At 55.5% G+C, this 459,513-nt stretch carries 451 protein-coding genes, 10 tRNA genes, 1 other RNA gene, 7 pseudogenes, 5 riboswitches and 2 other annotated features (1 of these 476 only partly in view); of the genes and pseudogenes, 243 read left to right on the plus strand and 226 right to left on the minus strand.

Annotated features, from left to right (window positions below; genetic code table 11):
* The 3 genes from DBQ51_RS00005 to mobQ form a co-directional block, all read left to right on the plus strand.
* Positions 1-563, plus strand: a 563-nt coding sequence (locus tag DBQ51_RS00005; RefSeq protein WP_107630378.1) for a VanZ family protein, incomplete at its 5' end; no start/stop codon positions are given.
* Between the two features lie 122 nt (positions 564-685).
* Positions 686-982 carry a DUF3847 domain-containing protein gene (locus tag DBQ51_RS00010; RefSeq protein ID WP_107630379.1) on the plus strand — a complete coding sequence of 99 codons (297 nt, stop codon included), beginning with the start codon at positions 686-688 and terminating at the stop codon, positions 980-982.
* 242 nt (positions 983-1,224) lie between these two features.
* On the plus strand, positions 1,225-2,742 hold the full coding sequence (gene mobQ, locus DBQ51_RS00020; RefSeq protein ID WP_107630381.1) for a MobQ family relaxase: 1,518 nt from the start codon (positions 1,225-1,227) through the stop codon (positions 2,740-2,742).
* Between the two features lie 77 nt (positions 2,743-2,819).
* Here mobQ and DBQ51_RS00025 read toward each other — a convergent pair whose 3' ends face one another.
* Positions 2,820-3,239 carry a nuclear transport factor 2 family protein gene (locus tag DBQ51_RS00025; RefSeq protein ID WP_107630382.1) on the minus strand — a complete coding sequence of 140 codons (420 nt, stop codon included), beginning with the start codon at positions 3,237-3,239 and terminating at the stop codon, positions 2,820-2,822.
* Positions 3,240-3,328: 89 nt separating this feature from the next.
* On the opposite strand from DBQ51_RS00025, the gene DBQ51_RS00030 reads away from it, so the two are divergent.
* The 17 genes and pseudogenes from DBQ51_RS00030 to DBQ51_RS00105 all read left to right on the plus strand — a co-directional run bounded on the left by DBQ51_RS00030 (position 3,329) and on the right by DBQ51_RS00105 (position 22,939).
* On the plus strand, positions 3,329-5,206 hold the full coding sequence (locus DBQ51_RS00030) for an AAA family ATPase (protein WP_107630383.1): 1,878 nt from the start codon (positions 3,329-3,331) through the stop codon (positions 5,204-5,206).
* A 156-nt stretch (positions 5,207-5,362) separates the two neighbouring features.
* Positions 5,363-6,865, plus strand: a pseudogene (locus DBQ51_RS00035) (VirD4-like conjugal transfer protein, CD1115 family); the annotation flags it as partial.
* Positions 6,858-7,028 carry a hypothetical protein gene (locus DBQ51_RS16725; RefSeq protein ID WP_005932507.1) on the plus strand — a complete coding sequence of 57 codons (171 nt, stop codon included), beginning with the start codon at positions 6,858-6,860 and terminating at the stop codon, positions 7,026-7,028. The pseudogene DBQ51_RS00035 and the gene DBQ51_RS16725, both read left to right, overlap by 8 nt.
* Before the next feature lie 195 nt (positions 7,029-7,223).
* Positions 7,224-7,439 carry a Maff2 family protein gene (locus tag DBQ51_RS00040; RefSeq protein ID WP_009906233.1) on the plus strand — a complete coding sequence of 72 codons (216 nt, stop codon included), beginning with the start codon at positions 7,224-7,226 and terminating at the stop codon, positions 7,437-7,439.
* A gap of 18 nt (positions 7,440-7,457) precedes the next feature.
* Positions 7,458-8,327, plus strand: a complete 870-nt coding sequence (locus DBQ51_RS00045; protein WP_021434685.1) for a VirB6/TrbL-like conjugal transfer protein, CD1112 family — start codon at positions 7,458-7,460, stop codon at positions 8,325-8,327.
* A 42-nt stretch (positions 8,328-8,369) separates the two neighbouring features.
* The gene (locus DBQ51_RS00050; RefSeq protein ID WP_107630384.1) at positions 8,370-8,774 is read left to right on the plus strand and encodes a PrgI family protein; all 405 of its coding nucleotides are present in this window, start codon (positions 8,370-8,372) and stop codon (positions 8,772-8,774) included.
* Positions 8,722-11,151, plus strand: a complete 2,430-nt coding sequence (locus DBQ51_RS00055; RefSeq protein WP_107630385.1) for a VirB4-like conjugal transfer ATPase, CD1110 family — start codon at positions 8,722-8,724, stop codon at positions 11,149-11,151. The genes DBQ51_RS00050 and DBQ51_RS00055 overlap by 53 nt, the downstream gene beginning before the upstream one ends.
* Entirely contained in the window at positions 11,148-12,107 is a 960-nt protein-coding gene (locus DBQ51_RS00060; RefSeq protein ID WP_077707562.1) for a DNA-methyltransferase, read from the plus strand. The genes DBQ51_RS00055 and DBQ51_RS00060 overlap by 4 nt, the downstream gene beginning before the upstream one ends.
* Positions 12,095-14,074, plus strand: coding sequence for a CHAP domain-containing protein (locus tag DBQ51_RS00065; RefSeq protein WP_407923274.1), 1,980 nt, complete (start codon positions 12,095-12,097; stop codon positions 14,072-14,074). The genes DBQ51_RS00060 and DBQ51_RS00065 overlap by 13 nt, the downstream gene beginning before the upstream one ends.
* A gap of 31 nt (positions 14,075-14,105) precedes the next feature.
* Positions 14,106-14,363, plus strand: a complete 258-nt coding sequence (locus DBQ51_RS00070; RefSeq protein ID WP_002610330.1) for a DUF4315 family protein — start codon at positions 14,106-14,108, stop codon at positions 14,361-14,363.
* Positions 14,353-15,081: a DUF4366 domain-containing protein gene (locus tag DBQ51_RS00075; protein WP_165484111.1), complete on the plus strand. Its 729-nt coding sequence runs from the start codon at positions 14,353-14,355 to the stop codon at positions 15,079-15,081. The genes DBQ51_RS00070 and DBQ51_RS00075 overlap by 11 nt, the downstream gene beginning before the upstream one ends.
* Positions 15,078-15,266 (plus strand): hypothetical protein, encoded by a 189-nt coding sequence (locus DBQ51_RS00080; RefSeq protein WP_077707537.1) that lies wholly within the window; start codon positions 15,078-15,080, stop codon positions 15,264-15,266. Before DBQ51_RS00075 ends, DBQ51_RS00080 begins: the two co-directional genes overlap by 4 nt.
* A 15-nt stretch (positions 15,267-15,281) precedes the next feature.
* Positions 15,282-17,381, plus strand: coding sequence for a DNA topoisomerase 3 (locus tag DBQ51_RS00085; RefSeq protein WP_231310109.1), 2,100 nt, complete (start codon positions 15,282-15,284; stop codon positions 17,379-17,381).
* A gap of 154 nt (positions 17,382-17,535) precedes the next feature.
* The gene (locus tag DBQ51_RS00090; RefSeq protein ID WP_107630387.1) at positions 17,536-21,420 is read left to right on the plus strand and encodes an antirestriction protein ArdA; all 3,885 of its coding nucleotides are present in this window, start codon (positions 17,536-17,538) and stop codon (positions 21,418-21,420) included.
* Between the two features lie 3 nt (positions 21,421-21,423).
* Positions 21,424-22,368, plus strand: coding sequence for a hypothetical protein (locus DBQ51_RS00095; RefSeq protein ID WP_107630388.1), 945 nt, complete (start codon positions 21,424-21,426; stop codon positions 22,366-22,368).
* Positions 22,369-22,370: 2 nt separating this feature from the next.
* Positions 22,371-22,577: a transposon-transfer assisting family protein gene (locus tag DBQ51_RS00100; RefSeq protein WP_015529203.1), complete on the plus strand. Its 207-nt coding sequence runs from the start codon at positions 22,371-22,373 to the stop codon at positions 22,575-22,577.
* The gene (locus DBQ51_RS00105; protein ID WP_107630389.1) at positions 22,574-22,939 is read left to right on the plus strand and encodes a cysteine-rich VLP domain-containing protein; all 366 of its coding nucleotides are present in this window, start codon (positions 22,574-22,576) and stop codon (positions 22,937-22,939) included. Before DBQ51_RS00100 ends, DBQ51_RS00105 begins: the two co-directional genes overlap by 4 nt.
* 144 nt (positions 22,940-23,083) lie before the next feature.
* Here the strand turns inward: DBQ51_RS00105 and DBQ51_RS00110 are convergent, their stop codons facing one another.
* The 5 genes from DBQ51_RS00110 to DBQ51_RS00130 all read right to left on the minus strand — a co-directional run bounded on the left by DBQ51_RS00110 (position 23,084) and on the right by DBQ51_RS00130 (position 25,992).
* The gene (locus DBQ51_RS00110; RefSeq protein WP_021423282.1) at positions 23,084-23,377 is read right to left on the minus strand and encodes a hypothetical protein; all 294 of its coding nucleotides are present in this window, start codon (positions 23,375-23,377) and stop codon (positions 23,084-23,086) included.
* Positions 23,378-23,423: 46 nt separating this feature from the next.
* Positions 23,424-23,693 carry a helix-turn-helix domain-containing protein gene (locus DBQ51_RS00115; protein ID WP_107630390.1) on the minus strand — a complete coding sequence of 90 codons (270 nt, stop codon included), beginning with the start codon at positions 23,691-23,693 and terminating at the stop codon, positions 23,424-23,426.
* 60 nt (positions 23,694-23,753) lie between these two features.
* Positions 23,754-25,103, minus strand: coding sequence for a relaxase/mobilization nuclease domain-containing protein (locus DBQ51_RS00120; RefSeq protein WP_107630391.1), 1,350 nt, complete (start codon positions 25,101-25,103; stop codon positions 23,754-23,756).
* Positions 25,064-25,393: a plasmid mobilization protein gene (locus DBQ51_RS00125; RefSeq protein WP_025578758.1), complete on the minus strand. Its 330-nt coding sequence runs from the start codon at positions 25,391-25,393 to the stop codon at positions 25,064-25,066. The genes DBQ51_RS00120 and DBQ51_RS00125 overlap by 40 nt, the downstream gene beginning before the upstream one ends.
* A 245-nt stretch (positions 25,394-25,638) precedes the next feature.
* Positions 25,639-25,992, minus strand: a complete 354-nt coding sequence (locus DBQ51_RS00130) for a helix-turn-helix domain-containing protein (RefSeq protein ID WP_107630392.1) — start codon at positions 25,990-25,992, stop codon at positions 25,639-25,641.
* Positions 25,993-26,170: 178 nt separating this feature from the next.
* Between DBQ51_RS00130 and DBQ51_RS00135 the strand changes: the two genes are divergently transcribed.
* The 10 genes from DBQ51_RS00135 to DBQ51_RS00180 all read left to right on the plus strand — a co-directional run bounded on the left by DBQ51_RS00135 (position 26,171) and on the right by DBQ51_RS00180 (position 34,360).
* Positions 26,171-26,872 (plus strand): lantibiotic protection ABC transporter ATP-binding protein, encoded by a 702-nt coding sequence (locus tag DBQ51_RS00135; protein WP_026649306.1) that lies wholly within the window; start codon positions 26,171-26,173, stop codon positions 26,870-26,872.
* Between the two features lie 3 nt (positions 26,873-26,875).
* A complete protein-coding gene (locus DBQ51_RS00140) occupies positions 26,876-27,601 on the plus strand; it encodes a lantibiotic immunity ABC transporter MutE/EpiE family permease subunit (protein WP_107630393.1) in 726 nt (241 codons plus the stop codon).
* A 6-nt stretch (positions 27,602-27,607) separates the two neighbouring features.
* A complete protein-coding gene (locus tag DBQ51_RS00145) occupies positions 27,608-28,339 on the plus strand; it encodes a lantibiotic immunity ABC transporter MutG family permease subunit (protein ID WP_107630394.1) in 732 nt (243 codons plus the stop codon).
* On the plus strand, positions 28,332-29,147 hold the full coding sequence (locus DBQ51_RS00150; protein WP_107630395.1) for a NisI/SpaI family lantibiotic immunity lipoprotein: 816 nt from the start codon (positions 28,332-28,334) through the stop codon (positions 29,145-29,147). The genes DBQ51_RS00145 and DBQ51_RS00150 overlap by 8 nt, the downstream gene beginning before the upstream one ends.
* Before the next feature lie 61 nt (positions 29,148-29,208).
* Entirely contained in the window at positions 29,209-29,868 is a 660-nt protein-coding gene (locus DBQ51_RS00155) for a response regulator transcription factor (RefSeq protein WP_107630396.1), read from the plus strand.
* Positions 29,859-31,223: a sensor histidine kinase gene (locus DBQ51_RS00160; RefSeq protein WP_107630397.1), complete on the plus strand. Its 1,365-nt coding sequence runs from the start codon at positions 29,859-29,861 to the stop codon at positions 31,221-31,223. The genes DBQ51_RS00155 and DBQ51_RS00160 overlap by 10 nt, the downstream gene beginning before the upstream one ends.
* Positions 31,224-31,784: 561 nt before the next feature.
* Positions 31,785-32,225 carry an RNA polymerase sigma factor gene (locus DBQ51_RS00165; protein ID WP_107630398.1) on the plus strand — a complete coding sequence of 147 codons (441 nt, stop codon included), beginning with the start codon at positions 31,785-31,787 and terminating at the stop codon, positions 32,223-32,225.
* Positions 32,206-32,463 carry a helix-turn-helix domain-containing protein gene (locus DBQ51_RS00170; protein WP_009905237.1) on the plus strand — a complete coding sequence of 86 codons (258 nt, stop codon included), beginning with the start codon at positions 32,206-32,208 and terminating at the stop codon, positions 32,461-32,463. Before DBQ51_RS00165 ends, DBQ51_RS00170 begins: the two co-directional genes overlap by 20 nt.
* A 420-nt stretch (positions 32,464-32,883) precedes the next feature.
* Entirely contained in the window at positions 32,884-33,087 is a 204-nt protein-coding gene (locus DBQ51_RS00175; RefSeq protein ID WP_009905235.1) for an excisionase, read from the plus strand.
* Positions 33,088-33,166: 79 nt separating this feature from the next.
* Positions 33,167-34,360, plus strand: a complete 1,194-nt coding sequence (locus tag DBQ51_RS00180; RefSeq protein ID WP_107630399.1) for a site-specific integrase — start codon at positions 33,167-33,169, stop codon at positions 34,358-34,360.
* A gap of 393 nt (positions 34,361-34,753) precedes the next feature.
* Here DBQ51_RS00180 and DBQ51_RS00185 read toward each other — a convergent pair whose 3' ends face one another.
* Genes DBQ51_RS00185 through DBQ51_RS00195 form a run of 3 tightly spaced genes read right to left on the minus strand, consistent with a single transcriptional unit; the run spans position 34,754 to position 38,960 of the window.
* Entirely contained in the window at positions 34,754-35,212 is a 459-nt protein-coding gene (locus DBQ51_RS00185; protein WP_242977782.1) for a hypothetical protein, read from the minus strand.
* On the minus strand, positions 35,209-36,747 hold the full coding sequence (locus DBQ51_RS00190; RefSeq protein ID WP_107630400.1) for a Y-family DNA polymerase: 1,539 nt from the start codon (positions 36,745-36,747) through the stop codon (positions 35,209-35,211). Before DBQ51_RS00190 ends, DBQ51_RS00185 begins: the two co-directional genes overlap by 4 nt.
* A gap of 59 nt (positions 36,748-36,806) precedes the next feature.
* Positions 36,807-38,960 carry an ATP-dependent helicase gene (locus tag DBQ51_RS00195; protein WP_107630401.1) on the minus strand — a complete coding sequence of 718 codons (2,154 nt, stop codon included), beginning with the start codon at positions 38,958-38,960 and terminating at the stop codon, positions 36,807-36,809.
* A gap of 219 nt (positions 38,961-39,179) precedes the next feature.
* Between DBQ51_RS00195 and DBQ51_RS00200 the strand changes: the two genes are divergently transcribed.
* Entirely contained in the window at positions 39,180-41,762 is a 2,583-nt protein-coding gene (locus DBQ51_RS00200; protein WP_107630402.1) for a translation factor GTPase family protein, read from the plus strand.
* 75 nt (positions 41,763-41,837) lie between these two features.
* The gene (locus tag DBQ51_RS00205; protein WP_107630403.1) at positions 41,838-42,266 is read left to right on the plus strand and encodes an RrF2 family transcriptional regulator; all 429 of its coding nucleotides are present in this window, start codon (positions 41,838-41,840) and stop codon (positions 42,264-42,266) included.
* Between the two features lie 35 nt (positions 42,267-42,301).
* Here DBQ51_RS00205 and DBQ51_RS00210 read toward each other — a convergent pair whose 3' ends face one another.
* Together DBQ51_RS00210 and DBQ51_RS00215 are read right to left on the minus strand one after the other, a co-directional pair.
* Positions 42,302-43,720: a lipopolysaccharide biosynthesis protein gene (locus DBQ51_RS00210; protein ID WP_107630404.1), complete on the minus strand. Its 1,419-nt coding sequence runs from the start codon at positions 43,718-43,720 to the stop codon at positions 42,302-42,304.
* Positions 43,717-44,292 (minus strand): phosphatase PAP2 family protein, encoded by a 576-nt coding sequence (locus DBQ51_RS00215; protein WP_159068003.1) that lies wholly within the window; start codon positions 44,290-44,292, stop codon positions 43,717-43,719. The genes DBQ51_RS00210 and DBQ51_RS00215 overlap by 4 nt, the downstream gene beginning before the upstream one ends.
* A gap of 222 nt (positions 44,293-44,514) precedes the next feature.
* Positions 44,515-44,754, plus strand: a binding site (T-box leader).
* Between the two features lie 41 nt (positions 44,755-44,795).
* Between DBQ51_RS00215 and DBQ51_RS00220 the strand changes: the two genes are divergently transcribed.
* The 14 genes from DBQ51_RS00220 to DBQ51_RS00285 all read left to right on the plus strand — a co-directional run bounded on the left by DBQ51_RS00220 (position 44,796) and on the right by DBQ51_RS00285 (position 57,409).
* Positions 44,796-46,331 carry a 2-isopropylmalate synthase gene (locus tag DBQ51_RS00220; RefSeq protein WP_390126344.1) on the plus strand — a complete coding sequence of 512 codons (1,536 nt, stop codon included), beginning with the start codon at positions 44,796-44,798 and terminating at the stop codon, positions 46,329-46,331.
* Between the two features lie 20 nt (positions 46,332-46,351).
* Entirely contained in the window at positions 46,352-47,614 is a 1,263-nt protein-coding gene (gene leuC / locus DBQ51_RS00225; RefSeq protein WP_107630406.1) for a 3-isopropylmalate dehydratase large subunit, read from the plus strand.
* A 16-nt stretch (positions 47,615-47,630) separates the two neighbouring features.
* Positions 47,631-48,122, plus strand: a complete 492-nt coding sequence (gene leuD, locus DBQ51_RS00230) for a 3-isopropylmalate dehydratase small subunit (protein WP_054325843.1) — start codon at positions 47,631-47,633, stop codon at positions 48,120-48,122.
* Positions 48,123-48,127: 5 nt separating this feature from the next.
* Positions 48,128-49,204, plus strand: coding sequence for a 3-isopropylmalate dehydrogenase (leuB, locus tag DBQ51_RS00235; protein ID WP_107630407.1), 1,077 nt, complete (start codon positions 48,128-48,130; stop codon positions 49,202-49,204).
* A gap of 84 nt (positions 49,205-49,288) precedes the next feature.
* The gene (locus DBQ51_RS00240; RefSeq protein ID WP_159068004.1) at positions 49,289-49,603 is read left to right on the plus strand and encodes a phage holin family protein; all 315 of its coding nucleotides are present in this window, start codon (positions 49,289-49,291) and stop codon (positions 49,601-49,603) included.
* 165 nt (positions 49,604-49,768) lie between these two features.
* Positions 49,769-50,506 (plus strand): WecB/TagA/CpsF family glycosyltransferase, encoded by a 738-nt coding sequence (locus tag DBQ51_RS00245; RefSeq protein WP_107630409.1) that lies wholly within the window; start codon positions 49,769-49,771, stop codon positions 50,504-50,506.
* A 3-nt stretch (positions 50,507-50,509) separates the two neighbouring features.
* Positions 50,510-51,286 (plus strand): FAD-dependent thymidylate synthase, encoded by a 777-nt coding sequence (gene thyX / locus DBQ51_RS00250; protein WP_107630410.1) that lies wholly within the window; start codon positions 50,510-50,512, stop codon positions 51,284-51,286.
* Positions 51,287-51,303: 17 nt separating this feature from the next.
* A complete protein-coding gene (locus tag DBQ51_RS00255) occupies positions 51,304-52,218 on the plus strand; it encodes a DUF2156 domain-containing protein (protein WP_107630411.1) in 915 nt (304 codons plus the stop codon).
* Positions 52,215-53,012, plus strand: a complete 798-nt coding sequence (locus DBQ51_RS00260) for a GNAT family N-acetyltransferase (RefSeq protein WP_107630412.1) — start codon at positions 52,215-52,217, stop codon at positions 53,010-53,012. The genes DBQ51_RS00255 and DBQ51_RS00260 overlap by 4 nt, the downstream gene beginning before the upstream one ends.
* A 16-nt stretch (positions 53,013-53,028) precedes the next feature.
* Positions 53,029-53,580 carry a DJ-1 family glyoxalase III gene (locus DBQ51_RS00265; RefSeq protein ID WP_054325847.1) on the plus strand — a complete coding sequence of 184 codons (552 nt, stop codon included), beginning with the start codon at positions 53,029-53,031 and terminating at the stop codon, positions 53,578-53,580.
* Positions 53,564-54,139, plus strand: coding sequence for a 5-formyltetrahydrofolate cyclo-ligase (locus DBQ51_RS00270; RefSeq protein ID WP_054325848.1), 576 nt, complete (start codon positions 53,564-53,566; stop codon positions 54,137-54,139). Before DBQ51_RS00265 ends, DBQ51_RS00270 begins: the two co-directional genes overlap by 17 nt.
* Entirely contained in the window at positions 54,126-55,013 is an 888-nt protein-coding gene (locus tag DBQ51_RS00275) for a CPBP family intramembrane glutamic endopeptidase (protein ID WP_107630413.1), read from the plus strand. The genes DBQ51_RS00270 and DBQ51_RS00275 overlap by 14 nt, the downstream gene beginning before the upstream one ends.
* Before the next feature lie 31 nt (positions 55,014-55,044).
* Positions 55,045-56,184 carry an endolytic transglycosylase MltG gene (gene mltG, locus DBQ51_RS00280; protein ID WP_054325850.1) on the plus strand — a complete coding sequence of 380 codons (1,140 nt, stop codon included), beginning with the start codon at positions 55,045-55,047 and terminating at the stop codon, positions 56,182-56,184.
* Positions 56,177-57,409, plus strand: coding sequence for a peptidase U32 family protein (locus DBQ51_RS00285; protein WP_242977783.1), 1,233 nt, complete (start codon positions 56,177-56,179; stop codon positions 57,407-57,409). Before mltG ends, DBQ51_RS00285 begins: the two co-directional genes overlap by 8 nt.
* A gap of 25 nt (positions 57,410-57,434) precedes the next feature.
* Here DBQ51_RS00285 and glpK read toward each other — a convergent pair whose 3' ends face one another.
* The gene (gene glpK, locus DBQ51_RS00290; protein WP_107630414.1) at positions 57,435-58,925 is read right to left on the minus strand and encodes a glycerol kinase GlpK; all 1,491 of its coding nucleotides are present in this window, start codon (positions 58,923-58,925) and stop codon (positions 57,435-57,437) included.
* Positions 58,926-59,111: 186 nt separating this feature from the next.
* Here glpK and trpS point away from each other — a divergent pair, with 186 nt between their 5' ends.
* The 17 genes from trpS (at position 59,112) to dcd (ending at position 75,733) form a co-directional block, all read left to right on the plus strand.
* Entirely contained in the window at positions 59,112-60,122 is a 1,011-nt protein-coding gene (gene trpS / locus DBQ51_RS00295) for a tryptophan--tRNA ligase (protein ID WP_107630415.1), read from the plus strand.
* 26 nt (positions 60,123-60,148) lie between these two features.
* A complete protein-coding gene (locus DBQ51_RS00300) occupies positions 60,149-61,282 on the plus strand; it encodes an MraY family glycosyltransferase (RefSeq protein ID WP_107630416.1) in 1,134 nt (377 codons plus the stop codon).
* The gene (gene wecB, locus DBQ51_RS00305; protein ID WP_107630417.1) at positions 61,269-62,417 is read left to right on the plus strand and encodes a non-hydrolyzing UDP-N-acetylglucosamine 2-epimerase; all 1,149 of its coding nucleotides are present in this window, start codon (positions 61,269-61,271) and stop codon (positions 62,415-62,417) included. The genes DBQ51_RS00300 and wecB overlap by 14 nt, the downstream gene beginning before the upstream one ends.
* Positions 62,414-63,187: a hypothetical protein gene (locus DBQ51_RS00310; protein WP_159068005.1), complete on the plus strand. Its 774-nt coding sequence runs from the start codon at positions 62,414-62,416 to the stop codon at positions 63,185-63,187. Before wecB ends, DBQ51_RS00310 begins: the two co-directional genes overlap by 4 nt.
* A 2-nt stretch (positions 63,188-63,189) precedes the next feature.
* Entirely contained in the window at positions 63,190-64,443 is a 1,254-nt protein-coding gene (locus DBQ51_RS00315; protein WP_107630419.1) for a methionine gamma-lyase family protein, read from the plus strand.
* Positions 64,444-64,548: 105 nt separating this feature from the next.
* Positions 64,549-65,040 (plus strand): crossover junction endodeoxyribonuclease RuvC, encoded by a 492-nt coding sequence (gene ruvC, locus DBQ51_RS00320; protein WP_107630420.1) that lies wholly within the window; start codon positions 64,549-64,551, stop codon positions 65,038-65,040.
* Positions 65,040-65,648: a Holliday junction branch migration protein RuvA gene (gene ruvA, locus DBQ51_RS00325; RefSeq protein ID WP_107630421.1), complete on the plus strand. Its 609-nt coding sequence runs from the start codon at positions 65,040-65,042 to the stop codon at positions 65,646-65,648. Before ruvC ends, ruvA begins: the two co-directional genes overlap by 1 nt.
* A 12-nt stretch (positions 65,649-65,660) precedes the next feature.
* The gene (gene ruvB / locus DBQ51_RS00330) at positions 65,661-66,701 is read left to right on the plus strand and encodes a Holliday junction branch migration DNA helicase RuvB (protein ID WP_107630422.1); all 1,041 of its coding nucleotides are present in this window, start codon (positions 65,661-65,663) and stop codon (positions 66,699-66,701) included.
* Positions 66,702-66,738: 37 nt separating this feature from the next.
* Positions 66,739-68,091, plus strand: coding sequence for a phosphoglucosamine mutase (glmM, locus tag DBQ51_RS00335; RefSeq protein ID WP_107632105.1), 1,353 nt, complete (start codon positions 66,739-66,741; stop codon positions 68,089-68,091).
* A gap of 314 nt (positions 68,092-68,405) precedes the next feature.
* Positions 68,406-70,250, plus strand: coding sequence for a glutamine--fructose-6-phosphate transaminase (isomerizing) (gene glmS / locus DBQ51_RS00340; RefSeq protein WP_054325857.1), 1,845 nt, complete (start codon positions 68,406-68,408; stop codon positions 70,248-70,250).
* 83 nt (positions 70,251-70,333) lie between these two features.
* Positions 70,334-70,990, plus strand: coding sequence for a sigma-70 family RNA polymerase sigma factor (locus DBQ51_RS00345; RefSeq protein ID WP_242977784.1), 657 nt, complete (start codon positions 70,334-70,336; stop codon positions 70,988-70,990).
* Between the two features lie 75 nt (positions 70,991-71,065).
* Positions 71,066-71,344, plus strand: coding sequence for a zinc-ribbon domain containing protein (locus DBQ51_RS00350; RefSeq protein ID WP_054325859.1), 279 nt, complete (start codon positions 71,066-71,068; stop codon positions 71,342-71,344).
* Between the two features lie 249 nt (positions 71,345-71,593).
* Positions 71,594-71,794, plus strand: a complete 201-nt coding sequence (locus tag DBQ51_RS00355) for a DUF1858 domain-containing protein (RefSeq protein ID WP_054325860.1) — start codon at positions 71,594-71,596, stop codon at positions 71,792-71,794.
* Between the two features lie 61 nt (positions 71,795-71,855).
* A complete protein-coding gene (locus tag DBQ51_RS00360; protein WP_054325861.1) occupies positions 71,856-72,536 on the plus strand; it encodes a tRNA (adenine(22)-N(1))-methyltransferase in 681 nt (226 codons plus the stop codon).
* On the plus strand, positions 72,533-73,309 hold the full coding sequence (locus tag DBQ51_RS00365; RefSeq protein ID WP_107630423.1) for a Nif3-like dinuclear metal center hexameric protein: 777 nt from the start codon (positions 72,533-72,535) through the stop codon (positions 73,307-73,309). The genes DBQ51_RS00360 and DBQ51_RS00365 overlap by 4 nt, the downstream gene beginning before the upstream one ends.
* 12 nt (positions 73,310-73,321) lie before the next feature.
* Positions 73,322-75,097: an Rqc2 family fibronectin-binding protein gene (locus DBQ51_RS00370; RefSeq protein WP_107630424.1), complete on the plus strand. Its 1,776-nt coding sequence runs from the start codon at positions 73,322-73,324 to the stop codon at positions 75,095-75,097.
* A gap of 105 nt (positions 75,098-75,202) precedes the next feature.
* Complete coding sequence (dcd, locus tag DBQ51_RS00375) at positions 75,203-75,733, plus strand: dCTP deaminase (RefSeq protein WP_054325863.1); 531 nt, start codon at positions 75,203-75,205, stop codon at positions 75,731-75,733.
* A gap of 26 nt (positions 75,734-75,759) precedes the next feature.
* Here the strand turns inward: dcd and DBQ51_RS00380 are convergent, their stop codons facing one another.
* The gene (locus DBQ51_RS00380; protein ID WP_159068006.1) at positions 75,760-76,698 is read right to left on the minus strand and encodes an Ig-like domain-containing protein; all 939 of its coding nucleotides are present in this window, start codon (positions 76,696-76,698) and stop codon (positions 75,760-75,762) included.
* A gap of 207 nt (positions 76,699-76,905) precedes the next feature.
* Between DBQ51_RS00380 and guaA the strand changes: the two genes are divergently transcribed.
* Complete coding sequence (gene guaA / locus DBQ51_RS00385; protein WP_054325865.1) at positions 76,906-78,450, plus strand: glutamine-hydrolyzing GMP synthase; 1,545 nt, start codon at positions 76,906-76,908, stop codon at positions 78,448-78,450.
* A gap of 191 nt (positions 78,451-78,641) precedes the next feature.
* Here the strand turns inward: guaA and DBQ51_RS00390 are convergent, their stop codons facing one another.
* On the minus strand, positions 78,642-79,130 hold the full coding sequence (locus DBQ51_RS00390; RefSeq protein WP_107630425.1) for a helix-turn-helix domain-containing protein: 489 nt from the start codon (positions 79,128-79,130) through the stop codon (positions 78,642-78,644).
* 226 nt (positions 79,131-79,356) lie between these two features.
* Between DBQ51_RS00390 and DBQ51_RS00395 the strand changes: the two genes are divergently transcribed.
* From DBQ51_RS00395 to DBQ51_RS16365, 9 genes and pseudogenes are all read left to right on the plus strand, one after another.
* A complete protein-coding gene (locus tag DBQ51_RS00395) occupies positions 79,357-79,560 on the plus strand; it encodes a transcriptional regulator (protein WP_107630426.1) in 204 nt (67 codons plus the stop codon).
* Positions 79,561-79,562: 2 nt separating this feature from the next.
* Positions 79,563-80,582 (plus strand): annotated as a pseudogene (locus DBQ51_RS00400) (site-specific integrase).
* A gap of 52 nt (positions 80,583-80,634) precedes the next feature.
* Positions 80,635-80,920, plus strand: a pseudogene (locus tag DBQ51_RS00405) (plasmid mobilization protein).
* A 393-nt stretch (positions 80,921-81,313) separates the two neighbouring features.
* Positions 81,314-81,832, plus strand: coding sequence for a helicase RepA family protein (locus tag DBQ51_RS17465; RefSeq protein ID WP_242977785.1), 519 nt, complete (start codon positions 81,314-81,316; stop codon positions 81,830-81,832).
* Between the two features lie 1,146 nt (positions 81,833-82,978).
* Positions 82,979-84,250: an IS110 family RNA-guided transposase gene (locus tag DBQ51_RS00420; protein WP_159068007.1), complete on the plus strand. Its 1,272-nt coding sequence runs from the start codon at positions 82,979-82,981 to the stop codon at positions 84,248-84,250.
* A 228-nt stretch (positions 84,251-84,478) separates the two neighbouring features.
* A complete protein-coding gene (locus tag DBQ51_RS00425; protein WP_107630428.1) occupies positions 84,479-85,324 on the plus strand; it encodes a tyrosine-type recombinase/integrase in 846 nt (281 codons plus the stop codon).
* Between the two features lie 290 nt (positions 85,325-85,614).
* Positions 85,615-86,475, plus strand: coding sequence for a tyrosine-type recombinase/integrase (locus tag DBQ51_RS00430; RefSeq protein WP_159068008.1), 861 nt, complete (start codon positions 85,615-85,617; stop codon positions 86,473-86,475).
* On the plus strand, positions 86,445-86,624 hold the full coding sequence (locus DBQ51_RS16360) for a hypothetical protein (RefSeq protein WP_159068009.1): 180 nt from the start codon (positions 86,445-86,447) through the stop codon (positions 86,622-86,624). Before DBQ51_RS00430 ends, DBQ51_RS16360 begins: the two co-directional genes overlap by 31 nt.
* Positions 86,625-86,851: 227 nt before the next feature.
* Positions 86,852-86,998: a hypothetical protein gene (locus DBQ51_RS16365; protein WP_159068010.1), complete on the plus strand. Its 147-nt coding sequence runs from the start codon at positions 86,852-86,854 to the stop codon at positions 86,996-86,998.
* A 550-nt stretch (positions 86,999-87,548) separates the two neighbouring features.
* On the opposite strand, the gene DBQ51_RS00435 is transcribed toward DBQ51_RS16365, so the two are convergent.
* Positions 87,549-88,130, minus strand: coding sequence for a TetR/AcrR family transcriptional regulator (locus DBQ51_RS00435; protein ID WP_107630430.1), 582 nt, complete (start codon positions 88,128-88,130; stop codon positions 87,549-87,551).
* A 307-nt stretch (positions 88,131-88,437) separates the two neighbouring features.
* Here DBQ51_RS00435 and DBQ51_RS00440 point away from each other — a divergent pair, with 307 nt between their 5' ends.
* Positions 88,438-91,719 (plus strand): M28 family peptidase, encoded by a 3,282-nt coding sequence (locus DBQ51_RS00440; protein WP_159068011.1) that lies wholly within the window; start codon positions 88,438-88,440, stop codon positions 91,717-91,719.
* 238 nt (positions 91,720-91,957) lie between these two features.
* On the opposite strand, the gene DBQ51_RS16930 is transcribed toward DBQ51_RS00440, so the two are convergent.
* The 3 genes and pseudogenes from DBQ51_RS16930 to DBQ51_RS16940 form a co-directional block, all read right to left on the minus strand.
* The gene (locus tag DBQ51_RS16930) at positions 91,958-92,437 is read right to left on the minus strand and encodes an IS110 family transposase (RefSeq protein WP_242977786.1); all 480 of its coding nucleotides are present in this window, start codon (positions 92,435-92,437) and stop codon (positions 91,958-91,960) included.
* Positions 92,438-92,924: 487 nt separating this feature from the next.
* Positions 92,925-93,116: pseudogene (locus DBQ51_RS16935) on the minus strand (hypothetical protein); the annotation flags it as partial.
* An 80-nt stretch (positions 93,117-93,196) separates the two neighbouring features.
* Complete coding sequence (locus DBQ51_RS16940; RefSeq protein ID WP_242977787.1) at positions 93,197-93,553, minus strand: hypothetical protein; 357 nt, start codon at positions 93,551-93,553, stop codon at positions 93,197-93,199.
* A 155-nt stretch (positions 93,554-93,708) separates the two neighbouring features.
* Here DBQ51_RS16940 and DBQ51_RS00455 point away from each other — a divergent pair, with 155 nt between their 5' ends.
* The 8 genes from DBQ51_RS00455 (at position 93,709) to DBQ51_RS00480 (ending at position 101,604) form a co-directional block, all read left to right on the plus strand.
* Positions 93,709-94,251 carry a hypothetical protein gene (locus DBQ51_RS00455; protein WP_107630432.1) on the plus strand — a complete coding sequence of 181 codons (543 nt, stop codon included), beginning with the start codon at positions 93,709-93,711 and terminating at the stop codon, positions 94,249-94,251.
* Between the two features lie 103 nt (positions 94,252-94,354).
* Complete coding sequence (locus DBQ51_RS16370; protein WP_147573662.1) at positions 94,355-94,549, plus strand: hypothetical protein; 195 nt, start codon at positions 94,355-94,357, stop codon at positions 94,547-94,549.
* 160 nt (positions 94,550-94,709) lie between these two features.
* Positions 94,710-94,850, plus strand: a complete 141-nt coding sequence (locus tag DBQ51_RS16375; RefSeq protein ID WP_159068012.1) for a hypothetical protein — start codon at positions 94,710-94,712, stop codon at positions 94,848-94,850.
* A 287-nt stretch (positions 94,851-95,137) separates the two neighbouring features.
* Complete coding sequence (locus DBQ51_RS00460; protein ID WP_107630433.1) at positions 95,138-96,727, plus strand: PucR family transcriptional regulator; 1,590 nt, start codon at positions 95,138-95,140, stop codon at positions 96,725-96,727.
* A gap of 159 nt (positions 96,728-96,886) precedes the next feature.
* Complete coding sequence (locus DBQ51_RS00465; RefSeq protein ID WP_107630434.1) at positions 96,887-97,987, plus strand: DUF917 domain-containing protein; 1,101 nt, start codon at positions 96,887-96,889, stop codon at positions 97,985-97,987.
* A 109-nt stretch (positions 97,988-98,096) separates the two neighbouring features.
* Positions 98,097-99,389 carry a purine-cytosine permease family protein gene (locus tag DBQ51_RS00470; RefSeq protein ID WP_054325879.1) on the plus strand — a complete coding sequence of 431 codons (1,293 nt, stop codon included), beginning with the start codon at positions 98,097-98,099 and terminating at the stop codon, positions 99,387-99,389.
* A gap of 216 nt (positions 99,390-99,605) precedes the next feature.
* Entirely contained in the window at positions 99,606-99,782 is a 177-nt protein-coding gene (locus DBQ51_RS00475) for a transposase (protein WP_407923275.1), read from the plus strand.
* 373 nt (positions 99,783-100,155) lie between these two features.
* Entirely contained in the window at positions 100,156-101,604 is a 1,449-nt protein-coding gene (locus DBQ51_RS00480; protein ID WP_159068014.1) for an aminoacyl-histidine dipeptidase, read from the plus strand.
* A 384-nt stretch (positions 101,605-101,988) separates the two neighbouring features.
* Here DBQ51_RS00480 and DBQ51_RS00485 read toward each other — a convergent pair whose 3' ends face one another.
* The gene (locus DBQ51_RS00485; RefSeq protein WP_242977788.1) at positions 101,989-103,341 is read right to left on the minus strand and encodes a hemolysin family protein; all 1,353 of its coding nucleotides are present in this window, start codon (positions 103,339-103,341) and stop codon (positions 101,989-101,991) included.
* A gap of 353 nt (positions 103,342-103,694) precedes the next feature.
* A riboswitch (TPP riboswitch) is annotated at positions 103,695-103,799 on the plus strand.
* A 99-nt stretch (positions 103,800-103,898) separates the two neighbouring features.
* On the opposite strand from DBQ51_RS00485, the gene thiD (DBQ51_RS00490) reads away from it, so the two are divergent.
* The 7 genes from thiD (DBQ51_RS00490) to DBQ51_RS00520 all read left to right on the plus strand — a co-directional run bounded on the left by thiD (DBQ51_RS00490) (position 103,899) and on the right by DBQ51_RS00520 (position 109,329).
* Positions 103,899-104,693: a bifunctional hydroxymethylpyrimidine kinase/phosphomethylpyrimidine kinase gene (gene thiD, locus DBQ51_RS00490; RefSeq protein ID WP_107630438.1), complete on the plus strand. Its 795-nt coding sequence runs from the start codon at positions 103,899-103,901 to the stop codon at positions 104,691-104,693.
* 6 nt (positions 104,694-104,699) lie between these two features.
* The gene (gene thiW, locus DBQ51_RS00495; RefSeq protein WP_054325881.1) at positions 104,700-105,209 is read left to right on the plus strand and encodes an energy coupling factor transporter S component ThiW; all 510 of its coding nucleotides are present in this window, start codon (positions 104,700-104,702) and stop codon (positions 105,207-105,209) included.
* Positions 105,206-106,033, plus strand: a complete 828-nt coding sequence (gene thiM / locus DBQ51_RS00500; protein WP_242977789.1) for a hydroxyethylthiazole kinase — start codon at positions 105,206-105,208, stop codon at positions 106,031-106,033. The genes thiW and thiM overlap by 4 nt, the downstream gene beginning before the upstream one ends.
* A 64-nt stretch (positions 106,034-106,097) precedes the next feature.
* On the plus strand, positions 106,098-106,769 hold the full coding sequence (gene tenA, locus DBQ51_RS00505; protein WP_242977790.1) for a thiaminase II: 672 nt from the start codon (positions 106,098-106,100) through the stop codon (positions 106,767-106,769).
* A gap of 3 nt (positions 106,770-106,772) precedes the next feature.
* On the plus strand, positions 106,773-107,528 hold the full coding sequence (locus DBQ51_RS00510; RefSeq protein WP_107630439.1) for an ABC transporter ATP-binding protein: 756 nt from the start codon (positions 106,773-106,775) through the stop codon (positions 107,526-107,528).
* On the plus strand, positions 107,525-108,277 hold the full coding sequence (locus tag DBQ51_RS00515) for an ABC transporter permease (RefSeq protein ID WP_054325883.1): 753 nt from the start codon (positions 107,525-107,527) through the stop codon (positions 108,275-108,277). The genes DBQ51_RS00510 and DBQ51_RS00515 overlap by 4 nt, the downstream gene beginning before the upstream one ends.
* A gap of 44 nt (positions 108,278-108,321) precedes the next feature.
* Complete coding sequence (locus tag DBQ51_RS00520) at positions 108,322-109,329, plus strand: ABC transporter substrate-binding protein (protein ID WP_107630440.1); 1,008 nt, start codon at positions 108,322-108,324, stop codon at positions 109,327-109,329.
* Between the two features lie 54 nt (positions 109,330-109,383).
* Here DBQ51_RS00520 and DBQ51_RS00525 read toward each other — a convergent pair whose 3' ends face one another.
* Positions 109,384-110,256 (minus strand): LysR family transcriptional regulator, encoded by an 873-nt coding sequence (locus tag DBQ51_RS00525; RefSeq protein WP_107630441.1) that lies wholly within the window; start codon positions 110,254-110,256, stop codon positions 109,384-109,386.
* 122 nt (positions 110,257-110,378) lie between these two features.
* Between DBQ51_RS00525 and DBQ51_RS00530 the strand changes: the two genes are divergently transcribed.
* From DBQ51_RS00530 to DBQ51_RS00540, 3 genes are all read left to right on the plus strand, one after another.
* A complete protein-coding gene (locus DBQ51_RS00530) occupies positions 110,379-110,918 on the plus strand; it encodes a prolyl-tRNA synthetase associated domain-containing protein (protein ID WP_107630442.1) in 540 nt (179 codons plus the stop codon).
* Between the two features lie 2 nt (positions 110,919-110,920).
* On the plus strand, positions 110,921-111,715 hold the full coding sequence (gene proB, locus DBQ51_RS00535) for a glutamate 5-kinase (protein WP_107630443.1): 795 nt from the start codon (positions 110,921-110,923) through the stop codon (positions 111,713-111,715).
* 119 nt (positions 111,716-111,834) lie between these two features.
* On the plus strand, positions 111,835-113,004 hold the full coding sequence (locus DBQ51_RS00540) for an AI-2E family transporter (RefSeq protein ID WP_107630444.1): 1,170 nt from the start codon (positions 111,835-111,837) through the stop codon (positions 113,002-113,004).
* An 84-nt stretch (positions 113,005-113,088) separates the two neighbouring features.
* Here DBQ51_RS00540 and DBQ51_RS00545 read toward each other — a convergent pair whose 3' ends face one another.
* The gene (locus tag DBQ51_RS00545) at positions 113,089-115,443 is read right to left on the minus strand and encodes a M13-type metalloendopeptidase (RefSeq protein ID WP_107630445.1); all 2,355 of its coding nucleotides are present in this window, start codon (positions 115,441-115,443) and stop codon (positions 113,089-113,091) included.
* Positions 115,444-115,710: 267 nt separating this feature from the next.
* Between DBQ51_RS00545 and DBQ51_RS00550 the strand changes: the two genes are divergently transcribed.
* Positions 115,711-117,081, plus strand: a complete 1,371-nt coding sequence (locus tag DBQ51_RS00550) for an S-layer homology domain-containing protein (RefSeq protein WP_107630446.1) — start codon at positions 115,711-115,713, stop codon at positions 117,079-117,081.
* A gap of 50 nt (positions 117,082-117,131) precedes the next feature.
* Here the strand turns inward: DBQ51_RS00550 and DBQ51_RS00555 are convergent, their stop codons facing one another.
* Positions 117,132-118,076, minus strand: coding sequence for an L-lactate dehydrogenase (locus DBQ51_RS00555; RefSeq protein WP_107630447.1), 945 nt, complete (start codon positions 118,074-118,076; stop codon positions 117,132-117,134).
* A 130-nt stretch (positions 118,077-118,206) separates the two neighbouring features.
* On the opposite strand from DBQ51_RS00555, the gene DBQ51_RS00560 reads away from it, so the two are divergent.
* Positions 118,207-119,469 (plus strand): S-layer homology domain-containing protein, encoded by a 1,263-nt coding sequence (locus tag DBQ51_RS00560; RefSeq protein WP_107630448.1) that lies wholly within the window; start codon positions 118,207-118,209, stop codon positions 119,467-119,469.
* A 67-nt stretch (positions 119,470-119,536) separates the two neighbouring features.
* Positions 119,537-120,568: a copper amine oxidase N-terminal domain-containing protein gene (locus DBQ51_RS00565; protein WP_107630449.1), complete on the plus strand. Its 1,032-nt coding sequence runs from the start codon at positions 119,537-119,539 to the stop codon at positions 120,566-120,568.
* A 70-nt stretch (positions 120,569-120,638) separates the two neighbouring features.
* Here DBQ51_RS00565 and gltA read toward each other — a convergent pair whose 3' ends face one another.
* The 3 genes from gltA to DBQ51_RS00580 form a co-directional block, all read right to left on the minus strand.
* On the minus strand, positions 120,639-122,030 hold the full coding sequence (gene gltA, locus DBQ51_RS00570; protein WP_107630450.1) for an NADPH-dependent glutamate synthase: 1,392 nt from the start codon (positions 122,028-122,030) through the stop codon (positions 120,639-120,641).
* A 1-nt stretch (position 122,031) separates the two neighbouring features.
* On the minus strand, positions 122,032-122,877 hold the full coding sequence (locus tag DBQ51_RS00575; RefSeq protein WP_107630451.1) for a sulfide/dihydroorotate dehydrogenase-like FAD/NAD-binding protein: 846 nt from the start codon (positions 122,875-122,877) through the stop codon (positions 122,032-122,034).
* A gap of 123 nt (positions 122,878-123,000) precedes the next feature.
* The gene (locus DBQ51_RS00580; protein WP_054325895.1) at positions 123,001-123,747 is read right to left on the minus strand and encodes an SH3 domain-containing protein; all 747 of its coding nucleotides are present in this window, start codon (positions 123,745-123,747) and stop codon (positions 123,001-123,003) included.
* A gap of 211 nt (positions 123,748-123,958) precedes the next feature.
* Here DBQ51_RS00580 and DBQ51_RS00585 point away from each other — a divergent pair, with 211 nt between their 5' ends.
* The 3 genes from DBQ51_RS00585 (at position 123,959) to DBQ51_RS00595 (ending at position 126,370) form a co-directional block, all read left to right on the plus strand.
* Positions 123,959-124,798 carry a basic amino acid ABC transporter substrate-binding protein gene (locus DBQ51_RS00585; RefSeq protein ID WP_054325896.1) on the plus strand — a complete coding sequence of 280 codons (840 nt, stop codon included), beginning with the start codon at positions 123,959-123,961 and terminating at the stop codon, positions 124,796-124,798.
* An 80-nt stretch (positions 124,799-124,878) separates the two neighbouring features.
* Positions 124,879-125,661 (plus strand): amino acid ABC transporter permease, encoded by a 783-nt coding sequence (locus DBQ51_RS00590; RefSeq protein ID WP_107630452.1) that lies wholly within the window; start codon positions 124,879-124,881, stop codon positions 125,659-125,661.
* Positions 125,648-126,370 carry an amino acid ABC transporter ATP-binding protein gene (locus DBQ51_RS00595; RefSeq protein WP_107630453.1) on the plus strand — a complete coding sequence of 241 codons (723 nt, stop codon included), beginning with the start codon at positions 125,648-125,650 and terminating at the stop codon, positions 126,368-126,370. The genes DBQ51_RS00590 and DBQ51_RS00595 overlap by 14 nt, the downstream gene beginning before the upstream one ends.
* A gap of 38 nt (positions 126,371-126,408) precedes the next feature.
* On the opposite strand, the gene DBQ51_RS00600 is transcribed toward DBQ51_RS00595, so the two are convergent.
* The 4 genes from DBQ51_RS00600 to rpmB form a co-directional block, all read right to left on the minus strand.
* Positions 126,409-128,562 (minus strand): Tex family protein, encoded by a 2,154-nt coding sequence (locus DBQ51_RS00600; RefSeq protein WP_107630454.1) that lies wholly within the window; start codon positions 128,560-128,562, stop codon positions 126,409-126,411.
* 104 nt (positions 128,563-128,666) lie between these two features.
* Positions 128,667-128,996, minus strand: coding sequence for a branched-chain amino acid transporter permease (locus DBQ51_RS00605; protein WP_107630455.1), 330 nt, complete (start codon positions 128,994-128,996; stop codon positions 128,667-128,669).
* Complete coding sequence (locus tag DBQ51_RS00610) at positions 128,993-129,682, minus strand: AzlC family ABC transporter permease (RefSeq protein WP_107630456.1); 690 nt, start codon at positions 129,680-129,682, stop codon at positions 128,993-128,995. Before DBQ51_RS00610 ends, DBQ51_RS00605 begins: the two co-directional genes overlap by 4 nt.
* 105 nt (positions 129,683-129,787) lie before the next feature.
* Positions 129,788-129,976, minus strand: a complete 189-nt coding sequence (rpmB, locus tag DBQ51_RS00615; protein ID WP_078096872.1) for a 50S ribosomal protein L28 — start codon at positions 129,974-129,976, stop codon at positions 129,788-129,790.
* 201 nt (positions 129,977-130,177) lie between these two features.
* On the opposite strand from rpmB, the gene hprK reads away from it, so the two are divergent.
* From hprK to DBQ51_RS00645, 6 genes are all read left to right on the plus strand, one after another.
* A complete protein-coding gene (hprK, locus tag DBQ51_RS00620; RefSeq protein ID WP_107630457.1) occupies positions 130,178-131,110 on the plus strand; it encodes an HPr(Ser) kinase/phosphatase in 933 nt (310 codons plus the stop codon).
* A 149-nt stretch (positions 131,111-131,259) separates the two neighbouring features.
* Entirely contained in the window at positions 131,260-131,982 is a 723-nt protein-coding gene (locus DBQ51_RS00625; RefSeq protein WP_054325900.1) for a phosphatase, read from the plus strand.
* Positions 131,983-131,994: 12 nt separating this feature from the next.
* Positions 131,995-132,918: an ROK family protein gene (locus DBQ51_RS00630; protein ID WP_054325901.1), complete on the plus strand. Its 924-nt coding sequence runs from the start codon at positions 131,995-131,997 to the stop codon at positions 132,916-132,918.
* A gap of 144 nt (positions 132,919-133,062) precedes the next feature.
* The gene (locus DBQ51_RS00635) at positions 133,063-134,607 is read left to right on the plus strand and encodes an N-acetylmuramoyl-L-alanine amidase (RefSeq protein WP_159068015.1); all 1,545 of its coding nucleotides are present in this window, start codon (positions 133,063-133,065) and stop codon (positions 134,605-134,607) included.
* A gap of 19 nt (positions 134,608-134,626) precedes the next feature.
* Positions 134,627-135,031 (plus strand): C-GCAxxG-C-C family protein, encoded by a 405-nt coding sequence (locus DBQ51_RS00640; protein ID WP_242977791.1) that lies wholly within the window; start codon positions 134,627-134,629, stop codon positions 135,029-135,031.
* A 130-nt stretch (positions 135,032-135,161) separates the two neighbouring features.
* Positions 135,162-135,383, plus strand: coding sequence for a DUF6514 family protein (locus DBQ51_RS00645; protein WP_147573672.1), 222 nt, complete (start codon positions 135,162-135,164; stop codon positions 135,381-135,383).
* A gap of 37 nt (positions 135,384-135,420) precedes the next feature.
* Here DBQ51_RS00645 and DBQ51_RS00650 read toward each other — a convergent pair whose 3' ends face one another.
* From DBQ51_RS00650 to DBQ51_RS00660, 3 genes are all read right to left on the minus strand, one after another.
* On the minus strand, positions 135,421-135,987 hold the full coding sequence (locus DBQ51_RS00650; RefSeq protein WP_107630460.1) for a chromate transporter: 567 nt from the start codon (positions 135,985-135,987) through the stop codon (positions 135,421-135,423).
* The gene (locus DBQ51_RS00655; protein ID WP_107630461.1) at positions 135,984-136,526 is read right to left on the minus strand and encodes a chromate transporter; all 543 of its coding nucleotides are present in this window, start codon (positions 136,524-136,526) and stop codon (positions 135,984-135,986) included. Before DBQ51_RS00655 ends, DBQ51_RS00650 begins: the two co-directional genes overlap by 4 nt.
* Before the next feature lie 136 nt (positions 136,527-136,662).
* Positions 136,663-137,031, minus strand: coding sequence for a VOC family protein (locus DBQ51_RS00660; RefSeq protein ID WP_054325906.1), 369 nt, complete (start codon positions 137,029-137,031; stop codon positions 136,663-136,665).
* Between the two features lie 143 nt (positions 137,032-137,174).
* Here DBQ51_RS00660 and DBQ51_RS00665 point away from each other — a divergent pair, with 143 nt between their 5' ends.
* The 8 genes from DBQ51_RS00665 to DBQ51_RS00700 all read left to right on the plus strand — a co-directional run bounded on the left by DBQ51_RS00665 (position 137,175) and on the right by DBQ51_RS00700 (position 145,753).
* The gene (locus tag DBQ51_RS00665; protein ID WP_107630462.1) at positions 137,175-139,163 is read left to right on the plus strand and encodes a DHH family phosphoesterase; all 1,989 of its coding nucleotides are present in this window, start codon (positions 137,175-137,177) and stop codon (positions 139,161-139,163) included.
* A 42-nt stretch (positions 139,164-139,205) separates the two neighbouring features.
* The gene (rplI, locus tag DBQ51_RS00670; protein ID WP_054326073.1) at positions 139,206-139,652 is read left to right on the plus strand and encodes a 50S ribosomal protein L9; all 447 of its coding nucleotides are present in this window, start codon (positions 139,206-139,208) and stop codon (positions 139,650-139,652) included.
* Between the two features lie 79 nt (positions 139,653-139,731).
* The gene (gene dnaB, locus DBQ51_RS00675) at positions 139,732-141,096 is read left to right on the plus strand and encodes a replicative DNA helicase (protein WP_407923204.1); all 1,365 of its coding nucleotides are present in this window, start codon (positions 139,732-139,734) and stop codon (positions 141,094-141,096) included.
* 3 nt (positions 141,097-141,099) lie between these two features.
* The gene (gene tilS / locus DBQ51_RS00680; protein WP_107630464.1) at positions 141,100-142,437 is read left to right on the plus strand and encodes a tRNA lysidine(34) synthetase TilS; all 1,338 of its coding nucleotides are present in this window, start codon (positions 141,100-141,102) and stop codon (positions 142,435-142,437) included.
* Between the two features lie 7 nt (positions 142,438-142,444).
* Positions 142,445-142,999: a hypoxanthine phosphoribosyltransferase gene (hpt, locus tag DBQ51_RS00685; RefSeq protein ID WP_242977792.1), complete on the plus strand. Its 555-nt coding sequence runs from the start codon at positions 142,445-142,447 to the stop codon at positions 142,997-142,999.
* A gap of 44 nt (positions 143,000-143,043) precedes the next feature.
* The gene (gene ftsH, locus DBQ51_RS00690; RefSeq protein WP_054325911.1) at positions 143,044-144,951 is read left to right on the plus strand and encodes an ATP-dependent zinc metalloprotease FtsH; all 1,908 of its coding nucleotides are present in this window, start codon (positions 143,044-143,046) and stop codon (positions 144,949-144,951) included.
* Positions 144,952-145,086: 135 nt separating this feature from the next.
* Positions 145,087-145,548 (plus strand): hypothetical protein, encoded by a 462-nt coding sequence (locus tag DBQ51_RS00695; RefSeq protein ID WP_107630465.1) that lies wholly within the window; start codon positions 145,087-145,089, stop codon positions 145,546-145,548.
* A 10-nt stretch (positions 145,549-145,558) separates the two neighbouring features.
* Entirely contained in the window at positions 145,559-145,753 is a 195-nt protein-coding gene (locus DBQ51_RS00700) for a helix-turn-helix transcriptional regulator (RefSeq protein ID WP_054325913.1), read from the plus strand.
* Positions 145,754-145,812: 59 nt separating this feature from the next.
* Here DBQ51_RS00700 and DBQ51_RS00705 read toward each other — a convergent pair whose 3' ends face one another.
* Entirely contained in the window at positions 145,813-147,138 is a 1,326-nt protein-coding gene (locus DBQ51_RS00705; RefSeq protein WP_107630466.1) for a sodium-dependent transporter, read from the minus strand.
* 227 nt (positions 147,139-147,365) lie between these two features.
* Between DBQ51_RS00705 and DBQ51_RS00710 the strand changes: the two genes are divergently transcribed.
* The 6 genes from DBQ51_RS00710 (at position 147,366) to DBQ51_RS00735 (ending at position 152,780) form a co-directional block, all read left to right on the plus strand.
* A complete protein-coding gene (locus tag DBQ51_RS00710) occupies positions 147,366-147,806 on the plus strand; it encodes an ACT domain-containing protein (protein WP_107630467.1) in 441 nt (146 codons plus the stop codon).
* A 29-nt stretch (positions 147,807-147,835) separates the two neighbouring features.
* Positions 147,836-149,047: a homoserine dehydrogenase gene (locus DBQ51_RS00715; RefSeq protein WP_107630468.1), complete on the plus strand. Its 1,212-nt coding sequence runs from the start codon at positions 147,836-147,838 to the stop codon at positions 149,045-149,047.
* A gap of 12 nt (positions 149,048-149,059) precedes the next feature.
* Positions 149,060-149,950: a homoserine kinase gene (gene thrB, locus DBQ51_RS00720; RefSeq protein WP_107630469.1), complete on the plus strand. Its 891-nt coding sequence runs from the start codon at positions 149,060-149,062 to the stop codon at positions 149,948-149,950.
* Positions 149,951-150,000: 50 nt separating this feature from the next.
* Positions 150,001-151,209, plus strand: a complete 1,209-nt coding sequence (locus tag DBQ51_RS00725; protein ID WP_054325916.1) for an aspartate kinase — start codon at positions 150,001-150,003, stop codon at positions 151,207-151,209.
* A 96-nt stretch (positions 151,210-151,305) separates the two neighbouring features.
* Complete coding sequence (locus DBQ51_RS00730; protein WP_107630470.1) at positions 151,306-151,494, plus strand: hypothetical protein; 189 nt, start codon at positions 151,306-151,308, stop codon at positions 151,492-151,494.
* Between the two features lie 164 nt (positions 151,495-151,658).
* The gene (locus DBQ51_RS00735) at positions 151,659-152,780 is read left to right on the plus strand and encodes a helix-turn-helix domain-containing protein (RefSeq protein WP_054325917.1); all 1,122 of its coding nucleotides are present in this window, start codon (positions 151,659-151,661) and stop codon (positions 152,778-152,780) included.
* Between the two features lie 35 nt (positions 152,781-152,815).
* Here the strand turns inward: DBQ51_RS00735 and DBQ51_RS00740 are convergent, their stop codons facing one another.
* The gene (locus tag DBQ51_RS00740) at positions 152,816-153,367 is read right to left on the minus strand and encodes a cysteine hydrolase family protein (protein ID WP_107630471.1); all 552 of its coding nucleotides are present in this window, start codon (positions 153,365-153,367) and stop codon (positions 152,816-152,818) included.
* Between the two features lie 138 nt (positions 153,368-153,505).
* Between DBQ51_RS00740 and DBQ51_RS00745 the strand changes: the two genes are divergently transcribed.
* The 5 genes from DBQ51_RS00745 (at position 153,506) to pyrB (ending at position 158,925) form a co-directional block, all read left to right on the plus strand.
* Positions 153,506-154,210, plus strand: a complete 705-nt coding sequence (locus tag DBQ51_RS00745) for an N-acetylmuramoyl-L-alanine amidase (RefSeq protein ID WP_159068016.1) — start codon at positions 153,506-153,508, stop codon at positions 154,208-154,210.
* A 10-nt stretch (positions 154,211-154,220) separates the two neighbouring features.
* Positions 154,221-155,576 carry a DNA repair protein RadA gene (gene radA, locus DBQ51_RS00750; RefSeq protein ID WP_107630473.1) on the plus strand — a complete coding sequence of 452 codons (1,356 nt, stop codon included), beginning with the start codon at positions 154,221-154,223 and terminating at the stop codon, positions 155,574-155,576.
* Positions 155,577-155,665: 89 nt separating this feature from the next.
* Entirely contained in the window at positions 155,666-156,622 is a 957-nt protein-coding gene (locus DBQ51_RS00755; protein WP_107630474.1) for an efflux RND transporter periplasmic adaptor subunit, read from the plus strand.
* On the plus strand, positions 156,619-157,794 hold the full coding sequence (locus tag DBQ51_RS00760; protein ID WP_107630475.1) for an ABC transporter permease: 1,176 nt from the start codon (positions 156,619-156,621) through the stop codon (positions 157,792-157,794). The genes DBQ51_RS00755 and DBQ51_RS00760 overlap by 4 nt, the downstream gene beginning before the upstream one ends.
* A 69-nt stretch (positions 157,795-157,863) precedes the next feature.
* Positions 157,864-158,925, plus strand: a complete 1,062-nt coding sequence (pyrB, locus tag DBQ51_RS00765; protein WP_054325923.1) for an aspartate carbamoyltransferase — start codon at positions 157,864-157,866, stop codon at positions 158,923-158,925.
* Positions 158,926-158,962: 37 nt separating this feature from the next.
* On the opposite strand, the gene thiD (DBQ51_RS00770) is transcribed toward pyrB, so the two are convergent.
* Positions 158,963-159,748, minus strand: coding sequence for a bifunctional hydroxymethylpyrimidine kinase/phosphomethylpyrimidine kinase (thiD, locus tag DBQ51_RS00770; protein ID WP_054325924.1), 786 nt, complete (start codon positions 159,746-159,748; stop codon positions 158,963-158,965).
* Positions 159,745-160,650 (minus strand): radical SAM protein, encoded by a 906-nt coding sequence (locus tag DBQ51_RS00775; protein ID WP_054325925.1) that lies wholly within the window; start codon positions 160,648-160,650, stop codon positions 159,745-159,747. The genes thiD (DBQ51_RS00770) and DBQ51_RS00775 overlap by 4 nt, the downstream gene beginning before the upstream one ends.
* Positions 160,651-160,754: 104 nt before the next feature.
* Here DBQ51_RS00775 and metF point away from each other — a divergent pair, with 104 nt between their 5' ends.
* From metF to DBQ51_RS00790, 3 genes are read left to right on the plus strand one after another with little or no spacing between them, the layout of a single operon-like run.
* Positions 160,755-161,615: a methylenetetrahydrofolate reductase [NAD(P)H] gene (gene metF / locus DBQ51_RS00780; protein WP_054325926.1), complete on the plus strand. Its 861-nt coding sequence runs from the start codon at positions 160,755-160,757 to the stop codon at positions 161,613-161,615.
* Positions 161,612-162,256 (plus strand): vitamin B12 dependent-methionine synthase activation domain-containing protein, encoded by a 645-nt coding sequence (locus DBQ51_RS00785; protein WP_107630476.1) that lies wholly within the window; start codon positions 161,612-161,614, stop codon positions 162,254-162,256. Before metF ends, DBQ51_RS00785 begins: the two co-directional genes overlap by 4 nt.
* 6 nt (positions 162,257-162,262) lie before the next feature.
* Positions 162,263-164,629 carry a homocysteine S-methyltransferase family protein gene (locus DBQ51_RS00790; protein WP_107630477.1) on the plus strand — a complete coding sequence of 789 codons (2,367 nt, stop codon included), beginning with the start codon at positions 162,263-162,265 and terminating at the stop codon, positions 164,627-164,629.
* Between the two features lie 232 nt (positions 164,630-164,861).
* Here DBQ51_RS00790 and DBQ51_RS00795 read toward each other — a convergent pair whose 3' ends face one another.
* On the minus strand, positions 164,862-165,860 hold the full coding sequence (locus DBQ51_RS00795; RefSeq protein ID WP_107630478.1) for a helix-turn-helix transcriptional regulator: 999 nt from the start codon (positions 165,858-165,860) through the stop codon (positions 164,862-164,864).
* Positions 165,853-166,377 carry an O-acetyl-ADP-ribose deacetylase gene (locus DBQ51_RS00800; protein ID WP_107630479.1) on the minus strand — a complete coding sequence of 175 codons (525 nt, stop codon included), beginning with the start codon at positions 166,375-166,377 and terminating at the stop codon, positions 165,853-165,855. Before DBQ51_RS00800 ends, DBQ51_RS00795 begins: the two co-directional genes overlap by 8 nt.
* Positions 166,378-166,506: 129 nt before the next feature.
* Between DBQ51_RS00800 and DBQ51_RS00805 the strand changes: the two genes are divergently transcribed.
* Positions 166,507-167,556, plus strand: coding sequence for a tyrosine recombinase XerC (locus DBQ51_RS00805; RefSeq protein ID WP_107630480.1), 1,050 nt, complete (start codon positions 166,507-166,509; stop codon positions 167,554-167,556).
* A 540-nt stretch (positions 167,557-168,096) separates the two neighbouring features.
* On the opposite strand, the gene DBQ51_RS00810 is transcribed toward DBQ51_RS00805, so the two are convergent.
* The 6 genes from DBQ51_RS00810 to asd all read right to left on the minus strand — a co-directional run bounded on the left by DBQ51_RS00810 (position 168,097) and on the right by asd (position 174,451).
* The gene (locus DBQ51_RS00810; RefSeq protein WP_054325930.1) at positions 168,097-169,059 is read right to left on the minus strand and encodes a transketolase family protein; all 963 of its coding nucleotides are present in this window, start codon (positions 169,057-169,059) and stop codon (positions 168,097-168,099) included.
* A 4-nt stretch (positions 169,060-169,063) separates the two neighbouring features.
* Positions 169,064-169,906 (minus strand): transketolase, encoded by an 843-nt coding sequence (locus DBQ51_RS00815; protein WP_107630481.1) that lies wholly within the window; start codon positions 169,904-169,906, stop codon positions 169,064-169,066.
* A gap of 27 nt (positions 169,907-169,933) precedes the next feature.
* Positions 169,934-171,058 (minus strand): iron-containing alcohol dehydrogenase, encoded by a 1,125-nt coding sequence (locus DBQ51_RS00820; RefSeq protein WP_107630482.1) that lies wholly within the window; start codon positions 171,056-171,058, stop codon positions 169,934-169,936.
* A gap of 599 nt (positions 171,059-171,657) precedes the next feature.
* Positions 171,658-172,434, minus strand: a complete 777-nt coding sequence (gene dapB, locus DBQ51_RS00825; RefSeq protein ID WP_054325932.1) for a 4-hydroxy-tetrahydrodipicolinate reductase — start codon at positions 172,432-172,434, stop codon at positions 171,658-171,660.
* Between the two features lie 20 nt (positions 172,435-172,454).
* On the minus strand, positions 172,455-173,351 hold the full coding sequence (dapA, locus tag DBQ51_RS00830) for a 4-hydroxy-tetrahydrodipicolinate synthase (protein WP_107630483.1): 897 nt from the start codon (positions 173,349-173,351) through the stop codon (positions 172,455-172,457).
* Positions 173,352-173,368: 17 nt separating this feature from the next.
* Positions 173,369-174,451, minus strand: coding sequence for an aspartate-semialdehyde dehydrogenase (gene asd, locus DBQ51_RS00835; RefSeq protein ID WP_107630484.1), 1,083 nt, complete (start codon positions 174,449-174,451; stop codon positions 173,369-173,371).
* Positions 174,452-174,583: 132 nt separating this feature from the next.
* Positions 174,584-174,766: riboswitch (Lysine riboswitch) on the minus strand.
* A gap of 89 nt (positions 174,767-174,855) precedes the next feature.
* Here asd and DBQ51_RS00840 point away from each other — a divergent pair.
* Positions 174,856-176,517, plus strand: coding sequence for a SpoIID/LytB domain-containing protein (locus DBQ51_RS00840; RefSeq protein WP_107630485.1), 1,662 nt, complete (start codon positions 174,856-174,858; stop codon positions 176,515-176,517).
* 66 nt (positions 176,518-176,583) lie between these two features.
* Positions 176,584-177,609, plus strand: a complete 1,026-nt coding sequence (gene queA, locus DBQ51_RS00845) for a tRNA preQ1(34) S-adenosylmethionine ribosyltransferase-isomerase QueA (protein WP_107632107.1) — start codon at positions 176,584-176,586, stop codon at positions 177,607-177,609.
* Between the two features lie 54 nt (positions 177,610-177,663).
* On the opposite strand, the gene zwf is transcribed toward queA, so the two are convergent.
* Genes zwf through DBQ51_RS00860 form a run of 3 tightly spaced genes read right to left on the minus strand, consistent with a single transcriptional unit; the run spans position 177,664 to position 181,465 of the window.
* Complete coding sequence (gene zwf / locus DBQ51_RS00850; protein ID WP_107630486.1) at positions 177,664-179,058, minus strand: glucose-6-phosphate dehydrogenase; 1,395 nt, start codon at positions 179,056-179,058, stop codon at positions 177,664-177,666.
* Positions 179,055-180,467 carry an NADP-dependent phosphogluconate dehydrogenase gene (gndA, locus tag DBQ51_RS00855; protein WP_054325935.1) on the minus strand — a complete coding sequence of 471 codons (1,413 nt, stop codon included), beginning with the start codon at positions 180,465-180,467 and terminating at the stop codon, positions 179,055-179,057. The genes zwf and gndA overlap by 4 nt, the downstream gene beginning before the upstream one ends.
* Positions 180,464-181,465: a lactonase family protein gene (locus DBQ51_RS00860; protein ID WP_159068017.1), complete on the minus strand. Its 1,002-nt coding sequence runs from the start codon at positions 181,463-181,465 to the stop codon at positions 180,464-180,466. Before DBQ51_RS00860 ends, gndA begins: the two co-directional genes overlap by 4 nt.
* Positions 181,466-181,756: 291 nt before the next feature.
* On the opposite strand from DBQ51_RS00860, the gene tgt reads away from it, so the two are divergent.
* The 25 genes from tgt (at position 181,757) to DBQ51_RS00985 (ending at position 210,822) form a co-directional block, all read left to right on the plus strand.
* The gene (gene tgt / locus DBQ51_RS00865) at positions 181,757-182,899 is read left to right on the plus strand and encodes a tRNA guanosine(34) transglycosylase Tgt (RefSeq protein WP_107630488.1); all 1,143 of its coding nucleotides are present in this window, start codon (positions 181,757-181,759) and stop codon (positions 182,897-182,899) included.
* Positions 182,900-182,993: 94 nt separating this feature from the next.
* Complete coding sequence (locus DBQ51_RS00870) at positions 182,994-184,556, plus strand: oligosaccharide flippase family protein (RefSeq protein ID WP_147573680.1); 1,563 nt, start codon at positions 182,994-182,996, stop codon at positions 184,554-184,556.
* Between the two features lie 104 nt (positions 184,557-184,660).
* Positions 184,661-185,818 (plus strand): THUMP domain-containing class I SAM-dependent RNA methyltransferase, encoded by a 1,158-nt coding sequence (locus DBQ51_RS00875; protein WP_107630490.1) that lies wholly within the window; start codon positions 184,661-184,663, stop codon positions 185,816-185,818.
* A 156-nt stretch (positions 185,819-185,974) separates the two neighbouring features.
* On the plus strand, positions 185,975-186,259 hold the full coding sequence (locus tag DBQ51_RS00880; RefSeq protein WP_054325939.1) for a co-chaperone GroES: 285 nt from the start codon (positions 185,975-185,977) through the stop codon (positions 186,257-186,259).
* 19 nt (positions 186,260-186,278) lie between these two features.
* A complete protein-coding gene (groL, locus tag DBQ51_RS00885) occupies positions 186,279-187,904 on the plus strand; it encodes a chaperonin GroEL (protein WP_107630491.1) in 1,626 nt (541 codons plus the stop codon).
* Between the two features lie 145 nt (positions 187,905-188,049).
* On the plus strand, positions 188,050-188,508 hold the full coding sequence (locus DBQ51_RS00890) for an NfeD family protein (protein WP_054325941.1): 459 nt from the start codon (positions 188,050-188,052) through the stop codon (positions 188,506-188,508).
* 29 nt (positions 188,509-188,537) lie between these two features.
* The gene (locus DBQ51_RS00895) at positions 188,538-189,431 is read left to right on the plus strand and encodes an SPFH domain-containing protein (RefSeq protein WP_054325942.1); all 894 of its coding nucleotides are present in this window, start codon (positions 188,538-188,540) and stop codon (positions 189,429-189,431) included.
* A 123-nt stretch (positions 189,432-189,554) separates the two neighbouring features.
* The gene (locus DBQ51_RS00900) at positions 189,555-189,929 is read left to right on the plus strand and encodes an ArsR/SmtB family transcription factor (protein ID WP_242977793.1); all 375 of its coding nucleotides are present in this window, start codon (positions 189,555-189,557) and stop codon (positions 189,927-189,929) included.
* 3 nt (positions 189,930-189,932) lie between these two features.
* The gene (locus DBQ51_RS00905; protein ID WP_107630492.1) at positions 189,933-192,383 is read left to right on the plus strand and encodes a heavy metal translocating P-type ATPase; all 2,451 of its coding nucleotides are present in this window, start codon (positions 189,933-189,935) and stop codon (positions 192,381-192,383) included.
* Positions 192,384-192,486: 103 nt separating this feature from the next.
* Positions 192,487-194,310, plus strand: coding sequence for a TIGR03960 family B12-binding radical SAM protein (locus tag DBQ51_RS00910; protein ID WP_107632108.1), 1,824 nt, complete (start codon positions 192,487-192,489; stop codon positions 194,308-194,310).
* Positions 194,303-194,971 carry a TIGR03936 family radical SAM-associated protein gene (locus tag DBQ51_RS00915; protein WP_054325945.1) on the plus strand — a complete coding sequence of 223 codons (669 nt, stop codon included), beginning with the start codon at positions 194,303-194,305 and terminating at the stop codon, positions 194,969-194,971. Before DBQ51_RS00910 ends, DBQ51_RS00915 begins: the two co-directional genes overlap by 8 nt.
* A gap of 13 nt (positions 194,972-194,984) precedes the next feature.
* Entirely contained in the window at positions 194,985-196,385 is a 1,401-nt protein-coding gene (gene miaB, locus DBQ51_RS00920) for a tRNA (N6-isopentenyl adenosine(37)-C2)-methylthiotransferase MiaB (protein WP_107630494.1), read from the plus strand.
* Positions 196,386-196,399: 14 nt separating this feature from the next.
* Positions 196,400-198,991, plus strand: a complete 2,592-nt coding sequence (gene mutS / locus DBQ51_RS00925) for a DNA mismatch repair protein MutS (protein ID WP_107630495.1) — start codon at positions 196,400-196,402, stop codon at positions 198,989-198,991.
* Positions 198,992-199,038: 47 nt separating this feature from the next.
* Positions 199,039-200,970 carry a DNA mismatch repair endonuclease MutL gene (gene mutL / locus DBQ51_RS00930; RefSeq protein WP_107630496.1) on the plus strand — a complete coding sequence of 644 codons (1,932 nt, stop codon included), beginning with the start codon at positions 199,039-199,041 and terminating at the stop codon, positions 200,968-200,970.
* 11 nt (positions 200,971-200,981) lie between these two features.
* Positions 200,982-201,923, plus strand: coding sequence for a tRNA (adenosine(37)-N6)-dimethylallyltransferase MiaA (miaA, locus tag DBQ51_RS00935; protein WP_107630497.1), 942 nt, complete (start codon positions 200,982-200,984; stop codon positions 201,921-201,923).
* Positions 201,924-201,953: 30 nt separating this feature from the next.
* Positions 201,954-202,205 carry an RNA chaperone Hfq gene (gene hfq / locus DBQ51_RS00940; protein ID WP_199855207.1) on the plus strand — a complete coding sequence of 84 codons (252 nt, stop codon included), beginning with the start codon at positions 201,954-201,956 and terminating at the stop codon, positions 202,203-202,205.
* 18 nt (positions 202,206-202,223) lie between these two features.
* On the plus strand, positions 202,224-203,480 hold the full coding sequence (locus DBQ51_RS00945; protein ID WP_107630498.1) for an HlyD family efflux transporter periplasmic adaptor subunit: 1,257 nt from the start codon (positions 202,224-202,226) through the stop codon (positions 203,478-203,480).
* A complete protein-coding gene (locus DBQ51_RS00950) occupies positions 203,477-204,202 on the plus strand; it encodes a YggS family pyridoxal phosphate-dependent enzyme (protein WP_107630499.1) in 726 nt (241 codons plus the stop codon). The genes DBQ51_RS00945 and DBQ51_RS00950 overlap by 4 nt, the downstream gene beginning before the upstream one ends.
* A gap of 20 nt (positions 204,203-204,222) precedes the next feature.
* The gene (locus tag DBQ51_RS00955; protein ID WP_054325952.1) at positions 204,223-204,687 is read left to right on the plus strand and encodes a cell division protein SepF; all 465 of its coding nucleotides are present in this window, start codon (positions 204,223-204,225) and stop codon (positions 204,685-204,687) included.
* A 12-nt stretch (positions 204,688-204,699) separates the two neighbouring features.
* On the plus strand, positions 204,700-204,969 hold the full coding sequence (locus DBQ51_RS17470; RefSeq protein WP_082396650.1) for a YggT family protein: 270 nt from the start codon (positions 204,700-204,702) through the stop codon (positions 204,967-204,969).
* 85 nt (positions 204,970-205,054) lie between these two features.
* Positions 205,055-205,693, plus strand: a complete 639-nt coding sequence (locus DBQ51_RS00965; protein ID WP_107630500.1) for a DivIVA domain-containing protein — start codon at positions 205,055-205,057, stop codon at positions 205,691-205,693.
* Between the two features lie 24 nt (positions 205,694-205,717).
* Positions 205,718-208,510: an isoleucine--tRNA ligase gene (gene ileS, locus DBQ51_RS00970; RefSeq protein ID WP_107630501.1), complete on the plus strand. Its 2,793-nt coding sequence runs from the start codon at positions 205,718-205,720 to the stop codon at positions 208,508-208,510.
* Between the two features lie 59 nt (positions 208,511-208,569).
* Positions 208,570-209,103 (plus strand): signal peptidase II, encoded by a 534-nt coding sequence (lspA, locus tag DBQ51_RS00975; RefSeq protein ID WP_107630502.1) that lies wholly within the window; start codon positions 208,570-208,572, stop codon positions 209,101-209,103.
* A complete protein-coding gene (locus DBQ51_RS00980) occupies positions 209,093-210,016 on the plus strand; it encodes an RluA family pseudouridine synthase (RefSeq protein WP_107630503.1) in 924 nt (307 codons plus the stop codon). The genes lspA and DBQ51_RS00980 overlap by 11 nt, the downstream gene beginning before the upstream one ends.
* Positions 210,017-210,030: 14 nt before the next feature.
* The gene (locus DBQ51_RS00985; protein ID WP_159068018.1) at positions 210,031-210,822 is read left to right on the plus strand and encodes an HAD family hydrolase; all 792 of its coding nucleotides are present in this window, start codon (positions 210,031-210,033) and stop codon (positions 210,820-210,822) included.
* A gap of 83 nt (positions 210,823-210,905) precedes the next feature.
* Here DBQ51_RS00985 and DBQ51_RS00990 read toward each other — a convergent pair whose 3' ends face one another.
* The 7 genes from DBQ51_RS00990 to alaS form a co-directional block, all read right to left on the minus strand.
* Positions 210,906-211,751 (minus strand): metallophosphoesterase, encoded by an 846-nt coding sequence (locus DBQ51_RS00990; protein WP_107630505.1) that lies wholly within the window; start codon positions 211,749-211,751, stop codon positions 210,906-210,908.
* 71 nt (positions 211,752-211,822) lie between these two features.
* Entirely contained in the window at positions 211,823-212,440 is a 618-nt protein-coding gene (locus tag DBQ51_RS00995) for an ECF transporter S component (RefSeq protein WP_054325960.1), read from the minus strand.
* Between the two features lie 89 nt (positions 212,441-212,529).
* Positions 212,530-212,662, minus strand: a riboswitch (FMN riboswitch).
* 45 nt (positions 212,663-212,707) lie between these two features.
* Positions 212,708-213,319, minus strand: coding sequence for a toprim domain-containing protein (locus DBQ51_RS01000; protein ID WP_107630506.1), 612 nt, complete (start codon positions 213,317-213,319; stop codon positions 212,708-212,710).
* Positions 213,316-214,371, minus strand: a complete 1,056-nt coding sequence (gene holA / locus DBQ51_RS01005) for a DNA polymerase III subunit delta (protein WP_107630507.1) — start codon at positions 214,369-214,371, stop codon at positions 213,316-213,318. The genes DBQ51_RS01000 and holA overlap by 4 nt, the downstream gene beginning before the upstream one ends.
* Positions 214,372-214,374: 3 nt before the next feature.
* Positions 214,375-216,609: a ComEC/Rec2 family competence protein gene (locus DBQ51_RS01010; protein WP_107630508.1), complete on the minus strand. Its 2,235-nt coding sequence runs from the start codon at positions 216,607-216,609 to the stop codon at positions 214,375-214,377.
* 73 nt (positions 216,610-216,682) lie between these two features.
* Positions 216,683-217,021, minus strand: a complete 339-nt coding sequence (locus DBQ51_RS01015; protein WP_107630509.1) for a histidine triad nucleotide-binding protein — start codon at positions 217,019-217,021, stop codon at positions 216,683-216,685.
* 35 nt (positions 217,022-217,056) lie between these two features.
* Positions 217,057-219,684, minus strand: coding sequence for an alanine--tRNA ligase (gene alaS, locus DBQ51_RS01020; protein WP_107630510.1), 2,628 nt, complete (start codon positions 219,682-219,684; stop codon positions 217,057-217,059).
* 451 nt (positions 219,685-220,135) lie between these two features.
* Between alaS and DBQ51_RS01025 the strand changes: the two genes are divergently transcribed.
* Complete coding sequence (locus DBQ51_RS01025) at positions 220,136-220,828, plus strand: helix-turn-helix domain-containing protein (RefSeq protein WP_107630511.1); 693 nt, start codon at positions 220,136-220,138, stop codon at positions 220,826-220,828.
* A 97-nt stretch (positions 220,829-220,925) separates the two neighbouring features.
* On the opposite strand, the gene DBQ51_RS01030 is transcribed toward DBQ51_RS01025, so the two are convergent.
* The 13 genes from DBQ51_RS01030 to DBQ51_RS01085 all read right to left on the minus strand — a co-directional run bounded on the left by DBQ51_RS01030 (position 220,926) and on the right by DBQ51_RS01085 (position 236,685).
* Positions 220,926-223,193: an S-layer homology domain-containing protein gene (locus tag DBQ51_RS01030; protein WP_107630512.1), complete on the minus strand. Its 2,268-nt coding sequence runs from the start codon at positions 223,191-223,193 to the stop codon at positions 220,926-220,928.
* Between the two features lie 18 nt (positions 223,194-223,211).
* Positions 223,212-224,462: an ABC transporter permease gene (locus DBQ51_RS01035; RefSeq protein ID WP_054325968.1), complete on the minus strand. Its 1,251-nt coding sequence runs from the start codon at positions 224,460-224,462 to the stop codon at positions 223,212-223,214.
* Positions 224,459-225,214, minus strand: a complete 756-nt coding sequence (locus tag DBQ51_RS01040; protein WP_107630513.1) for an ABC transporter ATP-binding protein — start codon at positions 225,212-225,214, stop codon at positions 224,459-224,461. Before DBQ51_RS01040 ends, DBQ51_RS01035 begins: the two co-directional genes overlap by 4 nt.
* 11 nt (positions 225,215-225,225) lie before the next feature.
* Positions 225,226-227,148 carry an HlyD family efflux transporter periplasmic adaptor subunit gene (locus DBQ51_RS01045; protein ID WP_107630514.1) on the minus strand — a complete coding sequence of 641 codons (1,923 nt, stop codon included), beginning with the start codon at positions 227,146-227,148 and terminating at the stop codon, positions 225,226-225,228.
* A gap of 132 nt (positions 227,149-227,280) precedes the next feature.
* Positions 227,281-227,793 carry a hypothetical protein gene (locus DBQ51_RS01050; RefSeq protein WP_107630515.1) on the minus strand — a complete coding sequence of 171 codons (513 nt, stop codon included), beginning with the start codon at positions 227,791-227,793 and terminating at the stop codon, positions 227,281-227,283.
* A gap of 143 nt (positions 227,794-227,936) precedes the next feature.
* On the minus strand, positions 227,937-229,412 hold the full coding sequence (gene spoIVA / locus DBQ51_RS01055; protein WP_107630516.1) for a stage IV sporulation protein A: 1,476 nt from the start codon (positions 229,410-229,412) through the stop codon (positions 227,937-227,939).
* Positions 229,413-229,426: 14 nt separating this feature from the next.
* Positions 229,427-230,905, minus strand: coding sequence for a DUF3794 domain-containing protein (locus tag DBQ51_RS01060; RefSeq protein ID WP_054325972.1), 1,479 nt, complete (start codon positions 230,903-230,905; stop codon positions 229,427-229,429).
* 192 nt (positions 230,906-231,097) lie between these two features.
* On the minus strand, positions 231,098-231,244 hold the full coding sequence (locus DBQ51_RS16730) for a hypothetical protein (RefSeq protein WP_162838357.1): 147 nt from the start codon (positions 231,242-231,244) through the stop codon (positions 231,098-231,100).
* A gap of 84 nt (positions 231,245-231,328) precedes the next feature.
* Entirely contained in the window at positions 231,329-231,838 is a 510-nt protein-coding gene (locus DBQ51_RS01065) for a dCTP deaminase/dUTPase family protein (protein WP_107630517.1), read from the minus strand.
* A gap of 19 nt (positions 231,839-231,857) precedes the next feature.
* Positions 231,858-232,355, minus strand: coding sequence for an anaerobic ribonucleoside-triphosphate reductase activating protein (gene nrdG, locus DBQ51_RS01070; RefSeq protein ID WP_107630518.1), 498 nt, complete (start codon positions 232,353-232,355; stop codon positions 231,858-231,860).
* The gene (nrdD, locus tag DBQ51_RS01075; RefSeq protein ID WP_054325974.1) at positions 232,355-234,478 is read right to left on the minus strand and encodes an anaerobic ribonucleoside-triphosphate reductase; all 2,124 of its coding nucleotides are present in this window, start codon (positions 234,476-234,478) and stop codon (positions 232,355-232,357) included. The genes nrdG and nrdD overlap by 1 nt, the downstream gene beginning before the upstream one ends.
* A gap of 132 nt (positions 234,479-234,610) precedes the next feature.
* Positions 234,611-235,975 carry a sensor histidine kinase gene (locus DBQ51_RS01080; protein WP_107630520.1) on the minus strand — a complete coding sequence of 455 codons (1,365 nt, stop codon included), beginning with the start codon at positions 235,973-235,975 and terminating at the stop codon, positions 234,611-234,613.
* Positions 235,972-236,685 (minus strand): response regulator transcription factor, encoded by a 714-nt coding sequence (locus DBQ51_RS01085; RefSeq protein WP_054325976.1) that lies wholly within the window; start codon positions 236,683-236,685, stop codon positions 235,972-235,974. The genes DBQ51_RS01080 and DBQ51_RS01085 overlap by 4 nt, the downstream gene beginning before the upstream one ends.
* A 142-nt stretch (positions 236,686-236,827) precedes the next feature.
* Between DBQ51_RS01085 and DBQ51_RS01090 the strand changes: the two genes are divergently transcribed.
* Genes DBQ51_RS01090 through DBQ51_RS01100 form a run of 3 tightly spaced genes read left to right on the plus strand, consistent with a single transcriptional unit; the run spans position 236,828 to position 239,229 of the window.
* A complete protein-coding gene (locus DBQ51_RS01090; RefSeq protein WP_107630521.1) occupies positions 236,828-237,745 on the plus strand; it encodes an ATP-binding cassette domain-containing protein in 918 nt (305 codons plus the stop codon).
* The gene (locus tag DBQ51_RS01095) at positions 237,742-238,491 is read left to right on the plus strand and encodes an ABC transporter permease (RefSeq protein ID WP_107630522.1); all 750 of its coding nucleotides are present in this window, start codon (positions 237,742-237,744) and stop codon (positions 238,489-238,491) included. Before DBQ51_RS01090 ends, DBQ51_RS01095 begins: the two co-directional genes overlap by 4 nt.
* Before the next feature lie 3 nt (positions 238,492-238,494).
* Positions 238,495-239,229, plus strand: coding sequence for an ABC transporter permease (locus DBQ51_RS01100; RefSeq protein WP_107630523.1), 735 nt, complete (start codon positions 238,495-238,497; stop codon positions 239,227-239,229).
* A 75-nt stretch (positions 239,230-239,304) separates the two neighbouring features.
* Here the strand turns inward: DBQ51_RS01100 and DBQ51_RS01105 are convergent.
* From DBQ51_RS01105 to mtaB, 4 genes are all read right to left on the minus strand, one after another.
* A tRNA-Val gene (locus DBQ51_RS01105) sits at positions 239,305-239,380 on the minus strand.
* Between the two features lie 43 nt (positions 239,381-239,423).
* Complete coding sequence (gene efp, locus DBQ51_RS01110) at positions 239,424-239,987, minus strand: elongation factor P (RefSeq protein WP_054325979.1); 564 nt, start codon at positions 239,985-239,987, stop codon at positions 239,424-239,426.
* 198 nt (positions 239,988-240,185) lie between these two features.
* Entirely contained in the window at positions 240,186-240,332 is a 147-nt protein-coding gene (locus DBQ51_RS16735; protein WP_162838358.1) for a hypothetical protein, read from the minus strand.
* Between the two features lie 58 nt (positions 240,333-240,390).
* Positions 240,391-241,680, minus strand: coding sequence for a tRNA (N(6)-L-threonylcarbamoyladenosine(37)-C(2))-methylthiotransferase MtaB (gene mtaB / locus DBQ51_RS01115; protein WP_107630524.1), 1,290 nt, complete (start codon positions 241,678-241,680; stop codon positions 240,391-240,393).
* Positions 241,681-241,854: 174 nt separating this feature from the next.
* On the opposite strand from mtaB, the gene DBQ51_RS01120 reads away from it, so the two are divergent.
* Together DBQ51_RS01120 and DBQ51_RS01125 are read left to right on the plus strand one after the other, a co-directional pair.
* A complete protein-coding gene (locus DBQ51_RS01120; RefSeq protein WP_054325982.1) occupies positions 241,855-242,154 on the plus strand; it encodes a hypothetical protein in 300 nt (99 codons plus the stop codon).
* Positions 242,155-242,188: 34 nt separating this feature from the next.
* The gene (locus DBQ51_RS01125; protein ID WP_159068019.1) at positions 242,189-243,109 is read left to right on the plus strand and encodes a C40 family peptidase; all 921 of its coding nucleotides are present in this window, start codon (positions 242,189-242,191) and stop codon (positions 243,107-243,109) included.
* Between the two features lie 37 nt (positions 243,110-243,146).
* Here DBQ51_RS01125 and DBQ51_RS01130 read toward each other — a convergent pair whose 3' ends face one another.
* The 7 genes from DBQ51_RS01130 to DBQ51_RS01160 form a co-directional block, all read right to left on the minus strand.
* Positions 243,147-243,731, minus strand: a complete 585-nt coding sequence (locus DBQ51_RS01130; protein WP_054325984.1) for a hypothetical protein — start codon at positions 243,729-243,731, stop codon at positions 243,147-243,149.
* Positions 243,732-243,840: 109 nt separating this feature from the next.
* Positions 243,841-244,758, minus strand: a complete 918-nt coding sequence (locus DBQ51_RS01135) for a hypothetical protein (protein ID WP_199855171.1) — start codon at positions 244,756-244,758, stop codon at positions 243,841-243,843.
* A gap of 66 nt (positions 244,759-244,824) precedes the next feature.
* Positions 244,825-246,027, minus strand: coding sequence for a class I SAM-dependent methyltransferase (locus DBQ51_RS01140; protein WP_054325985.1), 1,203 nt, complete (start codon positions 246,025-246,027; stop codon positions 244,825-244,827).
* Between the two features lie 93 nt (positions 246,028-246,120).
* The gene (locus tag DBQ51_RS01145) at positions 246,121-246,681 is read right to left on the minus strand and encodes an ABC transporter ATP-binding protein (protein WP_159068020.1); all 561 of its coding nucleotides are present in this window, start codon (positions 246,679-246,681) and stop codon (positions 246,121-246,123) included.
* On the minus strand, positions 246,678-247,445 hold the full coding sequence (locus DBQ51_RS01150) for an ABC transporter permease (RefSeq protein WP_107630527.1): 768 nt from the start codon (positions 247,443-247,445) through the stop codon (positions 246,678-246,680). Before DBQ51_RS01150 ends, DBQ51_RS01145 begins: the two co-directional genes overlap by 4 nt.
* On the minus strand, positions 247,420-248,442 hold the full coding sequence (locus DBQ51_RS01155) for an ABC transporter substrate-binding protein (RefSeq protein ID WP_159068021.1): 1,023 nt from the start codon (positions 248,440-248,442) through the stop codon (positions 247,420-247,422). Before DBQ51_RS01155 ends, DBQ51_RS01150 begins: the two co-directional genes overlap by 26 nt.
* 13 nt (positions 248,443-248,455) lie before the next feature.
* On the minus strand, positions 248,456-248,698 hold the full coding sequence (locus DBQ51_RS01160; protein WP_054325989.1) for a TM1266 family iron-only hydrogenase system putative regulator: 243 nt from the start codon (positions 248,696-248,698) through the stop codon (positions 248,456-248,458).
* Positions 248,699-248,955: 257 nt separating this feature from the next.
* Between DBQ51_RS01160 and DBQ51_RS01165 the strand changes: the two genes are divergently transcribed.
* Complete coding sequence (locus DBQ51_RS01165) at positions 248,956-249,129, plus strand: DUF1540 domain-containing protein (RefSeq protein WP_082396669.1); 174 nt, start codon at positions 248,956-248,958, stop codon at positions 249,127-249,129.
* Between the two features lie 55 nt (positions 249,130-249,184).
* Here DBQ51_RS01165 and DBQ51_RS01170 read toward each other — a convergent pair whose 3' ends face one another.
* The 5 genes from DBQ51_RS01170 to proS all read right to left on the minus strand — a co-directional run bounded on the left by DBQ51_RS01170 (position 249,185) and on the right by proS (position 255,916).
* Positions 249,185-250,363 carry a cation:proton antiporter gene (locus tag DBQ51_RS01170; RefSeq protein ID WP_107630529.1) on the minus strand — a complete coding sequence of 393 codons (1,179 nt, stop codon included), beginning with the start codon at positions 250,361-250,363 and terminating at the stop codon, positions 249,185-249,187.
* A gap of 56 nt (positions 250,364-250,419) precedes the next feature.
* A riboswitch (Fluoride riboswitch) is annotated at positions 250,420-250,497 on the minus strand.
* Between the two features lie 4 nt (positions 250,498-250,501).
* The gene (locus DBQ51_RS01175) at positions 250,502-251,419 is read right to left on the minus strand and encodes a diacylglycerol/lipid kinase family protein (protein ID WP_107630530.1); all 918 of its coding nucleotides are present in this window, start codon (positions 251,417-251,419) and stop codon (positions 250,502-250,504) included.
* A gap of 23 nt (positions 251,420-251,442) precedes the next feature.
* The gene (gene htpG, locus DBQ51_RS01180) at positions 251,443-253,350 is read right to left on the minus strand and encodes a molecular chaperone HtpG (RefSeq protein WP_107630531.1); all 1,908 of its coding nucleotides are present in this window, start codon (positions 253,348-253,350) and stop codon (positions 251,443-251,445) included.
* 220 nt (positions 253,351-253,570) lie between these two features.
* Positions 253,571-254,449 carry a mechanosensitive ion channel family protein gene (locus tag DBQ51_RS01185; RefSeq protein WP_107630532.1) on the minus strand — a complete coding sequence of 293 codons (879 nt, stop codon included), beginning with the start codon at positions 254,447-254,449 and terminating at the stop codon, positions 253,571-253,573.
* A 27-nt stretch (positions 254,450-254,476) separates the two neighbouring features.
* A complete protein-coding gene (gene proS, locus DBQ51_RS01190; RefSeq protein WP_107630533.1) occupies positions 254,477-255,916 on the minus strand; it encodes a proline--tRNA ligase in 1,440 nt (479 codons plus the stop codon).
* 81 nt (positions 255,917-255,997) lie between these two features.
* Here proS and DBQ51_RS01195 point away from each other — a divergent pair, with 81 nt between their 5' ends.
* Positions 255,998-256,300, plus strand: coding sequence for a carboxypeptidase-like regulatory domain-containing protein (locus DBQ51_RS01195; RefSeq protein WP_054325992.1), 303 nt, complete (start codon positions 255,998-256,000; stop codon positions 256,298-256,300).
* A 74-nt stretch (positions 256,301-256,374) separates the two neighbouring features.
* On the opposite strand, the gene DBQ51_RS01200 is transcribed toward DBQ51_RS01195, so the two are convergent.
* From DBQ51_RS01200 to DBQ51_RS01215, 4 genes are all read right to left on the minus strand, one after another.
* Positions 256,375-258,192, minus strand: a complete 1,818-nt coding sequence (locus DBQ51_RS01200) for an S-layer homology domain-containing protein (protein WP_107630534.1) — start codon at positions 258,190-258,192, stop codon at positions 256,375-256,377.
* 22 nt (positions 258,193-258,214) lie between these two features.
* On the minus strand, positions 258,215-259,969 hold the full coding sequence (gene thrS / locus DBQ51_RS01205) for a threonine--tRNA ligase (RefSeq protein WP_054325995.1): 1,755 nt from the start codon (positions 259,967-259,969) through the stop codon (positions 258,215-258,217).
* Between the two features lie 337 nt (positions 259,970-260,306).
* Positions 260,307-262,076, minus strand: coding sequence for a serpin family protein (locus DBQ51_RS01210; RefSeq protein ID WP_159068022.1), 1,770 nt, complete (start codon positions 262,074-262,076; stop codon positions 260,307-260,309).
* A gap of 99 nt (positions 262,077-262,175) precedes the next feature.
* Positions 262,176-262,712 carry a YcxB family protein gene (locus DBQ51_RS01215; RefSeq protein ID WP_107630536.1) on the minus strand — a complete coding sequence of 179 codons (537 nt, stop codon included), beginning with the start codon at positions 262,710-262,712 and terminating at the stop codon, positions 262,176-262,178.
* Between the two features lie 154 nt (positions 262,713-262,866).
* Here DBQ51_RS01215 and DBQ51_RS01220 point away from each other — a divergent pair, with 154 nt between their 5' ends.
* Positions 262,867-263,499: a lysoplasmalogenase family protein gene (locus DBQ51_RS01220; RefSeq protein WP_107630537.1), complete on the plus strand. Its 633-nt coding sequence runs from the start codon at positions 262,867-262,869 to the stop codon at positions 263,497-263,499.
* Entirely contained in the window at positions 263,496-264,164 is a 669-nt protein-coding gene (locus tag DBQ51_RS01225) for a TIGR01906 family membrane protein (RefSeq protein WP_107630538.1), read from the plus strand. Before DBQ51_RS01220 ends, DBQ51_RS01225 begins: the two co-directional genes overlap by 4 nt.
* Positions 264,165-264,210: 46 nt before the next feature.
* Here the strand turns inward: DBQ51_RS01225 and tsf are convergent, their stop codons facing one another.
* The 6 genes from tsf to DBQ51_RS01255 all read right to left on the minus strand — a co-directional run bounded on the left by tsf (position 264,211) and on the right by DBQ51_RS01255 (position 268,702).
* Positions 264,211-265,143, minus strand: a complete 933-nt coding sequence (tsf, locus tag DBQ51_RS01230) for a translation elongation factor Ts (protein ID WP_107630539.1) — start codon at positions 265,141-265,143, stop codon at positions 264,211-264,213.
* A gap of 112 nt (positions 265,144-265,255) precedes the next feature.
* Complete coding sequence (rpsB, locus tag DBQ51_RS01235; RefSeq protein WP_054326002.1) at positions 265,256-265,996, minus strand: 30S ribosomal protein S2; 741 nt, start codon at positions 265,994-265,996, stop codon at positions 265,256-265,258.
* 230 nt (positions 265,997-266,226) lie between these two features.
* Positions 266,227-266,466 carry a YlmC/YmxH family sporulation protein gene (locus DBQ51_RS01240; protein ID WP_242977794.1) on the minus strand — a complete coding sequence of 80 codons (240 nt, stop codon included), beginning with the start codon at positions 266,464-266,466 and terminating at the stop codon, positions 266,227-266,229.
* A 4-nt stretch (positions 266,467-266,470) separates the two neighbouring features.
* Positions 266,471-267,328 carry a polysaccharide deacetylase family protein gene (locus DBQ51_RS01245; RefSeq protein WP_054326003.1) on the minus strand — a complete coding sequence of 286 codons (858 nt, stop codon included), beginning with the start codon at positions 267,326-267,328 and terminating at the stop codon, positions 266,471-266,473.
* Positions 267,329-267,421: 93 nt separating this feature from the next.
* Positions 267,422-267,973, minus strand: coding sequence for a FumA C-terminus/TtdB family hydratase beta subunit (locus DBQ51_RS01250; protein ID WP_107630540.1), 552 nt, complete (start codon positions 267,971-267,973; stop codon positions 267,422-267,424).
* A gap of 3 nt (positions 267,974-267,976) precedes the next feature.
* Positions 267,977-268,702, minus strand: a complete 726-nt coding sequence (locus tag DBQ51_RS01255) for a coiled-coil domain-containing protein (protein WP_054326004.1) — start codon at positions 268,700-268,702, stop codon at positions 267,977-267,979.
* Positions 268,703-268,894: 192 nt separating this feature from the next.
* Between DBQ51_RS01255 and ilvA the strand changes: the two genes are divergently transcribed.
* Complete coding sequence (gene ilvA / locus DBQ51_RS01260) at positions 268,895-270,106, plus strand: threonine ammonia-lyase (protein WP_054326005.1); 1,212 nt, start codon at positions 268,895-268,897, stop codon at positions 270,104-270,106.
* 54 nt (positions 270,107-270,160) lie between these two features.
* On the opposite strand, the gene DBQ51_RS01265 is transcribed toward ilvA, so the two are convergent.
* From DBQ51_RS01265 to DBQ51_RS01285, 5 genes are all read right to left on the minus strand, one after another.
* Entirely contained in the window at positions 270,161-270,487 is a 327-nt protein-coding gene (locus DBQ51_RS01265; protein ID WP_107630541.1) for a hypothetical protein, read from the minus strand.
* A 50-nt stretch (positions 270,488-270,537) separates the two neighbouring features.
* Positions 270,538-271,050, minus strand: coding sequence for a Gx transporter family protein (locus tag DBQ51_RS01270; protein ID WP_107630542.1), 513 nt, complete (start codon positions 271,048-271,050; stop codon positions 270,538-270,540).
* An 18-nt stretch (positions 271,051-271,068) separates the two neighbouring features.
* Positions 271,069-271,440, minus strand: a complete 372-nt coding sequence (locus DBQ51_RS01275; RefSeq protein WP_107630543.1) for a NusG domain II-containing protein — start codon at positions 271,438-271,440, stop codon at positions 271,069-271,071.
* Positions 271,430-272,473: an FAD:protein FMN transferase gene (locus DBQ51_RS01280; RefSeq protein WP_159068023.1), complete on the minus strand. Its 1,044-nt coding sequence runs from the start codon at positions 272,471-272,473 to the stop codon at positions 271,430-271,432. Before DBQ51_RS01280 ends, DBQ51_RS01275 begins: the two co-directional genes overlap by 11 nt.
* A 132-nt stretch (positions 272,474-272,605) precedes the next feature.
* Entirely contained in the window at positions 272,606-274,693 is a 2,088-nt protein-coding gene (locus tag DBQ51_RS01285) for a glutamine synthetase III family protein (RefSeq protein ID WP_054326008.1), read from the minus strand.
* A gap of 478 nt (positions 274,694-275,171) precedes the next feature.
* Between DBQ51_RS01285 and dapF the strand changes: the two genes are divergently transcribed.
* The 4 genes from dapF to DBQ51_RS17475 all read left to right on the plus strand — a co-directional run bounded on the left by dapF (position 275,172) and on the right by DBQ51_RS17475 (position 279,509).
* The gene (dapF, locus tag DBQ51_RS01295) at positions 275,172-276,017 is read left to right on the plus strand and encodes a diaminopimelate epimerase (RefSeq protein ID WP_082396678.1); all 846 of its coding nucleotides are present in this window, start codon (positions 275,172-275,174) and stop codon (positions 276,015-276,017) included.
* Positions 276,014-277,627, plus strand: a complete 1,614-nt coding sequence (locus DBQ51_RS01300) for a CTP synthase (protein ID WP_107630546.1) — start codon at positions 276,014-276,016, stop codon at positions 277,625-277,627. The genes dapF and DBQ51_RS01300 overlap by 4 nt, the downstream gene beginning before the upstream one ends.
* Positions 277,617-278,792: an LL-diaminopimelate aminotransferase gene (locus DBQ51_RS01305; protein ID WP_054326010.1), complete on the plus strand. Its 1,176-nt coding sequence runs from the start codon at positions 277,617-277,619 to the stop codon at positions 278,790-278,792. The genes DBQ51_RS01300 and DBQ51_RS01305 overlap by 11 nt, the downstream gene beginning before the upstream one ends.
* A gap of 345 nt (positions 278,793-279,137) precedes the next feature.
* Positions 279,138-279,509 (plus strand): ComF family protein, encoded by a 372-nt coding sequence (locus DBQ51_RS17475; RefSeq protein ID WP_390126339.1) that lies wholly within the window; start codon positions 279,138-279,140, stop codon positions 279,507-279,509.
* A gap of 44 nt (positions 279,510-279,553) precedes the next feature.
* On the opposite strand, the gene DBQ51_RS01315 is transcribed toward DBQ51_RS17475, so the two are convergent.
* Positions 279,554-280,441 carry a DegV family protein gene (locus tag DBQ51_RS01315; protein WP_107630547.1) on the minus strand — a complete coding sequence of 296 codons (888 nt, stop codon included), beginning with the start codon at positions 280,439-280,441 and terminating at the stop codon, positions 279,554-279,556.
* Positions 280,442-280,691: 250 nt separating this feature from the next.
* Here DBQ51_RS01315 and selD point away from each other — a divergent pair, with 250 nt between their 5' ends.
* The gene (selD, locus tag DBQ51_RS01320) at positions 280,692-281,729 is read left to right on the plus strand and encodes a selenide, water dikinase SelD (protein ID WP_054326013.1); all 1,038 of its coding nucleotides are present in this window, start codon (positions 280,692-280,694) and stop codon (positions 281,727-281,729) included.
* On the opposite strand, the gene DBQ51_RS01325 is transcribed toward selD, so the two are convergent.
* Positions 281,716-282,867, minus strand: a complete 1,152-nt coding sequence (locus DBQ51_RS01325) for an aminotransferase class V-fold PLP-dependent enzyme (protein ID WP_107630548.1) — start codon at positions 282,865-282,867, stop codon at positions 281,716-281,718. The two genes, selD and DBQ51_RS01325, sit on opposite strands and share 14 nt — an antisense overlap.
* Positions 282,868-282,974: 107 nt before the next feature.
* On the opposite strand from DBQ51_RS01325, the gene yedE reads away from it, so the two are divergent.
* The 4 genes from yedE to yqeC are packed head-to-tail and all read left to right on the plus strand — an operon-like array spanning position 282,975 to position 285,229.
* Complete coding sequence (gene yedE / locus DBQ51_RS01330) at positions 282,975-284,069, plus strand: YedE family putative selenium transporter (protein WP_107630549.1); 1,095 nt, start codon at positions 282,975-282,977, stop codon at positions 284,067-284,069.
* On the plus strand, positions 284,062-284,274 hold the full coding sequence (locus tag DBQ51_RS01335) for a sulfurtransferase TusA family protein (protein ID WP_054326015.1): 213 nt from the start codon (positions 284,062-284,064) through the stop codon (positions 284,272-284,274). Before yedE ends, DBQ51_RS01335 begins: the two co-directional genes overlap by 8 nt.
* Positions 284,271-284,513 carry a DUF3343 domain-containing protein gene (locus tag DBQ51_RS01340; protein WP_054326016.1) on the plus strand — a complete coding sequence of 81 codons (243 nt, stop codon included), beginning with the start codon at positions 284,271-284,273 and terminating at the stop codon, positions 284,511-284,513. The genes DBQ51_RS01335 and DBQ51_RS01340 overlap by 4 nt, the downstream gene beginning before the upstream one ends.
* A gap of 14 nt (positions 284,514-284,527) precedes the next feature.
* A complete protein-coding gene (yqeC, locus tag DBQ51_RS01345) occupies positions 284,528-285,229 on the plus strand; it encodes a selenium cofactor biosynthesis protein YqeC (RefSeq protein ID WP_107630550.1) in 702 nt (233 codons plus the stop codon).
* 35 nt (positions 285,230-285,264) lie between these two features.
* Here yqeC and yqeB read toward each other — a convergent pair whose 3' ends face one another.
* Complete coding sequence (yqeB, locus tag DBQ51_RS01350; RefSeq protein ID WP_242977795.1) at positions 285,265-286,113, minus strand: selenium-dependent molybdenum cofactor biosynthesis protein YqeB; 849 nt, start codon at positions 286,111-286,113, stop codon at positions 285,265-285,267.
* A gap of 6 nt (positions 286,114-286,119) precedes the next feature.
* Positions 286,120-286,509 (minus strand): winged helix-turn-helix domain-containing protein, encoded by a 390-nt coding sequence (locus DBQ51_RS16945; protein WP_242977796.1) that lies wholly within the window; start codon positions 286,507-286,509, stop codon positions 286,120-286,122.
* A gap of 217 nt (positions 286,510-286,726) precedes the next feature.
* Here DBQ51_RS16945 and DBQ51_RS01355 point away from each other — a divergent pair, with 217 nt between their 5' ends.
* From DBQ51_RS01355 to DBQ51_RS01400, 10 genes are all read left to right on the plus strand, one after another.
* Positions 286,727-287,752: a molybdopterin-binding protein gene (locus DBQ51_RS01355; RefSeq protein WP_054326020.1), complete on the plus strand. Its 1,026-nt coding sequence runs from the start codon at positions 286,727-286,729 to the stop codon at positions 287,750-287,752.
* Between the two features lie 35 nt (positions 287,753-287,787).
* On the plus strand, positions 287,788-288,276 hold the full coding sequence (moaC, locus tag DBQ51_RS01360; protein WP_107630551.1) for a cyclic pyranopterin monophosphate synthase MoaC: 489 nt from the start codon (positions 287,788-287,790) through the stop codon (positions 288,274-288,276).
* A complete protein-coding gene (gene moaA / locus DBQ51_RS01365) occupies positions 288,254-289,234 on the plus strand; it encodes a GTP 3',8-cyclase MoaA (protein WP_242977797.1) in 981 nt (326 codons plus the stop codon). Before moaC ends, moaA begins: the two co-directional genes overlap by 23 nt.
* A gap of 3 nt (positions 289,235-289,237) precedes the next feature.
* Complete coding sequence (locus DBQ51_RS01370) at positions 289,238-290,170, plus strand: MOSC domain-containing protein (RefSeq protein WP_107630552.1); 933 nt, start codon at positions 289,238-289,240, stop codon at positions 290,168-290,170.
* A gap of 28 nt (positions 290,171-290,198) precedes the next feature.
* Positions 290,199-290,771, plus strand: a complete 573-nt coding sequence (locus DBQ51_RS01375) for a GNAT family N-acetyltransferase (RefSeq protein WP_107630553.1) — start codon at positions 290,199-290,201, stop codon at positions 290,769-290,771.
* Positions 290,772-290,829: 58 nt separating this feature from the next.
* Positions 290,830-291,669 carry a molybdate ABC transporter substrate-binding protein gene (gene modA, locus DBQ51_RS01380; RefSeq protein ID WP_107630554.1) on the plus strand — a complete coding sequence of 280 codons (840 nt, stop codon included), beginning with the start codon at positions 290,830-290,832 and terminating at the stop codon, positions 291,667-291,669.
* Between the two features lie 68 nt (positions 291,670-291,737).
* The gene (modB, locus tag DBQ51_RS01385; RefSeq protein ID WP_107630555.1) at positions 291,738-292,409 is read left to right on the plus strand and encodes a molybdate ABC transporter permease subunit; all 672 of its coding nucleotides are present in this window, start codon (positions 291,738-291,740) and stop codon (positions 292,407-292,409) included.
* The gene (locus DBQ51_RS01390) at positions 292,406-293,446 is read left to right on the plus strand and encodes a sulfate/molybdate ABC transporter ATP-binding protein (RefSeq protein ID WP_107630556.1); all 1,041 of its coding nucleotides are present in this window, start codon (positions 292,406-292,408) and stop codon (positions 293,444-293,446) included. The genes modB and DBQ51_RS01390 overlap by 4 nt, the downstream gene beginning before the upstream one ends.
* An 18-nt stretch (positions 293,447-293,464) precedes the next feature.
* Positions 293,465-294,430: an XdhC family protein gene (locus tag DBQ51_RS01395; RefSeq protein WP_107630557.1), complete on the plus strand. Its 966-nt coding sequence runs from the start codon at positions 293,465-293,467 to the stop codon at positions 294,428-294,430.
* Positions 294,431-294,586: 156 nt separating this feature from the next.
* Positions 294,587-294,663, plus strand: a tRNA-Pro gene (locus DBQ51_RS01400).
* Positions 294,664-294,754: 91 nt separating this feature from the next.
* Here the strand turns inward: DBQ51_RS01400 and DBQ51_RS01405 are convergent.
* The 5 genes and pseudogenes from DBQ51_RS01405 to DBQ51_RS01425 form a co-directional block, all read right to left on the minus strand.
* Positions 294,755-295,570, minus strand: a complete 816-nt coding sequence (locus DBQ51_RS01405; RefSeq protein ID WP_107630558.1) for a purine-nucleoside phosphorylase — start codon at positions 295,568-295,570, stop codon at positions 294,755-294,757.
* Between the two features lie 13 nt (positions 295,571-295,583).
* Entirely contained in the window at positions 295,584-296,792 is a 1,209-nt protein-coding gene (locus tag DBQ51_RS01410) for an amidohydrolase (protein ID WP_242977798.1), read from the minus strand.
* A gap of 152 nt (positions 296,793-296,944) precedes the next feature.
* Positions 296,945-297,232, minus strand: a pseudogene (locus DBQ51_RS01415) (sigma-70 family RNA polymerase sigma factor); the annotation flags it as partial.
* Between the two features lie 237 nt (positions 297,233-297,469).
* Positions 297,470-297,555, minus strand: a tRNA-Leu gene (locus DBQ51_RS01420).
* A gap of 28 nt (positions 297,556-297,583) precedes the next feature.
* Positions 297,584-297,668: transfer RNA gene (locus tag DBQ51_RS01425), tRNA-Leu, on the minus strand.
* Positions 297,669-297,891: 223 nt separating this feature from the next.
* Between DBQ51_RS01425 and DBQ51_RS01430 the strand changes: the two genes are divergently transcribed.
* Together DBQ51_RS01430 and DBQ51_RS01435 are read left to right on the plus strand one after the other, a co-directional pair.
* Positions 297,892-298,509 carry a TetR/AcrR family transcriptional regulator gene (locus tag DBQ51_RS01430; RefSeq protein WP_107630560.1) on the plus strand — a complete coding sequence of 206 codons (618 nt, stop codon included), beginning with the start codon at positions 297,892-297,894 and terminating at the stop codon, positions 298,507-298,509.
* A gap of 155 nt (positions 298,510-298,664) precedes the next feature.
* Positions 298,665-299,978 carry an MATE family efflux transporter gene (locus DBQ51_RS01435; RefSeq protein ID WP_107630561.1) on the plus strand — a complete coding sequence of 438 codons (1,314 nt, stop codon included), beginning with the start codon at positions 298,665-298,667 and terminating at the stop codon, positions 299,976-299,978.
* A 55-nt stretch (positions 299,979-300,033) separates the two neighbouring features.
* On the opposite strand, the gene murD is transcribed toward DBQ51_RS01435, so the two are convergent.
* Entirely contained in the window at positions 300,034-301,395 is a 1,362-nt protein-coding gene (gene murD / locus DBQ51_RS01440; RefSeq protein ID WP_107630562.1) for a UDP-N-acetylmuramoyl-L-alanine--D-glutamate ligase, read from the minus strand.
* Positions 301,396-301,502: 107 nt separating this feature from the next.
* Here murD and rnpB point away from each other — a divergent pair.
* An RNA gene (rnpB, locus tag DBQ51_RS01445) (RNase P RNA component class A) lies at positions 301,503-301,843 on the plus strand.
* Between the two features lie 48 nt (positions 301,844-301,891).
* Here the strand turns inward: rnpB and DBQ51_RS01450 are convergent.
* From DBQ51_RS01450 to fba, 17 genes are all read right to left on the minus strand, one after another.
* Positions 301,892-302,344: a TspO/MBR family protein gene (locus DBQ51_RS01450; RefSeq protein ID WP_054326033.1), complete on the minus strand. Its 453-nt coding sequence runs from the start codon at positions 302,342-302,344 to the stop codon at positions 301,892-301,894.
* A gap of 67 nt (positions 302,345-302,411) precedes the next feature.
* Positions 302,412-302,633 (minus strand): hypothetical protein, encoded by a 222-nt coding sequence (locus tag DBQ51_RS01455; RefSeq protein WP_054326034.1) that lies wholly within the window; start codon positions 302,631-302,633, stop codon positions 302,412-302,414.
* A gap of 18 nt (positions 302,634-302,651) precedes the next feature.
* Positions 302,652-302,789, minus strand: coding sequence for a hypothetical protein (locus tag DBQ51_RS16380; protein WP_159068024.1), 138 nt, complete (start codon positions 302,787-302,789; stop codon positions 302,652-302,654).
* A 1-nt stretch (position 302,790) separates the two neighbouring features.
* Entirely contained in the window at positions 302,791-303,453 is a 663-nt protein-coding gene (locus DBQ51_RS01460; protein ID WP_107630563.1) for an ABC-2 transporter permease, read from the minus strand.
* A 15-nt stretch (positions 303,454-303,468) separates the two neighbouring features.
* Entirely contained in the window at positions 303,469-304,131 is a 663-nt protein-coding gene (locus DBQ51_RS01465; protein WP_107630564.1) for an ABC-2 transporter permease, read from the minus strand.
* The gene (locus DBQ51_RS01470) at positions 304,128-304,982 is read right to left on the minus strand and encodes an ABC transporter ATP-binding protein (RefSeq protein ID WP_242977799.1); all 855 of its coding nucleotides are present in this window, start codon (positions 304,980-304,982) and stop codon (positions 304,128-304,130) included. Before DBQ51_RS01470 ends, DBQ51_RS01465 begins: the two co-directional genes overlap by 4 nt.
* Positions 304,979-305,356 carry a GntR family transcriptional regulator gene (locus tag DBQ51_RS01475; protein WP_054326038.1) on the minus strand — a complete coding sequence of 126 codons (378 nt, stop codon included), beginning with the start codon at positions 305,354-305,356 and terminating at the stop codon, positions 304,979-304,981. Before DBQ51_RS01475 ends, DBQ51_RS01470 begins: the two co-directional genes overlap by 4 nt.
* A gap of 294 nt (positions 305,357-305,650) precedes the next feature.
* The gene (locus tag DBQ51_RS01480) at positions 305,651-307,717 is read right to left on the minus strand and encodes a sensor histidine kinase (protein WP_107630565.1); all 2,067 of its coding nucleotides are present in this window, start codon (positions 307,715-307,717) and stop codon (positions 305,651-305,653) included.
* Positions 307,714-308,406, minus strand: coding sequence for a response regulator transcription factor (locus DBQ51_RS01485; protein WP_107632109.1), 693 nt, complete (start codon positions 308,404-308,406; stop codon positions 307,714-307,716). Before DBQ51_RS01485 ends, DBQ51_RS01480 begins: the two co-directional genes overlap by 4 nt.
* A gap of 145 nt (positions 308,407-308,551) precedes the next feature.
* Positions 308,552-308,625 (minus strand) — tRNA-Cys (locus DBQ51_RS01490).
* Positions 308,626-308,646: 21 nt separating this feature from the next.
* A tRNA-Gly gene (locus DBQ51_RS01495) sits at positions 308,647-308,722 on the minus strand.
* A gap of 7 nt (positions 308,723-308,729) precedes the next feature.
* A tRNA-Phe gene (locus tag DBQ51_RS01500) sits at positions 308,730-308,805 on the minus strand.
* A gap of 32 nt (positions 308,806-308,837) precedes the next feature.
* A tRNA-Asp gene (locus tag DBQ51_RS01505) sits at positions 308,838-308,914 on the minus strand.
* Between the two features lie 84 nt (positions 308,915-308,998).
* Positions 308,999-309,880, minus strand: a complete 882-nt coding sequence (gene hslO / locus DBQ51_RS01510) for an Hsp33 family molecular chaperone HslO (RefSeq protein WP_107630566.1) — start codon at positions 309,878-309,880, stop codon at positions 308,999-309,001.
* 6 nt (positions 309,881-309,886) lie between these two features.
* Positions 309,887-310,627, minus strand: coding sequence for a class I SAM-dependent DNA methyltransferase (locus tag DBQ51_RS01515; RefSeq protein ID WP_107630567.1), 741 nt, complete (start codon positions 310,625-310,627; stop codon positions 309,887-309,889).
* Positions 310,620-310,916, minus strand: a complete 297-nt coding sequence (locus DBQ51_RS01520) for a YerC/YecD family TrpR-related protein (RefSeq protein WP_054326081.1) — start codon at positions 310,914-310,916, stop codon at positions 310,620-310,622. Before DBQ51_RS01520 ends, DBQ51_RS01515 begins: the two co-directional genes overlap by 8 nt.
* A 181-nt stretch (positions 310,917-311,097) precedes the next feature.
* Entirely contained in the window at positions 311,098-312,066 is a 969-nt protein-coding gene (gene fba, locus DBQ51_RS01525; RefSeq protein WP_054326044.1) for a class II fructose-1,6-bisphosphate aldolase, read from the minus strand.
* A gap of 254 nt (positions 312,067-312,320) precedes the next feature.
* Between fba and DBQ51_RS01530 the strand changes: the two genes are divergently transcribed.
* The 7 genes from DBQ51_RS01530 (at position 312,321) to DBQ51_RS01560 (ending at position 318,836) form a co-directional block, all read left to right on the plus strand.
* Positions 312,321-313,562, plus strand: a complete 1,242-nt coding sequence (locus DBQ51_RS01530; RefSeq protein WP_054326045.1) for a 6-phosphofructokinase — start codon at positions 312,321-312,323, stop codon at positions 313,560-313,562.
* Positions 313,563-313,657: 95 nt separating this feature from the next.
* Positions 313,658-314,338, plus strand: coding sequence for a hypothetical protein (locus DBQ51_RS01535; protein WP_107630568.1), 681 nt, complete (start codon positions 313,658-313,660; stop codon positions 314,336-314,338).
* Between the two features lie 7 nt (positions 314,339-314,345).
* Positions 314,346-315,005 (plus strand): hypothetical protein, encoded by a 660-nt coding sequence (locus DBQ51_RS01540; protein ID WP_107630569.1) that lies wholly within the window; start codon positions 314,346-314,348, stop codon positions 315,003-315,005.
* 110 nt (positions 315,006-315,115) lie between these two features.
* Complete coding sequence (locus DBQ51_RS01545) at positions 315,116-315,640, plus strand: RNA polymerase sigma factor (protein WP_054326048.1); 525 nt, start codon at positions 315,116-315,118, stop codon at positions 315,638-315,640.
* A gap of 25 nt (positions 315,641-315,665) precedes the next feature.
* Entirely contained in the window at positions 315,666-316,961 is a 1,296-nt protein-coding gene (locus DBQ51_RS01550) for a hypothetical protein (protein WP_107630571.1), read from the plus strand.
* A 161-nt stretch (positions 316,962-317,122) separates the two neighbouring features.
* Positions 317,123-318,445: a replication-associated recombination protein A gene (locus DBQ51_RS01555; protein ID WP_054326050.1), complete on the plus strand. Its 1,323-nt coding sequence runs from the start codon at positions 317,123-317,125 to the stop codon at positions 318,443-318,445.
* Between the two features lie 13 nt (positions 318,446-318,458).
* Positions 318,459-318,836: a hypothetical protein gene (locus DBQ51_RS01560; RefSeq protein WP_107630572.1), complete on the plus strand. Its 378-nt coding sequence runs from the start codon at positions 318,459-318,461 to the stop codon at positions 318,834-318,836.
* Positions 318,837-318,882: 46 nt separating this feature from the next.
* Here DBQ51_RS01560 and DBQ51_RS16740 read toward each other — a convergent pair whose 3' ends face one another.
* The 7 genes from DBQ51_RS16740 to DBQ51_RS01590 all read right to left on the minus strand — a co-directional run bounded on the left by DBQ51_RS16740 (position 318,883) and on the right by DBQ51_RS01590 (position 327,341).
* Positions 318,883-320,541 carry a glutamine--tRNA ligase/YqeY domain fusion protein gene (locus DBQ51_RS16740; protein WP_199855209.1) on the minus strand — a complete coding sequence of 553 codons (1,659 nt, stop codon included), beginning with the start codon at positions 320,539-320,541 and terminating at the stop codon, positions 318,883-318,885.
* A 30-nt stretch (positions 320,542-320,571) separates the two neighbouring features.
* Positions 320,572-322,224, minus strand: a complete 1,653-nt coding sequence (locus DBQ51_RS16745; protein ID WP_186949466.1) for a glutamate--tRNA ligase — start codon at positions 322,222-322,224, stop codon at positions 320,572-320,574.
* Between the two features lie 126 nt (positions 322,225-322,350).
* Positions 322,351-322,893: an RDD family protein gene (locus DBQ51_RS01570; RefSeq protein ID WP_054326052.1), complete on the minus strand. Its 543-nt coding sequence runs from the start codon at positions 322,891-322,893 to the stop codon at positions 322,351-322,353.
* Positions 322,890-323,675 carry an HAD family hydrolase gene (locus DBQ51_RS01575; protein ID WP_107630574.1) on the minus strand — a complete coding sequence of 262 codons (786 nt, stop codon included), beginning with the start codon at positions 323,673-323,675 and terminating at the stop codon, positions 322,890-322,892. The genes DBQ51_RS01570 and DBQ51_RS01575 overlap by 4 nt, the downstream gene beginning before the upstream one ends.
* Position 323,676: 1 nt before the next feature.
* Positions 323,677-324,975 carry a PTS sugar transporter subunit IIC gene (locus tag DBQ51_RS01580; protein ID WP_107630575.1) on the minus strand — a complete coding sequence of 433 codons (1,299 nt, stop codon included), beginning with the start codon at positions 324,973-324,975 and terminating at the stop codon, positions 323,677-323,679.
* A 31-nt stretch (positions 324,976-325,006) separates the two neighbouring features.
* Entirely contained in the window at positions 325,007-326,410 is a 1,404-nt protein-coding gene (locus DBQ51_RS01585) for a family 4 glycosyl hydrolase (protein WP_054326054.1), read from the minus strand.
* Positions 326,411-326,621: 211 nt separating this feature from the next.
* Positions 326,622-327,341: a MurR/RpiR family transcriptional regulator gene (locus tag DBQ51_RS01590; RefSeq protein ID WP_159068025.1), complete on the minus strand. Its 720-nt coding sequence runs from the start codon at positions 327,339-327,341 to the stop codon at positions 326,622-326,624.
* Between the two features lie 84 nt (positions 327,342-327,425).
* Between DBQ51_RS01590 and DBQ51_RS01595 the strand changes: the two genes are divergently transcribed.
* The 4 genes from DBQ51_RS01595 to DBQ51_RS01610 all read left to right on the plus strand — a co-directional run bounded on the left by DBQ51_RS01595 (position 327,426) and on the right by DBQ51_RS01610 (position 330,026).
* Positions 327,426-327,728, plus strand: a complete 303-nt coding sequence (locus DBQ51_RS01595) for a PTS sugar transporter subunit IIB (RefSeq protein ID WP_054326056.1) — start codon at positions 327,426-327,428, stop codon at positions 327,726-327,728.
* Positions 327,729-328,055, plus strand: coding sequence for a PTS lactose/cellobiose transporter subunit IIA (locus tag DBQ51_RS01600; RefSeq protein WP_054326057.1), 327 nt, complete (start codon positions 327,729-327,731; stop codon positions 328,053-328,055). It begins immediately after the preceding gene.
* Positions 328,056-328,218: 163 nt separating this feature from the next.
* Positions 328,219-328,689 carry a MarR family winged helix-turn-helix transcriptional regulator gene (locus DBQ51_RS01605; RefSeq protein ID WP_107630576.1) on the plus strand — a complete coding sequence of 157 codons (471 nt, stop codon included), beginning with the start codon at positions 328,219-328,221 and terminating at the stop codon, positions 328,687-328,689.
* Between the two features lie 5 nt (positions 328,690-328,694).
* Positions 328,695-330,026 (plus strand): MATE family efflux transporter, encoded by a 1,332-nt coding sequence (locus DBQ51_RS01610; protein ID WP_107630577.1) that lies wholly within the window; start codon positions 328,695-328,697, stop codon positions 330,024-330,026.
* A gap of 85 nt (positions 330,027-330,111) precedes the next feature.
* Here the strand turns inward: DBQ51_RS01610 and DBQ51_RS01615 are convergent, their stop codons facing one another.
* Both DBQ51_RS01615 and DBQ51_RS01620 read right to left on the minus strand, forming a co-directional pair.
* Positions 330,112-330,753, minus strand: a complete 642-nt coding sequence (locus tag DBQ51_RS01615; protein WP_107630578.1) for a manganese efflux pump — start codon at positions 330,751-330,753, stop codon at positions 330,112-330,114.
* Complete coding sequence (locus DBQ51_RS01620; protein ID WP_242977800.1) at positions 330,750-331,607, minus strand: AraC family transcriptional regulator; 858 nt, start codon at positions 331,605-331,607, stop codon at positions 330,750-330,752. The genes DBQ51_RS01615 and DBQ51_RS01620 overlap by 4 nt, the downstream gene beginning before the upstream one ends.
* A 171-nt stretch (positions 331,608-331,778) precedes the next feature.
* On the opposite strand from DBQ51_RS01620, the gene uxaC reads away from it, so the two are divergent.
* Genes uxaC through DBQ51_RS01640 form a run of 4 tightly spaced genes read left to right on the plus strand, consistent with a single transcriptional unit; the run spans position 331,779 to position 336,074 of the window.
* Positions 331,779-333,182 carry a glucuronate isomerase gene (gene uxaC / locus DBQ51_RS01625; RefSeq protein WP_107630579.1) on the plus strand — a complete coding sequence of 468 codons (1,404 nt, stop codon included), beginning with the start codon at positions 331,779-331,781 and terminating at the stop codon, positions 333,180-333,182.
* Between the two features lie 44 nt (positions 333,183-333,226).
* The gene (locus DBQ51_RS01630; protein WP_107630580.1) at positions 333,227-334,261 is read left to right on the plus strand and encodes a TRAP transporter substrate-binding protein; all 1,035 of its coding nucleotides are present in this window, start codon (positions 333,227-333,229) and stop codon (positions 334,259-334,261) included.
* Positions 334,262-334,277: 16 nt separating this feature from the next.
* The gene (locus DBQ51_RS01635) at positions 334,278-334,769 is read left to right on the plus strand and encodes a TRAP transporter small permease (protein ID WP_107630581.1); all 492 of its coding nucleotides are present in this window, start codon (positions 334,278-334,280) and stop codon (positions 334,767-334,769) included.
* 3 nt (positions 334,770-334,772) lie between these two features.
* Positions 334,773-336,074 carry a TRAP transporter large permease gene (locus tag DBQ51_RS01640; RefSeq protein ID WP_054326063.1) on the plus strand — a complete coding sequence of 434 codons (1,302 nt, stop codon included), beginning with the start codon at positions 334,773-334,775 and terminating at the stop codon, positions 336,072-336,074.
* 50 nt (positions 336,075-336,124) lie between these two features.
* Here DBQ51_RS01640 and DBQ51_RS01645 read toward each other — a convergent pair whose 3' ends face one another.
* Positions 336,125-336,520, minus strand: coding sequence for a helix-turn-helix domain-containing protein (locus tag DBQ51_RS01645; protein ID WP_107630582.1), 396 nt, complete (start codon positions 336,518-336,520; stop codon positions 336,125-336,127).
* A 692-nt stretch (positions 336,521-337,212) separates the two neighbouring features.
* On the opposite strand from DBQ51_RS01645, the gene DBQ51_RS01650 reads away from it, so the two are divergent.
* The 3 genes from DBQ51_RS01650 (at position 337,213) to DBQ51_RS01660 (ending at position 340,921) form a co-directional block, all read left to right on the plus strand.
* The gene (locus DBQ51_RS01650; protein ID WP_054328573.1) at positions 337,213-337,590 is read left to right on the plus strand and encodes a RidA family protein; all 378 of its coding nucleotides are present in this window, start codon (positions 337,213-337,215) and stop codon (positions 337,588-337,590) included.
* A 135-nt stretch (positions 337,591-337,725) separates the two neighbouring features.
* Entirely contained in the window at positions 337,726-339,381 is a 1,656-nt protein-coding gene (locus DBQ51_RS01655; RefSeq protein ID WP_242977801.1) for a tryptophanase, read from the plus strand.
* A 145-nt stretch (positions 339,382-339,526) separates the two neighbouring features.
* Complete coding sequence (locus DBQ51_RS01660; RefSeq protein ID WP_107630583.1) at positions 339,527-340,921, plus strand: sodium-dependent transporter; 1,395 nt, start codon at positions 339,527-339,529, stop codon at positions 340,919-340,921.
* Positions 340,922-341,381: 460 nt separating this feature from the next.
* Here DBQ51_RS01660 and DBQ51_RS16385 read toward each other — a convergent pair whose 3' ends face one another.
* From DBQ51_RS16385 to DBQ51_RS17400, 7 genes are all read right to left on the minus strand, one after another.
* Positions 341,382-341,648 (minus strand): hypothetical protein, encoded by a 267-nt coding sequence (locus DBQ51_RS16385; RefSeq protein ID WP_159068026.1) that lies wholly within the window; start codon positions 341,646-341,648, stop codon positions 341,382-341,384.
* Positions 341,649-341,688: 40 nt separating this feature from the next.
* The gene (bioA, locus tag DBQ51_RS01670) at positions 341,689-342,891 is read right to left on the minus strand and encodes an adenosylmethionine--8-amino-7-oxononanoate transaminase (protein ID WP_107630584.1); all 1,203 of its coding nucleotides are present in this window, start codon (positions 342,889-342,891) and stop codon (positions 341,689-341,691) included.
* Positions 342,892-342,908: 17 nt separating this feature from the next.
* On the minus strand, positions 342,909-343,592 hold the full coding sequence (gene bioD / locus DBQ51_RS01675) for a dethiobiotin synthase (RefSeq protein WP_054328427.1): 684 nt from the start codon (positions 343,590-343,592) through the stop codon (positions 342,909-342,911).
* On the minus strand, positions 343,585-344,556 hold the full coding sequence (gene bioB, locus DBQ51_RS01680) for a biotin synthase BioB (RefSeq protein WP_054328434.1): 972 nt from the start codon (positions 344,554-344,556) through the stop codon (positions 343,585-343,587). The genes bioD and bioB overlap by 8 nt, the downstream gene beginning before the upstream one ends.
* Before the next feature lie 7 nt (positions 344,557-344,563).
* A complete protein-coding gene (locus DBQ51_RS01685; protein WP_107630585.1) occupies positions 344,564-345,112 on the minus strand; it encodes a biotin transporter BioY in 549 nt (182 codons plus the stop codon).
* Positions 345,113-345,397: 285 nt separating this feature from the next.
* Positions 345,398-345,673 (minus strand): hypothetical protein, encoded by a 276-nt coding sequence (locus DBQ51_RS01690; protein WP_107630586.1) that lies wholly within the window; start codon positions 345,671-345,673, stop codon positions 345,398-345,400.
* A 411-nt stretch (positions 345,674-346,084) separates the two neighbouring features.
* The gene (locus tag DBQ51_RS17400) at positions 346,085-346,345 is read right to left on the minus strand and encodes a UTRA domain-containing protein (protein ID WP_307718884.1); all 261 of its coding nucleotides are present in this window, start codon (positions 346,343-346,345) and stop codon (positions 346,085-346,087) included.
* A 102-nt stretch (positions 346,346-346,447) separates the two neighbouring features.
* Here DBQ51_RS17400 and DBQ51_RS17405 point away from each other — a divergent pair, with 102 nt between their 5' ends.
* Entirely contained in the window at positions 346,448-347,488 is a 1,041-nt protein-coding gene (locus DBQ51_RS17405; RefSeq protein ID WP_107630587.1) for an alpha-amylase family glycosyl hydrolase, read from the plus strand.
* Positions 347,489-347,735: 247 nt separating this feature from the next.
* Here the strand turns inward: DBQ51_RS17405 and DBQ51_RS01705 are convergent, their stop codons facing one another.
* Positions 347,736-348,248, minus strand: a complete 513-nt coding sequence (locus DBQ51_RS01705; RefSeq protein ID WP_054328431.1) for a hypothetical protein — start codon at positions 348,246-348,248, stop codon at positions 347,736-347,738.
* Positions 348,249-348,866: 618 nt separating this feature from the next.
* Between DBQ51_RS01705 and DBQ51_RS01710 the strand changes: the two genes are divergently transcribed.
* Genes DBQ51_RS01710 through DBQ51_RS01720 form a run of 3 tightly spaced genes read left to right on the plus strand, consistent with a single transcriptional unit; the run spans position 348,867 to position 349,895 of the window.
* Positions 348,867-349,223 carry a hypothetical protein gene (locus tag DBQ51_RS01710; protein ID WP_107630588.1) on the plus strand — a complete coding sequence of 119 codons (357 nt, stop codon included), beginning with the start codon at positions 348,867-348,869 and terminating at the stop codon, positions 349,221-349,223.
* Entirely contained in the window at positions 349,201-349,686 is a 486-nt protein-coding gene (locus DBQ51_RS01715) for a DNA-formamidopyrimidine glycosylase family protein (protein WP_107630589.1), read from the plus strand. Before DBQ51_RS01710 ends, DBQ51_RS01715 begins: the two co-directional genes overlap by 23 nt.
* On the plus strand, positions 349,686-349,895 hold the full coding sequence (locus DBQ51_RS01720) for an Fpg/Nei family DNA glycosylase (RefSeq protein ID WP_107630590.1): 210 nt from the start codon (positions 349,686-349,688) through the stop codon (positions 349,893-349,895). Before DBQ51_RS01715 ends, DBQ51_RS01720 begins: the two co-directional genes overlap by 1 nt.
* Positions 349,896-350,355: 460 nt before the next feature.
* Here the strand turns inward: DBQ51_RS01720 and DBQ51_RS01730 are convergent.
* The 3 genes from DBQ51_RS01730 to DBQ51_RS01740 all read right to left on the minus strand — a co-directional run bounded on the left by DBQ51_RS01730 (position 350,356) and on the right by DBQ51_RS01740 (position 351,305).
* Positions 350,356-350,440, minus strand: a tRNA-Tyr gene (locus DBQ51_RS01730).
* 29 nt (positions 350,441-350,469) lie between these two features.
* A tRNA-Thr gene (locus tag DBQ51_RS01735) sits at positions 350,470-350,545 on the minus strand.
* Positions 350,546-350,630: 85 nt separating this feature from the next.
* Complete coding sequence (locus DBQ51_RS01740; protein ID WP_107630591.1) at positions 350,631-351,305, minus strand: helix-turn-helix domain-containing protein; 675 nt, start codon at positions 351,303-351,305, stop codon at positions 350,631-350,633.
* Positions 351,306-351,647: 342 nt separating this feature from the next.
* On the opposite strand from DBQ51_RS01740, the gene DBQ51_RS01745 reads away from it, so the two are divergent.
* From DBQ51_RS01745 to DBQ51_RS01760, 4 genes are read left to right on the plus strand one after another with little or no spacing between them, the layout of a single operon-like run.
* Complete coding sequence (locus tag DBQ51_RS01745) at positions 351,648-352,076, plus strand: PaaI family thioesterase (RefSeq protein ID WP_054326277.1); 429 nt, start codon at positions 351,648-351,650, stop codon at positions 352,074-352,076.
* Positions 352,073-353,122, plus strand: a complete 1,050-nt coding sequence (locus DBQ51_RS01750; RefSeq protein ID WP_107630592.1) for an A/G-specific adenine glycosylase — start codon at positions 352,073-352,075, stop codon at positions 353,120-353,122. The genes DBQ51_RS01745 and DBQ51_RS01750 overlap by 4 nt, the downstream gene beginning before the upstream one ends.
* Positions 353,119-353,604 carry a DNA-deoxyinosine glycosylase gene (locus DBQ51_RS01755; protein WP_054326275.1) on the plus strand — a complete coding sequence of 162 codons (486 nt, stop codon included), beginning with the start codon at positions 353,119-353,121 and terminating at the stop codon, positions 353,602-353,604. Before DBQ51_RS01750 ends, DBQ51_RS01755 begins: the two co-directional genes overlap by 4 nt.
* Positions 353,605-353,616: 12 nt before the next feature.
* On the plus strand, positions 353,617-354,990 hold the full coding sequence (locus DBQ51_RS01760) for an MATE family efflux transporter (protein WP_242977802.1): 1,374 nt from the start codon (positions 353,617-353,619) through the stop codon (positions 354,988-354,990).
* Between the two features lie 43 nt (positions 354,991-355,033).
* Here the strand turns inward: DBQ51_RS01760 and DBQ51_RS01765 are convergent, their stop codons facing one another.
* From DBQ51_RS01765 to DBQ51_RS01795, 8 genes are all read right to left on the minus strand, one after another.
* Positions 355,034-355,633 carry a folate family ECF transporter S component gene (locus DBQ51_RS01765; protein ID WP_159068027.1) on the minus strand — a complete coding sequence of 200 codons (600 nt, stop codon included), beginning with the start codon at positions 355,631-355,633 and terminating at the stop codon, positions 355,034-355,036.
* Between the two features lie 69 nt (positions 355,634-355,702).
* Positions 355,703-355,807: riboswitch (THF riboswitch) on the minus strand.
* 26 nt (positions 355,808-355,833) lie between these two features.
* Positions 355,834-356,640 (minus strand): Cof-type HAD-IIB family hydrolase, encoded by an 807-nt coding sequence (locus DBQ51_RS01770; protein WP_054326273.1) that lies wholly within the window; start codon positions 356,638-356,640, stop codon positions 355,834-355,836.
* 95 nt (positions 356,641-356,735) lie between these two features.
* The gene (feoB, locus tag DBQ51_RS01775; RefSeq protein WP_199855172.1) at positions 356,736-358,763 is read right to left on the minus strand and encodes a ferrous iron transport protein B; all 2,028 of its coding nucleotides are present in this window, start codon (positions 358,761-358,763) and stop codon (positions 356,736-356,738) included.
* Complete coding sequence (locus tag DBQ51_RS16750) at positions 358,760-358,990, minus strand: FeoA family protein (protein ID WP_199855173.1); 231 nt, start codon at positions 358,988-358,990, stop codon at positions 358,760-358,762. The genes feoB and DBQ51_RS16750 overlap by 4 nt, the downstream gene beginning before the upstream one ends.
* Positions 358,991-359,140: 150 nt before the next feature.
* A complete protein-coding gene (locus DBQ51_RS01780; RefSeq protein WP_107630595.1) occupies positions 359,141-359,680 on the minus strand; it encodes a VanZ family protein in 540 nt (179 codons plus the stop codon).
* Complete coding sequence (locus tag DBQ51_RS01785) at positions 359,677-361,848, minus strand: hypothetical protein (RefSeq protein WP_107630596.1); 2,172 nt, start codon at positions 361,846-361,848, stop codon at positions 359,677-359,679. Before DBQ51_RS01785 ends, DBQ51_RS01780 begins: the two co-directional genes overlap by 4 nt.
* On the minus strand, positions 361,823-362,722 hold the full coding sequence (locus tag DBQ51_RS01790; protein WP_107630597.1) for an ABC transporter ATP-binding protein: 900 nt from the start codon (positions 362,720-362,722) through the stop codon (positions 361,823-361,825). The genes DBQ51_RS01785 and DBQ51_RS01790 overlap by 26 nt, the downstream gene beginning before the upstream one ends.
* Complete coding sequence (locus tag DBQ51_RS01795; protein WP_107630598.1) at positions 362,719-363,090, minus strand: GntR family transcriptional regulator; 372 nt, start codon at positions 363,088-363,090, stop codon at positions 362,719-362,721. Before DBQ51_RS01795 ends, DBQ51_RS01790 begins: the two co-directional genes overlap by 4 nt.
* 154 nt (positions 363,091-363,244) lie before the next feature.
* Here DBQ51_RS01795 and ung point away from each other — a divergent pair, with 154 nt between their 5' ends.
* Positions 363,245-363,919 (plus strand): uracil-DNA glycosylase, encoded by a 675-nt coding sequence (ung, locus tag DBQ51_RS01800; RefSeq protein ID WP_107630599.1) that lies wholly within the window; start codon positions 363,245-363,247, stop codon positions 363,917-363,919.
* 49 nt (positions 363,920-363,968) lie between these two features.
* Here ung and DBQ51_RS01805 read toward each other — a convergent pair whose 3' ends face one another.
* The 4 genes from DBQ51_RS01805 to DBQ51_RS01820 form a co-directional block, all read right to left on the minus strand.
* Positions 363,969-364,502, minus strand: coding sequence for a DUF308 domain-containing protein (locus DBQ51_RS01805; protein ID WP_107630600.1), 534 nt, complete (start codon positions 364,500-364,502; stop codon positions 363,969-363,971).
* Positions 364,503-364,523: 21 nt separating this feature from the next.
* Positions 364,524-366,368 (minus strand): ATP-dependent zinc metalloprotease FtsH, encoded by a 1,845-nt coding sequence (gene ftsH, locus DBQ51_RS01810; RefSeq protein ID WP_107630601.1) that lies wholly within the window; start codon positions 366,366-366,368, stop codon positions 364,524-364,526.
* Position 366,369: 1 nt separating this feature from the next.
* Complete coding sequence (locus DBQ51_RS01815; protein WP_159068028.1) at positions 366,370-366,831, minus strand: MarR family winged helix-turn-helix transcriptional regulator; 462 nt, start codon at positions 366,829-366,831, stop codon at positions 366,370-366,372.
* Between the two features lie 147 nt (positions 366,832-366,978).
* On the minus strand, positions 366,979-367,320 hold the full coding sequence (locus tag DBQ51_RS01820; protein ID WP_107630603.1) for a phenylpyruvate tautomerase MIF-related protein: 342 nt from the start codon (positions 367,318-367,320) through the stop codon (positions 366,979-366,981).
* Between the two features lie 172 nt (positions 367,321-367,492).
* On the opposite strand from DBQ51_RS01820, the gene DBQ51_RS01825 reads away from it, so the two are divergent.
* Positions 367,493-368,464: an alpha/beta fold hydrolase gene (locus DBQ51_RS01825; RefSeq protein WP_159068029.1), complete on the plus strand. Its 972-nt coding sequence runs from the start codon at positions 367,493-367,495 to the stop codon at positions 368,462-368,464.
* Between the two features lie 36 nt (positions 368,465-368,500).
* Here the strand turns inward: DBQ51_RS01825 and DBQ51_RS01830 are convergent, their stop codons facing one another.
* From DBQ51_RS01830 to rpe, 3 genes are all read right to left on the minus strand, one after another.
* Positions 368,501-369,115 (minus strand): HAD family hydrolase, encoded by a 615-nt coding sequence (locus tag DBQ51_RS01830; protein WP_107630605.1) that lies wholly within the window; start codon positions 369,113-369,115, stop codon positions 368,501-368,503.
* Positions 369,112-370,092, minus strand: coding sequence for an ROK family protein (locus DBQ51_RS01835; RefSeq protein WP_107630606.1), 981 nt, complete (start codon positions 370,090-370,092; stop codon positions 369,112-369,114). Before DBQ51_RS01835 ends, DBQ51_RS01830 begins: the two co-directional genes overlap by 4 nt.
* Before the next feature lie 134 nt (positions 370,093-370,226).
* Entirely contained in the window at positions 370,227-370,910 is a 684-nt protein-coding gene (gene rpe, locus DBQ51_RS01840; RefSeq protein WP_107630607.1) for a ribulose-phosphate 3-epimerase, read from the minus strand.
* A 371-nt stretch (positions 370,911-371,281) separates the two neighbouring features.
* On the opposite strand from rpe, the gene DBQ51_RS01845 reads away from it, so the two are divergent.
* Both DBQ51_RS01845 and DBQ51_RS01850 read left to right on the plus strand, forming a co-directional pair.
* Positions 371,282-375,013 (plus strand): phosphoribosylformylglycinamidine synthase, encoded by a 3,732-nt coding sequence (locus tag DBQ51_RS01845; protein ID WP_107630608.1) that lies wholly within the window; start codon positions 371,282-371,284, stop codon positions 375,011-375,013.
* A 57-nt stretch (positions 375,014-375,070) separates the two neighbouring features.
* Entirely contained in the window at positions 375,071-375,478 is a 408-nt protein-coding gene (locus DBQ51_RS01850) for an acyl-CoA thioesterase (protein WP_054326259.1), read from the plus strand.
* A gap of 40 nt (positions 375,479-375,518) precedes the next feature.
* Here the strand turns inward: DBQ51_RS01850 and DBQ51_RS01855 are convergent, their stop codons facing one another.
* From DBQ51_RS01855 to rpsT, 6 genes are all read right to left on the minus strand, one after another.
* Entirely contained in the window at positions 375,519-376,337 is an 819-nt protein-coding gene (locus tag DBQ51_RS01855; protein ID WP_054326258.1) for a MerR family transcriptional regulator, read from the minus strand.
* Positions 376,338-376,466: 129 nt separating this feature from the next.
* Positions 376,467-377,564 carry an S-layer homology domain-containing protein gene (locus tag DBQ51_RS01860; RefSeq protein ID WP_159068030.1) on the minus strand — a complete coding sequence of 366 codons (1,098 nt, stop codon included), beginning with the start codon at positions 377,562-377,564 and terminating at the stop codon, positions 376,467-376,469.
* Between the two features lie 143 nt (positions 377,565-377,707).
* On the minus strand, positions 377,708-378,619 hold the full coding sequence (locus DBQ51_RS01865) for a CPBP family intramembrane glutamic endopeptidase (RefSeq protein ID WP_107630610.1): 912 nt from the start codon (positions 378,617-378,619) through the stop codon (positions 377,708-377,710).
* Positions 378,616-379,272, minus strand: coding sequence for an SdpI family protein (locus DBQ51_RS01870; protein WP_107630611.1), 657 nt, complete (start codon positions 379,270-379,272; stop codon positions 378,616-378,618). The genes DBQ51_RS01865 and DBQ51_RS01870 overlap by 4 nt, the downstream gene beginning before the upstream one ends.
* Positions 379,256-379,540 carry an autorepressor SdpR family transcription factor gene (locus DBQ51_RS01875; RefSeq protein WP_107630612.1) on the minus strand — a complete coding sequence of 95 codons (285 nt, stop codon included), beginning with the start codon at positions 379,538-379,540 and terminating at the stop codon, positions 379,256-379,258. Before DBQ51_RS01875 ends, DBQ51_RS01870 begins: the two co-directional genes overlap by 17 nt.
* 227 nt (positions 379,541-379,767) lie before the next feature.
* Positions 379,768-380,031 carry a 30S ribosomal protein S20 gene (gene rpsT, locus DBQ51_RS01880; protein ID WP_054326254.1) on the minus strand — a complete coding sequence of 88 codons (264 nt, stop codon included), beginning with the start codon at positions 380,029-380,031 and terminating at the stop codon, positions 379,768-379,770.
* Positions 380,032-380,244: 213 nt separating this feature from the next.
* Between rpsT and gpr the strand changes: the two genes are divergently transcribed.
* The 5 genes from gpr (at position 380,245) to DBQ51_RS01905 (ending at position 385,253) form a co-directional block, all read left to right on the plus strand.
* Positions 380,245-381,132, plus strand: a complete 888-nt coding sequence (gpr, locus tag DBQ51_RS01885; protein WP_054326253.1) for a GPR endopeptidase — start codon at positions 380,245-380,247, stop codon at positions 381,130-381,132.
* 76 nt (positions 381,133-381,208) lie between these two features.
* The gene (gene spoIIP, locus DBQ51_RS01890; RefSeq protein ID WP_159068031.1) at positions 381,209-382,270 is read left to right on the plus strand and encodes a stage II sporulation protein P; all 1,062 of its coding nucleotides are present in this window, start codon (positions 381,209-381,211) and stop codon (positions 382,268-382,270) included.
* A gap of 46 nt (positions 382,271-382,316) precedes the next feature.
* A complete protein-coding gene (locus DBQ51_RS01895; RefSeq protein WP_107630614.1) occupies positions 382,317-383,774 on the plus strand; it encodes a spore germination protein in 1,458 nt (485 codons plus the stop codon).
* On the plus strand, positions 383,771-384,409 hold the full coding sequence (locus DBQ51_RS01900) for a Ger(x)C family spore germination protein (protein ID WP_054326249.1): 639 nt from the start codon (positions 383,771-383,773) through the stop codon (positions 384,407-384,409). The genes DBQ51_RS01895 and DBQ51_RS01900 overlap by 4 nt, the downstream gene beginning before the upstream one ends.
* Complete coding sequence (locus DBQ51_RS01905; RefSeq protein WP_054326248.1) at positions 384,402-385,253, plus strand: hypothetical protein; 852 nt, start codon at positions 384,402-384,404, stop codon at positions 385,251-385,253. The genes DBQ51_RS01900 and DBQ51_RS01905 overlap by 8 nt, the downstream gene beginning before the upstream one ends.
* A 47-nt stretch (positions 385,254-385,300) precedes the next feature.
* Here the strand turns inward: DBQ51_RS01905 and DBQ51_RS01910 are convergent, their stop codons facing one another.
* The 5 genes from DBQ51_RS01910 to DBQ51_RS01930 all read right to left on the minus strand — a co-directional run bounded on the left by DBQ51_RS01910 (position 385,301) and on the right by DBQ51_RS01930 (position 390,293).
* The gene (locus DBQ51_RS01910) at positions 385,301-386,380 is read right to left on the minus strand and encodes a PepSY domain-containing protein (RefSeq protein WP_107630615.1); all 1,080 of its coding nucleotides are present in this window, start codon (positions 386,378-386,380) and stop codon (positions 385,301-385,303) included.
* Between the two features lie 29 nt (positions 386,381-386,409).
* The gene (locus tag DBQ51_RS01915; protein WP_054326246.1) at positions 386,410-387,231 is read right to left on the minus strand and encodes a PepSY domain-containing protein; all 822 of its coding nucleotides are present in this window, start codon (positions 387,229-387,231) and stop codon (positions 386,410-386,412) included.
* 89 nt (positions 387,232-387,320) lie between these two features.
* A complete protein-coding gene (locus DBQ51_RS01920; RefSeq protein WP_054326245.1) occupies positions 387,321-388,697 on the minus strand; it encodes a sensor histidine kinase in 1,377 nt (458 codons plus the stop codon).
* Positions 388,694-389,359: a response regulator transcription factor gene (locus tag DBQ51_RS01925; RefSeq protein ID WP_107630616.1), complete on the minus strand. Its 666-nt coding sequence runs from the start codon at positions 389,357-389,359 to the stop codon at positions 388,694-388,696. The genes DBQ51_RS01920 and DBQ51_RS01925 overlap by 4 nt, the downstream gene beginning before the upstream one ends.
* A gap of 109 nt (positions 389,360-389,468) precedes the next feature.
* A complete protein-coding gene (locus DBQ51_RS01930; RefSeq protein ID WP_107630617.1) occupies positions 389,469-390,293 on the minus strand; it encodes a TraX family protein in 825 nt (274 codons plus the stop codon).
* Positions 390,294-390,416: 123 nt separating this feature from the next.
* Between DBQ51_RS01930 and DBQ51_RS01935 the strand changes: the two genes are divergently transcribed.
* Positions 390,417-390,752 (plus strand): arsenate reductase family protein, encoded by a 336-nt coding sequence (locus DBQ51_RS01935; RefSeq protein ID WP_107630618.1) that lies wholly within the window; start codon positions 390,417-390,419, stop codon positions 390,750-390,752.
* Between the two features lie 47 nt (positions 390,753-390,799).
* On the opposite strand, the gene DBQ51_RS01940 is transcribed toward DBQ51_RS01935, so the two are convergent.
* Positions 390,800-391,006: a helix-turn-helix domain-containing protein gene (locus DBQ51_RS01940; protein ID WP_054326240.1), complete on the minus strand. Its 207-nt coding sequence runs from the start codon at positions 391,004-391,006 to the stop codon at positions 390,800-390,802.
* A 152-nt stretch (positions 391,007-391,158) separates the two neighbouring features.
* Here DBQ51_RS01940 and DBQ51_RS01945 point away from each other — a divergent pair, with 152 nt between their 5' ends.
* Positions 391,159-391,404 (plus strand): hypothetical protein, encoded by a 246-nt coding sequence (locus DBQ51_RS01945; protein WP_107630619.1) that lies wholly within the window; start codon positions 391,159-391,161, stop codon positions 391,402-391,404.
* A 14-nt stretch (positions 391,405-391,418) separates the two neighbouring features.
* Here DBQ51_RS01945 and DBQ51_RS01950 read toward each other — a convergent pair whose 3' ends face one another.
* From DBQ51_RS01950 to lepA, 4 genes are all read right to left on the minus strand, one after another.
* Entirely contained in the window at positions 391,419-392,777 is a 1,359-nt protein-coding gene (locus tag DBQ51_RS01950) for a PFL family protein (protein WP_107632112.1), read from the minus strand.
* Between the two features lie 100 nt (positions 392,778-392,877).
* Positions 392,878-393,147 carry an ACT domain-containing protein gene (locus DBQ51_RS01955; protein WP_054326238.1) on the minus strand — a complete coding sequence of 90 codons (270 nt, stop codon included), beginning with the start codon at positions 393,145-393,147 and terminating at the stop codon, positions 392,878-392,880.
* Between the two features lie 27 nt (positions 393,148-393,174).
* Positions 393,175-394,329, minus strand: a complete 1,155-nt coding sequence (gene hemW, locus DBQ51_RS01960; protein ID WP_054326237.1) for a radical SAM family heme chaperone HemW — start codon at positions 394,327-394,329, stop codon at positions 393,175-393,177.
* Positions 394,326-396,137 carry a translation elongation factor 4 gene (gene lepA, locus DBQ51_RS01965; protein ID WP_107630620.1) on the minus strand — a complete coding sequence of 604 codons (1,812 nt, stop codon included), beginning with the start codon at positions 396,135-396,137 and terminating at the stop codon, positions 394,326-394,328. The genes hemW and lepA overlap by 4 nt, the downstream gene beginning before the upstream one ends.
* A gap of 279 nt (positions 396,138-396,416) precedes the next feature.
* Here lepA and hrcA point away from each other — a divergent pair, with 279 nt between their 5' ends.
* The 4 genes from hrcA (at position 396,417) to dnaJ (ending at position 401,357) form a co-directional block, all read left to right on the plus strand.
* Positions 396,417-397,463 (plus strand): heat-inducible transcriptional repressor HrcA, encoded by a 1,047-nt coding sequence (gene hrcA, locus DBQ51_RS01970; protein WP_054326235.1) that lies wholly within the window; start codon positions 396,417-396,419, stop codon positions 397,461-397,463.
* A 38-nt stretch (positions 397,464-397,501) separates the two neighbouring features.
* Positions 397,502-398,047, plus strand: coding sequence for a nucleotide exchange factor GrpE (gene grpE, locus DBQ51_RS01975; RefSeq protein WP_054326234.1), 546 nt, complete (start codon positions 397,502-397,504; stop codon positions 398,045-398,047).
* Between the two features lie 238 nt (positions 398,048-398,285).
* Complete coding sequence (dnaK, locus tag DBQ51_RS01980; protein ID WP_054326233.1) at positions 398,286-400,133, plus strand: molecular chaperone DnaK; 1,848 nt, start codon at positions 398,286-398,288, stop codon at positions 400,131-400,133.
* 75 nt (positions 400,134-400,208) lie between these two features.
* Positions 400,209-401,357, plus strand: coding sequence for a molecular chaperone DnaJ (gene dnaJ, locus DBQ51_RS01985; protein WP_054326232.1), 1,149 nt, complete (start codon positions 400,209-400,211; stop codon positions 401,355-401,357).
* 89 nt (positions 401,358-401,446) lie between these two features.
* Here the strand turns inward: dnaJ and DBQ51_RS01990 are convergent, their stop codons facing one another.
* From DBQ51_RS01990 to DBQ51_RS02010, 5 genes are all read right to left on the minus strand, one after another.
* Positions 401,447-402,307 (minus strand): NAD(P)-dependent oxidoreductase, encoded by an 861-nt coding sequence (locus DBQ51_RS01990; protein WP_107630621.1) that lies wholly within the window; start codon positions 402,305-402,307, stop codon positions 401,447-401,449.
* Between the two features lie 57 nt (positions 402,308-402,364).
* On the minus strand, positions 402,365-403,732 hold the full coding sequence (locus DBQ51_RS01995) for a citrate/2-methylcitrate synthase (protein ID WP_107630622.1): 1,368 nt from the start codon (positions 403,730-403,732) through the stop codon (positions 402,365-402,367).
* 138 nt (positions 403,733-403,870) lie between these two features.
* Positions 403,871-404,377, minus strand: coding sequence for a DUF6773 family protein (locus DBQ51_RS02000; protein WP_107630623.1), 507 nt, complete (start codon positions 404,375-404,377; stop codon positions 403,871-403,873).
* A 122-nt stretch (positions 404,378-404,499) separates the two neighbouring features.
* Complete coding sequence (locus tag DBQ51_RS02005) at positions 404,500-404,697, minus strand: helix-turn-helix transcriptional regulator (protein ID WP_054326229.1); 198 nt, start codon at positions 404,695-404,697, stop codon at positions 404,500-404,502.
* A gap of 103 nt (positions 404,698-404,800) precedes the next feature.
* Positions 404,801-405,652: a YihY/virulence factor BrkB family protein gene (locus DBQ51_RS02010; RefSeq protein ID WP_107630624.1), complete on the minus strand. Its 852-nt coding sequence runs from the start codon at positions 405,650-405,652 to the stop codon at positions 404,801-404,803.
* 131 nt (positions 405,653-405,783) lie between these two features.
* Here DBQ51_RS02010 and DBQ51_RS02015 point away from each other — a divergent pair, with 131 nt between their 5' ends.
* Positions 405,784-406,302 (plus strand): SLOG family protein, encoded by a 519-nt coding sequence (locus DBQ51_RS02015; RefSeq protein ID WP_159068032.1) that lies wholly within the window; start codon positions 405,784-405,786, stop codon positions 406,300-406,302.
* A 97-nt stretch (positions 406,303-406,399) separates the two neighbouring features.
* On the opposite strand, the gene DBQ51_RS02020 is transcribed toward DBQ51_RS02015, so the two are convergent.
* Complete coding sequence (locus DBQ51_RS02020) at positions 406,400-407,467, minus strand: branched-chain amino acid aminotransferase (RefSeq protein WP_107630626.1); 1,068 nt, start codon at positions 407,465-407,467, stop codon at positions 406,400-406,402.
* A 176-nt stretch (positions 407,468-407,643) separates the two neighbouring features.
* Between DBQ51_RS02020 and DBQ51_RS02025 the strand changes: the two genes are divergently transcribed.
* On the plus strand, positions 407,644-408,798 hold the full coding sequence (locus DBQ51_RS02025; RefSeq protein ID WP_107630627.1) for a polysaccharide deacetylase family protein: 1,155 nt from the start codon (positions 407,644-407,646) through the stop codon (positions 408,796-408,798).
* Between the two features lie 108 nt (positions 408,799-408,906).
* Here the strand turns inward: DBQ51_RS02025 and DBQ51_RS02030 are convergent.
* The 3 genes and pseudogenes from DBQ51_RS02030 to DBQ51_RS02040 form a co-directional block, all read right to left on the minus strand.
* Positions 408,907-409,398, minus strand: a pseudogene (locus DBQ51_RS02030) (sigma-70 family RNA polymerase sigma factor); the annotation flags it as partial.
* 22 nt (positions 409,399-409,420) lie between these two features.
* Positions 409,421-410,797, minus strand: coding sequence for a recombinase family protein (locus tag DBQ51_RS02035; protein ID WP_107630628.1), 1,377 nt, complete (start codon positions 410,795-410,797; stop codon positions 409,421-409,423).
* On the minus strand, positions 410,794-410,982 hold the full coding sequence (locus DBQ51_RS02040) for a hypothetical protein (RefSeq protein WP_054326223.1): 189 nt from the start codon (positions 410,980-410,982) through the stop codon (positions 410,794-410,796). Before DBQ51_RS02040 ends, DBQ51_RS02035 begins: the two co-directional genes overlap by 4 nt.
* A gap of 192 nt (positions 410,983-411,174) precedes the next feature.
* Between DBQ51_RS02040 and pta the strand changes: the two genes are divergently transcribed.
* Positions 411,175-412,149, plus strand: a complete 975-nt coding sequence (gene pta / locus DBQ51_RS02045; protein WP_054326222.1) for a phosphate acetyltransferase — start codon at positions 411,175-411,177, stop codon at positions 412,147-412,149.
* A gap of 48 nt (positions 412,150-412,197) precedes the next feature.
* Here pta and DBQ51_RS02050 read toward each other — a convergent pair whose 3' ends face one another.
* The 4 genes from DBQ51_RS02050 to DBQ51_RS02065 are packed head-to-tail and all read right to left on the minus strand — an operon-like array spanning position 412,198 to position 415,242.
* Complete coding sequence (locus DBQ51_RS02050; protein WP_159068033.1) at positions 412,198-413,553, minus strand: AI-2E family transporter; 1,356 nt, start codon at positions 413,551-413,553, stop codon at positions 412,198-412,200.
* A 34-nt stretch (positions 413,554-413,587) separates the two neighbouring features.
* Positions 413,588-413,890 carry a hypothetical protein gene (locus DBQ51_RS02055; RefSeq protein ID WP_054326220.1) on the minus strand — a complete coding sequence of 101 codons (303 nt, stop codon included), beginning with the start codon at positions 413,888-413,890 and terminating at the stop codon, positions 413,588-413,590.
* A gap of 36 nt (positions 413,891-413,926) precedes the next feature.
* Positions 413,927-414,544 carry a 3'-5' exonuclease gene (locus DBQ51_RS02060; RefSeq protein WP_107630630.1) on the minus strand — a complete coding sequence of 206 codons (618 nt, stop codon included), beginning with the start codon at positions 414,542-414,544 and terminating at the stop codon, positions 413,927-413,929.
* Positions 414,541-415,242: a DUF2461 domain-containing protein gene (locus DBQ51_RS02065; protein ID WP_159068034.1), complete on the minus strand. Its 702-nt coding sequence runs from the start codon at positions 415,240-415,242 to the stop codon at positions 414,541-414,543. Before DBQ51_RS02065 ends, DBQ51_RS02060 begins: the two co-directional genes overlap by 4 nt.
* A gap of 266 nt (positions 415,243-415,508) precedes the next feature.
* On the opposite strand from DBQ51_RS02065, the gene DBQ51_RS02070 reads away from it, so the two are divergent.
* Together DBQ51_RS02070 and DBQ51_RS02075 are read left to right on the plus strand one after the other, a co-directional pair.
* Positions 415,509-416,000: an Lrp/AsnC family transcriptional regulator gene (locus DBQ51_RS02070; RefSeq protein ID WP_107630632.1), complete on the plus strand. Its 492-nt coding sequence runs from the start codon at positions 415,509-415,511 to the stop codon at positions 415,998-416,000.
* Positions 415,994-417,163: a pyridoxal phosphate-dependent aminotransferase gene (locus DBQ51_RS02075; protein ID WP_054326217.1), complete on the plus strand. Its 1,170-nt coding sequence runs from the start codon at positions 415,994-415,996 to the stop codon at positions 417,161-417,163. The genes DBQ51_RS02070 and DBQ51_RS02075 overlap by 7 nt, the downstream gene beginning before the upstream one ends.
* Positions 417,164-417,216: 53 nt before the next feature.
* On the opposite strand, the gene DBQ51_RS02080 is transcribed toward DBQ51_RS02075, so the two are convergent.
* The 3 genes from DBQ51_RS02080 to DBQ51_RS02090 form a co-directional block, all read right to left on the minus strand.
* Positions 417,217-418,839, minus strand: coding sequence for a DUF6056 family protein (locus DBQ51_RS02080; RefSeq protein ID WP_159068035.1), 1,623 nt, complete (start codon positions 418,837-418,839; stop codon positions 417,217-417,219).
* The gene (gene pyrE, locus DBQ51_RS02085; RefSeq protein WP_054326215.1) at positions 418,829-419,491 is read right to left on the minus strand and encodes an orotate phosphoribosyltransferase; all 663 of its coding nucleotides are present in this window, start codon (positions 419,489-419,491) and stop codon (positions 418,829-418,831) included. Before pyrE ends, DBQ51_RS02080 begins: the two co-directional genes overlap by 11 nt.
* Before the next feature lie 65 nt (positions 419,492-419,556).
* Positions 419,557-419,793 (minus strand): hypothetical protein, encoded by a 237-nt coding sequence (locus DBQ51_RS02090; RefSeq protein ID WP_107630634.1) that lies wholly within the window; start codon positions 419,791-419,793, stop codon positions 419,557-419,559.
* A gap of 92 nt (positions 419,794-419,885) precedes the next feature.
* On the opposite strand from DBQ51_RS02090, the gene DBQ51_RS02095 reads away from it, so the two are divergent.
* Positions 419,886-420,104, plus strand: a complete 219-nt coding sequence (locus DBQ51_RS02095; protein ID WP_199855174.1) for a helix-turn-helix domain-containing protein — start codon at positions 419,886-419,888, stop codon at positions 420,102-420,104.
* 43 nt (positions 420,105-420,147) lie between these two features.
* On the opposite strand, the gene ilvD is transcribed toward DBQ51_RS02095, so the two are convergent.
* The 4 genes from ilvD to ilvB form a co-directional block, all read right to left on the minus strand.
* Entirely contained in the window at positions 420,148-421,812 is a 1,665-nt protein-coding gene (ilvD, locus tag DBQ51_RS02100) for a dihydroxy-acid dehydratase (RefSeq protein WP_054326213.1), read from the minus strand.
* A 232-nt stretch (positions 421,813-422,044) separates the two neighbouring features.
* On the minus strand, positions 422,045-423,040 hold the full coding sequence (ilvC, locus tag DBQ51_RS02105) for a ketol-acid reductoisomerase (RefSeq protein ID WP_054326212.1): 996 nt from the start codon (positions 423,038-423,040) through the stop codon (positions 422,045-422,047).
* Positions 423,041-423,134: 94 nt separating this feature from the next.
* Positions 423,135-423,611: an acetolactate synthase small subunit gene (gene ilvN / locus DBQ51_RS02110; protein WP_054326211.1), complete on the minus strand. Its 477-nt coding sequence runs from the start codon at positions 423,609-423,611 to the stop codon at positions 423,135-423,137.
* Between the two features lie 17 nt (positions 423,612-423,628).
* On the minus strand, positions 423,629-425,293 hold the full coding sequence (ilvB, locus tag DBQ51_RS02115) for a biosynthetic-type acetolactate synthase large subunit (protein WP_107630635.1): 1,665 nt from the start codon (positions 425,291-425,293) through the stop codon (positions 423,629-423,631).
* A gap of 56 nt (positions 425,294-425,349) precedes the next feature.
* Positions 425,350-425,597 (minus strand) — a binding site (T-box leader).
* A 152-nt stretch (positions 425,598-425,749) separates the two neighbouring features.
* On the opposite strand from ilvB, the gene DBQ51_RS02120 reads away from it, so the two are divergent.
* From DBQ51_RS02120 to DBQ51_RS02135, 4 genes are all read left to right on the plus strand, one after another.
* Complete coding sequence (locus DBQ51_RS02120) at positions 425,750-426,424, plus strand: DUF421 domain-containing protein (RefSeq protein ID WP_054326210.1); 675 nt, start codon at positions 425,750-425,752, stop codon at positions 426,422-426,424.
* Between the two features lies 1 nt (position 426,425).
* Positions 426,426-426,764 carry a DUF4363 family protein gene (locus tag DBQ51_RS02125; RefSeq protein WP_054326209.1) on the plus strand — a complete coding sequence of 113 codons (339 nt, stop codon included), beginning with the start codon at positions 426,426-426,428 and terminating at the stop codon, positions 426,762-426,764.
* Between the two features lie 126 nt (positions 426,765-426,890).
* On the plus strand, positions 426,891-427,523 hold the full coding sequence (locus DBQ51_RS02130) for a flavin reductase (RefSeq protein WP_054326208.1): 633 nt from the start codon (positions 426,891-426,893) through the stop codon (positions 427,521-427,523).
* A gap of 193 nt (positions 427,524-427,716) precedes the next feature.
* A complete protein-coding gene (locus DBQ51_RS02135) occupies positions 427,717-428,319 on the plus strand; it encodes an NAD(P)H-dependent oxidoreductase (RefSeq protein ID WP_107630636.1) in 603 nt (200 codons plus the stop codon).
* Between the two features lie 60 nt (positions 428,320-428,379).
* On the opposite strand, the gene DBQ51_RS02140 is transcribed toward DBQ51_RS02135, so the two are convergent.
* The 22 genes and pseudogenes from DBQ51_RS02140 to pyrH all read right to left on the minus strand — a co-directional run bounded on the left by DBQ51_RS02140 (position 428,380) and on the right by pyrH (position 448,750).
* Entirely contained in the window at positions 428,380-428,856 is a 477-nt protein-coding gene (locus tag DBQ51_RS02140) for a pyridoxamine 5'-phosphate oxidase family protein (protein WP_054326205.1), read from the minus strand.
* Positions 428,857-428,907: 51 nt separating this feature from the next.
* Positions 428,908-429,843 (minus strand): C39 family peptidase, encoded by a 936-nt coding sequence (locus tag DBQ51_RS02145; protein ID WP_107630637.1) that lies wholly within the window; start codon positions 429,841-429,843, stop codon positions 428,908-428,910.
* A 219-nt stretch (positions 429,844-430,062) separates the two neighbouring features.
* Positions 430,063-430,386 carry a phosphoribosyl-ATP diphosphatase gene (hisE, locus tag DBQ51_RS02150; RefSeq protein WP_107630638.1) on the minus strand — a complete coding sequence of 108 codons (324 nt, stop codon included), beginning with the start codon at positions 430,384-430,386 and terminating at the stop codon, positions 430,063-430,065.
* A 113-nt stretch (positions 430,387-430,499) separates the two neighbouring features.
* Complete coding sequence (gene hisI, locus DBQ51_RS02155) at positions 430,500-430,832, minus strand: phosphoribosyl-AMP cyclohydrolase (protein ID WP_107630639.1); 333 nt, start codon at positions 430,830-430,832, stop codon at positions 430,500-430,502.
* A gap of 3 nt (positions 430,833-430,835) precedes the next feature.
* Entirely contained in the window at positions 430,836-431,600 is a 765-nt protein-coding gene (gene hisF, locus DBQ51_RS02160; protein ID WP_054326203.1) for an imidazole glycerol phosphate synthase subunit HisF, read from the minus strand.
* Positions 431,600-432,313 (minus strand): 1-(5-phosphoribosyl)-5-[(5-phosphoribosylamino)methylideneamino]imidazole-4-carboxamide isomerase, encoded by a 714-nt coding sequence (gene hisA / locus DBQ51_RS02165; RefSeq protein ID WP_107630640.1) that lies wholly within the window; start codon positions 432,311-432,313, stop codon positions 431,600-431,602. The genes hisF and hisA overlap by 1 nt, the downstream gene beginning before the upstream one ends.
* A complete protein-coding gene (gene hisH, locus DBQ51_RS02170; RefSeq protein ID WP_054326201.1) occupies positions 432,310-432,927 on the minus strand; it encodes an imidazole glycerol phosphate synthase subunit HisH in 618 nt (205 codons plus the stop codon). The genes hisA and hisH overlap by 4 nt, the downstream gene beginning before the upstream one ends.
* Entirely contained in the window at positions 432,924-433,148 is a 225-nt protein-coding gene (locus DBQ51_RS02175; protein WP_054326200.1) for a hypothetical protein, read from the minus strand. The genes hisH and DBQ51_RS02175 overlap by 4 nt, the downstream gene beginning before the upstream one ends.
* On the minus strand, positions 433,149-433,724 hold the full coding sequence (hisB, locus tag DBQ51_RS02180; RefSeq protein WP_054326199.1) for an imidazoleglycerol-phosphate dehydratase HisB: 576 nt from the start codon (positions 433,722-433,724) through the stop codon (positions 433,149-433,151).
* Complete coding sequence (gene hisD, locus DBQ51_RS02185; protein WP_054326198.1) at positions 433,711-435,012, minus strand: histidinol dehydrogenase; 1,302 nt, start codon at positions 435,010-435,012, stop codon at positions 433,711-433,713. Before hisD ends, hisB begins: the two co-directional genes overlap by 14 nt.
* Before the next feature lies 1 nt (position 435,013).
* On the minus strand, positions 435,014-435,652 hold the full coding sequence (hisG, locus tag DBQ51_RS16390; protein ID WP_242977960.1) for an ATP phosphoribosyltransferase: 639 nt from the start codon (positions 435,650-435,652) through the stop codon (positions 435,014-435,016).
* Between the two features lie 39 nt (positions 435,653-435,691).
* Positions 435,692-436,648 (minus strand): annotated as a pseudogene (hisZ, locus tag DBQ51_RS16960) (ATP phosphoribosyltransferase regulatory subunit); the annotation flags it as partial.
* A 61-nt stretch (positions 436,649-436,709) separates the two neighbouring features.
* On the minus strand, positions 436,710-437,660 hold the full coding sequence (locus DBQ51_RS02195; protein ID WP_107630642.1) for a DUF3658 domain-containing protein: 951 nt from the start codon (positions 437,658-437,660) through the stop codon (positions 436,710-436,712).
* A gap of 13 nt (positions 437,661-437,673) precedes the next feature.
* A complete protein-coding gene (locus DBQ51_RS02200) occupies positions 437,674-438,018 on the minus strand; it encodes a DUF6054 family protein (protein ID WP_054326196.1) in 345 nt (114 codons plus the stop codon).
* 22 nt (positions 438,019-438,040) lie between these two features.
* Positions 438,041-442,417 (minus strand): PolC-type DNA polymerase III, encoded by a 4,377-nt coding sequence (locus DBQ51_RS02205; RefSeq protein WP_242977803.1) that lies wholly within the window; start codon positions 442,415-442,417, stop codon positions 438,041-438,043.
* A gap of 2 nt (positions 442,418-442,419) precedes the next feature.
* Positions 442,420-443,475, minus strand: a complete 1,056-nt coding sequence (ispG, locus tag DBQ51_RS02210) for a flavodoxin-dependent (E)-4-hydroxy-3-methylbut-2-enyl-diphosphate synthase (RefSeq protein ID WP_107630644.1) — start codon at positions 443,473-443,475, stop codon at positions 442,420-442,422.
* Positions 443,476-443,522: 47 nt separating this feature from the next.
* Complete coding sequence (gene rseP, locus DBQ51_RS02215; protein WP_054326194.1) at positions 443,523-444,560, minus strand: RIP metalloprotease RseP; 1,038 nt, start codon at positions 444,558-444,560, stop codon at positions 443,523-443,525.
* A 21-nt stretch (positions 444,561-444,581) separates the two neighbouring features.
* Positions 444,582-445,727, minus strand: a complete 1,146-nt coding sequence (locus tag DBQ51_RS02220; protein ID WP_107630645.1) for a 1-deoxy-D-xylulose-5-phosphate reductoisomerase — start codon at positions 445,725-445,727, stop codon at positions 444,582-444,584.
* A 59-nt stretch (positions 445,728-445,786) separates the two neighbouring features.
* Positions 445,787-446,605: a phosphatidate cytidylyltransferase gene (locus DBQ51_RS02225; protein WP_107630646.1), complete on the minus strand. Its 819-nt coding sequence runs from the start codon at positions 446,603-446,605 to the stop codon at positions 445,787-445,789.
* A gap of 24 nt (positions 446,606-446,629) precedes the next feature.
* Positions 446,630-447,382: an isoprenyl transferase gene (locus DBQ51_RS02230; protein ID WP_082396737.1), complete on the minus strand. Its 753-nt coding sequence runs from the start codon at positions 447,380-447,382 to the stop codon at positions 446,630-446,632.
* Between the two features lie 89 nt (positions 447,383-447,471).
* Positions 447,472-448,026, minus strand: coding sequence for a ribosome recycling factor (gene frr / locus DBQ51_RS02235; protein ID WP_054326191.1), 555 nt, complete (start codon positions 448,024-448,026; stop codon positions 447,472-447,474).
* A 1-nt stretch (position 448,027) separates the two neighbouring features.
* Positions 448,028-448,750 carry a UMP kinase gene (gene pyrH / locus DBQ51_RS02240; RefSeq protein WP_107630647.1) on the minus strand — a complete coding sequence of 241 codons (723 nt, stop codon included), beginning with the start codon at positions 448,748-448,750 and terminating at the stop codon, positions 448,028-448,030.
* 236 nt (positions 448,751-448,986) lie between these two features.
* Between pyrH and DBQ51_RS02245 the strand changes: the two genes are divergently transcribed.
* Positions 448,987-449,751, plus strand: a complete 765-nt coding sequence (locus DBQ51_RS02245; RefSeq protein ID WP_054326190.1) for an ABC transporter ATP-binding protein — start codon at positions 448,987-448,989, stop codon at positions 449,749-449,751.
* Complete coding sequence (locus DBQ51_RS02250; RefSeq protein ID WP_107630648.1) at positions 449,744-451,153, plus strand: FtsX-like permease family protein; 1,410 nt, start codon at positions 449,744-449,746, stop codon at positions 451,151-451,153. Before DBQ51_RS02245 ends, DBQ51_RS02250 begins: the two co-directional genes overlap by 8 nt.
* A gap of 35 nt (positions 451,154-451,188) precedes the next feature.
* On the opposite strand, the gene DBQ51_RS02255 is transcribed toward DBQ51_RS02250, so the two are convergent.
* The 4 genes from DBQ51_RS02255 to DBQ51_RS16395 all read right to left on the minus strand — a co-directional run bounded on the left by DBQ51_RS02255 (position 451,189) and on the right by DBQ51_RS16395 (position 454,867).
* Positions 451,189-451,959 (minus strand): EcsC family protein, encoded by a 771-nt coding sequence (locus tag DBQ51_RS02255; protein ID WP_082396734.1) that lies wholly within the window; start codon positions 451,957-451,959, stop codon positions 451,189-451,191.
* Positions 451,960-451,974: 15 nt separating this feature from the next.
* Positions 451,975-453,147, minus strand: coding sequence for an NAD(P)-dependent malic enzyme (locus tag DBQ51_RS02260; protein WP_107632114.1), 1,173 nt, complete (start codon positions 453,145-453,147; stop codon positions 451,975-451,977).
* A 96-nt stretch (positions 453,148-453,243) separates the two neighbouring features.
* Positions 453,244-454,608 (minus strand): MATE family efflux transporter, encoded by a 1,365-nt coding sequence (locus DBQ51_RS02265; protein WP_107630649.1) that lies wholly within the window; start codon positions 454,606-454,608, stop codon positions 453,244-453,246.
* Between the two features lie 88 nt (positions 454,609-454,696).
* On the minus strand, positions 454,697-454,867 hold the full coding sequence (locus DBQ51_RS16395) for a hypothetical protein (RefSeq protein WP_153802370.1): 171 nt from the start codon (positions 454,865-454,867) through the stop codon (positions 454,697-454,699).
* A 122-nt stretch (positions 454,868-454,989) separates the two neighbouring features.
* Here DBQ51_RS16395 and DBQ51_RS02270 point away from each other — a divergent pair, with 122 nt between their 5' ends.
* The gene (locus tag DBQ51_RS02270; RefSeq protein WP_307718896.1) at positions 454,990-455,166 is read left to right on the plus strand and encodes a helix-turn-helix domain-containing protein; all 177 of its coding nucleotides are present in this window, start codon (positions 454,990-454,992) and stop codon (positions 455,164-455,166) included.
* Between the two features lie 53 nt (positions 455,167-455,219).
* On the opposite strand, the gene DBQ51_RS02275 is transcribed toward DBQ51_RS02270, so the two are convergent.
* Both DBQ51_RS02275 and DBQ51_RS02280 read right to left on the minus strand, forming a co-directional pair.
* On the minus strand, positions 455,220-456,185 hold the full coding sequence (locus tag DBQ51_RS02275) for a transketolase family protein (RefSeq protein ID WP_054326185.1): 966 nt from the start codon (positions 456,183-456,185) through the stop codon (positions 455,220-455,222).
* A 14-nt stretch (positions 456,186-456,199) separates the two neighbouring features.
* A complete protein-coding gene (locus tag DBQ51_RS02280; RefSeq protein ID WP_054326184.1) occupies positions 456,200-457,051 on the minus strand; it encodes a transketolase in 852 nt (283 codons plus the stop codon).
* Between the two features lie 560 nt (positions 457,052-457,611).
* Here DBQ51_RS02280 and DBQ51_RS02285 point away from each other — a divergent pair.
* Positions 457,612-458,373, plus strand: a complete 762-nt coding sequence (locus tag DBQ51_RS02285) for a DeoR/GlpR family DNA-binding transcription regulator (protein ID WP_054326183.1) — start codon at positions 457,612-457,614, stop codon at positions 458,371-458,373.
* 56 nt (positions 458,374-458,429) lie between these two features.
* On the opposite strand, the gene DBQ51_RS02290 is transcribed toward DBQ51_RS02285, so the two are convergent.
* Entirely contained in the window at positions 458,430-459,338 is a 909-nt protein-coding gene (locus tag DBQ51_RS02290; RefSeq protein ID WP_107630650.1) for a helix-turn-helix transcriptional regulator, read from the minus strand.
* 172 nt (positions 459,339-459,510) lie between these two features.
* Between DBQ51_RS02290 and DBQ51_RS02295 the strand changes: the two genes are divergently transcribed.
* Positions 459,511-459,513 carry the 5' portion of a 5-deoxy-glucuronate isomerase gene (locus tag DBQ51_RS02295; RefSeq protein WP_054326181.1) on the plus strand. It continues 804 nt past the right edge of the window, so the window shows 3 of its 807 coding nt (coding positions 1-3); it begins with the start codon at positions 459,511-459,513; the stop codon falls past the right edge of the window.

A 459,513-nucleotide genomic window follows, 5' to 3' on the forward strand; every position in this document is an offset into this window, starting at 1 on the left:
TTCTCATATTGTATTTTTTATATCTTAGAAAATCGGGAAGAGAGCAAAGCCTTCTTCATATTGCTGCTGTATTTGTGTTTTGCTATTATCTATTTGGAATTTTAACCGTAGCAGGTATTGGCTATACAAGCACAATATCATTTAGTCCAAAGATTTCCCTGATTCCGTTTCTCGGTATGATAACCGGACCAATAGATACTATACTTAATTTAATTTTATTTGTACCTTTAGGAGTTTTCCTGCCATTTCTGTATAAAAAGTATCATCACATAAAGACAGTTGCATTAACTGGCTTTCTATTCTCTTTATCTGTTGAAATTGTTCAGATGTTTGGCTGGGGTTCATCGGATATAAATGACCTTATTATAAATACGGCTGGAGCCTGTTTGGGATATTGGATTTATTATCTGTTATCAAAAGCTTTGCCGAATAATTTTAGAAAAAAACTTCAATCCGAGAATGTTAATGGTACGGTCGAAGTGCTTTTGTTTGTAATTTATATATATATGGTTATGGTTACAGTTCAACCCTGGGTAATCCATGATGTATTGAACATCGGATAAAGTGTTTTTTCAATATTTCAATAAACAGCACACAACATAAATAAAATAACCCACTCACAAGGGCAGCCGAGAAAATCGACTGTCCTTTTTCTATGCCTATGAGCAGAAAGGAGCAACCAACCATGACAAAACCAAAAGAGAAAACCCGCGAGGAACTGCAAGTCGAGATTGAGGACGGAAAGAAGAAAATCCGGCAGTTTGAGAACCGGGAAAAGATGTTGCGTCAGAAGTTATCCAAAGAGGAACGCAGAACGCGCAGCCACCGCCTTATCGTTCGGGGCGCAGTCTTTGAAAGCATTGTGCCGGAAGCAAAGAACATGAGCGACGAGGAAGCCGCAGCACTTCTTAGGCTTGCATTGACGAGTGAGCCGGTACGGAAATATCTGAAAAAACGAGCCGAAAGCGGAAACGCTGAATAAATCCCTTAGACACTAAGGGCGCACTTATACACCCTAACGGGCGTGTGCGCTCTGCCGAGGGCTTTATCTTCGCACAGGGATTTTACTCCGCGCTACGATTGGCGGCTTTGCCGCAGACAGGGGACGCTACACTTCCCCTGCGACAGCTTGCGCTGTCTACCCTTTTGTGTACTTGCGGAAACCGAACACCTTGCTACGCAAGCTATTCATTTTCCACAAGTTTTATATCCGCTATACTGGAGGTGATACCCATAGCCATTTACCATTGTAACATCAGCATAGTCAGCCGGGGCAAAGGTAAATCAGCCGTTGCCGCAGCCGCCTACCGAAGCGGCGAAAAGCTGACAAACGAGTGGGACGGAATGACCCACGACTACACCCGCAAAGGCGGCGTTGTCCATACCGAAATCATGCTGCCGCCCCATGCCCCGCCCTCTTTCTCTGACCGTTCTACACTATGGAACAGCGTGGAGCTTTATGAGAAAGCCGGGAACGCCCAGCTTGCGCGTGAGATTGACGCAGCACTCCCCATAGAATTATCACGAGAGGAACAGATACGGCTTGTCCGGGAATACTGTTCCTCTCAATTTGTTTCCAAAGGAATGTGCGTGGATTTTGCTATCCATGACACCGACAGCGGCAACCCCCATTGTCATATCATGCTAACTATGCGACCACTTGACGAGCGCGGCGCATGGGCGGCGAAATCTAAAAAGGAATATGACCTTGACGAGAACGGCGAGCGCATACGCTTGCCAAGCGGCAGATACAAGACCCACAAAGTTGACCTCACAGGTTGGAACGACAAAGGCAACGCCCTCTTGTGGCGTAAGGCGTGGGCTGATATTTCAAACAGCTATCTTGAACGCGCCGGAAGCACAGAGCGTATCGACCACCGCAGCAACGCCGAGAGAGGAATTGACGAGATACCTACTGTCCACATGGGCGTAGCCGCCTGCCAAATGGAGAAGAAAGGCATAGCCACCGAGAAAGGCGAACTGAACCGGACTATCCGAAAATCAAATAGACTGATAAAGGAAATCCGGGCGCAGATCGGCAACCTCAAAGAATGGATTGCCGGACTGCTTGCGGCGTGGGAAACCGCCCCAAGAAAACTACAGCCGCCGAAGTCCCCGAACCTTGCAAATCTTTTGATGAAGTATTTGAGCGTTCAGAGGGAAAAGAGCCGGAAGTATTCGCAGAACTGGCAGCATCAACACGCAGCCGACGAACTGAAAACCATATCACAGGCAGCGAATTATCTTGCGGAGCATGGTATCTCCACTCTTGACGAGTTGGACGCTTCTCTTTCCTCTGTCAGTGATGAAGCCTTTTCTATCCGGGAGGGAATGAAAACCGCCGAGCAGCGCATGAAAGAGCTGCAAAAGCTGATAGAGAACGGCGAGAATTATTTGCAGTATAAGCCCATTCATGCCGAACTGAAAAAGCTGAAAAATGGCTGGACGAACAAACGAGATAAGTATGAGGAAGCCCACCGCGCCGAGCTGACTCTATGGAACGCAGCAAGCCGCTATCTCCATGCAAATCTGACGGATACAAAGACGCTGCCTATCTCCGAATGGAAACAGGAATACGCTGACCTCAAAGCGCAGAGAGATACCGACTACACCAAACTGAAAGCTGCCCGCGCCGAAGTTGCCGAGCTTCAGAAGATACGCAAATGCGTGGATATTGCGCTGAAAGCCGAGCAGCCGGAGCAGACACAGAACCGCACCAAGCGGCAGGAACAGGAGAGATAAAGAAAAGGACGGGCAAGCTATTTTGCCTGTCCGTCCTAAATGTTTTCTGATAAAATGGACGCTATTGATACCTAATATTAAAACCAACTTGCTCTTTCGTCCCTAAATTCGGGCTGGTCACTATGCTCATAAGGATTATAATTATTCAAATTGCAACCAAACTCTTTCAATGATTTTATTTTATTATCCTTTGTCCATTCAACCAGCGAAATTCCATCAAATTCCTCTATGCTCCCATTGTTCATTTCATTTTTGAAATACCACTCCACAATCGTCTGATTTCCTTTGTGGAAAAATTGTTTGATTTCCCAAGCAACGACTTTGCCACGAGTATTCCATTCCTGAAACCAGTGTTTTACGATTTGACGGTTATTATATTTTGGACTCCAACTTTCAGTATAAATTACATCTTCTGCAAAAATATCATCAATACCTAAATCCTGTTTTGTAAGCCACATTTCAAACCATAAGTGAATAATTTTTTCTCTTTCATTCACAATCCAGCACCTCACTAACTTCCGATTTTTCGGTTTCATTCTACATCAAAACTATGAACAATTCAACCACAGAAAGAGAGGTATCAACTATGTATTACACCCAAGAACAAATAGACCGCGCCAACCAAGCCGACCTTGTTTCTTTTCTGCAAGGACAGGGCGAGCAGCTTACCCGCGCCGGACAGGAATACCGTTGGAAACGGCATGACAGCTTGACTATCCGGGGAAACAAATGGTACAGGCACAGCCAAAGCAAAGGCGGCGCACCCATTGATTTTGTCATGGAGTTTTTCGGAAAGAGCTTTACCGAAGCCGTAGAACTGCTGACGGGAGAAAAAGGCGCAGCACCGCCGCCGGACAGACCAAGCCCCGCGTCCTTTTCTGACTTCCGATTGCCGCCCCGCAATCCCGACAACCGCATAGCGAGGAACTACCTCACAGCCGTCCGCCGCATTGATGAAGATGTGTCGGGCTTTTTCTTTTCCACCGGGGATATTTACGAGGAAGCCGCCCACCATAACGCCGTATTCGTAGGGCGGGACGAGGACGGAGTACCACGCTACGCCCACCAGCGCGGCACAGCCAGGAACTTCCGGCTTGATGTGAAAGGCAGCGACAAAGCCTTTAACTTCTGCTATCGGGGCGAGGGCGAAAGATTGTTTGTCTTTGAAGCCCCTATTGACCTGTTATCTTTTCTCTGTCTGTTCAAAAAGGACTGGCAGAAGCAAAGCTATCTTGCGCTGGGTGGCGTGGGAGATAAAGCCCTTATGCGCTTTCTCTCTGACCGCCCGAACATCAAGACCGTATATCTCTGCCTTGACAGCGACCAAGCCGGAAACGACGCTTGCAGCCGCCTTGTGGAGCTTATGCCGGAGGGCTTGACCGTCCACCGCCTTATTCCTCTTTTCAAAGACTGGAACGAGGTGCAGACGCGCCGGAATGAAATCACAGACGGGAAATATCTGCGGGAAGCTGTCTATGGCTTGAAAGAGCCGCCACAGGAAGAAACCGTTGAGATTATCCGCATGAGCGAGGTTGACACACAGACCGTTGAATGGCTATGGAAACCGTATATCCCCTTTGGGAAAGTAACCATAGTACAGGGCAACCCCGGCGAGGGAAAGACCACCTTTGCGTTGCGCCTTGCCGCTGCCTGTACCACTGGCGGAGCGCTTCCGGGCATGAAGCCCATGCAGCCGTTTCAAGTGATTTATCAGACCGCCGAGGACGGTTTGGGCGATACCGTCAAGCCCCGCTTGATAGAAGCCGCCGCAGACCTTGACAGGGTGCTTGTGATTGATGAAGCAAAACGGGAGCTTACCCTGTCCGACGAGCGCATAGAGAAAGCAATCATACAGAACGGGGCGCGTCTGATTATCCTTGACCCCATACAGGCGTATATGGGCGACAAAGCCGACATGAACAAGGCAAACGAGGTGCGCCCCATTTTTCGCCGCCTTGCCGAAGTTGCGGAGCGTACCGGGTGCGCTGTTATCCTTATCGGACACCTCAACAAAGCTGCCGGAGGACAGAGCGCATACAGGGGCTTAGGTTCTATCGACTTTAGAGCCGCAGCAAGGAGCGTCCTTTTAATCGGGCGCGTGAAGCGTGAGCCGAATGTGCGTGTTATCATTCACGACAAATCTTCCCTTGCGCCGGAGGGAAAGCCCGTTGCCTTTTGCCTTGACCCGGAAACAGGCTTTGAGTGGATAGGCGAATATGATATAACCGCCGACGAGTTGCTGTCCGGCGCGGGCGGCAATAACGCCACCAAAACCGAACAGGCTGAAAAGCTGATACTTGAGCTACTGGCAAACGGAAAAGAGCTTGCCAGCGAGGACATAGAGAAAGCCGCAGTCGACGCGGGGATTTCTGCCCGTACTGTCCGGGCGGCAAAGAAAAACCTTGACGGGCGCATTACCTCAAAGCGTATCGGCGCAGCATGGTATCATGCCCTAAAAAAGTGAACTGGCAAAATCCAAGTGGCAAAATCCAGATACCTTGCCACTTTGCCACTTCGCCACTTCAACCATAATCCCACAGCCTCATGTATGACCGCGTGGGGCTTTATCGTGGAAAAAAGAGCCTATGTTGCGTCAATAACTCAAAAAGGCACTTGACAAAACGCTTCATGGGGCAACGCCGAAGATATAAAGCCCTACACAGACCCGGTATTTCAGAATAACGTGCTGCTGACACAGACGGAACGGCTTACCATGAACAGCCGCCCGAAGCAGCCGAAATATGCAAGGAATAAAAATATCCTTGTTATCGGGGGAAGCGGCAGCGGCAAGACGAGATTTTTTGTGAAGCCCAACTTAATGCAAATGCACTCAAGCTACGTTGTAACCGACCCGAAAGGTACGGTTTTAGTCGAGTGTGGGAAGCTCTTACAGCGGGGCGGCTACCGGATAAAAGTGCTGAACACGATAAACTTCAAAAAAAGCATGAAATACAATCCCTTTGCCTATATCCGCAGCGAGAAAGACATTTTGAAACTGGTAAATACCTTGATTGCCAACACCAAAGGGGACGGGGAAAAAGCCGGGGAGGATTTTTGGGTAAAATCGGAACGGCTCTTTTACTGCGCCCTTATCGGCTACATTTGGTATGAAGCCCCGGAGGAAGAAAAAAACTTCACGACGCTGCTTGAAATGATAAATGCGTCGGAAGCCCGCGAGGACGACCCGGAATTTCAGTCCCCCGTTGACCTCATGTTTGAACGGTTGGAGGAAAAAGACCCGGAACACTTTGCCGTCCGACAGTATAAGAAATTCCTGTTATCTGCGGGAAAGACACGAAGCTCTATCCTCATTTCCTGCGGTGCGCGGCTTGCCCCCTTTGACATTAAAGAGCTGCGCGACCTTATGGAAACCGACGAAATGGAGCTTGACACCATAGGCGACCGCAAGACCGCCCTGTTTGTTATCATCAGCGACACTGACGATACCTTTAACTTTGTGGTTTCAATCCTTTATACGCAGCTTTTCAATCTTCTTTGCGACAAGGCAGATGATGAATACGGCGGCAGGCTGCCCGTCCATGTGCGCTGTCTGTTAGACGAGTTTGCAAATATCGGGCAGATACCGAAGTTTGAAAAGCTCATAGCCACTATCCGAAGCCGGGAAATCTCTGCTTCAATCATTCTGCAAAGCCAGTCGCAGCTAAAGGCGATATACAAAGATAACGCCGATACCATAGCCGGCAACTGCGACACCACCCTTTTCTTGGGCGGCAAGGAGAAAACCACCCTCAAAGAAATGTCGGAAATCTTGGGGAAAGAAACCATTGACAGCTTCAATACTTCCGAGAACCGGGGGCGGGAGGTATCGCATGGGCTGAACTATCAGAAGTTAGGCAAGCAGCTTATGACGGAAGATGAAATAGCGGTTATGGACGGCGGGAAATGTATTTTACAGCTTAGAGGAGTGCGCCCGTTCTTCTCTGATAAGTACGACATTACAAAGCACCCCAACTACAAATACCTGTCTGATTATGACAAAAAAAATACCTTTGATATGGAAAAGCATTTAAGGCGCAGACCCGCCCTTGTAAAGCCGGACGAACCCTTTGACTACTACGAAATCAGCGAAGCAGATTTGCAGGAGGACACCGACCATGAATAGACGTATCCGAAAGAAAAAGGATAAGAAAATCACAGAAGCCATAAACGGACTTATCTCCATTGCCGAGTGGCAGGAAAGACAGCGGCAGGCTGCTATCCAGCAGTTTGTGAAACGGTGTGAAGCCTTGTATGAGCAGCAACGAAAGGAGGAATTGACGCAGTAACAAAATTTATGAGTGGGTGCAGAATACGCGCCCCTACTGGAAAATCCATAACGCCCACACTTAAAAACCGAATACCGCCGCGCGGCAGAATTTTACGCAGCGTGGGGACTTACGACCGCGGCAGTTACAAAACTGACCGCCGTTTTTTATGCCCTTTTTAGGGGGCAAGCCGCATTTGCGGCAGAAAGGAGCTTTATGGAATTTTTTAACTCTGCTATCGACGTATTACAGACCCTTGTTATCGCACTGGGCGCAGGCTTAGGCATTTGGGGCGTTATCAATCTCTTGGAGGGATATGGAAACGACAATCCGGGTGCAAAATCACAGGGCATTAAGCAGCTTATGGCGGGCGGCGGTGTTGCCCTTATCGGCACTATCCTTGTACCTCTGCTTTCCGGTCTGTTCGGATAAGTTTACGGAGGGTAGCCTATGGAGAGCATACTTGACGCGATTAACGAATGGATAAAGGAAATCCTTATCGGCGCGATAAACGGTAATCTGTCAACTATGTTCGGGGACGTAAACGAAAAAGTAGGCACCATTGCAGCGGAGGTAGGCAAGACCCCGCAGGGGTGGAACGCAAACATTTTCAGCATGATACAAAATCTGTCGGAAAATGTGATTGTACCCATTGCGGGGCTTGTCATTACCTATGTCCTCTGTTATGAGCTTATCAGCATGGTAACGGAAAAAAACAATATGCACGACGTTGACACTTTTATGTTCTTTAAGTGGTTTTTCAAAGCCTTTGTTGCCGTTTTCTTGGTAACGCATACCTTTGATATAACAATGGCAGTCTTTGATATGGCGCAGCATATTGTGTCCGGCGCGGCGGGGGTAATCGGCGGCGATACGAATATCGACGTAACCGAAGCCCTTGCCGCCATGCAGGAGGGACTAAAAGATATGGAAATCCCCGAACTACTGTTACTTGTCATGGAAACGAGCCTTGTAAGCCTTTGTATGAAAATCATGTCCGTACTGATAACCGTTATCCTCTACGGAAGAATGATTGAGATATACGCCTACTGTTCCGTTTCCCCTATCCCTTTTGCCACCATGACAAACCGGGAATGGGGACAGATTGGGAACAACTACCTAAAGGGGCTGTTTGCACTGGGCTTTCAAGGCTTCCTCATTATGATATGCGTCGGCATTTACGCAGTTTTAGTAGGCGAAATGGTGGTAGCGGACAATCTGCACAGCGCGATTTTTTCCCTTGCAGCCTATACCGTTATCCTCTGTTTCTCCCTGTTCAAATCCGGCGCACTGGCAAAATCTATTTTTAATGCACATTAACATAGCACAAGCGGGAAAGTCCCGCAGAAAGGAGGTTTTTTCTTGGCGTATGTACCTGTACCCAAAGACTTATCCAAAGTCAAAACAAAAGTCGCTTTCAATCTGACAAAGCGGCAAATCCTTTGTTTTTCAGTGGCACTTCTTATGGGACTGCCACTTTTCTTTTTGCTCAAGGACAGCGCAGGGACGAGCCTTGCGGCAACGGCAATGATTGTCGTCATGCTTCCCTGCTTCTTAGTTGCCATGTATGAAAAGCATGGACAGCCCCTTGAAGTGGTTGTAAAGAACATCATTCAGACAAAGTTTACCCGCCCCAAAGTGCGACCGTATCAGACGGAAAACCTATATGCACTCTTGGAGAAACAGCGGGCATTAGAAAAGGAGGTATCAGCGATTGTCAAAAGGACAGACAAAAAAGACGCGGGAAGCCGCAGGAAACAGGCGTAAGCTGACCCGCGCAGAAAAGAAACAGATAGCGGCGGTTATCCGGCAGGCAAAGGGGGACGGCAAAGCCCACACCGCACAGCAGACCATTCCCTACCTTGCCATGTACCCGGACGGTATCTGCAAAGTGGCGCAGCGGAAATATTCAAAGAGCATTGCTTTTGAGGATATTAACTATCAGCTTGCACAGGCAGACGATAAGACCGCCATTTTTGAAAACTGGTGCGATTTTCTCAACTACTTTGACGCGAGCGTGAACGTGCAGCTTTCTTTTATCAATCAAGGCTCACAGCAGGAACAGGCAGCGCGGGCAATCCATATCCCGCCCCAAAACGACGATTTTAACTCTATCCGCACCGAGTATTCCGATATGCTGAAATCGCAGCTTGCCAAAGGGAACAACGGGCTTGTAAAGCACAAGTACATCACATTTTCCATTGAAGCGGACAATCCGGCGGCAGCAAGGGCGAGGCTTTCCCGTATTGAAACCGACGTACTCAATAACTTTAAGGTGCTTGGGGTATCGGCGCACCCCTTATCCGGCTATGAACGTCTGAAAGTGCTGCATGGGGTATTCCACCCGGCAGGCGAGCCGTTCTCATTCTCCTATGACTGGCTGACCCCGACAGGGCTTACCACAAAGGACTTTATCGCCCCGTCCTCTTTCAAGTTTGGGGAGGGACGCTACTTTGCTATGGGGAAAAAGACGGGGGCGGTGTCGTTCCTTGAAATCCTTGCCCCGGAGCTGAACGACCGTATCTTAGCGGATATGTTGGACTTGGAAACAGGGGTTATTGTCAATCTCCACATTAAAAGTATCGACCAGTCGGAAGCAATCAAGACCATTAAGCGCAAAATCACAGACCTTGACAAGATGAAGATTGAGGAACAGAAAAAAGCGGTTAGAAGCGGCTACGATATTGACATACTCCCGTCTGACCTTGCTACTTTTGGGAATGAAGCAAAGAACCTGTTGCAGGATTTACAGAGCCGAAACGAGCGAATGTTTCTTCTCACGTTCCTTGTGGTAAACATGGCAGACACGAAGCGGAAACTGGAAAATGACATTTTCGCGGCGGCGGGCATTGCACAGAAATATAACTGCGCCTTGACCCGTCTTGACTATCAGCAGGAAGCGGGGCTGATGTCCTCTATCCCTTTGGGGGAGAACCTTATCCCTATTCAGAGAGGGTTGACGACGAGCAGCACCGCTATTTTTATCCCGTTCATCACACAGGAACTATTTCAGACTGGGGCTGCCCTGTATTATGGCTTAAATGCCCTGTCAAACAACATGATACTCTGCGACCGCAAGCAGCTTAAAAATCCAAACGGGCTTATCTTGGGAACACCGGGCAGCGGAAAATCCTTTGCGGCAAAGCGGGAAATCACAAATGCTTTTCTCATTACCGACGACGATATTTTTATCTGCGACCCGGAAGCGGAGTATTTTGCCCTTGTAAAACGGCTTGGCGGGCAAGTGATACGGTTATCCCCGACAGGCAAAGGTATGGACGGTACGCCCCAGTATGTGAACCCTATGGATATGAACCTCAACTATTCCGAGGACGACAGCCCCCTTGCACTGAAAAGCGATTTTATCCTTTCTCTCTGCGAGCTTGTCATTGGCGGCAAGGAGGGCTTACAGCCTGTTGATAAGACCGTCATTGACCGCGCTGTAAGAAATGTGTACCGGGACTACCTTGCCGACCCTGTACCGGAGAAAATGCCTATTTTGGGCGACCTTTACGACGAGCTGTTAAAACAGCCGGAGCCGGAAGCTGCCCGCATTGCGGCAGCATTGGAGCTGTATGTTTCCGGTAGCCTTAACGTATTCAACCACAGAACCAACGTGGAACTGAATAACCGCCTTGTTTGCTTTGATATTAAGCAGCTTGGAAAACAGCTTAAAAAGTTAGGTATGCTCATTGTGCAAGACCAGATATGGAACCGCGTTACCATTAACCGGGCAGAAAAGAAATCTACCCGCTACTATATGGACGAATTTCATTTGCTCTTAAAAGAGGAACAAACCGCCGCGTACAGTGTGGAGATTTGGAAGCGTTTCCGTAAATGGGGCGGCATACCGACAGCTATCACACAGAATATTAAGGACTTGCTTGCTTCACGCGAGGTGGAAAATATCTTTGAAAACTCTGATTTTGTCCTCATGCTCAATCAGGCGCAGGGCGACCGGGCTATCCTTGCAAAGCAGCTTAATATCTCCCCGCAACAGATGAAGTATGTAACCCATACCGAAGCAGGCGAGGGACTTATCTTTTATGGAAATGTGGTGCTGCCCTTTGTAGACCATTTCCCGAAAGATACCGAGCTTTACCGCATTATGACGACGAAGCCGGAGGAAGTGAGCAGCCTATGAAAACAGACGTGATTATCAACCGGGACGCGCTTTGTGCTTTGCAGGAATTACCCAGTGAAAGCGTCCATTGCTGCGTTACAAGCCCGCCGTACTTTGCGCTGCGGGACTATGGGCTTGACGCACAAATCGGACAGGAGGATACGCCGGAACAGTATATTGACAGGCTGACCGCTGTTTTTGGCGAGCTTTACCGGGTGCTTAGAAAGGACGGTACGTTATGGCTGAATATCGCAGACACCTATTGCGGCACAGGAAATAAAGGCGGCTATGCTGACCCGAAAAATCCAAAGGGGCGCACCGGACAGCGGATTGCAAGGAACAGCCGCGTTACCGGCTGCAAGCAAAAGGACTTAATCGGTATTCCCTGGCTCTTGGCGTTTTCCCTGCGGGAACAGGGGTGGTATCTGCGGAGCGATATTATATGGCAGAAACAAAATCCTATGCCGGAAAGCTGCAAAGACCGCCCGACCCGCTGCTATGAACATATCTTCCTGCTTTCAAAGGAAAAGAAATATTACTATGACGCTGCCGCCATTGCAGAACCCTTAGCACCTACTACCGCAGAACGGTATCGCAGAGCGCGCAGCACCAACAGCAAATACACACAGGAAATACCCGGACAAGGAAAGGTGCAGGGACTAAACCGACCGCGGGACGGTGGCTACTATGACGACGCGCTCATGCCGACCACGCGGAACAAGCGGGACGTGTGGCTGATTAACACTGTCCCATATAAAGGGGCGCATTTTGCAGCTTTTCCCCCAAAATTAGCGGAAACCTGTATCTTGGCGGGCTGTCCCAAAGGTGGGATTGTCATAGACCCGTTTTTCGGAAGCGGAACCACAGGATTTGCAGCAAAAAGCCTTGACCGCCATTATATCGGGATTGAATTAAACGCAGAGTATTGCGCCCTTGCGAGGGCGCGGATTGGAGGTGCAGGACTATCAAGCAATTAAAACCACGCGATAAAATCACACAAAAAATGACCCGCGACGGCGTGGTGGAAGTCAACGAAACACAGCAGACCGCCGAGCGTATCAGCAGCCGGGAAGCAGACAGCGACTTTTCACAGCCGGACAGTGCCGCAGCGGAACGCGTCATAGAACATCTTGACGCAGCACATACCCGAAAGGCAAACAAAAAGGCAGTCAAAAAAGAGCAGGAAGCTACTGCTTTGCGTACTTCCACTTCCCGCTTGCAGTTTACCGAGGAAGAACTTGCTGCCCCGGAACTGGAATGCTATATTGAAAAATCAAACAAAGCCGCTGACCGACTGGACGCGGCAAAAGCAGCTATCCCGAAACAAAAGAAACTGGTTAAGGAGCGCACCTTTGATGAAGCCACAGGAAAAGCAAAGACCCGCTTACGCTTTGAAGAACAGGAAAAACCGATACCCGGCGGCAAAAAAGGAAACCCGCTGTCCCGCCCCGCACAGGAAGCAAGGATTTTCGTCCACAACAAGATACATTCCGTTGAAAAGGACAATTCCGGCGTTGAGGGGGCGCATAAATCAGAGGAACTTGCCGAGCGCGGCGCGAAATACGGGGCGCGGAAATTAAAACAGGGCTACCGCAGCCATAAGCTCAAACCCTACCGGGAAGCAGCAAAGGCAGAAAAGGCAGCATTTAAGGCAAACGTCAACTTCCAGTATCACAAGACCCTGCACGACAACCCGCAGCTTACCTCTAACCCTCTTTCCCGTTTCATGCAGAAACAGCAGATAAAACGCCAGTATGCAAAGGCGGCAAAAAACGGCGGGGCAAAAGCCGCAGCGGAAGCCACAAGAAAGACGGCGAAGAAAACCGCCGAGGAAACGCGGAAAGCCGCCGCATTTGCGGCAAGACACCCGGCGGGCATTTTGATTGCAGTTGCCGCACTGCTTCTCTTTATTATGATTTCCGCAGGGCTGTCCTCTTGCGGGGCTATGTTTTCCGGCTTGACAAACGGGGTGCTTGGCACGTCCTACACGTCCGAGGACAGCGACCTTGTGGCAGTTGAAAACAACTATGCTGCATTGGAAAACGGGCTGCAAAGTGAGATTGATGCTATCGAAAGCACCCACCCCGGCTATGATGAATACCGCTATGACCTTGACAGTATCGGGCATAACCCCCACGAATTAGCGTCTTACTTGACTGCCCTCTTGCAGAGCTACACCCCGCAGAGCGCACAGGCAGAGCTTGAACGTATCTTTGCCATGCAGTACACCTTGACGCTGACCGAGGAAGTGGAAATACGCTACCGCACCGAAACAAGCACCGACCCGGAAACCGGGGAAACAACCACCGAGGAAGTCCCTTATGAGTATCACATCTTGAATGTCAAACTGGAAAACAAGCCGATTTCCTCTTTTGTATCGGAGCTTTTAACGCCACAGCAGCTTGAAATGTTCCATGTCTACTTGGAAACAAGCGGCAACAAACCGTTGATTTTCGGCGGCGGTTCTCCCGACGGAAGCCCGTCCGAGGATTTAAGCGGCGTGGAGTTTGTAAACGGTACGCGCCCCGGAAATCAAGAACTTATGGAGCTTGCAAAGCAGCAAGTCGGAAACGTGGGCGGCTACCCTTACTGGTCTTGGTACGGCTTTAACAGCCGCGTGGAATGGTGCGCCTGCTTTGTGTCATGGTGCTACAATCAAGCCGGAAAAAGCGAACCCCGCTTTGCGGGCTGCGAATGGCAGGGTGTCCCTTGGTTTCAGTCAAGGGGACAATGGGGCGCACGCGGCTATGAGAATATCGCACCGGGCGACGCTATCTTTTTCGATTGGGATTTAGACGGCGTTGCCGACCATGTGGGGCTTGTGCTTGGCAGGGACGAAAGCCGCGTCTATACCGTTGAGGGCAATTCCGGCGACGCCTGCAAGATAAAGAGCTATGACCTTAACTATCAATGTATCAAAGGCTACGGGTTGATGAACTGGTAAAGCAGCCCCAAAAAGAAAGGAGAAATGACCTATGGCAAACAATAAAATCGACCGTATCAATAAGGAAATCGCAAAGACCCGCGAGAAAATCACAGAGTATCAGAACAAGTTAAAAGGACTGGAAGCACAGAAAACCGAAGCGGAAAACCTTGAAATCGTGCAGCTTGTACGAGCTATGCGTCTGACCCCGCAGGAACTTAACGCTATGTTGTCCGGCGGCGGTATTCCCGGCATGACTGCCGCACCCGCAGAAGAAAACGAACAGGAGGAAAATGCAGATGAAGAATAAACTGAAAAAGACCATGACCGCCCTTTGTGCCGCCCTTATCCTTATGGGCGGTTTTTCTGTCCCTGCCTATGCACAGGGCGCAGCCACAGAGCCGCCCGCAGATAATGCGACCAACGACAGCAACGTAGTTGTGGAGGAAAAAGAAGAAACGCCACCCCTTACCCCAAAGGGCAACGCAACACTGGTAGACGATTTCGGCGGCAATAAGCAGCTTATCACTGTTACCACCAAAGGCGGCAACTATTTCTATATCCTCATTGACCGCGCCGCCGAGGGCGAACAGACCGTACATTTCCTAAATCAAGTGGACGAAGCTGACCTTATGGCACTGACCGAAAACGGCGAAGCTGCCAAAAAGCCGGAAATCTGTAACTGTACAGAAAAATGCGAAGCCGGAAAGGTAAACACGTCCTGCCCGGTATGTGTTACCAGTATGACAGGCTGCACAGGCAAAGAACCTACCCCAACACCAACGGAGCAGCCGGAAGAACCGAAAGAAAAAGGCGGCAATCCCGGTGTGGTGCTTGCCTTAGTCCTCTTTGTGCTGCTTGGTGGCGGCGCAGCGTTCTACTACTTTAAGTTTCTAAAGCCGAAGCAGAATGTAAAGGGCGATACCGACCTTGAAGATTTTGAATTTGAGGATTACGACGAGGACGAGCCGGAAGCAGATACCGGGGAAGTTTCCAAAGAGAAAGAAACGGAGGACGAAACCCTATGACCCTGTTTACCGACAACCCCTTTGAAAAGATGATGATACAGAAACCGAACGGGCGGCGTGATAATGCGCCGCCTGTTCCTTATCCCCCGGCTTGCGCTTCCTGCCCTTATAAGGGGCAGTCCCCTTGTGTGGGGTACTGTCTGAAACAGGTACAGAAGAAAAAAGAAGCCGAGCCGGAACGCTGAAAGGAGGATTTTTTATTGACTTCACATATCTTAGTTATCGCAGAAAAGCCCAGTGTGGCGCAGACAATCGCTGCCGTACTTGGGGCAAAGGAAAAGAAAGACGGATTTCTCACAGGAAGCGGCTACATTGTTTCTTGGTGCGTGGGACATTTAGTAGGGCTTGCGGAAGCTGCCGCCTACGGGGAACAGTATAAAAAGTGGAGCTATGACAGCTTACCGATTTTGCCGCAGGAATGGAAGTACACCGTTGCTTCTGACAAGGAAAAGCAATTCAAAACCCTAAAAGAGCTTATGCACCGGGCAGACGTTTCCGAAGTCGTCAATGCCTGCGACGCAGGGCGCGAGGGCGAACTCATTTTCCGCTTTGTCTATGAAATGGCGGGCTGCAAGAAACCTATGCGCCGCCTTTGGATTTCTTCTATGGAGGACAGCGCAATCAAAGAGGGCTTTTCCCGTCTGAAGAACGGCGAGGAATACGACGCGCTCTTTGCTTCCGCATTGTGCAGGGCAAAGGCTGACTGGCTTATCGGTATCAACGCCACCCGTCTTTTCTCTGTCCTTTACAACCACACCTTGAACGTGGGACGCGTACAGACCCCGACCTTAAAAATGCTTGTTGACCGGGACGCAGCGATTACCACTTTCAAGAAAGAAAAATACTACCATGTGCGCCTTGCCTTATCCGGAGCGGAAGCTGCAAGTGAAAAACTGTCTAACCGTTCCGAAGCTGACAGGCTGAAAGCTGCTTGTGAAGCGTCGTGGGCAGCCTGCACTTCCCTTGTGAAAGAGAAAAAGACCGCAGCCCCGCCGAAGCTCTTTGACCTTACTTCTTTACAGAGGGAAGCAAACCGCCTGTTCGGTTATACCGCAAAGCAGACCCTTGACCTTGCACAAGCCCTGTATGAAAAGCGTTTGCTTACTTATCCGAGAACCGACAGCGCATTTCTGACCGACGACATGGGCGACACAGCGGCGGGCATTATCAAGCTGCTTTGCGGAAAGTTTTCTTTTATGGCGGGAAAAGACTTCACGCCGGAGCTTGGAAAGGTGCTGAACAGTAAAAAGGTATCAGACCACCATGCCATTATCCCGACTATGGAGCTTGCAAAGACTGACCTTACCGCGCTGCCGGAAAGCGAAAGGAATATCCTTACCCTTGCCGGGGCGCGTCTGCTCATGGCGACCGCTGCACCGCATACCTTTGAAGCGGTTACAGCAGTTTTTGAATGTGCCGGACAGTCTTTTATCGCAAGGGGAAAAACGGTGCTGTCCGACGGGTGGAAAGAGATTGACCGAAGATACAGGGCAGCCTTAAAGAACAAGCCCGAAACGGACGACGCAGACAGTGACACAGAAAAGACCCTGCCGCCATTTACCGAGGGACAGACCTTTGAAAATCCGACGGCAAAGGTAACGGAGCATGACACAACACCGCCAAAACCTCACAACGAAGCGTCGCTGCTCTCTGCTATGGAGCGCGCCGGAAGTGAGGACACCGACCCGGACGCAGAACGCAAAGGGCTTGGAACTCCCGCCACCCGTGCCGCCGTCATTGAAAAACTGGTAAAGGGCGGCTTTGTGGAGCGAAAAGGCAAGCAGCTACTTCCCACAAAGGACGGTATCAATCTTGTGTGTGTCCTGCCGGACACCTTGACAAGCCCGCAGCTTACCGCAGAATGGGAAAACAATCTGACGCAGATTGCCAAAGGCAAGGCAGACCCCGCCGCATTTATGGAGGGTATCGAGGATATGGCGCGGAAACTGGTAAAGACCTATCCGTTTCTTTCTGATGATAAAGCGCAGATGTTCAAGCCGGAACGGGAAGCGTTGGGAAGCTGCCCCCGCTGCGGTTCTCCCGTCTATGAGGGAAAGAAAAACTACTATTGCAGCAATAGGGAATGTAGCTTTACCATGTGGAAAAATGACCGTTTCTTTGAAGAACGAAAAGTAACCTTTACCCCGAAAATTGCCGCTGCACTCTTACAATCCGGCAAGGTAAATGTGAAAAAGCTCTATTCCCCAAAGACGGGCAAAACCTACGACGGAACTATCGTATTGGCTGATACGGGCGGGAAATATGTCAACTACCGCATTGAACTGTCGAAGAAGAAATAACTGAATAGCAAGCATAGGAAAAGAGTACCCTTTTCCGTAAAATCCCTGCTTTCTCTACCGAGAACGGCGGGGATTTTTGCTTGTTGGGAAGTTTCCCAAACCCTCTGTTTTATGGAGGGTTTTACCCTCTGAAACCGAAGAAAGGAGGTTACACATGGCAAGTTTACGGGACACCGTAAAGGACTATCAAGAAGAATTAAGGGACGGTATCGCTTGGGTGGCGTTTTGGAAAACGGGACGTTCTTGGAACGCTGAATATTTCCACCTTGGAATGGGCGACTACCTCTACCCGGAGGACAGAAGCCGCATGGAAGAAATCAAGCAGGCTGACCCCGCCGCCGTTGTGGTAAACGGCTATTATTCCGGCTATCTTGGCGAGGATATGAGCCTTGACGAACTGACCGCCGGGGTGCGCCGCCACTATGAAAACGGATATAGCAATATCGGGGAATTTATCGAAGCCCACGACGACAGGCTGCCGCCGGAGCTTATCGAGGAAGCAAGAGCCGCCGCCCACGCTGCGGGGCTTCCTTTCTCTGAAAAAGCCTACCGGGACGGCGAAGAACCCGACCCCTATCTATTTGACGGGAGCATGAGCATGGAGGATTACGAACTTATGCACCGCATGATTGAAAACGAAAGGAGTGAACGCATGGCAGAAACGATTTTAAGCGGGTATCTTTCTAATCTTGGAAAGTACACCGAGGGCAGACCTGCGGGCGAATGGGTATCATTCCCCACGACTGCCGAGCATTTGAAAGAAGTCTTTGACCGTATCGGGATAGACGGCAAAAACTACGGGGAGCTGCACATCACAGAATACCAGTCCTCTATTGCGGGACTGGCAGGGAAATTGACCGAGCTTGAAAGCCTTGACGAGCTGAACTATTTGAGCGAACTTTTGAAAATGCAGTTTGACGACGACCGGGAAAAATTTGTCGCAGCTATGGCATACGGCGACCATACAAGGGACTTGCAGGACATTATCAACCTTGCACAAAACCTTGATTGTTACTGGCTTTATCCGTCCGTACAGAGTGAGGAAGATTACGGGCATTATCTGATTGAGGAACTGGACGAGTTGGAGCTGCCCGAAGGAGCAAAAAAATATTTCATGTATGAGGAATACGGGCGGGACGCTGCTATCAATGACGGGGGCAGATTTACCGAGCAGGGCTATATCTACAATAACCGCAACACCTTTACACAGTGGTACGACGGGCGCGACGTGCCGGAGGAATACCGGGTAACGCCGCAGCCGCCAGTACAGGAAAAGGAACAGGCAGACCTTGACGTTGCCGTAACCATACAAACCGCCGCCACAGAGCAGCCCCCGGTTCTCCCGATTATCCTATCTTCTGAAAAGCCCGCCGACAAAATGAAAGAGATTACCGACCGACTGGAACAAGGGATTTTAGGACTGTATGAAAGCGACCGTTACGCCGACTATCTGCGTACTATGTCAAAATTCCATGATTACAGCCTTAACAATACAATCCTTATCGCCATGCAGGGCGGCAACCTTGTGAAAGGCTATAAACAGTGGGAAAAGGAATTTGACCGCCATGTAAAGCCCGGAGAAAAAGCTATCAAGATACTTGCACCGTCCCCGTTTACCGTTAAGAAACAAGTGGAAAAAATCGACCCGGACACCCAAAAGCCTGTTTTCGATAAGGACGGGAAACCTGTTACCGAAGAAAAAGAAATCAAGATACCCGCTTTTCGTGTAGTATCTGTCTTTGATATTTCACAGACCGAGGGAAAGGAGCTTCCTGCCCTTACCTATGAGCTGACGGGCAACGTGGAACAATACAAGGATTTTTTCGCTGCCCTTGAAAAGACTTCCCCGTTTGCTATGGGATTTGAAGCACTAAGCGGCGGCGTAAAAGGACGCTGCAATTATGAGGAAAAGCGTATCTTCATCAACGAGGGTATGGACGAATTGCAGAATATCAAGACCGCAATCCATGAAATCGCCCACGCCACGCTGCATGATACCGCCCTTGCTATGCCGGAACGCCCCGACCGCCGCACCCGCGAGGTACAGGCAGAAAGCGTCGCCTATGCTGTCTGCCAACATTACGGGCTTGATACGTCGGACTATTCTTTTGGATATATCGCCGGGTGGATCAGCGGAAAAGAACTTGCAGAACTGAAAGGCTCTCTTGAAACAATCCGCAGCACCGCCGCGAAGCTGATTGATACCATAGACGGGCATTTTGCAGAAATCCAAAAGGCACAGGATAAAGAACAGACCACCGAACAGGCACAGCCCGCACAGGAAGCTACCAAACAGCCCGAAGCAGAAACAGCCGCGCCGGAGCTTTCCGAAGAAACAACCCCGGTACAGGAAAAAGAAGCACAGACCGAGCCGGAAGCTGATACAGGCGTAAGCAGCGAAACACCGCAGACCACACAGCCGGAACAGGTAGCCCCCGTCGCCCCTTATTACACTATCAATGAAGCTGCCGCCAAACGTGCAAAGGATATGAACAGCTTTTCCGATTATAAGCAAGGCAGCGCGACGGCTGAATACAGGCATTACGTTGATGAAGCCGTACAGCTTGCAGAAAGGCAGAAACAGCGGGTAGACCCGATGTACCATGAGAAAATCGACAGCCTGCTTGATACCTACGCCCGGAAATTGGCGGCGAACATGAACAAAGGCTATGAGATTGACGCTCGTGTTCCCTCTATCCTGATTGCGGGCGGCTCTAACTTTCCCACAAGGAAGAAAGAAAAGCAGAACGCAGCCCGCGACAGCAATTACCGTGAATGGCAGGACATACAAGGGCTTCTTGATAAAATCCGCAGTACCGGCATGGGCGGTATCAGTGCAGACGACCCGCAGGCAGTACAGAAGTTAGAAAAGAAACTGGAAAGCCTTGAAAAATCACAGGAAACCATGAAAGCCGTAAACGCTTATTACCGTAAGCATAAGACCCTTGACGGCTGCCCGCATTTACCGCCGGAGGAACTGGAAAAACTGAAAGCGGACATGGCGAGCAGTTGGCATTTGGAGGACAAGCCCTTTGCGACTTGGGCGTTATCCAACAACAGCGCAGAAATCCGGCGTGTAAAAGACCGTATCAAATCCCTTTCACAGCAAAAAGAAATTGGTTTTGTCGGTTGGGAATTTGACGGCGGCAAGGTGGAAGCAAACACCGAAGCGAACCGACTGCAAATCTTCTTTGAGGATAAGCCGGACGAAGCCACGCGGGAAGCCTTAAAAAGTAATGGCTTCCGTTGGTCGCCAAAAGCAGGGGCATGGCAGCGGCAGCTTACCAGTAACGCTTACTATGCGGCTGATTATGTGAAAGCGATTGCACCCCTTACCGGGGAAAAGCCGACCGAGTTACAGCGGGCGCATATCCGGCAGCAAAAGGTAGCTGCACAGGAACAACCTGCACAGGGGCAGCCGGAACAGGAAGCCCCACAGCACAAAGACACCTTTTCCATTTATCAGATAAAAGGCGGGGACGAAACAAGAGATTTGCGCTTTGAACCTTACGACCGTCTGACTGCCACAGGACACCGGGTAGACCCGAAAAACTATGCGCTTGTCTATTCCGCAGAGCTTACGCCGGGGACTTCCCTTGAAGATATTTACACCCGCTTCAATATCGACCACCCGAAAGATTTTAAGGGACACAGCCTTTCCGTTTCCGACGTGGTGGTGCTTCATCAGAACGGGCAGGACACCGCCCACTATGTAGACAGCTTTGGTTATAAGGACGTACCGGAATTTTTGCAGCCGGAAAACTATCTAAAAACTGCCGAGCAGACCACCGAGCAAAACTACAACATGATTGACGGGCAGATAAACAACACCCCGACCGCTGCGGAACTGGAGGAAAAGGCAAAAGCCGGGGAACAGATTTCCCTTGTAGAATACGCCAAAGCATTGAAAACCGATAAGGAACGCGGCAAGTCTGCCAAACAGGAAAAGCCCTCTATCCGGGCGCAGCTTAAAGCAGCGAAAGAACAGACACCGAAGAAACAGGCAAAACAGAAAACACAGGATTTGGAAAGGAGCTGACCTATGAAGTTACAAAAATTTGAAAATGTGGACGTTATCGCTTCCCTTGAAGCCATAATGAAACAGAATACCGCTTTTTATCAGAGCGATTTTGACATAGACAAACAGATTTTGCAGAAAGCGGCGGGAAGCCCTATCCCGGAGGACAGACGGCTTTTGTGGTTTTCCCGTCCGTCCGGGACGTGCTGCTTCCGGGAACGGGACGTTTTTCTAAAGGACACAAGGCAGCATAATACATGGCGGTTTTATGGGGAACAGACCTGCGATACTATCCTTGCCTATGCGGTGGAACTGACAGGCAGAGAGCAGGGAAAAATCAAAGGCAACCTTTATGAACTGAATTATCCGCAGCATTTCCGGGAAGTAATCGAAAAATCCATACCCGCCGACAACTACACGCTGATTTATGAGCATGGGGAGCTGACAAAGCCTGCCGGACAATATTTTGACGGGGACACTGACCCGCAGCTTGGAAAGTTTATACGTTTTGAAGCACAGCCAAACAACCCGGAAGCCTTGAAAATCCTTTTAGGGGAACAGAAGAAAAACCGAACACCACATACGCAGGGGGATTTTCAGTTACATATCGCCGCCCTGCATGACAGACGGATTGAAGCAGAAGCCCGCCGGATTGTGGAAAATGTAAAAGGGCTTGGAGAACCGGACAGCCCCGAAAAGACCCATTGTGCGGTAGAACTTTCTCCCTACTTTGTTCCACTGGCAACGGATAAGGATATGGAACGGCTGCTTTCCATGCTCCCTTACAACAGCCTTTCCTTTTCTACGTTGGAGGGCAGGCATGGCGTTTATGCGCTGATAGATAAAAGCGAGAGGAATAAAGAGATGAAACAGTCCCGTCCCTCTGTCCGGGCGCAGTTACAAACAGAAAAATCCCCAAAAGTCCCGAAAAAGACAGCAAAAACAAAACATCACGAATTGGAGGTATGAGCATGATTAGACTGACCGTTGAAGAAATGAACCTGTTGAGTATTTACCATGAGGGAAGCAAAGCACAGCTTATGGAAAATATGACGGCTGCGCTGCCGTTCATGGACGAGGATATGCGCCCCTTTGCAGAACGCACCTTACAGAAAATTTCCCCACTAACAGAAAACGAGTATGCGGAGCTTGCCATTTTCGCCGCTGATGAGGTATGACCGGGGGTAAGCGGCTCACGCCGCCACAGAGCCGGAAAGTCAACAGCCTTGTAAAAAAGGAGTGCTGCAACTGCGAGCGCGGACACTGTATCTTACTGGACGACGGGGAGGAATGTGTCTGCCCGCAGCTTATTTCCTGTTCGCTTTTATGCAAGTGGTTTCAGATTGCCGTACTTCCTCTTGATAAGCTGCTGTATGCAGAGCTTTTCAAAACCGAGGACAAAAAGCGTTGTACCGAGTGCGGCACATTTTTTGTATCAAAATCAAATAGCGTCAAATACTGCCCGGATTGCCGGAAACGCATTACCCGCAGACAGGCAGCGGAGCGCATGAGGAAACGACGTGCGGCGGTTACGCAATAAGGGCGAAAAAAGCCTTGATTTACAGGGCATAAACGGCGTGAAACTGGCATAGGCGATACGGAATACCTTTTCCCTTGAAATCAGGGTTCTACTGCGTAACAATTTAAAATCAGTACCTATAAAAGAACAGGGTGCGGGAGGTCATTACTGGCTTCCTGCGCCCTGTTCTTTTTGTGTCTGACTGTCTTTATCCTGCATTTCCGGTTTCGGCTGTAATTCTTTTTCTATCCGGTTCCGGTAATGGGTTTTCCTGCGGTAAAAATATTTTGTTACTTCCTGTTCCGGCAGCCATATCCCCGCAGCTTCTATCCGTTCCATAACAGCGGCAACGATTTCCCGGTTGTTGCGTTTATGCGGCTCCTGTCCCTTTTCTATCCAAAGGCGGCGGTATTCTTCATAAAGCCATGTACTGATAGTTTCTTTTTGCCGTTGTTTCAAATGTCGAAACTGCTTATCTGTCCGCAGCAGCTTCCCGTCTACCTTTTTATGATTTTTTGTCCCGATTTCTTTTTTCCTCTCTTTCCATTTCTTCAAGGGGAAATTGGGGGAGGGCTTCTATCAGCTTCATTGTGATATACTGGCGCATATCTTCATCAATTTCCAGTTTGAATGTTCCGTCCGGTTGACGTTTCTTTACAGTTGCCTGCCTGTCGATTTCGTCCTTGTAGCACATAAGCACCTTTTCCACCGCCCATGTTTCTCCGGTAACGGCGGCGCGTATGGTTTCATAATCGGGTATCGTTTGGTCTGCCATGTTTTCACGCTCCTGTCTATATTGGAATACCTTTATCCTACCACGCTTTTATAGATATTTCTACTGTAAGCGTTCGGTTTCCCTGCCCCGTTCCGGTTCTTTTTCCAGTCTTAAAATACTGTCTATGTTCTGTTTGATAACGTCGTATTCCTTGACCTGTTTTTTCAACTTGCCATAATCAGTGTAAAGGGCTTCTTTCTGCGCTTGGAGCTTCCCGTATTCTTCCTGCATGGCGGCAAGATTGGGGAGCTTGGTAACACCCGCCGCTTTCAATGCCTTTGCCGCCGCTTCATGGAGTATCAGACTGCTTTCCTGCTTTGCCCGGTATGTGTCCTTATCCTTTGCCCTGCGGTATGCTTCATAGACGTTTTTTGTTTTTTGGTAGGTGGTAACGTGCTTCATCAGCACCGCCATATCTGCAAGACGCTTCTCCACACCCTTTAATGCGTCTGCTGTCTTTTCATTTTCCGCATTTACGTCCTCAATCCGACTGACTAAATCTGCATACTGCTCAATCTTATGTTCCGTCAAGAAATTCATAGTCTTTGCAACCAGTTTCAGATTATGGATTTTCGCCCACTGTTCATAGCCCCGGCTCTCTTGTGCCTTGATACTGTTTTCAATGTCGATAAGCAGCGATACGCCGCGCTGCTCTTCGGGAGCTTTCGCCGCCTTTGTGCGCTTGCCTGCAATCCGTTCTTTGATTGCTTCCTCTGTATAGTCTGCACCGAGGGTTTTTAAGCGGGTAAACCGTTCCTGTCCGGGAGCGCGGCAGGAGATATATTTTCCCGTCTTTATCTCATAGCCCGCTGCCTGTAACCGCTGCAACAATTCTTCAAAACTTGCTACTTGGGGAATAAGCGTATCAACGGCAATTTTCAGCTTGCCTTTCCAACTTGTTCCCGTCTTTTCCGCTTGATATTCCGCATAGCTCTTTCCCTTGCTGCCTTTGCCCGGAACGACGACGGACAGCCCGTTTTCCCGACACAGCTTATCGCTCATATTCCGTATGCCGTAGTAGCTGCGCTTATTGGAATTGTACTTATGGTAGTCAACAAAGTTGACCGCGCAAAAAATGATGTGGTTATGGACATGCCCCTTGTCTATGTGGGTAGTTAGGACGTATTCGTGCTGTCCCTTTGTTGTTGCATCGGCAAGCTGCTTTCCGATTGCATGGGCTTTCTCACAGTCCACCTCTCCCGGTTCAAACGATTGTATCAGATGAAAGGCTAAGTTGTTCCCTTTCTGCCGAGCCTGCGACAAAGTATATTCAAACTCAATATCTGCCGTTTCATAGCTGCACCCAAAGGAGGACACAAGCGTTTTCCCGTCTGTCTTATCCGGGTTTTGGATATAATCAAGGGCTTTGCTCAACGTGCTTTTAATAGGCTTAATCTTTGTAACCGCCATATCTCCGCAAGCACCCCCTTTATTTCTTCTATGTCCTCTTGATAGACGCTGCCTGTCGCATTGACACGCTTTGCAATCTGATTGATGTTGACCCCGATTTTCTGTATCTCCGCTGTCATGGCTTTTATATCGCTATGGTCTGTCTGAATGATATAGCCGTCAATGGCAATCTTGCGAAGATACGCCGCCATGTTTTGGGTAGGGACGAGCTTCATTTTCTGCTCAATCAACGCCCGTTCTTCCTCTGTTACATAGAATTTGATTTGTACTTTTCTTTTGCGTCCGTTCATGCAATCGCTCCTTTCCGTTCCGAGGGTTTGGGACACTTCCCAACAAGCAATTTTCAACCGACGCACCGCAGGGCAAGAGGGCGAAAATACGGAAAAGGGTACTCTTTTCCTATGCTTGCTAAGAAAGTTTTTCCTCACTTATCACTACAACGGAACTCCCAGTATGCCAAAAAAGAGCAAAAGAAAAACGCTGCAATCTGCAAAGATTACAACGCTTCCTAAATCTTATTTAATTTACTGGACATTTATTTGTCCTCTTTTTCGACTTCTGAAATTTCTTTTGCAGTTGCTGTTACAATCCGTATGCCGTTATCGCTCATATCATCAAGCAGAGCGTCAAGCTGCCGCCGCTTTGTATTTTTTTCGGCAGGCGTATCTAAAAGAAACTGGTCTACGGATATATTGTAACGGAGCATAAGCTCAAAAAAGATTTGCAGACTGGGGTGCTGTCCTTTGTTTTCGATATTTGCAAGATAGCGAGGAGAAATATACATTTCATCACTTACCTGTTTGCGGCTTTCTTTGCGCCCCGTCCGCGCAGCTTTTATAGCTTCTCCAAATGCCTTGAAGTCATATTTTTCTACCGGTCTTTTTGCCATATTTATTCACCCAGTTACATTTTACTGTTCCTCTTTCTTCTTGGATATGTTTACACAGTACATATCATTAGCCAAAATATTTCCTATTATGTATTTAAGAAATTCTATATTCTTTATGAAATCTTCAAAATTTGCAGTTATCCTTTTAGCATAATCAAAAGAAAGGACAGTACAAAATATGAGTATAATCTTGAAAACAACAAATCTCTGCAAATCGTTCAACGGGCAGACAGCCGTAAATAACATATCGCTGAACATTGAAAGAAATTCCGTCTATGGATTGTTAGGACCAAACGGAGCCGGAAAATCTACAACACTCAAAATGATAACAGGTATTTTGAGGCCCACATCTGGGAGTATTGAGTTTGACGGCCACGCATGGAAACGCAGCGACTTAAACCATATCGGAGCGTTAATTGAAATGCCGCCGCTTTATGAAAATTTGACCGCCTATGAAAATCTGAAAGTAAGGACTACTATTTTAGGGCTGACAGATAAGCGGATTGACGAAGTGCTGCAAATCGTCCGGCTGACGGAAACAGGCAAGAAAAGAGCCGGACAGTTTTCTCTTGGTATGAAACAGCGTCTTGGAATTGCAGTTGCATTACTAAACAACCCGAAGCTGCTCATACTTGATGAACCAACCAACGGGCTTGACCCGATTGGGATTGAAGAACTTAGAGAGCTTATCCGTTCCTTTCCTGCAAAGGGTATTACCGTTATTTTATCAAGTCATATTCTCTCCGAGGTACAACAGACCGCTGACCACATCGGCATTATTGCGGGCGGCGTCTTAGGTTATGAGGGGAAACTTAATGCAAACGAAAATTTGGAACAGCTTTTTATGGACGTTGTAAAAAGCAATCACAGGGAGGGTTAAGGCATGGACTATCTAAAATCAGAACATTTGAAATTCAAGAGGACAATATCGAACAAACTGATTTTCATTGTTCCGCTAATTACGGCTATTTTTGCGTGGCTTATGGGTGGATATATGGGGTATCAGTACATGACGCTTTACTGGTGGTATGCGTTCCTGCTTCCGGGAGCAATCGCAATTTTGTGTTCTTTGTCACACAGAAAAGAAGAAAACGCCGGGAAATACTATTCAGTATTTTCTATGCCTGTAAATCTTTCGAGATTTGAATTTGCTAAGGGCATTATCTTAGTCGAAAAACTGCTTGTTTCAGCGATATTTTTAGCATTGCTTATTTCTATCAGTAATATCATTGCTCCGGCAACGGCAGTATATTCTCTTTTACACAGCATTACAGGAAGTATCGGAATTATCCTTGCGTCTGTCTGGCAAATCCCTTTGTGTCTGTACTTAGCACGCAAAACGGGAATGTTTGTGCCGATTGTGTTAAATACAATACTTGGGATTGTCCTATCTACTGCTACCGCATTAGGAAATACAATAGCATGGTGGTTTGTACCGTATTGTTGGGCAGCAAAACTGGCAGAGCCACTTATGGGAATTGAAATAAACGGAACTTATGCGGGGAATTGTGGATTTTCTATAGCCATTATGATTTCCATTTCATTGTCAATACTCTTGTTTCTTATTTTATCCTATGCCGACGCAAAGGATTTTTCCAAAGGGAGGTAGACAGAAATGGGTTTTATTTATGCGCTTCGTTCTGAACAGGAAAAAACGAAGCATACATCGTTTTGGGCTATTCATTTTTGTGTACCCGTTATGGGGGCATTGTTATTTCTTGCTTACTATTCCCAGTATGCCAGCACCGAAGACAGTAAAAAGCTCAAAATGATATTGGAAATTACGACAACGTTTTTTCCGTTGTTGATAAGCGTTATTGTTGGTCTGAACGTTGCACTGGAAGAAAAGGCTTCACACTTCCAAACGCTGCTTGCTGTACCAAACAGACACAAAAATATGCTTGCAAAATTAACTTATCTTTATAGTTCAGGGGTATTTGCATTGTTCTTTCTGTTCCTGTTATTTGTGATTGGCATACATCTTTTGGGAATGGCTGATACAGTGCAGCTCGGAATGCTGATTGGAGCCGCCGCCGGGATGGTCTTTTGTAATTTGATAATATACATCTTGCACCTGTTCCTTAGCTTCAAATTTGGATTAGGGTTATCCTTGTTTTGGGGCGTGTTTGAAAGTCTGCAATGTATCTTGTATAGCAATATTGAGCTGAAAGGTGTAGCCCGGTATATCCCCTTTGCATGGTCTATGAATTGGGTACAGGATATTTTGAGCCGACAAATTTTCAACTATGGAACGGAAAAAATATGGATTGCAGCATTAACGACAGGTGGCTTGTTGCTGACCTTATTATGGTTTTCTCATTGGGAAGGACGGAAAAATTATGAATAAAAATAGAAAAATGGTTATCGTCTTGCTGTTTGCTTTTGTTGTATGCTTTTCTCTTGCAGGCTGTACTTTACAGGACAGAATCGAAGAATATTCCAGTGACAAGGAACAATGCTATTTGAATACGGAAAATGTAACACGTTTTTCCTATAAAGGTAACGATTACACCATTTTGGCAGATACCGTATCAAATGGCGGGCTTGGAGAATGGATTGGATATATCCGGCAGCTTGCTGCCATAGACGAGAACGGAAAAATATTGCTGCAAGAAAATGTTGAAACGGTGACTTTTCAATCCTTAGCGGATTTGGCGGAGAAAGCACCAAAAGCCGCTTACATTATTCCTTTTCTCAATGTATATGCGGCTCCTAACGCAGACGATTATCTTATTGTAGATGTAAACGGAGGGTATCATAAAGCTGTTATCAGCAAAAATGTCAAAGATAGCGATACTGTTTTTGATTTTAAGAAAACAGAAGAATCTATAAATGACAGCTTTGAAGTCAATCCAGAAAATGCGACACAGCTTCTTTGGGGCGGGGCGGTTTATCAAGTAACGTCTGATATGGTATCAGATGATGAATTAGGCAGCTACATTGATATTCTTGCTGAAAGTGTTACATTCGATACAGAAACGAAAATCCCTTTGTCAAAAGAAGATTTAAGCAAGATTGACTGGTACGGGGAAAATGCCGGACAGGGGCGAGAGTGTTGGTTTTACACAGATGTCTATGAGATTTACGGAACCGATAAAGCGGAAGCTGTTGCGGTCGAGGTAAATAATAACTACTATATTGCAAAGCGACAATGACAGCTTTCCTGCCCTTGTAGCTTGTGCTATACTAAAAAGGACAACGAAAGGAGGCAACAATATGGCGGCAATCCTTATGATTGATGATGAACGGGCTATTTTAGAGCTTGTCAAAAACGGGCTGCAAAAGGACGGACATTTCGTGACCGCTTATACCTCTGCCGCACAAGTACCACTTGATAAGCTGAACAGATATGACTTGATTATACTGGATATTATGATGCCAGATGTAGACGGCTTTTCCTATTGTGATAAAATTCGTTCCCTTGTAGACTGTCCTATTCTTTTTCTGACAGCAAAGACAATGGAGCATGACATCACATTTGGGCTTGGTCTGGGAGCAGACGACTATCTGACAAAACCATTTCGCATTGCAGAATTGCGGGCGAGAGTAAACGCCCACTTACGGCGTGAACGTAGGGAACGACATACCGCACTTACCTTTGACCGCATAAAAATTGATTTATCTGCAAAAGAATTACGGGTGGATAACACGCCTGTTGCCTTAACGAAAAGCGAATATCTGATTTGTGAATATCTTGCAAGGAATAAAGGACAGGTATTTTCAAAAGAACAAATTTACGAAGCTGTTTTCAGCTTAGAGGGCGACAGTGATAATTCTACAATTTCTACTCATATCAAGAATATCCGGTCAAAATTGAACAAACTGGATATTCAGCCGATAGCGACAGTCTGGGGGATTGGGTATAAATGGGAATGAAAAAAACAACATCACTGAAAGCGTCTTTTTGGAAATTCTTATGTATGCTGCTGATTGGACTAATAGGTGCGGTGGCAATACCATTCAGTCTTATTTTAGCCGGAACCAGTACAGAGCTTATTACCTATGCGGATTATTCAGAACGCATCACAAAAAACCTTGCTCCTGTTATTGCCGCAACGCCGGATTTGGCAGATGTGCAGCTTCCTATGGGCTGTAAATATTTGGTGCTGGATAAAAATTATCAAGTGACGGAAACGACCTTAGAGGGTGACGATTTGGACCGGGCTATGGAATACGCAATATCCGGGAAGATAAATACAAACCTCAACAAACAGTATTTGCTTGTGACCCGCGAAAATGAATATGTGGTGCTGCAATATTACATAGGTTCACAGTTTACAAATGAATGGCTTTATGAGCATTTTCCCTCACCGGAAATTCTACTTTATATTTTTATAGCAATCAACTGTATTGCAGTATGCGTGATATTGACAGCGAAGTTTGCAAAAAATATGAGGACGCAGCTCTCCCCACTTTTTGAAGCGACAAGGCAGGTAGCAGAACAAAATCTTGGTTTTGAAGTGGGACATTCAAAAATCAAAGAATTTGAGGATGTACTTTGTTCTTTTGCAAATATGAAAGATAATCTGAAAATATCTTTAGAGAAGCAATGGAACGCGGAACAGTTACAGAGAGAACAGATTGCAGCACTCGCTCACGATTTGAAAACACCTCTGACCGTCATTCAAGGAAATATTGATTTGATAAATGAAACGGAGCTTGACGACGAACAACGTCTATATGCGGGTTACATCACTGAAAGCTCCGAGCGGATAGGCATTTATATTAAAGCGTTAATTGACATTTCCCAGACAGTCGCCGGGTATCAGCTTCATTTGGAGAGATTTGATATAGCTGATTACATGGGCCAGATTGAAGCGCAGGCAAGCTCTTTATGCCTTACCAAAGGAATTTGTCTGCAACTGGAAACGGGGGTTAACCTGGGTACACTCAAGGCGGATAAGCTGCTGTTGGAACGGGCAATTATGAACGTGATAAGCAATGCGTTAGACTATTCTCCACCACAGGGGACAATTTATGTAACGGTGCAAAAAACTGACTGCTTTTTGCATATATCTATAACGGACGAGGGAGGCGGCTTCACGCCGGAGGCCCTACATCATGCACAGGAACAGTTTTTCATGGGCGACAAAAGCCGTACTTCTAATATGCACTTTGGTATGGGACTTTATATCACAAGCAGCATTATCAAGCAACATGGCGGGCAGCTTGTTTTAAGCAATTCTAAAAAGACTGGCGGCGCACAGGTTATTATCAAAATTCCATATTAAAAGTAGTGGGCGGTACTGCGGTATCGCTCATTATTTTTTCAAATCTTTATGAAATCTACAAACTTTCCATATAGCATATAGGTAAAGAATAGAACTACAATCTGCCGGACGACGGCAAAAGAAAAAAAGCCGTCGCAAAGCAGAGGTATCTTCACGCGCTATTTCTAAATTACGGCGGCTTTGATTTTCAGAGCCGCCGCTTTCTTTTTGCCTATCGGCAAGTCTACGACGACCCGAACACTGTAAAAAAACGGCGGCTAATGGAGGTAGCCGCCATGATATATAGAGCGTATCGACAAAGTACGACACCTTTCAGCTTATCAAAAAAAGCCCGACCGCCACCGGGGATATTTCTATCCTTAGATATGAACTATCAAATCATCTAAATACTTTTTATTATTCCTATGCGCCTGTCTGCCGTTTGCAGATGGGCGCATTTTGCATTTTACAGAAGATTTTTCAAAGAAATTTTCGCTTTCGTCCGGCGTTTGAAAAAGTCGTCTGTATTATCCCGCGAAAAGGGGAGGTACTACCGCCTTTCGGCAGAAAGGAGGTGATTACATGGAACCTAATCGCAGAGAATTTCAGAAGCAATGTGTCTTTCAAAGTTTCTGTAAACGGGTGCTACACAACGAAGCCTGTAACGCCCATGATGAAATCCGGCGACGCAGGAAACGGGAAGTTTCTTTTTGTGACCTTGCCTTGCATGAGGAACGGCAGCTTTACACTACGGATAAATATTTTCAAGCTGAAACAGCCGAGCCGACTTATCAAATGGCAGGAAAAGAAATAACCCCGAAGTTATTGCTTGAAGCAATACGCACCCTGCCGGAAGAAAAGAGAACTGCTATACTTCTGTACTATTTCGAGGGCATGACTGACGTGGAAATCGGAAAAATGTTCAATACGTCGCGCAGCACGATACAGTACAGACGGACAAGCTCTTTTGAACTGTTAAAGAAATATTTGGAGGAACACGCTAATGAATGGAACGAATGGTAATCAAAACGACTACCCGGAAAATGCCCTTGTTCCCTATCCCGTTATTTTGGCGGCGAGCAAAGGCGACCCGGACGCTATGAAAATGGTCTTGCAGCATTTCAGCGGCTACATAGCAAGTCTTTCCATGCGGAAGCTCTACGATGAGCGCGGCAATGTCTATTATGGCGTTGACGAGGATATTCGGGAACGGCTGCAAGCAAGACTGATGAGGGCTATCCTCACTTTTCGGGCTGAATAACCTACGCGATATTGGAACGCTTCTTTCCCCTTTTCCGTTCCATACCGCAAGACAGCCCCCTGCTCTTTGATAAAGAAAGCGGCGCAATAGAACGGCGACGCAGCATAAGGCAAATCGGATACGTTCCTTTTGTGCCGAGCCATGCGGTGGGTACGCCATGACCTTTCTCTTAATAGAAAAGCGAGCGAGAAATACCACACCGTAAAGCAGGGATAGCAGCCTGCGGGCGATAACACACAGAATACATAATGATACTTCCTTATAGCCATAGTCCGAGCGTTAGAAGCGTCGCAGGCAATGGGTAGGGCTTCGGCAGACCGCCGGAGGGGTGCAAGTCCCATGAGGTTACGCTAATAGCCGTCCGATTAAAGCCTATGTTACAGATTGATTTTTGACCCATTAAGAAAGGGGGACGACAAATTGAACAATAACGACGTGCCGATTTGGGAAAAGTACACGCTTACCATAGAAGAAGCAGCAAAATATTTTCGTATCGGAGAAAGCAAGCTGCGGAAACTGGCAGAAGAAAATCCCGTCCCGGACTGGGTAATGATGAACGGAAACCGTATTCAGATTAAGCGGAAGCAATTTGAAAAAATGATTGATACGGTGGACGCAATCTGATAGTGAAATCGAGCCTTGAATGTGGTACAATATAGTCAAGCATATCAAGGCTCTTTCCATTATGGAAAGGAGCATAACGATGTCGGAAAAAAGACGGGATAATAAAAATCGTATTCTCCGCACCGGAGAGAGCCAGAGAAAAGACGGGAGATATGCCTACAAATATATAGATACCTTTGGGAAACCGCAGTTTGTGTATTCTTGGAAGTTAGTACCTACGGACAAAACCCCGGCAGGAAAACGCGACGATATAGCGTTGAGGGAAAAAGAGAAAGAAATCCAAAAAGACCTTGACGACGGTATCGACCATATCGGAAAGAAAATGACGGTCTGCCAACTTTATGCAAAGCAGATACGCCATCGGGCAAATGTGCGGTATGGTACAAAGCAGGGGCGAAAACAGCTCATGCGGATTTTGCAGGAGGATAAACTTGGAGCCTGCCGGATTGAAAATGTGAAGCTCTCCGACGCAAAGGAATGGGCGTTACGCATGAAAGAAAAAGGTTACGGCTTCAAGACTATCAACAACCACAAGCGTTCATTAAAGGCTGCCTTTTACACAGCTATACAGGACGATTGTATTCGTAAAAATCCGTTTGACTTCCAGTTGAACACCGTTCTTGAAGATGATACGGAACCAAAGGAACCTCTATCCCCTACGCAAGAAGCGGCTTTCCTGTCCTTTGTGCAGCATGATAAAGTCTATCAGAAATACTATGACGAGATTATCATACTATTAGGGACAGGACTTCGTATTTCGGAACTCTGCGGACTGACGGAAGCTGACATTGACTTAGAGAAACAGCTTATCAATGTAGACCACCAACTTTTGAAGATTGCAGACGTGGGCTACTATGTGGAAACGCCTAAGACAAAAAGCGGCAACCGGGTTATTCCTATGAGTGAAAAAGTGTTGGAAGCATTTCAGCGGGTGCTGAACAAGCGGAAATATGCACAGCCTGTTATTTTGGAGGGCTACACAAAGTTTCTGTTCCTTAATCGGAACGGCTTGCCAAAAGTGGCAGTCAACTATGAAAGTATGTTCCGGGGGCTTGTAAGGAAATACAACAAAATGCAAAAGGTAGCATTGCCAAAGGTAATGACACCGCACACCTTACGCCACACATTCTGCACCACGTTAGCAAATGCGGGAATGAACCCTAAAGCATTGCAGTACATCATGGGACATTCCAACATCAATATGACGCTGAACTATTACGCGCATACGACTTCCGAAACGTCGATAACAGAAATGAAGCGGTTGATTGCATAAGTAGTAAACGGAGAATTTACTACTCCACATACTACTTTTGAACACAAAAACATACGGGGATATAAAAAGATTTGAGAGTATCTTCCACAATGAAAAATGCCGGAAAAGCCTGTAACAATAGGCTATACCGGCATATAAGAACTTTTGAAAAGATAATCAAAAATTACTTTGTGATTTCATATAAAAAACGAAAAAAACAGTTTTAATGTGCGAATTATCCGTTTGTGTTTTGCCATGCCGTTCCTATGAATATGTGTGAAACGCGGCACTGGATACCGGTGTGGCGGCAAAATGCAGCAGGCTCGACGGCGTATCCATAGCAGCCGGTTAGGTCTGCAGTAATGGAAAAACGGGACAGAAAAAGATTGTCTGTTGGGGAGAATGTGTTTCCATCTATATATCGACGCCGCGGAATAAGGGGCTTTCGATTGCGAGGAGGTCGTCGATCGCAATAACAGTGCCATCCATCAATAGAATCTTTCTTTCATGCTCGTTAAACCTTTTGATTGTACCGGATACTGTGGCGTAAGCGCCGCCCTCTTTTTTTCTGTCTGGGATGAAATAGGTGACGGCGATATGCGGATGCTGACCGGAACGCTCCCGCAGGAGCCGTAGCCGCCTATCGATCACGGCTTTTTCGTTTTCGTCCAGATCAATCTTCCGGTCGGTGAGCCGTGCTGTCTCCTTTAGCGTATCGCCATGCCCTGTCAGCGCGGCGAACGGGGCGAACTGCGCGGCACGGTCCAGCATCGGCATGGAGGGATGCTTTAAAGACCTGTGATGCGGCCGTTTGAGGATATCGTCATACCGGCGGATTTTGTCCGCCTGCCCATAACGGTTTACGCCTTTCACGCCCGATGCCCTCCGATCTGGCAGTTGCGCTCCCTCGCGGTAGCGGATTCCTGTAGGCTGGTGCCTTTCAGAATCGCGTTTTTGCCATGTTTGCTTTTGATGGATAACACAGCCTGCTGCATTTTCCTTTCCCGCGCTAACAGGGCGTCCTGCTGCCGGCGCTGCTGCGACAATACGTTATAATCGGTGAAAAGATCAAGCTGCTCGAAAGTCGGCTGGTGTATCGCCGCATCTTCTTCAAGCACATGGTTTGCGGACAGGTAGATCCGCCGTATGGTAAGCGTTTTGTTTACAATGCGGTCGTACAGTTCCAGAACGGCATTGGAGATAAGATGCGCGGAGAAGGTATGCCGGTCCAGGTTGGCGGTTCCGTGCGCATGCTTGGGGATTGTCCGTCCATAGCGGTCTGCGGTGACTGCACCGTGATACGCCCGACGCGTTTCAGGATGGGTCAGGTTTTCCCGATCATATCCGACGGTCAGGACGATCTGGTCGATGACGAGCCTGCGTCCGACCAGGTCGAGCGCGAGCAGATCTGCCATTTCCTGCACCACCAGCCTGGCCTGTGAAAAGCTGTAGGGGGATTTCAATACCTGCCCCGAAGAAATGCTTTTCGAGGAGGGGCGGTACCTTTTGATATCCGCGATGGTGCAGGGCTCCCAGCCCCATGCGTGGTCGATCAGCAGCTCCGCATTGATGCCGAACATCTGATAGAGCAGGTCTTCGTTATAATAATCATTCGGCTTGCCGAGGGAGCAGCGCGCGATATCGCCCATAGTGTATATCCCGTGCTGCGCCAGCTTTCTGGCGTAGCCCCGCCCCACACGCCAGAAATCGGTCAGAGGCTGATGCCGCCATAGCAGGCGACGGTAAGTGATTTCATTCAGGCGCGCAATGCGCACTCCCTTGCTGTCCGGCCGGATATGCTTTGCGACGATATCCATGGCGACCTTGGACAGATAAAGGTTGGTTCCGATTCCAGCGGTCACAGTAATACCGGTCGTCTGCAGCACATCGCGGGCGATCATCGACGCAAGCTCACGCGCGGAAAGCCCGTAATAGGGCAGGTAGTCTGTCGCGTCGATAAATACCTCGTCTATGGAATAAACATGGATATCTTCGGGTGCGATATATTTCAGATAGAGCTGGTAGATTCGGGCGCTCCATTCAATATAGTGCGCCATTTGAGGCGGCGCTGTGATAAACCCAACCGCCAGTGACGGGGAGGCCTTCAGTACGGTATCGTCGCAGGATTCACCGGCCAGGATATGGTTGGGCGCGTTTTGCCTCCGGTTGCGGTTGACCTCCCCGACCCGCTGCAGCACTTCAAACAGGCGCGCCCTGCCGGCGATCCCGTAAGCCTTGAGGGAGGGGGATACCGCAAGGCAGATCGTTTTTGCCGTCCGGCTGGCGTCCGCTACGACGAGATTGGTTGTCAGCGGGTCAAGGCCACGCTCCACACATTCGACCGCGGCGTAAAATGATTTCAAGTCGATCGCGATATAGGTGCGCTCTTGGGGGGTATCTGTCGACATATTCTCACCTCACAGGCAAAGGGGGATGGGGATAAAAAGGCGGCTGCGCTCCCAGCGCGCTAAAGCGGTGTGATCCGGACGCGGAAGGAGATGCTGCGCGGCGTTGGGATATCGTCGAACTGAACGGTGTAGGTGGAAGCTTCCCGATCGATGGCAAGGATGGCGCCGTCGCCAAAAATAGGATGCGAGATCCGCTGTCCCGCTGAAAAAGAAGGGCCGGCCGCCAAGGCGCTGAGCTGACGCTGGTGAAAGCGGATATGGTCCGAGGCTTCGGCCACAAGGCTTTCCGGAAGCTCGGCGGTATACTGTAGCAGCAGGCGGTCGATATCGAAAACGAAGCGGGAGGGGATGCGGGAGGAGCCATCTATGTTGCGGCCTGCATTGTCCGATAGGAACAGCCCGCCTTCCGCGCGGGTCATGGCGACAAAAGCGAGCCGCCGCTCCTCCTCCATGGCCGGCAGGGTTTTCGTTTTGACAGAGGGGAACACGCCCTCGCAAAGCGAACAGAGGAAAACATACGGGAATTCCAGCCCCTTTGCCGTATGGACGGTCATCATTTTAACGGTATTGCGCCGCTCCGATGTATCGCTGTTGGAAAAAAGCGCGACATGGGAAAGATAATCCTCCAAAGTACATTCTTCGCCGCAGGCGGCTTCATATTCATAGATGGACTGCTTCAGCTCCGCCAAATTATCCAGCCGGTCCTGATTGCCCTCCGTCCGCAGCATTTCCTCATAGCCGCTCCGGTTGAGCAGCATGCCGAGAACCTCGGAGACAGGCTTGCCGGCATATCTGGCCGCGGTTTCCTCAATCAACTGGATGAACGGGCGCGCTTTCGTGTTTCGGAACAGTTCGTCTTCCAAACAACGATGCAGCGCTTCGTACAGCGAGCAGCCGTTTTGTTCCGCATAGAGCTTCAGGAAGCGCATCCGCTTTTCACCGAGGTTTCGTTTGGGGGTATTGACAATACGCTGGAAAGAAAGGTCGTCCCGATAGGCCGTCATGCGGAGGTAAGAGAGTGCGTCCTTGATCTCTTTCCGGTCAAAAAACTGCGCGCCGCTGTATATAACATAGGGAAGCTTGCGCCTGCGAAAGACTTCTTCCAAGGTTCGCGTTACATAATGCGCACGGTAAAGGATTGTAATATCCTGATAAGGGACGCCCTGCTGCTCCAGCTCCGCGATTTTTGCGGCGATCCATTCCGCCTCCTGCTCCGCGGATTCCGCATGGTGAAAAAACACCGGACCGCTATCCGGCAAAGTCGAGAGGAGTTCCTTTTTGATGCGGTGGACATTTTTGGAGATCAGGGAATTGGCTGCCCGCAGGATTTGCGGGGAGGAACGGTAGTTCTGCATCATCATGATGGTTTTGCAGTTCGGAAACGCTTTGTCAAAATCCAGCAGGTATTTTACATTGGCGCCGCGCCAGGTATAGATCGTCTGATCGGGGTCCCCGACGATGAACAGGTTCCTGTGATAGCCGCAGAGTACGCACATCAGCTTATACTGCAGCTCGTCGATATCCTGGAATTCATCGATCATTATATATTCCAAGCGCCTTTGCCATTTCAGACGGATGCCGGCGTCCTGCTCAAAAAGATACAGCGTAAATTTGATCAGATCGTTATAATCTAGGCCAAAGCACTTTTTTTCCTGATACAGATAGCCGTAAAAAATGATATCCTCCACAGCGGCGGCAGAGAGATATTTCTCGCGCAGCCCCTCCAGCGGCATGGCCAGCATATCCTGGTAATAGTCCGGCTCCTGAAACAGCTTGCGTATTTCGATCATATCCCGCGCCCTGCTGAACGTCATATGGCGCAGGGTGAGGTTTCGTTCCTCATAAACGGTTTGCAGCATGGTGTCGATATCCGAATTATCCAGCACGAGGAAGCGCTTGGGATACTGCACGGCATGGCTGTCCTCCTGCAAAACGGATACGCAAAAGCTGTGAAAGGTGCAGATATAGCCTGCGTCGCTATCTCCGGTAAGCTGGCGGATTCGCTGACGCATTTCACCCGCTGATTTATTCGTAAAGGTAACGCACAGAATATTGCCGGGCAGGATGCCAGCTTCGTTTACCAGATAGGCAAACCGGTGCGCGAGCGCGCGCGTCTTTCCGGAGCCGGCGCCCGCAACGACGCGGATCAGGCCCTCGGTCGTTGTGACCGCCTCACGCTGCGCGGCGTTTAAGTTTTTCAGGACATCCTGCATAGCGACCCCACCTTTTTTCTGTTGCGTGTGCGGGCGTCCGGCGGCTTCCGCACCCGCTGTTTACAGTATAGCATAAAGATTTGAGATATGCAAACATTTGTTCGTGTTTTTGACCGATGATCGCGTGGCCCGCTTTGCGAGAGGATTCGGCTTGTCCGAACACCGTGTTTTTGCTATAATAATTTTATAATACAACGAATTACAGCAAATGAGGAAATTATGAAACGAATTGTCGTCGGAATTCTGGCACATGTGGATGCCGGTAAAACCACGCTGGCCGAAGCGATGTTGTACCGGGCGGGTGTGCTGCGCAGGCTTGGCAGAGTGGACCACAGGGATGCTTTTCTCGATACGGCCGCGCTGGAACGGGAGCGCGGTATCACGATTTTTTCCAAGCAGGCGGTTTTTGATCTGGCGGGAACCTCTGTCACCCTGCTGGATACGCCGGGACATGTGGATTTCTCTGCGGAGATGGAGCGCACGCTTCAGGTGCTCGACTATGCGGTTCTGGTGATCAGCGGTACGGACGGCGTACAGGCGCACACCCATACGCTTTGGCGACTGCTTGCGCGGCATCAGATCCCTGTAGTGGTTTTTGTCAACAAGATGGACCTCGCTAGTACGGAGCGGGCGGGACTGCTCGCCGAACTGAAAAAGCAGCTGGGGGAGGGCTGCGTTGATTTCAACGGAAACGCCGCGCGGCAGGCGTTTGAAGAAAACTTGGCGGTATGCGATGAAACGCTGCTGGAGCGGTATCTGGACGGACAGGCCGTGCGGGATAAGGATATTGCCGCACTGATTCGGACAAGAACGGTTTTCCCATGCTATTTCGGCTCCGCACTGCATCTACAGGGTGTGGAGGACCTGCTGGACGGATTGGACCGCTATACGGACATGCCGGCGGATGGCGCGGCTTTTGGAGCGAGGGTGTTCAAAGTCGCGCGGGATGAGCAGGGAAACCGGCTGACCTATCTCAAGCTGACCGGCGGTACGCTGCGTGTGCGCGAGGTGGTCAGCGGCAGCGAGGACGGCGGCTGGCAGGAAAAAGTCAACCAGCTTCGGATCTATTCCGGCATGAAGTACCGGACGGTGGAAACAGCGGAATGCGGTATGGTTTGCGCGGCGACAGGGCTGACGCATACCATGCCGGGCATGGGGCTGGGGAGCGTGGCGGGCGCGCTATCACCGGCGCTGGAACCAGTGCTGACCTATCGGATGCGGCTGCCGGATGGCTGCGACCCGCATGCGATGCTGCAAAACATGCGGCTGCTGGAGGAGGAAGACCCGCAGCTTCGGGTATCGTGGAATGAAGCGTCTGCGGAGATCCACCTGCAGCTTATGGGCGAGGTTCAACTGGAAATACTGGCACGGCTGATTGAGGAACGCTTTGGGGCGGCCGTGCAGTTTGACACGGGCAGGATTGTTTATAAAGAGACGATCGCTTCGCCGGCTGTTGGTATCGGTCATTTTGAGCCGCTGCGCCACTATGCGGAGGTGCATTTGCTGCTCGAGCCGGGCGAGCGGGGCAGCGGCCTTGTGTTTGCTTCCGCCTGCCCGACCGATGTGTTGGACCTGAACTGGCAGCGGCTCATCCTGACCCATCTGGGAGAGAAGACGCATATCGGTGTGTTGACCGGCGCGCCGGTCACGGATATGAAGATCACACTGCTCACCGGTCGGGCGCACGTTAAGCATACCGAGGGCGGAGATTTTAGGGAAGCGACCTACCGCGCGGTGCGGCAGGGCTTGATGCAGGCGGACAGCATTCTTTTGGAGCCGTATTATGCTTTTCGACTTGAGGTGCCGGAAAGCTGTGTCGGGCGGGCGATGAGCGATATTCAGCGGTTGGATGGTTCGTTTGAGATACCGGAAAGCAAAGACGGCCGCGCGGTACTGACCGGAAAGGCGCCAGTGTCCACCCTGCGCGATTACTGGACTGAGGTTGCGGCGTATACGCGCGGTGAGGGGCGGCTTTCCTGCGAGCTGTCCGGCTACGAGCCGTGCCATAATGCGGCGGAAGTGATCGCGGCGGCGGCATACGACGCCGCGCATGACGTGGAAAACACACCGGATTCGGTTTTTTGCTCGCATGGCGCGGGGCATGTCGTCAAATGGGACGAAGTACCCGCGCAGGCGCATCTGGACAGCGGCCTCCGGCTGGGCGGCGGAAAAGAACAGACGGATACGCCGCCGGCACGGCAGACACGCTCCCGAGCAGGTTCGGGCCTGGAGGAGGACGCGGAGCTTCGCGCGTTGTTTGAACGCACCTATGGCCCGATCAAGGACCGGGGGTTCGAGGCGTTCCAGCAAAGCCGCAGGAAAAGCGCTACGCTCGAGCAGCTGTATGTGACCCGCATCCGCGCGGAGGATTACCTGCTGGTGGACGGCTACAACATCATATTCTCCTGGGACGAGCTGCACGACATCGCGGCGGGGGACATCAACGCCGCGCGGGAAGCGCTGCTCAACCTGCTCAGCGATTATCAAAGCGTGCGCAAGTGCCATTTGATCGTGGTGTTTGACGCGTATAAGGTTAAGGGCGGCGTCGGCTCGGTCGAGAAGCTACATGGCCTGGATGTCGTTTACACCAAGGAGGCGGAGACTGCGGATATGTATATTGAGCAGGCATCCTATGACTTGTCCCGCAAGCATCGGGTTCGGGTCGCGACCTCGGACGGTATGGAGCAGATGATTATTCTGGGGCATGGGGCGGAACGCATGTCTGCGACCGAGCTGAAATGGGAAGTGCAGCAGGCAAGCGAACATATTCAAAGCGTTTTGCGGGAGATGAAAAACCGGTGAACGGGTAGCTCTGCGCTTTACTGCTTGAATTCATAGTAATTCTGTGGCATAATAGTGGAAAGAGGGGAATGCCATATGAAGATTTCTACAAAAGGCAGGTATGCGCTGCGCCTGATGATCGACCTTGCGCAGCATGACGCAGGGGGCTTTATCCCGCTACGGGATATTTCCAGGCGCCAGGAGATATCGGCAAAATATCTGGAGCAGATTGTTGTGCAGCTTTCGCGGGCGGGCTTTGTCCGGTCGATCCGCGGTGCGCAGGGTGGGTACCAGCTTTCCCGACCGCCGGCGGAATATACGGTCGGCGATATCCTGCGTATCACGGAGGGGTCGCTCGCTCCGGTCGCGTGTTTGGAGAGCGAGCCGGTCGAATGTTCGCGCGCGGGCGACTGTATCACATTGGATTTTTGGCGCGGCTTATTTGATACGATCAATCAGTATGTCGATTCCGTGACGCTCGAGGATTTGATCCACAGGGGACAGTCGCTGGATTTTTCCATTTGAAAAGCCGCAGGCTTAGGCCTGCGGCTTTTATTTGCTTACGCGCGGTGCAAAAGCTTTTTTACGCCGAGAAGCAGCTCCTTGCAGTTGAGCAGGAATACGAAACCGAACAGAAGCAGCTGCCAGACGATCCAGAGCGGCGGCTCCGTGAGCATGAGCGCGGTCTGGACGGCGAGCAGGAGTACGGTGCCTCCCAGACGCCTGACATTCCAGTGGATCGGCATGAACCGGCGGCTGTCAATCGCACGATAGAGGAACAGGCCGATATAGCTGACCATGGACGCGGTGGCGGCGCCCATGCCGCCGTACCGCGGGATCAGCAGCACGTTGAGCAGAATATTAACGACCGCGGAAAACGCGGTGGAAAGGAAAGAGGGGACCGTGCGTTTTTCCAAAAGATAGACGCTTTTCTGGAAGCTGGAAAGACAGTTGAACCCCGCGCCGACCGCCAGCAGGGGAATAAACATCCAGCCTATAAAGTAGCTGGGAACAGCGAGGATCATCATAGCCAGCTTGGCGCACATGATGCCGCCCGAAGCGATAATGAAAACGATTGAACTGTAGGTGTTTCCAACGTTGGAAAAGAAGCGGATCTGCTCCTGACGGGAATTGTCATTGACCATGGAGAGCTGCCAAGCGTCGACAAATATGGACGCTACCAGCGCGATCAGCGTGGGGACGCGGTAGGCGACCGAGTAGATGCCGCTGACCGCGGTGCTCTGCATGCTGGCCAGAAAGGTCTGCCCGAAAAAGCCGACAATATAAACAAAAATCGCATCGGGTACAAGGGGCAGGGAATAGGCGAGCATGCCCCGCCAGAGGTGGAAATTGATCTGCAGCGGCTTGATATATTTCCACAGTCCGGCAATCAGGAACAGGCAGACCGTGGAGAGAGCGTCCGCGCAGATAATGGAAAATACATAGCCGAATATGTTCCACTCAAATACCTTCAGGTAGAGGATGTTGAGCAGAATGGTCATCAGCGTGCGGAAGATGCCGTCGACCGCATAGAGGCGGACAAAGCCGAGCGCGCGGATGAACTGGCTGCATACATTCTGCGTGCAGGAGGTCAGCACATACAGGTAAATCAGCCATTGGTAATCCAACAGGGAACCGCTTGTGCCGAAAGAGGTTTTATAATGAATCAGGCTGAGCGCGGGGTGGAACGGCAGGGAGATCAGGAAGCCGCAGAGTAAGGTAAGCAGCCCGATGGTAAACACCTCGGGCTTGCTCTGCCTGCGTTCCAGCCCATAGCGGATGACCGCCTGCCCGATGGACAGGGACACGACCGGATAAAGGATGCTTGTGGTTTTGACGATCAGGTCCGCCACGCCCATTTCGTCCTGCGTGAGGATACCCGTGTAAAAACGGAGCATCAGAATCACAAGGATTTTGGAACTGAATGTGCCGACCGCAAAAATAAACGTGTTGCTTAAAAGGCGCTTATACTGATTCATTGGACACCCTTTCTCAGACGAGCGGCATGGATACGGTCAAAAAGACGGTCGACAAGCCACACGGCAAGCAGGCCGCAAAGGATACCGATCAACAGGCCGGCGAGTACATCGGTCGGATAGTGTACACAGGCGTAAAGACGGGAAAAACCGATCAGCGCAGCGACCACATAAGCGGCAGCGCCGGCTTTTCGGTGAAAAAAGCAGAGCGCTGTTGCGGCGGCAAACGAGGACAGCGTGTGGCCGGAGGGGAACGACCACTGATCGCCCGGGTCGAGCAGCGCGGTCAGTTCCGGATGCGTGACAAAGGGACGCGGCCGCATGACCCATTCCTTCAGAAAAACATTGCCCACCAGCAGGCCGATCAACAGGGCCGCGAGCATCGCGGCCCCCGCGCGTCGGGTCTTCCTAAAAAAGAGCAGGATGACCGCCAGCGCAATCCACAGTGCGCCGCCGTTGCCCAGGGTGGAGAATACGGTCCAGACTGCGTCGGACACACCGCCGCGCCAATGCTGGAAAAGCTGCAGCAGGATTTCATAATCAAACGTATGGACAATATCCCAGAAAACTTCCACAGCGGAACTCCTCTCAGTGGAATTTGCGGCGGAGGGGCGAACACGTGGGTGCTCCCTTCGCCAGATGCAGGTTTTTTGAAAATCGTATTTGCTATACCAGTAACTATACCAGATAAAGCGCTGCTTAGCAAGATTTATCAAAATGTAGCGAATGGCACAAAGAAAAATCTGAAAAAGCACTTGACAAAGCCGCAGGGCAGAGAGTAATATAGTCACATAATGAAAAAAGTGATGAACGGGTAAAGTAACCGCGTCCCTGTCCGCAGAGAGCTGCCGGCCGGTGTAAGGCAGCGTCAGAAAACGGTGAAACTCGCCCGGGAGCTGTCCGCTGAAAGCCTTTGGCCGGTAGGCTGGAACGGAGGCCCTCCGTTACAGGGGCGGCGTATTGTTAGATGCGCGCTGAGTGGTCGCAGGAATGCGGCAACAAGAGTGGTACCGCGGAGCTTTCGCTTCGTCTCTTAATTTTGGATTAAGGGACGAAGTTTTTTTTGTCCCTGTACACCCTGAAACAAGAAAGTGAGGACAAGAAAATGGGCAGAACAATTCGAATATTTGACACAACACTGCGCGACGGTGAGCAGTCCCCCGGCTGTAGCATGAACCTGAACGAAAAGATCGAGGTAGCCAAGCAGCTCGAAATGCTCAAGGTCGATATCATAGAGGCCGGCTTTGCCGCCGCCTCCCCGGGCGACGCGGCCGCGATCGCGGCGATCGCAGATATCGTTCGCGGCTCAACGATCTGTTCGCTGGCACGCTGCAACGAAAAGGACATCGATGCGGCGTGGAATTCCATCCGCCGCGCAGAGAACGCCCGCATCCATACGTTTTTGGCCACCTCTCCGGTGCATATGCAGTATAAGCTTAAAATGACGCCGGACGAAGTGGTGGAATCGGTTGCGCACAATGTTGCCTATGCGAAAAAATACTGCGACGATATCGAGTTCTCCGCAGAGGACGCCTGCCGCTCGGATCTGGATTTCCTGTGCCGCGTGTTTGAAACCGCAATCAAGGCAGGAGCGACCACGATTAATATTCCGGATACGGTCGGATATATGATTCCAGAGGAGTATGCGGCGCGGATCCGCTACCTGCGCGAGCATACGCCGGGCATTGAAAATATTGTACTCTCCTGCCACATGCACAACGATCTGGGTATGGCGGTCGCAAATTCGCTGGCCGGCGTGGAAGCGGGCATCGACCAGATCGAATGCACAATCAACGGCATTGGAGAGCGCGCGGGCAACGCTTCCATGGAGGAATGCGTTATGGCGCTCAAAACGCGCGCGGATATTTTCGGCATCGCCTGCAGCATTGATACGACGCAGATCTACCGCGCCAGTCGCATGATCCAGACCATCACGGGCGTTTCCGTGGCGCCGACCAAGCCGATCGTCGGTGCGAACGCGTTTGCGCACGAGGCAGGTATCCATCAGCACGGTGTGATGGAAAACAAGGAGACTTACGAAATTATGACGCCGGAGTCGGTCGGCATCCCGAAGAACGCAATCGTGCTGGGCAAGCATTCCGGCCGCCATGCGTTCGAGGAGCGGCTGCGTGAGCTGGGCTATACGCTGGATCAGGAAAAGCTCAACAAGACGTTTGAAAAGTTCAAAGCTCTGGCGGACAAGAAAAAGGTCATCAAGGACCGCGACCTGGAAGCGCTGGTCGGCGCGGTGCCGGTTTCCGGTGAGGAGCGTTACACGCTGGACCGCTTTGTCATCAACTCGGGCAACACCATCACTTCGACCGCGGTCATCCGCGTCAAGAAGGGCGACGAAACCTTCGAACGCGCGGCCGTGTCGGACGGCCCGATCAACGCGGCGTTCCGCGCAATCAATAAGATCGTTGACAAGGATGTGGAGCTGGAGGATTACTCGCTGCGCTCCATGACCGATGGTGAGGACGCGCAGGCGGAAGCGATCGCCAAGATCAGCGTTGACGGGGGAGAGATCGTTACCGGCCGCGGCGTTTCGACCGACGTGATCGAGGCATCTATCAAGGCCTACATCAATGGCATCAATAAGTACTTTATCGATTAAAACAGGGGGGAAGCACTGTTATGGGCATGACGATGACACAGAAAATACTCGCAAAGCATGCGGGGCTGGAAAGCGTGGGAGCCGGGCAGTTGATCGAGGCGAACGTTGACCTGACGCTTGCCAACGATATCACCGGTCCGGTCGCGATCCGTGAAATGGAGAAAGCCGGCTTTGACAAGGTGTTTGACCGCACCAGGATCGCGCTGGTGATGGACCACTTCGTGCCGAATAAGGATATCAAGTCCGCGGAGCAATGCCTGGAATGCCGAGAGTTTGCCAAAAAACATCAGATTGTCAACTTCTATGACGTGGGCGCGATGGGCATTGAGCATGCGCTGTTGCCGGAAAAAGGGCTCACCGCCCCGGGCGAGCTGATTATCGGCGCGGACAGCCACACCTGCACTTATGGCGCGCTGGGCGCGTTCTCGACCGGCGTGGGTTCGACCGACCTTGCCGCCGGCATGGCGACGGGCAAGGCTTGGTTCAAGGTGCCGGGCGCGATCCGGTTTGTACTCAAGGGCAAGCTTAGCCCGTGGGTGTCCGGCAAGGACGTGATCCTGCACATCATCGGCCAGATCGGCGTGGATGGCGCGCTGTATCAGTCCATGGAGTTCGTGGGCGAGGGCGTGGCCTCCTTATCCATGGACGACCGCTTCACCATCTGCAATATGGCGATCGAGGCGGGTGCGAAGAACGGAATCTTCCCCGTGGATGAAAAGACCATGGCGTACATCCAGGGGCGCGTGGACCGTGAGGTCACGGTGTTCGAGGCTGATCCGGACGCGGTATATGAGAGGGAGATCGAGATCGACCTGTCTGCCCTCAAGCCCACGGTCGCGTGTCCGCACCTGCCCGAGAACACCAAGACCATCAACGAACTGGGTCATATCGAGGTGCAGCAGTCGGTCATCGGCTCGTGTACCAACGGCCGCATCGACGATATGCGCGCCGCAGCAGCCATTCTCAAGGGCCGCAAGGTGCATCCGAGCGTGCGTACCATCGTCATCCCTGCCACACAGGAGGTTTATCTCCAGTGCATCGAGGAGGGGCTGACCAAAATCTTCATCCAGGCGGGCGCAATCGTTTCCACCCCGACCTGCGGCCCATGCTTGGGCGGCCATATGGGCATCCTGGCGCACGGCGAACGGTCGGTTTCGACCACCAACCGCAATTTCGTCGGCCGCATGGGACATATCACTTCGGAGATCTATCTGGCAAGTCCGGCCGTTGCGGCGGCGAGTGCGGTCGCAGGCTATATTTGCGCGCCCGACGAACTGAAGTAAGGGAGGAAACAATACCATGAATGCAAAAGGCAGAGTTTTCAAATATGGGGATAACGTCGATACCGACGTCATCATCCCCGCGCGCTACCTGAACATCGCGGACGCCAAGGAGCTGGCAACTCACGCGATGGAGGATATCGACGCGGATTTCGTCAAAAAGATGCAGCCGGGTGATATCGTCGTGGCAACGCGCAACTTCGGCTGCGGCTCTTCGCGTGAGCATGCGCCTCTTGTCCTCAAGGAAAACGGCGTGTCCTGCGTGATCGCGGCCTCGTTCGCGCGCATTTTCTACCGCAACGCCATCAACATCGGCCTTCCCATCCTCGAGTGTGAGGCGGCGGCGAACGGCATCGATGCGGGCGACACGGTTTCGGTCGATTTCGACACCGGTGTGATTACCAATGAAACCAAGGGCGAGACCTATCAGGCGGCGGCTTTCCCGCCGTTCATCCAGAGCATCATCCAGGCGGGCGGCCTTTTGAAGTCGCTCAAAGAGAGAGGGGAGTAAGTCCGATGGAATACAATATCGCAGTCGTCAAGGGCGACGGTATTGGTCCGGAGATCGTGACCGAGGCCATGCAGGTGCCCGACAAGGTGGGCGAGCGGTTCGGCCACACCTTCCACTATCAGGAGGTGCTCGCGGGCGGCTGTTCGATCGACGCGAACGGCATCCCGCTGACTGAGGAGACCATCGAGATATGCAAAAACGCGGACTCCGTGCTGCTCGGCGCGGTCGGCGGCCCTAAGTGGGACGAGGTACCCTCGGAAAAACGCCCGGAGAAAGCGCTGCTCGGCCTGCGTTCGGCGCTCGGCCTGTTCGTCAACCTGCGTCCGGCGCAGATGCACAAGGCGCTGTCCGACGCGTGTCCGATCAAGCCCGAGATCATCGGCGACGGCTTTGACATCCTGGTCTGCCGCGAGCTGACCGGCGACGTATACTTCGGCCGGCATTACCGCCGCGAGAGCGACAAGGGCTGGGGCGAGACCGGCGCGGATGATATGAACTACTCGGTCTACGAGGTCGAGCGCATCGGCCGCCGCGCGTTCGAGATGGCGATGAAGCGGAATAAGAAGGTCTGCTCGGTCGATAAGGCGAACGTGCTCGAAACCAGCCGCGTCTGGCGCGAAACCATGCACCGCATCAAGGACGAGTACCCCGAGGTAGCATATTCGGATATGTATGTGGACAACTGCGCGATGCAGCTTGTCCGCAATCCCAGCCAGTTCGACGTGATCGTGACCGGCAACCTGTTCGGCGATATCCTGTCGGACGAGGCATCCATGATCACCGGCTCGATCGGCATGCTGCCCTCCGCCTCGATGAACGAGAGCGGCAAGGGCATGTACGAGCCGATTCACGGCTCCGCGCCGGATATCGCCGGCAAAGGCATCGCCAACCCGATCGCGACCATCCTGTCCTGTGCGATGATGCTGCGCTACTCTTTCGGCCTCATGGCCGAGGCGGACGCGGTTGAGAACGCGGTCGAGGCCGTGCTGGACGCGGGCCATCGCACAGCGGATATCGCCGCGCCGGGGGAAAAAGCGCTCTCTACCAGCGAGATGGGGGCGCTCATCCGCGCACAACTTTGATTGTTGACAGAGAGGAACGCCGGCCGTGGGCCGGCGTTCCTTTTTTTCGCTTCCTTTCATAAAATGGATGGGAGGTGAATGAATTTGGAGCAGGTTTCGCAATATATCAAGGCGGATTATGCCATTCTGGTGGCAGTCCTGTATTGCTTGGGGCGCGCTTTCAAGGCAATCAGAAAATTCCCCAATCAATTTATTCCACTTGCCCTTACCGGCTGCGGCGTCATGCTGGCCTGTCTGTCGGCTGTTTCCCGCTACGGGGAGTATGCAAACTGGGCAGCCGCTCTGTTCGATGGTATGGTGCAGGGAATCCTCTGCACCGGAATGTCCGTTTACCTCAATGAAGTGATCTCGCACTGCGGCCTAGGCGGCTGTTCGTGCCGGAAAGACAAAAAAGATTGAAAAACACCAAAAGTCAGGCGCTTTGCCTGGCTTTTTACATCAATTTTCCGAATCATCCAGTTTTATACCTTGCAGGCTTGAGATTTTGAAACAACTGCGCTATAATAAAATAGATTTGGAATGTGTATTATGCAGCAATGATGTGAAAATATGGGAGACAAAGAGATGAAAACCGCTTCAATTCTGGGCGTGCATTTTCATGCCGTAACGTTGCAGCAGGCGGTGGAGTTGGCCATGAGCCGGATCCGCGCGCGGCAAAAGGGGTATGTGGTGACGCCAAATCCGGAAATAGTGGATCTTTGCCGAAAGGACAGCGATTTTATGAGGGTGGTGAATCATGCCGCCCTGATATTGCCGGATGGCATCGGCATCATCTATGCCGCAAAAATCCTGGGCGAGGAGCTGTGCGGCAAGGTCGCCGGCATAGATTTTGCCGAAAGCCTTGCCGCTGCCATGGCAAAGGAAGGAATGCGCCTTTACCTGCTCGGCGCAAAGCCGGGCGTGGCAGAAAAGGCGGGCAGAAACCTCTGCGTAAAATACCCCGGGCTGGTCCTTGCAGGAACGCACGACGGCTATTTTTCCGATGAACAGGAAGCGGTCGAGGCCATCAATGCCTGTGGCGGCGCGGACGCTGTGTTCGTATGCCTGGGGGCGCCGAAGCAGGAGAAGTTCATTTCCGCGCATATCGACGAAATCCATGCCACTCTGTACTGCGGCTTGGGCGGCTCGCTCGATGTTTTCGCAGGCGAAGCAAAGCGCGCGCCGGATATTTTTATCCGGCTGGGGCTGGAATGGTTTTACCGCCTGCTCAAGCAGCCCAGCCGGATCGGCCGTATGATGAAGCTGCCCAAATTCCTGCTTATCGTGTTTCGGGAGCGCCTTTTGGGACGGAAAGGAAAATAAAAAATGAAAGTGAAACTGTTGGCGCACACGCCCGAACCGGAAAAGCTGGTGGCGGCGGCGGCCAAGAACTGCTATTCCTTCACAGATGTCGACAGCGTGCTGGACGGATTGACAGAGGAAAAAACCCAAAGTTTTGTCCATATGCTTTCAGAGATCGGGCATGAAAGCCCGATCGAGCATGTGTCGTTTACATTTGCGATCGAGGGCGTGTCGCGTTCGCTGCTCGCGCAGATCACGCGGCACCGCATGGCCTCGTTTTCCGTACAGTCCCAGCGGTATGTGAGGGAACGCGGGTTTGAGTATGTCGTGCCGCCGGAGATCGATAAAATCCCAGCGGCGCGGGAACAATTTATTCGGGCGATGGAGGATGACCAGCGCACCTACGAGGCGCTGACCGCCGCGCTGATGGAGGGCTACGTTGAGGAGCTGCTCGCGCAGGGCGTTCCGGAGAAGCAGGCGCGCAGCCAGGCGGAAAAGCACGCGATCGAGGACGCTCGATATGTGCTGCCGAATGCCTGTGCTACCCGCATTGTGATGACTGCCAATGCACGCAGCCTGAAAAACTTTTTTAAGCTGCGCTGCTGCAACCGCGCGCAGTGGGAGATCCGCGCGCTTGCAGAGGAAATGTACCGCGTGGTATACGCGGTCGCGCCGACGCTGTTCGCGCACTGCGGGCCTGCGTGCGTGGACGGCGCCTGCACCGAGGGTAAAATGTCCTGCGGGAAGGCGGGTGCAGTACGCGCATATTATCAAAAGCTGCGAGAGACAGCGGGACAATAAGGAAAAGGATATTTTTTATGTTACCATTTTGCGAAATCACACTGAAGGACAAGCGGGCGGTCGAGGCTTGCGGCGCCCATTACAATTACCATCTGTGCGAGCGTTGCTTTGTCGACCTGTTTATGTGGCGTAGTCATTATGGCACGCAGATCTGCTTCCGCGACGGTTTTTTGCTGGTCAAGATGACGCCGCTTGACGGCGGGCATGACTGTTACTTGGCGCCGATTGGAGAGGGAGATCTGGGCGGCGCGCTAGACGCGCTGGAAGCCGACGCCGCGGAGCGGGGAATCCCGTTCCAGCTGGTATCCATAGCGGAGCCTATGATCGAACGGATCGAAGCTGTCCGGCCGGAAAAGTATTTTTTCTCCCACGATAATGAGGATGGGGATGACTACATTTACCTTGCAGAAAAGCTGCGCACCCTGTCCGGAAAAAAGCTGCAGTCCAAGCGCAATCTGGTCAACCGGTTTAAAACCGCGTATGAGGGCAGATGGAGCTATGAGGATATGACGCCGGAAAACGTCAAGGATGCGTTTGGATACCATATCCGTTGGTGCAATCAGAACGGCTGTGCGCAGAATCGGGACTTTCAGGGGGAAACCTGCGCGATTGTGCAGGCGCTGCACAACTTCTCCGCGCTTGCGCTCAAAGGCGGGCTGCTGCGTCTGGATGGCGAAGTGATCGCTTTCACGTTTGGATGCCGGGCAACGCCGGATATGTATGTGGTACAGATCGAAAAGGCCGACCATACGATTCCGGGCGCTTACCAAATGATCAACCAGCAGTTCGTTTTGCGGAACTGCGATGATGTGGAATACGTCAACAGAGAGGAAGACCTCGGTATAGAGGGGCTTCGGAAAGCCAAAAAATCCTATTATCCGGTGATGCGCGGCGTGAAATACACGGCCGTGCCAAAGGAGCGTGCGGAATGATCCGCTTTGCTGGACCGGAGGATTCCGGCGCGGTTCGAGCGCTTTGGGAGCGTTGCTTTCCGGACGAGGGAGGCTTCAATCCGTATTTTTTCGCCCATTTTTTCGATATCGGGAAAACGCTGCTCTCGGTTGAGGGAAGCACGCTGTGCGCGATGGTGCAAATGCTGCCGTACCGTCTGGACTGCGGGGGCGATGTGTCCGAAGCGACCTATATTTACGGGGCATGCACCCATCCGGACTATCGCCGGCAGGGACATATGGCGCGGCTTCTGGAGCATTCCTTTGCGCTTGACCGCGCGGCGGGACGAACTGCCTCCACGCTTATCCCTGCGGAGGAGTGGCTGTTCGGCTTTTACCGGCCGTTTGGCTATGAGCCGTTTTTTCGCATAGCGCGCCACGAGATCGTGAAAAAGACGCGGGGGAGCGTTCCGCAGCGTCTTTCCGAACAGGATATCCCACAGCTCGCGGCGCTGTATGACCGGCTTGCCGCACCCTGCCGTATCGCGCGCAGCCCATCCTGCTGGGCGGGGCAGATAGCGCTGTTCGACGCTTTGGGAAAGGGCGTGTACGGCTGGCGGGAGGCTGGTAAGCTGGCTGCCTATGCGTTCTGCTGGGAGGATACCGCACAGGAAGCATTCGGCATGACGCCGGAGCGGGAGCAGGGCTTGCTGGAGGTATTGCGGAAAGATGCGTTCACCTATACGGCATGCGGTCGGGAAACGGCCCTGGGCTGTATCAAATGGCATGTGCCCAGGGCGGTTTCCTGCGGCTACATGAATTTAATGCTCAATTGAAAGGTGTGTGACAACAATGGTATATGTGTTGCTGGCAGAAGGCTTTGAAGAACTGGAAGCGCTGTCGCCGGTCGATCTCCTGCGCCGTTCGAGTGTGGAGGTAAAGCTGGTGGGCGTGACCGGTAAAATCGTACACGGTTCTCACGGCATCGGCGTGGAAACCGAGCTTTCCATGGACGAAGCGGATTGGGATGCGGCGGAAGCGGTGATACTGCCGGGCGGAATGCCGGGTACGGCCAACCTGTATGCGGACAAGCGTGTGACGGATGCCGTGCGGAAGTGCTATGACGATGGCAAATTCGTTGCGGCGATCTGTGCCGCGCCCTCGGTCATTCTGGGCGGCATGGGGCTGCTGCAGGGGCGCAGGGCGACCTGCTACCCCGGCATGGAGGATGGAATGAAAGGTGCGACCGCAGTTCGGCAGACCTGTGTGCGGGATGGAAAAATCATCACGGCGTGCGGCGTGGGCGGCGCGTTGGATTTTGCCTGTACGCTCGTCTCCGCGCTCTGCGGTGAAGCGGAGGCCCGCCGTGTGGCGGATTCCGCGCTGTATGCGTTTGGAAAATAAACCGGAGCTACGCCGCTTTTTCCTGAAGCAGCGGATGGAGCAGCCGCGGGCGGAAAAAGCCGCGGCCGATCGGAGTATCTCCGAGCGGCTGCTGGCCAGTACGGTTTTTGCCCGCGCACAATGCGTGTTCTGTTATGTATCCACGCCGGATGAGATCGATACGCATGGTATCCTGCGTCAGGCGCTTGCCGAGGGGAAAAACGTTTGCGTGCCGCGCTGCCTCCGCGCGGGGGAGATGCGGGCGTACCATATCGCGTCGTTGGACAGCCTGCGGACGGGACGCTTCGGCATTCTGGAGCCGGATGCGTCTGCGCGGGAGGTGCCGCCGGAGCGTATCGACCTGATTGTCGCACCGGCGCTGGCCTGCGACCGTGCGGGGTACCGCCTGGGCTACGGCGGCGGATATTACGACCGCTTTATGATACGGACGCCGGCCATTCGGGCTGCCTTGTGCGCGGAGGGGCGTTTGTTGGAACGGTTGCCGCGCACGGCGTTCGATCAGCGCTGCGGCTGGATTTTTACCGAAAGGCGGGTGCTGCACACGGATGAAAAACAATAAGATCGCGCTGCTGCCCGGCCTGTCATTGTTTCTGTGCTTTTGCCTGCTGACCGGCATGGGGCGGCTGGCAGGACGGCTCGGCGGCGGCGCGCCGCTGACCGCGCTGTCGGAGGCAGCGGCTTTTCTGCTGCCGATGGTTTTGGCGGTCGTCTCTCTGCGCGACCAGAAGGCGGTCCGCCAGCGCCTGCGGCCCAGGCGGCTCCCCAAAGGGGCGCTCGGCGTAACGGTTAAGCTCGGCGTAACGGTGGCGGTGCTGTCGCTTTTTTTGAACCTGCTGATATACCAGATCGCCGGCCTTGCCGGAGCGGATCTGACTGCAACCGCGCTGGACACACCGCAGACCGGCATGACGCTGCCAGGGAAGCTGCTGGTGATCGTAGCGCTGAGCGCGACCGTGGAGGAGATGTATCTGCGCGGCGCGCTGATGGCCGCGCAGGAGCAAAGCGTCGGCACCGGCGCGTGCCTGGTGTTCAGCGGCTTTGCGTTTGCGATGCTGCACGGCAGCCTGATGAATTTTTTCGGCCCGCTGCTGGCGGGTATCGCCTATGCGTATCTGACGTATGCGTTCGGAAGCGTTTGGCCGGCCGTGCTTGCGCACGCGGTCAATAATCTGTATTATGTTTTTGTCCTTTGGATCACGGATACTTATGCCGCCTTTGGCATTTGGAATCATTTCGCGGCGATCAATGCGATCGTATTGCTGCTGTTTTTGTATCTGACGCTGCGCGGGGCGGAAGGACTGCTGGCAAAGGGGTATATCCCGCACCTGGAAAAGGGCGCGGGGCTGTACGACCTGTTCCTGCTCGTGCGCAATCCCGGTGTTATAGCTTTTATCGCGGCGTTTCTCGTCAAAGTAGTGCTGCACTGGATCTGAAAAAACCTTGAGAAATGGATGAGGTGAAAACATGGAAAACATGGAGAATCAGCAAACCCAACCGGTACAGCAAACGCGCCGCCGGAGCAGGCGGCGCAAGAACAGCGGGTGTGCGGGCACGGTTGTGTATGTAATCGCCGTGCTGGGCATTTCGATCGTCCTGTCGCTGGTGGCGATTTTTGTTGCAAACGACGTGTTTGCGTTTGTCAAGGACGACGCGGTAAAAGAAATAACCGTTGCGGAGAATACGGACGTTCTCTCCCTTGCCAAACAGCTTGACGATGAGGGCGTGATTAATTACGGCACGATTTTCAAGCTGTATGTCCGTCTGAAAGGGGATAACGAGAGCGTTTTGGCCGGCGCCTACGCGCTCAATCCCAATATGGATTACGGGCAGATCATCGACACGCTGGCAAATTCCACCAGCACGGAGACGATCCAGATAACCGTGCCGGAAGGCTATTCGACCATGCAGATCAAGCAGCTGTTGCTTGATGAGCACGTCTGCACGGAGGAAGCGATCGACGAAGCGCTCAACGATTACGAGTTCAAGCATGAGTTTTTACAGGAGGAAAAGCCGGCGAAGCAGGGCTGGCTGGAGGGGTATCTATTCCCCGACACCTATGAGATATACAAGGGGAACTCCACGGTCGTTTCCAGTCTCAACAAGATGCTCAACAACTTTGATGAAAAGTATGACGATGAGATCCAGGCAGGGGCCGAGAACCTTGGCATGTCGATGCACGATATCGTAACGGTTGCGTCCCTGATCGAACGCGAGGCGCAGCAGGACGGGGAGCGCGCGACGATCGCGGGTGTTATTTATAACCGTCTGAACAATCCGGATTCGTTCCCCTACCTGCAGGTGGACGCCTCGGTGCTGTATGGCTTGGGACGGACGAGCGGAAAGCTGAGCGAGGAGGATCTGCAGTCCGATACGCCATATAACCTGTATACCAAGCAGGGCTTACCCCCCGGACCGATCTGCAATCCCGGCTACGCTTCGCTGTACGCGGCAAGCCATCCCGAGCAGCATAACTATTTCTACTATGTCGCCATGCCGGATGGCAGCCATCTGTTTGCCAACAGCTATGCGGAGCATGAGGCGAATATCGCCGCCTCCAACGCGGCGCAGGCTGCGGCCGCCAGCGCGGAGGGAAGCGGTGAATAAGCGGCCGGAGCTGCTCGCGCCGGCAGGGGATATGGAAAAGCTGCGCTTTGCCATTGCGTATGGAGCGGACGCCGTGTATTGCGCCGGACAGCAATTCGGCATGCGGGCCGCTGCCGCCAATTTTGACGAAGAAGCGCTTCGTTCCGGCATCGCTTATGCGCATGGGAGGCACGTCAAGTGCTATGTAACGGTTAATATCATGCCCTCCAACCGCGACCTGCTCGCCCTTCCATCCTATCTGGAGCTGTTGGAGGATGCGGGAGCGGACGCGCTGATCGTGGCGGACGTGGGCGTGCTTCGGCTGGCACGGAAATACGCGCCTCATGTGCCGCTGCATATCAGCACCCAGACCAGCATCCTGAACCATGAGGCGGCGAATTTCTGGGCGGATCTTGGGGCAGAGCGGATTGTGCTGGCGCGTGAGCTTTCCTTGGACGAGATCGCGGAAATACGGGAAAAGACCCCTAAAACGCTGGAAATCGAAGCGTTTGTCCATGGCGCGATGTGTATATCCTATTCGGGACGCTGCCTGATTTCGCAATATATGACAGGGCGGGACGCCAACCGCGGCGCGTGCGCGCAGCCGTGCCGGTGGAATTACGCGCTGATGGAGGAAAAACGGCCGGGGGAATATTTTCCGGTCGAGGAGGACGCGCGCGGCACCTATCTGTATAACTCCAAGGATATGTGCATGATCGGGCATATTCCAGAGCTGATCCGCGCGGGGGTGGATTCATTTAAGATCGAGGGACGCAACAAAACGGCTTACTACGCCGCCTGCGTGACCGGGGCTTACCGCGCGGCGATCGACGCGTACCGCGCCTCTCCGGAGACATTCGTGCTGCCGGAGTTCTGCACGGAGGAGGTCAATAAAGTAAGCCATCGGGAATATTACACCGGCTTTTACTTCGGAAGCGGGGAGAACGGCCAGCATTATGGCGATAGCCAGTATATCCGCGATTACGAGGTCGTAGGGATGCCAGTCTGCTGCGGTGCGGACGGACAGGCGGTGTTTGCGCTGAAAAACCGCTTTTTCCGAGGGGAGGAGCTGGAGCTGCTGCAGCCCGGCAGGGAACCGCATGTGTTCCGCGCGGAAAACGCGGTAAATGAAGAGGGGGAAGCGCTGGCGCTTTTCAATGTCCCACAGATGAAAGTGCAGTTTGCGTTCCCATTCCCAGTGAGTGAATACGCGATTCTCAGAAAGAAAAAGGAACGGCCGAATTAGGCCGTTCCTTTTCGTTTGTCTCGATTCAGTTGTGCGGCGCCCAGTCCAGACTCCGGCTCACCGCTTTATTCCAGCCGTCCAGCAACCGGACGCGCTCCTGCGTCTCCATATGGGGGGCATACAGCGTGTCACAGCGCCAGAGCCGTTTCAGTTCCTGCCGGTCTTTCCAAACACCGGTAGCAAGCCCAGCCAGATAGCATGCGCCGAGCGCGGTCGTTTCACGGATGACCGGCCGCCGGATGGTACAGTTCGAGATATCCGCCTGGAACTGCATCAGGAAACTGTCCCTGCTCGCGCCGCCGTCAACAGAAAGGGAGGCGAGAGGGACGCCGGTATCGCGCGCCATTGCGTCAAGCAGGTCGTTAACCTGATAAGCGATGGATTCCTGCGCGGCGCGGATAATATGCTCACGGCTGGTGCCGCGCGTCAGGCCGATCAGGCAGCCACGCGCGTACATGTCCCAATGCGGCGCGCCGAGGCCGGTGAACGCGGGAACAAGGTATACGCCGCCGGTATCCGGCACCTTCTTGGCGTAGTATTCCGCATCGCGGCTTTCGGAGAAAAAGCGCATTTCATCGCGCAGCCATTGGATCACCGCGCCGCCGATAAATACGCTGCCCTCCAGAGCATACTGGGTTTTTCCCGCAATATGGATGCCGATTGTGGTTAGCAGGCCGTTTTTGCTTTCGCAAACCTGTTCCCCTGTATTCATCAGCAGAAAGCAGCCTGTCCCGTAAGTGTTTTTCGCATCCCCCGCGTCAAAGCAGGTCTGGCCAAACAGCGCAGCCTGCTGGTCGCCTGCAATGCCGGCGATCGGCACGTCGCCGCCGGGAAGGGAGACATAGCCGTAAATTTCGCTGGAGGAGCACACGCGCGGCAGCATGGCGCGCGGGATGTCGAGTGCGCGGAGCAGGGTGTCGTCCCAGTCCAGCTTATGGATATCAAAGATCATGGTGCGGGCGGCGTTGGTCATGTCAGTGATATGCGCTTTCCCGCCGGTCAGCTTCCATACCAGCCAGGAATCCACCGTGCCGAACAGAATCTCGCCGCGCGCGGCTTTTTCCCGCGCGCCTTCGACATGGTCCAGAATCCACTTGATTTTTGTTCCGGAAAAATAAGCGTCCAGCACGAGTCCGGTTGTATTGCGTATGTGATCGGTCAGCCCCTGCCGCACGAGGCTGTCCACAATATCGGCGGTACGCCGGCACTGCCATACAATTGCGTTATAGACAGGACGGCCGGTGGCCTTGTCCCACAGGATCGTTGTTTCGCGCTGATTGGTGATGCCGATCGCGGCAACATCAGCGGGAGAAACGTCTGCCGCAGCGAGAGCCTCCAGCATAGCGGCGTATTGCGTTGACCAGATTTCCATGGGGTCCTCCTCGACCCAGCCCTCGCGGGGATAGTGCTGTGACAGTTCGTGCTGCCGGATGGAAAGGATGTTTTGTTCGTTGTCGAATAAAATTGCGCGCGAGCTGGTTGTCCCCTGATCGAGTGCCAATACATAGTTTGCCATTGGATCGCCGCCTCTCTTTTTCCTGCTATTATCATACCCCGCGGCCCCTGCTGCTGTCAATATTCCGCAAATGCGCGAAAACACATTGCAAAAGTGGGCAAAATATGATATTATTACAATCGAGTATAGCCTTTTAGCACAAACCTGTCACAAAGTAAATTCTAATTTGTAAGGGAAGTTTTCTATATGAGCGAAAATCAGAAGCAAACCATTTTTTCTGGTGTCCAGCCGTCCGGCAAACTGACGCTGGGCAATTACCTGGGCGCGATCCGCAACTTTCCGCTGCTGCAGGAGGATTATAACTGCATCTACTGCGTGGTTGACATGCATGCGATCACGGTGCGTCAGGATCCGGCAGCGCTGCGGCGCCAGACGTTGGAGGTGCTTGCGCAGTATATCGCCTGTGGCCTTGATCCGGAAAAGAGCGTCCTGTTTATCCAGAGCCATGTGCCGGCGCACGCTGAGCTGGCTTGGGTGCTCAACTGCTTTACCATGTTTGGAGAGGCTTCCCGCATGACGCAGTTCAAAGATAAGTCCGCCAAGCATTCGGATAATGTGAATGTCGGCCTGTTTACCTATCCGGTTTTGATGGCGGCGGACATCCTGCTGTACCAGACCAATATTGTGCCGGTCGGCGTGGACCAGAGTCAGCATATCGAGATCTGCCGCGATATTGCAAACCGCTTTAACGGGGTTTTTCCGGATACTTTCACGATTCCGGAGGGACGCTATCCGAAGGCGGGCGAGGGCGCGAAGATCATGAGCCTGTCCGATCCGGAAAAGAAAATGAGCAAGTCGGATGAAAATGAAAACGGGTATATTCTGCTGATGGATCAGCCGGATGTGATCATGCGCAAGTTCAAGCGCGCGGTGACCGATTCGGACGCCCGCATCGTCATGGACCCGCAGGGCAAGCCCGGCATTTCCAACCTGCTGCAGATTTACGCGCTTGCGACTGGCAAGACGGTTGCCGAGGCGGAAGCGGAATTTGCGGGCAAGGGCTATGGGGAGTTCAAGCCGGCGGTGGGCGAGGTGGTCGTCGAGCTGCTGCGCCCAATCCGCGAAAAGACGGAGGATCTGCTGCGCAACAAGGATTACCTGCAGCAGGTATATACCGAGGGCGCGCAGAAAGCGTCCTACCTGGCGCGGAAAACGCTGGACAAGGTTTACCGGAAGCTGGGGTTTGTCAAGCGCTGAACATCTGCTTTTGAGAGGAACAAAAAATGCCTGAATATATCGTGATCGGTATGGTTGTCGCCGCGTTTGCCGCGGCGGGCGTGCTGTCGTATTTCTTTACGCCGCCGGTCAAAAAGTTCGCGCACAAGGTCGGCGCGATCGACGTTCCCAAGGATAACCGCCGCATGCACAAGGAACCCATACCGCGGCTGGGCGGGTTGGCCATTTTCGGCGGCTTCCTCTGCTCGATTCTGATTTTCGGACAACTGGACAAAACCATGCTGTGCGTACTGCTGGGAGCGATCATCATTGTTTCGCTGGGCATTTTTGACGATGTCCTGGCGCTTGGCGCAAAGCTCAAATTCGTTGTGCAGATTGTCGCGGCGGCGATACCTGTATGCGTAGGGGATCTGCAGATCAAGCTGTTCACCAATTTGAACCCGTTTTCCGACGAAGCGTACTTCCACTTGGGGATTTTTGCAATTCCGGTGACGATCCTCTGGATTGTAGGCATTACCAACGCCGTGAACCTGATCGACGGCCTGGACGGACTGGCGGTCGGCGTTTCATCCATCGCTGCGATCACCATGCTAGCGGTCGCGTTGCTGACGGAGAACATGATGATCGCTGTCACAATGGCGGCGCTCGCAGGCGCATGCGTCGGCTTTATGCCGTATAACCTGAACCCCGCAAAGATATTTATGGGGGATACTGGCTCGACCTTCCTTGGTTATATGCTGGCAACGGTATCCATCATGGGCCTGTTCAAATTTTATGCGGTCATTTCGTTCGCTGTTCCGTTCCTGATACTGGGACTGCCGATTTTTGACACGGCCAATGCGATCATCCGCCGCGTGGCGGCGGGGCGCAGCCCGATGAGTCCGGACCGCGGCCATGTCCATCACAAGCTGATCGATATGGGCTTTAACCAGAAGCAGGCGGTCGCGATCCTGTACGCGATCAGCGCGACCCTTGGCCTGACAGCGGTCGTATTGACCTCGTCGGGGGAAGTAAAGGCCATTATCCTGCTGCTGGCGGTATTGGTCGCAATTATCGTCGGCGCATGCGTCATCTACGGCGCGGAACACTGGGGCAGGCATCCGCACGATGGAACCCCAGAGGCAGAAGATAGGGATGATGGGGACGCACAAAAGGAGAAAACAGACAATGAACAAAATTAAAGTGATGACTGTGTTCGGCACGCGACCGGAGGCGATCAAAATGGCGCCGCTGGTGCATGCACTGAAAAAGAATGCCCATACCGAGCCGATCGTCTGCGTCACCGCGCAGCACCGCGAGATGCTGGATCAGGTGCTGGATATTTTTCAGATCAAGCCGGATTATGACCTTAACATCATGCAGCCGCGGCAGACGCTGGCACTGATTACAGAGAAAAGCCTGCATGGGTTGGATGATGTACTCGAGCAGGCGCAGCCCGATATGGTGCTGGTGCATGGAGACACCTCGACGACGTTCGCAGGCGCGCTTGCCGCGTTTTATCATAAAATACCGGTCGGGCATGTAGAGGCCGGCCTGCGCACCTATGACAAGTACTCTCCGTTCCCGGAGGAGATGAACCGCAAGCTGACCGGCCAGATCGCGACGCTGCATTTTGCGCCGACCCCGCGCAATCGGGATAATCTGGCGCGCGAAAGCATCACGGATGGGGTTTCGGTGGTCGGCAATACCGTCGTCGATGCGATCCACATGACGGTCCGGCCGGATTTTGCTTTCCGCGACGAGCAGCTGAAAACGCTTGATTTTCAGAATAACCGCGTGGTGCTGGTCACCGCGCACCGGCGGGAGAATTATGGCGAGCCGATGGAAAATATCTGTCGCGCGATCGCCGCGCTGTCGGAGGCCTATCCGGATGTGCATTTCGTGTATCCGGTTCACCTCAGTCCGTATGTGCGTGAAACGGCGGAGAAGTTTCTGGGTGGGAACGACCGCGTCCATCTGATCCATCCGCTCGCGGTGGATGAGATGCACAACCTGATGGCACGCTGCTATCTAATTATGACGGATTCCGGAGGCCTGCAGGAAGAGGCCCCCAGTCTTGGCAAGCCGGTGCTGGTGCTGCGCCGCGAAACCGAGCGGCCCGAGGCTATCGAGGCCGGCACAGTCAAGCTGGCTGGGGTGGAGCAGGAGAACATCGTCCGTCTGGCGCGCGAGCTGCTGGACGACGCGCAGGCTTATGGAGCAATGGCGCATGCGGTCAACCCATATGGCGACGGCCAGACCTCTGAACGCATCGTACAGGCGATTGAGCATTATTTCGGCCTGCGGGAAGGCGGCCCCGCGCCGTTTACACCGTGAAAATGAAGAAAAAGCTGTCCGCCCCTCTGATTGCGGCCATTGGCGCCGGCGTATTTGTCGCTCTGCTGGCGCTGGCATATCTGTTTGCTTCCGGCCTGCTGCATGAACGGGATACCGGCATCGTGTTGTCCGATGGTACGCAAAACGCGCCGGTCGTCAGCTCGGGAAGCCAGATGCTGACTGCGCAGAGCGTCGCGGATATCGAGATCGGCCCTGTGAATGCGCAAAAGGTCGTTGCGTCCTTGGTACGTCCGACCGCCTATAGCTGCAGCATACAAAATACGCTGTACTATGCGGGCGGTTCGTCCACGCTGTCCTGCCGCCAATATGTCAAGGATGGCGTGGTGCGGACTGATACCCTGCAGGCGTCGGGGAGCGTGGAAAGTACCCTGCTGCGCAGGGGCGATACGGTTTATGCCTGGGAGAACGGTGCTTCCAGCGCTTATGAGGGAAACTGGGGCGATTTTACGGACGACGCGGCTGCCATGCTGCCCACCTACGAGGACGTATTGGGGGAAGAGGTGCGGCTTTTGGACGTGGGGCGGCAGGACATGGACTATGAGCCGTGTATCCGTGTGGAATTTGAGCAGGGAGGCTACCGCTGTGTATATTACATATCAGCAGCCTCCGGCCTGCTGAAAGCAGCGTCGTTTTACAGCGGCGATACGCTGGTCCGTCAGGTGACGGTCAGCGAACTGAAAACCGAAGCGCCGGAGGACCAGGTTTTTGATTTGCCGGATGGGCGCTCGGCGTTGGGAGAGAATCACTGAAAATGTCTGAATATTTACCAATATCGGAAGAAATACGCGCGCTCGGCCGTCAGGCTGAGCGCGAAATCATGCCGTGCTTTTCTCGTATCGAAGAGATCTGCGACCGGAATACGGAAAAGGTGCTGGCGGCGTTTACGAAAAACCGCGTGTCGGATAACCTTTTTGCCGGCACGACCGGCTATGGATATGACGATCACGGGCGTGACACCCTGGACCGCATTTATGCCGATATCTTCGGGACGGAGGCCGCGCTGGTGCGCATCGGCTTTGTCAACGGCACGCACGCGCTTTCCTGCGCGATGTTTTCCGCAGTCAAAACAGGGGACACGGTGCTTTCAGTCACCGGTCCGGCGTATGACACGCTGCAAAACACAATCACCGGGGATTACTGTGGCAGCATGAAGCACTATGGTATCGGTTACAAGCAGGTGGACCTCAAGGACGGCGCGCCCGATCTGCCAGCGATTGCCGCAGCCGTGCGAGACCAAGCGGTCAAACTAGTGTTCATCCAGCGCAGCCGCGGCTATGCCGTACGTAAAACGCTGTCCTGCGAGGAGATCGGAGAAATCTGCCGGACGGTGCGTGCCGCAGGCTCCGAAGCCGCGATTATGGTGGATAACTGCTACGGCGAATTTGTGGAGGAGACTGAGCCGACCCAGGTTGGCGCGGATCTGATTGCGGGTTCGCTGATTAAAAACCCGGGCGGGGGTCTTGCGCCCACCGGCGGTTACATCGCAGGCCGCTCGGATCTGGTGGAGAATGCCTCCTATAAGCTGACCGCGCCCGGTATCGGCGGGGAGGGCGGCTGCACCATAGGACAGAACCGTTTGCTGTATCAGGGGCTGTTCATGGCGCCGCATATCACGGCGCAAGCGCTGAAAACGGCCATTTTCTGCGCCAAGGTCATGGAGCTGATGGGATACGAGGTCAGCCCGAAAGCGGAAGAGACGCGGTATGACATCATCCAGACGATTGCGTTCGGCGCGCCGGAGCCGCTGCGCCGGTTCTGCGAAGGGATTCAGGCGGGCGCGCCGGTCGATTCCTTTGTGACACCGGAGCCGTGGGCCATGCCGGGCTATGACGATCCGGTCATCATGGCGGCGGGCGCTTTCGTGCAGGGCGCTTCCATTGAATTGTCGGCGGATGCTCCGATGCGGGAGCCGTATGTGTGCTATTTACAGGGCGGCCTGACCTACGCTTCAGGCAAAGCCGGTATTTTGCTCGCGGCTGAGCGTATCAGCAATGCCAAATCGTGAAAGTGGAGGAAGAGCGGCGGGACCGCTCTTTTTTCACGGGTATGGTTGCGCGAAAAGCGGTTTCGTGGTACAATATTTGGGTTGAGAGGGCAGAGGTTTGCAGCTATGACGATTCTTGGTATCGACCCTGGCTACGGTACGATCGGCTATGGGGTCGTGCGGTTTGAAAACTTCAAGTTCACGCCCGTGCAGTACGGCGCGGCAACAACAAAGGCCGGCATGCCGATGCATCTGCGTCTGTGTGAGATTTATGAGGATATCAGCACGTTGGTCGATACGTTTCATCCGGACGAGGTTGCGATTGAAGAGCTGTTTTTCTCCAAAAACATTACGACCGGCATCCAGGTCGCGCAGGCAAGAGGCGTGATCCTGCTTGCGCTCGCCCAAAAAGGCCTGCATCCGGTTTCGTATACGCCGAACCAGGTCAAAATGGCGGTGGTCGGCTATGGCAACGCAGAAAAAAAGCAGATGATGGAAATGACGAAAAGCATCCTGCATCTGACAAAGCTTCCGCGGCCGGATGACGCGGCGGATGCGCTCGCGCTTGCGATCTGCCACGGCCATTCCAGAAATGCAATACGGTATGAGGGTATTTGATGTTTTATTATGTAGAGGGTACGGTCGCGCTGCTCAAGCAAGGGCTTGCCGTGATCGACTGCGGCGGTGTGGGATATGCATGTCACGCTTCGCAGAACACGATCGGCAAGCTGAAAATCGGCGCCCGCGCGCGTTTGTTGACATATCTGAATGTCCGCGAGGATATTTTTGAATTATACGGGTTTATTGACGAGGAGGAGCAGTCCTGCTTCGAAATGATGATCGGCGTATCCGGCGTGGGGCCGAAAGCCGCTCTTTCCATTCTGTCGGTCGCGCCGCCGGACCGGCTTGCGCTGTCCATCATCACAGGGGATGAAAAAATGCTGATGCAGGCGCCAGGCATCGGCAAAAAAATCGCGCAGCGCATTGTTTTGGAGCTGCGGGACAAGATGAGCAAGGAACAGTTGGAGACTGCGTCCAGCGTATCGCCTGTTGCCATGGCCGCGGCGTCCGGCGGGGTCAACCATACGCAGGAGGCTGTTGCGGCGCTCATGGTGCTTGGGTACAGCCAAGCGGAAGCGCTTCAGGCGATGGAGGGGATGGACGCCGCGCAGATGGAAGCGGAGGAGATCATCCGCCAATGCCTGAAAAAGCTGGTCAAACAGTAAAGGGGTGTCGCTTTGAGCATTGAATTTTCCGGCGGCATGGCCGACGATGAACGCATTATTTCCACCAGGCAGTTGGCGGAGGATGAAACCGAAAATTCCCTGCGGCCGAAATCCATGGCGGATTATGTCGGCCAGGCAAAGGTAAAGGAAAACCTCGGTGTTTACATCGAAGCTGCAAAGCAGCGGGGAGAGGCGCTGGACCATACCCTGCTGTACGGCCCGCCGGGCTTGGGAAAAACCACGCTGGCCGGCATTATTGCAAATGAGATGGGGGTCAATATCCGCGTCACCAGCGGTCCTGCGATCGAAAAAGCAGGAGATTTGGCGGCTTTATTGACAAACCTTTCGGAAAATGATATTTTGTTTATCGATGAGATCCACCGTTTAGACCGTGCGGTCGAAGAGATCCTCTACCCGGCGATGGAGGACTACGCGCTCGATATCATTATTGGCAAGGGGCCTTCCGCGCGTTCAATCCGGCTCGACCTGCCGCGTTTCACCCTGATCGGGGCGACGACGCGCGCCGGACAGATGACCAGCCCGCTGCGTGACCGATTCGGCGTGATGCTCCGTTTGGAACTTTATTCCGCGGAGGAGCTTTGTCATATCGTGGAACGCTCGGCAAGCATACTGAATGTGCCGTGCGAGCACGAGGGCGCTTTGGAAATCGCGCGCCGCAGCCGCGGCACGCCGCGTATTGCCAACCGCCTGCTGCGCCGTGTGCGCGATTTCGCGCAGGTGCGCGGCACGGGCACGATCGACAAGGCCAGCGCGGACATGGCGCTGCGCGCGCAGGAGATCGATAAGTTGGGGCTGGACGCGGTTGACCGGCGCATGCTCAAAAGCATCATGCTCAATTACGGCGGCGGTCCGGTCGGACTGGAAACGCTGGCCGCGACCATTGGTGAAGAAGCCATTACATTGGAGGATGTATACGAGCCGTATCTGATGCAGATCGGCTTTCTCAGCCGCACGCCGCGCGGGCGGTGTGTAACGATGCAGGCTTACCGGCACATGAATATGGAACCGGCGGACGGGCAGCAAATGCTGTGACGGCGCTGTTATCAATAAGAAAGTTAGGTGTTTGATATTGGGTAGATATTTTGGGACGGACGGTGTCCGCGGTGTGGCAAATTCCGAACTGGACGCGCTGCTTGCATTCAAAATCGGCGCGGCGGCGGCGTTTGTGCTGACGCAGGAAGCGACCCACAGCGGAAAAGCCAAGCTGCTGATCGGCAAGGATACGCGCATCTCCTCGGATATGCTGGAAAACGCGCTGGTGGCGGGCATCTGCTCAGTCGGCGCGGATGTGGAGCTGCTGGGCGTTATCCCAACACCGGCAGTAGCTTTTTTGACGATCAAGCATAAAGCGGATGCCGGCATCGTGATCTCGGCAAGCCATAACTCGTTTGAATATAATGGCATCAAGATATTTGCGGGCAACGGCTACAAGCTGCCGGACGAAACTGAGGCCAAAATCGAAGACCTGATCGACGACTTTGAATCCATCCCCAAAATGACCCATGAAAAGCTGGGCCGCGTGCTGAAAAGTGCGATCGATCCGGTGGTGGAGTACACCGACCACCTTGCGGAAACGATCAAGGGCGACTTGTCCGGCCTGCACGTCGCGGTGGACTGCGCAAACGGCGCATCCTCTACCACGGTCGAGCGGTTGATGCGTTTGGTCGAGTGCAGGGCGGAGATACGGTTTTACGAGCCGGATGGAATCAATATCAACGCGGGCTGCGGCTCGACGCATCTGGAACAGCTCAAGGAGCGCGTCCGGAAAGGCAGCTTTGATTTGGGCGTTGCGTTCGATGGCGACGCGGACCGCTGCCTGATCGTGGACGAAACTGGCGAGGAGCTGGACGGGGACCGCATCATGGCCGTATGCGCCGCCCATATGAAAAAGGAAGGCAAGCTGCGCGGTGGGGCGTTTGTCGCCACCGTGCTGTCCAACATGGGTCTGCACGCCTATGCTCAAAAAAACGACATGCGGATCGAATGCTCCAGTGTGGGAGACCGGTATGTGCTGGAAATGATGTTGAACAAGGGATATATCCTTGGCGGCGAGCAGTCCGGCCATGTTATCTTCCTGGAATATGCCTCAACCGGAGATGGGGAGCTGACCGCGCTGCAGTTCATGTCCATTCTGAAAAGCAGCGGCAAAAAATGCTCGGAGATCGCCGCGGAGGTCGTGCCATGGCCGCAGGTCATGATTAACGTCAAGGTGCCGAATGATAAAAAGGCTGCCCTGCAGGAGCTGCCGGAGGTCAAGGCTTCGATCGACGAGGCGGGCGCGGCTCTGGGGGAAAACGGCCGGATTTTGGTACGTCCCTCCGGTACAGAGGCTTTGGTGCGCGTTATGGTCGAAGGAAAGGACAGCAATCAGGTCGATACTTTGGCAAAAAGGGTTGCCAAAGTGATAGAGTCTGTCGTATAATAAGAAAGAGCCAACATAAGGTGGATGTGGTTTTCGCATCCACCTTGTTTTGTGAAAGAGAGGGGTGAAAAGCAGCGGTACAACAGAATAGCAAGTCAAGCGCCAGAACTGCGATGCAGCCGGTATCGCAGTTGACGAGGGAAGGGTTAATCGAAGTTTTCGGCGGATGCCCTTCGGCCATGAGTGGGTTGGTCGTGAGCAGACTGTTAAATCGCGCGGGCGACTGCGCGGACAGAGCAGATTCTGCGTAACGCACTATTTTTATACCCAAAATTAAAAAACTGCCATCCTTTCTATTGGAGGAATTTATTCTTATGTGTGGAATCGTTGGATTTACGGGCCGCGAAAACGCGCTGCCCATTCTGATTAAGGGATTATACAGCCTCGAGTACCGTGGGTATGATTCCGCCGGCATCGCCGCCTTTACGCGGGACGGCCTGCGCGTTGTGAAAACACAGGGCCGCATCGCGAGCCTGGAAGAGAAAATCCAGTCCGAGGGCGGCTTGTCCTGCACCTGCGGCATCGGCCATACCCGCTGGGCGACGCATGGGGAGCCGTCCGACCGCAATTCCCATCCCCATCTGGGCGGTCGGGACGGTCAGGGCAAGGTCGCGGTCGTCCATAACGGGATCATAGAAAACTATAAGGAACTGCGGGAGCGACTGGAGGCGCATGGGTACACGTTCTGTTCCGAGACGGATACGGAGACCGTCGCGCACCTGGTCGACTACCTGCATACCGGCAAGCAGGAGGACTTGGCGAAGACCGTGCTCGCCGCAGTACAGCGCATCCGCGGCTCCTACGCACTGGGCGTGGTTTCTATGGACAATCCGGAGGAGATCGTCGCCGCGCGGCGGGATAACCCGCTGATTATCGGGCTCGGCCAAGGGGAAAATATGATTGCCTCGGATCTCACGGCGATTATCGGCCGGACCCGCGATTACATCATTCTGGACGACAATGAGGTGGCGATTATCCGGCCGGACAGCGTGGCTGTGATGAACGAGTTCGGCGACGTAGTGGAGAAAGCGGTCCAAACTGTCACTTGGGATATGTCGGCCGCGGAAAAGGGCGGCTACCAGCATTTCATGCTGAAAGAGATCATGGAGCAGCCGAAAGCGGTCGCGGATACAGTCAACCCGCGAATTCAGAACAATGCTGTTGTATTTGAGGAAAACGGCCTGACCGATGAACGGCTGCGCGAAATCGAAAATATTCATATCGTAGGCTGCGGTTCCGCCTTGCACGCGGGCATGGTCGGCAAACGTGTGATCGAGGCAATGTGCCGCATCCACTGTACGGCGGAGGTAGCCAGTGAGTTCCGGTATGAAAACCCGATCATCGGGAAAAAGGACCTCTGCATCGTAATCAGCCAGTCGGGCGAAACCGCCGATACGCTGGCGGCGATGCGGCTGGCCAAGCAGGCGGGCGCGTTCACGGTCGCGATCGTCAATGTGGTATCCTCGACCATCGCGCGCGAGGCGGACGGAGTGCTGTATACCTGGGCGGGGCCGGAGATATCGGTTGCGACCACAAAAGCATATTCCTCACAGCTTTCCGCCCTGTACCTGATCTCCGTGAAAATCGCACGCACGAGGGGCCTGATCTCGATCGGGGATGAGCGCGCGCTTTGCGCCGAGCTGCAGCGCTTGCCGGCCTGCATTGAGAAAGCGTTGGAAAGCCAGCAGGATATGCAGCGCATCTCCACGCGGTACGCCAACCGGCCGAGCGTGTTTTTCCTGGGGCGCGGCCTGGACTATGCTGCGGCGCTCGAGGCCTCGCTCAAGCTCAAGGAAATATCGTATATCCATTCCGAGGCATATGCGGCGGGAGAGCTCAAACACGGTACGATCTCGCTGATCGAGGAGGGGACACTGGTGGTGGCGTTGGCAACGCAGCCTGCGCTGTTTGAAAAAACCGTCTCCAACATCCGAGAGGTAGTTTCCCGCGGCGCGGTCGTCGTATTAGTCACCACGGACGACTTCACAGGGGATGAATCGGTCTGTCAGCATATTATCCGGCTGCCGAAATGTCTTTATGAATTTTCCGCGTCTCTTTCGATTATTCCCATGCAGCTTTTGGCATACTATATTGCGGTGGAGCGCAACTGCGACGTGGATAAACCGCGCAATCTCGCCAAGTCGGTGACTGTCGAATAATGAAAAATATTGTTTATTGTTCAATCGGCACAAAAAAATAAATCTGTTTTTGCCATCAAAACAGTAGTTTTCACAAAAATTCCTTGACATTATCTTTTTTTTCGCATATAATAAATCTTGACATGAGACACGGTATAGAAAATATTCCATTGCAGCCGTTATCCGATGAAGCGTTGTGCCGGCTGGCGCAGCAGGGCGGCGGCGATGCGGCGGAAGCTTTGGTAAAAAGGTATTCCAGACTGGTAAAGACCTGTGCGCGCCCGTATTTTTTAGTGGGTGCGGATGAAGAGGATCTGCTTCAGGAGGGGATGCTCGGTTTGATGAAAGCGATCCGCGAATATGATGAAGGAAAAGGCGTGCCGTTCAGCGCGTTTGCGAAGATCTGCGTTATGCGGAAAATTTTTTCCGCGGTGCGGTCTGCCGCCGCAATGAAGCACGACCCGCTCAATCGTTCCATGTCAATCGATCGACCTCTGTTTGAAGACCTTGCGGAATCGCACACCCGGGTTACGGCACCGATTGGTGACCCTGAATCGCTGGTGATCGGCAATGAGGAGAGGGAAGAACTGGTCCGTCGGCTCTACTCGCTTCTGTCTGAATTCGAGGCAAAGGTTTTAACATTGTTTTTGGATGGCCTGTCGTTTGAGGAAATGTCCAAAACGCTGCGTAAACCGATCAAGTCTGTGGATAATGCCATCCAGCGCATCAAGCGGAAATCGGCAAATATCAAACCCCAATAGGCGATTGCAGGCATGCGGCCTGTACGCATAAATTTCAGGTTCCCGAGGGAACGGTATCAAAGAGAGGTAAAAACCATGTACGAAGACAAGACTTTAGTATGCAAGGAATGCGGTCAGGAATTTGTGTTTACTGCCGGCGAGCAGGAATTCTATGCAGAGCGCGGTTTCCAGAACGAGCCGCAGCGCTGCAAGGCCTGCCGTGACGCCCGAAAGAACGCGGCTCGTGGCCCGCGCGAATATTTCACCGCTACCTGTGCTGCTTGCGGCGGAGAGGCTCGTGTTCCGTTCGAACCCAAGTCCGACCGTCCGGTATATTGCAGCGAATGCTTCGCCAAAATGCGCGAGCAGGGCTGATAAGTGAACGGAAAATGTCCGGCTAACGCCGGACATTTTTTGGTTTTACGAAGAGCAGCTCAGGGGACGGGCCGCTGCGGTGACGGATGGTTGGAAAGGAGAAAACGGCCGCGCGGTCGGTAGGGGGCGTTTATGGTAAAAAGGGCGCGTATTTTTTTGTTGATTTCTGATAAAACGCGATAAGGTGATTGAAATTTGTATATTTTTGCGGTATACTAAAGACAACAAAAAACAAACAGGAGGTCCATCATGGCGGCTATCACGAAAAAGACCACGATTGGCGAGGTGCTGAACCGCAATCTGGAAACGGCAAAGTTCTTTATGGAAATCGGTATGCATTGCTTGGGCTGCCCGGCATCGCAGGGCGAAAGCATTGAGGAGGCCTGCATGGTGCATGGCACCAATGCGGACGAACTGGTTGCCAAGCTCAACGCATTCCTGGGCGAATAAGGATGAAAGACAAGGGCCGGCAAAGCATGCCGGCCCATTTTTTAGGTGAGAAATGGAACGGATGATTTTAACGCCCCGCTTGGCCTGCATCGCAGCGCTGATCCCTCGTGGGGCGCGGCTGGCAGATATCGGAACGGATCATGGAAAACTGCCGGTTTCTCTGCTGCTTTCCGGACGTGTCGCCGCCGCGATCGGGTCGGATATCCGGCAGGGGCCGCTGGATCATGCGGCCCGTAATGCCGCGGAGCATGGTGTGGCGCTGCCGCTGCGCCTTGCGGCGGGGCTGGAGGCCGTGCGGCCGGAGGAGTGCGACACGGTCAGCATCGCCGGCATGGGAGGCCAGACGATTGCAGATATCCTGGCGGCCGCGCCGTGGACGGGAGATGGCGAGCATCTGCTGCTTTTACAGCCAATGACGATGGTCTATGAGCTTCGGCAGTGGCTTTGGGCGCATGGCTATATGATCGAGTGTGAAACGGTCTGTCGGGAGGAACGCCGGTATTATGTTGTGCTTTCCGTGCGCGGCGGTGGACCAGTGCGCGTGGTCCCGCTTTCCAGCTGCGCGTTTTCTCCGGCGCTGCTGCAGGCGGCGGGTGCGCGCGACTATCTGGAAAAGCTGCTTCAGCGGGAAATACGCGCGCTGGAGGGTATGCAAAGCGGAAGCGCGGTTGACCGCGCCGTCCTTGACGGACAGCGTGAAATCGTTCGCGTGATCAAACAGGCATGGGAGGAATTGGCATGATTACGGTTCAGGATATTGTAACGCTGCTGGAAGGGCTGGCGCCGCCCGCGCTGGCGGAAAGCTGGGATAATGTGGGGCTGCTTTGCGGGGATCGGGCGCGCGAAGTGACCAATGTGCTTTGCTCTCTCGATATTACCGAACAGGTCGTTGCGGAGGCGGCGGAACGCGGCGCACAGATGATCGTCGCGCATCATCCGGTGATCTTTACCTCGATCAGTCGGATAACCGAGGACGATGCGACTGGACGTATCCTGCGTGCCGCGATCCGGCATGATATTGCCCTCGTTTGTATGCACACCAACGCGGACTGTGCGCAGGGAGGCGTTAACGACGCCCTGGCCGCTGCGCTGTTCCTCACCAACGTGGGGAATCTGGAAGCGGGGGAAAACGGGATGCTGGGACGTGTTGGCGACCTGCCAAAGGAAATGGGGCCGCGGGAGTTCGCGCTTTATGTCAAAGAGTGTCTGCGTGCGTGCGGCGTTCGCTTTTGTGATGGCGGCCGGCCGATCCGTCGGGTGGCGGTCGGCGGCGGAGCCTGTGGCAAAATGATGGATTTTGCAATCGCAAAGGGGGCGGACGCATTCGTGATCGGAGACTGCAGCTACGACCTGATGCAGCGCGCGCAGACGCTTGGGCTGACGCTTGCGGACGCGGGTCATTTCCCAACCGAAAATCCGGTGACAGCGGCGTTCGCGGAGCAGATAGGCGGGGCGTTCCCCGCGTTGCGCGTCAGCGTTTCCGAGCGGCACGCGGACTGCATCCAATTTGTATAAGGAAGATCGATCATGCCATTAGATGCTATCTGCCTTGGGGCAGTAACGGAAGAATTGAATCATGTGCTCGCGGGCTGCCGTGTGGAAAAGGTGTACCAGCCCGATCGGGATGAGATCGTGCTGCAGACGAGAGGCCAGGGCGGCGCAAGGCGCTTGCTGGTGTCGACCGCCGCCGGCGCGCCGCGGGTGCATTTTATTGACGTCGCGCGAGAGAATCCGGCGGCGCCGCCCATGTTCTGCATGCTCCTGCGCAAGCATGTGCAGGGGGCAAAAATTGCGGCAGTCGTACAGCCGGCTGTGGAACGGATGCTGACTATCGAACTGGATACGACAGACGAAATGGGGGTGGCCTGCAAAAAACATCTGATCTGCGAGTTGATGGGGAAGCACTCCAACGTCATCCTGTGCGGGGAGGATAACCGTATCATTGACGCGATGCGCCGCGTGGACGGAGACCTTTCCGGTAAGCGGCAGGTATTGCCCGGCCTGTTTTACAGGTTGCCGCCGGCGCAGGAGAAGCATGACCCCTTTGCTCTGTCGGGAGTGGGGCTGTCGGCCTCCCTGCAATCCGCGGATGGAGAGATGGGGCTTGACCGATATCTGCTCAGCCAACTGCTTGGATTTTCGCCGCTGCTGTGCCGCGAGCTATCCTATCGGGCGACGGGAGACGCCGCGAAGCCGGTCGGCAAACTGACCGCAGAGGAGCAGCTTCGTCTGGCGCAGGTGTTTGAGGACCTGAAAAGCTATCTCACAGAAAAACGGTGGAAGCCGTTCTTGCTTACGAAGACAGAGGATCATGCGGTTTTTGACTTTTCCTTTCTGCCAATCACGCAATATGAAGGCCTGATGACAGTATCGCAGGAGCAAAGCTTCTCGGACCTGCTGGCCGCGTTTTTTGAGAAAAAAGGGAAAGCGGAGCGCATGGCGCGGCGCTCGGCCGATTTGCATAAGGCCGTCGTCAACGCGCGCGACCGCTTGGCAAGAAAGCTGGCTGCGCAGCAAAAGGAGCTGGACGCGACGCAAAACCGCGAACAGTATAAACGGCTGGGCGACCTAATCACGGCAAACCTGTACCAGCTTGAAAAGGGGATGAACAAGGCGGTGGTCGTGGACTATTACGACGAGGCCTGTCCCGAGGTGGAGGTCGCTTTGGATGTCCGATTGACGCCGCAGCAAAACGCGCAGAAGTATTTCAAGCTGTACAACAAAGCCAAGACTGCGGAGGAAGTGCTGACGCAGCAGCTCGCACAGGGCCGTGCAGATCTGGATTATCTGGAAAGCGTGCTGGTCGCGCTGGGTGAGGCGGAGAGTGAACGGGACCTTGCTCAGCTGAGGGAGGAGCTGACACAGGAGGGCGTCCTGTCCAGCAAGCAGGCGCGCAACAAAAAGCAACGCGTGAAGCCGGTGGCCGCAAAGCCGTTCCATTATCGCTCGAGCGACGGTTTTGATATCTTCGCGGGAAAAAACAACCTGCAAAACGATCTGTTGACGCTGAAGACTGCGTTTAAAAGCGATATCTGGTTCCACACACAGAAGATTCACGGCTCGCATGTGATTCTGGTGGCCGATGGGCGCGAACCAACCGATCGGGCTATGACGGAAGCGGCCATGATCGCGGCGTACCACTCCAAAGCGCGGCAGTCCTCGCTTGTGCCAGTGGATTACACACCGGTACGGCAGGTCAAAAAGCCGGCGGGAGCCAAGCCGGGTATGGTGATCTATCATGTGTACCAAACAGCCTACGTCACGCCGGATGAGGCGGCGGTGGAAAGACTCCGCATCGAGTAAAAATGGAGAAGCAGGATGTGGTTTGATAAGATCCTATATGGATTGCCGTACCTTCATTTGAGATATCGGCTAAGGTATATTGTGAATGCGGAAAGAGGGAAGTATATGATTCTGTCCGGTAAGGAGATTGTAAAGCATATCGGCAAGGAAATTATTATCGAGCCATTCGATCCAAAGCGGGTCAATCCGAACAGCTATAACCTGTCGCTGGCGAACGAGCTGCTTGTTTATGATAACGATGTACTTGACATGAAAACCCCGAATACGGCGCACCGTATCGAGATACCGGAGGAAGGCCTGCTCTTACAGCCCAACCGCCTGTACCTGGGGCGCACAAACGAATATACGGTGACAGACCGGTATATCCCCATGCTGGAGGGACGGTCGTCGACCGGACGCTTGGGTCTGTTCATCCATGTTACCGCTGGTTTTGGAGACGTGGGGTTTGCGGGTTACTGGACATTGGAGATATTCTGCGTGCAGCCGATTCGGATTTATCCTAATGTGGAGATCTGTCAGATTTATTATCACGATATCGATGGAGAGTATGATCCGTATACCAGTGGAAAATATCAGAACAATACGGGGATTCAGCCGAGCCTGCTGTACCGCGACTTTGAAAAAAGTGATACCTGAAAGGAGGGGCGCATAGCGCCCCTCCTTTAATTTTCCATCAGCAACATTGCGCGGTATAACATTTCACAGGCGACCTGCCGGGTAATCGGTTCGCCGCTGTCCAGCATCGAAGCAAGAGGGGAGAGCACGTCCAACCGAGACATGCTGCTGACCGCGCTTTGCGCCCAGTCCATTTCTGCGGTATGCTCGGGGGCGATAACATATTCCGCGCCGTCGAGCGCCTCTCCCAGAAGATTTCGAATCACAACGCTTGCTTCCGCCAATGTGATGGGGTTCTGTCCCCGTATCTCGGCCAGGCCGCCGGCGGTCTGGTATCCGCTGACCAGCCCATTTGCGGCGGCTGTACTCACAAAGGGCTTTGCCCATAGAGAGAGGCCACGGTCGTCGGCAAAGTCGGTCTGCTGGGTCGGTTCAACCGGAAGCTTGGCGACCGCGGTTGCCATAGTGATGAATTCGCTGCGCGTCACGGTCTGGGCAGGACGGAAGAAGGAACAGCCGCCAATATTTTCGCCGGTCATAATACCATTTTCCGATAGGCAGATTGCGGCATAATGCGCGGGATTTCCCGTCATGTCGGAATAGGTGAGTCCAGCGCGGTTCTTTTTCACTGTGATCGTAACGTCGGCAGGCTCCGCCGTATTCCCGTTGGCATCGACAACCGTATAGGAAAATTTATCCTTGCCCGCTTTTTTCGCAGGGGAATAAGATAGAATATTTCCTTCGATCGATGCAGTGCCGAGACGAGGCTGTTCGGTAAGCTGGTACAGAACAATATCATTATCAGAATCCGCAGCGGTCAGCTCTACCTCAATCGGTATCTCTACGCAAGTCTCTGCCTCGACGGCATAGGCTGCAGGGACGCCCGCAGCCGGCGTTTCCGATGTCAGGCCGGCTGCAAGCGCCACGCCGGAAAAGAGTACTGTGGCGGGCAGCAGCAGTACAGCGATCAATAATTTTCGATCCATAAAATCATACACCCTTTCCAGAATGTTCTGCATCCCGCAGTATGCACCGCTTTGAAGGGCTTTATGCATAAATTTTCCGGAATATTTGCAAGCGAAACCATAATCTTGCCGAAAGGCAGGAAATAGGGGGAAAATGCTTGCCGAAATTCGTGCTTTGTGGCATAATTTTTATATAAGGAATACAGGAACAGGGAAAGGAGAATGAGAATGGAAAACCATCAGCTTGTTCTGGTGCTGGACTTCGGCGGGCAGTATAACCAGTTGATCGCGCGGCGCGTGCGTGAACATCATGTATATTGTGAGGTCAAGCCCTACAAAACCCCGCTTGAGGAGATCAGGGCGATGCATCCAATCGGCATCATATTTACCGGTGGACCGAACAGCGTTTATGATGAAAAATCTCCGAAGTGCGATCCGGCGCTTTTTGAGTTGGGCATTCCGGTTTTAGGGATTTGCTACGGTTGCCAGCTTATGGCGCATACGCTGGGGGGCGAGGTAACTGCCGCGCAGGAGGATACAGCGCGCGAATATGGAAAAACGGATACATTTTATAATACGGGCTGCAAGCTGTTCAAGGGGCTTCCGGAGCAGGGAATATCCTGGATGAGCCACGGCGACTACATGGCGAAAGTACCGGAGGGCTTTTCGCTTGTCGCACATACCGAAATGTGTCCGACAGCAGCGATCGCGGATGAGGCGCGCGGCTTTTACGGCGTGCAGTACCATCCGGAGGTCAATCACACAGAAAACGGTACGTTGATGCTGAAAAATTTCCTTTATGAGGTGTGCGGCGCCAAAGGCGACTGGACGATGGAGGACTATAAGAATTCGTCGATCAAGTCGATTCGGGAAAAGGTCGGCGATGGCAAGGTCCTGCTGGCGCTGTCCGGCGGCGTGGATTCCTCCGTTGCGGCAGCTTTGCTGGCCGAAGCGGTCGGAAATCAGTTGACATGTGTTTTTGTCGACCATGGCCTTATGCGTAAGGATGAAGGAGACGAAGTCGAGGCCGCGTTTGCGAAATGGGACATCAACTTTATCCGTGTGGATGCGGAGAAGCGTTTCCTGGACAAGCTGGCCGGTATTTCCGATCCGGAAACAAAGCGCAAGATCATCGGTGAGGAATTTATCCGCGTTTTCGAGGAGGAAGGCAAAAAAATCGGCAAGGTCGATTATCTGGTCCAAGGAACGATTTACCCAGACGTGATTGAATCTGGTGCGGGTGACGCGGCGGTTATCAAGAGCCACCACAACGTCGGCGGCCTGCCGGATTTCGTGGACTTCAAGGAGATCATAGAGCCGCTGCGCCTGCTGTTTAAGGATGAAGTGCGCCAGCTTGGCCGCGAGCTTGATTTGCCGGAATACTTGGTCATGCGCCAGCCGTTCCCAGGCCCGGGCCTTGCGATTCGCGTCATTGGTGAGATCACCAGGGAGAAACTGGATATTCTGCGTGAGGCAGACTTTATTTTTCGTGATGAGGTTGCAAAGGCTGGTTTGGAGCATACGATGAACCAGTATTTTGCAGTATTGACCAATATGCGCTCGGTCGGCGTGATGGGCGACGGACGGACGTATGATTATACGGTCGCGCTGCGCTCGGTGACTACCACCGACTTTATGACAGCCGATTGGGCGCGGATTCCGTATGAGGTACTCGACCGTGTGAGTGTGCGGATTGTAAACGAGGTCGGCCATATCAACCGGATTGTGTATGATATTACGTCCAAGCCGCCAGCAACGATTGAGTGGGAATAATTTCAGAGGTCTGAAAAAGCCCGGAATGACTGGGTTTTCTAAGGCGTGATGCCCTCTGTGGCAACGATTTGGCAACATTTTTTCATTATTCATAAAAAGAGAGCTAACTGATTTTGATTAGTCAGTTAGCTTTCTTTTTATTATTGTCCTGTGCAACAAACGGCCCCTCTCATGGCCTACAAGTGAGATGGTCAAGCGAGATCCTGGGGCAGCACCTTCACATAGGTCTGCGCCTTGTCAAACTCCGGGTAGTGGTAGCGCCACTTGTCGTAATCCTCTTTGGAGATCTCACCTGCCTCCAACATGGCAGCGGCCTGCTGCCAAGAACAGAGCATTTCGTGCAGCCGGGCGGCGTCCTTGTTCTTTCGCACATCGACTTTCAGGCAGATTTCTCCATCCATCTCGCTGATCTTGAGTCCATAGTTGTCCTCCAGGGTAAACAGCGTGTACATCAGCCCTACATAGGAGTCTATGTCAGGGACAGAAAGCGCATGGGGTGAGATATCCAGTACCTCAGCCAGGGCAGCGGTCAGGTCTGCCTTTGGGGTTCTTGATCCTGTTTCGTACTGTGCAAGGCGCACATCGGCAGACTTCTCCGGGAAGCTTAGCGCCATACCGAGATATTTCTGTGTCATCCCCCGCAGGAGACGGAAAAAGTGAATTCGTTCACCAATCGCCATGCGACCAACTCCAATCTATGATCGTTTCTATTTGAAACATAGCATATTTGTTTAGTTTTGTTAAGATTATCTAAGCAAATAAGCTTAGATAACGAAGCACAAAAAATATTACGCTAGTTTTTTAGTTATAAAATTGAGAAAAAGTGGCAGCAGAGGGTGATGAGGTCTTTATGAAAAACAAAATCAGCAAGCAGAAATAATCAACAAGGTAAGGAAGGTACTTACTATGGCAAATCAGATTTTTATGCGTGTCAACGAAGTGGCAGAGAAGTTGGGGATCTCCATCCCCTTTGCCTATAGGATCATGCGACAGATGAATGAGGAAGTGGCAAAAAACGGCTGCATCACCGTTGCCAGTCGAATTGACAGAAAGTTTTTCCATGAGAAATTCTATGGTACAAGATCTGAGACAGAAAGGAAGGAGAAATAATTATGGCAGCGTTCAAAAATAAGGACAATGGAACCTGGTATATTCAATTCCGTTACACCGATTGAAAGGGCGAACGCCAGCAGAAGCTCAAGCGCGGCTTTGCCACCAAGCGAGAAGCGCTGGAATGGGAACGGGAGTTCCTGATAGAAAAACAGACTGATGTGAATATGACCTTTGAGAGCTTTGTTGCTCTCTATGAGAAGGACATTAAACCCAAGCTGAAACTTAATACCTGGCTCACCAAGGAGGGGACACTATCCGTTGGCAAAATGAAATTCGGGAATTGAGGGACTGCTATGGCAAACCTCTGTCGAAAACTTACCTTAAGACAGTTCACAATCAGCTTAGCGCAATTTTCAACCATGCTGCCCAATTTTACGGTCTGAATATCAACCCTGACCGACAGGCTGGCAACAGGGGGGCAAAGGAACGAAAGGTGATGCTGTTCTGGATCCGAGAGGAGTACATCCGGCTTTTTGAGGCCATGATGGACAAGCCGTTGTCTTTCTACGCCTTTGAGGTATTGTACTGGTGCGGTGTCCGTGAGGGTGAGCTGTTGGCTCTGACCCCGTCGGACTTTGACTTTGAAAAGCGCACTGTTACCATCAATAAGTCTTACCAGCGGCTCAATAAGCAGGATGTGATCACTACGCCTAAGACACCCAAGAGTAACTGCGTGATCCAGATGCCACAGTTCCTTTGCGATGAGTTGCAGGACTACATCAAACAGCTCTATGGAGTGGAGCTGGACAGCCGGATGTTCCCCATCAACAAAAGCTATCTTCATCGGGAAATGGACTGTGGCTGTAAGCAAACCGGGGTGAAACGAATTCGTATACACGATTTGAGACATAGCCACATCAGTTTGTTGATCGATATGGGCTTTACCGCCCTGGCTTTTGCAGAGCGTGTGGGACATGAAAGTATCGACATCACATACCGATACGCCCATCTGTTCCCCCACCCGTCAGGTGGAAATGGCTGACAAGCTGGATTTGCTAAAAAATGAGAAGGGAGTGTAAGAAAATGTCTAAGAAGAACTACGACAACCACAACCGCTGAAGAAACAAGACGGTGGCTTTCCGAGTGTCGGCGGAAGAAGATCTCCAACTGGAAACCCTGGTGAAGCTCACCGGCCTGACCAAGCAGGACTACATTATCCGGTGGCTATTGGAACGAGATGTGGTGGTGCAGGGCAACCCCAAGGTTTACAAAGCCCTGCGGGATCAAGTTGGCAACAGTGCTGGACGAACTCCACCGGATCGAAGCCGGGCAAGGCGTAAATGAGGGACTGTTGGACACCATTCAGATGATCACAACCATTATGAAAGGAATGCAGGAGGGTATTGCCTATGATTGATGAAGAAAATGACCACCCAGGACTCATCTGTTGGCGCAGATGATGGGCAGTCAATCTCCAAAACTTACGAAAATAGTATACCCACTTCCGGGCAAAAAAGCAACGATGAAATTGTAAACTCCTAGGACAGTCTGGAAGAAATGTACCGCAAGATGCAGCGCATGACAGACCCTTGATACCTGCATACACTCACAATGACAGAGCTGTTCCAAACCACCTATAAGAGTAGGCAACCGGTGGTGGAAGGTCTGCTTTACGCAGGGGCATATATCCTAGCCGAAGCACCCAAAATCGGCAAGTCCTTCCTGGTGGCCCAAATCGCCTACCATGTCAGCACCGGGTAGGATTTGTGGGGGGTACAAGGTTCATCAGGGGACGGTACTTTACCTTGCGATGGAAGATGATTTTCAGCATATCCAGAGCCGGATGTTTATGATGTACGGTGTGAACAATCCCCCCAACCGCCACTTCGCTACCGCCGCCGGAAAGATCGGGAATGGGTTGAATGAACAGCTGAAGAATTTTGTGCGGGAGTACCCGGGCACCAATCTCATCACCATTGACACTATGCAGAATATCCGTGAGGTAGGCGGTGAAGCGTACAGTTATGCCAGCGACTATGAGATCACCGGCAGAATCAAACAGTTTGCTGATCAACATGTTATCTGTGTGCTGACAGTCCACCACACCCGAAAGCAGCAGGCAGATGATTCCTTTGAGACAATCTCTGGAACTACGGGATTGCTGGGCTGTGCAGATGGGTTCTCTGCTGATGCAGAAGAAAAAACGCACGGAGCTGGACACTACCAAAAAAGTTGTGGGGCGGGATCAGCCGGATCAGATTCTCTATTCGAAGAAGGATCCGCAGACCCAGATTTAGAATCTGGAACGCATGGAAAACGAGCTGTATAAAGAGCGCCCAGCCCCGGTGCTGGATGCGGTTGCAAAATTGGTTTCCCTTGAGTGCCGAGCGTGGGGCGGGGGCGCGACGGTGAAAATGATACCGTCAAAAACACCGTCGCTATCGTCGCAACCGTCGCGGAAAGGAAATGAACATGAAAAGTGTACAAATCCCCTATGACCTTTTTGTAACTTTGGTGGAGTATCATCTGACCTATGACGATGATTATGCCGAGGAAATCATCAAGAGGTGGAGCAAAAGTCGGACGCGATGGTGCGGCATGAACTGTATGCAAAATATAAGACTACGCCCACCGCCGAAGAACGGGAGCAGGCCCGACAGGAATAACTAAATAAGCGCGGAGTATTCCCAGATTTTCGATGGTAAGATAAGCTTCCGTTTGAACTAATTTCACCGACGAAATTAGCGCAAAAGTTTTTCTTTATATTGGTAAGAACAGGAGTGTGGCACGCTCCTGTTTTTTCTGGCAAAAGGATAGGGCTGACAGTAGTTTAAAAAAAGAAATTCCGCTAAAAGGTATCCCTGATGAGGTGGTGTTTTGCCATCCCATTATACAGGGGGTGCCTCATTTTAGGGCACCCTATGCCTTGAAACAGGACACAGGGTGTGGAGTAAAAGCGAAGGATGGGTAGGCATTTCGCCCACGCATCTAGCGATGGCTACTGTGTTTCGCGGTAGCCATCAGGAAGTAAAGGAGGAACTATTTGTTCCATGGAATCTTAAAGGGAACGGTGTTTCGCAGAACGAGCAGCCACAGAATGAAATTCTGCGTTCAGAAGGGGCTTGGGGGCGCTGCCCTCAACAAGCAGACGGAAGGAAATGTGAGCGTGTATTCACATTTGCATTGCTTGCCGGTACAATCAAAGCCAGTAACAGGTTGCTGTTTACTAAGGGTGTGCGGAGGGGGTACGCCCAGAGGAAAGCCATATTAGCATAGAGACAAAGCGGGATAGAAAATGGCAATACTAGCTTGCTGGGTTTCCTTTGGAATTACCTATTAATTAGCTGTCCGTTCATCCTGCGGGGGTATCAACCTTTCGGCTGGATGGGTGCGGCCCTGCCGCCTACCCGTGTTTCACACGCGCCTGTTGGCTCTCGCAAATCAGATGAAAAGTCCCGCGAAGGAGGAGTCAGTTATGAAACAGACGGTTCCGGTAGTTGGAGTGGATGTGAGCAAGCGGATTAGCGATATGTGCGTTCTCGCTCCCAACAATGAAATCATGGCTCGACTAAAGATATACCACGACTTAACCAGCATGGAGCGCTCTGTGGCAGAGCTGCGTCGGGTCGAGAACGAGTGTGGTGTGGCCCCAGTCATTGTTATGGAGTCTACCTCTCACTACCATCTCATCCTATTCCAGTTTTTCTGCGAGGCCGGGTATGAGGTGATTGTAGTCAATCCCATTCAAAGCGGTGCGTTGAAAAACATCAATGTCCGAAAAGTAAAAAATGATAAGGTGGATGCCTACAAGATTGCAATGCTTTATCGGCTCAAGGTCTTGCGAAAATCCCAAGTTCCCGTAGACAGTTTGCGAGGGCTACGGCTGCTCTGCCGCCAGCGTGCGGAACTTATGAACGACGTAACAAGCTACAAAAACCGACTAGCTGCATACTTGGATCAAATTTTCCCTAGCTACGATAAAGTATTTTCGGATGTAGGTGGCGCTGCCTCAAGAGCTGTTTTGCGGGAATGTCCTACTCCACAGATCTTGCTGTTAAAAAGCGAGAACGAACTGCTCCGTATAATTTGTATTGCCGGATATAAAGGCCACACTTTTGGAGTGAAAAAGGTGGAAAAACTTCGCCATGTTGCCGAGGACGCCCTGCGGCTTGGCCTTTACGCACCAGGAAATGCGGCTGTGGTTATATCCGCCGTTGCTATGCTGGACGCTTTGTTGAACGGTATATGGGAAATCGAACAGGCTATCAAAGCATTGATCATTCAGGAACTGTTTATCCAAAAGAATATTGCACTTTTACAGACCATCCCTGGGATTGGCCCCCACAGTTCCATTGCGCTCCTTGCTGAAATCGGAGATTTTACCCTGTTTCAAAAGCCCAAGCAACTTGTGGCATATTTCGGCCTTGATCCATCCCAGCGGCAATCCGGTATGTTTACAGACTCCAAAATGAAACTATCTAAACGTGGTTCTTCCTATGTCCGAGCCTTGCTTCATTTGGCTGCCGTTTCCTCTGTTGCGCCACACCAAAATCAATCCCCCGCTAATCCAGTGCTCTTTGCCTACTACCAAGAAAAATGCAAGACAAAACCACCTCGAATTGTTATGTGTGCTCTCATGCACAAGCTCTGTAATATTATCTTTGCCGTTCTCCGCGACCAGAAACCGTTTGAGTGGCGTCAACCGGAGCAACACGCTACTCGGCTGGGGCTGGTTTCTGTCGCATAACATAAATACCCTTACAGGCCCAGCTACCACTGGGCCTTATTGTCATGTTCGTTTTTCTCCCAGACCTAAAATCTGAAATTTCTCTTGACTTTGCTTAACTGGTCTGGTAGTGCGCACCACTGAAAATGCCTTGGAAATCAAGGGTTTGCGCTTCCTGGGAGTTTGGCTGCATAGCGGCCAGTCTGCAAGGTAAAATAATCTCATACTTTGCAGACAGGAGGCTACGAAATGGAAGATTTCAAATTGACGGCGGAGCGGATCGCGGCCTATGGCCACTATTTGAAGCAGGAGGAACGGGCCCCAGCCACGCTGGAAAAGTATCTGCGGGATGTGCGGGCTTTTGCCCTCTGGCTGGATGGGGAGGCCGTTACCAAGGAGGCCGTGACCGGCTGGAAAGAACGACTGCTGGCAGAGCGCCGCGCTCCCTCCACGGTGAACACGGCTCTTTCCGCCCTCAACGGCCTGTTCCGTTTTCTCGGCTGGGAGGGATGCAGGGCGAGGTTCGTCAAGGTACAGCGGCGGCTGTTCAGGGACCCAGCCCGCGAACTCAACCGCCCGGACTATGACCGGCTGATTGCCACGGCGCGGGAGCTGGGCCAGGAACGGCTGGCGCTGGTGATGGAAACCATCTGCGCTACCGGCGTCCGGGTGAGCGAACTCCGCTATCTCACCGTGGAGGCAGTTCAGCGGGGGCGGGCGGAGATCTCTTTGAAAGGGAAAGTCAGGGTGATCCTCATTCCCACCAAGCTGGCACGGAAGCTCTTGAAATACGCCAAGAAAAACAAAACCGCTTCCGGCGAGATTTTTCTCACGGGAAACGGCAAAAGTCTTTCAAGGCGGCAGATATGGGCGGAAATGAAACGGCTGTGCGTCAGGGCGGGGGTGGAGCCGTCCAGGGTGTTCCCCCATAATCTCCGGCACCTGTTCGCCACGGCCTACTACCGGGCCTACCGGGATATTGCAAAGCTGGCGGACGTGCTGGGGCACAGCTCCATTGAAACGACCCGTATCTATCTCCTGACCTCCGGCGAGGAGCACCAGCGCCAGCTTGACCGCTTGGGGCTGGTATCATAGGCAGAGTTAACATTCCGCCCCAAACAAAACGGTTTTTCTACCTGCGGGACTACATATACAAAGTAATTATATCATTCCTGTCCTTGAAAAGCAAGGAAGTTCCTAACTTTTGGGCGTGAAAAAGCCAGCCGCAAAAAGAAGATTTTTTTGCGGCCTGGTTTCGTGCGTCCCCTGCTCTCCTTTCACGGGAGCAGGGGACGCTTATTTTTTGCGTTTGGCCTTTCCAATGGACACATGAGCACTAAAGCTGTGTGCGGAATGTTAATTCTGACTGCTGAGAGGTAATGGGTATGCCAGAGGAAAAGATACAGGGAAGGTCCGGTTTCCCTGAGAATACAGAACGCTCCCACAGGCTCGGCCTGTGCCTGACAGACGAGCTGGAGCTGCGGTTCCTGGAAAACCTGCGGGAGCATGGACGGACAAAAGATACCATCAGCGTCTACCGCCGCAACCTCTCCAGGCTGCGGAAAAGTCTGCCGGAGGACAGCAAACTGGATCCCGCATTTCTTTCTAACTGGCAGTCCGAGTTATTGGAGCAGGGCTATTCCCCGGGCACCGTCAATAGCTGCACCGCCACCGTCAACAGCCTTTTGGAGTTCGCAGGACGGCAAGACCTCCGGGTAGAACAGGTTTCTCCAGACGAGAATATACCTTTGCCGGAACTGACCAGAAATGAATATCTTCGGCTGCTCCAGACGGCAAAGCTGCTGGGCAAACGCCAGACCTATCTGCTGGTGCTGATGTTCGGCACGATGGACCTGCCGCTTCATGCCCTGGCGCGTGTGACCGTGGAAGCCGTGCGGGAGGGCTGGGTACTTGTTCCGAGCAGGCTGCGCGTCCCGCCCTGTCTGCGGGCGGAGCTGCTGGCCTATGCCGGGGAGCAGGGGATCGGGAGCGGCCCTATATTCTGCACTCGGTATGGTAGGCCAATGGACCGGGGGAATATCAATGTCCGTCTCCAGTCCTTGTCCCGTGACGCGCGGGTATCGCCGGAAAAATGCAATCCCCGGTGCCTGCGGAAACTGTGCGTTGCCACGCAGGCGGGCATCCGATCCAGTTTGGAACTTCTGATTGAGCAAGCCTATGACCGGCTACTGGAAACGGAGGCTTTGACTGTGGGATGGAACGAAAGCGAGGTGATGGAACGATGACCTTTGAAATACCGCTTGTGGACGCGCTTTCTATTCAAGCGGACTGCATGTATTTATCTGATCTGCGCTATCTGGACAAATGGCAGCGGGTGCGGCTGGCCCGAATATTGGAGCAGTTGCCAGCCGATCCCGCTTCTCTGGAAGAATGAAATGGTGCGCTGCAATATCTGGCACAGCAGTCACCGGAAGAAACGGCAGAGGCCGCACGGGAGCGGCTGATCCAATCATCATCCTCTCTTAATAGGGGAGGGACGAGCTTGGGGACACTTTGTCCCCAAGCCATGACAAAAGAAAAACAGGAGGACTTCACTACACGAAAAAGCGAATACTGTCATGCTTGCTGTGTGCAGTCATGGTTATTGGGATTTCTCAACGATTGCCTTGGCAGCCGGGCGCATGGTACTATCTGGTGGTACAGGAGGCTACCAACAGCCATGATTTCAACCGCGAGGGAGATGTGCATGGGCATTGGACCAAGCTGACCGCTGACCCAGATTGGACGAAGTATCAAACTGACAGATAGGACGGGAGACAAGGGTAAACCATACGAAGTTGGGGGGCTTCGGCCCCGGCTTCTCCGAGCCTTTCGCTTCGGCGGAGGGTTCGGAGAAGCTCATAAAAAGAGAAAAGGAGCTGTTGCTTATTCACTATGCGGCAGAAACTTAATTTCCACCATAAAATACCGGAACGAGGGATGCCTATGGCTATGGCCTTGGGTTAGTATCTGAAAACTGTATAGCTCCCACAAAAGAGCCCGCAAAGGCCGTTCAGGTCTTTGCGGGCTTTCGTTATGTCGGGTTATGGAAAAGTTTTTGGAATACCCCCGTATTTTGCTGGTTTCTCCCGCAGCCCATAGCATCCCCCGTTCCCGCTGTTCTTTCGGCCTGCATCCTCTTTTTCTCTGTCACCGTTCCGACAAGCTCCCCTGCTTTGAGACAAAGTGTCCCGAAGCCCGCTGCCGCTCACAGATAAATCGACTGTAGAAGTGAATGGCGTAGATAGAGGAAAGCCTTATCTGAAATCTTTGACTACATCATAAGATCATTTCAGATAAGACTTTTCCATTGTATATACTAGCGCATGATCAATCCATACAACATTGTGTGCAGCAATTCATGTGCTTTCTGCTCAGCATCGGGTACCGAATCCTCACGGATATAGACCCCCAGAAAATTTACAAACGCCCGAAACTGCGCAATAGCTTGATCAAGCGTCAGGCGATCGGCCAGATTTTCTTTTTGCAGGATGGTGCGCAATGCATGATCGTTAAACTGGTCAAACTCCTGTCGGCATTTTGCAATCTGTTCGGCCAAATGGCTTTGCGGATATATCAGCACATCGTAAAACAACTGACGATGCATCGGATGCTTCTGAAAAAAATCTATGCGCATGGCAAAGTATTGGTCGATCGTCAGTGTGGAGAGATCAAGCTGCCCACGCAGGAAATTCGTCATTTCCTGAAACAAAAGAGATATGCAGTCAAGATACAGTGCATCCTTGTTTTCATAATAATGATATAGCAGTCCCTTGGAAATGTTTCCTCTGGTGCAAATCTGGTTGATACCGCTGCCGGCATATCCGTGCTCGGCAAATTCGGTAAACGCGTGCATGCGGATCATGCTGCGGCTGCGCCGGCTTCGTTCTGCCTGCTTCATAATCCATCACCTCTTGGTTACAGTATAGCAAAATTTCTATGATACAGCAATACAGGAATTGACTGTTTGGTCTGTTTGTTGTAATATAAAACAAACCAAACGGTTTATTTTATGATCTCAGACAGGGGTGATACATATGAAAAGGGCGATCGTGTCGGCTGTATTGTGTTCCACTATATTGGCAGGTACATCTGGTGCCACTGCATGGCCAGGATGGGCGCAGGACGCAAGGGATTGGGCACAATCGCTTGCGTTAAGCGAAGATATTCTGGATGCACCGGAGGCCGCTGTTACACGCGGACAGGCGGTGCAACTGCTATATGAGGTGGCAGGGCGGCCGAATGCACCGGCAGACACGCCATTTACCGACGTGCCGGAAACCTATGCCGATGCAACTGCATGGGCCGCTGAGCAGGGCTTTGTCGAAGGCCTTGGTGACGGAAAGTACCAGCCTGAAAGACCATTGACACGGCAGGAATTTGCCGCTATGCTGTACCGCAGCGCAGGTGGGCCAGCGGTCAGCGGCAGTGAGCTTTCCGCCTACACGGATGCGGCATCGGTTGCAGACTGGGCATGGGACGCGGTGCTCTGGTGTAGCAAGATCGGGTTGCTTAACGGCAGATCCAACCACCTCCTTGCACCGGAGGATACCATCATCTTGGCGGAGGCCGTGCTGATCCTCCAGCGGGATGCACAGCTGCCGGATACCGCGCAGCTCCAGAAGGATCTTGAGACCCTAAGCATGCAGCATCACCCGATCGGCTCGGTGGGTGAGCAGGCGGCGGTGCAGTATCTGCAAAGCCGTTTCACAGAGATGGGCTATCTGGTCAGCACGCAAGACTATACGAATGATGCAGGGCAGACCGGCGCTAACGTGATTGCGGTCAAGCCGGCGGCAGCGGCAAATGCAGATATCCTTTTGGTGTCTGCCCACCATGATAGTGTGCCGACGGCCTACGGTGCGAATGACAATGCTTCGGGCGTGACCGCGCTGCTCGCGGTTGCGGAGGCGATGAAGGACACGGCGACCGATACCGAGATCCGCTTCATCAGCTTTACGGATGAGGAAAACGGAAAAAACGGCTCGCGGTACTACACCTCGAAGCTCTCCGAAGCAGAGCGCAGCCGCATGATCGGCGACATCCAACTGGATATGCTGGGCGGACTCGGTTCGAGCGGCAGCAAGGTCTGTACGATGGACGGCGAGACCAACTGGCTGAGCGACCTGATCGGGCAGAAAAACGCCTCCTTTATGATGGGCGCGGAGACCGCGAGCGGCCACGCCTCTTTCCAACTGGCGGGCGTGCCGAGCGTTCTGGTGATGCAGAACGGGCGCGGCTACCTCTATCACTCGGCGGCGGATGTCGCCAGCCAGATTGACCTGTATACCCTTGCAGGCGCGGCGCAGACCGTGACCGCTGCAGTGCAGGAAATCGCGGATGCGGATACGCCGTCCTATAGGGATATAGCGCATGCGCAGGCGGAGGGCTATACCTACCGCCAGACCCGCCAGAACGTGATTTATTTCAACAGCTCGCTCGCGGACACAGAGGCTTATATAGGCGTTGTCGGCGAGCTGGTGGATACGGAAGAGGTAAACGGCGACGGCTGGACCGATGTTTACGACACCTATCTGTACTCTATGCGGTGGTTCGACGGAGAACAGCCGATGAACACCTACTACCGCTACCGCAACGGTTTTTTGCAGAATATTGAGATCCATCCCACCGAAACCGGCTACACCTCAGATCAGGTGCGCAGCCTGATCACTGCAATGTACGGTGCGCCATCCGCTTCGGTGCAGGGAAGTGAAAGCTGGGCCGACGAGGTGTACAGCAAATACATCACTCTGTCGGATACGGCTGAGGGCTGTATGGTCACAGTGTCAAACTATTCGCTCGGCATCACCAACGTGATCGCAGAATATCCGGTCGTGAACGGCCGCGCGCAGATCGGCAATGCCCAGCACGCAAAGGTGTGGGACTTCCTATGCGCTATCCTGCCGGATGAGGCGCGTGTCAAAATTGCGGAGTTTAACCTGTATACCGACGGCTACAGCAATGTTCTGGCCTATACCTCGCCGGTTGAGGACGAAAACGGCGGGACGGATAACACCCGCTTTTCCATCAGCATCGACTACTACGATGTGTATGATGAAAACGGTAACTCGCGCGACTGGAGCAAGCTGACTTATACCATCCTTCATGAGTACGGCCATGTGCTGCTCGAAGATGAGACACAGGTTGACCTATTGGTCGGCAGCGATACGCACGACCCAGCGGGCTTTGTACCCGGCTCGTTCCGCAAGACGTTTTATGACCGCTTCTGGAAGCAGATCGACACCGGTGCCGGTGTAAATGATTACGAACAAAACCCGACGCACTATGTCAGCCGCTACGGTGCAAACTACTTCCATGAGGATATTGCGGACACCTTTGCGGTGTTCGTGCTGGGTGCCAAGCCTGAGGGCGATACTGTGGCCGAGCAGAAGCTGCTTGCGTTCTGGGCGGATGCAGATATGGTGACGCTGCGGCAGGCAATCCGGGATAATATGAGCCTGGATCAGCCACAGAAGCCGGTGGAACCGGAAGAGCCGACTGAGTCGGAAAACCCAGACAGCGGAGAGGAGGTGCTCTGCGTAACAGATACTGCACAGATCAAGGCAGAACTCAACGATGCGATTGCGACGGTGCGGCAGCCTGCCGCCTTTGTAATCGCTGCGCTGGAAGATACCTCTGATCTTAAAATGGATGTGCAGAACCTCTATAACAGCCTGCTTTCCGAGCATCCGGCGTATAAATACGCCTATGATATGCAGGTCTCGGTCAGCAACAGCGTGCTGCGCTGCACGTTCTCCTACATGCCCTATCGAAGCGGGGACTATCCAACGGGTTTTCAGGGTGTGGAGGCCGCCTGCCTGAACGATCTTATCCGGATCGCACGGGACAATATAACGAAAGAAAGTGTATCCATCCGCATCACCGATCCGGAACTGACGGTGGACGATATGAACAAGGCGCTTCAGCAGGCTGGCGGCAGCTATATCCTGTGCCAGCTGAACGAGGACGGCACAGCGATCACCTTTGCACCGCAAAATCATCTGGGCCGGACGGAGGCGCTGGAACGTTTATCCGAGATTGACCGCCTAACCAGTAAAGTGGTAGATGAAATCATCACAGCGGACATGACTGGGGCCGAGAAGGCCGAAGCGCTGTATACCTATGTGACCGAAAACGTGCGATATGACCAGCGGTATTACGCGGACCGAGACAATATGCCGTACGATTCGCAGACCGCTTATGGCGCGCTGCACGACGGGCTTGCCATCTGCGGCGGGTATGCACAGGCCGTACAGCGCTTATTTGAAGCGGCAGATATCCCGTGCTATACCGTCACCGGCACGATGGGCGGTGAAAACCACATGTGGAATATCGCCTATCTGGACGGTGTATGGCGGTATTATGATGCGACCAGCGACCGCGGTCGTGCGGCCTATTGGTTTAATTATTTTGGAGTGCCCTCAGAACAGCTTGCGCGGTATGAGTGGGACACGGATTGGGTGCAGCGGCTGACACGGTCTGCTGTTTGAATAGAGCCGCCATTGTAAAAAGTCCAATGGTATGAAGTCAGAAAATTTTGAAGAAAAGTGAAGTGAAACGGCTGTTTAGTCAGGAAAAAGGCAACATCGAACCAAGCCCTACCCCCTATGATTTTAGAAACAGGGCTTTGGCGTCAGAGCGGCAAGTAATAAGCCCAGCTCTCTAATGGGATATACAGGCGGTTGTCCTTCAGCAGTCGAAAGATCAACCGAATCAGTTTTCTGGCAGTTAAAGCGAGTGCGCGTTTGTGCTGGTATTTGTTGATTTGAGGTCATAGTAGCGCCAGAACGCGGAGTCGCATCTTCTCACAAAGTTGGCAGCTTCCAGCAGGTAGTAGCGGAGATAGCGGTTGCCGGATTTGATCATTCTGGAGTGTTCGGCCTCGAAGTTGCCAGACCGGTTCTTGTACCAGACAAGACCGGCATATTTGGCGACAGAGGCTTGAGAATCAAAACGGTGAATATCGCCGATTTCAGCGACGATACCGGCTGAGTAGACTTTGCCAATGCCTGGGATGGATGTCAGCGTGTTTCGAATGATCTCAAACTGGTGTTCAATGCCTTGTCCAAGATCTTGCCCCGCTTTTCCAAGGCCTGCATCGAAGCGGTGGATACGGCAATGGCTTGGTTCACGGAGTTGTTTACGGTAACAGGCAAGCGGTAAGATAGACCTCCCTGTTGATTCTGCCGAAATGGAGATGGTCGGCAATCACAAAGGCATCCCCCAGTCGTTTTTCGGCAGGTCTGGATAGGCTTCCTTGAAATCATGCGCCTGCTTTGGGTTGAGAACATGGATCTTCCGTTGAAACCGGCTCAAGCTGCCACATCCTCATGCAGTGCGCAAACAAGGCTGTCACCATAGATGGAGGCAATCACTACATCGTTGAGCTACATGGAACCAAGCGCCGACACGATTCTCTCTGACAACTGTTTAGCACCACTCAGGTTATTCTGCATGGAAAAACTGGAGTGCAGGCTTTGAGATACCCATGATAACCGGAGCATCCGCAACCTCGTGTATCAGAATCATTCCAGAGAAGACCAATGCGATATCCCTCACGGCTGAAAGAGCGGCCTTTCCTCCGACGAACAGCCAATGAGTTTGCAGCTAACTTCCGGCTCAGGGGAACAGACTTCCTTTGAGCAGCCTGGTGGCTCAACTGGAGGAACCAAAACTTGACCCTGCTGTCCTACAGCTATTGTATCACGGGCATCTCAATGCCTGCCGGCCTTTTCGCTACGCTACTGGTTCCAAAGGAAAGATGTAGCGCCAAGATAGAAAGGAACTTCGATGCTTTTGGCTTTTGGGGCAATGGATACTGGGCTAATGTTTCCAGCAGTGCTGGGTGGGGGTCCCATACGACATTAACGGCGGTACGAATATTACGCTCTACGCACTTCTAGGTAGTCGCGTAGTGTTTCGCTACTTCTGGATACAGCCATTTTGCCACCAGAGCAGCCGGTCTGGCTACTGGGTCGCCAGATACACTGCATAAGAGGTGTGAAAGAAGCCAGTGTAATTTGCCGTAAGACCGAGTTGGTATAACAGTGTGAAAATTTCGGAAATATCGGGGGTGTTCTTAGGGGGACTCCTTTTACGGAATCCCTTCAGGAAGGCTTTTAGTTCATCAGCGTTCAACATGAGCAGAAGGAAAAGCCGAGCGATTGCAGAAAAGCGGTATTGCTCACGCTCTAAATCTCCGTATGCCCGGCTGGTAATGCGCAGCCGCTCCGCCATTTCCTCATGCGTCAGGTTTCGGAGCTCTTGAAGCGTATCTGTGTATTCCGCAAGAAATTCTTTTGCTAACATTTTGTACAGTTTCATGAGATAAGACCTCCATTTTCGACAGATTCTATGGAAATCTTATTCTGGACAGAAGCGTGCTTCCAGGTAGCACACTTCCTCCCTTGAAATGTTCTATTTCTGTTTTATTCGATTGTTATTGTTATTTTTTATTATTATACGAGGAGGAAGGACCTATGAAGAAAAAGACGTTTGCCGTTGGGATCAGTCTGGTTTGCGCATTGCTGCTGATGGGCTGTAGCATTGCGGGGGCTGGGACCAGCAAAAAGTCGGATACCGAACAGGCAGAGGCTATACAATACACTATCGCGGATGCCGATGAGCTGATCGGTAAGGCAGATAGCGATATTGCGGATGTTTTCGGCGGTGGAGAGGAGAACTGGACGAGTGATAAATCGACATATATCGGCCGGATGTATCAGACCGAGCTGTATGGAGAGTCGGTAACGATCCATGCCGTGTGCGGTGGTGAGAAGACCGTGGACGCGGTTTCCATCTGGATCACCGACGGCGGACAGGAAGTTGCGGATGAACTTGTGCAGACTTGGCAGGATCGTGTCACAGCGTTCACAGGCACGGAAATGCAGGATCAGGGCATCGCAGAAGAGTCCGGTGCAAAATCATGGAAATGGCCTGCGAGCGACCGATTCTACACCCTGCGTTTAATGGGAAATATTTTGACGCTTGATATCAATCCTGCTGTTGGTGAAATAAAATAGAAAAACGGTGGCCGATTAGATAAGGGGTTGTCTATCATTTTATCGATCATATGTATCCGATCAGATTCTAATAGCATATTGATCGTTGATCGGGGAAAACAAGTTGCAGTGGCTGGCAAAGAGGCGCCAGATGCGCCGTGGTACATCTGGAACGGAACTGCATCCAGATCAAGCGCAAACAATTAGAAAAGGTGATACAGTCTGGACGTTATCTAACGAAAAAGAGCCTGGATACATATTAATTTATATCATAAAAAGTAAAATGAAAGGCTGTGATTTTATTGTAATTATGATATAATCAATATATCGCATCAAGGCTCTTTCCCTAACAGACGGAAAAGAACAATACCATGTTGGAACAGCGGACTGAGGAGAATCAGAGTAAAGCAAGATATTTTTATAAATATGTAGCTATAGACGGAAAGCAGAAGTCTGTATACCTGTAGAAGCTGCCAGCGATGAACAAAGTACCTGTCAGGAAGCGAGACTGTATCCCCCTGTGCAACAAGGAGCAGGAGATACAGAAAAATCTTGCGGACGTAGAAGATGCGATAGGCGGGAAGCTGATCGCCAGACCGGCCGCTTTGATTATTCGTTGAATGCTTACAATCAGGAACAAGGACAAAACACGGATAATTCTGGCCGAGGAACATGAATAGGCATCGTTTTGCATCATTAAAAAGAACAAACGATATAGGAAGTTGTGAAAATCAAAGCGAGGAAATATGAAGTGTATTCTGAAAAAGTTCTATTGAACGCTCAAAATCAATGTTTTATAAATATTTGACTTAAATAGTTAAACGCTCTATGAGTACACTCCCTCTTACAAAATCGACTATGCTTGCTATAATTTTTCACAATACTACTCTAATATGAGGCGGCTTTCATGAGTATTACCCTTGCTGATGTACTTCGGTTGCCATCGATGGCTGGTGCAGAAGTCTTATCTGGACACAATTCACTATTGCAGCCGGTAGAATCTATAAATGTTTTAGAATATGCCGAGATAAGCGATGAATTGGAACAGTTTTTCAGTTCCAACCATTACGAGGGCAGTGAACTGATTATCACCGCCTTTGCTAACATCCGGAATGATATAGAAACGCAGTGTGAAAATATTAGGCGGTATCATAGCATTGGTGCTGTGGGTTTCATCTTGTTTTATGTGGGATTTCTCCTGCCGGAAGTTGATCAACGACTGATCGACCTGTGTAATGAGTTGGAATTTCCTTTGATTTGCATGCCAAAAGGACGGCTAAATATACGATACAGCGAGATTATCGGTGAGATTATGTTCGAAGTATTCCGATCTCGTCAGAGGGAAAGCTACTTCGTTAGTGACCTACTGCAGCGTATATCCGATTTGCCTCCCCATCAGCGAAACATAAAGGCGCTTATGCGTATGTTAAGCGATCATCTTCATGCTTCTGTAATCTTGACCGATCCCTTTTCGCAAGACCATTTGTGCGTTTGCTGGCCGCGCGCCCTACTTGATACCATACAAGACAATTTAAGCAAGTGGCTTAGGAAAATGGAAGGGCTCAACTCGTTGCAAATTTCCCTTGGGGATAGCATCGGCCATCTCCAGCGTTGCCCTGTTCTCTTTAGCGATCCCGGCGAACGTTGCGTGTATTTGCTAAAATATAAGGACTCTTTATCGGAGGATGTTCTTTGGCAAACCAGTGAACTAATTCGACTATTTATCAATATCTGGAGCAAGAATCCGCAGAAAATGGTCACCACAGAAATCGTTCGGGCTATTATTAACGATGATGTTGGTCAAATGACCCGTTTATCACAACTTTTTAATATCGATGTCAGCAAGCTAAATCAAATGTGGCTTTTCCATCCCAAAGACAACAGCCAGCAGTATAGTGAAAGCATAGTACGGGAGATTACCGAGTATTTCTCATCTCATTATAGCTTGTTGTTAATCAGTTATTACGAAGAAAACCTGGTAGTATTCACTTGCGCCCCTGACCGGTACGACCAGAGGCAGGAGTTGCTTGATAATATCTGCCCTCTACTTGCTCAATCCTGCGCCAATTACGATATTGTTTGCTATGATTGCTTACAGACTACGAAAAGCGTGCGCAATGCCTACTTGGATAGCGTTGCATGTCTTGATGCAGCGCGAAAGATTTATCCAGAGAAATTGGTCATGCGTTCCTCAGATATTTTGTTTGCAAGGCAGTGTTGCGCGTTGTTGGGCGACCGTGAAAGACTGCAACAGTATCTGGATATATTGAATCAACTCCAAACAGCCAATCCCGTTCTGATTTCTACGCTTGAGACATATCTGCTGGATACTCCATCTAACATGGCACAGACAGCGAAGCTCCTTTTCGTCCATTTAAACACAATCAAATATCGGCTTCACATTGCTCAAGACCTGCTCGGATATGTTCCCAGCCAGATGCCTGACGCATATCCGCTTTATATGGCCGTATCCCTGAATCGCCTACTTAGAGAATAATGTTTGTTGACGGGCCTGCTTGTTCAAAACGAATAAGCAGGCCCGCTGTTTTTTTGTCCCAAAAGACAATTACAGATCAACAGTGTAGAGCTATAATTTTTATAGAACAATTTTTACACTTATACCACACAAAACATGTAATTTAGGAGGCGGCATGATATGAAGAAGTTCGATGTCTATGATTACGACAAACTGGTGGATGTCATTTATGGTGCTACTTTTTTTGGTGCAGGTGGCGGTGGATCGATCTCCAATGGCATGGACCTTTTGAACACCTTCCCTAAGGATGTAGAGTTAAAAGTCTATCCTCTCAGCGAAATGGAGGTCGATGAGTATTCGGTTATGGCCGCCGGCTTGGGTTCTCCGTTAGCTATGAAAGAGAAAGGCTTTGGACCTGAAGCTATCAGTGTGGTTAAAGGTATGATGAAAGTAGCAGAGGATGCCGGAAAGAAAGTTGCCTACGTTTATTCTGGGGAACAGGGCGGGTTTAATACAATGGTTCCCATTTATGCTGCCCTTCACGCAGGACTTCCGTTGCTAGATCTGGACGGCAATGGCAGAGCAGTCCCCGAGTTAAATACCGGCTTAGCTCCAATCAATAATATCCCGATAGATCCTTTAGTTTTGGCAAATTCCAATGGTGATCTTGTGGTAGGCCATCCTAAAAATCCGCTGGACAGTGTAGCCTGCGAGACAATTGCCCGCTCTATCTGTATGGCGTATGGTATGAGTGTAGGCTTCTCTACTTGGATGATGAGCAAGGCCGATCATGAAAAGGCATCCGCCATTGGGCAAATTAGTCGGGATCAGCAGGTGGGTGCTATCCTTCGGAGTAATGCAACCACTAAGGATAACCTTTCCCAAAAGCTTGAAGAAATTGGTGTAAAACATAAGGTGTTTACTGCCGGAAAAATCAGTAAAATTGATGTCTCCGTGGAAAATGGATTTGACTTCGGTAAGACAATAATTACCGGTGACGATGGTAAATTGTATAAAATAGACTTTAAGAACGAAAATCTTATTATCCGAGACGCGCAAGATAGTGCTCTGCTGGTAGTCCCGGAACTCATTATCCTTCTCGATACTGACACAATGAAGCCTCTGACCAACGCTGACACAAAAGAAGGACAAAATGTAATGCTTCTGGGTGTCAGGGCTCCTCAGCGCTGGTGGGATCACGAGTCTGGATATAGTTGCTGGGCTCATATCTTGAAGTTAATCGGTTATTCTGTGGCAGACAAAGCTATCCCCTTGAACTGATTGATTATATATTTGCACCTCTTGGCGTGGGGGAGTCCCCCACGCCGTTTGTCAAATATTTGGACACTCCTGACGATTATGGAAATAAAAAAGTAATGGAGGAGAACATATGGCGAAAAATTCACAAGTGGAATCTGCCGGCCTAAACGCTATCCCGATAGAAGAACGGAAAAGCTGGCCTGGAGTTGCATTTATTTGGGCTGGTTCCTGTTGCTGTGTTCCTGCGCTGATGGTTGGCGCTGGCATCACTATGGGCCTTCCTTTTGGCTTGGCTGCCTTAGCGATGATAATTGGATATAGCGTCTCTGTTATCATGATGATCCTTATGAGTATCCTCTCTGCTGATCGTGGGTTGCCGGCTGTCGTTGCAATCTCCAGTTCTTTTGGAAAAGCGGGTGCAAGCAAATTGGTTTCTCTGATCATAGCATTTTGTTACACTTGTTGGTTTGGATTTCAAGCAGTTGTTTGCGGTGAAGCCTTTGCATCCATTCTTCAGGGGATTGGTGTGCCTATCCCCAGCATGCTTTCCACTATCATTTGGGGAATGATTATGTGCATTACTGCAGTTTATGGATATTCCTGGATTGAAAAGCTGAATGTCATCGCAGTTCCCGCACTTATTCTCATTTTAGTATATGCCATGATTGTAGTATTTGGCGACCCTGAATCCATTGTTAAAATCACCAACCATACCCCTACTACGCAAATGTCGATGATTGCTGCTGTAGGAACTTCTATTGGCGGTTTTGCTTCTGGCGCTGTTTTATCCGGTGATGTAACTCGCTACTGTAAAAGCCGAAAAGATGTTGTTATTTCCAGTATAGTTGGTGTCATTCCGGTAGGCGTTGGTACGATGCTGGTCGGATCTATACTGGCAATCCATTCAGGGGCTGTTGGAATGGACACTGGAAGCATTGTTACTATGCTTTCCAGTGTCGGCAGTCCCATCTTGGGGATGCTGGTGCTGGTTCTCGCGACATGGACAACCAATGTATGTAATGCCTATTCCGCTGGGTTTGCATTGTTAAGTTTGACAGGCGCCCATGATAACAAACGCGCATGGTTTACATTAGGAGCCGGCATCATAGGCACACTGCTGGCAGTGATTGGGATTACTAATTATTTCAACAGTTTCTTGAATATCCTGGCTGTATTCATACCTCCCATCGTAGGTGTCGTCGCTGTGGACTACTTTGTCATAAAGAAAGGTAATCCTGCCGCGTGGGCAGAGAAGCCAGGTTTCAATTGGGCTGGTGTTATTGCTTGGATTGTTGGCTCTGCCATAGCATTATTGCTACCAGAACTCCTGATTCCTACTCTCAACGCCATTGTCATTGCTTGTATATTGTATCTCATTCTGTATCCAATATTCTATCGTGGAAACCGTACCGGCGTAGAGTGACATTGAGTCTATTTCTATATTTTATGGGCAAGACCGGCTATAAAAGGTCAAGAGGTTAGTACGAAAAAGGTGGAAGAAAGATGAGAAGTGATCAGGGCATGATAAGGTGCCGGGGAGCAGTCTGCGGCTGAGAGGGACGCAGTATGTAAGAAGCGATGATCTCAATAAATTCAGAGGCGGTAGGGATACAGGTCAGGGGATAGCCAGATTTCTGGCATCTTGGACATCCTTGGGGTCATTATTTTGAGAGAAATTGGAGACATCCACCGCTTTAACGCCTCCAACAAGCTGGCTGCCTTTGCAGGGTTGGATGTACGGGTTACACAGTACGGAGAGTTTATCGGAACTCGGCAGAAAATTTCCAAACGCGCCCTCTTTGCTGTTGGCGAATGAGATGCTGTCCAGTAGGGCTTTCCCACTTTCATCTATAAACGGTTGCTTCGTGCTTGTATTTCGCGATGTCGATCCCGCAGTAGAACATGGCGAAATCCCCTGTTACAAAATTTCAGACAGAGTTCCCTTACGCTTCTTTGCAGGGCACAGCCTCGTCAGATATACCCCGCATACTCGCTATCCAGCTCATTCGTGTCTACCCGCAAAGACAGAGGCGCAATTCTTTCGTCCGAAGCACTTCTTCAATGAGCTGATCTGTACCCTCTGTCTGTTGGCCCTATTATCTCATCTGCCTGATGAAACAACAAGTGGGTTTTATGCGGTTCCCACCACAATCCAAAACCGTAAATACATTATACAAGGAGAGGATATTATGAACGGTTTAACGGGTTTACAGCCGCAACGAGTGTTCCAATTTTTTGAATCGATCTGTAGAATCCCCCATGGCTCTGGCAATGTATCTGCTTTAGTAGACTATTGTGTCCAATTTGCAGAGGAACAGGGCCTATCTTGGACTCGAGATTCATCGAACAATCTGGTAATCCGCAAGTCTGGTAGCATAGGATATGAAAATTCAGATGTACTAATCCTTCAAGGACACACGGACATGGTTTGTGAGAAAGATACTGGCGTGGAGTTCGATTTTGAGAAAGATAGTATTGTCCCGTTCGTAGATGGGGACTGGATTCGCGCAAATGGAACTACATTGGGTGGAGACAATGGCATCGCGATTGCTATGTGTTTAGCATTACTGGAAGACAATTCGTTGGAGCATCCGCCTTTGGAGGTTCTGTTTACCTCAGATGAGGAGGTTGGGATGCTTGGCGCATTTGCATTTGACTGCCGCAATTTATCGGGACATAAACTCATCAATTTAGATTCCGAACGCGAGGGGGTGTTGATGTGTAGTTGCGCCGGCGGGGCTAATGTCCATTCTATAGTTCCTATCCAACGAGAAAGCAAAAGCTTACCTCAAATCACATTGGAAATAAGTGGGCTGAAAAGTGGACATTCTGGTGTGGAGATTGACAAGGGTCGTGCTAACGCTAATGTCTTAATGGCAAGAGTATTGAACGCGATAGCAGAAAAAACATCCTGTCAGTTAGCTGAGCTTAATGGTGGAACCAGAGAGACTGCTATTGCGCCTAAAAGTAAAGCAATCCTATTTGTACCGGCCAACGAAATAGATATGGTGTTACATATAGCGGCCTCCATAGGCGAATCACTCAAGAAAGAATATGCGTCGACAGAGCCGGATTTAACTGTTGCTACAGAGGTTCGGCCTGAAAAGGAGGCTCTCATTCTCACTGTGCCATGCACAAAAAGAGTTGTGCAGTTGTTGCTGGCTTTACCAGATGGGGTGCAGGCTATGAGTATGGATATGCTTGGTCTGGTGCAGACCTCTGTCAATTTTGGAGTGTTGGAGTTGCATGAGCAGGAGCTATTTCTTTCCCATTCCGTACGTAGCTCTATGACGACACAAAAAAAATGGGTGTTAGATCGCGTGAAAGCAGCTGTTACTTTAGCTGGTGGAGATACTGATATCTCTGGAAATTATCCAGGGTGGGCCTATAATCCAAGTTCGGTAGTCAAAGACACCATTGTAAACGCTTATCGATCCTTGTTTGGTGTGGATGCGAAAATCGATGCAGTTCATGCTGGAATAGAATGTGGCCTGTTTGCAGACAGTATTGAGGACTTGGACTGTGTATCTATCGGCCCAGATATGGAAGATGTCCACACATCTAGGGAACGTCTTAGCATATCTTCTGTACAACGTACCTACATGCTTTTAAAAAAAGTGCTTAAGGATAGCAAGTAGTCCACTACTTTTTCCTGATCTGATACATGATACGACAAGCCCGACGAAATCTTGTGATTTCGTCGGGCTTGTTTTGCTTTCAATGGATTCATTATAACCAGGAAATTTAAAGGCGGAAGTGAAACGGAGAAAATCGACGGTTACTCCTAACACAGTTCTTATTGTGAGCCGGTATGTAGTGGTTTAAAGTTTTTTTAAGCTGGTATAGGGACAGCAACCTCCAGCCGAGCCGTCGATAGTCGGGAAGGACGGCGTGCCTGGTGCGCTGTCGTTAAAATGGAAAGCCACTTTGCAGGCAGGAAAGATCCAAACAAAAAGCTGATAATAAAACTGCAGCCTATTGAGATAGGCTGCAGTTTTTTGCTTCACGATCCGTTATGTAGATCAGGCTGTCTGACCAGAGGCATCGTCGCAAGTAACAGGGGCGGTGCTTTTCAAATGAATAATAGCGTTTTCCACCTGGTGTTCCCGAATGCTGATTACTTTGACTACCATACAGCCGATTTCAAGATCAAATTGAGAGCCATCCTGTGGAACTGTGCCAAGGGTTCCAAAAACCAAGCCGTTGAAGGTATCGTGATCCTCATACGCAAGGGGAATCCCCAACGCTTCTGACAAGTCCTCGAGGGAAGCACTGCCCTGTACCTGCCAGGTGGATGTATCAAGCTGGACGATGGGAGGAGATACCTGGGCTTCAGTTTCCTCGTCGCCTAGATCGCCAACCAACTGTTCGATCAGATCATTAAGCGTAAGGATACCATCCAGGCCGCTGTATTCGTCCAACACAACAGCGAAGTTGTGATGGTTCTGACGCATGTTTCGGAATAAAACGTCCGCTTTTACACTATCAGGGACAAAATATGCCGGCTTTACCGCGTTTTTTAGGACAGAATCCCGACTTTCATCCTCTAACCGGAAATAATCCCTTGCATCCAAAATTCCGATCACGTCGTCGGCCGTCTCGCCGCAGACCGGATAGCGGGTATGGCGGCTGCCATAAATCGTTGCCTTCCATTCTTCCATGCTTTCTTCCAGCCATAGAAAAACCACATCGGTTCTGTGAGTTGCGATGTCGCCTGCTGTCAAGTCATCAAACTCGAATACATTTTGGATAAATTCCTTTTCCTCGTGGTCGATTGCGCCTTTTTCACTGCCGACATCCACCATAATGCGGATGGACTCTTCGCTGACCTCCTCATCGTCTGCCTCCGGATCGATCCCCAGCAGCCGAAGGATTGCGTTGGTGGAAATGGTCAGCAGCCAAACGATGGGGGCAAAGAGCTTTGCGATCGCACTCATCATGGAGGCCATGCCGAGGGCAAGCGTTTCCGCTTTCCGCATGGCGACACGTTTGGGGACAAGCTCGCCGAAAATCAGGGTGACGTAGGAAAGAATGACCGTAATCACAATGACGGCGATGGTATCGAGCGTGGCGGCCGGTATCTGGACGCCTAAGGAAACCACCCAGCCGACCAAAACATCCGAAAAGTTTTCCGCAGCGAACGCGCTGCCCAAAAAGCCGGAAAGCGTGATGGCAACCTGTATTGTTGCCAAAAAGCGCGCCGGCTGATTGGTGAGGCGGGCGAGACGAATTGCCCGTTTATCGCCGGCCTCGGCCAGTTTGGCGAGTTTATTATCGTTCATCGAAATGACCGCAATTTCCGCGCAGGCAAAAACCGCATTAAACGCAATCAAAACCAATTGAAGTAACAGCATCAATCCAATAGACTTTTCCAAGGTAATCCTCCTCGATGATTCTTCTGAAATACTGTCCGGTCGCAGAAACGGACAGCTACAAAAGCAGGCACAGCAAATCCACCCTGCAAAAAGGGCGTAATGCTATGCCTGCTGATATGATTTCCTGAAAAATTACGTTTTCATCTGCGTCGCTACTGTCCGCGTTATCCATAATGGCAGGGATACTCCTTTGTAAAATAGGTTGGGTTCATTATACATAAAGCTCCTGACGCTGTCAATCCGGTTGCTATGGAATAAATAATTCTTCACGGATTCTTTATATGAGGGAAGCAGGGGAGGAAAGGGACACATTTTCCGTATATCTCTTGACAAATAAAATGTGGAATGATACGATAGCACTGCAAGGGAGCTTCCGTTGGAGGCTGAGAGGAGGGGGTCCCCCTCGACCTTACCTGATTTGGATAATGCCAACGTAGGGATGCAGAGGAAAACGCCTGTTGTCACATGCTGTGAAACGTGTCGAATACATGAGAACATCCTGAAGAGGGGTGTTCTTTTTGTTTTTAGCGAGATATTAGTTCGTGTAGGAGGATATTATGTTAAAAAAAATACTTACGATTGCCGGTTCGGACTGTTCGGGCGGAGCTGGCATCCAGGCTGATCTGAAAACAATGGCGGCGCACGGCGTATACGGTATGAGCGTGATCGTTTCTGTGGTCGCGGAAAACACCGCGCGTGTGATCGATATTCAGGATATTAGCCCAAAGATGATTGAGGAACAGATCGACGCTGTGTTCGAGGACATCGTGCCGGACGCGGTCAAGATCGGCATGCTTTCCTCACCCGCCTGCATGAAAGCGGTAGCCGGAAAGCTTGAACAATACCAGCCGCAGCATGTGGTGATCGATCCAGTGATGTTCGCCAAAAACGGCGACCCGCTTATGGAGCCTGCTTCCGTCGGCACATTGATAAAATATGTGCTTCCGTATGCGGATCTGCTGACGCCGAATATTCCGGAAGCGCAGCATATTGCCGGCATGAAAATCAGCACACCGGAGGATATGGAGGAGGCGGCGCGCCTGATTTACGCCAAGGGCTGCAAAAACGTGCTGATCAAGGGTGGGAGGAACATGGCCGGCGCGGTAGACGTGCTTTTTGACGGAGAGAGTGCGCGGCGCTATGAGATTGGGCAGATTGATACCAGTAACACGCATGGAACAGGCTGCACCCTCTCCTCCGCGATCGCGTCGAATCTGGCGCTGGGGCATCCAGTTCCGGAAGCGGTGGAGCTTGCGAAATCCTATGTGACGGATGCGATCCGCCGGGCGCCCGGCCTGGGGCATGGGTGTGGTCCGCTGAACCACTTTTGCCGTATATTTCCGGAGGAGTGAACGATCATGAATAACAAATCCATCCGAAAGCTTTGCTTCGCCGGCCTGCTCGTCGCGGTTGCTGTAATCGGAAGCCTGCTTGTCATTCCGGTATTCGGTGCGAAATGCTCTCCGGTGCAGCATATGGTTAATGTGACCGCAGCGGTCCTGCTGGGGCCGGGATATGCGCTGGGCATGGGTTTTGCAGCGGCGCTTATCCGCAACCTACTGGGTCTGGGTACCCTGCTGGCGTTTCCCGGTTCGATGATTGGTGCGCTGTTGAGCGGCCTTGCCTACCGGATTTTTCCCAAGCTTTCCGCCGCCTATGCCGGCGAGGTGTTTGGTACGGGCGTATTGGGCGCGATAGCGTCCTATCCGGTCGCCGCTTTGCTGATGGGCAATTCCACCGCAGCCCTGTTCACCTTCGTCCCCTCGTTTCTTGCTTCCACTGTCGTCGGCGCGGCGGTTTCAGTCCTTGTTCTGTCTGCTCTGAAACGGACGCACGTTTTCAGCCAACTGGAGGGTACCCTACGGTGACAGAGTGTGTAGCGCAAATTGTAGAGCGTACCCTGCAAAAACGGCCGATGGTCCATTCAATTACCAATAACGTCACGGTCAATGACTGTGCGAATATCATACTCGCCGCGGGCGGATCGGCGATCATGGCGCAGGATGAACGCGAGGTGGCTGAGATCACATCGCGCAGCGACGCGCTTTCCTTGAATATGGGCGCGCTGCGGGCGCAGGAAGCGATGCTGCTTTCCGCGCATGCCGCAAAGCGCAGAAAACGGCCGGTCATCCTGGATCCCGTGGCTGCGGGGGCGAGCCGACTGCGGGGGGAAATGTGTGCCCGCCTGCTGGAGGCTGGGCTGGTTTCTGTGGTGCGAGGCAACGCGTCCGAGGTGTGGGCGCTGATGACAGGCGCGCAGCATACGCTTGGCGTGGAGGTGAACGCGCTTGACCAGGTGACCGAGCAAAACCTCAGTGAATCCGCGCGGCGTGTGAGCCTGTTCAGCAGGGAAACCGGCGCGGTTGTTTTGCTGAGCGGGGCGCTGGATATTGTTTCCGACGGAAAGTGTACCGCCGTACTGCGCGGCGGCAGTGAGATGATGCGCCGTATCACGGGCGCGGGATGCATGCTGACTTCGCTGACCGCAGCATACTGCGGCGCAAATCCGGAAAATCTTTTTGAAGCCGCGGTCGCGGCGTCGGGGGTGATGAAAACCTGCGGGGAATTGGCGTACCGGCGTGTATGTGAAGAGATGGAGGGCACCGCTTCCTTTCGTACACGCCTGATTGACGCGGTCAGCATGCTGACCGGAAGCGATCTTGCGGCAAAGCTCCGCGTACAAATTCTGTAAGAAAAATCAACAAGTGCTGCCGGCCAAACGCCGTCAGTCGGGAAAATTCATTGGGGGTACCACCTTGAAAAACAATTCAATAACCGAAAGGATGCTCGACGCATCCCGCCCGATCTGGGAGGGGTACTTATCCCACCCCTTTGTGCGGGGGATCGCGGACGGCAGCCTTGCTGTAGAAAAATTCCGTTTTTATCTGTTGCAGGACTATCTGTACCTGTTCGACTATGCCAAGGTGTTTGCACAGGGCGTGGTCAAATCACAGGAGCCTGAGGTGATGCGGACGTTCGCCTCCTATGTGGCGAGCATCCTGAATGGCGAGCTGGAAATTCATCGGGGCTACATGCGCCGCATGGGCATTACCGAGGAGCGGGCCGAAACCGAAAAGCCGACCTTGAGCAATCTCTCCTATACCGCTTATATGCGCGCTGTCGCGGCGGAGGAGGGGCCAGCTGAGATCATGGCGGCCGTGCTGTCCTGCGCGCTCAGCTATGAATATATCGCGAAGTGGATCGTCCGGAATTATCCGGACGCCGAGCAGCACGGCTTTTACGGCGAATGGGTGCGGGGCTATGCGAGCAAAAGCTACGCGGAGGAAAACCAGCGGTTGACCGCGCTGATGGAACAGCTTGCCGCAGGGTATCCGGAAAAGCGCCAGGCGCACCTGACGGACATCTTTGTCGCCTGCTCGCGCTATGAGGCGATGTTCTGGGACATGGCTTGGAACGGAGAGATGTGAGCGATGCTGGAATTTCAAAAGGTTGTTTTCCAGTACGACAGCGAGGATTTCAATATTATCAACGGCTTGTCGTTTCAGATTGAAAAAGGAGAATTCGTTTCGGTGATCGGGCCGTCCGGCTGCGGCAAGTCCACGATCTTCCGGCTGGTGGGTCAGCTTCTGACACGCAAGGCGGGGGAGATTCTGGTCGGCGGAGAGCGCATCGACGGGCGGCGCGGCTACTGCGGCTATATGCCGCAGCGCGATCTGCTGTTCCCATGGCGCACCGTGCGGGATAATCTGTGCCTGCCGATGGAGGTGCGCGGAGATGTCAGCCGCGCGGAAATGGACCGCCGCGCGGAAGAGACGCTTGCGCATGTCGGTCTGTCCGGCTGGGGCGATAAGCGGCCGGACGAGCTTTCCGGCGGGATGCGCCAGCGCGCGGCATTCGCGCGCACGCTGCTGACCGGTTCCGAGCTGCTGTTGCTGGACGAGCCCTTTTCCGCACTGGATTTCCTGACCCGTATCACCATGCAGGAATGGCTGCTCGGTCAGTGGGAAAACGACCACAAGACCGTGCTGTTTATCACGCATGACGTGGAAGAGGCGATTTTTCTGTCCGGCCGCGTATTGGTGGTGGAGGAAACGCCGATCTGCCGCCTTGCTTCGTTCGAAGTGCCTGCGCCTTATCCGCGCACGCGCGCCTGTCTGACCGAGCCGAGAATGCTCGCCCTGCGGGAACGCCTGATCGGCATGCTCCGGCGGGAGGCGGCGGTATGAAGCGCTGGAATGCGAACCTGCCTGCGCTGGTACTCCTGTTCGCTTTGCTGCTTGTGTGGCAGCTCGGCGCGACGGGAATGGATGCCGCATATATCCTGCCGTCCCCCACACAGATACTGGTCCGCATGTGGGAGCTGCGAGAGCCGCTGCTGACCGCGCACCTGCCGGCGACGCTGCTGTGTACCGGCATTGGGCTGGCCATATCGGTTGTTCTCGGCCTGTTGCTCGCAGTACTGATGGATGCAAGTCCGGTGGCGGAAAAAATGCTGTATCCCCTGATTGTGGCTTCGCAGACCATCCCGACGACCGCGCTGGCGCCGCTGTTTGTCCTGTGGTTCGGATATACGATCTGGAGCAAGGTGCTGGTCACCGTGCTGATCACATTTTTCCCAATCGCGATCACAGTGTTTGACGGCTTTCGGTCGGTCAAGACCGATATGATGGATATGCTGCAAACGTTCGGCGCGGGGCAAAGGGAGATATTTTTGAAGCTCAAGTTACCGGCCGCGCTGCCGTATTTCTTTTCTGCCATCAAAATGGCGATCCCGTTGTCCATCATCGGCGCGGCGATCGGGGAGTGGCTGGGCGCGCAGGCGGGGCTGGGGTATTTCAGCCGGCGCATGATGACGCAGCTTGACGGGGCGGGCGTGTTTGCCCCCATCGTGCTGCTCAGCGCGGTGGCGATGCTTGCAGTGGCAGCCGTATCCTGGATAGAGAAAAGGGTCATTACCTGGCGCGGAAGCCTGTGAGCGGAGGAATTTGCTGTAACAGTGGAAAGGAACGGAATTGATTGATGAAAAAAAGAGTGTTTGCCGCGATTGCGGCTTTGACGATGCTGCTGGGCGGCTGCGCCGGCAGACAGACAGAAAACGCTTCGGATAACGGCGACGGGCTGCGCGAACTGACGGTCGTACTCGATTGGTACCCGAACGCGCTGCACGCGTTCCTCTATCAGGCGGAAAAGGCGGGATATTTCGCGGAGGAAGGATTAACGGTCAATATCCAGCCGCCGGCCGGTGTCAATGACGCGATGAGCATGGTCGCGGCGGGCAAGGCGGATATCGGGCTGTACTACCAGCAGGATGTGATACAGGCGCGTGTCCAGCAGGATGTGCCGATCAAATCGATCGCTGCCGTCGTGCAGACACCGCTTAACATTGTTCTTTCGCTTAAGGATGAAAATATCACAAAGCCGGAGGATCTGGTCGGCAAAACGGTCGGCTATGCCGGTACCGAGCTGTCGGAAGCGCTGATCCGCAGCGTTATGAAAAACAGCGGCGCTGATCCCTCGGATGTAACAATGGTGGATGTAGGCTTTGAACTGATGGCGTCCATGACGACCGGCAACGTGGATGCAACGATTGGGTGCCTAGTCAACCATGAGGTGCCGCAGATGGAGAAGGAAGGTTTTGCGGTTAACTACTTCTTTCCGGATGATTTCGGCGTGCCGAAATATTACGAAGGGATTTTTTTGGCGAGCGATGAAATGATAGCAAACGAGCCGGAATTGCTGGCAGGATTCCTGCGCGCCTGCGCAAAGGGCTTTGATGATTTCCAGAGCAATACGGACGAGGTGCTGCAGGTGCTACTGGACAATCAGGACGAGGCGAATTTCGCGCTCGATCCAGAGGTGGAGAAGCAGTCCTGCGAAACGCTTCTTCCGCTGATGGAGACAGCGGATGCGCCTTTCCTCAGCCAGACCGAGGCGTGCTGGCAGGAGAACATTAACTGGATGTACGACGAAGGCCTGATTTCGGAAAAGCCGGATGTGTCAGAAGTCATGGCGTCGATCGAATTTTGAAATAAAAATGACCGCACAGCGTGCAGCGTAAAAGCTGATGCTGTGCGGCTTGTTTTATGCATTCCGGTAGGGCAGGTAGTCTAAAAAGCGTTTGACCGCTAGGGAAACCGTTTTATTATCCCGCAGCGCGAGGCCAATATTGCGGTGAGCCGGAACGTCAAGTTCTTTCGCGACAATGCGGTAGGGGATGCGCTTTAGAATGAGTTGGGGTAGGATGCTGACGCCAAGGCCGCTTTCCACCATGGACATGATCGCATAATCGTCCCAGGTCGTAAAGTGTATGGGGGGATGGAGGTCACAGCGCTTGAGAATTTCGGAAACCTCCGTATTTGCTCCTTTTTCAAGCAGCAGAAACGGTTCGCTGCCAAAAGCGGAAACAGGGAAACGGCTGCAGTCCGCCAAAGGGTGCTGCACAGGGAGAACGGCAAGCAAAGGGTCCTGCTCTAAAAAGATGGTTTCCAGATCGGGATGCGCCGGCAGGCGCAGAAAGCCGCAATCGACCCTACCTTCCATGATCCAGGTTTCGATTTCCGTGTAATCGCCGAGCAGCAATTCATAATCTATATGGGGATAATCCTTTTGAAACGCACGGATGATGTTGGGCAGCCAGTGCGTTGCCACGCTGGAGAACGTGCCGATGCGGATCAGGCCGGACTGCAGGCCGTTCAATTCCTCCACCTGCATTTGCAGCTTGCGGTATTCCTCGCAGACGCGCTTCGCATACGGCAGGAGCGTGAGACCGTCCGACGTGAGGCGAACGCCAGCCCGCCCGCGTTCAAGCAGGGAGACGCGCCACTCGTTTTCCAGATCGCGGATCATGCGGCTGATACCGGACTGCGAATAGGAAAGCATCTCGGCAGCCTTGGTAAAGCTTCCGCATTCCACGGTTCGGATCAATGCGAGATATTTTTGAATATTCCCATCCATATGCCATGTCCCATCCTTTGCATCTGATTTTATCATGGTTTATATGAAAAACATTTGCTTTTGTAATTTATAAAAATATGGTACAGTATATTTGTCGATGATGCAAGGGAAAGAGGCAAAAAATGTTTTATGTTAGCGAGATTCAAACCACAGCGCCTGTGGTGTACAAAACACCGCTTCAAAAATCTGTTTATGAGACGCTGGAGTGGCTTCAGATTCCGTTTGAGCGCGTGGATACGGATGAGGCGGTCACCATGGAGGATTGCGCCAGTATCAACCGAAAGCTGCAAATGGATATGGTGAAAACCCTGTTCCTCTGCAACCGGCAGCAGACGTCGTTTTATTTGTTTGTCACGAAAGGGGATAAGGCGTTCCGGTCCGGAGCCTTCAGCAAAGCGTTGGAGATTGCGCGTGTTTCGTTTGCGCCTGCGGAGAGCCTTTTGGAGATGCTGGGGACAAAGGTCGGGGCTGCGACGGTATTCAGCGCTTTGCTGGACCGGCAGAACCATGTGCAGCTCGTCTTCGATCGGGAGGTGGCGGATGCGGCATGGTATGGGTGCAGTGATGGGACTACGACGGGCTATATGAAAATACAGACAGCGGATATTATGAAAAAATTTCTTCCGTTTGTCAACCATGCGGCAATCGTGATCGAGGTGTGAAAATGGGATTATATCAGAACCGGATTGTTATAAAGGTAGGGACATCGACGCTGACGAACGAATGGGGAAAAAGCGACTTCCGATCCTTTGACCGGCTGGCCTGCGTGCTTTCCGGCGTGCAGAATATGGGGTATGAGGTCATACTGGTTTCTTCCGGCGCGATTGCGGTAGGGAAAAATAAGCTCAACCTGCAGGCCGCAGAGAGCATGCGGCACAAGCAGGCCGCCGCAGCGGTAGGACAGTGCAGCATCATGTTCCTGTACGATAAATTTTTTGGGGATTACGATAAAACGATTGCCCAGATTTTGCTGAATGCGGACGATATGGAGCAGGAGGAGAAAAAGGAAAACCTGATCCATACCTTTGATACCCTGCTTGAGCTGGGAATCATTCCGGTCGTCAATGAAAATGATTCGGTCAGCTATACGGAAATAGAGTCGGACGAAAAGCTGTTCGGAGACAACGATATGCTTTCCGCCATTGTCGCAGTCCTATGTCGGGCTGGAAAGCTGGTTATCCTCTCGGATATCGACGGATTGTACGACAGCGATCCCCGTCTCCATCCAAACGCAAAGCTGCTCAGCCGGGTAGAATGCATAGACGAAAGCAAATATGCACTAGCAGGCGGCGCAGGCTCGCGGCGGGGGACAGGAGGGATGCGCACCAAATTAAAGGCTGCGGAGCTGGCAGTCTCCCAGGGGATCGATACAATCATTGCCAATGGCAGGCATCCGGACGCGATCTATGAAATCATCAGAGGAGGCGTTTCGGGAACACTGTTCCCGGGAAAGCTGTGAATCGGCGCCAAGACGGGAATCTCTTAAAATAAAGTAAATTTTGCGGCAATAGTCTTGACTTCATCAAAGGATAGTGCTTATATAGAGATACTTATATTGTGCAAGAGGGGTTCAAGGCGTTGAATTTGAATAGAGACAATATCCTGAAAATCATGGGGCTGATCCTATTTACGGTGCTCCTCTATGCCGGACTGCAGAACACAAAGCTGTTTGCCGATGCGTTGCGCTATCTGTTCGGACTTATGGCGCCGTTTGTGATCGGCGGCTGTATTGCGTTTGTGCTGAATGTGCCGATGCGCTTTTTTGAAACCAAGCTGTTTTCCCGCCTTAAACCGGCGAAAGGGAAAAGGGCCGGCAAGGCGAAGCGCATTTTCAGCCTGATCCTTACGCTTGTTGTGGTTGGCGGCGTGATTGCCATTATGCTGTTCCTGATCGTGCCGGAGCTGTATCAGTCCTTTTCTGCGATCTGCAGAGAAATGTCCTATGCCCGCGTGCGCATCCCGCAGCTTTTGGACGAAGCAACCGCGCTTTTGCCGATGTTTGAAAGCGAAATTGCTTCAATTAAGGACAGCTTCCTTAATGTGGACTGGAAGGCAATCGGTTCCATGCTGATGGAATTTTTCCGGAACGGGAATATCCTGAGCAATACAGTCAGCATTGCGACCTCGGTGGTCAGCGGCTTTGCCAACGCCATCATCGGCATTGTTTTCGCCATATATATTTTGCTGCAGAAGGAAAATCTTGGGCGGCAGTTCCGACGCCTGTTTTATGCGTTCCTGCCAGAAAAACAGGTTGACCGTTTCCTCATGGTCTGCGGTCTGACCTCATCTTCCTTTAACAGCTTCCTGTCCGGCCAGTGCCTGGAAGCCTTCATCTTGGGAATGATGTTTTTCGTCAGCATGTCGGTTTTCCAGATGCCTTATGCTTTGGTTATCGCGGTCCTGATCGGCATTACGGCGTTAATTCCGATTTTCGGCGCGTTTATTGGCTGTATTGTCGGCGCTTTTCTGATTTTGATTGTCAGCCCGATAAAGGCGCTGTGGTTTATCGTTCTGTTTTTGGTGCTGCAGCAGATCGAGGGGAACGTAATTTATCCCCGTGTGGTGGGCAGCTCGGTGGGCCTTCCCTCCATCTGGGTGCTGGCGGCGGTAACGCTGGGCGCGAGTCTGGGCGGTGTGCTGGGCATTTTGTTTGCCATTCCGGTATTCTCCGTCATATATACTCTGCTGCGGACGGATGTCCGCGCCCGTATCAGGGAACGCGGGATTGCGGAGGGTAAAATCAAATAGTGTTGAAAAGGAGTCAAAAAGGGTCCGTATCGCTTTGATACGGACCCTTTCGAATTTCTTTGTACATATTAGTAGGGATTTTTTTTACCAGATCGCCACTCGGTCCTCGGGCGCAATCCACATACCGTCGCCCTCGGTGATACCGAAAGTGGTGTAGAATGCGTCAAGCGTTTGCAGCACGCGGTTGGCGCGCAGCTTATCCGGTGCGTGTACGTCGACTGTCGTATAATACGCAGCGGTCTCGCGCGGCATGGTAGAGCACCAGGTGTTCGCCATGGCGCGGAACATAGCTTTCAGATCGGGATTGGTTTCGCGCTGGACGGCTTCCAGTATGCACTGCGCCGCGCCGAGATCGGCGATGTTCTCCGAAAGGGTGAGCGCGCCGCTACAGGTGATGCCGGGCGCGGCTTCCACGCCGTCATAGAAAGCGGTCACTTCATCGCAGAGCTGTTGGAAAGCGGCGTAGTCCTCCGCCGTCCACCAGTCGGCGGCGTTGCCGTTCTTGTCGTACTTGGCTCCATTGTTGTCAAAGGCGTGCGTAATCTCGTGCGCGATGATGTAGCCGATGCCGCCGAGGTTCTCCTCACGCGAGGCGTTCACGTCATACAGCGGAGCTTGCAGGATGCCCGCAGGAAATACGATTTCATTGCTGGAGGGTACATAGCAGGCGTTGACCGTATAAGCCGCCATCGGCCACAGGCCCTTGTTGACCGGCTGGCCCTGCCACTTGATCAGCATCTGCTGCTGCGCTTTCAGCAGGGTGATGATATTGTCAAAGTAGCTGCCGCCCTCGTCCGCGGTTTTGAGCGTCACGCCCTTGAAATAGTCATTCCACTTGCCTTCATCCGGATAGCCGACCTTGACGCCCAGCGCGTCCAGCTTTTCGATTGCTTTCGCCTTGCTCGCGTCGCTCATCCAGTCGAGCGAGCGGATGCGGCTCTCGTAGATGTCAATGAAGTCGTATACCATATCCTCCACATCGGCCTTGGCTTCCTCGGAGAAGTATTCCGCAGCGTACAGGCGGCCCAGCTCGTCGGACAAATACTGCTGGACAAGCTGGGTGGCCAGGGCTTCGTCGCTCAGCGTGCCGGAGATGCCGAGGAAAGCTTCCTGATAGGCGTCGGAGGCATCCTGGAAATCCTGGCTGAGCATGCCGCCGTAGCCTGCAAGGATGGTCAGGCGCAGATAGGCTTTCAGGTCGGTCAGGTGCTCCTCGGTGAAATATTTGGGCGAGGCTTCAAGCAGGCCGATGTCGGAAACGACGATCTGGTCGTCCGAGCGGGCCAGGCCGGATTGCGCGTAGATATCGTCCAGGTCGAGCGTGGGATAGAGCGACTTCAGTTCATCCATGGTGTAGACGTTGTAGGTCTTGTCCACATTGCCGTAGTCCTGCCGGTCGAGCGCGTGTGTGGACAGTTCCTTTTCCATTTCCCAAACGCGCTGCGCGTCCGCCGCAGCGCTCGCTTCGTCTGCGCCGCCGATTTCAAACAGCGTTTGGATATAGGTCAGGTACGCGTCCTTCTGGCTCCCGCCATTGGCATATGTATCCTTGCTCAGCGAGGGGGAGAAGGCGGAAAAGCCGACCGTATAGCGGGTGGAGTCCTTCGCGTCCGCCGAAAGCGTGAAGCCGACCAGCGCGTTGCCCGCCAGCTCCTCTGCGAGTTGCTTTTTGACCTCCATCACCTCGTCTACGCTCTGCGCGGCTTCGGCTGCTTCCAGATAGGGACGGATCGGCTCGATGCCCGCCATATTGCGCGCGTCCCAATCGAGGATATTGGTATACAGCGCGGCGATGCGCTGCGCGTCCTCGCCCACGGGGTTCGCAACCGTGCGCTCAATCAGATTGTTGAGCGGCTCGGTGTCGTACATCTTTTCATACAGCGTGCCCGTGGAGGACTGGCCTGCCGGAATGACCGAGCTGTCGAGCCAATCCTTGTTGACCGAAGCATAGAAATCGTCCTTCAGGTTGGAGCCGAACAGGGTATAGGTACGGTGGATGAACTTGTCGAGTTGTTCCATGGTGACGTTCTCATCCGGCGAAAAGGTTGTGGACGAGGTGCCGGCAACAATACCGGCGGCGAACACGTCCGCCAGCTCCTCCTTCGCCCAGGCGGGGACGTCGGTGAAGTTGGACGCCGGATAACCCTTGCGGGCGTTGTCGCCCTGCGGGGCGGGCAGGCCGCCGAACGCGCGCTGCAGCATGACGAGCGCCTCGGCGCGGGTGACGGGGGCGTTTTCCCGCAGGTTTCCGTCTGGGTCGCCGTGCATCACATCCGCAGCGGTCACGCCGGGGTTGTAGTCGTCCGCCGCGGCGATGAGCGCGGCGCAGACTTCACCACGGGCAGCGGGAATCTCGCTGTCTGCCGCGAGCGCGGCGGGAAGCGAGGCCAGCAGAGCGGCGGCTGCCAGGGCGGATGCAAGGATTTGTTTTGCTTTCATAAGCGGTCCTCTCCTAACTATATTATTGAAATGATACAATTGTACAATGAGGCATTTGCCTTGTCAAGTGCCATATTGTACATATATTATATATACAAAATAGCATGGAAGATGAACCCTGTCAAGCAACTTTTCCATAAAAGCAGGAGGTACATATTAAGATTGCGTAAATGCGAAAAAAAGAAATAGAAAATTGTTTACATTATCTAAATGTAATGGTAAAATAAATCAAACAGCAGTCAAGCTGCTGTAGTAAAAGGAGGCAGGATGAAAACAAAATTAAGGATTGTGCTGGCATCCGTGCTGGTAGCGGCGGGCCTTGCGGTAACCGCAGGTGCTGCAAGCTATGATAATTGCGCTGATCAGCTCAAGGATTTGGGACTGTTTCAGGGTACGGAGGACGGGTATGAGCTTGACCGCGCACCGACCCGCGGCGAGGCTGCAACCATGCTGGTACGTCTGCTCGGTAAGGAAGCGGAAGCGAAAGAGCTTACTTATGAGGCTCCGTTTACCGATCTGGATGACTGGCAGAAGCCGTACGTCCAGTATCTGTATGATAATAAGCTGACCAATGGCGCGACCGAAACGACCTTTGAGCCGGAAGAGGCCTGCTCCGCGCAGATGTACACGACGTTCCTGCTCCGCGCGCTCGGTTACAGCGATGCGGCAGAGGGCGATTTCACCTATGACGCGGCGATTGATTTCGGCGAGACCATCGGCCTGGTCGACTATGCCAACTGCAATGAGAGCGCGTTCCTGCGCGACCATGTGGCGGCGATGAGCCTGACTGCGCTGAACACCGACGTGAAGGGCGCGACCGAGACCAAACTGCTGGAGAAGCTGGTGGCGGATGGTGCCGTAGACGAAGCCAAGGCGGAAAGCCTGCTGGCGTTCTTTGACAATTATGATGCCTATGTGGAAGCGACCGCCGCTATGGGCGACGCGACCAAGATGGACGTTTCCGCTGATGTTTCCGCCAGCGTTGCGCTGGGCGATCAGCAGGTCATGAGCCTGTCCATGCCGATGGAAATTAAGGCGGACATGGATATGGAGAGCCTGGATCAGTCCAAGATGGCCGTTACGGGTACGATAGAAGTGACAATCGATGAATCCCTAGTGGAAGAGGGTGCGGATACATCGTTTGAAATGCCGATGGAGTACTACTACACGGATGGCGTTTACTACATGAATATGGGCGATCAGAAGGTTAAGATGGAGATGTCCATGGAGGATGCGATGTCCCAGATGGGCGATCTGACGGACCTTCAGAACAGCGAGCCGATCTGCCTGATCGAGTCGATCACGAAGTCCGGCAGCACAATGACGGTGACCTATTCTTCGGCTGGCATGAGCGGCCTGGTGAATTCTGTTCTGGATTCCATGAATATTGACACTGCGGCAGAAGGCGTAGCGATCGATATCGGCGAGGTCATCTCCAAGGCGACAGTTTCCAATGGTAAGATCAGCGGCATGGATATGAACATGAAGATGACCATGACGGTTGAGGGTCAGACCATGACCATGGATATGAACATGAAGTGCGACATCAACTCGATTGGAAATGTAACGATCACGCTTCCGAGCGATCTGGACAGCTACACTGACCTGATCGGTGGCGCGGATGAGGCTGCTGCATAACAGAAACAGTGTGAAATAAAAGGCGGAACGGCAAAAGCCGTTCCGCTTTTTTAATCGCCCAGCTCGTCGATCAGCTCTTTCATTTTTTGCGCGGAGGACTGGAGCTGGAACAGTTCATCCTGCGACAACGGGATGTCGAGCACGGATTCTGCGCCGTTCCTGCCCACAACGGCGGGCAGGCCGAGGCAAATGCCATCCACACCGTAATGGCCGGAAATCATGGAGGATACAGGGAGAACCGAGTGTTCGTCTCGTACAATTGCCTCCGCGATGCGCCGGACCGCCATACCGATGCCGTAGTAAGTCGCGCCCTTGCCCTCGATAATAGAATAGGCGGCGTCACGTACATTTTCGTAGATGCGCTGCATCGCCCCGAATGAATCGTCCTTTCCGGTGATGCGGCAGTAATCCGCGAGATCGACGCCCGAGATATTTGCGCTTGACCAAACGGCAAGCTCGCTGTCGCCGTGCTCGCCGATGATAAAGGCATGGACGTTGCGGCTGTCCACATTGAGGTGCTGGCCGACCAGGTATTTGAGCCGCGCGGTATCAAGAACGGTTCCTGAACCGATGACCTGACCGGCGGGCAGGCCGGACATCTTCTGTGCCATATAGGTCAGCACATCGACCGGATTGGACACGATCAGCAGTACGGCGGACTGGTTGACCGCCATCAGATGTTCGATGATCGAGGACATGATGACACGGTTCCGGCCGAGCAGCTCGATACGCGTCTCGCCCGGCTTCTGGTTTGCGCCCGCGGCGATGACGACAAGCCCGCACTCCGCAAGGTCGCCGTAGTCGCCGGCACGGACAAAGCACGGCTTTGCAAAGGAAATGCCGTGGTTGATATCCGCAGCCTCGCCTTCCGCCTTTTTGCGGTTCATATCGACAAGTACGACTTCAGAGAAAAGGCCGGAGGTGGACAATGTAAACGCGCTGGTCGCACCGACAAAACCGACGCCGATCACGCCACATTTTTGTATACTAGTCATTGAAGAGCACTTCCTTTCCGTTTCCCGCATAGTATGCCCGCTTTCCCTTGGAAAACATGCGAAGCTGTGCTATAATTAAAAAACAAATCATCACAAATTTGGAATATTGAAACGATGGGAGACAATGTGAATGAATAAATGGACGCGTATGCTTTGCGCGGGCGCGGCGTTGGCCGCAGCCCTGACGGTTTCGGCGTTTGCCGCGGATTTTACCGAATGTGCGGAGCATTTGGACGATATGGGCCTGTTCAGAGGAACCGAGCAGGGATATGAACTGGACCGCGCGCCGACCCGCGCTGAAGCGGCCGCGATGCTGGTCCGGCTGCTGGGGAAAGAGGAAGAGGCCGGCCGGCTGGCGTATGACGCGCCGTTTACCGACCTGCAGGAGTGGGAAAAGCCCTATGTGCAGTATCTGTATGAAAACGGTCTGACGACCGGCGCGACCGAAACGACATTCGAACCAGAGGAACAATGTACCGCGCAAATGTACGCGGCGTTTTTGCTGCGCGCGCTGGGCTATACAGAAGCAGATGGGGATTTTGTTTACGCGGATTCATCCCGCTTTGCCAGTCGGATCGGGCTGTACGATCCGGCAACTGTAAATGAAGCGGATTTCCTGCGCGACCATGTTGTGGCGGCAAGCTATACGGCGCTTTCGATATCTCCGAAGGGTACGGATGACACGCTGCTGGCGCGGCTGGCAGCAGCCGGCGCGGTAGAGGAGCCGGCTGCTGCGCCGTATCAGGAATTATTCCAGGCCTATAACCGTTATCTGGATGCGACCAGTAAAATGGATGGATTGACGGCGTTGTCCGTCGGTCAGGAGCTGCGCGTGGATGCGGGTACCTTTGTAATGACCTGCGAGGAGCAGACAGCAATCGATTTGGGCGCGCCGGCGATGCTTACAGACCGCACAGTCACCCTGTCTGCGGAGCAGGCCGGAGAAAAAACATTTACTGCCGAAAGTTATACGGCAAATGGCTTTCGCTATTTGCGGCAGGACGGGACAAAATCGCGGCGCGCTTTGACCAATGGGCAGATGCAGCTCGCGTTTGAAGGTTATGCGCGCGTCCCTGTGGCATTGATCGATTCGGTTTCGGTATCCGGCCAAAGTTATACCATTGGATATAATCAGGCGGGGCTGGCGCGGTTGGACAGTGTGCTGGAAGCTGCGCAGTCGGCAGTGGGGGCGCTGGGCGATCTGGAAATCGAAGGGTTTACTGTCGTGCAGGAAGCCTCGGATGGTTTGATTCAGGCGCAGGAGGTCCGGTTTGGCTTTGCGGCAGACGGCATATCCGGCCAGGTGGAGAGTCGCATGACGCTGCAGGGAGTTGACAATCAGGTCACGGTTTCCGCGCCGGCAAACTTGGAGCAATACCCCTTGGTAAAATAACAGGGCGGCCGTGTAAAGGGAACAAAAGAGAACGGGGCGTCGTCCAAATAGAAAAGGAGGGATATGCATGAAAAGGAAGTTTTTGTCCAGTATGCTGGCGGCCGCGCTGCTGTATGTCGGCTCGTTTTCAGCAGGGGCTATGGGTGTGGAGGAGGTGAGCGTGCCAAACAAGCAGCTGCCTGCGCTGCAGCAATCGCCGGCAGGAGAGTATGCGACCGTTCTTGAAATGCAGGTCAAATCCGGCATGGAGTCGGTCATGACGGTCAAAACCGATATGTATGACCGGTTGGTGATGCGCTTTTCCAACACCTTGCTCATGGACACCCAAACAGGTACTCCGGTTTCGGAAACCGATATCGCAGCGGGCGACAAGGTATTCGTCTATTATGCGGACTATGTGATGGAAACTGAACCGCCGCAGACCGACGCGGCGGCGGTTCTGGTCAACCTGGAGGATGGACATGCGCCGGCGCGCCTGCTCACTGCGGAAGCCATCCAGCATCCCGCGGAGGAGGATGGGAGCGTTACCATCCTGACGGATAATGGAGAGTTGCTGCTTACCGTGCAGAAAGATACGGATATTCGGCCGTTAGGCACAAAAAATATCGCTTCAGCAGATGATATCCATATGGGGACACGGTTTTTCGCTTGGTACGATCAGGTGGCGTTGTCCGAGCCGGGGCAGGCGGTTGCAACGCGTATTGTCATCCCCGCGCAGCAGGGCAGCCGTTTTGCGATCGTCGTGGAAGGGGACATGGTACTTCCACTCGATGGGCGCGTGGAGCAAGGTATCTTGATGGTACCCGTGCGTACGGCGGCAGAGGCGTTAGGCTATACGGTGGTCTGGAATGGCGAAAACGAAAGCATATCTCTGAAAAAAGGGGAGCGGGAAACGCTGTTGGTATTGGGAAAGGACCAATATGCCGCGGATTTCCGCATGGGCGTGGCCATGGCGCTTGGCGCAGCGCCCTACGAGGTGGATGGCGTTAGCTGGGCGCCTGCGGAATTCTTTTCCCTGTTGGGCGAGTCGGTCACTCTGCGTGCGGGAGAACTGCATCTGGGGATCGTGAGAAATAACCAGTTGCCCGCGCCAAACTGAAGCAGTGGAGAAAACCGGTGAGGAAAAACAAAAGGACCTGCATGTATGCAGGTCCTTTTTCAATAGGCAGTTATTTTTTGTTTTTAATGTATTCATCCATCGCAGCAGCGGCGCGCTTGCCCGCGCCCATAGCGAGGATAACGGTGGCTGCGCCGGTGACGGCATCGCCGCCGGCAAAAACTCCGTCCTTGGAGGTGATGCCGTGTTCCTCATCCGCTACGATGCAACCCTTGCGGTTTGTGTCCAGTCCAGGGGTGGTCGTACGGATGAGCGGGTTGGGGCTTGTGCCGATTGCCGCAATCACGCAGTCCAGATCGAGGGTGAATTCGCTGCCCGGCACCGGCACCGGACGGCGCCGGCCGGATTCATCCGGCTCGCCCAACTCCATCTGCTGGCACTTCATGCCGGTTACATTGTAATTCTCGTCCGCGGTGATTTCCAGCGGCGCGGTCAGGAACTTGAAGATAATGCCCTCTTCCTTGGCGTGATGGATCTCCTCCAGACGGGCGGGGAGTTCCTTTTCCGAACGGCGGTAAACAATGTAGACCTCCTCCGCGCCCATGCGCTTGGCGCAGCGCGCCGCGTCCATCGCCACGTTTCCGCCGCCGACAACCGCTACCTTGTGCGCGTGCAGAATCGGCGTATCCGCACCGTCGCGGTAGGCCTTCATCAGATTGATACGGGTCAGGTATTCGTTTGCCGAGTACACGCCGTTTGCGTTTTCACCCGGCACGCCGATAAAGGTCGGCAGGCCCGCACCCGAGCCAACGAAAATCGCCTCATAACCGTCCGCAAACAGTTCGTCAATGGTTTCCGAACGGCCGACGACAAAATTAAGTACAAATTCGACGCCAAGGTCTTTCAGCGTGTCGATCTCCTTCTGGACGATCGCCTTGGGGAGACGGAATTCCGGTATACCGTACATCAGCACGCCGCCGGCGGTATGCAGCGCTTCAAAAACAGTTACTTGGTAGCCCATGCGCGCCAAATCACCCGCGCAGGTCAGACCGGCAGGGCCGGCGCCCACAATCGCACACTTGTGGCCATTCGCCGCAGGCTGGACGGGTTTTTCTTCACCGTGCTCGCGCGCATAATCCGCGACAAAGCGCTCCAGGCGGCCGATCGCGACCGGCTCACCCTTAATGCCGCGTACGCATTTCTGCTCGCACTGTGTTTCCTGCGGGCACACGCGGCCGCAGACAGCGGGCAGCGCAGAGGTTTCCTTGATTTTGGCCGCAGCTTCGAGGAATTTGCTCTCGGCGACAAGCGCGATAAATTCAGGGATCTTTACCTGCACTGGACAGCCCGAGATACAGGGCTTATGCTTGCAGTTCAGGCAACGCTGCGCTTCCTCGACCGCCATTTCCGGTGTGTAGCCGAGCGTGACCTCATCAAAGTTCTTGTTGCGGACGTTGGGGTCCTGCTCCGGCATGGGCATTTTTTTCGGATTCATGTTCGGCATCTCACTTGACCTCCTGCTTCATCAGATTACACTCGTGACGCTCGACAGACGCCTTTTCCTGCGCCTTGTACATCGCGCTGCGGCGCATCGAACCGTCGAAGTCAACCAGATGCCCGTCAAAATCCGGTCCATCCACGCAGGCGAACTTGGTCTCTCCGCCAACCGTCAGGCGGCAGCCGCCGCACATGCCCGTGCCGTCCACCATGATCGTGTTCATAGAAACAATGGTCTTGATGCCATAGGGGCGGGTGGTTTCCGCTACGAACTTCATCATGATCATCGGCCCGATGGCGATGACCGCGTCGTACTGGTTGCCCGCCTCGATCAACTCTTTCAAAACTTCGGTGACAAGCGCCTTGCGGCCGTTCGAGCCGTCGTCCGTGACAACATAAAGGTTGGTGGATGCGGCTTTCATCTCGTCCTCGAGGATAATGATATCCTTGTTGCGGAAGCCGGCGATCAGGTCGACCTCGCAGCCCATCTCATGCAGCTTTTTCGCCTGCGGGTAGGCAATGGCGCAGCCCAGACCGCCGCCGACAACGGCGACTTTTTTCAAGCCCTCAAGCTCGCTCGCTTTGCCCAGGGGACCGACGAAATCGTGCAGGCAGTCGCCCACGTTCAACTGGCCGAGTGCCATTGTCGTCGCGCCGACCTCCTGGAAAATAATCGTGATCGTACCCTTTTCGCGGTCATATTCCGCGATTGTCAGCGGGATCCTCTCTCCGTCCTCAGTCACACGCAGGATGATGAACTGACCAGGTTCCGCCTTGCGCGCGACATGAGGCGCTTCTATTACCATCAGCTTTGTGTTGGCATTCAGCGTCTTTTTTTCTAAGATCTGATACACTCTTTAAGTACCTCCTTGCGTTAAATCGCATCGAACAGTATTATTATACTGTTTATGCGGTGGGAACGCAAGTATAAATAAGGACACATAATCGGTTGTTTTGACCAAATTATACAATCCGATTCAGTAATTGAGTACAATATAGTCGCCGGATACATACCCTTCGTATTGATCGTAGCGCACAACGTACCACCCGTCATATTGCCCAAGCACAAAAACCTGCGCGCCGTTGGGCGCCTTGCCGATAACAGGTGCGGAAAGGGAGGGAGCGGAACGGATGTTCAGGTTGCCGGAAGATACCTCCACAGTGGCGGTTTGGATCGGTTGCGGTTCGACAAAGGGGATTTTAAAGTACTCTGTCAGGGAAAGGACGACGTTTCGGGCGATTTCATCGATATGATTGCGGATCCATTCCGCGTCCATGGGATTGTCGTGGTAGGCGAATTCGATCAGGACGGAGGGGGCGCGGGTGCGCGTGACCTCGCCGAGCGAGGTGGTCGGCCGGACGGTAACATCGTCGGGGTTGGGATAGAGGGCTTTCAGGCCAGAAACAATGGTCTGAGCAATCTCTTCGCTGCGCAGGGAATCGGGATAATAATAAACATCCGTGCCGCGAAGCTGACCAGACAGATTGACAGGCGCAGCGTTGGAATGTAGGGCGATATGCGCGTCGTAATTGCCCTCGTTGGACGCGCGGATGGAGGAGGCGGCTGTCATTTCCGGAGTGTTGCGCGTGAATTCAATGCCGGAAGCGGTCAGGTAGGGTGCCATTGCATCCGCGATCTGGTTCATATAATACTCTTCGCTGCCATGTCCATCATAATAAAGGTTGTATTCTTGGGTTGAGGGAGATAAGTAGATACTCGGCATAACTAGGACCTCCAAACAGGATTTTGTCGCTGTCAGACTATGCCGCGGTACGGAGATTGGTCACCATGAACGATATAATAAAAAAGAGCGGGTGTTTTTCAGCGGTTTTCCCTGTTTTTTGTGTTGCATTTTTAAACGCGGCACTGTATAATATATCTTGTCTGAAATGTTCGGCCGCCCAAACGGCCGAGATAAGGAGGAGAAAGAAGCAATGAAGAAATTTTCGATTGCAATGCTGAGCATGGTGCTGGCCGGCTCTCTGCTGTTGAGCGGCTGCGGCGGCAATACCGACACCCAGCAGAATGAGGATAGCAACACGGACGCGGCCGCGACCGACAGCACGGATACGGCGGATGGCGGCGTGCTGCGCATGGGTACCAACGCAACCTTCCCGCCGTATGAGTTTACCGATGAAAACGGCGAGGTTGCAGGCATTGACGCGGAAATCGCTGCGGCGGTTGCCGAGAAGCTCGGCATGGAGCTTGATATCACCGATATGGCGTTTGAATCGCTGATTCCGGCGTTGCAGGCTGGTACGATTGATATTGTTCTGGCTGGTATGACGGTGGATCCGGAGCGTGCGGATCAGGTGAACTTCACTGATTCTTATGCAACCGGCGTACAGGTAGTTATTGTTCCGGAAAATTCGGATATCGCACCGGTAGAGCAGGAGGATGGCTCGCTTGCGGTAGATCTGACCGGTAAGACCATCGGCGTGCAGACCGGCACGACCGGCGACCTGTACTGCACCGATGATTATGGTCAGGAGAACGTCAAGCAGTTTGATAACGGTCCGCTTGCGGTGGCCGCTTTGGTCAACGGCCAGATCGACTGTGTGGTTATTGACCAGGAGCCGGCAAAGAATTATGTAGCGGCTAACGAGGGCCTCAAGATTTTGGATACCGCATACGCAAACGAGGATTACGCGGCGGCGATCAGCAAGGACAACACAGAGTTGCTGGAGCAGGTAAACGCGGCGATGCAGGAGCTGAAAGACGACGGTACGCTTCAGTCCATCATCGACAAATACATCACGGCAGATGGCGAGTAATTGATTTGGTTATGAACGAAAGGGGACGGCGCGCGCCGCCCCTTTTCGCTCGATTATGAGAAATAGAAAGGGGATAGGCTGTGGTAACGCTCACATTGTCAAACTGGCTGGAAACCGCGCCTGACTGGATTCTCTCGCTTCCGGAAAATCTGCAAAGGCTGCTGTTCCAGCTCTACCAGACCTTTATTTACCAAGACCGTTGGACTTGGTTTGCCCAAGGCCTGCGTATCACATTTATCGTAACGATCGGCGCGCTTATTTTGGGTATCATCATCGGCCTGCTGGTCGCCATGGTCCGCACGGCGCACGACTCCCAGCGGATGGGCAAGCACAATCCGGTGCTAGGCGTGCTGAATGTATTGTGCAAGGTATATCTGGCCGTGATCCGTGGTACTCCAATGATGGTTCAGCTTTTAATCAGTTGTTTTGTCATCATGGTGCCGAAGGATGACTTCGGCAGCCTGATATGCGGTATTGTGACGCTGGGCATCAACTCGGGCGCCTATGTTGCGGAGATCGCGCGAAGCGGCCTGATGTCGATCAGCGCCGGCCAAATGGAGGCGGGGCGCTCGCTTGGCCTGAACTACGGCAAAACGATGCGCTACATCATCATCCCGCAGGCCATTAAAAATATCCTGCCTGCGCTGGGCAACGAGATGATTACCCTGCTCAAGGATACCTCGCTGGTTTCGGTCATTATGCTGCGCGACGTGACCAAGCAGGCACAGAATATCGTTGCCAATACTTATCAGCCCTTTGTGCCGTATGTCAGCTTGGCGGTCATTTATCTTGTGATCGTCCTGATTCTGACCAAGCTGCTCGGTATTTTGGAAAGGAGGCTGCGTGCAAGTGATCGACGTTAAAAACCTGTGCAAATCCTTTGGGGATCATCAGGTGCTCAAGGGCGTCAACGAGCATATCGAAAAGGGAGAAAAGGTCGTTATTATCGGACCGTCGGGGTCCGGCAAATCCACTTTTCTGCGCTGCCTCAACCTGCTGGAGGAGCCTACCAGCGGCGATATCATTTTTGAAGGGCAGAATATCACCAGCAAGGTGACCGATATCAATTTGATCCGCCGCAAGATGGGCATGGTGTTCCAGCAGTTCAACCTGTTTCCTCATCTGACCGTGCGTGAGAATATTAAGCTGGCACCTGTCAAGCTCAAGATCATGACAGAGGATGAGGCGGACAAGCGTGCGATACAACTGTTGGAGCGCGTCGGTCTGCCGGATAAGGCGGACAGCTATCCGGTTCAGCTGTCCGGCGGGCAGCAGCAGCGTATCGCAATCGCCCGCGCGCTGGCAATGAATCCGGATGTGATGCTGTTTGACGAGCCTACCTCCGCACTGGATCCCGAAATGGTCGGTGAAGTGCTGGAGATCATGAAAGAGCTTGCGGACGATGGCATGACCATGGTTGTGGTTACACACGAAATGGGATTCGCACGCGAGGTCGGCACCCGTGTACTGTTTATGGATGGGGGAAACATTGTGGAGCAGAACGAGCCGCACGCTTTTTTCACCAATCCGAAGCATCCTCGGCTGAAAGATTTCCTGTCCAAGGTATTATAAAAAACGGGGTACAGCTTTTGCTGTACCCCGTTTTCCGTTTATTTGGCCTGCTTCATGGAAAGGGCGATGCGGTGGCTTTTGGGATCAGCCGACAGGACGACTACATCCACGATATCACCGACGGTGACCGCTTCGGAGGGGTGCTTGATATAACGGCTGCAGATTTGCGAGATATGCACCAAACCGTCCTGATGGACGCCGATATCCACGAACGCGCCGAAATCCGCCACATTGCGTACCGTTCCTTTGAGCTTCATACCAGGCTTCAGGTCCTTGAAATCGAGGACATCCGAGCGGAGCAGCGGCGGCGGCAGCTCATCGCGTGGATCGCGCCCGGGCTTCTGAAGCTCGGAAATAATATCCATCAGGGTCGGCACACCAACCCCGCAGCGCTGTGCGGCATCGGTTCGGCCCAGTTTCTCTATGCGTGCAGAAAGCTCTCCCAGCTTGCCGGAAGCAGCGTCCTGAACGGAGTATCCGCACAGGGTAAGCAGCGTTTCAGCCGCGGCGTAGGATTCGGGATGGACCGCGGTCCGGTCGAGCAGGTTGTCACTTTCCGGTACGCGCAGAAAGCCCGCACATTGCTCATAAGCCTTGGGGCCAAGCCCTTTTACCTTCAATAGCTGCCTGCGGCTGTCAAAACAGCCGTGTTCCTCACGATAGGCAGTAATATTTTTCGCCACGGTACCGGAAATGCCGGCAACGCGCGACAGCAAAGCGGAAGAAGCAGTGTTGAGATCCACGCCGACAGCGTTGACGCAGTCCTCAACCACGCCATCCAGCGCCTCGGATAGGCGTGCCTGCGGCATATCGTGCTGGTATTGCCCGACACCGATTGCTTTGGGGTCGATTTTGACCAGTTCGGCCAGCGGATCCTGCAGACGACGGGCAATCGATACGGCGGAACGCAGGTTGACGTCATAATCCGGAAACTCCTCGGCCGCAAGCCTGCTCGCGGAATAAACCGAGGCACCGGCTTCAGAGACGACCATGTACTCGATGCCGCCGCCGTATTCCCGAATAAAGTCGGCAATCAATAGCTCGCTTTCCTTGGAGGCTGTGCCGTTGCCGATCGCGATGCAGGTAACATGGTGCGCGTCGCACAAACGGCGCAGCGTTTTTTTCGCTTCGTCCACTTTTTGATAGGGCGGCGTGGGGTATATGACAGCGGTATCCAGCACCTTGCCGGTGCCATCCACCACGGCGAGCTTGCAGCCGTTCCGGTAGCCGGGGTCGAAACCGAGCGTCACACGGTTTTTCACAGGCGGCTGCATAAGCAGGGGGCGCAGGTTGAGCGCAAAGGTATGGATCGCCTGTTCGTTTGCCGTATCGGTCAGTTCGCTGCGCAGCTCGCGCTCCAAGGAGGGGAACAGCAGCCGTTTCCAGCTATCCTCACAGGTGGTGCGCAGCATGGCGCAGAACGGATTTTTGGGATGCAGGACAGCGCGGTTCAGCTCGACCAGCGCCTGGCTGTCGTCCACGGTCAGGGCCACCTTGAGCTTACCCTCCTTTTCCCCGCGGTTGATTGCAAGGACACGGTGGCTTTGCAGCCGGCGGACCGGCTCGGAAAATTCGTGATACATCGCATAGACGGTATCCTCCGCGTCGGTTCCGGCGGTTTGTATCACACCGGTCTGGCGGATCAGGCGGCGCAGGCGGCCGCGGATATCCGCATCGTCCGAGATATCCTCCGCAATGATGTCCGAGGCGCCTGACAAGGCTTCCACAGCGGTTTCGATGCCTTTGGCGGGAGCGACGAAAGGCGCGGCAAGCGCGTCCAGATCGGGGGAAGGCGTGCGCGCGGCAAGAAGCTGTGCAGCCAAAGGCTCCAGACCCTTTTCGCGGGCAACAGAGGCGCGGGTGCGGCGCTTGGGGCGGTAGGGGCGGTAGAGGTCGTCGAGCGCGGCCAGGGTCTGTGCCTCTGCGATTGCGTGGTCAAGCGTCTCGGTCAGCTTGCCCTGCGACTCGATCGATGCGCGGATTTCCGCACGCTTTTCATCCAGGCTGCGCAGATAACCGAGCCGGTCAGCAAGCGTGCGGATCATCTGGTCGTCCATCGCGCCGTGCAGCTCTTTCCGGTAGCGGGCGATAAAGGGGACGGTATTCCCCTCGTCAAGCAGTTTGACGACATTGGAAACGTATGATTCCGGCTGCCGCAGCTCATGCGCCAGCATATTAATAATAGTCTGCATAAAATAACTCCTTTTTCAGCTTGCTTTATTGTACCACAAAATTCTTGGTCGGGAAATAAAAAAACCGCATTGGAAAACCAATGCGGTCAGGGATAGACAGGGCATCAGACAAATATACCCTGCACCAAAAACATATACAGAATGGTGCCGACGCCGATCGATAACAGGTTGTTCCGTTTCCAGACGTGCAGCAGCGCAACGACAGCGATACAAAGCAGCTCCGGCGCACCGTGCGGCACAGCAAGCCAGTCCACGCTTTTGACGCAATAGATGACCAACAGAGCGATCACAGCGGGTGGGAGCGTCTCGCCAAGATAGCGCACGATCGGGGGGATGGGCTTTTTTCCATTAAAAAGCAGGAACGGCGCGACGCGTGTCGCAAAGGTGCAGAGCGCGGCGACGGCAATCATGGCAAACGCTTTTTGCGGGGTCATTCCGACACCTCCCCTGTAAGCTTCCCGCGTAGCGCGACCAGCATGACGCAGATGGCCATCATGGCGGGCAGGATAAAGTTATCCGGACCGAGCAAGGTAAGCGATACAGCGGCCGCGCCAAGCCCGAGAAAGGCAGGGATATGGCATTTGCTGCTTTTCCACTGCTCGACAAAAATCACAGTAAAGAGCGCGGTCATCGCGAAATCAATGCCTGTGGTATCGAACGGCAGCACGCCGCCGATGATTGCGCCAATAACCGAGCCGATGATCCAGTAGCTTTGGTCAAGCACGGAGATCAAAAAGCGCATCGCAGCAGGGTCGACACCGTCCGGCGTTTTCAGCGAACAGAGCAGGGAATAGGTTTCATCGGTCAGGGAAAAGATCATGTACCACTTGGCGCGCCCCATCTGGTAGAAGGTATCGAGAAAAGAAAGACCGTAAAAGATATGGCGGCAGTTGAGCAGAAGCGTCATCACCGCGACGGTGACAAGGGACGAGTTTGCTGCAAGGAGCGAAACCAGAAGATATTGTCCGGATCCGGCGTAGATCGTCAGGCTGGACAGAAACGCCCAGGGAGCGGTAAAGCCGGCATCGCGCAACATCACGCCAAATGCGAAACCGATAAAAAGATAGCCGCACAGCACTGGGATTGTGACCGTAAACGCGGGGCGGAGCGCCTTTTTCATGGGAATCACCTACCGTTAAGGGATACTGAGGAAAGGGATATGCAATAGAAAAGCGCCCTGCAAGCAGAGCGCCTCAACATGCTTTCAACGTATCGCGCGGGAAACTCAGATCGCGCGGGTTACCTTGCCGGAGCGGAGGCACCGAGTACATACGTTGATATGGCGGGGAGTACCATCGACCAGAGCCTTCACACGACGAACATTCGGTTTCCAAGTTCTGTTGGAACGACGATGAGAGTGAGAGACCTGAATACCAAAGGTCACGCCCTTGCCGCAAATATCGCACTTTGCCATTTTCCTGCACCTCCTTCTCTTGTGCATTGCGTAACGGATATTATAATACCATAATGCCTGTAAAAATGCAAGCGGTTTTTTCATAAAAAGTCCTATTTTTCAAGTTTTGCCGCAGAAGAGCGGGAAAACGTTGAAAAAGGTGGAAAATCAGGGTATAATACAAGCATCGACATACCTGCCGCTGCGGAGGGGAGTATTTTTATGCAGTTAAAAGAATTTGGCGTCAGCTTAGGCGATCTGATACAGGAGTTTGATTTTGAGGTCGTCTACGGACCGGAGGGCTTTGAGAAAATCGAGATCACAAAAGATGATGTCAACCGCCCGGGACTGCAGCTCGCCGGTTTTTTTGATTATTTCGATCCCAATCGTATTCAGATTGTGGGCAAGGTGGAATCAAGCTATGTAGAGCAGATGACGCCGGAAGCGCGGCTGGCATGCTTTGAGCGGCTGTTTTCCACCGGCATTCCGGTATTGATTGTCTCGCGGAATATCGATGTGTTCCCCGAGTGCCGGGCGGCGGCGGAAATGTATAAGGTGCCGATCCTGCGCACCAACGAATTTACCTCAACGATCATGAGCGCGGTGATCGCTTCCCTTAAGGTCAACCTCGCGCCGCGGGTGACGCTGCACGGCGTCCTTATCGAAATTTACGGTGAGGGCGTCCTGTTGCTGGGCGATTCCGGCGTCGGTAAATCCGAGACTGCAATCGAGCTGGTCAAGCGCGGCCACCGGCTAATCGCGGACGACGCGGTTGAGATCAAGCGCGTGTCGGACAAGACGCTGGTCGGCACGGCGCCCGAGGTCATCCGGCATTTTATCGAGCTGCGCGGCATCGGCATTGTCGATGTGCGCCGGATCTTTGGCATCGGCGCGATCAAGATGACTGAAAAGGTCGAGTTGGTTATCAACCTGGAGCCGTGGGAGGATGGAAAGCAGTACGACCGCCTAGGCCTGGATGGACAGACGACCAGCATTCTGGATATCGCGGTTCCGTCGCTGACGATTCCGGTCAAGCCCGGCCGCAATCTTGCGGTCATTATTGAAGTCGCCGCCATGAACGACCGCCAAAAGAAGATGGGCTTTAACGCGGCACGCGAGCTGCAGGAGCGCATGCTCAAGCAGTACGGAAACTGATGCGCAGAGGTACGGCCGGCCACCTCGCAGCGCTATGACTTGCCTGCGCGCCGGACGTTTTTGAAAACAGGCGTCAAACGCCTGTTTTCTGTTTGGATAGACACTTTACGCGAAATGGATTTCACCACAAAAAGGAGCAATTGTTTTCTATGCACATCGTAGCAGACCTGCATACCCACACGATCGCCAGCACACACGCGTACTCCACGGTATATGAGATGGTTCGCGGCGCAAAAGCAAAGGGACTGATCGCGATTGGCATTACTGACCACGGTCCGGATATGACAGACGGCCCGCATGAGTGGCATTTTTCCAACCTGAATATTATTCCGCGAGAGATAGACGGCGTGGCCGTGATTCGGGGAATAGAATTCAATATCTGTCCCGGCGGGGCGCTGGACCGGATGAGTGAAAAAAGCCTGGAGCCTGTGGAGTTTGCGCTGGCCTCTTTCCATGACTGCTGCTTTGCCCCCTCCACGCGGGCGGCGCATACAGAGGCGCTCGAAGCAGTGCTGCATGATAAACGGGTGCAGGCGTTTGGGCATCCGGGTAACCCCAAATTTGATTTTGATATGGAGCATATTATTTCACAGTGCAACCAGTACGGCAAGTTGGTGGAGATCAACAGCAATTCCTTTGCCATCCGGAAAGGAAGCAGGGAGAACTGCACGGAAATCGCGCGCCTGTGCAAAAAATATCAGGTGCCGATCGTTGTGGACAGTGATTCGCATATTGAATATACAGTCGGCTGTGTAGACAACGCATTGGAGATGCTGGAAGAGATCGGGTTTCCGGAGGAGTTGGTGGTCAACAGTAGCGGGGAGCGTCTGGATGAATATTTTCGTGGACGCGGTTTGACGCTGTTCGGATGAAAAGGAGGAAACATGATGCGGATCGGTATTGATTTAGGTGGAACAACGGTAAAAGCGGCGCTTTGTCGGGAGGATGGCACGCTGCTGCATAAAATGAACGCGCCCACCCGTTTGGGAGACGCGGATGGGCTGCGGGCGGATATGAAAGCGCTCGCGCTCGCGCTTTGCGAAAAAGAGGCAATAACGCCGGAGCAGGTACAGAGTATAGGTATCGGCGTACCTGGCTCGTTCGACAAGGAAACCTGCACGCTGCGGTTCGGAACCAATTTGGATATGAGCGACGTGTGCTTCGCGCAAGCGTTCGAGCCGGAATTCCAGTGCGCGGTCCAACTGGATAACGACGCAAATTGCGCAGCGCTGGGAGAAGCGATTGCGGGCGCGGCAAAAGATACCAGAAATATGCTGATGATTACCCTGGGAACCGGCGTCGGAGGCGGGATTGTGGTAGACGGAAAACTTTATACCGGCTGCAACGGCATCGCGGGAGAATTGGGACACATCGTGATACGACAGGGCGGCGAGTCGTGCAACTGTGGACGAAAGGGCTGCCTGGAGGCCTATACCTCCGCTTCGGCTTTTGTCCGCTTTGCGGAGCGTGCCTTGGAGGCAGGAAGAAAGAGCGTTCTGGAAGAAAATCGGGGGGCGCTGAACGCCAAAATGATATGTGATGCCGTAGACGCGGGTGACACCCTGGCGCGGGAGCTGTTTGAGGAATACTGCGTCAACCTCTCCTGTGGGCTGGCGAACCTGGTCAATATTTTTCAGCCGGAGTGCATTGTCATCGGGGGTGGCCTTGCGGGCTATGGGGAGAAACTGATCGAGCCGCTGCGCCGCTTAACAGAAGCGGAAACCTTCCAGGGCGCGTCATGCAATGCAAGGATCATTGCGGCCGCGCTGGGAAATGACGCGGGGCTGATTGGCGCGGCGATGCTTTAACGCAAAACTGTAATATAGAGCGGCGCATTTGTAATATTACAAATGCGCCGCTCTACCCTTCAAAGCATTGAAATTCGGGCTTTTTCGTGATAAAATACGTTCCGTATTATGAGAAAACCAGCTTGTTCAACCCGGAGGTCTATCATGCGTTTGAAACGAATGATTGCCCTGCTGTGCGCATCGCTGTATATTTTAACTGGCACAGCCGCAGCGGGTGAAATAACAAAAGAGGAAACCGAACAGCAAATCGTTCTGGAAGCCGGCGTGCCGGCGGCAGAAGAGGGCCGCGCTGTTTCGCAAAACGCGGCCCCGCAAATGCTGTCCGCACGCGCGGCGCTCAAGACGGTTCCATCGACGCACAAGGTCACGGTCAATGGGCAGGCCGTCAGCCCGCAGGCCTATAATATTGACGGATACAACTATTTTAAGCTACGGGATATTGCGTTTCTGCTCAGCGGCACCACGGCGTCGTTTGATGTGCAGTGGAATGGGGAGAAAAACGCGATCGACCTGATATCCGGCGCGGTCTACACCGCGGTGGGCGGGGAGATGAGCGTTGCATCCTCCTCTACGCTCCGTGTACAGGAATCGACCGCCAAGCTGCTGCTGGATGGCAGCGGCGTATCCATCAAGGGCTATAATATCAATGGGAACAACTATTATAAGATAGCGGACGTATCGACTGCAATGGGGTTTACTGCGGCATTTGAAAGCGCGACGCAGACGGTGCAGATCAAAACGCCGTCTGCGCCCGATCCGGAAATGCAGCCGGAGCCTGATCCGGAAGGGCCGCAGGAACCTGCGGAACCGGAAGAGCCTTTCGTGACAGGGGTCTATCAGGTTAAGGTCAGCGACTACCTTTCGGTACGGACGGGTCCCGGGCTTACTTATGCGGCGGTCGGCAAGCTCACAAACGGTACAGAAATCGTCGTGGATTCGATAACGGATAATTGGGCGCATATCATGGTTGGAGACGACGGGAGCGACCGCTATTGCAGTGCGGACTATCTTGTACGGGTGAAGGACTATGATACGTCCGAGGGAGAGCCGGAGCCGGTTATCAAGCCGGTGCGGCCGGAACGTACCTTGAATATTGATGGAAAAATGACCGTGATCGTTGACCCCGGCCATGGCGGCAGCGATGTTGGCGCACATAACGAGGACGGTTCTCTGGATGAAAAGCATATCAACTTGTATGTTTCGCAATATCTGGAAGAATATCTGGAGGAAGCGGGCGTTCGGGTGATCATGGTACGCGATACACTGGAGGAGGGGAGCTCGCTCTCCCTGCGCGGTCAGATCATGGAAGAATATGTGGACACGGTTGATCTGTTTTTCAGTGTCCATCATAATGCGGCCAATACGACGGCACGCGGTGCGGAAGCGCTGGCGCAAATCGTGGATAAGGACGGAGGGCCGACCAGGATTCTGGCGGAGGCGCTGCTGGAGGAGTATGAGAAGCTGGGCGTCCCGATCCGGCAGGTCGTATTCCGAGAAGGAAGCAACGGAGATTATTATTATACGAATCGCGTGGCATCCGCGCTGGGTATTCCTGCCCTGACCAGTGAATTTTGCTTTATCGATAACGAGGAGGATCAAAAGTTTATCGATAGCGAGGAGGATTGGCAGGCGGAAGCGCTGGCGCAGTTCCATGCGATCATGCGCTATTTCGAGAAGGTTGAATATTAACGGACAGGAGAGATTGAACGTGACGGAAAGAGAAGAGCGGGCGCAACGTTTGCATGACAGCGGCTATAACTGCGCGCAGGCGGTTGTGTGTGCTTATTGCGACCGGTTTGGGTTGGATGAAAACACGGCGTTTAAAATGGCCGAGGGCTTTGGCCTGGGCATGGGGCTTATGGAGGTTTGCGGCGCGCTGACCGGCGCGTTCATGCTGGCGGGCTGCAAGCAGAGCAAGGGCTGCAGCCACCAGGGGGAAACAAAGGCGCAGACCTATAAGTTGACAAAAGCTCTAGCGGCCGCGTTTGAGGAGAAGAACGGCACCTACCTTTGCAGAACGCTAAAAGGCGTGCCGGATGGAACGGTAAGGCGGTCCTGCCCAGGGTGCATTAGTGATGCTTGCCAACTTATCGAAGAATATTTGTTGAAATAGCCGATTTGCCGCAGATGTCAACCCATCTGCGGCAACTTTTTTTGCTATCGTTCGCCTGCTTTCGACAGACGGCACCTGTGCAGGGGCGTAAAATGAGGGTTATGAATTGCAAACAAAGGGGGCGATAGCTGTGGTTCGCTATATTGTTACTGAACAAGCCCGTGCTGAACGGACGCAGTATGGTATAGCCGCCATAACGGAGCGGAAGCGCGTGGACCAAATTGATGATGTTGCGCTGACGCTCGAAGAAACCATGCGGCTGGTTTCGTTGTTGCAAGATAATGGCGTGGCACCGGAACATTTTCGAGATGTTGTGGAAGATTATCTTTCGGGTTTGATGATGGTCGAATAAAAAACGGCGGAAACGATAGGGTTTCCGCCGTTTTTTATTAAAACTGAAAGAGGATGCCTCCGATGGCCCCTGCAAAAATGAATAGAATGGGATGGAGCCTGGGGAATTTCCAAATACACAGCGATAGCGCCAGGAAAAAGGCGATCGCAGGGAAATTTAATAACGCAAGCAGGCTGCCGACGCCCTTCCAAAGCTCGGTATGAAAAAGCGAGGCGGCAAATACCTCCAGCATAGCGCCGAAAATCAATCCGGCGGAGGCAGGGCGCAGGCCGTAAAAGGCATCCCTGACAAGCGCGGAATCGCGAAACCTGGTCAGGGCGCGCGAGATCAGGATGATGATGACCACGGAAGGGAAAACGAGCGAGCAGGTTGCGATGACAGAGCCCCCTAGCCCCGCGGCATGGAAACCGGCGTAGGTCGCGGTATTGATGCCGATCGGCCCAGGCGTCGATTCGGAAACCGCGATCATGTCCAACAGGTCGTTTGGTGTAAACCAGGGGTATTTGAGCGAAATGGCCTTGAGAAAGGGCAGCGTCGCCAGACCGCCGCCGACCGAAAAAAGGCCGGTTTTGAAAAATTCCCAGATTAGCTGTAAATAGATCATGTGCGCCGCCTCCGGAAGAAACCGATCGCAATGCCTGCCGCGCCAGCCAGAAGCACCATCACTACGGGAGAAACCTCAAAAAATGCAACGGCGGCAAATGTAATAAGCAGTATCAAGGTGGTAGGCAGGTCAACAACACCTTTCCTCGCCATTTTCAAAACCGACTGCAACACAAGCGCGCAGACCGCGATGCGGATGCCGGAAAAAGCGTGCTGCACCACGGCAAGATGCGCAAACTGCTGGATACAGGCAGCGATGATAACAATGATTATCAGAGACGGCGCGACCATGCCGGCCGTAGCGCAGACCGCGCCAGGCACTCCGTGGGTCTTATAGCCGACAAAGGTGGAGGTATTGACTGCGATTACACCGGGCGTGCATTGGCCGATGGCATAATAATCCATCAGCTCGTCCTCAGTAGTCCAGCCGCGGTTTTCAACGATCTCCCTCTGGAGCAGGGGCAACATGGCATAGCCACCGCCAAACGTGCATACACCGATGCGGGCAAAGGTGAGAAACAGGTCAAGATAAGGGTTCAAAAACAGCCAGCTCCTTTCCGTATACGGTATCAGTATATCATATTTTGATGGATATGGATGGAAAATATCCGTAAAATTGCGAATGGGGACAAAAAAGGCTGCCAGAATCTGTGCTGACAGCCTGCGGATCGGTAAATCAACGGGAGGGGATGACCTCGAGCCAGTATCCATCCGGATCGGAAATAAAGTATATGCCCATCGCGGGGTTTTCAAAGCAGATACAGCCCATCTGCTCATGCTTGTGATGAGCGGCTGCAAAGTCGTCCACCTGAAACGCAAGATGGAATTCGTTATCGCCAAGGTTATAGGCATGGTCCCAATCCCGCAGCCAGGTCAGCTCCAGTTGGTGGGCGCTTTTGCCATCGCTCAGATAGACGATGATAAAGCTCCCATCGTCAGGGCTGATGCGGCGGACTTCGGACAGGCCGAGCGCCTCTTGGTAGAATGCGAGCGACCGGTCCAGATCACGCACATTGAAATTATTGTGTGCAAACGTAAATTGCATAAAGGTTTCCTCCTTTTCGGGTATGGGATTACTTTACCACGTTTTTCCGCAAAACACAATCGGCATAGACGATTTTTGTTTACATTACGGCCGTGCGATGATATAATTAATATGCGTATTTGCGTCCGAAAGGGGGACGGAAATTGAAAAAGAAATTTCAAAAAGCGCTGCAGCCTGGGCAAACATGGTTTTACCTGCTGTTTTTGCTGTTTGCGGCGGGCGGATTATATTTTTCGTTGTGGTATGGCGCCGCGGGCATAGCGGTCTGCGGCATACTCCGGCTTGCTTCGCTGCGCCAGGAATCCGAGCGAAAACGTCAGGTGCAGGACCTGATGGAGAATATTGAGGTCAGCGGTGGTGAAATAAAGCCCGCGGTAACCCACTCTCCGCTGCCGACGGTTGTTGCGCTGGCAACGACCGGCGAGATCGTTTGGGCAAACGAAGCGTTTGCGGAAATCAGCGGCCAGTTTAGCGGCGCCCGCCATATGCGAATGACCGAACTCGCGCCAACGTTTGAAACACGGTGGCTGATCGAGGGGAAGGAAGAATTCCCGGGAGAGCTTCGTATGGGGCGTCGGGCATACCATGTATTCGGCAGTATGATTCCAAGCGGCGCCGGACAGATGATGATGCTCTATTTCATTGACTGTACGGAATACGTCCGGCTGCGGGACGCGGCGGAAACGCGCCATCCGGCGCTTGCCATCATCGCGATCGACAACTACGAAGAATTGATGAAGAACGCGACGGACTCAGAAAAATCCGCGATCCTTGCTGATATTGACCGCCGCCTGTCCGAATGGACGCGCGACAGCAGCGCGGTCCTGCGGAAATACGACCGCGATAAATACATTTTTATCATCGAAAACGCTGAGCTTGACAAGCTTGCGGCGCGGAAATTCGCCGTGCTGCAGGAGGTGCGCGATATCCGCAACCACGAGGGCGTCCTCGCTACACTGTCGATCGGTATCGGCAGGGACGGGGAAACGCTTGCGGAAAGCTATCAGTACGCTGGGCTGGCAATCGACATGGCGCTGTCACGCGGCGGTGACCAGGCGGTCATTAAAAACCGGTACACCTTTGAGTTTTACGGCGGCCTGAGCGAGGAAGTGGAAAAGCGCACCAAGGTCAAAAGCCGCGTTGTGGCAAACGCACTGAGTCAGCTCATCCGAGACTCCTCGCAAGTGCTGGTCATGGGCCATAAGAACAGCGATATGGATGCGATCGGAGCGGCGGCGGGCATGGTATGCGCGGCGCGCGTCAAGGGCAAGCCCGTGCATATCGTTGTGGACCAGCAGCACACCATGGCGTCGGATCTGATCGAACGACTCGAGTCCCTGCCCGAATACAAGGACGTTTTTATCAGCGCAGAAGACGCCATGATTATGTGCGATTTTAATACGCTTCTGATCGTGGTGGATGTGAACCGTCCCGGCTATGTAGAAAGCGAAGCGCTGCTTCAGTCGATCAATAAAGTGGCGGTCATTGACCATCACCGCCGCGCTGCGGATTATATAGAGAACGCGGTCGTTTCGTTGCATGAGCCATACGCTTCCTCCGCATCCGAGCTGGTCAGCGAGCTGCTGCAATATCTGGTGCCGAACAACGATATCCTCACCGGCGAGGCGGAGGCGATGCTCGCGGGCATCTATCTGGATACCAAGGGTTATTCGACTCGCACCGGCGTGCGCACGTTCGAGGCCGCAGCCTATCTGCGCCGTGCGGGCGCGGAGGTGAGCGATGTCAAGCGCCTGTTCCAGTCAAGCTTTGATCAGTATATGGAGCGGCAAAAAATCATCTCTTCCGCGCGCAATTGTGGGCAAGGCGTGATTTTCGCTCTCACAGATCAGGAGATCGACCGCATTGCGGCTGCACAGGCGGCGGACGAGCTTTTGTCGATCATTGGGACAAGGGCCAGCGTTGTCGCGTTCCGCAGCGGGGTGGATATGGCGGTTTCCGCCCGTGCCTCCGGACAGGTCAATGTACAATTGCTGATGGAGCGTCTTGGAGGCGGCGGCAACCATTCCGCCGCGGGGGCGCAGCTGAAGAATACGACGCCGGAGGAGGCGGACCGTATGATTACCGAGGCGATTCACGGCTACTTTGCCGATCAGGAAAGTGAAGCGCAGTAGACAGATAATGTAAGTGTATCCCGTTGAAAGGAGAAAGATATCATGAAAGTAATTCTTACAGCAGACGTAAAAGGAAAAGGAAAGAAAGGCGACCTGATCGAGGTCAGCGAGGGCTATGGCCGCAATTTCCTGCTGCCGCGCGGTCTGGCTGAGCCGGCCACCGCGGATAATCTGAACGTGAAGAAAGCACAGGACGAGGCGCATGCCCGCAAGGTGGCGCTGGAACAGCAGGCCGCACGGGAAGCGGCGGAAAAGCTGAAGGTCAGTCCGGTCAAGGTGCCGGCGAAAGGCGGGGCAGGCGGACGCCTGTTCGGCGCGGTGACCTCGAAAGAAATCGCGGAGGAGTTGAAAAAGCAGTACGGCCTAAATGTGCCGAAGCAGAAAATCGTGCTGGAGGAGCCGATCAAGACCTTTGGCGTCCATCGGGTGAAGGCCAAGCTGTATCAGGATATCGCGGGAGAGATTCTGGTGCAGGTCGTAGAAGCATAGTCAGGTAAGGGACAAATAGGGCGGAAAGCAACCGCCCTGGCGAAGCGGTATATTTTTATTGGAAAGGCGGTGTGCAGCTTTGGATGAGCTTCTTATGCGGCAGGTGCCGCAGGACCTGACTGCGGAGCAGTCTTTGCTGGGCGCCATGCTTGTCGATCCAAACTGCATACCGGAAGTGATCGAGCAGGTGCGCGCGGATGATTTCTATGCGGATGAGAACAAACGCATTTTTGAAACCATCTATTCCATGTTCAACGGCGCGCAGAAGATCGATCCGGTCACCGTGCTGGATATGCTGACCCGTCTCGGCTATTACGATGAGGCAGGGGGCAGGGCATATCTCTTTCAGTTGATGGAGGTAACGCCCGGAACGCGCAACGTTTCGGAATATGTCCGCATTGTGCGCGACAAGAGCCTGCTGCGGCAGCTTGCCGACGCGTGCGCCGAAATTCAGCAGCATGCGCTGGAAGCGCATGGAGAAGCGTCCAGCATCGCGGAGTTGGCGGAGCAGCGCATCTATAGCATCCGTCAGGGACGGGAGATCAAAGGCCTGTCCAAGCTGAGCGAGGTCATCGCGGACCTGTATACGGAACTCGATGAGCGTGCCAGGTCGGACAGCGATATCCCAGGCATGTCAACCGGATTTCACGCGCTGGACACGGCGTTGACAGGCCTGAACAAATCCGACCTGATACTGATTGCGGCGCGTCCCGGCATGGGTAAGACCGCGTTTGCGCTCAACATTGCGCTCAACGCGGCAAAGGCGAGTGTAAAGGGCAAGCCGAAGGGCTATAAAAAAGGGACGGGCGTGTGTGTGTTCCAGTTGGAAATGGGCAAGGAACAGCTTGCGAGCCGCTTTTTGTCCAGCGAAGCGTTGATCGAGTCGCAAAAGCTCAAGACTGGTAACCTGGATGGGGACGATTGGGTCAAGATCGCCCGCGCGTCCGGCGTGCTGGCTGGCCTGAATATCTATGTGGACGATAATCCGGCGATTACTGCGGCTGAAATCAAGGCGAAATGCCGGCGGCTGGGGGACGAGTTGGGCCTTATCGTGATCGACTACCTGCAACTGATGCACGCAGGCGGCCGGCATTCGGATAACCGCGTGCAGGAGGTCGCAGAGATCTCGCGTTCCCTCAAAATCATGGCGAAAGAGCTCAATGTGCCGGTCGTCTGTCTGTCCCAGTTGTCACGCGCGTCCGAACAGCGCGCGGATAAGCGGCCGATGCTGTCCGATCTGCGCGAATCCGGTGCGATCGAGCAGGACGCGGATATCGTCATGTTTATTTATCGTGACGATTATTATGATGACGAATCGGAGCAGAAGAACATAGCGGAAATTATTATTGCCAAAAACCGACACGGCGCCACCAACACGGTGGAGCTGCAATGGGTCGGTCAATATACAACGTTTTCCAATCCAGACAGAATCCACGGGGAGTAGGCCATGCTGGAAATCGTAAAACACACGATCGAGGCGCACCAGATGCTGACACCCGGCGAAGCTGTCCTGGTGGCGCTTTCCGGCGGGGCGGATTCCACAGCCCTTCTGCGGGCGCTGCTGCTTCTGGGATACCCTGTGCGGGCGTTCCATCTGAATCATTGCCTGCGCGGAGCGGAAGCGGAACGGGATGAAGCGTTCTGCCGGTCGCTGTGTGCGCGCCTGCAGGTGCCGCTGACCGTTTCGCGCGCGGATATCCGCGCGGAGTCCGTCCAGCGCGGGGAAAGCATTGAAACAGCGGCGCGTCATATCCGGTATGAGCGGCTTTTCGCCGCTGCGGGAGCGGATAGGATCGCGACCGCCCATACGGCGGACGACTCAGCGGAAACCGTGCTGTTTCATTTGGCACGGGGTACCGGACCGGAGGGGCTGACGGGGATACCGCCGGTACGCGGCCAGCTTGTGCGACCGCTGATTGAAACAACAAGAGCGGATGTGGAAGCCTTTTTGCGGCAGTTAGGGCAGGACTATGTGACCGACAGCACAAATGCGGATGACCGATATACGCGTAACCGCATCCGGCATGCGGTAATACCGGTGCTTCGTGAGATCAATCCGGCGCTGCCGGATGCAGTAACGCGTCTGAGCGGGCTTCTGCGGCAGGACAACGCGTATCTGGACGGGGAAGCCGAACGTCTTCTTTGCGCGGCGCGGCGCGCTTCCGGCAAATGGCAGGTTGATACGCTCCGGTCGGCGCATCCGGCGCTGCGTTCGCGGGCGGTAAAAATGCTTGTGAAGCATTCGGGCGTGACGATGCGGGATATCGCCGCAACGCATATTCAAGCGCTGGAACGCCTTCTGGAAACAGACGATCCATCCGCAGCGCTCAGTCTGCCGCATGGGTTTACGGCGCGGCGGGAATATGATACAGTATATATAACAGCCGCAGCCGCACCAGCGCTTCGGCGGGAACCGGTTTTGCTTACCGTTCCGTTTGACAGGCCGGTTTGGGGCGGCACGCTGCATTTGTCGGTTCGTCGTTTAGAAAAAAAGCAATCTTTTTACAAATCATTCAATACTTTTCTCGTGGATTGTGGTACAATATGTTTTGATACGTTCTGTGTCCGCGCCCGCATGCCGGGAGACAGGCTGCGCCTATCGAAAAAGGGCGGCAGCCGCACGCTGAAAAAGCTGATGATCGACCGGAAAATCCCGCGCTTACAAAGAGATGAGTTAGCGGTTCTGGCGGATAAAAACGGCGTGATCGCGGTGCAGAATTTGGGGATGGATATTTCGCGTGCTCCCAAAGGGGGCGCGCTGATAGAAATAACGATAGAGGGGTAACTGACAAATGGCATTTGACATGCGAGACGACATCAAGGAAGTTTACTTCACGGAACAGCAACTCGCGGAAAAAGTGGCGGAGCTGGGCGCGCGTATTACGGAGGATTATCGGGATAGGAATCCCCTGATCGTCAGCGTACTCAAGGGATCCTATGTTTTTATGGCAGATCTGACCCGCAGGATCCAAACGCCGTGCAATATTGATTTCATGGTGGTATCCAGTTATGGAAAGGGGACCAAAACCTCTGGCGAGGTGCAGATCATCAAGGATATCGAGCAGCCGATCGACGGGCGCGACCTGTTGATTGTAGAGGATATCCTCGATTCAGGCGTCACGTTGAATTATTTGATGCAGGTGCTGATGGCGCGCGGAGCAAATTCGATTCGGCTGTGTACGCTGCTGTCCAAGCCTGCGCGGCATAAGGTACATGTGCCGATCGATTATCTCGGCTTTGAAATACCGGATGAATTTGTGGTCGGCTATGGCCTAGATTATGCTGAAAAATACCGTAATTTGCCGTATATCGGCATTCTCAAACCGTCTGTTTACGGCGGCGAGTAAATACACGAACGAGGAAGAGGTGTCATACCGATTTGAAAGGAAAAATGAAAGGCTTTGGCCTTTATCTTCTGATACTGGTGTTTTTGCTGGCCGGTGTCAGCTATGTTGTGAGCCAGACGTCGCGCACCGAGCCGATCACCTATCTGGATGTATACAAATACTTCCAGGAGGAGAAAGTTGATCAGTTCAAGGTGGATGGCGGGACGCTGACCATGCATCTGAAGGACGACGGACGCGTTGTCAGCTATGACTTGGGGAATTACTTCAGCGTATTTTACGAAGAACTGGGTGAAACGATCCAGGAGCAGGAGCAGAACGGCACGCTGACAGAGGTAAATTATATCACTACGGAAATACCGTGGTGGGCGAATTTGGTGCCATACCTCATCCTGATTGTTCTGCTGGGCGCGTTCTGGTATTTTATGATGAACAAGCAGTCCGGCGGCGGCGCGGGTCCGATGCAGTTCGGCAAAGCACGTGCAAAGCTGGCGCAGGACGATAAAAGGAAAGTCACTTTCAATGATGTGGCCGGTGCGGATGAGGAAAAGGCCGAGTTACAGGAGATCGTGGAGTTTCTGAAAAACCCGCAGAAATTTGTGCAGATCGGCGCGCGCATTCCCAAGGGCGTACTCCTGGTAGGCCCTCCGGGTACTGGTAAAACATTGATCGCGCGTGCGGTTGCGGGCGAGGCCGGCGTGCCGTTCCTATCGATTTCCGGCTCGGATTTTGTCGAGCTGTATGTCGGCGTTGGCGCTTCGCGCGTACGCGATCTGTTCGAGCAGGCAAAAAAGAACGCACCGGCGATTGTGTTCATCGACGAGATCGACGCGGTAGGCCGCCAGCGCGGCGCGGGACTCGGCGGCGGGCATGATGAGCGCGAGCAGACGCTGAATCAACTGCTTGTAGAGATGGACGGTTTCGGCGCCAATGAGGGCGTTATCGTGATTGCGGCAACCAACCGTAAGGATATCCTCGATAACGCATTGCTCCGCCCGGGCCGTTTTGACCGCCAGGTCTATGTTGGCGCACCTGACGTTAAGGGGCGCGAGGCAATCCTGAAAGTGCATGCCCGCAACAAGCAGTTCGATCCGGATGTCAAGTTCTCGGATATCGCTAAAACCACGGCCGGATTTACCGGCGCGGATCTGGAGAATCTGCTCAACGAGGCAGCACTGCTGGCAGCGCGCCGCAATAAAAAGCTGATTTCCCAAGATGAGATCGAGGAGTCCCTGCTCAAAGTCGTGATGGGTGTGGAAAAAAAGAGCCATATCATTACCGAGCAGGATAAGCGCCTGACAGCATATCACGAAGCAGGTCATGCCATTTGTTTCCATGTCCTGCCGACGCAGGATCCGGTGCATCATGTAACGATCATTCCGCGTTCCTCCGGTGCAGGCGGCTTTACCATGCCGCTACCGGAAGAGGATCAGGCGTACCGCACCCGAAAGTATATGGAGGAGTATATCATCGTTTGCTTGGGCGGCCGTGTCGCGGAACAGCTTACGATGCCGGATATCTCCACCGGCGCCTACGGCGATATAAAGCAGGCGACGCAGATGGCGCGGGCGATGGTGACCAGTTATGGTATGAGCGAGAGGATCGGGCCGATTGATTACGGCGCGGACAACGGCGAAATATTCCTGGGCCGTGATTTTGCGGCAGGGAAGGGCTACTCCGAGGTCAAGGCAGCGGAGATCGACGATGAGATCCACCGTATTATCGAGGAGGCGCACCACGCCTGTGAGAAGCTCCTGACCGAGCATATGGAGGAGATGTCCCGTGTCGCGGAGTATTTGATCCGTAATGAAACAATGGACGGGGAAACCTTCCTTAAGGTCTATAACAATGAGATCGTTCCGGACAAGGTACTCGGCGAGGATTTGATGCCTGAGCTTCAAAAGGAGCTGGATGAACAGGCACAGAAAAAAGACGACGGCCAGGAAACAGAATAAAAAGAAATCCCACGGGAACCCGTGGGATTTCTTTTGTGGAGAAAAGTCAAAAACTCTTGACATTTTTAAAAGTGTGAGGTATGCTGAAAATGTAAAATAAGTTTGACACTATGCAAAGGGGAGGGAGAGCTTGATATGGGTGCAAAGAGCTATATTTTGATGGCGCTGCCAATAGTGTTTCTGGTTGGCTTTCTTGCGCTGTTTATATGGATTGGGAGGAGGCGGCCGCTGCGTTTCACCGCATTGGCCAATAAGCTTGGTTTGCAGCCCGGGATGCAGCGAGCGGACGAGATGGAGCGGCTGATCCAATACAAAGCAATCTCTATTGCATACACGGTTATGCTGTTTGGTTTGCTGGGATGTACATTTTACAGCGTATTTGTTAAAAATGAAAGCATACCGCTTTCCAACGGCGTTCTGCTTCTGGGCGTGCTGACACAATCGATCGCCACACTTGCGCTGCGGCATCGGTATACGGAGGGAGACGAGGAATATAAGCCCTATCCGCTGTGGAAGACTCTGATGATTGTGCTGGTATTCAGCCTTGCAGTCGGTACGCTGGGAGCGATGCTTGCTATTGGGATTATGATGATATAAGTGAAAATATATGAAGAACGGCATCAAAGCGCTGCGGAAAGCTCACGGCCTGCGGCAGGAGGATATGGCAAAGCTGCTCGGTGTTTCGCGCCAGACCGTAGTTGCAATGGAAAATAACAAATATGACCCGACCCTGGAATTGGCGATGAAGGTTGCCCGCTTATTGGAGCAGCCGGTAGAAAGTATTTTCTTCCTGGAAGAATAAAAGAGCTTCCCCTTAAGGGGAAGCTCTTTTATTGTCCAATATGGTCCCCGCAATAAACGTCAGCCAATGCCACCGGGGATCAGGAAGCTGAATACGACGACGAGCGCTGCCAGGAAAACATAAACATATTTTGCGAGAGGATCAAATACACGGCTGAGCGTTTTTTCCCGACCAAGCATAAGCTCTTTTTTGATTTCCTTGACGCCCAGCACCCAATAAATCATGACCGCGCCGAGAATCGCGCCGATCGGGACCACATAGATCGTAATAATATCCATCCATCTGCCCATAAGCGCCTCCTGCTCGATCAGAAGGCCGACAGCAAGCGTTGCAACGCCGGAAAGCACAACAGCGGTTTTCCTCTTGAGCTTGAGACGGGTCTGCGCCGCTTCGGAAACCGCCTCGAGCATGTTGGCAAGCGACGTGATGCCGGCAAAAAGGACGGAAAGGAAAAACAGGAAAGCAAACAGCCGCCCCATCGGCATTTGCTGAAAGACGCGGGGCAGAGTGATAAACAACAGTTTGGGACCGGATGCAGGATCAAGCCCAAATGCAAAGACCGATGGGATAACGGCAAAGCCGGCGAGCATAGCTGCGCAGGTATCGAGCAACGCGGTCATTGTGGAGGAGTGGACGATATCCTCTTTTTTGCTCAGATAGCTGCCGTAGATGATCATACCGGAGCCCGTGACGGAAAGGGAAAAGAATGCCTGCCCCATCGCCATGACCCAAGTTTTGGGATTCAAAAGGAACTCCCATTGGGGGACAAACAGATACCGGTAACCATCCAACGCGCCGGGCAGGAAAGCGACACGCACCGCGATAATCAAAAACAGGATAAAAAATGCGGGCATCATAAGTTTATTGATTTTTTCGATGCCGCCCGACACACCGTAAATCAGTATGGCGACCGTCATCAGTACAACGATCGTGTGCCAGGGGACGCTGGACAAATGCGCGCTGCTCATTTGGGAAAAGAATACTTCCGGCTCCGTGCGCATCAAGGTGCCGGTCAGTGCGCCAAACGCGCTGCGGACCACCCAACCGACAATAATGGCGTAGCCGATCGCAATGCCGAGCGACCCGAACAACGGGATCGCACCGAGAAAAGCGCCGCCTTTTTTGCCGCGGCTTTTCATCGCGTACTCATATGAGCCGATCGGTCCGGTGCCGGTCAGACGGCCGAACGCAAATTCGCCCGACAGGCCGACGTATCCAAACAGAGCGACAAACAGCAGGTAAGGAATCAGGAACGCCGCGCCGCCGTACTGCCCTGTGCGGTATGGAAACATCCAGATGTTTCCCATGCCGACTGCGGAGCCGACTGCGGCAAGAACAAAGCCTACTTTCGAGGTAAAGGTTCCATTTTCGTTTTTTTGTTTCATAGTACGATTCTCCGTCTCTAATTTCACATGTTTTTTTAGTATATCATAGTTTAGGAAATTAAGCCATATTGGATTTGCCAATAAATCGGATACAGCTTTGTCGAATCATACAAAAGGATTTTGTGAAAAACAAGAATTTTATCACATATTCCCTTGCTTTGCAGGGGTTCATATGGTATGATAGGAAAGCGTGAAAAAGACATCTGTCTTTTTAGGGAGGACAACGCATGATTAAGCCAAAATATTATCTGGTCGAGCGGACATTACTGCCCGAGGTGTTTCAGCGCGTGATCGAAGCAAACGAAGCGATTGCCTCCGGAAAAGCGGCTACCGCAAGCGAGGCGGCGAAAATAGCAGGACTGTCCCGTAGCGCCTATTACAAATATAAGGATGGCGTCCGGCCATTTTTTGAGGCGACGACCGACCGGATCGTAACATTCCATTTCATGTTGCATGATCAGCCTGGGATGCTGTCGAGTATCCTGGGGCTTATGGCGCGGTCCGGCGCCAACCTGCTGACGGTGAACCAATCCATCCCCATGCGGGGGCAGGCCTCGGTCACGATAGCCGCGCGCACCGGTGAAATGAAATATTCCGTCGAAGAACTGGTGCATCGGGCAGAAGCGCTGGAGGGCGTAAATAAGGTGGAAATTTTAGCATCCGAATAAGAGAACAGCCGAAAGGAAGAGAATGACGTATGGTGAAAGCAGCTATCATGGGCCATGGCACGGTTGGCTCTGGCGTATATGAGGTATTTGAAATGAACGCGGAAAAAATCACCCGCGTGCTGGGGGTGCCGGTTGAGGTGAAATATGTACTCGACCTGCGCGATTTTTCCGCATTGCCGTATGGGAATAAATTTGTAACGGATTTTTCTGTTATAGAAAACGATCCGGAGATTTCGGTCGTAGCTGAGGTCATGGGTGGCGTCGGCGCAGCGTATGAGTTCACCAAGCGTTGTCTGCAGGCCGGCAAGAGCGTTTGCACCTCCAACAAGGAGTTGGTCGCGACCCGAGGGGAGGAATTGCTCCGGATTGCGCAGGCGCACGGTGTAAATTATATGTTCGAGGCATCGGTCGGCGGCGGTATCCCAATCATCCGCCCCATGCTGCAGTGTCTCGCGGCAAATGAGTTCGACGAGATCTGTGGTATTCTCAACGGAACGACAAATTATATCTTGACCCAGATGATCCATAACGGCGTCACTTTTGAGGACGCGTTGAAGCAGGCGCAGCTCAACGGCTACGCGGAAAAGGACCCCACAGCGGATATTGAAGGGCATGACGCCTGCCGCAAGATCTGCATTCTTTCCGACCTGGCTTTTGGGGATAAATTTGATCCGGATGCGGTTTCCTGCGAGGGCATCACGAAAATAACGCTTGAGGATGTGGCTAACGCGGATAAGCTGGGCTGTGTGATCAAGCTGCTGGGCCGTTCCGTACGCTGCGAGGATGGAACCGCGTATGCGTATGTTGCGCCGCACCTGATCCACAAAGAAAGTCCGCTGGCTGCGGTGGAGGATGTGTTCAACGCAATCATGATTAACGGCAACGCCACGGGGGAGGTTATGTTCTACGGAAAAGGAGCCGGCAAGCTGGCGACAGCCTCCGCAGTCGTGGCGGATATGATGGACTGCATGGAACACCGTGACCATCGCCGCCGTATTATGTGGGGGGATGGCTCGCGCTGTTTGCTTCGGCCGTTGGATACGCTGCAAAGCGCATGGTATGTCCGGTTCAAGGGCAGCCAGAAAGATATGGAGGCGGTTTTGCCGGTCGAAAGCGTGACAGAACCGGTTGACGGCGTGGTTGTTGTGAAAACCAGCAAGCTGGCGACCGCCGATATGCAGAAAAAAATCCAGCAGCTCAACGCCTGCGGCAAGGTCTGCGCAGCGATGCGCATGCTCTAAGGGGGGAAACACATGGTAAGGGTAACGGTACCCGCGACAAGCGCGAATATGGGGTCGGGCTATGACAGCATCGGCATTGCGCTTGAGCTTTATAATATTATCGAGATGGAAGAATGCGACCACATTGATATTTCGGATAAAAACGGTCAGTTAATTCCTAAGGATTCGCGGAATTTGATTTACCAATGCGCGAAAAAGGTGTATGATGAATGTGGCTACAGCCTGAACGGGCTGCGCATCGTCGAAGACTGTGCGATCCCGCAGACAAGAGGGCTCGGTTCTTCCTCTGCCTGCACAGTGGCGGGGATTATGGGAGCGAATGAGATGCTGGGCGAGCCGCTTGACCGGCAGGCTGTGATCGATCTGGCCGCAACGATCGAAGGGCATCCGGATAATTCCACACCGGCGATTCTCGGCGGCTTCTGCGTCGCGCTGCTGGAAAACGGGCATGTACACCATGTGCGTGTGCCGGTACACAGCGCCATTGACTTTATTGTGTTTATCCCTGACTTTAAGCTGTCAACGGAAAAAGCGCGCGCCGCGCTGCCCAAGACGATCGCGCATCATGACGCGGTCTATAATTTAGCGCGTGCCGCCCTTCTTGCAGGCTCGCTGACGACCGGAAAGCTGGATAATCTGGATGTTGCGACAGGGGACTGCCTGCACCAGCCGTACCGGTTCGGCCTGATCGAAAACGGGGAGGACATCATACAGGAGGCAAAGGAACTGGGGGCGTTAGGCGCATTTATCTCGGGTGCCGGCCCGTCTATTATCGCAATGGTCTATAAGGGGGACCGTGACTACGCCGCGCGCGCGCAGGCCTTGTGTGCGGAAAAATATCCACATTGGCATGCGATGCAGCTTCGCTGTGACGAGGTCGGCGCGACAGTCAAGCGTATTTGAAGCAGGACCGTTTTTGACGGTAGGCGATATAAGGAGGAAACGTAACAAGTATGAGTCTTATTGTGCAGAAATTTGGCGGAACCTCGGTAGCAAATACCGAACGTCTGAAAAACGTGGCGGACATTGTGACGAAAACGGCACAGGCGGGCAACCAGGTTGTTGTCGTCGTATCCGCGCAGGGCGACACAACGGATGACCTGATCGCAAAGGCGGCGGAGTTGAACGACCATCCCTCCAAACGGGAGATGGATGTGCTGCTCAACACAGGGGAAATGATTTCCATGTCCCTGCTCGCGATGGCGATTCAGAAGCTCGGTTTTTCCGTGGTTTCGCTGACCGGCTGGCAGATCGGGCTGGAAACCAACAGCAATTATTCAGACGCGCGCATCAAGCGCATTTCGGGCGACCGGCTGAAGGCGGAATTGGATAACGGGAAAATTTGCATCGTTGCAGGCTTCCAGGGCTTGAACAAAATGGGCGACCTGACAACGCTCGGCCGCGGCGGATCGGATACGACTGCGGTTGCGATCGCAGCGACGCTGGGCGCAGACCTGTGCCAGATTTATACGGATGTGGACGGTGTGTACACGACCGATCCGCGTATCGTACCCGGCGCGCGCAAGCTGGAAGCGATCACCTATGATGAGATGCTGGAGCTGGCCTCGCTCGGCGCGCAGGTCCTGCACAACCGAAGCGTTGAGATGGCAAAGAAGTATAACGTCGACCTGGAGGTCATTTCGAGTTTTACCCGCAATCCGGGTACAAAAGTCAAGGAGGGTTCTCACATGGAAAAAATGAACGTTTCGGGGGTTGCCCGTGACAATAACTGCGCCCGTGTTGCGATTATCAATGTTTCCGATACACCCGGCACCGCGTTCAAGGTGTTTTCGCTGATGGCTAAGCATAATGTAAATATCGATATTATCCTGCAGTCCGTCGGTCGCGATAATAAAAAATCCATTTCGTTTACCATACGGCAGGATGATGCGGACCGTGTGGGAAAAATCCTGCGGGACAATGCCGAAATGCTGGGATATGAGGACGTGTCGATCAGCACCAAAGTGGCGAAGGTTTCCATTGTTGGCGCAGGCATGGCGTCTTCCGCAGGCGTGGCCTCCAAAATGTTTGAAGCGCTGGCCATGGCTGGAATCAATATCCGTATGATCTCCACTTCGGAGATCAAGATATCCGTCCTGATTAACGAAGAAGACAGCGAAAAGGCAGTCAAAGCCATTCATGAGGAATTTTTTGGCGAATAACCGCTATTGATATTTATTTGTCAATCTCGTTGACAATCGGTTGGACGCACGCTATAATTAAACCAGAGTTTGACGACAAGAAAGGGAGAATTACAAATGAAGAAGCTTTGGTGCCTGTTCCGCCGCCGCTTTGCAACGGGGACGGAAAAGCTTTGTGTAGCGTTTTCCGAAACAGAGGGCCGCGTCCGTGCCTGTCCTTACGCGACAGAGGAAGAAGCGAAAGAAAAGTGCGCGGAATATGCTTTCAACAACCGCTCCGAAGGGGAAAATGAGGGCATAGAATAAACCGGTTTACATAAGGCTGAAAAAAGCTCCGGAAGAGACGTCTTTCGGGGCTTTATTTGTCCCTTTCGCGCATGTCAACCGTTGGTTGACAAAAAGAAACGACCGGTTGGTGGCATTTTCAGAGGAAAAGCGGTAGCCTGAAATAAAGAAAAGGCGGTGATCAAATGACTACGGGTGAAAAAATAGCAGCCCTGCGCCGGAAGGCAGGCATGAGCCAGGAGGCGCTGGCGGACCAACTGGGGATATCGCGCCAGGCGGTATCCAAATGGGAAGCGGATCAGGCAGTGCCGGGTATGGATAATCTGGTGGAGCTGGGGCGGATATTTGGCGTGCCGGTCGATGCGATTCTGCGTCCGGACAGCAGACTGCCGGAAAGTGAATCCGCAGAACCGGAAAACGCAGCATCCCCAGGCGTCCCTCTGAAGCGGCCGGTGCTGACAGGGAAAATCAGGTGGTTTGCCATCGCGGCTGTGCTGCTTGCTCTGGCAGGGGCTTTGTGCAATCTTGTGTCCCTCATATGGATTGGACGCCTGCAGGAGCGCGTGGAGGCGCTGCAGGCGCAGGTCAATGCCATACCGGAACGGACGGATACCGTTTATATCCCGCAGTCCGGCGCGCAGGAGGAAAGCGCGCTGGCAGATTTCGATGTATCCTATGATTTGCAGTATGACCCGAACGCACAGACAGCGGAGATGCTGCATGTGTCAATTTATGCCCGGCCGAAAGAACTGCATCCGGAAAATGAAACCGCGAAGTTCTCCATCCAAAGCGGTTCATCAAGCTGGACCTGCAGTGCGCTGTTGGGCCAGGACAACGCTTATTCCGGCGATACGGAAATCCCCATGCGGGATGCGTTTTCGGTTTATCTGGTGCTAACAGATGAAGAAAGCGGCATGGTCCGTAATATTTTGGTGGATCATTTGACAGGCGTGGAGGACGCATATACGCTGCAATTCAGTTCGAGATGGCAAACCGGAGGTATTGCATCCGATTGGGGCGGGACACATGTGTCGGGGTATTTGGAAATTCAAGTGTATTCCCTTGCTCCGTCCATGCGTGTTGCACCTCAGAGCGCGGCGCTCGTTCTGCGCAAAGGGGATGAGGAACTCGAACGCATGGGCGTAATGGTTAACGCAACGGAGGAGGAGTTAGCGCTCCATATGCTACATGAAATCTACCTGTATGCGAAGCCGGACTGGACGGTCAGGGAACCGTTGGAGACGCTGACGGTAGAACTGGAAATTGTGGACGACTACGGCCGTATCACTGTATGGGAGATCGATTAAAGGGAAAAGAGGGACCGCCTAAACGGTCCCTCTTTTCAGCGGTTGATTACGGTCATTTGCAGCCCCTGCATCACATCGAGCGCCTTTTCATGCAGGACAGGGTCAAAGCTGCGGCACAGGGAAGCGTCCACGATAATCTGGGCTTCCGGCCATTGCGCCTGCAGGAGCGCGGCATTGGAAATGACGCACATGTTCGTCACAACACCTACGACCATGATCTCCTTCAAATCGGGAAGCTCACTTCCCAGCTTGGTAAGCTCTGACGGCGGCATGCCAAAGGTGTGCTTGCAGATGTTGTGAATTTGATGATTGGCACAGGTCTCACAGCATAACTCCTGCGTTTTCCCGTAAAGGCGCCAGCCCTGTTCTTTTGGATTGCAGTGGGGAATGGGCAGCGCGCGTCCTTCCCGCGTCTCCAAATACAGGTCGTCATGGGTGTCATAGGTGAATAAGACGTGATCCCCCTGCGCCAGATAAGCCTGGGCCTGGTGGGCGATCCCACCATCGATCGCGGCGGCCCCGTCAAAGCCGAGCGAGCCGGTCACAAAGTCATTTTGATAATCGATCACTGCAAGAAGCTTGTTCATAACCCATATCCCTCCATTTTTATAATTTTATCATAGCATGATTTTGTGCCGGCAACAACGATTTTATTGCACCGTGCTATGAAGTGGATTATAATAAAAGCACGTCGCGCATATGTTTGGAGCACGGAGGTGCGCGCGATGCAGATCAAGATGGGAAAAAGAATGGTGCTTTGCGTAATGGTTGGATTGCTGGCCGGCCTGACCGCAGTTCACAGCAGCGGTATTGTGCAGACAATAGCGGAAAGCCGCGCCTCCCGCACACTGGTGATCGATGCGGGACACGGCGGTTTTGACGGCGGTGCGGTTGGGTCGAACGGCACCGCCGAACAGGACATCAATTTAAGCATTGCGCAACGGCTGTATGGCTTGGCCGGTTTTTTCGGTGTGCAGGCAGTGATGACACGGCCGGATACGAACGCCTTGGATTACGACCCCTCCCGACCGGTGAGGGAAAATAAAATTTCGGATATCAAGGCGCGGGAGCAGATCGTGCAGCAGGCGGCAAATCCGATCTTTCTCAGCATCCATCTGAACAAGTTCAGCGACCCGCAATACCATGGGGCGCAGGTGTTTTATTCCGCCAACCATGCGGGCGGCCGCGTTCTGGCGGAATATCTGCAGAATAGCCTGATTTATGGCTGCGATCCGGAAAACCGGCGTCAGGCCAAGCAGGCGGAAAGCTCGATCTATTTGATGAAAAAACTCACCTGTCCGGCGGTGATCGTCGAATGCGGGTTTTTATCCAATGCGGAAGAGGAAATGAAGCTGAACGATCCGGACTACCATAAAAAACTTGCCGCCTGCATATTGCGCGGATACCTACAATATGCAAATGGCGACTGACGGAGGAATTATGAAGCAAAAATCGGTTTATTTGTGCAGCGATTGTGGCTATGAAAGCCCGAAATGGTTCGGGAAATGCCCTTCGTGCGGCGCCTGGAACACAATGAGCGAGTTCAAAATACAGCCGGAATCAGCGGCCCGCGGGACCAACAGCTTCCCGCGCGGCGCATCGCGGCCGGTGCCGCTCAGCGAGATTGAAAGCGGGGATGAGGCGCGGTTCCATTCCGGTATCGGGGAACTCGACCGCGTTTTGGGCGGCGGCGCGGTACATGGCTCCTTTGTTTTGGTCGGCGGCGAACCGGGGATCGGCAAATCCACGCTCTTGCTGCAGATGTGCCAGGAGATGTGCCGGAACGCCAAGGTGTTGTATGTATCGGGTGAGGAATCCCTTCGGCAGATCAAGCTGCGCGCGGCGCGACTACAGATTTCCTCGCCGGAGCTATACATTCTGTCCGAAACGGATATGGAGCAGATCATCCAGGAAACTGAGCAGATGGAACCGGATATCCTGATCGTGGACTCGATCCAGACCGTTTATAAACGGGATCTGACCGCCGCGCCGGGTGGTACAACGCAGATCAAGGAATGTGCGATGAGCCTGATGCAGTACGCCAAAAATAAAAATGTGACTATTTTTATCGTCGGCCATGTCAACAAAGAGGGAACACTGGCGGGGCCCAAAATTTTAGAGCATATGGTGGACTGCGTGCTGTATTTTGAGGGAGAAACGACAGGGCCGTTTCGCTGTCTGCGCGCGGCAAAGAACCGTTACGGCTCCACCAACGAAATCGGTGTATTTGAGATGAGCGACCATGGCCTGCTGGAGGTTAACAATCCTTCGGCGGCCATGCTGGCCGGACACCCACAGGGTGCCTCCGGTAACTGTATCGCCTGTGTGATGGAGGGCAGCCGTCCTCTGCTTGCCGAGGTGCAGGCGCTCGCGGCAAAAACACAGTTCGGCGTGCCGCGGCGCACGGCGGCTGGGGTGGACTATAACCGGATGGTTCTGCTGCTGGCGATTCTAGAAAAGCGCTGCGGCTTTTTCCTTTCGTCCTCGGATGTATATGTCAATGTGGTCGGCGGCATGCGCCTGGACGAGCCTGCGGTTGACCTGCCCATGGTTCTGGCGATTGCGTCCAGCTTTCGGGACAAGCCCCTGCCGGAAGGGGTAATGGGCTTTGGGGAGATCGGGCTTACCGGCGAGCTGCGCGCGGTGTCGGGCGCGGCGCAGCGGATCAACGAAGCGTACCGGCTTGGCTTCCATACCTGCATCATGCCGATGCAGGACATCGACGAGACGTTGACGAAAAAAATGAATATCGTGCGGGTGCGCACGGCCGCCGATGCGATTCGCGCGGTATTATAAAACTGCAAATTACTACAAAAAATACGAGAGTAAATCCGACCTTTTTGCCGCAGACTATCAGTAGTCTGCGGCGGGAGGTCGGTTATTTTATGGAAAAACAAGCGCGTATTGTTTTAGCTATGACTGCGGTGGTGCTATCGGTAATGCTGGGGGTGGCCTGCTTTTTCCGCGCGCCGAAGCCGGCAGCCGTACAGACGGCGGTCGCTTCCGCACAGGATATTTACAACAGCATCACCGTACAGGGTATTGTGGAAGCGGCCGACAGTGTTGCGGTATGTCCCTATGAAAACGCGGTGATAACAGCGGTATACGCTGCGGTAGGTGATTCCGTAGAGGCTGGAGACATCCTTTGTTCGCTTGTGCCGAGGGAAGGCAAGGAGCTGGAGGCATCAAGCCTCCAGAGCGTTTGGAAATCTTTTTCCGAATCATCCGATCAGACGGTGGCCGCGGAGGAGCGGGATGCGATACGGGCGCCTGTTTCAGGGACGGTTCTTACGCTTCCGATGGAGAATGAACAGGTGTGGTCGGAGGTACCCTGCGTGCAGATCGCGGACCTGAACAATATGCAGGTTCGGGTGCGCACCCCCGAGGTCTATGCAGGCAATCTGCAGCGCGGCCAGATGGCGAACATTACAGCGTCCGCTGCCGGGGAACGGGTGTACAGCGCATCGGTCGCTTCAATATCACCGGTTGCGGTCCGCACGGTTAGCTTGACAGGAGAGAGCGGGGAGGCCACGGTGGAAGCGGTGCTGCCGTTGCGGGGAAGCACCGAAGGACTGCGGCCCGGCTACTCCGTTACGGCTAAAATATTTACCGACTATCATCCACAGGCGGTTGCCGTACCCTATGAAGCGGTATGCCAACGCGGCAAACAGGAATATGTATTCTGTGTGCAGGATGGCAGGGCAGTGCAAAAAGCGGTCACGACAGGTTATCTGTTGGAGGAAGTCACGGAGATCACCGAGGGGCTAACGGCCGGAGAGCTTGTGATCCTCTCGCCGTCGGACGACCTGACGGACGGTACACCGGTCGAGGTGGCGGCATGAGGCTTGTCGATTTATTTCGGCTGGCCCTTGGAAATCTGCGGGAAAACCCCTTGCGCACCGGACTATGCGCCTTATCGGTTGCGGTTGGCACCGGCGCCTTGCTCCTGATCGCCTCGATCGGGCTGTTTGGCAAAACGCAGGTAGATGTGACGCTACAGACGCTTGGCGTGAGCGGGCTGACCGTTTATCTGGACAACCACGGTTCCGGCAATCCGCTGTCCGCCGAGCTGGCCGATCAGATGGGACAGGCGGTGGAGGAGATTGAGCAGGTAATGCCGATCAAGGCCAAAACAGGAACGATCCGCGCGGGATATGTGAGCGAGAACGCTGTGTTTCTCGGCGCGGATGAGCGCCTCGGGGATGTGATGCGGCTGGAGGTGCTTTTCGGCAGCTTGTTTACGGAGCGTCAGGCCGCGTCCGGCCAGCCGGTGGCAGTCGTTGGGGACGATCTGGCGCAGGCGCTTTATGGGCGCGCCAACATTGTAGGGCGCACCGTGCGAGTCCGTTTGGACGGAGCGGAGCAATATTTTACGGTCTGCGGCGTTGTTCGGGCACAGACAAGCGCGCTGGGCGGCGCGCTTTCCTCCTTTGCGCCGCACCTGATCTACATTCCTTATGCGTATCTGGCATCACGACAGGAGAATGCGGATCAAGTGTTTGTCCAATGCGCTGCGGAAGCGGACCTGTCCCATGTCAGTAGCCGGATATCCGGCTACCTGACCGATCGGGGAAAGGTGGACGGGACCGTGCGGGTACAAAATATGTCGGGCATGGTGGACGCGGTGGAGCAAATGGCCAACCTGTGCATCCTGCTGTTCCTTGTTGTGGGTGGGATCACATTATGTGTGGCATTGATCGGCGTATTATGCAGCATGCTGGCCGCGACGCACGAAAAAACAGGGGAGATCGGTGTGTTTTTGGCGCTGGGGGCGCAGCCGCGTGATATCCGGCGTCTGTTTTTGCTGCAATCCGCTCTGCTGTGCGCTTTTGGCGGCGTCTGCGGCTGGGGATCGGTTTGCCTGCTGCTGTTGTTCGGTGGTACTGTTTTACTGCCGGGCTGGATGCTGTCTGCGGCGATCCTGCTCCTTTCCCTCGTCTGCGGAGCGGTGGCAGGCCTGCTGCCAGCCATTCGGGCGGCACGGCTCGACCCGATCGACGCAATCCTGAAATAGGCCTTTCCTTTCAAATCCCCCTGTGTTAAAATGGATAGGGAAAACAGACATGAGGAAAGGTTGAAAACCATGCGCCATATCATTGATCTCAGCGATTTAACAGAAAAAGAGTTCGCTGATCTGTATAAACTGACAACAAATATAATCGATCGTCCGGAAGGCTATACGGATGCCTGCCGCGGCAAGGTGCTGGGCAGCCTGTTTTACGAACCGTCGACACGGACAAACCTGTCGTTTTCAACAGCGATGATGCGGTTGGGCGGCAGTGTGGTTGGCTTTTCCGATCCTGGCTCCTCCTCCACGGCAAAGGGGGAGACGCTGAAAGACACGATCAGCATGGTATCCAGCTATGCGGACCTGATTGTCATGCGCAACCCGCGCGAAGGTGCGGCGAAAGCGGCTTCGATGTACTCTTCGGTTCCCGTGATCAATGCCGGCGACGGGGGACATCTGCATCCCACACAGACTTTGACCGACATGGTGACGATCCTGCGTCTGCGCGGCTCGGCGGATGATATGAAAATCGGCCTGTGCGGGGACCTGAAATATGGGCGCACGGTCCATTCGCTGCTGCATTTTCTGGAGCGCTACCATAATGTGCAGGTTTATCTGATTGCACCGGAAGCGCTTAAGCTGCCCGACTATATGATTCGCTTCCTGAACGATCACAGCATGCCGTATTGCGAAGTGAACAGTATTGACGAAGTCCTGCCGGAACTCGACGTGCTTTATATGACCCGTATCCAGCGCGAGCGCTTTGTGACTGCGCAGGAATATAAAAACCTGGAAGGCAGCTACCAATTGACTGCGGAAAAAATGAAGCGCGCCAAAAAGGACATGCTGGTGCTCCACCCGCTGCCACGTGTGGACGAGATCGCGCAGGACGTGGACGAGGATCCGCGTGCGGTTTATTTTCGTCAGGCGAGGTTTGGGATGTTCGGCCGTATGGCGTTGTTGCTGACGCTTTCCAAATTGCCATTCATCCGTGCAGGACATCAGGAGATCGGCGCGCACGGCGTCCGTTGCTCCAACCACAAATGTATCACCAAGACCGAACCATACCTTCCGCTGGAAGGTACACCCGGCAGCCGTTGTCCCTATTGCGACGCGCCGTTGGAGATGCTGCTGTAAAATCAAAAGCCCTGACCCGAACGGGTCAGGGCTTATTCTATTTGTCCCAATCCACCTTGTGCTGCAGTGGACCGGAGCCATGCCCCAGCGCCAGGCCATAGCGGATACAGGCGGTCAGATAGCGTTTGGCGCGTTTAACGCTGTCGGCCAGGGGGATTCCCTGCGCCAGCCCGCAGGCAATTGCGGAGGAGAGCGTGCAGCCGGTGCCGTGGGTATTGGGATTATCGATGCGGGGCGCAGACAGCCAGTGGAGCTGGCCGTCCGCAAACAGAAGGTCGTCGGCACAGTCCCGCAGATGCCCGCCCTTGACCATCACAGAGCCTTGGGTCAAGGGGGCGATCGCCTGCGCGGCCTGTTCCATGTCCGCACGGCTGCGGATGGTATGGCCGCATATCGCGGCCGCTTCCTGCAGATTGGGAGTAACGAGCGCGCACAGGGGGAACAACTCGTCCAAAAGCGTTTTGGCGGCGTCAGGGCGCAGTAGCGCGCTTCCGCTGGAAGAAAGCATCACAGGGTCGAGCACGATGTTTTCAGCATGGTAGGCGCGCAGCCGCTCCGCCACCGTGCGGATGATATTGGTATCATACAACATACCCAGCTTTACGGAGTCCGGACGGATATCCTCAAAAACGCAGTCGATCTGTTTGGCGACAAGCGCTGCGGAAACAGGCTGCATATCAAAAACGCCTGTTGTATTCTGTGCGATCACGACCGTGATAACGGCCATACCATACAGGCCGTACGCCTCGATTGTTTTCAAATCGGTCTGGATACCGGCGCCGCCGGTGGGATCGGTGCCGGCGATGGCGAGTACGGTTTTCATTTTTCTTCCTCCAATCCACTTCCGTCAAACGCAGGAATAAAGCTCTCTCCAACTGCTTGCTCCTGCTGAAAAAAGCCGCTCAGCCCGAGCGAGCGGAACAGCGTGCAGGCATCCTCATACTCTTGGTCCGTGACCGTGCGGTTCAGTTCGGGCCAACACTCCATGTCAAACGGCGTATACTGCCGCATCAGGCTCACCAGTACAGTATCGCTGAATCGGACCGCGATATCACGAAGCACCTGGGCGGTATCGCCGGCAAGCCCCGGCAGCATCAAATGCCGGATAATTGTTCCGCGAAGGAGCAGACCGTTGGCATCATACTGGGGCGGCCCGCTCTGCCGTACCATTTCCGCAATCGCGTCAACAGCGGTTTCACGGTAGTCCTCTGCATGGGAATAGCGCGCAGCATAATAGCTGCTGTAATATTTATAATCCGGCAAGTAAATATCGATCCATCCGTCGAGCAGGGCGAGCGTATCCTCGCTTTCATAGCCGCTGGAATTGTAAACAATAGGGATATTCAGCCCAAGCAGCCTGGCCTGTGCCAGCGCCTCGATGACCTGTGGCGCATAGTGCGCGCCGGTGACCAGGTTGATGTTGTGCGCGCCTTTGTTCTGAAGCGAAAGAAAGGTTTTTGCCAGCTCGGCTATAGAAACGGTCGTGCCGCTCGCCGCGCGGCGGCTGATCTGGCGGTTTTGGCAGAACACACAGCCCAGGGAACAATGGGTAAAAAATACCGTGCCGGAGCCGTGCGTGCCGGAGATCGGCGGTTCCTCCCACAGGTGCAGCGAAGCGCGGGAGGCCTCCACCTGCGCGCCGGCGCCGCACAGGCCGCGTGTGCGTGTCCGGTCGGCACCGCAGGCGCGCGGGCATAATGTACAGTGTTTGAGCAGACCTGTCAAATTTACCCCTCCAATGAAGTATATTATAGCGTATTTTGGTCTGGAAATAAAGACGGGATTTATGCTATACTAAATGAAAAGCAAAACTGTAGGAGATAACCGACATGAAAATATCTGACATCTTAAAGCAGGACAAGGTGACGCTGTCCTTTGAAGTGTTTCCTCCAAAGAACGGCAGCAGCTATGAATCGGTTGCGCAGGCCACGCAGGAGATCGCGGCACTGCGGCCGGACTTTATGAGTGTGACCTATGGCGCGGGCGGCGGTACGAGCGAGCATACAGTACATATCGCATCTGATTTGCATAAAAAATACGGCGTTACCGTATTGACGCATCTGACCTGCGTATCCTCGACGAAAGCGCATGTATCCTCTATGCTGGAAGCGTTCAAGGCGCATGGCCTTGAAAATGTGCTTGCGCTGCGCGGCGATATTCCGGCAGGCGGCGCCCCTGCAAACGATTACCGTTTCGCGGCCGAACTGGTGTGCGATATCAAGGAGCAGGGAGATTTTTGCGTGGGCGGCGCGTGCTATCCGGAAGGGCATGTCGAGGCGTCCAACAAAACCGAGGATATTCTCCGACTCAAGGAAAAGGTGGAGGCGGGCTGCGAATTTTTGACGACCCAGATGTTTTTTGATAACAATATCCTGTATAATTTCCTGTACCGGATCCGCGAAAAGGGGATCACCGTACCGGTGGTCGCGGGCATCATGCCGGTAACGAATGTAAAACAGATCAAGCGTATCACCGCAATGTCTGGTACTTATCTGCCCGAACGCTTTAAGGCGATCGTCGACCGCTTTGGCGACAATCCAGCGGCGATGAAGCAGGCGGGTGTGATTTATGCCACCGAACAAATCATTGACCTGATCGCCAATGGAGTAAACCATATCCATGTTTACTCGATGAACAAGCCAGAGATCGCTGCGGAGATCCAGGCAAGCCTGTCGGAGATCCTCAAGTGATTACGTTCGACCGCAGCGAAGCGCTTCGATATTTGGGCTACCGCGGAACCGAACCGGATGCGGCGGTGGAGGAAAGCCTTGTCCGCTGCGCGGAGGGATTGCAGGACGTCATCCAGCCCCAATCCGTATTCCGGCGGTTCCCGCTGCGCCATCCGGCTGAGAATATGCTGGATGTGGCGGGCGTTGCAATTCACAGCAATCACCTGGCGCGCAACCTGAAAGACTGCACGGACGTTTACCTGATGGCGGCAACGCTGGGGATAGGGGCGGACCGGCTGATTGCCCGTGCATCTGCCGTGCGCATGAGCGACGCGGTGATTTATCAAGCTGTCGCCGCCGCGATGATTGAGGCTTATTGCGAGGAAGTGAACGATATGCTGCGTCGGAAAGCCGGCAACTACGGCCTGTACTGCCGGCCGCGCTTCAGCCCCGGGTACGGCGATTTTGACATCGGTCACCAGCGGGATTTGAGCCGTCTGCTGGATACGCCGCGAAAGATCGGGCTGACGGTAACCGAAAGCTGCCTGCTAGCGCCGATCAAATCGGTGACCGCGGTGATCGGGCTGTCCGCCACGCCGCAGCCCTGCCACCGAAAGGGCTGCGAGGAATGCGGAAAAACAGACTGCGCTTTTAGGAGATAAGGAATAATGGAACTGAAAGAACGCTTAGGGAAAGAATGGTTGTTTTTTGACGGCGGCACAGGCACGATCCTCCAGGAACGCGGCCTTGCGGCAGGGGAACTACCGGAAACCTGGAACCTGACGCATCCGGAAGAAATCATATCGCTGCATTGCGGCTATTTCGAGGCGGGCAGCGATATCGTCAACACCAATACCTTCGGTGCGAATGCTCTTAAATATCCGCATAACCTGCGTCGGATTGTGCAGGCGGCAGTAGCGCATGCCAAAGAAGCAAGGCGGCGCACCGGACGGGAGGACGCCTATATCGCGCTTGATATCGGACCAACCGGCCGGCTACTGCAGCCGATGGGCGACCTGCCGTTCGAGCGCGCAGTTGAATTGTTTGGGGAAGTCGTGCGTATCGGCGCTGCCGCCGGCGCCGATCTTGTTTTGATTGAAACAATGAGCGACAGCTATGAGGCCAAGGCCGCCGTGCTTGCGGCAAAGGAAAACTGTCGGCTGCCAGTGCTTGCAACAATGATTTTTGACGAGAAAGGCAAGCTGCTCACCGGCGGTACGGTGGATTCCACAGCGGCCATGCTGGAGGGCCTGGGAGTGGATGCGCTCGGCGTTAACTGCGGGCTTGGACCAAAGCAAATGCAGCCGATTATAAAGCGGCTGACCGAGGTCAGTTCACTTCCCATTATTGTCAACCCCAATGCAGGCCTGCCGCGCAGCGAAAACGGCAGGACTGTATTTGACATCAACGCGGATGAATTCGCCCGCCTGATGGGGGAAATCGCAGAGATGGGGGTACACCTGCTCGGCGGTTGCTGCGGCACCACGCCGGAGCATATCCGAAAAATGATCGCCGCCTGCAGGACAAAAAGCTTTGCCCCCGCGGTCAGGAAGCACCGCACAGTCGTTTCCTCCTTCTCCCAGGCGGTCGAGATTGGCGGTAAACCGGTCATTATCGGGGAGCGGATCAACCCGACCGGAAAAAGCAAATTCAAGGCAGCGCTGCGGGAAAATAACATTGAATATATCCTTTCTGAAGGGATGGCGCAGGAGGACAGCGGCGCGCATATTCTGGATGTCAACGTCGGCCTGCCGGAGATCGACGAGCCGGCTATGATGGCACAGGTGGTGACCCGACTGCAGAGCGTAATCGCGCTGCCGCTGCAGATCGATACCTCAAGCGTTGAGGCGATGGAGCGCGGCATGCGGCTGTATAACGGCAAGCCAATGATTAATTCGGTCAGCGGAAAACGGGAGAGCATGGAGGCAGTGTTTCCGCTGGTGAAAAAATACGGCGGCGTGGTGGTCGGTCTTGCGCTCGATGAAAACGGCATTCCCTATACCGCAGAAGGGCGCGTGCAGATAGCCAAAAAGATATATGAGACAGCCGCGTTCTACGGGATTGCAAAGGAAGACATTGTGATCGACGGTCTGGCGATGACGATTTCCTCTGACAGCGGCTCAGCGCTTGTTACATTGGAAACGCTGCGCCGGATTCGCGACGAACTGGGTGGGCATACGATACTTGGTGTGTCCAATATCTCGTTCGGACTGCCGCAGCGGGAAATTATCAATGCTAATTTCTTTACCATGGCGCTGCAGAACGGGTTATCTTGCGCGATCATCAATCCAAACGCCGAATCGATGATGTGTTCCTACCGGTCTTTCCTTGCCTTGAGCGGGCAGGATGAACAGTGCGCGGGCTTTATCGCAGCGTATGGAAATCAGCAGGCGGCCTTGCCGGCTTCAGCAGGGGCGGTCATGGCGCTGGACGAGAGTGTGGAACGCGGCCTTCGTGAGCGCGCTGCGGAAGCGGCGCGGGACCTGCTGCGGACCGTGCCGCCGTTGGAGTTGGTGAACAACGAGCTGATTCCGGCGCTTGACCGCGTGGGAAAGGGCTTTGAAAAGGGGACGGTATTCCTCCCGCAGCTCCTGATGAGTGCGGAGGCGGCAAAAGCCGCGTTCGAGGTCGTCAAGGACGCGATGCGCGGCGCACCGCAGGAAGTGAAAGGCAGAATCATCCTGGCGACCGTAAAAGGGGATATCCATGATATTGGGAAAAATATCGTCAAGGTACTCCTCGAAAACTACGGTTATCAGGTCATCGACCTTGGAAAAGATGTGCCGCCGGAAACGATTGCCGACACAGCGGTCAGGGAAAACGTGCCGCTGGTGGGCTTGAGCGCGTTGATGACCACCACGGTCGTCAGTATGGAGCAAACAATCCAGCTGCTGCGCGAACGCAAGCCCGACGCAAGGATCGTGGTTGGCGGCGCGGTGCTGACACAGGAATATGCGGATTCCATCGGCGCGGACTGCTATGCGCGTGACGCAATGGCGACCGTGCATTACGCCGACCATATTTTTGAAAGCTGATAAACAGGGCTGCGGAAATATTCCGCAGCCCTGTTTTCGGGTATATTGTAGTTAAGCGGCTCCTGCCAGCTCTTCCAGCGCTTCCTGCTTGGTATCGGCGGAAAACAGAAACGCGCCGGTATCGTCGTATACCTCGATGTGTCCGTTTACATATTCGATCGAGTAGCTCATATTCGGTTCTCCTTTCTTTGTTGTACTTATTGTACCAAGAAAAGAGTCCGATAATCAGGACTTACTCAAGCATGGCTTGTAATTGGTGTTGAAAAGCGGCGCGTACCTCCTCGGGCTCGACGATCTGTACCGCACCGCCCAGGCCAAACACCCAAGAAAAAAACTGCGGACTGACCGCAACATCCACACGGATGAAAAAATGCGCTTCATCCGCTTTTTGTACCATCAGTTCTGCGCCGAAACGGTCGCGGAGCACGCCGATAAACCGGTTTTCACATCGCAGGCGCACCGTTTTTTCCTCGCCGGAAAACATGCCGAACACTTTGCGCGAATAGGCGGCGATGTTGAAGCGGTCCTGAAACAGACGACGCCCTTCGCGCAGCTTGTCAGTCAAAGAAATATGCTCCATTTTATCCACGCGATAGTGGCGGATGGAGTCCGATGGGTGATCGTATGCCACCAGATAATAATTTTCATCATCCCAAGTCAATGCCCATGGGCTGACCTGGTAAAGCGCCCCATCCTTGCGATAGCGCTTGCGGATACGCTGCGTGGAGGAAAAGTCAAGCGCCCACTCAAAATATTGGAACGTAATCTGCACCCCTGCGGAAACTGCGGTGTGCAAGGTGTCAATATTGTAATAGATGCTCTCGTTCATGGTTTTCACACGGTCGGAAACATAGACCTGCCGCTGCAGCGCGCGGGCTTGCGGTTCGCTGGCAAGAGCCTCTATTTTTTTGATCAGCTCATTGGATTTCTTTTCCGTAATAAATCGGGAGCATTGGATCGCGTCCACCAGCAACTTGAGTTCGGGCAGTTCAAAATCACGGGACGCAATATAGTACCCGCCGTTGGGACCGCGTTGGAGCATGACATCCAGACCGAAGTCCTGCAGGGCGGCAATATCGGAGTAGATGCTTTTCCGCTCCGCTTCAATCCCGCAGCGGGAAAGCGCGGAGAGAAGCTCATCCATGCTGAGCTTATGCCCCTCGTCCGTCTTTTGCAACAAGATTTTACAGAGATACAGCAGCTTCAGCTTTTGATTTGGATTTTTAGCCATCTGCCTGCCCCGCTTCTGCCAATGCATCCTGATAGGCGGCAAGCGTCGCGCGGTCAAAGCAGACCATGGTGACGCGTTCGATCTCCGGATGGGAGGCGAGGAAGCCCCCAATAGCAGCGATTGCGATGCGAGCCGCGCGTTCGACCGGAAAATGATAGACGCCGGTGCTGATGGAGGGAAATGCAACGGTCTTGCAGCCCAGTCCGGCTGCGGCGGCCAGGGAATTGCGGTAGCAGGAAGCAAGCAGCGCATCCTCTCCGGATTTTCCGCCATGCCAGATCGGCCCCGGGGTATGGATGACATAGCGGCAGGGCAGGCGGTAGGCCTTTGTCGCCTTTGCCTCTCCGGTTTTGCAGCCGCCGAGCGTGCGGCATTCCGCGAGCAGCTCCGGTCCGGCTGCACGGTGGATCGCGCCATCCACACCGCCGCCGCCAAGCAGGGAGGTGTTGGCCGCATTGACGATCGCGTCGGTTTCGCATTTGGTGATATCGCCCTGAACGATTTGCAGGCGTTTCATAAGCAATCCTTCTTTCCGAGAGTTTTATTGGACATATTATACGGCGAACCGGACCAAATTGCAAGTTTGACGCAAAGCGTGCGAAAGGGTATAATAATAACAGAATGACACAGCAGGGAGGGCGGGACGATGGAAAAGCCCATGTCGCAATACGCTGCGGATGCGCCGCGCGTACTGCGGGATTTTCTCACCTATATTTCGACGATACAGGGAAAATCATCGAAAACCGCGCATGAATACTACCTCGATCTGCGGCTTTTTTTTCGGGTGTTAAAGCATAACAAAGGGCTGGTCCCGAAAGCCCTGCCGCTGGACCAGATCCCGATCGAGGATATTGATATTGATTTTCTGCGGGATGTTACGCTTTCCGATGCCTATGATTATCTGGAATATATGTCAGGGGAGCGGCCGACACAGCAAAACAGCACCGCGACGGATTTTGGTCTGAGCGGCACCTCCCGCGCGCGCAAGGTTTCGGCGATCCGCGCGTTTTTCCGGTACCTGACAGATAAGCGGCATTTGCTGGACAGCAATCCGGTCAGCAATCTGGAATCCCCAACCATTCGAAAAACGCTGCCCGTTTATCTGACAACGGATGACAGCGTCCGCCTGCTCGAAGCCGTGCAGGGGGAGTATGCGGAGCGGGATTATTGCATCCTGACATTTTTTCTAAACTGCGGGCTGCGCGTTTCAGAGCTGGTGGGTCTGAACCTGACGGACTTCCAGGGGGATACGGTGCGTGTGCTGGGCAAAGGGAACAAGGAGCGCACGGTATATCTTAACCAGGCGTGCAAGGCTGCGCTCGAGCAATACCTGCCCAAGCGTATCACACCGCACGAAAAGGATAAAAACGCGCTGTTTATCAGCCGCAACCGCAACCGTATCAATGTGCAGACCGTCAAATGGCTGGTCAAAAAGCATTTGGGACAGGCGGGGTTGGATACACAGAAATACTCGGCGCACAAGCTGCGCCATACGGCGGCGACGCTGATGTACCAAAACGGGGTGGATATCCGCACGTTGCAGAATATCTTAGGCCATACCAGCGTCAATACGACAATGATCTATACGCATATTGAGGACAGCAGCCTGCGGGAAGCAGCGGCAAAAAATCCGCTTGCCTCGGTAAAACCGAGCCGAAAGCAGGAAACGGACAAGGAAGAGGGAAGCACCAGATAGTGCTTCCCCTTCTTAATTCTTATTGGAGCGCGCCATAGCCGGCGTTTTGAACACAGCGCTGGCCGTTTTCAGAGAGCATGAACGCAGCGAGCCGTCGGGCGGGTGCATCCGCCGGGGTGTCCTTGCGCAGGACGACATAGGCAGAGGGTAGCTGCCATCCGCGATAGTTTCTTCCGTGGGTGCGATACCGTCCCCAGAAAGCAGCTTGATGTATTGCTCCGTATCCAGAACTGCATTGGAAGCGCAATAGTAGTAAAAAATACGTAGCCGAGTCCATATCCCAGAGGAGCTTCGGTTCCGGCGCTCACGACATCAGTCAGGATGCTTTGCATCGCATAGGAGGTCGTCATGGCGGATGGTTTCGTTGACCTCGTTGCCATGCGCAATGGCGCTCCATCTGGACATGGCTGCCGCTTTCATTGTTGCGGCATAGGCCAAGCAACCTATGTGTACAGAAGACAAGCTACAAACTGGGAAAATGAACCAAAAAAACAGGGAGATATGCGGAAAGCATACCTCCCTGTTGTATAGGCAACGGAATTATTTGCGCTTGATGGTCTCCTTGGCGGCTGCGACGATATCCTCCACCGTCATGCCAAAAATCCCCTTCAAATAATCGATGGAACCGACTTCGCCAAAGCGGTCCTGCACGCCGATGCGCTTCATCGGAACCGGGCAATGCTCGCCAACCACCTCAGCCACAGCAGAACCAAGGCCGTTGATGACATTATGGTTCTCTACTGTCACGATCGCGCCGGTCTTCTGTGCGGCGGCAACAATCGCCTCAACGTCGAGCGGCTTCCAGGTGAACATATTCAGAACCTTGGCGGAAATGCCTTCCTTTGCCAGGATCTCGGCAGCCTTGATGGTATCCGTGGTGCAGTAGCCGGAAGTGATCAGCGTGACATCACTGCCATCTCGCAGCTCGACCGCCTTGCCAATTTCAAAGGTAGAGCCATCCTCGAAAACCTTGTCCACAACCTTACGGGTGATGCGGATATAGAATACGCCGTACATATCCTTAGTCTGACGCATCAAATCGGCCAGCATGACCGAATCGGTAGGCTCAAGCAGAGTGACCTCCGGAATTGTGCGCATCAGGCCCATGTCCTCAATCGGCATATGGGTGCCGCCATTGTAGGAAGCGGTGACGCCGGCGTCCGAACCGATCATGCGCACATTGAGCTTTGCGTAGGCAGCGGAGATGTAAACCTGGTCAATGACACGGCGTGCGGCGAACGGACCGAAAGTATGTGTGAACGGCTTGAGGCCGACCGCAGACGCGCCCGCGGCGACGCCGATCATATTTGCTTCCTGGATGCCGCAGTCAATGCAGCGGTCCGGATACTTTTCTCCGAAACCGACCATGCCAATGGAGTTGATAACGTCGCAGTCAAAGTATACGACGGCATCGTCCTTTGCGGCCATCTCTTCCATGGTGTCCGCAAAGGTCTTTTTCATCTCGACCTCTTCGGGACGAATCTCTTTAACAACTTTGTACATGCGATTAACCCTCACTTTCCAGCTTTGCGATCTTAGCGTCCAGTTCCTTGATGGCAGCCTCGTAATCCTCTTCCGGGAAACGGACGAAATGGTTGTAGAAAGTATCGGCAAAGCAGCAATCCTTGCCCTTGATCGTATTGAGAACGATCATCGAGGGCTTGTCAGCAACCTTTTTTGCTTCCTCGATCGCGGCGACGATAGCGGGGATATCGTGGCCGTCAACCTCCTGGGAATGCCAGCCGAAGTCCTCAAACTTCTGACGGAGGTCGCCCAGATCGCAGATGTCCTTGGTATATCCATCAAGCTGCTTTTTGTTGTAATCAACAAAGCCGATCAAGTGGCCGAGCTTCTTGGTCGCTGCGAACAGCGCCGCCTCCCAAACCTGGCCTTCGTCGCACTCGCCGTCGCCGAGTATGGTATAAACATAGTTCGGCTTTTTCTGATACTGCATGCCCCAGGCAATGCCGACTGCGGCGGATACGCCCTGGCCAAGCGAGCCGGTCGTCATATCAATACCGGGCGTGCGGTTGCGGTCGCAGTGGGAGGGGAGGCGGGTGCCTTCCTTATTCAGCGTATCCAGCTCGTCCTCGGGGAAATAGCCCATCAGTGCCAGCGTGCCGTAAACTGCGGGACCGCAATGGCCTTTGGATACGACCAGCCAGTCGCGCTCTTCCCACTGGGGGTTTTTCGGGTCTACCTTCATGACTTCACCATACAGCGCCGCCATCAGATCGGACATGGACATCGAGCCGCCGACATGGCCGCCGTGGAACGCGTTCATCGCGCGCAGGGCAGCTTTGCGGATCTGAGCGGCGAAGATGTTCATTTCTTTGAGACTTTTTTTCATTTTGCCCTCACTTCGCTTTCTTTGTTATTAATATACCGACTTATAGATCTCAACCATATCTTCAATGGTGAGCGGTACATAGTTGTTATTCAGCAGACGGGTCTGGCCAGCCATGACGCCCTCTGCAAAGCCTTGGAATTCCGCATCCGAAATGCCGAATTCCTTCAGCGGCTTGCGCGGCTGAACCTGGTCGAATAACTGGAACGCTGCCTCCAGCGCCTGATCAGCCGGAACGCCGAGCAGGTCGCCCCACAGCTTCTCGAGATCGTTGATCTTGCCCACCGGCTGCTTTTCCTTGTACTTGCGGAACGTTGCCGCGAAAACAAGCTGGTTGGCTTCGCCGTGCGGGATGTGATAGCCGCCGCCGAGCGGATAGCTCAAAGCATGCACTGCGGCACAGCCCGCCGAGCAGAACGCAAGGCCTGCGAAGTTGGAAGCGTTGATAAACTCCTGCGCACGGTCCGTCCACTTGTCCAGGCCGTTTTTCACGATGTACTGATAGCCTTCGAAGATCAGGCGAATCGCTTCCTTGGAGAACAGCTCGGAAACCGGACTGGCCTTGGGGGAGAGGTAGGACTCAGTCGCATGGATAAGCGCATCGATCGACGAAGTAGCAAAGAACTTATACGGCAGGCCGGAAATCAGCTCCGGAATCAGCACAGATTTTGCGGGGAACATCAGAGGGCTGTTCAGGCCGCGCTTGGTGTGCAGGCTGGACAACTCGACGGCACAGGCGTTCGTCACTTCGGAACCGGTGCCACAGGTAGTCGGGATTGCATATACCTCATAGATGCGGGTGGGCTTCTCTGCGTCCGGACTCAGGTCGAACAGATCCTCGGTCTTGTTGGAGGAAACATGCAGGGAGCACATCTTCGCAATATCGATGACCGAGCCGCCGCCGACCGCGATCAGGCGCTTGACACCAGCCGGAATTGCCTTTTTAATTTCATCAACCATCTCGGTGGTCGGCTCGCCCTTGCCATACGCCTCGATGAAAAGGGAGCCGCAGTTGGGGTTGAGCGGCTTGACATACTGGTTGTACAGGAATTCATTTGTTAAAATAAAATCCTCTGCACCGACATTTTCTCCTTCCATAAATTCCTGAAAGGAATCATGGTAGACGATGTCGGCATACATCTTGAATTCTTTCATGGGGTATCCCTCCTATAAAATTTGCAGTACATGCGTGTGTAAGCGCAAAATCGCTCGCGGGAACGGTGCCGGACGCGGCAAAAAGAAAAGCTGCTCTAATGCGCTCGGTGCAGTGGCAGCCGCTGAAATAACATTTTGTGCTTTACATGGTCACTATACCACATTCCATGGCAAAGTCAATCCTAAAAAATAAAATTTAATGAAATTCGGTATTATGTCCAGAGCGGGGGATTGTAAATTTGACAGTCTGCACAAAAAACAAAGACAAAAAATGACGCATACCAGTCCAATATGGCTTCGGGAACGGTTTTATACGAAATAAACGAAAGAATTTCAAGGAAAATATACAATTCCCACAAAAACAAAACCGGCGGCGAAAAGTTTTGAAAATTCTATTGACATTCCGGTCTGTTGCGTTTATAGTTTGTCACGGTAACCGAACCAAATTAGTACGCGGTCACGGTACCAAATGCGGCAAAATACCGTAATTACTAAAATTTTGCCACAAAAAAACCCTCTTACTTTCTCTCTTAAAAACAGAAAAGCCCAAAGGACAGAATTGTGCCTTTGGGCTTTTCTGTTTTACTTTTGCAGGGAAATTAGGGAAATTCAATATTGCGGGCTGCAATCACATCGTTCATATCGTATATCCCAGGCTTTTGGCAACCGACCATAAAGGCGGCTGCATCAACAGCGCCAACCGCAAAAACCTCGCGGGAGAGGGCGGTATGCTTGATCTCGATGATTTCGTCCCGTCCGCAGAACAAAACGGTATGTTCGCCAACAATCGTACCGCCGCGGATCGCAGATATACCGATTTCATGTGCAGGACGCTTTTCGCGGCGTTGGTGGCGGTCGTACACATAGGTGGCGTTATAGGGAAGCGCTCCTGCCACGGCATCGGCAAGCATCAGAGCCGTGCCGGAGGGCGCGTCAAGCTTCTGGTTATGATGCTTTTCGATGATCTCCACATCATATTGATCGCCTAAAATAGAGGCGGCTTCGCGAAGGAGAGCGGTCATCAGGTTGATACCGATCGACATATTGCCGGAGCGGAACACGGGGATTTTAGCCGCCGCGCTGCGGATCCGGTCGAGTTGCTCTCCGGTATGGCCGGTGGTGCAGATTACAACCGGAAGATGGTGCTTTTCACAATACGCCAGCAGATGTTCCGTGCTGGAAGCATTGGAGAAATCGATGATTACATCACAGTCAAGCGTACACTCAAAGGGGTCGGAAAAAACCGGAAAATCCGCATATTTTGCCGTATTGACATCAAAACCGGCAACAATCTGCATCGTATTACGGCTGGCGACAATATCGGCGATCACACGGCCCATCCGGCCGCTGCAGCCGGAAAGCGCGATTTTTAACATCTTTTCAAAACTCCTTTAATTTATGACTCGATCCGGCAGCCCACAGCCGCAAGCTCGCGCTGGATATAAGCGGTGTGCTCTTCACTAGGCTCGACAAGCGGAAGGCGCAGCGGCCCGGGATTCCAGCCCAACAGCTCCATAGCCTTCTTGACGGGGATCGGGTTGACTTCACAGAACAATGCGTCGATCAGGTTGTGGTACTTGAGCTGCATGGCAGCGGCTTCCGGATAGCGGTTTTCAAAGCACAGCTGCGTCAGGTCATGCGTTTCCTGCGGGGCAACGTTGGAAAGGACTGAGATGACGCCCTTGCCTCCCAGCGCCATCATGGGGACAATTTGGTCGTCGTTACCCGACCAGACGTTAAGGTCACCCCCGCATTTTGCCATGGTTTCGGCAAGAAGCGTGAAATTGCCGGATGCGGCTTTGATGCCGTTAATGTTTGGATGCTTGGAAAGCTCAAGCAGCGTGTCTGCCGTAAAGCATACGCCGGTCCGGCTGGGAACGTTGTAGAGAATGATCGGCAGGTCGCAGCTGTCAGCAATCGCAGTGTAGTGGGCGAGAAGGCCCCGCTGCGTCGTCTTGTTGTAATAAGGGGTAACAGAAAGGCCGCCTTCGGCGCCACACTCCTTGGCAAACCTGGTCAGTTCGACTGCATAATCCGTGTGGTTCGAACCGACGCCGGCAATAACGGGAACCCTGTGGTTGACATACTCGCAGCACCAGGCGAGAACCTCGCGATGCTCCTTGTCGTGCAGGGCGGATGATTCGCCCGTTGTGCCGCAGACAATGATGGCGTCCGTGCCATGCGCGATCTGATAGTCGATGATGCGTCCGAATTCGTCATAATTTACCGCACCATTCGCCTTGAACGGTGTAATGATCGCAACACCGGCACCGGTAAAAACAGGCTTTTTCATAATTGTCATACTCCTCCTTATCGGTCCATATAGCCTTCGGCGCACAATAACTCGGCCATTAATACGGCACCGCCCGCTGCGCCGCGCAGGGTATTATGTGACAGGCTCACAAATTTATAGTCGTACAGGGCGTCCTCGCGCAGCCGGCCGATCGAAACGCCCATGCCGTTCTCCAGGTCGCGGTCGAGCCTGGTCTGGGGCCGGTCGTCCTCTTCGAAATAGGTCAGGAAATGCGCGGGGGCAGAGGGAAGCGCGAGCTCCTGCGCACGGCCCTGATAGCCACGCCAGCGCGCAATCATTTCTTCCTTGGCGGGTTTGTTTTTGAATTTGACGAACGCTGCCGCCATATGACCGTCCGAGCATGCCACGCGCAGGCATTGTGCGGTGATAACAGGGGAGGAGGCAGGCTCGATATGGTCACCTGCGACGCGGCCCCACACCTTCATCGGCTCTTTTTCACTTTTTTCTTCCTCGCCGCCGATGTAGGGGATAACGTTATCAACCATTTCGCGCCAGCTCTCGAAGGTTTTGCCGGCGCCGGAAATTGCCTGATAGGTGCAGACGGCAACCTCGGTCGGCTCAAAATCCAGCAGGGCGGAAAGGGCGGGTACATAGCTCTGAATCGAACAATTGGACTTGACTGCGATAAAGCCGCGCTTTGTCCCCAAGCGCTTGCGCTGCGCCGGAATGATCGCCGCATGCGCCGCGTTGATTTCCGGAATGATCATCGGCACATCGGGCGTCATGCGGTGAGCCGAATTGTTCGAGCAGACCGGACACTCCAGCTTTGCGTATTTTTCCTCCAGCGCACGGATCTCATCCTTTTTCATGTCCACAGCGCAGAAAATAAAATCCACCTTGGCGGCGATCTCCTCCGCGTCTTCCGTTGCGTCGTACATCACCATGTCCTTGAACTTTTCCGGCATCGGCGCGGTCATCTTCCAGCGGCCCGCGCAGGCTTCCTCATAAGTTTTGCCGCGGTTTCGGCCGGACGCCGCAAGCGCGGCGACCTCAAACCAAGGATGGTTTTCCAGCAGCAGGGAAAAACGCTGCCCGACCATGCCGGTCGCACCGACGATGCCAACTTTGTAATGCTTCATTTCCACATTGTCCTCCCCAAAATTACAAATCGTTGGATAATTTCCGCCAACACGGCAATAAAGAAAAAAACCGGTTGAAAAACCGGTATGATCTATACTATAATAGAAAAAGCGGACAATCCGTATTCTTCTAAAAAGGATAGCTCTCCACCGGCATTGCTGCTGATGACAGACGCAGGGATGTTTTCCTCGACGTCCAGCCCGCCCTGCCGTAACAAGGAGAAGGCTTCGGCGGCAGACCCTTTCTCGCCTGATCAAACGGGGTTACGGCCCCTTCCAGACGATACTGATGAAAACCGCGCCTCTATCGTAGTGACGGAATATACATATCGACTTTATTTTAGAATATGGTCTGTTATTTGTCAATAGAAGCCAGAAGAAATTAATAGGAGGACTTTAATGAAATGAACCGTATGAAAAAAATCCTATCCTTGCTGCTTTGCGTCACAGTGGTGACCGCCTGCTTCACCGGCCTGCCCGCGTCAGCGGCCGATACCAATGTAACGCTGCGCGTCGGGCTTACCATCAGTGGGGAAAATGCCTTTGCTGACCCAAAGCTGGAAAATGTATCCGGCGAGGAGGCCGGCTACACGGTCGGCACGATGGACGGCACCACATTTTCCGGCGGCACGGCTTTATCGGATACTCAGCTTACCGTGAAGCTGGTGAACGATGCTTTCCAGGTGTCGAACACGGCGAACGGTAAGGTCCTGTATACCTCGGCGGCGGGCGCGGATCATTTGGCCATCCGTCCGAACAGCGAGCTGACCTGGTTCAGGGGCTATCAGTGGCGCGGGGATTTTGTGTACAGGCGTTCTTCCAGCGGAAACCTGACTGTTATAAATTATGTTGGATTAGAAGATTATGTGAAGGGCGTTCTTCCGTACGAGATCGATCCGGAATGGCCGGAGGAAGCGCAGAAAGCACAGGCGGTATGCGCACGGTCTTTCGCGCTGGGAACGCATAAGCATACAAGCGACGGGTACGACCTTTGCAATACCACAAACTGCCAGGTCTATCTGGGCGCCAATAAAGCGACCGCGGCTTCTGATGCGGCGGTGGACGCCACAAAGGGGGAATACCTGACCTATGAGGGGGAGCCGGTCATCGGGTATTTCTTTTCATCGGATGGCGGCGCGACCGAGGATGCCGCGAACGTCTGGGGTGGTGACTATCCTTACCTGAAAGGCAAGATCGATCCTTACGAGGAATACGACAGCTCGTGGAGCGTGACCCTCACTGCGGCAGAAGTGCAGAAAAAGCTGATAAGCGCCGGATACACGATCGGCACCGTGGCAAATGTGGAAGTCACCAAGCGGACCGCGACGGACAACGTCAATGAAGTGACTGTGACGGATACGGCTGGCAAACAGGTGATCATTGAGAAAGACGAGGTGCGCACAGTATTCGGACTGGACAGCATCCGGTATACGATCACGCCCAATACTTCTGGCGCCGCGGCCGTCCTGCCGCAGCGCGCAAGCTTGAAGATCAGCCCATCCACGCATAAGGTAACCGCGGATGGCAAGCCGGTCGAGCCGCAGGGCTATAATATCAATGACAACAACTACTATAAGCTGCGCGATATCGCCTACATATTGAATGGTACGGACAGCCAGTTCAATGTGGCATGGGACGGCAGGAACAACCGCATCGAGCTGACCAAAGGTGCGGCCTACCAAACGGTCGGCGGTGAAATGGCTGCGCCGGGTACGACTGCGGTCGAAAGCTGTACGCCCTCGGATTCCACGATCCTGCTGAACGGGAAGGAGATTTCCCTGACAGGCTACCGTGTCAATGGGAACAACTATTATAAGGTGCGTGACATAGGGGAGGCGTTAGGCTTCTCGGTGGGCTTTGAAAGCGAAACGGTTCTGATCCGCACTACCGAGGACGCGGAAGAGCAGGCTCCCGTTACGAATGCCGCGAGCTATACGTTTCAGGGCTCCGGCTGGGGCCACAGCGTAGGCATGAGCCAGTGGGGCGCCTATGCGATGGCCAAGCAGGGCTTTGACTATGAAGAAATACTCAAATTCTATTTTACCGGCGTTTCCGTTGCCGGATAAACGCGGAACAGACAGTAAAGGAGGAAAGCAGCATGGGCGCTCCGCGCGGGCGTCCATGCTTTTATGATGAAAAAAAGCGATTTTTATTTTGATCTTCCAGAGCGGTTGATCGCGCAGCATCCGCTGGAACAGCGTGACGCGTCCCGTCTGTTGGTACTGGATCGGACGGACGGGTCGGTCTCGCACCGGCATTTTCGCGACCTGCTGGCCTATGTCGAGCCGGGGGACTGTATGGTGTTCAATAATTCCCGCGTGATTCCGGCGCGGCTGATGGGGCATGCGGTCGGGCATACGACACCGATCGAGGTACTACTGCTAACGGATAAGGGGGAAGGGCTGTGGGAGTGCCTGACGCGGCCGGGGCGTAAGACACGCACCGGCGTGGAGCTGACCTTTGGGGATGGTATGCTCACCGCCACGGTTGAGGCCGTTCAACCAGACGGGAACCGCCTGATCCGATTCCACCATGAAGGGATTTTCCTGGAAATACTGGATCAGCTCGGCACGATGCCGCTGCCGCCGTATATCAAGGAACAGCTGGATGATCCGGAGCGGTATCAAACGGTTTATTCCAAAACGCCCGGCTCGGCCGCTGCGCCCACGGCAGGCCTCCATTTTACGCCGGAACTGCTGGAGGCGTTGCGGAAAAAGGGGGTAAAGCTTGCCTTTGTCACGCTGCATGTTGGCTTGGGGACGTTCCGGCCTGTCAAGGAGGAGGAGATCACCGACCATGTGATGCACGCCGAATATTATATCATGGATGCGGAAACCGCTGGCCTGATCAACGGTACGCGGGCTGCGGGCGGTAAGATCTGGGCCGTCGGCACGACCGCCTGCCGGACACTGGAAACAATCGCGGATGAAAGCGGGCAGGTACGGCCCCAGTCGGGCTGGACGGATATTTTTATTTACCCGGGCTACCAGTTCAAGGCGGTCGATCACCTTGTGACAAACTTCCATTTGCCGGAGAGCACGCTGATGATGCTGATTTCCGCGTTCGCCACGCGGGAGATGGTGATGAATGCATACCGGCAGGCGATTGGCGAGGAATATCGATTTTTCTCGTTTGGCGATTCCATGCTTCTCTATTAAAATGGGTAAAGGAAAAGAAACAGCGCCGGCATCTGCCGGCGCTGTTTCTTTATATCAGGTCTTGAACCATGCGTGGCCAAACCGCTCGAGCAGCCGGTCGGCCTGCACGGGTCCGGAGGAACCCGTAGGATAGCTGATAAGAGGAAGCCCTGCTTCGCGGTATGCGGTGCGGAGCTGCTCGACGTATTCCCAGCCGGTTTCGATCTGGTCCCATTGGGAGAACCAAAAGTGTTCGCCGCGGATGCAGGCGCCGATCAGCCGTTCATATGCCTCCGGTGTGTTGATGCGGTTTTCCAGCAGGCAGCTTTGGCAAAAATCCATCTTTGCCTGGGTGATATCAGTGGTATCGCCCGGTTTTTGGATATTGAACTGCAGATAGACGCCCTCGGTCGGCTGTATGCGGATGACAAGAACGTTATGCGCAACATCCGGACGGGGGCGCCGGAATGTTACGACGACGTTCATCTCCCGCTCGCCCAGCTTTTTCCCTGTGCGGATATAGAAGGGTGCGCCGCGCCAACGGTCATTGTCAATAAACAGACGTAAAGCAGCGTAGGTATCGGTCTGGGAATGGGCGCCCACCAGCTTTTCCTGCCGGTAGCCCTCATATTGGCCAAGGACGAGCGTATCCTTGATCGGCTCCTGGCCGACCGGACGCAGGGCATGCAAAACCTTGAGCTGTTCCGCGTGCATATCCGAGCCGATATAATCGCTGGGCCTCTCCATCGCCACGATAGAGAGAATTTGGAACAAATGGTTTTGCACCATGTCTTTCATGGCGCCGGCTTCGTCATAATAGCCGCCGCGGGATTCGACGCCAACGTCCTCCAGCGCGGAGATCTGCACGGATTCAATGAAGCGCGCATCCCACAGGTTGGTAAAAATCGGATTGGAGAAGCGGATTGTTTCAATGTTGCGGACCATTTCCTTGCCGAGGTAGTGGTCGATACGGTAGATCTGGTCCGGAGAAAAAATCGTTTCCAGCCGGCGGTTTAAGTCCTTTGCCGCTTCGAGCGTTTCACCGAACGGCTTTTCCAGAATCACCTTGCCGCGGGAGGCGCCTGATACCGACGCCAGATTTTCGGCGATCAGACCGAAAAAGCGGGGCGCGACTGCAAGGTAAAAAATAAATTCCTCAATTCCGTGCGCGCTGAAATAGTCATTCAGCTCCTGATAGGCGGCAGGGTCGGAGAAATCCATGCGGTAGTATGCGATGCGGGAGGCAAATCGCCCGAACGCGCGATCCGAGTAGGGCAGGCGCGCAAACTTCTGCACCCATTCACGGGCAAGCGCACAGTACTGCTCAGTGGTATACTCCCGCCGCCCGATGATAATGATTTGATAATCCTCGGATTCCGCGCCGGAAATGCTTCCGTTGTAAAGCGCGGGCAGGAGTTTGCGGAAGGTCAGATCGCCAGTGCCGCCAAAAATAGTAAAGGCCTTGCTCATTCCGTTTTCCTCCATTCGTGATGAAATGCTCCGGTACGGTCGGTGCGCTCATAGGTGTGCGAGCCGAAGAAGTCGCGCTGTGCCTGGATGAGGTTCGCGCCTGTATGCGGGGAACGGAACGCATCCAGATAGGAGAGCGCGTTTGTCATGGCAGGCAGGGGCAGCCCTGTCCGGATGCCCGAAGCGGCCGCGCTGCGCAGGCTTTGATGGTTTGCGGCAATTTTTTCGTGGAAAAAGCGGTCGAGCAGGAGGTTCCCGAGCAGCGGATCGCGCCGGAATGCGGCGGTGATATCGTTCAGAAAGTCTGCCTGAATGATACAGCCGGCGCGGAAAATAGCGGCGATCGTTCCCAGGTCAAGTGACCAGTGATAGCGTTCGGAAGCGTCCCGCAGCAGCGAAAAGCCCTGGGCGTAAGCGACGATCTTCGCGGCATAAAGCGCGCGGCGGATCTGTTCGGCAAATGCTTTTCGGTCTTGCACCGGAGGAACTGCGTCCACCTCAAGCAGACCAGCCGCCTTTTCGCGGGTTTCCAGCGCATTGGACATGACGCGCGCGCCTGCCGCCGCTGTGATCATGGAAACATCCACGCCCTGGCGAAGCGATTCCATACTTGTCCAGCGTCCGGTGCCTTTTTGAGCCGCGCTGTCAAGAATGTGGTCGATCAGATCGCCGTCCGCAAGGTCGTCCCTCTCCCGAAAAATGTCTGCGGTGATACCGACCAGAAAGCTTTTCAGCTCTCCCTGATTCCAGTCCGCATACAGCTCTGCAAGCGCAGCGTTGGAAAAACCACCGCAATATTTGAGCAGCAGGTAGCTTTCCGCGATAAGCTGCATATCGGCATATTCGATACCGTTGTGGACCATTTTCACATAATGTCCGGCACCATCCGGTCCGATATAGGCACAGCATGGCATTTGCTCCGCGGTCGCCGCGATGGATTCGAGAATAGGCTGCACCGCGGGATACGCGTCCGCATCGCCGCCCGGCATGATGGAGGGGCCGCGGCGGGCGCCTTCCTCTCCGCCGGAAATGCCAACGCCAAAGTATTGGATGCCTTTTTCGGAAAGCATCCGGCTTCTCCGTCGGGTGTCTTCAAAAAAGGAATTTCCCCCATCCAGAAGAATATCACCTGTGGCCAGCAGAGGGAGGAGCTGATCGATCACAGCGTCGACCGGTGCGCCCGCCTGGATCATCAGCATGACGCGGCGCGGCCGCTTGAGGGCGGAGACGAACGACTCCAGTGTATAAAACGGCATAAGATTGGGATGCGGGTGCTCCAGCACCACCGCTTCCGTGACCGAACGGCTACGGTTATAGCCGGCAACGCAAAAACCGTGGTCAGCCATATTGAGCGCAAGGCTACGGCCCATAACGGAAAGTCCGATAATGCCGATATCACAAAGCTTCATTTTTCATGTTCCTTTCTTTCTTGGGCATCAAAAACAATACTGACGCCTTGGTGGATGATTGTATGGCCGCAGGCCGCGCCGAGGCGGCCGGTGGCAGAGTCGCGCGGGAAGCTGACCAGATCGCCGGAAAAGCGGTTTGCCGCGAGCAGCCAGCGTCCGTCCGGCGAGAGGGCGATATCACGCGGATGTTCGCCTCCGGAGGGAATGCGCTGAATGACCTGCAGTTTGCCGTTCCTTCGCTCCAAAACGACGATCTGGTCTGCGCCGCGCACCGAGATATACAGGAACCGGTGGTCCGGTGAAAGACGGATCGCGGCGGCTTCGTCTCGCGCGGGGTCGGGGGAGACCAGCAGCGGAACACGCTGAAATAGGCGGAATTCTCTGTTTCCGCAGATATGGAAGCAGTAAAGGGAATTATCCTTTTGGGCGGCTACATACAGGGCTTGGGATGTCTCATCCAAAACGGCGTGCCGCGGGCCGCTGCCCTGCGGAAAGGGGATCGTGCCGCAGGGGGTGTGATCGGGAATATGGAACATGCGAATCTCGTCCAGCTCCATGCAGGGGACCAGCAGCGTATCCGCGTGAAAAAGGACCTGATGGCAGCCCGCGCCGGGCGCTATGGGTATTGTGTACTGAAAAACCGGTGTCTTATCAGCAATCCGGTAAAAAGAAACCGTTCCGGCGTGAAAATTGGCGGTATACCCATACGTCTGATAGAACGCCGCATGGCAGCCTGCGCTTCCCTCGGTGAAGGCTTCCACCTGAAAGGGGTGGGAAGACTGGCGCAGATCCGCCACACAGAGTCCGGCCTTACCTGCACGCCCTACGACCGACGCCAGCAAACCGTCTTGGCGTATGGCGAGGTATTTGGAGTCAGGCACGTCTAAAACGCAGTTCGCTCCTGTCAATTTACCGGATTCGGCGTCCAGAAAAAAACGATAAATCCCCTGCGAGCGGCTGGAATGGTAGGTGCCGACATAGCCTGTAAAGCGATCCATAAGCATTCTCCTTTGGTAAGCCTGCAGTAACTGCTGTTACTGTAATTGTATGGGCTGCGGATGAAAAAAACAAGTCAAAACGCAAACAATACCTAACAAAAAGATGCCAATCAAATATCCTGGGAATTGCTATAGTATACAATTCTGATAGAATTTTGTCAAAGCGCCGCGTTTGAGGCGGCAAAGCAGCCATTTCAGAGAGGAAAAACGAATTATTTGCCGGTGCAACATTGAAACGGCTGGCGGTTTGTGGTAAAATAGACCCACTGCTTGAAAAGTAACGAGGGAATTATGAAAATAGGAACTTTTAATCTGCTCAAAACAGAGGGATACGCCAGAAGAGGGGAATTTTGCACCGCCCACGGCGTTGTGCAGACACCGGTGTTCCAAAATGTCGGAACGGCCGGCGCGATCAAGGGCGCGGTTGATGCGTTTGACCTGAAAGCGCTCGGATGTCAAATCGAACTGTCCAACACCTATCATCTGCATGTGCGGCCGGGGGATCAGATCGTCAGGCAAATGGGCGGGCTGCACCGCTTTATGCGTTGGGACGGCCCCATGCTGACCGATTCCGGCGGCTTTCAGGTGTTCTCTCTGGCTACGTTACGCAAAATCAAGGAAGAGGGCGTAACGTTCCATTCGCATGTCGATGGGCGCAGGATTTTTATGGGGCCGGAGGAAAGCATGCGGATCCAGTCGAACCTCGGCTCGGATATTGCAATGGCGTTTGACGAATGCATTGAAAATCCGGCGCCGCGCGAATATGTTAAAGACTCGATCGACCGGACAACCCGCTGGCTGCGGCGCTGTAAGGCAGAGCTTACGCGGCTCAACAGCCTGCCGGATACGGTAAATCCGCAGCAGATGCTGTTCGGCATCAATCAGGGCGGCACCTATGACGACCTGCGCATCGAGCATATGCAGGCGATTGCAGAGCTTGACCTGCCCGGCTATGCGATCGGCGGCCTCGCGGTGGGCGAAAGCACCGAGGTCATGTATCACATCCTGGATGTGGTGCTGCCGCATGCGCCGGAAAACAAGCCGCGTTATTTGATGGGAGTTGGCACACCGTCCAACATCATCGAAGGCGTGGCGCGCGGCGTCGATTTCTTTGACTGCGTCATGCCGACCAGAAACGCAAGGCATGGACACCTGTTCACGCATAATGGTATTTTAAACATTATGAACGCAAAATATCAGACGGATGACCGGCCGATCGAGGAAGGCTGCGGGTGCCCGACCTGCCAGAGATTCAGCCGTGCTTATCTCCGCCACCTGCTCAAAAGCGGTGAAATGCTATCTCAGCGCCTGTTGGTCATGCATAACCTGTGGTTCTATAACCATTTGATGCAGGAGATCCGTGATGCACTCGAACAGGGCACATTTGCTGCGTTCCGCGCGGAATACAGCGAAAAAATGAGCAAAAGGATATAAGGGTATACCAGGCTTTCTCCTATGTGGAGAAGGCCTTTTTCTTTCATATCCGTGCATAACTCGGCATAGCCTTAAAGTGAAATGGGGTCATGCCGTGCGGATTCAGAAAAAAACGATTCTATATGCGGCCGGAATCCTTGCCTGCGGCAATTTGGCGCTGCAGGCGCTGGGATTCCTTTATCGCGTTATCCTCAGCCACTTTGCCGGCGCGGAGGGGCTTGGCGTTTACCGCCTAGTCAATTCCGCCTATCTGGTACTCAATGCCGGCTGCCTTTCCGGCGTGACCATGGCCTGCTCCCGTCTGAGCGCGGCCAGCGAGGCAAGGGGAGAGCGCGGAAAAATCGGTGCGATCCTCCGGCTGGCGTTCACAGTTTTTTTTACACTATGTACATTCTGCGCGGCGGTCATCCTGCTTTTCGGAAACAGGATCGCGGCCGGATGGCTGGGAGATATCCGGTGCGCCAAGGCGTTCCCGTTCGTTCTGTTATGCCTCACGCTGACCGGTGTGGAGAATATCTTCAAGTCCCTGTTTATCGGCCTGGAACAAATGCAGTTTACCGCCTATTCCGAGGTAGGAGAACAACTGATCCGGATTTTATCAGTCGGTATCCTGTTATATGAATACCAGGGAGAGGATTACGGAACGATCGCTATGCTGATTTTTGCTGGCATGGTGGTGAGCGAAGTGTTCAGCGCTTTGTTCCTGACACGTCTGTTCCAGAAAAATATAGCGGCTGGTCAGCGCGCCGGAAGACTCGACGCAGAGACAAGCAAGCAGTTTTTCTTTATCGCGTTGCCGCTTTCCGCATCGGCTTTGGTCGGCAATATCATCAGCTCGGCCGGTTCGGTCCTGCTTCCTCAGCGGCTGATGGTGGCCGGACTGACCTATGAACAGGCACTCTCGGCACTCGGTGTAATCTCCGGTATGGCGATGCCTCTGCTTCTTCTTCCAGTGGCGCTGGTCAGCTCAGTCTGCACCGCTCTGCTTCCGGCAGTCACCGCAGCGCAGGCGGTCGGGAATATCAAGCGCGTGCAGGCGTTAATCGGCAGATCGGTTTCCACCGTCGGCCTGATTGCGCTGCCTGCTACAGCGGTGCTGATTCCGCTTGCGCCGCAGTTGAGCGAGTTCTTCTTTGGCCAGCCGTTGACGGCCGGTTATGTAGCCCTGCTGGGAGCGGTCGCAATCGTCAGTTACTACCAGATGTCGTCCGGCAGCCTGTTGAACGCGCTCGGGCTGCAGCATTTGAATGTGGTCACGGCAGTCAGCGCGGAGCTGGTCCAGCTCTGCCTGATGTATCGCTGGTGCGCACGGCCGACACTCGGCATTTACGGTTATCTGCTCGCCATGCTGCTGACCAGCGCGGGTGCGTTTCTAATCAATTTCTGCATTTTGCAGCGGCATACCGGCTTCGCGGTCCGGCCGCTGCGCCGCTTTGGCGTTCCGCTACTATGCGGCGCTACCCTTTTTTGCTGGACGCGGATTTTCTACTCTGTTCTGCAAGAGTACCTCATGAATGATATTGCTGCACTGGGGGCGACAGTGTGCGGCGCAGGGCTTCTATACGTCGTTGTGCTGCGGCTGTTGGGCATACGTCTGATCCGATATCTGTCCCGCAGAATCGAAAAGCCACAGATGCCAAACGTCTGTATGTGGTAGACCGTCTTGACAAAATACCCCTGAACGGATAAGATTAAGTACAACAGAACGGCTCCTGCCCGGCAGCGGCAGGGGCTTTTTTTCGGAAGAAAAGAGGGAATCGAATGGAACTGACCATGTGCTGCCCGACTCTGTTCGGGCTGGAAGGGATCGTCGCGGACGAACTTCGGTTCGGGGGAAAGCTGGAGGAAGTGCATGCCGAGAACGGCAGGGTTTTATTTGCGGGAGATGAAAATACGCTCGCATGGGCCAATCTGAACCTGCGCTGTGCGGAGCGCGTCCTGATCCGTCTCGGCGTGTTTCCCGCGAAAAGCTTCGACGCTCTGTTCGAGGGTGTGCGCGCGCTGCCTTGGGAGCAGTTTATTCCGAGGGACGGGTCCTTCCCCGTCAAGGGGTACAGCCTTGATTCGGCGCTCCACTCCATACCGGACTGCCAGCGGATCGTGAAAAAAGCGGTGGTGGAACGTTTGGGACATGCCTATGGTCTATCCTGGTTCGAGGAAACCGGCGCGAAATACCAGATACAGTTTTCCATTATGCGCGATACAGCGGAGGTATTTCTGGATACCTCCGGCCTGGGGCTGCATAAGCGCGGATATCGCGCAAACAGCAACGCCGCGCCGTTGCGGGAGACGCTCGCGGCAGCCATGGTCAAGCTGGCACGCTGGCGTGGACGAGAACCGCTGCTGGATCCATTCTGCGGTTCGGGAACGATTGCGATTGAAGCGGCGATGATCGCCCAGCGGCGCGCGCCCGGGCTGCTTCGGTCATTTGAGGCGGAGAAATGGGGTTGCCTTGACGCAGACGCCTGGCGGCTGGCTCGCGAAGCGGCCATCGACCTGACGGATGGCGGCGCGCGGTTTTCGATTGTTGGAAGCGATATCGATCCAGCATGCGTCCAGCTTTCCATGGAGAACGCACGGAAAGCGGGCGTTGCGGGTACGGTGTTTTTTGAGCAGGTAGATGCTGTGCAGCACGATTACAGCGGGGAAGGGGTGGTGTTTGCCAATCCCCCATATGGCGAACGGCTGCTCGATGTGCAGCAGGCGGAAGCGCTCTATCGTGCGTTCGGACGCGCAACAGGGAAATCACCGATGAAGCAGTATATTCTAAGCTCGGACCCGCTGTTTGAGCGCTGTTACAGCCGGCCAGCGGATAAAAGGCGGAAGCTGTATAACGGCATGATCAAATGCGAGCTTCATATGTACTATAAGCACTCAATGCATTCGTCTGCTAAAAAACGAGAAAACGGGTCAAAGTGATTCACAAAAAATTCATAAATTTTATGTCAGTTTTTCCAAAAAAACTCTTGCACAACGAAAAGAGTTGATGTAATATAATAATCGAGTTAGCACTCAGGACAAAAGAGTGCTAAACCCTGATTCAGTCAACTTTAATTTTTATAGGAGGAACCCGTTATGAAACTCAAGCCCCTTTCTGATCGTGTTGTTATCAAGATGATCGAGGCGGAGGAGACCACTGCCAGCGGCATCATCCTCACCGCGTCTGCGCAGGAAAAGCCGCAGGTCGCTGAAATCATCGAGGTCGGCCCGGGCGGCGTTGTCGATGGTAAGGAGATCAAAATGGAGGTCCAGAAGGGCCAGAAGGTCATTACCAGTAAGTACACCGGCACAGAGGTCAAGCTGGACGGCGAAACCTACATCATCGTTCGTCAGGGCGATATTCTTGCAATCGTAGAGTAATTTGAGGAGGTAATTTATCATGGCGAAACAGCTTATTTACGGCGAGGACGCGCGCAAGGCGCTGCAGCGCGGCATCGATCAGCTCGCCGATACCGTTAAAGTTACGATCGGTCCGAAGGGCCGCAATGTTGTTCTGGACAAGAAGTACGGCGCGCCGCTGATCACCAACGACGGCGTCACCATCGCTAAGGAGATCGAGCTTGACGATCCCTATGAGAACATGGGCGCGCAGCTTGTGAAGGAAGTTGCGACCAAGACTAACGACGTGGCGGGCGACGGCACCACCACCGCGACCGTGCTCGCGCAGGCGTTCGTGCGAGAGGGTCTGAAGAACGTGGCTGCGGGCGCAAACCCGATGGTCATGCGTCGCGGCATTTCCAAGGCGGTCAATGCGGCGGTAGAAGCGATCGCCAAGAATTCCAAGGCGGTTGACGGCTCCAATGATATCGCCCGTGTCGGTGCGATCTCTTCCAGCGATGACGAGATCGGCCAGCTGATCGCGGAGGCGATGGAAAAGGTTTCGACCGACGGCGTAATCACGGTGGAAGAGTCCAAAACTGCGGAAACCTATTCCGAGGTTGTCGAGGGCATGCAGTTTGACCGCGGCTATGTCACCCCCTATATGTGTACGGATACCGAGAAGATGGAAGCAAATCTGGACGATGCGCTGGTCCTGATTACGGACAAGAAGCTGTCTAACATCCAGGAGCTGCTGCCGATTCTGGAGCAGGTTGTTAAGTCCGGCAAGAAGCTGCTGCTTATTGCCGAGGATATCGAGGGCGAGGCGCTGTCCACCCTGATCGTTAACCGCCTGCGCGGCACGTTCACCTGTGTTGCGGTCAAGGCGCCGGGCTTCGGCGACCGCCGCAAGGATATGCTGCGTGATATCGCGATCTTGACCGGCGGCACGGTAATCTCCGAAGAGATCGGCATCGAGCTTAAGGACGCCACCATGGATATGCTGGGTTCTGCGCGTCAGATCAAGGTCACCAAGGAAACCACCACGATTGTGGATGGCGCGGGCGACAAGCAGGATATCGCCAACCGCGTAGCCGAGATCCGCGGCGCGATCGAGCGCACAACTTCCGACTTTGACCGTGAGAAGCTGCAGGAGCGCTTGGCTAAACTGGCGGGCGGCGTAGCGGTCATCAAGGTCGGCGCTGCTACCGAGACTGAGATGAAAGAGAAGAAGCTGCGCATCGAGGACGCCCTCAACGCGACCCGCGCGGCTGTTGAGGAAGGCATCGTAGCCGGCGGCGGCGTTGCGTATGTCAATGCGATCGCAGCAGTCGAGGCGCTGTCCGAGACCGCCGAGGGCGACGAAAAGACCGGCATGCAGATCGTTGCGCGCGGCCTTGAGGCGCCGATGGCACAGATTGCGATCAACGCGGGCATTGAAGGCGCAATCGTTGTCGATAAGGTCAAGAATTCCGGCAAGGTCGGCTATGGCTTTGACGCGGCGACCGAGACATATGGCGATATGATCACCAATGGTATCGTCGACCCGACCAAGGTTAACCGCTCCGCGCTGCAGAACGCGGCGTCCGTGGCTTCCATGGTGCTGACCACCGAGAGCTTGGTTGCGGATAAGAAGGAACCTGTAGCTCCGGCTCCGGCTGCACCGGATATGGGCGGCATGTATTAATCCAAATTCCCGTTCGGTTTAAAAAAATACTCCGACAATTAAAGTCGGAGTATTTTTTCATAGGCACGGACACGACCCTCATTTGTTTTTGCTGTACTTTTACCGCCGGTCATGATATACTAGAGCAAAGGAGGGGATAGTAAATATGATTTTTGGCGTTGACAGTCTCTATATCTGGGTGGCTGTTATCATCATCGGCGTTGCGGTCGAAGCTTTTTCGCTGGACCTGTCGGCAATCTGGTTTGCGGTCGGCGGCGTTGCAGCGTTGATCGCCGCGAGTATTGGGCTGGAGATGTCCGCGCAGTTGGTCATCTTCGTTTTGTTCTCCGCGGTTTTGCTTCTGCTGGTCCGTCCGTTTTGCCGGCGCTTCCTCAAGACCAAAAAGGAAGCGACCAATGCAGACCGCATCATTGGTCAATCTGCTATCGTAACGGAGGGGATTGACAATATCCGCGAAACTGGCGCAGTCCGTATATCGGGAAATATATGGACTGCACGCAGCGCGGATGATTCCCTTGTCCCGCAGGGCGCAATGGTCGAAATTTTGGAAATCCGCGGCGTCAAGGTGATCGTAAAAAGGTTGGATAAAGATTCAGTTAAGTAAAGGAGAACACTATGCCTTATTTAGTTCCGATGATTTGGATTGTTTTGGCGATCCTGCTGATTGTTTTTCTGGGCAGCAATATTGTTATTGTACCGCAGGCGAAAGCCTTTATCGTGGAGCGGCTTGGCACATACCGCGGCACATGGAACACAGGCCTGCATTTTAAGGTGCCGCTTTTTGAGCGGATCGCCCGCAAGGTGACGCTCAAGGAGCAGGTCGTCGATTTTCCGCCACAGCCTGTGATCACGAAGGATAACGTAACCATGCAGATCGATACTGTTGTCTATTTCCAGATTACGGACCCGAAGATGTTCACATACGGTATCGAAAGCCCGATGGCAGCGATCGAAAACCTGACGGCAACGACGCTCCGCAATATTATCGGCGATTTGGAACTGGACCAGACGCTGACCAGCCGGGACATCATCAATACCAAAATGCGCGCGATTCTGGACGAGGCTACGGATGCGTGGGGCATCAAGGTCAACCGTGTGGAGCTGAAGAACATCATCCCGCCGGCGGCAATTCAGGAATCCATGGAAAAGCAGATGAAGGCCGAACGCGAGCGCCGCGAATCCATCCTGGTGGCAGAAGGCAAAAAGCAGTCCGCTATTCTGGTAGCGGAAGGCGAAAAGGAAGCGACCGTTCTGGCGGCAGAAGCCAACCGCCTGGCAAAAATCAAGGAAGCGGAAGGCGAGGCGGAAGCCCTGCTGACCGTGCAAAAAGCGCTGGCTGATTCGATTTCCCTCCTAAACAACGCTGCTCCGACCGAACAGGTCATCAAGTTGAAATCGCTGGAAGCGTTCAGCAACGCAGCGGACGGCAAGGCGACAAAAATCATTATTCCGAGCGAAATACAGAGCCTTGCAGGATTGGCAACTTCATTTAAGGAAGTTATGACTGATCCGAAAACCGAAAAGTAAGCCGTGGCGGCCAGCCTGCCGGATATGCTCCGGCGGGCTGGTTTTTTGCTGTATTCTTGACAGATTGGCTTTTGAATGATACTATACTTTAATAGGTACTTATGTGTCTCGGGAGGGGTTTCGTTGGCAGTCAGAAAGAATCAAACCGAGGTGGAATGCTGCGAGGAGCATATCGTCCATACGGATGCCGTACGGCAGGCGCGCAGCACGATGCCGGGAGATGAGATCACATCGGCCGCTTCAGATTTTTTTAAGGCGTTTTCCGATAAAACACGGCTGCGCATCCTGACCGCTCTGGCAATAGAGGAATTATGCGTTTGTGATATTGCGTCGCTGTTGGGGATGAGCCAGTCCGCGATTTCCCACCAGCTCCGCTTTTTGAAGCAGGCGCGTCTGGTAAAGAGCCGGAAAGATGGAAAAACCGTGTATTATGCGCTGTGCGATGACCACATTCAGACAATTTTGGCACAGGGCATTGCGCATGTACAGGAGGGATAGACGATGGACGAAAAGAAAAACCGGCCGGAGGATCAGCCGGCTGGAAATCGTGAAGAAGGGCAAACGCCGCAGAATATGGGCGCGCCGGAAGAGCTTCTGGCGCAGGTTTCCGCAGGGCCGATCGCTTTTTCCGACGATTTTGTGGAAAATATTTTGTCCGATCTTGAAGAAAGCGCTTCTGATTTTCCAGAGCTTCCGGTAGAGCCGCTGACAGCGACACCGATTGCCGGTTCCGCGCCTGCACAGACTCCTCCGCAGGAGGCAGAGGAAAAAACAGATTCGGCGCCGCAGGAAGAACTGCCGCAGGACGAGGAGCAGCCGGAAGCGAAAGAGGACGTTCCTGAGGAGGGACAGCCGGAAGCCGCGGAAGAGGAGGAACTGCCCGAACCCGAGAGGGAGACGGCTGAAGAGGAGAATACCGAAGCGCTTCCTCCGCTGGATGAAAGCCTTGCTCTGGTGCAAAATGAACCTGAGCAGCCAGATGAGACAGAGGGCATGTCTCTGATCGAACGCGCGCGGTATCACGCCCGAATGCGGCGGCGGGAGCAGACCCGCCTGCGCAGGGAAAACGCGCGACGCGGCGGCGCGGAGCCTTATCAGCCCATGTCTATGATGGATGTTCGCTTTACGTCGGTCCGTTTGGCAGTGGCGGTGGTTTTCCTGCTGCTAGGGCTGCTTTTGCAGCGTACCAGCGACACGGTCGCGTTCATTCTGTATCTGATCGCCTATCTGATCACGGTTCTGCCGATCGCCGCGAATGTGGCGCGCAACTTTACCCACGGGAAATATTTTGACGAATACCTGCTGATTCTGGTTTCTTCGTTCGGTGCGTTCCTGCTTGGGCTGCACGCGGAAGCGAGCGTGGTCCTGATCCTGCATGGCGTAGGCAAAATGATCAGCGATCTGGTGCTCAGTTCCACGCACAAGTCGCTTTCCCAGCAGGTTGATTTCATCCCAGAACGGGCGTCGGTCGTCAATATGCAGGGAGAAGAACGGCAGGTCACACCCGCCGAGGTCCGTGTGGACGACTTTGTTCTGGTCCGGACGGGCGAGCGCATCCCGATTGACGGCATTGTATTGCGCGGCGAAGGCATAGTGGATGATACGGTCTTGACTGGCGACAGCGAGCCGGCACCGGTGGTTAAAAACGCCAAGGTACTGGCCGGCAGCCTGTATACCGGTTCTTTGCTGCTGCTGCGGGCGACCGCAAAATTTGAGGACTGCGCGGTCAGCCAGATCATGCGTGTACAGGAGGAGGGGGCGGGCCGGAAAGCCTCTCTGGAGGACAGTGTGATGCATGGCGCGGCGCGCTTTATTCCGGTCATTGTCGTTTTGGCGATACTCCTTTCGGTCATCCCGCCTCTTTTCAATTCCAGTACCCCGATGCAGAATTGGGTCTACCGCGCGCTGACGATTCTTGTGGTATGCTGCCCGACGGCGCTGGTAATTTCGGTCCCGCTCAGTTTTATGGGAGGAAGCGGCCGCCTGTCGCAAAAGGGCATCCATGTCAAGGGCAGTGAAGCGGTAGAGAAAATGGCCGAGTTGCGTATGGTTGTTTTCGATAAAACCGGAACCTTGACCGAAGGGAACCTGCGTGTCAAGGAGATCCACGGAACACAGGATTTTAATCAGGAAAGCATCCTTGCGCTGGCCGCCGCTGCGGAGCAGCTCTCCAAGCATCCGGTCGCCCGCGCGGTCGTTTCCGCTTATCAGAGCGTGCCGCAAAAGATCAGCGAATTTGAGGAGTTCCCGGGACGGGGCGTGCGCGCGCGCATCGGCAACCGGAACCTGCTTGTCGGCAACCGCCGGCTGATGGTATCGCGCGGCGTAAAGGGCGTGCCGGATATCCGCGGCACGGTCGTTTATGTCGCCTATGAAGGCGATTATGCCGGCGCGATCGTGCTTGAGGATACCGTCCGTCCGGAAGCGGCGGAGGCGGTTTCCGGCCTCAAGAGCCAAGGGGTCCTGCGCACGGTCATTTTGACCGGCGATACCGAATCGCCTACCCAGCAGACCGCGGACGCAGTCGGAATCGATACGGTCCACTATGGCCTGCTGCCCGAGGAAAAGGCATCGAAAATGGAATTCCTGCTCCGCACGATCCCAACGGACGGTACGGCGGCTTATGTGGGTGACGGCGTAAACGATATCGAGGAGCTTAAGCTGGCGGACGTCGGTGTGGCGATGGGTGTAGCCGGATCACAGGAATCCGCGGACGCCGCCAATGTGCTGATTATGACCAACAGCCTGACTCGCCTTTCCGACGCCATGCGGGTCTGCCGCAGAACACACAATATCGCGCTGCAAAACATGGTGCTGGTGCTGGCGATCAAAGTGATCCTGGTCCTGCTCACCATCCTGGGCGTGACAAGCATGTGGCAGGCAATCGCGGCAGATGTTCTGCTTACTATCCTGACCGTACTCAACGCGGCCCGCATTTTAGGCATCAAATAAAGAAAAAGACCATGCCAGATTCAAGATGGTATGGTCTTTTTGCTCGATTTATGTTATACTGATTCTGTATCTTGTTTTGGAGGAAAACGACTTGCACAAAAAGATGGAAGCCATCCTGTCCCGCGTACAGAAGCCGGCGCGCTACGTCGGCGGCGAATGGGGATCAGTGATGAAAAATAAAAAGGACGTAGACCTCAGGTTCGCTTTCTGTTTTCCGGACACCTATGAAGTCGCCATGTCTCACTTGGGTTCCCGCATTCTGTACGGCCTGCTCAACGACCAGAAAGGAATCTGGTGCGAGCGCATCTGCGCGCCGTGGATCGACATGGAGGAGGAAATGCGGCAGGCGGACATCCCGCTTTACGGTCTGGAAAGCGGCGATCCGCTTTATGAATTTGATATCATCGCGTTCACCCTGCAATACGAGCTTTCCTTTACCAATATTTTGAATATGCTCGACCTCGGCGGTGTGCCGGTGCTGGCGAAAGACCGCACGGAGCTGAAACATATGGTCGCCTGCGGTGGGCCGTGTGCTTACAATCCAGAACCGCTCGCGGATTTTGTCGACCTGTTCATGATCGGCGACGGCGAGGAGATCATGCTCGAGTTCACCGACCTGTACCGCAGGGCCAAGCGCGAGGGCTGGACCAAGCAGACCTTCCTGATTCAGGCGACACAGATCGAGGGCATGTACGTTCCTTCGCTATACGAGGTCGCTTACCACGAGGACGGCACCATCGACCGCGTTACGCCCACGCATGGCGCGCCCGCGCTGGTGCAAAAACGCATCGTCAGTGATCTGGACACCATGTACTATCCGGAATCCTTTGTTGTTCCTTCGACCGATATCGTGTTCGACCGCGCGATGATCGAGCTGTTCCGCGGCTGCCCGCGCGGCTGCCGCTTCTGCCAGGCAGGGCATACCTACCGGCCGCTGCGCACCAAGTCCAAGGAGGTGCTGCTGAAGCAGGCGGAGGCCGTGCTCAAAAACTCGGGCTATGAGGAGATTTCGCTTTCCTCGCTGTCCACCAGCGACTACGGCGACCTGTCCGGCCTGACCGAGTGCATGCTCGACTACTGTGAGCCGCGGCACATCAGCCTGTCGCTGCCCTCGCTGCGGGCGGACAGCTTCAGCGCCGAACTGATGCAGCGCGTGCAGAAAACGCGCAAAAGCGGCCTGACCTTTGCCTGCGAGGCAGGTACCCAGCGCCTGCGCGACGTGATCAACAAGAACATCCGCGAGGAGGACGTGCTGCACGCGTGTGAAATCGCGTTTCAGGGCGGCTGGAACAATGTAAAATTATACTTCATGATCGGCCTGCCGACCGAGACTTATGAGGATCTGGACGGTATCGCGGAAATCTGCAAAAAGGTGGCCTACTGCTGGCGCATGAATACCAATAACCGTGCGCGCGGCGTGCGCATCACAGCCTCGGCCTCCTGTTTTGTACCCAAACCGCAGACCCCGTTCCAGTGGGACGCGCAGGATACGCTCGAGCAGTTCCGCGAGAAGCAGGCACATATGAAGGTCATCATGAAGACCAAAAACGTCACCTACAACTGGCACGACGCCGAGACTTCAGTGCTTGAGGGCGTGATCGCCCGCGGCGACCGGCGGCAGGGAAAGGCGATTTACCTCGCTTGGCAGCGCGGCTGCAAGATGGACAGCTGGGATCAGTGCTTTGACTATGAAAAATGGATGCAGGCCTTTGCCGACTGCGGACTTGACCCTGCGTTCTACGCGTCCCGCCAGCGCCCGCTGGACGAGATATTCCCGTGGGACCACATCGGCTGCGGCACACGCAAGGAGCACCTCAAGCGCGAATGGGAGCTGTCCCGCGAAGCGGCGGTCACGCCCGACTGCATGCACAAATGCGCGGGCTGCGGCGCGAACGCCCTGCTGAAGGGAGGGAAGTGCTGTGTTTAAGGCCAGAATGAAATTTGCCAAGGAGGGACGGGCAAAGTATATTTCCCACCTCGACCTGATGCACACTATGCAGCGAGCGATGGCGCGCTGTCAGATGCCGCTGTGGTTTACCGAGGGCTTCAACCAGCACGCCTATGTGTCGGTCGCCCTGCCGCTCTCAACCGGTTATTCGGGCGAGTGTGAATTCTTGGATTTCAATATCACCTCCGAAGTAGTGCCAGAAAACGCGGTGGAAGCGCTCAACGACGTGTTCCCCGCGGGATTGCGCGCGATTGAGATTTATCCCCTCGAGGATGGGGGAATGAAGGTCGGCGCGATTGCATGGTCGCAGTACCGCATCACCTGGGGCTTTGAGGATGCGGCTCCCGCAGGCTTTACCGGCGCAGTGCGCGCGCTGTTCTGTCGCCCGTCGGTCGAAATCATCAAGCGCTCCAAGCGCGGGGAAAAGACGGTCAATATGAAGGACCTGATGTGCGATTTAACCGTTTCCGAAAGCGGAGACGAGGTGACCGCCGTCGTCACCACCGCCGCGGGCAACAATAACATGAGTCCGGAATACCTGACAAGGGCGATCCGGCAGTATCTGCCGCAGTACGATATCCCGTTCAGCGCGTATCACCGCATGAACGTATTTACGGCTGACGGCACCCCATTCCGATAAGAGGAGGCATAAAATGCCCGCTCCAGTTACTGTTTCTAAAGAACAGCTTGATAAACAATTTACCTATATCGATGCGGTAGCGGGGCTGATCCGAGACAAACGCCCGCGCGCCTATACGCACACCTTTGGCTGCCAGCAGAACGAGGCGGACACCGAGCGCATCCGCGGCATGCTGCACGAAATGGGCTACGAGATGACCAACAATGCCGATGAGGCGGATTTTATCCTGTTCAACACCTGTGCGGTACGCGAGCATGCGGAGGACCGCGCGTTCGGCAATATCGGCGCGCTCAGCCACCTGAAAAAGCGCCGGCCGGAGGTTATCATCGCCCTGTGCGGCTGTATGGCGCAGCAGGAGAAAAACGTAGAAAAGATCAAAAAAAGCTATCCGCAGGTTAGCCTGCTGTTCGGTACGCACGCACTGTGGCGGTTCCCGTCGCTGCTGTACCGCGTGCTGACGGAAAAAAAGCGCGTGTTCGATATCGGCGGGGAGGACGATATCGCGGAGGGCCTGCCTGTGTTGCGCGCACGCGGCGCGAAAGCGTGGCTGTCCATCATGTACGGGTGCAATAATTTCTGCACCTATTGTATCGTCCCTTATGTCCGCGGCCGCGAACGGAGCCGCCGGCCGGAGGAAATCGAAAGGGAACTGCGCGAGCTGATCGCCGCGGGATACAAGGAGATCACGCTGCTCGGCCAGAACGTCAACTCCTATGGTAAGGACCTGGGGCTAAATATCGATTTCGCCGGCCTGCTGCGAAGGCTGAACGCCGTACCCGGCGATTTCTGGCTGCGGTTCATGACCAGCCATCCCAAGGATGCTAGCCCCAGGCTGTTCGACGCCATGGCGGACTGTGAAAAGGTGGCAAAGCAGTTGCATCTGCCGTTCCAGTCGGGAAGTAACGAGATTCTGCGCCGCATGAACCGGCATTACACTGCGGAAAGCTATCGTACCCTGATCCAAGACGCGCGGCAAAAGATGCCTGATATCACCCTTTCGAGCGATATCATCGTCGGCTTCCCGGGTGAAACCGAGCAGGACTTTGCACAGACCCTTGCGCTGGTCGACGAGGTGCGGTTTGATCTGCTTTTTACCTTCCTGTACTCCCCGAGAAGCGGCACGCCGGCGGCCTCGTACGAGGATCCGGTGACGCCGGAGGAAAAACAGCGGCGCTTTGAACGGCTGCTCCGCGTACAGGACGAGATCGTCGCGGAACGGCAGGCTGCCTATCAGGGGAAGCGGCTCCGTCTGCTGGTGGACGGTATGGCCAAAGGCCCCGACTATCCCTATACCGCGCGCACGGAGGGGAACCTGCTCGTTTGCGTATGCGGAGACGGTATCCAAACTGGGGAATTTATCCAAGCTGAGATCGAAAAGACAACGCTTCGCTGCCTGTTTGCGCGAAAATTGTAGAAAGAGGTACGATAATGGCTGAACTCACGCCCATGATGAAGCAGTATTTCGAAATCAAAAACAAAAATAAGGACTACATCCTTTTTTACCGTCTGGGTGATTTTTACGAGATGTTTTTCGACGACGCCAAACTGGTTTCCCGCGAACTTGAGCTGACGCTGACCGGCCGTGACTGCGGCCTGGAGGAGCGCGCGCCCATGTGCGGCGTGCCGTACCACAGCGCGGAGGGGTATATCGCAAAGCTCGTGCGAAAGGGGTACCGCATTGCCATTTGCGAACAGATGGAGGACCCCAAGCTGGCAAAAGGACTGGTCAAGCGCGAGATTATCCGCAGGGTGACGCCGGGTACGGTCGTCGAAGCATCAATGCTGGATGAAAGCCGCAACAACTTCCTTGGCTGCATCTACGCGGAACAGGGCGGTATTGGCGTATGCTTTGCGGATATCACGACCGGAGAGGTCTATGCGACCGGCTCGGAAAGCTGGCAGCATATTTTCAGCGAGCTGGGACGCTTCGGTCCGCGTGAGGTGCTGGTCGGCGGCATGGCAGTGGCTGACGCAACGCTTCTTTCTTTTTTGAAGGAACGGCTGGAAGCGCTGGTAGAGCCGATGCCGGAGGATTGTTTTGACGCGCAGCGTGCTTCCGAGCGCATCTCCCATTATTTTCGCATAGAGGATTTCGATGCGGCGGGCCTGACTGCCCTGCCTCGGGCCATACAATGTCTGGGCGGCCTGCTTGACTATCTGGAGCAGACCCAGCAGGCAAGCCTTGCCGCGCTCAATCATCTGGAGGTATACCACCAGGGGCAGTATATGGAACTGGATCTGATCGCGCGCCGCAATCTGGAGCTTTGTGAAACCATGCGCACCAAGGAAAAAACAGGGACGCTGCTCTGGGTGCTTGATAAAACACGAACCGCGATGGGCTCGCGCCTTATCCGCCAATGGCTGGAGAAGCCGCTGTACAACCCGCTTCAAATCGTGCGCCGCCAGCAGGCGGTCGGGGCGCTGTGCGACGATTTGATCGCCCGTACGGCGCTGGGCGACGCGCTTAAAAGGGTGTTCGACATGGAGCGGCTGATCGGCCGCGTGACATATGGCACGGCCAACTGCCGCGACCTGCGCGCACTTTCGTCCACGATCGCGTGCCTGCCTGCGATCAGGGAGCAGGCGGCGCTGTTCGGTCAGGCCATGCTGCAGGAGCTGACGGCCAACATCGACCTGCTGGAGGATATCCGCGCGCTGGTCGAGACTTCCATTGTGGACGAGCCTCCCATCCTACTGCGCGAGGGCGGCCTGATCCGTGCTGGCTACCATGAAGAAATCGATTACCTGCGCGACCTCGCCTCCGGCGGCAAGGGGAAGATCGCGGCGATCGAGCAGCGCGAGCGTGAAAGGACCGGTATCAGCAAGCTCAAGATTGGCTATAACCGCGTATTCGGCTATTACATAGAGGTCAGCAAATCCAACGCGGACGCTGTGCCGGAGGATTATATCCGCAAGCAGACGCTCGCCAACGGCGAACGCTATATCACTGAGGAACTCAAGCAGCTCGAAAGCACCGTGCTGGGCGCGCAGGAGCGGCTGACAACGCTGGAATACGAGGTCTTCGTAACGATCCGCGAACAGATCGCCGCCGAGGTGCATCGCGTTCAGAAAACCGCGCAGGCGGTCGCTGCGCTTGATGTGTTGTGCGCGCTGGCAGAGGTAGCCTGCGACAACAACTACACCTGTCCGGTCGTGGATTTTACCGACCGCATCGAGATCAGGGATGGACGTCATCCGGTGGTGGAAAAAATGCTGGCGGACAGCCTATTCATCCCCAATGATACAGTGCTGGACAGCGGGGAAAACCGTGTCGCCATCATCACCGGCCCCAATATGGCGGGGAAATCGACCTATATGCGCCAGGTCGCGCTGATCACAATTATGGCGCAGATCGGCTCGTTTGTGCCCGCCTCCTCCGCGCATATCGGCGTGGCCGATCGGGTGTTCACACGCGTCGGCGCATCCGACGACCTGGCCAGCGGCCAGTCCACCTTTATGGTCGAGATGAGCGAGGTCGCGGATATCCTGAAGCATGCAACCAAATCCAGCCTGCTGATTCTGGACGAGATTGGCCGCGGCACCTCGACCTATGACGGCATGAGCATCGCCCGCGCGGTGATCGAATATGTCGCTGACAAGAAAAAGGTAGGCGCGCGCGCCCTGTTTGCCACACATTACCATGAGCTGACCGTTCTCGAAGAATTGGTAAAGGGCGTCAAAAATTATAACATCGCGGTCAAAAAGCGCGGTGATGACATCACATTCCTGCGCAAAATTGTGCGCGGTGGCGCGGATGACAGCTATGGCATCGAGGTTGCCAAGCTCGCGGGTGTTCCGAACGCGGTCATCAAGCGCGCCAAGGCCGTGCTATCGGACCTGGAAGCGACCATGCCCAAAATCGAGCTGCGCGCGGTCGCGGAAGAGGACGAAGTGCCGCAAATGACAATGGACAGCCTTTCCGGAAACGCGGTCGCCGAACGGCTGCGCGCGCTTCAGGTGGATACAATGACCCCGATCGAGGCACTGAACGCGCTGTATGAGTTGAAAAAGCTGGTTTGATAGGGTGTCTTATTATGCTTGACCTTGTATCCTGAAAGGAAGTAACGATGGCAATTATCCATGAATTATCCCCGCATCTGGCCGACCTGATCGCGGCGGGCGAGGTGGTCGAACGACCGGCCTCCGTCGCCAAAGAGCTGATCGAAAACGCGATCGACGCGGGTTCGACCCGCATCACGGTGGAAATCGAAAGCGGCGGCATCACTTATCTGCGCATCGCGGATAACGGCTGCGGCATGTCGGCGGAGGACGCCCCCATCGCATTCCGCCGACATGCGACCAGCAAGCTGCGAACAGAGGAAGATTTGGCCGCAATCGGCACGCTGGGCTTCCGCGGAGAGGCGCTCGCGGCGATCTCATCGGTCACGCGCATCGACCTGTTCACCCGCCAGGGGGGCGCGCTCGCCGGCCTCCATCTGCATCTGGAAGCAGGGGAAATACAGGCAAACGAGGAAGCGGGCTGTCCGGAAGGCACAACAATCGTTGTGCGCGACCTGTTTTACAACACGCCCGCGCGCATGAAATTCCTCAAAAAGGATTTCACCGAGGCAGGCTATATCCTTGGCGTGGTGCAGCATGCCGCGCTCTCCCATCCGGAAATCGCTTTTACACTGATTCGGGACGGAAAACAGGTATTTTCCACGGACGGGAAAGGTAAGCTTCTTGCGCCGGTATTTTCTGTATTCGGTAAGGAGATGACCGCCAATATGATCGAAGTGCCGAAAACCGAACGCAACGGCATGACCGTATACGGCTATATTGTGAAGCCGCACGCAGGACGGCCCAACCGATCGATGCAACATTTCTTTGTCAATGGGCGTTATGTCAAAAGCCGCTTGATGCAGGCCGCGCTGGAGGAAGCCTATCGCAACGCTATCATCACCGGCAAATATCCCTCCGGCGCGGTGTTTCTCGAGCTGCCGCTCGCAGCGGTGGACGTAAACGTCCATCCCGCCAAGACCGAGGTAAAGTTTTCACAGGAAAAGCCGGTGTTTGAGGCAGTTTATATTGCCTGCAAAAACGCGATCTCGGCGAATGACAATATGCCGCGGCTCGAACACAGGGAAAAGGAGGCTCCCGCCAGACCAAGAGAGGACCATTTGACGCAGGAGCAGCAACGGTTCGCGGTTCCGGCCCCCTCTTTTTCCACTGCACCCGTATCCAAGGCCGCTGCCGAAGAACCGCCTGAACTGGAAGACTTTTTGGTTTCCGTGCCGCCGCGTGCGCAGAAGCCGCGCCCCTATACCGGCTATGCTGCCGCGCCGCGCATCTGGGAGGGAGACCCGCCGAAGCACACATTTCGTCCCTATCCGGTCCATGAGCCTGCGCCTGCCGCTGAATCGCGTCCGGAAGCTCAGGAGCAGCAGTCCACCGCTCCCGCGCCGCAGGAGCCGCGCCTTGAACCGCTTGACACTGGCGCGCGTGTGATCGGAGAATGCTTTCAGACCTATCTGATCGCGGAGGACAAGGATGGATTGATTCTGATCGATAAACATGCCGCGCATGAACGCATCCTGTTCAATAAAATGCGCGCGGAAACCGATATGCCGCAGCAGGAGCTGCTTGCGCCGGTAATCGTGGAGTTGACCGGAGAGGAAGCGGCGGCGATACAGGCTCGGCTCGGCGATATTCGGAAAGCGGGGTTTTCCATCGATCCGTTCGGTGAAAACAGCTTTGCCGTGCGCAGCGTACCGGCCTATCTGGACAGCGGAGACGTGCAAAGCGTGATCGGCGAGCTGGCTGAAAAGGCGATGAACAGCCGCGCAACCGTGCCGGACCAACTGGACGACCTGATCCATACGGTCGCCTGCAAGGCGGCGATCAAGGCTGGCAGGGCAACGACGCAGATTGAATTGCAAGACCTCTGCGACCGTGTTCTGGCAGACGAAAATATCCGCTCTTGCCCGCACGGGCGCCCAACCACCGTGCGGCTAACGAAATACGAATTGGATAAGCTCTTCAAGCGCGTCAATCAATGAGGGAGAAAGCCATGGAAAACCGTCTGATCTGCATCTGCGGCCCTACCGCGAGCGGTAAAACAGCGCTTTCTGTTGCACTGGCGGAACAACTGCATACCGAGATCATATCAGCCGATTCCATGCAGATATACAGGGGAATGGACATCGGCACAGCCAAGCCGACCACAGGGGAGCGGAAGGGCGTTCCGCATCACATGCTGGATATCTGTGCGCCTGACGAGCCTTTTTCCGTTGCGCGCTATGTGGAATTGGCGGATGCGGCGGCACAGGACATTCTGGCGCGCGGCAGGATACCGATTGTCGCGGGCGGAACCGGTCTGTATATGGACGCGCTGATAGAATGCAGCACTTTTTCCGGCGACGAAACCGATCTTTCCGTGCGGGAAAAATATCAGAGGATGGCGCGGGAGCAGGGGAACGCGGCGGTACATGCCTGCCTGTCCGCAGTTGATCCGGAAAGCGCGGGCAAGCTTCATCCCAATAACCTCAAGCGCGTGATCCGCGCGCTTGAGGTGTACGAACAGACCGGCATGACGATCCAGCAATTGAACCGCCTGCATAAACGGTCCGCGCCAAAGTATCGGGCGGCCAAGATCGGCGTCTGTCCGGCAAGGCGGGAAACGCTGTATCAGCGGATCGACAGCCGCGTCGATCAAATGCTGATAGACGGACTGCTGGAGGAGACACGACGCCTCTGGATGCAGGGCGCGCTGACCGGAACAGCCGCGCAGGCCATCGGCTACAAAGAGCTTTTGGGATATCTGGAGGGTCTACAGTCGCTCGAGGAATGCGTTGCACTCCTCAAGCAGCGCAGCCGAAATTATGCAAAACGGCAGTTTACCTGGTTAAAAAGAGATGACAACATCCACTGGATTTATTATAATAATAGCGAGGACTTTGCTTCCGTATTACAGGATGCGACAAATTATCTGCAAAAACTCGGTGTACAATGATACCAGAAAATGTAAATTATTGGAGGAATCATTGTGCGAAACGAAATCAATCTGCAGGACAGGATGCTGAGCGTGCTGCGCCAGCAGGGACAAACGATAACGGTTTTCCTGACAAACGGTTTTCAGATGCGCGGAATCATCCGTGGATTTGATAATTTTATTGTCATACTGGAAACCGATGGGAAACAGCAGATGATCTATAAGCATGCAATATCAACGATCATTCCGCAGCGGCGTGTCGATCTGTTTACTCAGAGGGAGGAGCACCTGCCGGCGGAATAATACATATGAGGACTCAGCATGGAAGAAGAAAGAATTCCCCAGCGAAAAAAGAAGAAACGCCGCAATTATGGAAACCGGCTCGCCTTTGTCATCGCCGGCGCCGTTATCTTTGCCTATGTGTTTTTTGAAATCTTTTCCGCTTATTTCGGCGGGCTGGAAACCGAGCCGGCCGTTCAGGTTTCGGTCAACGACAGCTTTAACGCAGTCGGTTGGTTTTTCCGCGATGAAGCGCCCATCGAGGGACGGACGGGGGAATCGGCCAAACATATCGTTTACAGCGGGGAGCGCGTCCAGAAGGACGCGCCGCTCGCAACCATCTATGCGGATGAAGCGGCGCTTGCCATCAGCCGGCAGCTGGAGCCTCTGGAAAATAAAATTGAGCTTTTGGATGCCGCGCTGCAATCGTCGAACGACGAAGCGGATTCGGCAAAGATTGACCAATTGATTACGCTTGCCCTGCAGCAGATGGCCGGCCAGGTCCGCAGCGGTTCGGGGATATCGCTGTCCGCTTCTGCGGATTCCCTCCGTACCCTTTCACTCCGGCGGGAATCAGGGCATATCGATACCGCTGCAATTACTGCGGAGCGGGATGCGCTGGCAGCCGAACGGGACAGCCTGAACGCGCAGCTTTCCGGCAGGACAAGCCAGCTTACTGCACCGTTTTCCGGCTATTTTTCGGATAATGTGGATGGGTATGAACAAATATTGACTCCGGAAGTGCTGGATGAGCTGACAATCGACACATTCCACGAGCTGACGCAGCAGGGAAAGGTACAGGCGGATTCCTCTTCCATGGGGAAAATCATTCAGGGATTCAGCTGGTATCTTGTTTCAGAGGTTTCCACCGAAGACGCGAACCGGCTTACAGAAGGGCAAAACCTGCGTATAAACTTCACACAGGCCTCTATGGAAGCGCCGGTATCGGTATATTCCATCATCAAGGAGCATAACAGTGCAACCGCTCTGGTCGTGCTGGAGGGGACAAGCTTTGACAGTGAGATGGTTTCTATGAGGAGCCAGCCGATAGAGATCATTATCGCCTCCTATACTGGCCTGCGCGTTCCCAAGCAGGCGGTGCGCATGGATGGCAATGAAATCGGCGTATACATTTTAAGCGGCTCGGTTGAAAAATTCAAAACGATCCATAAATTGTACGAAACAGATTCTTATTATGTTGTGGAGCAGAGCGCAACGGATGCGGGCGCGCTGGTTGCAAAGGATCAAATCATTGTCCGCGGTAAAAATCTGCAAAATAATATGGTGGTGAGAACATGACAGAACAGGAAAAAAGCGAGCTTTACAGCCGGATACAGGCCGTACAGGAAAGGATCGACACCGCAGCGGAAAAAGTCGGCCGCGACCCGAAGGATATCATTTTGGTTGCCGCGTCCAAAATGAATGACGCTGAACGGGTGCGCACCGCTATCGCATGTGGCATCCGCGTCTGTGGGGAAAATCGGGTGCAGGAGCTGCTCGATAAATACGAGCAGAATGCCTATGCAGGGGCTGACCTGCAGTTTATCGGTACACTGCAGACCAATAAGGTCAAATACCTGATCGGCAAAGTATCCCTGATCCAGTCCGTTGGGTCGGTGCGCCTTGGCGAGGCGATCGCCAGGGAAGCGGAAAAGCGCGGCATCCGACAGGATATTCTTCTGGAGGTCAATATTGGCAGAGAGGCTGCCAAAAGCGGCCTGCTACTAGAAGAACTGGATGACGCGGTTTCCAGATTGTGTGAAAAAAAGTCGCTGCACATCCGCGGCCTGATGGCGATTCCGCCGATCGCTGACCAAACATCAAAAAACTTGAGCTATTTCACCGAAATGCACCAAGTATTTGTTGACATTTTGACGAAAAAATACGATAATGTAAATATGGATTATTTGTCTATGGGTATGACAAATGACTTCGAAACGGCGATTGCGTGCGGTGCGAACATGGTTCGCATTGGCACGGCGATCTTTGGCGCGCGGCCTTATCAGATCGTCTCGCCTTAAAACGTAAGGAGGAACTTGGTATGGGTTCGATCAAAGGCTTTATCGATTGGGTAAAGGGCGAGGAAATCGAAGATGAGTTCGAGGAGGAACTGCCCCGTAAGCGCAGCGAAGAGCCTGTGATGGGCAGCTCGCCTTCCGCTTATGACAGCATCGCTTCCGACACGGTTTCGTCCCGCCGCAGCAATAAAGTTGTCAATATCAACGCCACAACGCAACTGGCTGTTGTTCTTGTAAAGCCCGACCGCTTTGAGAATGCGGCGGAGATCGCAGACCATTTGAAAGATAAGCGCACGGTTGTCCTCAATTTGGAGCAGACCAATAAGGATGTTGCCCGTCGTCTGGTTGATTTTTTGAGCGGCGTGGCATACGCAAATGAGGGGAAAATAAAAAAAGTTGCCAACAGCACATATATCATCACGCCCTATAACGTCGATATTATGGGGGACCTGATCGATGAGCTGGAAAGCAGCGGCATGTATTTTTAAGGTTGGTCCGCTGTGATAAATCTTTTTATTTTGAATTTTGTCACGTCGATCGTTCGATGTTTGGAATTTTTGCTTTTCGCGCGGGCAATTATGTCTTGGTTCGCTCAGGGCAGGGATTCAAAGATATATGAATTCCTTTATACGGTCACAGAACCGCTGGTATTACCGTTCCGCCATTTGCTGGACGGGGTCCGGTCGTTGCGAAACGTTCCGATTGACATTGCTTTTTTGCTCGCTTTTTTTACCCTTGAGTTGGTTTTGATGCTGCTTTACAGCTTGTAATTTATGGGGAAAGCGAAGTGGTCGGGCAAAGCCCGGCCATTTTCCCGTAAAACGGCGGATATAGAATATAACGGAGGAAAACTATATGACGGTGCAGGAAATTCAGGAAATTGGTTTTGAAAAAGCGGTTTTCGGCGGATACGACATGAAATCAGTCGATACGTTCTTAGAGCGGGTCGCCGAAGAATTCGCCTCCATGCAAAAGGAAAACGCTGCACTCAAAGCGAAAATGAAAGTGCTCGTCGATAAAATAGAGGAGTACCGCGGTGTGGAGGACGGCATGCGCCGGGCGCTGATGAGCGCGCAGACCATAGCGCAGGATACGATTGACAGGGCGAAAAAGGAAGCGGAGGAAATCGTTTCCGTCGCCAAAAATGAAACCGAAAACAAGGTGAAAAGCACGCAGGACGAGATACAGCTTGAGGAGCAGAAGCTCGAGGCTGCAAAAAAGAACACCATCGAGTTCATAGCGCGCGTTTCCGCTGTTTATCAGGCGCAGGCCAAGGCGCTTGTAGAGCTGGCGAAGGGGGAGAAGTTAGTCCGTCCGCAGCCGGCGTCAGCCGAGCAGGCATCGGAAAAAGCACCGCAGGCTGCTGCGGCGCCATCCAGTGCGGAAGCGGCTCCGCTGGAAAAGGCTGATGCGCCGATCGCGGATGCGACACGCAAATTTGACTTTGGCGAGCTGAAATTTGGCGCGGATTACGATCCGAAAGAAGTAAAGTAAAAGCGAAAGGACTGACACTGCAACATGCAGCAGGATTACAATAAGACGATCAATCTTCCCAAAACCGATTTCCCGATGCGCGCCGGCTTGCCGAAGCGCGAACCTGGCTTTTTAGAGGGCTGGGAAAAGCAGGACATCTATCATGAGATGATGAAAAAGAACAAAGGCAAGCCGCTTTTTGTGCTGCACGACGGCCCTCCTTATGCCAATGGCAATTTGCATATGGGCCATGCGCTCAATAAGATCTTAAAGGATTTTATTGTGCGCTCCCGCAATATGATGGGGTATCAGGCGCCGTATATCCCGGGCTGGGATACGCACGGTCTTCCGATCGAGCGACAGGCAATCAAGGCATACGGCATGGACCGTGATAAGGTTTCCACTGCGGAATTCCGTTCCAAATGCGAGGAATTTGCGCATAACCATGTGAACACGCAGCGGACGCAGTTCAAGCGTCTGGGCGTAATCGGCGACTGGGAGCGTCCATACCTGACGCTGACACATGATTACGAAGCCGCCCAGATTGAGATTTTCGGCGAGATGGCAAAGCGCGGGTACATCTACAAGGGCATGAAGCCGGTCTACTGGTGTCCGCACGATGAGACTGCGCTGGCTGAAGCGGAAATCGAATATCAGGATGAGCCCTGTTCCTCGATTTATGTCAAGTTTCATGTAACGGATGACAAGGGCGGCAAAATCGCCTCCATTACCGGCGGGCTGGAAAATGTCTATTTTGTGATCTGGACCACAACCACCTGGACGTTGCCGGGCAACCTTGCGATCTCGGTCAATCCGGTGTTTGAATATGATCTGGTCAAGGTTCCGTCAGGCGATATTTATGTGCTCGCCAAGGAACTGGTCGAAGCCGTTATGAAAGCAGCCAGGATTGATTCCTGGGAAGTGCTGGGTACGCTGCTGGGCTCCGATTTGGAGCTGATGCGCACCAAGCACCCGATCATGGATCGCGAGAGTCTTGTGATTTGCGGTAACCATGTTACACTGGACGCCGGTACTGGCTGCGTTCATACCGCGCCCGGCTTCGGCGCGGATGACTTCATTGTCTGCCAGAAGTACGATATTCCGATCATCGTACCGGTTGATGGCAAGGGGATGACGACCGCCGACGCGGGCAAATACGCAAATCTGTATTATGAAAAGTCCACGCCGGTCATCTTGGAAGATCTCAAGTCCTGCGGCGCGCTGCTGGCAATCGAAGAGATCGTACACAGCTATCCGCACTGCTGGCGCTGCAAGAACCCGATCATTTTCCGTACGACCGAGCAGTGGTTCTGTTCAGTGGATGCACTCAAGGATGATGCTGTCAAGGCATGCGAGCAGATCAAATGGATTCCGGCCTGGGGCGAAGAGCGCATGACTTCCATGATCCGCGAACGTTCGGATTGGTGTATTTCCCGCCAGCGCGTATGGGGCGTGCCGATCCCGATCTTCACCTGCAAAAAATGTGGCAAGCCGCTGGTGAACGAGCGGACGATTCAGCTTGTTGCGGACCTGTTCCGTGACAAGGGATCGAACGCCTGGTTCGATATGCAGGCATCTGAAATTCTTCCATCGAATATCAAATGCGAGTGCGGCTGCAGCGATTTTGAAAAAGAAACCGATACTATGGATGTCTGGTTTGACTCCGGCTCATCCTGGCGCGCAGTCATTGAAAACCGCGAGCATCAGGCGACACCGGTGGATGTATATCTGGAGGGCAACGACCAGTACCGCGGCTGGTTCCAATCTTCCATGCTGACGTCGATTGCCACGCAGGGCAAAGCGCCCTATAGGACGGTTATCACCCACGGTATGATCGTGGACGAGGAACGGCAGAAAATGTCCAAATCGCGCGGCAACGGCATTTCGCCGGATGATATTCTGGCACAGTACGGCGCGGATGTAATGCGCCTGTGGGTTGCATCCTCGGATTACCGGCAGGATATGCGTATTTCCAAGGACATGCTGGGGCATTTGTCACAGAATTACCTGAAGATCCGCAATACAGCGCGTTATATCTTGGGCAATCTGTTTGACTTTAATCCCCAGACTGATAAGATTGCGTATACGGAATTGCCGGAGCTTGACAAGTGGGCGCTGATGAAACTGAACGAACTGGTTGCCAAGGTTCGCGAGGGATACGATTCCTATGAGTTCCACACGGTATTCCATACAATCCATAAGTTCTGCGTTGTTGATATGTCCAATTTCTATCTGGACGTGATCAAGGACCGCCTGTATTGTGATGATACGACGGGCCTGAGCCGCCGTTCGGCCCAGACCGCAATGTATAATATCCTCAGCGCGCTGGTGCGCATGCTTTCCCCGATCCTGTGCTTCACTGCGGACGAAATCTGGCAGGCTATGCCGCACACAGAGGAGGACGACATCCGCAACGTAGCGTACAATGAAATGCCTGCTGTAGACGATTCCTTGGCGTTCAGCGAGGAGGATTGTGAAAAGTGGAACAAGCTAACCGCATTCCGCGATGATGTCAACAAGGCGCTCGAAGGCGCTCGGAATGAAAAAGTCATTGGCAAGCCGCTGGAGGCCAATGTCACTGTGTATGCAAACCAGGATACGGCGGCCTTCCTCATTGGCTGCGGCCAGGATTTGGCTGATCTGTGCATTGTTTCCGAGCTTGCTGTTGTCGCGGGTGAGGGAAGCGGCATGGTGAGCGAATACCTCCCTGGACTGAAGATTGCAGTCGGCCGCGCTGCGGGTGAGAAGTGCCTGCGTTGCTGGAAGCAGTCCCAGTCAGTCGGGGCCAACGCGAAGCATCCCGCCTTGTGCGCGCGCTGCGCCGAGGTTGTCGGCTAAATGAAAGCGAAAGGGGAACAGAATTTTCTGTTCCCTTTTTATGATAGGAGTCAATATGTATGCCATTATTTGTCTTCGCGGCACTGATTATGGTCGAAATTGACCAGCTTGTTAAATCTTGGGCGCTGAATGAACTGAAAGATCTGCGCACCCTACCGATTATTGGCGACGTATTCCATCTGACCTATGTAGAGAATCGAGGCGCCGCATTCAGCCTGTTCTCCCAGTTTGATTCCCGATGGATCTTTGTTGCGCTGGCTTGCGTTATCACCGTGGTCATTCTGGTTCTGCTGCAAAAAAAAGTAATGCAGACGCAGCTTGGACAATGGTCCCTGGTCCTGATTGCCGCAGGTGCGGTGGGTAATGCGATCGACCGTGTGATACACGGTTTTGTCGTGGATTTATTCGATTTTCGTCTGATCCATTTTCCAGTATTCAATGTCGCGGACATCTTTATTTGCACGGGCGGCGTGCTTTTCGTCCTGTATGTCATGTTCCAGCACAAAGAGAAAGAAGAACAGCCGCCGAAAGAAGCTGCAAAGCTCACAGAAGAGGACGAACAGACAATTTCGGAGCAGGCGCATGAAGAATAACTTTCGGTTATCCGTACCGGATACGGAATCCGGTCAGCGGATCGACAGCTATTTGGCGGAACAGATTCCAGGCTTGACCCGCTCTACAGTGCAGAACCTGCTTGCGGAACAGGCTGTCACCATTGCGGGCAAGGCTGTAAAAAAGAATTATAAGCTGTCGGGTGGAGAGGATATCCTGGTCCAGCTTCCGGAAGTGCGGGAGGTAGACCTGAGTCCCGAGGATATCCCGCTGGATATTATATATGAGGATTCAGACATCATTGTCGTCAACAAACCGCGCGGGATGGTCGTTCATCCCGCTGCCGGAAACTGGTCCGGCACTCTGGTAAACGCACTGATGTTCCATTGCGGGACCAGCCTGTCGGGTATCAATGGCGAACTGCGTCCCGGCATTGTACACCGGATCGATAAGGATACCAGCGGGTTGCTGGTTGTGGCCAAAAACGACACCGCACATCAAAGCCTCGCGGCACAGATTGCGGCGCATACCGCGTTTCGTGGGTACGAAGCAATCGTCGTCGGATCCCCTAAACTGGACAGCGGGACCATCGATAAGCCGATTGCACGCCATAAAACCGATCGCAAAAAAATGGCTGTGATGGAAGGCGGACGGAACGCCGTGACCCATTATAAGGTGTTGCATCGTTTCCGCAGTTATTCCCATATGGCCTTTCAGCTCGAAACCGGACGGACGCATCAGATCCGCGTGCATATGGCGTCGGTCGGGCATCCGATTATCGGCGATCCGCTGTACGGCCTTGCCAAAGACCGTTTCGCTCATATCGGCGGACAATGCCTGCATGCCGCGCGCCTTACCTTACAGCATCCGCGAACAGAGGAAGTCATGTGCTTTTCTGCACCGCTCCCTGACTATTTTACGGATATTATTGCAAAACTGGAGAAGATGGAATGAATAAATTTGAGGGAATGCTGCTGGCCTGTGATATGGATGGCACCTTACTTGACAGCAGCCGACGGATATCAGAACGGAATGAACGCGCACTGCGGTATTTTACGGAGGAGGGAGGACGCTTTTCCTTAGCCACTGGGCGCGCGCCCGGGGCAATCCGCAGCTACCTGCCGCAGCTTCCGTTTAATGCACCGTACAGCCTTCTCAACGGGTCGTTGATTTTAAACGAACAGCATCAGGTAATGCGCTGCGCCGGCATGCCGGTGGAAACAAAGGAATTGATTCAGACAACTTTGTTAGAATTTTCACAAATAGGTTGCGAAATTTTTATTGGCGACCGTATCCTGGTATGCCAGTCAAGTGAAGTAACCGAACAGCATATGCGCACCCTGCATTTGGATTTCGAGACGGTTTCTCCGAACCGTCTTCCGGATACTACAAATTGGTGCAAAATCAATTTTACAGGCGATCCCGCGCTTATGAATCAGGTAAAGGCGTTTTTGAAGCCATATCAGGATCGGTTTTGCATGGCATCAAGTATGCCTTCATTTTGGGAGGTTACGGCGCAGGGCGTCAACAAAGGAACCGCCCTGGAAACGATCGCACAAAACTGCGGAATACCGCACGACCGGATATTCGCCGTTGGAGACAGCTATAATGATGAGGATATGATCCACGCAGCATATCTGGGTTTTGCACCAGCAAATGCGGACGATGGGATATTACAGGCGGCAGACATCCATGTCCGAGAGAATGACCTGGATGCGGTCGCCGCAGTAGTCGAATATTTGGAAGCGCATTATTCATGATGCGCTTCTTTTCACCCCCCTCAATTATACAAAACTTTTCTTTTGTATAATTATATATATCTTCTTTTTAGAAAGCACCCTCTCTATTGGGGAGCGATATCAACGACGACAATCTCCGGCGGATTAAAAACACGGGGCTTCCAATCCAATACCAGGCCGCGTCCCACAATTTCCGTCATAGCACCAATTTGATACTGGCCACCGGCGTATTCCGGAAAAAAGCCTTGATTGGGCGCAATCAGACCATTCATGATATACGGGATTCTCCATTGGCCGCCGTGTGCATGACCGCAAAGCGTTAAATCAAACGGATGCGCAGCGTATTCCTCTATATATTCCGGACGGTGCGCCAGCAGGATATGAAACGCATCATCCTTGAACAGGTCGTCAAAACTTTGCAGCGCTTTCCGGTAGGACGCTGCATTCCCATATGAGCTTGGCACGCGGTCGCCATAGGCTGCCGGATCATCCACACCGCAGATCACATATTCTCGGCCGTCCACTGTTATACGCTCCCGTTCATTATGTAAGACGTGTATTCCATAGGACTCTATCATCCGGAATATCTGCTCCGGCTCACTGCTCCAATATTCATGATTGCCGGATACATAATAGCATGGCGCGATTTCTGTAATCTGTTTTAGCAGCAGCTTTGCGCCGTCCTGCGGTTGTTTATCGTCAACAATATCGCCGCATAGTGCGATAATATCCGGCTGCAGCTCCTTCACCCTGCGAAGAAGCGGTGTCTGGTCATTTCCGTAAACATAGCTGTGCAGGTCGGAAAGCATGACGATGCGCAGCCTTTCCTCTGCGTTGAGTTTGGGCGTTGACACCGTATAGCGACGTGGCGTCAATCCGCAATATAGGCCGCATATCCCCACGCCGACCGCGCACATCAGGACAGCGGACAATATCCGTTTTCTTTTCATTACTGGGACTCCTTTTTTTCTTTATTTATTAAAAAAGCGCGGCAGGTCCTCTCCCCTCCGCGCTTTTTGGTTCAGCCCACCTGCTGGCTTTTATGATGCAGGTCAATCTGTTTGGATTTAATAAATACGCTAAGCTTTTTGTAAGCCAGCATCGTAATCACCGTCAAAATTACACCCTTAATCAGATTGAACGGCAATATGCCAAACAACAAGTATGCACTCATCCCATCAATCGCAGGATTGACCGCAGCGCACATCTGGAATATCGCATCCAGATTCCACCCCATTCCGTTCACATAAAACGGAATAATGAGAAAATAGTTGGTCAGCATCCCCATGCAGGCCATGGCCACCGCGCCGACGGCGCAGCCGATAACCGCAAATTTACGGCTTTTGTGCATGCGATAAAGCAACACAGCAACAATCACCAGGGTGGAAAGCATCAGAAAATCCGCCAATTCTCCCGAACCGGCCGTTTGGCTCTGTGTTAAATGGATCAGATCCTTGATACCGATCATGGTAATCGCCGGGCCAATTCCAAAAATAAACGCGCCGATCAGGACCACCGCTCCGGAAAGGTCCACTTTGAGAAACGGCGGCATAAACGGGATCGGGAATTCAAAATACATAAGAACGGTAGCGATTGCCGCAAATACGGCGGTATAGGTGATCTTGCTTGCTTTTGTCATGGTTCTGTCTCCTTTGTAAGGAGTTCTGTTTGGTTGGGTAAATAAAAAGCCCTTGGAAATCTCCAAGGGCGTGCAGACGTACCGAGATACACCTGTTTCTTTCATCCGGACTATAACCGTCGGTTGGGATTCACACCCATCATGCCTTGCGGCTCGCAGACTATCAGGAACGACGCCCTGTATACTGCCGGTGGAGACTTTCACTCCGCCCTGAAACAGAACTGATTTAATTTACGCTTTTATTATAGGTCAATTAGGATGGTTTTGTCAATGGTTTTCAGAAAAATGCTGCAGGATGGCCTCAATTTCCTGCCGTGTTCCGACTGCATTGATAAATTCCAGCAGTGCGTTGGCCGTCATATGCGCGGGCAGCGCCAGCTCCTGCAGGAGCCGCTGCCGCCGCGCCGCACTGTCAGTCCGACCGGTCAGTCCCCATGTATAGAAATCCGCTTTCGTGATCGGGCTATCGGAGGTATCCCTCCCTTTTTGCGCCTCCCCATCCAGAAAGGTCGCACCAGCCCTGCGCAGCGCGTCGCACAGAATATCCGGCCGCATTCCTTCGACGCCGAGTTTGCCCTCTTTGGAAGCGTGCCGCTTGCGTTTTTCCTTTCCCCAAACATCCGGTACATACGCCTGCTTGATGCGATCCCGAGGCAGTACGCCTTTCAGATAATTCCGGATCACAAAGCCCGCTCCATCGCTATCCGTCAGGACAATCAACCCGCGTGCCTGCGCGATACGCCGCAGCAGCTTCAGCCGGTCCTTGTCATGGAAGATACGGAAGCCGCCGGTCTCTAATACAACGGTATCCACCACCTGTTTGAGCGTATTGATATCATATCGTCCCTCTACAAGGATCGCTTCCCGAATACGGATCATGCACGCTCCCCCTTCTGCGCGGATGCAAGCGCAAGCAGGGTCAGCTCGATCTGCTTCTGCCGGTCGACAGCGCTCCCTTTCAGCGCGGTATCCGTCTGCGCGCAAAGAGACGCCGCCTGTCGCAGCCAGTCGAGTGAAACGCGGCGCGCGGCATTCTGTATCTGTCGGGCATAGTACGGCGATTTGGAGCCGATCAGCTCCATCAGCAGCCGCTCCCCTCCCCTTGCGCTCTCACACAGCTTAGCGCCGTATAGACGCTGAATGTGGCGCGTAATGGTCGTGAAAATCATAACCTCATTGTTTTTTTGCGCAATCAGCTCGCCTACCAGAGAAACCGCCCTGTCGAATTTACCCGCCGTGATCGCATCCGTCAGATCGAAAATAACCGCGTCCAGAACCGGCGAGCATACCGCGTCGATATTATATTTGCGGATCTCCCCTGTTGTCGTATGCGCGGCCGCCTTATCGATTTCGCCGGCCAGATTGGTCATCGAATTTCCGCACAGGAATATCAGGTATGAAGCGTTATCCGAGGTAATCGTGCAACCAAGCGACCGGACCCGCCGCTCAATCCATGCAACCAGCTCATTCTCCTCCAAACGGCTGCATTCCGCGATGCAGGCGGTTTTCTCAAGCGTTTTATAGAGCTTTGTCCGTTTATCGAGCTTGCCCTCCAAAATGTCATAATAAAACACCAAGCATACATAGTCCGGCAGATCGCTGAGCATCTCGGGCAGTAAATCACCAAATCCGGCCGGCGGCTTGGAAAGGTCAAAGTCGGTAATAATAATCAACTTTTTCTCCGACATGGCCGGATAACTGTCGATCGCCTCGGTAAGCTGCTCCGGAGTCAGGCCTTTCCCCTCATATTCCAGCAGATTAAAATCTGCAAAGGCAGCATCCACTACCTTTTCCTTGAGTTGGCGCAGGTAATGCGCTTTCATATAGTCCTCGTCACCAGTTATGATGTATAAAGGCGCAAAGGAACACTCTTTCAGATCGTGGATCAGCTTTGCCTTGCCGTTATTCGCGTTCTTTCTGGGTACAGCCATGCGCTATCCCTCCTTTTTGTAGCGTTCCTGCAGTTCGCCGGTGAAATATGGGCTTTCAATCGGCGTTCCCTCAAATTTATGCAGCACGTCCCCTGTGCTGGACTGCAAAATGATCCGCTGCGCGTTTGTATCTGATATAAGCTGACGCAGCAGCACGGTATCCTCCATATTCCGTTGTGAGAGTACAATATCCGGTGCGGAATACGACTCGGTTTCAAAGAATGCCGCAAGCTGTTTTTGCGTAGGACTGTGCAGCACTAAAACATAACCGCCAATCTGCACGCCAAGCTTACCGTCACAGACAGGAAAAACCGTGACCGGCGCGGCGGCGTCCAACTGCACCGTATCCTCTACGATCTCCGCATCCGCCTCCGCAACCAATTGCAATAACTCTTTGTTGTGCTGCGTCTCTTTGCAGCCGTTCGGAATCAAGATTTGTTCGACCGACGTATGCTGCAGCAGTTCAGGTAGATCGCGGGCATGCCCCTTATCCACCGCAGTCAAAACCAGTGTGTCAACCTGCCGGAAGCCGTTCCACTGCATCCATTCCCGCACGGATGCCGCAGCATTACGATATCCTCCGTCCCCCGCGCAATCGATAAGCGTCATGTTGCCAACAGCGTCGGATACAATGATTGCCTGCCCGCTACCACACGGAAGATAGGTCACGGAGTAGTGCTGCCGGTTATAATATGCGCCCGAAGCCGTGATGCCAAACAGCACAAGGCAGAAAACAGGCAAAACATAGCGCCATTTGATATGAGCGCCTGCAAGCAGCCATGCTAAAATTCCAGCTAAGGACAAAACAAGCGCGGCAATACCAAAGCTGTCCGCCCAGTTAATCAGGCCGAACGGCAGGCCTGCAATCCAGTTGCAGATATCGAGGATATAGGTCAGCAATGGAGTGATCGCTTTTGCGAACAGCGTTGCTAAAAATGGGAAGAACACCGATGTCAGGCAAACCAGAAAACCGCCGATAAAACATACGGCAGTCACGCCGACGACCAAAAGATTGCTGAGTAGCGACAGAACGGAGACATAACCGAAAGCGCTGAGGATAATCGGTGTGGTAAAAATCGTCGCACATACCGTGCAAGAGACCGATCCGACAACTACGGACAGGATGCGGTACACCATTTTCGGAAAAGGCCGGAACGGCTTCATCATCCGCCGCTGCATTTTGCCGGCCAACAGGATCAGCCCCAGTGTGGCGCTAAATGAAAGCTGCAAACTGAGACTTGCGATTGCGTAAGGATTGAGGATGAGCAAAAGCGCGAGTGCTAAAAACAGGGAATTCAGACTGCTTGCTTCTTTGCGCAGCAGAAAAGCGCCGGCCGTGACCAAATACATGACCGCTGCACGGATTACGGACGGGCTCGCTCCGGCGATCGGCACAAATAAAAGGATGAACGGAATCGAAACCAGCGTACCGATCCTGCGGCCTAACAACGAGCAAAACGCCACCAAAAAACCGATATGCAGACCGGAAACCGCGACAAGATGGCTCAGTCCAGCGATGCGGAGTGCCAGAGCATCCGCATCGCTGATCCCAGATTTGTCGCCCAATAAAAGTGCTGTGAGCAGACCCGCCGGCCGCTCCGGAAGTGCGCCCGCAATCGCCTGCTTGCAGTAGCGGGCAATCCGCTGCGGCAGAAAGCGCGGCGTGTCCCGTTCGGTACCGGTCATCTCAAACCGGACGGGCGTGTCTTCCTCCGTTTGGTTATAAGAGGACGCAATAAAACAGCGGTTAGATGCCTGATATACCGCACGGTCAAATCCCTCGGCAGTGCCCGGCAAATAAAATCCAACGTTGACCACAATATGATCCCCTGCATAGAGCGGGGTATCGGTCAGCGGAAGGTAGCAAAAGGTACGGAACGTCTGCTCCACCTCTCCGTTATGGGTGACGGAAAGCAGAGCACGCTGGCTGTCCTCATAAACGTCTGGATCTTCCAACAAAACAGCCTGGATATCCAGGCTTTGTCCATTCAGATGCCGGATTGGCTCGACAATATACAGGTTATAAATCGAGAAGCCGCAGAAAGCCAGATGCGCTGCGGCCAGCATGCCAAACAGCGCAAACGCCTTGTTCCGGTAGATGAATATACCGGCGAGCAGCAAAAACACGGCTAGCAAAAGCAGCGAAACCATCGGACTGGGAGCCCAGTCAAGGCAAACCGCGCAGAAAAGAGCCGCCGCAATTGCCGGCACCAAATAAATCAGCGGACGCTCCAGCATAAAAATCCCCTTCCGGCTTTTCTGTTTCAAAAAAGAAGTGGCACGGTCGTGCCACTTCTTTGCAACTGCTGTATCAGCCCGGCGGCCAAGTCATATCGCGGCCGGAAAGCACATGGAAGTGCAGGTGGAACACGCTTTGCCCTGCCTGTTCTCCGATATTGGATACGATGCGGAAGCTTTCCATGCCCTGTTCCTTCGCGACTTTTGCGATCACCTCAAAACAGTGGGCAACTACCGCGCTGTTGGAATCATCCACCTCCGCAGCGGAGCGGATGTGCTGCTTGGGAGTCACGAGGAAATGCGTCGGCGCCTGGGGATCGATATCATAAAAGGCATAGCACAGCTCGTCCTCATAGACCTTTTTGGAAGGGATATCCCCGGAAATAATTTTACAGAACAGACAATCGCTCATGACGACCTCTCCTTTCTGATACCAGTATACCGACTTTACAACAGCGCGTCAACAATGTTATTGACCGCTTCGAGCGCTTCCTCCAGTTTTTCTGGCTGCTTTCCGCCCGCAGTTGCACTGTCCGGACGCCCGCCGCCGCCGCCGCCAACGATCTTGGCGACTTCCTTGACAATCTTACCCGCATGCGCTCCCTTTTTGACCGCTTCCGCGCCGCAGACGCACAGCAAGCTTACCTTGCCGTCGTTGACCGAGGACAGTACAGCGACCATGTTCGGCGCTTTTTCCTTAATACCGTCGCCCATCGTACGCAGCACATCCGCTGAAGCGTCTTCCAGCTTGGTTGCGACCACGTTGACGCCCTTGACATCACGCGATACGTTGAACAGGTCGACCATCTGCATCGAGGCAAGCTTTCCGTTGAGCTTTTCCAGCTTTTTGGCCATCGTGCGCAGGTCAGCCATGGTCTGTTCTACCTTGGCCGCCAACTCGTTCGGGGAAGTTTTGAGCGCGGCTGCGGTTTCGTTCAATATATGCTGGCGCTCATTGAGGAAATCCAGCACCGCTCTGCCGGTCACGGCTTCAATGCGGCGTACACCGGCCGCAACGGAAGCTTCTCCAATAATTTTGAACATACCCGCCTTAGCTGTGTTATCCAAATGCGTACCGCCGCAAAGCTCAATCGAATCGCCGGCCTGAACAACACGCACAACCGCGCCATACTTTTCACCGAACAGCGCCATCGCGCCCTTTTTCTTCGCCTCGTCAATGGACATTTCTTCCGTGACCACCGGATAGCCGGCAAGGATCGCGTCATTGACCAGCGTCTCCACCTGCTGCAGTTCGTCCGCTGTCAATGCCGCGAAATGCGTAAAATCAAAACGCAGGTGATCGTTTGCAGTGTAGGAGCCTGCCTGCTCCACATGATCGCCCAGCACCTTGCGAAGCGCTTTTTGGAGCAGATGAGTCGAGGTATGCGCACGGCAGATCGCCTGACGGTATTCCGCGTCCACCTTGGCCTCCACCTCGTCGTCCACGGAGAGCGCGCCCTCGGTAACTGTACCGATGTGCATATACTTGCCGTCCTTGGTCTTCTGCACGTCAGACACGGTCATCACGCCGTTTTTGCCGATTAGTACGCCGTGGTCGCCGATCTGACCGCCCATTTCCGCATAAAACGGCGTATGATCGAGCACGGCCGTAATCTTTTCGCCCTTTGCCGCCGCTCCGGACGGTTCGCCCTCATTGACGATCGCCAGCACCTTGGCGCTTTCTCCCAGTGTTTCATAACCGTCAAAACGGGTTTTGATCGCCTTGTCCAAGCCAAGATCCTCGCTCTGCCAGCCAAGGTCGCCCATTTTTTTTCGGTCCTCGCGGGCGCGCTCGCGCTGCTCGTTCATCAGGCGGTCAAATTCCGCGCGGTCGGTGGTCATCCCCTGTTCTTCCAGAATCTCAAGCGTCAGATCGATCGGGAAGCCATAGGTGTCATAAAGCTGGAATGCGTCCGCTGCGGGCAATTCCTTGCTGTTTGCCGCCGCAATGCGTTCGTTCAGAATAGACAGGCCGCTGTCAATGGTTTTGTTGAAGCTTGCCTCCTCGTTTTCAATTACCTTGTGGATATATTTCTGTTTTTCGACCAACTCCGAATAAGCGCCGCCGGATTCCTCAATAACAGTGGTCGCCACCTCGGACAGGAACGGCCGGTCGATACCGAGCAGCTTGCCATGGCGCGCTGCCCGCCGCAGCAGGCGCCGCAGCACATAGCCGCGCCCCTCGTTGGAGGGGATAACACCGTCGCAGATCATCATAACGGTCGAGCGAATATGGTCGGTGACCACACGGAGGGAAATATCAGTTTTCTCGCTTTCCCCATAATGCTTCCCAGCGATCTCGGATACCTTATTGGTGATATTCCGCACGGTATCCACGTCAAACAGGGAACCTACCCCCTGCACCACGCAAGCCAAGCGTTCCAGCCCCATGCCGGTATCGATATTCTTCTGCTTTAATTCGGTGTAATTCCCCTGTCCGTCATTATCGAACTGGGAAAATACATTGTTCCAAACCTCCATATACCGGTCGCAGTCACAGCCGACCGTGCAGCCGGGCTTGCCGCAGCCGAACTCTGGTCCGCGGTCGTAGTAGATTTCCGAGCAGGGACCGCACGGGCCGGAGCCATGCTCCCAGAAATTGTCTTCCTTGCCGAAGCGGAAAATCCGCTCCACCGGAATGCCGATATCCTTGTTCCAGATTTCAAACGCCTCGTCATCATCCACATAGATGGACGGATACAAAAGCTCCGGATCAATGCCGACCCACTCCGGACTGGTCAGGAATTCCCAGCTCCAGGCAATCGCTTCTTTTTTGAAATAATCGCCAAAAGAGAAATTGCCTAACATTTCAAAAAACGTGCCGTGCCGCGCAGTCTTGCCGACGTTCTCAATATCGCCTGTTCGAATGCACTTCTGGCAGGTCGTCACACGATGGCGCGGCGGCTCCTGCTCGCCGGTAAAAAAGGGCTTCATCGGCGCCATACCGGAATTGATCAGCAGAAGCGACGGGTCGTTCTGCGGAATGAGCGAAAAGCTCGGCAAGCGCAGATGTCCCTTGGTTTCAAAAAACTTCAGATACATTTCGCGCAGCTCGTTCAAGCCTCTGTACTGCATAACATTTATCCTCCAAAATTTAATATGACAAATAAAAAAAGCCTCCGCCCAATCCTGTCAGGGGCGAAAGCATGCTTCCACGGTACCACCCTGATCTGCGCTGTAAAACGCATCTCAGCGGTTCGATATCGGGAACCTGACCGGCCTGTTTTTTACAGGCTGCTCGGAAGTGGCCGTTTTCCGGACTGAACAAGGGGTTGCACCAGATCCCTCTCTCTTTGGATCACTCCGTTGGAAAACTCGTTTCGTCATCGCATTTTCTATCGCGTATATTATACCGCTTTCCCAGCCTAATGTCAACAAAAACCGCCAAAGCTGACGACCTATAGGGGCATTTATTAAAGCAACAACACTCCCCCAAAAAATTTGCGATGCAACCGCCAGTTGCCATATAGTTGTAGCCAAAAACAATAATTTCCGGTATACTCTTGATTGAAAAGAGGTGTTTTCTATGACAGTGGGAGAAAGGATCAAAGCCTGCAGGCAAAATACGGGAATGTCACAGGAGAAGGTCGCTGATCTGATCGGCGTAAGCCGTCAGGCCGTCACCAAATGGGAAGCAGACCAGTCAGCCCCTAACACAGAGAACCTGTTCAAATTAGCAGAGCTATTCGGCACAACAGTCGATATGCTGCTCGATACAGGAAATGCTGCCAATTCATCTGCTGTTGAACAGTTTTATACTCTTTTCAGGATGGAAGACGAGAGGAAACGAGCAGACAAAAGGAAGAGACGGAAAGAGAACCTGGTTTCGGCCTTGATCGTTGTCTGCGCGTATCTCACGGTCTATCTGATTGGCCGTTTAATCTGGTGCGACCGGTCCAATGTCAGCCTGCTTGGTTGGCTGGTATCTGCAAAACTATCCGGAAGCAATAGTTACCTTTATGGCTGGCTGCTCAGCAGCAATCTGTTCTGGATTGCAATGGCAATTTCTGCTGTCCCTTCTCTTTTCGGCAAGCATCGGTTTTCATTTGTCACGCTGATTGCCTTTGCACTCGGTTTGCTCGCCGGCATTGTGTTTGGCCCTAATCCTGCGGGAGCGCCGTATGGACACGGCCATTACGGCTGGGCGATTTGGGGCGGTATCTATCTGCTATCCATTATTATTGGAATTGTGGCAGAACTGTACAATCGTAAAAAATAACCGTCTATCGGAAAAGGCTCCGCCAATGTGGCGGAGCCTTTTTATCCAGCTTTGAAACGGGATGCTAACCGGCTATAAAGTGATGACCTTTAGCCTCCTAAGATGCGATAATCATGCGGATTTTCCCGCCATCCTCCGCATTTTTATTTGCGTACAGGCGGAAATTCGTATAATTGCCTTTTGCATTTTGCAGGGAAATAAATTCCCTGCGGTCGGATACATAAACACCGATATCATCCGTCAGATTGTAATACCCGTCCCTGGTCCGAACGCCGGTAGCCCCGTCAAACGCGGAAACCGATACCGTATCGACCAGTTTGAGCGGAAGCGTTGAGAACGAGCGGTTCACAGCGCTGCTCCCGTTTTTATACCCCTTTGGTATGCCGATCGCACTCCCGTTCAAGCCGCCCGGCAGAGCGTCTACCCGATATTCCTCGGATACGGTTTTTGAGCCGTCCCAATACTTGATACCGGCATAGTATTCCTTGTTGTCATCCTCGCCGCGGCTGGAGCCGGAGCCGATACCATAAATCCAGCTATCGCCGGTTACGTCGCCTAAAATAATGTTGGTTACAGTACCCGCGTTGTCGATCACCGTATAACGGATCTGACTGGACGACACCGAAGCCAGATCGATATCCGACTGGGCGATTGCTGACAAGGGCGCGCCCGGCGCAACCTCTTCATAAATCCGAACCTTGGGCGATACCACGGAATTTCCGATCTTGCCATCTGCAATCGACCAGTTTCCGGATACCCTGCCGGTAAGCGCTCTTTTTGTCAGATACGCCGAACCGTTAGAGGACTGTCCGACCGAAACCAAGCGGCCCATCAGTTCGTCCAGGCTCTCCGCTTCGGCCTGGATATGCAGGGTCAACCCATTGGTCAGTACGACCGTCACCTTTTTCCCATCTACTGCGGTAACGATCCCCTGCATGTCCGCGCTGACCATGTTTTTCGGATAGGCGGCGATGACATCGCCCGCTTCGCTGAACAGCAGCGTGATATAATCCTTGAGCTTGATATCCTCGAACGAGGCAGCCGCGCGGTCGGAGATCGAATAGGACTGCCCGCCGAACAGCTCTACCGTCTGTGGATAGGCGAAAGACGGCTCGCCCTTAGTGTAGCATCCGCTGATCTTGGCATCCGAAACGACCGCCTGGCGATTTGCGGGATCGAGCGTAACCACATCGTATTTTTTAATCCTGGAGCGGTCGATCACCGCGCCGTTCTTGATGATCTGATATCCCTCCGGAATATTGACGGAGGTCGCAAGGCCGTAAACGAAAGAGGTGTCGCTGGACGAGGTCGCGGACGGCAGGACCGCCATCAGCTGCAGCGCGCCATACTCGTCGTAGTAGAGCGTCAGGGTGTCGCCATGTTGAATCCCCGCCCACATATTTGAAAACTTATCCAGCTTTTTCTCCCGTGCAACATAGAGATCTGTGTCTCGGTTGGGGCGGAGGGTCTGCGTGCTGGTCGAGATACTGTCGGCCGCCGCGCTCGTTACAGTGTAGCTCTCGATCTTATTATTGTTGGGAACGACGCCTACCGCGACCTTATCCCCTTCCTTGCCGATCACGATCGTTCCGTAAACGCCGATCAGGCTTTTGTCCAGCGTACCCGCGGTCTTGCGCGGGGACTCATTCAGAGAGCCGTTTTCATAGAAAATCGCTTCATTGGGTGCCAGCGAGGAATCCGTTTCGCTGGTCGCCAGCAAAATACAGTTTTCAATGGTAGAAGAGGATATCTTATTCAGCAGCATGCCGGAGTTATCGCCTTTCAGTTCTGTCCCCAGCGTATTGAGTAGCAGGGTCGCCGCATCGCCGCGCTTCACGGCCGCTGTGGCGTTGGTAAGCGATACGTTTTCCGTCAGGCCGAGGGACTGCGCGCGGGCGATATAGTCCGCCGGCCAAAACGGGCCGATGTCGGCCTCCGTATAGCCCAGCATACGCAGCAGCATGGTGCAGACTTCTCCGAAGTTAACAGTCTTGTCCGGACCAAAGGTGCCGTCCGCATAGCCGCGGATAATGGAGTATTCTTTCAGATCAGGATGGCGCACTGCGGCATTGATATATTGCGCGGCCCAATGTGAGCTTTTAACGTCCGGAAAGATCGTATAGCTGCCATAGGCGCTTACATCGGAAACGCCCAGCGCGGTCACCGCCAGCTTACAGAACTGCGCTCTTGTCAGCGCGCTATTTGGATCAAACCGGTTTCCCCCCACCCCCTGCATGATCCCTAACGCGTCCAAGACGGAGACGGTCTGCGAAAGCTTGCTGTCCGTGATGTCGGTAAACGATGCCGAAGCAGGGGTGATCGCAAAAAGAAATGCCAGACACAGGCTGAGTAATCTTTTTTTCATTCCTACCTTTTCCTTTCTTTACTGGGTGCGCAGCGCGTCAACCGGCTGCAGGTTGGATGCCTTGTTGGCCGGATACAGGCCGAATATAATGCCGAGCAATGCAGAGAACAGGAACGCCCCCAGAATCAGACCAATCGACGGCAGTACCGTAAAGTGCTCGATCGATGGTAGATAGGTGTTCTGCGCCATCTGCCGCGCGACCATGAAATTGCCCAATATGGCCGACAGGAAACAGCCGACGATAATACCGATCACGCCGCCGCAACAGGATACGACAGCCGCCTCCACCAGAAACTGACCGATAATATCGCGTTTCCGCGCACCGATCGCCATACGAATACCGATTTCGCGCGTGCGCTCCGTAACAGAAACCAGCATGATATTCATAATGCCGATGCCGCCGACCAGAAGCGAAATGCCCGCCACACCGCCGCCAAGCAGCGCGAGCAGGTTGGAAGACGCCTCCTGCTGCTCCTGATACTGGCTGTCTGAGTAGGCGGAAAAGGATTCGCACCGGCTCTGCATATACTCCGGAAGCAGCGTTTCGGTAAGCTCTGCGATATCCTCGGTGGCGGCTGCTTTGATAATATAATTTTTGCTGTCGAAATAGCTTGTACTCATCATGGAGCTTTGCAGGGTATATGGCATAACCAGCATCTGATCCTGCGTATTGAGCTTGCCGCTGAATTTCCCCTTGTACACACCGACGATTTCAAAGCTTTTGCCACCGATACGCAGTTCCTGACCAATCGGACTCATAGCACCGAAAAAGTATTTGCGTAGCGTTTCGCCAATAACGCAGACCTTTGCGCGGTTATCGCAATCCGCTTTGGACAGGTCGCGTCCGGCTGAAATTGTGAGGTTGCTCACCTCTCCGTAATGCTCGTTGCCGAAATACATATTAGTCCAGCCGTTGTTATCGGAATCGTTGGAAAGCTTTTTCGTCCGGTATTGGACGCCGTCGCTCTGCCAGTCATAGTATTGGATCTGCGGCGACCAGGCGGAAACCTTGTCCGCCAGCTCGGTATCCAGATATTCCTCGAAATCCTTCCAGTCCTTGCTGCGTCCGCCGTAACCGAATACATCGATACGGTTGACACCCATTGCTTCGTATTGCAGGCGCTGCAACTTACTCGTACCCTGAATGGAGGACACGATTGCGATGACCGAGGCCACGCCGATAATGATGCCCAGCATGGTCAGGATAGAGCGGACCTTATTGTTCAGGATGGACTTGAACGCCATGCGTACGGTTTGGAGCCAGTTCATTCGTCAAGCCCTCCCTTTCCCGCTTCGTCGGAAATGATGCGGCCGTCCTGAATCGTTACGATTCGCCGCGCCATCTGCGCCAAATGGTTATCGTGCGTGATAAGGATAATGGACGTACCCTGCTCGTTGAGCGCGGTAAGCTTCTGCATGATATCCAGACCGGAGGCGGAATCCAGATTGCCGGTTGGCTCGTCCGCCATGATGATCGGCGGCTTTGCCGCAACAGCCCGCGCAATCGCAACACGCTGCTGCTGGCCGCCGGACATTTCCCCCGGACGGTGTGACATGCGTTTTTCCAGCCCTACCGATGTCAGCGCATCCACCGCGAGCTGGTGTCGCTCCTCCCGTCCAAGGCCGCGGTAGATCAGCGGCAGCTCCACGTTTTCCAGCGCTGTCAACGCGGGAATCAGGTTGAAGCCCTGGAAGATGAATCCGATCTCACGGTTGCGGATACCGGAAAGTACAGAGGGCTTCATGTCGCTGACCGCCTGGCCGTTCAGGTAATAGGTCCCATAGGTCGGAATATCCAGGCAGCCCAGAATATTCATCAGCGTGGATTTTCCCGAGCCGGACTGCCCAAGGATGCAAAGGAACTCCCCCCACGGCACGGTCAGGGATATATTATCAAGCGCACGTACTTCGTTCTCCTTGCCTTCATTATAAATCTTGCTCATCTGCCGCACATCGATCAGCAGGTCGGAAGAATAATCCGTCTGCTGCTCGGCAATGGGCGGTTTGTTCTTTCCAAACATCGCGCCCTCCTTTAGCCTACGGCTACGCCCATACCCATTTCAGCGTACAGGTCCTGCGGGCCGGACAGATACACCGTCGTCCCTTCCTCGATCCCCCACAGGATCTCGGTATTGGAGGAATCGGAAATACCCGTTTCAACCGGAACGAGCTGGAATTCGGGCGGGATGCCCTCCGTCCCCTCCGGAATAGGCAGCGTTTCGCTGAACGGAATCTCCTCGCCGTTTTCATCAACCAGCGGCTTGGCAAAAACCGCTGCGCCTTCTTCGGCGTATACGATCGCGGAGGATGGGACCATCAGACAATCTGAGGAGGATGCGGTCGTGATCTGATATTCCACGCCCATGCCGATGGAAATGGACTGTCCCTCAATCGGATCAATGGCAATTACAGCGGGGAACGTCGCCATGCTGCCCTGGCCGCCATTGTTGTTCTGAGTCGGTTCCAGCGCGATCGACTCCACGGTACCGGTCAGCGTCAGCGTGCCGTCGTTTGTATACATGGTCATCACCGCGGGCTGGCCGGGCTGTACGGCGGAAACGTCGGTGGACATGATATCCGCGTTTACAATGATATCGTTCAGGTCCGCGACCACGACGAGCGGCTCGGTGCCGCCGACATCCTGCTCCGTATACGCGTTCAGGCTGACGACCACGCCGTCGATCGGCGATTTGATGGTGGAATCCGCGATCAGCTTTTTCAGCTCCGTGATCCGCTCCTGCTTTGCCTGGACCTGCTTCTGCGCGTTTGTCACGCCGTTGCGTGCGGTCACCACGGTATTCTGCGCATTTTTCAGTTCGTCCTGTGCGCTGTCGCTCGTTAAGGTCATAATCGTGGCGCCGCTGCTGTAGCTGTAGTAATCCAGACCGTTGAGCGTTTTGATCTCACCGCCGGTCTGCACGGTCACCGCTTCCTCGCGGCTGTATTCCAGCGTTCCGGATTCAGCCGGATAAACCTCTCCCGCGGAGCTGGTGGATATCGTCGCGGTCGCCATCATGTCCTTGGTGAGCGTTCCGGGATTATCCATGGAAATGACGACACGGAACAGCTTGACGCCTTCTGCAGAAACCTTCTGCGCGCTTTCGACCGCGGAAACCGTACCCGAGACCGAACTCATCGCGGACGGAACAGAAACCGTCGCAGTCTGTCCGCTTTTGATATCGTTCGCATACGCCGCGCTGAAATACAGCGAAAGCTTCATTTTGCTGTCGTCGACCATATAGCCGACGATCTCCCCTTCGCTGAGCTGCTGCCCGACATGGTAGGTCGTGCTTTTACCCTCCGAGTCAGTGACCGGAATAATCTTTCCGGTAAACGGCGCGGTGATTGCCAGCTTGCCGATCCGCTTCTGGGCCGTGCTGACCGCGTTCTGCGCCTTGGTCACCTCGGCCTGCGCATCAGTGACACCACGGCGTGCGTCTGCCAGCTCATCCTCTGCAGTTTCCAGCTCCTTGCGGGTTTCGGTCGGGTTGACGACAACAAGCTTGTCCCCTTTTTTGACCTCATCCCCTACCTCTACCAGAACCTCGCTGACCGTTCCCTTCAAATCTCTGCCAAGCTCCTCGCGCTTTTTGGCGGCGGTGCTGCCGCTTCCCTCTATGTAGGTTTCCAGCATGCCCCGGCTGGCGGTCGCTGTTTGCGTAACCGTTTCCTCCGTCCCCGCATTGCGGGACTTCAGAACAAGGAAGATGCCCAGTGCGATCAGAAGCACCACCACCGCAACGCCGATGCCAATGCGCACGCCTTTGTTGAGCCTGCTCTTTTTCTGATTCATTTTATCGGCATATTTGTTGCGTTTCGGCATGCCCGACGCCTCGCTGTCAGCCCCCGCGCTTCCCCCCTGCGCGGAAACCGTGGATACGTTGGAGCCGCTTTTGGCGACGTGTGCGCCGCCTTTCTGGACCGGCATGTTCTGCTGCTTTTTTTCTTCGCTCATACTCGTATTCCTTTCTGTTCTCTATCCTGATGGGCATTAACCGTACCAGGCCGGTTATTGGTACGCTTCACTATACCGTGTCCCGCACGGGATTGTCAACCGATTCAACCAAACTGTAATAAAAATGCGCGCTTATCTCCCGAAAAAGGCACGAAAAAAATCATGCACCTTTTCAGGCAGGCCGTCCAAGTCGCCGTCATTCTGGAAAACACCATCGTAGGAATATTCCAGTACGCCGTCATCCGAACGGTTTCCCAAAGCGCCGCGCGCCTGCTCCAAGGCAGGGCGCCGCACCAGAATTGTGGAGCAGCTTTCCCCAACAGCCGACCGGAATCGGTCGATTTCCTCCGGCTCCCGAATATGGACAAACAGGATTTGGGCGTCTCCCTGCAGAAAGCGGTGGTACCGCTCCATACAATAGGAGAACGGCAGATCGTTGAATTCCGTGCATACCTCTTTTAAGCGGGACAGGAAGCGGCGCGCTTCCGGCGTTTTCCGTCCGTCCCATCCGGCCGCGTACGCGACATCCAGGATCGGAGTGATTGACGAGATGTTTTCCGCTTTCCAAAATCGGGCCGCCGCCACGCAGACAGTGTCTTTCCCAACGCCTCCGCTGCCATTGATGACAAAAACATGCTTGTCCAACAAACTCCCTCCAAGGTGTCGATATTCATACGGATTTATCATAACACAATATATAGCGATTGGCAAGGCTTCCGCCCTGCCTTATAAGGGGTTTGACAGAAAAAGCGCGCCCTCAGGAGAGGGCGCGCTTTTTCCAACATGACTTACAGGATAATGCAGATCAAACCGCCTGCGCTTTCGTTAATGATTTTTTCCAGCGTTTCCCGTATTTTCCCGCGTGCATCATCCGGCATGCGGCTGAGCTTATGCGATAATTCCTCCCGCACCAGCTCGTTGAGGGATTTCCCGAAAATATTGGTGTCCCAGATTTTTTCCGGCTGCTCTTCAAATTCACTGAGCAGATAATGCACCAATTCTTCGGACTGTTTCTCCGTTCCTACGATTGGGTTGACCTCGGCTTTGATATTGGCGCGCATCAGATGGATCGAGGGGGCGGACGCACGCAGACGGACGCCGTACCGCCCTCCCTGCCGGACGATCTCCGGTGCCTCCAGGGAAAGCTCGTCAACCGACGGCATGACAATTCCATAGCCGGTCTGATATACCTGATCCAGCGCACCTCGCAGACGCTCATACTGCTGCTTGACCTTGGAGAAATCATCGAGTACGGAAATCAGGTCGGCCGCATCCCCAATATGGATACCGGTCTGTTCCCCAACGATACTGTAGAACACGCTTTCCGGAATATCCACCTTAAGGCGCGCCGCGCCGGTACCCAACGCGAGCTGGTCGATATCCACCCTTCCGATATAATCATTTTCCGCAATCGCCCCGCACATGGCGCGGACATCGCGCATCCTCTGTCCTGCACGCGCCGAGGAGCGGATGGAGCGGTAAACGCTGGATTGTACGGGGTGTCCGTCAGGCAGGGCGCCGATATATCTCGGCAGAACAAATCCGATCTCTTTCACCGGAAATTCATACAGCACCTGCTGCAGGATATCCGCGATCCCCTTGTCGTCCAGTTCCATGCAGTTGACTGCGACCGGTTCAACCTGGTACCGCTCCCTGAGCGTACTGCAGACTGTCTGCGCTGTTTCACCGCGCGGGTCAGCGGAATTCACCAAAACGACAAACGGCTTGCCCATCTGGGTCAGCTCCTCGATCACCCGCCGCTCAGCCGGTTCATAGCTTTCCCTCGGTATCTCTGTAAAGCTTCCGTCGGTCGTAACGACAAGGCCGATCGTCGAATGCTCTCCGATCACCTTATGCGTGCCGACCTCGGCCGCCTCAGCCAGCGTCATCGGTTCCTCCCGCCACGGTGTGGATACCATGCGCGGCGCGTCGTCCTCCATGCTGCCCAGCGCGCCATCGACCAGATAACCGACGCAGTCTACCAGGCGGACCCGACAGGAGCCTCCGTCCGGAAGGGCGATCTCCGCCGCCTCCTCCGGAACGAATTTCGGTTCCGCGGTCATGATCGTCCGTCCGGTACCCGATTGCGGCAGTTCATCGCGCGCGCGTTCGCGTTTATAGACGTTATCCATGCCCGGCAGGACCATGGTCTCCATAAAACGCTTAATCAGCGTCGATTTGCCGGTGCGTACCGGTCCGACCACGCCGATATAAATATCGCCGCCGGTGCGGGCGCTGATTTGATTATAAATTTGATTTTCCATAATATCCCTGCCTTTCAAGCCTGTATCGGAATCAGGAGCATGGTTTTCGACGCGCTGACCGCATCCGGCGGTAAATCATTTGCCCGTCGGATTGCTTCCATGGTCGTGCCGCAGCTTTTGGCTACTTCCCAAAGCGCCTGCTCCTGATCGATGTAACGCAGCACCAATGTAACACCATCGTTGTTTTTTGGGGCTTCACTTTCCTCTAATGCGGTGATATTGCGGAACACGCAGCGCTCCTCCAGCGCTGCCATACCGGATACCGCCACTGATAGAAGCAGTCCGGTTTCGCCTGCTGCTGCGGCGCGGGCATTCAGTTCGATCTGGGACAGCTCGCCCATAGCGGTACAGGAGGCGGTCAAGGGCAGCGTGCGCTGCAACGCAGAAAGCTGCTGTTCATCGTTCAGATATAAAACCTGCACCGCCACCGTGAGCTGCAGCGTATTGGTCGTGGTATTTCTCTTCGCCCCGCAGCAGACAGCGCCGGCGTGTATGATATGGGACACATGCTGCGCGGTCTGCAGTGTTTCATTCACCTCCGCGGCAAACGGCGTCAGCGGCGGCATAGAATGGAGCGCCGCCTTTTCCTCTTGGATCTGCAACGTTTTCCCAGGGATATACATGTCGTCGATCTGCTGGATGCTTTTGGTGCCGCGCACCGTGAAAGCGGCCTCCGCCGATATCGTATACGAAAGCAGCCCATCCGACTCCAAACGGCAGTCGACCTCGTGCGCCGCCAAACGGACCGATACCGGATCGCTCTCTTCCAGGTCTGGGATCTCCAATATCTGCGTAAACGGCGTGCTGTTTGAAAGCACGCGAACCGCATCATCCTCCTGCAGCGCAAGGCATTGCAGGACTGCCTCGCCTTTCAGCACAACTTTCCCACGCATCGCGCGGCATTCCGTGCTTTTCAGCGTGCAGGCCGTATGCAGGAGCTGTAGGTCGTTCGCATCCTGCAGCGTCACGTCTTCCAAAATCGTAATCGGGCAGCTATGCGCCTGCTGTACAACGGTAACTGTATGGGGCGTGCGCAGCATCTGTATCTGCGGCAGCTCAACGCCCTCTGTAACCTGACAATCAGCCTTGCAATAGCATTCCACCTCAAAGCAGAGCTGAGCGCTGACGTTCAGTTTCCGGCTGTTGACCGGCACTGCGTCCACCGCCGCAACACGGCACGATACATAACAGACGGCATCCGCATCCAGCCCGTCACACTCCTCTATATAGGCAAAGCTGATGGGAACGGACAGCCTGCGCAGCCCTTCCGCGTTTTCCGGCTGGTACAATATGGTCGTCTGCACGGCACCGGAAATCAGCAGACGTCCGTTCTGCGGTGTGCGGTCCTTGACCGCTGCCGTTCCATACGCGCAAATGACCCTTCCGATGTCCGGAAAGGTATCCGGAACGATCGAGTCGGAAGACTCGGTGCAGGAGGAAATCCCTGCAAGCCTTTTGTCATAGTAGCAGATGCTTGTTTGATTCAGTTCCATTGATGCTGCCTCCTTTGTTTCACTGCTGCTCCTGTTTAACGATATGTTCCCTTTTTGCTGAATATGAAAAAAGCAGAGGCTTTTCTGCCTCTGCTTTTCCCTCATGTAATATGGAACAGCTTGCAAAGAATACCGCGCAGATATTTCGGGCTTTTCCAAATGACCACTTTCATGCCTCCACCTCCCCAGTTATCAGCATTGAAACAAAAACACGCCTGCCGCGATCAATGCGAGCGCCAGCAGCCACAGCAGCAGGCCGGACGGACATATGCTGCCGACAAGCAGGCCAAGTCCCAAACTGATCAACGCCAAACCGATCGCTTGCCCACGGCAGAACATTGCACATCACGCTCCTGTCATCAGTATAAGCAGCGTATCCGGAGATGGTGACAAAAAAGGGACCGCCAGCCGGCGGTCCCTCTGTTATTTTGTTGTGCTGCCAAAGCCTCCGGTGCGTTCTCCGTCCGCGTCATCGTCTTCGGTTATGCCGAAAGGCAGGAAAATCCCCTGTGCGAACCCTTCTCCCCCCACGATGGAGAGCGTCTTCCCCTGTCGGTTGGAATTGGTCATTTTGATAAAGATATGTCCTTCATTTTTTGCCGTGAAGTAATCGCTGTCAATGATTCCCACCGTATTATCCATCTGCAGGCGGTATTTGAACCCCAGGCCCGAACGGGGATAGATTTGCAGGACCCATCCTTCCGCGATTTCCGCGCGGATACCGGTGGGGATTTTTATGGTTTCATGCGGCACGAGCGAAAAGGCTTCGGGCGCAAAGAAATCATACCCCGCAGAGCCTACGGTCGCGCGGCGCGGCAGACGGATTTTCTGGTAGACCATTCTTGCCTCGGATACCGAACAGCCGGTTTCTGCGCACCAGTCATCGATAAATTGTTTCTCCGATACCTTGTAAAATTTCGCGATTTTCTGCATATCTGCTCGCTCTTCCTCTCTATGTGTTTTCTTTCAGCAAAACGGGAACACGCTGCGTCAGCGACCGCCGTACATCGATCAACCGCTGATTGGCGCTTCCTCGCCAATGGAGCTGCGGATCCGCCCGCTCCTGCACAAAGCGTCCGTCCACGACAACATCTACTGCGTCCAAAAATGGCAGGTTCTCGATTTCCTCCCACTGATAGCCCGTATACAGCCAGATGGTTTTTTTCGGAAAACGCCGCCGGATCTCGCGGCACAGCGCCCCCACCGTATCACGGTTCACCGGAAAAAGCGGATCGCCGCCCGAAAAAGTGGCGCCCGAAACATAATCCTTTTCCAACTCGGCAAACAGCTCGTTTTTTGCCGCCTGATCGAACGGAATGCCTCCCTGCGCGTCCCACGTCACCGGATTATGGCAGCCGGGGCATGCATGGCCGCAGCCAGCGACCCACAGCACGACGCGCAGGCCCTCTCCATTGAGCATATCGTCCTTTGTGATGTTGTGGTAGCGCATTACATGCTTTTCCTTTCCGCGATCTCCGCCATTTTTGCGTCGTTCAGGCGGGTGTCGCCCTTGACGCGTGAATAGGAAAGATATCCGTTCATACGGTCGATCTTGGTCAGGTTGCGGCTGCCGCACTTGGGGCATACATCCATCGCCAGCTCCTCGTGTCCGCAGTCGTCGCAGTAGGACAGGGACAGGTTGACGCCTTCATAATATCCCAGACGCATCGCGCGGCGCACCAGTGTGCGGATAGCCTCCAGATTATAATCGATCGGGTATTTTACATACTGGATCTTGCCGCCGTTGCACAGGTTCCAGAAGCGTCCCTCCAAGTCCTGTTTTTCGATCGGGGTCAGTTCTTCGGTCACATGGCAGTGGAAGCTGTTGGACACATAAGGCCGATCGGACACCCCTTCGATTATACCATACTTTTTCCGAAATTGCTCTACCTGAAGTCCGCAAAGGCTTTCGGCGGGCGTTCCGTAAATCGCGTAGAGGTTTCCGTCCTCCTCCTTGAACTGATTGACCCTCCGGTTAATGTATTCCAGGGTTTCGAGCGCAAAAGCGCCGTCCTCCACTAGGGATTTTCCGTTATACAGCTCCTGCAGCTCATTGAGCGCGGTGATACCGAACGAGGCAGTCGCGGTTTTCATGATGGGCTTGATCTTGTCCGACGGCTTGAGATGGCCGCCATAAAAGCCGCCCTCGCAGTAGGCCAGCGGGTTGGTGGAGGCGCGCATCTCCCCCAGGTACGCATATGTGCGGATATGCAGCTTACGGATCAGTTCGAGATAGTAGTCCAGCACCTCATGGAATGGGCGATTCTCCTGCTGCGCTCTGGCGTAAATCATCGGCAAATGCAGTGATACCGCGCCGATATTCCAACGACCGATGAATACCGGCTTATCCTCTTCATCCGCCGGCTTCATGCCGCCGCGCTCATACCACGGGGAAAGGAAAGCGCGGCACCCCATCGGGCTGACGATTGCGCCGTATTTTTGATACATGCTGGGAACATACCCTTCCCCCGAAAGCGAGAGCCAGTCCGGATACATGGCCTTGGAGGAGCATAATATCCCCGCCTCAAACACATCCTCCAGCGGTTTGTCGGGGCCGTGCAGCTCCTCATCGTAAAGAAAAACGATTTTAGGGAACAGCACCGGCTTTTTCTGCCCCTTTTTTCCCTGCCCTTTCCGGCGGACATGCAGCATTGTGATCGAAGCGAGCTTAGCAAACCGGCCCGTACCGGTACCCATGGTCATCGTGATGAACGGATAGTCGCCGCGACTAGAGGCCACCGTGTTGAATTTGTACTCCCAGCCCTGGAACCCCTGTTCGAAATCATTCAGTATATCCGCCATGACCTCTTTTTCGACTGCATCCGCAGCCAGCCCCAAGCGGCTGTATTTTTCAGTCAGCAGGTTGTAGCTGCGTTCCGCGTACGGTTCCAGCAAAAGATCGACCGAGGGTACGGTAAAGCCGCCATATTGCTGACTGGCAGCGGACAGCACGATGTCCCCGATCACATCGAACGCCACGTTGAGCGTTTTCGGTTCGTTATACCACAGGTTTCCCATTTCAAAGCCGCCTTTGAGTACATGTTCTACGTCAAACAGGCAGCAGTTCATCGTATCGCGGCGCGCGGACATATCGTGAATATAAATATAACCGTCTCGGCAGGCCTGCAGCTCCTCCGTATTCATGAAAAACTTCTGGTACAGCTCCTTATTGAGCTGGTTGAAAATCAGGCTGCGCTTGGTGGAAACCAGCGCGGAATCCGTATTGGAGTTCTCCTTGTCCCCGATATACATGATGGACTGGCTCTTCTGATACACACTATCCAGCATGCCGACAAAGTCCTGCTTGTAGTTGCGGTAATCGCGATAGCTTTTGGCGACTTCCGGCCGCACGGCCTCCAGCGCAGCCTCCACAATATTGTGCATCTGCCAAATCTGCACCTCTGTCATGCCGTGATCTCGGATGTATCCTTCCACATGGCCGCAGATCGCTTTGAGCTCATCCTCCGTGAAGGTATACAGCACACGGTTTGCCGATTTATTAACGGCAATAACAACCTTTTGTATATTGAATGCTTCTTTGGTGTGATCCTTTTTGATAACGCGTACCATCATTTTTCCTCACTCATATTATTTAGTAGCAAAAATAATTATAGCATACCATATATAGTAGGAAAAGAGGTGCACAGCCAAAAATATTCCACAAAAACAGCCGGCTGAATTTGACGGTTTTTGTCATGGTTCAGGTCACCCTTTCCGCGGAAAGCTGAGCGTCGCCAACAGCCCCGGCTGGGTATTGACAAACCGCGCCTTGCCTCCGTGTGCGCGGGTGATCTGGCGCACCAGCACAATCCCAAGGCCGTGCTGCGGCAGCTGCTCCCCAGCGGGGCGCCGCATCTGCGCCAGTGCCGCCTGCGGAAGACCGGCACCGTTATCGGCAACCGAGACCGACCAGGACTGCGCAGAAACGGAAAGGGACAGCTTGATATGAACGCTTCCAGCGTTGTGAAAGACGCTGTTGCGCAATAAATTATCCACCGCACGCCGGAGCAGCGTTTCGTCTCCTGTCACCGTCAAGGCGCCGGCCTCGGATGGGATATCCACCTCCAGCGATACCCGATCGTCTGACAGCATATTGAGCAGTTCGGCCGCCGCTGCGCGCAGCATCGCCGCTGGCCGAAAACTTCCCTGGTGCAGTGGTTGCAGCTCGTATTCCAGTTTGGAGGCCAGGTTCAGATCGCTCACCAGGCGACCAATCCGCTGGCTCTGTTCACGGATGATGCGCGCTTTGCGCCGCGCCTCCTCCGGCAGCACTCCGCTGCTTTCCAACTGCGCCGCATTCCCCTGTACCAGGGACAACGGGGTGCGGATATCGTGCGAAACGCCTGCGATCCACTCGGTACGTGTCCGGTCGCGCTTCTGCAGCATCGTCCGCTGCGTGGAAAGCTGGCGGGAGACCCGATTCAAGTCGGCGGAAAGCTGTCCCAGCACACCTCGTTCAGCAAGCTGCGTTCCCTCCCCCTTTGCCAGCGCGCCGATGCCCTCCGCAAGCGGCGCGGCGGCGCGGTACATGCGCCAACCAAGCAGCAACGCAAGCGCTAGCGCGACCAGCAGGTTCAGCGCCAGTACGCCGGGCGCCCATACCGACAATTGTTCGATCGTATAGGCGGAGGCCCGCATCAGGTATTTCCACTCGCTGCCCGGCTCACTGGCAAGTACCAGCAATCCATCCTCATCCGACCAAACATAAACCGGATAATCCTTCAGGTACCAGCGGGAAAAGGAGGCGATCTCTCCCGCCGTATACTGCCGGGGCAGGTTTTCCGGCATGCGGTCGCTCCAAACAACAGCGCCACTGTCGTCAAGCTGCATTGCCCAAGCATAACGCTCCTCCATTGCCCGACGCGCTTCTGCGGAAACAGCAAAGCATCCGTCCGTCTGACGCTCAATCCCGTCAGCGATGACCTCGACGCGGTCCTCCGGTCTGGGTTTCTCATCCGAACAATGCAAAATGAAGCCCAGCATCACACCCAGATTCAAGATCAACAAAAACAGCCCCACGCCGATTGCCGCGCCTACATACCGTCCGAGTATCCTGCCAAGACCCTTCATTGCCTATCCTCCCGTGTGAGCTTGTACCCAAGGCCGCGCACCGTCAGCAGCCAGCGCGGCTTGGAGGGATTATCTTCAATTTTTTCCCGCAGCCGGCGGATATGCACCATAAGCGTATTTTCGTATCCAAAATTTTCCTCGTCCCACACGGCGCGGCACAGCGCGTCTATGGTAACAATATTGCCCCGATTATCCGCGAGCTTGCGCAACAGCGCGTATTCCTTTGCGGTCAGCGGCGTGGAGTTCGCGTCACGAAGCACCAGCCCGCTGCCCCAATCCACAACCGTTTCCCCCAGCGATAGACACTCCCCCGCATTTTGCAGATTTGCGGCATAGGAACGCCGGAGCACCGCGGTCAGCCGCAGCACCAGTTCCTGCGGAAGAAAAGGCTTGGCGATATAATCATCCGCCCCTAAACCGAGTCCGTGCAGACGATCCGCATCCGCATCGCGTGCGGAAAGGAACAGAATAGGGATATCTCTTTCCTGCCGCAGCTCCTGCAGCAGCGAAAAGCCATCGCCGTCCGGCAGCATCACATCCAGCAGGATCGCCTCCGGCCTGATATCGCCCACCGCCCGCCGCGCCTCCGTACAGCTTTGCGCGGTATATACCGCGAGGAAGCCCGCCTGCATTAAAATCTCCTTTATCATATTGCAGAGCGCCGCCTCGTCATCCACAATTAATATTTTGCAGCTATAAATATCCCGCATATTGCATCACCCCAGCTATGATAACACATATTTCGGTCTATTTGTAAAAAAGTAAGGTAATTGTAAGGTAGGCTTCATCTTATTGTAAACTTCTCATTGTATCATTGTAATATAACAAAAAAGAGAAATGGAGTGTTCCCCTATGACGCAAAATCTGGTTGAAACAAAAGGGCTTTGCAAGAGCTATGGCGGTGCGCTGCGCGTCAAGAACCTGCACATGCAGGTGCCAGAGGGCGCGATATACGGCTTTCTCGGCCCCAACGGCGCCGGAAAGTCCACCACCTTGAAAATGATCCTCGGCCTGGCGCATCCTACCGGCGGCGAAATAGACGTATTCGGCAAACGGATGAATGCGAAAAACCGACTGGATATCTTAAAGGATATTGGTTCCCTGATCGAATCCCCTTCTTATTATGGCCATTTGACCGGCGAGGAAAATCTGAAGATCCTGCAGACGCTGCGGAAGGTTCCGGAACAGAATATTCGCGAGGCGCTCGAAATCGTTCGCCTGACCAGCCAAAAGGACAAGCAGGTCGCACATTACTCCCTCGGTATGAAGCAGCGGCTCGGATTGGCCGCCGCACTGCTTGCGCATCCCCGCCTGCTGATACTCGACGAGCCAACCAACGGTCTGGATCCTGCGGGGATTCAGGAAATGCGTGAGCTGATCTGCGACCTGCCGCGCCGCTTTGGCATGACCGTGCTGGTATCCAGCCACCTGCTCAGCGAGATCGATCAGATGGCGACCCATGTGGGCGTAATTGCGGATGGCGCCCTGGTCTACCAAAATACGATCGACCGTCTCCACGAGAAAAGCGAACATCATTTGGCGCTTCGTACGCTTAACAACCCGCTGGCGCAGGCGATCCTGACCCATGACGGCGTAATTAATGACTTGGACGCCGACGAGATTATTCTGCCGCCGCTGGAAAACGAAGAAGTCGCGCACTGCGTCGCCCTGCTGACTGACAGCGGGATTGGCGTGCTCCGTATTGAAGAACGCCGCAAAAACCTGGAGGATATTTTCCTGGAACTGACGGAGGGGGCGGCAAGCTTATGAAAGCGCTCAAAATGGAGTTTTTCAAATGCAGGCGCCGCCGGATATGGCTCCCCCTGCTGGTTATGCTGGCGGCGCAGCTCGCCTGGGGGCTGTACAGTCTCCGCGCGCTGTCGGAGCGGGAGCTGCAGCAGGGCTGGGCGATGATCCTATATAATTTCCCCATGCTCAACGCAATGATGACGCCTGTAATCGCGGCCGTGGTTGCCTCCCGTCTGGCTGATATTGAGCATAAGGGGCAAACCCTCAAGCTGCTTGAAACCGTGCAGCCAACCGGTTCGCTGTTCGACGCGAAGCTGATCTGCGGTGCTGCATACATGACCGGTTTTCTCGCCGTGCAAATGGCGGTCGTCCTGCTGTTCGGCATCTGCAGCGGTTTTGCCGGAAACCCACCGGTGACAAAGCTGACGGAATATTTTTTCTCCAGTTTGGTCACAACCCTGGCGATCCTGCTCTTACAGCTTGTCCTGTCTTTGCAGATCCAAAATCAGATGATCGGCATGATCGTCGGGCTGATCGGCTCGTTTATCGGACTGTTCTCCCTGTTTTTCCCGCCCAGCTTTCAAAAGGCTTTCGTATGGGCGTATTACGCGCTCCTGTATAACACCGGCATGGCGTGGGACGCATCGACCCATATCTCAGACTATTACTTCATCGATTTCAATCTCAGCGGCTTTCTTTGCCTGATCGCATATTTTCTGGTGATTTATGGGGTTGGCCGCGTGCTTTTTATCCGGAAGGAGGTCTAAACCATGCTGTTACGCACAATCTATGCAGAATTTTGCAAGCTGCATCACTCGTTTATCTGGCTCGCGCTTATCATTCTCCCCATCGTGTCCGCAGGATTGGGTACGGCGAATTATTTGAATAACCTGGGTCTGCTCACGGACCAATGGTATTCGCTCTGGACACAGCACGCCCTGTTTTACTGCACGCTGTTCGCTCCTGCCCTGACCGGCGTCTACTGCGCTTACGTCTGCCGTCTGGAACACCTCAACCGCAACTGGAACACCGTGATGACCCAGCCGATCCCTATCAGCGTCATGCTGGTTTCCAAGCTTTCCGTCGTATCCTTTTTGACGCTGCTCACGCAACTTTTCATCGGTATACTGTTCCTGATTAGTGGTAAGCTTGCAGGGCTGACCGCCCCTGTTCCATTTGCGCTTGTCTACTGGGTATTCCGCGGCTGGTGGGCGCTCACGGTGCAGGCGGCGCTGCTGCTTTGCGTTGCGCTGGTCATCCGGTCGTTTGCCGTTCCCGTTGCCACAGGCATCCTTGGTGGATTTTGCGGATTACCCGCGCTGGTCAAAGGCTTCGGCGTGTACTTTCCTTTTTCTCTGCTCAGTCTTGGGATGTGTTCCCACCATCCGACCGAGCCAATGGACTGCAGTGCGGCGGCATTCCTTATCAGCTCGTGCTTTTACCTGCTCCTGGGTCTTACTGCCAGCCTGCTTTGGCTGAAAAAAAGAGATATCAAAACAACATAAAAAGGAAGCGCGGCACGCCGCGCTTCCTTTTCCCTTATTTACAAAGAAAAGCCGTTTCTGAAGAAACGGCTTTTATGGTGGACATTGACGGGTTCGAACCGCCGACCTTCCGCACGTCAAGCGGATGCTCTTCCAGCTGAGCTAAATGTCCATGGAAAGGACGGTAAGCGTACCGTCCGTATTCGCTTGTGCAATCAGTTCTTGCAGCGCTCGAGATACTCGCCTGTACGGGTATCAATCTTGATGCGTTCGCCCTGTTCGATAAACAGCGGAACCTGCACCGTAGCGCCGGTCTCAACCACTGCGGGCTTGAGCGTATTGGTCGCCGTGTTTCCCTTGAAGCCCGGATCGGTCTCGGTGATCTCTAACTCGACGAAGAGCGGGGCTTCTACCGCAAACACGCTGCCTTTATAAGAGCAAACCTTGACGTTTTCATTTTCCTTGACAAAACGGAAATCATCACCGAGCGTGTCCTTGCCAATCGGGATCTGCTCGTAGGTTTCATTATCCATGAAGTAGTAAAGGTCGCCCTCGTTATAGAGATACTGCATATCGCGGCGCTCTACATATGCGGTTTCATATTTATCAGTCGGATTGAAAGAACGCTCGGTGACAGCGCCGGTGATCACGTTCTTCATCTTGACGCGAACAAAAGCAGCACCCTTGCCCGGCTTTACATGCTGGAACTCGATAACCTGCTGCACCTGACCGTCCATTTCAAAAGTAACGCCATTACGAAATTCGCCTGCGGTCATAATCGGTATTCCTCCAAAGAAAAAATCCTCGTTTTGCTGTCCTCACGAACAGCGCTTATTTATATTACCCCAATTTTCCCGTTTTGGCAAGAGGATTTTTCAATTTTTATTAAAATTTTTTTCACCCCACAAAACAGGCAAACGGCGCCGTTTATGAAACGGCGCCGCGCAGGCCCTATTCCCTTATATGTCGTGGCAGGTTCAGCAGCAGCAACCGCAGTTGTTTCCGCAGTTGTTCATATCGCTGTATCCATTATTGTTCTGGCAGCAGCAGATCCAGATCAGGATGACCACGATAATGATCCACCACCAGTTGTTTTCGCCCCAAAGAGAATTAGAAGAACACATAAGTTATTTCCTCCTATCAAAGATTTCACTTCATACTATGGAGGAAGCAGCGCGTTGGTTACACGGCGTCAGAAATTTTTCCCAGCAGTCCGTCCCGAAACAGCCCCCGCACCTCTACGGCTACCGGCGTATTCTTGCAAATCCCCCCCCCTTCTATATAGATAGGAAAGCCATATTGTCCATGCGACATCCAGCGTCCGCCCACACAGTGTTCCGGCAGGACCTCCAGCGTTTTCCCCACAAACCGTCCAAGGTATTTCTCTGTGAGCGCAGCCGCAGCCTTTTTAGCACGCGCGGCTCGTTCCGCCTTCACCGCTTTCGGCAGCTGCCCGTCCATTCGGGCGGCGCGCGTCTTTTCACGGATTGAAAACGGGAACACATGTACTGCGGAAAACGCGCATTTTTCCAAAAACGTAAGCGTTTGTGCGAACTCCTCTTCGGTCTCCCTGGGAAAACCAACGATCAGGTCGGTAGTCACCGAGCAGTCCGGAAAATATTTTTTCAGCAGTTGTACTTTATCATAATACGCTTCCGTTGTGTATTTCCTTCCCATACGCTGTAGCACACTGTCGCACCCGCTTTGCAGGGACAAGTGAAAATGGCGTGCAAGGTTGGAAAATCCTGCTGACCGCTCGCAAAACTCCCTGTCAACAATGCGTGGGTCGAGAGAACCCAAGCGGAAACGCATCGCGGGATTGGCGGCCAGAAGCCGGCACAGCAGATCGGTCAGGGACACCGGCGGAACCAGGTCGCGGCCATAAGAGGCGATCTCGATCCCTGTCAGGACGATTTCATGCACGCCCTCCCGCAAAAGGCGGGCGGCTTCCTGCAGAGCCTGCTCCGGCACCATGGAGCGTACCCTGCCGCGAGCATAGGGAATAATGCAGTAGGCGCAGAAATTGTCGCAGCCGTCTTCGATCTTCAGCAAGGCCCGTGTGCGCCCATCCGGCACACCGGCAGGCAGATATTCAAAGCAGCCCTGTCCGTCCCGTTCCTCTCCTGCCGGCGGCAAATGGAGAACCGCATTTTCACACAGGCCGATCACCGCGGCTCGGTCGCGCGTGCCGCATATGATATCGACCTCCTCTGTTTTTCGGATGCGCTCCGGATCGATCTGCGCAAAACAGCCGCACGCGGCAATCACGGCATGCGGATTTTCCTTGCGCAGCTTATGAAAAGCACGGATATTTTTGTGGTCCGATACCGAGGTGACCGTGCAGGTGTTAACAATGACAGCGTCAGCACCATTTTCCACAATTTCATGCCCACGTTCTTGTGCAAGCTGCTGTAACGCTTGCGTCTCAAACAGATTTACTTTGCAGCCCAACGTAAAAAAAGCAAATTTCATACAGCACTCCTACTGGGTAAATTGGTATATTTTTTCTGTATTATAGCATAAAATCGGTCGCTTTTCCAAGGAAACTTAAATTTAATTTGACAAATCCAGGCATACATGATATACTGTTTCCGTAATGTAACCTGATACTGTAATCACTTTGTAACTATTAAGGAGTGCATATCTATGCCTACCACCGCCAAGAAGAACGATCTTCTGGAATATAAAGGCCATCCGCTGATGCGCAAGGAGAATATCATTTACTATGGTTCCATGAGCGACTCTCACATCATTATGATGCAGATCTTGGATGCCGGCGAGGTCAAAGGGCTTCCTGTCGCAAAGCGCGTTTCCGTACAGCTCCAGCAGACAAACCCCAATGTTCGCATGAAAGAGCGTATTGTGAAAAAAACCGAAAAAGACAGCCTGTGGGCGGCGATGGATATCGCCTCGATTTGGCTCGGACGTGCGCTCAACAGCAAGTAAAAGCCGAAGCATGGTAAAACGAAGGAGCTTATCCATGAATTCACCAAAAAAACTGATTCGGATCGCTGTCTCGGCCGCTTTAGCGGCTTCAATGCTTCTGCCGAACGCTTTCGCATTGTATCCCGCAAAGGTCAAGGCGGACGCCCTGTATCTCCGTGAGGCCCCTGAGGGAAACATTATTGCAACCCTGCCGCAGGATACGGTGCTTGCCGTGGTCAACAACAGCAACAGTTGGTTCAAGGTCGTTGTAAATGGCCGCGAGGGTTATGTCAGTGGCGAATACCTGACCGGTACGCTGACCAGCGACTTTAATTTAGGGACCGGCCATATCGTCTGCGATACGACCGTCAACCTCCGCGAACAGCCCAACACCTCCTCCTCGGTTCTTGCCTCCCTGTCCAACAGTACCGCCGTTTCTGTGACTGGCGTATACCAGGGATGGTATAAGGTGTCCTGTAATGGCAAAAACGGATACGTCCATCCGGATTACATAACGTTTGCCGCAGTGCAGACGCCGGCTCCGGCAGAGAACAAGGCTCCGGTCACCCCAGATTCCAACGTTGTTTCCTATACCGGAACAAGTGAAGCGCGGGCTGAGGTTCTGGAATACGCAGCCCAGTTCCTCGGGACGCCCTATGTTTACGGCGGAAGTTCTCCCAGCGGTTTTGACTGCTCCGGCTTTACCTCCTATGTATTTAACAATACGGTAGGATCCATCCCCCGGGTGGCGCAGTCCCAGTTTAACGCCACAACGCATGTTTCCCGTGAGGAGCTGTTGCCCGGCGATCTGGTGTTCTTTGGGAGCAGCGCTTCTTCCATCAGCCATGTCGGCATCTATGTGGGAGACGATACGTTTATCCACTCCCCCCACACAGGCGATGTGGTAAAGTATGAATCTCTCTCCGGTAACTATGCGTCCCGTTTCCAGGGCGGCGGACGAGTGATTTTCGATTGATCAAAAGCCTTTCGCTGTATACAGCGAAAGGCTTTTTCTATGCCTCCAGGGAAATGGCTCCATCCGCAAAACGGATTGCTTTCGGTTCTATCCCCCATGTCATGAGCTGACGGTTCAGGCTGTCCGCTATTTGCTCGGATATCTTTGCTGCGGTTTCCTCTGGTAAAACAATCCCGGCAATTTCCATCGTGGCGCAGTCCAGCTTTATACTGCCTGATTCCGCGGATATATTCCAAACGCTATACACCTTGCAGGGGTCTGGCAGAAACAATACCGCCGTTCTCATCCCCCCTGTTGCAAGCCCGCTGTCCACCAGGCTCTGCTTCTGCACGGACGCCCCCAGGGATACGATTCCATCCTTGCTGATTTTTGCAGTGATGCCGTCCGGTGAAAACGGAAGCGCCTGCACGATCATCGTACACAGGTCATCCTCGCTGAGCTGCATTTTCATCTGGAGATCCTCCTCTTCTTCTGTTTGCGGCGCCGGAGCCGGATTTTCCGGCTCCTTTGTCTCTATTTGATCGGCAGGGTGACCAAGCAGCATCCTGCCGATCATCAGCAGGCACAGCAGCATGCAGACACCCAATATCAGCGTATATACGAAACTGCGTTCCTCATCCATAAGGTGTTCCCGCCTCTTTTCATTCTGTCGTTACCGAATTATATGCATATACACCGCAGCATATGAAAAAAACCTGCTGGGAGCATCCCAGCAGGTTTTTCCATTTTACTCAGTTGCAGCACTTAGAGGAATTCTTATTCCCGCAGCCGCAGCTTCCGCAGGCGTTGCCGCCGCCGACATTGCCGGTCATGCAGTCCGAAAACTCCTGCTTGGGCGGGAAGAATTCATCGATCGGGAACTCAAAGTTCGCAAAGATCGCACACGGATCCTGCGCTTCACCAGCACCGCTGTTCGAGCAATCGCGGCGCGGCAGGCAGATATCGTAAGCCGGCATCAGCAGTTGGATATCACGTTCCAGACGAATGATCGAGAACTGGCCCAGCGTAATGAACAGCTGGTAGCCATCGGTACCCAGAACAAGATCGTCGCCCTGGAAGCAGCCGCCGATCGCGCGCGGCACTTCGTTCAATGCACAGCAGCAGCAGTTGCAGGAAACCTCCGGCGCTACGACGCGGGCGTCCAGCAGGATCGGGTCAACAACCTCCACCACCGCGGTCGGTTTGTTGCTGTCCGGACAGAGCTGGACATCCATGCCATCCTCTACAAAACGGGACGAGAAAATGCGTGCGCCGCCCTCGCCGCCGAACAGAACAACGCGCTTATCAAAGACGGACAGACCATCGATGATGCGGGGGCGTCCGACCAGGCAGCTGACTTCGCACTTGATCTTATAGAAGAATCGAATATCAATCGTGTAGAACCCGCGGTTGAACTGCACCTTCTCCACATCGATCTTGACGCAAAGCAGCTCTGCGGAACGCGGCTTCACCGATACGATGCCGCCGGAATTAAGCAGTTCCTGCGCATCGCGGCACAGATATACCCGAATATCGCGCAGGCATTCCTTGCTGCGGCAGGAATCATAAACTTTACTGGTGTGAACACAAACCGCCTCACGGATACCGCCGGCAACGTTATTATTACCATTGCCGCAGATCGGGCCGGGGCAGCAGACTTTATCAGCCATGTATATTACCTCCAAATAGTGATTGAAGAGACTTCAATACCAGTCTATTCAAAGGTACGCCGTGTGTTACTGCACCAAATCCTCGTCTGTGACAAAGAACTCCTGATCCATATCCATGCAGCGGCGGTCCAGCTCGGAGGTCGTGCCAAGCCGCCGCCGCACAGCGTCATATTCCTGCCTTGCCCTGGGATTCTCTTTCCCTGTGCGTACCGCGCGTATCAGCAGGTTTTTCGGCGTATCGAGCGGCGAAATATATTCAACCACAGAAACGCGGTAGCCCTCCGCCTCCAGTTTGAGCGCGCGCATACTATCGGTCAAAACATCGTTGAATCGTGCTTTGAATACCCCGTGTTTGGTCAGGGGGGCGAGGTCGGGCAGACGGTACTGATCCAGCAATTCCTTGTGGCAGCACGGCACACAGGCAATATATCTTGCCCGCGCGCGTATCGCGGTCGCCAATGCAAGGTCGGTCGCGATATCGCACGCATGCAGTGAAATCACCGCCGTTACATTCTTCGGCGGCTGGTAGGCTCTCAGATCCGCGCACTGGAATACCATATTATGATAACCGAGCCGCTTTGCCATTGCCCTGCTTTCTTCAATAACATGCTCATTAATGTCAACGCCGATCACGCGGCACCGCCGCCGCAGCACATTGTGCAGGTAATAATTCATCACAAAGCTGAGATAAGATTTTCCGCAGGCGCAGTCCAGAAGGACGATTTCCTCCCCGTCGTCTTTTTCGAACATGGGGGCAACCAGTTCAACATAGTGGTCTATCTGGTTATATTTACGGATCATATCGTTTTTGAGCTTTCCGTCTGCTGTGAGGATGCCTATTTCCCGTAAAAGCGGCGCTGCATGGTCAACGCGGATCAAATACTGCCGACCGCTGTCCAGCAGGGGATTCGCCGCAGTCGCCTGCTCTTCGGTTGTCGCTTCCCGCTCCGCCTGCTTCATCTGTACGCCGCGCGCGTCTACCGTCAGCGACACGACGGTACCGCGTTCGGTGTAGGACAAACGTGCTTCGTCGAATTTCTCCGCCTGCTGGGAGAAAAAAGCACAGAAAGCCACGGAGTCGACCGCCGTCTCCGTCCCTTGGAAGCGGAGCGTATAGCCTGTCTCCGCCCGTGCCAGGCTGGCGTCAAATTTCTTTTTCCCAGATAGGAATATGCAGTCTGCCCGCACAAAGTAATCCCTGTTTTTTGTCAGCCGCGCCGCAATACCGGTCAATAACAGCTTCAGCTTGGCCTGATCGCCTTTTTGCATACTATTCGCACCTCTTGCCCGCCCTGGCCGGCGGTGTTTTCCATTGTTTTAATATAACATATCACGCTGGTTTTTGCCACGCTGAAAACCGTTTCACAACGACAATGTGTGCCAATCTGGAAACAGCTTTTCGGTCTCGTGGGAAACCAGAACAACCGCGCGCCCCCTCCGGTACCGGCGCAACGCTTCTGCCGCATGCCAGAGGGTCTGCGCGTCCAGACCGGCAAACGGTTCATCAAGCACCAGGATATCTCCCTGCGCCGCAAGCGCCCGTGCCAGCGCGACCCGTCGACGCATCCCGCCGGAAAGCGTACAGACCGGCTGTTCCAGAGCACTGTCGGGAAGCAGCGTGTTCAGAATGCGGAACGCGGATGGACTGTCGTCGCAGACCAGCGCTACGTTCTGCAAAGCACTCCAATTTTCGACCAGACGGTCCTCCTGAAACACTGGGCAAAAGCGAACCGCAGCTGGTATGATCCGCTTTCCGCTATCGGGTTGCTCCAGCCCCATCATCAGCCGCAGAAGCGTTGTTTTTCCAATGCCGGAAGCGCCGGTTACCTGCCAGCACTCCCCTGGCCCGAGCGTCCAGCACAGGTCATGAAGCACCGCGTTTCCGTCAAACGCCTTATCAATATGCTCCATCCGCAGCATCATGCGGCGATCCCCCATTTCCTTTGCACAGTGGCAAGCGCGAAAACCAGCAGCCGCTCCAGCGCCAGGCTGAGCAGGATGATCACCAGCGACCACGCAAACAAATCCGCCGTATTTAGATAGAGCTTGGATAAATAAAGCTGCTCCCCAATCGACCAGCGCGGAAGCCCGATGATTTCACCCGCAACGCCAGCCTTCAGCGCCATACCGACGGATACACGGCAGGCGGACAGCAAATACGGCAGACAGGCGGGCAGCCACACGGCCCGCAGGCGTTTGGCTGGCGTCAAATGAAAAAGCTGCGCCATTTCCAGCATCCCCTGATCGGTCTGCTGCAGACCCTCGCCCAAATTGATGTATACAGCGGGAAAAACAACAAAAAATGCGGTTAAGACGGAAATCCATTCCGAACGGACCCAAATCAGCGCCACCACGATGAAACACGCCACCGGAAGGCTTTTCATCACCTGTATCAGCGGCCCGAGCAGCATACGGAGAACCGGCATCCGGCGGCAGGCGATGGCAAGCAGACAGCCTGTGCTAAAGGCCAGCAAAAAACCCGATGCGATTTTCCCCAACGAATGCGCGATCGAAAACCAGAATTCACTGTTCCGCAATAGGGAAAGCAGGCTCCGCACCGTCGGTACGGGACCTGCAAATAACAGCTTGGGCAAAAGCACAGCCGCCGCCTGCCAAACAGCCAGCCAGAAAAGCGCGGTCACACCGATGCGAAACCAGCGCTTAGCCCAAATAGTAGAAACCTTCATCGGGCAGCGTTCCCCCTACCGCGTCCGGCGCGATCCCGTAAAGCATTTCCAGATAATCCGAAACCCAGCCCTTCATCTCCTGTCCCGACGCTGCCGCCACAGGGTTGAAATTGGTCAACACGAGCTGTGCTACTGGCGCCTTGACGATACCGTATGCTTCGATCAACTGCGCGCCTGCCTCCGGATCGGAAACAACCGTTTCAACAGACTGCTGATGATCCTGCACGAACTGCGCCACCGCCGCAGGATGCTCATCCGCAAACGCCTTGCGGACGACCGTGACGCCGGTCGCGATCCCCTGCCCATTCGGGCTGTACGTTTTCCATGCGTCTTCCAGCGGGAAATTAATTGATAGTTCCTGATCCTGCATCAATGCAACGGTTGCGAAAGGCTGCGGCAGGATGCCGACCGCTTCTGCATCCTGCGACAGTGCGGATACCACCTCGGTCGCCTCGCTTTTGAATGCAATCGTCAAATCGCTTTCCTCGATACCGCTTTTGTCAAGCAGGTAACGCAGCGTCCACTCCGGCGTAGTCCCCTTGCCGGTCATATAAATGGTCCTGCCCGCTAAGCCCTCAAGCGTATTCAGGGCTTCGTCGTGAGAAACCGCGTATAATACGTTTCCGGCGTTGACGTCCAACACCTGCACGCCGCCCTCGGTCCTCTGGTACAGGGTTGCCGCCAGATTGGTCGGGATAAGCGCGATGTCCACCTCGTCTTTACCGATCAACGGGACGATCTCGTCCGCAGAGGTATAGAGATCGAACTGGTAATGTGTCTCGTCCCCCTCGTTATCCTTCATCATCTGAACCAGCCCCATGGCTGTAGGTCCTTTCAAGGCGGCGACGCGGATACTTACCCCGTCTTCGTAACCAGCTTCCACCGTCGCTGTTTGCTGCTGCTCAGGCTCCTGCAGCGCCGTATCGCCCTGTCCACAGCCCGCAAGCAGGGATAACGCCATCACTGACGCCACTAAACCGGATAAAATACGTTTCATTTCCATTCTCTCCTTATTTTGCCATCATGGATTTGACCTGAACATGCTTCAGCCGGCCCAGCTTGCCGCACAGTGCGTTGATCGTATCGATCGTGCTGTCCATCACGATCGTAATAATCGAACAGCTTTCACGATAATGCGGAAGCCCCATGCGCCCAATGATCGAGGCACCATATTCGTGAAGCAGGGCGTTGACTTCGCCGCTGGATTCGCGGTCCTCGACAATAATGCCCAAAATCGCAATACGGTTTTCCATTTTATTCCTCCTGCAACAAAAAACGTCCTGCATCCACACGACACAGAACGCCCGTTTTATGGTTTTTCGCTCTTTCATCGCAGATCGAATCTTTGACAGCAGACACTGATTTTATGCAGACGCTCGCCCGGCAGCGCATGCTTTCGGGAAAGGAAGTCCTTGAAAAAAGTATACCCCAGTTTGCTCGATTTTGTCAATGTATATTTCGCCCGTGATCGGAGAGACTAATGGGGAAATCAAAAAAGGAGGTCTTTCTTATGGATCGTTCAAACTGCAACAAGGCAATCCGCTGCACTGTCAATCAGTGCGCCAATCACAGTGACGGTGCAGAGTATTGCGCGCTGGACTGCATCACCGTAGGCACGCATGAGGCCAACCCGACGGTCGATCAGTGTACTGACTGCAAATCTTTCCAGAGAAAGTGCTGCTGATCTCGATTTCCCGATGGAAAGGAGCGGATGCCGACTGGTGCCCGCTCCTTTCCATTTATTTTTTTCGCAGCAAAACCTTATATGTGCGCTCAACGCCAAATGCGCCGAGCGGGGCGGTTATCAGGATCGACAGCACCGCGACGGTCAAAACAATCTGTCCGCACGCCAGGCCCATAGAAAGCGGCACGGCGCCGATCGCGGCCTGCACCGTTGCCTTCGGCATATAAGCTATCATACAGAACAGCCTCTCCTTTGCGTTCAGCACAGTTCCCAGCATACAGCAGAATACGCCGGCCATCCGGAATAAAAGCACACAACATAGCAGTAATACAACGGCAGGGCCAGCCTGCGCTGCATAGCGGATATCGACAGCGGCACCCACCAGCACAAACAAAAGCACCTCTGCCGCGACCCATAGCCTGGAAAACTTGGCCGACAGACGCACCGCGACTTCAGGCCTGTTACGCTGCAGCAAGATGCCAAGGCACATAACAGCGATCAGGCCGGAAAACGGAACAATGCCTTTCACACGGTTTTCCAATGCCACCAGCAGGAATGCGGCGCTCAGGATTATCAGCACCTTTGCCGTATCGCGCATATGCTTTTTTCGAAAAAGCAATGCAAGCAGGTGCCCCAGCGCTGCGCCGCACGCTATGCCGAGCAGGATCGACAGCGGGACCTGTAAGAAATCCATCACGGCAACCGTATCTCCTTGGGAAATGCCTGTGAAAGCGGTAAATAGCACAATGACAAAGACATCGTCCACCGATGCACCCGCGAGAATCATCTGCGGTATGCTTTTGGCTGTCCCATAGCCTTCCTCCATCAGCCGGAGCATTTTAGGTACAATAACCGCGGGCGATACCGCCGCAATTACCGCTCCCATGACCGCTGCTTCCAGAGCAGTAATCCCCAGCATCTTCGGCGCCAGCAGCACCATGCCACATATCTCAAAGCAGGCCGGCACAAAGCACATAAGCACGGCCGGCCGCCCCACGCGTTTCAAATCCGCGATATTCAGCGACAGTCCAGCCCTTGTCAGGATGATGATCAGCGCGAGCTGCCGCAGGTCGGCGCTGATTCCCAGCAGCGCAGGGTCTAATAGGTTGAGTACACAGGGGCCGAGCAGGATGCCTGTAACCAGCATACCGAGCAGGCTTGGCAGGCCGATCCGGCTAAACACCCATCCGAGCAGCATCCCCAACAGGAACACATACGCCAAACTTGTTAACATTAACTTTTACCTCCATTTTTGGCGGAGCATAAAAAAAGCTGATGCCCCGCACGTTTTTTCGTGCAGAAGTCATCAGCTTTTTCAAGCGGTTCAGGCAGTATGCGCCAAGGGAGAACTTCATTCCCTTTTGTTATTATATCAGGCTTCCTCTGCGTTTTCAAGATTTTTTGTATCGCCGGCGATAAATGTGATCGCCCGACTGAAGTTTGTAATGTCCGCGTGCTTTACCGCGCCGCCAAACTCCCCGTCCAGCGTCCACAGGACATCGTTCTTCGCATCAAACGTGATCTGCGACGTCCGGAAATACACAAAGCGGCTGGAGTCCACATTTCCCGTCAGCAGGTCATTGGCAAGCCACTGAAGCTCCATGGGGTTTTCTACCGGATAGACCAAAAGCACCTCATACAAGCCATCGTCCAGCGCCACATCATCCGTTGAAATTGTTTTGAAGCCCCCGACGGAGACGGTATTGGACACCATGCCGAAAATAAAATCGTCCTCTACCGTCATTTCCGCGCTGTTCACACACATATGGTGTTCCCTGATGCTGGTCAGTGATTTGACACCTTCTATGATATACGCTGCGCGGCCAAAGACGTTTTTAGTCTGCTGCGGCGTTGCGTAGGATACCTCGGTAAACACGCCGAACGCCGCGATATAGTTGAAATACCGTTCGTTGAACATCCCGATATCGAGCGCTTGCAAATTGTCGCTGGCTGCGACAGCCGCCGCCTCCACCGGAGATTTGGGTATGCCCAGACTGAGTGCAAAATCGTTTGTCGTACCCGCAGGGATATAACCAAGCGGCGGGCGGGTCTGCGCTTCCATCAGGCCGGTGACCACTTCGTTGAGCGTTCCATCCCCGCCCGCACAGACAATGCGGTCAAACTCCGCCGCCCTTTCCCGCGCAACGCGGGTTGCATCTTTCGTCCCCTGCGTGGCATAGAGGGTAACGTCATAGCCCGCTTTCTGGAACGTACTCACGCAATCGACGACCTTGCCAGCGATCGCGCCGCGTCCCGCATGCGGGTTGACGATCCAAAGCAGCTTTTTCATCCAGGCATACCCTCTCCTCTAATTTATGAAATTAAACCGCACACCGCGTTGGCATAGGACACCGGATCATCAACCGGCAGGCCCTCGATCAGAAGCGCCTGCGTATAGAGTATTTCCGCGTAGACCGCAACTTTATCCGAGTTCTGCTGCTGCAGCTCGCAAAGCTTTTTGAAAACCGGATGCTCCGCGTTCAGCTCCAAAATGCGCTCCGCGTGTACGCGCTGGCTATCGTCGAGCGCCTGCTGGTTGAGTACCTTTTCCATCTCCAAGGTCACAGGCCCTTCCGCGCGCAGGCAGCACGGATGACTTTTCAGGCGGCCGGTTAATTCCACTTTCTTTACCTGACCCTCCAGTGCTGTTCCCAACGCAGCCAAAAGCGTCTCATTCTCCTCGGTCAGCTTTTTGATTTCCGCCTTTTCATCTTCGCTCTCCAGTCCGAGATCCGCGTCAGCGATCGACTTGAATTCTTTCTCCTGATAGCTTGCCAGCATTTTTATGCAGAACTCATCGATGTTATCATCCAGGCACAGAACCTCATAGCCCTTGTCGCGCAGCGTCTCCATCGCCGGCAGCAGTTTGATCTTATCGATCGTTTCCCCGCAGGCATAGTAGATATATTTCTGTTCCTCTTTCATGCGGGAAACATATTCCTCCAACGTGACCAGCTTATCTTCGGTGGAGGAATGGTAAATCAGAAGATCCTGCAGTAAGTCCTTATGCGCGCCGTAGTCCACATATGCACCATATTTAATCTGGCGTCCAAATGCCTTCCAGAACTTTTCATATTCCTCGCGCTGGTCTTTCTGCATTTTGAGCAGCTCGCTCTTGATTTTCTTCTCAATGCTCTGCGCAATCGCTTTCAGGTGACGGTCGTGCTGCAGCATCTCACGGGAAATATTGAGCGAAAGATCCGCTGTATCCACCATACCGCGCACAAAGCTGAAATGGTCGGGCAGCAGGTCGGCGCACTTATCCATGATCAGGACGCCATTGGAATAAAGCTGCAGCCCTTTCTCATAGTCCTTGGTATAGTAATCCATCGGCGCGTGCGCAGGGATGAACAGCATCGCCGTATAGGTCACCGCTCCCTCCACGCTGGAATGGATATGGCAGAGCGGGGGCTGGTAATCGTAAAATTTGGAAGTATAAAACGAATTGTATTCCTCCTCCGTCAAATCCTTTTTGGACTTTTTCCAAATCGGGACCATGGAGTTAAGGGTTGTGTTTTCCGTGTATTCCTCCCATTCCGGCTGGTAATCCTCCCCTGCATCCGCCGGCTTTTCCTTCATACGGGAGCGTATCATGTCCATCTTGATCGGATACCGAATATAATCCGAATACTTCTTTACCAATGCTTGTATCCTGTATGGTTCCAGGAATTCGTCATAGGTTTCGTTTTCCGTATTTTCCTTGATTGTAAGCGTAATACGGGTGCCGTTTTCCTCTTTTTCACACGGCGTTACGGTATAGCCAGCCGTGCCGTCGGATTCCCAACGGTTTGCCTGGTCGCTGCCGATCGCACGGGATACAACCTCAACATGGCTTGCGACCATAAATGCCGCATAGAAGCCAACGCCGAACTGGCCGATAATATCAATATCCGCCTGATCCTGGTTCTCTTTCTTAAAAGCAAGCGAGCCGGAACGGGCGATCGTACCCAGGTTGCTTTCCAGCTCCTCCGCTGTCATGCCGCAACCGTGGTCTTCAATCACAAAGCGGCGGTTTTCCTTGTCAAGCGTCAGCTCGATCGGTAAGCTGTCGCGCGTGATGCCGGTCTTGCCATCTTTCATTGCGTTATAGTAAAGCTTATCCGTTGCATCCGAAGCGTTGGAAATCAGCTCCCGCAGGAAAATTTCTTTATGTGTATAAATCGAATTGATCATTAAGTCCAACAGGCGCTTGGACTCCGCCTTAAATTGTTTCTTTGCCATGATCGATGCACCTCTATTGATGAAATGATGTTAGCACTCTAACACTTCGAGTGCCAACACTGTAATGATAATACCATGGAAAGGAAAAATCAAGCCCTCCCTCCAAAATTCATTTTTTATTCAAAAAGAAATGGAAGTCGCATTGCAACAAAATAAAAAGGGCCACATCATAGCGATATGCCCCCTTTCTGCTATTTTGCTGCTTGTACTGCGTGAATTTTTACGGACTGCCTTTTCCTTTCTGCACGACGACCACATGAGGATAGGCGATTTCGATTCCTTCCTGCTCGTAGATTTTCTTGATATTTTCCTGCACCGTGCATTTCAGACTGAACGCAGTACCGTTGTCCTTGGCCCAAAGCGACGCGCGCAGCGTGACTGCGGATTCCGCCAGCGTCAGAACGACCACCTGTACCAGCGACACGCCGGCCGCAACCTGTTCGGGCGTACGCACATCAAGGAAGTCCGGCTGGCGGGCGATCTCCTGCGCGAGCAGCTCCTTTGCGCGGGCGATATCGGATTCATAGGTCACACCGATTTCGAGGAATGCGCAGACGCGGCTGTCGCCATAGTCCGCATTTTCGATAATCGAATTGTTCATCACGCTGTTCGGCACGATCACGCGCTTGTTTTCGTAGGTGCGGATAGCGGTGTGGTGCAGGGTGATCTCCTCGACCACACCGGAAATGTCGTTATCCACACAGCGCACCACGTCTCCAATCACAAACGGTTTGAACGCCAGAATCATCATCCCGCTGACTATGCTGCCCAGCGCCTCCTGCGATGCCAGACCGCCGACCACCGCGAGCACGCCACCCGCGGCCATCAGCTTGTTCATACCCGCGCTGAGCGCCGGTATGTTGGAAACGATCACCGCAAAACCTGTAAAATATAAGGCTGCGATCGCAAGATACCGGCAGAACGCCAATATCGTCGCGTTGCCGCTGCTGACCTGCTTCTGCCGGTCGATCAGCCGGAGCATAATCCGGTTAACCACCCGCACGCAGACCAGCGTCACAATACTTGTGGCCGCGATAAACAGTGCGGTCAGCGCGATGCCGGGCAAGCCGTTCTCTATCAAGTTTTCCTGCCAGCTCACCCAAGCATCCCTCCTTCCACCGAATCTTTAGTACGCAATACCCCAAACGACCATTTTATGCGCCGGTTTCCCGCATACCGGACATACGTCCGCGATATGCTCCTGCTCGAACGGCATGCAGCGGCTCGGCATACCGGTTTCCTCCTTGATCTTTTCCTCGCAGGCTAGGTCGCCGCACCACATGGATTTGATAAAGCCCGTATGCTCGGTGAGGATCGACTTCATCTCGTCAAGCGTCTTCGCGGTATAGGTGTGCTCCTCACGGTTTTTCAGCGCCTTCTGGAACAGGGCATCCTGAATTTCCTGCAGCAGCGCCGGAATTTTTTCCGTCAGCTCTTCAAATTTCACAACGGTCTTTTCACGGTTGTCACGGCGTACCAAAACACACTGCCCGTTTGCGATATCGCGCGGTCCGACCTCCAGCCGGAGCGGCACGCCCTTCATCTCGTACTCGGCGAACTTCCAACCGGGGCTGTTTTCGGACAGGTCGATCTTTGCGCGCACACCAGCTGCTTTTACCATTTCATAAATCTCCTGCGCCTTTTCGGTCACGCCCGGCTTATGGCTTGCCACCGGAATGACAACAAGCTGTGTCGGCGCAATACGGGGCGGCAGTACGAGACCTTCGTTGTCGCCATGTGTCATAATAATCGCGCCGATCATGCGCGTAGACATGCCCCATGAGGTCTGGTACATATATTGGAGCGTATTGTTCTTATCCGTGTACTGCATTCCGAACGCGCGCGCAAATCCGTCGCCGAAGTAGTGCGAGGTGCCGGACTGCAGCGCCTTGCAGTCATGCATCATGGCCTCGATGGTGTAGGTTTTCTCTGCGCCCGCAAAGCGTTCCTTTTCAGTTTTCTCCCCCTTGATGACCGGAATAGCGAGCCATTCCTCCGCAAACCTGGCGTAAATATTCAGCATACGGAGGGTCTCCTCCATCGCTTCTTCCGCCGTTGCATGGACAGTATGCCCTTCCTGCCACCAGAATTCCCGGCTGCGCAGGAACGGACGGGTGGTTTTTTCCCACCGGACCACGCTGCACCACTGGTTATACAGCTTTGGCAGGTCGCGCCAGGAGCGAACGATTTTCGCGTAATGCTCGCAGAACAGCGTTTCCGACGTCGGACGGACGCAAAGACGCTCTTCCAGCTTTTCCGAGCCGCCATGCGTGACCCAAGCCACCTCGGGCGCAAAGCCTTCAACATGGTCTTTTTCCTTCTGCAGCAGGCTTTCCGGTATAAAAATCGGCATCGCGACGTTTTCATGTCCGGTTTCTTTGAACATACCGTCCAGCGCCTGCTGGATGTTTTCCCACAGCGCCTGCGCGTACGGGCGCATAATAACGCAGCCCTTGACCGAGGAATAGTCGATCATCTCCGCTTTTTTCACGATATCGGTGTACCACTGCGCAAAATCCACATCCATGGATGTGATCTCGCTGACCAGCTTCTTCTGTTCTGCCATAATTGTATTCCCTCACCTTTTCCAAATAGATTTCATAAAATAACAATAGATTCTTATGTATCAAACAAAGGGGTAATCACTATGAACCTTTCTCAGTCCTTTTATGTCAAGCCTGCGGCTCATGAGGTCGTCGATACCACAGTATCCCTATATCTGGATCAGCGTCCCGCGGTTGTCGGGACAGTAGTGGATCAGAACGGGAAACCGGTTGAGGAAGCGCTTGTAACCTTTTACCGCGCAGACGCGCCCGCCACGCCTGTGAGCGCACTGTATACCGACGAGCTCGGCCGCTTCACCTTCGGCCCGCTGGAAGCCGGCCAGCTTTACCACGTGAAAGTTTTCAAGCGTTCCGACGCGATCCGCGCTCTGGAACAGGGGAACTAAGCCCTACCGCCGTCCCCCCAAGCAGCGTATCGCGTACAAAAAACTTTTTCATCCTTTACCCCCGATGCGCCAGACTATGAGTTGACCCCGACGCCGAGCGCATCCAGCCGTGCCTGCTCGACCGCGCATTCCTCTTCCGTATAGCCGGAAAATCCCATGCCCGGCGTGTTGACCAGCGCGCGCAGCCGGCCGTTCTCAATCGCATATTCGTAGGAGTGGTAATCCGCCATCCCCATCACATAGGTGTACTGTACACGCACCACACCCGCCTCCGCACAGGTGATCCGGTCAAAGGTCAGTCCATGCGCGGGCTGGTTCGCCAGCAGCACGGTTTCCGTACCGTCCGCCGCAATGCGTATCGCTTCGGTACCCGCCAGCGTAAAAACACCTGCACCATAATACCCTGGGCGTTCGTCTGCCGGCGAGGCCAACAGCACATAGCTGCCGTCTGCGGGGTCGATCTCACAGTCATATACCGGCTTGTCTGTGATCTGCAGCAGCTTGCCATCCTCTGCCCGATACAGCCCCGCCGTACCCCAGGCGCAGGAGCCGTTATCTGACAAGAGCTTCGGCGCATTCTCGCCCTGCCAGTAAGCCAATTCTTCCTCTGTCCACTGTGCCGCATCTTTCGGCAGGGGATATAGGTTTTCTACCGTGTAGCTTCCGGCCGGCTCACCGTCCCAGCTCCAGCCCGAGATCACCGTGTGTTCGGCCGTGATATTTTCCGTCAGCAGCAGGCCGCTGCTCAGGACAACGGACAGCCGATCCCCTGCTGCAAGCGGCAAGGCGCTGGCGCCGTTTTCGTCCAAACGGTAGAATTTATGCTCACCGGCCTGGAACACACAGCCATCATCCCCCTGCAGGCAGGACAGCAATGCGTCGCTCCCTTCTTCCTTTGTCAGAGAAAGCACCGCTTCAGTCTCCGCGCCGCGGACCGCATAGACCGTATCCCCCTCCGGCTCGCGGAACAGGAGGTAGTCTGTCTCTCCCGCGTATCCCATGATTTTCGCCGTGCTGCCCTCCGGACCGCGCAGCAGCTCTTCCGCTTCCAGCGTCTCCTCATCGAGACGGAAGCATACATAGTTCTGCCCTTCCGACGCTTTCTCGCCATACAGTTGATTCAAGGAGGATTCGTAATAATAAATTACATCGATTTCAGCATCCGCACAACGCACCACCGGCACGCCCGCAATCACACAGGACAGGCGGTAATCCATATCATTGAATCCGTGTAATGTATCCTGCATGTATGCGCGCGGCAAAACGTCCCACGCCGCCTTCTTGAACTGCTCCAAGGAGAATACGCTGCGGTCGATCAGCTTCTGCGCGACTGTAATGCCGTTTGTGTCCTCGCATTTGAGATAGTATTCTCCCAGCAGGCGTGCGGACAACGATACCGCGTCCCCGCGGACAAACCCCGCCCTGTCGCAGTTGCCCTCCTCATCTATGCCGTAAAGCCCCAGAAGGTCATAGTTTTCCTCATCCGTTGAGGCGCGCGCAAGAAATGTGCAGTACTGCCCATAGGTCACGCTTTCCTCCGCTCCGTATCTGGTTGCGGATACGCCGCGCGTCAGACCGCTTTGATACAGCCAGGCAATATAGGGGGCCGCCCATTCGGGTACATCGGTAAAGGGGTGCGTCCACGCTCCTTCCAGCGCGGTCTGCTCTGCGCCGAGGAAGCGCGTCAGCATCACAGCCGCCTCTGCGCGCGTCATGGGCTGTTCCAGCTCAAACCCCTTTTCCGTCCCTCGAAACAGGCCGAGGTCGTACAGCATCTGCGCCTGCGCTTCCGTGTCGCCCGGATAGGCGTTGTCGATCGTGCCGACGTTTGCCGCCCCTGCGGCAAACGTCATCAACAATACTGCAAAACAAGTGGCAGCCAGCTTTTTCATAGCCCTATCCCCTTTCAGTGGATTACCGCAGCTTTTCTTTCACCTCATAGGACAGCTTTTCGATGAACTCCACCAGCTCCATCGGCGTGGTCTCGCCGGTTTTGCGCTCGCGCACTGAAATGATGCCTTTCTCCTCGTCCTTGTCACCGATAACGACCATATACGGCACCTTATGCACCTGCGCCTCGCGGATCTTGTAGCCGATCTTCTCGTTGCGGTCATCCATGCTCACGCGGAAGCCCGCTTCGGTGAGCTGCCCCACGACCTCCTGCGCGCAGGGGATATTGCGGTCGGTCATGGGCATGACGCGCACCTGCTCCGGAGCGAGCCAGGTGGGGAACGCGCCTGCAAAGTGCTCGGTGATGACGCCGATGAAGCGCTCGATCGAGCCAAGCACCACGCGGTGGATCATAATCGGGCGGTGCTTTTCGCCGTCCGCGCCGATATACTCCAGCTCAAACCGCTCGGGAAGCTGGGAGTCCAGCTGAATCGTGCCACACTGCCAAGTGCGGCCGAGCGAGTCGGCCAGATGGAAGTCCAGCTTGGGGCCGTAGAACGCGCCGTCGCCCTCGTTGACCACATAGTCCTTGCCCATCTCGGTGATGGCTTCCTTGAGGATATCCTGGTTGTGTTCCCACTGTTCGACCGTGCCGATGTGGTCCTCCGGCATGGTGGACAGCTCGATCTTATAGCTCAGGCCGAACACCGAGTACACCTCGTCGAACAGCTTGACTGTGTTTTTAATCTCATCCTTCATCTGGTCTGGCGTCATGAAGATATGCGCATCGTCCTGCGTGAAGCAGCGTACGCGGAACAGGCCGTGCAGCGCACCGGACAACTCGTGGCGATGGACAAGGCCAAGCTCGCCCACGCGCAACGGTAGTTCGCGGTAGGAGTGCGGCTGGGACTTGTAGACCAGCATACCGCCTGGGCAGTTCATGGGCTTGATGGCAAAGTCCTCGTCGTCAATGACCGTGGTGTACATATTGTTCTTGTAGTGCTCCCAGTGGCCCGAACGCTCCCAAAGCTTGCGGCTGAGGATGACCGGCGTGGAAACCTCGACATAGCCGTACTTCTTGTGTACCTCGCGCCAGTAGTCGATCAGGGTATTCTTGAGCGTCATGCCGCCCGGCAGGAAGAACGGGAAGCCTGGGCCTTCCTCAGTCAGCATGAACAGGCCAAGTTCCTTGCCCAGACGGCGGTGATCGCGCTTCTTGGCCTCCTCCAGCATGTTCAGGTAGGCATCCAGTTCGTCCTTCTTGGGGAAAGCTGTGCCGTAGATACGCTGAAGCATCTTATTTTTGCTGTCGCCGCGCCAGTATGCGCCGGTGACGCTCATCAGCTTAATGCCGTTTCCCTTGACGCGGCCGGTGGTATCCAGATGCGGGCCGGCACACAGGTCGGTGAACTCACCCTGTTTGTAGAACGAGATGGTCGCGTCCTCAGGTAGGTCGTCGATGAGCTGCACCTTATATGGCTCGTCCTTTTCCTCCATCAGCTTGCGCGCCTCGGCGCGCGGCAGCTCGAAGCGTTCGAGCGGCAGCTTCTCCTTGCAGATCTTCTTCATCTCGGCCTCGAGCGCGTCCAAATTCTCCTGCGTAAAGGAGAACGGTGCGTCGAAATCGTAGTAGAAGCCGTTTTCGATCGACGGGCCGATGGCGAGCTTGACCTCGGGATACAGGCGCTTGACCGCCTGCGCAAGGATATGGGATACCGTATGACGGTAGGTGTCGCGGTATTCCGGATTTTCAAACGTGTACTTGTTTTCTTCGGACATAACAGTGTTCCTCCTTTTGTATTTTGGGGGGAGAACGAAAAAGCCCACCCCCGACATAAAATCAGGGGTGAGCATAAACCCACGGTTCCACCCTGCTTGCAAGCCCGTTTTCGGGCTTACCGCTCTGGAGTCCGTAACGAGGACGACACGCCGCGGCATACTGCGCTTTTCCGCCGCGGGGCTCGGGAATCGGTGCCGCTTTCTCCGCGCCTGCGGACGCTTTCAGCCGCGTCGTCCGCTCTCTGCCAGACGCTTGTTAGATACTTACGGGATTTCCGTCATCGCTTTTGCTTATGAATACATTTATATTATACCCCAATCCTTGCTTTGTCAACCGTTAATTCGCCGTTTCATAGCGGCCGGCAAACAAAATCTCGCCATTTGCGTTATCACGGATAACAAACCAGAACGGCTCATCCGCGGTGAACGTGCGCACCAGTTCGGGGCGGGACGGCAGCGCCGCGCCCGCACCATCCATCGCGGCGGTCACCGCCGCGGCTTCCGTGCCTTTTTCATCCACTGCGACGTATGTTTTGTGTACCACCGTGTCCAGGAAATGCTGCCTGGCCGGCAGTTCGGAGGGGTCGAGCATCGCGGTCAGATCCGCTTTTTCCGGCTCATACGCTGTCCGCACACCGAGCGCCTGCAGCGCTTCGTCCAACGGTGCGCCGTACTCCACCTTGAATCTGGGTATGGAGACCCGTACGTCACTATGGGTAAATTCTGCGTTGTCCAGAAGGTTCTGCACGTCCAGCTCATCGTCCGCTTTAATCAGGTACATGCTGAAATCCGCGTCGCGGAAGTATTTCCAGTTGTCGCCCTCCCAATTGTCCACCGCGTATTTGCGGTAATCCATCCTGAGCGCTTCCACACCCGGGGTGGAATAATAGCCGAAGACATCGGTCTGGTGCATCATGTCTACCGTGCCGGCCGTACCATCCGCATTCGTAAAGTCCGCCTTTTCCGTATGTGCGGGGGAAAACTCTTTTTCCCAAGCGGCCTTGAAGTACACCGCGTTGATCAGCGCGGTGACAAACTCGCGGTTGTCCTCGGTCAGGATGGTCGGGATCTTGCCATGCGTTTTCTCGTCCGCCCAGGCGTTGACCCGTTCGACCGAGTCCGCATTTGTGACCTCCTCCACCACGGCGCGGAAATATTCGTCCATTTCGCGCGCATAGTCCGGCAGGAACTCGCCCGCCCCGTCAAACCAGCTTTGATTGATCCAAAGGGAATTGGCGGTTTCGAGCGACATAATGCGCGCGTAGCCGTCATAGGTCGCAAGCTGCTCTTTCACAGTCTGGTTAAACGCCTCCAGATCCTCGATCTGCAAGTCATCGAGCAGCTCCCGCTGCGTTTCCCCCTTCGTACCATTCGCCAGCATGGCCAGGCACATCCGGATGGAATAAGGCGACAGCGACCAGTTGCCCTCCGCATCCACCGCACGGATAAGGGCGTCAGCGAAACCCGGCTTCTCCGGTGCGGCGACCGCGCTCATATCAAGCGCATTTGCGTTTGCAATCCACTGCGCCGCCTCGCTGCCGGCAACCAGATCATTCGGCCGGAAATCCAATGCGCTGGATGTCGTGCCATCCGGATAGCTGACATTACTTTCATCCGACATATCGATCACACCGTACATCCAGCACTTGCTCACACCGTTCTGCGCCCATTCCGCAATATTATACGGGTCGGGCGAACCGGTGCCGCAGCCCGCGGGGAGCGCGGTGTATCGATAATCCAAATACCGTCCGAGCAGCGCCGCCGCTTCCTGCCGCGTGATCAGGTCGTCCAAGCGCAGCACCGCTTTTTCCCCGTCCTGCGCCGCTCCGTTCAGGATCCATTTTGCAAACGTCCACTTGACCTCGTCGGATGCTTCCACGCCGTCGGTGAAGTATTCCTCCATGTCGATCCACGCGCTGTCTGACACGTCCTCGCCGGACGCCGACGCAAGCGCTTCCAAAAAGTCGCCGCGCGTGACCGTTTTTGGCAGTTTCCGCAGAGCATCCTCTGTCGGGTAGCCGTACACCTCCTGCTCCTGCGCTGCACCGGCGCATACTGGCACCCCCATGCACAACGCAAGCACCCAGGCCATTATCCGTTTTTTCACTTGAAATCCCTCCCATTCTTTCAGTTTACTGGTTAGACGACCGCCTCTTCCAAGTAGTTCCCATATTTAATGTCAAAGCTCCCTATATAGGGAGCTTGTTTAACATTTGAGCGCCTCGTCAGTGATATGAGCCGTGATCCGCTCATAAAAATCGCGTTTCTGTCCCTCGTCCGTAAAAGCAGAAAAAGGCACGATGACCGCGGAAAATTCATCTACGAAAATATAGTAATGGGCAGCATCCGACGCTGTGCGCTGGACCGCTTCATATTGATAGGTCGTATCCTCGTTTTCCCCCGCAAGCTCGAATTCATTTTCCCGCAGGGTCAATGTTTTGGGTCCGCAAAGCTGCTTGTTGTTGGCCCTTTGCAGGATGCGCTCCACATTTTTTACAACCTTCCGCTTCATATACCACGGCGTGCCGAAAAAACAGACCGCCGCAAGCGCCAAATATCCGACAACGGATACCACGCTCAGCGCCTTGAGCCAATACATCAGCGCCGTGCCGCCCAGCGCGACGATCACTGCGGAAGCGATCCGCGTCGTCAGGATGCTGCGCTGTACGACTGCGTTATTGGTATAGTAATTCAAATTGAAGTCGATATAGTCCTGCTTGGTGATATCATAATGAAGTTCCATAAAGCGGGCTCCTTTTACATTCTGCTCTTATTGTACCGAATATCTGCGCCAAATGCAAGTAAAAGCGGCGGCCTTTTCTCCGCAGTCTGTATGTCTGCTCGCTTGACAGACGCAGAATATTGGCATAGTATTATTTCCGGAAAGGAGATGTTCCATGAAGCGCGTTTTCCCTCGCATATTCCTGCCGCTCGTCTGCCTGCTGTACGCCTGCTTTCTGGTTCTTGACCTTACGGCGTTGGCCGACAGCACTTGGATCAAATACGTTTCCATACTGCTCTGCTTTTCCGCCGCCCTGCTCAACCATTCCTGTCAGGATGGGAGGCTTGTCGTACTCGCCCTGCTATTTACCGCCGCCGCCGATTGGTTTTTATTGGTCCAAAACCGGAATTATCTGTTCGGCGTATCGCTTTTCTGCATCGTGCAGTTTATCTACAGTATTCGCCTGTACCGACTGCGGGGCAGGCTGTGCTTTGCATCGCTTCCATTCCGCATACTGCCTTTGTCGGCGTTCTTTTTCGGTATCGATACGCTTTCCGCGCTTTCGGTCTTCTATTTTTCCAACCTGGCTGTCAACGCATGGGAAGGTGTGCTTCTGCGGTCCTGCGGCCGGAAGCATCGTCTGTTTGCCTGCGGGCTGCTTTTGTTTGTCTGCTGCGACCTCTGCGTCGGCGCATGGAATCTGGGGATCTTCCCGTCCTGCACGCATTTTGGCATGTGGCTCTTTTATTTGCCTTCACAGGTCTGTATCGCCCTTTCATCCTATCCACAAGGAGCAACAAAACAATGAAACCATCAAAATCCCTGTCTATCCTGCTGTCAGTTGTATTGGCGGTATTCTTTCTGTCTGCCGCAATCGCTTTCCCTATCCTGTGCCGCCCGTTCTATTATCAGCAAATCCACTTGCTTCAGCTCACCGAGCGGACTGGCTGGAGCGAGCAGACGATCCGTGAGGCTTATGATGAGGTCATGGATTATCTGGTGTTCGACGCCCCATTCGGCACGGGCGACCTCGTCTGGTCGGAGGATGGCCAAGCGCATTTTGCGGACTGTAAGATATTGTTCCAGCAGGACTTTGTCCTGCTGGGCGGCTCAGCCGCCGCGTTGGTTTTGCTTGCGCTGCTTGGCCACCGCTGCGGGCTCCGGTTTTACCGGTTCCGCGGGCGCGGGCCTGCATTTTGGTCGGCTGCCGCCATGGGCGTTGTTTACCTTATCATTGCGATTTGGGCGTTCTGCGATTTCAACAGCATGTTTACTGTTTTCCACCAGGTCTTTTTTCCCGGCAAGACCAACTGGGTATTCGACGCGCGCCTGGATGAAATCATCCTCATCCTGCCGGAAGCTTTCTGGGCAAGGACCGGCGCATTGGTCCTATTGCTCTCCTTTGGCGGGCTTTGTCTGGCCGCACTGGTCGGCGAACTGCTGTATCGGAAGAAAAAGCAGGCATTGCAATAAAAAGGACACAGGGTGCTTATCCTGCGTCCTTTTTTCGCATTATAGCTTACTTGGCCATGGAAGCGACTTCCGCCGCGAAGTCGTCCTGCTTCTTTTCAATACCCTCGCCCTTTTCAAAGCGCACGCACTTGGCCAGCTTGATCTCGCCGCCGAGCTCCTTGGCCACAGCCGCGATATGCTGTTCTACAGAAACCTTGTTCTCTTTGACAAATGCCTGCTGCAGGAGGCAGTTCTCCTCATAGTACTTGCCGATACGGCCCTCGACCATCTTGTGAATAATCTGCTCCGGCTTCGGCTTGGCAGCGGTCTTGTTCTCTTCAAGCGCCTGCGCCAACAGGATTTCTTTCTCCTTGGCCAGAGTCGCCTCGTCCACCTGGGACTTATCCATAAAGGACGGGTTCATCGCAGCCGCCTGCATGCCGATGTCCTTACCCAGCTCCTTAACAGTCGCATTATCTTTCAGATTGTCCGAAACCTGTAGGCCGACCAGCACGCCGATCACGCCGCCCATATGGTTATAGGCTACGTTGACCGTGGATTCGTCAAAGCGCTCAAAGCGGCGGATCTGGATGTTCTCACCAATCGTCAGTACCTTCTCCTGCAGGACTTCCTGAACGGTCAGGTCGCCCATCTTGCAGGTCTTCAGCGCTTCCACATCAGCGGGCGCCTCCTTGGTCACAACGCCAGCCAGATCAGCAACGAACTGCTGGAAGTCCGCGTTCTTGGCAACAAAGTCGGTTTCCGAGTTTACCTCGATAATCGCGCCCACGCCGTACTTATCGCATACGGTCGCGCAGACAACACCCTCGGCCGCGATGCGGTCCGCCTTCTTGGCAGCCTTGGCCAAGCCCTTTTCGCGCAGGAGCTCGATCGCCTTGTCAAAATCGCCGTCAGACTCGGTCAGCGCCTTCTTGCAGTCCATCATACCCACGTTGGTCATTTCGCGGAGCTTTTTTACGTCAGCAGCAGTAAAAGCCATTTTTATATTCCTCCATCATTCTATTTCAAAACAAAACCGTAGGGCGCGACGACCTCGGCGCGCCGGGTCGTCGCGCCCTACGAACAACTCACTAATTTCTATGCAGTTATGCTTATGCCTGCGCGGAAGCCGCTTCAGTCTCTTCCGCCTTTGCTTCAACCTCAAGCTGCTCGCCCTGCTTGCCTTCCAAAACGGCGTTCGCCATGGTCTGGGAGATCAGCTTGATCGCGCGGATGGCGTCGTCGTTGCCTGGGATGACATAGTCGATCTCGTCCGGATCGCAGTTTGTGTCAACGATCGCAACGATCGGGATACCCAGCTTGCGAGCCTCGGCAATCGCGTTCTTCTCCTTGCGGGAGTCGACCACGAACAGCGCGCCCGGCAGCTTCTTCATTTCCTTAACGCCGCCCAAGTACTTTTCGAGCTTGGCGATTTCGAGCTGGAGCTTGATGACTTCCTTCTTCGGCAACAGGTCGAACGTGCCGTCCGCCTGCATCTTCTGCAACTGGTTCAGACGCGCGATACGGGTACGCATGGTCTTGAAGTTGGTCAGCATGCCGCCCAGCCAGCGCGCATTGACATAGAACTGGCCGCAACGCTCCGCCTCTTCCTTGATCGCGTCCTGCGCCTGCTTCTTGGTGCCGACAAACAGGATAGACTCGCCCGCAGCGGCCATATCGCGCACGAAGAAGTATGCTTCCTCAAGTTTCTTTACAGTTTTCTGCAGGTCAATGATATAGATACCATTGCGCTCGGTGAAGATGTAGGTCGCCATCTTCGGGTTCCAGCGGCGGGTCTGGTGGCCGAAGTGTACACCGGCCTCCAAAAGCTGCTTCATAGAGATTACTGCCATTTTCATTTTCCTCCTTGGTTGTTTCCTCCATCCCTGATCATCTGACAGCGGCAACAGGCCGTTCGGCCCGTCACCGGCCGCTTTCATCACAGGATGTGCGAATTCATGCTCTAATAGTATAGCGCTGTACGCATCCAATGTCAAACATTATTTACTGATTTTCGCTTATTTTTTCCAAAAGCAATACGGTCTATACGCTTATCCCCACGCATCTTTCCATGCGCTCCCGCTTATTTTTTCCAGCGGACCAGGATATAATCCTCTCCCAGCGTTTCGATGCAGTTCCAGGGGATCACACAGTCGTCGCGCGAAAACAGGCTCATGATGCCGCCTTGCCCTGGGACAACGATCGCCGTGATCTGTCCGCAGACCGGATCGAACACTAGATCGCATACTTCCCCCAAACGCGCTCCATCGCACAGGTTGATCACTTCCCTGCAATGCAGCTCGGAAAAACGCATCGCTCCCATCCCTTCACTCTCCCAACGCCCTTTTGAGATAGCTTTCTGTGCTTTCCCCTGACGCACGATTATACCGCCCCATTTCATACAGGCATGATGGATCGCCTGTAACCAAATTCATCCGTTCCTCACATCCGAGCGTACATAGAAACCCCATTTCGCGCAGCACCTGCTCGCTTTCATCCGAGCATGCGCCAAACGGATAGGTATAGCACTGCGGCTCCGGCAGCCCATTCTCGGATAACAGTTCCTGTGTCTGACCGGTATCCTCCCGCAGCAGGCTTTCATAGGTGGTCTGGTCCTCCCCCCGCCTGCGCAGGCAGCCGCGGCGCTCCCCGTATTCGTGCAGGTTCCAGGAATGGTTCTGCACCTCAAAAACATCCTGCATTTCGCGCAGCCTGTCGATCGTCAAATGCGACCAGTAGGCGTTTTCCACGCCGCTTTCCGTATACTGGTCGGTCTGGCAGCCTATGATCGAAACGACCGCCCGCATGTTCCGCTGCTGCAGCAGCGGATATGCGTAAACATAATTGTTATAATACCCGTCGTCAAACGTGATCATCACAGGCTTTTCCGGCAGTGGCTCACCTTTATGTACATAGGCGAGCAGGTCGGAAACCGTAACTGTCTCGTAGCCCCGTTTTTGTAACGCATCCAGGTCCTCTGCCAGCACGGATGGCGAAACGACATATTTCCCCTGACGGGCGCTGTCTTTTAAAATGCTATGGTACATCAGGATCGGCAGCCTGACGCCGTTCTGCTCCCCAAACACCGCGTTTGTGTCGCCGCGCTGCAGCAACACCAGCGCAAAGCAAAGCACGATAACCGTACACACCGCCTGAAATGCTGTGTGACGAAAGCCCAGCTTCAAAAAAAATCCCCCCTCGGACCGCTTCCATGCTTCTCAGCACAGCGTATGCCCGCCGGGGGAATTTTATGAATCCGCAGCGCTCCGCGCCACGCGCTATTTTTTATATTTTGCAACGCCTTCCGTATAGAGGTTACCGCCGACGCAGTCCTGTGAAACAATCGCGCTGAAGTTTTCCACCGTCAGCCGCTTGACCGATTCGCAGCCCAGTTCCTCATAGGCGATCACTTCCACCCTTTTGATAGACGCCGCCTTGGCCGCGCCCGCGCCGCCGATCGCGACCATATACACCGCTCCGTTGCGCGCCATCGCATCCTGCACTGCTTGGCAGCGTATGCCCTTGCCGATCATGCAGGAAAGGCCCGCATCCAGAAGTCGCGGCGCAAAGGGATCCATACGGCCCGATGTTGTCGGTCCGACCGAACCGATCACCTGCCCCGGCTTGGCCGGCGTTGGCCCCGCGTAGTAGATTGCCGCTCCCTCTAACGCAAACGGGAGCGCTTCTCCCGCATCCATAGCCGCGACGATTTTTTTGTGCGCCGCATCACGGGCGGTATACACTGTTCCGGTTAGGGAGACCGTATCGCCGGCACGGAGCTTGGAAGCCATCTGCTTTAGCTCCTCTGTTTTCAGGTCATAGTGCGCCATTGCTCATTCCTCCGTCTTGATCCGCAGATTACTCAGTACATCGCGCAGGCCGGATTTGCTTTTGTCCGCTTCGCTCTTTCCAAGCGCGGCCGTAATGCGGTCGATCTCTCCCAGCACTTCCCCCGCTTTGCGCGCCATTTCCGCCGATTCCTGCTGACTGCGCGCCAAAACCGTCCGATAGTTCTCTTTCGCCGTATCGAGCTGGCGTTTGACCTGCTCGATCATCTCAAGCGACTGGCGGCGCAGCTTTTGCAGCTCGCTTTTGGCATCCTCCTCGATCTGCTTCGCCCGCCGGTAAGCCGAAAGCTCCATCTCTGCGATTTTCTCCTTGGAGGCATCGTACTCCCCGCATTTCTGCGCCAGCTTGGTATTTTCCGCAGTCAGGCGGTCATTTTCCGCCGCAAGCGATTCCGCCCGCGCGTTCTGTGCTTCGATTTCGGTCGTCTGCAGGGTAAAGCCCTTTTCGATCTCATCGAGCTTCGCTCTGATTTTATCGGTATCCAGCGTCATCTGCCCTAGCCGTTCCAGCAGCTCCGCGTTTTTCTCCGTCAGCTTTTCATTTTGCCCGCGCAACTCCCCCATCGCGGCCTGCGCCTCCGCCAGCTGCCGGCGAAGCTCCTCGGTTTCCGAAAAGTACCTGGTATCTGTTTCCTCTATGTATCGCAGCACGTCTTCCCGCTTAAACCCACCGAAAACGACGCCGCGGAACCCCTTGCTCTGCTCATCCATGACATTATCCTCCACTATACGATCTTCTTTAAGTATAGCAAAGCCGGACCTTTCTGGCAATAAAAAGATCATCCCCCCTCGTTCTTCCCCATTTTATCGGGCAAAACAGACGCGCATCCTCGGATTTCCGCTTGCAATCCCGAAGCAAAAGTGCTATGATAAGTTCATCACGCTAAATCGGAGAAAGATATTATGTTAGAGCTGAAAGATTTCGAAGCGGCGGCCGACCGCCTGAAGAATGTGATCCATAACATCCCGCTGTCCACTTCCGGCACCTTTTCTGCCATGAGCGGCGCGGAAGTCTATCTGAAGTACGAGAACCAGCAGAAAACCGGTTCATTCAAGGTGCGCGGCGCATACAACAAGATTATGAAGCGCTACGCCGAGGGCGACCTCCATGCGGTCGTCGCCTCGTCCGCAGGCAATCACGCGCAGGGCGTCGCGTTCGCAGCCAGTTCGGTCGGCGTAAAGTCTACCATCGTCATGCCCCGTTCCACACCGATTGCAAAGGTGTCCGCGACGCAGGGCTACGGCGCTGAAGTTGTGCTTGCCGGCAATATCTATGACGAAGCCTATGCCAAGGCCTGTGAGATCTGCGAGGAAACCGGAGCCGAGTTCATCCATCCGTTTGACGACGAGGATGTTATGGCCGGTCAGGGTACGATCGCACTCGAGATTCTGCGCGATCTTCCGTTCGTCGATATCATTTTTGTCCCTGCGGGCGGCGGCGGGCTGATCTCCGGTATCGCGGCCTGCGCCAAGCAGATCAATCCGCGCATCCAGATTGTCGGTGTACAAGCAGAGGGCGCGCCGGCCATCGCCAATTCTTTCCGCGCGGGTACGCTCCAGCCATCGGATACGGTCCGGACCATCGCGGACGGTATCGCGGTCAAGTGTCCCGGTGAAAACACGTTCCGGTATATTCAGCAATATGTCGACCGTGTTGTCACGGTCTCCGATGAGGAGATTGCTTCCACCGTACTCCTGCTGCTTGAACGCTGCAAGCAGGTCGTGGAAACCTCCGGCGCGGCGCCCCTGGCGGCCGTACTCAACAACAAGGTGGATGTCAAGGGCAAAAAGGTCGTCTGCGTGCTTTCCGGCGGCAATATTGATGTGTCTTTCATCCATAAGATCGTGGAAAAGGGGCTTGTCACTCGCTGCCGCCAGTTGAAATTCTCGGTGCTGATGCCAGACGTACCCGGCGCGCTCGAACGTTTTGCACATCTGGTGGCCGAGCAGAACGCCAACATCATTCTGTTCCAGCATGACCGAGTGCAGGCTGATCTGGATATCGGCGAAGCGATCATCCAAGTCGTCTGCGAGGTCGGCGGCGTTGAGCACGCCAAGCGTCTGCTTGACGACTTGAGCAGGCAGGGCTATCAGGTTTTCACCTCACAGATTTAAAGGAGAAATAAATAAAGCTGCAGACATTGAGTCTGCAGCTTTATTTATTTGCGATTACGGATTGGGGGAGGTCGTTACGCCGGTCCCATTATCCACAGCCGCGCCGTTGTTGTTATTGTTATCGTTTCCGGTCAGTGCATCGCCGACATCCTCGGCGCCGTCTTTGATGGCGTTGCCCGCGTCGTCCACGCCATCGACTATGTCGTCTCCGACTCTATCCGCATCATTTCCAATGCTGTTATCCATCGTGTCGTTTTGATCATTCTGGCTGTCCGTAACCGTATTATCCGCATCGTCTTTATTTTGGTCGTCGGACGTATTGGAGCAGCCGCAGCCAATCAGCATTGTCATCATGGCCAGTAACGCAACAAGCTTTTTCATTGCATTTCCTCCTTTATATTTGCTCATAGTATAGGAGGATGCAAAAAAATTTATACATGAAACTCGATTTTTTTCATATGCGCAAGCACAACGGAACAAGTCAGGCCGGTCACAAGCCCAAGCGGGACGCTCATCACCAGCAGGAAAGGCAGATACGCCGCAACTGCCGCTGTCTGCATCCAGAATATTGCCGCAAGCACCTGCCCGATATTATGTGCCGCCGCCCCGGCCACACTGACACCCAGCAGAGAGCAGAACCGCCCTTCCAGCCGCAGCAGCAGGTACATGGCAACCAAGGAAAGCAGCCCCCCAAGCAGGGAAAACAGAAACGCGGTCACGCTCCCCATCAGTACCGAGGAAATCGTCACGCGGCATACCAAAATAAAAAACGCGTCCCGCACCGAAAGTCTTGTCAGCGCAAACAGGGTCACCACGTTTGCAAGGCCGAGCTTGACGCCGGGTACCGGCACGACCGCATCCAGTGGAAACAGCCGCTCGGCCAGCGACAGTACGATCGCGAGCGCGGTCAGCAGGCCGCAGAACGATACCTTTTTCGCTTTCATCCTTCCGCACACTCCCCTCTAACTTACGATCGCGTCAATATCGCTCTGCCCGCCTGTGATTTTCAGCACAACGCGGTTCGGGAGACAGACCGCCACCTGGCCGGCACGCGTTAATGTTCCGGTCCTGACGCAGACCTGGTCGCGGCAATCCGCATACTGCATTTTTGCCGTTTTGCCAAGCAATACCACTGTATTATGTCCATCAAGCTCGATCGTCCGGTCGGTCTGTTCCTCCAGTGCGACCCGCTCCACCAGACTGCCGTCTTTCCAGACCTCCGCATAAAGCCGGTCGCCCACCGCCTGCATTGCCAGCACAGCGGCCAGCGCGGCCGCCACCAGCAGCACCGCGCCGATAATCACGGCGTCTCCCCACTTCATTCTACTGCGCATAGGTATACCCTTTTTCCTCACCTAAAAACGAAAAGGTACAGAGCTCGCCGACCTGCTGCGTCGTGTAAACCTGCCGGTCCGCTGTGATGAAAACAGCGGCGATCTGATTTTCGGCGCAAAACATCATTCCCTCCTCAAGCCCCATGACAAACAGCGCGGTCGTCAGCGCATCCGCACGGGTAGAGCTTTCGTCGATCACGGTCACGCTGCGCAGGCCGCTTTCCGCCGGATAACCAGTAGCGGGGTCAAAAATATGGTGGTACCGTTTCCCATCCTGCTCAAAATAGCGCTCATAGTCGCCCGAGGTGACAACCGACAGGTCTTTTACCGCGACCGTTGCCAAATAATCCGCGCTGTTATCCGGATCTGCAATACCGACAACCCAGTTCCCTCCGTCGCGGTCGGGATTCTCGCCGAACGCCCCAACATTGCCGCCGAGACGGGCCAGCACGCTCCATGTCCCCGAACGGTCCCGTTGTTCCCAAGCCGCCTGAACCTCGTCCGTTGCAAACCCTTTGCCAATGCCGCCAAGGTCAAGCTGCGCACCGTTCAGCAGGCGCACCCGTCCGTCTCCTAGAAGCTCGATATTCTCATAGCCTACGCCGGACAGCGCCTGCTCGATCTCATTCTGGGACGGTACCCTGGCGTCCTCCGTATTGATACCCCACAGATCGGTCAGCGCAGCCATCGTTGGGTCAAACGCGCCGCCGGTCAGCTTCGCGTACTCCACCGCATCAGCGATTGCCGCATAGGTATCCTCAGCCACCGTGCAGACCGCCCCCTCCGCGTGGTTCAAACGGTAAAGGTCGCTGTCCTCTCTTGTGCGGGAAAGCGCCGGTTCCAGTACGTTTACACGCTGTTCCAACTCCGTTGCCAGTTCCTGCGCCGCTTCGGAATCCTCCGCGCCTTCCCCGCATACCGCTATGGACATAAACGTGTCCATGGCAAAAAAATCTGTGCTGCAGACGTTTCCGCTGCCGGAGCACCCTGACAGGCACAAAAGCGCCGCAAGCAGCGCAGCTATCCGTTTCATCGCAATACCATTCTCCCGCATGCAAAATATGTATCATTATAATACAATCATGAAAAAAACACAAGCGCGCCGCTCTCCAAAGTAAAACAGTACGCACCGCCGGCCGGCAATGCGTACTGTTTTGTTGTAACTTTAGACGTAAAACAGGATATCGGAATACGTCGGGAACGGCCAGTATTTCTTGCCAACCAGCAACTCCAGATCGTCCGCAGGCTGACGCACTGCGTTCATGATCGGGATGACCATATCATGATAGTAATTCGACAGGCGCTTGGCATCGGCCTGCGGCGCCTGTGCAATGGCGTCGCTCAATTCGCCGCATTTTCTGTACAACTCCTCTGTCAACCCACAGACCTTGCGCAGCAGGTCAACCTCCATCGTATTGGATACGCCGACCTCTTTTTTGTTCCTTGCCGTTTGCGCCAACTCATTCTGGAACGTTGTGCAGGCGGGGAGTATCTCTTCCCGCGCCATATCGGCCATTGTCAGCGCTTCGATATGCAGCGTCTTATAATATTCCTCCAGCAGCGCCTCTTCGCGGGATTCCATCTCGATGCGGGTATAAACGCCATGCGTTGCAAACAGGCGGATGTTTTTCTCATCCGTGTAGTGCGGCAGCGCCTCGGCAGTCGACTTCAGGTTGAGCAGGCCGCGCTTTTCCGCTTCTGTAATCCAAGCGTCGTCATAGCCGTTGCCGTTGAAAATAATTCGCTTGTGAGCCTTGATCTCGCGCTTAATCAGCTCATGTAGCGCGCTCTCAAAGTCGGCGGCGCTTTCAAGCTCATCCGCAAACAGGCGCAGCTCCTCCGCGACCGCAGTATTAATCATGATATTGGGGCAGGCAATGTTGATCGCCGAGCCCAGCATGCGGAATTCAAACTTGTTTCCGGTAAAGGCGAACGGGGAGGTGCGGTTGCGGTCGGTTGTATCCTTCGGAATGTCCGGCAGCGCGGATACGCCGAGATCCATCTTGGTCTTGGTCATATCCGTATAGTCCGCATCCGACTCAATCGCATCCAGGATTGCCTGCAGTTCGTCGCCAATGAACATGGAAACGATGGCGGGAGGCGCTTCGTTCGCGCCCAAGCGGTGGTCGTTGCCCGCGGATGCAACCGAGATGCGCAGCAGGTCCTGATATTCGTCCACAGCCTTGATAACCGCAGTCAGGAACAGCAGGAACTGCGCGTTTTCGCTCGGCGTCCTGCCGGGCTCGAGCAGGTTTTCGCCCGTATCCGTGGAAAGCGACCAGTTGTTGTGCTTGCCCGAGCCGTTGACGCCCTCGAACGGTTTTTCATGCAGCAGGCAGATAAAATTATGCTTCTGCGCGACCCGCTTCATGACCTCCATGGTGAGTTGGTTATGGTCGGTCGCAATATTGGCTGTGGTAAACACCGGCGCCATCTCGTGCTGGCAGGGCGCGACCTCGTTATGCTTGGTCTTGGAAAAGATGCCGAGCTTCCACAGTTCTTCGTCCAGTTCCTGCATGAACGCCGCCACGCGCGGGCGGATGGAGCCGAAGTAGTGGTCCTCCATCTCCTGTCCCTTCGGCGGCTTTGCCCCGAACAGCGTGCGGCCGGTGAAAATCAGGTCCTTGCGCTTGGCGTAGTCCCGTTTATCGATCAAAAAGTATTCCTGCTCCGGCCCGACCGTCGTTGTGACGTGGCGGACCTCCTTGCCGAACAGCTTCAGCACGCGGCAGGCCTGCGCGCTGATCGCTTCCATCGAGCGCAGCAGCGGCGTCTTTTTATCGAGTATCTCACCCGTATACGAACAGAACGCAGTCGGGATATACAGCGAGCCATCCTTGACAAAGGCGTAGCTCGTCGGATCCCAGGCCGTGTAGCCACGCGCCTCGAAGGTCGCGCGCAGGCCGCCAGAGGGGAACGAAGACGCGTCCGGCTCGCCCTTGATCAGTTCCTTGCCGGAAAACTCCATCATCACGCCGCCGTCGTCCGTCGGAGAGATAAAGGAATCATGCTTTTCGGCTGAAATGCCGTTGAGCGGCTGGAACCAGTGGGTATAGTGCGTTGCGCCCTTGGAGAGCGCCCAGTCTTTCATCGCTGTCGCCACAACGGCGGCAACGTCCGCATCGATCGCAGTCCCTTCCCGCATGGTCTTTTTGAGCTTGCGGTAAACATCCTTCGGAAGACGCTCCTTCATCACAGTCTCGTTAAAGACCATGCTGCCAAAAAGCTCGGGGACGTTCCTTGCCGTGTTCATACACATATCGCTCCTTACTACTCTGATATAGATTTTTCGTGATAACAATAAATAATCAGCCTGTTATTTGCTGCCCATATAACCATATAAAACAAGCGCTGCGGGGATGGTTTCCCACAGCGCGTTCTGCTGTTTACAAAAGAATTATAATCCGCATGCTTCCGGCTTGTCAAGGCCTCCTCCTCGTCTTTTTCCTCTTTGTTTAATCTGTACAGGTATCTTACGCGCGGGCGGTCCGTATTTTTCAGAATCCGCAAAACGCCCGCTTCTTCCCTTTCCGTCGCATTGTCCGATTTCTTCATTTTTTGTATGATACCACCCAAAACCAGCCTTCGGGATACGACAAAATTTTTCCGGTTTTTTTCAATTGGGTAGAGAAATCGGAAAGGAATTATGCTATACTAAATTACATATGGGTTGCGGTGCGTGAAACGCGTATGCACGCCTCGAAAAATGATCTTCAAGGAGGGGAAACCGCGTGAAGCTGTCTTTTACCAAAATGCACGGCTGCGGCAATCATTATATTTATTTCAACTGCTTCGACCAGGCTGTACCCGATCCGGAGGCGCTTTCCATCCGGCTGAGCGAGCCGCATTTCGGCATCGGTGGCGATGGTATCATCCTGATATCTCCATCCGACCGGGCAGACGCGCAGATGCGGATTTTCAACGCGGACGGTTCGGAGGGCCGGATGTGCGGAAACGGCATCCGCTGCGTCGGCAAATACCTGTATGACAACGGCATGGTAAACGGACGGACAGCGGTCACGGTTGATACGCTTTCCGGTGTCAAAAGGCTCGAACTCGACGTTCGGGACGGCAGGGTTCAGTCTGTCCGCGTGGATATGGGCGCCGCCATTCTCCTGCCGCGCGATATACCGGCCGATTTCGAAGGCGATTCCGTCGTCGGCGCGCCGCTTGTGGTGGATGAAAGGGTTTATCACGTCACCTGTGTCTCCATGGGCAATCCGCACTGCGTAATCTTCCTGTCCGAGGATATCGATAGTCTCGACCTCGCGCGGATCGGACCCAAATTCGAGCATCACCCGCTCTTCCCTGCGCGCATCAACACGGAATTTGTCAATATCCAATCCGATGGCAGCCTGAAAATGCGCGTGTGGGAGCGCGGCTCGGGCGAAACTTGGGCCTGCGGCACCGGCGCGTGCGCCGTGGGCGTCGCGGCCTGCCTTACAGGGCGCGCGGAAAAAGGCAGCGATATCACCGTCCGCCTGCGCGGCGGTGATCTGAACATTCAATATACCGACGAAACCGTGTTCATGACGGGCGCGGCAACCACAATTTTTGAGGGGGAAATCGAGATATGACAAAGTACATCTTCGTAACCGGCGGCGTTGTTTCTGGTCTGGGTAAGGGCATCACGGCCGCGTCGCTGGGACGCCTGCTGAAAAGCCGCGGCCTCAAGGTGGCCGCGCAGAAGCTCGACCCCTACATCAACGTCGACCCGGGTACGATGAGCCCGTTCCAGCATGGCGAGGTCTATGTAACGGACGATGGTGCGGAAACCGATCTCGACCTCGGCCACTATGAACGCTTTATCGACGAGGACTTGAACAAATTCTCCAACCTGACCACCGGCAAGGTCTACTGGAACGTGCTCAACAAGGAGCGCGCTGGGGAATACCTGGGCGAAACCGTGCAGGTCATCCCCCATATTACCAATGAGATCAAGTCTTTCATTTATTCGGTCGGCAAGAAGACCTCGGCCGACGTTGTCATCACCGAGATCGGAGGTACAACCGGCGATATCGAATCCCAGCCGTTCCTTGAGGCGATCCGCCAAGTCGCGACCGAGGTCGGCCGCCGCAACTGCCTGTTTATCCATGTAACGCTCGTCCCCTACATCTCCGGCTCGAACGAGCCGAAAAGCAAGCCCACCCAGCATTCGGTCAAGGAGCTGCGCGGCCTCGGCATTTCCCCGGATATTATCGTAGCGCGCGTCGATCAGCCTATGGATGACGACATCAAAAGGAAGATCTCCATGTTCTGCACCGTGCCGGAGGACTGCGTAATTGAAAACCGCACGCTTCCCGTACTGTATCAGGCGCCCATGATGCTGGAGGAAAGCCACCTGTCCGATATCGTCTGCCGCGAGCTGGCCATCGGCGCGCCCAAGGGCGACATGAGCGAGTGGGTCTCCATGCTCGAGCGCATCGCAGCGCGCAAGGCGCATGTCCGGATCGCGCTGGTCGGCAAATACGTTAAGCTGCACGACGCATACCTGTCCGTTGCGGAAGCCCTGCAGCACGGTGGCTATGAAAATGAATGCTTTGTCGATATTGAATGGGTGGATTCGGAGGAGATCAACGACTCGACCGTGGACAAGCTGCTCGGCGAGGTCGACGGCGTCATCCTCCCCGGCGGCTTCGGCCCGCGCGGCATTGAGGGCATGATCTGCGCCGCCAATTATGCGCGCACACAGGGCATCCCCTATTTCGGCATCTGTCTGGGCATGCAGATTGCGGTCATGAGCTATGCGCGCAACGTGCTGGGCTTTGAAGACGCTAATTCGAGCGAGTTTGATCCGGATTCCACGCATCCGGTCATCGACCTGATGGAAAGTCAGCAGGGCGTTTCCAAAAAAGGCGGTACGATGCGTCTGGGCGCTTATCCATGTAAAATTCGTCCGGACACCATCATGTCTGCGGCCTATGGCACGGAAATGATTTCCGAGCGCCACCGCCACCGTTATGAATTCAATAATAATTTCCGTGAGCAGATCGAAAAACAGGGTATGCTGATTACAGGCACCTCGCCCACCGGCGAGCTGGTTGAAACAGTCGAGATCCCAAACCATCCGTTCTATATCGGCGTACAGTTCCACCCCGAATTCAAGTCCCGCCCCAACCGCGCGCATCCGCTGTTCAAGGCGTTTGTTGCAGCATCGCTGGAAAGGAGCAAAAAACATGCAGATTAATCAAAATTTTGACAATATCGCGCAGAGCTATCTGTTTTCCACCGTAGCCAAAAAGCAGCGCGAATTTCAGGCCGCCCATCCGGAAGCGGATGTGATCAAGCTGTCCATCGGAGATGTAACCCGTCCCCTGGTTCCTGCTGTGATCGACGCGCTGCACGCGGCGGTCGAGGATCAGGCCCGGCAGGAAACCTTCCACGGCTATGGCGACGAGCAGGGCTACAGCTTTCTGCACGAAGCGCTGGCCGGCTATTACCGGACGCATGGCGTTTCGCTTGATACCGATGAAATCTTTATTTCGGACGGCGCAAAAAGTGATCTCGGCAATATCCTCGACCTGTTCAGCGCAGATAATACCGTCCTGGTTCCCGATCCGGTCTATCCCGTCTATGTCGATACCAATGTCATGGCCGGCCGCAAGGTGATTTTTGCGGACGCCAACGCGGGAAACGGCTTCCTCCCGCTGCCGGATGCCGGCACAGCGTGTGATATCATCTATATCTGCTCCCCGAACAACCCGACCGGCGCCGCATATGACCGTGCCGGACTTCAGGCATGGGTGGAGTACGCCAACGCGCAGCATGCTGTTATCCTATATGATGCGGCTTACGAATGCTTTATCGAAGACACCGGTCTCCCCCGCTCCATTTATGAGATCGAGGGTGCCAAAACCTGTGCGGTCGAGTTCTGTTCGTTCTCCAAAATGGCCGGCTTCACCGGAACGCGCTGTGGCTGGACGATCGTCCCTAAGGCTTTGGCTGATGGAAAACTCAACAAAATGTGGCTGCGCCGCCAGACCACAAAATTCAACGGCGTACCCTATATCGTACAGAAAGGTGCGGCGGCCTGCTTTACCGAAGCGGGCATGCAGCAGATTCGGGAAACGCTCGGCTATTATAAGCAGAATGCCAAAGTGCTCAGCGAAACGCTCGATTCGCTCGGCATCTGGTACACGGGCGGTAAAAACAGCCCATATCTCTGGCTGAAATGCCCGAATAGCATGGATAGCTGGACGTTCTTTGACTACCTGCTGGAACACGCCCATGTGGTCGGCACGCCCGGCGCCGGCTTTGGCAAGAACGGCGACGGTTTCTTCCGCCTGACCGCGTTCGGCGACCAGCAGCGAACGGTTGAGGCGGCAGAGCGCCTGAAAAAGCTGCTTGGATAAGATAAAAAGGGCTGTCTCTTCGGAGTCAGTCCTTTATCCTTTGATCGGAGGGGTGTTATGGGTCTTATTTTTACAAAAACCTGTGTACTTTGCTGCAAAACCTTGGATGCTGACGCTGGGAAAGCCGCCATGCTTTGTCCTGCCTGCGCAAAGGCCGTGCGGGAGCAGTACCGATGCACCGAGCGGTTCCAGATCGACGGAGCCGATGATGCCGCCGCACCGCTTCTTTACACCGGTGCGGTCGCGGACGCGGTCAAGCGTTTCAAATTCAAGCACCGCCAGCACTATGCAGACTGGTTCGCCGCGCAGACCCTGCCGGTCTTAGCGGAGCGACTGGACACCTGGATGCCTGATCTTGTCACATTTATCCCCATCGGTGTGCTCCACTGGTACCAGCGCGGCTATAACCAGGCGGAGCTGCTCGCGCAGCGGATCGCCGCCCCGTTTTCGCTTTCCTGTGCCGCCACGCTGTGGAAGCGGCCGTTTACCCCCAAGCAGTCTGGCCGAAAGGACGCGGCGGCGCGGGAGAAGAACGCGAAACGCGCTCTGTGGATACGCGCCGGCATCGACCTTTCCGGTAAATCCGTTGTCCTTGTAGACGATATTATCACAACCGGTTCGACGGCTGCCGCGGCGGTCAAGCTGCTGCGCGAAATGGGCGCGACGCATGTTTATGTGCTTGCCCCTACCAGAACGCCGTCCGGCCGCAGAGATTAAAAAAGCAGGGAGATGGTGCTACCATCCTCCCTGCTTTTTCCATTTCAGTCGTCCCGCTCATCTCCCCAGAAAAACAGCGCAACCGTCCCTGGGCCGGTATGCGCACCGATTACTGTGCCGATACTGTTTATGGAGACCCTGCCGTTCAGATGCGGGAATCGCGCCTCTACCATATCCGCTACCGCGCGCGCATCTTCCATGCATGCGGACTGCGAAATAAAGCATTTTCCGCTGTAATCCAGTCCATTTTCCGCATGCTGCTCCATCATTTTAACAATTTCGGAAACGACCGCTTTTTTGCCCCGTATTTTCTTCTGGGGAACCAGACGGCCCTCAAAATCCACGTTGAGCAGCGGACAAATCCCCAGCAGCGTGCCAAAGGTTGCTGCAGCGGGTGAAATTCGGCCACCGCGCTTAAAGCTGGTCAGGTCGGTCGCAAAAAACCAGTGGTGGAGCCGGAGCTTGTTCTGTTCCACCCATGTGTGCAATTCATCAAGCGACATACCCGCGTCGCGCTTATCGCAGGCCGCATCCACCAGCAGCCCATAGCCGGAGGATGCCGCCAGCGTATCCACCACATAAATCTTCCGTTCCGGATATTTCTCCCGCATTTCTTCGGCCGCAATACAGGCGGACGCGCAGGAGCCTGACAGTCCGCTAGAAAATGACAGATGCAGGATTTCTTTCCCCTCCTGCAGCAGCGGTTCGAACAGCCGCTTGTATTCCTCCACATTTACCTGCGCCGTGGTGGGCTGCGCCCCCGCGGCTATTTTTGCAAAATACTCCTCATAGGGTATGGTTTTGCCGAGATCGTCCAGGTAATCTTCCCCCTCCAACTGAAAATGAAAGCTGGCGAAGGGTACCTGCCTCATCCGAAAGAATTCGGCGGGCAGATCTGCTGTCGAACAGCAGGTAAGCGCATATGAAACCATAAAACATTCCTCATCATTCCATCATTTGTTTCCAGTATACCATGAAACCGCTTTTCTGAAAAGGCATATACCGTAAAACGTCGATGCCTTGAAAGGCGGCAGAAAACCCGTTTCGGGAACGGTCCAGACATTTCTTTTCTTGACCTTTTTCCCCATCCATGTTATCTTTTGATTAGGATAACGCACGCAGGCACCGCGATTGAAGCACGCTTTCAATCGCTTTTTTTCTGCAAAGCAAGGAGCTGCCGCTATGGAAGAAAATATTAAATGGACCAAACTTACTCGTTGCGCAGGCTGCGGCGCCAAGGTCGGCGCCGGTATTTTGGCACAGTTGCTCGACGGCATAGAGGTCCACCGCGATCCTGATCTGCTGGTGGGCTTTGACAAAAGCGATGACGCCTCGGTTTACCGGCTGTCGGACGAGCTTGCGCTGGTGCAGACCGTGGACTTTTTTCCACCCATTGCGGACGATCCGTTTCTGTTTGGCCAGATTGCGGCCGCCAACGCCCTGTCTGACATTTACGCCATGGGCGGCGAACCAAAGCTCGCGCTTAACCTGCTCTGTATACCGGAGAAGATGCCCCAGAGCGCGGTCCATGCGCTTCTCAGGGGCGGCTATGGCAAGGTATATGAAGCCGGCGCGCTCATCACCGGCGGACACAGTATTTTGGATGAGGAGCCAAAATACGGCCTGTCCGTCACTGGCTTTGTCCATCCCGAGCGGCTGCTGACAAACGCAGGGGCAAGGCCGGGGGATATTATGTTTCTGACCAAGCCCCTCGGAACCGGCGTCCTCACTACCGCCGCCAAAGCGGAGCTTTGTCCCCCTGCCGCGCTCGCGCAGGCCTATCGCCTGATGGCAACCCTGAACAAAGCCGCGCGCGATATCATGGTGCGGTATCGCGTCCATGCCTGCACGGATGTAACCGGCTTCGGCCTTCTCGGCCATGCGGTTGAAATGGCGCAGGCAAGCGGGGTTGCGCTGACGCTTGACGCAAAAGGGTTCGACCTGCTGCCCGAAGCCCTCGCGCTGGCGCGCACCGGCATCCTGCCGGAAGGGATGTATCGCAACCGCACCTTTGCCCAGCCCTTTGTCGATGCGGGACAGACCGAGCTGGCTGTACAGGACCTGCTGTATGACCCGCAGACCTCCGGCGGGCTGCTGATCGCCGTCGATCCGGCGGACGCGGACGCGCTTTGGGACGAGTTGCGGCCATCCGTACCCAGCGCGCAGCGTATCGGCAAAGCGGCCGACTATACCGGAGGCGCAAGAATCATCCTGCGCTGACCGCGGCAATGGCTTCCAGCGCACGCCCGACCTCTTCTTCGGTCGTGAACCAACCGAAAGACAGCCGCACGCTTCCTCTTGGGAACGTGCCAAGCGTTTTATGAGCGGACGGCGCACAGTGCAAACCGCAGCGTGTCAAAATTCCATATTCGCACTCCAGCCGGTACGCCGCTTCCGCATTATCTTTTCCAGGGAAATCCAGGCTGAATACCCCCACCCGCCCCGCGGCGGTTCGGGGGCCGTACAGCACGACGCCCGGCACTCCCTGCAAGCCGTCCAGGAACTGTTCGGCCAGCACCCTGTCATGTGCGGCGACCGTCTCCACCGTAACGCCCTGCAGGTATTCCAGCGCCGCTTCCCAGCCGTAAATCCCTGGCACATTCGGTGTTCCCGACTCAAACCGGTCGGGCATATAACTTGGCTGTTCCTCGCTGTCTGACGCGCTTCCCGTCCCACCGGAAACAAATGGCTCCAGAGCCGCCGCGAAATCCGGCCGCAGAATCAGCGCCCCGATGCCCTGCGGCCCCATCAGGCCCTTATGCCCGGGAACGGATAGCGCCGCAAGCCCCAGCCTGCCGAAATCAATCGGCAGGTGTCCGGCCGTCTGCGCGGCATCCAGCGCAAACGGAACACCATGCACAGCGCAGACCTGTCCCGCCCTTTCGGCGTCCTGCACCGTGCCGGAAACGTTGGAGGCGTGGCAAAGCAGCACCAGCCTCGTATCCGGCCGCAGCATCCGCTCCAGCGCCCGCAAGTCAAGGCATCCCTCCGCGTCGCACGGCACGCGCTCAAACCGCACGCCGTGCTGCGACATCTGCTGTAGCGGACGCATGACCGCGTTGTGCTCCATCGCGGAAACCAGACAGTGATCGCCCGGGCGCAGCGCGCCGTGCAGCAGCATATTCAGCCCCCAAGTATTGCCGGGCGTCAGCACCACATGCGCAGGGTCGGGAAAAGAGAACAGCGCACCCAGCCTTTGCCGCAGGCGCAGCGCGACCATACCCGCCTCCTGCGCGGCGCCATAGGACGACCGGTTGACCGTCGCGCCCACGGTTTCCACATATTCCTGCATCCGTTTCCCTACCGCCGGCGGTTTGGGGAACGACGTCGCGGCATGATCCAGATATATGGTTCTCATCGGCATCCCTCCATTGCCCTCTCTGTACAGGGCTCTGTTTTGACCAGTGTAGCACAGCCTGCAGCAAAAGTAAAATTTCGACCTCATTTTATTAAAGGAGATTCCCTATGAGCAAACACCACCGTCTCATCCTTCTGGCCGGTTTTATCACCGGCCTCGCTGCGCTGGGGCTTACCGCAGCAGGCAATCCCGCCAATATGGGCTTCTGCATCGCCTGCTTCCTGCGTGATATCGCGGGCGGGCTTGGTATGCACAGCGCCGCAAAGGTCCAATACATACGCCCGGAAATAATCGGGCTCGTACTGGGCGCGCTCCTGTCCGCCACGGCCGGCCGTGAATTCGAGGCGCGCGCCGGTTCCGCGCCCGCGCTGCGCTTTGTACTGGGTATGATTGTCATGGTCGGAGCGCTCGCTTTCCTCGGCTGCCCGCTCCGCATGGTGCTTCGGCTGGCCGGGGGCGACCTTACCGCCGTTTCCGGCTTTGCCGGCTTCACGCTCGGCATCGGCATCGGTGTGTTGTGCCTGAAAAAAGGATTTTCCCTGGGCCGCGCCTATAAAGTAAAGCGGTCTAACGGCTTCGTCCTGCCCTGTTTTATGGCCGCCCTTCTTGTCCTTCTGCTTGCCGTACCTTCTGTGCTGCGCTTCTCCGAGGAAGGGCCGGGCGCGAGCCATGCCTACTGGCTGGTTTCCCTCGCCGGCGGGCTGATCGTCGGCGGGCTGGCGCAGAAAAGCCGGCTGTGTATGGCAGGCGGCATCCGCGACATATTCCTGTTCCGCGACTTCCATTTAGTGAGCGGCTTTGCGGCGATCTTCGCCACCGTGCTGATCGGCAACCTGCTGCTGGGCGGATTCCATCCCACGCTTGCCGTGCAGCCGATTGCCCATCATGATTATCTGTGGAACCTGCTCGGGATGGCAGCGGTCGGCTGGGGCGCCGTTCTTCTGGGCGGATGCCCGCTCCGCCAGCTCATTTTGGCCGGAGAAGGCAACGGGGACAGCGCGGTTACCGTATTCGGCATGCTGACCGGCGCGGCGCTCTCCCACAATTTCGGCATGGCCGGCAACGCGGACGCCATGACGGGCGGCACCTTTGTCGCTGGAGGTGTGGGAACGCCCGGACAGATCGGGATACTGATCGGCCTGATCCTGCTGTTTATCATATCCGTCGTGAATCTGCACAAGGAGGAAAAAAACAATGGTTGATGCAAGAGGATATTCCTGCCCCATGCCGGTGGTCATGGTGCAGAAGGAAGTCAGCCGGAGCGCGCCCGACCAACTTGAGGTGCTGGTGGACGACCGCTGCGCGGTCGAAAATATTTCCCGCTTTGCCGGTCACAGCGGTTATGCGGTAGAGATTCGCGAGGTTGCGGATGATGAATTCTCTCTTCTGCTGACTAAACTGCCATGAATCGATATATTGCGACGTTCTACACCCACCTGAGCGCTCTTTTAAGCTTCCAAGCCCTGCAAAACGCGGATATTCCCGTCCGGATGCTGCCAGTCCCGCGCACGCTCAGTTCGTCCTGCGGCACCTGCGTCCAGTTTTCCGCCGAAACTGACTGCCGCGCGCTGCTGGATACGGATACCGAGGCAATTTACCTTGCGGGAACCACTGGTTATATTCTGCTTTGGCGCAGCGAAACCTGAAAGGAGTGACACCCATGTCACCTTTCGTAATTGCCGCCGTAGGGGCCGGCGGGAAAACGACCGCCCTGCTTCATCTGGCACGCGCCCTCTCCCACCGTGCTGTCCTGCTGACCACCACGACCCATATGTTTCCAGTCCGTCCGCCGCTGTGCCGCAGCCTGCAGCTCGATCCCCCCCCCATCCAGCTGCAGGAACAGCTTCGCCGGACCGGAGTTACCTGTGCGGGTACGCGTTCTACAGACGGGAAAATGGGGGCGCTTCCCGCTGCCTTGCTGCAGCAATCCATCCGCGCTTCCGATATTACGCTTTGCGAAGCGGACGGCGCGCACGGCTTACCGCTCAAGCTGCACCGTCCGGATGAACCGGTACTCCCGCCGCAAACCAGCCTTTGCCTGATTGTTGCCGGCCTGTCCGCGCTTGGGCGACCGGTCGGGGCAGCGGTACACCGTTACCAGCTCCACCCCGTCTGGGCGCAGGCTCCCAGCCAGCGGATCGGTCCGCAGACCATGATATCCTGCATTCGGGAAACCGTCGCCGCGGTCGGACTTCCCCCTGACAAGCTGCGCGTCTTCCTAAATCAGTCGGATCTTACCGGTGTTCGGCCGCAGGCGAAGGAAATTTTGCAGGCGCTTTCCTCTGACGGCCTGGACTGCCGCATGGGAAGTCTACACGACACCCCTGCCCACTTCATCGACTGGCTGCTTCCCTTGACCTAAAAAACGGGCTGATACCAGCCCGTTTTTGTCGTTGCTTACAGTAACTCGATCCCCTTTTCTCCGGATAGCTCGAGAAGCGCTTCCACCACACCGCCGCCGATTGCACGCGCCTTATCCGATATGGTATCGCAATAGGCCGCCTGTTCCGGCCGTGGGTCGATATCCGCGATCTTCAGCCCCGCCGATACCGGATAGCCCTCCCGAATCAGGCCGCGCAGAACGCCGTTTATCGTCGCGGAAACCGGCGTTTCTCCAATACGGGCGATGGTCTGCCCCGCGCGGACAATCGCGCCGATATCCACTGCCGCACCAGTTTCATCCTTAACAAAGCGCATCCGCCCTGCCGCCGGCGCGTGAATGACCCGTTCCACCGTATAACCCGCAATCGCCCCCGGCACACCCGTATCTGGTATTGCCGCACCCTGCCGAATCACACGCCCCAGATGGTGTCCCCGCATGGTTTCCACCACTGCGTCCACATCCTCGCCCGCAGTAAAGCCTGGGCCAATGCCAATCGTGATTTGAGCCAAGCTCCGGTCGGTACCCAAATTGTGTTTGGCCAAAATGGCATCCACCACTGCGGCAGGCCGCAGCACCCCGATGCAAGCCGCGCGTTCATCCACCAGCAGCGGCACTTCGCCCGTGCGGGATACCGCTGCCGCCTGCGCCACACCAGAAACGCAGCGGCAGCGCACGCCCTCCACCTTGGATGTCCCCCGCCAAACAGCCTCGCACAGCGCCGCCTTGCGCCGAATCGCGGAAGGATCCGCACATTCAGTCGTGATCACCCTGAAGCCGCAGCGGTACAGGCGAACGATCACTCCGGTTGCCAGATCTCCTGCTCCCCGCACCAGCACCCACGGCCGCACTTCACGCTTTAACATTCCAGTTCACTCCTGCCCCAACAGATCCGTAAAATATTCCTGCGCCATCTGGTCGAGCATCTCATGTGCCTGTCTGTCGAACGCACGGTACCGCGCCAGAAGCGCGCGTCCTTTTTCAGTCAGCGACGCGCCGCCGCCCCCCGCTCCGCCGATGCGGCGCTCCAACAGCGCAAAGCCAAGCTGCTCCTCGCAAGCATGTACCACGCTCCATGCCTTGTTGTAGCTCATCTCCATGCGTGCGGCGCTGCGCCGCAGGGATCCCAGTTCCGCGACGCCCTCGAGCAACTGCGCCGCGCCCGGCCCGAAAAGCTTTCCCTCCCGCACAAGGCGCAGGCTTGCTTTCACCCGAATCCGCTCCGCCATTAGGTTTTCCTCCATCCGCCAATATGCCATCATTATAGCATGTCCCCTGTTCAAACGCAACGGCCCACCCGTTTTGCATACCTTTCGTTATATATTAATTAATATAACGAAAGGTGCGACAAAAACGCCCTGCGCTTTTCTATTCCTTATTTGTTGCCGAAATAGATTGCAGTATGGTATAATCGTGTTATACAAATGCCGCTGGACGCTTTTGTGAGCAGTCCGCAGCTTACCGCAGGAGGCTTTCCCTATGAAATTGATACGCACGCAGGACGCGGTCGGGCAGGTGCTCTGCCATGATATCACCCAGATTATCCCTGGCATCACAAAGGACGCGGTGTTCCGCAAGGGTCATATCATCCGCGAGGAGGATATCCCTATCCTCCTCAGCGTCGGCAAGGAGCATATCTATATTTGGGAAAATAACGAAACCATGCTGCACGAAAACGATGCAGCGGATATCCTGCGTGCAATCTGTCAAAACGCGCATATGCGCGCCACCCCTCCTAAAGAGGGGAAAATCGAGCTGATCGCTGAAGCCGACGGCCTGCTGCTGGTCGATATCGAGCGCCTGCGCGCGGTCAATGCGCTGGGCGAAATGATAATCGCCACGCGCGCCTCGGGCTTTCCCGTTAAGGCGGGCGACAAGCTGTGCGGCATGCGTGTGATCCCTCTTGTGATCGAAAAAGAAAAAATGGAGCGGGCTGCACGAACAACCGGAGACGAACCGCTCCTCCGACTGCTTCCATTCCGTCCCCGTTCTTTCGGCGTGGTCACAACTGGAAACGAGGTATATCATGGCCTGATTCAGGATGCATTCACGCCGGTACTCGTGCGGAAAATGGCCGAATACGGCTGTAAAATGACCGCACATACGGTTTGCAGCGACAACGCGGGACAGATCACGGACGCAATCTGTCAGATGGCGGCCAGCGGCGTGGAGCTGATTCTCTGTACCGGCGGCATGAGCGTCGATCCGGACGACCGCACTCCGCTTGCCATACGGAATGCGGGCGCGAAAGTGATCAGCTACGGCGCACCCGTGCTGCCGGGCGCGATGTTCCTTGTTTCCTATCTGCCGGACGGGCATCCGGTCTGCGGCCTGCCGGGGTGCGTGATGTACGCAAAGCGTACCATCTTCGATCTGGTCCTGCCTCGTCTGCTGGCAGACATGCCTGTCACTGCAGACTGGCTCGCCGGTCTGGGGCATGGTGGGCTGTGCCTGAACTGCGCGGACTGCCATTTCCCGAACTGCGGCTTCGGCAAGGGCATATGACGCATCGGCTTCATCGTCGGGAACAGGAGGACGTTATGGCTTTTACTCATATTGATGCAAACGGCAATGCCGTGATGGTGGATGTAAGCGCGAAGCAGCCCTCTGTGCGCACGGCTTCCGCCTCTGGACGCATCCGCATGAGCGCGGAATGCTTTTCAGCTGTTCAAAGCGGCACATCCCAAAAAGGCAATGTGCTTGGCGTGGCACAGGTGGCGGGCATCATGGCTGCTAAACACACCGCCGACCTTATTCCGCTGTGCCACCGGCTGAACCTTACCAAATGCGAAATCGCATTTACGTTTTTGGAAGAAGAACGGAGCATCCAGGCTGTCTGCACCGTGCGTTGCGCCGGCCCGACCGGCGTGGAAATGGAAGCCCTGACCGGCGCTTCCACCGCGCTGCTCACCATTTACGATATGTGTAAGGCGATCGACAAGCGCATGGTGATCTCGGACATCCATCTGCTGAAAAAGCAGGGCGGCAAGAGCGGAGATTTCCGCTTTGCGGACAACAGCCATGCGTGACGCGCTCGGCCGCGAGATTAACTACCTGCGCTTATCCATTACCGACCGGTGCAACCTGCGCTGCCGCTACTGTATGCCAGCCGGAGGCATCCCGCTTTCCGCGCACAGCGCTCTGCTTCGGTATGAGGAGCTGCTGCGCGTCGCACGTGCGGCGGCGGCGCTGGGCATTGACCGGTTCAAGGTCACAGGCGGCGAACCGCTTGTCCGCCGGGGCTGTACGGATTTTATCCGCGCGCTGAAGGCAGTTTCCGGCGTGCGTCAGGTAACGCTGACCACCAACGGCCTCCTGCTCCCGCCTTTGCTGGACGAGCTGTGCCAAGCCGGTCTCGACAGCGTCAACATCAGCTTGGACACCCTCGATAACGCGCAGTATCAACGCATCACCCGCCGCATGCACACAGCAGACGACGTGCTCGCCGCCGTACGCCAATGCGCGGGGCGGCTCCCTACCCGCATAAACGCTGTGCTTCTGCCGGAAACAGCAGATCAACTCATCTCACTCGCGCGGCTGGCGGAGCAGCTCCCTGTAGACGTGCGTTTTATCGAACATATGCCGATTGGCGGCAGGAAAGCGCTTTCCGCCGCGTCTTCTTCCGTTCTTGACCGCCTGCGCACAGTCTGGCCGACGCTTGCGCCTTTTGGGGAGCGGCGCGGCAACGGACCTGCACGCTATTATTCCACGCCCGCTCTTCAGGGCTACATCGGACTCATCCAAGCGGTCAGCCATTCGTTTTGCGCAGACTGCAACCGCGTGCGCCTGACCAGTACGGGCATATTGAAGCCCTGCCTTTGCTATCCGCAAGGTACGGACCTGAAGCCGCTCCTGCGCGGCGGCGCGGCGGAAAACGCGTTGAGTACGGCCATCGAACAGGCAGTTTGGGCAAAACCTGCCGCCCATTGTTTTACCCGAACGCAGTACCCCGCCGAGCAAAGAAGCATGAACCAGATCGGAGGATAGTCAATGGGAAAGATAATCGCCGTATGTACGAGCGAAACGCGCGGCGTACAAAAGCAAAGCCGAAAGGAAGCTCTGCTGGAAAAGGATTGGGGTATCCGCGGTGACGCACACGCCGGACACTGGCACCGGCAGGTCAGTCTGCTTTCCGCAGAGGAGGTTGCTGCTTTTAACGCAAAAGGCGCGGATGTGCGCTCCGGCGCGTTTGGGGAAAATCTCGTGGTGGAGGGCATCGACTTCCGCAGCCTGCCGGTCGGCACATTGCTGCGCTGCGGGGATGTGCTACTTGAGCTGACACAAATCGGCAAGGAATGCCATCACCACTGTGCGATTTACAAAAAAATGGGGGATTGCATTATGCCGCGTGAAGGTGTCTTCGCCCGCGTGCTCGCAGGCGGGCGAATCTCCGCAGGCGATGAAATGACAGTCGAGCCGCGCACCGCGCCCTTACCATATCAGGCGGCGGTCGTCACCCTGTCCGACCGCTGCGCTTCAGGCGAGCGAGAGGATAAAAGCGGTCCTTTGGTCGCCGCACGGCTGGCCGCGGCCGGATTCGTGGTTGTCGAGCAGCTTGTCCGGCCGGACGAACGCGAACTGCTTGAGCGCAGCCTTATCCGCCTGTGCGACCAGCGGCAGCTCGACCTGATTCTGACCACGGGCGGCACAGGCTTTGCCCCGCGCGATATCACACCTGAGGCGACACGCGCTGTCGCGGAACGCGACGCGCCCGGCATCGCGGAAGCGATCCGCGCCGCGAGCATGCGCATCACGCCGCGCGCCATGCTCAGCCGCGCGGCGGCGGTCATCCGCGGCAAGACGCTGATTATTAATCTGCCCGGCAGCCCCAGGGCGTGTATGGAGGGCATGGACGTATTTCTGGACCAGCTCCCCCATGCGCTTGACCTCCTGCGTGGCATGCCGCAGGACTGTGGGCGCTGAGTTCTCTACATCAAAAAAGGAGGCTTTGATGCATACCATACCTCTTGAAACAGACCGGCTAATCCTGCGCAAATTTGAAGACAAAGATATGCAGCCTCTGCATCTTCTTTTGATGGATGAAACGGTAAACACGTTCTTACCCTGGTTCCCCGTCAAAAGTCTGGAGGATACCAGGACATTTTACGAAACGCATTTTGCAGGCAAGGCATATCATTTCGCAATTTGTCTACAAAGTGATAACATTCCGATCGGCTATGTAAAAGCAGATACGGACGACAGCCATGATTTCGGCTATGCGCTCCGCCGTGAGTTCTGGCACAGAGGGATCGCGACCGAGGCAGGCAAGACGCTTGTCGCGTATCTGCGAAAGGACGGTGTTCCTTACATCACGGCAACGCACGATAAAAACAACCCCAGAAGCGGAAAAGTGATGCGACAGATCGGCATGCGATATTGCTATTCTTACGAGGAGCAGTGGCAGCCTAAAAATATTCGGGTCGTATTCAGAATGTATCAATTGAATTTTGACGGACAGGACGACCGCGTATACCGGAAATACTGGAACCTTTATGATGCGCACTATGTTGAAAAGCATCTGTAATCTTGTCCGTATGCTATATTCCACCAAGAAATCCATGAAAAAGAAAAGAGAATCCCCTATGGAAAAACACATTGTATGGTTGCTCACGGCAGCAACGGCGCTCAGCCTGACTGCCTGCGACGGCACGGAAGCCGCATCCGGCGACGTCGCAGCAGGGCAGGAAACTGAACTGGTCGTTTTCGCAGCGGCCAGCCTTACCGAAACCCTGGACCAGATCGCCGAGGACTACAAAACCGTCGCTCCGGACGTGACGCTGACCTTTAACTTTGACTCCTCCGGTACACTCAAGACCCAGATCGAGGAAGGCGCGATGTGCGACCTGTTTATTTCCGCCGGCCAAAAGCAGATGGATCAGTTGGATGCGACGGCTGACCCATCGGTCAACACCGACGGGCTGGATTTCTTGCTGGCGGGCAGCCGTGTCGACCTGTTGGAAAACAAGGTGACGCTCGCCGTGCCGGAAAATAACCCCAAGGGCATCGACAGCTTTGACATGCTGGCCGCGCATCTGGAAGCGGGGGATATCCTGCTCGCCATGGGCAACAGCGATGTGCCGGTCGGTCAATATACGCAAAAAATCCTTGCCTACTATGGCCTGGATGAATCAGCGCTCACCAATGCACAGTGTATCACCTACGGCAGCAACGTCAAAGAGGTCACCACTCAGGTCAGAGAGGGCAGCGTGGATGCGGGCGTTATTTACTGCACGGACGCTTACAGCGCGGGCCTGACCGTTGTCGATGAGGCGACACCCGAAATGTGCGGACAGGTCATTTATCCGGCGGCCGTGCTGCAAACCTCCGCGCATCAGGATGCGGCGCGGTCTTTTCTGGACTACCTTGCCGCAGACGAGGCCATGTCAGTGTTCGAAGCGGTGGGATTCTCTAAAGTCGCCTAACGGCGCAGGCTGGGTTCGGACAGAGAAAGGGATCCAGTCCCACACTGGTATCTGAGGAGGTAACGCGGGTGGACTGGTATCCGCTTTGGAACTCGCTGCGCATCGCGGCGATCAGCATCGTGCTGGTATTCTTTACAGGCATCGCGGCGGCATACTACGCCGTGCGCCTGCCCCGTGCGCTCAAAGGCGTTTTGGACATGATACTGACCTTGCCGCTCGTATTGCCGCCTACGGTCGTCGGATATTTTCTGCTGCTGTTGTTCGGCAGCCGGCGGCCACTGGGCATGGCGCTGGAAAGCGTCGGAATAAAATTCGTGATGACCTGGTACGGCGGTGTAATCACGGCGGCGGTCGTCGCGTTTCCCCTACTGTACCGCACCGCGCGCGGCGCGTTTGAAGCGTTCGACGAGACCTTAGCGCAGGCTGGGCAGACGCTTGGTCTCTCCAATTGTTACATATTCTGGCGTATCCGGCTGCCTGCCTGCAGGCAGGGGATTTTCGCGGGCGTCGTATTGGCGTTCGCCCGCGCGCTGGGCGAGTATGGCGCGACCAGTATGCTGATCGGCTATACGCCCGGCCGTACCGCGACCATCTCCACCACCGTCTATCAGCTGTGGCGCACCGGCGACGAGCTGCACGCATTTTACTGGGTACTGGTCAACCTTGCGATCTCGGCAGCGGTGCTGCTGACCGTGAGCCTGCTTGAGCGTCGCCAGCGGAAAGGAGGACATGTCGGGTGAACTTATTTGTCGATATCCGCAAGCGGCTGGGCTCCTTCACATTAAACGCTTCGTTTAAGACTGCGGACGCTGTTACCGGCCTGCTGGGCGCCTCCGGCTGCGGCAAAAGCATGACGCTCAAATGTATCGCCGGCGTGGAAAAGCCGGACGAAGGCTGGATCGTGCTCGACGGTGAAACGCTGTTCGATTCCGCTCGCGGCATCAACCTGCCGCCGCAAAAACGGCAGGTTGGCTATCTGTTCCAGCACTATGCCCTGTTTCCCCATATGACGGTGGAAAAAAACATCCTGTGCGGCCTGCACGCGGAAAAGGATAAGGCCACCCGCCAGCGGCGCCTGCGGGAAACGCTCGAAATGCTGCAGCTCACCGGTTTGGAAAAACACCGCCCAGCCCAGCTTTCGGGCGGACAGGCGCAGCGGGCAGCGCTTGCCCGCATGCTGGTCAGCCAGCCGCGCCTGCTGCTGCTGGACGAGCCGTTCTCCGCGCTGGACAGCCATTTACGCGACCAGCTCCAGCCCCAGTTCATGTCCCTGCTGCGCTCCTACGGGCGGCAGGCGGTGATGGTGACGCACAGCCGTGACGAAGCCTATCACCTCTGCACCCGTCTGTGCATTATGGAGGATGGCCGTATCCTGCGCGCGGGCGGCACTAAAGAGGTTTTTGCCGCCCCTGGCAGCGAGGCCGCCGCACGTCTGACCGGTTGCAAAAATATCTCCCGCGCGGTCAAAGCGGGCGCATATACCGTCGAGGCGCTCGACTGGGGCGTCTGTCTGACTGCCGCGCAGCCTGTGCCGGACAACCTGAAAGCGGTCGGCCTGCGCGCGCATGCTTTCCAACCGCAGGTTCCGTCCAACCGCTTGCCCGTGTTATGGGCAGACGAGTTGGAAGAGCCGTTTGAATGGATCCTGCTGTTCCGCTACCAGAGCCAAGCCGCAAGCGCGCCTGCGCTCTGGTGGCGCTTCCCCAAGGACAGGAAGCCGGCCGCGCTCCCTGATTCGCTCGGCATCGCGCCTGAGCATGTATTGCTGCTGACTTGAAAACGGAGGGTATCCCGCATGATCGAACGACTGCTGCAAACCGCGCTGTGTGAAATACAGGCCGGCCGGCCCGCGATGCTGGTATCCATCGTCCGCTCCACCGGTTCCACGCCGCGCAAGGCCGGCGCCCTGATGCTCGTTGGAGAAAACGGCCTGCTGTGCGGCACAATCGGCGGCGGACTGCTTGAGCATCGCTGCCTTGCGATCGCCTCGTCCGCCCTTACCGTACCGCGCTGTGAAGCCTTTGTGCTGGACAACCGGCAGGCGGGTAGCTTGGGCATGGTATGCGGCGGTACTGCCGAGGTTCTTTTTACCCCGCTTACCGACGCTGCGCCGCTGCAGCAGGCCGTGGACAGTTTCCGTGCTGTCCCGCCTGTCCGATTCTGCCTGCCGCTGGACGGCTCCGCGCCTCTACTCTCGCAGGTGCAGTCCATCCTCTCCTGCCCCGCTGTCGTCCTTCTGGAAGAGCGTCCAGTCCTGGCGATCCCCTTATCTGATGCCGGTCGGGTGTTTGTGCTGGGCGGCGGGCATGTGTCACTCGCCCTTTCCCCGCTCCTGTATCATCTGGAGTTTCGCCATATTGTCATTGACGACCGCGCGGCGTTCTGCTCGCCGGAACGTTTCCCTCATGCCGAGCATACCCTTTGCATCCCATTTTCCCTACTCACCCAAACATTGGCCGGTCCGCTTTCCCCTGCCGCCGACGATGCCTTCTGTATCATGACGCGCGGCCACGAAGGGGATACGGACGCGCTCCGTTTCGCCCTCTCCACCCCCGCTTCCTACATCGGCGTAATGGGCAGCCGTCGCAAGCGGGAGTCAGTCTTTTCCCTATTGGAAAGCGAGGGCTTCCTCCATGTGCGGCAGCGTGTCATCACGCCGATCGGACTTGCTATCGGCGCGCAGACCCCCGCAGAGATTGCGGTATCGATTGCCGCGCAACTCATCGCATGGCGCAGCTCAAAGACCGCCGCCAAGCTGTGAGCGGCAGCGGCCGCCGCATTTCCTCCCGCTTAGTTCCTCGCTCTGTCCCGCTCTTCCTGTTTTTTAAAACTTGTGGAAAAAGTCTTGACATATCTGCTTATCCGAGATATAATATAAAAGCTGTCACGGTTGGAAAACATTGCGACGGATATAATTCGAGGTGTGGCTCAGCTTGGTAGAGCGCTTCGTTCGGGACGAAGAGGCCGCAGGTTCAAATCCTGTCACCTCGACCATAAAAAGGTTTTGCATCTTGCAAAACCTTTTTGTTTTACGCAGGAAAAAGCGGGTCCAGAATGGACCCGCTTTTTTCACACGGTGCTTCGGTCATAATCCCGCTATCAGACAGTGCATGAAGCGCCGGAATTCTCCCCCGCGTTGTTCCGCAATCTGATTGACCTCCGCGCCAGAAAGCGGCTGCATCAAAACCCCCGCCGCCATATTGGTGATCATTGCAACCGCAGCTACCGGCAAGCCGCAGTGCGCCGCTGCGACCACTTCAAATACCGTGGACATCCCAACCGCATCGGCTCCCATCGCGCGAAACATCCGGATTTCCGCAGGTGTTTCAAACTGCGGCCCATTCACGCCGCAGTAAACGCCGGACCGGAGCGTCACACCACAGGATAATGCGGCCTTTCGTGCGGTATCCCGCAAAGCAGGTGCATACGCAAACGTCATATCCGGAAAGCGCACGCCCAAGCTGTCGTCATTCGGTCCGGTGAGCGGGCTTTTTCCCGTCATATTGATGTGATCCTCAATCAGCATAAGATCGCCGACCGAAAACGATGTATTGATCCCCCCCGACGCATTCGTCAGCACCAGCGCGCGCACGCCAAGCGCTTTCATTACATAGACCGGATACGCGATCTCCTCGGGCGCATAGCCCTCGTAGCCGTGCAGGCGCCCCTGCATACAAAGAACCTTTTTCCCCTCCAGCATACCGCAGATCAAACGTCCGGTATGGTCCGGCGCGGTGGATACCCGAAAATGCGGTATCTCTCCGTACGGGATACACACCGCAACTTCCAGCTCCTCCGCCATCGGGCCGAGTCCGGATCCAAGAACCAATCCGATTTCCGGCACAAACGGCAGCCTGCTTTTCAAATAATCCGTCGATTCATCCACTTTTGTTTTTTTCATACGATATGCCCCCTTACAGTGCGGACAAAATCCGGCTGGTACGTAACCGTACCTCTGCCTTAACCTTTTCCAGATCGATCGTGGTATACGAACCGTCGCGGTATAATACCTCGCCATCCACCATCGTCAGCCGGATATCCGCCCCCTGCGCCGCATATACCACGTTGCAGGCCGCATCCGTCATGGGTGTGAACTGCGGCGTATCCGTATTGATGACGCACAGGTCGGCCTTGCAGCCAACTTTGAGAAGGCCGCTGTCCGTCCGTCCCTGTGACAAAGCGCCTGCGCGTGTCGCCGCATACAGCGCCTGCGCGGGAGTAATTAACGTCGCATCGCGATAATACCCTTTATATGCCACAGCAAACAGGTACAAATCCTGCAGGATATTAAGATTATTGTTGGAGGCCGCGCCATCCGTACCCAACGCGACGTTAATACCCATATCGAGCATCCTGGGTACATTGGCATAGCCTGACGCGAGTTTGAGATTGCTGGCCGGACAGCAGGCAACGGTAACGCCATGCTTCTTGAGGATGTCGAAGTCTTCCCCCTCCAGCCAAACGCAGTGCGCCGCTGTGGTCGGCACGTCGAATATGCCGTGTGCCTGCATATAGGCCGCCGGCGTCATGCCGTGCCGCTGCTTGCACGCCTCATGCTCCTCCTGTGTTTCCGAAAGATGAATATGCATCCGCGCGCCGCATGCCCCGGCCTGCGCGGCAACCGCCTCCACAACCTTGGGGGTCGAGGTGTACTCTCCGTGGATGCACAGGTCGCCCCGCAGCCGACCCTGATTCGCGCCGTTCCACTCGCCCAGCAGCCGCAGGTTATCCTGATATGCCGGCAGCGCTTCGTAAGAACTGTCGTCAAACACGGTAAGCCCCCTGCTCAAATTACATTTGATGCCGCTTTCCAGAATCGCCCTAGTCATCCCATCCAGAAAGAAATACATATCCGTGAATGACACCGTGCCGCAGGCCAGCATTTCAGCAATCGCAAGTTGTGTGCCGTGGTAAGCGGCCTCATCATCCAGCTTATCCTCAAATGGAAAGACCTTTTCATTCAGCCAGCGCTGCAGCGGGAGGTTCTCCGCATAGCCGCGCAGCAGGGTCATGGGCGCATGGCTGTGTACATTGTAGAAGCCGGGCAGCAGCAAACGGTGACGCCCATCGTACCGCTCACCATAATCCGCGTCCGGCGCGGCCGGCCCGATATAATCTATCATACCATCCCTTGTTCCTACATATTGCCCCCTTTTCAAAATGAAGCCTTCATCCAGTACATCAATGTTACAGAACAGCATTGTTTTCTCCTTTACCTTGGGTATGTATGGCGCGGTCTTTTTTCATTTGGTTGGAGGTTTCCCCAAACAACGTTCATCGGCACGGCATAGGTGGAAAAACGCACGCCGAGATCGGTGTTAAAATGATCGATCGATTTCATCAGCCCGATACAGCCCACCTGAAACAAATCATCCGGCGATTCACCGCGGCCCTGAAAGCGCTGCACGACTGACAAAACCAGCCGCAGGTTACCTTGGATCAACTCGTCCCTCGCCTGCTTGTCTCCCTGCTTCACGCGCAGCAGCAGTTGGTCGGTCTTTTTGGCCGACAGCACCGGCAGCCCTGATGTATTTACCCCGCAGATCTCTACTTTGGTTTGCATGGAAAATCCTCCTGCCTCATGCACAGGTTGTGCGTTCTATCAGGATTTTCCCCGCGGTTCGGAAAGAATATACCGACGAAATTTTTTGCCAGCCGACATGCTTCGACCGGATTTTCCGTCCGGATATGCTTGGCCGGAAAATATTTCTCAGCCGCTTCCACTTTTATTTTACCTTATTTCATCCGTATTCGCAAGGCAGCAAAGGAAAAAGACCACCGACAGCCGTCGGTGGTCTTTTGGTGCGGATGGGGGGACTTGAACCCCCACGTCCTTGCGAACACTAGCACCTGAAGCTAGCGCGTCTGCCATTCCGCCACATCCGCATATTCTCTTGTCTCGCACCTGAGAGAGTGGTGCGAGTGACGGGACTTGAACCCGTACGTCGATTGACACACGCCCCTCAAACGTGCCTGTCTACCAGTTCCAGCACACTCGCATTTGCTTTCTCATCGAGTCGCCTCACTGTCAGCGACAATATGTATTATATCGAATAGAACGAAGTTTGTCAACAGCTTTTTTCAAAAATTTTCCCAGACAACAAAGAATTCTGTGTGCTAAAAATCCGTTAAATTTCATCCACGCTACGTCTTCTTTTCAACACAGCGTTGACTTTTCCTATTCATCCTGATAGAATAGCAACAGTCAGGAGGAACCGCATCATGCCAGAAAAGAAAGTCAGCCGCCGTGTGCTCTATACGCGCAACGCGCTGCGCGACGCCTTTATTGATTTGATTACCGAACAGCCGTTATCCGATATCACCGTGACCGATATCTGCGCGCGGGCCGATATCAACCGCAGCACGTTCTACCTTCACTATCGGGATGTCGATGCGCTTCTGGTCGAAATTGAAAATAATATCATCGACCATATCGAGCAGGAGTTTTCCCGTGCGCCTCATGAGCATGTGTTCGAGGAGCTGGTAGCCTTTCTAAAGCTTCTACAGCAAACACCGCGCATTCCCAAGCTGTTGTATGCGCTTACCGGCGAGCAGGGTGATCCCCGCTTTATCCGCCGCCTGCAGCAGTTGCTCTTCAACGCTTTCCAGCAGGGATGGGACTTGCTCATGCCGGAGAGCTCCCGCAGCTATAAGTTTTTGATTTATTCCTATACTCTCCCCGGCGTCATATCCCTGCTGTCATCCTGGTTGCGCGGCGACGCGCCTGATATGACAGCCGAGCAAACCGTGGAACTGCTCCATACGCTGATTACGCATGGCATGAGCGGCATTTCACCGCTTTTCCTTCGCCCTGACGCTGGGGTTCTCAATTTATCTTGACAAGCTTTTCGCAGGGTGCTATATTAAAAAAGCTGCAAACCAAATATGCTCGCGTTTTTATCGCCGGATAAAAATTGCTGCGCCAGACTTTCTATCGTAGGCCTTAGAAGATAGAAAGCGCTGGCGTTTTTTATTGGTTAAAGGAGAACATCAAAATGGAACATACTGCTGATCTGCGCTCCTTCGGGCGCTACGCCTCACTGAACGTGCTTGGCATGCTGGGGCTTTCCTGCTATATCCTTGCGGATACCTTTTTCGTCTCCTGCGGGATGGGCGCGAACGGGCTTGCCGCTCTCAACATCGCTATCCCCGCCTACAATCTACTCAACGGCCTGGGGTTGATGATTGGTGTCGGTGGCGCGACCCGCTATACCGTCAGCTGCGCCCAATGCGACAACATATCCGCGGATCGCGCGTTTACGCATGCCGTCGGACTCGGCCTTGCAGTAGGCCTGCTTTTTATGCTGATCGGGCTGGCTGGCGCGGCGCCGGTTTCTCGTCTTTTAGGCGCAGATGCCGACACATTTCCCCTGACCAGCGTTTATCTGCGCACCCTACTTAGTTTCGCGCCTTTTTTTGTGATGAACAATGTATTACTTTCCTTTGTCCGCAATGACGGCGCGCCTGGGCGCGCTATGTGCGGTATGATAGTCGGCAGCCTGTCCAATGTTGTTTTGGACTATGTATTCATTTTCCCCTGCGACTGGGGCATGTTTGGCGCGGCTTTCGCCACTGGGCTTTCCCCAATTATCAGTCTGCTGATCCTTTCCGGCCATCTGCGCAGCCCTGTCCGCGGCTTTCATCTGTGCCGAGTGCGGCCGCAGGGCCGCCTGCTCGCTTCGATCTGCGCGTCCGGCATCTCTTCTTTCGTCGGGGAGCTTTCCTCCGCCGTCGTGCTGTTTTTATTCAATTTCGTCCTGCTGCGGATTTCCGGCAATACCGGCGTTGCGGCATACGGTATCGTCGCCAATCTGGCTCTGGTGGCCATCGCGATCTTTCAAGGCCTGTCGACCGGCATGCAGCCCCTTGTCAGCCACAGCAGCGGCCTGAACGACCACGGCGCGCTTCGCCGTTTCTACCGGTACGGCATCACGTCATCGCTCGCGATTGCCACGCTGCTTTATGTGCTGGTTTTCGTATTTGCCGCCCCCATTACCGCAGTGTTCAACAGCGAAAACAACGCGGTCCTCGCCGGCTACGCGGTCACCGGACTGCGCATCTATTTCTGCGGCTTTTGGTTCGCCGGCTGCAATATCGTCTCTTCTATCTTTTTCAGCGCGTCAGGGCGTTCCGCACAGGGATTCCTGCTCTCCATGCTCCGCGGCGTAATCGCAATTGTGCCGTTCCTCTTCCTTTTGACCGCATGGTTCGGTATCACGGGCGTTTGGGTCGCCTTTCCGGCAACCGAGCTGTTCACTTTCCTGTTCACCGCCGTATGCGCTGCGAAAGCGTTCCGTCGCACTGCGTAAAAAGACAGCCTCCGGATAACCGGAGGCTGTCTTTTCATTTTGCTCACATACGATTTTAAAGCGCTTCCACCAGTGATTTGAACAGCTTGCCGCGCTCCATAAAATTTTTGAACCGGTCAAATGACGCGCTGGCTGGACTCATGATGACCACATCGCCCGACTGCGCCTGCGCCTGTGCTTCGCGCACGGCGGTTTCGAGGTCCGGAACCTCAATGATCGGCGGGTGTTCCCCTTCGGCCGCCAGCACGCAGTCGCGTATCTTTGGTGCGGTCGCGCCGGTCAGGATCAGGGTCTTGACATGGGTGCAGATCGGCCCGCCCAGCACATCATAAGGGATGTGTTTATCATAGCCGCCCGCAATCAGGATCACTTTCTGCTGAAAGGATTCCAGGCCAGCGATCGTGCGCGTTGGGCTGGAAGCAATCGAATCGTTATAATATTTGACGCCGTCCTTTTCCCGCACGAATTCGATCCGGTGCTCCACCCCGCCAAAGGTCGTCGCAACCGCGCGGATATCGTCGTCCGGCACATACCCCTGCACAACGGCCGCAGCCATCATCATGTTGTATACGTTGTGCGCGCCGGGAATACGGATATCCGCCGCCGACATCAGCGCACGGCGCGTACCGTCCTCCGAAATATACAGCATATCATCTTTCAGAAACACACCGTTCGCAAGCTCCTGCGTTTTGCTGGTGCAGAACAGGTTGCCGGAAGCGTGCAGCGAACGGGTAACCTCGTCATCCAGATTGAGCACCAAACGGTCATCCGCTTTCTGGTTAAGGTAAATAGCCGTTTTCGCCTGCACATACTCGTCAAAATCCTTGTGGTAATCCAGGTGGTTGGGCGTCAGATTGGTAATCGCCGCAATGTGCGGCGAATGCCGCATCCCCATGAGCTGGAACGACGAAAGCTCGACAACAGCAAGATCCCTTTCCTGCATCTCATTTACGCGCGGCAACAGCGGTGTGCCGATGTTGCCGCCCAGATGCACGGTGTAGCCCGCATGCTTTAACATTTCGCTCACCAATGTTGTCGTGGTCGTTTTGCCGTCCGAGCCTGTGATACCGATGATCGGACACGGGCAGACCGCGAAGAAAAGCTCCATTTCGCTTGTGATCTCCGAGCCATTCTGCCGCGCATTTTCCAGAAAACGCGGATGCACGCCCGGCGTGCGGAAGATCACGTCCTCGTCCAGCGCTTCCAGGTAATGCTCGCCCAGCACGAAGTCCACGCCCAGCGTCGCCAGCGTTGCATAGCCGTCGCCAAGCTCTGTCGGGGTCTTTTTATCATGTACCGTCACACAGACTCCCGCCGCGCGCAACATGCGGATGAGCGGCATATTGCTAACGCCCGCGCCGATTACGCCGACCCGTTTATCCGACAGGCCGCCGAGATATTGTTCCAAAGCTGTCATAATAATGCGTCCACCGCCTTTTTCTCGATGTACAGTATAACCGATTTCATCCAATTTTGCAAGTACAGGTTTGACGGGAACGCTTTTTTGGGGTATACTGGATACCGTGACTGGTGCAGACGGTCGCGTGCGTTACGCATGAGGAAAGTCCGGGCTGCGCAGGGCAAGGATAACGGATAACGTCCGCCGGGGGCGACCCCAGGAATAGTGCAACAGAGAAATACCGCCGCGTCTCCGTAATGAAGACTCGGTAAGGGTGGAAAGGCGAGGTAAGGGCTCACCGCGCCCCATGGCAACATGGGGGGCCTGTAAACTCTATCCGCAGCAACGCCGACAGGGACTATGGGCGGCCCGTCCGTCCCGACTGGCGGCTTGAGGCGCGCGGCGACGCGCGTCCCAGATAGATGACCGTCCAATACAGAACCCGGCTTACAGCACCAGTCATGACACGTCAAAAAAGCGCTCCATACGGAGCGCTTTTTCCTTTTCTTCCCTATCAGTTCAGCAGCCAGATGGCGCAATTCAGATATCCGGCAAACAACAGCCACAGGATGTAGGGTGCGAGCAGCCATGCCGCCAACTTCCGTATCCTGCCAAACGCCGCCACGGCAGCCAGTACCAGCGCAAGCAGAAGCAGCAGCCACAGGAACGACACCCCATACCAGCCGCGGCCAAAGAAGAGTAACGGCCAGACAAAATTTACCGCAAGCTGTCCACCGTACAGTGTCAGCGCGCGCTTCTTGTCCTGACGCGCCGCGTCCGATTTCCAGACCAACCAGCACGCGACCCCCATCAGAATATATAGCACCGTCCATACCGCTGGAAACACCCATGCCGGCGGCGCAAGCGGCGGCTGTATCAAAGCCCCATACTGGTCCATGCTGCCCATGGTGAGCCATGCGGACAGCCCACCGACCGCAAGCGGCAGCAAAATACTGGCAACCAGCAATTTGCATCAGCTCCTTTCCCCTGCTGTTTCAGGGTATGGAGCTTTTCCGGCGTTTATGTATTTTTCTCTATCCAAAGGTGCGCCGCAGTTTTTCCCGCTCCTCCGGTTTTTCCACCCAGTTCTCAACATAGCCGCAGTCATAGCAGACATAGCGGATCACCGGTACCTTGCCGAGCAGCGTCGCCCTTGTCGTGTAAATATTGTTTCCGCTGGCATAGCGGTACGGATTATCAGAGATGCGGATGCTGTGGGTCCCGCCGCACTTCGGGCATTTTGCGCCGTTTTTCATACCGGTTCCCTCCTTCCCTCAGAGCAGGCCAAGCAGCAGCATTTTCGTTACCTCCAGCGCGTCGTCCGTAACCTTCCTATCCTCCTCGTACTCCGCAACCGGACAGGTTTCCGCATCCGTGTCGCAGGCTTTTCCACAGTATTCGCAAAACTTCATTTCAAAGCTCCTTTTTCCGGTAAAGCCGCACGCTGACCCGATAACACAACAGGTATACCATCAGCGCGACCGACAGACAGCCCAGCAGCAAAAAGACAAAGCGCCTTTCATCCACTCCGGCAAGCCAGCGTCCCGCTGCCGCCAGCAACGGTATCCGGATTTCCAGGCTTACTGCGGCAAACACCAGCGCCAGCGGAAGAAAAAATGCAGCCAGCATGATATACCCCGCCTTTTGGATGCCCCATTTAAACGCTACCGCCATCTCCACACCGATCATAATAACCGCGACCGCTTCACAGGCCAGCACGGACACATAATTTTCCATCAACGCCTGCGGCTGCCCATGCGCCAGACAGTAAAACGTGGCAAATACCAGACTGCACGCAAACAGCGTCAGATTGACGGCCAGCGCCAGCAAAAAACGGCTTGCCACCACCTCGTGCCGCAGGATGGGCAGCGACAGGCTCAGACGGTCCCAGCCGGCGGACTGCTCCGCCGAAAAAGCTGTACTGGGGAACATATACCCCATAACGACAAGCATGGAAAAGAAAAAGATCGGCTGCTCGGCTATGACCGCCCATACCAGAAAAATCACCGGTGCAAGCAGCATGGACTTGATGGAAAGGCGAAAATTCATCCAGTCCGCATATAATATCGCTTTCATCGAGCGCTCTCTCCTTTACAGCTCAGTCCTTTGATAGATTTTCAGGCTGATCAGATAGCAGATAAGGTATACGGCGACGCCGACCGCTACCGCCGCCGTAATCAGCAGGCCGAGCCGCGTTTCTTCCGCCGCATCCAGCCATCGGGCGGCCGCCTCGAACACCTCGCCAAAGCCGGGCAGCTTTTCGAGCACAAACATCCCCAAAACCGGCACCCAGACGCACGCCATAACGATATACCGGCCTTTTTCGATTCCAAACCGAAAGGTGACCGCCATCAGCACCCCCATCAGGAGCAGGGATACCGCCTCGCACACGAGCAAGCCCGCCAAAACCTCGGCTAGACTGGTTGACGAGTCATAAAACACGCAGTATGCCGATGCCAGCGCCGAACCGATCCCCAGCAGTGCCAAGTTGATCAGCACGCCGATCAAAAATTTGCTGCCGACCACATCGCGCCGCAGAATGGGCAGCGACAGGCTCAGGCGGTTCCATCCATACGCCTGATCTGCGGCGAACAGCGTCGTCGGTATCATGATGCTGAGCATCACTACGATAAAGTTGAAAAACATCAGCTTGTTCCACACCAGCGCGGTCGCGGCAAACACCACCAAGACGAACAGAATCGAGCGGATAGACTGCCGGAAGTTCATCCAGTCCGCATACAGCATCGCTTTCATCGCTGCTCCTCCCCTCTGGTCAGGAACAGCATAATCTGCTCGATATTGGCGGCCTCGACCGGCCAGTTTGCCGGCACACTATCCCTGCGCACCAGCGCCTCGCAGCCAAACGCCCCAATCCTTTTCGCACGCATGGCCGACGGCTCCAGCGCGGAAAGCTGCTCCGCCGTGCAGCGCAGCACGCCGAAAGTATCCAGCAGCTCGTCACGCGGCTCGCTCAGCAGAACGCGCCCCTGATGGATAAAAGTGATATGATCCGCGATCTTATCCAGATCGCTCGTGATATGGCTGGACAGCAAAATCGCGTGGCTGTCCTCCTGCATAAAATCGTAGAACAGGTCGAGCACCTCGTCGCGCACCACAGGGTCCAGTCCGCTGGTCGGTTCGTCCATAATCAGCAATTCCGCTCCGTGCGACAGCGCCGCCGCAATGGAAACCTTCATCCGCATCCCCTTGGAATAATCCTTGATCTTTTTATTACGGTCGATCCCAAAGCGTTCCATAAAGCGGAAGAACTGCTCGGACTGCCAGCTTTGATAGGCCTTGCCCATCAGCACATCCACATGCCGGGCGGTCAGCGTGTTCAGGAAGCAGCCGTCCTCGAGCACCACGCCGATACGCTCCTTCACCGCGCGCTCCTCTGCTATATTGTCCAGCCCCAGCACCTTGATCGCACCCGCGTCCCGCCGGATCAGGTTGAGCACCGCTTTGATCGTGGTGGTCTTACCCGCGCCGTTTTCCCCGATGAAGCCCATCACAACGCCGCGCGGAAGCATAAAGCTCACGTCCTGCAGGGCAAACCCATCATAATGCTTGTACAGCCCATTTATCTCCAATGCGTTTTCCATCATGTTTCCTCCTCAAACAATGTTTCCGCGATCCCCAGGAACTCCGCCTTATCCAGATTGCCCAGATGGGCGGCGCGCACCGCCGCTATCAGGTGTTCCTCCACCACGCGGAGCTGCTCCTCGCGCAGCAACTCGGTATTGCACGGCGCGACAAAGCTGCCGCGGCCGGTCTGGGTAATGATAAAACCCTCCCGCTCCAATTCCTCATAGGCGCGCTTGGTTGTGATCACGCTGATGCGCAGCTCCTTTGCCAGCAGGCGCATGGAGGGCAAAGCCTCCCCCGCAGTCAGCTCCCCGCCGACGATCTTGGCCTTGATCTGCCGTACGATCTGCTCATAAATCGGCGTTCCATCCATATTGGACAGGATTATCTCCATTCCATCCTCTCCTCCCGTTTTGTATATACTCATTATATACAATAGTCACGCCATGTCAAGAGGGTTCTTCAAAATATTTTTTGTTTGAAATGACGAAATCTTTTTCTTGTGTTTGTGCAAAAAGCACGTTATACTATTTAACGCGGACAGGATTGTCCCGATTTCAAACGATACAGGCATTACGTCCGCGTTACCGGACAACTTACATTTTTTACAATTTGCTATCTCCTTTTACCTTTCTTTTTTACTTTTTACAGGAAAAGGCAGCCGGAAACCGGCTGCCTTTTCTCTTTCTTATTTTCCTCCGCGTAAAGCATAGAGCGGGAATTGAATGCGGACCTTAAACAAATCCCCGTCCACATCGACTGACAGCGTGCCGCCGCAGGCCTCCACATAGCTTTTCGCAATCGCAAGCCCCAGGCCGCTCCCTTCAGTCGAGCGCGCTTCGTCGCCGCGGACAAACCGCTCCGTGATTTCGCTCGCGTCAAAATCCATCGCATAGTTTGCGGTGTTTTTGATTTCAATCACTGTGGTTTCCTCCCGTTCGTAAACCGAAACGAAGACGCGCGTACCTGCCAACGCGTATTTCACGCAGTTCCCGATCAGGTTTTCCAGCACACGGGACATTTTTTTGCCATCCGCCCAGACCGGCACCTCATGCTCCGGTATATCCACCTTGAGCGTCAGTTTGCCTCCCACGATCGACTGGTCCTGTTCGCCAAGCGCCTGCCGGACGAGCGTGCAGGCGTCCAGCCGTTCGCACTCCATCTGTTCCGCGCCTGACTGTACCTTGGAGATATCGAACAGGTCGCTCGTCAGGTTTTTGAGCCGCAGCCCCTTCTGATGGATGATTTTTGCATAGTCGTTTGCTTCCTCCGGCGTCAAATGCTCCTGACACAGCAGGTCGGCGTAATTCAGGATAGAGGTGAGCGGGGTTTTCAGGTCATGGCTGACATTCGTAATCAGCTCGCTCTTCATCCGTTCCGCGCGGATCTCGTTCTGCAGCGCGGTCTGCATCCCGTCGCCCAGGGAGTTGATATCCTCCGCCATCTCGGAGAAGACGCCGGCCGGCATGTTTTCCAACTTATATTCCAATTCGCCGCCGCGCAGACGCCGCAACGCTTCCACAACACATTCAAAGCCATTGATACGGCTGAGCAGGAACCATGCCGCCGCCGCAAACCAGACCACGCCGAGGATAAAGACCAAAACGCCCTCACCGTAATCTATCATCAGGCCGAACATCATCGCCAGAAGGGAAAGTATGACCGAATATCCCAAAAATATCAGCAGTACATTGCGGGTCTTGTAATTTTTCAGGATTTTTCTCCATACGCTGTTCCCGCCGCGGCCAATGGCATGCCAGCCGCGGCGCAGCAGGTCGGCCAGCCAGAACCAGAGCCGTTTAACCGTCCTCCAGCACCAGCGGCAGGCCCTAAGAATGAACGAGTGCTGTACAAAGCTCCGGTTTTTCAAATTCCGCACCAGAGAAAGCGACAGCTCGACTGCCAGCGCGAACGCGCCGATAAACAAAATGATGCTCGGCAGCAGGAACCACCACATGCCGCCCATGTCCCTTTGCTGCATCCCTTCAAATATCACATAGATATTGAACGCCCCTGCCGCGATCGGCAGTCCAAACAGCAGCAGCAAATTAAGCTCGATAAAAAGGCGGTCAATGGTGACCAGATGGACAGCTTCGTCCTCCCCTGTGCGTCCGGTAACAAACAGCAGACAGATATACGCGATCACCGCCAGCAGGCACAAAACGACCAGGTTACGCAGTATCCCCATCAACGCGCCGCGCTGCGCCGACCATTGCGCCGCATATTCCGCGGCCTGTTCTTCTGTGATGCGCACATAGATCACGCTGTTTTCCGGCACATCCTCTTCCCTGTATACTCCCGACGACGGATCGACATAGGAATACTGCAATGGCATAAACATGTAATCCCCACTAAAATACAAGGTACCGTCCGCCTGCGCCACGGCAAAAAACAGGGACGACGCGGCCTCTTCCTCCGTTAAATCGCTGTTTTTCAGTACACGGTCGCCCATGCGTCCATAATAGTCGCCGATAAAATTCGCCCCACTGAACCGCCGGTCGAAAGTCTCCTGATCCAGCCCCTCGTGCAGCGCGTAGTCTAAATCCGCTACCGTGGTACTGACCAAACCATTCACCAATTGGGAATCCTCAAACCGGTCTTCCAGCCGGTATACCAGCTCGCTGTCGTTCGACCAGCGAAGCATATTCATTATCCCATATTCGGCCTGCGTGACCGCGCCCGCCACGCAGCCAACAACAACCAGAAACGCGACCAGCTTTGCCGCTGTGCTGCGGAATATCTTTTTCACCGTCATGCTCCTTCGCTCCTCTCTATCTTATAGCCCACGCCCCATACAACCTTGAGGTATCGCGGCTCTTTCGGGTTGATCTCGATTTTTTCCCTAATATGACGGATGTGTACCGCAATTGCATTGTCCGACACGATCTCGTCGTTCCACACTTGCCGGTATATTTCCTCGGTTGAGAACACCTTGCCCGGGTGGCGGCAGAGCAGCTCCAGTATTTTATATTCCAGCGGCGTGAGCCGGACGCTTTCCCCATCTACCGTCACAATCTTGCTCTCGATATCCAGCACCAAGCCGCGAATCGCAATCTGCTTTTCCGTTACCTGCATCGCGCCCAGCTGGGTGTACCGCCGAAGCTGGCTTTTTACGCGGGCAACCATCTCGGAAGGATTGAACGGTTTTGTGATATAATCGTCCGCGCCCGCCGTGAGGCCAAGTATCTTGTCCGCGTCCTCACTTTTTGCGGATATTAAAATGATTGGTATATTTTTGCTCTCCCGCACCTTGAGCAGCGTCTTGATCCCATCCATTTCCGGCATCATAATGTCAAGCAGCAGCAGATGCACCGTGCGGCTCATCAGGATATCGAGCGCTTCCAAGCCGTTATATGCCTTTTCCACCGCATAGCCTTCTGCTTTCAGAAATATCCCGATACTGTCCACGATCTCCCTATCGTCGTCCACCACCAGTATTTTCAATTGCTCCATGCTTTCCCCTCCTCTGCGTTTTATCTTATCAGAGCTTTCTGTTGATTTCCGTTATAAAATTCTTGAGATTTTATTAAGATTTTGCTTTCTTCCGGATACAAAAAAAGAGACGCCCCAAGGCGTCTCTTCTTTCAGTTGGAGGTACCACCCAGAATCGAACTGGGGATCAGGGAGTTGCAGTCCCACGCCTTACCGCTTGGCTATGGTACCATTCCAGTATAAGGATTGTAATGGAGCGGCTGACGAGGCTCGAACTCGCTACCTCCACCTTGGCAAGGTGGCGCTCTACCAGATGAGCTACAGCCGCATATAAATGGTGCCTCCGGGCGGAATCGAACCACCGACACGGGGATTTTCAGTCCCCTGCTCTACCGACTGAGCTACAGAGGCAAATCTTCTTCAGCCGATTCCGACCAAAGAAATGGCGACCCGGATGGGACTTGAACCCACGGCCTCCAGCGTGACAGGCTGGCGCTCTAACCAACTGAGCTACCGGGCCGGATCGCCGCCGCCGTACTCACCAGCGGCGAGTTTTATTATATCGAAGATTACGCAAAATGTCAACAGTTTTTTTGCTATTTTTTCATTTTTCCGCGTGCGCCAAAAGCTGCTGCAATTCCCCGCGGCTGAAGGTATATATCTTATCGCAGAACTGGCAGGTCACTTCGCTTTTTTCCTGCTCCGCCGCCATTTGAGACAGTTCCTTTTTCCCCATGCTGATCAGCGCACGCTCGACCTTTTCCCTGCTACAGGCACAGCGGTAGCCGATCTCATCGGTCTGCAAAAAATCCACATCAAACCCATCGAGTACCGCCTGTATAATCTCCTCCAAGGTCACCCCCTGTTCGAGCATGGCAGTCATGGGCTGGAGCTTGGCAAGGTTGGCCTCCAGCCGGTCGATATCCTTGTCCTGCACGCCCGGCATTAGCTGCACCAGCCAGCCGCCCGCACACTTTACTGTCCGGTCGGTATCCACCAGCACGCCCAGCGCGCAAGCGGAAGGAATCTGCTCACTCTCCGCGAAATAACGCGTCAGATCCTCGGCTATCTCGCCGTTTACCAGCGCGACTGTCCCTGTAACCGGATCCTTCAGTCCAATATCTTTAATAACCATCAGGTAGCCGCGACCCACGCCGCCGCCCACATCCAGTTTACCATCCGCCCGCAGCGGCAGGTCGGCCGACGGGTCCTGCAGGTAGCCGCGCACATACCCATCCGCATCGCCCACACAGACGATCGTGCCCAGCGGGCCGTTTCCCTTGACCTGTACGGTCACGGAGCCGTCCGGCGTCTTAAGCTGGCTGCCCATGATCGCAGTCGCAGTCAGCGTGCGCCCAAGCGCGGCGGTCGCCAGCGGCGTTGCGCTGTGAATCTGCCGCGCGCGTTCGACCAGACCGGTCGTTCTGGCTGCGGAAATTTGAATGCCTGCGTCGCGGGCAAGCGCGCGGAGTAATAAATCGCTCATAAATTTTTAATCTCTCTTTCGTGCTGTAAAATAAATCCGGTCTTCGCCGCCACGAACCGGCGCAAATTCCTGATCCCCATAGATTTTGATTTCGCTGAAACCGGCTCGTTCCAGCATCGCGGTCAGCGTTTCAGCCGTATAGATTCGCTCCTCATGCGTTTCCTGCGCACGTGTCCAGTTTTCCCCGCTGCGCTCAAAAATATCGAACTGATAGGCGCACAATCCGTCCTCCACCGCGGCCTGCCATGCGCAGAACACATCCTCGTCCTCCCGCACATAGCAATTTCCGTCCATGCGCGCGAACTTTTCCGGTGTATTGATATCGAACACAAAAAGGCCGCTCCCCGGCTCGAGAAAAAGATGCACCCGATCGAACGCCTGCTGTAATGTTTCCGGCTCGGTCACATAATTAACGCTGTCCAGGCAGCACAGGCATACGTCCACCGTACCATACAGGTCGAGCGCCTCCATCCGTTGATTGAGAAACAGCGGCCTGAGATCGCAGTTCATCGTATTCTGCATGGCCTGCATCAGCATATCGGGCGACGCATCCACCCCGATCATCTCATAGCCGCGCTGGGCGAGTATGCCGGTCAGGCTTCCCGTGCCGCAGGCCAGGTCGAGCACCAGCTTCGGCTGCATCCCTTCGCGCGCGAACAGGCGCTCAAAAAAATCCGCCCAGCGCGCATAGCCCACGTCATCGGTAAACCGGTCGTAGTATGCCGACAGGGTTTGATAACTATTCATGGTCTTCTTTCAGGCGGTCCAGCATTCTGCGGTAGCCATCCGAGCCATACACCAGACATTTATTGACGCGGCTAATCGTCGCCGTGGATGCGCCGGTTTCCTGCACAATGTCGCTGTAAATGCGCCCCTCATCCAGCATGCGCGCCACCTGGAAGCGCTGCACCATCGCGCGCAATTCAGCGATCGTACACAGGTCCTCAAAGAAGTCGTAGCATTCCTCTACCGTTTTGAGCTTCAAAATCCCTCGAAAAAGGATATCCATATCCTCGTCTTTCAATTTTCGGTTCAACCCCATTTCCTCCTTTCGAAAAATCTTTCTCATTATGATGTATTTATTATAGCACAGCGCTTTCATAGTGTAAAGTATGAAAAAAGCGAACCGCCCCTCCTGACCGCTGCACAGGCTGCCTCAAGAGAAAAACAGGCCGCATCCTTGACGGATACGGCCTGTTCTTATTGCAATTTACAGCTTACGCCTTGCCGTTGCAGCCCAGAACGTTGATCAGCTTGTGGGTGACCATGTCCTTGACAGCCTGGCGCGCAGGCTTGAGGTACTGGCGGGGATCGAAGTGATCCGGATGCGCGTCAAAGTACTCGCGAATGGTAGCGGTAATCGCCAGACGGATATCAGAATCGATATTGATCTTGCAGACGGAAAGCTGTGCGGCATGGCGCAGCTCCTCTTCCGGAATACCGATCGCATCCGGCATCTTGCCGCCATGCGCGTTGATCATCTGGACGAAATCCTGCGGAACCGAGGAGGAACCGTGGAGTACGATCGGGAAGCCCGGCAGGCGCTTAGATACCTCTTCCAGAACGTCGAAGCGCAGCGGAGGCGGAACCAGAATGCCCTGCTCGTTGCGGGTACACTGGTCGGGCGTGAACTTATAAGCGCCGTGGCTGGTGCCGATCGCAATTGCCAGCGAGTCGCATCCAGTGCGGGTGACGAACTCCTCAACCTCTTCCGGATGGGTGTAGGAGGAATCCTCCGCGGACACCTTAACGTCGTCCTCAACGCCGGCCAGCGTTCCCAGCTCAGCCTCTACGACAACGCCGTGCGCATGCGCATACTCAACGACCTTTTTGGTGATCTCAACGTTCTCATCAAACGGCTTGCTGCTGGCGTCGATCATAACTGAGGTAAAGCCGCCGTCGATGCAGGCCTTGCAGGTCTCAAAGTCCGGACCATGATCAAGATGCAGCGCGATCGGGACATCCGGACACTCAATAACCGCAGCCTCTACCATCTTGACGAGGTAGGTGTGGTTCGCATAAGCGCGCGCGCCCTTGGAAACCTGCAGAACAACAGGGGCTTTCTGCTCCTGGCAGGCCTCGGTGATGCCCTGAACAATTTCCATGTTGTTCACGTTGAAAGCGCCGACAGCGTAGCCGCCGTCATAGGCCTTCTTAAACATCTCAGCAGTAGTAACTAATGGCATGGTAAACTTCCTTTCCTAACAAACAAATTAGCCTAAGCTGAATTCTCCCTTTATTTTAGCAGGGTACATTCATAAAATCAAGTCCAGCGCACAAAAAACCAACCAAAAATTGCTTGCTGTTCCCGTGTCCGGCAGCCTGTCCAAAAAATTCGGATTTGCATTGATTTTATTGCGTTTTTATGATACCCTTTAGAATGAAAGAGAATGCAGAGTATTGCGCCCTGATTCTCAACTTTGTTAGGAGGTATATCATTATGAGTGAACTGAAAGGCGCTTGCGTCATCGGCCAGTCGGGTGGCCCGACTTCGGTCATCAACTCTTCTGTTCTGGGTGCGCTGGAAACCGCGCTGGACAACCCGTCCATCACCCGTGTCTTCGGCATGGCGCACGGCATCAAGGGCTTGCTGAACGACGAACTGTACGATATCGATAAGGAAGACCGCGAGGAGCTGGCGCTCCTGCGTTACACCCCGTCCTCTGCCCTCGGCTCCTGCCGCTACAAGCTGGCCGATCCCGATGTGGACGACACCGATTACAAGCGCATTCTTGAAATCTTCAAAAAGTACGACATCCGTTATTTCTTCTATAACGGCGGCAACGATTCGATGGATACCTGCAACAAGGTTTCCAAGTATATGATGAAGTCCGGCTATGAGTGCCGCGTCATGGGTATCCCGAAGACGATCGACAACGACCTGTTCGGCACCGACCACTGCCCGGGCTTCGCTTCCGCCGCCAAATATATCGCCACCTCTTGCATGGAAATCTACCAGGATGCGCGCGTGTATGACACCGGCATGGTCTGCATCGTCGAGATCATGGGCCGCCACGCCGGCTGGCTGGCCGGTGCGGCCGGTCTGGCTACCGCTATGGGCGCGGGTCCGGATCTGGTCTACCTGCCGGAGACCGACTTCGACATGAAGAAGTTCCTGGCCGACGTCAAGCGCATTTATGAAGAGAAGGGCAACTGCTTGGTCGCGGTTTCCGAAGGCATCCACTATGCGGACGGTTCTTTCGTATCCGAGGCAAAGACCTCCGCGACCGACGGCTTTGGCCACGCCCAGCTTGGCGGTCTGGCCTCCATGCTGGCCGATACGGTCAAGAACGAGCTTGGCTGCAAGGTCCGCGGCATCGAGCTGTCCCTGCTGCAGCGTTGCGCGGCGCACTGCGCTTCCAAGACCGACGTGGACGAGTCCTATATGGCGGGCAAGGCTGCGGTTGAAAACGCGGTAGCAGGCAAGACCGACTATATGCCGGGCTTCCAGTGTACCCGCGACGAGAACGGCTACAAGTGCGAAATCGAGCTGCTGCCGCTGAGCCAGGTTGCCAACACCGAGAAAAAGGTGCCGCGCGACTGGATCAACGAAGAAGGCAACGGCGTAAACGAAAAGTTTATCGAGTACGCAATGCCGCTGATCAACGGCGAAAACGTAGGCCCCAAAGTGAACGGCCTGCCGCGCTTTGCCAACCTCAAGAAGATCAAGGCGGAAGCGTAAAACAAAAATACGCGCTCTGCTGCGCGAAACAATGCCGAAAACAGGCAGAGCCGCCAGGCTCTGCCTGTTTTTATTTTCAAGGGGAGGGAACCTATATGACCAAACGCTATGTTACACCTCTGCTTGTCTCCTTATCAGTGGTTGTATGGCTGGCTGCCAGCCTGTATCTGACTGAAGTTTCCGTCCAGTATGACGACGCCGTCCTTTCCAATTCCTACTATTTTTGGTTTTACGCGCCGGCGGCGCTGATCGCAGGCTGCCTAAACAGCGGCAAAGCCGCGCCGCGAAAACCATCCCGCGCGGGCGATGTGCTGATCTTTTTTGTTTTCACAGGGCTTGCTTTCCTGCTTTTTTATCAGCCGGGCGGGATGCGGCGGCTGCCCTATCTGCTGTATGTCTGGTGGCTTGCCTTGCTGCTCCTTTTGCTGCTGCTTGCGGCACTGTACCGGCACATCCCATGCCGCCATCCCCAAAAGAAGCAGCGAACACAGACTCCTCTGCATGGGGTAGCCATCGTGGTGCTGCTGCTGTATCTCTCCATAGCGCTTGTCACTGCGCTCTATCTTGCCGTGCTGCATCCCGTCAGCGTGGAGCAAATCACGCCCATCGGCGAAGCCGGGGGAGGGCGCTTTATAGGCCGCATCACCGGCGACCGGTCACAGAATCCGCTCGGCGTTTACTTTTTCGCGGACGGCGACCGCTGGTACTATTACGACGTTTTGACCGGCGCGCCTGTCAGCTACGACTCCCCTGCACATCTTCATCCATCAAGGTGATCTAAGTATGATAGACATTATACAAGACGCCTCCTTTTCCGCTCGCGGCATTCCTTTCGGCATCGCCGAGGTCGTTTATCCCGCGCGGCGCGAATGGGAGGAAGCCGCGTTCCGTGCGCTTGCCGAAAAAGAACTTTCCGCATGCAAGGCCTGTTATGCAGATTACAACCGCAAGGCAGTCTTTGGGGAAAACCCTTATTTCCGTTTTTTCCGGAAATTTCGGAAAACCTATCCGGTTATGCAGCAGTTTGAATCCGTCCTGTTCAAGGGACGCCCATTTCCGGAGGTCAACCCGATCACTGAGGTCCCATTCCTGCTCGAACTGTGTACGTTTGTCCTGTCCGGCACGCATGATATCGACCGTATGGACGGCCCCCTCACCCTGTTCTCTCCTGACGCCAGGCTACCGTTTGCCGGCATGCGCAGCGACAGCACGCACACCTATCCCGGCGACCTGTGCGGCCGCGACCACAGCGGGATCATCTTCAGCATGATCGCGGGCGCGGATACGCGCACCTGTGTCTGTCCGGAAAGCTTTCATGTGTTTTACCCTGTTTTCGGCACGCCGGACACGCCGCGGGAGCTGCTGCGGGACGCGCTGAACCGGCTTTCCGGCTACATCCGCACGCTCGCCCCCGATGCGGCGGTCGAGACTTGCCTGCTATGACCGCGTTACCGTTTTTCCGCTTTCAGGAGGCTTTTCAAAAAAGTCTCTTTTTTCTTGCAGTAATCCGCTCCTTTCACGCGTCAAATGTTTGGAAAGGATGTGGAGCCGCTGTGGAAGCTGTCGAAAGCAACGCCCCCTCATACCTACAGGACGAGGACGGTTTTGCGCGCCTGCTCGACGACTGGGGCGACCAGCTGCTGCGCCTATGTACGCTTTATCTGAAAGACGTGCATTTAGCCGAGGACGCAGTACAAGAGACAATGCTCAAGGCGTGGCGCAGCGCCGGACAATTCCACGGCGGGGGCAGCGAAACGACCTGGATCACCCGCATCGCCATCAACGTATGCAAAAGCTATCTGCGCTCCCCTTGGAAGCGCCGCCGCGCGCCCGCCGAAGAACTGGACGCGCTGCTTGCCCCCGCAGATGACCCTCATGTGGACGATACCCTGCCCCGCGCCATTCTGGCGCTTTCCCGCCCTTACCGCGAAGTCATCATCCTGCACTATTATCAGGAACTCAAGGCGCGCGAGATCGCCGATATCCTCCATGTGGATATCTCGACCGTCACCGCCCGCCTGTCCCGTGCCCGCAACAAGCTGCGCGAGAGCCTGAAAGGATGGTACTATGATGAATAAGCGCAATATGAGGAGGGATCTCGATATGACCATGGCAAATATCACACTTTCACCCGAACGGCGCGCCCAAATCCTGCGCGGCGTCCGGCCACGCCGCGGAAAGGCCCTGTGTTGGACGACCGGCCGCATCCTGGTGGCCGCTGTTCTGGCGGTGCTGCTGACCTTCTCGGCGTTCGCCGCCGCTGTCCCTGCGCTCCGCACAGCGCTACAGAACGCGCTTGGCAGCTTCGCCGGACAAAGCCAAAGCCTTACCGGCATCGCTATGGAATACGACGGCATCGAGGTGCGGCCGGTGTCCGCACTCTCCAGCAGCACCTATGTCCGCATCTGGGCCGAGGTGCAGGACAAGACGGGCGACCGGTTGCGCGCGGATATGGATATTGACGGGTATGTCGCCGATGTCCCCACTTTGGGCATATCGCAGTTCAGTCTGCCGCAGGTCATCTCGTATGATGAAGAAACCCACACCGCATTGATCGAATTTTCCAGCACCGGCTATGGCGTTACGGAAAACGTCCCTGTCTCTATTTGCTTTGATCGGTTCCAGCCCCGGCAGAAGATTTCCGACGTTTCGGTTCCGATCGAGCTGGTAACGGCGCAGACGTTGGCCAGCACCACCGCCCCTGACGGTTCGGTCGTCCTGGTCCCTGAGCAAACGCCTGTCGCGCTGGAGCATACCGATTCTGTTCGTTTGTCCTCTTTCGGCTTTGCCAACGATGGACGACTCCATTTGCAGTTGGCTTTCCTCAACGCTGCGAACAGGGAAGACAGCTATCTGATCACGACCGCGCGCAGCATTTCAGGGGGGAAAGACGATGCCGTCTACAACCAGGAGCTTGGCAACAGTATGTTTGAGGAAAACGGGATCTGGTATCAGGATATGTCTTTCAGCGTGTCTCCCTCGGATTTGGGCGACGTTACCTTTGACGATTTAGCTGGCACATTGCTTGTCCTGCCCGCGGTCACCGGCGAATGGTCCACGGATATCACCATCCGGCCGGTTGAAGAGATCACCTACTATCCCAACGTTCAGGTAGGCGGCGCTTTGGTGAAGGAGATTCGCGTCTCTGAAATCGGCTTCTACGCGCTCTCCTCCAGCCAAGGTACGATTTTAGGGTATCGTCCAACCTTTGCCATGACCAAGGACGGCAAAAAGCTCTATCTGACGAATAATTGTATTGAAAGCGGCTGGTGCATTGACGATTGGAATGGCAGCAGTGGAGCCGGCCACGCGATCGACCAATGGCTGTTTGACGAGCCGATCGACCCTGCAAGCATCGCTTCCCTCAATTTTGACGGAGTGACCGTTCCCCTGCAGTAAGCCTGTTGTAAAAAAATCCCCTCTTTTCAGAGGGGATTTTTTACGTCCTCCTTGCAGGAACATTTGTTCGGTGGTATAATAGCCACAGAACGTCCGGCACCGCTGCACGCCAGGCATCGGCAGTACCACAGAATCATCACCAAACGGAAAGGAGACGCGCTATGGAGCAGCAGACACTTTTCGGCGGGGACGATACCCGTCCGCTCGCGGCGCGGCTGCGGCCGCAGGAGCTCTCCGAATTCGCTGGGCAATCCCACCTGCTTGGGCCGGGCAAGGTGCTGCGCCGCCTGATTGAAAGCGACCGCATCAGCTCGATGATCTTCTGGGGGCCGCCCGGCGTGGGCAAAACCACGCTCGCGCGCATCATCGCGAACCATACTCGAGCGTCGTTCATCGACTTTTCCGCAGTCACCAGCGGCATCAAGGAAATCAAGCAGGTCATGCAGCAGGCGGAAGACAATCGCCGTTTTGGAGAGCGTACGATCGTATTCGTGGACGAGATACACCGCTTCAACAAAGCACAGCAGGATGCGTTCCTGCCCTTTGTCGAAAAAGGCAGCATCATCCTGATCGGGGCGACGACCGAAAACCCCTCCTTTGAGGTCAACGGCGCGCTTTTATCCCGCTGCAAGGTGTTCGTTTTGCAGGCGTTGGGTACGGACGATCTTACTTCCCTGCTCTCCCGCGCGCTCACTGACCCGCGCGGCTTTGGCGGACAGAAAATCCACATTGCGCCCGATATGCTGGAGGCGATCGCGAATTTTGCCAACGGCGACGCGCGCAGCGCGCTTTCCACACTCGAAATGGTTGTGCTGAACGGCGACGAGGCGGACGGCACGGTCACGGTAACGCCCGAAACGCTTGCGCAGTGCATTTCCAAAAAATCGTTGCTGTACGACAAAACCGGCGAGGAGCATTATAACCTGATCTCCGCGCTGCATAAGTCCATGCGCAACTCCGATCCGGACGCGGCGGTCTACTGGCTTGCGCGCATGCTCGAAGCGGGCGAGGACCCGCTCTATATCGCGCGCCGCGTGACCCGCTTTGCCAGTGAGGATATCGGCCTAGCGGATTCCCGCGCACTCGAGGTCGCGGTCGCGGCTTATCAGGCGTGCCATTTTATCGGCATGCCGGAATGCTCGGTCCATCTGACGCATGCGGTGGTGTATCTGTCGCTCGCGCCCAAGTCAAACGCATTGTATATGGCCTATGAAAGCGCGAAAAAGGACGCGCTTACCCAGCTCAGCGAACCAGTTCCGTTGGTCATCCGCAACGCGCCCACCCGCCTGATGAAAGAGCTGGATTACGGCAAAGGCTACCAATACGCCCATGACGCCGCCGATAAGCTGACCAATATGCAATGCCTGCCGGACTCTCTTGCAGGGCGGGAATACTACCGCCCGACCGAACAGGGACTGGAAGCCAAATACAAGGCCCGTCTGGAACAAATCAAGGAATGGAAGCGACAGCACCGCGCGAAATGAAAGGAGCCCCCTAATGAGAAAACGCCTGTTCCCCTGTGTTTTCCTGCTGGCTGCGACGCTGCTCTGCGTCGCGCTCCCCTCTACCAGCTACCCGCTTTCCAGCGCAATCCCGACAGAATTTACCGTGTCGCCCGACGGCACGGCAACCGTCCGCGTATCGGTGGTTTCCAGTGTGGGCTATGTACGCGACTGCCGCATTGATACGCGTGACGACGGGCTGTATCTGACCTTTTACTCTACCTATGGTCTGAACAATCCAAATGGAGCACGGGATACTTTTACCATTGCCCTGCCCGCAGAATGCGATAGAATTTTCACCTACGGCGGCGGCCACAGCTATTATCCTGTCTATCAAAAGCATACTGAAGCCGAGGAATGGCAGCAGGTCTGAATCACAACAAGCAGGCGGCGGGAAATTCCCGCCGCCTGCTTGTTTTTTACTTTTGCAGCGTCTTGGCGAAGCTGTCCTTGAGAGTGACAATGCGGTTAAACCGCCCTGACTCCCGATCCTTGACATAATAGCCCATACGGACGAACTGAAAGCGCTCGCCCTCTTTCGCGTCCGCGAGAGCGGGCTCGAGTTTGCAGCCGGTCAGCTTTTTGAGGGAGTCCGGATTGAGGTAATCCAAATAGTCTTTCCCCTCAGGCAAATCGTTCGCGTTCTCAATCGTCAGCAGGTTATCGTACAGGTACAGGTCCGCATCGACCGCATGCGCGGCCGACACCCAATGGATCGTACCCTTGACCTTGCGGCCGTCCGCGGGCATCCCGTTCCCTGTCTCAAGGTCGGCGGTGCAGCGGATCTCGACGATCTCGCCGTTCCCGTCCTTGATAACCTCGTTGCATCTCACAATATACGCGCCCATCAGGCGCACCTCGCCGTCCGGCTTTAAGCGCTGGAACTTCGGGGGCGGCACCTCGGCAAAGTCGCTCTTTTCGATATACAACTCGTGCGTGAACGGCGCCTTGCGTGTACCAGCGGCCTCGTCGCGCGGGTTGTTCGGCACCTCAAATTCCTCGCACTGGTTCGCCGGATAGTTGGTAATAACCAGCTTGACCGGCTCGGTGACCGCCATGCGGCGCAGCGCGGTGTCGTTCAGCTCCTCACGGATACAGTGCTCAAGCAGCTTGATATCCACCAACGAATCCGCCTTGGCCACGCCCGCGCGCTGGACGAAATCCAGGATGGCGCTCGGCGTGTAGCCGCGGCGGCGTAGCGCGCACAGTGTGGGCATACGCGGGTCGTCCCAGCCCTCCACATGGTGCTCGAACACGAGCTGGCGCAGGTAACGCTTGCTCATGACCGTATGCGTCATGTTCAGACGGGCGAACTCGCGCTGCTTGGGATGATGCGGCAGCGGGCAGTTGTCCACGACCCACTCGTACAGCGGGCGGTGGTTTTCAAACTCGATCGAGCAGAGCGAATGCGTGATACCCTCGATCGCATCCTGAATCGGGTGGGCAAAGTCATACAGCGGATAGATACACCACTTATCCCCCTGACGGTGGTGGTGCGCCCGCACGATACGGTAAATCGCCGGATCGCGCAGGTTCATGTTCGGGCTGGCCATATCGATTTTGGCGCGCAGCGTTTTGGAACCATCCGCAAACTTGCCCGCGCGCATATCCGCGAACAGCTGCAGGTTCTCCTCCACCGGACGGTCGCGGTAGGGGCTGGGCTTGCCCTGCACGGTCAGCGAGCCGCGGTAGCTGCGCATCTCCTCCTGCGTCAGGTCGTCCACATAAGCCTTGCCAGCCTTGATGAGCGCCACCGCGCAGTCGTAGCAGGTTTCAAAATAATCCGATCCATAGAACACACCGCCCGTGGGTTCCTCGCCGGTCAGCCATTTGATATCCTCCCAGATGGAGTCCACATACTCTGTGTCCTCCTTAACCGGATTGGTGTCGTCATAACGGAGGTTGAATTTTCCGTTATACTTTTTCGAGATCGACCAGTTAATAAAGATCGCCTTGGCTGAACCGATATGCAGATAGCCGTTCGGCTCGGGTGGGAAGCGGGTATGGATCTGCTCGTTCAGCCCCGCCTCCAGGTCTGCGTCAATGATCTCGGTCAGAAAGTTACTTACGTTTTCCATCATAGCGTTATTAATTCCCCCAAAAGCGGATCAAAGCACATCCGCACATTTTTTCAGGCGCTCGAGTACCTTTTCGCGCCCCATAATGCTCATGACCGTCTGTAGGTCGGGCGCGTTCTGCCGTCCGGCGACCGCCACGCGCACCACCATGGACACGTCGCCCACCGCGCCCTTGTAGGCGGACGGGTCGGCCTTATACGCTTTGGTGTCCGTTGCATAACCGTGCTGGGACGCGATCTGCTTCATTTTTTCAAAAAAGCTGTCCGGCGTGTCGTCTTCGTCAAACACGGCCGCGAAGTCAGTCAGGATGATCCTGGCATCCTCCGCAGGCACGCGCTCGGGCATAGTGTAGTCCGGCCGGAACAGCTCGTCAAACATAAAGTCCATATAGCCCTTGGCATCCGACCAAAGCGCCAGGTCCTTGCGCGGCTTTTTGCCGCCGCGGCCGATCGCGAGGTACGCCTTGGAGCGCGCCGGATCGCGCGTGAGCAGTGCGTGGAACGCGGGATCGTTTGCCGCGCTCCAGTCCGCGATATAGCTGTATACGGTATCCGCATCCATGCGGGAGATAACGTTTTTGGACACGTCGCGCAGTTTTTCGATATCGAACAGCGCGCCCGAACCGCTCATCTTCTTGGTCGAGAACGGGAAGTCGTTCATCGGCGCGTCCGGATTGGCGCGCCGCCACTCCTCAAAGTTGGAATTTAAAAGCGTCATCAGGTATTCCAGCACCGCAGGTACCGGATACCCCTCCTGCGCGTAGAACGTGAGCGCGAGCTCTGGGTCCTTGCGCTTCGACAGCTTGCGCTTTCCGCCAGTCTCCGGATCGATCTTCATCAACTGTGCGGTGTGCGCGTACTTGGGCGCTTTCCAGCCCATAGCACGAAACAACTGCAGGTGTACTGGCAGGGTTGCGAGCCACTCCTCGCCGCGCACAACGACCGTCGTACCCATCAGGTGGTCATCCACCACATGCGCGAAATGATAGGTCGGGATACCGTCCGACTTGAGGATGACCACGTCCTGATCATTCTCCGTGACCTCCATCTTACCCTTGACCAGATCCTCATGACGAACCTTGTTTTCAATGCTGCCCTCCGAACGGAAACGCACCACATAGGGCGTACCCTTGTTCAGTTCGGCCTCGATCTCCTCCATCGGCCGGTCGCGCCACACGGCATATTTGCCGTAGTAGCCGAAGTTCTCCTTGTTCGCTTCCTGTGCGGCGTGCGCCGCGGCCAGCTCCTCCTCGGTGCAGAAGCACGGATAGGCCATGCCGCGCTGCACGAGCGACTTGACAAAGGTCTGGTATATCTCCGCGCGCTGGGACTGGCGGTAGGGGCCGTAAACACCGTTGTCGCCATCGAGCGACGCGCCCTCGTCGAACGGCAGGCCAAACGAGGAGAACGCCTCGATGATGGTCTGCACGCCGCCCTCTACCTCGCGCTTTTTGTCCGTATCCTCAATACGCAGGTAGAACACGCCGCCCGACTGATGCGCCAGACGCTCGTCCACCAGCGCGCCGTACAGGTTGCCCAGGTGCATGAAGCCCGTGGGGCTTGGCCCCATGCGGGTCACCTTCGCGCCCTCCGGAAGCTGGCGCTTCGGGTAGCGCGCCTCGATCTCCTCCGGCGTGGTATGGATATGCGGAAACAGACGTTCCGCCAACAGATGATAGTCCATGATATTCACTCCAATATTCCTGCAAGGGTATAATTGCCCAGATTATGATTATTTTATCACACCGGACGTTCTCATGCAATGCAAAAACCATATAAAAAGCAGCCGGAACATGCCGGCTGCTTTTCCTTATTTTTTTTCCTCGAAGATTTCGCTGGTGCCGGAAAGCCGGTCATGCAGCATACGCCTGCTCGGCGTATACATGCCCAGCATGATCGAAACGATCGTCACCGCCACCATCACGATCCGCAACGCGTTCGCGGCGCTGTCGCCCGCCGCGCGGGCGATCAGTTCCCGCAGCAGTTGACTGGGGAACGCGATCGCGCCCTCCACCAGCAAAATTCCGACGATCTGCCGCAGGGCGAGCGCGCCCGCCCCCACTCTACCCGCACCCTCTGCGCGAACAATGCGCAGGCGGAACAGCCGTTTTCCCGGCGTCCGTCCATCCCAGAGGAGCGGGATCAGCCAATAATACAACATGCCCAGCAGGAGCGCGACCGTTCCCCAAAGCCAGCCGGCAGCGCCGTCTGGGATAGAGGTGTCGATTGCTGTGGAGCCGGTACGCATGGAATTGACGAGCAGGAGCGGCGCGCCGCATGCCATCGTCGCCAGATACCAGTCCACCGCGTAAGCGGCCAGCCGCCGAAACGGCCCGACTGCATTGGTTTTCATGCAAACGCCTCCCCGCAAACCTGTTCCAGCGCTTCCCCTACTGTTTTCACCGTCCATGAGGCAGCCCGCCGGACGCATTCCTCCGCGCGGGACATGGCAAAGCCGCGGAAGCGGGACAGCATCTCCATATCGTTCCGTCCATCCCCCGCTGTATAAACCCGCCCGGACGCAACCCCGAAATGCGCGGCAACCGCCGCAACAGCCGGCGCTTTGCCTACGCCCTTCGGCACCACATCCACATATTCGCAGTTCGGCCAGGCGGACAGGCCGAACCTGTGTAGCTCATCCGCCAGCGCGACCGCTACGCGGCCGTCCTGTGTGCGGCAGCTAATCTGATAGACCGCCGCCAGCTCCTCCGCACACCGGCGCATGGCGTACATCCGCCCGATCGCATCTATGTAAGCCTGCTCCCCTGCGGACACCTCTGCGGTGCGCACTTTGCCGCTGCGGAACATATACGCTTCTTCCCTGCCGAGCATCGTGAAGAACAGACACCGCGCCCGCAGCAGAGGCAAAGCTTTCTCCCAGCCGGAAAGCAGCTTTTCTTGCAGGCAGTCCGCGCCCGCCTCTATCCGCGCGCCGTTCATCAGGATGAGGAAATCACAGGCCAACCCATGCTGGGAAAGCTCGTCTTTCAGGGTTCCCGGGTCCCGCCCGCTACATACGCCGAAGCGTCCGCCTTTTTGACGGAACCGGCTGACCGCAGCCAAGGTCTGCGCGTCGATCTCCTGTCCATGGGACAGAGTACCGTCAAAATCGCTGGCAAACAGCACCGCGTGCATCTTATCCCCCGATCTCTTCGGCCGGCGCAGCCTGTTCTTCCTTCAGATACTGCTTATCCAGCGCCGTAATGAACGGGTAATAGATCAGACCGCCGATCAGCAGCACCACCAACTGCAGCACGCCGCCGCGCCAGTCGTTGCACATCATCCAGCCTCCGAACGGCGCGGGCAGCGTCCACGGCACGGTCACGCCCGTCGGATACGGCACCAGGCCGAAATACATGGCGCAGAAGGAAATCAGCACAGTGACAGGCGGCACAATGAAAAACGGGAGGGCCATCATCGGGTTGAGTACCATCGGCAGACCAAAGATAACCGGCTCGTTGACGTTAAAGATGCCCGGCAGCAAGCTGAGCTTGCCCAACGACTTGATGCGCTTGGAGCGGCATTTGAACGCCATGATCGCCGCCAGCGACACCGTGTTGCCCGTGCCGCCTAGGAAGATGATGTGGTTGGCGAAATCCTGCGTCACGATATACTGGCGCGCCGCAGTAACAGAAGCCTGAAACATATCAAAGTTGGCAAAACGCGCCGCATACCACAGCGGTCCCATGAACGAGTCGATGACCGCCGTGCCATGGATGCCGAAAAACCACAGGATAGAGTTCAGTATGGTGATAAACAGCGTGCCAATCAGCGTCGTACCGATATCGGTCAGCGGCATCTGGATCATGGTCACGATGAAGTTCGTCACAGTGCCGAACGGTGTCGCTGCAAAGACCAGGCGGATAAACAGGAACAGGACAACGATCACCGTTGCCGGAATAAGCGCCTCAAACTGCCGGGACACAAAGCTCGGCACCGTGGAGGGCATCTTAATTTTCACATTCTTTTTCAGCAGCACCGCATACAGCTTGGTCGCCAGCAACGCGGTGAGCATGGCGGTAAACAGCCCGCCCGATTCAAAGCTCGACGCGGCATAGCCGCCCTCCTCCATTTGCTGCAGCAGCAGGAAGTAGGCCGAGATCGAGATAGCGACTGCGGGCAGCGGCTCGACCTCCTCCTCCGACGCGAGGCTGTGCGATACGCCGACCACCGCAAACAGGGCTACCAGGCCCATCGTCGCCGGATTGACCATATCCCAGCACCAGGAATACCATACGTCACCCACGATAGAGGCCATGAAATCATGGAAAGCCTGCACTGGGAAGTCGCCGATGACAACGGCGATCGATCCAATAATCAACAGCGGCATGGAAAGCATCAGGCCGTCGCGCAGCGCGACCAGATACTTATTGCTGGAGAGCTTCTGCGACAGCGGCATCAGATGCGTCTCCATAAATCCCGTCATTTTACTCATTTTTGTTCCCCCTCGGTTTTCTGGTTTATATCTATTTCAAAACAGGGAAATGCTCCCCGTTGACCGCGATATATTCGTCCAAAATCCTGCGCGCCAAGTCGGTATCTACCACCGTGCGGTTGACGACAAGCGCCTGTAGCGCCTTTTGGTAAGAGCCTTCGAGCGCCGCGTCCACCGTCAGCTTTTCATAGGCGTACTGCCCTTCCAGCAGGCCCTTTTCGAAAGTCCCCGCAGGCTGTATCCGCAGCGGCTCGCCGCCCCGCGCCCCCACGCGGCAGGCGACCTCCAACATCATCCCATCCGACAGGTTGGGGACAATGCCGTTGTTCTCAACCATCAGCAGGAATACTTCGTTTTGGTTATAGGCAATGCTCATTGCCAGTTCCACAATGTAGGTCGCATGCGCGTCATTGTGCGCGATCGTCGCGGATTCAAATTCGCCGTCTGCATTTTTATGCGAACCCGCGCTGTATTTCCGATCCAGGTCAAATTTTGTACCGCGTATCTTCCCCAGGGACATAATCTCGTCACAGTACGCCTTTACGCGCTTTTCCCGCCCGTCAATAACGGTGTTCGCACGGGTATAATTGGGATCGGTATGCGAAACCATGGTCTGCGGGTACAAATAGTATTGCAGATAGGTATTCGGCAGGGAGTGCGGAAAATCCTGCACCATTTTTTCCAGATGCTTGAACGTGAAATTCCAGTAGGCGTCGTTTTTGCCGGAAAAGCCAAGCTCATCGTCGCAGTTGCCGCGCTTGAGCTTTTCCAGTATCTCCGGCAGTACATCCTCGCCCGTTTTTTTATCATACATAGCGGTAAACCAGCCGAAATGGTTAAGCCCATAATAACGCGGTTCCACATCGGTCCGCTTGCGCCCGCCGGCCAGCGGACAAAAAATATCCATGATCGAGATCGGCATATCGCAAATGTTGATCAGGCGGAAATCATCCGGAAAAACGCGCTTGGTCGCCTCCGCGACAATAGCGGCCGGATTGGAGTAATTGAGGATCCATGCCTCCGGCGACCAGCGGCGGATCGCACGCACCAGCTCGATCATCGCAGGGACCGAACGCATCCCGTAGGCAAAACCGCCGGGGCCGCAGGTCTCCTGGCCGATCACGCCGTATTTCAGCGGGATTTTCTCATCCATTTCGCGCATTTTCAAGCCGCCCGGCCGAATCTGCACAAGCGCAAAGTCAATATCCGTAAACGCGGTTTCCTCATCTGTTGTATAGACGAATTCAGCCTCCGGATAGTATTCGCGGTAAAGTATTTCGCCAAAACGGCCGATATGCTCCTGCCTTTCCGCGTCGTTGTCATACAGCACGACCCGGCGAAGCGGAAAATGCTCCCGCACCAGACAAAGCATCTCCAGCATATCCGGCGTATAGGTGCTGCCGCCGCCTGCGATCACAATCGAAAATTGCTTCATGACAGCCACTCCTCCTTTTATATCCTTATATTAGGGCACAAAAAGCCCGTATTCCTTTCATGTCTTTAAGCATAAAGAATACGGGCTTTTTTTCAAGTATTTCAAATGAATAAAAAATTTGTCAACTGTATAAAAAACATGTTTCCGATTTTTCCGCCGCGGTTGCAGCCCGCGTTCCCGCCTGTTAAAATAGAAATAGCAGTCATATCGGTCAGCTTTCCTGCTGCAGCCGATCCACCAGACGGGACAGGATATATTCGAACAGGATGATCGTCCGCCCGATAAAGAAATCAGGAACGTTATACGCTACCGATCCTCCGGTCCGTATCACCAGGCAGTTGTCGCTCATGCGTCCCAGCGTGGAATCCCCATGTGCCGTGATGGTATACAGCTTGTGCCGCAAGGTCTGCGCATGCAGGGCTACGTCCACCAGGTCGCGCGTTTCCCCGCTCTTGGACAGAATCAGCGTCAGGCTGGGCTGGTCTCCGCCCCGCATCATATCAACCGGCGCGCCGTCGTACGCAAGAATGCCCAGTGTCGCCAGCCGACGCATAAAGTATGACGAGGCGATCGTTGAAAAGCCAAGCCCCACGATAAAAATGCAGTTGTCCCGACACCGCAGAATCTCATTTGCAAAGGCTTCAATGCGCGCTTCATCCACGGTTTCCAAAATGCTTGTCAGGTCGATTCCGGCCGCGGCATTCCGCTCCTCCTCCGCATGACGGCGGAGCGAATAGATCATATCGCTGTAGCCTTGGTATCCCAGCTTTTTGGAAAGCTTGATAACCGTGGTCGTGGACACATAGGACTGCTGCGCGACCGAACGGATATTGATTTTCGTATCATGTTCCACCGCGTCAAGTATCTGCTCCAGCACCCTATGCTCAGTTTCGTTGAGCAAATGCCGTTTGGACAGATCGATCAAATTCACCAACAGCACCCCCATTTCATTATTCTGCTGTTCTTATCAGTATAACATATTGTGTCGAAAAATAACAGAGGAGGCTTTTCATTTATGAACGTATTACTGCTTTGCTCGCAGGGCATGTCGACCGGCATGCTATGCGACCGGATTGCGGCCGCTGCCAAGGAGGACGGCTGCGAAATGACCGTATGGGCCGCCAGCGAAATCAAGGCGCGCGAGCATGTCGGCAAGGCCGACATCATCCTGCTCGGGCCGCAGGTCCGCTATCTCAAGAGCCGCATCGAGGAAATGGCGGAGGGCAAGCCGGTCGAGGTCATCGATATGATGGCTTACGGCACGATGGACGGCAAAAAAGTTTATAACGATATCAAAAAGCACATGGGAGACAAGTAAATGGCAATTACACAGGAGCAGCTTGAGCAGGCCTGTTTCCAGCTCATCTCATTCAGCGGCGCGGCGAAAAGCGATTTCCTCGAAGCGGTTGAGTACGCAAAAAGCGGCGATTTCCCCCAGGCTGAGGCCGCTGTCGAACGGGGAAACGAAGAATACCTGCAGGCGCACAACGCCCATTTTGATCTGATCCAGGAAGAGGTCAACAGCGAAAACGGCCTGCTGACCCGTCTGACGCTGGTCCACGCAGAGGATCAACTTGCCATGGCGGAATCCACTCGCATCCTTGCCGAGCAGTTGATCGAACTGTACCGGCGCCTGCAGAAATAAGGCCCACCCGTTAAACAGAAAAGCAGCCTTTCCACACAAACAAGTGCGGAAAGGCTGCTTTTTATTTTCGCCTGCAAAAACTTGAAAAATTTCCTTGACAATTATCCGAAATCGGACTATAATAACAAACAGTCCGGTTTCGGACATGAAAGGAGCTTGCCCTATGGACTCGATTTCTTATCCGGAATTCAGCCGAATCTATAATGGCCTGCAAAAGGAAAGCAACCAGCTTTACCGTCTGCTTTCCAAGCATTACGGTATTTCCGACAGTGAGTGCTGGATCCTTTATGTGCTGCGGGAAGAGGGCCGCCCCCTTACCCAGACCGAGTTATGTAATACCCTCTATCTCAGCAAGCAGACCGTCAACTCCGCGCTCAAATCTCTGGAAGCGGATGGTTATATCCGTCTGGAATGTGCGTCCGGCAACCGCCGGAGCAAAAATATCCACTTGACCGAAGCCGGTCTTGCGCTTGCCATGCGCACGGTCGATAATGTGTTCAAGATGGAGGAACGGGCTTTTCTTCGTCTTTCGGCATCAGAGCGCGCCGCGATCCTTTCCCTTGGGCAAAAACACCTGAACCTGCTGCGCGAGGAGGCATGCAGGCTTTTATCCGGAAAATCTTTTGGAGGATAACTTTTATGCAAATCAGACTTTCCGATCACTTCAGTTACCGAAAGCTGCTGCGCTTCACCCTTCCATCCATCGTCATGATGATCGTCGCTTCCATTTATAGCGTGGTCGACGGGCTCTTTGTCTCCAATCTTGTAGGGGATCTGGCGCTTTCAGCGGTCAATATTATTTTCCCCGCCACCATGATCATCGGCGCGGCCGGATTCATGCTCGGCACGGGCGGCAGCGCGATCGTCGCGCGCACGCTGGGCGAGGGCGACCATGAGCTGGCCAACCGCTATTTCTCCATGATTATTTACAGCGTAATCATCTTAGGCGTAATCCTGTCCGTCGCCTGCGCGATTTTTATTGAGCCGATCGCGCGGCTGTCCGGCGCCAGCGACCTGCTGATGGACGATTGTATTGCATACGGCCGCATCATGATGCTCGGCAGTGCAGCGTTTATGCTGCAGGTTTCGTTCCAAAGCTTTTTGGTCGTTGCGGAAAAGCCGCACATGGGGCTTGTGCTGTCCATCTCGGCCGGCCTGACCAACATGGTGCTCGACTATGTGTTTATCGCCGTTTTTCAGATGGGCGTTGTAGGCGCGGCGCTGGCCACGGTGGCAGGATACTGTGTCGGCGGTCTGATCCCGCTGGTCTACTTTTTCCGTGTGTCTCCCGACCGTCTGTGTCTGTCCAAAACGCAGTTTTATCCCAAGGAGTTCCTACACACCTGCACCAACGGCTCCTCCGAGCTGATGAGCAATATCTCCGCCTCCATCGTGGGTATCCTGTTCAATATCCAGCTCATGCGGATCATCGGCGAGGCGGGCGTAGCGGCGCATTCGGTCATGATGTATGTGGATTTCGTCTTTATTGCTGCGTTCCTCGGCTTTTCGGTCGGCAGCGCGCCAATCGTCAGCTATCATTACGGCGCTGCCAACCACAGCGAGCTGAAAAATGTTTTCCGCAAAAGCATCACCATCATCGCGGTCACCTCGGTCGTCATGGTGCTGATTTCCGAACTGCTCAGCCGCCCCCTGTCCTTTGCCTTTGTGGGGTACGACGCCGACCTGCTTGATATGACGGTACATGGCTTCCGCTTGTTTGCACTCTGTTACTTTTTCTGCGGCATCAACATCTACGCCTCCGCGTTTTTTACCGCGCTCTCCAACGGCATCATTTCCGCATTTATCTCGTTCATGCGCTCCCTGGTGCTGCGCGGCGGCCTGGTTCTTCTCATGCCGATCTGGCTCGGCCTGGACGGCGTATGGACCTCGGTCATCGCCGCTGAGGCGCTCGGCGCCTGCATTGCCGTGTGCTTTTTCATGATGCAGCGGCACAAATACCATTACCTGTAAGGCAGCATTTCCATACAGCAGAACAGAGGGGACGAAAGTCCCCTCTGTTCTGCTTCTTCATGGTAATATGCGCCCATATGTCCGTTCACACCAGAATTTCAAATATCCCCAGCCCGACCATCAGCAGATTAGCCACGGGTTCGGCTAACCATCCGATTATGCCGCCTTCCCGCAGGCCGCCGATCCAATTCCCGCCGAAAAAGAACAGCAGGCTGCATAAAAAGGCGCAGGCCGCCGTTGGAACGAGCCGCATGCCGGTAATGCTGGCGCCCACGCCAAGCCCAATGTTGTTTACCGCCAGCGCCGCGCCCAAAAGCAGGGTGCTTTTCAGCGTCAATGCACGCGGAACACGCTCCCTGCCATCCTTTCCCTTTTGGGAAAACCAGGGCCGCAGTAGGCTGAACAGTCCGATGCCCATGATAATACCGCCACCCAATACATTTTCAAACCGGTCAGGCAGCACCGGCAGGAGCATCCGCCCTAAAATCATGGAGCAGACTGTCCCCGCGAGTGACAGCAGAGCCACCACAAGATTGGATTTCCAGTCGACCTTTATTTTCCGCAACCCATAGGATAACCCCACGACCAGGCTGTCCGCGCTTGCCGCTGCGGAAAAAGCCAAAACCGAAAGCATCTGTATCCGCACAAAAACACCCTTTCCCGAAAAACGCAATACGCTTCCGTAAGGCATTTTATTGCGGAACGAACCGATCGGTTCCTTCCTCACTTTTTCCGGATAAACTCCTTAGGATTGCGCCCAAATTCCCGTTTGAACGCCTTGATAAAATTGGAGTAATCGTTAAACCCGCACTGCATGCAGGCGGTCATGACCGGCACCCCCTCGCACAGCATGTTGCGCGCAACCGTCAGGCGCTTCTTTATAATGAATTGATAGAGCGTCAGCCCCGTATAGAGCTTAAATTGATGCGCCAGATAGGATTTGCTGATAAAAAACACGTCCGCCAAACGGTCAAGTGTCAAATTATCCGAAAAATAATCGTTAATATAGGCCACAACCTCGTTTATTTTTTCATTTTCCGTGACATCCTTTCGAATAGCGTCCGGCGTGGCAAAATAGGCGCGATTGAGGTAAACCAGAAATTCCAGCAGGTAGATTGCCGAAAGCGTGCCGCTTCCGAACTCCTCCTCGTCCCGACTGTGCAGCATTTTTTCGCAGATCCCTTTCAGCCGCGAAAGCACATTGCTCTCCGGCCGGATCAGCTTGTACTTTTTCTGGCTCGCATCCGTAAAGCAAGCGGTCAGGTCCGCGCCTTTCCCCGCAGTCTGCGCCAGGAAATCCGGATGAATCCAGATCACAAAGCGTTCATACGGCCTGCCTTTTCGAATGTCCGGCTTGTGAATATCCCGATTATCCGTGAGCAGGATATCCCCCGGCCGCAGCTGATAGGTGCGGCCTTCGATGCTGTAGGACACCTCGCCGGACAGGAAAAAGAAAATCTCATAGAACGCATGCTCATGGAAATCCACCTCGGGAGGAACAACGTCCAGATAGTGATAGCATTCAAAATCCGTCCGCTCCATCGTTTGTCTTTGAGTAAAAATATCTTTATGCAAATCCAACAATTTCTCCTCCCCTCTTTTGTATGTGTTTATATTATATAGCAATATTCACCATATTTCAAGCAGGATATCCCGAGAATCGACTTTTGCAAAACGGTATAATAAGAGTACAAAAAGAGGGAAAAAGAAATCATTTCCCCGATATTATATTCAGAAAGAGAGGTTTTACAGATGCAAGGTTTCATTCACGACGATTTCCTCCTGACCACAGAGCCCGCGCGCAGGCTGTATCACGAGCATGCGGAGCGCATGCCGATTTTCGATTATCACTGCCACCTCAGCCCGGCAGAGATCTACGAAAACAAGCAGTTCTCGGATATCGGCGAGGCCTGGCTTGCGGGGGACCACTACAAGTGGCGTGTCCTGCGCGCAAACGCCGTGCCGGAGGAATACGTCACCGGAAACGCCAGCTATCGGGACAAGTTCGACCGCTTCGCTGCGATTATGCCCTGCCTCATTGGGAACCCCATTTATCACTGGTCCCATCTGGAGCTCAAGCGCTTCTTCGGCATTGACGAGCTGCTGAGCAGCCAAACCGCCGATTCGGTGTGGGAGCGCGCGAACAGCAAGCTGAAAAGTCCGGATGGCGCGGCACGGTCCCTGATCTCTGAAAGTAATGTACGCGCCCTTTGTACGACGGACGATCCGGTTGATGACCTGCGCTACCATCGTCTGCTGGCGGAGGACAACAGCTTTACAACCAAGGTGCTGCCTACCTTCCGTCCGGAAAAAGCGCTGGATATCCTTTCCGCTGGCTATCCCGCCTATCTGCAGAAGCTGGGCGCCGCGTCCGGAATTTACGTCCGCACGCTTGACGACGTCAAGCAGGCGCTGGCCGCCCGTGTAGAGTATTTTGCCTCATGCGGCTGCCGCCTATCCGACCATTCGTTCGGCGCGCCCGATTTCACCGTCTGGGATGAAGGCGCGGCGGAGGAGGCCATGTCCAAGGCGCTGGCCGGCGAGCAGCTGCTCGATTACGAGGTCGCGGCCTATCAGTCGGCTATCATGGACTTCCTGGGCGGCCTGTATGCGGACAAGGGCTTTGCTATGCAGCTCCATATCGGCGCGATCCGCAATCTGAACACGCAGCGCTTCCGCTCGATCGGCGTGGATATCGGCTGCGACTCGATTGGCGATACCATCCCCGCCGCTTCGCTCGCCGCCCTACTCGACCGTATGGCGGTACGCGGCAAGCTGCCCCGCACCATCCTCTACACGCTCAACGCAGCGGACAACGACAAGCTCATTGCCGCAGCGGGCTGCTTCCAGGACGAAAGCACGGCGGGCAAAATCCAGTTCGGTTCCGCCTGGTGGTTCAACGATCATTTCGACGGTATGACCGCCCAACTCAAGAGCCTAGCCAATATTGGCGTGCTCAGCCGCTTTGTCGGCATGCTCACGGACAGCCGTTCGTTCCTTTCCTATCCGCGCCACGAATATTTCCGCCGCGTGCTGTGCGAGCTGGTCGGCGGATGGATTGCCTCCGGCATGGCACCCGCGGATTACGACGGTATCGGCAAAATCATTGAGGATATCTGCTTCAATAATATCTGGCAGTATATCGGGCTGGAATAAGTGCATTATCTTGCGGCAACTGAAAGAATAAAAGGGAGACGCTTATGAAAAAAAGATTTCGTGCGGCGGCGCTGGCATTGTCTGCAACGCTGATGCTCGGCGCGCTCGCAGGCTGCGGTAACAGTTCGGCCGCAGACCAGCGGGAAATCATCCGAATTGGTCACAACCAATCCACCAACCATCCGACGCATCTTGCGCTTGTTGCTTTTGAGGAGTTCATCGAAAGCAAGCTCGGCGACAAGTATGACGTCGAGGTTTTCCCCAGCGAGCTGCTCGGCTCGCAGAACGAAATGGTGCAGTTGACCCAGACGGGCGCCATCAACTTCTGTGTGGCCAGCAATTCCTTGCTGGAAACCTTCAGCGATAACTACACACTGTTCAACCTACCTTACCTGTTCGCCTCCAGCGAAGCGTACCACGCCTCTATGGACGACGAAGCCATTACCGGCCCGATTTTCGAATCCACCAAACAGGCGGGCTTTGAGGCCGTGACCTGGCTGGATGCGGGTACACGCAACTTCTATACGGTCGATAAGCCGATCGAGACCCCCGACGACCTGAAAGGCCTGAAGATCCGCGTGCAGCAATCCCCCACCAACGTGCAGATGATGAGCCTGCTGGGTGGCTCCGCCACCCCGATGGGCTTCGGCGATGTTTACACCGCGCTCCAGTCCAAGATCATCGACGGGGCGGAAAATAACGAAATGGCCCTGACCGACAACGGTCACGGCGACGTGTGCAAATATTATTCCTACGACATGCACCAGATGATACCGGATATCCTGATCGGCAATATCGCATTCCTTGACGGGCTGAGCGAGGAGGAGCGCGCGGTCTTCGACGAGGGCTTCGAGCTGGTCAACCAAGTTCAGCGGGAAGAGTGGGTAACCGCGGTCGAAAACGCTAAGGACCGCGCGGAAAACGAGCAGGGCGTCCATTTCATCTATCCCGACACGGCGCCATTCCAGGTGGCCTGCGCGCCGATGCACGACGCCATGCTCGAGCAATACCCTGACCTGAAGCCTATTTATGACGCAATACAGGCTTATAACAAGCAATACCCGTCGACTGAGTCCTGAGGGAGGTGTCAGAAAAATGAAAGCGCTGAGAAATGTACTCACCAAACTGCTCAATGTGCTTGCCGGCGTAAGCTTTATCGCAATGGTCGTCCTGACCTGCTGGCAGGTCTTCACCCGCTATGTGCTGCAGGATCCCTCTCCCTGGTCTGAGGAGCTGGTTTCCTACCTGTTTGCTTGGGCCAGCCTTTTGGGCGCGTCCCTAATTACGGGCGAGCGCGGCCATATGAATATCCCGATCGTCGTAGAGCGCGTGGGCGCGGGCATGCAGAAAACGCTCGGTATTCTCGGCGAGCTGGTCGCCTTTGCTTTCTCCGCCATCATTCTGGTTTATGGCGGCGTGCAGATCTCCCAGCTTGCCTTGGGACAGATGACCTCGTCGCTCGGCGTCGCTGTCGGCGTATTCTATGTCGTGCTTCCCCTTTGCGGCGTGTTGAACATGATCTATACCGTGTTGAATATTGCCGATATCTGCAAAAACGGCACAGAAACAAAACAGGAGGGAGCATAAACTATGGCTATTGAATCCTTGCTGATTATCATCGGCGTGCTGGCAGTACTGCTAATCGTCGGCGTACCGATCTCGTATTCCATTGGTATCGCGTCCCTAGTCGCGATTTTGCAGACCGTTTCGCTTGACGTATCGGTCGTTACCGGCGCACAGCGTATCTTTGTCGGCATGAGTAAATTCAGCCTGACCGCAATTCCTTTCTTTATCCTCGCCGGCAACCTGATGAACCAGGGCGGCATCGCTAAACGCCTGGTGGATTTTGTTATGGCGATACTGGGCAAGCTACCCGGCGCGTTGCTCGTGACCAATATCGGCGCCAACGCGCTGTTCGGCGCGATCTCGGGTTCCGCTTCCGCGGCGGCCGCTGCGGTCGGCAGCATGGTGGAAAAAGGCGAAGAGGAGCAGGGCTACGACAAGGCGCTCTGCGCCGCCACGAACGGCGCTTCCGCCCCGTCCGGCCTTTTGATTCCCCCGTCCAACGCACTGATTACCTATTCTCTTGCCGCGGGCGGCACCTCTGTAGCCGCTCTGTTCCTGGCGGGCTATATCCCCGGCATCATTTGGGCGCTCTGCTGTATGGTTGTTGCCGTAATCATCGCTACCAAAAAAGGTTATAAAGGCATCCCAGGAAAATTTGACTGGAAAAACCTTGGCGTTGCGACATTACGCGCCATTCCTTCGCTTTCTCTGATCGTTGTTGTCATCGGCGGTATCGTCGGCGGCATCTTCACCGCAACCGAAGGCTCGGCCATCGCGGTCGTCTACGCACTGATCCTGGGCATCTGTTACCGCAACATCACCTTAAAATCCTTCTGGAACATTGTTGTGGACAGTGCGAAAATGAGCGGCATGGTCGTCTTCCTGATCGGCGTATCCAACATTCTCGGCTGGGTCATGGCATTCACCCAGATCCCGCAGGCAATCTCCGAGGCCCTGCTCGGCCTGACGCAGAACCCCATCATCATCCTGCTGATCATGAACGTCATCCTGCTCATTGCCGGTACGTTCATGGACGTTACGCCGGCGATCCTGATTTTCACGCCGCTGTTCCTGCCGGTTGTCAAGACCTTTGGTATGGATCCTGTACAGTTCGGCCTGATTTTGGTCTACAACCTGTGCATCGGCAATATCACTCCGCCAGTCGGCAACACGCTTTTCGTCGCAATCAAGGTAGGACGATCGACGCTATCCGGCGTCATGCCCTATATGCTATGGTATTACGTCGCTATTTTGGTCGGCCTGTTGCTGGTCACTTATGTTCCTTTCATCAGTTTGGGACTGCCTATGGCCGCCGGCTTGCTATAAACGGAAAAAAACAGAAAACCGCGGAAAACCGTGGTTTTCTGTTTTTTATTTTATACCTCCGAGAGCTTTTCCAAAAGCTCGGACTGGATGCGCAGCCGGATATCGATTATCTCGCCGCGCTTTTCCTGGGAGAGTTCCTCGCCGCCTGCTGCCGTTCCATCGGCGGCAGACGCCTCCGCGCTGCCCCGTGTTTTTCCCGTTCCTGTGTTCAGGCGACGCTCGGAGAGCTGCGCGATTTCGCTTACCGGCAGCATATCCTTCCGCCTGCCGCGTCGGTCAAGCAAGCCTTTTGGACCCTCGGCCTCAAACTTCCGCAGCCATCCATAAATCTGATAATAGGAAACATGGTATTCTTTTATTGTCAGTGCATAGTCTTTTCCATGCGCGATGCAGTAGCTTACAATTTCTATCCGCTCTTCCAACGTGGTTTTTCTTCCCTTTTCCATACGACCACCCTTTCGACTTAGCTTTTCTTCTTAATACAGATAGTTGCACGCAGCCGCACAAAAGAGGGGCTGATTCCACAAACGCCGTCTTAACACCGGCAGCCGCTTCTCTAATATTCCGAACAGACTGCGGATATCCGCTTCCTGACACAACACTGGTTTGAAGTATGCGGCCGCATTTGCACCGCTCTATCCAGTTGCAAAAAATGAGCAGGACCTCAAGGTGGGAGGGCCTGCTCATTCTATCAGGAAAGGCGGCGCACCCTCCCCAATCATCTAAACTGCTGCGAATAAATAGAAACCGCAAAGGGGTTCTATGACAGACTCCACCGCTTATCCCAGCGGTACAAAAATAGCATCAATAAAACAGCAAGTCAAGCGACCTTAAGGAAATTGGCAGGTTAGCCGCATTTCTATACGGTATCTTAACGACCGTTTTTCCCTCTTTTTTCATCGCGCTGTGAAACAGTAAACGCCTTCCCTTTCCTGCAAGCACCACTTGGCTGCCCAACCTTTTACAGTTTTGCGCAAACAAACAAATTTTTTTTATCGCAGATCACCAATTACGTGCAATATATCACTAAATAAACAAAAAAATTTTATATATTTATACAAATTGCATAAAACACCTTGACAAATAATTCTCCTCATAATAAAATAATCTCAGAAAAAACGAAGGAGGAGGGTGAAAGATGAAAAAGGAGATAAATACGGAACGGGCGCCGGCGGCGATCGGGCCGTATGCACAGGCGGTAGCGGTGGATGGGCTGGTGATCACATCGGGCCAGCTGCCGATCGACCCGTCGACAGGAAGCTTTCCGGAAGGGATCGCAGAGCAGACGAGACAGTCTCTGACGAACGTCAAGGCGATACTTGCGGAAGCGGGGGTCGGGATGGACCGCGTGATTAAGACCACGGTGTTCCTGAGCGACATGAACAACTTCGGTGCCATGAACGAGGTATACGCCACCTTCTTTGGTGAAGGCGGTTACCCAGCCCGTTCGGCGGTCGAGGTGGCGCGCCTGCCGAAGGACGCCCTGGTAGAGATCGAAGTCATCGCGGCCCTGTAAGCGTTTTCCCCCTGTTCCCCTTGTAAGGTACTGTCCGCCAGTCGCGACGCCGGAGACGCAGGCCGGCATACGATGACCGGGGTATCCTCTAACAAAAGGCGCATACCGCGCCGTGATCAATTGGAGGTAATAAATATGGACAAAAAAATGGCTCACTATCCGCTGGATGTACCTGCACCGCATCACTATACGTTCGCTGTTCGTGACATCCCCGAAGTCACGATCGAGCAGCGCGAGCGCGCGCTGAACGCGACGCACTGGAACGAGTTCGCGTTTCCGGCCGCTATGCTGACGGTCGATATGCTGTCCGACTCGGGTACCACCGCGATGACCAACCACCAGTGGGCGTCGCTGTTTCTGGGCGACGAGGCGTACGGCCGCAACACGGGGTATTATGTACTGCTGGATACCTTCCGCGACATTTTTGAGCGCGGGGGCGAGAAGAACTGGAAGAAGATCATCGACCTGGTGCGCACGGACTGCCGCGACGTAGAGAAGATGATGAACGAGGTATACCTGTGCGAGTACGAGGGCGGGCTGTTCAACGGCGGCGCCAAGCAAATGGAGCGTCCGAACGCCTTTATCATCCAGCAGGGCCGCGCGGCGGAGTCCGTGCTGATGGAGATTGTCCGCAATATTCTGGCCCGCCGATACCCGGGCAAGAAGTTCACCATCCCGTCCAACGGCCACTTTGACACGACCGAGGGCAACATCAAGCAGATGGGCTCGATCCCGCGCAACCTGTACAACAAGGAGCTGCTGTACGAAGTACCCGAAGGCGGCCGCTACGAGAAGAACCCCTTCAAGGGCAATATGGACATCGAGAAGCTCGAGCAGCTCATCCAAGGCGTCGGTCCGGAAAACGTGCCGCTGGTATTCTGCTGCATCACGAACAATCCGGTATGCGGCCAGGCGGTTTCCATGGCGAACATCAAGGAGATCAACCGCGTTGCGCATAAGTACAATATCCCGCTGGTATTCGACGTAGCGCGCTGGGCCCAGAACTGCTACTTCATCAAGATGAACGAAGAGGGCTACGCCGACAAGTCCATCGCGGAGATCGCGACCGAGATGTTCCAGTACTGCGACGCGTTCACCATGTCTGCCAAGAAGGACGGCCACGCCAACATGGGCGGCATGCTGGCGTTCCGCGACAAGGGCCTGTTCTGGAAGAACTTCTCCGACTTTGACGAGAACGGCAACATCATCACCGATGTCGGCGTTACGCTGAAGGTCAAGCAGATCTCCTGCTACGGCTCCGATTCGTACGGCGGCATGTCGAGCCGTGATATCATGGCGCTGGCGGTCGGCCTGTACGAGAGCTGCGACTTCAACTACCTGAACGAGCGCGTTGCACAGTGCAACTACTTGGCCGAGGGCTTTTACAAGGCGGGCGTCAAGGGCGTCGTGCTGCCGGCCGGCGGCCACGCGGTGTACATCAACATGGATGAGTTCTTCGACGGCAAGCGCGGCCACGATACCTTCGCGGGCGAGGGCTTCTCGCTGGAGTTGATCCGCCGCTACGGCATCCGTGTTTCCGAACTGGGCGACTACTCCATGGAATACGACCTCAAGACCCCTGAGCAGCAGGCTGAGCTGGCGAACGTGGTCCGCTTCGCGATCGACCGCAGCCGTCTGACCCAAGAGCATCTGGATTACGTCATCGCGGCGGTCAAGGCGCTGTATGAGGATCGCGAGTCCATCCCGAACATGCGCATCGTTTGGGGCCACAAGCTGCCGATGCGTCACTTCCATGCCTTCCTCGAGCCCTACCCCAACGAAGAGAAGTAAGCTCATCCGTATGAAAATCTGGGCGTAACCTGCGCCGCGTGGAAAGCGCGCAGGGCAAGTGTGATGAATCGGGCCGCGGATAACTGAATAGTTTCCGCGGCCTTACCGGTTCATGTTTGGCTCATGTCATGAAGGGGTGTAAAGAATGGAGAATAACGGCAAGCTTCAAAATCAGGATGGCTTTCGGTCCCAGTGGGGCTTTATCATGGCCGCTGTTGGTTCCTGCGTCGGTATGGCAAACGTATGGCGCTTCCCGATGCTGGTGTCCAAGTACGGGGGATTAACGTTCCTGATCCCTTATTTCATATTTGCATTTATCATCTGCCAGTCCGGTATGATGGAAGAATTTTCGTTTGGCCGCTGGGCGAAAAGCGGCCCGTCCGGCGCGTTCGGTAAGGCTATGGAAAACGGCGGCAAATCAAAATCGGTCGGCGAATGGCTGGGCGCAGTTCCGATTATCGGCGCTTTCTGCCTGGCTACCGGCTACGCGGTTATTATGGGCTGGGTGTTCTACTGGACCAAAATGGCGATCACTGGCGAGCTCACCGCGATGGGGCAGGATATGAGCGCTATCGGCGGCGCGTTCGGCGCAGTTGCTCCGGAAGCAGATAGCCTTGGCGAAGCGATCAAGATGACCTTCGCTACCGGCGGCGCAAATAACCTGTGGATCATCGTCGGCGTAATCGTTTCCCTGCTGATCATGGTCATGGGCGTTGCGGGCGGCATCGAAAAATCCTGTAAGATCATGATTCCGGCACTGTATGTGCTGTTTATCGCACTGGCAGTCCTGATGATCTTCACTCCGGGTACCTCGGAAGGCTACAAGTATATCTTTACGCTGAATCCGGAAGGGCTCAAGAGTCCGGAAGTATGGGTTTACGCATTTGGGCAGTGCTTCTTCTCGCTGTCCGTTGCAGGCTCCGGCTCGGTCGTATACGGCTCTTATCTGGGCGATAATGTCAAGATCCGCCAGTCCGCTATCATCTGCGCGATCATGGACACCTCCGCGGCGCTGCTGGCAATGTTCGTCATTATCCCCGCTATGGCTTCCGCTGGCGGCGATCTCGGCGACGGCGGCCCCGGTCTGATGTTCGTCTCCGTGCTGCCTGTATTTAACAGCATGGGCGGCGTCGCAAGACTGATCGTTATCTTCTTTTATGTGGCGATCCTGTTCGCAGGCGTTTCGTCGGTCATCAACCTGCTCGAGGTGCCGATCAACTTCCTGCAGGATCAGTTCAAACTGAAACGCTGGGTCCCGACGGTGATTGTACATGCGGTTTCCCTGGCTATCGCGTTGATGATCCAGCCCTGGACTTCTCAGTGGATGGATATGGTTTCGATCTACATCCTCCCGCTTGGTGCAGTGACCGCTGGCATCATGTTCTTCTGGATCATGAAGAAAGATACGGCGATCGCTGCAGCACAGCTTGGCTCGGAAAAACCGGTCATGAAGTGGTTTATCCCGTTTGGTAAATATGTGTTCGTCCCATTATGTGTCCTCTGCTTTGTTTTGGGCATTGCATGGGGCGGCATCGGCTGATCCCTCGTCGGTTATCCCCCCGATTTTCCCTTTCAAACAGCGGAGGCTCACAGCAAATCATGCTGTGAGCCTCTGCTGTATTATCCACCGGAGCATGGCATGTCCGATATGAAAAGGTATCGTATCTGCCCCGGCTTTTTCGGATAAGTACATGTCTGCAAAGAACAATAAAAGCACTACTTTTGCAGACGGGGGGGGGGAAAATCAGAATGAAACAATACCAATTAGCAGAAAAGCTGATCACGGGCTACATCCGCTATTTACGCGCGGAGGAGCGCGGTACCGGCACGTTCAAAAATACCTGCTGGACGCCGCCCGCGCCCAGGGCCGAGAACGTCTCTCCCTGCTCTTGGAAGCCATCTGCGCCACCGGCATCCGCGTTTCCGAAGCATGGTATATCACTGTCGAAGCCGCGCGGGAATCCCCCTCAAGGGGAAGATACGCACCACCCTGCTGCCTGCTAAACTGTGCCGCAAGCTGCTGCAATATGCCAGAAAGCAAAAAAAACCGTCTCCGGCAAGATTTTTCTCATGGGAAACGGCAAAAGCCTGTCGCGCAGGCAGATATGGGCGAATTTGTTTTTGTGCTGGAATACATTCTTTCCAAAAGCAGCTTTCGGAGGGATCATAAACAACAGCGGCCCCGATCTGCCAATCATGCCCTTTTTACCCGTTTCATTAACAGTCTCCTGTTCGGGTCGCTCTATTGCAGTTGCACGTCCGCTCATAGGCATTGAGAACGCCGATCGCCGTTCCTCCCGTTTTGTTTCATCCCTCGGCAAACCATGCTTTCATGGTATCCAAAACCCTGACAAGCGCTTCCTCCGTAATCACATAAGGTACCATCGCATACATATAATTCAGGAAAGGCCGGCTGAACACGCCCCGCTCAAAGGCAAACTGTTGGTATCCCGCAATCGTCTGGGGATCGTATACCTCAACACACACGCAGGCACCCATAATGCGGATCTCCTTGATCCGCGGATCGGAAAAGCCTCTCATTTCCCTGCGTGTGATCGCCTCTATCCTATGTATTTTGGACATATAATCCTGTTTTTCAAACAGCTCAATGGATTTCAGCGCTACACTGCAGGCCAAAGCATTCCCCATAAAGGTCGGCCCGTGCATCAAGGCATGGGCGGGATCGTCGTCATAAAAGCCTTCGTATACCCTGTGGCTTGTAACCGTGACGGCATGACCGATATATCCGCCGGTCAACGCTTTTCCAAGCACAAGGATATCCGGCAGGACCAGATCCGCAACAAAACGGTTTCCGGTACGGCCGAAGCCCGTAGCGACCTCATCAAAAATCAGGAGTACGCCATAGCGGTCGCAAAGCTCCCTGGCGCGCTTCAGGAAAGATATATCATACATCCGCATGCCGCCCGCCCCCTGCAGCAGTGGTTCGACAATAAAGCAGTTCAGGCGCTCATGGTACGCCGCAAAGGCTTTTTCCAGCGCTTTGATTTCCGTCGGGATATGGATGACCTTTTCTCTTTTCCCATAGGCCTTCAAAACAAAATGATAATCCTCGTCGTCGCCTACCTCCATGGCCTTGAACGTGTCCCCGTGATAGGCGTGTTCCAGTGCCAGCACCATGGTCCGCTGCGTTTCGTCCCGATTGACGTAATACTGCAGGGCGATCTTCAGCGCGACCTCCACAGCGACACTGCCGGAATCCGAAAAGAAGCAGCAGTCCAGATCGCCTGGGAGCCATTCCTGCATCTTGTCAGACAGCTTCTGCGCCGGTTCATGGGTCAGCCCTCCCAGCATGACGTGAGCAAATTTCCCCAACTGCTCCGTGATCGCCTGGTTAAGCTCCGGATGCTTATACCCATGGATAACGCTCCACCAGGAAGATACGGAGTCGATCAGCTTCCGGTTTTCTGTATAAAGGTAAACCCCTTCCGCATCTACAATCTGGTAAGGCGGCTTCATGGTTTTCATCTGTTGATATGGATACCAGATCATTTTATTCCCTTCCTGTTTTATTCATATAAGGATTCCAGCGTTTCCAGTGGGATATCCAAATCCGTGTCCCCGTTTTTTACGCAGGCCAGCACCTTTAACCCTGTCATGTATTCACACATCGATCGATTATCCTGATGCATCATACTCTCCGGATCGAAGTGGTTAAAAATGATCCCTTTGACCGGAAGCTGATGCGCCTTCATATATTCCGTGGTCAGCACCACGGCATTGATCGTACCCAGCCCCGCATCCGTCACTATCAGGCTGCTCAGCTTCCTCGCCTTGATGAAATCTTCCAACAGCAGTTCCTGTCCGTCGAAGCGGAGCGGGCAGACAATGCCGCCTGAACCCTCCGCCGTAACATATTCATGACGGCCGCACACTTTATCAAAATCATGGAGCACCCGCTTCAGCTCCACTGGATTGCCCTCCATGCGGGCCGCCAGATGCGGAGAAACCGCTGTTTCATAGAGATAGGGACACATCTCGCTTATCGGCTGCGCAATACCGGAAACCGCCTTTACATGCAGGGCGTCGCCCGCAAGCAGACTGCCGTCCGCCCTGCGGTCATTCCCGCTCATCGCCGCCTTGTAATAGGCGGCGTTCCTTTTATTTCCCCAAAGCTTTTTGATGATCAGACCCGTTACATAGGTCTTACCAACATCGGTTCCCGTGCCTGTAATAAATATTTTTTTACTCATTGCAAAGGCCCACCTCGTATCCCAGACCTTTCAGCAGCTCCATATCGGTTTGCGTGGTAATGCCGGCAGTTGTCAGCATATCGCCGGAAATCGCCGCGTTAGCGCCGGAGGTAAAGCAGCTCCTGCCCTTATCCGGCAGCTGCCCCCTGCCGCCTGCCAGCCGGATCGAAGCGTCCGGCAGAATAAAACGGTATACTGCAACGATCCGCCGCATATCCTCCACGGTCAATCGAGGGTTATTTTCCATCGGTGTACCGGGAATGGGGTTGAGCATATTGACCGGAACGCTTTTGATCTGCAGCCTGCGCAGCTCTATCGCCATGTCGATCCGGTCTTCAGCTCTTTCGCCAAGCCCCATGATCCCCCCGCTGCATACCGAAAGCCCTGCCGCCTGCGCCGCGTGGATCGCCTGCACCTTGTCGTCAAAGGTATGCGTCGTGCAAATATGCGGAAAATTCCTGCGGGAGGTTTCCAGATTGTTGTGTACTCTCGTTACGCCCGCCTCCTTCAGCTTGCGGAATTGCCTCTTGTCCAGCAGGCCAAAGGATACGCAGACCGAAATGCCAACCGTCCTTTTTATTTCTTGCACAACCCAGCACATCTGCTCCACCTCCCCATCAGACAGCCGTTTGCCCGATGTGACGATGGAATAACGGAGTACTCCCCGTTCCTGATTGCGCTTTGCCTGCGCAATGATCTCCTCTTCCGGCAGCAAAGGGTACTGTGCGGCGCCGGTATGGTTATGCGCGGACTGCGCGCAAAACCTGCAATTTTCCGAGCAGCGCCCGCTCTTCCCGTTGATAATCGTGCAGATATCAAACCGGTTGCCGCAAAAATGTCGCCGGATAGCATCCGCGCTTTTACACAGTTCGTCCAGTGGCTGCTGGTAAAGGCACATCGCTTCCACCTTTGTGATCGGTTCGCCGCTTAGAACTTTTTCCGTCAACTGCTGTAAAGCTTTCATCATCACATCACATCCGATTCATGATAGGGATCAGCCGTTTTCCCAGGATGGCGCCGAGAATGCACAGCACAATATCACCAGGCACGACCAGAATAAAACAGTACAGGAACAAGGGCCACAAACCGATTGGAGTGCCCAAATAGAAATTGCTTATCAGATAATAATATACCATTCCGAATAAGTACACGATTCCAAGCCCGATAAAGTTAGCGACAAGCAACCGCTTATATCCCGGATTGGCGGCTTTGTTTGCGATGCGTCCCGTGACATAGGATGCAATGGCAAACCCGATAATATAGCCAAAGCTCGGTTTCAGCACATAGGCCAAGCCGCCACCTTCCGCAAATACCGGCAGCCCCATAAGCCCAAGCACAATGTAGATGCAGACCGAAGCAGCGCCCCATTTTCCTCCCAGCAGCAGCCCTGCCAGCATGGTAAATAAAAGCTGCAGCGTAAACGGCACCACTGGAATGGGAATCCGAATAAACGCCCCTACAACGATCAGCGAGGTAAACAAACCGCAAAGAATCAAGTTTTTCGTTTTTGCCGTTCTCATTCTTTCTCTCCTATGGTACGCTTCCGATCTATCGCATATTTTCCGCAAGCGCCTTTTTCCCGTGGATGCATTTCCTGCCTTTTAATCGAGAATCAGTATAACATACCCACACTCCACCGTCAACCTATTTTATTTTTAGGTTTACAATAATTATTGTTTAGGCAACGTTTTCTAATTCGGTAGCCAGCCATCCGGTCAGGCCGGTCAGAAGCGCTCCCGCACCTCTTCATCAGCGGCGGTAAAATGCTCCTCCAAAAACGCCTGTACTGGCTGGATATCGGTCGACTAGTTGAGCAGAGCAATGATATCCGCTACAGGTTCCGGCTCCGCGGCGGTTTCGGATATATACTCGAGCAATACATGATTTTTTCCGTTTCCGCCGCAAAGACAGCGCCGTGTTGGACACTGCGGATAGAACGCATCAACATCCTCCAGCCGGTGCAGATGCGTATATGCCTTACACACACTCTCCGAGACGACGTCGAGCGCATCCTCTCGGTTTCTGGTATAGCTATAGGCCACGCAGTAAAACGAGTCTTTCCGCGCATCAATCAACTCCATGAATTATTCTTCGTCGACATTTGATTTCTTTTTCAGCAGCCTCATATCCTGTGTCCTCCTTTCATATAGTTAGACGCCGGTCAGGCACCGTTCGTTGAAGCGTTTTTCCCAACCCGCTCCGCGCGTCTTTCGTCAGGACGCACTCCCCGTCTTACGCACAGCGTTGTCCTGAAAGCGGAAATACTGCGGGTGATGGCGGGACCGGGTATATTCAAACATGACGCCATCGCCGTTATAGGTTTGGCTGATGACAACCGCAAGACCGTTGCAGTCCCCCAAATTCAGATACTCCTAGTCAAGTGGCGTCGCCTTTTCCACCGTTACCACCCGTTTGCTGTTGACGATCGAAACATGCAGCTCCTGTTCCAGATAACGGTAAATCGAGCCGGAAGCAACCTCCCGTGTCAAGTTTCATGCCACATCCTGCCGGAAGGAGCTGCGGTTCAGGATCAACGGCCGTCCGTTCAGATAGTGCAGACGCTGGATAGAATACAGCCTTGTCCCCTCCGAAAAGCCGGTCTTTTCCGCCAGCGCCGGATTGGTCGCCACCTCTGAAAAGCGCAGCACCCCGCTCGTTCCTTTCCAGTGATTGCGCGCGGCCGATTCGGCAAAGGTTTCGATCGTACCAAGGGTAAATGTGGCCTGCCGCGCGGGTTCAAAAATATTGCGCACACCTTTTCCCCGCATAGTCCGCACATAACCGGCCCGCGCCAACTCGCCGACCGCACGGCGCAGCGTGTTGCGCGGGCAGCCCAGCGATCAGCGTATGCTCGGATGGCAGCAGTTCCTGCGGCGGATACTGGCCGGATTCGATCTTCTCCTTATGGGGTTCAACCACATAAATGGTTTCGGAAAGCGCTTTCCGGCGATCCTAATTACGAGGATTATTATATCTGGCGCGAAGGCGGTCCCGACGGCACGCCGCCAAACAACTGGGAAAGCAAATTCGGTGGCAACGCTTGGAAGTATCTTCCGGAAAAGGGCAAATGGTACCTGCACCTGTTCGACCTCACGCAGGCTGACCTCAACAAGGGCTTCCGCTTTGATGCAGAACTGCTACCAATATGCGGGGGCGGATACCGGCGAGTTGAGCATAGTATTCTCGTTCCATCACCTCAAGAAGGTGGATTATGTAAGCAATGGTGGCTTGTGCCATTTGATTTTCAAAAGCTCAAGGATATCCTGTTTTCGTGGCAGACTGGCATGAGCGAGCACAACGCCTGGAACGCGGTTTTCTGGTGCAACCACGACCAGCCGCGCGTGGTATCCCGCTTTGGCGACAAGGGCGAATATTGGAAACTGTCGGCCAAGATGCTGGGTACGGTTATCCACTGTCTGCACGGCACGCCCTATATCTATCAGGGCGAGGAGACCGGCATGACCACCCTGGGCTTTTCCTCGCTCGACCAATACCGCGACGTGGAAAGCATCAACCATTTCCACATCCTGCGCGGCTGTGGACTGCATGAGGACAGCGCCTATGATATCCTCCGCGTACAATCGCGCAATAACAGCCGCACGCCTATGCAATGGGATGGCAGCAAAACTGGCGACTTCTCCGCCGCCGTGCCGTGGATCGAAATGAATCCCAACCATACGGCGATCAATGCTGCCAGCCAGATAGACGATCCCGATTCTGTGTTCGTCGCCCACTACCAGAAGCTGATCGCGCTCCGTAAGCAGTATGATGTGGCCGCCAACGGCGACTTTGCACCGCTTGACAGCGGGCATCCGTCTATACTCGCCTACACCCGCCGTACTGCCGGCGAAACGCTGGTCGTGGTCAACAACTTTTACCGCAGGGAAACCGAGTAAGACTGTCCGGTCGACCTGACCGGCTTCCGCTGCCTGCCTTTCAACTATGAAGACGCTGCGGTACAGAAGCATCTGCACCTGCAGCCATACGAGTCCCTGGTGTTCTACCGCGTGGAATAATCCACGCTGGACGACGCCGAACAGGGATTTCCGTGCGAAAAGGCCTGCGGTTTCTTTCCCTGTCAGCAAATATTTTCCTATAAAAAGGCTGCGGCAGACACGAAAAAAGTGGTCCGCCGCAGCCTTTTTACATAGTTTCCTCCGAAAGCAGATAGGCGGCGGTCATTTCCAGCATGCTCGATCCCTGATCGATACGAATATCCGGAATGGCGCGCCACAACCGGTCTACACGGGCTGTCCCCGCTCCGGTATCCGTATAAACAACCACCTGCTCCATCCCTACCTTTGTATTTTCAAACCGAAGATGAACGGCGTATCGCCGGTTATTGATCCTCACTGGCCGTGTGTATTGAAACCGGTCAAATTCGTTCGCATCCGTCCAGTGGTACAGCTCGCTCTCCGCCAGTTCGCGCACCGTGCCGTGCTCGCCCAAGCGGACCGCCGTACTGTTCAGCACCAGCCCTGCGCGGACCGAGGTAATCTGATTGGTGTCGGCAAGCGGCATCTCACCGGTGTCGAGCGCATACAGGACGACCGTTTCCCCTGTTATGAGTTGTACCTCCCGCGCAGCCGGCAGTTCTCTTCTCCCCGTTTCCGCGTTCTCCACCTGTTCCCTCTGCGCAAATATCGTTGCTTTCATGTATGGCGCCTCCCCATTTCTCACATTATTTGCCGCCTATGCGGGAGCTGCCCTGTCAGCATGGCTTCCCCGCCCTGAACCGCGGATTATCATTGTATCACCCTCCCTGCGCATTTCCTGTCCGATCGTGCTGGCGGGGAATATTGTTTGATGCGGCAAGGCAGCGCCGTATTGGCTGCAGGCTGGACGGGTATCGTCTGCGCCCTTCTCCCTATATCAAAAGCCCGCGAAACCGTTAACAGTTTCACGGGCTTTATGGCGCAAAGGCACTGTTATTTTTCTGTGCCGCTCCACACCCACCCTCTCACTTTGGGCATATCGACGCCGTACTGGGTAATATATCGCTTGTGCTCGATCAGGCGCTTCTCCATCTCCTTCCAAAGGTGCGTCCCCCCGATTACCCAACTGCGGCAGGCGCATCAGCACGTCCTGCACCAGATGGAACCGGTCGATATCATTCTGCACCCGCTGGTTCATCAACACCCTGGACGAGTGCTTTCAGCAGGACATGGACGGTGCGGTCTCCATCGAACAGCGGCTGGCCGCGATGCAAGCCTTTCATAGCGCTGGAGGCGCACCACCTGCTTTATCTCGCCTATTTTCCCGGGCATCACCGATATGCCGGCCATCATCCGGCGGGTCAAGGGGCAGTGCAACCTGATCTGGCTAGAAAACCTCAACCTGCGGGGCGACTACAAGACGATAATATTGGATTATATCCGTGAAAAACACCCTCACCTGCTGCCGCTGTATCAGGAAATTTATGTACAGGGAAACCGCGGCTATTGGCGCATGCTGGACCAAGAACTCAAAGCCGACGCCGCCTCGCTCGGGCTGGACTATATGACCAACGACGACAGCATGCAGTGGCCGTTCGACGCGCCGCCGGTCGTCGTCAACCATTTCTATCACGAGCAGATCAAGCGCTCTGCCAGAAAGGACGGGAGCCGCCATGCCGAAACTGTTGGAGGTTAAAACCATCAAGCGGGTCATAGCGCCCCAGATACAAGAGCTGACGATCGAGCGCGTCCAGATACGACGGCAGGTGGTGGTCGCACCCCCCGCCACGGAGGTATTCTGCCGGAAACTGGCCGGACAGACGGTATCCGGTTTGGAGCGCTGGGAAAAATTCCTGCGTTTCCGGCTGACGCTCGGCGGCTGCGCAATTCTTCACCTGCGGCTGACCGGCTGCCTGTTGCCCCCTGCCGAAATGCCGGAAGAGAAGCACACCCACCTGATCCTAGCGTTCAGCAGCGGCAGGGAGCCACACTTTTCGGATACGCGTCGGTTCGGACGTTTCTGGCTGCTCCAAGACGGGGAAGCCGATACTTACAGCGGCATCGCAAAGCTGGGCAAGGAGCCGTTCGACGCGGACGTTTTCGCAAACTACCTGCGCGCCCTCCTGGGAAGGCGGAAAAGACCGTCAGGGAATGCCTGATGAACCAGGCATTCATCGCCGGCATCGTCAATATCTATGCGGACGAGATCCTATTCGCGGCGCGCATCGCACCCGTGCGCGCTGCAAGCAGCCTGACCGGCGGGGAGTGGGCGCGGCTGTCGACCGCCATCCAGGAAGGGCTCGCCTACTTTATCGAAAAAAAACGCGACCACGCCCGAGGAATACATGAAACCAAGGGGCAGGCCTAACGCAACACACCGTTTTTGCAGGTCTACAGGCATTAGGGCTAGCCTTGCCCCATCTGCGGGACGCCGCTGCGCCGCGTCGTACTCGGCGGGCGAAGTGTCCAGCCTGTCAACATTAGCACAATGGAGGAACAGCAAGATGGATACGATCGATTCTCTTTTTCAGCAAATTGTTAGGGATAACGCCGAGAGGCCCGCGGTCATTGAGTTCAACCGCACCCTGACTTCTAGGGAACTGTCCGAGCTGGTGGGCCGGATCGTAGGCACGTTCCCTGCATATGACCCTCGGGCAATTCTGGGAAAGCAGAATTGCCCGAGGGCTGTCCTGTGTCCCCGCTCCGCCTTATCTGATTACAGCCTTCCGTACCTGGCAACGCTTTGCCGCTCACGCATTTAAGCGGGAGACTAAATAAAATGATATATTAATGCAAAAAGCACTCCGCTTGGAGTGCTTTTTCATAACTGGTGGGAGGTGGTGGATTCGAACCACCGAAGTCATAGACGACAGATTTACAGTCTGTTCCCTTTGGCCACTCGGGAAACCTCCCATATTCGATTGCATGCCGCCTTAAAAGGGTGGAGCTGGTGGACGGACTTGAACCCCCGACCTGCTGATTACAAATCAGCTGCTCTACCAACTGAGCTACACCAGCGTTTTCGCAGGTTTTGTCTGTCTTAGCGACGTTATTTATATTATCACAATCCACCGCCACCTGTCAACAGTTTTTTTCAATTTTCTTATTTTATACTCACATTTTTTCCAAGCGCTTCAATTGAATCCGATACCTGCTGCAAAATCGTCAAGAAAGCCCCTGCCTGCTCCGGATAGCGTTTGCTGATCTCGTTGGGCGACATCGGAAAACGATGCAGTTCCTCTGCCGAAAGGCCGAAGCCCGCCGCCCCCTGCGCTGCTGTGCGGATGCGCAACTCATGCTGCTTCAGGCGCGCATCGCACAGGTACTCAAACTGCTCCCGCGACGCGCGGAACACAGCCTCTACGCCCGCCGGATCGGCCATATAGATATATCGGTATGCCTTATAAACGGCAATCGACAGGTACGCTTCCACTTCGCGCGGGAGCTGCACGCTTCCGGTCTGGCCGGCCAAGTCAAGCAGCAGCGCCGCCGCTTCCACAACACGGTTCTTTTCCTGTTCAGCATCCTCCCTGCCATCCATCCTGCCAGCAGGCACGGCCGAACCGTCTCTTGCCATCGAGCGCCCCAACAGGTAATCACAGGATACGCCATAGTAATCCGCCGCGCGTACCACAAAAGACAGCCCCGGTTCGCGCAGGCCATTTTCATAATGGCTGAGCAATGCCTGCGATACCCCCAAGTCGGCGGCAGCAGTACGCTGGCTTATTTTCTTTTCCCGCCGCAAAAGCGCGAGCGTGCGAGAGAAATCACTGGCCATATCTCTGTTACCCCATCATAAAACTATTGTTATTATACTCGCTGTATTAGCGTTTGTAAAGCACCGAAAAAACCTTTTTCGTCCTTTTCAGCTTTCATTTCGTCCTGTTTTTATCATTTTCACGTTATTTTGTTGCACTATCGTGCCGTGATAACTACATCTTGTATGCCGTTGTTTTTCCATTTCCTTAACAATTCTTTTTTATTTTCGTAATGGAATCCACCGCCGCTTTGCTTGACTGCATCCCTCGCGGTCTATTATAATAAAAGTAATTCAACAATTCTTCCATGGTGCGGCTGCCTGCGCATTGCCGCACCATGTCCATGCAAAGGAGCCTTGCTTATGAAAACTGAAATCGAAAGAATCCTGAAACTACGTCAGGAAGCAAACGGCCTGAACAAGCTGATGCATATGCGCGTCATCACCCTCGATGAGGACGGCGGCGCGACGGTGGAGCTTGACCTGACCGACGAGCTGCTCAATCCGCTCGGCATGGCGCACGGCGGCACGATTTTCACGCTCTGCGACATCGCCGCAGGCTCAGCCGCCGCTTCGCACGGTATCGTCGCCGTTACGCTGGACAGCAATATCCATTATTACCGGCCTGGGCATGCGGGTACGACGCTTACCGCGGTCGCCTATGAGCGTAAGCGCGGCAGCAAGACGGCCGTCTATATGGTAGAGGTGCATGACGAAGCGCGGCGCCATATCGCGGACGCCGTTTTCACCATGTTCTATACTGGGGAAACGCTGGGAGACAAGACAAGTTGAACGGTCTTTCCCCCGCGCTTGTTCCTCCGCTGCTCGGCTGGTATGACCAAGGACACCGCGACCTGCCGTGGCGCACGTTGCCCACGCCTTACCGTGTATGGATCAGCGAAATCATGCTTCAGCAGACGCGCGTTGAGGCTGTGCGTAGATACTTCGACGGCTGGATGGATGCGCTGCCGGACATCCGCGCGCTGGCGGAAGCGGAGGAGTCCGTTTACATGAAGCTGTGGGAAGGGCTCGGCTACTACAGTCGGGTGCGCAACCTGCACCGCGCCGCTGTCGTACTCTGCCAGGAATACGGCGGCCAGCTTCCCGCGGATTATGACAAGCTGCTTTCGCTTCCCGGCATCGGCGAATACACGGCCGGCGCGATCGCGTCGATCGCCTATGGGATTCCCGTTCCCGCGGTGGATGGAAACGTGCTGCGCGTTGCCGCGCGGCTGGATAACGATTTCACACCGATCACGGATGCCAGGTATAAAAAGCAGACGCGCGAACGCTTTGCCGCATGGATGCCCGCGGATCGGCCGGGCGATCTCAATCAGGCGCTGATGGAGCTTGGCGCAACCATATGCCTGCCCAACGGCGCGCCGCGCTGCGGGGACTGTCCGCTGCAGCACTTGTGCTTGGGCTATCACCACAAAAATGCGTCCTCCCTGCCGCTACGTGCCGCTAAAAAGGCGCGGCGCATCGAAAACCGCACCGTACTGCTCGTGCGCTGCGGCACGCTCGTCGGCCTGCGGCAGCGCCCCTCCGCCGGCCTGCTTGCCGGCCTGTGGGAGCTTCCCTCGCTCGACGGGCATCTTTCGCCCGAGGAAACGCGGAGCGCGCTTGCCGGACTCGGCTGGCAGCTCCGCCGGATGCTTTCCCTCCGTCCTGCCAGGCATATTTTCACCCATGTGGAGTGGCATATGAACGGCTATTACATCGAGCTGGATAACCAGCCGGAACCGCTTACCTTTGTCAGCCCTCCAGCGCTGCGCGCCACATACGCGCTGCCCAGCGCATTTCGCGCCTTTCTCAACGTGATCGAGGAGGAACTATGAAAACCCAGACCGTTGTCCACAATTTCCCGCCGCTATATGACAGTGAATCCCGCGTGCTGTTGCTCGGCTCAATTCCCAGCCCCAAATCACGCGAGCTCCGTTTCTTTTACGGCCATCCGCAAAACCGCTTTTGGCGCGTGCTTTCCGCCGTATTAGGCGAGCAGCCTCCGCAGACCATCGAAGAAAAACGCGCCATGTGCCTGCGCCACCATATCGCGCTGTGGGATACTATCGCCCGATGCGATATCGCCGGCGCGTCAGATACCAGCATCAAAAACGCCGTGCCGAACGACATCGGCCGCCTGCTGCGGGAAAGCAAAATAGAGCGTATTTTCGCCACCGGCGGCAAATCTGCAGAGCTGTACCGCAAGCTTATCGAACCGCAGACCCATGTGCCGATCACACAGCTCCCCTCCACCAGTCCGGCCAACGCCGCGTGGTCGTTGGAGCGCCTGATTGAAGCATACCGCGTCATTTTATAGAAAGAGGGCGTATTGCAAACGAAAAAGGATCTGTTCTCAGCAAAAGCGCTGAAAAAACTCATCTGGCCGCTGATATTGGAGCAAATCCTGTCCATCACCATCGGCCTGGCCGACACCATTATGGTATCCTCGGTTGGGGAGGCCGCTGTTTCCGGCGTTTCCCTGGTCGATATGCTCAACGTGCTGATTATCAATATCTTTGCCGCCCTGGCAACAGGCGGCGCGGTCGTGGTGGCGCAGCTGCTCGGCTCCAAGGAGCGCGAACGCGCATGCGACGCGGCCAAGCAGCTTTATTTCGTCGTCACGCTGATCTCGATCGGCATCGCCACGATCGTCATGCTCCTGCGCGAGCCGCTGCTCCGCCTGCTGTTCGGCTCGATCGAACCGGACGTTATGCAAAGCGCGCTGACCTATCTGACCATCAGCATATTCTCCTATCCGGTCCTAGCGATCTATAATGCCGGCGCGGCGCTGTTCCGCGCGCAGGGCAATTCCAATGTTTCCATGATGATCGCGGGGCTGATTAATATTGTCAATATAGTTGGCAACGCAACAATGATCTACGGCTTTCACACAGGCGTCGCGGGCGCGGCGCTCGCCTCGATGTTCGCGCGCATTGTCGCAGCGGTAGTTATTACCATCCTGCTGTTCAATCCCGCGCACACCGTGTCCCTGCGGCGCGGCACGGCATTCCGGCCGGATAACCGGCTGATCCGCCGCATCCTGCAGATCGGCGTCCCTAACGGCCTGGAAAACAGCCTGTTCCAGTTGGGGCGCGTGCTGGTTGTCAGCATTATTGCACTGTTCGGAACAACGCAGATCGCCGCAAACGCGGTCGCAAACAATCTGGATTCGATCGGAATCATCCCCGGCCAAGCGATCAATCTCGCCATGATCACGGTCGTCGGCCAATGCATCGGCGCTGGGGACGCGGAGCAGGCACGCCGCATGGCGAAAAAGCTGGTCAAGATCACATATCTTATTTTGGGCAGCACCTGCCTGCTGTGCATGCTGTTCAGCCCGCTCGTCCTGCGGATCTACAGCCTCTCTCCCGAAGCGCTTTCCCTCGCGCGCATCCTGGTGCTCATCCATAACGGCTCCGCTATCCTGTTCTGGCCGATCTCCTTTACCCTGACCAATGCGCTGCGCGCGGCCAACGATGTGCGCTATCCCATGTTCTGCGCGATCGCCTCCATGATGTTGCTGCGTCTGGGCGGCGGCTACATCCTTGCCGTGCAGTTCGGCCTCGGCGCGATCGGCATCTGGATCGCCATGGTCGCGGACTGGATCTGCCGCGCAATCTGCTTTACAACGCGTTTCCACGGCACCAAATGGCTGACCTTTGCCCCCGGCCTTCGGCAGGCGGCGCAGAACGGCAGCCTATAAACAGAAAAACACCCCGAACCCTTTCCGGTTCGGGGTGTGCTTTTTATCTTGTCGTATCCGCTTTGACCGCACACGCATCGCCTGCAGTACCCGGCAGCGCCATGTAAATCTTCAGGACCATTTTCATGCCGAAGTAAAGCAACACGACCTCCAGCGGCAGCACCAGCAGGTTTTTGGGGATACGGAGCGCGAGCAGGACATTCATCGCTTCGCCGCCTGTCATGGAAAGCCAGAGGGAGTTCAGGCCGATATTACAGAACAGGTTGATGCACACCTTGGCTCCGATTGCGCGGCCGACTGTCAGCCGGCGGGGATACAGCCACACCCCCCAGAATAAGCCGCCCATGATCGCGGTAACGGTAAAGCCCGGGAAATATGCGCCCATCGTCAGGTTACCGGCAAAATAACCCAACACATCGGTACCTATGCCCGCCATCATAGCGACCGCCGGTCCGAACAGCATGCCGATCGCCGCGTTGCACAGGAAGCCAAAACCGATGCGCAGGTTCGGCGGCAGCTTGATGGTCAGTCCGAGCAGATCCAGTGTGATGTTGACCGCGATCAACAGCGCGGTAAGCGCCAGGCAGCGCGTACTTTTCAGCTCTCGGAGAGACTGGACGAAAATATTCTGTTTTTTTTGCATAGAAAAAGACACCTCCTGTAAAAAATTCATCTGTTGCCACAGCGATTTAGGAGATGCCTAAACAGTTGCAGCAGCGGGATGCGGCCACAATACCGCAGGGGGATTTTCGTCCCTTTCGTCCGCTGAACAACTCCCCGTCTCAGCGGCACTTAACGCATTGTGACCTACTCTGCTTTTTCCTGTTCTATTGTATCACGCTTTTACGTCTTGTCAATACCAAGTGTCCGCCGGATCGTGCGGCAGACCCCGTCGTCATCGTTAGAGGGGCAGATATGCTTTGCCGCAGACCGAAGGGCTTCGTGTCCGTTCGCCATGGCGTAGGACTCTCCGACCGCCTGCAGCAGTTCCAGGTCATTTAGGTAGTCTCCGAACGCCATGCACTCGTCCGGCGCGATGCCCAAGCGGCCGCAGATTATCCGGACCGCAAGTCCCTTGTTCATTCCCGGGCGCATCAGGTCAATCCAATCCTCGCCGGAAAGCGCGACTTGGCTGGTCTGCGCAAACGGCCGGAACGCCGGCATCAGCACCCGCTCCGCGCTGCGCGAGCAGAACAGCGCTACCTTGCACACAGGCTGGCTGCGCGCGACCGCAAGCAGGTCGTCCGTATAGTGCCGGCGCGCATAGTAATACGACATGTTTTCCAGAAACACGGTATCTGTCCGATTCTCATAATAGCCTCCCTCCCGACAGGCCAGGATCGCGTGGGTTTTGGGAATCGATCGGGCCGCCACCACCGCTCGGACGACCTCGTCCGGCGGCATGGCCTCGAACGAGAGGAGCTCCGCCCCGTCGCAGACCATCGCGCCGTTTTCACTGATATACAGCAGTTCGTCCGCAATCGGCGCGAACAGCTCGCGCAGGTTGTAATACTGCCGTCCCGACGCTGGAGCAAACCGGATGCCGCGCCCGCGTAGCTCCCCAATCAGGGGGAACAGGTCGGGCGAAAGCTTCCGCTCGCTTGTCAGCAACGTTCCGTCCAGGTCTGCGGCAATCAGCTTGATGGACATGACAGGTCTCCTCCTCTTTCTCCATACCGACAGATTTCCTTTCCAGTATAACACAGGGGCCGCGCTTTGAACAGCGCAGCCCCTATTTTCCGTCCTTATAGCAGCAGGCTGCCGATTTGGTACACCGCCAACGCGGCCAAATACGCCAGCCCCGTCTGGAACGCGGCGGCGCCGAACGCCCATCTCCAGCCGCCCATCTCGCGCTTGATCGTGGCAAACGCGGACATGCAGGGCATGTACAGCAGCGTAAATACCAGGAACGAATAGCCCGTAAGCGGGGTGAACACCGAACCGAGCAGGCCGGACAGCACCGCACTGTCCCCGCCCGCGCCGTACAGCACGCTCATTGTGGAAACTACCGCCTCCTTGGCGACCAGACCGGTCAGCAGCGCCACCGATTCCTGCCAGTTCCCAAAGCCCAGCGGGCCAAACACCGGCGCGATCGCCGTTCCAAACACACCGAGGATGCTTTCCCCCGCGTCCTGCGCGACCGCAAGCGTCGGCGTAAAGTTCTGCAGCAGCCAGATGACCACGCTCATCAAAAAGATGACCGTGCCAGCGCGAGTGATGAAATCCTTCGCCTTCTGCCACATGTTGAGTACTGTACCCTTGAAGCTCGGCATACGGTAGGTCGGCAGTTCCAGCACAAAGCCCGAGGATACGCCCTTGAACACCGTTTTTTTGAGAATGAAGCCCGCGGCGATCCCCACCAGGATACCCAGCACATACAGACTGATCACGATCAGCCCCTGGTTCTCCCCAAACAACGCGCCCGCGACAAGCGCATAAACCGGCAGCTTGGCACCGCACGACATAAACGGGGTGAGCATGATGGTCATGCGGCGGTCGTCGTCATTTTCCATCGTGCGTGCCGCCATGACCGCGGGCGTGGTGCAGCCAAAGCCCATCAGCATGGGTACGAACGACTTGCCGGACAGTCCGATGCGCCGCAGCAGCGTATCCATGATAAACGCCACGCGCGCCAAGTAGCCGGTGTCCTCCAGAACAGAGAGGAAGAAAAATAGAATCACGATCTGCGGCAAAAAGCTCAGCACGCCGCCCACGCCGCCGATCACACCGTCGCACACCAGCCCGATCATCCACGGCGCGGCCTGCGCTGTTGTCAGCAGTCCGCGTATGGCAGGCGAGAGTACCTCCTGAATCAGGTATTCCATCCCGTCGCCCAGCCAGGACCCGAACGGGCCAAACGTACACCAGAACATCAGAAACATGAAAAACGCGAAAATCGGCAGCGCCCAGACACGGTGCAGCACGATCCGGTCGATGCGCTCGGTCACGGTCGCCTTATGCACCGCCGGCCTTCGGTAGCTGGCGCGCACCAGCTCCTCAATATAGTCGTACAACGCGTCCGCCAACACCATTTCCTTATCCGTCTGGTTGGCGTGGCTCTGCATGCCTGCCGCGATCGTGTTCAGTTCCTCCCGTATCTTCTGCGGCATGCCGCGCCGGTCCATCTGCTCCCACATCGCCTTATCGCCCTCGAGCAGCTTGGCCGCGTAAAACGGTAGGCTACACGCACGCAGTGGAAGCGGCCGCAGCAGGCCGGACGCGCGTCGGATCGCCGCCCCCACGCCATGCAGATAGGCCGGCTGCTGTGCCGGCGCGCGCATCCCGTGCGCCAGCGCGTCCAGAAGATCATGCATATTCTCGCCCTTTTTGGCCGATATCGGCACGACCGGCACGCCCAGCCGCGCGCTCATCTCCTCGCAGTCGATCTCGATGCCCTGCGCGCGCACGTCATCCATAAAGCCGAGGGCGACCACCATCGGCAGCCCCAGCGCAACAAGTTGCAGCGTCAGATACAGGTTGCGCTCAATATTGGCCGCATCCACGATATTAAGGATGCCGTCCAGCTCGTCCGACAGCACGAACTCGCGCGCGATAATTTCCTCCTGTGTATAGGGCGAAAGCGAATAGATACCCGGCAGGTCCACGATGTCAATGCCCGCCCCGTCGTGGCAGATATGACCGGTCTTGCGGTCGACCGTCACGCCGGGCCAGTTCCCGACATGCTGGTTGGAGCCGGTCAGTCGGTTGAACAGCGTCGTCTTGCCGCTGTTCGGATTGCCAATAATCGCAATGGTTTTTTTATCCCCGTTCATCCGCCCGCCTCCAGCACAATCTTTTTCGCTTCTTCGCGCCGAAGCGACAGGCTGTATCCCCTCAGGCGCACGGCGACCGGATCGCCAAAGGGCGCGATCCGCTCCATAGTCACGACCACGCCTTTCGTAATGCCCATATCAAGAAAATGGCGCTTGAGCGCGCCATCCGCCGTGATATAGTCCACCACGCCGCTCTCGCCGGTTTTTAAATGGTTGAGTGTCTTCATTTTATCCCCCTGCTGCGGCCAAGTCTTCGGCTGCATACCTTATTATTATAAAATGTCCGTTTCCGCTTGTCAATGCGGCAGAAGGGCTTCCGCCCTACAGCGGAAGCCCTTCCCTTTGCTTTTCAGTTGTCCGGTACGCCGCGTTTACAGTCAAAGCCCGCCCAGCAGAAGCAGGTCGGAAGCCGTGGCCGACACAATCACCGCCAGCCAGCACGCAAGCGGATACGCCCACTCGGCGCGCCCCTGCCGCGCCGGCGCAAGGCGCGGACACGCGCACAGTAGCAGCTTTGCCAAAGCAAATCCGGCCGCCGCGCCCAATGTATTCAGGAGCAGGTCATCCACCGAGGTCACGCCGCCCGCAACAAGCTGGATCAGTTCAATGCTGAGCGATACGCCGAAGCCGAACAGAATCGTGCGCCTCGCGCGCCCAAAATACCGCCAGAACAGCGGCAGCAGGAACCCCAGCGGCGCGAGCAGCGCCGCGTTGCCCGCGATGTTGGCGAACACCCCCAGGCCGGGCGAAGCAGGATCGTTCAGCACCGCCGCAATATCCGCAAACGGGACCAGCTCCAGCCGCGGCGCGGGCAAGCTGCCGGCCAGCAATTGGTACAGCGACGGCCCTGTTACCAGACCGACGCACAGCAGATACAGCAGGAGTACCGCAGCGCCGCAGAAATCCCGCCGTCTCATCCGACCGACGGCATGATCTCAGCCGTTGCCGCCGCGTCGATGACTGCCGCGGCTTCATCCGCCGCCCCGTCGGGCCGGTACTTTTCGATCACGTCCGTGGGCAGCGTGCCGAGCAGGTAGCGCAGCTCTGTCGTGCGATCGCCGTCTTTTAACGTTGCATATACATTGACCGTATCGGCGCTTTCCATCAGAGGCGCTCCGCTGCCGAGATAAAACACACTGTTGTATATATTCATTGCGTCGGCATAAACCGCATTTTCCAGCAGCTTCTCAATATCCCCTGCATCGGTCACGGTCACGTTGCGCCAGGCCGTGCCTTCTTCATCCCTCTGCACCACATAGCCGATTTCTACCATGCTGATCTGATCCGCGGTCAGCGCCTGCGGCTGCGGCTCATAGCCGGTCAGCTGCTTGATGAGCGCCAGCGTTCTGGTATCCGCCTCGCACACATAAATTTTGCTCCAGCTTGCGGACCAACTGCCGTCCCGACTGTTTTCGTACGCCAGTTCCAGACGGAACACCGGCATACTGCTTTCCTGCCGCGCCAGCTCTTCTTCGCGCAGCGTTTCCAGTATCTGACTGATCTTCTCCGGCTCGTCATACAGGTTGCCCAGATAGGCGCCGGCGTTATCCGTAAACATAAGCACCGCGACCTCGTCCTCAGTCATATCATCGAGGCAGAACAGATCCCATTTTTTCTGTTTGTACTCCGCGGAGGTTTGGAGCTGCACCAGCAGCGCCTCTACCTCCTCGGTCTGCGGCAGCCTGTAGTAACGCGCCGCCATGCGCCCGCCGTTGAGGCGGAACTTGAGTGTAATGCCGAAAGAGTCGTCAAACGGACCGAACTGCGCCTGCAGCTCGCCCTCCGGCGCGGCGTCGTCTGCCGCCGTCATGGCAACGCCGATCTCCGCCAGCCGGCGCACCGCCGCGATATTCTCCGGCTCGCTCAGCATCTCCCTGCTGCTGTATGCGGCAACGTCCACCGCCTCCAGCTCGCCCTCGTCCGGCAGCCAGGCGTCATAGCCGGTCACATCCGCTTTCATCAGCAGCATCCCCCCGACCAGAACGACCAGCATCACCGCAAGGTGCAGCGGTTTGGCAAAGATCGCGCGGAAATCAAAGGCATAGATGATCTCAACGATCCAATGGAACAGCACCGCGCCGATCACCAGGCCGGGCCAGAACCAGAAATCGCCCGCAATCAGATTGAACAGCGCGCCGAACGCAACGCCCATAATCAGGCAGATATATACCTTAACGGGCAGCTTTGACCGGTCGAACGCAAGCGCCGTACCCGCCCGCTCGCTGCGGCGGTGTCGGAACAGGAATGCCGCCAGCGCGGTCACTACCGCCGCAGCGGCCAGATACCCCGCCAGCAGGCCGGCCGCCGAGCCGGTCTGCCCGAGTGTGGCAACGCCGCCGTACCGGATACCGTCCACCGTGAAGTACTCCATCACCGGGCAAAGCCGTAACGCCGCTATCGTACCATCCAGTTCGCCTGCCGACGCATAAGTCTCATAAAATTTGCCGAGCAGCGCGATCTGCAGCATGCGCACCAGCAGGGGCGAAAAGTAAACCCAGGCGAGCAGCAGCAGGGTCACGACCGTATTTCCGCAGACGATCGTTGTCAGCACGGCCAGCGCATAAATGAGCAGGAAGAAAATCAGGTTGCACAGCACCGTGCCGCCGATCGCCCCCCAATCGGCCGCTTCGCCAAAGCCCATCGCATAAACGCAGGCCAGCGTGATGGCGAGCATGACAAAATAGGTGGAAAGCGTACACAGCGCGCCGGTCAGGAAGTTGTTGGCGAACAGGCGTGTGCGCGAAAGCGGGAGCGAGTGGTAAAAATCCACCTTCTGCCGGTTGTGCAGGTAGGCGAACAGCGCGACGCCGCACACGACCGCCATGATGACAAAGGTTGCCTTGACAAAAGGATTGTAGCCGAGCAGCTCGGCCACCAGGTCGAGCGCGCCCTGCCAGGCGTCCTCCATATGCTGCGGGAAATTTTTCAAATTATCCGCTTTCTGCTCCAGCGCCCGCTGCATCGACATCAGCACGGGCAGCAGCAGGGACAGGAAAAAGCCCACGCCGGAAAGGACGAGCGCCCACAGGCTGCGGCGCATGCTGTCCCCCAGCAAGCCCTTAGAAGAGAAGCTTTTTGACGTCATAACCGGCCACCTCCGTTTCATTGATGAATATTTCTTCCAGCGTCAGCGGAAGCATTTCGCAGAAGCTGGGGTTCATGGCGTTGATCCGCGCCAGCAGCTCCTCGCGGCTGCCGCGCGCGGTCAGCGTATACAGAGAGCCGCGCTGCTCCAGGCGCAGCAGGTCAAACTCCTGCCATGCGTTTTCCGGAAGCGTGCCGGTAAAAATACACTGCAGCTTGAACATGCCGAGCTTCATCTCATCCAGGTCGCGCGAGAACAGGATGCCGCCGCGGTGCAATAGGCCGACATGGTCGCAGATATCCTCCAGTTCGCGCAGGTTGTGGGAGGCGATAACCGGCGTCATGCCGCGGCTTTCCACATCCTCCGCAAACAGGCTTTTGACCGTCTGCCGCACGACCGGATCCAGCCCGTCGAACGTTTCGTCGCAGAACAGGTAATCCGTTCCCGCGCAGATGCCGCAGATCACGGAAACCTGCTTTTTCATACCCTTGGAGAACGTGCGTATCTTGCGGTTCTCATCCAGGCCGAAGCCGTCCATCAGCTTGTGATAGCGCGCCTCGTCAAAATAGCGGTAAAAGCGCTTGTAATAGTTCTTCATCTCCGCAGGCGTGCTGTTCGGGAAAAAGAACTGTTCGTCGGAAATAAAGAAAAACCGTTCCTTGAGCGCTACATTTTCAAAAATATCCGCCCCATCGATGCGTACCGCACCCTCGTCCGGCGACAGGATGCCCGCCAGCATGCGCAGGAACGTCGATTTGCCCGCGCCGTTCGAACCGATCAGCCCATACACCGAGCCGTCCCGCACCTCTGCGCATACATGGTCGACCGCCGTGATGCTTCCAAAGCGTTTGGTCGCGTTTTCAGCCGTAATCATGCCCTATCCACTCCTTTCTTCTGCAGCCAGCCGCGCAGCCGGTCCTCGTCCGCGCCAAGCGTGCGCGCCTGCGCCGCCAGCGCGCCGATCTGCGCGCCGATCTCTTCCAGGCGCCGCTCGCGCAGCACCGTCATGTTATCCGAAATAAAATTCCCCCGTCCCTTGGCCGCGTAGATCACGCCGCGCCGCTCCAACTCTCCATACGCGCGCTGAATCGTGTTCGGGTTGATCGAAAGCTCCATCGCAAGCTGGCGTACGCTGGGGATCTGCGTATCCGCAGGCAGCGCCCCGCGCAGCGCAAGCTCCTCAATACCGTCCACCACCTGTTCATAGATGGGCCGCGGGTCCCGATAATCGATTTTTATCACATTGCGCGCCTCCTTTCCAGTCGTGTTCCATATGTTCTATCTGTATTATTCGTTCTAATACACTTGAAGTATAGCAAATCTTTTTCTCCCTGTCAATCGCTTTTTTGCGCGATGTATGCTATACTGGTTGCAAACACTGTTCAGGAGGCCGCACATGGTACATTTGGGAAACGACTGGGATACGCTGCTCACCGGCGAATTCCAGCAGGAATATTATAAGAAAATACGCTACTGGCTCAAGAAAGAATATGCCGAGCAGACGGTTTACCCCCCTATGGAGGATATTTTTAACGCCCTGCGCTACACGCCCTATCACGAGGTAAAGGCCGTTATTCTGGGGCAGGACCCTTACCACGGCCCCGGGCAGGCGCACGGCCTCTGTTTTTCCGTCCAGCCGGGCGTACAGCCGCCGCCGAGCCTGCTGAACATTTTTCAGGAGCTGCAGAGCGATCTCGGCATCACGCCTCCGGCGGGCGGCACGCTGACCAAATGGGCCGAGCGCGGCGTGCTGCTGCTCAACACCACCCTGACCGTACGGCGCGGACAGGCCAACAGCCATAAGAACATCGGCTGGACAACCTTTACCGATCACGTCATCCAGAAGCTCAACGAGCATGAACGGCCGGTTGTGTTCCTGCTCTGGGGCGGCAACGCGCGCAGCAAAAAGAGCCTGATTACCGCGCCGCAGCATCTGGTGCTCGAATGCGCGCACCCGTCGCCGCTGTCGGCGTTTAACGGTTTTTTTGGCTGCCGGCATTTTTCCAAATGCAATGCCTTCCTGGAAAGGAACGGCGTCGAGCCGATCGACTGGGATCTGAACCACGATTGACAGGGCAAAAAAAGAGCCTGCTCCGCCGAGCAGGCTCTTTTTTCACCCCTTACCGATGCAGGGAGGAAGCAAACAGGCCGCGCATCACCGCCATCAGTCCCTGCGCCATCAAAACAACCGCTACCACTGCGGATATCGCGATTGCAGCAATATCCGGCTTGAAAAAGGTCGCCAGGCCGAAAACCAGTATGACCAGACCGATCGCCAGCGGCGCGCCCCAGAACAACATGCCCGCCCGGCGATAGATCGCCGCGCCGACGCATTTGATCACGCCGGACAGAATTGCCCATCCGGCCAACGCATAGGGCAGCAGCTCCGCCGCCAGCCAGCTGTTGCACACGAACAGGAGGCCGAGCAGCAGATCGATGATCCCGTCCGCCAAAAACCATCCCGAAGCGATATACGCCCGATGCCGCGCCAGATACACCACTAGGTCGGACGCACCCGACACTAGCATGGCCGCCCCCAGCAGCCACGCGATCGACACCAGCGCCGCATCTGGATGGATCAGGAAATACAGCCCCATAATCACCAGAAACATGCCCACTAGAAACCAGATACCACGTCCAAACCAATCTTTCATTGCAGCCCCTCCTTAGTCCTTTTATTCCTGTTTCTTTTCCAGCATCCCCATAAATTCCTCTCCTGTGATGGTTTCCTTTTCCAGCAGGAAATGCGCCAGCCGGTGCAGCGACTCCATATTTTCCTGCAAAATGCCGATCGCTTTCTCATGCGCCGCCTTAACGGTCGCCACGACCTCCTGATCGATGTGCGCCGCAGTTTCCGCTGAGCAGGCCAGCGAAGCGTCGCTCGACAAATACTGGTTCGTCACGGTTTCCAACGCAACCATATCGAATTTGCGGCTCATGCCATACCGGGCGATCATCGCGCGCGTCAGTTTGGTCGCCTGCTCAATATCATTGGAGGCGCCTGTCGTGACCGAACCGAAGACCAGCTCCTCGGCCGAACGGCCGCCGGTAAGCGTCGTCACCTTGTTCAGCAGTTCCTCCCTGCTCATCAGATAATGCTCGCCCTCGTCCACCTGCATGGTATAACCCAGCGCGCCCGAGGTGCGCGGCACGATCGTGATTTTGGTAACCGGCGCCGAATTGCTCTGCTTGGCCGCGACCAGCGCGTGACCGATCTCGTGGTATGCAACAATCTCCTTTTCCTTGGGACTGAGTACCGCGTTTTTGCGCTGCGCACCCGCGATAACCGTCTCCACGCTTTCCTCCAGATCGGGCTGCTCGACCGCGTTCCGCCCCAGCCGGACCGCCCGCAGCGCCGCCTCGTTGATGATGTTTGCCAAGTCCGCGCCGGACGCGCCCGAGGTTGCCCGCGCGATCGCATTGAAATCGATATGACCGGACATATGCACGTCCTTAGCGTGGACCTTCAAAATCGCAATACGTCCCTGCAGGTCGGGCAGTTCGACAGGGATGCGGCGGTCAAACCGGCCTGGGCGCAGCAGCGCGGGGTCGAGCGATTCCGGCCGGTTGGTCGCGGCCAGGATCACAACGCCCTTGGTCCCGTCAAAACCGTCCATTTCGGTCAAAAGCTGGTTGAGCGTCTGTTCACGCTCGTCGTTGCCGCCAAAGCCCGCGCCATCGCGCTTTTTACCGATGGTATCAATCTCGTCAATGAATACGATGCAGGGCGCTTTCTCGCTCGCCTGCTTGAACAGGTCGCGCACCTTGGCCGCGCCCATGCCGACAAACATCTCGACAAACTCCGAGCCGGAGATCGAGAAGAACGGTACATGCGCCTCACCCGCGACCGCCTTGGCAAGCAGCGTTTTACCGGTACCCGGCGGGCCGACGAGCAACGCGCCCTTGGGCAGCTTGGCACCGATCGACGCATACTTTCCCGGGTTGTGGAGGAAGTCTACAATCTCCCGCAGGGCCTCCTTCGCCTCGTCCTGTCCGGCGACGTCCGCAAAGGTCTTGCCGGTTTCGGTTTCGGCATAGATCTTGGCGTTGGATTTGCCGAAGCTCATGGCGTTCCCGCCCATACTCTTCATCATTTTTTTGCTGAGCCACTGGCCGACCACCAAGATAATGACGATTGGGATCGCATAGCCAAGCAGCAGGCTCAGCAACGGCGAGGCCTGTGTCGGGATCTCGGAAGCAAATTTTACGCTGTCTGCGTCCAGCAGGCGCTCGACCAAATCCTGATCCGGAAAGATGCCGGTTTTATAGACCGCAGCCTTCCCGTCCTCGTTTTTACCTTCAAATACGATCTGCTCCTCCTGCTTGTCGTAGGCAACCGTTTCCACCCGTCCATCGTCCACCATGGACAGGAATTCATCATAGCCGACTTCGGTCACCTGCCGCTGCGCCAGCATTGGGAACAGCAGCCAATTGAGCAACATAAGCACGACCAATGTGACCGCGTAATAAAAAATAAGCGGTTTTTTCGGCGTTTTGGAACCATTTGCAGGTCCAACCATATCATTTCACCTTTCTTTCCCGTTGTTCCAGCAGCGCGTCCAGATTGCGCTGCATTTTCTTCATAATCCGATGCACGGTCAGCAATTCCTCGTCCGAGATACCCTGCCGCAGCTGCCGTGCAACCTCCCAACAGCTTTTCTGCAGCTGCGCCGCCGCTGCGGCGCCTTCCCCGCACAGGCGGAGATGCACGACGCGGCGGTCGCTTTCATCCCGCTCGCAGGCAAGGAAGCCGCGCCGGTGCAGCCCATCCACGCTGCGCGCGACCAGCGCCTTGGAAATGCCGCGGGACTGCGCGATGTCGGTTGCGGTATCCTGCTCCGGCGCATAGTGGCACAGGAACAGCAGCACCGCGGTTTCGTTCGGCGAAAGCTGGTATCCAGCGGCCGCATCCTGAAGGCAGCTTCGGTACAGCTTTTCCAGCTTGGCCGTATCCTTCAAAAAATCGTCTTCCCAGTGGAGCATTCCACGGCCTCCCTTCCGAATGCTTCCATTATCTCTATGGTACTTCAATTTGTTAACAGCATCAACCATTTATTTGTAAACAATTTGCAAAATCAAAACGGCCGTCCCCACAGCGCAGGGAGCGGCCGTTCCGCACACCGAAAAGCCTTATTTCATGCTACCCAGAGTACCCCAGTTGGCAAATTCCCCATAGGAAAGGTAAATGCCATCCTGCGGCAGGCCGGTCGTCTGCTGCACCGCGGTGAACGCGGCCTCAGTAAAGGCTTTCTTGTTTTCAAACTCGGTAGAGCCGTAGCAGCGCACATCCAGGAACGCCAACTCCCGTTTTCCCCCCGCAAAATACATGCTGTGTCCATCCGAAATATCAACCATCAGCTTTGCCTCGGTCTTGCCCGGGATCACGCTGATTTTGCGGCCCAGCTCGCTTTTGAGCGCGTCTTTTTGCTCTTCGGAAAGGATTTTGGACGTAGAAATACCAATATAAGGCATAATAAGCACCCCGTTTTCAACTGTTTCTTTTATTATAGCATCCTGCCGCCCCTGTGACAAGCAAACAAATTTATAAACGCTTTGTTAATTTTGCTCAAATTCTATGCACACACGTCCTGTTTTGTGGTATGATATTGGCAGTAACTCTACCCGCCGAACGGATGTGTGCTATATGAATATCAAGTGTACCCAAAATATTTATAAAAGCGCGAACGGTGTGTCCAATGTCACATACTATATCCTGACGCCGGAACAGTCCGAGCTGCGCGGTATCGTGCAGTTGTCCCACGGCATGTGCGAATATTTTTCGCGTTATACCGCTTTTGCAAAATATCTGTGCGGTCTCGGCTTTATCGTCTGCGGGAACGACCATATCGGCCACGGCGCTTCGGTTTCCCGCGATGCCGACCTCGGCTTTTTTTCCGTACGGGACGGCTGGAAGTACCTTGTTGAAGACGTCAAGCAGCTCACCGACCTGATGCAGCACCGATACCCGAACCTGCCCTACTTTATCTTGGGGCATTCCATGGGGTCTTTGATCGTGCGCCTGTACCTGACCGAGTACGGCGACCGCTTATCCGGCTGTATCCTGACCGGCACGGCCGGCCCGCAGCCGGCGGCGATCAGCGCCGCGCACCTTGCCGACTCGATCGCACGCAGCCGCGGCGTGACCTACCGCAGCGGCTTCCTATCCACCATCACGTTTCGGGGCTATAACCGCCGGATCAAGAACCCGCACTCGATCTTCGACTGGATCAGCCGTGACAGGGATGTGGTTTCCCTTTACCAGTCGGATGAAAAATGCAATTTTATCTTCACCGCAACCGGCTTTCGCGACCTGTACACTCTGGTCATCAAGGCCAACGCGAACAGCACGTTCCGCCGGACGCCAAACACGCTTCCGCTCCTGTTTCTGTCCGGAGATAAGGATCCTGTCGGAAAATATGGAGAGGGCGTGCGGCGGGTCGTCAACCTGTACCGCGGCGCGGGTCTGAAAAACATCGAGGTGATTTTCTATAAGGATGCGCGGCACGATATCTTCAACGAGCTTGACCGGCTGCAGGCGTTCGGCGATATTTCCCGCTGGCTGGAAGCGCAGCTCAGCGCGCAGGCTGAAGCGAGGGACGAACAGGCAGTCAACTGACAAAGCAAAACACCGGCAAAAAGCCGGTGTTTTTTGTTACAGCAGGAGGAGCTCAGATGGATGCGTCAGCCGCATATCAGCCTGCAGCGCATCCGGCGTTTCACTGCCCCACAGGGCCAGGCCGCTTTTGACCCCCGCCGCCGCGGCACACTGCATATCGTAGGCACTGTCCCCAATGTAAACGGCCTGCTCCGCCGAACCGCCCAGGCGGCGGATGCATTCCACCAGCCCGTCCGGCGCGGGTTTCGGATGCTCGATATCGTCCGCGCAGACGATCGCGTCAAAATAGTGGTTCAGCCCCAAAGGGGTAAACCCGTACCCCAACTGCAGCCTAGTGCGCGAGGTCACGATCCCGCAACGCTTCCCCGCGGCGTGCAGCGCCTCGAGCACGGGGATGATCCCCTCGTAAACCTCCACCTCATGCAGGCGGTCGCGCGACAGCGTCTCCCAGCGCGCCATGACCGGCTCTATCCTTTCCGCCGGGATAGCCAGCTTTTCCAGGGACTTTCGTCCCGGCATGCCGAACGAAAAGCGCAGCTCCTCCAACGAGTAGTGGTATCCGAACTCCCGCAGCGCCTGTTGAAAGGATTGCTGGTCAACCGCTGCCGTATCGATCAGGGTCCCGTCAATATCAAAAACAAAACAGTTCATAGGCGTTCCTCCACCAATCCGAGTGCAAGCGCGCACAGTCCAGCCTCATAATCCTGTGTGAATTCCCGCGAAAGCTCGATTACCGGCAGCGCCTGCGGCGGCAGCGTCTGCGCACAGGCGTTGCGGATACGCTCCACCTTGCCGGAAATCAGCGGGTCGTCGTACAGCACCACGCGGTCCGGATTGAGCAGCGCGGCATACGCCCGAATCACCTGCATATAGTACGCCACCATATCCGCTCCCGCAAAATGGCTTTTGGCATATTCCAAATTGTTTTTGATCGGCAGATAATGCAGCTCCCCGGCAAACCCATTCGCGCCATGAAACGCCTTTCCGCCGATCGCGGCGCCCGCGCCGATGCCCGACCGCCCCAGATAAACGCATACCAATGCTTTGGGCACCTGCTTTCTCCGGCAGCAGCAGCCGATCGACACCAGATACATATCCCGTTCGACCGCCACGGGCAGGCCGAAGCTATGTTCCAGATGCGCCTGCAAGCTCACGCCCCGCAGCTCCGGATGGCCGACCGAGCTGGCCGCCACGCCATTCTGCAACGGGCCGTCATAGCCCATTGCAGCAGCCGCAAGCTGCGGGTAACGCGCTTTCACACGCATCGCCAGCGTGTCTATATCGGGCAGGATACCGTTTGTGCTTTCGGCCTCCTCCTGCTCCAGACGTGTTCCATTCAAATCGCACACAAACCAGCTGAGCCGCCGCCCCTCCAGCCGCAGGCACAGGAACAGGCGGTATGCCGGATCCAGCGCATACTGCTTCGCGCACCGCCCGCCGGTGGAGGCCGCCGTTCCGGTTTCCTTCGCCTCTCCCGCTTCCACCAGATCGTCTACGATGCGGCTGACTGTCGGAAAGCTGAGGCCGGTCCGGCGCGCCAGCTCGTTCTTGCTGTGCTCGCCGCCCCCGCGCATAGCCTCTCGGATCAACGTCATATTGACCTGCTTGAGACGTCCGGCGTCCGCCATTTACCCCCCTCCTTTTTATCTTACTTTTTAATACTTTTTTAATTTCTGTTTTGAGTATACCCCGATCCGTCCTTTTTGTCAACAAAAAAATACGGGCGGAGTAAAATCCGCCCGTATTTTCCGGCTCCGCCGGATTATTTCGTCCAAGCTGCTTTGGCTGCCCCCTCCGCAAAGGCCTGATGGAAGCCCTTGACGTTTGCCGCAATATCGCCGCCAAACACGGCCGAGCCGGCAACGATCACATCCGCGCCCGCTGCCACGATATCCACGGTATTGTTCAGCTTCGCGCCGCCGTCGATCTCCAGTTCACAGGGATAGCCGTGCTTCTGGATTTCCGCGCGCACCGTGCGGATCTTGTCCATGCATTCCGGAATGAAGCCCTGGCCGCCGAATCCCGGCTCCACCGTCATAATCAGCACCATATCACAGTATGGCAGCAGCGGGAACAACACGTTCGCCGGCGTACCCGGCTTGATCGTGCAGGAAGCCTTGACACCCGCCGCCTTGATTTTTTTGAGCTGCTCCAGTGTATCCCCGTTGGATTCGTAGTGTACTGTGATGATATCCGAACCGGCCTTGATAAAATCATCCAGATACCGGTCCGGATCGCTGATCATCAGATGTACGTCAAGCACCTTGTCGGTCGCCTTGCGCAGCGCCTTGACAACAGGCGCGCCGATCGTGATGTTTGGAACAAAATGCCCATCCATGACATCGACATGCACATATTCCGCGCCCGCGTCGGTGGCAATTTTGATATCGCGTGCAAGATTTGCGAAATCAGCGGACAAAATAGACGGTGAGAGCTTGATTTCCATTGGTTTTTCCTCCTGTAACCGCGCGGGAAAGCGCGGCATAATTTGATACCAGGCGCGGCCGCGCCTCCCCTTTTCAGCGCTGCGGCCCGTCTTTTTGAATACGGGAGCGGCGGGATTCCGCCGCTCCCCCTTTGATTTTATTATACCGCATCCGGCGGGTTTTACAAGACCTGATACGCGCGAGTTTCAAAGAAAACCGGAAAGCAAATTCATCGCTATTTATCCGGTTGGGATTTGTCCGCGCAGCAAGGATATACAGAGAAAACCCTGAATTCCTCCGGAATTTGTCGCCCTCACCGATTGATTTATACGGGTAAAACAGGTAAAATAGATAGTATCTTGTTAAGAATAAAAAGAGAGGACACGATACCATGAGCGTCAATCGTTGTTATTCCGAAAAAAAGCCCGGCTTCGACGTTGAGGCGCGCAGCCTGTTCGCCAGCCTGCACGACCTGCTGGAGATCAAAGGGCTGACCCACGTCCGTTATCTCTGCCGCTACGATACCGAGGGCCTCGCCCCCGAAGCCTATGAAAAAGCCAAGGGCATCGTCTTTTCCGAGCCGATGGCGGACGTGTGCTACGACGAGAACTTCCCCCGTCCGGCGGGCGCTCATACCGTGCTTGCGGTCGAGCCGCTGCCCGGCCAGTTCGATCAGCGCGCGGATTCGTGCGCGCAGTGCATCCAGCTCCTGACCGGCGGCGAGCGGCCGGCGGTTTCCGCGGCAAAAATCTATGTATTTGAAGGCGCACTGACCGACGCGGACATGGATAAGATCCGCGGCTACCTCATCAACCCGGTCGAGGCGCGCGAGGCTTCGATGGACAAGCCCGCGACCCTTAGGGTCGAATATGCGATCCCGACCACGGTCGCCTCGGTCGTCGGCTTTATCCATATGGACGAGGCCGCGCTCTCCGACCTGCTGGCGAACATGGGGCTTGCCATGGACTTGGACGACCTCAAGTTCCTGCAAGCCTACTTCCGCGACGAGGAAAAGCGCGACCCGACCATCACCGAGGTGCGCATGGTGGACACCTACTGGTCCGACCACTGCCGTCACACCACGTTCCTGACCGAGATTGACGGCGTGAAGATTGACGACCCGATGGTGCAGGACGCATTCGACCGGTATCTCAGGGCGCGCGTCGAGGTCTACGGCGAGGAGAAGGCAGCAAAGCGTCCGGTCACCCTGATGGACATTGCCACCGCAGGCGCAAAGGTACTCAAAAAGCGCGGCTACCTCAAGAATCTCGATGAGTCAGAGGAGATCAACGCCTGCTCGATCAAGGTCAAGGCGCTGGTGGACGGCCGCTATGAGGACTGGCTGCTGATGTTCAAAAACGAGACCCACAACCACCCGACCGAGATCGAGCCGTTCGGCGGCGCGGCGACCTGCCTCGGCGGCGCGATCCGCGACCCGCTCTCCGGCCGTTCCTATGTTTATCAGGCCATGCGCGTGACCGGCGCGGGCGACCCGACGGTGCCGCTCTCCGAAACACTCGAGCACAAGCTGCCGCAGCGCAAACTGTGCCAAACCGCGGCGGCGGGCTATTCGTCCTACGGCAACCAGATCGGCCTGGCTACCGGCCTGGTGCATGAGATCTATCACCCGGGTTATGTAGCCAAGCGTATGGAGATCGGCGCGGTTGTCGGCGCGGCCCCGCTGGAAAACGTCATCCGCGAGGTACCCGAGGCCGGCGATATCGTCATCCTGCTCGGCGGCAAGACCGGCCGAGACGGCTGCGGTGGCGCCACCGGCTCCTCCAAAAAGCACACCGAGGAATCGCTTGAAACCTGCGGCGCGGAGGTGCAGAAAGGCAACCCGCCGGAAGAGCGCAAGATCCAGCGCCTGTTCCGAAACGGCGAGGTCACCCGCATGATCCGCCGCTGCAACGACTTCGGCGCGGGCGGCGTGTCTGTCGCGATCGGCGAACTGGCGGACGGGCTGGACATCAATCTGGATGCTGTACCCAAGAAATATGACGGGCTGGACGGTACCGAGCTGGCGATTTCCGAATCGCAGGAGCGTATGGCGGTCGTCGTGCGTGCGAAAGACGCGGATGCGTTCATCGCCGCCGCCGCAAGGGAAAACATCGAAGCGGTCGCCGTGGCGACGGTCACAGACAAAAACCGCCTGTGCATGACTTGGAACGGAAACACCATTGTCGATATTTCCCGCGGCTTCCTAAACACCAACGGCTGCGCCAAGCATGTGACCGCCGAGGTCGCCGCCCTGCCTGTGCCGTCCATCGCGTGTGTACCGGAGGGCCAGACCGAAAAGGAAAAGCTGTTAAACCACGCTTCCACTCTCGGTATCTGCCTGGAACGCGGCCTTGTCGAGCGGTTTGACGGTTCGATCGGCGCAAACTCGGTGTTCATGCCGTTTGGCGGCAAGTACCAGCTCACCCCGGCGCAGGTCATGGCCGCGACCATGCCCGCGCTCTCCGGCCAGTGCGAAACTGCCTCCGTGATGGCGTTCGGCTTCGACCCCTACTACACCGAGCGCAACCCTTTCCTCGGCGCGTCGGCGGCGGTGATCGAGTCGGTCGCCAAGCTGGTGGCGGCGGGCTGTGACTTTGAGACCGCCTACCTCACTTTCCAAGAATATTTTGAGCGGCTGGGCAAGGATCCCAAGCGCTTCGGCAAGCCGCTTTCCGCGCTGCTCGGCGCATACAACGCGCAGGAGGAGCTGTGCCTCGGTGCAATCGGTGGCAAGGACTCCATGAGCGGTTCGTTCGACGATATGGACGTGCCGCCGACGCTGGTTTCCTTTGCGATCGCCCCGCAGGACGCGTCCCGCCTGATCTCGCCCGAATTCAAGGCTGCGGGCCACCCCGTCTACTTCTTTGACGCGCCGTATTTCCAGGACGGCTCGCCCGATTACCAGACCATGAAGCACGTCTGGAACGAGGTCGCGAACCTTATCGCCGCCGGCAAGGCGGTATCCGCATGGGCTCTGTCCGTGGGCGGCATCGCCGAGGGCGTGGGCAAGATGGCGCTCGGCAACCAGATCGGCTTTGCGTTTGATGAGTCATTCCCCACCGAAGCGCTGTATCTCAAGAACTTCGGCGGCATCCTGATCGAAGCGGCGGAGGATCTACCCGCTTACTGGCTGGTCGGCCGCACGACGGACGACGGCGCGGTCACAGTCGCGGGCGAACGCGTGCCGCTGGACGAGTTGACCGCGGCGTTCGAGAGCCGCCTGGAGAGCGTGTTCCCGACCCGCGCGGACGCGGCGGACGAGCATCTGGCCAAGGTATCCTGGACCGAGCGCAGCTGCAAGGCCCCGACAGTCAAAACCGCCAAGCCCCTTGCCGTTATTCCGGTGTTCCCCGGCACGAACTGCGAATATGACACCGCGCGCGCGGTTGAAAACGCGGGCGGCGCGGCCGAGATCGTTGTGGTGCGCAACTTCTCTGCGGATGCGTTGCACCAGTCCGCCGAGCAGCTTGAGCAGGCTGTCCGCCGCGCGCAGATGGTCATTCTTCCGGGCGGCTTCTCCGGCGGCGACGAGCCGGACGGCTCGGGTAAGTTTATCGCCTCGTTCCTGCGCAACCCCGCTATCAAGGATAGCATCCACGAGCTGTTGCAAAAGCGCGACGGCCTGATGCTCGGCATCTGCAACGGCTTCCAAGCGCTCATTAAGCTCGGCCTTGTCCCCTACGGCGAGATCCGCGACGAAATGACCGGCGACGACCCGACGCTGACCTTCAACCTGATCGGCCGCCACCAAAGCTGCTATGTCACCACGCGCGTGGCCTCGGTCAAGAGCCCGTGGCTGTCTGCCTGCGCGGTGGGCGACCTGCATTCGATCGCGGTGTCGCACGGTGAGGGCCGCTTTGTTGCCCCGCAGCATGTGATTGACAGCCTTGCGCAGAACGGGCAGATCGCGTTCCAGTACACCGACCTGACGGGCGAGCCTTCCATGGACATCGCTTGGAACCCGAACGGCTCGCTATGCGCGATCGAGGGCATCACCAGTCCGGACGGCCGCGTGCTCGGCAAGATGGGCCACACCGAGCGTTACAGCCCGTTCGTCGGCAGAAATATCTACGGCGAAAAGTACCAGCCGATCTTTGCGGGCGGCGTGCAATACTTCAAGTGATAGCAACCGGAAAAGCGCCCCGCAAGGGGCGCTTTATTCCCAAAAGGAGCGTTTTCCATGACCCCCTATGAACACAAGGTCCAATATTACGAGACGGACGGTATGGGTATCGTCCATCACTCCAACTATATCCGCTGGTTCGAGGAAGCCCGCGTCGACCTGCTCGAACAGCTCGGTTACGGATACGACCGCATCGAGGCCGAGGGCTTCGGCAGTCCGGTGCTCGAGGTCTGCTGCAAATACAAAACCATGGCGCATTTCGGAGATATGGTGTCAATCTCCGCGCATATCATCGAATACAACGGCGTCCGTATGGCGCTGCGGTATGAGGTGCGCGACGCGCAGACCGGCGAGTTGCGCTGCGAGGGAGAAAGCCGGCACTGCTTTATGGGGCGCGAGGGGCGTCCCGTCTCGCTGAAGCGAAGCTGGCCCGCGCTCGACCGGGTATTTGCCGCACAGTTATAAGAAGCAAGCAGCCGCACCTACCGGTACGGCTGCTTTTCTTTTATGCCCCCTTTTTGCGGACCGGATAGCACACCTCGGTCACCAGTTCATCCGGATTTTGCGTTTCGTTCGGGCCGACATGATAGATCGAGAACGACAGCCCATCAAACACATATCCATTGTCCCGTACCCATGCCGCAACCGCGGCGTTCACCTCGCTGATCTTTTCGTAGCTTCCCGTGTAAACGGCGGAAGCCATGAAAACCGGCGGCACTGTCTTGAATTTGACATGCTCCGTATCCTGATACCTGCCCTTGACCGAATACTGTATCTCCACGTCCACATCGCGGTCCCGATATTCCGTATCATGGTATATGCCCACCGCGCAGCACGGGCCGTCCGGCTGCAGCCCCAGCGCGGCGGTTTCTTTCATCAGCGTATGCCACAGCCGTCCCTCATAGCTGTACGCCGGCAGGATATCCCGCACGCTCGCGACATATCTTGCGGGCAAGGTTTTACACGTCACTTCGTATTTCATATTGCATTCATCCTTTCCCAATCGATGCAGCGCGCTTTCCAGCCGTAGAAGCTGGCTGTTTGCCCGCTCCCGTTCCTCAAGCAGCTCTTTTCTCCGCTGGCGGAGCGCGCGCTCCAGCGTCCGCTCCCCACCCCGTATGATTTCTCCGATCAGAGCCACACCAAACCCTATATCGCGCAGCGCCGCGATTCGCGCCGCTTCCACAAGCTGGCACTCCTCATAGTAGCGGTATCCGGATGTTTCATCGATATACGCGGGACAGAGCAGGCCGTTCTCATCATAATACCGCAGCATGCGAATACTGATGCGGGAAAGGCCGGAAAACTCGCCGATCTTTAGCATGGTTATTCTCCTTTCACAGATATCCGTGTCTTTTCTTGAGCTCACGGCCAGTATAGCCCCTTACACCGTGTCAGAGTCAAGCCCTTGAACAAAAAAAGATCCACCGGATTTTTCCGATGGATCTGTTGTTTACGGGCGGGTATAATAAATGACGGTCACTTCTCCGTTTACGATCGAAGGATAGCAGTAGTTATAAATGCTGCCCGTACTGACCGGCGATTTTATCTGATGATAGGGCTGCGACACATCAATTGCCACGCAGCTCGCAGCGACCGGATAAGCGGTAGTCCCCGCTGCCTCTCCGGCCTGATGATTCAGTACAAGCTGGCCGGCAGTATAAACACCCGTTCGATCGATCGGCTGGTTCTCCTCCAGCGTAATATACATCACGCCATTTTCCTGCCGCAGCTTGGAATAGCGCATCAGCTCGCCATAATGGACGGTCGGGTCATAATTCTCAATCACCACGTCGCAGTAGCTCTGCGCGCCGATGCAGACGTTGACAATATCGCCGCGGGCTTGATAGGCTGCGCCGCCGCCCTGCTCGCGCAAATGGGTGGCGCGATACAGCATGACCGCCATCTCCGCGCGCGTGACGTTCATCTTGGGGTTCAGCCTGCCATCCGAGCCGCCGATCACCTTTGCAGCCACCAGCGCACTGACGGAATCCGCTGCATACACGGCAACCTGGCCGGCATCCGAAAAGCCCGAGAGCGTTCCAGCACTCAGGTCGAGCTGGGTGCGGTCGATCGTGCGCTTGAGAAATACCATCGCGTCCTCGCGCGTCATGGGCCGGCTGGGCAGGAAGCGGTTATCCGCTGTCCCGTTCGCCACGCCAAAGGCCTTGGCCGCTGTCACCGCCTTGCTGTAATAGGCATCCTGCGGCACATCGGCAAAGCTTCCCTGAGGCGCGATCGCACCGCTGTCCAACGCCTCGCTCATGCCGTACGCCCGATCCAGCATAACGATGAAATCCGCGCGTGTGATAGAGTTGCCCGGATAGAACAGATGGTTCCCGCCGCCCTTGACAACGCCGTTCATTGCCAGCGTATCGATTTCGCGGTGAGCCCATGCGTAGCCCTCTGCAACATCATAAAAATAAACCGAGTGATCGGGCAAATACGCATAGGTCTTTGTGTTGTCCGTCGCGAGCGCCGCAGTCAGCACGCTCACCGCAACGACGGCAACAAGCAGCAGCAACGCTGCCAGCTTACGCGTTCTTGTCATAATCTTCTCCTTGCTGTAAGGTTGAAAACATGGGTTGTATTCACCACCCATGCAAACTTACTGCAAGATTATAACACATTGCTCCCCACTTGACAAGTTATAACTTGACTAAAAATGTCACATCTGCCTTTGTTACCAGCTTTTCACGCACCATTTCCCGCTATTTTCCCTGCATTTTCCCCAGATGGACGACATTTTACAGTCAGCCAGGCCGCCGCGGCAAGGAGCAGCGGCACTCCGCCCACCAGTCCAGCCACCGTGGGGCCCAGCAGGCGACTTCCAGCCTCGGCCGAGGGCAGGAACATCATCGGCGCCGAAATCATTGCATTCAATCCGCCATGCGCCAGTGCGGCGGGCCAAATGCTGCCGCAGCGTTCTGTCAGCGCATGCAGCAGCGTGCCGACAGCCGTACAGAACACACACATCATGACGACCCCCATCCACGGAAATCCCGCATAATCCAGACCATAATTGTGGCCGCGCACCGTCATCGGCGCATGCCACACGCCCCAGATAACCCCGCCGAGCAGGCAGGCCGGCACTGGAGCCAGGCGGCGCCGCAGCGCTGGATAGAGCAGCCCGCGCCAGCCAAGCTCTTCTCCCGCGCCGGCGGCCACGTTGAGAAACGGCCCCATAAAAACCGCCACCGCGATCTGCAGTGCTGCCATGCCGCGAATCTGGCCATTCGAATAAGCCTGCGCCGCCGCACCGCTAAACGCGCGCATATATCCCATTGAGGGATCAAACTGGCTGCGGAACAAGCCAAAATACAAAATGCCTCCCAGCAGCACCGCCAGCGCGGGCGCGAACCAGGCCGTCAGATACCAGCGCCCGTTCCCTTGAAAGCGCGGGTGCAGCGGCAGGTCCAGTCCTCCCTCTCTTCGGGTTACTATCCATACCGCCAGCACGCCTGCGGATGGGCCGAACATTCCCAGCCCTGCCGCAGCCAGCTCCGCAACAGGCGTCCCCATCACAACCGGTCCGCTGATGCCAATGCTCCAAAACGTCCATGTCAGCCCGAAGGTCGTGACCAAGTAAATCAGGATGCGTTTCATGCCCGCCCCCTTTGCTCCGCGCGGAACCACAGGTAGCTCAGCACGGTCGGCACCAACGCCGCCAGCAGCAGCGGCCCGAACAGCAGCGCGATCCGCGCCGTATTATTGGGTATAAACGCGCCCAGCAGACCGACCACGCCTGCCGCGAAAAACATGCGGCCGCCAATGCGGTGTGTGCGTGTCCATACCGCTTCACTGGACAATGTCCACGGATTTTTGATGCCGCAGTACCAATTCATGCGGATTTTGGGCATCATATTCCCCACATACACCATGACCAAGCTGACCACCAAACATACCGCCATCGCCACATTGACCGTACCCGGGCGCAGTCCCTCAACCACACAGATGCCGTTCATGATAATCAGGAACAGCATCATCATGAGCTGGAAGCCGATATAGGACCCGAAAAACTTATTATAATTGCGTCTCTTCGGGTCGAGCGCCGGCATACCATAGAACAGCGCCGCCAGCAACGGCGACAGGCCCGCAACCAGCCACAGGTGCCACTTCGGCTCATAGCCCACCTCGCCGCCGAAATCCCAGCTCATTGGGATCCGCGCCGGTAGCCTGCTGTATACCGCCGCGGCCAGTACCAGCGGCACCAGCGCCAATATCCAGACAAAAATTTGGGCTTTACCGATTTTTTTCATGCTTATCTCCACCTTTCAATGCCGTGACCCATTCCAGGATCTCGTCGACCACAGACATGTTGAGTTCATAGTAGATGTACTTTCCCTGCTTATCGTCCAGCACCAGCCCCGCGTCACGCAGAATCGACAAATGGTGCGAAACCGTCGCTCCGGAAACCTGAAAATGGGCCGCGATATCACCCGCCGCCATCGGACCCGCGCGCAGCAGCGCGAGGATATCCCGCCGGATCGGGTCGCTGAGCGCCTTAAAGCTTTTTTGGAACCCCATTCCCGCACACCTCTTTCCGGCGCATAGCCGCGCCTGCATTTTATTTAGATAATTATCTAAATAAAAGATACTATCCCTTCTTCAAGATGTCAAGCATTATTTTGATATTTTTCTAAATGATTGTCCGCAAGGCTATTTCCCGGCAATCATAACCACCGGCTTAGCCGGTGGTTCTCGCTTACAATAAAAAATCCCAAGGCAAAAGCCTTGGGATTTTGGAAGGCAGGTTACGCCATGCCGTTGAGCTTAACGGTCATCTTGCTCTTTTTGTTGGCCGCGTTGTTCTTATGCAGGAGGTGCTTGGCAGCCGCCTGATCAACCGCCTTGACAGCAGTCGTATAAGCAACAGTCGCTTCCGCCTTATCGCCAGCAGCAACGGCCGTATCGAACTTCTTCAGCGTGGTCTTGAGCGCGCTCTTCGCCATCTGGTTGTTCATCGCCTTGACAGCGTTCACCTTGACGCGCTTCTTTGCAGACTTGATGTTGGGCATTCCGAAAACACCTCCTTTTTTCTCTATTCGTCAGTAGTTCTATTCTACCATCAGTTTTTTCAAATTGCAAGCATTTTTTCCTCTTTTTCGAATTTTAATTCTCCCACCCGCTTTCCCTCACTGACAGCGGCGCCCCGACGCCGCCCTTTCTTCCCGCGCGCCCTGTATAAAACCGGCCGCCTCTCGCAAACTACAAAAAAAGGAGGGAGCGACATGTCTTTTCGCACAGACCTTGCGGTCGAGGCGATCGAAAACATGGATCAGGCCGCTGATCACCAGCAGGTCAGGCAAACCGAACGTACGCTGGAGGGCTTTTCCGTCAATGAGGTAGAGATCCGCACCGATCATGCGGCACGGGAGATCGGCAAGCCGCGCGGCCGGTACCTGACGCTGGAGTTGGACGCGCTGATCCGCCGTGAGGAGGACGCATTCCCCCGCGCCTGCCGCGCACTGAGTACGCTGCTGCGCGAGCTACTTCCCTCCCAAGCTCCGGACGGCCCCGTTCTGGTCGCCGGACTCGGCAACCGCATGATCACGCCGGACGCGATCGGCCCGCAGGCGGCCGACCATGTGATCGCCACACGACATCTGGTCGAACAGGTACCCGATGTGTTTTCTTCCTGGCGTCCGGTTTCCGCGCTGGCGCCCGGTGTCCTGGGACAAACCGGCGTTGAGACGGGCGAGGTGGTTTGCGGCGTACTCGACCGTATCCGCCCCTCGGCCGTGCTCGCTATCGACGCGCTAGCGGCCGGACGCCTCTCACGCCTGCTGCGCACGGTGCAGCTTGCGGACACCGGCATCACGCCGGGAGCGGGCGTGGGCAACGCGCGCGCCGCGCTGAACGAACAGACGCTCGGCGTGCCGGTCATCGCCATCGGTGTGCCAACCGTCGTAGATGGCGCGACGCTCGCGCACGAGATCGCGGGGCAGCTCGGCGGGCCGACCTGCGAAGCGCTGGAAGACCTTTCCCGTCCCGTGATGATTACCACGCGCGATATCGACCGCGAGGTCGCGGATATCTCCCGTATGATCGGCTACGCGGTCAACATGGCTCTGCACCCGCATCTCACCGTTTCGGATATCGACCTGTATCTGTCCTGAAACAATCGTCACGATTCGGTCATACTCGCACGTTGCCGCGCGTATGATAGAGACAAGACTTAGGGAGGTGGCGGATATGAGAAGACGTAGACACAAACACCAGCGGCGGGGCGGCATACAGCTTTCCGCCGCTGTCGCCCTGTGTCTGGCCGTATCGCTCCTGATGTTCGCCCGCGCGGGCGGCGAGGAGTTGGCGCAGCAGGCACTCGACCGCTTGGCCGGCAACACAGGCTTCATCGCCCGCGCCGTTTCCCTCGAGCTTGGCTTTTTTCCGGAAACCACCGAGGTATTCGCCCCGCGCACCGCGGCTGCGGCACGCGACGAACAGGCATCGGACCCGATTGCGGAAAGCGCCTACATCCCGCTGGAGGAGGAAAACGACGCGCCCGTCCTTCACGCGGCCGATAAAGCGGCCACCGTAACGATCAACAACGAAACCTCTTATGAGGTGGATGTCTCCTCCTGTCTCGCGGCCAACACCTCGATCCGTGACAATGGGGAAGGCCCGCAGGTGTTGATCGTACATACCCATGGCAGCGAAAGCTACACGCCCGACGCGGCTTTCCCCTACACGCCAACCGAAACCGAGCGCACAACCGATACCAAATACAACGTTGTACGCGTCGGCGACGAGCTGCAAAAGGTTCTGGAGGCCAACGGCGTACAGGCGGTGCATATCCGCGATATTTTTGATTCCCCCGCCTATTCCGGCTCTTATGACCGCTCCCTCGCCGCGATAGAGGAGGCGCTGACCGAATACCCTTCTATCCAGATCGTGATCGACGTACACCGCGATTCCATTCTGACAGACGATGGACGCGCCTATAAGACCTCCTGTACGATCGACGGAGAGGAAATGGCGCAGTTGATGTTCGTTGTCGGCACGGACGACGGCGGCCTGAACCATCCGGACTGGCGCGACAATCTCAATTACGTCGCCAGCTTACAATATAAGCTCAACCGCACCTATCCCGGCCTGATGCGGCCGGTCAACCTGCGCACCCAGCGCTTTAACCAGCATGCGCGGCCGGGCTCGATGCTGATTGAGGTCGGCTCCTCCGGCAATACGATGCCCGAAGCGCTTGCGGCGATCCGCCTGTTTGGCAAAACGCTGGCCGAGGACCTCACCGGTGCATAAGCTTTCGCGGTTTGGTGCAAAATACCCCTGGCAAAGGGGTGAAGCTATGGATAAAATAACGTTTTCCACCGATCTTGAAACCAACATCCGCCTGATGCAGGCGATTTTCCAGGGAGATAATACCTTTGTGGTCCGGCGTGCCGTAGGTCACAAGGGGCTTTCCTGCGCTGTGTTCTTCTTCGACGGCATGGTCAACTCCATCGCCATCAACCAGAGCGTGATCCGTCCGATCGTTTGCTCGGACTGCAAGCGCGTCTCCGCCGACGAGCTTTCCCAAACCATCCTCCAAATAAACGACAGCCGCGTGGAGACCGACGCCAGCAAACTGTTCGCCTCCTTCCTCTATGGCGACTCGGTCGTGTTCACCGAGGGGGACGCGCGGCCAGTCGTGGTCAATACCAAGGGTTTTTCCGTCCGGTCCGCCTCCGAGCCGGAAAACGAGCGGGTGCTTTCCGGCCCGCGCGAGGGCTTTACCGAGTGCTTCATGCCCAACCTTGCGCTGATCCGCCGCCGGCTGAACGATAAGCGCCTGAAATTCACCTTCCTGCGCGCGGGCAGGCGCACCAATACGGTCGTCTGTCTCTGCTATCTGTCCGGCGTGTGCGAACAAAAGCTGGTCGCGCACCTGCGCCGCAAGCTGGAAGAGCTTGATATCGACAGCGTGCTGGATGCCAACTACCTGGCCGAGCGTATTCGGGACCACCGCTGGTCTCCTTTCCCGACGCTGGGTACGACCGAGCGGCCGGATGTCGTGGCCGCCCGCCTGCTGGAAGGGCGCTGCGCGCTCGTGGTGGATGGCAGCCCTGTGGTACTGACCGCACCGTTCCTGTTTCAGGAATGCTTTCAGTCCAATGACGACTACTATATCAGCTTTCTACAGGCCAACCTCTCACGGGTACTGCGCGTCCTGGGTTTTTTCTTTACGATCGCCTTTCCCGCGGTCTATGTCGCGCTGATGCTGTACCATCGGGAGCTGGTACCCGCCCGCCTGCTGTTCGCGGTTTCGGCCGCGCAGCGCGGCGTGCCGTTGCCGATCGGCTGGGAGACCCTGCTGCTGTTGCTGGTGCTGGAAGCGCTCAAGGAGGCCGGCGCGCGCACCCCCGGCGCCATGGGGCAGACCATGAGCATCGTCGGCGGTCTCGTACTCGGACAAGCCGCCGTATCCGCCCGTTTCGCCGCCGCCCCCACCGTCATTGTCGTCGCTATCGCGGGCGTGACCGGATTGATGGTCCCCAAGCTGCAGGCCGCTGCGCTCTGGCTACGCTTTGCCCTGTTGGCCGCGGCGGCCGCCTACGGCCTGTACGGCGTGGGGCTTGCGCTTGCGCTCATTCTTGCCTGGCTCTGCCGCATGCACTCCTGCTCCATCCCGTATCTGCTCAATCTGGTCCCACGTATCCGTTCCGAACAGGAGGACGCCTGGCTCCGCTCCCCCTGGTTCTTTATGCGGTATGATCGTTTTCCGGTCAAACGAAGCCGAAAATCTGCAAAGGGGGACAATCCTTGAAAACCGTTCGAAACTTGCTTTTTCCCTTGCTTTTGCTGCTGCTGTGCGGCTGTTCGCGCGAGGTATCGCCCGTATCGGCTCTGGCGCTCGACCGGATCGACGCGGGCTACCGCCTCACCGCCGAGGTCGTCCGGCAGGACAGCCTGGACGACGCCGCGGCGCCCGCCTATCTTTCCGTTACCGGCCACGACCTGCCTGAACTGGTGCGCAATCTCCGCAACATTCTGCCGGGCGAGCTGTATCTCAGCCATGCGCAGGTGCTTCTGATTTCAGAAGACGTGGCCTCGGAAAGCATCCTGCCTTTGGCGGACTATCTTTGCGAGGACAACAACGTCCGCCTTTCCCTGCGCGTTGCAGTCGTTCGCGGCGGCGCGGCGGATGTGCTGCTGGAAAACGACGACGAGGTCTACGCTCTCAGCGAAATGCTGGACCAGGCCGCGCGCTCCGGCACACTACCCGACATGCCGCTTTACCGCGCCACCGAGGTGCTGCACGCCAACGGCACCGCGATCCTACCCGCGCTGTATCTGGATGAATTCGGCCAGACCGCCCCCGCAGGCACGGCGGTTTTTTCTGAGGAGCGCCTTTCCTGCTTCCTGGATGGCGGCGAGATCGGAGGCGGCGCAGATGCGTGAGCGGCTGTTTCCCCGCTGGGGCGCGGCGCTGTTCGCGCTGCTGCCGCTCAGCGAACTTCTTTATCTGCCGGTCGATGGCCAGACCATGTATGCCGCCGCGTTAGCCAGCCTGGTCTGCGCACTGCTCTGTGCCGGCGGGGCGCGCATCGCGCCATTTTGGTGCCGGTACCGTATATTGCAGTGGGCGCTCGCGCTGTTCGCGCTCTGGCCGCTGACCCAGTCCCTCGCGCGCATGGGGCTTTTCCTGCGGAACACCGTGTTTCCGGCCCGCCCGCTTTGGAGCCTTATTCTGCTTCTGACCGTGTGTACGCTCCTGACCGCCACGACCGGTTTGAACCGGTGCGCCATGTGGGCGCTGCCGGTGGCGTGGGCTGCGGGCGCGGTGCTGGCGCTGTCTGGCATCCTCACGCTCGGCGAGCTTCGTATCAGCTATTGGGAGGCGCCCGCCGCCCCGCTGCTCGGGCAGGCCGGCGCAATCCTCCGTGCCCTGCTGCCTGCAGCGCTAGCGCTTTCTCTTGCGCTTCCGGACGGGCTGGCCGGTGCTGCCTCCCGCGGACTGAGCGCAGGCGGCACGCTGCTCGCGCTGCTTTCCCTGCGCGCCCTCCTGCTGCTCGGCCCGCATACCGCCGCGCTGCTGCCCTACCCCAATTTTTCCGCGGCCGGCTTGGCCGCGATCGGCGATTTTGCACGGCATGGCGAGGTGTTTTTCGCCGTTCCCCTGCTGCTATGCGAGCTGGGACGCTGCGCGGCTCTGGCCTGTGTGCTGCTTCTGCCGGTCACGCACTCCTACGGCGTCCTCCGGCTCGGCCAAGAGGCCGACCGCCCGGCGCACCGGCAGCAATAGATAAAAAGGCAGGGAGACTGATACGTCTCCCTGCCTTTTACCGCTCCTTAATCGTAGATGGATTCCACATCCCATTCGACAATCGAGCCGGTGTTCGCATCGATCGTAAACTCGTACTCCATCTGGTTGTAAATGATCGTTCCCTCGTACTCCCAGCGGCCATCGTCAAAATCCAGCTTGAACTTGTAGATATTGGATGCGCTCGCGCCGGGTACACGGTTCAGCGCGGTCTGCTTGGCGGTGGACTCGCTGATTGATACGCCTGCGCTGGAATTCCCGCTGCCGGAAGGCTGATAGCCCTCCGCATCATAGTCATAGCTGATAATCTTGCCGGTCGAGGCATCGATCTCATAATCGTATTCCAGATAACCGCTGCCGGACCGGACGATGAATTCGACATCGTAAACCCATCGGCCATCGTCAAAATCCTGATAGGCCTTGACAAAGGTGACCTGCGATGCCGTTTTGCCCGCATGGTCAAGCGCGGTCTGTTTGGCCTGCTCCAGCGTTACCGAGCCGGTAGGCTGCGTGGGATTTACGGGGTTGGTCGGCTTTGTGGGGTTAGAGGTATCAAAATCCGTCACGCTGCCATCCGCCGAACCGCCGGAAAGGAATACCGTTTCCGTTGCTTCATTCCAGGAAACCGTTTTCCCCATGATCTCGCCGATCGCGCGGATGGGCAGATAGATAGAACCATTATACAGCGCGGGATCGACCTGTTTGCCATTCACATCATAGAATGTGCGCTTAACCCCATCGATCACAATGGTATAGCCCGGCTCCATGCGCAGAGATATCTCCTGCTCCCTCGCATTCCGATCCGGCGTGCCGGTGGCATCCGGTGTGACGCGCGTGCCGCCGATCGTCGCCGTGCTGGTCGCTTCATCCCAGTTTACATTTTTGTCCATCAGTTCGCCGATCGAACGGATCGGCACATAGGTGGTGCCTGCATAGCTGATCGGGTGGATCTCTTTGCCCTGCGCGTTATAGAATATGCGCTCCACACCGTCGATTTTGACCGTGATATCCGGACTCAGCTCCGCAGACACTGTGTAAGAGCCGTTTGCTGCGCTGGCAGCACCGCAGAGCAGCGCGGCAAGCGTCATCGTGCAGATCAGTTTTTTCATTGTATTGTCCTCCTTTTATTTTTGTTGGTTTAATCAAAAATCGACTCCGCATCCCATTCCTGGATAGCGCCGCTGTAAGCGTCGATTTCAAATTCATATTCCATCCCCTGGTACACGATCTTGCCTTCATAAAGCAGGCGGCCGTCATCATGGTCCAGCTTCAGGCGGATATCCTTTTCCGTCGCCCCCGGCACCTTGGCCAGCGCGATGTCGCGAATCTCTTGCTCGCTTTTCGTCTCTCCGGTCACGCCCTGCTGCCCCGGCCGGTAGTTTTCCGCGTCGTAATCGTAGCTGCGGATGCTTCCGGTTGCGGCTTCGATCTCATAGTCATACTCGGTATTGGTTGACGCAACGTAGAATTCCACCTCATAGACCGCGACGCCATCCTCATAATCCGGCTTTACCCACAAAAACGACGTATCGCTTTCCGCGACGCCGGCGTGGTCGAGCGCAATCTGCTTGGCTTGGTTTTCATCCACCTGCCCCGCGGCAGCGGCCTGCTGACCTGCCGTTGCGGTCTGCTGGCCCGTACCCGTGGTCTGCTGCGCCGAAGCCGCGCTGCTCGATTCAATGACCGTACCCGTCATCGCGTCAATCGCATAGTGGTACTCCCTGCCATTTGCGGTAAAGTCCACCTGATAATAGGAAAGCCCGTTCTTTTCGCCCAGGTTGGCGCCGGAAAAGCTCGCGTTCGCGGTATCGACCTGCGCGTCCGCTGCCGCCATGTTTTTCGCCGCGTCCGCGCCGATATAGTTCATATGAGCGGCGCTTCTTTGCGCGGGCTGCGCACAGCCGGCCAAAGTTGCGGCCAGCACCAGCGAGGCAGTCATAATGGCAAGCTGTTTTTTCATCCTGCTCACACCTTTCGTTTAAGTTCATATACAGCATACCAGCCCAACATTAAAAGAACATTAAAAAAGTGAATTTTTCTGAAAATTTTTCAGCTGGACGTTCCGTCCGCTTCCGGACGGCTCTCCGCAGGAAATCGGAGAGTAAAGCAGCTCCCCTGTCCGGACGCGCTTTCCACCGTGACCGTTCCGCTGTGCAGGGCGGCGATCTGGCGCACCATGGTCAACCCCAGTCCGGTTCCCCCTTCGCTACCGCGCGAAGCGTCCACCTGGTAAAACCGCTGCCATATCTTCTCCTGCTGTTCCTGAGCGATACCGATGCCATCGTCCCGCACAGCGAGCAGAATATCCTTCCTTTCCCTGCGCAGCGTGACCCAGATATGGCCGCCCTGCTTACCGTACCGCGCGGCATTATCGATCAGGTTTTGCAGCAGACGGCTGATCAGCGTGACATCGAAGCAGGCTTCGACCTCCGGCTGGATATCAGCCTGCAGGGTAATATCCTTGGGAAACTCGGGCTGCTCCGTGCAAACGACTTCCACCAGGCTGCTCAGATCCGCCTGCTCAAAGCAGGCGCGCTGCGTCCCCTGCTCCAGGCGGGTCATCTGCAGAAGCTGGCTGATCAGCACGGACATTTTGCCGGCCTGCCGTTCGATCACCTCGATCGCCTGCGCGTACTGCGCGGGGTCCTCCGCGTGCTTGCGGGCATAGTCGCACTGAGCGAGGATGACCGCAGTCGGCGTGCGCAGTTCATGCGAGGCATCCGAGGTAAACTGCTTCTCGGATTCAAAGGAAGCCTCCAAGCGGGCGAACATATTGTCGAACGCCTGTCCCAGACGGCTGATCTCATCTCGCCCGGGCGGCAGCCCAATGCGGCGCGACAAGTCGCGCCCCTCGCCGATCGCCTCCGCCGCTTGGATGATGCGCCCGATTGGCCGGAAGGTCGAGCGCGCGAGCAGATACGCCCCCAGCCCGCTCACCACGACCATCAGCGGCAGGAGCAGCAGCGCGATGCCGACCAGGTCGTCCAGTACATCAGCAATATCGGGCGCGGGCAAGATACCGCGCACCCAGACGCCATCCTGCCATCCGAACGGAAGCCACAGGTCAAGCGCATAATAGCTGTCGTCCACCCCCTGCACCGGTCGGATGGCACCGTTTTCCAACGCCGTCCCCTCTGGAAAAGCCAACGGGAGCTGCCCCGCGAGCAGCGCGCCGCTGTCACTGTATATGACGGTATAAACGCCGTTGTTGGTAAAGGAAAACCCTTCGCTGAATTTTAGGCTACCGTTCTCCCGCGAAATGCCGGACAGGTTGTTCTGCACCGCGCTTGTCAGTTGGTCGTAAGCGTTCTCTGTCACCACCGAGCTGCTGACCGCCACCATGAACCCCAGTACCAGCGTGCTGAGCAGCAGCATGAGCAGCGTGATCCACAGCGTGAGCTTCTGCTTGACGGAAAGATGCTTCACGGCTCCTCCTTTAATATCCAGCCCGCGCCGCGGACCGTATGGAGGAGCTTTTTATCAAACCCTCCGTCGATCTTCTTGCGCAGATAGGTGATATAGACGTCCACCACGTTCGAGCCGCCCGCATAGTCATAATTCCATATATGGTCCTCCAGGCGGGCGCGCGAAATGACCGTCCCCTTATGCTGCATCAGGTATTGCAGGATTGCATATTCCTTGGCAGACAGCCGGATCTCCTTCCCGCCGCGCGTGACCGTGCGGCTGCTGGTATCCACCGTCAGGTCGGCCAGCGTCAGCACGCTGGTTTTCTGCACGCTGTATTTCCGCGTTGCCGCGCGGATTCGGGCGAGCAGCTCGTCAAAATCAAACGGCTTGACCAGATAGTCGTCCGCGCCAAGGTCCAGCCCCTCGATCCGGTCCTGCACACTGTCCCGCGCGGTCAGGAAAATGACCGGCACCGTACTCCCCTGCGCACGCAGCACGGCATGCCCGTCCTTTTTCGGCATCATGATATCCAGCAGCAGGCAGTCATATTCCGCACCCAGCAGGTTGTCCAGCGCGGCCTCGCCGTCATAGCAGGTATCCACGCTGTAGCCGGCGCGCTCCAGCGTTTGACAGATCAGCCGGTTCAGGTCGCGCTCGTCCTCCGCAACTAAAATACGCATTGCCGCCCCTCCTTATCGTTTCGGCTGAATCTATTATAGTATATTTCTTCCTTTTTTCAAGCCTCCGCCCCACAAAAAAGCAGGATGCTTCCGCATCCCGCTCCCCTTGCTACAGCCGCCCCAGCAGCGAGGCCGCTATTGCAAAAATATATACATGCGCCGGATAATAGAGGTAGAAAAGGTACTTCATGCCCCGCCCCCGCTTTCCGTTATACTGCAGGAGGAACGGCAGCGCCAGCCACATGAAGAAAACCGAAGCAACGACCTCCCAGTCAAAAGCAGCCAGGCATTGCAGGGCGAGTACGATCCCCAGGAACACCGTATAGAAAATCGCAAGCGCCCGTTTGTTATTCCGGCAATAATAAAAGCCTATGCCGATCATCACAATCAGTATGCTGCCCTCGCACCAGATCGGACTGGGTACGAAAATGGTTGCCAGTTGCACTGCCAGCGGCGACACCGGCAAAAGCATCTGCACCGGCACAATGGAAAGCAGAAGCGCTGCCATCGCCAGTATGTACAGCGCCGCGAGGCCGTACCTGCGTCCGCGCAGGGCCTTGCGCGTGTTCTCGATCCACCAAAGGTAAATGACGATAACCGCCATAGTCGTAAAAATGCCGTTCATCACAATCATCCCGCCCGGCAGCGGGAAATAGATATTCACTATGGTATTTATAATATACATCAGCACGCCGCCTATGTACAAACGCAGCAGATACTTCCATCGGCTGTGCGTATGGGCAAAGCCCTCGGCCACGAAAAACACAAAAACCGGCGCGGCAATACGGCCGATTAGCGTCAAAATCAGCGGCATATCGGTTAAGGCCGAGCCGAAATAGTGGATATGGTCGATCGTCATAATGACAAGCGCCATGAGCTTGAGCTGGAAGCCGTCCAGCCCCCGCCGCCGCTCCAGTGATACGGATTGTTCCATGTTGATTCCCTTTCCATCGTGTTATTGTTCTGTATAAATAATACAATAATGCAATTGTTTTGTCAACCCTTGTTTTATCCGGCTGCTTTTGTTATAATAGCAGACAAAAAGGAGAGCGGCGAAATGAATATTCAGATTTTCGGCAAGAACAAATGCTTTGACACCAAAAAGGCCCAGCGGTGGTTCAAGGAGCGCGGCATTAAATTCCAAATGATCGATCTGGCGCAGAAAGGCATGTCCCGCGGCGAGCTGGACAGCGTTTTGAAGGCGGTCGGCGGGCTGGATACGCTGCTCGACGAAAAAAGCAGGGGCTATGCCGCCCTCGCCTATCTCGCGTATGACGAGGACAAAAAAGAAAAGCTGCTCGAGGACGGGACGCTGATGAAAACGCCGGTCGTGCGCAACGGTCGGCAGGCGACGGTGGGATACCAGCCCGAGGTCTGGGCATCGTGGGAATGAGAGAAAGCTATTATATAAAAGACCTGTTCCGGTCGGAACAGGTCTTTTTAATCATCTACATATTCAAAAATATCTTCCACCCTGCAATGAAATGCTTTGCACAACGCTTCAATCTGTGCAATTTCAATCCGCTTTATGTCCTCATAGTACAAGTTTGAAATCGTATTGGGACGGATACCTGTTATCTCAGAGAGTTGCTTCATGGACATTTTATGTTCCCCTAAAAGGTTGGAAACCTTTATCTTAATCGGCATAAAATCACCTCTTTATAATCAAAATCTTAGCATTAAAAGTTACTTTTTTCAATTATTACGCCCATATATATCTTTTATAGTTTTATTATAACTTGACAAGTTATTTTATGCGTTATATAATAACTTCAAAAGATATGCAAAGGGGTGTTTTTATGTTCCACAAACCAACTATCGCAGAGCTGGAAGAAGAACTGCACCAGTTGACCGATGATCTACTAATCGATTTATTCCTCTGCGACCTGCTTGTGCATTATCCGGCCGATCCCGCGGCGGACAACCACACGTTTCTCGCGGCGGTATCCCGCACCGGCTGCTTCTTAAAGCAGCACAGCACGGATCTAAGCGCCGCGGGCCGTTTTCTGCTCGAACGCGCAAAGGAAAACGCCGCATCGGCCTGATGCGGCGTTTCGTTTTAGTTTTTCAAGCTCTGGATGGGCGCCGGAATGCGGCCGCCGCGGTGGATGAACCTCGCGGGCGAGCCGGTGGCGATCGGCATGATGGGCGCGCTGCCCAGCAGGCCGCCGAACTCCACCATATCCCCCACCTTTTTGCCAATGGCCGGAATGACGCGCACGGCGGTCGTCTTGGAGTTGACAACGCCGATGGCGATTTCATCCGCGATCAGGCCGGAAATGACCTCGGCGGTCGTGTCGCCGGGTACGGCGACCATGTCGATGCCGACCGAGCAGACCGCAGTCATGGCTTCGAGCTTCTCAAGCGTGAGTGCGCCCGCCTGCGCGGCGGCGATCATGCCCTCGTCCTCGGACACCGGAATAAACGCGCCCGACAGCCCGCCGACGCTGGACGACGCCATCACGCCGCCCTTTTTGACCGCGTCGTTGAGCATCGCCAGGATAGCAGTCGTACCGCAGCAGCCGCAGACCTCCAGGCCGACCTCTTCGAGGATGCGCGCGACCGAGTCACCGATTGCCGGCGTCGGCGCGAGCGACAGGTCTACAATGCCGAACGGCACGCCTAAACGCTGGCTCGCCAGCGCGCCGACAAGCTGGCCCATGCGGGTAATCTTGAACGCGGTCTTTTTAATGACTTCAGCCACCTCGTTAATCGGGCAGTCGCCCGCGCGTCGGATAGCCGACTGCACCACGCCCGGGCCGGATACGCCGACATTGATAACGGTTTCCGGCTCGCCGATGCCATGGAACGCACCCGCCATGAACGGGTTGTCGTCCACCGCGTTGGCGAATACGACCAGCTTGGAGCAACCCATGGATTCGTTGTCCTTTGTCAGCTCGGCGGTCTGCTTGATGATACGCCCCATCAGCGCAATGGCATCCAGATTGACGCCCGCCTTGGTCGAGGCCACGTTGACCGACGAGCAGACCAGACTGGTCTCAGCCAGCGCCTCGGGTATGGAATTGATGAGGATCTCGTCGCCCTTGGCAAAACCTTTCTGCACCAGCGCGGAAAAACCGCCGACAAAGTTGACGCCGGTAGCCGACGCAGCGCGGTCGAGCGCCCTGGCCAGCGGCACATAGCTGTCCGCATCCGTCACTGCGCCGATCATCGCGATCGGGGTGACCGAAATACGCTTGTTGATGATCGGGATACCCAGCTCGCGCTCGATCTGCTCGCCGGTCGCGACCAGCTTTTCCGCGCGGCGGGTGATTTTGTCATACACCTTGTCCGCCAGCACATGGATGTCGCTGCTGGCCAGGTCGCGCAGCGAAATGCCCATCGTGATCGTGCGGATGTCGAGGTGCTCCTCCTCTATCATCTTGATGGTTTCCAGTATATCTTTTGTGTTGATCATTGACATAATAATAGTCCCCGTATTTACCCATAACAGGATATTTTTTCTTCCGCACGCACTCTTCCCGCGCGCAGCGCCGTTTGGCGGAAAATGTCGTTTTTTATATTTTGTGCATCGCGTCGAAGATATCCTCATGCATGGTATGGATCTTCATGCCAAGCGTTTCTCCGTCCTGATCGAGCAGGTCGGCCAGCGCGGTGAAATCCACCGTACACTGATCGATATTCACCAGCATGACCATGGCGAACATGTCCTCCATAACATTCTGCGAAATATCGACAATATTCACCCGATGCCTGTACAGCGTGTCGGATATCTTAGCGATAATGCCCGTGCGGTCCTTACCGACCACCGTGATAACTGCGCGCATGTTTTATTCCTCCAAAAAATTAATTGATTATTGTTCCCCCATGTCCGGCTGGCCAGCCGCGACAATGGTGTTGATAATACTGTTGGATACCAGGAACCCCTTTTCGGTCAGGTACCAGCGCGTACCCTGATGGGCGACCAGCTCGTTTCCCATCAGGCCGCGGAACGCTTCCTCATAGGGTGTGGAGTCGATGTTATACCGTTTCTCCAAATCGAGGAAGTCCACCCCGTCCGAGGTACGCAGGCGTACCATCAGGTATTCGCCCTGCCGCTGGAACGTCGGCACCTCGTCCTCGTCCCGCAGGATATCCTCGCCGCTTATGTAGGCCTTGATGTCGCGCGCGAACTCGAACCGGCGCCCGTTCATAAACGAATGCGCGCCCGGCCCCAGCCCCAGATACTCGGACAGGTCCCAGTATTTCTGATTGTGGCGCGACCGAAAGCCCGGACGGGCGAAGTTGGATATTTCATAATGCTCAAAGCCGTCCTTGCGGAGCAGCTCGCACATGGCGAGATAGGTGTCCGCCTGCGCGTCGTCATCGGGCAGAGTCGGGTTTTCGCGCCCCATCGGCGTGGCCGGTTCGAGCTTCAGCCCGTAGCAGGACAGATGCTTCGGACCGAGCGCAAGGCACTGCTCCACCGAGTCGAGAAACCGCTCCTGCGTCTGCCCGGGCAGGCCGTACATCAGGTCCAGACTGATATTGGAAAAACCTTTCTCCCGCGCCAGGTCAACCGCATCCTTCGCCTGCTGGAACGTATGGAGGCGGCCGATGGCCTTCAGTTCGTCGTCATGTGCGGACTGCACACCGAACGACAGCCGGTTCACGCCCTGCTTTTTCATCATTTCCAGCATTTTTTTATCCGTGCTTTCCGGATTGCACTCGACCGTGATCTCCGCGTCATCCGCAAGGGGAAACTTGTTCCGCACCTCCTGCAGGATGCGGCCGAGGTATTTCGGCCCCAGGCATGTCGGCGTGCCGCCGCCGATATAGACCGTATCCACCGTGTAGCCGCTGCACAGCGCGCCGTAGGAGCGGATATGGGTCAGCAGCGCCGAAACATAGTCTTTCATCAGTTCCTTGTCCGGCACGGAGTAAAAATCACAGTAGCCGCATTTCTGCACGCAGAACGGGATATGCAGGTACAGGCCGAGCGGCTTGTTTCGATAACTAAATTTACTCATGATTCCTCGTCCAGCTTGAGCACCGCCATGAACGCCTCGGTCGGGATCTGCACCGTACCGAGCGAACGCATCTTCTTTTTACCTTCCTTCTGCTTTTCCAGCAGCTTCTTCTTGCGGGTGATATCGCCGCCGTAGCACTTGGCGAGTACATCCTTACGCATCGCCTTGACCGTTTCGCGCGCAATCACCTTGCCACCGATCGCGGCCTGGATAGGTACCTCGAACAGCTGGCGCGGGATATTCTCCTTGAGCTTTTCACAGATGCGGCGCGCGCGGCCGTAGGCCTTCTCGCGGTGGACAATAAAGGAAAGCGCGTCCACCTGGTCGCCGTTGAGCAGCATGTCCACCTTTACCAGGTCGCTCGGCCGGTAGTCGAGCAGCTCATAGTCAAGCGAAGCGTAGCCTTTGGTGCGCGCCTTAAGCGCGTCGAAAAAGTCGTAGATGATTTCATTGATCGGCATTTCGTAGTGCAGTTCGACCAGGTTGGAGTCAAGATACTGCATATCCTTGAACACGCCGCGGCGCTCCTGGCACATGGGCATGATATTGCCGACAAATTCCTGCGGGGTCATAATGGTGGCCTTGACGAACGGCTCGCGCGCCTCGTCGATCAGGCCGGGGTCGGGGTAGTCGTGCGGGTTGTCGCAATGGACAACCGCGCCGTCGGTCCGCACGATCTCATACACGACCGAGGGCAGCGTGGTGACCAGGTCGAGGTCGAACTCGCGTTCAAGCCGCTCCTGGATGACCTCCATATGCAGCATGCCGAGGAAACCGCAGCGGAAGCCGAAGCCCAGCGCGACCGAGCTTTCCGGCTCGAACGACAGCGCCGCATCGTTGAGTTGGAGCTTTTCCAGCGCGTCGCGCAGGTCGGGGTATTTGGAGCCGTCCTCGGTATAGATGCCGCAGAACACCATGGGCTGCGCCGGACGGTAGCCGGGCAGCGGCTCCGCGGTCGGCCGTCCCGCCTCGGTGACCGTGTCGCCCACACGGGTATCGGACACGGTCTTGATAGACGCGGTAAAGTAGCCGACCTCGCCCGCGCACAGCTCCTGCTGGGGCGACAGGCCGAGCGGCAGCATATAGCCGCATTCGAGTACCTGGAACTCCGCACCCGTGGCCATCATTTTCACCCTCATGCCCGGCCGGATGCTGCCGTCCATCAGCCTCATATAAACAATAACGCCCTTATAGGGGTCGTACTGGCTGTCAAAGATAAGCGCGCGCAGCGGCGCGTCTGCGTCGCCCTGCGGTGCGGGGATGTCGGACACGATGCGTTCGAGTACCGCGTGGATGTTGATATTCATTTTGGCCGAGATCTCCGGACTATCCTCGGCTGGGATACCGATGATGTCCTCGATCTCCTGCTTGACGCGCGGCGCGTCCGCCGCGGGCAGGTCGATCTTGTTGATGACCGGTACAACCTCCAGCCCCGCGTCAATAGCGAGGTAGGTGTTGCCCAGCGTCTGCGCCTCGATCCCCTGTGCCGCATCCACCACCAGCAGCGCGCCCTCGCACGCGGCGAGCGAACGAGAAACCTCATAATTGAAGTCCACATGCCCGGGCGTGTCGATCAGGTTCATCTCATAGGTCTGGCCGTCGTCGGCCTCGTATTCCATGCGCACCGCGCGCGCCTTGATCGTGATGCCGCGCTCGCGCTCCAGATCCATATTGTCAAGCAGTTGTTCCTCCATCTCACGCTGGGACACGGCCTTGCACTGTTCGAGCAGGCGGTCCGCCAGCGTCGACTTGCCGTGGTCGATATGCGCGATGATGGAAAAATTCCGTATTTGCCCGCGATTTTTCACACCGAAAGCTCCTTACCTTTCCTTAATAGCAATATGGAAATATTATACCACGTTTTACGCCGCCCCACAAGCATACTTTTGCACAAGCGGGCCGCCCGCTCCCCTGCTCTTTCCAGCACATTAGCAGTCCCTATCCGGCTGTGACAACCCGTTTCCTATCATTTAACAAAATATTCATAAACGAGACTTGACTTTGCCGCTACGCGGTGGTAAATTAGTTTTAGCACTCAGATAGGCGGAGTGCTAACCCGTTTTCACACAGGAAAGGAGTCCGCTCAGGTGGAGCTTTCGGAACGAAAAAAGCAGATCCTCAAGGCCATCATCGGCGATTATATCCGCACAGCCGAGCCAGTCGGCTCCAAGGCACTGACCGAGGGGCATGCGCTTCCGTTTTCCTCCGCCACCATCCGCAACGAGATGAGCGAGCTGGAGGAAATGGGTTTTCTGGAAAAGCCGCACACCTCCGCCGGCCGCATTCCTTCGCCGCAGGGCTACCGTCTTTATGTTGACGAGCTGATGGAGCAACCGGCTGAAACGCCGGACGACGCCGCGCCGCTGCAGAGCATCCTGCAGACCAAGGTGCGCGAGCTCGACCATTTGATACGCGAGGCGGGCAAGCTGATTTCCAGCCTGACCAATTACGCTTCCGTCGCGATCACCCCCGCCATGACCCAGGCATCCATCCGCCAGTTCGAGATCATCGCCATTGACAAAATGAATTTTGTCATCGTGGTTGTAACCGACTCCGGCTCGGTCAAAAATAAAATGGTGCGGACCATGACCGACGTCACCAAGGACGAGGCCGAGCTTCTCACCTATGTCCTCAACCAGACGCTGACCGGCCTGCCGCTCAGCCACATCACGGCCGAGCGTTTCGATATCGTGCGCAGGGCCGCGGGATTGACCGCCCTTTTGGCCCCCGTGGCCGAATATGTCGCCGAACTGATCGAAGAGCTGGGGGATCAGAAGGTCTTTCTGGACGGGACCAACAAGCTGCTGCGCTTTCCGGAATACAAGGACCTGCACAAAGCGCAGGCGCTGCTTGACTATATGGAGGATGACAGCCGGCACCTATTGCCTACGACCCGTAAGATTGACGGAATCCAGTTCTTCATCGGGCCGGAAAACGGGGAGAACCCGCTTAGCGATACATCCGCGATTTATGCAAAATACGATATCGGCAAAATCGGTCAGGGCGCGATCGGCATCGTGGGGCCGACCCGCATGGATTACGCCAAGTTGTCCGCACAACTCAGCCGCTTCGCCAAGGGGCTGAATCAGTTGATTGCCGAGACCTTTTTAGACGAGAAAGACGGAAATCCCTGAACATCGGGATTTTCAGCAAATGGAGGCATGAAAACAATATGAGCAAGAAAAAGCAGTCCGATCCGGCCGAAGCCGAGCAGAAGGCGCCGGAAACCCCGTCCGAGGATGAAACGGCAAAGGCCGCCGCACAGGAGGAACAGGCTGCGCCCGCCGAAAACTGGAAAGCAAAATACGAGGAGCTGAATGACCGCTATCTCCGCATGGCGGCGGAATACGACAACTTCCGCAAGCGCAGCCAGCGTGAGCGCGAGCAGGCGTATACGGACGCGGTCAGCCGCGCGGTGACCGCGCTTCTCCCCACCTATGACAACCTTGAGCGTGCGCTCAAGGCCGAGACCGCGGATGCGGAATACAAAAAGGGCGTGGAACTGACCATGACCCAACTGACCGACAGCCTGAAAGGCCTGAATGTCACCGTGATCGAGGCTTCGGCCGGCACCACGTTCGACCCGAATTTCCACAACGCCGTGATGCATGTCGAAGATGAAGCGCTGGGAGAAAGTGTGATCGCCGAGGTATTCCAGCAGGGCTTCCAGATAGGCGACAAGGTGATCCGGCACGCGATGGTAAAGGTTGCAAACTGAAAACCCTATAGGGGACTTCAAAAGTCCCCTATACGAAAGCAATTTCCTTTGAAACTTGCTTTCGACATCCGAATGCCGCCGTCCAAGGCGGCTGAATCGAGGAATAAAATCCGAGATACATGCTCTCGGATTTTATGGAACTTTCCGCTTGCGGAAAGTTCCTGATAAACGCGCGCGTCACCGCGCATCCCTGATACAGAGAAAACAATATCGAATCATATAAAGGAGTGCTATCAACATGGGCAAAATCATTGGTATCGACCTTGGTACAACAAATTCCTGCGTATCCGTTATGGAAGGCGGCGAGGCTGTCGTCATCCCCAACGCGGAAGGCGCGCGCACGACTCCGTCGGTAGTCGCGTTCTCCAAGGACGGCGAGCGTATGGTGGGCCAGGTGGCCAAGCGCCAGGCTGTGACCAACGCAGACCGCACGATTATTTCCATCAAGCGCCACATGGGCTCGGACTACCGCGTCAACATTGATGGCAAGCCCTATTCCCCGCAGGAGATCTCCGCAATGATCCTGCAAAAGCTCAAGGCGGACGCGGAAGCCTACCTCGGTCAGCCGGTGACCCAGGCGGTCATCACCGTGCCGGCGTACTTCTCCGACTCCCAGCGCCAGGCGACCAAGGACGCGGGCAAGATCGCGGGTCTTGAGGTTCTGCGCATCATCAACGAGCCGACCGCGGCTGCGCTGGCTTACGGTGTGGATAAGGAAGCCGAGCAGAAGATCATGGTCTACGACCTCGGCGGCGGCACGTTCGACGTTTCCATCCTCGACATCGGCGAGGGCGTGCTCGAAGTGCTGTCCACCGCGGGCGACACCCATCTCGGCGGCGACGACTTCGACCAGCGCATCATCGACTGGATGGTCGCGGAGTTCAAGAAATCCAACGGCATCGACCTGTCCGCCGACAGGATGGCCATGCAGCGCCTGAAGGAGGCGGCGGAAAAGGCTAAGATCGAGTTGTCCGGCATGGCGCAGACCTCGATCAACCAGCCGTATATCACCGCGGACGCGACCGGCCCGAAGCACCTCGAGCTGACGCTGACCCGCGCGAAGTTCAACGAGCTGACCGCCGACCTGGTCGAGCGCACCATGGGTCCGGTACGGCAGGCGATGAGCGATGCCGGCCTGTCTGCCTCCGACCTGTCCAAGGTATTGCTGGTGGGCGGCTCGACCCGCATTCCCGCCGTGCAGGAGGCTGTTAAGGGCATCACCGGCAAGGACGGCTTCAAGGGCATCAATCCGGACGAATGCGTCGCGATTGGCGCGTCCATCCAGGGCGGCGTGCTTGGCGGCGAGGTCAAGGACGTACTGCTGCTCGACGTCACCCCGCTGTCCCTCGGCATTGAGACGCTGGGCGGCGTATGCACCAAGCTGATTGACCGCAACACCACCATTCCCACCAAGAAGAGCCAGATCTTCTCCACCGCAGCCGACAATCAGCCGTCGGTTGAAATCCACGTCCTGCAGGGCGAGCGCGAGATGGCTGCGGGCAACAAGACGCTCGGCCGCTTCACGCTGGACGGTATCGCCCCGGCGCCGCGCGGTGTGCCGCAGATCGAGGTTACCTTTGATATCGATGCGAACGGCATCGTAAACGTATCCGCCAAGGACCTGGGTACAGGCAAGGAGCAGAAGATCACCATTACCGCGTCCACCAATCTCTCGCAGGACGAGATCGACAAGGCCATGCACGAGGCTGAGCAGTACGCGGAACAGGATAAGAAGAACAAGGAAGCGGTCGAGGTGCGCAACAACGCCGAGCAGCTTGTCTTCCAGTCCGAGAAAGCGCTGACCGACCTAGGCGATAAGCTGTCCGCCGATGAAAAGGCCGGCGTACAGGCCGAGATCGACAAGGTTAAGGAGGCGCTCAAGGGTACCGACACCGAGATGATTAAGATGGCGACCGATGGCCTGTCCAAGAGGTTCAGCGATCTGGCGGGTAAGATCTACCAGCAGCAGGCGCCGCAGGGTGACCCGAACATGGGCGGCCAGCCGGGCGCACAGTCCGGCCCGCAGGGCGATTTCGTCGACGCGGACTTCACCGAGGTCAAGGACGACGACGATAAGAACAAGTAATTCCATGCCGCGTGGGGCGGGACGGTCTCCGTTCCGCCCTGCGGCATGTCATTTTCCGTTATTTGAGGGAGCATAATGGCTGACAAAAGAGATTATTACGAGGTACTGGGCGTGCAAAAAGGCGCGAGTGAGGACGAGCTGAAAAAGGCTTACCGCCGCTTGGCCCGCAAGTACCACCCTGATCTGAACAAAGACAATCCCGATGCGGCCGACAAATTCAAAGAGGTCAACGAGGCCTATGAGGTCCTTTCCGACGCGGATAAACGCGCCAAGTATGACCAGTTCGGCTTCGCGGGCGTGGACCCGAGCTACGGAGGCAGCGCGGGAGCGGGCGGCTTCGGCGGGTTCGATATGGGCGACCTCGGCGACTTGTTCGGCTCGTTCTTCGGCGGCGGCTTTGGCGGTGGTCGCTCACAGCGCCGCAATGCGCCGCAGCGCGGCGAATCCATCCGGCAGACGGTCATCCTCTCGTTCGAGGAGGCTGCGTTCGGCTGCGAGAAGGAGATCTCGGTAAACCGCATCGAGTCCTGTGACGAATGCGGCGGCACGGGCGCGGCCAAGGGTACCAGCGCTGAAACCTGCCCGAACTGCCGCGGCACTGGCTCTGTGACCCAGACGCAGCGCACCCCGCTCGGTGTGTTCCAAACGCAAACCGCGTGTCCCAACTGCCGCGGCACCGGCAAGATCATCAAAAAACCCTGCGCCAAGTGTGGCGGCGCGGGCCGCGTGCGCAAAACGCGCAAGTTCAAGGTAAACATCCCTGCCGGTATCGACGAGGGACAGTCCATCCAGCAGCGCGGACAGGGCAACGCGGGTGTGAACGGCGGGCCGGCGGGCGACCTGTTTGTGACCGTGTCCATCCGTCCGCATCCCATCTTTACCCGCGAGGGGCAGGATGTGTACGTCGAGATCCCGATTTCGTTCGCGCAGGCGGCGCTGGGCGACACGCTTCAGGTGCCGACGATCGACGGGCGCGTGGAATATAAGGTGCCGGAAGGGACGCAGACCGGCACCGTGTTCCGTATGAAAGGCAAGGGTATCCAGAACGTCAGCGGCCGTGGCCGCGGCGATCAGTATGTCCGCGTGAATATCGAAGTGCCGAAAAATCTGTCCGAAAAGCAGAAAAAGCTGCTGCGCGAATTTGAAGAATCCGCGACCGATGAAAATCAGAGCAAGCGCAAGGGCTTCTGGGATAAGGTAAAGGACGCGTTCAGCGAAAAATAACCGACCAGCGCAGGTTGTTCTGGTCGGGTCAGGTTTCCGTGCCCCGCGCGGGAAACGGAAAAGAGGGCCGCAGGAGCGGCCCTCTTTTTTCAGCTTTCGCGGTAATGCCGGATCAATGCCTGTGTGCCAAGGTCACCCATGCCTTCCGCTTCCAGATCGCCGTACATGGCGCAGACGCGCTCCAACACCGGCAGCGCGGGTCCGCCCTGCGATTGGGCAATCTTCATATCCTTGATAAAATGCTTGAGGAAAAACCCCGGCGCATAATCCTCTTTTACCATCTTTGGCATCAGGTTCTCCATCTGCCACGAGCCGGCCGCCCCCTTGGAAATGCTGGCGAGCAGCTTATCCGGCTCCAGCCCCGCGTGTTCTGCATAGGCGAGCGCTTCGCACACGCCGGCGATCGTCCCCGAAATCGCAATCTGGTTGGCCATCTTGGTATGCTGTCCCGCGCCGGCCGGACCTTCATAAACGACCTGCTTTCCCATCGCTTCAAACAGCGGCAGGCACGCCTTGTAATCCGCTTCCGCCCCACCAACCATGATGGACAGCGTGCCGTTTTTCGCCCCTGTGTCGCCGCCGGAAACCGGCGCATCCAGCACGCGCAGCCCGCGCTGCTTCCCCTCCTGGGAAATCCGAACCGCAAGCTTCGGATCGGTCGTGGTCATATCGATCAGATAGGCGCCGGCCTTCGCCGCCGCCAGAATGCCCTCCCCGCCGAAATAGACCTGCTCCACATCCTTCGGATAGCCTACCATCGTAATAACCGCATCGCGCCCTTTCGCGCATTCCGCAACGCTGTCGCACCAGCGCACTTCATTTTCGGCAAGGAAATCCGTAAGCTTTGCCTTGGTGCGCGAATAAACCGCGACCTCGTAACCTGCACCCAGCAGGTTGCGCACCATGGAGCGCCCCATTACGCCCACGCCAATAAACCCAACTGTTTTCATCATTTTTCCTCCTTGCGTATATGTGTCTAAAGCGCGGACCGGAATCCGCGCTTTTTCTTACCGTTCCCCAAGGGGGGTATATCCGATTTCCGGTTGTACACAGCGGTAGGCAGGTCGGATAATCTTGTCCGTATTAATCAGCTCTTCCAGCCGGTGCGCGCTCCAGCCGACGATACGCGCCATGGCAAATACAGGCGTGTAAAGCTCTGGCGGAAGCCCCAGCATGGAATACACAAAGCCGGAATAAAAATCCACATTGGCGGAAACGCCTTTGTAAATCTGCCGCTCTTTTGCAATAACCTTGGGTGCCAGCCGCGCAACCGTAGAATAGAGGGCGAAATCCTCATCCCTGCCCTTTTCCTTGGCCAACTGCCCGACGAACGACTTGAACACCTGCGCGCGCGGGTCGGAGATCGAATACACGGCATGCCCCAGGCCATAAATCAGCCCCTTGCGGTCAAACACCTCGCGCCGCAGCAGCTTATCCAGATAATCGGCCACCTGCTCGTCGTCATGGGCATCGGAAACGTTGCGCTTGAGGTCCTCGAACATCTGCACAACCTTATAATTGGCGCCGCCATGCTTAGGCCCTTTCAGCGAGCCGAGCGCCGCCGCGATCGCCGAATAGGTATCCGTTCCCGAAGAGGTGACCACATGCGTGGTAAAGGACGAATTATTACCGCCGCCGTGCTCCATATGCAGCACAAGCGCCAGATCCAGCACACTCGCTTCCAGCGGCGTGTACTGCATGTCCGGACGCAGCATGCGCAAGAAATTGGATGCCGTGGAAAGGCTGTCCGAGGGGTAATGGATGTACATACTGCCGCCGCACTCATAGTGATTATAGGCGTGATAGGAATATACCGCGAGCATAGGAAACACGGAAATCAGCATCAGGCATTGGCGCAGCACGTTCGGCAGGCTGATATCATCCGCATAATTGTCGTAGGAAGCCAGCGTCAGCACGCTGCGCGACAGGCTGTTCATCATATCATGCGGCGGCGCTTTCATGATAACATCGCGTGTGAAATTGGTCGGCAGCGTGCGTCCCTGGGCAAGCAGACCCTTGAAGTCGGCAAGCTGGCCCGCGTCCGGCAGCTTGCCGAACAACAGCAGGTAGGCGACCTCCTCGTAGCCTTTGCGCCCCTCCTTCATGAAGCCCTGCACCAGATCATTTATGTTGATGCCCCGGTAGTACAGTTCCCCTTCGCAGGGTACCGTTTCTCCATTGACCTCTTTTTGCGATATGATGTCCGAAATATTGGTCAGCCCTGCCAGTACGCCCTTCCCGCTCAAGTCGCGCAGGCCGCGCTTCACGTCATATTGCTTGTACAGCGCGGGATCGATCCGGCTGTTTGTCCGGCATATCTCCGCCAGCGCCTCCACGCGCGGTGTCACCTCTAAAATGTTGTGGTCTGCCGTCATCTTGTGTCCTCCCCTTTCCAATACATACTACCCGATGTATATATTGTATATGGAAAATCGCAAGCCTGCAACGACATTTCGGTAACAGAGTGTGAAAATTCTGTGAATTTTTACTATAGCAGCATCATAAAGCACCGCTCACTCCTCTTCCGTTCCGACGCGGCGCCGCTTTGCATATCGGAACGAAGCGTAAGTAAGCAGCAGCACCAATACCGTAGTCAGCGGCACCGTTAACAGCAGTTGCGCAGCAAACACCAGAAGAATAGCCGGCACCCCCATCCCTACCCAGACTGCGCCGGTCGCACATTGGAGTACACAGACTACGACGGAGGCTGCCACTCCCGCCAGCGCCCCCTGCACCAAGTAGTGCTTCCACGGATAACAGTCCGCTTCGGCAAACGCGTTGTCATCCATCATGCCTTTGCGCGCCATCAGTACTATGCAAAAGAGCTGTGCCAGCATCACGACAGCAAATTCCACCAAGTTGACCGCTCCGCCTATCGTTTCGTTCTGTACGCTTATCCCCAGCGCCTGCAGCACCAGATCAGCCAAAATACCAGCCGTCAGGAAATAAAACCCAACTTTATAGATCCGGTTGATCTCCGCAACCACCCGTTCATCTTTTGCTTTGCGAATCAGCTTCATCTTTTCCACCTCCGTATCACAAACTTAAGACGGCTTTTACGATCACAGCCGCCCAAGCCATTCCATTTCCCTGCCGCGCTCGTCCAGCAGTCCCCATCATCCATTGTTTTCTCTGCTCCATCTCAGTTTTCCTCCCAAAATAATTGATCGAGCGTCTTATCCAGCGCCCTGCAGATGGCAATACACAGGTTGAGCGTCGGGTTATAGCCGCCCGCCTCGATCAAACCAATGGTTTGTCGCGTTACACCGACCAGTTCTGCCAGTTCTGCCTGAGACAGATCCTTTTCCACCCGAGCGAGTTTGAGTTTTTTATTTTTCATGCGCTACCCCTCTTTTGCTTTCTTAATTATACGATATATTTTTTATAATGTCAATTATATATTGCATTTTGACAAATAAAAAAGGAGGCGAGTAAACCTCCTTTTATTGAAAATGCTTCTCGGCCTCCATGCGGTACAGCCGCATAATGACTAACGTATGGTTGAGCTGCGGCCCCATCAGCAGGATCATGCTGACGATATACAACCAAAGCATCAAAACGATGATTGCGCCGAGCGAGCCGTACAGCACGGAATAATTGGCCATGTTATCCACATAAAACGAAAACGCCCACGATACCAGCAGCCAAGCGACCAAGGAAAACAGCGCCCCCGGCCATACCTCCTGAAATTTCAGATGAAGGTTGGGGACCACACGGTTGAACAGCATGAGGAATACAAAAATAAACGCAATCATCACCCAAAAGCTCGCGTCATGTGTCAAATCCAGCGCCGCCTGCGGCACTGGCATCAGCCGCGGCAGGATGCGGATGATCGTCCGTCCCGCAACCGCCAGAATAAAGCTGCAAACGACCGATACCAGAAAGCCCGCCGTAATGCCGAACGAGATCAGCACATCGCGCAGGACGCCGCGCTGTACCTCGACATGGTAGATGTCATTGACCGTGCGCATCATGGAGCGGACCGCGCGGGACAAAAAATACAAGGTCAGCACAATGCCGATCAGCATGGGACTGAACGAGGGGGAGTTGGAAAGCTGCGCCAGATAGGAGGTGATCAACTGCTGCAGGCTCTTGGGCAGCAGCTCCAGCACGGGCTGTATGCTCTCGATCGAAATATCGAGCTGTGCCAGAACCGAGTTGACAAACATCAGCAGCGGGAACATGGAAAACAACAGGAAATACGACAGCTCCGCCGCCGCCTGCGGGATCCCGTCCGAAAAAAAACGGTAAACCATCCGTTTTATCAGGTATGCCAGCCGGTTTTTCCCATTCACGACCCCATCCCCCTTTCCTCTAAGGTACTTCTATTGTACCAGCTTTTTTCTGATTTTCAACTTGCGTTTTGGCGGCATCCGGTGTATACTGTCCATAATCAGAACATTTGTTCTCGTCGGAGGGGATGTCCATGGATAGCCTGCGCGGAGAAACCTGTTGTTTTTCCGGATATCGAATCGAAAAAATGCCGTTTCGGACGGACGATTCCCCGGCCGCCAGCGCCTTACGGGAGGCGCTTGACCGGGCAATCCGCCATGCCGCCGGCCAGGGCTATACCCGCTTTCTGTCCGGTATGTCCACCGGTTTTGACCTCTGGGCCGCGGAAGCCGTGCTTCGGACGCGCGCGCAGCTTCCGGTGCAGCTTTTATGCGCGGTCCCGTTTGACGGGCAGGCGTCCCGCTATGCAGCGGAATGGAAGCGCCGGTTCAATCGTTGCCTGCTCGCGGCGGACGGGGTATACTCCCTGTCACGGGAGTATCATACCGGCTGCTATGCCGCACGCAACCAGTTCATGGTGGACGCGGCCTCCCTGCTGATCTGCTTCTTTGACGGACAGCCCGGCGGCACCGCGCAGACCGTGCGCATGGCGCGGCAGCGGGGCCTGCGCATCGTCAACCTTGCGGAACGGCAGCTCTCTCTGCTGGATTGACCGGCGCACGCCGCGCGGACCATGTTTGCTGTAGCACGGCCGTTAAAAAGAGGCTCGGAAATGATTCCGAGCCTCTTTTCACAAATTTATCCTGCGATCAATCAACCTTGACCGTCCAGCCCAGCTCATCCGGCATGGTACCCCACTGGATGCCGGTCAGAGTATTGTACAGCTTATGGGTGATCTCGCCGATCTCACCGTTGTTGATATAGGCAACGTCGCCCTCGTAGCGCAGTTCGCCGACCGGAGAAATGACCGCCGCCGTACCAGTGCCGAACACCTCTTCCAGCTTCCCGTCCTTGGAGGCCTGCATCACGTCCGCGATCGGCAGGCGCTCCTCAGACACCGGAACGCCCCAGTGCTTGAGAAGATCGATGCAGCTCATACGGGTAACGCCCGGCAGGACCGTACCCATACAGGGCGCGGTGTAGACCGTGCCGCCAATCTTGAAGAAGCAGTTCATCGATCCCACTTCCTCCACATATTTATGCTCCACACCGTCCAGCCACAGTGTCTGCTCATAGCCAAGCTCATGCGCCTTTACCTGCGAGATCAGGCTGGCCGCATAGTTGCCGCCGCACTTGGTAAAACCCGTGCCGCCCGGGCAGGCGCGGGTATATTCATCCTCCACAAAGATCTTGACCGGATTGATACCTGTCGAATAATACGCGCCGACCGGCGAACAGATGATGATGAACTGGTGCGTTCTGGACGGGCGCACGCCAAGGTGCGGCTCAGTCGCGATCACGAATGGGCGGATATACAGGCTGGTACCTTCCGCATGCGGCACCCAATCCTTTTCAACCGAAACAATTTCCTTAACCGCCTGCACAAAATCCTCCACCGGCAGGCTCGGCAGGCACATGCGGTGATTGGTGTTAATCATGCGCTGCGCATTTTTGTCCGGCCGGAACAGTTGGATCGAACCATCGGGCGTGCGGTAGGCTTTCATGCCCTCGAACGACTCCATCGCGTAATGCAGGACCATGGCTGCAGGATCGATCTGAAGCGGCTCATACGGTACGATGCGCGCGTCGTGCCAGCCCTGCTCCTCATCGTGGTCGATGATCAGCATGTGATCGGTATAATAGACGCCGAAGCCGAGGCTGTTTTCATCCGGCTTGGACTTTTTGTTGGCTGTGAGCTGTTTTTTGATCTGCAGCATGGTGGATTCACTCTTTCTATTTGTTTTTTCTTTTATTATAGCACTTTGCCAAGATAAAGCAAGGCGTTTTTCGATACAAAGGGTGACAAACCCGCCGTGTTTTGATATAATAAGTTCGTATGAATTGCTGAAAGGGGTGACCGCGCATCAAACAGAAATGGAAAAAGCTGCTCAGTGTGCTGCTGTGCGCGGCGCTGGTCCTGTTTACTTGCCCCGTCCCCGCCCGCGCGCTTACGCTGACCGCGGTCAATGATACGCTTCTGCCGCTTGACGACGGCACCATGCCCGCGCGTCTCGGCGGCGAGCTGTATGTGCCGTACAGCGTCTTCACCATGCTTGGCGTTTCCGCTTCGCAGGAGGGCGGCGTGCTGAGTCTCTCTGCAAACGGGGAAACGCTCAGCTTCTCCCCCGACGAGGGATATGTATACGACCAGAACCTGAACAGCTATTCTCCCCCTGCATACCATCGGAACGGAACGGTTTATGTGCCGGTCAAGCTGTGCTGCGGCAAATTCGGCCTGAGCTATTCCACGCTGTCCTTTTCCGGTGAAACCGTACTGCGCGTGACCGACGGTTCGGCGCAAAGCGACTCCTCGTTCACCTCCTCCAATGCAGATTCGATCCAAAGCGCAATCAATACATACAAGGGCGTCACGCCGTCCACTCCATCGGACGGCAGCGGCCAAACGACCGAGCAGCCGGCCGAGCCTCCCATCCCACCGGTTGAAGAAAAACCGACGCAGAAGCCCGCGCGGGTTTACCTGACTTTCTATGGCGCGCCGACCACCAACACCCCCGCCGTGCTGGACGCGCTCCACAGCGCCGGCCGCCTGGCAACGTTTTTCCTTCCCGTGGATGCGTCCACCTGGACGGACGACACCGTGCGCCGCATCGTTGCGGAGGGGCATACCCCCGCACTGCTGCTGAACGCTTCCCCCCAGACCGCGCCCGCCGACCTGGTTGCCAGCCTGACCGCTGCAAACGAGCGTCTGACGCTGCTCACCGGCGTATCCACGCGCATCGTTTCCAACGATACGGGCTGCGTCAAATTGACACAGGCACAGCGCGACGCCCTGATCGGCGCCGGCTACCGGCTGTGGGACTCCACCTTTGACAGCGGGGACGCCACCCAGTCCGCGGCAAGGGCATACGCCACCACCGCCCAGAACTTTGTCTCAACGACTGCGACCGTCGTGGTCCGCCTGCATCACAGCGCCTCCACAGCGCAGACCGTGCGCTCGCTTTCCGCCTATATGTCGAGACAGGGCATCCCCTCGTCCCGCGTCATACTGAGCGCCACACCGATCAACAGCACTTCCGATACCCGATAGCTACCTGCGTATCTGTCATGCAAAACACGGCACAGCTTAAAGCTGTGCCGTGTTCTTTTCCTACCGGACGCCGCTTTGGAACCGCGGCGCGCCTTCCCATCGTTTTTGCTAGATCTGCTTCCTAATGTGGTCAAGCGCTCCCTTTTCCAGACGGGATACCTGCGCCTGCGAAATGTGGATCTCCTCCGCCACCTCCATCTGCGTCCGCCCCTCGAAAAAGCGCAGCCGGATGATGCGTTTCTCCCGCTCACTCAGGCTGTCGATCGCTTCGCGCAGCGCGATGCGGGCGAGCCAGTTCTCATCGGTATTTTTATTGTCTCCCACCTGGTCCATCACACATACCGTGTCCGCGCCGTCATGAAAAACCGGCTCAAACAGGGACACCGGATCAAGAATCGCGTCAAGCGCGAATACCACCTCCTCCTTGGGTACGTCCATCGCCTTGGCCAGCTCCACGATATCCGGCTCGCGCTGGTGCTCGCGCATGAAGGCTTCCTTGGCCTGCAACGCCTTATAGGCGGTATCCCGAAGGCTGCGGGATACCCGCAGCGCGCTGTTGTCCCGCAGGTAGCGCCGGATTTCCCCTATAATCATCGGCATGAACGTACAAAGGAGAAAACAGCTATCCCGCTACCGTTCCGTATCCGCTGGCGCCCTCAATGGCATAATATATTTCGACCTTGCCGTTTTGCAGCACGATCTTTTCCACGCAGGCGCGTATCAGCGCCTGCCGCTCCTCACCGGCCAGGCTGTCCCAACAGGCGCCGATGGTATATAACGCCCGCCGCGCTTCCTCATCCTCCCGCCGCTGCTCCTGCCGCTGCGCGGCGGAAAGCGCCTGCTCGGCCCGTTCCCGCTCTTTTTTGACGCGCTCGATCGATTCGCGCAGCGTATCGTCCTCCGCGTCGGCATACAGCTCGTACAGGCGGCGCAGCTTGCGCTGGACCCGCTCCAGCGTCCGGCGGCACTCTGCCGCATCCCCCTGCCGTTGGCGTGGCACCGACGGCTGCGCGGACAGCCTCGCCAGATCGCGTATGACAATCGCCTCCACCTCGCGCGCCATCACCCCCCGATTCGGACAGGCGGCATCATGCACCAGATGGGGCTTGGACTTATCCCGTGAGTAGCAGACCAGCTTATCCCCCGCGTTGCCCCATTTCTGATAGCGCATTTTAGCGCCGCAGTGTCCGCAGACCAGTAGGCCGGCCAGCAGCTTGCCCGCCCCCGCAGCGCGCGGCCGGTTGGGGCGGTGCAGCCGGCGCTGCGCTCGCGCAAAGGTTTCGCGGTCAATAAGCGGCTCATGCCGCCCCGCGTAGCGCTCGCCTTTATAGACGATCACGCCTGTGTTGCTCTCCCGATCCAATATCTGCCGCACCAGATGCTCGTATTTCAGCCCCAACTCGCGCGCGATGCGTCCGGCCGACTGGCCCTCCAGATACCGCGCGTAGATCTCACGTACGGTATCCGCATCGCTGTTGGGAACCAGGATGCCCTTCCCCGCGTCGTAATCATATCCAAACGGTATTTTGCCGCCGCCCGGCCAGAAGCCCTGCTTGACGCGCTCGACCATGCCCATACGGGTGCGCAGAAAGATGTTCTCTCGTTCGAGCTGAGCAAATGCGGACAGAATACCGATCATCGCGCGCCCATACGGACTGCCGGTATCAATATTTTCATTGATCGATACAAAGTCCACCCCATGTGGCAGAAAAACGTCCTCAATCAGGTAAAGCGTGTCTTTCTGGCTTCGGCTCAGGCGGTCAAGCTTGTAGACAACGACGCGCTCGACCGCGCCGGCGCGGATTTCCTCCACCAACTCGGTAACGGCCGGCCGTGTCAGGTTTGAGCCGGAAAAACCGCCGTCCACATACCGACGGAAGCGGGTGATCCCTTTCATCCGGCAGTACGCTTCCAGTTTTTCGGCCTGCGCCGCGAGCGAGTATCCTTCGTCCGCCTGTGCTTCGGTCGATACGCGCAGATATAATGCGGTGTGTTTCATGAAATATCCTTTCCAAGACCGCGTTCCTCCGCTTCCAGTATAGCAGAGGGCGGCGGCTCCGGCAACGGAAGTTCCTGCCGGAAGCGCGCCTCGCGCAGCAGCATGCCGATCCCTTCCTGGTCAAGCAGCAGCGGCGGCAGCACACCGTGAAGCCGCTTCCCGTTCAAATAACGCACCACGCGCATGCGGACCACCTCCTTTCCCCTTTATTCTGCCCAGGTTTGCCCTTTTGCAACCGTTCGGACGCTCTTCCAAACCGCTCCACAAAGTAACCAAAATATACCCAAAATAACACTTGTAGAAGTATCAGCATTGGGTGTATAATGAGGTATCGGAACTGTTTGACAGACGAACAAAAATTTAGAGGAGAATGCATCATGTTTGAAAATCTGATTGCCACGCTCAAGGCCGACAAGCGTAAAATCGTATTCACCGAGGGGCCGGACCCCCGCATTCTGGAAGCCGCCTCCCGCCTGAAGAAAGACGGCCTGCTGGATTCTATCCTGGTCGGCAATGTGGACGAAGTCAAGTCCGCCGCTGCCGCAGGCGGTTTTGACATCGAGGGCATGGAAATCATCGACCCTGCGGCTTATCCGGAAATGGACGCGATGGTCGCCAGGATGGTCGAGCTGCGCAAGGGCAAGATGACCGAGGAGCAGTGCCGCGCAGCGCTTTCCAAGGGCAATTATTTCGGCACCATGCTGGTCAAGCTGGGCAAGGCAGACGCCCTGCTCGGCGGCGCTACTTATTCGACTGCGGACACCGTCCGCCCCGCTCTGCAGATCATCAAGACCAAGCCGGGCAACAAGATCGTATCCTCCTGCTTCATCCTGCGCCGCGACGGCAAGGATGGCGGCGACGAGTTGTACGCGATGGGCGACTGCGCGATCAATATCAATCCGAGCGAGGACGATCTGATGGAAATCGCCATTGAAACTGCAAAAACCGCCAAGGCGTTCGGTATCGACCCCAAGGTGGCCATGCTATCCTACTCGACCAAAGGCTCCGGCAAGGGCGAAACGGTTGATATGATGAAGAATGCAACCGAAAAAACTAAAGCGGCTGCGCCTGATCTCGCGGTAGACGGCGAGCTGCAGTTCGACGCCGCGTTCTCCCCTGTCGTTGCGGCGACCAAGTGCAAGGGCTCTCCGGTTGCCGGCCAGGCCAACACCTTTATTTTCCCTGATATCAACGCGGGCAACATTGGCTACAAAATCGCCCAGCGTCTGGGCGGCTTCGAGGCCTACGGCCCGATTCTGCAGGGTCTGAACGCGCCGATCAACGATCTGTCCCGCGGCTGTAACGCGGATGAGGTCTATCAGATGGCGATCATCACCGCCGGCCTGAAATAACCCGACACCGCACGGCAAACATCAAGCAAAAAAGGACTGACCAGCCGGTCAGTCCTTTTCGTTTTCCTTTTGCGCCTGCGCACGCGCTTTCTGTGCGGCTTCCCGCCGCTCCTTTGCGCTGACCGGCGGGGCCTCCTCCCTGATCTCGACAAACGCCCGCGTTTCCGGATCGAGACGTTTTGGCCCACGGTAAGCATTGGTGTCAACCGAAAGGCCGCGTTTTCTCAACAGGTTATTGACCGCCTCGGTCGCCATCGTATACAGTACGGCGAACAGCGGCACGCCGACCGCCATCCCCACAAAGCCGAACACACCGCCGAACACAAGGATCGCAAACATGACCCAGAAGCTCGACAGGCCAGTGGAATTGCCCAGTATTTTCGGCCCCAGGATATTCCCGTCAAACTGCTGGAGCGCCAGGATGAACAGCACAAAATATACCGCCTGCACCGGACTGATGACCATGATCAGGATGGTACTCGGCACCGCCCCGATAAACGGGCCAAAAAACGGGATGATATTGGTCACGCCGATAATGACCGAAATCAGGAGCGCATACGACTGGTCCATCGTCATCAGCCCGAAACCCATCAGGATGCGCAGCCCAGCAAAGCACAGCAGGCCGATGATGAGCGAATCAATCAGCTTGCCGGTGATGAACCCGCCGAATACACGGTGGATATAAGCAACACGCTTGATGATACGGTTGGCACGCTGGATGGAAAACAGGCTGTACAGCGTCTTTTTAGCCTGCGCGCAAAAGGTATCCTTGCTGTTGAGGATATAAAGCGCGATGATAATGCCGATCAGCAGGTCGAACAGGACGGAAACCGTCGTTACAACGCCGGTCATCAGCGCGACTAGCTGCGGCAGCGCGCTGTTCTGCACCCAGTCGACGACCTGTGTGGAGAACTGCTCATACAACTGTAGAAAATTCCGTTCGATCACCGGATTGTCTTTCAGCAGCGACGCGACCCAAGTTGATATCTCGTCCAGATAGGTATCCATGGATTCCAGCAGGGAGAACACGCTTACGATCAGCTGCGGCAGCACCATCCACAGCAGCACGCCCACGACCGCAAGACCAATCAGCAGGGACAGGATGCTGCAAAGCCCCTTGGCGATCTGCGTCCCCCGTTTCATCCGCTGCGCCAGCTTGGGCTGCAGCACGCGGTACAGACCGTTGAATACCGGCATCAGAAGGTATGCCATCACAAAGCCGTAGATAAACGGGCTCAGAATGCCGAGCAGCTTTTTGATCATGCGCCAGATGATCGGCAGCCAGCCTAGAAAATAAAAAACAAGCACACTGGAAACGATCACGCAGAACGCCGTTAAGCCCCACTGGAAATAGTGGGGCTGATTCTGCGCTTCCGTCCTATGATGTTCTGTTGGTTCCTGCACGGACACGCTCCTCTCCTATCCTTCCGGCCGCTGGTTATTCTTCATCATCAAAGAAAATACGCCAGAACAAGTACATCCAGGTCGCAGCAAACGCGACGAACAAGACACCCCGAAACTTTTTGAAGAACTTTGCAAAGCAGGCACCGAGCCACAGCCCGAACGACAGCATGCAGATCTTGAATACCGCGAAATCAAACATCGAGAACCCCTGCGCCTTGGACACCGCGTGGTCCGTCCAACGGGCCGCACAGTCGCGCGCATCGTTCGCATAGCCAAGCACCTGATTGGCGCGGCTGCGCAACGCCTCACGGTCGATGGAATCCAGATAATTTTTCATAGCTTTTCTCTCCTTTTGACAAATATGTGAAACCGGTCACACCGTATTTTCGATTCGTATATCCTTTGCGATGCTGCAGGGCGTCGTCCCCATGGACGAGATCCGGCCCAGCCGCATCCCGATCTTCGCCGCGAGCGCATCCGCGTCCGTGCTCCCCGTTTCCTGCAGCGCCGCCTGCAGAATCCAGCCGGCCGCCCGTGCATCCGAGCATGCCTCGTGATGATTCAGCTCAATACCGAGCGCTGCGGATACCGTATCCAGTTTATGATTTTTCAGCGCCGGCCATACGCGCCGGGCCACCTTTACCGTACAGATATAGCGGCACTCCGGCGCCGACAGCTGGTAATGGCTCAGGCATGCGCACAGCACCGCCGTATCAAACATCGCGTTATGGCAGACCAGAACACTACCCTCCGCCTCCTGCGCCACTGTGTTCCAAACCATATCAAACGCCGGCGCGTCTGCCACCATGCGTTCCTTGATATGGTTGACCCTGACATTGCCCCAGTGGAACTTCCCAACGCAAGCGGGCGGCTTGATAAGCGATACCTGCTCACGGATCAGGCTGCGATCCTCAAACACCGCCACGCCAAGCGCGCAGGCGCTGAGCGGGGAAGCGTTTCCTGTTTCAAAATCGAGCGCAACATACCTCATTCGAGCGCCTCCCGCGGTGCGGCGCCCGCTCTTTCCTTTGCTGCGAGCAGGAAACGGTACAGCGGCGCGAGCCGGCGCATGGTATCCACCATCGGCCCGACAAACGCCCCGTCCAACACGGGGGAGAAGTCGTTTGTTTCCCGAAAGTCCACACCAATCTCTTTCCGGTTCAACCAGGTCTGGTAGGCGGGCTTTGCATCCGGAAATTTCGGACGCTTATACAATTCCCCATCCAGCCGCACCTGCGGGCAGGCGCGGACCGCTTCATACGCCTCCAGAAACAGCTTATCCTCTTTCAGAATCATCTCACGCAGCGCCTCCATCTCGCCTTTCCCCCAAGCGCCCCAGCAGCCAAAGCCCCAGAACTCCGGATGAATTTCGAAATAATAGCACGGCACGGACTCATGCTCCCGACGCGGGCGGCGGAAAAACATCCACATATTCGCGCGGTAAAGCGTCTTATCCTTGGTATAGCGGGTATCGCGCCGTACACGCGATACCATGCGCGAGGGCGTGACCACAAACAGCGGGTCGATCTCCAGCATGGCTGGGGTCATCTCCGCGATCAATTCATGAAATGGCTGGATCGCCAGCCGTTTGATCTCTTCTTTATGCGATTCGTAAAATTCTCTGCTGTTTTGCAGACGGTTGAGCTGCAGCAGGTCGATGCCCGCGGCAGGAAAGCCTGTGAATGCCATGGAAAAGGGTACCACCTTTCTGCTTATCATTGTACCGCGTTTTACCGGTTTCCGCAACAGTATTTTGCAGACTTATCCCGCGTATGCCGCAAAATATTGTAGTCTGCAGCAGGCGGCGCTATCATCTTGCCCTGCCCCGCCGCTCCCCTCCTTGTTCCGGCCGTCTGCCCGGCTTTCCCGCCCTGGGCTGTGTACACACAGTGGACAAGCCGCCGGATTGGTGCTATAATAAACCCAATCTTTATCTGAAACAGGAGGGCGTTATCATGGAAAACCCTGAAAAATTGCTGGATCTGCTCAGCCAGGACGCACGCCTGACGCCGGCGCAGCTTGCCGCCATGACAGGCGCGACCGAAGCAGAGGTCGTTGACGCGGTCCGCACCTTTGAAAAAAACGATACCATTCTTGGTTATAAAACCGTTATCGACTGGGACAAGACCTCCAAGGAAAGCGTCACTGCATTGATTGAGGTCAAAATTACGCCGGAAAAAGGCATGGGCTTCGACGAGATCGCCCGCCAGATCTATTCCCATCATCAGGTAGAAAGCGTTTACCTGATGTCGGGCGGCTTCGATCTGACGGTCATCATCAAGGACCGCACCATGCGCGAGGTTGCGCGCTTTGTCTCCGAGCAGCTCGCGCCGATGGAAAACGTCCTGTCCACCGGCACGCATTTCATCCTCAAGAAATACAAGGACTACGGTGTAGAATTCGACCCCTCCGATCGCGATAAAAGAGAGGTCATGATGGCATGGTAGATTACGAGCAGCTGCTCTCCGACCGTGTCAAGATCGTAAAGCCCTCCGGCATCCGCCGCTTTTTTGACGCAGCGGCAGCCATGCCGGATGCGATCTCGCTCGGCGTCGGAGAGCCGGATTTCGAGACCCCGTGGCAGATTCGCCGCGCGGGCATTCAGTCCCTGGAAAAGGGACAGACGTTCTACACCTCCAACTGGGGCCTTGCCGAGCTGCGCAGCCAGATCGCGGGGTTGGCCCGCCGCAAATATCAGCTCTGCTATGACGCGGACAAGGAGATCCTCGTTACAGTCGGCGGTTCGGAGGCGATCGACAACGCCATCCGCGCGCTGGTCAACCCCGGCGACGAGGTACTCATCCCCGAGCCCAGCTTCGTCTGCTATACCCCGCTGACCCAGATGGCTGGCGGCACCCCTGTCCCCCTGCCGACGCTGGCGAAGGACCAGTTCAAGCTGACACCCGACCGCCTGCGCGCGGCAATCACGCCGCGCACCAAGCTGCTGATCCTGCCGTATCCCAATAACCCAACCGGCGCGATCATGACGCGGGACGAACTGGAGGCCGTCGCCGCCGTGCTACGCGACACCAATATCATCGTCATTTCGGATGAGATTTACTGCAGCCTGACCTACGGCGCCGCGCCGCACGTCTGCTTTGCCGAGCTGGACGGGATGCGCGAGCGCACCATCGTTGTGGACGGCTTCTCCAAATCCTATGCGATGACCGGCTGGCGCCTTGGCTGGGCGATGGGTCCCAAGGAGCTGATGCGGCACATCTGCAAAATCCATCAGTTCGGCATCATGTCCGCGCCGACCACGGCGCAGTTCGCCGGCATCGAAGCCATCCGAACCGGCGAGGACGATATCGAACGCATGCGCACGCAGTATGACATCCGCCGCCGCTACCTGTTGGGCGAGCTGCGCTCGATGGGGCTGACGTGCTTTGAGCCGCAGGGGGCGTTCTATGCGTTCCCTTCCATCGCCTCGACCGGCCTCTCCTCCGAGGCATTCTGCGAACGTCTGCTTCATGAGCAGCAGGTCGCCGTTGTACCCGGCAGCGCGTTCGGCAAAAGCGGCGATGGGCATGTTCGCATCTCCTATTCCTATTCCATGAACCATCTGCGCGAGGCCTGCTTCCGCATGCGGAAATTCCTGCAGTCTTTATAATTCCCATCTGCGCACAGAAAACGGACCGCCCTTTTGGGGCAGTCCGTTTTGCGTTATTCCCATATCAACTCTACCTCGCGCGGCAGGCCGTAATATTCTTTATAATACGCGTCATAGTAATCGTTGTGATAAGGCATAGCCCAGCCGTACAGGTCGTTCGCAAACCGATGCTGCGTCAGGCGATCGCTGCCATCATAGGCGGCGATCGCAAGGCGGTTCGCCGCATCGACCGCAGCATTTGCCCGATACCCGTCATGCTGACCCTTGAGCGTCGTCCACGCGCAGAACAACAAAGGCACGCAGCACAGCGCCACGCATACGGCCCGCGCGGGAAAATACCGGCACAACAGCCACAGCAGCGCGGCCGCGGCCACAACAGCCGCCGCCCACCCCTGTCCCCAGTGCCAGGCAAGGATGGAGCCCGCGCCCAGCAGGTACAGATACGGCGCTTCCCGCATCAGGCAGGCGGTAAGCAGCAAAAGCATCACCGCGCCGCACAGCATAGTGCGCGGCCCGACCGTGGGCGACACCAGCATCATCACCTGCGAACCGACTCCCAATATCAGGGCGAACAACGGCGTCCACTCCTGTTCCATCGCGGAGCGGACGGAAATATAGAACGCGCACAACAGATAGCCTCCCAACACCGCCAGCGCATAGGCCGCGACGCGGGCAGGCACCTCGGGACTGTTCCACAGCAACTCCGGCACCTGTTCCGGCAACCAGAACCACACGGAAAACGAAATGACCGACAGCACGGCGAACACACCGTCCGGCACGCTCCGGCGGCGCGCCGCACGCAGCAGCAGCCACAGCGGTATCGCGGTGAGCATCAGGAAGTGGATAGGGAAAAGCGTATCCCCAAACAGAAAGGTCTGCCGCAGCTGCAGGACGTTATACTTCACCACAGCCAGTGTGCCGCCCTCAACCGGCGGCGGCGTGATAGACGCGCGGTAGGCGACCGACGGGGCAAGCAGAATGCTCGCCGCGCCTGCGGCCGAAAGCAACAGCGGCCACAGCGCCTTTTTCGGGAACCCCTGCCTGCGGACGAGCCAATGCTCCCCAACCAGCAGCACGGTCAGCCCGACCGCCATCATGCTGGCCTGCTCGACCGTCAGACCCGCGAGCGCCCCGAACACTGCCGTAGGCAGCCATCCCCTCCTGCCGGAAAGCGCATCGCGCAACAGCACCCAATATTCCAGGAAGAGCGCCAGCGGCAGAACATAGTTCATCGCGCCGGTAATCCAGTACACGCTCTGCCTTGTCAGCACGGCAGGCAGCAAGAAGATGCCGCACGCGCACAGCACCGCGACGGCGATCGTCCGCCTCCAGCCGTCCGCCGTAAGCCGCGTCAGGTTGAGCGCGATCGTGCCGAGTAAGGCCGCGATAAACACCCGCGCAAATGCGACGCGCCCGTCCGAACCCAGCAGGACCGCGTCCAGCAGGTGAACAAGGTTACGCCCGTTGGCCGTCTGATAATGCTGCACGATACGCGCCAGAAGCTCCCCCGCGTCCAGCCGGCCCCACCGGCCGTAAAACAGGTCGTCCCCCATCGGCACAACGTACTGCAGCACCGCATAGCAGCCGGCTGTCACCAGCAGGAACACGCCCAGATAGATCCAGGGCAGATATTTTCTGTTTTGTTCCGCTTCCAATCCCATGGATTTAGAATACACAATACTGCGCCATATATGCGTCCATCAACGGCAGCAGGTGCGCGTATTCCTGCTTATCCGCCAGATATTCGCGGATATCCTGCACAGTGACGAGCGCATGCACCTTGATGCCGAACTCCTCGCCAACTTCCATGACCGCGGTCTTGCCCGGGGTCGTGCCGACCTCGCAGCGGTTGACCGAAATGAACATATCGGTCACCTTCACATCCGCGCAGCCTTTCAGCACCGGCATGGTTTCGCGGATCGCGGTGCCTGCGGTAATTACGTCCTCAATGATAATGACGCGGTCCCCGTCCTGCGGCTTGTAGCCGACGATGCTGCCGCCCTCGCCGTGGTCCTTTGCCTCCTTGCGGTTGAAGAAAAAGGGCTTATCAATCCCGTAATTGCGGGCAAGCGCGCCGGAAACCGAGGTCGCCAGCGGGATGCCCTTGTACGCAGGGCCGAACATCGCGTCGAAATCGCCGCCGACCGTCTCCTTGACGAGCGCCGCGTAAAACTCGCCCAGGCGGGAATTCTGTAGCCCTGTCTTATAGTTACCGGTGTTGACGAAATACGGCGTTTTACGGCCGGACTTAGTGGTAAAATCACCGAAGCGAAGCACGTCCGCGCTCATCATGAATTCGATAAATTCCTTCTTGGAAGCTGTCAGCATATTATCATACCGTCCTTTTTTTGGTCTGCTTCCATTATACCAGATTTATACGCCCCCCACAAGGTTTACCGGAAAAGCTGCTCCTCGGCGAGCAAAAGGCCGCATTTCAGGCCAAGGGCAAAGCTCTGCTCCTGATACTGTGTCAAAAGCGCCATCAGGTCGTTCTGAAACTGCTTTTTCTTCCGTCCGCCCTTTTCCGCCCAGCGGTCTACCTGACGGTAAACGCGGTCCTCGACCTCGGTTTCGTGATAGTTAAGACCGCTTATGACTGCGTCGTACAGCAGCGTTGTTATGGATTCCATATGTATCACCTCTTACGCTTATATTACCGAGATTCTCGTTAAAAGTCAATACCGAGTTTCTCGTTAATATATAATAACTTTGAGGTGATGATATGATTTTTCAACACTTGCGCGATTTACGCGAGGACAATAATCTTACACAAACACAGGTTGCCGAAATCCTGCATATTAAGCAAACGACATACAGCGGCTATGAAAGCGGAGCACATCGCATCCCAATTGATGCTTTGATCGCATTAGCCGATTTTTACCATACCTCCATCGATTATATCGTGGGCCGCACCAACAATCCCGCCCCGCCGAAAAAATAGCATACTAAAAGCCCCGAAACCACCGGTTTCGGGGCTTTTCCTGTTATCGCAGCACCGCGCCCTGGTCGGCGGAGCTGACCATGCGGGAGTAGCGGTAGAGCCAGCCGGACTTGATGTTCGGCTCGCGCGGGACGAACTTCGCACGGCGCGCTTCCAGCTCCTCATCGGATACCTTGACGTTGACCTTGCTGTTCGGAATGTCGATGGCGATGGTATCGCCCTCCTGAATGAGCGCGATCTCTCCGCCCGCCGCCGCTTCCGGCGACACATGGCCGATGGACGCGCCGCGGGACGCGCCGGAGAAGCGGCCGTCCGTAATCAGCGCGCAGTCCCTGTCAAGCTGCATGCCCGCCAGCGCAGAGGTCGGATTGAGCATCTCGCGCATGCCGGGGCCGCCCTTCGGGCCTTCGTAGCGGATAACGACCACATCGCCCTTTTGGATCTTACCCGCGTAAATGGCCTGGATCGCGTCGTCCTCGGAATCGAACACGCGCGCAGGGCCTTCATGCACCATCATCTCGGGCGCGACTGCGGAGCGCTTGACCACGCAGCCATTTTTGGCAATATTGCCCCACAAAACGGCAATACCGCCGGTTTCGGAATACGGGCTTTCCAGCGGACGCACGACCTCGGGGTTCTTGTTCACGACGCCCTCGAGGTTCTCACCCACTGTCCTGCCGGTCGCGGTGATGAGCGACAGGTCGAGCAGGCCGCGTTTGGTCAGCTCTTTCATGATAGCCGGCACACCGCCCGCCATATACAGCTCCTCGATGTGGTGCGGGCCTGCGGGCGCAAGGTGGCAGATGTTCGGCACCTTGGCGGACAGCTCATTGAGCGTGGCCAGGTCGAGCGGCACGCCCGCCTCGTTCGCCAGCGCGAGCAGGTGCAGCACCGAGTTGGTCGAGCAGCCGATCGCCATTTCACAGGTCAGCGCATTGCGGAACGCCGCCGGCGTCAGGATGTCGCGCGGCTTGATGTCACGGCGCAGCAGCTCCATGACCTGCATGCCGGCGTGCTTGGCCAGATGGATGCGCGCCGCATGCACAGCTGGGATGGTACCGTTGCCGGGCAGCGCCATGCCGATGGCTTCGGACAGGCAGTTCATCGAGTTGGCCGTGTACATGCCCGAGCATGAGCCGCAGCCCGGGCATGAGCCGCACTCGCATTCCATGAGCTTTTCGTCGTCGATCAGGCCGGCCTTGTACGCGCCGACCGTTTCAAAGGTCTTGGAGAGTGAAATCTCCTCCCCGTTGTAATGGCCGGCGAGCATCGGCCCGCCGGATACAATGATAGACGGGATATTGAGCCGCGCCGCGGCCATCAGCATACCGGGTACGATCTTGTCGCAGTTGGGGATCAGCACGAGCGCGTCGAACTGGTGCGCCTGCGCCAACGTCTCCACGCTGTCCGCGATCAGCTCGCGGCTGGGTAGCGAATACTTCATGCCGATGTGGCCCATCGCAATACCATCGCACACGCCGATCGCCGGAACGAGTACAGGTGTGCCACCCGCGATACGGACGCCCGCCTTGGCGGCATCCGCGATTTTGTCAAGATTGATATGGCCGGGGATGATTTCGCTGTATGCGGAAACAATGCCGATGATCGGCTTGTTCATCTCCTCTTCGGTCAGGCCGCAGGCGCGTAGCAGCGAACGGTTTGGCATACGCTCTGCACCCGCGGTGATGTTGTCGCTTCTTTTGGACATGGGGGCTTCCTCCTTTTTGCAACACAGGCGGGCGGAAGCCCGCCCGCCTGTGCGCATTCAGCTTTTCACGCGCCCTCGGCGCGCATGTAACAGAAAAACAATGCCTGACTTTTTACACAAGAGCTGTAAAAAGCTTCGCTTTGTTGGAACTTTTCGCAGCCTCGGACGTGTCCGCGCCCCGCGCGGCACGTCCTCTTGCTTGAAACTGTGGTTTCAAACGAAAACAAAGTTTTTACTTCTTCAGCCAGCTCATCATGCTGCGGAGCTGCTTGCCGGTCTCCTCCAGCTGGCTCTCCGCCTCGACCTGACGGCTCGCCAGGAAACGGGCGCGGCCGCCCGCGCGGTTCTCCTGAATCCACTCGGAAGCGAAGGTGCCGTCCTGAATCTCGCGCAGGATCTTCTTCATCTCCTTGCGGGTTTCCTCGGTGATGATGCGCTTGCCGGTACGGTAATCGCCGTATTCCGCAGTGTCGGAGATCGAGTAGCGCATCTTGGCAAAGCCGCCCTCGTTGATCAGATCGACGATCAGCTTCATCTCGTGTACGCACTCGAAATACGCGTTCTCCGGCGCGTAGCCCGCCTCGACCAGTGTCTCGAAACCGGCCTTCATCAGCTCGCAGACGCCGCCGCAGAGCACGGCCTGCTCACCGAACAGGTCGGTCTCGGTCTCAGCACGGAACGTGGACTCCAGAATGCCCGCGCGGCCGCCGCCGATGCCGCAGGCATACGCCAGCGCAATGTCCATTGCCTTGCCGGAAGCATCCTGATGTACGCAGACCAGATCCGGAACGCCCGAACCTTCCACATAGGTACGGCGGACCGTATGGCCGGGACCCTTCGGCGCGATCATGATTACGTCAACATCTGCCGGCGGCACGATCTGCTTGAAATGGATGTTGAAGCCGTGCGCGAAAGCAAGCACGTTGCCCGGCTTGAGGTTGGGTTCGATCACTTCCTTATAGATATCCGCCTGCTTCTCGTCCGGAACGAGCATCATGATGATATCGCCCGCCGCAGCAGCCTCGGCCGGCGTCATAACGGTCAGGCCGGCAGCCTTCGCCTTTGCTTCGTGCTTGGAGCCCGGACGCAGGCCGACGACGACGTTCACGCCGGAATCATGCAGGTTCTCGGCATGGGCATGACCCTGGGAGCCAAAGCCGATGATGGCAACGGTCTTGCCGTCAAGCAGGGACAGGTTGCAGTCCGAATCATAATACATCTTTACCATTTTTGTTTCCTCCTAAGTTTATATAAAATGAATCAGGAAAACGAATTGATTTTACGCCTGCGGCGCGCATATAGAAAAGGGAGACTGCCCTCAACTATTTTTCGATTGCCGTTACGCCCGAACGGCTCATCTCCAGCACCTCGAAGTTGGAGATTACATCCAGGAACGCGTCGATGCGGCTGGGTACCTCGGAAAGCTCAACAATCAGGGCGCGCTCGGTGGATTCGATAATAGCGGCGCCGTACAGCTCGCAAAGCTGCCGGATAGCGTCGCGCACATCGCCCGCCTCGGCCTTCAGCTTGACGAACACCAGCTCGCTACAGCAGGAGTCCTCCTCCTGCAAATGGTCGACGCAGATGACCTCCTCCAGCTTGGAAAGCTGCTTCATGATCTGCTCCAGAATCGGTTCGTCGCCCTGCACGATGATCGACATGCGGGAAACCTTGGGGTCGGTCGTCGCGGACACGGTAAGGGAATCAATGTTGTAGCCGCGCCGGCCGAACAGGCTGGACACACGGGCCAGAACGCCCGCGTTATTCTGCACGGTCACAGAAAGGATATATTTTTGCATGCTGTCCTCTCCTTTTCTCAGTCCGCCACGATATCGTCGACCGTGCCGCCCGCCGGTATCATGGGCAGGACGCGTTCGTCCTTGTCGATCTGGCAGTCGATCAGCACCGGACCGGTGCGCTGCAGCGCGTCGCCCAGCGCCGCGCGCAGCTCGGCGATGTTGGTGGCGCGGAAACCGCGGCCACCAAACGCTTCCGCCAACTTGATGTAATCCGTCTTGCGGTACAGGTTCGTCTGGGAATAACGCTTTTCATAAAACATGGTCTGCCACTGGCGGACATTGCCCAGCACATTATTATTCATGATAACCGTGATGACCGGCAGGTTATAGGTAACCGATGTACACAGCTCGTTCAGGTTCATATGGAACGAACCGTCGCCGGTGATATGGATAACCGGCTTATCTGGAAACGCAACCTGCGCCCCCATCGCAGCGCCGTAGCCGAAGCCCATCGTGCCAAGCCCGCCTGACGTGAGAAAATGCCGGATTTTTTTGCAGCAGTTATACTGTGCGGACCAAAGCTGGTGCTGGCCGACATCGGTGGCGACGATCACATCGTCCCCCGCCATCTCGTAAATCGTCCGCAGCAACTGGTGTGGGTGGATGACACTGTCGTCGTCCTGCGGTACATAATCGAGCGTCCTCTGCCATTCGGCAATCTGCGCGCGCCATGCGCCGTGGTCGGCTTTCTGCACATAGGGCAGCAGCTTTTCGAGGAAATTCTCCGCGTCGCTGACCACAGCGTAATCCACGCCGATGTTTTTGTTGATCTCGGCAGCGTCGATATCGATATGCACGACCTTTGCCTTCGGCGCGAAGCGCGACGGATTGGTCGCCACACGGTCGGAAAAACGCGCGCCGATGCACAGCAGCAGGTCGCACCGCTCGACCGCCCACGCGGCCGAAACCGTACCGTGCATGCCGACCAGCCCCAGACTGAGCGGCTCGGTATCCGGAATACAGCCGATCGCCATGATGGTATGGGCGGACGGGATATCCGCTTTTTTCATCAGCTCCAGCAGGGCCGTCCCCGCGTTTGCGGTCTCCACGCCGCCGCCGTAATAGATCATCGGCCGTTCAGCCTGCGCGATCATGTCGGCAACCGTCTGGAACTGCTCACCGGTCACCTCATAGGTTTCATGCACCTCTACCTTTTCGCCCGGGACATAGTCGCAGGTGGCGCTGGTCACATCCTTGGGAATGTCGATCAGCACCGGTCCCGGCCGGCCGGACGCTGCGATGCGGAACGCGCTGCGGATCGTGTCCGCCAACTCCTCCACATGGCGCACCACAAAGTTGTGCTTGGTAATCGGCATAGTGATGCCGGCGATGTATACCTCCTGGAACGAATCGCGTCCGATCAGGCTGGTGCCGACGTTGCCTGTGATGGCGACCATCGGGATGGAATCCATGTAAGCCGTGGCGATGCCGGTCACCAGATTGGTCGCGCCCGGGCCGCTTGTCGCCAAGCATACGCCTACCCTGCCGGTCGCGCGGGCGTAGCCGTCCGCCGCGTGTGCGGCGCCCTGCTCATGCGCCGTTAAAATATGTCGAATGCGGTCGCTGTTTTTGTAAAGCGCATCATAGATATTGAGGACCGCGCCGCCCGGATAGCCGAATATCGTATCAACTCCCTGCTCGACGAGTACATCCACCAAAATCTCCGAACCGTTCTTTACCATGCGGATCCGCCTCCTTTCCTGTCTTAAAGCAAAAATAAAAAAAGCCTCTGCCTCTTCAAAGAGACAAAGACTATCACTCTGCGGTACCACTCTTTTTGCCGCGCGCCAAATTGCCGAACGCGACCACTCAACCCGATCCTTTAACGCAGATCATGCGGAACACCTTACACGGGGCCCTATTTCATCCCTTTTCAGACGCTCTGCTCGCGGAGGACTTTCGCGCTTCCTTTCCTCCACCGTCTCGCACCAACCGACGGCTCTCTCGCTGGATTCCAGGCGCTACTTTTCCGGTCATCGCCTATTGCAATATTCAAAATGTTATTCATATTATAAGACCGCTTTCGGGAAATGTCAACACCTTTTCGCATTTTACTGTGTTAAATTCTTGTCACAGGAATATTCTCCCGTTTTTGCGGCCATACTACACCGGAATCCATCAAGAAAAGAGGATGCGTTATGGCTGTGCCACTGTTGCGTACACTGATCCTTTATCTTGCCGTTGTGATTGCCGTGCGCGCCATGGGCAAGCGGCAGATCGGCGAACTCGACCCCTCCGAGCTGGTGGTCACCATTCTTGTTTCCGACCTGGCGGCGGTTCCCATGCAGGATCTCGGTATCCCCATGTTCGCCGGACTGGTTCCAATCGCCACGCTGGTCGCGCTCGAAATCCTGATGAGCTATGTCGCGCTGAAAAGCCGCCTTTTCCGGCGCCTGCTCAACGGGCAGCCGGCAATCATCATCCGCGGCGGGCTGCTCGATGTCAAAAAGCTGCGCCAGATGCGGCTGACCACGGACGAAATCATCGAAACCCTGCGCAAGCAGAATGTGGCATCGGTCTCGGACGTCAAATACGGCGTGATCGAGCCGGACGGCACGCTGACCGTCATTCTCAAGCAGCCGCAGCAACCGGTCACGGCGGAAATGCTCGGCCTGACCCCCAAGGACACCGGTCTGCCGCTCGTTGTGGTGTCGGACGGCAAGCTGGTCGCCCGCTCGCTCCAGCTTCTCCGCCTTGACGCACGGGATATCGAAAACCGGCTGAAAAACCAAAGCATCGCCTTATCCGAGGTTTTTCTAATGACGCTGGATGACTGCGGCAATTCCTTTATTCAACGAAAGGGGGATGCGTGATATGCAGCGGCTTTTTCTTGCCCTCTCCCTTTTCGCCCTGTTGATCTGGGGCAGCTTGTGGAGCAGCCGGACGGTGGAAGCCACGGTGGACGCCATCGTTCAGGATATGGAAAGCGGCCGGCTGGAACAGGCCTACGAAAAATGGTCGGCCGCGCAGACCTTGCTCGGCTCCCTGCTCCTGCACGAAGAGCTGGACGAGGTTAACCGCCTGTTCGCTCGTGTGCGCACCGCCCAGAAGGAGCAGATAACGGACGACCTTCTGCTCGACCGGACAGAGCTGCTCGCTCAACTCCGCCATCTGCCTGATCTGGAACAGCCGAACCTGAAAAACCTGTTCTAAAAGCACAAAAAAATTCATTCTTTTTTGTGGAAAAAAATATAGCTTTTTCCTGTCAATTGTGATAGTATAAATTTGTAATTGATATTCATTTTCAATAACGAGCATTGACAAGAAAGGAACGGTTTTATGAACAACGCTGCATATAAAAAGCTGGACTACAGCCTTGCGCTGCTGTCCACCGCAGAGGGCGGCAAAAATTTCGGCTGCATCATCAACTCCTTGCACCAGGTCACCTCGTCCCGTCCTCCCAAATTCACATTTTCTCTGAACAATGATTCCGCGACCTGTGCGGCGCTCAAGAAGAGCGGCGTTGCCGCGGCCACCCTGCTCGCCAAGCAGGCGGAGGACCGGCTCGTCAACGAGTTCGGCTACAAATCCGGCCGCGCGATCGATAAGTTTGCTTCTTTTGCCGTTCAGACCGACAGCCAAGGCTGCCCCTATCTGACGGATGGCATGGTGTCCCGCCTGAGCCTGAAAGTAACGGAAACCGTTGCGATCGGCTCCTACACGCTATTTATCTGCGAGCTGCTCGACGCGGAGGTGCTCGGCGACGGCGATTGCCTGACCGTCAAGGAGTTTGAGAAGCGCGGCGAGGATGTTCCACCCGTTGCGCCGGTCTATCACGAATTATCCGCGGACGCGGGCTGGAAATGCACGGTATGCGGCTATGTCCGGCTGGCTGAGGACATTCCAGACGATTTCATCTGTCCGATCTGCCGCGCGCCGCGCAGCAAGTTCGTCAAGCGAAGCGAAGCATAACGGCGTTTCCTCTTGCTTTCCGGCACATCCCTCTTTGGGCAAAAGGGGGATGTGCTTTTTCTTGCCTTTGCCCTGCCGCCGTGTTATGATGGGGACGGACCGGCGCGCGGCTTCCCCACCGCTCGCGATCAATGTTTTGCTGCACATTCTTTGCCGCATACGCGGCAGAAAACGAATAAAGGAGTAACCGTATATGATGAAAAACCTGTTGTTTGTCAATGGTTGTATCCGTGGCAGGGATTCGCGCACCCTGCGGCTTGCCCAGCACGTTATCAGCCGCATTCCGGATGCGGATATCGATGTGCTTCTGCTTCCCGCCCTCCATCTGACGCCCTACGGCGCGGCAGAGATCGCTGAACGGGATGCACTTTCTCGCGCCGGCGCTTTCGACGCCCCGTTTTTTGCGCTTGCAAACCAGTTCAAAAACGCGGATGCCGTCGTCTTGGCCTGCCCTTTCTGGGACTTGAGCTTTCCCGCCATGGTGCGCGCCTATCTGGAACGCCTGTGCGTGACCGGCCTGACGTTCCACTATAACCAATACGGCCAGCCGGTTGCGGACTGCAGGCCGCGGCGGCTGCTCTATGTGACAACGCGCGGCGGCATCGTTGATAACAGCGATCCCGCACTCGCCGACCATGGCAGCGCCTATCTGGAATCCATCTGCAAGCTGCTTTGCGGCGGCCGCTTTGACACCCTCGCGGCGCAAGGGCTGGATATCATCGGAAACGATGTCGAAGCCCTGCTCCAGCAGGCTGAAAAGCAGGCCGACCAGATCGCCGCGCACTTCTGGGCTTGAGCAAGCGCAGCATGGAATAGAAAAGAGGCTTTCCTCAGTGGAAGCCTCTTTTTCATGTTGTTACCGCACTTTGCGCGATGCCTCAAACGAATCCGCGCGCACCCAGAACACCTCGGCCACCGACAGAGCCGCGTCGGTATATGTCCAGCCGCCACGTCCGGTCTGGTGTTGCATGATAATGTCAAAACCGTGGCGTTTTTCCTCATTATCCTGCGCGAACTGCACGCTGCCGTAGCCCACAATGGACGAAAACGCAAAGCTGTACCGGCACGCCAGATCGCCCTCTCCGGTCAGCCCATCCTCGGTGTCCAGTTCAAAGCACACGCGCGGGTCTTTGCGCAGCGCGTCGATCTTTTTCCCTTTCAGGCCGCTGTGGAAATACAGCGTCAGGCCGCTTTCATCCCAGGTATAGCCGAAATTGAGCGGGATCACATACGGCATCCCTTCCGCGCTCATCGCCACGCGGCAGGTTTTGCAGGCGCGGAGGATCGGCTCTATATTCTCCCGCCCTGTGATCTCTCTGTCTTTTCTGCGCATTTTTCTTCACCTCTGGACAAGCATACCATGTTTTTCCCTTTTGGGCAACCCCTATCCGGCGGCAGAGCACTCCCAAAGACCGGCGATCTGTCCGGACAGCGTATCATAGGACCATACCTTTCCGCTCCGCTCCACGCTGTTCGGATCGCGGACCGTATACCCTCCATCCGCGCGGCCGTACAGCACAATAAAGTGTCCCTCGGTCGTAAAATCTCCCGGCAGCATGGAGCAGATCACCGGATGGCCCGCGTCCAGCGCAGCGTCGACCTGCGCCTGGTCGAGCGCAAGCTGGCGGCACTGTACGCCCAGCGAGGGCGCGCCCTCGCTCAGCAGCGACCAGCTTGTCCCCTGCCCCGGCACATAGTATCCCTGTTCCGCGGCGAACTGCGCCACGCGGTAAGGGGTGAGCGTCGGGTCGCCGGTCAGATAGGCCGCTGCCATGGAAAGGCACGCCGGCGCACAGCCGCTGACCGCAACCGTACTTTCCCCATAGGGCTGGTACCCCCACCGCATATCCCATTGCAGCAGCAGTGGCATGGTGTCCAGCGGTTCCGTGAGGGACTGCCCCGGCGCGTCCCCATGGTGCGCCGGATATCCCAGCACAAACTCCAGCGTTTCGCTGTTGCGGGCGAGCAGATCGAGGTATTCCGGCGGATAAGCCTCCGGCGCGTCCACGATCGCCTGCGCGCGGCTGTCCCTGTGCGCGAGCTGGACGATCGACGCAGCCGTCCCGTCTTTCACGGCGATGCCGCGCGCGGCCCAGTCGGCCTCCACGCGCAGGCCGTCCAGCAGGCGCAGGCCGCCCCACGCCACCGCGGCCAGCACCGCCAGCAGTAACAGCGCGCGGAGGGGATGGCGGCGCTTTTTCACCCGCCTGCGCCGGCGCGGGGCTGTCCTGCCAGTGGGCTTGGGCGCGGTCCTGCCCGGCGCGGCCGCGGCCGACCGGCGTACCGTCTCCCCTGGTATGCTGATGTATCGTGTCGTCATATCCGTTCCCTTTCCCGACGGGCGCTTTGCGCGCGTCCGCCGTACCGTGTTTACAGTATAGCGGGCCTTTCTTAAGATTCCGGCAGGGGATTTCTTAAGATTTTCTGACCCCCTCTATCTATAAGAGTCAGAAAGTCCCCGATCCGTTGCAGAATATCTGCGGCGAACGGGGGCTTTTTCCCTCCTGTAAGCAACACGGCACAGGGACGAAGCTTGTTCTCAGGTATTATGGTCGGAAACGTGGAACTGCTTTAGGTTGCCGATCTTCTGTGCGCGGACATCCATTTCCGCGCACACGTCCGCGAGCGTCACGCCGCATTCGTTCATCATCACCATCATGTGATAGAACACGTCGTTGATCTCGCCCACCAGCTCGGCCTTATCGTCGTTTTTTGCCGCAATAATGGTTTCGGCGCACTCCTCGCCGACCTTTTTCAAAATCTTATCCAGACCCTTTTCAAACAGGTAGCAGGTATACGAGCCCTCCTGCGGCTCGGCCCTACGCTGTGCGATCACAGCCTCCATTTGCTCAAAGGAATTCATGCTATTCATCCTCCTATCTTTTTTGCCGCTTCCATTCCAGTCAACGGCCACTATGATAGAGCCGCCCATCACCGCGACCGCCGCCTGCTATCAAAAACAATTGGGAAGCCCCGCTACAGGTGCCTTTCTTTCTCCCACAGCGTTGTAAAAAAACAGGTGTGGTTGCCCGTATGACAGACCGGTCCCTTGGGCGTGCCGACATAGATCAGCGTATCGTCATCACAGTCGGACAGTATTTTGGACACAAAAATAACGTTGCCCGAGGTTTCGCCCTTGTTCCACAATTTCTGACGCGAGCGCGAAAAAAACCACGCCGTGCCAGTCTCCATCGTCAGGCGCAGCGCCTCTTCGTCCGCATAGCCGAGCATGAGGACCTCGCCGCTGCGCTCGTCCTGACAGATAACCGGAACCAGCGGCGCCTTGACAAAAAATTTGTTTAGTTCCATGATTTACAACCTCACCGGAATGTTTTTTTCGCGCAGATGCGCCTTGACCTGCCCCACGGTCAGCTCTCTGTAATGGAACAGGCTTGCGGCCAGCGCGGCATCGCAGTCCGTCCACTCGAACACCTCGGAAAAATGATCAAGCGCGCCGCAGCCGCCGGACGCGATCACCGGAATGCCGGCCGTCTCCACGACCGCCTTTGTCAGATCCAAGTCAAAGCCGGACTTAGTGCCGTCCCGATCCATCGAGGTGAGCAGGATCTCGCCCGCGCCGCGCGCGGATACCTCGCCCGCCCATGCGACCGCGTCGATGCCGGTCGGCGTGCGCCCTCCCGCAACATATACCTCAAAGCCCGAGGGGGTCTTTCCGGTCTTCCGCCCGTCGATGGCCACGACAACGCACTGGCTTCCATACTTCTCCGCAGCCGCGTCTATCAGCCCTGGATTTTTGACCGCCGCCGAGTTGACCGAAACCTTGTCCGCGCCCGCGCGCAGGATCTCGCGAAAATCCTCCACCGTACGGATGCCGCCGCCGACCGTGACCGGCACAAACACCTCGCGGCAGGTGCGGCGCACCACGTCCGCGATCGTGGCGCGGTCATCGCTCGTCGCGGTGATATCGAGGAACACGATCTCGTCCGCGCCCTCGGCGGAATAGAACTTCGCCAGCTCGACTGGATCGCCCGCGTCGCGCAGGCCGACAAAGTTCACGCCCTTGACCACCCGCCCGTCCTTGACATCCAGGCAGGGAATGATCCGTTTTGCAAGCATCACTTCGCCTCCCTGATCGCCGCAGCCAGGTCAAGCGCGCCGGAATAGACCGCTTTGCCTGCAATCGCCTCATCGATGCCCAGCGTCCTAAGCCGCCGGATATCCTCTAACGTGGACACACCGCCCGACGCGACAATACCACACGTTACCGCCTGCCGCAGCGCGGCGAGCTGGTCGAAGTTAGGCCCCTCGAGCATGCCGTCCTTGTCGATATCCGTGAATATAATGGTTTTCACCCCGTAACCGTCCATCTGTCTGGCAAACGCGATATAATCCGTGCCGCTGTCGACCAGCCAGCCCTCGGTGCGGACCGTGCCGCCGCGCGCGTCGATGCCGACCGCGATCCGGTCTCCGTACCGCTCCACCGCATCAGCCACGAACTGCGGGCTGCGCACCGCCGCCGAGCCAATGATCACGCGCGTCACGCCAAGCGCCAGTACCGCTTCCACATCCGACATCGTCCGAATGCCGCCGCCCAGCTCGACCGCCGCGCCCGTCTCCTCGATCACGCGCTGGACGACGTTGTAATTCGCGTGCGAACCGTCCTTCGCACCGTCCAGGTCAACCATATGAATCAACTCCGCACCTGCGTCAAGGAAAGCCCGCGCGGTCTGCGCCGCGTCCTCCGCGACCCTGTGCGCGGTGCCGTAATCACCTTTCTGCAGGCGCACACACTGCCCGTCCTTCAGGTCAATGGCAGGGAGAACCCTCATTTTCCCACCTCCGTCAATTTTGCAAAGCTCTGCAACATGCGCAGCCCTACTTTTCCGCTTTTTTCCGGATGAAACTGGCAACCGAACAGGTTTCCGCGCGCCACCATCGCGGGTACGCGCACACCGTAGTCCGTCACGGCGGCCAAGTCGTCCTCCACCGCCGGCCGCGCCATGAAGCTGTGTACAAAATACACATACGCGCCGTTTTCCAGCCCCGCGGTCATTGCGTTCGGGCGCAGGATGTCGAGTGCGTTCCAGCCGATTTGCGGCAGCTTGAGCGCGGTTGGGATGCGCGTGATACGTCCCGGCAGCAGGCCGAGCCCGGCACAGGGGCGTACCTCATCCGAGCCCTCGAACAGCATCTGCATGCCGAGACAGATGCCCAGGAAGGGCTTTTTCCGCGCCGCTTCCAGCACCGCGCCGGTCAGTCCGGAGGCATACAGCGCGTCCATCGCGTCCGGAAACGCACCCACGCCGGGCAGGATCACGCCCGCCGCCCGCTCAAGATCCTCCGCGGTGTCCGCTATTTTATTTTCATAACCCAGGAAATCAAGCGAATTATGTACGCTCATCAGATTTCCCGCGCCGTAATCTACGATCGCAATATAGCTCATTGACCGTCCTCTTTATCCATTAAGGTGTTTTTCAGGGCTTTGACCACATCGAGTATCTTCCAGCCAAAGCCTACGACCAGCCCACAGCCAATACAGAGTGCATACATGCAAAAGCGTACGCCCAGATCCACCGATGCGGCAAGTGGCCACATCTCAGCGGCAAACGCTGCAATAACAAATACCGCAGCAACCGTTCCCAGCCCCGCGAACACATATTTCAATCACAGCACCCCTTTCGCGGAAAGCACACCGCCGCCTGTCTGCGCCACCGCCTGCTTGAGCGCCCGCGCGAGCGCCTTGAACAGCGCCTCGGTGATGTGGTGCGCGTTGTCGCCGTATTCGCATTTGAGATGCAGGGTCAGCCCCGCGTTCACGCTGAACGCGCGCATGAATTCGACCGTCAGGCAGGTATCATACCCGCCGCACATGGGCTGGGGCATGGGCGCGTCGTATACCAGATACGGCCGTCCCGAAATATCCAGCGCGCAGAAACCGAGCGCCTCGTCCATGGGTACGAACGCCTGGCCGAACCGCGCGATGCCCGCCTTGTCGCCCAAGCATTGGCGGAGCGCCTGTCCGAGCGCGATACCGCAGTCCTCCACCGTGTGGTGTCCGTCCACCGCAAGGTCTCCCCTGCAGGTAAGCGTCAGCCCGAAGCCGCTGTGTACGGCAAAGCTGTTCAGCATATGGTCGAAAAAGCCGATACCGGTGTCGATTTTCCGTGTGCCGCCCTCCAGGTCGAGGGCGACCGTGATATCGGTCTCTTTGGTTTTGCGTTTGATTTCAGCATTTCTCATCTTGTGCTTCCTCCGCAAAGCGCACCGCGACCGAGTTCGCGTGCGCGTCCAGGTGTTCGCTCTGCGCGAGCGCAATAATATCCTGCGCGTAGCCCTGCAGCGCGTCGCGCGTGTATTCGATGATGCTGGTTTTCTTCAGGAACGTGTCCGTCGAAAGCGGCGAGAAAAACCGCGCCGTACCCGAGGTCGGCAGGACGTGGCAGGGTCCTGCCATATAGTCTCCCAGCGGCTCGGGCGCATACCGGCCGAGGAAGATCGCGCCCGCATTATGCAGATATGGCAGCAGCTCGCGCGGCGCGGCGGTCATGACCTCCAAATGCTCGGGCGCGACCATATCCGCCATTTTGCAGGCCTCCTTCAGATCCTCGAACACGATCGCGCAGCCGTAACCCGCCACGCTCTCACGGATGATCTCCCAGCGCGGCAGCGCGCGCGCCATACGCTCCATCTCGCATGAAACCGCCTGCGCCTGCGCCATTGAATCGGTCAGCAGCACGGCGGAAGCCAACCGATCGTGTTCGGCCTGGCTCAGCAGGTCGGCCGCCACCCAGGTCGGGTTGGCTGTGTGGTCGGCAATGACCAGCACCTCGCTCGGCCCCGCGATCATATCGATATCCACCGTGCCGAAAGCCAGCTTTTTCGCCGCCGCGACATAGGCGTTGCCCGGGCCAACGATCTTATCCACCTGGGGAATCATGCCCGCGCCATAGGTCAGCGCGGCCACCGCCTGCACGCCGCCCACGGCGATCACCTTGTCCACGCCCACAATCTTCGCTGCGGCCAGCACCTCGATCGACATGTTTTCGGTCGGCGGGGTAACCATGATAATCTCCCCTACCCCCGCGACCTGAGCCGGTATGGCGTTCATCAATACGCTGGACGGATACGCCGCCGTGCCGCCCGGCACATAGATGCCCACGCGCGCCAGCCCGCGCACGGTCTGTCCAAGCGTTTCCCCACTGCCGCGTTCCCATTCCCAAGATTTTATGAGCATCTGCTCATGGTAATCCCGAATATTCGCGGCCGCCTTTTCGAGCGCCGCGGTCAGGCTGGGCGCGCACGCGGCATATGCCGCTTCCAGCTCGGAGGGCGCGACGATATAGGGCGCCTTACCATCGAACTTCCCCGCATATTCGCACACCGCATCCCAGCCGCGCGCCTGCACGTCGTCCATAATCGCGCGCACGGTCTGCTCAATATCCCCGCGCGCGCCGGCGGCGCGGGCTTTCATCTCGCGGATAACAGCCTGCTCGGCCTGCCCGTCCGCAAGAACGGTCTTCAAAAACATATTATCCCTCCAACCCGCTTTCCAGCTCGGCAATCACCTTCTGGATCGCGGCCTTTTTCAGCTTGGCGCTCGCCAGATTGACAATTACGCGCGCCGAGATCGGCGCGACGTCCTCGATCACCTCAAGCCCGTTTTCCTTGAGCGTCGTACCGGTTTCCACGATGTCCACAATTGCGTCCGCCAACTCCAAAAGCGGCGCAAGCTCAACCGACCCCTCGATCTTGATGGTTTCCACGTCCATATTCTTGCGGTTAAAAAACGCCTTAGTGACCGCCGGATATTTGGTCGCGATGACCGGTGTCCGATAGCCGCCGTAAACGTCCTTCCCCTTTTTGGTCGCCAATGCGAAGCGACATTTGCCGAACCCAAGGTCTACCATTTCGTAAAAGCTGCCGCCCTTTTCCATGATCGTGTCTTTGCCGACCACGCCCATATCGCAAACGCCGTGCTCGACATAGGTGATCACATCCGCCGCCTTGGCCAGCACGATCTCCACGCCCGTATCCGGCAGGGCAAAGATCAGCTTGCGCGAGCCGGCTTCCAGCTCGGAAATATCATACCCCGCGCTTTTGAGCAGCGCGAGCGTCTTCTTCTCCAGCCGCCCCTTGGTCAGCGCGATGCGCACCGTATCGCGTCGGATTCCGGTTTCCGTACCCGCAGCGCCCTGCAGGCTTTCCGCGACGCTTTCCACATCGATACCGAAGCCGCCCGCCGGCATGTCCTTGCCGAACTTGGCGCACAGCGCGTTATATCGCCCGCCCGCAAGGATAGCCGCGCCCGCGCCGCCGATGTAGCCGCGGAACATCACACCCGTATAGTAATCCATCTCATGCACCAAGCCCAGATCGATCATGATGCGGTCCCCATAGCCGGTTTCGTCCAGCGCGCGGTACAGCCGGCGCAGATAGGAAACCGCGCCGAGCACACGCACGTTTCCGGTCAGCGCTTCGACCTGATCAAGTACTTCCATGCCTCCAAACAACTGCGGCATCGCGCGGAGCGCCCCCGCCGCCGGACGGTCGCCATAAGGCGAGAGCGTGTCGCCCAAGGCAGCGAACGATTTATTTTCGATCAGGCGGCGGATGCTTTCTGCCGCCGCTGCGTCCACGCCCAGCTCCTCAATCAGGGCTTTATAGATCTCCGCATGCCCCAGTTCGATGCGAAAGCCTGCCGCGCCGGTTTCCGTCAGCGCGCCGAACGCCGCGGAAAGGATATCCTTATCCGCCTCCAGCCCGTCCGCGCCGATTAACTCCGCGCCGACCTGCAGGAATTCCCCCTTGTGGCCATGCCCGCCCACAACCGAGCGGAACACCTTCTGGCTGTAATACAGCCGTACGGGCAGCGCCGCGTTATCCAGGCGCGTCGCCGCGATACGGGCGATCGGTGTCGTATTGTCGGGACGCACCACGCAGATGCGTCCCGACCGGTCGATCACCTTGAGCATCTGCTCCTGATCCAGTTCTGGATTGGCCTGCGCAAACACGTCGAAATATTCGACAGCCGGTGTGATAATCTCACTGTAGCCGCGGTTTTCCAGGGAGGCGCGTATGGTGTTCTCGGTCTGCCGCAAGGCGCGGCAGGAGGAGAACAGCAGGTCGCGCGTCCCCTCTGGTGTGGAAATACGAAAACGGTTCATGGCCGAAAACTCCTTTATCGATTTATCGCGTTAAAATAATAGCATAAAACGTCTATCCTTGTCAAGACCTGATTTTGCGGATGGTCATGTCCCGATAGGTCGGCGCGTCGCGCACGATCTCCAGCCGTCCCGCCGCGCCGAGCGCGCGGATCCGCGAGAAGATCATCATATCGCTCACACAGTCGCCCGCCTCAGCGAGTTTAACCAGCGCCTTGCCAACGGTCAACGCAGCGCGTCTCTCCTGCGTCGACACACAGGCAAGGATCGCTTCGTCGTAAAAATCTATCGCTGCGGATCGCGGCCTGCCGGATGCCATCACGCGCAGAGGAGCGTTTTCCTCCTGCATGCGCTTCCATTCGGTCAGCAAAAGCCCCTGCTCAGTCTCGGTCAGCAGGCGGCGGCGCCTGTAAAAATACCGCGCCGCCCCCGAGTCCATCTCCCCTACACCGCTGTACCGTACCCGTCCCTCTTTTGCCCGCTCGCTCCTGACACGGCGCGAGACGTGCGCCGCATACCGCCGCACCAGCGGCTGCGGCACAAAACGCAGGAGGAAGTTCAGTACACGGCTGCCTGTAACGACCGAGACCGCACCGCCGATCCTCCCCTCGTCCTCCTCCTTGATCTCACCCAGCGGAATCTCCTCCACTTCGGCCAGCCAAACCGGCACGCGCCGCTCATACAGCCGGCTGACTACATACCGCAGACCGCACTGCTCCACGGCATTCCCTCCGGCAGCCCAGATCACCGCCTTGTCCACTTCGTCCAGGCGTCCGAACGCCTCCCAATGCCGGTCAATGTAATCCCGCATCCATGCAGGGTCCGCGTCTTGCTCCTCCTGCCACGGGAAAAGAATATCCTCCCGCGCGGCACGGTTGCCTACATTGCGAATATCACCCTGCGTGTAATCATCCAGCAGTGCAATGATTTTTTCTTTCGGCATGTCCGGCGCAATGCGGTGTCGTGCAACAGACAGACAGCCTTTGGCGCTTTCCCCAAAGCATATCCAGTACATCCGCGCGCCCTCCTTACCGCCCTGCCGCGTACTCTTCCGCGACCGGCACCAGCGTTTCCAGAAAGCTTTCCTCTCCCATGGTGTTGACTTTCCAAAACATTGCCTGGCTGCCGCCCGAGGTGATGGCTGACAGGAACAGGCTGTTCCCATAGCCTGTAAGCATCAGGGTCATGCTCACGCGGTTGCCGCCCGCCCAACTGTAACGCTCGAACACGCGCACCGCGCAGCGCATGCCGTTCGCTTCCCAGTCGCTCCCATCCTCATAAGAAGCGGACATACTGCCGTTCATCACTGCGTCAAACAGGCGGCTCAGCACGGCGTCAAAGTCTCCGGTCAACTGTTTTTCGTATTTTGCCATGTCTATCCTATCCTCTCCAGTATTACGCAAACAGGCTGATCTGCGTGGTCTTGGGCATCGAGCCGAGCGCGCCGATCTGGTCGAGCAGCTCGACCACCGCCTTGGACGCCTTGGGGCAGCGCACCGCCATCTCCTCGGCGGAGAGGAACCTGCCGTTCCGCCGTTCCTCCACGATATTCTGCGCCGCCTGCTCGCCGATGCCGGGCATCGAGGTAAACGGCGGGATCAGTCCCTTTTCGGTCACAATGAAATCAGTTGCGGCCGAGGTGTAAATGTCCATCGGCTCGAATACGAAGCCGCGCCGGTAAAACTCATGGCACACCTCGAGCGTGGTCATCATTTCCTTTTCCGCCGCGGAGATCGTCTTTTCGCGGTCTTTCATCTGCAACTCCTTGATCTTGTCAATGCACACCTTATCGCCCTTGATCATGCAGGACGCATCAAACCCCTTGGCGCGCACGGAAAAATACGCGGAATAGAACGCCAGCGGCCGGTGTACCTTGAACCACGCGATACGGAACGCCATCATCACATAAGCGACCGCGTGCGCTTTTGGGAACATGTACTTGATCTTTTTGCACGAATCGATGTACCAGTCCGGCACGTTCTGCTCGTTCATCGCGGCTTCCATTTCCTCGGTCAGTCCCTTGCCCTTGCGCACGCTTTCCATAGTTTTGAACGCGAGCTTGGGTTTGACGCCCTGCAATATCAGGTAGTTCATGATATCGTCGCGGCAGCAGATGCAGCCGGACAGCGGAATACCGCGGCGCACCAGTTCGGCCGCGTTGCCCAGCCACACGTCCGTGCCGTGCGACAGGCCGGAAATGGAGACCAGTTCGGCAAACGTCGAAGGGTGGGTCTCCTTGACCATGCCGCGCACGAACTTGGTGCCGAACTCGGGTACGGCCAGGCAGCCGAGGTCGCCCAGGATGGGGTCGGTATCCGGATTTTCGCCCGTGTATTTCAGCGCCTTGCACGAATGGAACAGGCTCATGGTGTCGGGATCGTCAAGCGGGATTTCCTGCGCGTTAACGCCGGTCAGGTTTTCCAGGTGCTTAATCATGGTCGGGTCATCGTGTCCCAACTCGTCGAGCTTAAGCAGGTTGGCGTCGATCGAGTGATATTCAAAATGAGTGGTGATGATGTCCGAATCCGGATCATCCGCCGGATGCTGCACCGGACACACGTCGTAAATTTCGATCTCCTTGGGTACCACGACCACGCCGCCCGGGTGCTGGCCTGAGGTGCGGCGTACGCCCGTGCAGCCCGCGGCGAGGCGGTTCTCCTCCGCGCGCGAACACTCGATGCCGCGCTCGTCCATGTATTTTTTGACATAGCCGTAGGCGGTCTTTTCCGCCACCGTGCCGATCGTACCCGCGCGGAACACATGGTCGTGTCCGAAAATCTCGCCTGTGTAGTGGTGGATGCGCGACTGGTACTCGCCCGCAAAATTCAGGTCGATATCCGGCACCTTATCGCCCTCGAAGCCGAGGAAGGTTTCGAACGGGATGTTAAAGCCCTGCTTGGTCAGCGGCTTGCCGCAGGTCGGGCATACCTTGTCCGGCAGGTCCACGCCGCAGGAATATTCCTCGTGCCACTCGACGTATTTGTCGTCTGGACACAGGTAATGCGGCGCGAGCGAGTTTACCTCGGTGATATCCGACATAAATGCTGCGAGCGACGAGCCGACCGACCCGCGCGAGCCGACCAGATAGCCGTCCGCGAGCGACTTGGTCACAAGCTTCTGCGCGATGATGTACATGACCGCGTAGCCGTTGCCAATGATGGAGTTCAGCTCGCGGTCGAGCCGCGCCTGCACCAACTCGGGCAGCGGATCGCCGTAGATGCGCTTGGCCTTTTCATAGCACATATTGCGCAGGTCGTCCTCGCAGCCGTCGATGTGCGGTGGGTAGTTTTCGCGCGGCACGGGACGGATCACGTCGCACATGTCCGCGATCCTGTTCGTGTTCCTGACCACGACCTCGTACGCGCGGTCCGCACCCAAGTAGGCGAATTCCTTCAGCATCTCGTCCGTGGACTTGAAGTACAGCGGTGCCTGGTTATCCGCGTCGCCGAAGCCCTGCCCTGCCATCAGGATGCGGCGGAACGCCTCGTCCTCAGGCTCAAGAAAGTGTACGTCGCCGGTCGCGCAGCAGGGCTTGCCCAGTTCGTCCGCAAGGCGCAGGATCGCGCGGTTCCAGTCGCGGAGCTGCTCCTCATCCTTAGCCATGCCCTTGCCGATCATAAAGTTGTTGTTGCCGATGGGCTGGATCTCCAGATAATCGTAAAAGGACGCGAGCCGTTTCAGCTCGTCCCACTCCGCATTACCCGTCAAGGCGCGGAACACCTCTCCCGCCTCGCATGCCGAGCCAAAGATCAGCCCCTCGCGGTGGCGGATCAGCTCCGAGCGCGGCATGATCGGCCGCTTATTGTAGTATTCGAGAAAACTCTTGGAGATGAGCTGGTACAGGTTGCGCAGCCCCGCCTGGTTTTTCACTAGGATGATGAAATGATAGCGCGGCAGGTTTTTCAGCTTGTTCTTGCGGTCGGTCGTCGCGGCGAGCACCGGATTGATATCCGCCACAGTCCGCGCGTGCATTTCCTCCCGCAGGCGCGCCAGAAGCTTGACGAAGATGCGCCCCAGCACGGCCGCGTCCTCGCTCGCGCGATGATGTTCGAACGGACCGACCTGTAGTTCCTTGGCCAGGATGTTCAGCTTGAATTTATGCAGGTGCGGCAGCATCATGCGCGACATTTCCAGCGTGTCGATCGCGGTGAATTCCCGCTCGATGGAAAGCCGCTTGCAGGCCGCGCGCAGAAAACCCATATCAAAGCCCGCGTTGTGCGCAACAAGGGGATACCGCCCCTCCCCCGCCCAAGCGAGGAATTTGGGGACCGCCTCGCCGAGGTCGGGCGCGTCCGCGACCGTCTCATCCGAAATGCCGGTCAGCTTGGTAATTTCCTCGGGAATGGGCTTGTGCGGGTTGACATAGGTCTGGAACGCGTCATGGATCGCCCCGTCGGTCACGCGCACGGCCGCGATCTCGGTGATCTCCTCGCTCGCGGGATTGAGACCGGTGGTTTCCAGGTCAAACACGATGAACGTTCCCTCCAGCGGTTCGACCGAGCCGCCCCGCACGACCGAAAGGCTGTCCGCATCGTTGACATAGTACGCCTCAATGCCATAAATGATCTTCATATCCCCAATAATGTCCTTCTGCTTGCCCTCCTGCGCATGCAGGGCTTCGGGAAAGGCCTGCGCTACACCGTGGTCGGTGATCGCCATGGCGCGGTGTCCCCACTGCGCAGCGCGGCACAACAGCGCCGCAGTGGAGGACATACCATCCATCGCGCTCATATTGGTGTGCAGATGCAGTTCGACGCGCTTCATGCCCTCGGCCTTGTCCTGCCGTACGGGCTTTTTCGCCTTGACGATACCGGTCGGCTCCAAAACCATCTCCTTGGCGAACGAGTCATACACCATCTTGCCCTGCACCGTGCAGTACAGGCCGTTTTTGATGTGGGAGGCCGTGTCGCCCGCCTTGTCCGCAGCCAGGAATTTGGACACGCGCACCGAGTTCGTGCGGTCGGTCATATCGAACGCAATCTTTACATAGTCCTTGCCGGTCTTTTTGCTGTGGATGTCCTTGTTGTCGGTGAAGAACACCTCGCCCTGAATGGTGACCATATCGTAAGCTGCGATCGCCTCGTTGACCGACACGATCGGGTCCTGTATCAGCTTGCCGAAGATCAGGTCGTCGTCGCGCACCTTTTCCGTGCGCGGGCGCTGGTAGCCCGCATTTTCCGGCCGGGGCGCGGGACGCGGCTTTTTCGGCTTGGGCGCCGCCGGAGCCGCGGACACTGCTTCCGCGACCGCCTGCTGCAAAATCTCCTCGCGCTTCGGCGCGTCGGACGGGGGCGCGTAATCCTCTGCCGCCGCGCGCACCGCATGCACCGGACACACCATATCCAGCTCGCGTCGGATTCGCGCTTCCAGATGGCGCAGCGCGTTGGCAAAATGCTTTTCGCTCACCTCGTCCATCGGAATATACAGCGCGCCGCCCTCGTATTTCCACTTGGCGCAGTCGAGCAGACCGCGCGCGGAGGGCATGCGGTACGCCATATCCTCATACAGCGAGCCTATGTACGCATCGGTCAGCCCGTCCGGCATGCTGTAGCGCGGCTCGATACACACGCGCTCCAGCCCGTACTGCTTTGCGATCTGCTTTTCCACCTGGGCGATCGCTTTTCGGCTGACCACCTGCGAAAGTCCCAACTCGACCACCATCACGGTATTGTTATCCCCAAACGCGAGAGAACGCACCTCGCCCCCGGCGAGGTGCTGTTCTTCCGCCACGCTTTTATAGTTTCCAAAAATATCAATGAGCTTGCCAGACACGGTCATTCTCCTTCAAAATGCACGATCTCCTCCATCAGCACGTCCACAAGCTGCTCCTGCGGCACCTTTTTGATGATTTCGCCGCGGCGGAAGAGCAGACCCACGCCGTCCCCGCCCGCGATGCCGAGGTCGGCCTCGCGCGCCTCGCCCGGTCCGTTGACCGCGCAGCCCATGACCGCCACCTTCAAGCGCTTGCCGCGTATTTCCATGCAGCGCCGCTCGACCTCTCTGGCAATGCCGATCAGGTCGATGCGGGTACGCCCGCAGGTCGGGCAGGAAACCACATTGATGCCTTCCTCCGCACGCCCCACAGCTTTCAGGATCGCCTTCGCCGCGTAAACCTCTTTGACCGGATCATCGGTCAGGGAAACGCGGATGGTATCGCCCACGCCAAGTGCGAGCAGGCCGCCGATACCGGCCGCGGACTTGACGGTACCCATGTATTCCGTCCCCGCTTCGGTCACGCCGAGGTGGAGCGGGTAAGCGGTTTTTTCGTGCGCGAGCAAATAGGCCTGCATGGTGTCCGGCACAGAGGAGGATTTGATGGAAATGCAGATATCGTCAAACCCGCAGTCGCCCAGCAGTCCGGCATGGTACAGCGCGGATTCGACCATGGCTTCCGGCGTCGGCCCGCCGAACTTCTCCAGGATATGCTTTTCCACCGAACCGGAGTTGACCCCGATGCGGATCGGGATGCGGCGCGCTTTCGCGGCCTGCACGACCGCGTGTACGCGGTCCGCGCCGCCGATATTGCCGGGATTAAGCCGTATCTTATCCACGCCCGCTTCGATCGATGCCAGCGCAAGCCGGTAGTCGAAATGGATATCCGCCACGACCGGTATGGGCGAAGCGGCGCAGATCGCTTTGAGCGCTTCCGCGGCCTGTGCATCCGGCACGGCGCAGCGCACGACATCGCAGCCTGCTTCGGCCAGCGCGCGGATCTGGGCCAGCGTCGCCTGCGCGTCCCGCGTGTCCGTGTTGGTCATGGATTGGACCGAAACGGGCGCGCCGCCGCCGATCCGCACGTCGCGGAGCCTGATTTGCTTTGTCTGTTTCATATTCCGTCCTTTCCTTTGCCTGTCGCGGCAAACGGCGGTCCGCCCGCCTATCTGCCGGAAACGATGCGCAAAATATCCTGTCCAGTCACATAGACCATCAGCGCAAGCAGCAGCATAAGCCCCGCCGCGTGGATATATCCCTCATATTTGGGCGGCACCGGCTTGCGGCGGACCGCCTCGATCAGCAGGAATACCAGCCGCCCTCCGTCCAGGGCGGGCAGCGGCAGCAGGTTCATCACACCGAGGTTGATGGAAATAAACGCCACCAACTGCAAAAACGCCGATATGCTGTATCTGGCTGTGCTCGCCATCACCTCTGCCACACCGACCGGTCCGGAAAGCTGGTCCACGCCGACCTGTCCCGTTACCAGCATGCCAAGGCTCGACCAGACGAGCCGCGCGTAATTTACCGAGGTGCGCGCCGCCATATTCAGGTGCATGCCAATGCTGTTCGGCTGTTCCGCGAAGTTCAGCCCGATCAGCATGCGGCCGTCCTCCCCCTCTATCGCCGGCGCCAGCGTGACCGCGGGCAGCGTTATTTTCCGCCCATCCCGCCGCACAACGACCTCGTAGACCGTATCCGTGCCGCGAGCCAGCGCGGTTTCAAAATCGCCGCGCAGCAAAATATGGTAGCCGTCCACCCGAAGGATCTCGTCCCCCGCCTGTAGGCCGCCCTCCGCTGCGGCGGTGCTTGCCGGATCCACGCTGTCAAGCGTGGAGACAACATAGCCCCCCTCCGGCCCGTTCGGCCGGATAACAGCAAGTACGATAAGGAAGCCGATCAGGAAATTCATCAGCGCGCCCGCCGCCACGATCAGCATGCGGCGCGGCAGGCTCGCCTTGCCGAACGCGCGCTCGTTTTCGCTCTCTCCGTCCTCTCCCTCCATCACACACGCGCCGCCGAACGGCAGGAGCTTTAAGCAGTACAACGTGCCGTTATGCTGCTTTTTGAGCAGCGTCGGCCCCATACCGATCCAGAATTCATTTACCTGAACCCCGCCGCGCTTGGCGGTGATAAAATGGCCGAATTCATGCACAATGACCAGAATGCCGAACGCTAATATAGCCAGAATGATTTGCAGCAAAGCAGTTCTCCTTTCAGCGGGTCAGATCGGGCTGTGCGCGAGTACCAGCTCGCGCGCGGCGGCATCCGCCGCAAGGACGCCGTCCAGTGTGAGTTCCTTTTGACAGGGAATCGCGTCCAGCGCCCGGGCGACGTTTTCCGCAATCTCGGCAAAGCCGAGCCTGCCCGCGAGGAACAGGCCGACCGCCGCCTCGTTCGCCCCGTTGAGTACCGCGCCGCGGTCGCCCTTTTGCGCCGCCGCACGCTGGGCCAAGCCGAGCGCCGGAAACGCCTCGTAATCCGGCGCGAAAAAGGTCAGCTTTGCGGCCTCCGCCAAGCGCAGGCGCGGCACCTTGCAGGCCGCGCGTTGCGGCCAGGTCAGCGCGTATTGGATCGGCAGGCGCATATCCGGCAGTCCAAGCTGCGCGAGCACCGCGCCATCGTCAAACTCAACCGCAGAATGCACGATGCTCTCGCGGTGGATCACGATTTCGATATCCTCCGGCGCCATGTCATACAGCCACATGGCTTCGATCAGCTCGAGCCCCTTATTCATCATGGTCGCGGAGTCAATGGTGATCTTCGCGCCCATCGACCAGTTAGGATGCGCGAGCGCCTGTTCTCTGGTCACATCCCGCATCTGCGCAGCGGTCCAGCCGAAAAATGGGCCGCCCGACGCAGTCAGGATGATTTTCGCCAGCCGGTTGCCCTGCGCCGCCTGCGCACACTGGAAAATCGCCGAATGCTCGGAATCCACTGGCAGGAGCTGCACGCCCTTTTCGCGCGCCGCGCGCATGACCAGCTCACCCGCACAGACCAGCGTCTCCTTGTTGGCCAGCGCAATGTCCTTGCCCGCGTCGATGGCGGCAAGCGTGGGCAACAGGCCAACCATGCCGACCACTGCGGTCACGACCATATCCGCGCCGCTCTCCGCGGCGCAGGCGGTCAATCCCCCCATACCAGAGAGCACGCGGATATCCGTGTCCGCAAGTTTTATTTTCAGGTCGCGCGCCGCCGCCTCGTCAAATGCGCATACCATTTCAGGGTGCAGCGCGCGCGCCTGTTCCTCAAGTAAGTTTATGCGTTTATTCGTCGTCAATGCGACGACTTCAGCCCCAACCGACGGCAAAATATCGACAGTCTGCGTGCCGATCGAGCCGGTCGAGCCTAAAATCGCTATTTTTTTCATTTCAACAGTCTCCTGTACGCGCCCCTGATGCGGCGCTTTGGCATCTTTCGGTCCTGCACTTACCAGATCAGCCGGAACAGCATCTCCGCCATCGGCGCGACAAACAGCACGCTGTCGAACCGGTCGAGTACCCCGCCATGCCCTGGGAAGATATGGCCGTAATCCTTGATACCGGTCTGCCGTTTGATGACCGAGAAGGAAAGGTCCCCGATCTCGCCCAGCACCGCGCCCAGACCGCCAAGCACAGCCGCCGCCCAGACCGGCATATCCAGATCGAGCAGGACATTCATCAGCAGCGCCGCAAGCATTACCAGAACCGCGCCGCCTATCACGCCGCCGATCGCGCCCTCAACCGTTTTTTTAGGGCTGACGACCGGCGCGAGCCTGTGCTTGCCGAAAAGCATGCCGGAAAACAGCGCGCAGGTATCCGCGCCCCACGCGGCGAGCAGCGGCAGCAGCACGATGAACGGGCCGCTATGCTCCTCCATCTGGAAGATGCGCAGCAGGCTGAGCAGCAGGTAGGGTACCAGCAACGCGCCGAAAAAGGCCCACGGCACCTGCGAGGCGTTCATGCTGTCGTGAAAGCGCAGCAAAATCAGGAACGAGCCAACCAGCAGCAGGAACGCCAGACCACGCAGCGTCCAGTCCAGGGAAAACGGGGCCAATGACGAATGCCCCGCTGCGAGTAGCAGCGACACCAAGCCGCATAAGATCAGCTCCAGCCGGTTATGCACCAGCTTAGTCGAACCAAGCACCTCATACGTTGCCAGCACGCAAAGCGCGGCAAGCGCCGCTTCCAGCACAACAGGCGGGAACACATACAGCGCGAGCAGCACAAAAACAAAGCCGATCACGCCGAACAACACTCTTGCTTTCATATCCTTGCACCCCGAACTTTCGGTTTATACCCCGCCGAAGCGGCGGTTTCTCTTGTTAAATGCGTTGATCGCCGCATCCATATCCGCTGTTTTGAAATCCGGCCACAGCACATCCGTAAAATAATATTCCGAATAGGCGGATTGCCACAGCAGGAAATTCGAGGTCCTGACCTCGCCCGACGGCCGGATGATCAGATCCGGATCCGGCATATGGGCGGTGTACAGATGTGCGCCGATCGTCTGCTCGGTGATATCCCCCGGCGCCAGCGCGCCGGCCTGAACCTCCCGCGCGATCGCGCGGACCGCGTTTTTGATTTCATCCCGTCCGCCGTAGTTGATGCACAGGGAGGCGGTCGCGGCATCCGGTCCCAGCCGGTCGGCGATCCCGTCCACCTCCCGTATCTGCGCGCGGATATCCTCCGGCAGCGGCGACAGGTCGCCGAGCACACGCACGGCCACGCCGCGCTGGAACATGGTTTCCGCCGCCTCTTTCAGATAGGTGCGGAACAGGTTCATCAGCGCGTCCACCTCCTCCTGCGGGCGCTTCCAGTTCTCGGTGGAAAACGCATACACCGTGAAATACTGCACGCCGATATCCTTGCAGTAGGTCGCGATCGTGCGAAAGGTTTCCGCGCCGACCTTATGCCCCGCCTGACGCGGCAGGCCGCGTTTTTTCGCCCAGCGCCCATTTCCATCCATAATGACCGCGATATGGCGCGGTACCGGCCGGTCCGCCGGCACGGGCGCTCTTTTCCTTTTCCGTGTAAACAGGCCCAACTATACTTCCCCCATGCAAAGGGGCGGCGCTCCCGCCGCCCCCACGTTATTTTCAGCTTTCCAGGGCAGGATGGTCCTCTTTCGAGACATTACACTTCCGCCAGCTCCTTGGACTTCTTCGCGACCATACCGTCGATCTCCTTGACGTACTTATCGGTCAGCTTCTGCATTTTCTCCTCGCCCTCGTGCAGCTCGTCCTCGGTCATCTCGCTCTTTTTCTGCGCTGCCTTGAACTTTTCAATCGCGTCGCGCCGGATATTGCGCAGCGCGACCTTGGCTTCCTCGCCGGTCTTGGACACGCCCTTGATCAGCTCCTTACGGCGCTCCTCTGTCAGCGGCGGGAAATTCAGCCGGATCTGCTTGCCATCGTTCTGGGGGTTGATGCCCAGGTCCGAGGTCTGGATCGCCTTTTCAATCGCCTTGAGAACCGAAGCGTCCCAGGGCTGGATCGAAAGCGAGCGCGGGTCGGGCGTCGCGATGGCCGCCACCTGGTTGAGCGGGGTCGGCGCGCCGTAATACTCGACCGTGATCTTATCCAGCACCGCGGGATTGGCCCGTCCTGCGCGGACTGCGGCCAGCTCCTTTGCCAGCACGTCGAGCGTTTTCTTCATTTTTTCCTCATACGCAGTCAGTTGAGCTTTCATTTTAATTTTCCTCCTCTACGATCGTGCCGATCTTTTCACCGCACACTGCACGGTAAATATTTTCCGGATCGGAAAGTGCAAACACCAAAATCGGAATGTGGTTATCCATGGAAAGCGAAGTTGCAGTGGTATCCATTACGCCCAAGCCCTGATTAAGCACATCCATGTAGGAAAGGTGGTCATATTTTTTTGCGTTCGGGTTTTTCGCCGGGTCGGAATCATACACACCGTCCACATTTTTGGCCAGCAGGATGACTTCCGCGCCGATTTCTGCCGCCCGCAGAACCGCCGCGGTGTCGGTCGAGAAAAATGGGTTGCCCGTGCCGCAGCCGAAAATGACCACGCGGCCTTTTTCCAAGTGGCGCGTCGCGCGCTGACGGATGTACGGCTCTGCGATGCGGTTCATCTCGATCGCGGTCTGCACGCGCACCGGCACGCCGCGCTGCTCGAGCGCGTCCGCCAGCGCAAGGGCGTTGATTGTGGTGGCCAGCATCCCCATATGGTCGGCGCGGGTGCGCTCCATCTTGCCGCCGCCGTCCTTGACGCCGCGCCAGAAGTTGCCGCCGCCTACTACAACGCCGATCTCGCAACCCTGCTCGTTGCACTTCTTGATCACATCGCACACCGGTCCGATCACATCAAAATTCAGCCCGAAATGCTTGTCACCCGCAAGGGCTTCGCCGCTGATTTTGATCAGTACGCGTTTATATTTGTGTGCTTCCATATTCCACACTCCTCTTGCTTCATTTTCCTGTTTTCTATTCTACCCTATCACGGCTCATTTTGCAAAGGGTTTTAGCGATTTTCAATCGAAACCGCGAGCGGTGCGGCCGCTCCCCCACTTTCGGGCGGCGCCCCGACTTTTTGCTCCTCCCCCGTTCCGAAAAAGTGGTTGACAATCCCGTTTTTTCGTTGTATTATTGTATCATTAATTTAATACATTGATATGGAGGTTTTTTTATGCTGCTTACGGTGGATGGTTTGGTAAAGGAATATGTGACCCGCTTTGGCGGGCGCAGGGTGCCTGCGCTGCGCGGCGTCAGCTTCTCAGTGGAACAGGGCGAATTTGTTGCCGTAATGGGGGAAAGCGGCAGCGGCAAGACCACACTGCTCACCCTGCTCGCCGCGCTCGACCGACCGACGGATGGGCGGATCCTGCTCAATGGAGAGGATATGGCCGCGATCCCCAGCCGCGCTCTCTCCGCCTTCCGGCGGGACCGGCTGGGCTTTATTTTCCAGGACTGCAACCTGCTGGACACGCTTTCTCTTCGGGAAAATATCGTTTTCCCGCTTGTGTTGGCGGGAACCGCCCGCAGCGAGATGGAAGCCCGCCTGCTTCCTCTGACCGGACGGCTGGGCATCACACCGCTGCTCGAAAAATTCCCGTACGAGGTATCCGGCGGCGAGCGCCAGCGCGCCGCAGCCGCCCGCGCGCTGATCACACGCCCCGACCTGCTCCTTGCGGATGAACCGACCGGCGCGCTCGATTCCGGCTCGGCTGCGCAGCTGCTCGGCATGCTGGACGAATGTAACGCGGAGGGACAAACCACCGTCATGGTCACCCACAGTCTGGACGCGGCGAGCCATGCCTCGCGCGTTTTATTCCTGCGCGACGGCCTGATTGCGGGCGAGGCGTGCCGAGAGGGGCTGGCGCGCGCGGACTTTTACCCCCGCCTTGCCGCCTGTCAGACCGCGCTGCAGCAGGGAGGTGTCCGTCTTGCGTAACACGCTGCTCCCCCGCCTCGCCCTGCGCGGCCTGTACGGAAACCGCCGCCTGTACCTGCCGTTCCTGCTTGCAACCGCTTTCATGGCAATGGTGTATTTTGTGATCGCCGCCTTTGTATATAACGAATCGTTCGGGCGGAGCATCCCGAACGGCGGGAATATCCAAATCCTGATGAGCGTGGGGTATTTCCTGATGCCGGTCGTCCTCCTGCCGTTTCTGGTCTATATTTACAGCTACCTGCTCAAAAACCGCAGCCGCGAGCTGGCCTTGTATGCCATTCTCGGGCTGGGCCGCCGCCATATCGCCGTAATCCTGCTGATTGAAAACACGCTCTGCTTTGCGCTGTGCATCCTGCTGGGCGCTGGCGGCGGCGCGCTGGTCTGCCCACTCGTCTTTCGCGGCCTGCTGGCTGCGCTCGGCATCCCGTCCGGCATTGTCTGGGGCCTTTCTTTCCCACCCCTGCTCGCGACGGTCAAGGTTTTCGCCGCCTGCTTCGCCGTACTCGTTGTGATCGGCGTATGGCGGGCCGCACGTACCCAGCCCTGCTCACTGCTGCGCGAACAGACCCAAGGGGAACGTCCCATGCGCGGCCGCCTGCTGGCCGCCATACTCGGCTCATCTTGTCTGTTCGCCGCATATTTTCTCTCCCTGACCAGCGGAAGAAGCGCCACGCTGGCCAGCTTCACGCTGGCACTGCTGCTAGTCATCCTCGGCACCTACGGCGTGTTCACCGGCGTCATCGCCGAGGTTTTGCGCCGCCTGCGCAAAGGGCCGCGCTTTTACACGGACGCTTCGGAATTTGTTGTCGTCTCCGGCCTGCAGCACCGGCTGCGCAAAAACGCGGCTGGGCTGGTTAATATCTGCCTGTTCGGCTGCGCCGCCCTGTTCACGCTTTGCTGCTCGCTCTGCGTCCTGTTCGGACAGGGTGCGGTGATCGCCCGCGTGGGGCAGACGATCACAAACAGCCAGTCCGGCATCAACTTTACCAACGTGACCGTGGAGGACATCACCATGATGTTCACCACGCTCGCCTTTCTCGGCGTCTTTTTCGTACTGGTTTTTTTGGCCTGCACCTCGCTGGTCCTATACTACAAGCAACTTTCCGAGGGCATGGAGGACGCCGGCCGCTTCCGCATCCTGCGCTCGATCGGCCTGTCTGACGAAATGACGGTGCGCACAGCCCGCCGGCAGCTTCGCGTCGTATTCCTGCTGCCGCTGGGCGGGACCCTGCTGCACATTGCGTTCGCCACGCCTTTCCTCTCCACCTTCATGGGTCTCATTTCGATCGACACGCCGCTGGTGCTGTACGGCAGCATCGCGCTTTCCATGCTGGTGTTCGCGCTGTTTTACCTTATCTGCTACCAGATCACGATACGCGCCTATCTGCGCACGGTCGCATAGGAAAACGCACCCCAGCCAAACTGGGGTGCGTCCGCTTATTTTTCCCTGTTCTCCTGTTCGAGCAGCCAGCGCCGCTCGTATGCCCGTGCAGCACAGGCCGTGACGCGCCGGTAGACCGGAACATTCCGCAAACCGCCCGCCAGGCCGACCAGCGGCAGCCCCTGCACGAACTTTGCCGTGAGCATCTCCTCCGCAAGCCGTCCGGCCGCCGCGTCCATACATTCCTCCAAAGAGGGTAAGGCGCCGCCAGCCGCCACCGCCTCCGCGGACGCCGCAAACCGCTCGCGCTCCTCTCCCTTGCTGAGCGAAGCCGCGACCAACAGGAGCAGGTAGCGGCGCTCCCTGTCGCTGTGACAATCAAAGCCATAGCTAAGCGCGATACGGTAAAGCCCGCGCAGCAGACCGCCGAGGAACAAGGGGATATCCGGCAGGCCGATCCCCAGCACGCCCAGCGCCGCGCCCTCCGCCAGAGCGACGCCCGTACCGCCCCGCACAGCCGACCGCGCGCCGCGGCGCAAACGGCGCAGCCGCGCCCCTGTCGCTTTCGTCCGCACTGCGGCGGCATACTGCTCATAGCGTCCGCAGAGCTGGTCGGCGTCATAAGTTTTGCCGATCAGCCCTTCCCCCTTTTCAAACACCAGCCGGAACCCCTTGCAGAACGCCAGTTCCAGCTTGCCGCGCAGGCCGTCCGGTATCTTGTCCTGTACGGTGGCAAAAACAGACGGCTTTGCTTTTTCATACCGTGCCGCCGCGCGTTTTTCCTGCTTTTCCAAGCGTTCCAGCCGCCTGCGTCCCGCTCTTTCCACGCGTGATTACGCCGTTCAGATACGGGCCACGCCCGAATCGCGCGCCGCCTGCGCGACCGCGTCCGCGACCGCCCGTATCACCTTATGGTCAAACGCCATGGGCATGATGTATTCCGCGGTCAGCTCCTCATCGGACACGCAGTACGCGATCGCCCTTGCCGCCGCGAGCTTCATCTCCTCATTGATATCTCTGGCGCGCACATCGAGCGCCCCGCGGAAAATGCCTGGGAATGCAAGCACATTATTGATCTGGTTCGGGTAGTCCGACCGTCCGGTGCCGACCACCGCCGCGCCGCCCTTTTTGGCGTCCTCCGGCCAGATCTCAGGTACCGGATTGGCCATGGCAAACACCATCGGCTTCGCCGACATGGTGGAAACCATTTCCGCAGTCAACACCTGCGGTGCCGACATGCCGAAGAACACATCCGCGCCCTTGACTGCGTCCGCGAGCGCGCCGGTCAAGTGCGCGCGGTTGGTCAGCTTTGCCATCTCCGCCTGCGCGGGATTGAGACGCTCGTCCCCTTCGCAGACGATGCCAAAGCGCTCCACCATCGTGATATGCTGCACGCCGAGGAACATCAGGAACTTTGTCACCGCGATCGCGGCCGCGCCGCAGCCATTGACCACCATCCGGATATCCTCCACCCTGCGGCCGGTCAGCCGGCAGGCGTTAATCAGCGCCGCGCCGCAGCACACCGCCGTTCCATGCTGATCGTCATGGAATACCGGAATGTCGCAAACCTCCTTGAGCTTTCGCTCGATCTCAAAGCAGCGCGGCGCGGCGATATCCTCCAGATTAATGCCGCCGAACGAACCCGAAATAAGCTGGATGGTGCGTACGATCTCGTCCACATCCTTGGAGGCCACGCACAGTGGGAACGCGTCCACATCCGCAAACGCCTTGAACAGCGCGCATTTGCCCTCCATCACCGGCATGCCGGCGACAGGGCCGATATCGCCCAAGCCGAGTACCGCTGTGCCGTCCGTAATAACCGCAACCAGGTTATGCCGGCGGGTATAAGTATAGCTCAGCGACGGGTCATCCTTAATTTTAAGGCACGGCTCGGCCACGCCCGGCGTATAGGCGACCGAAAGGTCCTCCTTGCTGTTTACCTCACACCGAGCAACGACCTCGATCTTGCCGCCCCACTGCTCATGCGCCTTGAGCGCGCGTTCTTTCAAATCCATATCGCTTTCCTCCATAGCTTTTTTGCGCCTGTTTTTTTCTATCGCTATTTTACAACAAAAAACCCGTGCTGCATAGGGGCAGAATGGAAAAAGCCGTCAGTTCTCTGCCTCCCGCCTGCGCATCAGCCGTGGAAACAGCAGGATAAACGCCGCGCCCGAAACCGTTGCGGACAGGATATCCGATATCGGCTCGGCATACAGCAGCGTCGTTGCGGAAAATAGCGCGGGCAGGAGATACACGCCGGCGAAAAAGATACCCTTGCGGAGCAGGGAGAACGTCAACCCCCAGCGTACCAGCCCCATGCCGGTCATGCCGTCTACAAAGGGGTACTGGATCGCCAGGCCGAGTACCCCCAGCGTATAGGTGCGTATCATCCAGGCCGCCTGCTCGATATGTACCGGATCCGTGGTAAAGATACGGACAAAAGGCGTGGCCATGGTCTGCGCAATCACAAACATAACAGCGGTAAAAATGAAGCACAGCAATACGATGCGCTTCTCCGCGCGCATGACGCGGCGGGTATCCCCCGCGCCGTAGTTATAGCCCAGAATAGACTGCGTACCCGCTGTGATGCCGCCCAGCGGCATGGTGATGATCAGCATAAAGCTCTGCAGGATAGCCGCGCACGCGATCAGCATGTCGCTGTCCGCGCCGCCGTATTTGCGCAGCATCACGTTCACCGAAATGAGCAGCACGTTATCCAGCGCGATAATCAGCGCCGGCGACAGGCCGACCTGAAAAATACGCCGGATCCAGCCGAAATGCAGCGGACAGTTCGTTATGCCCACCAGCGCGCGGCGGCTGAACAGGAACCGCAGCGTATACATGGCCGAGCAGACCTGCGAAAGCACGGTCGCCACGGCGGCGCCGCGCACCCCCATATCCAGCGCGAAGATGCAGACCGGATCAAGCGCAATATTGACAGCCGCGCCCAGCATGACCGACCGCATCGCCGTGCCGGAAAAGCCCTGGCTCATCACAATCTGGTTCAGCCCCACACTGAGGAGCGCGAACACCGTCCCCAGCACATAGGTGGTAAAGTACGCCTCCGCATAGGGCCAAAGCTGCTCGCTCGCGCCGAATGCAAACAGGATCGGCCTGCGCAGCACCACCACCGGCACTGTGACTACAACCGAAAGCGCCAGGAGCAGATAAAAGCTGTTGGCAACGATCTGGCGCGCGCCCTCCAAGTCCTGCCGCCCCATACGGATGCTCATAAGCGGCCCGCCGCCAAAGCCCACCAGCGCGGCAAACGCCGTAATCATCGTCACAACCGGCGCGCAGACGCCTACGCCCGCCAGCGCCTCCGCGCCGACCTCCGCAATATGGCCGACGTACATCCGGTCGACCACGCTGTACAAAATATTGACGAACTGCGCCAGCATCGCCGGAATGGCGAGCTGCAGCACCAGCTTCCCCTCTGGTGCAGTCCCAAGCGGGCTGTCCAACTGCTGCGCCATCAACCCTACCTCTTTCTCTCTGATATACCCTTATTATAGGAGTCGGGCCTGCTTTCGTAAAGGGGGACTTGCTGTTTTTCCCGCGTTTTTATTGCTCCGTTTGAGCCGGCTGGTAATTCGCGCAGGCGGCTTTGTCCTCATAGCGCAGTTTACCGCGCGGATAGGTGCAGTGGCCGCCACGGGTCCGGCGAAATCCGCAGCCCTTTATTTTTACATAGTGCGGCCGGTAATGCTTACAGGTTTTGCATTTCTTTTCCATTCAAATCACCTCATTTCAATTTTACTATCAAACGATAGTAAAATCAACATATTTATTGAAAGTATAGGTAAACTATATTATATGAGGTGAATGCTATGTATCATTATCCGCGTTTACGGCATATGCGCGAGGATTCTGACACCAGTCAGATTCAACTTGCAGAATATCTGAAAATCGACCAACGCACTTATAGTAATTACGAAACTGGTAAACGTGAAATACCGGTGCATTTATTGATCCGCTTAGCGCAATATTATGGGGTTTCGCTTGATTACCTCGTTGGGTTAAGCGACCGATAGCGCTATATAAAAAGCGGCAGCCAAAGCTGCCGCTTTTTCCATTATGGAATGCCTTACTTGCGGGAGATCGCTTTTTTCGCCGCCGCCACGATATCGTCGGCAGTGAGGTTGTACTCCTTGCGCAGAAAATCCTCCGGACCAACCTGGCCGAAGCGGTCCTGCACACCCACCATTTCCATCGGTACGGGCGCGTTCTTGACCAGGCAGTTCGCTACGACGCTGCCCAAGCCACAGCCGACCTGATGGTTCTCTGCGGTGACGATACAGCCGCACTCCGCAGCGCACTTCTTAACCAGCTCTTCATCCAGCGGCTTCCAGGTGAACATATCCACAACCTTTGCGGAGATCCCCTCAGCCTTGAGCGCTTCCTCCGCCTTGAGCGCCTCATCCACCAGGATACCAGAGGCGATGATTGCAACATCCTTACCGTCGCGCAGCTCAATGCCCTTGCCGATCTCAAAGTCCGAACCGTCCGCATACACTGTGGTGAAGCCCTTACGGACCAGACGGGTGTAGGAGAACTTGCCCGACGCCGCCAGCTTGCCGGTCAGGCAGTTGAGCATCGCGTAGTCGGTCGGGTCGATAACGACCGCGTCCGGCACGGACAGATACAGCGCCATATCCTCAAACGGCATATGGGTGCCGCCGTTGAACGCCGCGCAGACGCCCGGGTCTGAGCCGATCACATGCACCGGCAGGCCGGCGTAGGCCGCGGACATAAACGCCTGATCAAACGCGCGGCGGGACGCGAACGGACCGAACGAGTGCATGAACACGGTCTTGCCGGTGGCGGTCAGGCCCGCGGCGATACCCATTGCGTTCGCTTCCGCGATACCGGCATTGTATACATTGTTCGGAAATTCCTTGGCCAGCTTGCCCACGTTGCTGCAGCCCTCAAGGTCGCAGTCAATATGTACGACAGGCTCGCCCTTTGCCATCAGGTCATGTACCGCAGTGACATATGCGTCACGCATTGCACGGGAATCCTTCTCGTGCTTGCCAATCAAAGTAAAGCTCATTTGCATCCCCTCCCTTACTGTGCCTTGACAGCGGCATACGCCGCTTCAGAGGCCTTAATCGCTTCGTCCCACTGCTCGGGAGTCGGCTGCGAAGAATGCGCGCCGGACGGCTCTGCAAACGTCGCGCCCTTGCCCTTGACAGTGTTCAAAACGATACAGGTGGGCTTGCCCTTTACATCGTATGCCAGCTGCACCGCGTCGTAGATCGCCTCCACGTCGTTGCCATCCGGCAGATCGATCACATTCCAGCCGAACGCGTCGAACTTCGCGCCGATGCCCTTGCCGTGGCTCATAACGTCCTCGCACGCACCGTCAAGCTGGCGCTTGTTATAGTCGACAAAGCAGATCAGGTGGTCGAGCTTATAATGCGCGGCAAACTGGGCCGCTTCCCAAACCTGGCCCTCGTCGCACTCGCCATCGCCGACGAACACGAACACATGGCTGTCGCGTCCGTCCATTTTGTTGCCGAGCGCCGCGCCGACAGCCGTGGACATGCCCTGGCCGAGCGAGCCGGTCGTCAGATCGACGCCGGGGGTCTTCTGGCGGTCGGTGTGGGACGGGAAGTTGGTGTGGGGCTTATTGAGGGTATACGCTTCCTCAACCGGATAGAAGCCCTTGAGCCCAAGGGTGGCATACATGGCCGGTCCGGCATGTCCCTTGGACATGACGCACCAGTCACGGTCCTCCCAGCGCGGGTTCTTCGGGTCGATGTTCATAACACCGCCGTAGAGCACCGCCAGAGCGTCCGCAACCGACATCGAGCCGCCTACATGGCCGAAGCCCAGCGAACCGATCGTCTTGAGCGTTTCGAGACGGATCTGCGCTGCAAATACGCGTAGCTCCTGCATTTTTTCTGCTTTCTGCATTGCATACACCTGCCTAATTCTATATCAGTATTTTCTCTCCGCGGAACAGATTCCGGAACACGGCCGTCCTGCCGGACACCGTTTTCGTTTACAGTGTACCACCAAACCAACCAGATTTCAACCAATATCCAAGCATTTGTTAACAAAAATTTGCCCCTTATTTTTACACCGCATGATAATTTTCACGAGGCGCGCGAACGCTTCAAAGGCAGTATTCCCCTTTGATTTGTTTGGTTTTTCCGTATTTTCCGCGCAGGCCCCCCTGTTTTATCTGCTTTTCCTGCAAAAATCATGCCAGCGCGCACTTGCGCACAATGCAACAAACACAAAACCACATTCTATGCATCAGGAAATAATTTTTTACCCATAACTTAACCACTTTTTCCAGCTCGCAAGTATGCGCGGTCCCGTTACCGCGCTATAAACCCCCTGTTTTCCATATCAAAAAATGCCGATTTTGGCATGATGCGGCACAGTGGACATTTTTCTGAATCTTTGATAAACTAAATATCAGTAAATCTGCCATACCTTTAATGGCCCGCGATTGGGGAATGAGGAAGATGAAAGTCAGCCGTTTAAATGCCATAGAGCAGTATGTCATCTCGCACGAAACGGTCAGCATTGACGAGCTGTGCGAGGTTTTCGAGGTTTCCAAGAACACGATCCGCCGCGACCTGAACGAGTTGGAAATGCGCGGGCATATTACAAAGGTATATGGCGGCGTTACCGCCACGGTACCCTCCGGCGCAGTACCCACGCCGATCCGTTCCAGTCTCAATCCGGCGGACAAGTCGCTGATCGGCCGCATGGCCGCTGAGGAGGTCGCGGACGGGGACACCATATTTATCGACTCCGGCACAACCACACTCTGCCTGCTGCGTTATCTGGTGGCGAAAAACCGCATCACCATTATCACGCATTCGCTCGGTGCGTTGAGCGAAGCGGCAAAATACGAAAACCTGAACATCATCTCGCTCGGCGGCATCTACAGCCCCACGACCGATTCGTTCGTCGGCCTGTCCACGATCGAAGCGCTTTCCAACATGCGGATCAACAAGGCGTTCATGGGCGCAACAGGGGTTTCCCTGACCGCCGGCATGACCAACACCACTTTCCTCGAAGCGGAGATCAAGCGCGCGGTCGTCCACCGTGCAGACAGCATCTACTGCATGGCGGATTCCTCCAAGATCGGGCGCGAGGCCATCGTCACCTTTTGCCACTTAAAGGATCTGACCGGCTTCATCACCGATCGGGAGCCTGCCAAGGAATATGTCAGCCTTTGCAAGCAGGAAAACATCAAGCTGCGGTTTGCTGGCAACTGACGCTTTGCGTATAAAAACCAACCGGCGGAAGCAGGACGCTTCCGCCGGTATTCTTTTCAATGCGCGCGCCCAACAGGCGTTGCGGCGAATTCCCTGTTGTTTTTCCGGTAGACCGATGGCGGGACGCCGTAAGCCTCCCGAAACCGCTTGATAAAATAGCTGAAATTTTCATAACCGACGCGCAGCCCAATCTCCATGACCGGAAGGCTGCTTGTCCGCAGCAGGCGCGCCGCCCTTTCGGTACGCAGGAAATTGACATGCTGCATCAGCGTCCGGCCGAAGCTTTCCCGAAACAATGTGCTGAAATACTGAGGGGAAAGCCCAAACGCCGCCGCTACGTCCGGAAGCCGGACCGGCTCCGTAAAATGCTCATCCAGATAATCCACGATCGCTTTTTTCTGCCGCAGTCGTTCATCCGCGCCGCAGGGCGCGTCCACTTTTTCTATCAACGAATAGTCCGCGCACACCGCCACGATCTCCAGCAGGGCCGCCTTGGCTGTCAGCCGCCAACCCAAGCTTTGCCGAAGGCAGGCACAAACGAGACGGGCCAGCAGCCTGTGCAGCGCCTTTTGCCCCGCCTCCCCTTTCCGTACTTGCCTGGGGAAGCGCAGATGTCCCTCGGCCAGCGGTTCCAGCAGGCTGGTTTCAGCATCGTCGGCGCGGGCAAACTCCAACAGTTCCAGCGAAAACAAGAACGAGTGAAACTGGTTCCCCTGCCCCGTCGCCCGTATTTCATGCAGTTCTTCACTTCCGATGAAAAAAATATCTCCGCGCGTTCCCTGGTATGCACGGTCGGCTATGACAAGCGAAACCGTCCCCGCATCGACAATGACGATCTCGCTTTCCGTATGCCAGTGGAACGGCACGCGGTCAACCACGTCCGCCTCGCTCCCGTCCAGCGCGGGATATATGCGGAGGGGAATGCCGGCAGCGGCCTCTTTCTGCTTTTCACTTTGTGCTTCCATCCATCCCCCTCCTTAAAATCATGTTATTAACCGAGAATATATTGCAAGTATTTTCCGCATTATCTGCTATAATTATAGAATAACAGACTGGTCTTTACAATCCGCGGACAGAAAATATTTTTTATTGAATCACGGGCCAGAAAACCACCGATGCCGCATGGAGGGACAGCATATG

Origin of the sequence: Agathobaculum massiliense (assembly GCF_900291975.1) — a bacterium.
In the GTDB taxonomy this organism is placed as follows: Bacteria; Bacillota; Clostridia; order Oscillospirales; family Butyricicoccaceae; genus Agathobaculum; species Agathobaculum ammoniilyticum.

Bases quoted from the DNA above. Each gene is read 5' to 3' on its own strand.
- DBQ51_RS00945 (WP_107630498.1), top strand. From the start codon at position 202,224: ATGGAAGAAGAAAGAATTCCCCAGCGAAAAAAGAAGAAACGCCGCAAT.
- DBQ51_RS00070 (WP_002610330.1), top strand. From the start codon at position 14,106: ATGGCAAACAATAAAATCGACCGTATCAATAAGGAAATCGCAAAGACC.
- DBQ51_RS00745 (WP_159068016.1), top strand. From the start codon at position 153,506: ATGCAGATCAAGATGGGAAAAAGAATGGTGCTTTGCGTAATGGTTGGA.
- DBQ51_RS01515 (WP_107630567.1), bottom strand. From the start codon at position 310,627: ATGAATAGTTATCAAACCCTGTCGGCATACTACGACCGGTTTACCGAT.
- DBQ51_RS00660 (WP_054325906.1), bottom strand. From the start codon at position 137,031: ATGCAATTTACGTTTGCACACAATAATTTCAATGTGCGTGATCTGGAC.
- grpE (WP_054326234.1), top strand. From the start codon at position 397,502: ATGAGCAAGAAAAAGCAGTCCGATCCGGCCGAAGCCGAGCAGAAGGCG.
- hisF (WP_054326203.1), bottom strand. From the start codon at position 431,600: ATGCTTGCAAAACGGATCATTCCCTGCCTGGATGTCAAGGACGGGCGG.
- DBQ51_RS02220 (WP_107630645.1), bottom strand. From the start codon at position 445,727: ATGAAAAAAATAGCGATTTTAGGCTCGACCGGCTCGATCGGCACGCAG.
- DBQ51_RS00790 (WP_107630477.1), top strand. From the start codon at position 162,263: ATGGAACTGAAAGAACGCTTAGGGAAAGAATGGTTGTTTTTTGACGGC.
- DBQ51_RS00425 (WP_107630428.1), top strand. From the start codon at position 84,479: ATGGAAGATTTCAAATTGACGGCGGAGCGGATCGCGGCCTATGGCCAC.
- DBQ51_RS01040 (WP_107630513.1), bottom strand. From the start codon at position 225,214: ATGTTTGGAAAGAACAAACCGCCCATTGCCGAGCAGCAGACGGATTAT.
- DBQ51_RS00360 (WP_054325861.1), top strand. From the start codon at position 71,856: ATGATTTTAACGCCCCGCTTGGCCTGCATCGCAGCGCTGATCCCTCGT.
- frr (WP_054326191.1), bottom strand. From the start codon at position 448,026: ATGAAAGCTCAACTGACTGCGTATGAGGAAAAAATGAAGAAAACGCTC.
- DBQ51_RS01220 (WP_107630537.1), top strand. From the start codon at position 262,867: ATGAAGCGCGTTTTCCCTCGCATATTCCTGCCGCTCGTCTGCCTGCTG.
- DBQ51_RS00470 (WP_054325879.1), top strand. From the start codon at position 98,097: ATGGCGAAAAATTCACAAGTGGAATCTGCCGGCCTAAACGCTATCCCG.
- rplI (WP_054326073.1), top strand. From the start codon at position 139,206: ATGAAAGTAATTCTTACAGCAGACGTAAAAGGAAAAGGAAAGAAAGGC.
- DBQ51_RS02145 (WP_107630637.1), bottom strand. From the start codon at position 429,843: ATGACGACACGATACATCAGCATACCAGGGGAGACGGTACGCCGGTCG.
- DBQ51_RS01080 (WP_107630520.1), bottom strand. From the start codon at position 235,975: ATGAAGGGTCTTGGCAGGATACTCGGACGGTATGTAGGCGCGGCAATC.
- nrdD (WP_054325974.1), bottom strand. From the start codon at position 234,478: ATGATGGTACGCGTTATCAAAAAGGATCACACCAAAGAAGCATTCAAT.
- radA (WP_107630473.1), top strand. From the start codon at position 154,221: ATGAAGCAAAAATCGGTTTATTTGTGCAGCGATTGTGGCTATGAAAGC.
- DBQ51_RS02055 (WP_054326220.1), bottom strand. From the start codon at position 413,890: ATGAAAAATTATCTGGATTCCATCGACCGTGAGGCGTTGCGCAGCCGC.
- DBQ51_RS01660 (WP_107630583.1), top strand. From the start codon at position 339,527: ATGGAGAATAACGGCAAGCTTCAAAATCAGGATGGCTTTCGGTCCCAG.
- hisA (WP_107630640.1), bottom strand. From the start codon at position 432,313: ATGAGGGTTCTCCCTGCCATTGACCTGAAGGACGGGCAGTGTGTGCGC.
- DBQ51_RS01335 (WP_054326015.1), top strand. From the start codon at position 284,062: ATGGTTGATGCAAGAGGATATTCCTGCCCCATGCCGGTGGTCATGGTG.
- DBQ51_RS02265 (WP_107630649.1), bottom strand. From the start codon at position 454,608: ATGGCGCAGCAGTTGGACAGCCCGCTTGGGACTGCACCAGAGGGGAAG.
- DBQ51_RS16740 (WP_199855209.1), bottom strand. From the start codon at position 320,541: ATGGAAAACGTAAGTAACTTTCTGACCGAGATCATTGACGCAGACCTG.
- DBQ51_RS01280 (WP_159068023.1), bottom strand. From the start codon at position 272,473: ATGAAACGGATAGCTGCGCTGCTTGCGGCGCTTTTGTGCCTGTCAGGG.
- DBQ51_RS17475 (WP_390126339.1), top strand. From the start codon at position 279,138: ATGCCTGATCTTGTCACATTTATCCCCATCGGTGTGCTCCACTGGTAC.
- DBQ51_RS17465 (WP_242977785.1), top strand. From the start codon at position 81,314: ATGGAAGATGATTTTCAGCATATCCAGAGCCGGATGTTTATGATGTAC.
- DBQ51_RS00555 (WP_107630447.1), bottom strand. From the start codon at position 118,076: ATGACTAGTATACAAAAATGTGGCGTGATCGGCGTCGGTTTTGTCGGT.
- DBQ51_RS01355 (WP_054326020.1), top strand. From the start codon at position 286,727: ATGAAATTGATACGCACGCAGGACGCGGTCGGGCAGGTGCTCTGCCAT.
- DBQ51_RS00625 (WP_054325900.1), top strand. From the start codon at position 131,260: ATGCACATCGTAGCAGACCTGCATACCCACACGATCGCCAGCACACAC.
- DBQ51_RS00955 (WP_054325952.1), top strand. From the start codon at position 204,223: ATGGGTTCGATCAAAGGCTTTATCGATTGGGTAAAGGGCGAGGAAATC.
- DBQ51_RS01170 (WP_107630529.1), bottom strand. From the start codon at position 250,363: ATGTTAACAAGTTTGGCGTATGTGTTCCTGTTGGGGATGCTGCTCGGA.
- DBQ51_RS02225 (WP_107630646.1), bottom strand. From the start codon at position 446,605: ATGAAAGCAAGAGTGTTGTTCGGCGTGATCGGCTTTGTTTTTGTGCTG.
- DBQ51_RS01470 (WP_242977799.1), bottom strand. From the start codon at position 304,982: ATGATGGAAAACGCATTGGAGATAAATGGGCTGTACAAGCATTATGAT.
- DBQ51_RS00105 (WP_107630389.1), top strand. From the start codon at position 22,574: ATGACCGGGGGTAAGCGGCTCACGCCGCCACAGAGCCGGAAAGTCAAC.
- DBQ51_RS02095 (WP_199855174.1), top strand. From the start codon at position 419,886: ATGATTTTTCAACACTTGCGCGATTTACGCGAGGACAATAATCTTACA.
- lspA (WP_107630502.1), top strand. From the start codon at position 208,570: ATGCCATTATTTGTCTTCGCGGCACTGATTATGGTCGAAATTGACCAG.
- yqeB (WP_242977795.1), bottom strand. From the start codon at position 286,113: ATGTTAAAGCGTGAAGTGCGGCCGTGGGTGCTGGTGCGGGGAGCAGGA.
- DBQ51_RS00985 (WP_159068018.1), top strand. From the start codon at position 210,031: ATGCTGCTGGCCTGTGATATGGATGGCACCTTACTTGACAGCAGCCGA.
- metF (WP_054325926.1), top strand. From the start codon at position 160,755: ATGAAAATATCTGACATCTTAAAGCAGGACAAGGTGACGCTGTCCTTT.
- DBQ51_RS00510 (WP_107630439.1), top strand. From the start codon at position 106,773: ATGCTGGAATTTCAAAAGGTTGTTTTCCAGTACGACAGCGAGGATTTC.
- DBQ51_RS01165 (WP_082396669.1), top strand. From the start codon at position 248,956: ATGGATCGTTCAAACTGCAACAAGGCAATCCGCTGCACTGTCAATCAG.
- DBQ51_RS00435 (WP_107630430.1), bottom strand. From the start codon at position 88,130: ATGAAGCAGGCAGAACGAAGCCGGCGCAGCCGCAGCATGATCCGCATG.
- glpK (WP_107630414.1), bottom strand. From the start codon at position 58,925: ATGGCAAACTATGTATTGGCACTCGATCAGGGGACAACCAGCTCGCGC.
- DBQ51_RS01855 (WP_054326258.1), bottom strand. From the start codon at position 376,337: ATGCTAAAGATCGGCGAGTTTTCCGGCCTTTCCCGCATCAGTATTCGC.
- DBQ51_RS00255 (WP_107630411.1), top strand. From the start codon at position 51,304: ATGTTACCATTTTGCGAAATCACACTGAAGGACAAGCGGGCGGTCGAG.
- ftsH (WP_107630601.1), bottom strand. From the start codon at position 366,368: ATGGTTGGACCTGCAAATGGTTCCAAAACGCCGAAAAAACCGCTTATT.
- DBQ51_RS01480 (WP_107630565.1), bottom strand. From the start codon at position 307,717: ATGACGGTGAAAAAGATATTCCGCAGCACAGCGGCAAAGCTGGTCGCG.
- DBQ51_RS02060 (WP_107630630.1), bottom strand. From the start codon at position 414,544: ATGAGGTATGTTGCGCTCGATTTTGAAACAGGAAACGCTTCCCCGCTC.
- DBQ51_RS00565 (WP_107630449.1), top strand. From the start codon at position 119,537: ATGAAAAGGAAGTTTTTGTCCAGTATGCTGGCGGCCGCGCTGCTGTAT.
- thiD (WP_054325924.1), bottom strand. From the start codon at position 159,748: ATGAAAACCGTACTCGCCATCGCCGGCACCGATCCCACCGGCGGCGCC.
- mtaB (WP_107630524.1), bottom strand. From the start codon at position 241,680: ATGAAATTTGCTTTTTTTACGTTGGGCTGCAAAGTAAATCTGTTTGAG.
- DBQ51_RS01550 (WP_107630571.1), top strand. From the start codon at position 315,666: ATGACCATGGCAAATATCACACTTTCACCCGAACGGCGCGCCCAAATC.
- DBQ51_RS00965 (WP_107630500.1), top strand. From the start codon at position 205,055: ATGACGGTGCAGGAAATTCAGGAAATTGGTTTTGAAAAAGCGGTTTTC.
- DBQ51_RS02285 (WP_054326183.1), top strand. From the start codon at position 457,612: ATGAAAGTCAGCCGTTTAAATGCCATAGAGCAGTATGTCATCTCGCAC.
- DBQ51_RS01065 (WP_107630517.1), bottom strand. From the start codon at position 231,838: ATGCAGAAAATCGCGAAATTTTACAAGGTATCGGAGAAACAATTTATC.
- DBQ51_RS01740 (WP_107630591.1), bottom strand. From the start codon at position 351,305: ATGGCCAGTGATTTCTCTCGCACGCTCGCGCTTTTGCGGCGGGAAAAG.
- DBQ51_RS01905 (WP_054326248.1), top strand. From the start codon at position 384,402: ATGCGTGAGCGGCTGTTTCCCCGCTGGGGCGCGGCGCTGTTCGCGCTG.
- DBQ51_RS00905 (WP_107630492.1), top strand. From the start codon at position 189,933: ATGGACGAAAAGAAAAACCGGCCGGAGGATCAGCCGGCTGGAAATCGT.
- ruvA (WP_107630421.1), top strand. From the start codon at position 65,040: ATGTTTTATTATGTAGAGGGTACGGTCGCGCTGCTCAAGCAAGGGCTT.
- DBQ51_RS00715 (WP_107630468.1), top strand. From the start codon at position 147,836: ATGGTGAAAGCAGCTATCATGGGCCATGGCACGGTTGGCTCTGGCGTA.
- DBQ51_RS00650 (WP_107630460.1), bottom strand. From the start codon at position 135,987: ATGATCTATTTACAGCTAATCTGGGAATTTTTCAAAACCGGCCTTTTT.
- DBQ51_RS00370 (WP_107630424.1), top strand. From the start codon at position 73,322: ATGCCATTAGATGCTATCTGCCTTGGGGCAGTAACGGAAGAATTGAAT.
- DBQ51_RS01955 (WP_054326238.1), bottom strand. From the start codon at position 393,147: ATGCGCGCAGTTATCACGGTGGTCGGTAAGGACCGCACGGGCATTATC.
- bioA (WP_107630584.1), bottom strand. From the start codon at position 342,891: ATGATCTGGTATCCATATCAACAGATGAAAACCATGAAGCCGCCTTAC.
- ileS (WP_107630501.1), top strand. From the start codon at position 205,718: ATGCAGCAGGATTACAATAAGACGATCAATCTTCCCAAAACCGATTTC.
- DBQ51_RS01790 (WP_107630597.1), bottom strand. From the start codon at position 362,722: ATGATTACGGCTGAAAACGCGACCAAACGCTTTGGAAGCATCACGGCG.
- DBQ51_RS00810 (WP_054325930.1), bottom strand. From the start codon at position 169,059: ATGTACAAAGTTGTTAAAGAGATTCGTCCCGAAGAGGTCGAGATGAAA.
- DBQ51_RS00735 (WP_054325917.1), top strand. From the start codon at position 151,659: ATGACTACGGGTGAAAAAATAGCAGCCCTGCGCCGGAAGGCAGGCATG.
- DBQ51_RS02200 (WP_054326196.1), bottom strand. From the start codon at position 438,018: ATGGCAAAATACGAAAAACAGTTGACCGGAGACTTTGACGCCGTGCTG.
- DBQ51_RS01460 (WP_107630563.1), bottom strand. From the start codon at position 303,453: ATGAAAGCGATATTATATGCGGACTGGATGAATTTTCGCCTTTCCATC.
- DBQ51_RS01935 (WP_107630618.1), top strand. From the start codon at position 390,417: ATGAATATTCAGATTTTCGGCAAGAACAAATGCTTTGACACCAAAAAG.
- DBQ51_RS00605 (WP_107630455.1), bottom strand. From the start codon at position 128,996: ATGACCCCGCAAAAAGCGTTTGCCATGATTGCCGTCGCCGCGCTCTGC.
- DBQ51_RS00200 (WP_107630402.1), top strand. From the start codon at position 39,180: ATGAAACGAATTGTCGTCGGAATTCTGGCACATGTGGATGCCGGTAAA.
- DBQ51_RS00040 (WP_009906233.1), top strand. From the start codon at position 7,224: ATGGAATTTTTTAACTCTGCTATCGACGTATTACAGACCCTTGTTATC.
- DBQ51_RS00695 (WP_107630465.1), top strand. From the start codon at position 145,087: ATGGGTGCAAAGAGCTATATTTTGATGGCGCTGCCAATAGTGTTTCTG.
- DBQ51_RS01000 (WP_107630506.1), bottom strand. From the start codon at position 213,319: ATGATCCGTATTCGGGAAGCGATCCTTGTAGAGGGACGATATGATATC.
- DBQ51_RS01125 (WP_159068019.1), top strand. From the start codon at position 242,189: ATGAATTCACCAAAAAAACTGATTCGGATCGCTGTCTCGGCCGCTTTA.
- DBQ51_RS16395 (WP_153802370.1), bottom strand. From the start codon at position 454,867: ATGGAAAAGAAATGCAAAACCTGTAAGCATTACCGGCCGCACTATGTA.
- DBQ51_RS01315 (WP_107630547.1), bottom strand. From the start codon at position 280,441: ATGGTTTCATATGCGCTTACCTGCTGTTCGACAGCAGATCTGCCCGCC.
- dapB (WP_054325932.1), bottom strand. From the start codon at position 172,434: ATGTTAAAAATCGCGCTTTCCGGCTGCAGCGGCCGGATGGGCCGTGTG.
- DBQ51_RS01340 (WP_054326016.1), top strand. From the start codon at position 284,271: ATGAATCGATATATTGCGACGTTCTACACCCACCTGAGCGCTCTTTTA.
- DBQ51_RS00195 (WP_107630401.1), bottom strand. From the start codon at position 38,960: ATGCAGGATGTCCTGAAAAACTTAAACGCCGCGCAGCGTGAGGCGGTC.
- DBQ51_RS01820 (WP_107630603.1), bottom strand. From the start codon at position 367,320: ATGCCTTATATTGGTATTTCTACGTCCAAAATCCTTTCCGAAGAGCAA.
- DBQ51_RS16375 (WP_159068012.1), top strand. From the start codon at position 94,710: ATGAACAAAGTACCTGTCAGGAAGCGAGACTGTATCCCCCTGTGCAAC.
- DBQ51_RS02275 (WP_054326185.1), bottom strand. From the start codon at position 456,185: ATGAGCTTTACTTTGATTGGCAAGCACGAGAAGGATTCCCGTGCAATG.
- yqeC (WP_107630550.1), top strand. From the start codon at position 284,528: ATGTCACCTTTCGTAATTGCCGCCGTAGGGGCCGGCGGGAAAACGACC.
- nrdG (WP_107630518.1), bottom strand. From the start codon at position 232,355: ATGCGCTACCACAACATCACAAAGGACGATATGCTCAATGGAGAGGGC.
- DBQ51_RS01705 (WP_054328431.1), bottom strand. From the start codon at position 348,248: ATGAAAGCAACGATATTTGCGCAGAGGGAACAGGTGGAGAACGCGGAA.
- DBQ51_RS16735 (WP_162838358.1), bottom strand. From the start codon at position 240,332: ATGTGTTCTTCTAATTCTCTTTGGGGCGAAAACAACTGGTGGTGGATC.
- DBQ51_RS00100 (WP_015529203.1), top strand. From the start codon at position 22,371: ATGATTAGACTGACCGTTGAAGAAATGAACCTGTTGAGTATTTACCAT.
- DBQ51_RS01600 (WP_054326057.1), top strand. From the start codon at position 327,729: ATGGCAATTACACAGGAGCAGCTTGAGCAGGCCTGTTTCCAGCTCATC.
- hprK (WP_107630457.1), top strand. From the start codon at position 130,178: ATGCAGTTAAAAGAATTTGGCGTCAGCTTAGGCGATCTGATACAGGAG.
- hisH (WP_054326201.1), bottom strand. From the start codon at position 432,927: ATGAGCTATATTGCGATCGTAGATTACGGCGCGGGAAATCTGATGAGC.
- DBQ51_RS01645 (WP_107630582.1), bottom strand. From the start codon at position 336,520: ATGGAAAAGGGAAGAAAAACCACGTTGGAAGAGCGGATAGAAATTGTA.
- dapA (WP_107630483.1), bottom strand. From the start codon at position 173,351: ATGAAAAAGCCTGTTTTTACCGGTGCCGGTGTTGCGATCATTACACCG.
- DBQ51_RS01155 (WP_159068021.1), bottom strand. From the start codon at position 248,442: ATGAAACGTATTTTATCCGGTTTAGTGGCGTCAGTGATGGCGTTATCC.
- DBQ51_RS16380 (WP_159068024.1), bottom strand. From the start codon at position 302,789: ATGAAGTTTTGCGAATACTGTGGAAAAGCCTGCGACACGGATGCGGAA.
- DBQ51_RS00045 (WP_021434685.1), top strand. From the start codon at position 7,458: ATGGAGAGCATACTTGACGCGATTAACGAATGGATAAAGGAAATCCTT.
- DBQ51_RS00355 (WP_054325860.1), top strand. From the start codon at position 71,594: ATGGCGGCTATCACGAAAAAGACCACGATTGGCGAGGTGCTGAACCGC.
- DBQ51_RS00635 (WP_159068015.1), top strand. From the start codon at position 133,063: ATGCGTTTGAAACGAATGATTGCCCTGCTGTGCGCATCGCTGTATATT.
- DBQ51_RS00815 (WP_107630481.1), bottom strand. From the start codon at position 169,906: ATGAAAAAAAGTCTCAAAGAAATGAACATCTTCGCCGCTCAGATCCGC.
- DBQ51_RS01160 (WP_054325989.1), bottom strand. From the start codon at position 248,698: ATGGAAAACCGTATTGCGATTTTGGGCATTATTGTCGAGGACCGCGAA.
- DBQ51_RS01195 (WP_054325992.1), top strand. From the start codon at position 255,998: ATGAACCTTTCTCAGTCCTTTTATGTCAAGCCTGCGGCTCATGAGGTC.
- ispG (WP_107630644.1), bottom strand. From the start codon at position 443,475: ATGAAACAGACAAAGCAAATCAGGCTCCGCGACGTGCGGATCGGCGGC.
- DBQ51_RS02065 (WP_159068034.1), bottom strand. From the start codon at position 415,242: ATGGCATTCACAGGCTTTCCTGCCGCGGGCATCGACCTGCTGCAGCTC.
- DBQ51_RS00465 (WP_107630434.1), top strand. From the start codon at position 96,887: ATGAAGAAGTTCGATGTCTATGATTACGACAAACTGGTGGATGTCATT.
- DBQ51_RS00875 (WP_107630490.1), top strand. From the start codon at position 184,661: ATGGAACTGACCATGTGCTGCCCGACTCTGTTCGGGCTGGAAGGGATC.
- DBQ51_RS01925 (WP_107630616.1), bottom strand. From the start codon at position 389,359: ATGCGTATTTTAGTTGCGGAGGACGAGCGCGACCTGAACCGGCTGATC.
- DBQ51_RS00580 (WP_054325895.1), bottom strand. From the start codon at position 123,747: ATGCCGAGTATCTACTTATCTCCCTCAACCCAAGAATACAACCTTTAT.
- DBQ51_RS00095 (WP_107630388.1), top strand. From the start codon at position 21,424: ATGAAGTTACAAAAATTTGAAAATGTGGACGTTATCGCTTCCCTTGAA.
- DBQ51_RS01325 (WP_107630548.1), bottom strand. From the start codon at position 282,867: ATGAGAACCATATATCTGGATCATGCCGCGACGTCGTTCCCCAAACCG.
- wecB (WP_107630417.1), top strand. From the start codon at position 61,269: ATGAACAAAATTAAAGTGATGACTGTGTTCGGCACGCGACCGGAGGCG.
- mutL (WP_107630496.1), top strand. From the start codon at position 199,039: ATGGCAATTATCCATGAATTATCCCCGCATCTGGCCGACCTGATCGCG.
- DBQ51_RS00600 (WP_107630454.1), bottom strand. From the start codon at position 128,562: ATGCAGACTATTATTAATATGCTGGCGCATGAGCTGCGGCAGCCGGAA.
- DBQ51_RS16745 (WP_186949466.1), bottom strand. From the start codon at position 322,224: ATGGACTATCATCTGTTGGCGGAACGTCTGTTTCCGCATATCCATACC.
- DBQ51_RS01595 (WP_054326056.1), top strand. From the start codon at position 327,426: ATGAACGTATTACTGCTTTGCTCGCAGGGCATGTCGACCGGCATGCTA.
- DBQ51_RS00630 (WP_054325901.1), top strand. From the start codon at position 131,995: ATGATGCGGATCGGTATTGATTTAGGTGGAACAACGGTAAAAGCGGCG.
- ilvC (WP_054326212.1), bottom strand. From the start codon at position 423,040: ATGGTAAAGATGTATTATGATTCGGACTGCAACCTGTCCCTGCTTGAC.
- yedE (WP_107630549.1), top strand. From the start codon at position 282,975: ATGAGCAAACACCACCGTCTCATCCTTCTGGCCGGTTTTATCACCGGC.
- DBQ51_RS00980 (WP_107630503.1), top strand. From the start codon at position 209,093: ATGAAGAATAACTTTCGGTTATCCGTACCGGATACGGAATCCGGTCAG.
- DBQ51_RS00080 (WP_077707537.1), top strand. From the start codon at position 15,078: ATGACCCTGTTTACCGACAACCCCTTTGAAAAGATGATGATACAGAAA.
- thrS (WP_054325995.1), bottom strand. From the start codon at position 259,969: ATGTCCGAAGAAAACAAGTACACGTTTGAAAATCCGGAATACCGCGAC.
- DBQ51_RS01650 (WP_054328573.1), top strand. From the start codon at position 337,213: ATGAAAAAGGAGATAAATACGGAACGGGCGCCGGCGGCGATCGGGCCG.
- hisE (WP_107630638.1), bottom strand. From the start codon at position 430,386: ATGAATTCCTTTGAGCAAATGGAGGCTGTGATCGCACAGCGTAGGGCC.
- DBQ51_RS01950 (WP_107632112.1), bottom strand. From the start codon at position 392,777: ATGATCAACACAAAAGATATACTGGAAACCATCAAGATGATAGAGGAG.
- DBQ51_RS01630 (WP_107630580.1), top strand. From the start codon at position 333,227: ATGAAAAAAAGATTTCGTGCGGCGGCGCTGGCATTGTCTGCAACGCTG.
- DBQ51_RS16725 (WP_005932507.1), top strand. From the start codon at position 6,858: ATGAATAGACGTATCCGAAAGAAAAAGGATAAGAAAATCACAGAAGCC.
- DBQ51_RS02120 (WP_054326210.1), top strand. From the start codon at position 425,750: ATGGCTGTGCCACTGTTGCGTACACTGATCCTTTATCTTGCCGTTGTG.
- DBQ51_RS00090 (WP_107630387.1), top strand. From the start codon at position 17,536: ATGGCAAGTTTACGGGACACCGTAAAGGACTATCAAGAAGAATTAAGG.
- DBQ51_RS01475 (WP_054326038.1), bottom strand. From the start codon at position 305,356: ATGGAGATAATCCTGTCCAATATGGATGGAACGCCGATTTATGAGCAG.
- thiW (WP_054325881.1), top strand. From the start codon at position 104,700: ATGAATAACAAATCCATCCGAAAGCTTTGCTTCGCCGGCCTGCTCGTC.
- DBQ51_RS16385 (WP_159068026.1), bottom strand. From the start codon at position 341,648: ATGAGCGGACGTGCAACTGCAATAGAGCGACCCGAACAGGAGACTGTT.
- DBQ51_RS00530 (WP_107630442.1), top strand. From the start codon at position 110,379: ATGTTTTATGTTAGCGAGATTCAAACCACAGCGCCTGTGGTGTACAAA.
- DBQ51_RS01990 (WP_107630621.1), bottom strand. From the start codon at position 402,307: ATGAAAACAGTTGGGTTTATTGGCGTGGGCGTAATGGGGCGCTCCATG.
- selD (WP_054326013.1), top strand. From the start codon at position 280,692: ATGGAAGAAAATATTAAATGGACCAAACTTACTCGTTGCGCAGGCTGC.
- DBQ51_RS02000 (WP_107630623.1), bottom strand. From the start codon at position 404,377: ATGAAGCTGATTCGCAAAGCAAAAGATGAACGGGTGGTTGCGGAGATC.
- DBQ51_RS00710 (WP_107630467.1), top strand. From the start codon at position 147,366: ATGATTAAGCCAAAATATTATCTGGTCGAGCGGACATTACTGCCCGAG.
- DBQ51_RS00805 (WP_107630480.1), top strand. From the start codon at position 166,507: ATGGAAAAGCCCATGTCGCAATACGCTGCGGATGCGCCGCGCGTACTG.
- DBQ51_RS00205 (WP_107630403.1), top strand. From the start codon at position 41,838: ATGAAGATTTCTACAAAAGGCAGGTATGCGCTGCGCCTGATGATCGAC.
- proS (WP_107630533.1), bottom strand. From the start codon at position 255,916: ATGGCAGAACAGAAGAAGCTGGTCAGCGAGATCACATCCATGGATGTG.
- DBQ51_RS00890 (WP_054325941.1), top strand. From the start codon at position 188,050: ATGATTTTTGGCGTTGACAGTCTCTATATCTGGGTGGCTGTTATCATC.
- DBQ51_RS00730 (WP_107630470.1), top strand. From the start codon at position 151,306: ATGAAGAAGCTTTGGTGCCTGTTCCGCCGCCGCTTTGCAACGGGGACG.
- gltA (WP_107630450.1), bottom strand. From the start codon at position 122,030: ATGCCGAACATGAATCCGAAAAAAATGCCCATGCCGGAGCAGGACCCC.
- DBQ51_RS00895 (WP_054325942.1), top strand. From the start codon at position 188,538: ATGATTTGGATTGTTTTGGCGATCCTGCTGATTGTTTTTCTGGGCAGC.
- dnaJ (WP_054326232.1), top strand. From the start codon at position 400,209: ATGGCTGACAAAAGAGATTATTACGAGGTACTGGGCGTGCAAAAAGGC.
- DBQ51_RS00075 (WP_165484111.1), top strand. From the start codon at position 14,353: ATGAAGAATAAACTGAAAAAGACCATGACCGCCCTTTGTGCCGCCCTT.
- DBQ51_RS01715 (WP_107630589.1), top strand. From the start codon at position 349,201: ATGCCGAAACTGTTGGAGGTTAAAACCATCAAGCGGGTCATAGCGCCC.
- murD (WP_107630562.1), bottom strand. From the start codon at position 301,395: ATGACAGCTTTGGAACAATATCTCGGCGGCCTGTCGGATAAACGGGTC.
- DBQ51_RS01555 (WP_054326050.1), top strand. From the start codon at position 317,123: ATGGAGCAGCAGACACTTTTCGGCGGGGACGATACCCGTCCGCTCGCG.
- DBQ51_RS00365 (WP_107630423.1), top strand. From the start codon at position 72,533: ATGATTACGGTTCAGGATATTGTAACGCTGCTGGAAGGGCTGGCGCCG.
- DBQ51_RS02040 (WP_054326223.1), bottom strand. From the start codon at position 410,982: ATGCGCGTGGTGCGTTATTTGAACGGGAAGCGGCTTCACGGTGTGCTG.
- thyX (WP_107630410.1), top strand. From the start codon at position 50,510: ATGAAAGTGAAACTGTTGGCGCACACGCCCGAACCGGAAAAGCTGGTG.
- pyrE (WP_054326215.1), bottom strand. From the start codon at position 419,491: ATGCTGACAGCTTCCAAGAAGGAATTTATCGAATTCATGATGAGCGCG.
- DBQ51_RS01560 (WP_107630572.1), top strand. From the start codon at position 318,459: ATGAGAAAACGCCTGTTCCCCTGTGTTTTCCTGCTGGCTGCGACGCTG.
- ilvA (WP_054326005.1), top strand. From the start codon at position 268,895: ATGTTAGAGCTGAAAGATTTCGAAGCGGCGGCCGACCGCCTGAAGAAT.
- DBQ51_RS01410 (WP_242977798.1), bottom strand. From the start codon at position 296,792: ATGATAGATTATATCGGGCCGGCCGCGCCGGACGCGGATTATGGTGAG.
- DBQ51_RS00170 (WP_009905237.1), top strand. From the start codon at position 32,206: ATGAATGGAACGAATGGTAATCAAAACGACTACCCGGAAAATGCCCTT.
- DBQ51_RS16730 (WP_162838357.1), bottom strand. From the start codon at position 231,244: ATGTTCTGCCGTGGGCAAGCGATCGGTTTGGCGTTGATCAGTTTGGGA.
- DBQ51_RS01370 (WP_107630552.1), top strand. From the start codon at position 289,238: ATGGGAAAGATAATCGCCGTATGTACGAGCGAAACGCGCGGCGTACAA.
- DBQ51_RS00145 (WP_107630394.1), top strand. From the start codon at position 27,608: ATGGGTTTTATTTATGCGCTTCGTTCTGAACAGGAAAAAACGAAGCAT.
- hslO (WP_107630566.1), bottom strand. From the start codon at position 309,880: ATGAGCGATTTATTACTCCGCGCGCTTGCCCGCGACGCAGGCATTCAA.
- DBQ51_RS01605 (WP_107630576.1), top strand. From the start codon at position 328,219: ATGGACTCGATTTCTTATCCGGAATTCAGCCGAATCTATAATGGCCTG.
- DBQ51_RS01870 (WP_107630611.1), bottom strand. From the start codon at position 379,272: ATGAAAAAAATCGGTAAAGCCCAAATTTTTGTCTGGATATTGGCGCTG.
- DBQ51_RS01030 (WP_107630512.1), bottom strand. From the start codon at position 223,193: ATGAAAAAAAGATTACTCAGCCTGTGTCTGGCATTTCTTTTTGCGATC.
- DBQ51_RS00820 (WP_107630482.1), bottom strand. From the start codon at position 171,058: ATGAAAGAATTCAAGATGTATGCCGACATCGTCTACCATGATTCCTTT.
- DBQ51_RS01240 (WP_242977794.1), bottom strand. From the start codon at position 266,466: ATGGGAGCGATGCGTTTTTCCGAGCTGCATTGCAGGGAAGTGATCAAC.
- DBQ51_RS00700 (WP_054325913.1), top strand. From the start codon at position 145,559: ATGAAGAACGGCATCAAAGCGCTGCGGAAAGCTCACGGCCTGCGGCAG.
- DBQ51_RS01895 (WP_107630614.1), top strand. From the start codon at position 382,317: ATGGATAAAATAACGTTTTCCACCGATCTTGAAACCAACATCCGCCTG.
- DBQ51_RS00190 (WP_107630400.1), bottom strand. From the start codon at position 36,747: ATGTCGACAGATACCCCCCAAGAGCGCACCTATATCGCGATCGACTTG.
- hisB (WP_054326199.1), bottom strand. From the start codon at position 433,724: ATGAGAAATGCTGAAATCAAACGCAAAACCAAAGAGACCGATATCACG.
- DBQ51_RS01860 (WP_159068030.1), bottom strand. From the start codon at position 377,564: ATGACAAGAACGCGTAAGCTGGCAGCGTTGCTGCTGCTTGTTGCCGTC.
- DBQ51_RS00560 (WP_107630448.1), top strand. From the start codon at position 118,207: ATGAATAAATGGACGCGTATGCTTTGCGCGGGCGCGGCGTTGGCCGCA.
- mutS (WP_107630495.1), top strand. From the start codon at position 196,400: ATGGCTGAACTCACGCCCATGATGAAGCAGTATTTCGAAATCAAAAAC.
- DBQ51_RS00480 (WP_159068014.1), top strand. From the start codon at position 100,156: ATGAACGGTTTAACGGGTTTACAGCCGCAACGAGTGTTCCAATTTTTT.
- groL (WP_107630491.1), top strand. From the start codon at position 186,279: ATGGCGAAACAGCTTATTTACGGCGAGGACGCGCGCAAGGCGCTGCAG.
- miaA (WP_107630497.1), top strand. From the start codon at position 200,982: ATGGAAAACCGTCTGATCTGCATCTGCGGCCCTACCGCGAGCGGTAAA.
- DBQ51_RS01835 (WP_107630606.1), bottom strand. From the start codon at position 370,092: ATGGCGGACGCCGGACGTCTCAAGCAGGTCAATATGACGTTGATCCGA.
- modA (WP_107630554.1), top strand. From the start codon at position 290,830: ATGGAAAAACACATTGTATGGTTGCTCACGGCAGCAACGGCGCTCAGC.
- DBQ51_RS01530 (WP_054326045.1), top strand. From the start codon at position 312,321: ATGAGTGAACTGAAAGGCGCTTGCGTCATCGGCCAGTCGGGTGGCCCG.
- DBQ51_RS02270 (WP_307718896.1), top strand. From the start codon at position 454,990: ATGCGCGAGGATTCTGACACCAGTCAGATTCAACTTGCAGAATATCTG.
- DBQ51_RS02090 (WP_107630634.1), bottom strand. From the start codon at position 419,793: ATGGAATCCATAACAACGCTGCTGTACGACGCAGTCATAAGCGGTCTT.
- DBQ51_RS00705 (WP_107630466.1), bottom strand. From the start codon at position 147,138: ATGAAACAAAAAAACGAAAATGGAACCTTTACCTCGAAAGTAGGCTTT.
- DBQ51_RS01200 (WP_107630534.1), bottom strand. From the start codon at position 258,192: ATGAAAAAGCTGGCTGCCACTTGTTTTGCAGTATTGTTGATGACGTTT.
- DBQ51_RS01010 (WP_107630508.1), bottom strand. From the start codon at position 216,609: ATGCTGGAGCGTCCGCTGATTTATTTGGTGCCGGCAATTGCGGCGGCT.
- DBQ51_RS01940 (WP_054326240.1), bottom strand. From the start codon at position 391,006: ATGCCGATTAAGATAAAGGTTTCCAACCTTTTAGGGGAACATAAAATG.
- DBQ51_RS00120 (WP_107630391.1), bottom strand. From the start codon at position 25,103: ATGGCGGTTACAAAGATTAAGCCTATTAAAAGCACGTTGAGCAAAGCC.
- DBQ51_RS00380 (WP_159068006.1), bottom strand. From the start codon at position 76,698: ATGGATCGAAAATTATTGATCGCTGTACTGCTGCTGCCCGCCACAGTA.
- DBQ51_RS01815 (WP_159068028.1), bottom strand. From the start codon at position 366,831: ATGCTCCACTGGGAAGACGATTTTTTGAAGGATACGGCCAAGCTGGAA.
- DBQ51_RS02135 (WP_107630636.1), top strand. From the start codon at position 427,717: ATGATGAAAAACCTGTTGTTTGTCAATGGTTGTATCCGTGGCAGGGAT.
- DBQ51_RS00430 (WP_159068008.1), top strand. From the start codon at position 85,615: ATGCCAGAGGAAAAGATACAGGGAAGGTCCGGTTTCCCTGAGAATACA.
- DBQ51_RS01100 (WP_107630523.1), top strand. From the start codon at position 238,495: ATGCTGTTACGCACAATCTATGCAGAATTTTGCAAGCTGCATCACTCG.
- DBQ51_RS02125 (WP_054326209.1), top strand. From the start codon at position 426,426: ATGCAGCGGCTTTTTCTTGCCCTCTCCCTTTTCGCCCTGTTGATCTGG.
- DBQ51_RS01805 (WP_107630600.1), bottom strand. From the start codon at position 364,502: ATGAAAGATTGGTTTGGACGTGGTATCTGGTTTCTAGTGGGCATGTTT.
- queA (WP_107632107.1), top strand. From the start codon at position 176,584: ATGAAAAAAAGCGATTTTTATTTTGATCTTCCAGAGCGGTTGATCGCG.
- DBQ51_RS00180 (WP_107630399.1), top strand. From the start codon at position 33,167: ATGTCGGAAAAAAGACGGGATAATAAAAATCGTATTCTCCGCACCGGA.
- miaB (WP_107630494.1), top strand. From the start codon at position 194,985: ATGCCCGCTCCAGTTACTGTTTCTAAAGAACAGCTTGATAAACAATTT.
- DBQ51_RS00260 (WP_107630412.1), top strand. From the start codon at position 52,215: ATGATCCGCTTTGCTGGACCGGAGGATTCCGGCGCGGTTCGAGCGCTT.
- ilvD (WP_054326213.1), bottom strand. From the start codon at position 421,812: ATGTCCAAAAGAAGCGACAACATCACCGCGGGTGCAGAGCGTATGCCA.
- bioD (WP_054328427.1), bottom strand. From the start codon at position 343,592: ATGAGTAAAAAAATATTTATTACAGGCACGGGAACCGATGTTGGTAAG.
- ftsH (WP_054325911.1), top strand. From the start codon at position 143,044: ATGAAAGGCTTTGGCCTTTATCTTCTGATACTGGTGTTTTTGCTGGCC.
- DBQ51_RS02020 (WP_107630626.1), bottom strand. From the start codon at position 407,467: ATGCTGCAGATCAAAAAACAGCTCACAGCCAACAAAAAGTCCAAGCCG.
- spoIVA (WP_107630516.1), bottom strand. From the start codon at position 229,412: ATGGAAAATCAAATTTATAATCAAATCAGCGCCCGCACCGGCGGCGAT.
- DBQ51_RS01465 (WP_107630564.1), bottom strand. From the start codon at position 304,131: ATGAAAGCGATGCTGTATGCGGACTGGATGAACTTCCGGCAGTCTATC.
- ilvB (WP_107630635.1), bottom strand. From the start codon at position 425,293: ATGGTAAAGAACGGTTCGGAGATTTTGGTGGATGTACTCGTCGAGCAG.
- DBQ51_RS01375 (WP_107630553.1), top strand. From the start codon at position 290,199: ATGCATACCATACCTCTTGAAACAGACCGGCTAATCCTGCGCAAATTT.
- DBQ51_RS00585 (WP_054325896.1), top strand. From the start codon at position 123,959: ATGAAGAAATTTTCGATTGCAATGCTGAGCATGGTGCTGGCCGGCTCT.
- DBQ51_RS01095 (WP_107630522.1), top strand. From the start codon at position 237,742: ATGAAAGCGCTCAAAATGGAGTTTTTCAAATGCAGGCGCCGCCGGATA.
- moaC (WP_107630551.1), top strand. From the start codon at position 287,788: ATGGCTTTTACTCATATTGATGCAAACGGCAATGCCGTGATGGTGGAT.
- DBQ51_RS01755 (WP_054326275.1), top strand. From the start codon at position 353,119: ATGAAAACCCAGACCGTTGTCCACAATTTCCCGCCGCTATATGACAGT.
- DBQ51_RS00245 (WP_107630409.1), top strand. From the start codon at position 49,769: ATGAAAACCGCTTCAATTCTGGGCGTGCATTTTCATGCCGTAACGTTG.
- DBQ51_RS01930 (WP_107630617.1), bottom strand. From the start codon at position 390,293: ATGGAACAATCCGTATCACTGGAGCGGCGGCGGGGGCTGGACGGCTTC.
- DBQ51_RS01995 (WP_107630622.1), bottom strand. From the start codon at position 403,732: ATGACGGCAGACCACAACATTTTAGAGGTGACACCGCGCGTGGAGGCG.
- DBQ51_RS01120 (WP_054325982.1), top strand. From the start codon at position 241,855: ATGCCTACCACCGCCAAGAAGAACGATCTTCTGGAATATAAAGGCCAT.
- DBQ51_RS01060 (WP_054325972.1), bottom strand. From the start codon at position 230,905: ATGGAACTGAATCAAACAAGCATCTGCTACTATGACAAAAGGCTTGCA.
- DBQ51_RS01825 (WP_159068029.1), top strand. From the start codon at position 367,493: ATGAATATCAAGTGTACCCAAAATATTTATAAAAGCGCGAACGGTGTG.
- pta (WP_054326222.1), top strand. From the start codon at position 411,175: ATGTTTGAAAATCTGATTGCCACGCTCAAGGCCGACAAGCGTAAAATC.
- DBQ51_RS00990 (WP_107630505.1), bottom strand. From the start codon at position 211,751: ATGAAAAGAAAACGGATATTGTCCGCTGTCCTGATGTGCGCGGTCGGC.
- DBQ51_RS00760 (WP_107630475.1), top strand. From the start codon at position 156,619: ATGAGGCTTGTCGATTTATTTCGGCTGGCCCTTGGAAATCTGCGGGAA.
- fba (WP_054326044.1), bottom strand. From the start codon at position 312,066: ATGCCATTAGTTACTACTGCTGAGATGTTTAAGAAGGCCTATGACGGC.
- zwf (WP_107630486.1), bottom strand. From the start codon at position 179,058: ATGAGCAAGGCCTTTACTATTTTTGGCGGCACTGGCGATCTGACCTTC.
- DBQ51_RS00060 (WP_077707562.1), top strand. From the start codon at position 11,148: ATGAAAACAGACGTGATTATCAACCGGGACGCGCTTTGTGCTTTGCAG.
- DBQ51_RS01780 (WP_107630595.1), bottom strand. From the start codon at position 359,680: ATGAGACGGCGGGATTTCTGCGGCGCTGCGGTACTCCTGCTGTATCTG.
- htpG (WP_107630531.1), bottom strand. From the start codon at position 253,350: ATGGCAAAGAAACAATTTAAGGCGGAGTCCAAGCGCCTGTTGGACTTA.
- DBQ51_RS00130 (WP_107630392.1), bottom strand. From the start codon at position 25,992: ATGGCAAAAAGACCGGTAGAAAAATATGACTTCAAGGCATTTGGAGAA.
- gpr (WP_054326253.1), top strand. From the start codon at position 380,245: ATGTCTTTTCGCACAGACCTTGCGGTCGAGGCGATCGAAAACATGGAT.
- DBQ51_RS01090 (WP_107630521.1), top strand. From the start codon at position 236,828: ATGACGCAAAATCTGGTTGAAACAAAAGGGCTTTGCAAGAGCTATGGC.
- leuC (WP_107630406.1), top strand. From the start codon at position 46,352: ATGGGCATGACGATGACACAGAAAATACTCGCAAAGCATGCGGGGCTG.
- DBQ51_RS00755 (WP_107630474.1), top strand. From the start codon at position 155,666: ATGGAAAAACAAGCGCGTATTGTTTTAGCTATGACTGCGGTGGTGCTA.
- DBQ51_RS01300 (WP_107630546.1), top strand. From the start codon at position 276,014: ATGACAAAGTACATCTTCGTAACCGGCGGCGTTGTTTCTGGTCTGGGT.
- DBQ51_RS00140 (WP_107630393.1), top strand. From the start codon at position 26,876: ATGGACTATCTAAAATCAGAACATTTGAAATTCAAGAGGACAATATCG.
- DBQ51_RS01305 (WP_054326010.1), top strand. From the start codon at position 277,617: ATGCAGATTAATCAAAATTTTGACAATATCGCGCAGAGCTATCTGTTT.
- DBQ51_RS01015 (WP_107630509.1), bottom strand. From the start codon at position 217,021: ATGAGCGATTGTCTGTTCTGTAAAATTATTTCCGGGGATATCCCTTCC.
- thiD (WP_107630438.1), top strand. From the start codon at position 103,899: ATGTTAAAAAAAATACTTACGATTGCCGGTTCGGACTGTTCGGGCGGA.
- holA (WP_107630507.1), bottom strand. From the start codon at position 214,371: ATGGCTGTACCCAGAAAGAACGCGAATAACGGCAAGGCAAAGCTGATC.
- DBQ51_RS00300 (WP_107630416.1), top strand. From the start codon at position 60,149: ATGCCTGAATATATCGTGATCGGTATGGTTGTCGCCGCGTTTGCCGCG.
- hisD (WP_054326198.1), bottom strand. From the start codon at position 435,012: ATGTTTTTGAAGACCGTTCTTGCGGACGGGCAGGCCGAGCAGGCTGTT.
- hemW (WP_054326237.1), bottom strand. From the start codon at position 394,329: ATGAGTAAATTTAGTTATCGAAACAAGCCGCTCGGCCTGTACCTGCAT.
- DBQ51_RS00610 (WP_107630456.1), bottom strand. From the start codon at position 129,682: ATGAAAAAGGCGCTCCGCCCCGCGTTTACGGTCACAATCCCAGTGCTG.
- DBQ51_RS01765 (WP_159068027.1), bottom strand. From the start codon at position 355,633: ATGCAAAAAAAACAGAATATTTTCGTCCAGTCTCTCCGAGAGCTGAAA.
- DBQ51_RS00150 (WP_107630395.1), top strand. From the start codon at position 28,332: ATGAATAAAAATAGAAAAATGGTTATCGTCTTGCTGTTTGCTTTTGTT.
- DBQ51_RS01580 (WP_107630575.1), bottom strand. From the start codon at position 324,975: ATGAGTAAAATGACGGGATTTATGGAGACGCATCTGATGCCGCTGTCG.
- DBQ51_RS00725 (WP_054325916.1), top strand. From the start codon at position 150,001: ATGAGTCTTATTGTGCAGAAATTTGGCGGAACCTCGGTAGCAAATACC.
- DBQ51_RS02140 (WP_054326205.1), bottom strand. From the start codon at position 428,856: ATGCGCAGAAAAGACAGAGAGATCACAGGGCGGGAGAATATAGAGCCG.
- DBQ51_RS00125 (WP_025578758.1), bottom strand. From the start codon at position 25,393: ATGAACGGACGCAAAAGAAAAGTACAAATCAAATTCTATGTAACAGAG.
- DBQ51_RS01585 (WP_054326054.1), bottom strand. From the start codon at position 326,410: ATGAAGCAATTTTCGATTGTGATCGCAGGCGGCGGCAGCACCTATACG.
- DBQ51_RS01945 (WP_107630619.1), top strand. From the start codon at position 391,159: ATGTTCCACAAACCAACTATCGCAGAGCTGGAAGAAGAACTGCACCAG.
- DBQ51_RS00795 (WP_107630478.1), bottom strand. From the start codon at position 165,860: ATGGCTAAAAATCCAAATCAAAAGCTGAAGCTGCTGTATCTCTGTAAA.
- DBQ51_RS01655 (WP_242977801.1), top strand. From the start codon at position 337,726: ATGGACAAAAAAATGGCTCACTATCCGCTGGATGTACCTGCACCGCAT.
- DBQ51_RS01045 (WP_107630514.1), bottom strand. From the start codon at position 227,148: ATGAGCGAAGAAAAAAAGCAGCAGAACATGCCGGTCCAGAAAGGCGGC.
- DBQ51_RS01145 (WP_159068020.1), bottom strand. From the start codon at position 246,681: ATGATGCTGCGGATGGAGCATATTGATAAGGCGTTTGACGGAAACGCG.
- mltG (WP_054325850.1), top strand. From the start codon at position 55,045: ATGGAAAACATGGAGAATCAGCAAACCCAACCGGTACAGCAAACGCGC.
- DBQ51_RS00880 (WP_054325939.1), top strand. From the start codon at position 185,975: ATGAAACTCAAGCCCCTTTCTGATCGTGTTGTTATCAAGATGATCGAG.
- DBQ51_RS01720 (WP_107630590.1), top strand. From the start codon at position 349,686: ATGAACCAGGCATTCATCGCCGGCATCGTCAATATCTATGCGGACGAG.
- DBQ51_RS00860 (WP_159068017.1), bottom strand. From the start codon at position 181,465: ATGGATCGCTTTACAGGCTATGTCGGCACCTACCATTCCAGCCGCTCG.
- DBQ51_RS01685 (WP_107630585.1), bottom strand. From the start codon at position 345,112: ATGAGAACGGCAAAAACGAAAAACTTGATTCTTTGCGGTTTGTTTACC.
- uxaC (WP_107630579.1), top strand. From the start codon at position 331,779: ATGCAAGGTTTCATTCACGACGATTTCCTCCTGACCACAGAGCCCGCG.
- DBQ51_RS01915 (WP_054326246.1), bottom strand. From the start codon at position 387,231: ATGAAAAAACAGCTTGCCATTATGACTGCCTCGCTGGTGCTGGCCGCA.
- DBQ51_RS00395 (WP_107630426.1), top strand. From the start codon at position 79,357: ATGGCAAATCAGATTTTTATGCGTGTCAACGAAGTGGCAGAGAAGTTG.
- DBQ51_RS02070 (WP_107630632.1), top strand. From the start codon at position 415,509: ATGGAAAACCCTGAAAAATTGCTGGATCTGCTCAGCCAGGACGCACGC.
- DBQ51_RS01270 (WP_107630542.1), bottom strand. From the start codon at position 271,050: ATGAAAGCGAAAAAGGTATCGTTCTGCGGCCTGCTGACCGCGCTCGCG.
- DBQ51_RS01710 (WP_107630588.1), top strand. From the start codon at position 348,867: ATGCCGGCCATCATCCGGCGGGTCAAGGGGCAGTGCAACCTGATCTGG.
- DBQ51_RS01140 (WP_054325985.1), bottom strand. From the start codon at position 246,027: ATGCAAAAAGGCGATCAGGCCAAGCTGAAGCTGTTATTGACCGGTATT.
- leuB (WP_107630407.1), top strand. From the start codon at position 48,128: ATGGAATACAATATCGCAGTCGTCAAGGGCGACGGTATTGGTCCGGAG.
- ilvN (WP_054326211.1), bottom strand. From the start codon at position 423,611: ATGCAAAAATATATCCTTTCTGTGACCGTGCAGAATAACGCGGGCGTT.
- DBQ51_RS01275 (WP_107630543.1), bottom strand. From the start codon at position 271,440: ATGCGCAGTAGAATGAAGTGGGGAGACGCCGTGATTATCGGCGCGGTG.
- pyrH (WP_107630647.1), bottom strand. From the start codon at position 448,750: ATGGAAGCACACAAATATAAACGCGTACTGATCAAAATCAGCGGCGAA.
- DBQ51_RS16360 (WP_159068009.1), top strand. From the start codon at position 86,445: ATGGAACGAAAGCGAGGTGATGGAACGATGACCTTTGAAATACCGCTT.
- DBQ51_RS00270 (WP_054325848.1), top strand. From the start codon at position 53,564: ATGCGTTTGGAAAATAAACCGGAGCTACGCCGCTTTTTCCTGAAGCAG.
- DBQ51_RS01770 (WP_054326273.1), bottom strand. From the start codon at position 356,640: ATGTCCATCAAGCTGATTGCCGCAGACCTGGACGGAACGTTGCTGACA.
- DBQ51_RS00800 (WP_107630479.1), bottom strand. From the start codon at position 166,377: ATGAAACGCCTGCAAATCGTTCAGGGCGATATCACCAAATGCGAAACC.
- DBQ51_RS01635 (WP_107630581.1), top strand. From the start codon at position 334,278: ATGAAAGCGCTGAGAAATGTACTCACCAAACTGCTCAATGTGCTTGCC.
- DBQ51_RS01025 (WP_107630511.1), top strand. From the start codon at position 220,136: ATGACAGTGGGAGAAAGGATCAAAGCCTGCAGGCAAAATACGGGAATG.
- DBQ51_RS01395 (WP_107630557.1), top strand. From the start codon at position 293,465: ATGATCGAACGACTGCTGCAAACCGCGCTGTGTGAAATACAGGCCGGC.
- DBQ51_RS02015 (WP_159068032.1), top strand. From the start codon at position 405,784: ATGGATAGCCTGCGCGGAGAAACCTGTTGTTTTTCCGGATATCGAATC.
- DBQ51_RS00210 (WP_107630404.1), bottom strand. From the start codon at position 43,720: ATGAATCAGTATAAGCGCCTTTTAAGCAACACGTTTATTTTTGCGGTC.
- DBQ51_RS01865 (WP_107630610.1), bottom strand. From the start codon at position 378,619: ATGAAACGCATCCTGATTTACTTGGTCACGACCTTCGGGCTGACATGG.
- DBQ51_RS01285 (WP_054326008.1), bottom strand. From the start codon at position 274,693: ATGAACACGGCAAGGAACGTCCCCGAGCTTTTTGGCAGCATGGTCTTT.
- glmS (WP_054325857.1), top strand. From the start codon at position 68,406: ATGTGTGGAATCGTTGGATTTACGGGCCGCGAAAACGCGCTGCCCATT.
- DBQ51_RS00135 (WP_026649306.1), top strand. From the start codon at position 26,171: ATGAGTATAATCTTGAAAACAACAAATCTCTGCAAATCGTTCAACGGG.
- DBQ51_RS00010 (WP_107630379.1), top strand. From the start codon at position 686: ATGACAAAACCAAAAGAGAAAACCCGCGAGGAACTGCAAGTCGAGATT.
- DBQ51_RS01910 (WP_107630615.1), bottom strand. From the start codon at position 386,380: ATGAAAAAACTGATCTGCACGATGACGCTTGCCGCGCTGCTCTGCGGT.
- DBQ51_RS00275 (WP_107630413.1), top strand. From the start codon at position 54,126: ATGAAAAACAATAAGATCGCGCTGCTGCCCGGCCTGTCATTGTTTCTG.
- DBQ51_RS02195 (WP_107630642.1), bottom strand. From the start codon at position 437,660: ATGTACTGGATATGCTTTGGGGAAAGCGCCAAAGGCTGTCTGTCTGTT.
- DBQ51_RS02130 (WP_054326208.1), top strand. From the start codon at position 426,891: ATGAACAACGCTGCATATAAAAAGCTGGACTACAGCCTTGCGCTGCTG.
- alaS (WP_107630510.1), bottom strand. From the start codon at position 219,684: ATGCAGTACAGAGGCTTGAACGAGCTGCGCGAAATGTATCTGAAGTTT.
- DBQ51_RS01690 (WP_107630586.1), bottom strand. From the start codon at position 345,673: ATGGAGTTGATTGATGCGCGGAAAGACTCGTTTTACTGCGTGGCCTAT.
- proB (WP_107630443.1), top strand. From the start codon at position 110,921: ATGGGATTATATCAGAACCGGATTGTTATAAAGGTAGGGACATCGACG.
- DBQ51_RS01830 (WP_107630605.1), bottom strand. From the start codon at position 369,115: ATGAACTGTTTTGTTTTTGATATTGACGGGACCCTGATCGATACGGCA.
- DBQ51_RS00165 (WP_107630398.1), top strand. From the start codon at position 31,785: ATGGAACCTAATCGCAGAGAATTTCAGAAGCAATGTGTCTTTCAAAGT.
- DBQ51_RS00545 (WP_107630445.1), bottom strand. From the start codon at position 115,443: ATGAAAGCAAAACAAATCCTTGCATCCGCCCTGGCAGCCGCCGCTCTG.
- spoIIP (WP_159068031.1), top strand. From the start codon at position 381,209: ATGAGAAGACGTAGACACAAACACCAGCGGCGGGGCGGCATACAGCTT.
- DBQ51_RS01130 (WP_054325984.1), bottom strand. From the start codon at position 243,731: ATGGATGAGGAACGCAGTTTCGTATATACGCTGATATTGGGTGTCTGC.
- guaA (WP_054325865.1), top strand. From the start codon at position 76,906: ATGGAAAACCATCAGCTTGTTCTGGTGCTGGACTTCGGCGGGCAGTAT.
- DBQ51_RS01175 (WP_107630530.1), bottom strand. From the start codon at position 251,419: ATGAAAAAGCTGCTTTGGATCGTCAACCCGCATGCGGGACGCGGCGCG.
- thrB (WP_107630469.1), top strand. From the start codon at position 149,060: ATGGTAAGGGTAACGGTACCCGCGACAAGCGCGAATATGGGGTCGGGC.
- DBQ51_RS01085 (WP_054325976.1), bottom strand. From the start codon at position 236,685: ATGCGGGATATTTATAGCTGCAAAATATTAATTGTGGATGACGAGGCG.
- rpmB (WP_078096872.1), bottom strand. From the start codon at position 129,976: ATGGCAAAGTGCGATATTTGCGGCAAGGGCGTGACCTTTGGTATTCAG.
- DBQ51_RS00995 (WP_054325960.1), bottom strand. From the start codon at position 212,440: ATGACAAAAGCAAGCAAGATCACCTATACCGCCGTATTTGCGGCAATC.
- ruvC (WP_107630420.1), top strand. From the start codon at position 64,549: ATGACGATTCTTGGTATCGACCCTGGCTACGGTACGATCGGCTATGGG.
- leuD (WP_054325843.1), top strand. From the start codon at position 47,631: ATGAATGCAAAAGGCAGAGTTTTCAAATATGGGGATAACGTCGATACC.
- tgt (WP_107630488.1), top strand. From the start codon at position 181,757: ATGAAAATAGGAACTTTTAATCTGCTCAAAACAGAGGGATACGCCAGA.
- DBQ51_RS00160 (WP_107630397.1), top strand. From the start codon at position 29,859: ATGGGAATGAAAAAAACAACATCACTGAAAGCGTCTTTTTGGAAATTC.
- DBQ51_RS01540 (WP_107630569.1), top strand. From the start codon at position 314,346: ATGATAGACATTATACAAGACGCCTCCTTTTCCGCTCGCGGCATTCCT.
- DBQ51_RS02075 (WP_054326217.1), top strand. From the start codon at position 415,994: ATGGTAGATTACGAGCAGCTGCTCTCCGACCGTGTCAAGATCGTAAAG.
- DBQ51_RS01430 (WP_107630560.1), top strand. From the start codon at position 297,892: ATGCCAGAAAAGAAAGTCAGCCGCCGTGTGCTCTATACGCGCAACGCG.
- DBQ51_RS00455 (WP_107630432.1), top strand. From the start codon at position 93,709: ATGAAGAAAAAGACGTTTGCCGTTGGGATCAGTCTGGTTTGCGCATTG.
- rpsT (WP_054326254.1), bottom strand. From the start codon at position 380,031: ATGCCCAACATCAAGTCTGCAAAGAAGCGCGTCAAGGTGAACGCTGTC.
- DBQ51_RS01745 (WP_054326277.1), top strand. From the start codon at position 351,648: ATGAAAACTGAAATCGAAAGAATCCTGAAACTACGTCAGGAAGCAAAC.
- dnaK (WP_054326233.1), top strand. From the start codon at position 398,286: ATGGGCAAAATCATTGGTATCGACCTTGGTACAACAAATTCCTGCGTA.
- DBQ51_RS01610 (WP_107630577.1), top strand. From the start codon at position 328,695: ATGCAAATCAGACTTTCCGATCACTTCAGTTACCGAAAGCTGCTGCGC.
- gndA (WP_054325935.1), bottom strand. From the start codon at position 180,467: ATGAAGCTTTGTGATATCGGCATTATCGGACTTTCCGTTATGGGCCGT.
- hpt (WP_242977792.1), top strand. From the start codon at position 142,445: ATGGCATTTGACATGCGAGACGACATCAAGGAAGTTTACTTCACGGAA.
- DBQ51_RS00525 (WP_107630441.1), bottom strand. From the start codon at position 110,256: ATGGATGGGAATATTCAAAAATATCTCGCATTGATCCGAACCGTGGAA.
- DBQ51_RS01435 (WP_107630561.1), top strand. From the start codon at position 298,665: ATGGAACATACTGCTGATCTGCGCTCCTTCGGGCGCTACGCCTCACTG.
- DBQ51_RS00030 (WP_107630383.1), top strand. From the start codon at position 3,329: ATGTATTACACCCAAGAACAAATAGACCGCGCCAACCAAGCCGACCTT.
- rpe (WP_107630607.1), bottom strand. From the start codon at position 370,910: ATGGAAATCAAGCTCTCACCGTCTATTTTGTCCGCTGATTTCGCAAAT.
- feoB (WP_199855172.1), bottom strand. From the start codon at position 358,763: ATGAACGGGGATAAAAAAACCATTGCGATTATTGGCAATCCGAACAGC.
- DBQ51_RS00950 (WP_107630499.1), top strand. From the start codon at position 203,477: ATGACAGAACAGGAAAAAAGCGAGCTTTACAGCCGGATACAGGCCGTA.
- DBQ51_RS01035 (WP_054325968.1), bottom strand. From the start codon at position 224,462: ATGAACTGGCTCCAAACCGTACGCATGGCGTTCAAGTCCATCCTGAAC.
- DBQ51_RS02290 (WP_107630650.1), bottom strand. From the start codon at position 459,338: ATGGAAGCACAAAGTGAAAAGCAGAAAGAGGCCGCTGCCGGCATTCCC.
- DBQ51_RS01850 (WP_054326259.1), top strand. From the start codon at position 375,071: ATGACCCCCTATGAACACAAGGTCCAATATTACGAGACGGACGGTATG.
- DBQ51_RS01640 (WP_054326063.1), top strand. From the start codon at position 334,773: ATGGCTATTGAATCCTTGCTGATTATCATCGGCGTGCTGGCAGTACTG.
- DBQ51_RS00910 (WP_107632108.1), top strand. From the start codon at position 192,487: ATGGAAGCCATCCTGTCCCGCGTACAGAAGCCGGCGCGCTACGTCGGC.
- DBQ51_RS01405 (WP_107630558.1), bottom strand. From the start codon at position 295,570: ATGAAAAAAACAAAAGTGGATGAATCGACGGATTATTTGAAAAGCAGG.
- DBQ51_RS01535 (WP_107630568.1), top strand. From the start codon at position 313,658: ATGACCAAACGCTATGTTACACCTCTGCTTGTCTCCTTATCAGTGGTT.
- dcd (WP_054325863.1), top strand. From the start codon at position 75,203: ATGATTCTGTCCGGTAAGGAGATTGTAAAGCATATCGGCAAGGAAATT.
- tilS (WP_107630464.1), top strand. From the start codon at position 141,100: ATGCTGGAAATCGTAAAACACACGATCGAGGCGCACCAGATGCTGACA.
- ung (WP_107630599.1), top strand. From the start codon at position 363,245: ATGGTACATTTGGGAAACGACTGGGATACGCTGCTCACCGGCGAATTC.
- bioB (WP_054328434.1), bottom strand. From the start codon at position 344,556: ATGAAAGCTTTACAGCAGTTGACGGAAAAAGTTCTAAGCGGCGAACCG.
- DBQ51_RS00155 (WP_107630396.1), top strand. From the start codon at position 29,209: ATGGCGGCAATCCTTATGATTGATGATGAACGGGCTATTTTAGAGCTT.
- DBQ51_RS02280 (WP_054326184.1), bottom strand. From the start codon at position 457,051: ATGCAGAAAGCAGAAAAAATGCAGGAGCTACGCGTATTTGCAGCGCAG.
- DBQ51_RS01135 (WP_199855171.1), bottom strand. From the start codon at position 244,758: ATGGCTGATAAAGTCTGCTGCCCCGGCCCGATCTGCGGCAATGGTAAT.
- DBQ51_RS16945 (WP_242977796.1), bottom strand. From the start codon at position 286,509: ATGATGGCATATTGGCGGATGGAGGAAAACCTAATGGCGGAGCGGATT.
- DBQ51_RS01265 (WP_107630541.1), bottom strand. From the start codon at position 270,487: ATGAAAAAGCTTGTTGCGTTACTGGCCATGATGACAATGCTGATTGGC.
- DBQ51_RS00265 (WP_054325847.1), top strand. From the start codon at position 53,029: ATGGTATATGTGTTGCTGGCAGAAGGCTTTGAAGAACTGGAAGCGCTG.
- hisI (WP_107630639.1), bottom strand. From the start codon at position 430,832: ATGGAACTAAACAAATTTTTTGTCAAGGCGCCGCTGGTTCCGGTTATC.
- DBQ51_RS02035 (WP_107630628.1), bottom strand. From the start codon at position 410,797: ATGAAACACACCGCATTATATCTGCGCGTATCGACCGAAGCACAGGCG.
- DBQ51_RS02005 (WP_054326229.1), bottom strand. From the start codon at position 404,697: ATGAAAAATAAAAAACTCAAACTCGCTCGGGTGGAAAAGGATCTGTCT.
- asd (WP_107630484.1), bottom strand. From the start codon at position 174,451: ATGAAGCATTACAAAGTTGGCATCGTCGGTGCGACCGGCATGGTCGGG.
- DBQ51_RS00315 (WP_107630419.1), top strand. From the start codon at position 63,190: ATGTCTGAATATTTACCAATATCGGAAGAAATACGCGCGCTCGGCCGT.
- DBQ51_RS01250 (WP_107630540.1), bottom strand. From the start codon at position 267,973: ATGGCGCACTATGACCTGAAAACAGAGGAGCTAAAGCAGATGGCTTCC.
- DBQ51_RS01575 (WP_107630574.1), bottom strand. From the start codon at position 323,675: ATGCACGCGGTGCTGTTTGCCAGCGATTTTGACGGTACTCTGTCCCAT.
- tsf (WP_107630539.1), bottom strand. From the start codon at position 265,143: ATGGCTTTTACTGCTGCTGACGTAAAAAAGCTCCGCGAAATGACCAAC.
- DBQ51_RS01785 (WP_107630596.1), bottom strand. From the start codon at position 361,848: ATGACGTCAAAAAGCTTCTCTTCTAAGGGCTTGCTGGGGGACAGCATG.
- DBQ51_RS02260 (WP_107632114.1), bottom strand. From the start codon at position 453,147: ATGGATTTGAAAGAACGCGCGCTCAAGGCGCATGAGCAGTGGGGCGGC.
- DBQ51_RS00740 (WP_107630471.1), bottom strand. From the start codon at position 153,367: ATGAACAAGCTTCTTGCAGTGATCGATTATCAAAATGACTTTGTGACC.
- DBQ51_RS00840 (WP_107630485.1), top strand. From the start codon at position 174,856: ATGAACCGTATGAAAAAAATCCTATCCTTGCTGCTTTGCGTCACAGTG.
- DBQ51_RS01225 (WP_107630538.1), top strand. From the start codon at position 263,496: ATGAAACCATCAAAATCCCTGTCTATCCTGCTGTCAGTTGTATTGGCG.
- DBQ51_RS00350 (WP_054325859.1), top strand. From the start codon at position 71,066: ATGTACGAAGACAAGACTTTAGTATGCAAGGAATGCGGTCAGGAATTT.
- DBQ51_RS00460 (WP_107630433.1), top strand. From the start codon at position 95,138: ATGAGTATTACCCTTGCTGATGTACTTCGGTTGCCATCGATGGCTGGT.
- DBQ51_RS01255 (WP_054326004.1), bottom strand. From the start codon at position 268,702: ATGGATGAGCAGAGCAAGGGGTTCCGCGGCGTCGTTTTCGGTGGGTTT.
- DBQ51_RS17405 (WP_107630587.1), top strand. From the start codon at position 346,448: ATGGCAGCAGTTCCTGCGGCGGATACTGGCCGGATTCGATCTTCTCCT.
- rpsB (WP_054326002.1), bottom strand. From the start codon at position 265,996: ATGGCAGTAATCTCTATGAAGCAGCTTTTGGAGGCCGGTGTACACTTC.
- DBQ51_RS01455 (WP_054326034.1), bottom strand. From the start codon at position 302,633: ATGAAAAACGGCGCAAAATGCCCGAAGTGCGGCGGGACCCACAGCATC.
- trpS (WP_107630415.1), top strand. From the start codon at position 59,112: ATGAGCGAAAATCAGAAGCAAACCATTTTTTCTGGTGTCCAGCCGTCC.
- DBQ51_RS16940 (WP_242977787.1), bottom strand. From the start codon at position 93,553: ATGAAACTGTACAAAATGTTAGCAAAAGAATTTCTTGCGGAATACACA.
- DBQ51_RS00515 (WP_054325883.1), top strand. From the start codon at position 107,525: ATGAAGCGCTGGAATGCGAACCTGCCTGCGCTGGTACTCCTGTTCGCT.
- DBQ51_RS16750 (WP_199855173.1), bottom strand. From the start codon at position 358,990: ATGAAGACACTCAACCATTTAAAAACCGGCGAGAGCGGCGTGGTGGAC.
- pyrB (WP_054325923.1), top strand. From the start codon at position 157,864: ATGCGCCATATCATTGATCTCAGCGATTTAACAGAAAAAGAGTTCGCT.
- DBQ51_RS01570 (WP_054326052.1), bottom strand. From the start codon at position 322,893: ATGAAAACCAATGCAGTCGGGCCGTTTCGGCGGCTGGCCGCTTACGCG.
- DBQ51_RS00115 (WP_107630390.1), bottom strand. From the start codon at position 23,693: ATGGCAGACCAAACGATACCCGATTATGAAACCATACGCGCCGCCGTT.
- DBQ51_RS00420 (WP_159068007.1), top strand. From the start codon at position 82,979: ATGAAACAGACGGTTCCGGTAGTTGGAGTGGATGTGAGCAAGCGGATT.
- DBQ51_RS01215 (WP_107630536.1), bottom strand. From the start codon at position 262,712: ATGGAACTTCATTATGATATCACCAAGCAGGACTATATCGACTTCAAT.
- DBQ51_RS00520 (WP_107630440.1), top strand. From the start codon at position 108,322: ATGAAAAAAAGAGTGTTTGCCGCGATTGCGGCTTTGACGATGCTGCTG.
- DBQ51_RS02245 (WP_054326190.1), top strand. From the start codon at position 448,987: ATGCTGCTTACGGTGGATGGTTTGGTAAAGGAATATGTGACCCGCTTT.
- DBQ51_RS01150 (WP_107630527.1), bottom strand. From the start codon at position 247,445: ATGAAGGTTTCTACTATTTGGGCTAAGCGCTGGTTTCGCATCGGTGTG.
- DBQ51_RS00550 (WP_107630446.1), top strand. From the start codon at position 115,711: ATGAAAACAAAATTAAGGATTGTGCTGGCATCCGTGCTGGTAGCGGCG.
- DBQ51_RS01845 (WP_107630608.1), top strand. From the start codon at position 371,282: ATGAGCGTCAATCGTTGTTATTCCGAAAAAAAGCCCGGCTTCGACGTT.
- DBQ51_RS00390 (WP_107630425.1), bottom strand. From the start codon at position 79,130: ATGGCGATTGGTGAACGAATTCACTTTTTCCGTCTCCTGCGGGGGATG.
- DBQ51_RS01875 (WP_107630612.1), bottom strand. From the start codon at position 379,540: ATGGGGTTCCAAAAAAGCTTTAAGGCGCTCAGCGACCCGATCCGGCGG.